A 461,373-nucleotide genomic window follows, 5' to 3' on the forward strand; every position below is an offset into this window, starting at 1 on the left:
TGGGAGAAAGCCCCAAGCAATGTTGAAAACGGCTTGGATGTTATTAAAGAACTTAAGAAGTATTACACGGGTACCATTACATTTGAATACGATCATGTCAATAACGATGATGAACGAACGTGGTTACTGGAATTAATAGAAGCTGGAGAAGCGCGTTTGGATTTATCTGATGAAGACAAACAGGCATTACTAGAGCGTCTTGCTCATGTCGAAGGTTTTGAAGGATTCCTGCAAAAAACATTTGTTGGGCAGAAACGCTTTTCAATTGAAGGTCTGGAATCGATGGTACCAATGCTTGATCAGATTGTGAAATATGCTTCTGCAGATAAGATTGATAATATCATGATGGGAATGGCCCACCGCGGTCGTCTATCCGTTTTGGCGCATGTGCTAGGAAAGCCATATGACATGATTTTCTCTGAATTTCATCATTCACCAGATAAAGAATTAATGCCTTCTGAAGGGTCTATGGGTATTAACCATGGTTGGACAGGAGATGTAAAATATCACCTTGGTGCAACGAAAGAAGTCAAGCAGGAGTCTGAAACCGCAACACGTATTACATTGGCTCATAATCCATCACACCTTGAGTTTGTAAATCCAGTAGTGGAAGGATTCGCACGTGCTGCACAGGATGATCACTCCGAAAAAGGCTATCCAAAACGTGAAGATAATAAAGCTTTTGGTGTACTCATTCATGGTGACGCTGCGTTTATTGGTGAGGGTGTTGTTGCTGAAACATTAAATCTGAGTGGGTTACCAGGATATACAACTGGTGGATCGGTTCATATTATCGCAAACAACTTGGTTGGTTATACAACAAACCAGAGAGATGGACGTTCAACGCGTTACGCTAGTGATTTAGCAAAGGGTTTTGAAATACCGATTATTCATGTAAACGCTGACGATCCTATCGCTTGTATTTCAGCAGTTAGAATCGCATATGAGTACCGCCAAAAATTCCATAAGGATTTTCTTATTGATTTAGTTGGTTATCGACGTTATGGCCATAATGAAATGGATGAGCCAAGATCAACACAACCAAAACTTTATCAGGATATTGATGACCACCCTACAGCAGCGAATGTGTTTGCTAAAGTATTAGAAGAGAAGGGTGTACTTGATACGGAAGGGTTCACCAATATAACCGAAAGAGTCGAAAGTGATTTACGTGATATTTATGAGAGCATGAAAGAAAATGAAACCGGTGAAGCCGAGTCGGAAGATATTCCGAAAGCGCTATTAAATGGACTTGATCAATTTGATACGTCAGTTTCACTTGATAGGCTGCAAGCTTTGAACAAAGGTCTGATGAAGCGGCCAGAAGGATTTAACAGTTTTAAAAAGGTAGAAAAAATACTGAAGCGTCGTGAGAATGCATTAGATGAAGGTAACAAAGCGGACTGGGGTACAGGAGAAGCATTGGCATATGCATCCATTTTACAAGACGGCACACCTATTCGTTTGACTGGACAAGATACAGAAAGGGGAACCTTTGCACACCGTCATCTGATCTTACACGATACCGAAAATAGTGATGAGTATAGTCCGTTGCACGGATTGGAAGAAGCAAATGCTTCATTTGACATTCGAAATAGTCCATTGTCCGAAGCAGGTGTATTAGGCTTTGAATACGGGTATAGTGTACATTCAGAAGAGACATTGGTCATTTGGGAAGCGCAATTTGGTGACTTTGCTAATGCGGCACAAGTCGTATTTGATCAATTTATATCTGCCGCTCGTGCAAAATGGGGCGAGCAATCAAATATGGTAATGTTATTGCCACATGGTTATGAAGGTCAAGGTCCAGAGCACTCTAGTGCACGATTGGAACGGTTCCTGCAAATGGCTGCAGAAAACAACTGGATTGTCGCAAATGTTACGTCATCTGCTCAATTCTTCCATTTAATTCGCAGACAAGCAGCTCTAAAAGGACGCGAAGAAGCAAGGCCATTAGTCCTGATGACACCAAAGAGTTTGTTGCGTAACCAGCGCATTGGATCTGCCGCAAAAGAGTTTACAGAAGGTAAATTCGAACCCTTGCGTCAGCAACCCAATTTGGATGTCAGCAAGGATGATGTTAAACGCTTACTAATCGGGAGTGGTAAAATCATGGTTGATATTGAAGAAGCAACCGATAATTCGGATGATACGTTCGAATGGCTACAAGTATTGCGCGTTGAACAGATTTATCCATTCCCTAAAAAGCAAATAGAAAATGTTATAAAAGAGTTACCAAATTTAGAAGAAGTCGTATGGGTACAAGAAGAACCGAAGAACATGGGAAGCTGGGATTTCGTTGACGAATACTTAAGAGATCTTCTACAAGAGGAGCAAACTCTACGGTACATTGGAAGGCCAAATCGTGCTTCACCAGCGGTTGGTGTCCCAAATGTTCATAAAACCGAGCAAAGTCAGCTCATTCAAAAAGCAATCAAACCATCAAAAGGAGGAGAATCCAGTGAGCGAAATTAAAATTCCAGAACTTGCAGAATCCATTACAGAAGGTACTATTGCTGAGTGGCTAGTAAAAAAAGGTGATAAAATAGAAAAAGGTGATCCGGTTGTTGAACTGGAAACCGATAAAATAAATGTCGAGGTTAATTCCGATTTTTCTGGTGTCATCACTGAAATTATTAGCGATGAAGGTGATGATGTGGAAGTTGGCGATGTCATCGGTAAAATAGATGAAAACGGTGAAGCATCTGGCGATACGGAAGAAGACTCCAAAGAAAAACCAAAAGAAGAACCGAAAAAAGATTCAAAAGAAGAAGAGCAAGTTATTGAAGACAAGGATGAAACCTCTAAAAAGGAAGAAACAGAGGATGATAGCACCAATGACGTCGTTGCTTCTCCTGCAGCGAGAAAGCGTGCGCGTGAGTTAGATATTGATTTGAGTTCGGTCAGTCCTCGTGATCCACTGGGGCGCGTTCGTCCAGAAGATGTAGATGCAGCAGCAAAAGGGGAAGATAAAAAGAAAGAATCCAAACCTGCTCCTGCCAAGAAAGAAGAGCCTAAAAAATCGGAGAAAACAGAGTTTGAAAAACCAGTTAAGCGTGAGAAAATGTCACGTCGTCGCCAAACAATAGCTAAACGACTTGTGGAAGCTCAGCATAATGCTGCAATGCTTACAACGTTTAACGAAGTAGATTTGACAGAAGTAATGAAAATTCGTAGCGAACGAAAAGAAAAATTCGTTAATAAACATGGCGTAAAACTTGGCTTCATGTCATTCTTCACAAAAGCAGTTATAGGAGCATTAAAAGAGTTTCCGTACTTAAATGCAGAAATTCAAGACAATGAAATTGTACTGAAAGATTTCTACGATATTGGTATCGCTGTATCTGCTGAAGATGGTCTTGTTGTGCCGGTTGTACGTGATGCAGATAAACTGGATTTTGCGGGTGTAGAAAGTAAAATTGGTGAACTTGGTAAAAAAGCTCAAGACAATAAATTAGGACTGGATGAAATGTCAGGTGGCTCATTTACGATAACGAATGGTGGTACGTTCGGGTCGCTGATATCCACGCCAATATTAAATGCACCACAAGTAGGGATTTTAGGGATGCATAATATTCAAAAACGTGCGATGGTAATGCCAGACGATTCCATTGAAGTTCGACCAATGATGTATACAGCCCTTTCTTATGATCACCGAATTGTTGACGGTAAAGATGCTGTTCAGTTCTTGGTGCGCATCAAAGAATTACTCGAAGATCCGTATGATTTATTATTAGAAGGATAAAAGATAATCTAACCCTCACTATGCTCTTGAGCATAGTGAGGGTTTTTTGGTTGCATAGGAAACTATAGAATTTAAAAGCTGTGGATAACTTATACACTGGAATAGCCACGTCCAGCTCCAGCGCCCAGCAACTATCAAACTTCACACTCCTCCACTACGATAAAGAAGACTTACTGATTGCCAAGCCGGCAGGCGTAGGCAGAAGTAAAGTCGCACTTATACCCTTGTGGTGAAAGTCAACATTGACTCGCTTCGTTCGTCGTGTTTCCTTTATCTCATTGCGGAGTGCTCCAGTTTGTATGTTGCTAAACGGGCGCTTGCACTTTTGTTCTTAGGTTATTTTCTAAAAGCTTGGGACTGGGACTGCGCTTACTCGTCCCACTGAAAAGAATTGTTGTTTTTAATCCTAGCAGTTGATATAGAATACGGTGGACACGCAATAGAGAGAATTTACTATAATAAAATCATCAATGAAACGGAGCGTGTCCTCAATAAGCATACGATATGACCAAGAATTTAAACAGTAAATTGCACGAGGAAGCGGGAGACTACCTCACTCGAGCGACAGAAGCTTCTACTCGAGCAAGTAGGTGCCTCATTCGAGCGGCAGTGACAATTTTGAAGGTTGGGGCTCGAACTCAGAGGGGGGACGCTCGACTTGGAGATGCTGGCGCTCGACCTAGCCATCCTCTCGCTCGACCTAGAGATGCTCATCTTATATAGAATGAGTGGAAGTCACGCTAAAGCTACGTCGCAATTTATAGATTTTTCTTGTGTCGAAAAACAACAATAGTTTAGAAAGAACCTTGTTTAAAAAAATCACAGGAAATTATTAATTCTTATTGCAAAAAGATCTAAAAACGAATAATATAGGTAATGTTGTTTAAATCATTCGGAAAGAAGGGTGTTCAATGAATAAATTCTTCAAACTAAAACAAAATAATACAAATATCCGAACAGAATTTGTTGCCGGGGTAACAACTTTCCTTACAATGGCTTATATTGTTATCGTTAATCCTGCCATTTTAACTTCAGCAGGGGTTCCTTTTGATCAAGTCTTTATGGCAACAGTTATTGCAGCGGTTGTTGGATCTTTGTATATGGGTTTCTTTGCAAACTACCCAATTGCAATAGCTCCAGGTATGGGGTTGAATGCTTATTTTGCTAGTGTGGTCGCGACACAGGGATTATCCTATCAAGTCGTGTTTGGTGCTGTCTTCATAGCGGGTATTCTTTTTATTTTATTAAGTTTAACTAGATTACGGGAAACATTAATTGCTGCAATCCCTGCATCATTAAAGTACGGAATCACCTCTGGTATCGGGTTGTTTATCGCATTTGTAGGCTTAAGAAATGCAGGGCTGGTTATCCCTGATGAGGCAAATCTTGTTGGTTTAGGCGATTTAAGTGATCCGATGATACTATTAACGATTAGCGGTTTATTTATAACATTGATATTATTTGTATTAAAAATAAAGGGTGCTCTATTTTTAGGGATGCTTGCAACTGGAGTCATTGCATTTTTTACAGGGCAGCTGGAAATTACAGAAAATGTTATATCAGCGCCACCAATGCCTGTCTTTTTTGATTTGGATATAGGTGGGGTATTCACGAACGGATTATATACTGTTGTTTTTGCTTTCTTATTAGTAACCATTTTCGATACAACAGGGACGATGATTGGAGTTGCAGAACAAGCTGGCTTTATGAAGAACGGGAAATTCCCTCGTGCCAAGCAAGCTTTATTAGCAGATGCAACCGCAACAACTGTAGGTTCTGCTTTTGGGACAAGTCCTTCAACAGCTTACATTGAATCTAGTTCAGGTGTGGCAGCAGGTGGAAGAACGGGGTTAACATCGATTATAGTTGCAGGATTTTTTGCATTATCCGTTTTCTTCACGCCAATTGTACAGGTTATTGCAAATATACCTGCTATAACGTCACCAGTGTTGATTATTGTTGGTTGTTTTATGATGGAAGGACTATCTAAAGTTGATTGGAAATCCTTTGATGAGGCTTTTCCTGCTTTTATAGTTATTCTTACCATGCCGTTCACGTCAAGTATAGCTACTGGAATCGCAATCGGATTTATAACATATCCACTTCTAAAACTAGTAGGTGGAAAAGGAAAAGAAGTGCACTGGATTCTGTATTTATTTGCTATTATTTTCATACTGCAAATGGCATTCTTTCCAGCACATTAATAAAAAATAATTCATCCAAGATGTACGTAGTTTAATTTTGGAGTACAAAACATAATTTGTACCCTTAGTTGAACTACTTTTTTATACACCAGGAAACTATAGAATTTAAAAGCTGTGGATAACTTATACACTGCAATAGCCACGTCCAGCTCCAGCGCCCAGCAACTATCAAACTTCACACTCCTCCACTACGATAAAGAAGACTTACTGATTGCCAAGCCGGCAGGCGTAGGCAGAAGTAAAGTCGCACTTATGCCCTGTGGGTGAAAAGAAGACTTGCCGATTGGCTCTGCCAGAGGCTTAGTCGCACTTATACCCTTGTGGTGAAAGTCAACATCGACTCCCTTCGTTCGTCGTGTTTCCTTTATCTCATTGCGGCAGTGGAAGTTCAACTAAAACCGCCACTTTGCGTGGCAACGTTGAACCACCCGCGATGTGCGGGCGCAGTTTGTACGTTGCTAAACGGGCGCTTGCGCTTTTGTTCTTTGGTTTTTCAGGTCGTCTCACTCTGAATAGGGTTTCCGCAGGACTAAAAACGTGGCAGTCATTCGCTCCGCGGACGCTCAGTTGTTCCGCGCGCACATTGCGGTGTCTACTAAGACATGAGGATTTTAAACACAACGTTTTAGAAAAAGCATGTTACTAAAGCGGTTTTCAGGGTATTACTACTAGTAGAAGAAACAGAAAAAATAAACATTTGCATGACGTCTGACCACTTGTTACAATAATCTTGTAATTATAAATGAAAACCATTACAAAAAATAGAGGGGGAAGACCTAATGGGGATTATACTAGGGCTTTTGGCTATTATTATTGTCCTGGGCATAGCATACTTAATGTCGAATGATAAGAAGAATATCAACTATAAAGGCATTGGAATTATGTTGTTAGCACAACTAATAATAACCTGGTTTATGTTTACAACTCAAATTGGACAAACGATTATTAATGGTATAGCGGAAGGTTTTAATAAATTAATTGAATTTGGAACAGAAGGCATCATGTTTGTGGTAGGTGGATTTGAACTTCAGGAAGGTGGCGTTTTCTTCTTTGATGTTCTATTACTCATCATCTTTTTTGCAACAATTCTTTCCGTCTTAACGTATTTAAAAATACTTCCTCCGATTATTAAATACTTGGGTGGAATTATTTCTAAAATAACTGGATTACCAAAAGTAGAATCATTTAATGCTGTTAATAGTATCTTTTTTGGACAGTCAGAGGCATTGATAGCGATTCGTTCACAATTTCACCATTTAAATAATAATCGCTTATACATTGTCAGTGCATCAGCTATGAGTTCTGTTTCAGCTTCAATCGTGGGTGCTTATTTGCAAATGCTGCCACCTGAATATGTACTCGTAGCATTACCATTGAATATGTTTAGTGCTATAATGGTTGCATCTATTATTGCACCTGTTAATGTTTCGAAGGAAGAAGATCATGTAGACGTGGAGAATGTTTCAGAGGATAGAAGTGTTTTTGAGGCAATGGGAAATGGTGCACTTGAAGGTGGTAAAATAGCCTTAATTGTTGCCGCCATGTTAATTGCTTTTATTGCATCATTGGAATTAGTCAACTGGTTAATTCAATTAGTGTTTGCTGGAATAACCTTGCAAGAGATACTAGGTTACATTATTGCACCAATCGGTATGTTAATGGGTATTGCTCCAAGTGAGGTAGTGGAAGCTGGATCCGTAATGGGAACCAAAATTGTAACAAACGAATTTGTTGCTATGCTTAGTTTCGAGCCGATGCTTGATACAATGTCCGAAAAAACAGTCGGTATTGTAACGGTGTTCCTAACAAGCTTTGCAAACTTCTCATCCATTGGGATAATTGCAGGTACGGTTAAGGGAATTGACAGTACTAAAGCAGGGGCTGTATCGGCATTTGGGATGAAACTTCTTATCGGAGCTACATTGGCATCAACACTGTCAGCAACGGTAGTTGGGCTTTTCCTGTAGATGAATAATGCAATTAAAAAACCGCCAATTTAGGCGGTTTTTTAATATATAGCAATTTATCGCAGTTTAACGGACAAGTCGACTAAAGATAGCAGACGCCACAAAAGTGCAATTGCGCCACTACTTAATCCAACATTAAATACATACCAACTTGGGTTATCAGAATAGAATTAGAATAATACAGAATACCTTAAACTTTTCTCTTGTTATCCTTTGTTTCATACATAATATGCTTCCTTTTTTTAATGATTTCTTATAGGATAGAGAGAGTCATAAAGATTATTATACTGTTTTATTTCGCAATGCGAAAGAGAGGAAGAACATTTCATGAAAAAGAAGCGAATTCTCTTCACTGGCGGTGGAACGGCAGGTCACGTAATTGTTAATTTGGCACTTATTCCATCATACCAGCGCGATGGTTGGGAAATTGATTATATAGGGTCAAAGGATGGAATTGAAAGAAAGCTTATCGGACAATTGGATGGTGTTACCTATCACCCGATTTCAACAGGTAAGTTGCGCCGTTATGCATCCAAGGAGAACCTTAAAGATCCATTTAAAGTATTGAAAGGAACCATGCAAGCATGGCGTATTATTGGAAAACAAAAACCTACAATTATATTTTCCAAAGGAGGTTTTGTGTCTGTTCCTGTTGTTGCTGCCGCTAAATTACGGAGTGTACCAGCAGTCATTCATGAATCCGATTATACACCAGGACTAGCAAATAAAATTGCGATTCCTTTTGCCAAAAAAGTCCTGGCAACATTTGAAGAAACCATGCAATACTTACCTGAGAAAAAAGCAGCGTACGTTGGTGCTGTGATTCGTGACGAACTGTACCAAGGGAATAAGGAAAAAGGCTTAGCATTCGCAGGTCTCAGAAAAGATAAACCAGTTCTGCTAATAATGGGGGGGAGCGGTGGTTCCGAGAAAATTAATACGACAGTAAGAGCTAGTTTGCCTAAGTTATTACCTTCATTTCAAATAATTCATATATGTGGTCACGATAAGGTTGACGAGTCGATTAATGAAAATGGATATGCGCAATTTGAGTACGTGAATGAAGAATTGAAGGATATATTCGCGGCGACGGATTATGTATTGTCACGCGCAGGTTCAAACGCAATTTTTGAGTTCTTGGCATTGCGAATACCAATGCTTCTTATCCCGCTGTCAATAGGAGCTAGTAGAGGAGATCAAATTGTAAATGCCAAGTCATTTACGGAAAAAAGATACGCGCGATCCATGGAAGAAGAAGCATTATCAAAGGAGTCGTTAGTAGAAGAACTGCTACAATTGGAAGAATTTGCACCGCTAATGATTGAAACGATGCAAGATTATAAAAGTGAAAAGGCACGGGAACGGGTTATAGCAATCATAAATGAAACAAGAAAAGGATAGAAGAAGATTTACTGATAATGTGATCATACTAATTATAGAAAATCTCTCCTGGTTGATTACCAAGAGAGATTTTATTATTTAAAAAGGAATATTACGAGAAAACTGAACATTTTGACTCATATCCAAATAATAATCAATTCAAAGTTATAGCGAGGTAAATAGCTTATATAGCTGATATCACCCAATATTATGAATGTAATGCAATATAACCACTATTTTTGCTATCTTTTAACTGTTAAGTAGATTTGTAGATTTATGTCGAATTAGGTAAGGTTATAATGTAGTAAAAAGATCCTGAAATTTCATGATACATTGTCCTCGTAAATGGAATCGATCCACATTTACAATCTAAGCTTGATAACCTTCACCTGTACGGATTACATATTTCAACTTAGAAAAATTATGTTTTTTAGGCTTTTGCAACTTCAACAATACTTCAGGGAACCAATCAAAGGAAGAATAAAGGAGGAAATATATTTATGAAAAAGAAATTAATCGTTTTATTTTCTATTTTTATTTTAGTAGTACTTTCTGCCTGTGGTGATGATACGGAATCAGAAAATGATACGGGAACGGAAAGTGACATTGACACCATTGTTTTGTCTGATGCGGGATGGGACAGTAACCGTGTTCATAATAGTATTGCACAAATGATCATTGAAGAAGGTTATGATCAGGATACAGATGTAACAGCAGGAACAACTGCAGCAACGTTTCAAGGACTTGTTGATGGCGACATTAATGTTTACATGGAAGCATGGACGGATAACATAAAAGAAATCTACGAAGAGGCGATTGAAGCTGGTGATATCGAAGAGATTTCTGTAAACTTTGATGATAATGACCAAGGGTTGTATGTACCAACATATGTTATTGAAGGTGATCCGGAGCGTGATATTGAACCAATGGCACCTGATTTGAGAACAGTAGAAGATCTAAAAGATTATCCTGAGGTGTTTGAAGATCCAGAAGATCCAGAGCGTGGGAGAGTTATCAATGCACCAAGTGGTTGGGCTGTGCAAGAAGCCATTGATGCGAAATTTGAAGTATATGGTTTGGACGAAACATTAAATAATTTTATGCCAGGTTCAGATGCTGCTATTGTAGCTTCTCTTACAGATGCATATGAATCAGGAGAGGCTTGGGTTGGCTATTACTGGTCACCTACAGGAGTTACAGCACAATATGATTTAACACTATTGGAAGAGCCTGCATTTGATGAAGAAATATGGGAAGAAACAAAAGCGACAGAATTTCCTCCAAATGATGTTACGGTTGCCGTTCATAAGGATTTACCAGAACAAGCACCTGATGTCGTAGAGTTTTTGAGTAATTATGAGACGAACAGTGATCTTACGGAGCAAGCTTTAACCTATATGGATGAAAACGATGCCGACCCAGAAGAAGCTGCAATCTGGTGGATGGAAGAACATGAAGACATTTGGACAAGTTGGGTTTCCGACGAAATTGCTGAAAAAGTAAAAGAAGCTTTGTAATAACATAGAAGCAGCTGGCCGTGGGTTAGCTGCTTTTCCACTTAAAACTGTAGAAGAACAATATTTTTGCACGAACAAGCAGTATAAACGATTAATAAAATAACAGAGAGGAAATAATTATATGGGAAGTTTTCCTGATATACGTACACAATTAGGTGATTATGCAGATCAATTTGTAGGGTTTTTAGATACAACATTTGAGAGTTTGTTTGATTTAATATTTTTTATAGCATCTCGAACGATTAGTGGGATTTCAGATTTTTTAATATGGATGCCATGGTGGTTTTTTATTCTGATTGTAATTTTATTAGGTTGGTATTTCAAATCGATATTATCAGGTGGCCTTTATGGCTTATTTATATTCATAATAGGGACATTCGGCTTATGGGAAGATATGATGGTGACAATTTCTCTTATTATTTCAGCCGTATTGATTTGTTTAATAATTGGACTTCCTGTAGGTATATGGATGGCATTTAGTAAAGGGTTCTCTAATGTGATGCGACCGCTTCTTGATGCCATGCAGACAATGCCAAGTTTTGTTTATCTGATTCCAGCTATTTTCTTTTTTGGATTAGGAAATGTATCTGCTATTTTTGCAACGTTAATTTACGCTGTGCCACCCGTTATTCGTTTAACAGAATTAGCTATTCGTGGTGTAGACAAGGAAGTAGTCGAGTCTGCTGAATCGTTTGGTTCATCAAAATGGCAAACGCTGAGAAAAATTCAATTGCCACAAGCATTGCCAACGATAATGGCTGGAGTAAACCAAACAACAATGATGGCACTTGCAATGGTTGTTATTGCTTCCATGGTAGGAGCCTCAGGACTTGGGGAGCAAGTACTAGTATCGATCAATCGTATTGATATCGCATTAGGTTTTGAAGCAGGTATTAGTATTGTATTTTTAGCTGTTATAATTGACCGCATTACGAACGGAGTAGCAGATAAATTTCAAAAGCATAGGGGTGTAAATTAATGTCAAAAATTAAAATAGAAGAGGTTTCAAAAATCTTTGGCCCAAAGCCGAAATCTGTTATTCCGATGATAAAAGATGGAAAGTCTAAAGAAGAAATTTTAGCAGAAACCAATCATACAGTTGGTGTGTACAATGCTTCGTTAGATATTAAGCAAGGGGAAGTTTTTGTTATTATGGGGTTGTCAGGCAGTGGTAAGTCAACCTTTATAAGGTGCTTTAACTTATTGAACAAACCAACAACTGGTTCTATCTTTCTTGATGGGGAGGATATTGTAAAATATAATAATGAACAGCTTAAAAAAGTAAGGCAAGAAAAAATAGCAATGGTTTTCCAGCACTTTGGTTTATTTAGTCATAAAACGATACTGGCAAATGTTGAATATGGGTTGGAAATTCGTAATGTATCAAAAGAAGAACGTCATGCAATTGCAATGGAAAATATTGAAAATGTCGGATTGAAAGGCTATGAAGATAAATATCCGGATGAATTATCAGGTGGGATGCAGCAACGAGTTGGCTTAGCTCGTGCTTTGGCAAATGATCCGGAAATACTATTGATGGATGAACCATTCAGTGCACTTGATCCGTTAATTCGTCGTGAAATGCAGTTGGAACTCTTAGATATCCAGGAAAGATTGCAAAAAACGATCATTTTTATTACGCATGATGTAAATGAAGCATTTAAAATAGGTGATCGAGTTGCTGTGATGAAAGATGGTCGAATTGTACAGGTTGGGACACCAGAGGAAATTATTGAAGCACCTGCAAATGAATATATCTCTGAATTCATTAAGGATATTGATCGGTCGAAAGTATTCCAGGCAGAGCATGTTATGATTAAGCCAAATGCGCTGGTTTCCATTAAAGATGGCTTAAATGTAGCTGTGAAGGAAATGGAGGAAAACGGAATATCCAGTGTGTTTGTTGTCGATCGCGGGCGTCGCCTTCAAGGTATTATTACCATTGACGATGCCATCAAAGGTATAAAGGAAAAGCAAACATTGGAAGAAGTTCTGCGTCATGATGTAACAGTAGTTAAACAAGATGAATATGTGAATGATTTAATTCCAAAAGCGCTAGAGTCAATGTTTCCTCTTGCGGTTGTAAATGAAGAAGAGAAAGTGGTAGGTTTTATTTTACGTGTTCATGTATTGTCTGGATTGGTTGCAGAGGATATTAATGAAAGTGAAGAGTATTATGGATAATATTGAAAAACAGTTAATCAATTAGATTAACTGTTTTTTTAAATTCAATCATAGTATAAATGACTCATTTTTCTAAAAGTTAATTGTCTCTATTTGCCGAATGATGTAAGATAGATAAAACAATTGATGAGGAGGTTGACGAAATGGGAGAGATAGTTCGTAATTGTCGTTTGTGTAAAATGCGAATGGAAAGTGGCCCATTTACGATGTGCGCAACTTGTCTTGTGGAAAATGAAAGAGTTACAAGTTTTATTAATAAAAAACCTCACGTGTCAATAGAAGAGATTGCTCGGTCAACACATGTACCTCATAAGAAAATTGAAAAAATGATAGATTTGGGTCTTAATCGCAAAAATAAAAATATAACGAATGCGTAATAGTCCCTTTTTCAAATAACCTTACAGTGAATAACTCATTTAAATGAGTTATTTTTTTCGTAGTTTAAAGGACAGGTCGACTAAATACGGCACGTCCTGGGACTGCGCGTAAATGCTCATCCCACCGAAAACATTTGTAAGTCATAAACGCCTAATGAAAGAAGTTTTTGTAGAATATCGAGTAGTAAGTTGTTATTACTTTTTTTCTGATCATGATACGATAGAGAAAGTAAATATGATTTTTGGATTTGTAAAATATAAGAAGAATTGAGCGTTTTTTGTGGGGTGACTTATGGATTATGATGAGGAAAAAGAGAAACCTGATATTATAGATGAGGATTTGTATGAAGAATTTGATGACGAAGAGCTTTATGAACTCGTACAGGAAGAACGTGAGAAAGCCTTAGAGAGAGCGCAACAGGATAAAAGTGATGAAAAAACAACACGACGATTTCCTAAATGGCCGTTTTGGCTTATTGCGATTGTTATGGTCTTCAATGTAATAGCGCTATTGCCGCAAACATTCTCGATCCCAGCAATTGATTTTTTGATTACATCAGCTGAGTTGTCAACGAATGAAGAAATTCAATCCTATAAGGAAGCAGTCGTGGTAATAGAAACGGATGAGAATAAAGGAACAGGCTTCGCTATTTCAGCAGAAGGGACCATTTTAACAAATCATCACGTTATAGAAGGAGAAGAGAGTGTCACTGCCGCTTTTCCGGAAAATGGCCTTTTCTCAGCAGAAGTTGTGGATACCTATCCAGAAATTGATATAGCAGTCCTAGAGACAGAAGCAGCTGAATATTTGCCGTATCTGGAACTCGCTGATGAAGCTGCCTTCGAGGTAAATGATCCCATCTATTTTATTGGTAACCCTTTACAATTTAATGGGATTGCCAATAAAGGAAATATGATAGGTTATACTCAATTAGCCAGTTGGGAAGAAGAAGTATTGATGATTGAGGCACCTGTTTATCGCGGAAACAGCGGAAGTCCGGTTATAAATGATGACGGGGAAGTGATTGGTGTTATATTCGCTACACTGGATCATGAAACACATGGAAATGTTGGACTTTTGGTGCCAATTGATTATTATTATGAATTTCAGTAGAGGCTAGGATCATATCAGTTCTTAGCAGCTATATCTGTTTGAGAAAGGGTAACATCCCCTTTCTATTGTTTGATATGAAACGAAAAAGGGTATTAATTACTATAAACGTTTGGAGGTGTTAAGTCCATGTTATACTTCACAACAGAATTAAAAACATACCATATATATGCTTCTGATGGTGAAATGGGGAAAATAAGAGACCTGTATTTTGACGACACACAATGGGCTATACGTTATGCTGTAGTTGACACAAGAAAGTGGCTTCCAGGTAGAAGGGTACTATTGTCCCCTACAGCCTTTATTAATCTGAATGAATCTAATGAGAACCTGGAAGTGAAATATGATAAAGAAGCAATTCGCAATAGTCCCGCCATTCCTGAGGAAAATCCGATATCAAAGGATGTTGAAGACTCCTTAATTGATTATTATGGTTGGAGCAGGTATTGGATAGGAAACGCATTGTGGGGGCCTGAATACGGTCCGTTATCTACATCTAAAGGAGAAGAACCGACTAAAGAGCAAATGAAATATGACCAACAAATGAACGGGCAGGATTATGATTTAAGAAGTGAAAACGAGACGATTAATTATAAAGTACATGCCGATAATGGAAAAGTAGGAAGAGTTGCAGATATGATTTATGACGATGAACAATGGAAAATACAATACATCGTGGTACAAAGCAATGAAAGTATGGTTGAAGAAGAATATATTGTCTATACTCCAGGGGACATACAATCCGTCGATTGGTTTGAAGAAGATATATATGTAAAAGGATCACTAGAAGAAATGAAACAGAGTAAATTATATAAGAGCAAAGAAGAAATCTTAAGTGATCTTTGATTTATTCTACGCAGATAAGTAAGAAAGTATAATTTTCCTACCTGCATAAGTGCGGGACTTTGGTTATCACCATAAAGTTTGGGGATAAGCAAGGCTTCTAACAATATAATATGCGAATTTGATCAAATGCCTCTCGCTAATTGGGGGCATTTTTAATTTGATTTAATATCTCAGAAAAAATGTAACATTTTAAATTTATACATAAAAAACATGTTATCGTCATATTGGTAATTAATTTTTAACGAAACTGTAATTGTTTTGATCTATCTATCGAGTGGGCTTGTACGTTATCATTATACATATTAAACACTGTTGAATGTTATAAATTATAGAATTAGAGATGGTGAATCATGATGATATATAATAATAATAATAAAGCAAATTGCTTACATAAAAATAAATGTCTAATAGATACAGTCAAAAAGAAAATGGATAAAACGAATTTTATAATGGCTGGGGGTGCTTTGGATTGATAATGAGCAAGTCAGTAAAAGACACACCCCTAAATGAAATGATAACCCTAGCACAACAAGGGGATCAAACAGTTCAGAATTATCTCTTAAAGATGTACCAACCATTTATCGCTAAATGTGTTTCTGAAGTTTGTAAACGATACATTGATCCAAAGCGAGATGATGAGTTCAGTATTGGTTTATCTGGTTTTAATGAGGCCATATTAGCCTATTCAGCTGAAAGAGGAAGCTCTTTCTTTACCTTTGCAAAGCTTGTCGTAAAGCGGAAAGTAATAGATTATATTCGCTATATTCAAAAAAAACCAGCTGCTGTGTCGTTAGATGAAACGTATGATGTTGAACAAATGGAAAATCCATTAGAAATTGTCGCTGTTAAAGAGCAGTATCAGATAGAGCAGGATGCCTGGTATCGTAGAGAGGAAATTATAGATTTTAAAGAGAAACTGAAAGCTTACAAGTTAACACTGGAAGACTTGACAGAAGTATCGCCAAAGCATAAGGATGCTCGTGATTCGGCTGTTAGAATAGCTAGGCTGCTTTATGAGAATGATCAGTTAAGAAAATATGTTATGCAAAAGAAAAAGCTACCAATTAAGGAATTAGTGAGTGTTGTAAATGTAAGTAAGAAAACGCTGGAACGAAATCGCAAATTTATATTAGCGATGTTTGTCGTCCTCAGTGGAGACTATATATATCTTCAGGATTACCTAAAGGGGGTGGGTCAGTGAAAAAAGGAATCGTAATGGAGCAACATCGTCATTATACCATTATCATGACAAAAGAGGGCATGTTTCAAAAAGCTATGCCAATTCAACGCACAGTTATTGGTGCTGAAGTTTCCTATACATTACTAAATAAGAAAAAGAAGTTATTCATCTTTGCTAATCCAATGAAACAAATGAAACAAGGGAATGTACCAACGCAATTGCTTGTTACGGTTTGTTTATTCGTGTTCCTATTTGTGCCTCTCTATTTAATGATGGGAGAAAATGAAACATATGCTTATGTAAATGTTGAAATTAATCCTAGTATTGAATTAGAGGTGGATGAAGATATGGCTGTGCATTCTATCCGTCCTTTGAATAATGAAGCGTCAACGATTGTGAGGGAAATGCCAGCATATCAGAATAAACAAGTGGATAAAGTAATCGAGATGATAATGGATAAGAGTGAGGAAACAGAATTTATAAATGACAAAAAAAGTATGCTTGTAGGTGTTAGTTATGTTAAAGAAGGCAAAGAAAGCAATTCAATACCTGAACCTCTAAAAATGCAATTTCCAATGGATGATACCGAATGGCAAATTGCATCCTTTCATGTACCAAAAGGATTACGGGATACAGCACAAAATAATAACAAATCAATGAATGAAGTTTTGGCTACTGCATTAAAAGAAGATAATACAACTGTGGAGTGTTCTCAAGCGTATTCGGTGAATGATGAAGAAAGAGCAATTATTACTAATTTTTATAATATGGACACCGAAAACCATTCAGAAGGCGATGTGGTAAACCCAGAGAAATATAATAATGAGAAAGAAAAACCACAGTCTAGAGATCAACATCCGAGTGAGATGGAAGAAAAAAATGGAGAAATTAACTCTAAAAATGATAACAATCAAACAACGATCAAGGTCAACAAGATTAGATAAGAGGTAAGGAAAGCCCTCATTCAGGTAAAAAAACAATGATAAGAATAAAAAAATTAATTTTATATAAACAGAGGCACATCCCCAATAGGATGAGCCTCTGTTCTTTATATTTCCATTACAATCGCAGGTTCATACTTCATTGCATGGTCTATATAATAAAGAAGATTATCGTGAGAGCTCATTATTTTTGATTGGTCCAACGAATAATGGTAAGCATTTAAGAAAAGTTGGATCTTTTTTGATAACATGTCATCTTCCGTTCGTACCATGACTACAAGTAAATCATCCCATTGTCCCCATAGTGTATAATACAGTGCTTTATCATAATCCGGAATGTCCATTTTTCCCCTCCTTAAAAATAAGGATACTAATAGCTTTCCCGTTTTTGATATATAATGACTGGAACATAATGCATGGTGTGATTACCAAAAATAGGTTTAAAACCAAAAGAATAATAATAATTCCCTGCTCCATACTAAAAGCAAAATAGTAAAGGAGGAATAAATCAATGAAATGGAAATTATTTAGCGCTTTAGCAGTGCTTATAATAGCACTTGGAGCATGTGGAAATGTCGATGATGGTACGCAAGATCAAGAAGGAGCAACGGGTACGAACAATGTTGAACAGACTAGGTATAACGATAATACCGGAACCAATACGGAAAGAAATACTGGAGAGGGTATGACTGGTAATCGTGACCATACAATGGAAAGAAATGCCGATCGTAATCAAAATCGAAACCCAAACCAAATAAATAATAATCAAGGAAATACGAATCAGGGACAAGGAAATGACCGATTTGATGTTGCTGAAGAAGCTGCAGATCAAATAACGAATGAAGTGGATGAAATTGATCAAGCATATGTACTAACTACTGATAATAATGCATATGTTGCAGCTGGACTGGATACGGATAACAGAGAACGTAATGATCAAGAAGGTGGCCAAAACGGCACAACGAACCAAGGTGGTACTACAGGTAACCAAATGAATGATGGAAATACCAATAACCAAGATAATAATGACCGATTTGATGATGCAATTAGCGACGACGTAAGAGAAGAGATTGAAGATATTGTGACTTCTGTTGATAATGATATTAACAATGTGTACGTATCAACAAATCCTGAATTCTTTGATTTAACGAATAATTATGTGGATGATGTAAATCAAGGCGAACCGATTCAAGGTTTCTTTGATCAATTCAATAATATGGTTGAACGAATATTCCCGAATACAACAAATTAATAAATAAAAAGCGAGTGACTCCATCTTAGGAAGGTGGTTACCCCCAAAAGTTAGAGTTTTATTATGCAGCTGATTGGATGGATTGAGTTCGGTACTCAACTGGACTCAATCCATCCATTTTTCTTTTGAACGTTCATGATTGTACCAGTAGATATATTCTTCAATCCGTCTTTTTAATTCTTCATAGCTTACTAATTCTTCCCCATAATACATTTCTTGCTTTAAAATGCCAAAGAAATTCTCTATCGGCGCATTATCTGCGCAGGTTGCTTTGCGTGACATACTTTGAAATACGTTGTTCTTTTTTAATGTTCTCACCCATTGATTGTGCTGATAGTGCCAACCTTGATCAGAATGGATGGTGGTCCGATAGGTTGCACGACTTTTTATTATCTCTATCGTTTCTTTTAAAGGTTTCATGACAAGATCTAATGTTGGACGTTTCTTGATTTCAAACGCAATAATTTCTCGGTTATAAAGATCAAGAATTGGATTTAAATATAATTTCTCTTCGCCTAGACATTTGAATTCCGTAATGTCGGTTACTAATTTTTGAAGGGGGATTGGTGTGCTGAAACGACGTGCTAGTCGGTTTTTCGCTACTTTCCCTACGTTCCCTTTGTAGGAATTGTATTTACGGGATTTGCGCATAAACTTTACACATTTTAACCCCAATTCTTGCATCAGGCGATACACTTTTTTATGATTAATACAATGTCCTAATTTCTTTAATTCTTTCGTAATTCGTTTATATCCATAACGTTCATGAAACTTCTTAAACAGGTTTGTAATGAGTTCTTTTAGTTCTGTTTCCGAATCTTCTTTCTCAAAGTTTTTGACATGGTAGTGATAGGTTGCTTCAGGAATATCCACTGCTACGAGAATATCCTTTAATCTGAATCCTTCTTGTTTGAGCTCGAATGCCAGCTTTGCTTGAACTTTTCGTGGAAGGCATTCGGATTTTCCCGAAAAGCTTTTAGCTTTTTAGATACGCGTTTTCTAGCCTTAGTAGTTCATTCTCATGTTTCAACTCTTCTTCACGCGTTAAATTCTTCTCGTCTTTCTTCTTAGGTTTATTGTGTTTCTTAGACATAGAAGGTCGCCCCTTTGATTTTGGTATCAGGCCTTCTATTCCTTGTTCATTAAATACTTTCATCCAATGGTTAATTAATGAAGGATTGTTCAATTTAAATTGATCAGCAGTTTCCTGATAAGAAGCACCTGTCTCTAACATAAATTGTACAGTATCTAATTTAAATTGAACAGAGTATGCTTCTTTCCTTTTTCTTCGTTTTAATCCCTCCATCCCTTGAGTTTTATAGGCTCTTACCCAATCTTGTAATGGTGTTTGAGAAGGCATATTGTATTTTTTTGCCAATAATTTATATCCCAGATTCCCATGCAAATACTCAGTGACAAGTTTAATTTTAAATTCTTCACTATATTTAGCCATAAAAACACCCCCGAAAGTTAGATTTTTCTACTCTAACTTTCGGGGGTCAGTACCGAATCACTCGCTTTTTTCTTTTAAAAAACTGCAACATATGCTATGCTTAATCATATATTCATACTATCCAGAGAAATTTACTCTGCTTAATAAATATAATGGAGTTGAATACCCATGGGACGAGAATTTTTAAATATATTTGATGAATGGGCAAAGGATTACGACTTGAGTGTAGCAGGGTTAGATCCGCAATATGAAGCAGTATTTAAGAATTACGATCGAATTCTAGATGAAGTGGTTAATCACTCAAATGGTCATGTGCTTGAGTTTGGCGTTGGAACTGGAAATTTATCAGAAAAGCTAATGGAGGCAGGCTTAAAGGTAATTGGAATGGAACCTTCACGTGCGATGCGAGAAATAGCAGCAGAAAAGTTGCCTGATCTAACGTTAATGGAAGGGGATTTTATTACTTTTCCAGAAGTTGAATCGGTAGAAACGATCGTAAGCACGTATGCATTTCATCATTTAACAGACGATGAAAAAGATAAAGCGATCAAACGATTCGCTGAAATATTGCCAAAAGGTGGAAAGATTGTCTTTGGTGATACGATGTTTGAGACTGTTTCAGCAAAGGAATCGATGATCAACACTGCATTCGAACAAGGGTTTGAGGATTTGGCAGAAGATCTTGTTCGGGAGTACTATCCAACGATTGGTGTACTGCAAACTATTTTTAAAAAGTACGATTTTGATGTAACATTTAAACAAGAAAATGATTTTGTTTGGATAGTTAAGGCGATTAAAAATGAGGAGTGGATCAACATGGCAGAAAAAATGAACGTAGAAAGTTTTAATCTTGATCATACAAAAGTGAAAGCACCATACGTAAGATTGGTTGGCGTAACAGAAGGTAGTAGCGGTGATAAAGTATATAAATATGATCTTCGTTTTAAGCAACCAAATAAAGCGCATATGAAAATGGATGGATTGCATTCAATCGAACATATAATGGCGGAAAACATCCGAAATAATATAGATAATGTATTGGACATCGGGCCAATGGGTTGCCAAACTGGTTTTTATTTATCTATTCTGAATAATGATAATTATGATGAAGTACTTGTGGCACTAGAAAAAACGCTAGAAGATGTGTTGGAGGCAGATGAAGTACCTGCATGTAATGAAGTGCAATGTGGTTGGGCAGCCAATCATAGCCTGGAAGGGGCGAAAGAAATTGCCCAGGAGGTGTTGGGTAAACGAGCAGAATGGCATGAAGTATTCTAATACGAACTTTTAAGGAATAAGAGGGAAAGATATGGCGATTTATAGGTCAATTCAATCTTTAATTGGTGATACCCCTTTGTTGGAAATTACCAAATTTCCGCTTCCAGAAGGGGTGCGCTTATTTGCTAAATTGGAATTTTTTAATCCTGGTGGAAGTATAAAGGATAGACTGGGTGTCGAATTAATTGAGGACGCATTAGCAAGCGGTGCCATTAAAGAGGGTGGTACGATTATCGAGCCTACTGCTGGAAATACTGGGATAGGTTTAGCATTAGCGGCGCTGGATAAGAATCTTTCGGTAATATTTTGTGTGCCGGAGCATTTTAGTCAAGAGAAGCTATTCATTATGAAGGCGCTAGGAGCAGAAATTATTAAAACTCCCCGGGAAAGTGGTATGACTGGGGCTATTGAAAGAACAGAACAATTACTCAGAGAAATTCCCAATAGCTTTACCCCGCAACAGTTTTCGAATCCTGCCAATCCGAAGACATATTATAAAACATTGGCACCAGAAATATGGAATGATTTGAATGGGGATGTGGATATATTTGTTGCAGGTGCAGGTACTGGCGGTACGTTTATGGGGTCTGCACACTTTCTCAAAGAAAAAAAATCTGACATAAAAACAGTAATTGTTGAACCAGAAGGGTCCGTCATCGCAGGTGGGAAACCAGGCTCACATCGGACAGAAGGAATAGGCATGGAGTTTTTACCAGGATATATGGACCGATCTTATATGGATCAGATTCATACTGTTACAGATAAAGATGCATTTCGATTCGTGCAGGAACTAGCTGAAAAAGAAGGATTACTTGTTGGCAGCTCATCTGGATCAGCAATGTTCGCGGCATTAGAAGAAGCCAGAAATGCAAAGCCTGGAATGAATATTGTAACTGTTTTTCCGGATGGAAGCGATCGATATTTAAGTAAAAATATTTATTCAGATGAATGGTAGAGGAGAATAGACATGCGAGCGAAAACAAAAATGATTCATGGTGGGATAACAGGTGACGAGCAGACGGGTGCTGTTTCTGTACCGATATATCAGGTGAGTACGTATAAACAGGAGAGTGCAGGAAATCATGGTGGTTATGAATATTCACGTACTGGAAATCCGACAAGACATGCGTTAGAGACAGTCATTGCCGATCTGGAAAACGGCGAAGCAGGTTTTGCATTTGGATCGGGAATGGCTGCCATCACTTCTGTTATGATGTTACTTCATGCAGATGATCATGTCATCATGACGGATGATGTGTACGGTGGTTCTTACCGATTAATGACCAGTGTGTTAAATCGCTTTAAATTGGATCATAATTATGTTGATACAAGTTACCCTGAAAAAGTGGAAGCATCGATTCAAGAGAATACGAAGGCAATATTCATTGAAACACCAACAAATCCATTGTTAAAAGTAACGGATCTTAGCAAAATAGCTCAAATAGCTAAAGAACATGAACTTTTACTGATTGTTGACAATACATTTGCAACTCCGTATTGGCAGCAACCGCTTGATCATGGCGCAGATATCGTACTGCACAGTGCAACGAAATACATTGGTGGCCATAGTGATGTCGTGTCAGGGTTAGTTGCTGTAAATTCCGCTAAATTGGCTGAAGATCTTCATTTTATTCAAAACTCAGTCGGGGCAGTTCTAGGGCCACAGGATTCATGGCTTCTCATGCGTGGGATTAAAACACTTGCACTACGCATGGAAGCAATCGAAGCAAATACGAAAAAAATTGTGGAGTTTCTACAAAACCATGATTTGGTATCCAATATCTATTATCCAGGATTAACTAGTCACCCTGGGCACGATATTGCAGTGAATCAGGCAACAGGTTTTGGAGGGATGCTATCCTTTGACGTTGGCAGTGCTGAAAGGGCGGATAAGGTATTAGGTAATGTAGAATATTTTACATTGGCTGAAAGTTTAGGTGCGGTGGAAAGCCTAATCTCGGTGCCTGCAAAAATGACCCATGCATCGATTCCAAGAGAAAGAAGACAGGAACTTGGTATTACCGATGGACTAATTCGTTTATCGGTTGGGATTGAAGATGCAGATGACCTAATAGAAGATTTACAGAAAGCATTGGATTAGTGAAAAAGGATGGTTTACGAACCATCCTTTTTGTTTGCATAGCTAAACTATAGAATTTAAAAGCTGTGGATAACTTATACACTGAAATAGCCACGTCCAGCTAGATAAGGTGTCAAAAACGGCAATTCTTTTTGGTGGGACGAGTAAGCGCAGTCCCAGTCCCAATCTTTTAGAAAACAGTCTTTATTTTTCGTCATTGAGTAAGAAAAAGAGACACTGAATGAAGTTTCACGATATGGTATGCTAAAATGAAATAGTATATTAATATCGAGGAGGAAAGATGATGAGTGAACAAGCATTAGCCTACTTAAAAGAAAATCGAACTATTCTATTGGAAAAATTAAATGAATTCTTGTCTATTCCCAGTGTGAGTACAGACAGTGATCGTCAACAGGATATACATAATGCTGCAGGATTTTTAGTTACATATTTAACAGACATTGGCTTTGAAAATATTGAGAAGAAAGAAACGGCTGGCCATCCACTTGTATACGCTGAATATAATGGAGCAGGACCTGATGCACCGACTGTATTGCTGTACGGACATTATGATGTACAACCGGCTGATCCTCTTGAATTATGGGATAGTGACCCATTTGAACCCGAAGTGAGAAAGGGACGTCTCTTTGCTCGTGGATCCAGTGATGACAAAGGACAAGTATTTATGCATCTTGCTGTTTTTGAAGCATATATGAAAACAGAAGGGAAGATTCCATTAAATGTAAAAGTATGCATTGAAGGCGAAGAAGAAATTGGAAGTGAGAACCTGTACGAGATGTTAAATGATAATAAAGAGTTATTTAAGGCTGATTTTGCTGTGATATCTGATTCAGGAATGGTAGCTGACAATCAACCAACCATTTTATATGGTTTAAAAGGTTTTACCGGAATTGAAATAAATGTAACAGGACCTGATCATGATCTGCATTCAGGAATATATGGTGGCGCAATCCGTAATCCAATTATGGCTTTGAATCATATCCTTTCTTCCATGAAGAATGAAGAAGAAGTGGTTACGGTTGCTGGTTTTTATGATGATGTTGACCCATTGACAGATGAAGAGAGAAAACTAATTGAAGCTGTACAAGGAGAAGATTTTCCAACTGCAACCGGAGCACCCGAAACGGCTTCAGAAAAAGGCTATACAGCAAAAGAGCATACGATGGCCCGTCCGACTTTCGAAATAAATGGTATCTATGGCGGCTATCAAGGGGAAGGAACAAAAACGATTATTCCATCCACAGCCACTGCAAAAATCACATGCCGCCTCGTTCCAGGTCAGGATCCAGAAAAAATTCAGCAATTGCTTGAGAATCATATAGAGCGTACAGCACCATCTGGAGTAACGGTAGATATAAAAAAAGAAAAATTATCTGCAAAGGCATATAAGGTGGAACCAACTAATAGCTTGATAAAAAAGGCAGCCAATAGTTATACAAAAGCATTTGGTAAAGAAACAGTCTATGTACGCATGGGAGGTTCTATTCCTGTGGTAGAATGGATTGAAGAGATTTATAATATGCCAATTGTATTACTAGGCTTTGGAACTCCTGAAGATCGTCTACATTCTCCAAATGAAAGTTTTCCATTGAATAGCTTTGATAAAGGAATGGAAACATTGGTTTATTATTGGAATGAAGTGAAAGAAACGTAATATGCTGCACCTATTTTTTCCAGTTAGCCCATGCCTTCGTTGCATAAGGGCGATCAAGTTGTGAATGAGGAGGTTGAGATGATGAAATATGCTGTTGTTACAGGGGTGTCGAAAGGGCTTGGTGAGTCTATAGCAACCTTATTCCTGGAGTCTGGAATCCATGTAGTAGGTATTTCCCGAAGTACCAATGATCAATTACCGAAACTCGCTTTAGAAAACAATATGATGTATCATCATTATGCATGTGATTTAGGTGATACATTGGCTTTAGAAAGAACGTGTGATGATTTATGTGAAGAAATTTTTACCGAAGATCTAACAGCACTTTATTTAGTGAATAATGCAGCAGTTCTAGATCCAATAGATCAGGCGATGCATATAAAAAGGGAAGAGCTAGAATATCATATACAAGTCAATACTATTGCGCCAATGCTTTTGATGAATTTATTTTTGAAGAAGGCCAATGAATCAAATGTTCCTTTTGCAGGTGCAAGCATTACTTCAGGTGCTGCTGAATCCCCAATGAATGGTTGGAGTGCATATTGTAGTTCGAAAGCAAGTATCAATATGTATACACAGACAGTAGCGTTGGAACAAGAAAACACGGAAAGTAACGTGATTGCTTTTAACCCTGGTATTATGGATACAGCGATGCAGGAGAGAATTCGTGAAACCTCAAAGGAAAAATTTACAGAAGTGGAGAAGTTTAAAGCATATAAGAAGAATAATATATTAAAAGACACCGATGCTGTTGGTGGTGTTCTTGTAGATATCCTGACAGACGATGAAATTGAAAACGGAAAGATATATAATGTAAAAGATTATTTATAATCTCGGGGAAAACTGTGTAACCGCCCTTCCTAATTCTGATTTGCTACATAGTATATATAGTAATCTGGAAAAAAACAGGGAGGGAAATATATGAGTGCAGTTCAAACAGGCGGCTCTGGCTTCGCGCTTTTGGTCGTCCTATTTATATTGTTAATTATTATCGGCACCGCTTATACAGGTGGTGGTTATGGAGGCTATTAACTAATATAGAGATGCAGCGGACAACTGCTGCATCTCATGTTATATTTGCTGATGCGCATTGGTACTGATTTTTTTTTGTAGTAATTTGTGTACGACAAAAATAGCGATAAGCAGAAAAACAAATAAGCTGAATGAGCTCATCCATAATCCTTGAATAACATCCATATTCCATACAACGAGTACAATAAAACCAAACGTACCAGCTGTGAATAAGAGCGCGTATAAGCCAGTCAGTCTAGCCTTAAAAACTTCTTGCTCATCCGTCCAGTTCAATTTAGGTGTCTTGAAGTCCAGGTACGTTCCCAGCGCACTCGTAAACCAATTTGCCAATAAAACAAGAACCAACCAAATGGCAATCATATAGAACGGGATTTCCATAACCAAACGTAAAATAATTAAAAATAGTAGTACCGTAAATAAATTGATTGTCCAAGCAGTAGCAATTTTAAAAATGAAAACTTGTCTTGGGTCTAGTGGTAAAAATAAGTTTGCCTCCCAGTTTTTCCCTTCTCGTGAGATAGATGAAATGGATGTGGCATTCGTTCCTAGAATAAATGCAGCTGCAAAAAATAGTATTAAAATGCTCTCTTTTTCGGAAAAGAAATGCAGAAATCCTGTCAGTGAACTATTACCGGAATCAAGCATTAAAATAATTACGATAAAGACAGGGCCGAACAGGCTTTGAATCACACATTGCATTAAAAAGGCTGGCGTCCGAAATATGATGCGTAACTCTTTTAATATATACGTTAACCAAATGGGGCGATTCGTAATGTGTTTTTTCACTTTCTTGTCTGATACTTTCCTTTTGTTTCCAGTTCCAACACCTAATACGCCTTTTAGATATAATAGCTGTCCTAACCAAATGAAAAGAAGAAAAAACACTAAACTAATAGCAATGGAGGCTGTAAAATAGAATAGGCCTACCCATGTAGAAGCTTCGGTTAGTGCAAGTGTACTAACAAATGCTGGTGGATAAAAAGACGTGATCATTTGTAATAAATCATTTCTATCTTGAATAAAGGATGCGAAATCTGTACCAATATCATTCGGGTTCATATTTAATCGCACGAGAACATTGATTAAAATAATAAAACCTAATGAAAATATTCCTGTGAGAACTTTTGAACGATCCTTGTTTTTCGCAATGTTAACAAACCGCATGACAATCATCAAAAGGCAGGAGGCGATTGTAAATGGAATGATTGGAAGCAAAACGAAAATAATGATGCCAAACAGGTAATAGACAATAGAAGCCCCACTCACAACTCCATAAAAAAGGAATGCAGGTAAAAAGATAGCAGCTGTAGCTATATAGAGATACAAAAAAGGATTAGCTGCTTTTCCTAATAATAGCTGATAGGCATGAAGCGGAAAGGGAATAAATGATTGGATATCTTCTGCAAAATAAAATGCACTTAATACCGTTCCAATACTAATGAAAAATAGTAAAGTATGGATAATCAAAAACAAAATTCCGAGAATTATTGATTCCTGCCCTAATGGCTGGAGCACTTCATATAGGGTTGCGATAAAATTGTTTACCACTGTTATGTATAAAGCTGTAAAAGGTAGTAGGAACACTGCAGCAATAACGTATAACCAAGTATGCGATGTACGTTTACCAGCTTTTGAGTATTGCATTTTAAGCATTGTTTTCATAACAAGCCATGTTTTATTCATCATTCGTCAACTCCAGGAAAACATCCTCTAAGGTCTGGTCCGTTTGATACTGGTCACGCAGCTTCTGCATACCACCATAAAAAATGAGTTCTCCTTTTTTAATGATGGCAACCTCATCACATAATTGTTCCACGACCTCCAATCCATGACTAGAAAAAAATACAGTATTTCCTTTATTGGCATGCTCCCGCATCATTTCCTTTAACTTATAGGATGACTTTGGGTCAAGCCCCGTTAATGGTTCATCTAAAATCCAAATAGCAGGCTCATGAATTAACACACCTGTGACAATGATTTTTTGGCGCATACCATGAGAGTAGGTTTGAATATGATCACCCAACGCATCATAAATTTCAAATTGCTTGGTTAACCGTTCAATTTTTTCTTTCCGAATTTCTTTTGGAACATTAAAAATATCACCAATGAAATTTAAGTATTCCATTCCTTTTAATCGAAGGAACATATCGGGTTGATCCGGAACATAGCCAAAGATATTCTTTGCTTTGATTGCATTCTTTTCAATATTTATCCCGTTCAACATGATTTCTCCCTTATCAATGGGTGAAATTCCTGTCATCATTTTTATCATCGTTGATTTACCGGCACCATTAGGACCCAAAAATCCAACGATCTTTCCATCAGGAATGGTCATGTTGATATCATTAATTGCCTTCCGTTTCCCAGGAAAGCTCTTTTTAACACCATTAATTTCAATCAATTCTATTCCTCCTGTTAAGTGCTAACTTACTGAAAATGCTTTTATTTTATGGTACACTTTATGATGTAGATTTTGACTTTTAAACATGTATAACAAATAGTTTAACATAACATAATCGTATAACGTATTTTGATGAATAATAGAAAGGGAGAAATAGATGATCACAAGAAAAAGCAAACGTGAAATTGAAAAGATGGAAGCAGCAGGAAAGTTGCTGGTTCAAGCACATAAGGAAATAGCGAAGATGATAAAGCCAGGTATAACAACAATGGAAATCGATACCTTTATAGAAAAGTTTTTGGCTGAAAATGGTGCCACTCCAGAGCAAAAAGGTTATAATGGATATCCAAATGCAATCTGTGCATCCATCAATGATGAGATTTGCCATGGTTTCCCAAGAGAAGAAAAATTAAAAGATGGAGATATCGTAACGATTGATATGGTTGTGAATCTAGACGGTGGATTGGCAGACTCTGCATGGACGTATACGGTTGGAAATGTTGACGAAAAAGGCAAGCGTTTATTAGAAGTATCCAAGACATCTTTGGATAAAGCAGTTGAGCAAGCGCAAATTGGAAATCGAATTGGTGATATTGGTCATGCCATTCAGAGCTATGCAGAAGGTGAAGGGTTCTCGGTAGTGCGTGACTTTACTGGCCATGGCATTGGACCAACCATACATGAAGAACCGCATATCCCTCATTTCGGTTTGCCCAACAAAGGACTTCGTCTAAAAGAAGGTATGGTTATTACCATCGAACCAATGATTAATGAAGGTAGCTGGCACAGTAAGATGGATGATAATGGCTGGACAGCTAGAACGGTTGACGGGGGACGTTCGGCACAATATGAACATACCATTGTTATTACGAAAGAAGGCCCATTGCTGACAACGGATCAAGCTAAATATTAGGTAAAGTAGGGAAGGTTGGGATTATGACATGCGTGTTGTATCGATTTGTCCAAGTAATACCGAGATTGTAGACTATTTAGGGAAAATTGATTTGTTAGTTGGTGTAGATGATTTTTCCGATTGGCCAGAGTCGGTGCTTCAACTGCCGCAATTAGGGCCAGATCTTTCTATCGACATGGATAAAGTTGCAGCTTTAGAGCCGGATATCGTGCTAGCATCGTTAAGTGTTCCTGGAATGGAAAAAAACATTGAAGCACTGGATGAACGAAAACTTCCCTATATTATTTTAGATCCTAATTCGTTAGAGGAAATCGCGGCAGATATTAAGAAAGTTGCTGTCGCATTGGATTGTGAAACGTTAGGGGAGCGAAAAGCTGTTGAATTTATCGCAGAAGTTGAACGTTTCAAGAAAACTGCTTCTCTTCAAAAGGCCAAACCCACTGTATACTGGGAATGGTGGCCTAAGCCGATTTTTACACCGGGTTCTCTGAATTGGTTAACGGAAATCAGTGAACTGGCGGGTGCTGAAAATATCTTTGCTAACGAAGGTGTAGCAAGTGTTCAAACAGACTGGGATGATGTAAGGGAACGTGACCCAGATCATATTTGCATGGTGTGGGTTGGTGTAAAGGAAGAAAAAATGAACCCTGAATTAATCAAGAAGCGCCCTGGCTGGGATGCGATGCAAGCCATTCAACAAGCTAATATTCACGTACTTGAGGAATCATTGTTTTGCAGGCCCTCCCCAAGGTTGTTGGAAGGTTTAAGAAAATTAGTTGATACGATATATTAAAAAAAGGTTGTCAGACATTCTGACAACCTTTTTCTTCCCTTATAGGAGCATTCGATTCGACGTAAGAACTGCTAGTGTAAAGTATACCATTTAATTCTTTGCCAATGTTCTTCCGCCAAATAGAATGGTAATAACAGGGCTTATTAAACAAAAGAAGGCAAATGGCAGATACGTAAGTACTGGAACACCGAGCACATCTGCAATAAACACCCCACATATACTCCAAGGAACGAGTGGATTGATTACTGTACCTGCATCTTCCAATGTTCTTGAAAGAGCTTTATTCGGAAGACCGGCTTTGCGGTATACGCCTTTAAAGGTTTCACCGGTTAACATGATGGAAAGGTACTGCTCCCCAATTAATACGTTTACCCCAATAGCAGTTGCTGCGGTTGAAACAATAATAGACCGTACATTTCGAAGTTTCTCCTGAAAGGCAAATAAAATACTTGGGACAATGCCTGTTACAAACAACAACCCACCAAACCCCAATGCCAAAATGACAAGAGATATAGTGAATAGCATACTATTAATACCGCCTTGCGTTAATAGCTCATTTACTGGTTGAAAGTCAGTCGAAGGCGTATACCCGTTAAACCAAATGTTCCAAATATCAGTCCAGCTGAGTCCACTCGTTATACTTGCAAGAAGTGTTGCCATCGAGCTACTGATACCTAGTGCAATAAATGCTGGAACTTTAAAAATGGTGCTAAGCACTAAAAGGATAAATGGTATCCATGATGTCCAGTGGATTAAATTTGTTGCATGTAATGCAGCTTGATAGTCATTTCCACTTTGGACAGAGACAGCTTGATCTGGTGATAAAAGAACAAACAAAATAAATGATAGAATAAATGCAGGAATTGTTGTCAGGCTTATATGTTTAATATGTTCAAATAAGTCTACTCCCACAATGGTTGAGGCAAGATTTGTTGTATCCGATAATGGGGACATTTTATCACCAAAGAAAGCACCGGAGACAATTGCACCTGCCGTAATGGCCATGGAGGCATCCATAGCGCTCCCCATTCCAATAAAAGCAACGCCAATTGTTGCCGTAGTCGTTAGTGAACTCCCAAGTGAAACACCAATAATGGCAGTAATAGCAAATACAATTGCATAAAACCATGTACCACCAATTAAAGAGAATCCAGTATCAATTAAAGTGGGGATTGTACCACTGACCATCCAACTGCTGATTAGGATACCGATTAATACAAACAAAAAGACAGCAGCCATGCCTGATTTTGCTCCAGCTATCATTGATTCTTCCAATACTTTAAATGAAATCCCTTTTACCAATCCATAAGCTACAAGAATGAATATACCAAGCAATATGGGAATATGTGGATTCGTTTCTAAACCGATAATAAAATAACTAATCAAACCAATGATTAGGATGAAAAAAATGATTGATTCAATTACTGATGGGTTATGTTTTGGATTAATTGGAAACATGAATTGTTCTCCTTTCTTACGTATATTAGCGTGCTGTAGTTATTTAGATATTCACAGACATGGATTAATTTCCTAAACAAAAAAGCCCCATCCCTAAATAGGGACGAAGCTTTTTCTCCGCGTTACCACCCTGATTGATGAACAATAAATCGTTCAACCTCTCACTATAAAAAATCCATTCAACCGAATGTGTAATTCAATTAATTTTTGCCAGAGCTTGCAGCGGCCGCCCTGTCTCTATAGCTGCTTAAAAATAACCTACTTCGCATTCTTGGATTAGCATATTAACTTTTAAAATAGTAATATCGAATATACACTGGATGTACTAGATCTGTCAATATTTATTTTAAAAACAGCTGGAGCCTGAAATCAACTTGCTTTTTTATTTTACATATATCAGATATAATAGTCTGAATTATTATACGTTGGGAGGGTGGAAAGTGGGGAGCAAAGTAGCTGAAAACAGTCCTAATTCACAAGCTATACATATGTTTCGAAAAGGTATTGCAACTGGCTTTCCTATCATGCTTGGTTATTTGCCAATTGCAATTACATATGGTGTCTTAGCAAAACAGGCAGGTATGTCATTAGCAGAATTAACATTAATGAGTGTAATGGTGTTTGCAGGTGCAAGTCAATTAATGGGTGCTAATATGATCGCTGTAGGGGCCGGGGCTTTAGAAATAATTATAGCTACTTTTGTATTAAATTTCCGGCATTTTGTGATGAGCTTATCATTCATGAATCGTTTGCGTGATATTGGGTTAAAATGGAAGGCTCCCTTATCATTAGGCTTGACGGATGAAACGTTTGCAGTATCTGCTTTAAATACAGAAGAAGCTAAAATGGAAAAAGGTGCTTTTTTCTATACAGCTATCATTTTAACTGCTTATGTCGCATGGATATTTGGTTCATTTCTTGGTGGGGTACTCGGTGAAGTTATTCCGGAAATACTTAGTCAAAGTATGGGAGTTGCGCTGTATGCAATGTTTATTGGACTATTAATACCTTCTGTAAAAAAAGAGCTAAAAGTAGGGTTGATCGCCATCATCGCAATGCTGATTCATGCCATATGTGTTTATTTAGGTATAAGCACGGGATGGGCAATTGTACTGGGGACCATATTAGGTGGAATGAGTGGCATTTACTTGTTGAAGGAGGAGCGGACATGATTTTATTAATTATTATAGGCATGTCACTAGCAACGATGATCCCAAGAATAATTCCAGCATTTGTTGTCGATAAGTTACAGTTTCGCGATTGGATTAATCGTTGGTTAAATGCAATCCCATATGCAGCATTAGGTGCGCTTATTTTTCCAGGAATATTAACGGTCATACCAGAGCGGCCACATATTGGCTTAATTGGTGGGATCGTGGCAGTTGGATTAGCTTATATTGGTCTTAATGTAATAGTGGTTGTCATTGGTGCTATCGTTACTGTATTTCTTCTCATGATATAGTGCAAAAACAGGCAGAGGGTTGTAGTGATTCGATTCGTAAAGCTAAATTTGAAGATGTAGAGCAATTACTGCGATTCATGTTATAATTTGGAAAAAAGTATGTGTAGTTATTAAATTGATGAGAGGGATTTATCAAATATTACATAGAATCAAGCCAAAAGCGCAAGCGCCCGTTTAGCGACGTACGGAGGTGAAGGAAATCGCGCTAGTCGCTGGGCGCTGGAGCTGGACGTGGCTATTCCAGTATAGAAGTTATCCACAGCATTTAAATTCTATAGTACGCTATGCAACTAAAAAACCAGGCTACCCCAGTGGATAGCCTGGTTTTTGTGAACAATGACAATTCATGAATCAGTTTTTTCATTATACGGTTCAATATGGATATGTGCATACATGATAGTATGCTTTGTTGCTAGATAATTCTCAATACGATCCGTTATATCATGGCTTTCCTGCACATTAAGGTGCGGATCGACAAGAATCGTAATGTCAACAACTGATTGGTTTCCATGTATGCGTCCTTTAACGTCAACAACTTTTTTTACATCTGGATCCTTCGTAATACTTGTTCGTATCTCTTCAAGCAGTTTTTCATCAAAACCGTCTGTTAATGTATGTGTTGCATCTTTAAAAATGTCCCAAGCTGTATTACAAATAATAATACCGACAAGCAGACCAGCTAAAGGGTCCAACCAGAATAAGCCAAATTGCGCACCAATAATTCCAATGAAAGCACCAATACTAACAAGTGCATCAGCTCTGTTATCCTGTGCTGCTGCATATAAGGCACCACTTTGCACTTTTTTGGCAAGTTTTAAATTGTACATATAAACGAAAAACATGATGATAGCAGATCCTATCGCAACCCAAGCTGTTAACATATCCGGTTTCACAGATTCTAAGGATGCTACTTGTTGAAAGGATGAAATAATAACTTGGATACCGATAAGCACCATAATGAACGCTGCAAATAACGAAGCGATTGTTTCTGCTCTATAATGGCCATAGTGATGATCTTCATCTGGTGGTTTTCTAGAAATTTTCAGGCCAATTAAAACGGCGACGGCGGCTATTACATCGGTGGCATTATTCAAACCATCTGCACGTAAAGCATCCGAGTTACCAATATTGGCAACAACTAATTTAACGACGGCAAGCACGAGATATGTAATAATACTGACCCAAGCGCCTTTTTCTCCCTTTTTTAAATTATCGGTATGATTCATATAATACCCTCCCATAATCATCTAACAGTCTAACAAAGTCGTAACTGGGGGTCTAGAGAAACATTTAAGGCCTTCGTTACTTATTTTGTCATAGTCAAAATAAGTTTACGAAGGAAAAAATAGCGATAGAAATTCTATAAACTTAATGTACCTCTCGATTGAAAAGAAATTCACCAATTATAAGTATATAATGTTGCAATTATTTGTGAAATTTAAGATAATAGAAAAAAGTAGCAAAGGGGGCGTGTTCCATGAAACAGGAAAAACTGATGTACCGATTTTATCGGTACGAAGGTAAAACCCTTCAAGCTAAAAGAAAAATCCCATTTGAAATAGAACTAACGGCTCGACTGCTATTGGATGAGCTGTGCTTTAACTGGAACAAAAATAAATTAGAATCTGAAATTAACGACTCGATTGAGACCAGAAATGAAGATGAATTTATAAAATTAAGTGAATTATTCAAACAATATGTTTGGGAGTAACGTACAAACCTAGAATAGCCTTACCTCATGGTGAGGCTATTTTGATGATTGGATAGGTGTCATTTATCATATATAATAATACCAATATTAAGGTGGGAAGTCATGGGGGAAAATCAATCAATTATACATAACCAGAATCAAGTGCTGCTTTATGTTTTGTTGTTTTCTATATGTTTAGGAGTAGGTGTGGAAATAATCGTTGGGGCACCAATAGAAAATCTATTGGCACTTGGTTTCGGTGGAGGGTTGACCGTAGTACTTATTGGTGTATTTCAGTATAAACAGCAACGAGTATTTCTACTACAACAGATAGTACAAATCAATTATTGAATAAAATGATGGATTCTTTTACGAGAAGTACTGCTGATGGCGAAGCGTTAAAAGACTTATCGCTCAAAGGAAAACAATCCATGGATGAATTAACAGGAACAAAGGATGGTTTCCAACAATCCTTTGAAAAGCTAATAGGTAATATGGATCATCTTGTCCAAAAATTAGATGAAAACAATAGCTTCACCGTAAAAATACAAGACATTGCTGAACAAACAAATCTGCTAGCAGTCAACTACCCACCACCGACTTTATAGTCTGATTGAAGTGGGGGCTTGAAAAAAGCCCTTAGTTGTCTAGCCTAAGTCTTCATTGACTACGTTGGTTTGGCTATCACACCCTCGGATGATACCCTAGTCCGTTGCTCTGTGCAGGCGCTGTAATAGTTCTAAATGGGTAGGAACGGTCAACCTGACTTTGGCTTTTTAGCAAAGCCATACCAACATTGGCGAAGGGTAACTACTCTGAGAGGAGGAACACTCCATGGTAGTGTTCGTTATCAACAAACATGGCAATCCTTTGATGCCATGTAAACCAAGAAAAGCTCGGGTTTTACTGAAAGAAAAGAAAGCAAAGATTGTATCTCACAACCCTTTTACGATTCAATTACTGTATGGAAGCAGTGGATATACGCAAGAGGTGAATATCGGGGTGGATCTGGGAGCCAAACATGTTGGCATCGCTATTACGAGTGACGACAAGGTACTAGCTAAGGGAGAAGTAGAACTTCGACAGGATGTTAAAGCTGCCATTGATACCAGAAGAACTTACAGGCGATCCAGAAGAAACCGGAAAACACGTTATCGTAAACCGCGTTTTCAAAACCGCAACCGGGAGAAAGGATGGTTGCCTCCGAGTATCCAAAGCCGGGTGGAAAATACCTTCTTTTGGATCGACAAGTTTTACGATCTTGTGCCAAACACTAAGTTAACCATAGAGGTTGGCAAATTCGATGTGCAAAAGATGATCGACCCAGACATTGCCGGGGTTACCTACCAACAGGGTCAGACGTATGGCTATCATGACGTGCGTTACTTTGTATTTGCAAGGGATAACTATACATGTCACGTGTGCAAACAGAAAGGCAAAATTCTGAACACCCATCACCTTATATATCGCTCACATGGGGGTTCCAATCGGGCAGATAACCTGGTTACCGTTTGTACAGACTGTCACACACATGAGAACCATCAGAACGGAAGCATTCTTTGGAAGTGGATGATCGAAGGAAAAAGGTTGCCACAATACAAAGAAGGGCCGTTCATGAATAGCTTTCGCAGGAGGGTATTTTTCAAGTATCCACACGCAGCAATCACGTATGGATCAGTAACTACGCCAAAGCGTAAAGAACTGGGATTGGAAAAAAGCCATATGAATGATGCGATTGCGATCAGTGGCATTCCATTCATCAAAGAAAACACCGGAGACATTTTCAACATCAAGCAATTTCGGAAAAAGAAGCGATCTCTTCATGAGGCAACGGCTAGAAAAGGACGTAAAACGAAAAACACAACGAGTAAACGAAACGAAAAAAACAAGAAATACCTCAATGGATTTTATTTGAATGACAAAGTAAGGGTATATGAAACAACCGGCTACATTACAGGATTTACAGGGACAAGTGGGGCTTACGTTAAGTCCATCGAAGGGGATTATATCACCATGCCCAATAAAAGTTATAAACAGGTTGGTCTCAAAGACTTGAAACGAATTAGCCATAACAACAATTGGCAGTTTGACCAGAAGGCATTTGGCTGACGCCAACCGAAATTCATCTCCCACCTACTCACCTGAGCTATCGCCATTCACATTCCTTGAGGTGGGAGACTTTTTTCGGAGTGCTGTTAAAAAAGAGGTGAAATTATTGCGCATAAATAGTTTACGACGAGTGTTATACAAGATCTCCAGAATTTTGGGAGATGTGAACGCAGTTAAGAAAGGAAGAGTGGGGAAGCGGGTTGGCAGAAGAGTAGCAGGCAGGGCTTCTGGAAAATTATTAAGGAATCTTTTTAAATAAAATAAGTGAGAAACCTGACCATCATTGAGGTTAAGTTAGCAGTGGAAATATGGAAGACTCCTGTGGGAACAAAGGTCTTCGGTGGGACGAGTAAGCGCAGTCCCAGTCCCTGCACGTGTTTGAAGTCCTTACTAAAAATATCCTGATATTTTTAAAGAGAGCAATTATGAAATGGATTCAAAGATGTTAAAAATTTGATACAATAGAAGAGAAGTTCCAGATTAGTACCATAGACATAGGGAGGAAATGATGATGGATTTTCGAGTAGAAAAAGATACAATAGGGGAAATAAACGTACCTGCTGATAAATATTGGGGGGCGCAAACACAACGTAGCAAACAAAACTTCCCGATTGGAAATGAAGAAATGCCGTTAGAAGTTATTAAAGCGTTTGCTATTTTAAAGAAAAGTGCTGCCAAAGCGAATAGCGATTTAGGCTTATTGGAACCTAAAAAGGCTGAGGCTATTGCATATGCTGCAGAACAAATAATAAATGATAAATTAAATGATCATTTTCCGTTGGTTGTGTGGCAAACAGGTAGTGGTACACAATCGAATATGAATGTTAATGAAGTAATGGCCTATGTAGGAAATCAATGGTTGGAGGAAGAAGGAAGCGACATAAAGCTTCATCCGAATGATGATATTAATAAATCGCAGAGTTCCAACGATACATATCCAACAGCAATGCATATCGCTTCTGTTTTAAAGCTTGATGATACGGTGCTTCCTGCAGTGCGTACATTAAAAAATACGTTAGAGACAAAAGTTGAAGCGTTTCAGGATATTGTGAAAATCGGCCGGACACATTTGCAGGATGCAACACCATTAACACTCGGCCAGGAAATAAGCGGCTGGCATCGCATGCTTGAAAAGTCCGAAATGATGATTAACGAAAGCAAGCATTATCTAAAGGAACTTGCTATTGGTGGAACAGCTGTAGGGACAGGATTAAATGCTCATCCTGAGTTTTCAAATCGTGTTTGTGATGCGATTAATGAATTCACTGGAAAAGATTTTACCTCTGCAGAAAATAAATTCCATGCTCTAACTAGTCATGATGAGACCGTTTATGCACATGGAGCTTTAAAGGCTTTGGCTGCAGATATGCTTAAAATAGCCAATGACGTCCGTTGGTTAGCAAGTGGCCCGCGAAGTGGAATAGGAGAGATCACTATTCCAGCAAATGAACCTGGAAGCTCCATTATGCCAGGAAAAGTTAATCCAACACAAAGTGAAGCAGTAACAATGGTAGTTGCACAAGTTATGGGAAATGATGCAACAATTGGTTTTGGAGCAAGCCAAGGTAATTTTGAGCTTAACGTATTTAAACCAGTAATTGCCTATAATTTCCTACAATCTAGCCAAATTCTCGCAGACAGTATTCTTTCATTTGATGAACGCTGTGCACAAGGTATTGAGCCGAATCATGAACAGATTGAAAAATATTTAAATGATTCATTGATGCTCGTAACGGCATTAAATCCTCATATTGGTTATGAAAATGCAGCTAAAATTGCAAAGAAAGCATTCGATGATAACTCTACTTTAAAAGAGACAGCGGTAGAACTGGGATTACTAACGGAAGAAGAATTTGAGAAATATGTAAACCCAGAAGAAATGACATATCCAAAATAATTAAAAATGGTTATTCCATCTTAGATGGAATAACCATTTTTTTCTTCCTTAGTTATCACAATTTACCAGTGAAAAATCGTGATAAGTTCAACGGATCTGTGAACAATACTTATTACAGGAGGTGATAGACATGGCAAATAATAATAATTCAAATCAACTAGTTGTACCTGGCGTACAACAAGCACTTGATCAAATGAAAACTGAAATTGCTCAGGAATTTGGCGTTAATTTAGGTGCTGATTCAACATCACGTTCTAACGGTTCTGTTGGTGGAGAAATTACAAAACGACTTGTTCAATCTGCTCAACAACAAATGAATGGACAATAATCTAAATAATGGTGGCTACTAGAGAGTTCAAAGTCCTAGTTTAAATGAAGTAGAGGGAAGGTTCTCATTAGCCTTTCCTCTACTTTGATTTATCGCAGTTTAATGGATAAGTCGGCACTGCTGAAGGAAGTTTTACTTTGAAAGAAGAGGTGACACTCGTCACCTCTTCCTCTCAATTTTGCGGGCAATATGCACCAATTGGATTTTATTTTATCCGTAATTCTGTTTCTTGATCAAAAAAGTGTACGTTATTCATATCAAAGCCTAATTCGATAGTTGATTCACCTGATATATCTGATCGCGAATCAACTCGTGCAACAAACTCCTGCTCCTTCACTTTAGAGTATAGATAGGTTTCTGCTCCCATTAATTCAGCAACATCAATTTCCGCGTTTATTTTTGTATTTGGTGAAGCTTCAAGAAATGCTGGTTCGTCATGAATATCTTCTGGACGAATACCTAAAGTAATTTCTTTATCAACATAGCCTTGTCCACGCAATGTCTTCATTTTACCTTCTGGTATCTGTATTTTTATATCTTCCATTTCGAAGTATCCATCTGTTAGTTTTCCGGTAAAGAAATTCATGGAAGGTGAACCAATAAATCCTCCAACAAATACGTTATCAGGGCTTTCATAAACATCTTTCGGTGCACCAACTTGTTGGATAAATCCATCTTTCATAACGACGAGACGAGTTGCCATCGTCATTGCTTCTGTTTGGTCATGGGTTACATAGATAGTGGTTGTTTTTAACCGTCTATGAAGCTTTTGAATTTCTGCACGCATTTGTACACGTAATTTAGCATCTAAGTTTGATAAGGGCTCATCCATTAAGAATACTTTGGCATCTCGAACAATCGCGCGTCCTAGTGCTACACGCTGTCTTTGTCCACCAGATAAGGCCTTTGGTTTACGATCCAAGTATCCCCCTAGACCTAAAATGTCAGCAGCATTATTCACGCGATCTGTAATTTCATCTTTTTTAAATTTACGAAGTTTTAAACCGAATGCCATATTATCATATACGTTCATATGTGGATACAAAGCATAGTTCTGGAAGACCATCGCAATGTCACGGTCTTTCGGTGCAACATCATTCATTTTTTTATCATTGATGTAGAGCTCGCCCTCTGAAATTTCTTCAAGGCCTGCAATCATCCGTAACGTGGTTGATTTCCCGCAACCAGAAGGACCAACAAATACAATAAATTCTTTATCCGTAACATTTAAATTAAAGTCATCTACGGCAACAACACTTTTATCATATGTTTTTTGGATATTTTCCAAACGTAATTCAGCCATTCTATCCCCTCCATTTATGTAAGCGTTTTACTATACTAAGTATATAAAAGTAGAGGATAATAAGAAATAGCAAACATGCACAAAAATGCTAGAGGCTTTTGTGCATGTTTGCTAGTAATGCTAAATAGACAACCATTGCCTGGTTAAATTGACGTATATCCACACCCGTCTTATCAATAAATTTATCTAATCTATATTGCAGGCTATTACGGTGCATGTATAACTCCTTTGCGGCAAGTGATACATTTAAATTACATTCAATAAAGGTTTTAACTGTATGTAATAGTTCATCGTCTGCTGCTAGTTCTCTTAAAACAATTGTAATCATTTCATTTCGTAAACGCGCACCGGCTTGATCCACAACAATGGAGGCAAATGCATCAATATAGGTTATAACGGATTTATCGGAATAGGTGAAAGCCGTATTACCACTTTTTACAAAAGATATATAGTATTGATCAATATTCTCTAGATTGTCGAAATAAGGGCCTACTAAAAAATTAATTTTCACATATAAATCACTCATTAATACATCAATAATCTGTTCATACGAAATTGCGTCATCTTCGTGCAATGTTTTTTCTTCAATAATTACGCCTTCTGTTTCATTTTCCCATATAATAGGAACCGGTGTGGTGAAAAATACATCAAGTGCTTCTTTAAATGACTTTGGATCTATTTGATTTTTTTTAATGGAGAAATAGACAAATCGATAGGGGGTTACTGTTTTATTGTCAGAGCCATTTTTTATTCGCTTCTTCCAAATCTTTTCATCTTCTGTTTGCAAAGGAAAGTTTATATTATAGGGTGACAAAAAAGCGGCTAAGATCGATGTGTCTCTCTCCGTTAATTCATTTTCATCGATACCTATAATTTTATTTTCTTCGACGTTAAACCATTTGTAATTCGTTAACCTATCATAGTCATCCCCGTATACAATCATTGATGGGAAAGCTTTTTTCAATTTTTTTAGCATAAAGAAAACCTCTTTTTATTCAGTTTAACAGACAGGAGTATACGCTTTCTGATCTGCGTCCTTTTATAATTATAGCAATAATTTCGCTTTTGCAAAACTACTTTTATACAATAGTGTTTGCCGAAATGCTATACATGTCTCATTTCGTTTGTTATAGTTATTTCTAGAATAACTTAAGGAGGTAATTTCGTGCCAAATATTTATGATAGCGCGTATGAATTAGAAAAGGCAATTCGTGAGAGTGAAGAGTTCAAAGATCTAAAAACTGCATATGATGCGGTGATGGCTGATGAATCTGCCAAGCAAATGTTTGATAATTTCCGTGAGACGCAAATGACTTTACAGGAAAAACAAATGCAAGGACAAGAAATCACGGAAGAAGAGGTTCAAAAAGCCCAGCAAGTAGTAGAGCTTGTTCAACAGCATGGTGATATTTCTAAATTAATGGAACAAGAACAGCGCTTGAATACGGTAATTAACGATGTTAGCCGTATTATTACAACACCATTGGAAGAGTTATATGGTAGTCCTGAGGAACAAACGGAATAGGTAGAAGGTAAAAAAACTCGTAAAATAAAAATTTGCGAGTTTTCTTTTGCACTTTTTGCAGGATTATTCCCTATTATGCCGAATTACTAAAGAAGAATACATATAGAAAATTTGGCACTTATGCACTAGGAAAGCTTTACACGTTCCTATCTAATGAAAATGGGGGGCTTTTATATGAGTACGGTATTAGTAGAAAGTCAAAACAATATATCATATATTTATCTGAATCGTGCCGAGCGTTATAATGCAATAAACAAAGAAATGTTGGAAGAGTTGCTTAGAGTAGTGGAAACGGTTGAAAAAAATGAAGATAGCATTGTCATCTTAGCTGGAAAGGGAAAGGCTTTTTCTGCTGGTGGTGATGTTGGGATGATGAAGGACTTTGCAGATAGCGCTTTTTTTGATGGAATCATGAAAACGATTGAGCGAATTGTTCTGAAATTATATATGATGCCAAAAATCGTTATTTCAGCTCTTCAGGGATCGGCAGCCGGGCTGGGGTTGAGTTTAGCTTTAACGGCAGATTATGTAATCGCGCAACGAGAATCGAAATTAGGGGTGCTATTTATGGGAATTGGCTTGGCTCCAGATGGAGGCGGACATTTCCTATTAAAAGAACGATTAGGTATCCACCAAGCTAAACAATTTATATGGGGCATGAAACAAGTAGACGCCAGCCAGGCTAAGGAAATGGGACTTGTTGATATTATCACAGATAAACAAGTAATGGAAGAAGCAACGGAGGTAGGGAATAAGCTCTTAGCTACGCCATTAACAGCAGCTCTCAAAACAAAAGAAATGTACCATTCGACACAAAAAGAAACACTTAGATATTATCTGGAAGAAGAAGCGAAAACACAGTGGAAGCTGAGAAATACAGATGATCATCAGGAAGGTGTACAAGCATTTCTAGAGAAAAGAAAGCCTAAATTTATAGGCAAATAGCTTTGAAACCCTTATACTTTGTTGTGCAAGTCTTCGGTTTTAACCAGTCCAGTGAGCGATAGAGATGTTTGCTTTCCTATTAACTAATAAAAGCGACTTCATGCGAAAAATGAAAGTCGCTTTTTGTCTCATTATCTATGAAACAATATTAATTTAGCTTCTGGAGATACACAGCGATGGGTATGTTCGCTGTATCCTTCTTCCTCCAGCCGTACTTGACCGATTTTTTTAGCTTCATCGTTATTTTCTGCAGTAAATGATTCATCGAGTAGCTTTTCACCAGATTGAGCAAAGACAGTTAACGCATAGGTTCTCATGCAAATACCTCCCTAAATGTAAAAAAATAAAATATATTTTTGATTACGAATTCATCCTGTATTTATTGTACGCTAAACAGCTTAAATTAGAAAGTAATTATTTTTTAAATGTGAAACTATTAAAAATGAAAACATATAGTATTATTGTTGGCAGTTAAGAAAGTATAACTACTTTTTTACTCCATAAGGCATCGGCCATTAAAGGCGGGCACTCCAAAGGGATTCTAACAAAGCAAAGAACGCTTTCTAAGAATCCCTTTAACCGATGCCAAGTTCTAATAGGGGGAAAGGGGAGAGAAAGTTGACGTTGAAAATCAAAGATGTAACGAAACGGTTTGGCAAACATACGGCAGTGGATCATCTTTCACTTGAGATACCGGAAAAAGAAATGTTTGGAATCTTAGGTGGGAATGGGGCCGGGAAAACAACAACCTTCCGTATGATCTTAGGGTTATTGGACATTACAGAAGGGGAAATTTCCTGGAATGATGAGGCGATCGGCTATGATAAAAGTCATTTGATCGGTTACCTGCCAGAGGAAAGAGGACTTTACCCGAAGTTGAAGGTAAGGGATCAAATTATTTATCTCGGCAAATTACGAGGGATGCGTAAAAGTGAGGTGGTTACAGAATTAGAAGCATGGCTCAAGCGTTTTAAAGTGCCTGAATACATGGATAAAAAAATAGAAGAATTATCGAAGGGAAATCAGCAAAAAATCCAATTTATTTCTGCAATTATTCATAAACCTAAACTACTAATCTTGGATGAGCCGTTTTCCGGGCTGGATCCGGTTAACGTAGAAATGCTGAAAGAAGCTGTTATTGATTTGAAAGAAAGAGGCACATCGATTGTATTCTCATCCCATCAAATGGAGCATGTGGAGGAATTATGTGAGCATTTATGCATTTTACATAAAGGCAAACCAGTTGTTCAGGGGACTCTAAGGGAGATAAAACAGTCTTATGGCAGGAAGAACTTAGTCATTCATGCAGCTATTCCGCTAGAATTTTTACGGGATTTTCCCGGTGTTGTTAGTTATAAAAAGGTAACCGAAGGCTGTGAGCTGCAAATTGAAAATGAAGATGTCTCTCAAGGAATTTTTAGGGAATTGCAGGGAAAAGGATTTGTTCGTAAATTTGAACTGGAAGAGCCTACCTTAAATGATATTTTCATTGAGAAAGTAGGTGCTTCTTATGAATAAATTCTGGATCATACTGTCACATACGTTCATGACACGTGTGAAATCAAAAGCTTTTTTAATCAGTACCATCATTACATTATTATTTATTGCTGGGGTCGCTAATATTCAAACAATCATGGATGCCTTTTCGGATGATGGTAGCGATCAAATTGCTGTAATAGACGAATCGGATGAATTATTTGATCCTTTAAGTCAAAGTGTGGAACAATCAGATGAAAATATGGAACTTGTTCTATTCGATGGCTCTGAAGAAGAGGCGAAAACGGCTGTTCAAGAGGAAGAATATCAAGCATTACTGGTATTAGCATTAAATGAAAATCAATTACCTGAAAGCACCTATTACGCAGATGATATTTCTGGGGCCGGGGTTCAGACAGTTATTGAACAGCAGTTGCAGCAATTAAAAGTAGCACTTGCGACACAGCAGGCGGGTATTGACGCGGCCACGTTGGAGCAAATATATGCACCAGTGACGTTTGAACCGATAGCACTGGATGAAACGGCTAAAACTTCTGAGGAGCTCAACCAAACGAGAGGAATTGTTTATATCATGCTGTTTGTGTTATACATGGCGATCATTATTTATGGGCAGATGATAGCAACTGATGTAGCAACGGAAAAGTCGTCAAGGGTTATGGAAATTCTCGTATCCAGTGCACCGCCTGTTACCCACATGTTTGCAAAGATTGCCGGCATAGCTCTACTAGGTTTAACCCAGGTCGGATTATTTGTTGGCGTCGGGTATGCATTGATTATGTCGAAACAAGAGGAATTGACGGGTGGTGTTTTTGAATATCTGGGAATTCAGGATGGCTCTGTTTCGGTATATATTTATGCATTAGTATTCTTTATACTGGGCTATTTCCTATATGCAACACTTGCTGCAATGCTTGGAGCGCTTGTCAGCAGAGTGGAAGATGCCAATCAAATGATGATGCCAATGATATTGTTAATTATGGTTGCATTTTTCATTGCGATGTTTGGCTTAAGTACGCCGGAGTCAAGTCTTGTAAAAATAACTTCTTTTATTCCGTTTTTTGCACCGATGATCATGTTTTTACGTGTCGGAATGCTGGATATTCCAGTATGGGAAGTCGCCTTATCCATTGGATTATTAGTAGCAACCATCGTACTTTTAGCTATAATTGGTGCTCGTATATACAAAGGTGGTGTCCTCATGTATGGGGGAACGAACTCTTTAAAGGATTTGAAAAAGGCGTTTACGTTATCGAAGAAAGAATAGATTTTGAAAAAGGTCACTTTTCAAGTGGCCTTTTCGACTTCGAACGTGCATTCGTAAACAGTTTTTGCTAAAATAGAGAGGAGAGTAGAGGTGTGAAAATGACAAAGCAAATTTCTTTTCTCCATGCAGCGGACCTGCATTTAGATAGCCCGTTTAGAGGATTAGCAGATACACCTGATCCTATTTTTCAGGAAATACTGGAAAGTACATTTGTTGCGCTTGATCGTTTGGTACAAACAGCTTTGGATAAGGAAGTTGATTTTGTGTTAATGGCTGGTGATTTATTTGATAATGAAAAACAAAGTTTAAAGGCACAGGTTCGTCTGCGGCGAGCCTTTGAACAATTACAGCGACATAACATACAAGTCTACCTATCTTATGGAAATCATGATTACATAAATGGGAATATACATCCGGTTACTTACCCTGATAATGTACATATTTTTCCAGATGAGAAAGTAAGACAATTTACATACGTTAAAGCAGATGGAACAGAGGCAGCTATTTATGGATTTAGTTATGAGAATCGCGGCGTATTAACAAACAAGACGGATGAATATGAGGTCATAAATTCATCTATTCCCTTCCATATTGCTATGCTGCACGGTAGTATTAAAAGTAATACAGAACATGATGTATATGCACCTTTTCAACTAAGTGATTTAACCAAGGGTAATTTTGATTACTGGGCACTCGGACATATTCATCAGCGGGAAATGTTAAAAGAAGACCCCCCAATTGTTTATCCTGGTAATATTCAAGGGCGCAATCGAAAAGAAACAGGGGAGAAGGGCTGTTATCATATTGTATTAACCGAAACAGATAAAGAAATGTCCTTCATTCCCCTACAAGCAATTCAATTTCACTCATTAACCATTAATATTTCAGCCTGCGAAGAGCCTCATCAAGTTGAAAATAACATTCAATTCAGGATGAAAGAAATCATTTCTACAACGCCCATGCTGATCGACCTTACCCTTACTAGTGACAATCCACAAATCCAAGAATCGGAAAGTGGAAATTACCTGGAGGATGTGATCGAACTTGTTAATGAAACATTCATTCATCAAATGAATTGGAACTTTATCTTTCGTTATTCAATTGAGACACATTTTTCAGCCCATGATACAGATCTAGTTAAAGGGGAACATTTTATCGGAGAATTATTTCGTCATGCTGAAGATGTATCTATTCCGTCGTATGTGAAGGAATTGTATCAGCAAAAACAAGCGAGAAAATATCTTGATCCATTAACACAAGAAGAAGAGCAGTCCATTAAAACAGAAGCCCAGCAACTATTGCTTAATGCACTTCTGAAAGATTGAGGGGATAAGAAGATGAAACTATCGCATGCATTCGTATATGGTTTTGGCAAGTGGATTGATTTTGAAATTGATTTTACGAGTGAATCAGCTAAAATCATTTATGGAGAAAATGAATCTGGAAAATCAACCTTACAGAAATTTATTCTCTTCATGCTGTTTGGATTGCCTCCGAAGCAGCGAGCTTTCTATCGTCCTAAAACAAGTGGGAAAATGGGCGGGAGGCTGACCATTAAGGACTCAGTATGTAGTTATACAATTGAGCGATTTGATGAGGTGAAAAATGGCGCGGCAACTTGTTACATCTCGGATGGTAGTGAACAGGGGGAGGAGTGGCTTAAGGAACGTTTAAAAGGAATGACCTATAGTACATATCAATCCATTTTCTCCTTTACAGCCGTTGACTTACATACACTTGAGGAAATGAAAGAGGATGATTTTGGGGAAGTATTACTTGCGATAGGATTAACGGGGTCAAATAATATCTATAACATTGAAAAGAAATTGGATAATCAAATTGGAGAATTATTTAAACCTTACGGGAAAAAGCCTGCGATAAACCAACAGTTGGATTCCTTGAATGATTTATTTGCGAAATTACAATCCAGCATAGCTGAAGAAGCAACATATCGCGAAAAGCAAGCGAAATTAGCTTTCTTAACCCAAGAAAAGGATAGGCTACAAGGTGAACTGCAGCAGGAAAAAAGGAATCTCTTTTCCATTGAGAAGAAGCAGCAAGTATTACCCATTGTTCATGAATACCATCATTATACAACTCAATTAACAAGCTATCCGAAATTCCTCGTTTTTCCTGAAAACGGCGTTGAACGGCTTGAAAAATTGAATGGAGCATTACTTCCCTTACAAAGTGAACTGGCCGTTTGGGAGGATAATCAAGAACGATATAACGAAAAGATAGTAGAATTGCAGGAGAAATTGGAAGATTCTATGTATGAGGAAGCCCAACTAATTCTGCAAAAAAAGGAACAATATAAGGAAAGTAAAAAAGAATTAAAAAGGATTCAATCAAGCCTGGATACACTAAGTAATCAGCTAAATACGGAGATTAATCAACTGAATACAAGGCTTGAATCAGATGAACTATCAACGATTGTACTACCTTTTCACATCGAAAAAACATGGCATCAGATTAAAAACAATTCAGATCAGCTGGCATTGGATAAAGAGCAATTGCGGCAAGAGAAGAACCAATCAAGACAACAGCGAAATTATGTCATTAATCAGCAGCAGGAATTAGAAGATGAATTATTAACGGATAAATACCGTCGTGAACTGGACGAAAAAATTAATGAATATAAAGAACATGATTTAGTAAAAAAGTTAAAGCGTGAATCTGTACAGAAACAAAAGGAATGGGAAAATAAGAAAACAATAAAAGAAAAGAATATTCATCATATGCTGATTGGGAGTATCGTCTTTTCCATGCTGGCTGGAATAATAGCTTTGTTCACAGAAAGCCCTTGGGTAATTTATCTTATTCCCATCCTTCTAATCGTTGGAGTAGGGCAATGGGTTTGGGGACGAAAAACCATCAGAGATATCGACAATGTTCTAATCCAAGATGAACTCCAGGTACCTTCTTTCACAATAACGAAGGAGGAAAGAGAGGAAGCAGAGAAATTACTTACGAGTGATAATAGAAATAGAAATGAACGAGGTTCTTTAAGGGAACAATTGAAATCAATTGATATACAATTTATAAAACTAGATGAGAAACAAAAAATGATTGAGGGGAAAGAGGAGCGATTACATGCTCAATTAAGCGTGCAATATGAAGCCTATCCCTTTTTGGAAGATATAGATGTCAACTACTGGCCAGAATTTTATTATAGTTTAAAACAGCTCTTAAAATTAGACCGTGAACGCAACCAAAGTCAAGCGCAACGTGAGCGGTTACAGGAAAGTCAACATGCCTATCACCAAGAAGTAAATCGGTTCTTAAACGAAAAAAGTAGTGAAACGATTACCACCTCGTGCGATCATTCGATAGAAATAATTGAAAATATGCTTCAAATGTATCAAAATACAAGTAGACAATTGGAACAGTATCAACACTTAGTTATTGAAAATACTCAGAAGCAAAGAGAAACGAAACAAAAGATGCATACGTATGAAAAAGCAATAAAGAAGTTGCTTGACAGTGCCGAAGTTGAAACGATCGATACCTTTTATAAAACATCAAAACAATTAGAAGCGAAACAAGAAATTGAAGAAAAAAGAAATAAAACCATGGAACGTATTCGAGCAAATTATCCGGACGAGCAAATTCTTGAAGAGAGTCTGGATGAAAGTGGATTAGAGATTAGACATCAGGAATCACAGGCTGCAATAGAGCAGATTGAAAAAGATATAAATAAAAAACGCGATCAGCTAGCAGAAGTTTCTGCTGAAATTGACAGAATGGAATTATCAGAAATGCATTCTAAAACAATCCATCGCTATCAGATGGAAACGGAATCCCTAAACAAACTCGCTAAACAGTGGGCGGTGTTTAAAACCGCAAAGGAAATGCTTATAGAAACAAAACGTACCTATAGAAATAAATATTTGCACAAAGTTATGGATCGAACATCCTATTATTTTAAAGAATTAACAGGAGCTTTTTATCATAAAGTTTACGCTCCTACTGATAATAAGCCATTTCAAGTAGAATCGAATGATAATTTGCGTTATACTGTGAATGAGTTGTCCCAAGGTACAATTGATCAATTATATGTTTCTTTACGGTTAGCGATTAGTGAGGTTATGAGTGAAAAACATCGATTACCATTTATGATTGATGATGCTTTCGTGAACTTTGATGCGATACGTACAAAGCGCATAATGAAAATAATAGAAGAGATTTCTGAAACGCAGCAAATGATTATTTTCACGTGTAAGAAAGAAGTAGTCAAAGCATCCAAAAAAGCTGAAATTATAGATCTGGATTATACTACCGTTAGCATTATTTAACAAAAAATGATAAACTAATTTTTATACTTATGTAGAGGATGTTCAAAAAGTCCGATAAAAATGACACATCGAATTTCTTCGTTGGCTTGCTTTTCCGTTGCTCACGTATTAATTGCATACGTTCCGCTACTCAAAGCTACGCCGCCTCGAACTTCTCGGTCCTTTTTATCCTCCTTTTAGAACACGCACATGTAAGGAAAACGTGTAAAAAATGAAGACTTTCTTAAGTATTTGGCGATAAGCCAAGTTTTCAAAGATTATATGCAGATGGAGGGACGTCCATTGCCAGAAGAAAATGAATCTAAAAACTGGGAACAATATGATGAAACAATTGAACGATTTATTCAGGTTATCGCAAAAAACATGAATTTATATGGCATCACCCCTTCTGTTGGACGGTTATATGGTGTATTATATTTTGCCGATCAGGCCATGACACTGGATGATATGCGCGAAGCTTTGGTGATGAGCAAGACCAGTATGTCAACAGGTGTACGGGCATTATCCGATATGCGAATGGTAGAGTCCACATTCAAAAGGGGGATTCGTAAAGATCTATATGAATCGGAAGAGGACTGGTATAAATCTTTTACATCCTTATTCGGTAATCGTTGGCGTCAACAGACAGAAACGAATATTGAAGAGGCCGAGGAAACAATAGCAGAATTAAACGAACTTATGCAGGATACGGAGGACGAACAATTAAAGACTAAAATAGAAACGGACATTGAAAGACTTGACTATGCGAAAAATTATTATGAATGGTTAATGAAATTCATTAAGATTATGGAATCCGGGGAGATTTTTAACTACATTCCAAAAAATAAATAAAAAATCATAGATAGAGATTGACATAATAAAATAGGCTAGTGCGTATTAATGTTGCACTTCGCCAGTTTTTCGTCAGTCTTTTTTCTTTAGCAGATAGGGGAGGAATTTTTATGAACAAGGGGATAGGATACGTGACGGTTGGAGATTCATTTGATGGGTATATGTTAATCAAAGAATCGACCAAAGGTGTTGCAAGCAATGGAAAGCCTTTCTTAACCTTAATTCTTGGTGATGCTACAGGAGAAATAGAGGCGAAACTTTGGGATGCCTCAAAAGAGGATGAAAGTTTATTTATAGCCGAAAAAATCGTAAAGCTAGCTGGAGAAATAAATCAGTTTCGAGGGAAATCTCAATTGAAGATTATGTCCGTTAGGCCAGCACAAGCTACAGATGGGGTTCGAGTCTCAGACTTTGTTGAAAAAGCTCCAGTTGAAAAAGAAGTCTTGTCTGATAAGTTGACAGAGGTCATTTTTGAAATGGATAACCCAGTGCTTCAGCGAATCGTCCGGGCATTCATTAAAAAATATCAGGAGGCTTTATTAACGTACCCTGCCGCTTCAAGAAATCATCATGAATACGTTTCTGGATTGGCTCATCATATTGTTAGTATGCTTGGAATAGCAAAGGAATTACATAAATTATACCCCGAGGTTAATAAAGATTTACTATATGCTGGTATCATTTTACATGACCTTGGCAAGCTAAAGGAATTATCAGGTGTAGTGACGACAAGTTATACAACAGAAGGGAAGTTACTAGGACATATCCCCATGATGGTTGAAGAAATTGGTCTAATGGCTAAAGAACTGCAGATCGAAAGCGAAGAGGTATTAATCCTGCAGCACTTGGTATTATCTCATCATGGAAAAGCAGAGTGGGGAAGTCCAAAGCCACCCTTAGTTCGTGAAGCTGAAATTTTGCATTTAATTGATTTAATCGATGCAAAAATGAATATGTTAAATCGTGCTTTAGACAAAGTGAAACCAGGGGAATATACGGAGCGTTTGTTTGCTATGGATAACCGATCATTTTATAAACCGTTGTTTGAAGAAAAATAAGGTTATTTTTTTGCATGCTTGTACATATACATGTGTTAATAAGATGGACAAGGGAGGCTATGTAATAGCATGATTTTCGGACTGCCCTGGTGGGTTTTGGTAATGATCATTTGTATCGTTATAAGTGGATATATGGCGGTTAGAGCAATACAAGCTGAGCGAAGTTTGGAACAAGCGTTTATAGAACGCGAAGGAAATGTGTATATGGATCGAATAGAAGCGGCTCGTCACGATAAAGAAGAAGGACGACAACGCCAGCAAAATGTGAACTAAAAAAAGGCTAATACAAAAATGTATTAGCCTTTCGTTCGTTTTTAGCCTTCTGCTGGTTCCGCTGGTTCAATCGGTTCAAAAATATCTTCAAACTCCTCGAGTTTCACATCAATTTCAGCTTCTTCCATCAGATTATTAATTTTTTGTTGTGCTTCAGCTTGGTCAATTTGTTGAGCTGCTAGATCATTGCGGATTTCATCTTCCATTTCTTCCAAGGATTCCTCAGCTTCACGTTTTTCATTTACTTGGATAATATGAAAACCATGTTGTGTATTGACTGGATCGCTAATTTCGCCTTCATCCATGTCAAAGGCAGCCTCTTCAAATTCTGGAACCATTTCTCCTCTAGCAAAGAAACCTAAATCTCCACCTTGTTCTGCGGACCCGTCAATAGAATGTTCACTAGCCAATTCAGCAAAGTCAGCACCTTCATCAAGCTCTGATCTAACTTCATCCGCTGTTTCTTCATCTTCTACTAATATGTGCTGTGCGTTAACTTCTGTATTTCTACGTTCATATTCTTCTTGAATTTCTTCATCGGAAATCTCGATGTCTTCCGTAAGAGCAGCTTCCTGTAGCATGCCGATGCGTATGAATTCACGGTATTCATCTTCATCTGCAATCCCTTGTTGTTGAAGTGCCATTTCAAATTGTTCGCCTAATTCCTCTTTGGCTGTTTCGACTTCATCATCAATAAGGGATTCATCTACATCATAATTAGATTCCAAAACCTGTACGGTCACTAACTCATTCAATAGACTTTCTCCGTGGCGATCTTTTAATTCTTCGTAAAACTCTTCTTGTGTAATAGATCCCACGTTTGTTTCAACTACGACATCATCATCTGAATCTGAAGTACATGCCGCTAAAGCTATAACACTAGCTGTAAGTGTTGCAGCGAATGCCAATTTTTTCATTTATGAACACTCCTAACATTATTCGCACATTTGGTTAGCACATAGATAAATATAACACAGTTTTGTGGCAGAAATATAGTTTTATCTAAATTTTAAACCATTAAATTTGAAATTCTTATATAACCGTTTATGAGTAATATAACAGTCATAATATTCATTACACGAAAGAATTTTTTCCGCTCTACTGCTTCCATTTCCATTGTCATACAAAATTTATCATTTAATAAATTAAATATTATCAAGACAATAAGCCCGAATATACCAAAGAAAATAATCAATAAAAAAACCTCCCCCTACAAAATAACAAATGAATAATTGGTATCTAATATGAAAACATTTATTCATTTACTGTACCAAAATATTGACGGTCTGAACAGTGAGGAGATATATTTAAGGCAATGTTTTTATAGTTTTGACCTTTGGGAAAGAGGGGCTGATGGCTATGGGGTCAGACCCAATGTCCACACAGTAAAAGGAACAGGGACGATATCATCCCTGTTCCTTTTATTAATTATTCTCTTGGTACGCCGTCAAGCCATTCATCAACTAGATCAGGGTTATTATCAATATATTCCCGGACAACGTCAGCGGGATCCTGATCTTCCGCATGAACTTTCGGCATCAATTCGTCAATCATCTCATAACTTTCATCATATTGCTCGAGCACTTTGTAAGCTCTTGGGGCATCTTCTTCCAGATCTTCGCGAGCTACTGTGTAAATCTGGTCACCATCCCCACCGTAAACTTCTTGTGGATCTTCAAGCATTTTCAAATCCAATGTACCGAAAATCCAATGCGGTTGCCAAAGCGGTACAATAATCGGCTCTTCATTTTCAACGGCATCTTGCAGTGTAGTAAGCATCGCCGCTTCAGAGCTTGATGTCAGTTCCCAATTATCCAAATCGTACGCTTCGAAAGCTGTCTGCGTATTTTCCATGATTCCAGCGCCAGGATCTATCCCGATAACCTGCCAATCAACTTCTTCACCGAGCTCTTCATTACCCTGCAAGTCTTCTAGTGAATTTATATCTTCCATATAAGTTGGGACACCCAAAGAGAGCGGTGCCTCATCAAGCACTTGTTTCACTTGAACAATATCATCTTCATACTGTTCCCAGTAGGCTCCGTGCGTTGCCGGCAGCCATGCGGACGTATGGAAATCGGCTGAACCATCAGCAACACTGGACCACATTGCTCCAGCCTCCACTTGTGCCAGTTCAACATCGTAACCGACCATCTCAAGTAAAGCACCCAACATATGTGTACTAACTGTTTCTCTTGCCCATGCCACGTATGGTTGAGTTAATTCTTCTTGACCTATTTCAGGTCCTTCACTTGTCTCCTCAGATCCCTCATCGTCGGAAGCGTCACTGTTCGTTTCCTCGCTGTTATCTTCACCGCAAGCAGCTAAGAACATCATAAGCAGCAAGCCTAAAACTATCAAACCAAATTTGAATTTACGATATGTAAAAATTGAAAAAACCTCCTTAAATGATATTATATTTGCATACTTAACAGGTCTTTCAAATTGTATAGGAAGCCTGTTAAGCAAGTTCAACTATGTGTGCTAGTTAAACTAGCAAATTAGACAACTGTTCTTAATCATATCAAACAAGCTGGTAACTTGAAAACGAGTATTTCCAAGATAACGAGCATAAAGAAAACCATAATAAAGATAGAGGGTGATAAATGATCATATTAAACAATTTTCATCATATTTGAAGGCTCTTTTCGTAAACTATGTTGCTTTTAAATATTCGCAGCGAGTATTTACGAGCAAATTGAATCTATTAAAGACGACGAAGTGACTGACAAAACTAATTATGCGGTATATGAATTAAAGCATTTCGTTAAACACAGGTGAAATTAAGTTTTGGCAAAAAAGAATAATAATACAATGGAGGCGTTCTGTAGTAGAAAGAAGATTATTTTCGTTTTTAAATAACTTTACTCGTTTACTCTTTAAAATTAGTGGTAAAATATGCTTAAATGAATCGAGATTTTTTAATCTACTATTTGAGGGGGTTTTTCACAATTGAAAACGTTAAATAATAATGATACAACGTCCTTTCATTTACAGTTACTTTCCAAAATTATGGATATGAATGAGTATCCATTTATTAATCTAATTATAGAGAATGATATTACATATAAAGAGTTTGAGGAACTTATGCATTTGCTGCAAAAGTTAGATGCTCAATACAACATTCAAAAAGAAGAAGGATTTTTGGATTTCACATCTTTATTGGTACAATTTGCGGGTATGCTTACGGAAAAACTTGATCCCAATAATACAATTTACGCATTAAAAAAAGAAGGATATTTTCCTTCATTAATAACAGCTTTTACTAGCATTATAGAGTATGAAGAAATAAGAGGGAAACGAAGATGATCGGGGGACCCGTCATCTTCGAATCATTCTTGCTTCATATCTCTGAACAATTCTTCTACTAAGCTATGAAACTCCAGAATGTCATTCAAACTTTTATCAAGTTGTACCAGTTCGCCCGATGATTCTTCTTTCTTCTTCTGATGAATAAGACTTTTACTCTCCTCTAAAGCTCCTTTTTGACGGTTTGTGGTATCAATCCATTTAGTAATATAGGAGTTCATAAATGTTTTAAATAGTTGATTATTCGCTTGATATAAATCTTTTCGAACTCCTTTTTTCCATACACGTGTTACGAGATTTAAATCCGCTAATGTACGTACACTTGTACTCATGGAAGTTTTGCTTTTTCCTATTGCCTCACCCATCTCATCCAGGGTTAGCGGTTTTTCCGATAAGTACAAATAGGCAAATAAACGTGCTTCCACAGAGCTTAAATCAAAATTTTCAATTGTTTTCGAGAATTCGATCATTAGATTGTTTTTAATATCTTCATTACTGGGAATGTTCATGTAATCCTCCTAAACCCTTGATATATCAAGGCTACACTAAAATAAAATATATTGAAAATCAGTAATTACCCAGTATTATTAAGTAAATCGAAGGAATTTAGAGATACAACTATATAAATTACATACAGAATAAACTGTACGTAAAATATATACAAAATTAATGGTATTTAAGGATTGTAATATAACTGCAATATGGTTTATAGTATTAAAAGTGAGCAATACGAGGCAGTTAAATTTAAAGTTAAAGCCAATATACATTATTGGTGTTGTTTTATGGATTTATTCTGATGAAAAAGTCGCATGACTATTATCCTCGTTGTACAAGATTGTTGGAAAAGGGGGAAAAATGGGAATGGTAGGGATCCCCTGTGGTTACGGGCAAACTCTATCAAAGTTTGTTAATCTTTTAAACTTACATTGCAGAATTTGGGAAAAATTCTGTATAAAAAAAGAGTAACGACAATAAAGTTTTGTCGTTAAGTGAGGTGAAAAAATGAGTAAAATAAAGGTAGATCGATTAACGAAAATATTCGGCAGGCGTCCGAAACAAGCTGTCAAATATCTGGATGAAAGCAAGACAAAGGATGAAATTCTGGAGTTAACCGGGATGACAGTGGGTGTTAATCAAGCTACATTCGATGTTCAGGATGGCGAAGTCTTTGTAATCATGGGCCTTTCCGGCAGTGGTAAATCCACACTCGTTCGTATGCTGAACCGTTTGATCGAACCATCCTCAGGTAGTGTTTGGTTTGATGATGAAAACATAACAGAAATGAATAAGGATCAGCTGCGGGAAATGCGCAGAAAAAAAATGAGCATGGTTTTCCAGAACTTTGCTTTGCTCCCGCATAAGACAATAATGAAGAACGCTGAATACGGTCTGGAAATCCAAGGAATTGATAAAGAGGAAAGAGAAAAGAAAGCTCGTGAAGCGCTTGAATTAGTTGGTTTGGGCGGCTATTTAGATAAGTACCCAAATGAACTTTCCGGCGGTATGCAGCAGCGGGTCGGCCTGGCAAGAGCTCTAGCCAATGATCCCGAAATCCTTCTCATGGACGAGGCGTTCAGTGCACTGGATCCGTTAATCCGGAAAGATATGCAGGATGAATTGATGGATTTACAACAATCCGTACAAAAAACGATCATCTTTATTACACATGATTTGGATGAAGCACTTCGGATCGGCGACAGGATTGCTCTGATGAAAGATGGTGCCATTGTACAGATTGGTACAGCCGAAGAGATTTTAATGGACCCTGCCGATGATTATGTTAAACGTTTCGTTCAAGATGTTAACCTTGCCAATGTATTCACAGCCAGTCATGTGATGAAGCGTGCTGAAACAGTGATGGTTGAACGGGGCCCAAATGTTGCCCTTCGGCTAATGAAAGAAAATGGTGTCTCCACGATTTATGTGGTTGATAAAAAACAGAAGCTGCTCGGTTATGTAACGGCAGACCAGGCAGCAGCCGCAGCTAAAGAAAGTAAAGGTTTGGAAGATATCCTTACATCCGATATCCCGACAGTGCATCCAGACACATTGCTTGGTGATATATTTGAACCGATGGCTGATGATAAAGCGCCACTGTCGGTAGTAGATGATTCGGGCAAGTTGGTTGGGATTGTTGTCAGAGGAGCAATTATCGGTGCTCTTGCCGGTGATGATAAGGTATTGAACGGAAATGGGGGTGAAGAAGTAAATGAATGATGCAGAAGGAACACTTTTCCCCAAACTTCCGTTGGCTGAATGGGTGGAAGCATTTGTTGACTTTTTGACGGCCTCATTCGGGGCAGTATTTGATGCGATCACTGCAGTAATTGGATTCATTACGGAGAACTTTGTAGTAGTGCTTGAGTTAGTCCCGCCAATTTTGCTGATTGTAGTTGTGGCACTTCTGGCATGGTGGGTTGTGAGCTATAAACTAGGCCTTTTCGCACTTATTGGTCTTGGTCTTATTAACAACCTTGGCTATTGGCCGGAAACCCTTGAGACGGTAGCACTTGTTATTGTCTCGGTTGTGGCATCGATGATCATCGGAATTCCGGTTGGTATTTGGATGTCCCAGAAAAAATCCGTAGAGACGGTGATCACACCGATTCTGGATTTCATGCAGACGATGCCAGCATTTGTTTATTTGATTCCAGCGGTTGTCTTCTTCAGTCTGGGTATGGTTCCTGGTGTTGTGGCTACCATTATATTCTCCATGCCGCCTACCGTCAGGCTCACAAACCTCGGTATCCGGCAAGTGGATCAGGAATTGATTGAGGCATCCAATGCATTTGGTTCATCAACTGGTCAGAGGCTGGGGAAAGTGCAAATACCACTTGCCACGCCATCAATCATGGCAGGTATTAACCAGACAATCATGCTTTCATTATCGATGGTTGTTATTGCCTCAATGGTAGGAGCCCCCGGTCTTGGTACAGTTGTATATAGGGCTGTAACACAGGTTGCGATTGGACCTGGATTTGAAGGTGGTCTGTCCCTTGTTATCGTTGCGATGTTACTTGACCGAATTACAAAAGGGGCAGTTAAAAATTAAGCATTTAAGCATGTTGTTCCCGGGTCTTCTGCATTATTCAATGATGCAGACCCCGAACATATAAATATTAGAATTTTAAAGGAGGTCAATTTCTTATGGTTAAGAAATTTAGATTATTAGGCTTAGCTGCAGCGCTTGTGCTTGTTATGGTACTGGCTGCATGTGGCGGCGGAGGCAGCGAAGAGGAAAGTGACAGCGACTCCGGCGACAACGGCAACGGCGGCGGTGACGACAGTAATGGCAGCGTGGAACTTGGTGAATCAGACCTTAATTTAACTTACGTTGCTTGGGCAGGCGCGTTGGTACGTACGCCTTTAATTCAAGAGGTACTTGAAGAAGTTGGCTACAATGTCGACACCACACAGGTTGAAGCAGGTGCGATGTGGTCAAGTGTTGCCCAGGATGATGCGTCGTTTATGACAGCTTCATGGCTCCCGACTACACACGGTAACTATTTGGAGCAGTACGGGGATGATGTAGAAGTAATTGGTGAATTCGTAGCGGAGGCACCACTAGCTATGACGGTTCCATCCTATATGGATGTTAACTCTATTGAAGATCTTCAAGATAACGAAGAACTGGGTGAAGAACTTGATTGGACCATTACAGGTATCGATCCGGGTGCCGGCGTTATGCAGAGTACTGAGACTGCTATAGAAGAATATGGACTTGAAAATTGGGAACTTATGGAGAGTTCTGAAGCAGCGATGCTGTCTGAATTGCAGACAAGGATTGAAAATGAAGAGCCAATCATTGTTCCTGGTTGGGAACCACATTGGAAATTTGCAGAACTGGATTTGAAAATGCTTGAAGACCCTCAAGAAATCTATGGTGGTGACGGTGACCGTATCGAGGCTATAGCACATACAAGTTTCCAGGAAGACTCACCGGCTGCATATGAAGTCATGCAGCGTATTACAGAAGATTACGATACAGAAATGGAAAACGAGCTGCTCGTAGCGGTTAATGATGGTGTGGATGAAGAAGACGCAGCAAGCCAATTCCTTGAAGACAATCCTGACCTTCTAGAAAAATGGACAGAAGGAATTGGTGAATAAAACACCAAGGATTTAAAAATAAAGCTGCCTCATCTAGGATGAGGCAGCTTTATTAATGTAAAATATGATTTCACAGATTGATTCTATAACAAGACCTCATTTCAATCAGACTGAAAGGTCAATAAGTAGAAGGTAATTGATTTGGACGATTTTAAAACCTTGATTTCAAGGTCATATTCTTTACTTTTTCACTTTATCCTCAAGGTCTTTTAAGCTTGATTCTATTTGTTCCAAGTACTGGTGGATATTTTCCTGATGGGGTTCAATTGTTTTCTTCCATTCTTTAACGGATTCTTTCATTTCTAGTGTCAGGTCCTTAAATAATAATGCGCCTTCTTTTGATGTTTCTGCGATTTGGTTTTTTAGTCGAGTCGCATCATACTTTACATTGTTCATTAAACCTTTCATTTCCAATCCTTGTTGTTTAACGCGTCCACGTAATTCACTGCCGGAAGAAGGTGTACTTAGCAGTGTAGCTGTAGCACTTACAGCACCACCAATCATAAGACCTAGTACTAATGATTTACCTTTTGACATAATTCATACGCTCCTTTCAAGTCTCATATTATCTTTTCCTTTTTTTTGGGTTCTATCAAACCTTATATTATATGTTTTTAAAAAATCCTCTGACATAATTTGTGCCAGAGGATTAAATAATACGTTCATTTTACGTAACTGTAATGGGGTGTGAACTCTTAAGAAGTCCTTGTACCACTGGATATATTTATAAGTCAGTATAATTTTGAATGCTTTTTTTCTCGGCTATGCTAAGCTATTTTATCAGTATAAAAACTTTCTTATCATAAGTGCAACTAAGGCACTATCCGAAAAGCTTGGTAAATGCAAAGTTTTCTAAAATTTCTCAGACTGTACACCGATTGCCAGTAGAAATTACTTTAATTATAACAAATATCTGAGTGAATTAAAAGAAGTAATTTTCAGATATAAAAATCGTTTAAACCATTATGTTTCAATTGTCCCATTAATTTCTTTCGCTATTTGTTGCAAATCTTCAGATGAATAGTCGTCCGTGTGTGTGATCCAATTGGATGAATACCCATCTCCATCGCCGTAACGTGGGATAATATGGATGTGTATATGGAATACGGATTGATCAGCAGCTTCTTCGTTGTTATTTAATAAATTCATGCCAACTGGTTTGTACACTTCTTTTATGGCATTAGCAATTTTAGGAATACGGGAAAATAATTCTTGTGCAACCTCTGGTGGTGTTTCATAAATGTTTTTTGTATGTGTTTTCGGGATGACGAGTGTATGTCCTTTTGTCACCTGACTAATATCAAGAAAAGCATATACATGGTCGTCTTCATACACTTTTGCTGAAGGGATTTCTCCATCAATAATTTTACAAAAAATACAATCGTTGTGACTCATTATTGTCAACACTCCCTCTATTATATATATACCTTATTGTATATAGGGAAAAGCTGAAATGCAAAGAAACAGGTATAACCCGCTTTTTACACGGGCTATCCTGCTTTAAGAAGAAGGAGGGTGGCAAAAACATCTAATGTTGGGGACTTTTAGTAAACAAAATCGTTAAATCAATGGTACTCTTTAACTTCAGTTGGTTTACAAAAACCTTTTTGTCAGCATCTCAAACTATGTGAGATGATTCCTGGCAAAAGGGTTTTATATCATTAAATGCCCGATCACTAACACCTCATTTTGTGTGGTACACATAATTTTTTGCAGTGAACACCCTCGCTTCTTCCTTTATTATTTTGAACAGATTTCATTTTTTTATACACATGAAATAAAAAATGTCGAAAATCATTTTAGAGTATGCTTTGGTATTCTGTCATAAAAGTGATAAAATTCATTTAGGAAAGCTAAAACTTTCCTATTGCACACGTGCAACTAAAGGCGAATGCCTCGTTTTCTAATAAAAGTTGTGAAATAGATGGAATTTAGGAGGATACATTGTGGACCCACTTTTACATATAGATAACCTTTATGGAGGATATACGCATAAAAATGTTTTACATGGTATATCGTTTGATGTTTACCCAAATGAAATTGTCGGAATGATTGGCCTTAACGGGGCTGGGAAGAGTACTGCTATTAAACATGTCATTGGATTAATGCATGCGAAAAGAGGTTCTGTTTCTATAAATGGAAAAACATTTAAAGAAAGCCCTAATACCTACCGAAACCAAATGGCATATATTCCAGAAATGCCAATATTATATGATGAATTAACACTATATGAACATCTTCGATTAACTGCAATGGCTTATGACATCTCGGAGGAAAATTTTGAAAAAAGGCTTCATCCGCTCTTAAAAGAATTTCGTATGGAGAAGAAGTTGAACTGGTTTCCTGTTCACTTCTCAAAAGGGATGCGTCAAAAGGTGATGATCATGTGTGCATTTCTTATCGAGCCGCCTCTATATGTTGTAGACGAGCCTTTTGTCGGCTTGGACCCTCTTGGGATTCAATCCTATTTAGAGCTAATGGATGAAATGAAAGATAATGGATCCGGTGTTTTAATGTCCACACATATATTAGCTACAGCAGAGCGATATTGTGACCGTTTTATTATTCTGCACGATGGCGTAATTCGGGCGAACGGGACACTGAAGGAGCTTCAGGATAGTTTCAACATGCCCCGTGCAACGTTAGATGATCTATATCTGCAATTAACAAAGGAAGACGATAGCCATGTTTGATTCTCATGATTTTTTTAAGCAACGTTTCTCTGCCCATTTAAAGGAGCTTAGTCGCTATTTACGCTATATGTTTAATGGACATCTTATGATTGCCTTGTTCTTTTTTATTTCTGCAGTGGCTTTTTATTACCAACAATGGTTAATAGAGCTACCTGAAAACTTTCCTGTTTCTTTAATTGTTGGGGGAGGACTTGGTTTATTAGTAAGTTATAGTCCTGTTCGAACGTTATTAAAGGAACCTGATTTAGTTTTTCTTATAGCTGCTGAAAATAAAATGGATGCTTATTTTCGAAATGCATTAATTTATAGTTTTGTGATTCAACTATACGTTATACTACTTGTGGCTGCAGCCTTTGGACCATTATATTTTGCAGCATTTCCGGATCGTGCTGGGAATGTGTATTTACTAACGATTGGTGTTGTCCTTATTTTTAAGGTAGGAAATTTAATTGCAAACTGGTGGATGCTTAAAGTAAGAGGGCCAGGAGTAAGACAAGCAGATTTGACGATCCGTACACTTCTAAATATGACTGTTTTTTATTTTATCATTAATGGAGATATGCTTTTGGCAGGGGTTACGACCGTCCTATTTACATTCGTGTTTCTATATGATCTAAACATATCCTCGAAAAATCCAGGGGTTGTTTGGGATCTCCTAGTGGAAAAAGATCAAGTACGCATGCAATCATTTTATCGTATTGCTAACATGTTTGCTGATGTTCCACATTTGAAAAAGCGATTTAAAAGGCGACAATGGCTTGTGTCAATCGTAAATAAATTACCATTTACACAAAATAATACATTTGACTATTTATATCGAATTACGTTTATTCGTAGTAGCGATTATCTAGGGATGTATTTTAGATTGGTTGTACTTGGAGGATTATTTATTTACTTTATACCGAATAGTTGGATGAAAATTTTGTTTGTTATTTTATTCTTATATTTAAGCTGTTTTCAAATGATGACGCTGTATCACCATCACCGAACAATTATGTGGTTGGACCTTTACCCAGTTAATGATACATTACGCTATAATGCCCTGTTGAAGTTTTTGTTTGAATTGACGCTACTTCAAACGATCTTATACTCGCTTCTGTTCCTAGTCATGCAGGATTATGTAGGGTTTGTTATAGCGTTGGCAAGCGGTACGGCCTTTACCTTTTTGTTTATAAACGGATACGTGAGACGTAAATTAGTATAAAAGCATGGGGGTCCAGTTTATGGAACCCCATGCTTTCTAATTAGCTTTATGTTGGTATGCGAAAAAGGCCTGAATCAATGTTTTAGCAGCAATTGGTAGTGCGCGCTCATCAATGTCGAATTTTGGATGATGATGCGGATAAGGATTACCTTCTTTATTTGCCCCTGTGAAGAAATAAGCTCCTGGCTTTTTAAGGGTATAGTAGGCGAAATCCTCGCCTCCCATAACTGGGACTACTTCTTCGGCTGTATGAATTTCTTCTACTTCTTTACTTGCTTCTAGAATCAGTTGTGCTTGTTCTGCATGATTGACTAAAGGTGGGTAGCCTTTTACGTAGTCGAAGGTGTAGGATGCGTCGTTTGTCAGACAGATACCTTTGATTACTTTATCCATTTCGGCGATTATTTGATCCTGGATCTCTGGATTAAGATAGCGGACTGTACCAACTAGTTTGGCTTGATCAGCTATGATGTTAAAAGCACTACCAGCTTCAAAAATGCCTATAGTCACAACGGCAGTCTCAAGTGGATCTATGCGTCTACTGACAATTTGTTGAAGTTGTGAAATTACCTCAGAGGCGATTACGATCGCATCCTTTGTTTCATGTGGATAAGCTCCGTGACCTCCTTGCCCTTGTATAAGGATCTCAAAACGGTCAGCACCTGCCATGAATACATCTTTAGACGTTTGCAGGACACCGAGAGGAGTAGTTGCCCAGAGATGTGTGCCAAAAACAGCATCCACATGATCTATTGCGCCTGAATCCACAATAGGTTTGGCTCCGCCTGGTGCATATTCTTCTGCATGCTGATGCAAGAATTCAATGGTACCAGGTAGTTCCTCTTGGTATTCCTTCATCACCTTTGCTAGTGTGAGTAAGGTAGAGGTATGCCCATCATGGCCACATGCATGCATGACACCATCCACTTTTGATTTATAAGGGACATCTTTCTCATCCTGAATTGGCAATGCATCAAAGTCGGCTCGTAAAGCAACCGTCTTTCCGGGTTTTCCACCTTTTAATGTTGCGATAACGCCATTACCGCCCACTTTTGTTTTATAGGGAATGTCTAACTCCTTATAAAAGTCAGCGATATATTGGGCTGTCCTTGTTTCTTGGAAAGACAGTTCGGGATGTTGATGTAAGTATCTTCGTATTTCCACCATTTCAGGGTAGGAGTTGTCAATGGATTTATGAATGTTTTCAAGCAATATGTAAACCTCCTTTTTAAAACTTCTAACTAGTATAACATTTAATATGTAATAGAGGGAGATTATTACTCAACGTATAGGCTGATTTTATTATGTGACCAGGGCTGCATACGCTATGTTTTTTAACAGATTTCCTGTTTTTTACCTCTTGTAACTCGCAGAGGTTGGGCACAATGCCACAACAATTTTTAGAAAATAGTTCCTCTAGAACAAAAGCGCAAGCGCCCGTTTAGCAACGTACAAACTGAGCTCAGCGCTGCGGGTGGTTCAACGTTGCCACGCAAAGTGGCGGTTTTAGTTGAACTTCCACTTCCACAATGAGATTAGATGAACTTGACTTATCTCCAATAATGGAGAAAGTCAAAGTGAATCTTATGCTTGGAGCGAAAAGGAAACATGCCCCTTCATAGGGGGATGCCGACGCCTGAGCGCAAGCATCGTTTTAGTCGGCCTTCCTTAAGCCAAGTGAGTAGATGTTGACTTTCACCACAAGGGTATAAGTGCGACTTTACTTCTGTCTACGCCTGCCGGCTTGGCAATCAGTAAGTCTTCTTTTCACCCACAGGGCATAAGTGCGACTAAGCCTCTGGCGGAGCCAATCGGCAAGTCTTCTTTATCGTAGTGGAGGAGTGTGAAGTTTGGGGCTGCGCTAAATGCTCGCCCCACCGTAAAGATTTGATAGTTGCTGGGCGCTGGAGCTGGACGTGGCTATTTCAGTGTATAAGTGATCCACAGCTTTTAAATTCTATAGTTTCCTATGCAAATAAAAGAAAAGAGCGCCCATTAAGGGCACCCTTACTACGGATACATTGTTTTTTGTAAGTATTCTTGCTTTTAACTATGTCACCGATATAAAAGACGACGTAACTTGAAATGAGGATGATACATTTACCCGCTACGGTAATACACTTCGCGCACCTTAGGGTGACCCGTGAGCCTCCTTGCCAGGGCAAAGACGTGTCTTCGGAAAGCGCCTGTACGCAGCAGAAATCAACCTGGTAGTTACGTCGTCTTTTACAGATCTTGTGTCAAAACAATTCTGTTCGGTGGGACGAGTAACCGCAAATGTCTTCGATGGGACGAGTAAGCGCAGTCCCAGTCCCAATTTTTTAGATAACAGCCTTTTATGAAAACCTTGGGTCTGCTAGTAAACGTTCAATTTCCTCTTTATGATTTGTTTCATCCGAAATGAAATCTTCTAATTTTACGACCAGTTCTGTGTAGCCTAAGTCTTCCGCTTGTTTTCTTCGTTTTTCATAGCGTTTGATCGTATCGGTTTCGGAACGAAGTGTTGCTTCTAATAGGTCTTTCACGTCTGTTGGCTGTGGTACGTCTGCTGAATTAGTTGTAGGTAAACCACCGAGTGATTTAATTTTTTCGGATAAATAGAGAGCATGCCCAAGTTCATCGGAAATTTCTGACTCGAAAAATGGTTTCAATGCGGAGCGGTAAAGTCCTGATACAACAGAGGCGCTATACGTATACTGAATTGCAGCACCGTATTCATGTGCCAGATCTTCATTTAAACCATCAATTAAATGTTGTAATTCTTTTTCCATTCTAATCCCCTGCCTTATTAAATATAGTTGCTACATAAGAACATTTCCCTTTACGTTTTTTTTAAAACATAAATTGAGGTATTATTATAACAGGGGAGGGACGGGTACATGTTGAATCGACGAAATTATATCATTTTATTTCTTTTTACATTGGTTGTAATCATGATAGGGATTTGGGTGAGTCAAATTGTAAGAGGTAATGTTCCACTAACCGATCAATGGACTCGTAATCTGGTGGAACGTGTAGATGGAACGGTGCTATTTTCATTCTTTCGTGCTGTCACGGAATTGGGATCGGAGAATTTTCTAATCGTGTTTACGATTACAATGGCGATTGTTATGTGGCTAATGCTACGTGACTGGCTTCCTGCTTTAATTTTTGCTGGAGGAACACTAGTTAGTCACTTGTTTAACATGCTGATAAAGCGTCTTGTAGGAAGGGATAGACCGAGTATTCTAGAAGCTGCCAATGCTGAAGGGTATAGTTTTCCTTCTGGACATGCGATGATAACAATGGTTTGCTATGGATTATTAGCTTATTTCATCGTCAAGAGGTTATATTCAACTAGAGCAATATTCCTCATACAGTTATTCTTTTCCTTACTTATCTTTCTTGTTGGGATAAGTCGTTATTTTATCAACGTACACTACTTAACAGATGTCGTTTCAGGATTTATTATTGGTTTTTTCTGTTTGATTGGATTCATTTATTTGTATGAATTTATCCAGAGTCAGCGAACTTCGTCCTAAGGATGAGAAGGCTTCATTGTCTCTGAAATGTTCACTGTTTAAAAAAGGCTGTTTTCTAAAAGATGTTTGTTTTTGATGCAAATTCTATAAAAGACGACGCAACTACTGTTTGCTATAAGTGTTTGCTATAAATGCCGTTCGGGGTCGCTCTGGGCGGATGCTTTCCGTGGGCACGGCTTCAGCCTTCGACGCACAGGACGTTGTCTTTTATATCAACTGCGAAGTTTTAAAGGTAACAATACTTACGAAGCCCCTTTAAAAATCATAGTTCAATAATCTGTCATATATGTAGAGACTTTTAAAGCAGACAGATTGTTTTTTTTTCTTGGTATTTGTATACTATTAATATGGATAAACGAGAGAGGATATTTGTATATGAAAAAAGATCAACTAAATGAAAATATATTGTTCTTTATTTGGGGAGTATCCTTTATTGCTGTAGCAGGGAGTTTGTTTTATTCAGAAGTAATTGGGTATGAGCCATGTGAGCTTTGCTGGATACAACGAATTTTCATGTACCCATTAGTAGTCATATATGGTGTAGCTGCAATTAAAAAAGATATTTCCATTGCACTGCCGGGTCTTATATTAAGTGGGATAGGCATATTGATATCAATTTATCATTATTCCATTCAAAAAATACCTACATTACAAGCCGCGGGAGATGCATGTGGCACCGTCTCATGTAATGTGCAATATGTGAACTATTTTGGTTTTATCACCATTCCATTTTTAGCAGGGATTGCTTTTATTATCATTTTTGTCGGACATCTTATTATTTTAAAGCGGTAGGGAGGAATTAATTATGAAAAAGAAAATGCTCATATTTGGTGGTATCATAGTAGCTTTATTTGCTGCGTTATTTTTCGTTACAAATTATCAAAACAATCAAGCCATGGAAGATAGTGATAACCCATATGGGAAGTCAGACTTGAATCAGGCCACAATCGATCAATTGGATGATCCATTATATGAAAATCAAGTTTTGCCTGAGGAACTAAGCGAATCGATGGACAATGGAGAAGAGGAAACGGTTTATTTCTATGATCCAACATGTGTCTACTGTCAGGAAGCAACACCAGTGCTTGTACCATTAGCTGAGGACCTAGATATTGATCTAAAAAAACTAAATCTATTAGAATTTGATGATCAATGGATTCCGTATAATATTGAGTCTACTCCAACAGTCGTTCATTATGAAAATGGCCAAGAAGTTGCACGTATCGGTGGATCAAGGCCAGAAGCAGAGTTTGAAGCATTTTTTAACCAACATGTCTTGAATTAGATTAGAAAACTTGGCTTATCGCCAAGCCTTAGTAAACTTATGCAGATAGGAAGTTATATGCTTTCTGTGAACAAGAGCTAACTAGTTTTATAAAACTAGTTAGCTCTTTTTATTGAATAGGAAACTATAGAATTTAAATACTGTGGATACCTTATATACTGGGGAATAGCCACGTCCAGCTCCAGCGCCCAACAACTATCAAACCACCCTTGTGGTGAAAGTCAACATCGACTCACTAGGCTTAAGGAAGGCCGACTAAAACGGTGCTTGCGCTCAGGCGTCGGCATCCCCCTATGAAGGGGCATGTTTCCTTTTCGCTCCAAGCATAAGATTCACTTTGACTTTCTCCATTATTGGAGATAAGTCAAGTTCATCTAATCTCATTGTGGAAGTGGAAGTTCAACTAAAACCGCCACTTTGCGTGACAACGTTGAACCACCCGCAGCGCTGAGCGCAGTTTGTGTGTTGCTAAACGGGCGCTTGCGTTTTTGTTCTTATTCATCTTCATTTGGTTCGTACATCTGATAGGTTGTTATAAATGGTTTAGCCGACATGAAAGTGGTTGGTTTAGCAGCAGCCTTTCCCTGGTGGGCATTTTTAAATGAATCAGAGTCTTTCCAGTTCTCAAAGTCCTCTACAGACCGCCATTGTGTGAAGACAATATACGTATCTCCTTGAACTGGTTTCAAAAAGCGGAATGCTTGAAAACCAGGCTCCTTATCTGCCATATTTCCCCGATTTTTAAAGCGCTCTTCTAAAATTGCTTTTCCATCTTCTATAACTGGTATATTATTCATTACGACATAGCCATCTTCTTTAATTTCTCCAGTTTGAAGAAGCACTTCATACTCACTTCCGGCAGAAAATATTTGCTTGGATATCCCTTCATAATAAGCCAGCGTTCCTGAACTACTATTCATTAAATGTAAATTGATTTCTTGATGTTTATCTTCTAGTTTCTGTAAAAATTCTATTGTGCCAATCGTCATAAATGCTTTCATGTATCATTCCCCTTTCTTGATCTCTATAATCTCATAATACCCTATTCTATGTCCTGTTAATCAACTTAGTTTAGCCGAATCGTTTACGAATTAGAAGTAAAATTACTTTCGAACTGTCACAAATTGTCGTATAATAGGAGAGTGAATGTGTAGAGGTGAACAGATGGATACAATAAAAAAAAGATCTGATAAACATAAAGATAAGCATAATAAGAAGCGATCCTTTATAAGTAAATTAAAAATCTTTTTATTTATACTGATTGTTATTGTAGGAGTAGGATTTTCGGGATATGCTGCCATCCTAGTTGGTGGCAACCTAATTGTTGATGCTGAAGATCTAGTTTTGGACGAAACGACAACGGTAGAAACAGCTGATGGGGAGGCTGTCAGCAAGTTATACGATGAAGATCGATCGGTTAGGGGTATTGATGAAATTCCCAAACATGTCCAAGATGCATTCATCTCTATTGAAGATAGACGGTTTTATGAACATTCAGGAGTGGATTTTAAATCCGTATTTCGTGCAGTGATACGCAATATTTTTGCGATGAGCAAGGTAGAAGGTGGTAGTACGATCACACAGCAATTGTCAAAAAATCTGTTCTTATCTAATGACAAAACCTGGACGCGTAAAGCAAAAGAAGTAATGGCGGCGGTTCATTTGGAACGAAAGTTATCGAAGAACGAAATATTTGAACTGTATCTTAATGAAATTTATTTTGGTGACGGTGTTTATGGAATAGAGAGAGCTTCCAATTATTTCTTTTCAAAATCCGTTGATGATTTAACCATTGCTGAGGGAGCGCTTTTGGCTGGACTTGCAAAAGGCCCGAATGGATACTCACCTATTAATCATCCCGAACGAGCATTGGATAGAAGGAATGTAGTGCTGAATGCCATGGAAGATACTGGAGTGATTTCGACGGAAACACGGATACAGGAACAAGAAAAAGGATTGGGCTTAGACGTTCAAGAAAGACAGGCGAATGCATGGGTGGATAGCTATATTGACCTTGTGATGAAAGAAGCTGCTGATGACCATGACCTGTCTGTTAATGAATTAAAGCGTGGTGGGTACCGAATTGTTATCAATATGGATGAAAAGGTACAACGGATTGCCTATGATCAATTTCAACATGATGATTATTTCCCAGGCAATACGGAAGGTGCAGAAGGTGCTTTTGTCATGATGGAGCAGGAAACGGGGAAGATTGTTTCGGCTATTGGTGGTAGAGATTATCAGATTGGTGATTTGAATCGTGTCACGGTAGAGAGGCAGCCAGGATCCATCATGAAACCTATTGCAGTATATGCGCCAGCAATGATGCAATTAGAAAGGTATACCCCCTATTCACTTATACCAGACTATCAATATGATTACGATGGATATACAGTGGCTAACGTCGATAATCAATTTGACGGGAGTGTAACCATTTATGATGCTTTAAAAAAGTCAAAGAATACTTCTGCAGTATGGTTGCTTGATCAAATAGGGGTGGACTACTCCAAGGATTACCTGGAACAATTAGGGGTGGCCATTGAAGATGATGGATTACCTATTGCGTTAGGTGGACTAACAGATGGTCTTGCACCAGTTGATTTAATGGAAAGTTATGGTGCGTTTGCGCGTAACGGTGATGTGATTGAATCATCGACTATTGAACGTATTTATGACAAGGATGATGAAATGATTTTTCAATCCAATTCAAATTCACGAGAGGTCTTTAGTCCGCAAGTAGCGTGGGATATGACGGAGATTTTAACAGACACGGTTGAAAGTGGAACTGCGGCTCCTGGTGAGTTTTCGAAAGCATTAGCAGGGAAAACGGGATCAACACAGCATGCACTCGTGGAAGGAGAAACGAATGATGCTTGGTTTGTAGGTTATACACCAGAATATACGACCGCTTTATGGATGGGCTATGACAAGCTGGATGAAGATAATTATTTGACTGCAGGTAGTGAATATCCGACCCGGTTGACAAAGTCCATTTTAACAGAAATGGATAGTCAAGAATTACTGGCAGAGAATTTTACAAAGCCTGATGATGTGGATGCACTTCCGGAGCCGATTGAACTTCCGCAAATAGCTGAGGTGCAAGCGGATTATTCATTTGGCGTTTCGTCATTGGGAAAACTGACTTGGCAAGGATCTCCTGATGATCGTGTTATCTATCGTATTTATCGTGAGCAAGAAGGAATTGACGAACGGGCAGGAGAGGTTAAAGGAGAAACAGAGTTTAACTTAAATGTGACCGAAGTCTTTCAATCAAATGACTATTATGTTGTTCCTTACGATCCGCTAACGAAATTAGAAGGGGATAGATCGGAGTCCGTGAGTTTGACCTGGTAATTTAGTCGAATTCATGACAAAAGGCTGAATTCACTGTACAGGTATTAGATAAATCGATATAGTAAATGATGGACAATAGCAGGAAAAAGGGTGGTATATATGGTAAAAGAAATAAATGATACGCTTATTAGAGCATACAACGGTGAGAAAACACAACATACACCTGCTTGGTATATGCGTCAGGCTGGAAGGTCGCAAGAGGAGTATCGCAAACTAAAGCAAAAGTATTCCCTATTTGAAATCACACATCAACCTGAGTTATGTGCTTATGTTACACGCCTACCTGTTGAACATTATGGTGTAGATGGAGCAATTCTTTATAAAGATATTATGTCACCATTGCCTGCATTAGGAGTGGATGTGGAGATTAAATCGGGTATTGGCCCAGTTATTCATAATCCGATTTCAAGCTATCATGATATTGAAAAACTAGGGACCATTAACCCTAAATCAGATGTACCCTATGTACTGGATACGATTAAACTTCTAACAGAGGAACAGTTAGATGTACCTTTAATAGGGTTTAGTGGAGCGCCTTTTACACTAGCTAGTTATATGATTGAAGGTGGCCCATCTAAAAATTATGCTAAAACAAAAAGTTTTATGTATCGTGAACCAGAGGCATGGTTTGCCTTAATGGATAAGTTGGCAGACATGACGATCACGTATGTAGAAGCACAGATTCATGCAGGTGCAAAGGCTATTCAGATTTTCGATTCATGGGTTGGCGCACTTAATGCCGCGGATTACCGTTATTTTATAAAACCTGTTATGACACGAATTTTTTCAGCATTACGTGTGCATCAAGTGCCATTAATTGTTTTTGGAGTAGGTGCACGCCATCTTCTGTTGGAGTGGAACGACTTACCAGTTGATGTTATCGGTTTAGACTGGCGCACATCCATTACGGAAGCACGTGAATTAGGAGTGACGAAGGTTCTTCAAGGTAATTTGGATCCTGCACTTCTTCTAACAAACTGGGAAACGATTGAAAAACGTACGGAAGCTATTTTAGAGGACGGAATGAATGATGGAAACCATGTATTTAATTTGGGTCATGGCGTGACACCAGATGTTAACCCTGAAACATTAAAGAGGCTTACTGCATTCGTTCATGCGTACTCTAAAAGATAACATTTTTGATAAAGAGGTGCTATGAAATGAGTAGGGAAAAGATAGGATTATTGGTTATGGCGTACGGTACGCCATATAAAGAAGAAGATATCGAACGCTATTATACACATATTCGCCACGGAAGAAAGCCAGCTGAGGATGCATTGCAGGATTTAAAAGATCGGTATAAAGCTATTGGTGGTATTTCACCATTAGCTAGAATTACAGAACAACAAGCAAAAGCAATTGAAGCGAATCTTAATGCTGGGCAGGATGAATATGAATTCAAGGCATACATCGGCTTGAAGCATATTGAGCCATTCATTGAAGATGCAGTTGAAGAAATGGCAAAGGACGGGATCGAGCAAGCTGTTTCAATCGTTTTGGCTCCGCATTATTCTACATTCAGTGTGAAATCGTACAACCAACGTGCAAGTGATGAAGCAGCAAAACATGGCGTAACATCGCTTGCTTCTGTGGAGAGTTGGTACAATGCTCCAGGATTTATTAACTATTGGGCAGATCAAATTGATGCTGTTTATAATGAAATACCAAATGAAGAGAAGGAAAATGCTGTATTAGTTGTCTCTGCACATAGTTTGCCAGAGAAAATTTTACAAGATGGGGATCCATATGTAGAGCAGCTTGCTGAAACAGCGAAATTAATTATAGAAAAGACAGCGATTAAAAACTATGAAATTGGCTGGCAAAGTGAAGGGAATACACCTGATCCATGGCTTGGCCCGGATGTGCAGGATCTAACGCGTGATCTGTATGAACAAAAAGGCTATCGTTCGTTTATCTATGCACCAGTTGGCTTTATTTCGGATCACTTGGAAGTTTTATTTGACAATGATTATGAATGTAAAGTTGTATGTGATGAACTCGGAGCTAATTATTATCGTCCTGAGATGCCAAATACACATCCATTGTTTATCGACACATTAGCAGATGTTGTACTAAAAAAAGTGAAGCGTGAAGCGTAATGGCAGACACTAAAAAAATAGTTATTGTAGGTGGCGGTATTACAGGATTATCTGCGGCTTACTATTTACAGAAAGAAATAAAAGCTAATCAGCTTCCTTATGAAGTAAAGCTAGTTGAAGCAAGTGATCGTCTAGGTGGTAAAATTAAAACCATGAAACGTGACGGTTATACAATTGAACAAGGAGCAGATTCACTTTTATCCAGGAAAAGACCTGCCATGAAGCTTGTTGAGGAATTAGGGATTGAAGATAAAATGGTTCGAAATGGCACAGGCCAATCCTACATTTTAGTGAAAAACAAATTACACAAAATGCCTAAAGGAGCTTTTATGGGAATCCCCACACAGGTCAGTCCCTTTTTATTTTCAGGAATATTTTCTCCTAAGGGGAAATTACGTGCTGGGTTAGACTTTATGTTACCAAAAGGAAAAGCAGCAACAGACCAGTCACTTGGTGGTTTCTTTCGTCATCGCTTTGGAAATGAGTTGGTAGATCATTTAATTGAGCCATTGTTGTCAGGCATCTATACTGGTGATATTGATGATATGAGCTTAATGGCAACATTCCCTAACTTTTATAACTTGGAACAAGAACACCGTAGTTTAATAAGAGGACTACAGAAAACAATGCCTAAGCCAACGAAATCTAAAGGGAAAAATCCGGGTGTGTTTTTCTCATTTGAAAATGGTTTAGAGACATTGATTGATGAAGTTCATAACCAACTAGATGAAGGAACAACGAAATTAAACACAGCGGTCGATCATGTAGAGAAAAAAGAGCACGGCTATCATTTGTTACTGAGTAGTGGTGAAGTGTATAAGGCGGATGCAGTGATTATGGCTGTGCCTCATTTCACCTTACCGAAGATGTTTAGTCAATATGATTTCTTTAAATCATTTAAGGATATACCAGCTACCTCAACAGCAAATGTTGTTCTTGCTTTTGATCAATCTGCTATTAAAAAAGACATCGATGGGACAGGCTTTCTCGTGTCTAGAAATAGCGATTATCGCATAACTGCATGTACATGGACACATAAAAAATGGCCACAAACAACACCGGAAGGGAAAGTCCTTTTACGTAGCTATGTTGGAAGGCCAAATGATCAGTCTGTTGTGGACTTGTCCGATGAGACTATTAAGGAAATTGTTATGAATGATTTAAAGAAGACAATGAAAATAACGGCAGAACCTGAATTCAGTGTGATAACACGCTGGAAGGATGCAAGAGCACAATATAAGGTAGGACATCTGGAGCATATTGCTAAGGTGCGCAAAGAGGCCCGTGAACATGTACCTGGTGTATTTTTAACAGGGAGCTCCTATAATGGTGTTGGCATACCGGATTGTATTGGTCAAGGTGAACAAGCTGTTGCTGACGTGTTGGACTTTTTAAATAGGTAACATGTAGAATACTGGCTTCATACGATGACTTATCGTATGAAGCCTTTTTTCCTTTTTTTGATGTCCTATTAGACTAACGCTTCAAGAGTATGAATACGTAGTTGATTCGTTTGTTATTAACAATTTTTCCTCCCGTATTCGAACTGACTAATCTAAGCCTATCACTTTATTAGAAACCCTTGTAATCTGCCAAAAAAAGAAAATGCTCAAGTATTAACCTGAGCATTTTCACTATAGCTTTATTCGTAGCTTTTCTCCAGTTCATCAACAAGTGAGCCAACATATGCGACAGCTTCTCTAATTGCATCAGGCTTTGACATGTCGACACCTGCTTGTTTAATAAGTTCAAGTGGCTTTTCGCTTCCGCCTGATTTGAGGACATTTAACCAGCGGTCAACAGCTGGCTTTCCTTCTGTTTCGATTTTCTGAGCAACTGCAGTCGAAACTGTTAAGCCTGCAGAATACGTATACGGATATAATCCCATATAATAATGTGGTTGACGCATCCAGGTAAGACCTGCACCTTCATCAAATGCTACCGTATCGCCCCAGAAGTTTTCTAAGGCTTCTCGTTTTTGCTCTGATAATACATTAGCGGTTAATGGTGTTCCTTCTTCGGCTAATGTGTACACCCTACGTTGGAATTCACCTTCCAATAAATGGGTGACGAAATTGTGGTAGTACGTCCCAAGTAATTGTGTGATGACCCAGCGCTTCATACGTTTGTCATCTGTTTTATGAAGTAGATGTTTTGCGAGCAGTAATTCATTAATGGTTGACGGTGCCTCTACGAAATAAGTGGACGGACGTGTATTAACCATTGATTGATTTTCACCTGCAAGAAAGAAATGTCCGGCATGGCCTAATTCATGTGCTAGTACAAAAGCTCCGCGCATGGTATCTGTCCATGTTATTAATATATAGGGATGGACACCATATGGACTTGCACAAAATGCTCCTGTTTGTTTACCCACATTGTCAGATAAATCGACCCATCGTTTATGAATCCCTTTTTTCATGATTTCACTATATTCAGGACCCATTATTTCAAGTGCTTCAATAATGGTAGACGTTGCTTCTTCATAAGTTGTTTCAGGGTTAAACGTTGGGTCTAATGGTGCTTTCAGGTCACTGAAATGTAACTCATCCAGCCCGAGCTTTTCTTTTTTCAGTTTTGCATAACGACGCATATGGGGTGCTAACTCTTGTTGTATAACATCCAATTGGTTGTTATACATTTCCTTGGTAACCTGCTGTGGTTGAAGAAGCATATCAGTAACCGAATCATAGGAACGCAGGCGTGACATCGTAACTTGTTTCTTTACCTCGGTTGCATATGTTGCAGCGAACGTGTTTTTATACTGGTTTAAAGTCTTAATAAACGAATCATACGCATTGCGACGCGTTTTTTTATCTGCAGCTAATTCATAGCGATCTTCATATAATGCAGCGGACATTGGTAACTCAGAACCATCTTCCCCAGTGATTGAATCGAATTCCATATCGGAAGACTTACTGCGTCCGTAAATCATATATGGTGCACCATGTACTTCACTAAGCGCTGCTAATGTTTCTTCTAGTTCTGGTGAAAGTGTGTATGGTTTTTTCTCAGCTATATCATGAAGCGCCTTTTGGAAGGTCTTCAGTTTTGGTTCTTCTTGTAAAAATTGATCAATTGCTTCATCAGAAAGGCGTAATAATTCAGATTGAACAAAGGAAAGCTTTGCACTTATAGATGCAAGTGCTGAAGAGACCTTTGCTGTGTCACGTTGATTGTCAGGATCCGTGCCATCCGCGCTTGATTTAAGTGTGGCATAGGTAGCTACTCTGGTAATTCTTATTTGAAGTTGCTCCTGAGCGGATAGGCCGTTTAATAGGTTCTGTGCACTTGAACCTAATTCTCCTTTATATTGTGTAACTTCACTAACTGCTTCTTGGATCGCATTCAGTTCTTTTTCCCATTCCTCGTCAGATTTGAATAAATCATTCAAATTCCATTTTTGCTCATCAGGAACTTCTTCACGGTTCAATCTTCTTGTTTTTGTTGTCATTTGTATGCCCCTTCCCCAAAATATTTCGATACTCTAAATAATTATAATATAAAAACAAATAGAATGATATAATTTTTCAGTTATTACACAGAAAAAAACACGCAGTAAAAACTGACAACTATTTAAATAGCTGTCAGTAGATCTAAGTGGTAGTGTTGTAGTACAGTATAGATGGAAGTCTACGATTATTAGAGCTTAATAGATTTTTTATTTATCGCGCTGGGTGATCACATTCGTCACAAAGGTTAATATAGCAATCTGCCTTTTCATTGATGTCATACCCGCAGTTCTTGCATTGCTTCTTTGGCAAATTTCTGAAAAATTCTAAAACATTTATCATGAATTAGCCTCCCTCTTCTTTGTATTTACATCATTGTACTATAACAATATTCATTTAGTCAACACTGTGTTACAACATATTTTAAAAAAGGAGTGGATTTTTATGAAATTAACAGTTATCGGATGCTGGGGTGGCTATCCCGCGCCAAATGGTGCAACATCTTCGTATTTAATTGAAAACGATAATTTTTCCTTACTGATTGATGTAGGGAGTGGAGCATTATCCAAGTTACAACAGTATAAACAGGTATCTGCTCTTGATGCAGTCATGGTATCGCATTATCATCATGATCATGTCGCGGACATTGGCGTATTACAGTATGCCAAGCTCGTCCAATCTTTTGTAGAAGGCAATAAGGAAGTTTTACCTATATATGGACATGCTGAGGACAAAGAAGGATTTGATTCCTTGACCCATCACTATACAAAAGGAGTTTCCTATGACCCTGCCAAAGGGTTGAAAATCGGGCCATTTTATATTAGATTTTTACAAACTAATCATCCAGTTCCGTGTTATGGTATGCGGATTACAGATGGCAGCAGCACAATTGTCTATACAGCTGATACAAGTTATAAAGAAGCATGGATTGATTTTGCTAGAGATGCAGATTTGCTCATCACAGACTGCAATTTTTATGCGGACCAAGACGCTACAAAAGCAGGTCATATGACTAGTAAAGAAGGCGCTTCGATTGCGGCAAATGCAAATGTGAAAGAGTTGCTGTTAAGTCATTTGCCACAATATGGCGATAACCAGCAATTAGTTCAGGAAGCGAAGCTATATTTTAAAGGAGATGTACATTTAGCAACAGAGGGATTTACTTGGAATTAAACCAGTTGTATGTTTTGATTGCTACTATTTTTTGCAGTAAACTAGATAGAAGAGACATTTAAAGGAGGACTGTTACGATGAAATTTATAGATAATCAAGGTATTACTGATCCAATGATTAATCTTGCATTGGAGGAATATATTTTAGAGAATTTTGGTGAACAAGATACATATTTATTATTCTATATCAATAAGCCATCTATTATAATTGGTAGAAACCAGAACTCTGTTGAGGAGATTAATACGGATTATGTTGACGAACATGGAATAAAAGTTGTACGTCGCTTATCAGGCGGGGGTGCTGTGTATCATGATGAACAGAATTTGAATTTCAGTTTTATAACACAGGATGACGGAGAAAGCTTTCAAAACTTCCAAAAATTCACCCAGCCAATGGTAGATGCTTTAAATAAAATTGGTGTGCCTGCCGAGTTACATGGAAGAAATGACCTTGCTGCGGAAGGGCGTAAAATTTCTGGTAACGCTATGTTTTCAACAAAAGGGCGGATGTTCAGTCATGGAACATTAATGTTGGATTCTGAAATTGAACACGTTGTTTCAGCTTTAAATGTAAATAAGGAAAAAATTAAATCGAAAGGCATCAAATCCATTCGTAGTCGTGTAGCAAATATCTCTGAATTTCTGGAAGAGAAAATTACGATGAACGAATTCAAGGAACTTATTTTGCGGCATGTTTTTGATGTAGAAGATGTAAAGGATGTTCCACGTCATGAATTAACAGAAAAAGATTGGAAAAACATTTACCAAATTTCCAAAGAACGCTATCAGCAATGGGAGTGGAATTATGGTAAGTCTCCATCCTTTAATATTCAGGAATCGCATAAATTCGATGCTGGTTTAGTGGATGTTCGTCTGGATGTAAAAAAAGGGATCATCGAAAACTGTAAAATTTATGGGGACTTCTTTGGTGTTGGAAATATACAAGTTATAGAAGACAGCCTGACTGGTGTGCGTCATGAGCGTAAAGCGATTGAAAAAGCGTTAGCAGATGTAGATGTGCCGCATTATCTTGGTAGAATTGCGAAGGAAGATTTCATTAATTTAATTTACTAACATTTCTGCTGAGAAAAGCTCATTCTGTTGATGAGCTTTTTTCTTTTCTTAATTTAGACTTGAATTAAATTCGTGATTATTCTATAATTAGTAAATGAATGAATAATCATTCATTTACTAATTTAAGGGGGATTTTAATGAATTTAAGCGATCAATTATCAATTACTGCAAAGAATTATCCGTCAAAAACTGCTTATGTTTTTCAAGACGAAGAGACGAGCTATATGGAATTAGAAAGTTCCGTAAAAAAGTTTGCTTCACAATTAGAGAAGTTAGGTTATCAAAAAGGGGATCATGTTGCTTTAATTGTTGGGAACAGTCCGTATTATATAGCAGGACTGTACGGGGCACTTCGATTGGGCCTAGTCGTTATACCAATCAATCCATTATATACACCGCATGAAATGAGTTATATTTTAAATAATGGTGATGTTAAAGCTGTTATTACAATGGATATATTACTCGATAAATTTGTCGCCATTGATGATCAGCTACCAAAGGTGAACCATTACATATCCTGTGAATCAGGTGCAGAGGTTGATCTGGATAATCATACCCTTTCCTCTAAAATGAAATCGTTTACAGTGATGGTTCAGGGAGGATCAGTTGATTACGTAGGGCCAAACATAAACGAAGATGATGCGGCCATTATATTATATACTTCTGGGACAACTGGGAAGCCAAAAGGTGCCATTTTATCGCATCATAATTTATACTCCAATGCACGAGACGTTGCAGATTATTTAACAATAACCAGGGAAGACCGGGTTGTTGCAGCTTTACCTATGTTCCATGTTTTTTGTTTAACGGTGTCGTTAAATGCACCGTTAATAAATGGAGGAACTGTTTTAATTATGCCGACATTCTCTCCTTCAGAAGTATTTCGAATGACAAAAGACCATCATGCAACCGTATTTGCCGGTGTACCGACAATGTATAATTATCTATTGCAAAGTGCAAAAGAAAATAAAGATAGTTTTTCCGGAATCCGTTTATGTATTTCTGGCGGAGCATCCATGCCTGTTTCGTTGTTAAAAGATTTTGAACAAGCATTTGATGTAAATATATCAGAAGGGTACGGATTATCAGAAGCAAGCCCAGTTACGTGCTTCAATCCATTAGATCGCCCTCGAAAACCTGGCTCTATTGGAAGAAGTATCATCCATGTTGAAAATAAAGTGGTTGATGAACGTGGTGATGAAGTTGAAATAGGTGAAGTAGGGGAATTAATCGTACAAGGCCCTAATGTGATGCAGGGATACTATAATTTTCCGGAAGAGACCTCTGTTGCACTGAGAGATGGTTGGCTTTATACAGGTGATATGGCTCAGATGGATGATGAGGGATATTTTTATATTGTGGATCGAAAAAAAGATTTGATTCTTGTCGGTGGATATAATGTTTATCCCAGGGAGGTAGAAGAAGTACTATATTCCCATCCAAACGTAATGGAAGTAGCTGTAGTTGGAGTACCAGATCCAGAATTAGGCGAAGCAGTAAGAAGTTTTGTGGTTGTGAGTGATCCCACAATAACAGAAGAGATTTTAGCTGACTTTTGTAAAGAACAATTGGTAAAATATAAAATTCCAACTCAGATTGAATTTCTAGATGAATTACCGAAAAACACGACAGGAAAAATTCTCAGAAGAAGTCTTCGGGACAAAGTAACCAATTAAGAACAAAAGCGCAAGCGCCCGTTTAGCGACGTACAAACTGCGCTCAGCGCTGCGGATGGTTCAACGTTGCCATGCAAAGTGGCGGTTTTAGTTGAATCTCCTTTTCCGCAATGAGATTAGATGAACTTGACTTATCGCCAGTAAGATAGGGAATCACCATGGCTCGCCTTGAGCGAGCCACTATCTATCATGAATAAAAAATGTGATGATCAACTTCTACAGAAAATGGTGCAGAACATGCCGAAATAGAGGGTGTATTGTAAGTAAAAGTACAATCATTGAATTTTTTTCAAAAAATTGTGTTTTCTTGTAGCTTTTTATGTAGAATTTTGGTATATTACATGTAAGCCACTTTCTTTTCGCTTTATAAACGAAAGGAAAAAATAATAATGATTAAAGATTTTAATACTCCATCATGTGAAATTACCCCTATGACAATGGCAATTATACCGAAACTGGATAGAAATGGATTATCTGCTTTGATAGTAGAAGAAGACCTAGAGTATGTTGTTGACTCTCCTCCGAGCAAAATTATAGAAGCTGCTTGTAAGTTTTTTGGAGTTAGCCTACAAGGAAGAAAAGAAGGTGCACGTAATATTTCTGGAATTACACACAAAGCACCAATCTCCGTTGCTCCTTCTAGTGGAATATATTTTTTTCCTACAGCCGCACCAACGAACCACAAGTGCTCATGGCTATCTCATTCCCATATTGATCGAGTAGATAAAGCGGAAAATAATTGTGCCGAAATAACGTTTACTAATGGAAGGAAAATAACGCTTGATGTTTCTAAAGGTTCCATACAGAATCAAGTGAACCGCACGGCGCAATATCGTTATTTACTGGATAGTCGATTTAAGTATTTGAATAGAAATCGGACTGAAGTGGTGGCAGATCCCTCTTTACCGAATTCACCATAAGTTCTTCTATAATTGTTTCTACTTTTTTTCTAATAGCTGGATTAAAATAGTTTCGCTTTTCTTCCCGACCGTTACAATAGAACATAAATGAAGAAAATGAATCATTCTTGTTTAATTTTACAACTTTCATTTTACTGTTTTTCATTGTTTTTTGTAGTTGTCTACGTTCATTTGTTGCTTCAAGTCCCATTTTTTTCAATAGCCCAGTATAAGGTTCTTTAATTTTAAAATTTCCATTCTGGATGTTTTCGATATCTTGCTGTATAACAACAATAGCCATCGAAAGAAAGAGAAATCGTGACCCCACATTTAATTCTTGATCAGTAAGATAGCGCATGGTTGAATACCTCCTTTTAAGAACTAATGTTCCCTTGCATTTCATTATACGATATAATGAAGAAAAAATACACAAGAATACATTAAAGTGAAAAGAAAGTGGCTAAATATTTCATATGACTAGACACCTTTGAATGGTATACATTAAGTTATATATAAGGAAAATAATTTAGTCGTTGGATATTTAAATGAGGAGATTTAACTAAATGTACGTAATGAACATCACTGATCCAACTAGTTGGAGAACGATCATTGAAAAAGAGGGACTAGAAGCATTCATTATGGAATTACTGGGTGAGTATGAGAGCTTAGGACCGATTCCAGGGTTTGTACTAACGTTTATTGAATCGTTTTTGCCTTTTTTGCCATTGATTGCATTTGTTATTGCAAACGCTGCGGCATATGGATTATTGAAAGGGTTTCTTGTCTCATGGAGTGCTACGAGTATTGGTTCAATTATCGTATTTCTCATTTTTCGAAAACTAAGAAACAAGCGTTGGGTTAGAAAAATAAGTGAAAATAAGCAAGTAAAAAAGGTAACGGTTTGGGTAGAAAACCATGGATTTGGCCCACTCTTTTTATTGTTATGCTTCCCGTTTTCACCTTCTTCCATTATTAATATTGTTGCTGCTCTTTCAAATATCAGTGTGCACCAATTTATTTTAGCTGTATTGCTAGGGAAGACTGTCATGGTTTTTTCGATAGCATATATTGGTTCAAGTATAATGGAATTTGCTCAAAATCCGTTTCGAACAATTATAGTAGGTCTGTGTATTATATTATTTTGGATAATAGGTAAATATTTTGAAAAATTATTGCAAAAGAAATCTATACCTGATGAAAACCCCTATAATTAGAAAACTTGGCAATTTCCCAAGCCCTTAGGTGAATTGCCATAGCTCGTACTTATGCAGTAGGAAAGTTTTAAGCTACCTACCTATCTGCCAAGGAATAAAATGCTTTAAACCAGGGTATTCTGATTGATAGATAGGAATACCCTGGAGGAAAGTAAGCATGAAAAATATTAATTACCGCAGTATTATAATTGTAACTACTTTCGCGATCGTGTTAGCGATCTCTTTCCGATCGTTTTTATTTGCAAGTTATGTAGTCGATGGGAAATCGATGGAGCCGACCTTAAATGACGGAAATTTATTAATGGTCAATAAATTTATTTACGAATTACATGAAGTTGATCGCTTTGATGTGATTGTATTTCAGAAAAATAAACAGGACGCCTATGTAAAGCGGGTAGTTGGTTTGCCTGGTGATGAGATCGAATATAAGGCTGATGAGTTTTATGTGAATGGTGAATATAGGGAGGAATCTTTCCTTGATTCATCTATTGTACAGGCTAGTGATACACCGCCAAATACAGATGATTTTACATTAACAGAAAAAACGGGAAGGGATGAAGTTCCAGAAGGAAAGCTTTTTGTTATGGGAGATAATCGTGATTCCAGTCTAGATAGTAGATCTTTTGGGTTTATATCGATGGAACAACTTGTTGGAAAAGTTGATGTAAAATATTGGCCACTTACTCAAGCGAGTTTTACCCTTGGCAAATAGCTATGTTAAAGCTTCTATCTTTGATAAAATAAGATAGAAGCTTTATTTTTGGCAGATAGGAAAGTATACTTTCTTAAGCAGTTAAGAAAGCAAAGAACTTATTTCTAAGAATCCCTTTAACGAATGCGAAGGTTTCTAAGGCAATCCGTTATATCTAATTGAATGAATGGGGGAGAAATGATGGGGCTCCGATTTTTGTTGGGAAGAGCAGGGACAGGTAAAAGCGGTAGGTCTCTGGATGAAATAAAAGAAAAATTAGTGGATGATCCACAAGGTCCTCCACTATTTTATATTGTTCCAGATCAAATGACATTTCAGCAGGAATATGCATTATTTAATGATGAAGAGGTAAAGGGGAGCATTCGCGCACAAGTCGTCAGTTTTTCGCGATTAGCATGGAGGGTGCTGCAGGAGACTGGTGGTGGAACAAGGCAATTCATTAGTTCAGTCGGGATTCAAATGATGCTCCGGAAAATTATCGAGGAAAGACAGGGAGATTGGCGTGTTTTTCAAAAGGCAATGGAAAAGCAGGGATTCCTGGATCAATTGGAAAACATGATAACAGAATTTAAGCGGTATGATGTAACACCGGACACGCTACAAACGCAAATAGAACAAATAAAACAGTATGTACATAAAAATCCTGGCGAAGAGGCATTAGCCGAAAAGTTAGATGATTTGGCCTATATATATGAAAAATTGGTATTCGCACTTGATGATAAATATATCGACAGTGAAGATCAGTTGCAGCTTTTGGCCACTAAAATTGAGGAGTCAGCCCTACTTGATAATGCTGAAATATATTTTGATGGGTTTCACGGGTTTACACCGAAAGAGCTTATTGTAGTTGAGGCATTAATGAAAAAATGCAAACGTGTAACGATTACGTTAACGGTCGATCACGAAGAAGATAGAGGAGTTTCGGAGCTGGATTTATTTTACCAGACAATGCAAACTTACCAGGTTCTATCGGAAATTGCTCGTGAAAATCAAATTAATATAGAAGAACCAGTTACATTAGATCCGGTTAACGGAAAGTTTCGGGATCGACCATACCTAGCACATTTGGAACGTAATTTTGATGCGAGGCCTGCTCCAGCATATGCTGGGGAAGTGCCAATTAACATTGCAGAAGCTGTGCATCCACGCGCAGAAGTAGAAGGTGCTGCACAGGAAATTATTCGTCTGGTTCGTGAAGAGAAGTATCGTTTTCAGGATATCGCTGTCTTTATAAGAGAGACGGATACGTATCATGATTTGATTAATACAATATTTAATGATTATGATATTCCTGTGTTCATTGATGAAAAAAGAACCATGCTGAACCATTCATTGATCGAGTTTATTCGTTCTGTATTAGATGTCGTGGAAGGGAATTGGCGGTATGATGCCATGTTCCGCTTGTTGAAAACCGGGTTTATACCCCCAACAGATCCTGATTTTCCGTTAACTAATGATGCGATTGATGAACTGGAGAATTATGTGCTTGAATATGGAATTCGTTCGAGAGGGAGTTGGATTGGTGAACAAGAATGGGTTTTTCAGCGTTTTCGCGGCTTTGATCAGGCAGCACAAACCGACTCGGAAATAGAAATACAACAGCGAATCAACAAGTACCGGGATCAAGTGGTCCATATCCTGCAACCTTTTGATGAACAAATAAGAAATGCTAGCACCGTTGAGGAATTATGTGAAGTGACCTATACGTTACTTGAAACGATTAACGTTCCAAAACGTTTAGAACAGACACGAGAGCTCTATGATGAACAAGGTGAAATTGAAAAAGGACGAGAACAGGAACAAGCTTGGAATGCCATCATTCAACTATTTGACGAAATGGTCGAGATGGCAGGCGAAGAAAAAATGAAACTATCAACATTTCGGACAACGTTGGATGCTGGTTTTGAAACATTAAGTTTTGCGCATGTTCCGCCAAGTATTGATCATGTCATTGTTGGTACCGTTGAGCATTCTAGACTAAGCGGGGTGAAATGCTCATTTTTACTTGGAGTTAATGATGGTGTATGGCCATTGAAGCCTGCTGTAGATGGAATGATTAACGAGCAGGAACGAGAATTATTAGCGGGACATGGTATGCAGTTAGCAGAAAGTAGCAAACAACAATTATTGGACGACTGGTTTTATATGTACATTGCATTTACCGCAGCAAAAGACCGAATTTGGATAAGCTATCCTTTAAGTGATGAGGAAGGTAAATCGAAAATGCCATCACAGCTTATGAAACGAATCGAGGACTTATTTCCAGTATGCACGAATCATATTTTACTGCAGGATCCGGATGAATTAGTAGAAGCAGATCGATTTATTACGACACCATTAAAAACAAGGTCTGCTTTAACAGCTCAATTGGCTCGACATCGAAAAGGCTATCCAATGAATGAAGTTTGGTGGCATGTATTAAATTGGTACGTTGCCCATCATTCGAAAAACAGTACAACATATACCGTTTTGCAAAGTTTATATTATCAAAACAAACCAAACAATCTATCATCCGACACTGTAGAGAAATTATATCCACAACAGGTTAATGCGAGTGTTTCTAGATTGGAATCGTACTATCGATGCTCGTATCAGCATTTTGCAAAATACAGCTTGAATTTAGATGAACGAAAAACATATAAATTAGATGCACCGGATATCGGACAGCTTTTTCATGAAGCATTAAAGAAGATTTCGGAGTGGATAGAATCAGACGGAAAGCAATTTGCACAGCTATCGAGGAAAGATACGGATAATTATGCGGAGAAAGCGGTCGTTAATTTAGCGCCAGTCTTACAGCATCAAATACTGCATAGCTCCAATCGCTATAAATATATTCAACAGAAATTACAGGATGTTATCGCAAGAGCTGCCTTTGTGCTAAGTGAACAGGCAAGACAAAGTAACTTTACTCCTGTTGGATTAGAACTCGGATTTGGTCAGAATGAAACACTCCCCGCCTTTAAGCTTGGCTTACCAAACGGATATGAACTTATGCTTCGTGGACGAATAGACCGTGTGGATAAAGCGTTAAATGAAGAGGATTTATTTTTGCGAATTATTGATTATAAATCGAGTTCGAAGGGGTTGAATCTAGTCGAAGTTTATTATGGGCTGGCATTACAAATGCTAACCTATTTGAATGTCGTACTAGCTAATTCTGAACAATGGCTTGGTAAAAACGCAATACCTGCAGGGGTTCTTTATTTTCATGTGCATAATCCGATGATATCAAGAAATCAAAAGGTGAGCGATGCAGAGATTGAGAAGGATATATTTAGCAAGTATAAAATGCAAGGGTTGCTCTTATCGAATGAAGAAATTGTTAAGCAAATGGATACACCATTGGAATCAGGTACAAGTCAAATTGTGCCGGCAGGTTTAAAAAAGAATGGTGGCTTTTATAATTCATCCAAAATTGCTGATAAAGCAACGTTCACTCATTTGCAAAATCATATTCATCAGCTGATGACGGATGCTGGTGTTGACATGACAGAAGGAGGCATACACCTAAATCCATATCAACATAAGCAGCATGTAGCCTGTACACATTGTCCTTTTCATTCCGTTTGCCAATTTGATCCGATCTTGGAGACGAACAATTACCGAAAGCTTACAGATATGAAAGAGGACGACATTTTAGAAAGACTCCGTGGGGAGGAGATATAATGGTTCAATGGACGAAGGAACAAGAACAAGCCATTTACATGGATGGCAGTGATATGCTTGTCGCAGCAGCTGCGGGATCGGGAAAAACGGCTGTATTGGTTGAAAGGATTATTCAAAAACTATTGAAAAAAGATGATCCGGTTGATATAGATTCATTACTTGTTGTTACATTTACAAATGCTGCAGCCCAAGAAATGAGAACCCGTGTAGGAATGGCACTTGAAGAGGCATTAGCAGAAGCTCCAACTTCCAGTCACTTGAAAAAACAGCTGGCTTTATTGCAAAAAGCATCCATATCCACCTTACACTCTTTTTGTTTGGATGTCGTTAGGCAATATGCATATTTGCTTGATATAGATCCCGCTTTTCGCATTGCCAATGATATGGAAGCAGATTTGATTAAACAGGAAGTAATCGATGATTTATTTGAGGAATGGTATGGGACGGAGGGAAAAGATCAGGCGAGTTTCTTTTCCGTTGTTGATCGCTTCTCAAGTGATCGGAGTGATGTAGAGGTAGAAGATTTAGTTTTAGGCTTGTATAAGTTTGCTGTACAAAATCCATGGCCGGATCAATGGCTTGATCAATTGGCACGTGTTTATGAAGTGCCAGAAGATTGGCAGGAATCCGAGTTATACTGGCTTTCTATTATCAAGCGCGAAGTCAAAAACCAACTTACTGCGATGCAGGAGGAAATGAATCTCGCCTCAAGGTTAACAAAAGAAAGTGACGGTCCTTATCAATATGCTGATGCGTTAGATTCAGATTTAATAAACTTGCAAGAGGCATTAGCTCGCCTTGACTCTTGGAATGAGTTACAAGCATTTATGGTTGGGAGTTCTTTTGCTAAGTTATCATCAAAACGGACTGATTGTGATGAAGGAAAGAAAAAAAGAGTAAAGGCACTTAGGGACAGCTACAAAGAACGCTGGGACAACATGAAGAAGAACTGGTTCAGTCGTGATTTAACGAGTCATATTGAGGACATGCGTGAATTGGCACCGGTTATCAAGCAATTAACCGAACTTGTAAAACAATTTAAATTGCGATTTACCCAGCAAAAACGGGAAAAAGCGCTAGTTGACTTCTCGGATCTAGAGCATTTTTGCCTTCAGTTACTTATTGATGAATCCGCAACAGTTGAAGAAACGGTTCCTTCAGCTGTTGCCAATCAATTTAAGAAACAGTTCAGTGAATTATTAATAGATGAATATCAGGATACGAACATGGTGCAAGAAACTATTTTAACATTAATAAGTGATCAAATTGGACCTGGAAACAGATTTATGGTTGGGGATGTGAAGCAAAGTATTTATCGCTTTCGACATGCAGAGCCATCCCTATTTATTGAAAAATATAAACGTTTTGCTCGTGAAGAACATGTGGCAAAACGGGTTGACTTAGCAAGTAATTTTCGGAGCAGGGAGCATGTGTTAATTGGTGCAAACTATATTTTTCGTCAAATTCTTGATGAAGAATTAGGAGAGATTAATTATGATGCAGATGCGGAGTTAATTTATGCAAATAAAACATATGATGACCTACCATACGATGAGCCAAATCCTGAACTGCTAATCATTGACCGAGAAGCGGAAGAAGAGGAAGGATCCGGTGGAGATGAGGATTATCAAGATTTAGAGAAAGCGCAACTGGAAGCCAGGGCCTATGCAGAGAAAATTAAAAGTTGGATAGGACAAAAAGAGAAGCCACCCCTTCAAGTCGTTGATAAAGGAACGCAGACGCAACGAGATATGCAGTATCGTGATGTGGTTATTTTATTACGATCTATGTCGTGGGCTCCGACCATTGTTGATGAATTAAAAAAACAGAGCATACCAGTATATGCTGAACTCTCCACTGGATATTTTGAAGCAATTGAAGTAAAGATTATGATTAGCTTGTTGAAGGTTATTGATAACCCGAGGCAGGATATTCCACTTGCTTCTGTACTGCGCTCACCTATTGTTGGTTTAAACGAGGAAGATTTAGCATTAATCCGTCTTGCAGATAAACAGCATGCTTTTTATGATGCACTGAAGAAGTTTAAGCAACAAAACAACGGAACGACAGCCGATAAGGTGGATGCGTTTCTCAAACGACTGGAAGCTTTTCGCTTAGCATCCCGGCAAGGCGCTTTATCAGAGTTGATTTGGGAAATCTATCGCGAGACAGGTTATTATGATTTTGTTGGAGGTATGCCAGGAGGTCGACAACGTCAGGCAAATTTGCGTGCACTTTATGATCGTGCGAGAGGTTATGAAACGACATCATTTAGAGGTTTGTTCCGTTTCCTTCGCTTCATTGAACGAATGGAAGAGCGTGGAGATGACCTTGGATCAGCGAGGGCGCTAAGTGAGCAGGAAGATGTTGTTCGGATTATGACGATTCATAAAAGTAAAGGGCTTGAATTCCCAGTTGTGATAATGGGAGCTATTGATAAGGAATTTAACTTTCAGGATGTGAGAAAGAAGTATTTATTGCATAAAGATTTAGGATTTGCCAGTAAATACATCGATCCAGTTAAACGAATTACGTATCCAACCTTGTTTTACCATGCTTTGAAGAATGAAAAAACACGCGAGATGCTGGCAGAAGAGATGCGCGTCTTATATGTAGCCTTGACCCGAGCAAAAGAAAAGCTGATCATGGTAGCAAATGTTCCTTCATTTGAGAAAAAACAGGAGAAATGGCAAAAGATGATTGATCATACCGAGTGGGTTTTACCAGCTCATTATCGAATGGAGTCAAAGACTTACTTGGATTGGGTAGGACCGGCCTTAATTCGCCATAAGAAAAATAGTGCATTACGGACAGAAGAAATAAATGATGCTGTATTAGATGAGATACAAGTTGATCCGTCTGAATGGGATGTCAAAATTATCCACGGTAGTGAGCTAACGAATTTGGAAGAGACCACGGAAGATGCTGAATTACAGCTGAACGAAACCATTACAAAATGGGAACCTGTGGACGTATATGATGAGGTGTTGGATCAGACGGTTAATGATCGTCTATCCTTTGAATATCCGTTTGAAGAAGCCGCCAGGTCCAGGGCAAAGCAAACGGTGACGGAAATTAAACGTCAGCGTGAGGTGAAGGATGAATATAGTGCGGATCAACTTGTCCAGACATTTCAAGCACCGATTGTTAAACGACCTAATTTTATGCAAAAGGAAAAAAGGATTACTTCTGCTGAAAAAGGTACAGCAATGCATACTGTCATGCAACATTTACCAATGGTTAAGCCATTAAATCAAGCTGAGATTGAAGAGAATGTGGAGGCTTTGGTCGAAAAAGAGGTCATTACGAAACAAGAAGCTGACATCGTAAATGTGGCAGCGATTGAAGAATTTTTCTCTACAAGTATTGCAACGCTTATGATGGGGGTACCTGCTATCAATCGTGAAGTCCCGTTCAGCTTGTCACTGCCAGCAAGTGAAGTTTATGCATCGTGGACAGGTCAAAAAGATGAGAACGTGTTAATTCAAGGTGTCATTGATTGCATCATTCCACAAGATGACGGATGGATTATTATTGATTATAAAACAGATGCAATAAATGAAGCAGTTACCGACAAAACAAAAGAAAAACTAGCAAAGAAGTACGGAACACAAATGGAGCTGTATCGAGATGCAGTTGAGCAAATTTGGAAGCAACCAGTGAAAGCAACCTATTTATATTTCTTTGATAGTCAATTAGTTATCAACGTTCCATTGAACGAATGATACTAACAAATTAAAGATCAACTTTCTTATAAAGAAGGTTGATCTTTTTTTAGACTTTTTTTGTAAGTACTGGGACTGCGCTTACTCGTCCCACCGAAAACCTTTGTTGCTTTTAATTCTTCGGAGTTGATATAAAAGACGACTCAGTGACAATTCTTTTACAAATGCTGGTTGAGAGCAGGGGTTCGCTACGGAAAGCATCCGCCCAGAGTGATCCCGAACGGCGTTTATAGCAAATATTTATAGCAAACAGTAGTTACGTCGTCTTCGATAGATATTGTGTCAAAACAATAATTCTTTTCAGTGGGAGTAACCGCAGTCCCAATCTTTTAGAAACTAGCCATTTTTTTAAGCTGCAATAAAGGTGTTCAAAATTTATACATAATTAATAATGACAGGAACAAGCATAAATCATAAACACGCAAAGAAGGTGGTAAGCATAATAAACGTGAAAACAAGCGCAATTACAGGGATAAACGATGATTTATAGTTCAAATGAAATGAAAAGCACGAATCGAAAAAGAGCTTTAATCCTGTTAGTAAAATCACAGCCACACGTGATTTGTATCACACCTATGAATCTGGTATCAACGTATGATGGAAGTAAGTTAAAAGGAGGGTGATTGCAATGGCAGAAAAGCAAGTTAAGATACCTGAAGAAAATATAAATAATGAACAAATTGAATCATTAAAGGGGGCATTGTTTTCCTCATTAGTATTTGTAGGTGGAGGAATATTAGTTTTTATGCTCTTACTATTTGTGATTTACATGATTCGACTATAGGGGAGGTAATCATATGAGAATGAATCGATATGAAGAAATTTGGCTTATTCTAAGTGTTGGAGTTCTAGTTCTTTCAATGGTAGTTACTGGTTATCAAACATTTGCACAAGGAATGGGGCCACCAAGTGAGATGGAAACCATTGATCCGCAAAAAGTAGATGAAACGGAACCATTTGATAACCCTGGCGTTTTTGAAGTAGGAGAAAATGAATACGAAGTTGTTATGACGTTACAAGCATTTAGCTTCACGCCAAGTGACATTGAATTACCTGTAGGTGCTGAAGTTACGTTTACAATGACTTCAAAAGACGTTATACATGGTTTTCAAATTGCAGGAACAAATGCAAATGCGATGGTTGTACCTGGACATATTCAAACCATAACGGAAACATTTGATGAACCTGGTGAATACTTGGTGTTATGTAATGAATATTGTGGCGCAGCTCACGAGATGATGAGTACAACGATTACAGTTAAGTAATGAAGGGAGGAAAAAACGATGGAAATGGCAGCAAAAAAAGTGTTTAAAGAAAAGACAAATAAAGCTTTAGGTGTGAATCCGGATGATGCACGCCTTACGCTAACCTATTTTTCACTAGCATTTATTATATTGTTTATCGGAGGGACTTTAGGACTTTTGCAGGGACTTAATCGTGCAGGATTGTTGGAATTGCCTGCCTGGTTTAATTACTATCAGGTACTGACAGCACACGGAATACTTTTAATTCTCATATTTACTGCATTATTCATGGTTGGCTATTTTTACGCAGCTTTGTCCCATACGCTTGGTGGACTTATTCCTGTAGTCCGTAAAATGGGATGGACTGCATTAGGATTGATGCTTATAGGAACTGCCTTCGTTGTGACAACCATTGTTATGGATGAGGCGACTGTTCTATATACGTTTTACCCACCAATGCAAGCATCTCCTTGGTTCTATATCGGCCTCGTATTTATTGTTCTAGGTGTTTGGGCAGCTACGATTGGTGTATTTACAAGCGCAGCGAGCTGGAAGAAGCGAAATAAGGGTGAGCATTTACCATTACTTGCATTCTTTGCAGTAGGCGCATTCCTTCTACTATTCTTTGGGTCAATTGGTGTTACGATTGAAGTTTTAACACTAATTCCTTGGGCTTTTGGTTGGACAGAGACGGTTAACGTCATGCTTAGCCGCACATTATTTTGGAGCTTTGGACACACGCTGGTAAACGTTTGGTATTTCACAGCAATTTCAGCATGGTATGTTATCGTACCAAGAATTATCGGCGGAAGATTGTTTAGCGATACACTAACTCGAGTTGTCGTTGTTTTATTAGTTATCTTAAACGTGCCTGGTGGGTTTCACCATCAGATCATTGACCCTGGGTTTACTGAGGGCCTGAAATTCATGCATGTGTTTATGAGTCTATCAATCGCATTTCCATCTTTAATGACGGCATTTGCCATGTTCGCTGTATTTGAGCGTACTGGAAGGAAAAAAGGTGCAAAGGGACTGTTTGGCTGGGTTAAAAAATTACCATGGGGCGACGTTCGATTCTTAGCACCAATGATTGCCATGATTGCATTTATTCCAGCTGGAGCAGGCGGAATTGCTCAAACTAATAATCAATTAAACCAAGTTGTTCATAATACTCTATGGGTAACAGGGCATTTCCATTTAACAGTTGGAACGACAGTTGTATTGACCTTCTTTGGAATCATGTATTGGTTAATACCTTATTTATCGAAGCGTGAACTTACACCTAAAATAAATAAACTAGGTATCATCCAAACGATTACTTGGGCGGTCGGTATGCTGTTTATGTCAGGAGCAATGCACTGGGTAGGACTCTTAGGTTCACCACGCAGAACTTCCTACACCACATATGGGGACAATGCAACAGCATTAAGCTGGGATCCCTACTTGTTCTTTTTAGCAATTGGAGGAACACTCTTATTTATAGGTGGAGGACTAATGATTTATATTGTTTTCCATCTCATGTTTAAAGCACCTAAAGGAGATACAGCGTTCCCTATTGCGGAACCGGAGGATGGTGCGTCTCCAACACCAAAATGGACGGAACGCTGGGGGCTTTGGGTTGTGCTGGCGATAGCGGTTATTTCGATGGGGTATCTCGTACCTATCGTTGACCTCATATTTAATGCACCTCCAGGTTCACCACCATTTAGAACATGGTAATAACTAGAAATAAAGAGATAGCTAGACGTTGTGTGGCTATCTCTTTTATCTAAATATAGCAATGATCAAAAATTAGGGGAGTGATCTCCATGATGAAAAATAAACATAATACGGTAGCAATTATTGCAATATTGATATTCGGAGTTGTGCTTTTTTATATAGGAACGGACGGTTTCGAGGCCTATACTGCTGAGACTGCAAGAACAAATGAGTTAATAGAAGAGAAGCCAGAATTTCCAGATGTAACATTGGAAGATAGTGAGGAACGGGTATACCCTATTTCAGAATTTGAAAATAAATATGTTATGTTAACCTTTATTTATACAGCTTGTACAGATGTATGTCTTGAATTAGAAATGAACTTGACGCAAGTTTATGATAAGGTTCCAAGTGAGTATATTGGGGAAGACATTATCTTTTTAAGTATTAGTTTTGATCCAACCAATGACGACCCAGAAACCTTGGATAAATATAGAAATTACTTTAATAGTGATGGAGAAACCTGGCGAATGGCAAGAATCAATAACCAGAATGAACTGGATTATTTATTGGATGAGTTCGGTGTAACAGTTATTCCGGATGGGGATGGGCACTTTACACATAATTCTGCTTTTTATCTAGTAGATCCTACTGGTACGTTAGTTGATGTGATGGATTATACGAAAATTGAAAATGCTGCAGAAAAAGTAACATCAATCCTCGATAGGGAAAGGGATGGATAGTTATGAAACAAGCAATCTATGGATTACTGTTGTATGTTTTCTTGATGCTCCCTCCTGTCGTTACATTATTAGAGTCGATTATGAGCTTTCATATGCATATGCAAATGCCTCTACTAATTATTGCGGGTCTTTTAATGACTCCGTTTCTCCAAAAGAAATTTCCTCGTTTATTTGAAAAATGGAATCAGAATGGCGTACCTGGAATTCTTCTTTTTACGATCATAATGATTTACTGGATGTTCCCACGTACAATGGATGAAGCGCTGACCATACAGGCTGTACAGGTATTTAAGTTTATTAGTCTACCATTTTTGGCTGGCGTACCGTTGCGTGACAGTTGGAGAAAATTAGGGGGATTTGGTAAAAATGTAATTTATGTAAGTTTTAGTATTATGTTTGGTTTCATGGGAATATTGTACGTCTTTTCAGAAAGTCAGCTGTGCAATAATTATTTAATTGTTGAACAGAAAACGCTTGGTTGGGGATTTATAGCTTTGGCAGTATGTATTATCATTTATTTTATACAACTGCTTTTTATCGATGAATCGGAATATGAATAAGGTGAAATTTAAGAGGCATCTGGCAATTAAGGGTGTCTCTTTGTTATTATTCGTTACCATTTAAAAGCAACCACTCCAATTGCGGAGTGGTTGTAAAAATTTGGTATTCTTAACCTTTTAGAACTTCTTTAATATGGCCGATTGCCCAGTCCAAGTCTTCTTTTTCAATAATGAGCGGGGGAGCAAAACGAATGACACTTTCATGTGTTTCCTTACATAGTAAACCTTTTTCTTTTAATAATTCACAATATGGGCGCGCTGCTTCCGTTAGCTCGACACCGATAAATAGTCCTTTTCCACGGATTTCTTTAATGATTGGATTATCAATTTTCCTCAATTCATCCATCATATAATTTCCAAGTTCCAAGGAACGGTCTGTTAAATTTTCTTCTTCAAGAACCTCAAGTGATGCCAGAGAGACAGCACAAGCAAGTGGGTTTCCTCCAAATGTTGATCCATGAGACCCTGGATTAATAACACCAAGAATAGATTTATTTGCTAAGATGCATGAAATTGGGAATACACCGCCACCTAGAGCTTTACCTAGAATGAGGATGTCAGGTGTTACATTCTCCCAGTCGTTGGCGAACATTTTTCCACTACGTCCTAGGCCTGCTTGAATCTCGTCAGCCATGTATAATACATTATTTTCTGCACAAACATCATAAGCTTCCTTCAAGAATCCTTCAGGTGGCATAACAATTCCAGCTTCACCTTGAATTGGTTCGAACAGGAAACCTGCAGTGTTTTCATTGATTGCTCCTTTTAATGCTTCAATATCACCATAAGGGATAATTTTAATTCCAGGAAGCATTGGTCCAAAACCACGCTGATATTCAGCTTCTGATGATAAGGATACAGCTGTCATTGTTCTACCGTGAAAATTACCTTCACAGGCAATAATTTCAGCTTTATTTTCGCTCACGCCTTTTACATCATATGCCCAGCGGCGAGCTGTTTTAATGGCTGTTTCGACTGCTTCTGCACCTGTATTAACTGGTAAAGCCATTTCTTTGTTTGTTAGTTTACATATTTTTTCAAACCACGGTCCTAACTGGTCATTATGAAAAGCCCGTGAGGTTAGTGTAACGGCATCAGCTTGATCTTTTAAAGCTTTAATTATTTTCGGATGACGGTGACCCTGGTTTACAGCTGAATAGGCGCTTAGCATATCCATATAGCGATTACCTTCTGGATCTTCTACCCATACACCCTCTGCGTTAGCTATAACAACTGGTAGTGGGTGGTAATTTCTCGCACCGTATTCCTGTGTTTGATCAATAATTGCTTGACTAGAATCCGACATAATATCCCTCCGATTTAAATGCAATCCTTATTTAGTATAACAGTTTTTCAAGTTTAATACCCCCTATAAGTTCAAATAACTTTCATATGAAAATTAAATCATGGTATGATAGACAAAGTATGAAATTCCATAATGAAATACTACTATGTTCATATTAATTTTAAAATGAGGAGGAGTACATATGAATACGCATTTGCATGTGACTTCATGGGTTCTTGCGTTTATTTTGTTTGCTGTAGCTTATGTATTACATAAACAAGGTAAAGCTAAAGGTGCAAAGATCGTCCACATGGTCTTACGATTAATTTATTTGTTAATTTTATTTTCAGGCGTAGACTTATTGTTTAATTACTTTACTGGCGGTGGCATGATAGGTGAAGCCGTCTTTAAAGGAATTGCAGGTATTTGGGCAGTTCTCGCCATGGAAATGATCTTAGTAAAAATGACAAGACGTGAATCTACGAAAATTTGGTGGATTCAAGCCATAATTGCGATAGTAATCACAATAGCATTAGGTTTTGGGCGATTGCCAGGTGGGTTTTTACCTTAAAAAAACCAGTGAATATGAACAGGGGTGCCTCCAATTAAAGAGGCATCCCTTTTCTTTAGCAGCTAGGGAGGTTTAAAGCTTTCCTAGCTGCATAAGTGCGGGCTAAGGTGAAATTATGAAGTATTTTCAACAATATGGGAGTTTTCATTGACTATTTTTAGGATAGGTTAATAATAGAATAAGGATGATTATAATGATGTGGAGGAAGGTTTTATATGAAAAGAATGGCATTTATGCTTATTATTATCGGATTTTTTCTTTATAATGTGACGTCTATCGATTCATCAGCACAAGAGGATCGACAATTAGAGGAAGAGATTATTTATAATATAGTAGTGGACCGCTTTAATAATGGCGACTTTGAGCGAAATGAACAGGTCAGAATCGATGATCCTTATGCTTATCATGGCGGAGATTTACAAGGGATCATAAACAGGTTGGATGATATTCAGGAACTAGGCGTGACAACCATATCGCTCTCACCAATTATGGAAAATGCCCTTGATGGATATCATGGTTACTGGATTGAAGACTTTTACAGTGTCGAGGAACAATTTGGTGAGATGGAAGATTTCCATGAATTAATAGATGAAGCACATAAAAGAGATATGAAGGTTGTAATGGAGTTTGTCACAAATTATGTTGGATCAAGTCATTCGATTGTTGACGACCCAGAAAGAGAGGACTGGATACAAGAGGGGAATGATGTAACAGCAGACTGGGCAGATAATGTGGCTGTATTGAATCAGGATAACCCTGAAGTAGAAGCCTTTTTAATGGATGTGGCGAGGTTTTGGATGGAAGAAACTGATATTGATGGATTTGAACTTCATGCAGTTGATCAATCGTCCTTTAGCTTTTTAGAGAGCTTTACAGCACAAATAAAAGAAATAGATGAAAATTTTTATTTGTTGGGTGATATTTTAGATACGGATCAAGCTTCTGAACAATTAAAAGAAATTACCGAAATCGATATGATTGAAAATCAGGATCTTTTTGAGTCGATGACTGAAGTATTTGCCGAAGAAGGAAACCCTGTTTCTGCCATTTATGAAACGTGGGAAGAAAGTGGGAGTTATTCCGATTTATTGTATGTAGATAGCAAGGATACAAAGCGCTTTTCCCAGATGTTTGCAGAGAATGGCCGTAATGATTTGACGACATGGAGTTTAGCATTAACATATATGTACACAACACCTGGTGTCCCTGTGATTTTCCAAGGATCTGAAATGCCAATGTACGGAACAGATACTGCAGAAGTACAACAACTTGTTCAATTTAACGCAGGTAGCGATGAACTTAATGAGTTCCATTCACGTATTTCGTCCCTCAGAACTCAATTTCCTGCTTTAAAATATGGTGATTTTGAACAAGTTGGAACTAGTGGAGCCATGAGTGTGTTTAAACGAACATATGAAGATGAGGAAATCTATATAGCGATCAATAATGATACGGTATTACAGGCAGTGTCTGTTAGTGATATCGAATCAGGGACGAGACTTCGTGGTCACCTTGGGGATAACATTGTACTGGAAGAAGATAATGGTGAACATAAAATAGGTCTTGATAGAGAAACAGCAGAAGTATTTGTTGTAGAAACGGATACAGGTCTTAACTGGATGTTTATAGGTTTTATTGGTGTTGTATTCCTTTTATTCATAGGAGGGGTTATCTATTTAACACGCAAACAAAAGAGAAGCGAATAATTTCGCTTCTCTTTTGTACGTTAAACGGAAACAAGCATGTACGTCATAACCCCCCACTTTCCTATATCAAGCATATTCATGTGCTGATATTGCGCCTTTTTCACGTAGGCAGTGGTAGATCCTTTGGTAATAATTAATGTTAATATCACCAGTAATATATTTGTTCTGATAAAAATCCAGTAAGTCGTTTGTTGTCTTAGGTGATCGTTTTTTTTCTTGTTCGTATGCGTCCATTATTTCATTCATTAGCATGCTAATCCCCCTCAAAATAGTCTTCGTACAACCTTTTTAAGAAATATATGATAGTGCGCTCCTCATTATACCTATTATTTATTTTTAGAGGGTGGTTATGTTTGATAGACAAGGTAATTAGATGGAGAATGATGGTAGAATGGAATAAAGTGTTTAGTTTATATCAATTAAAGGAAGCATATACATATTCCTCGCTCGTATATAGAATTGTGAATTTTTGTTCGCAGATAGGAAAGTAAATGATGGATCCGCGAAGCGGAGCCATGTTGGTTTCCTATCTGCTAGGAAAAAACGTGAATCAGTATTGGTTACTTATTTATTAGGTTTATTAAGGAAAAAAAGTGCGATTGTTCCAGGACCTGCATGGGCACCGATGACCGATCCTACCATTTCAATAACGACTTCCTTGGGATTGAACTTTTCTTTGATCATTTCGGCTAATTGTTCAGCTCTTTCGACGTCATCACCATGGCTAATACCAATGGTTTGATTTTGGAAGTCAGTACCTCGGTCTTGCATGATTTCAAGCATTCTAGGAAATAGTTTTTTTGATCCTCTAACTTTTTCAAGTGGAACTAGTTTTCCATTCTCGACATGGAGGATCGGTTTGATTTTTAATAGTGTACCAACGAATGCTGCCGTTTTACTTACACGTCCGCCACGGAGCAGATATTCTAAATCATCCACGGTGAAAATATGTTCCATATGTTCTGCTTGATAGGTTGCTGCTTCGATAATTTCATCGGTGCTAGCACCATTTTTGGCTAGCTTGGCAACATGTAGAACGACTAAACCATAGCCAATGGAGGCGCATTTTGAGTCGATTACATGTAAGGGTGCATCAGGAAATTCATCTTTAACTTCAGTCTCCATTAATTTTGCCGTTTGATAGGTGCCAGATAATTCAGATGAGAAAGCTACGTATACTAATGGTTGATTTTCTTGAGCATAGGATGTAAAAATAGCTTTAAAGGTTTCTGGAGATACTTGTGATGTTTTTGTGCCTTTTCCTTCCCTCATCGCATCATAAACCGTTTTTGGATTAATATCTATTACATCTTTATATTCTTTTTCATTCAAATGAACAGTTAAAGGTACCATTTCGATGTCATATTCGTTATAATGATCCTTTGATAAATCACTTGCAGAGTCAGCTAGAATTTTAGTATTCATTTTTTCACCTACATTCATAATTTTATTCGTATTTCTTTTAGTTTAAAGCTATGGGCTAGGATAGTCAAAGTATATTTAATCAATTTTAATAATAGTATAAAATACTTTGATTAATTAATAATATTTACATATAGAACAAGGAGGACCCTATGTTTATTTTTGAGTCAAAACGGATTGCGATTGTTATATTTGGCGCCATATTGAATGCCATGTCACTCAATTTCTTTCTAATCGGTGCTAACGTATACGCTAGTGGTTTTACAGGGGCAGCCCAGCTAACAGCTAGTGTATTTAATGATTTCTTAGGAATAGGGATTACAACAGGTATACTATTGTTTCTATTTAACGTTCCTGTACTTTTACTAGGCTGGTTCAAGGTAGGAAAAGGTTTTACTGTTTATAGTCTTATTTCTGTTCTCTTTACCACTTTAGCATTGGAGTTCATTCCAATAATTGCATTTTCAGAGGATATTATTTTAAATGCAGTTTTTGGTGGTGTACTTGCTGGTGCTGGTGTTGGACTCACCTTAAAATTAGGTGCATCAACTGGTGGTATGGATATTGTTGCCATGCTATTATCCAGAATGAAAGACAAACCAATTGGAAATTATTTTTTAATGTTAAATGCTGTTATCATAGCTTTTGCTGGGATGTTTTATGAGCCAGAAAATGCGCTTTATACATTATTAACGTTATACGTAACAACACGTGTTATCGATGCACTTCATACAAGACATGATAAACTTACTGCAATGATCGTTACACATAAAGCAGTGGAATTGCAGCATGAAATTCATAAGACCATGGTTCGAGGTATCACCATTTTACCTGCAAAAGGTGCTTATACGAATACAGATCAAAACATGTTGTATCTTGTCATAACCCGTTATGAATTATATGACCTGGAACGTATTATTGGTGAAGTTGATCCAAAAGCTTTTACAAACATTGTTCAAACAACTGGTATATTTGGCGTCTTTCGAAAAGATTAAAAAAAGTAAGTTTAAATGAAAAAAGAAAGAGGCCAGACTGGATATGCTCAGCTTGGCCTCTTCTTGTTTCTTATTTTATAATCAGGCAAGTTGCGAGCCTGAAGTTATGTACTTAATACCCGTGCTTATCCATAACTTCTGTAACTTTAGGTGATACATTGTCCCATTCAGCGTCAAATTGCTTATTTATTGTAATGAAATTCTGGTAGCCAAAAACGTTGTCGACACCGTCAAGCTGCATCAATTCATTCATGATTTCATGCTCACTAGTGTCTCCAGGCATAACAGAAATGCTGTTTGTACCTTCGAAAATCAATTTATCAGATGTGAACTTTAATGCATTTGGATTTGGGGTAGCTTCAACATGAACTGCCATAATGTAAACCTCCTCATATAAGTATCATCCTTATAATATCAGAAATGCATAAAAGAAAAAAGGAATTATGTATATAATTGAACTACCCTCATATTAAAGTATGAGGGTAGTTCATTTGCTTTAAGGTAAATCCTCTTCATCACAAGAATGAATTGGTAATTACTATAGCAAAAGAAAAGGTTAGCTTAACTGATTTTGTTGCTTCAGTTGTTGCTCCAGTTGTTGTAATTTTTGTTGTTCTTCGGGAGTTGCACCATCGTAAGCAGATTGAATTGCATTTTGAGCAGCTTGCTTATCTTGTTGGTTAGTATTTTCATTACCATTTCGAAATGCATTCACAGCGTCTTTTGCTTGTTGAAATAGGTTATTTGCCAACTAAAACCCTCCTACAGTATGATTGTCGGCTTCCTCACGTTTTCGCTCTTTATCCGAGAAACGAGATCTGTAAGGAAATCGTTCGTCATGTTTTTTTACAGAATCAGCGCTTTGTTGACTAAATCGTTTTGACTTACTCTGTTTTCCCATGATGATTCCCTCCTTGGAAAAGGCAACACAGTATGCTACATTGCAATGTGTCGTTTTCTGTACTGGAAGTTCAACAAAAAAGTGAACGTTTATAACGTTCACAAGTAGTATGGTTTTTATCGTGTAATTTTATAGATGGTAATATACGGATTAAAACGTATTATAGCTTTAAATACTCTTTCAGAAAAATGCCGATTCCATCTTGTTCATTTGTATCTGTAACATGTTTAGCAATGGATTGTAACTCGTCAATGGCATTGCCCATGGCTACACCAACACCGGCATATTCAATCATTTCCAGGTCATTGTCTTCATCGCCAAATGCAATAATTCTTTCTGCTGGGATATCATAGTAGTAAGCGACTTTTTGCAATCCAACTGCTTTATTCATGCCTTTTTTTACAATTTCAATGATGTTCCATGGTGCGCCCCATTTTCGGTGTTCGATAAGTTCAGCGTGGTAATCATTCAGATGCCTTCTTAACTGATGGATGTGATCCTCTTTTGGATGAATGAGTAAAGAAGTAGGATCTTCCTGTAAATTATGTTTTATATTGCCAATTGTAAACGGTGGATCATTTTGGGTTTCTTGAAAGATCTGAATAATTTTTTCATCGTATTGATCGAGATAAACATCATCCATTACTTCTGCCAACATGTTATGAACATTCAAGTCGAAACAAGCATCAATAATCTTGTGCGCGGTGCGCATAGGCATTGGATTATGAAGGGCATCCCATTTTTGATCGGTCGGGTGATGGAGTAGCGCCCCGTTAAAATTAACCATTGGTGTATTAAGCCCAAGATTATGGTAATAATTAATGCTGGCGCGATGTGGTCTTCCAGTTGCTATAACAATAATATGTCCTTCTTCCGCAGCTTTTAGTACGATTTGTTTTGTATAAGAACTAATCTCTTTATTATCTGTTAAAAGCGTTCCATCTAGATCTAATGCAATTAAATGTTTTTTCATTAAATTCACCTCGTATCTCAACAGTTTATAAGGGAAGTTCAGATATGTAAAGCAATGTATCAATTGACAGCTTGTTCATGAACGAAATAAAATAGATATATAAAATAACTGATAATTAGGGGACATAAAAATGATTGGAGTTTATGAGGAAAATATAAATACAATACCAGGATTAGTTGTGGTTGATACGGAAAAAGAAAATAAAGCATTACCTATCCTCACCTATTTCCATGGGTTCACAAGTTCAAAGGAAATTAATTTACCTTTAGCATACTTACTGGCTGATAAGGGATATCGCGTCGTGCTTCCAGATAGCAAATATCACGGAGAACGTGAGACAGAAATTTCATCAACTAAAATGCAAATTTCGTTTTGGGATATTGTCATGAAAAATGTTGAAGAGCTTCAAGTAATTAAAGATTACTTTGATGAAAAAGGTTTGATTTTAAATGACCGATTTGGTGTGGCTGGAACGAGTATGGGAGGTATTACGACGTCTGCAGCTCTAACGCAATATTCCTGGATTAAAGTTTCTGCCGTATTGATGGGATCACCAAAAATCGCGACATATGCCCAAACATTGGTTTCAAGCTTTAGGGAAATGGGGGAACTTCCTATTACCGAAGAAATGATTGATCAGCTATATGAACAGCTAAAACTGTATGATATATCCACACAAACAGATAAGCTAAAGGACAGGCCACTATTATTCTGGCATGGTGAAAGTGATGCTGTCGTGCCATTTGATCATTCGTATACATTTTATGAAGAAGTGAAGAAACTATATAAAAACCCGGATAACATTCAATTTTTAAAGGAAGCAAATCAAGGTCATAAAGTAAGTCGACCCGCCATTCTGGAAACGGTAAAATGGTTTGACAAGCATCTATGATGTCTTCATCTTCATTAGAAACGTAGCTTCTTAATTCTTAATTTATTAAAAGACATCCATAAGTGATTTAAATCATTTAAAAATCTGTAAAATTGTGTTTAAATGTAGGTAAGGATAATACGAGGGAGGTTAAGATAATGGATGAAGCTTTAAAAGAAAATATGATGGGTGCACTTGAGAATGTAATCGACCCAGAGTTAGGAATTGATATTGTTAACCTTGGATTAATATATGATGTAGAATTAAATGATGAAGGCTTAGCTACAGTAACCATGACGTTAACAGCAATGGGCTGTCCACTAGCAGGACACATTGAACAAGATGTCAGAGGTGCACTTGAAGATATTCCTGAAGCAAAAGATGTAGATGTTAATATTGTTTGGGATCCACCATGGGGCAAAGATAAAATGTCTCGTTATGCTAAAATTGCTTTAGGTATCCCAGATTGATTTACATTCAGAGGTAGACGTCAAAGGATGTCTACCTCATTTTTTTTTGCAGATAGGAGAGCATAAAACTAAGAATCCCCTATTAACGAGTGACTACCCAAAATTCTATTCCTTAAAATAACTCATCTTCCAGTGCATCTGTATCTAAAATCATAAAGCCAGCTTTGTCTGTGGTGAAAAAGTTGTTCTTTTTAAGATTTGTTAATGTCCGGCTTACTGTTTCGCGACTGGACCCAATCATATTTGCCAATTCTCTATTGGTAAAATGTGTGGTTAAATGAATTTTATCCTTCTCCGTTTCTTTCCCGTAACTTTTTGATAGGCGTAATAAGAGCAAAATAATTTGTTCATACGTATTCCGCAAAATCTTCTCTTCAAGGCGACTTTGTAAGTCAACAATGATATCTCCTAAAACACTTAATAACTTTACACTGATCTCTGGATGTGTAATAAGAAAGTTTTCAAAAGAATGGATTGGAATGTAGATTAAAGTAGCTTCTTCTAAAACCTCAGCATGTGCTGGATAGTCATCCTTACGAAAGAAACCTTGATGTGGAAACATGTCGCCACCTTGTAGCACATTTACAATTTGCTCTCTTCCTTGAAAGTCTGTTTTATATATTTTTATTTTTCCTTGATGGATAAAATAAACATTCGTTAATGGGTCACCTTGCATAAAAATATGGGTTTTTTGTCGATAAACTCGATTTTTAGCTAAATCAATTATTGGTTCCATCTCAAAGTCTGTCAGATCTTTGAACAATGGGAAACGTTGTAAAAGCTCTTGTATTGATTGTGATTTCATTTGGATATCCCTTTCTACTAGTCCATGTTAGTACTATTCTAACACGATGTGCTTTACATCACTTCTTTTCCGTTATTTTACATTTATAATTCACTCATAGTAAACAATATGAACAATCAGGTGGACACGTGATGAATGATATAGACTATTCCGCTACACTTCAAGCACCTATCAAACGACCATGACCCAAAACCATTGCATTATCAATTCATGATGGAAAGAGGAGAAGGTACATTTACATGGGAGTATCTTAAAGAAGGTCCGAATCTTTGGCGAGTAGCTATCGGAAAAAAATAAGGCACTACTATACCCTTGAAGACATTTTCAAGGGTTATTTTTGGCAAATTGGAAATATAAAAAATCCTATTTGTGCTAAAATCGTCACGTCCAGCTATATAATTTCCTGCTATACAGTTGTACAAACAGTAACAAAGTACAGGGAAGTGACCAATATCACTACCTCATGAAGAAGGACGTATTACAATTTAAGTAGACTTTTGAGGAGGGCTACTATGTTATCTCGCGATTATAATCAAGATCCGTTTATTGTCATTTGGGAATTGACTCGTGCTTGCCAATTAAAATGCCTGCATTGCCGTGCAGAGGCGCAACATCATCGGCATCCCTTAGAATTGACATTTGAAGAAGGTCAAAAACTAATCGATGATATATATGAAATGAATAATCCAATGCTTGTTTTTACAGGTGGAGATCCTTTAGAGCGTCAAGATGTGTTTGATATTGCTGAATATGCTGTACAAAAAGGTGTACGTGTATCGATGACACCATCAGCTACCCCGAATGTAACAAAAGAAGCAATGAAAAAAGCAAAAGATGTAGGTCTTGCCAGATGGGCATTCAGTATTGATGGTCATTGTAAGGAAGTACATGATCATTTTCGTGGTACAGAGGGGTCATTTGATTTAACAATGAATGCCATCAATTATTTAAATGAATTAGAAATGCCGTTACAAATCAATACGGTTATATCCAACTATAATTATGAGTACTTAGATGAGATGGCTGCGATGGTTGAAAAGCTTGACTGCGTATTATGGAGTGTGTTTTTCCTTGTCCCAACAGGGAGAGGGAAAGAATCGGATATGATATCACCAGCAGAGCACGAGCGCGTTCTGCGCTGGCTTTATAAATTATCGAAACGGGTGCCGTTTGATATAAAAACCACTGCGGCACAACATTACCGCCGTGTTGTTATTCAAAGTAAAATACGTGAACAAAAAGGGAAAAGCGATAAGGAAAATATATTCTATGAGGATGCATTAATGAGTGGTAAAATCGATCAAATTGATGGGCTAGGCCGTGCGCCAAAAGGGGTGAACGATGGCAATGGATTTGTATTTATTTCTCATACAGGGGATGTATTTCCAAGTGGTTTATTACCCATAAAAGCAGGAAATGTACGCCAAACACCACTGGCAACGATTTACCGAGAATCGGAAGTGTTTCAAAATTTACGCAGTCCAGATAAATATAAAGGAAAGTGTGGCGTGTGTGAGTTTCGTCATGTGTGTGGTGGTTCCAGGTCCAGAGCATATAATGTTACGGGGGACTATATGGAAAGTGAACCATATTGTGTTTACATTCCTAAAGCAATGCGCGAGGAAAGAAAGCAAAAGCAATGAATAAATAAGAAAAAACAAAAACAGCAGAATAGTTTGCTGTTTTTGTTTCTTCTATCGCAGTTTAACGGGCAGGTCGACTAAATACGGCTCGTCCCACCGAGACCAGTGTCGTAACGGCAACACTAGTACGTAACTCCCGCTGAATAAAGTTTTCCTTTATAAAAATAGGATAACCAGTATACCAACGATGAAGCAATAGATGGCGAAATATCCTAATTTTCCTTTTGCCATGATGTGAATAAACCATTTCAAAGCAAAGAATGATGCTATGATGGCAGCCATAAATGCGATCAAATAAGGAATGATCAAAGTGTCAATGTTCGGATCGTTTATAATATCCGTTATGGATAACACCGTTATTCCAAGACTGACCGGAATATAGAGGAGGAACGAAAAACGCAATGCGGTTTCCTTTTTCATCCCTACAAGCATTGCTGCAACAATGGTAGCGCCCGAGCGGCTGATTCCAGGAATTAATGCAACTGCCTGAGAGAATCCAACGATAAGTGCATCCTTAACCGTCAGTTCACCATCACTTTTTCTTCCACGTAAATTACGAATAGCCCACAGGGCAGCACCAGTAATAAGCAATGTGTATCCTACCACAGCTACCCCACTGAGTTTTTCACTAATGAAGTCCTCAAATAATAAGCCCAATATCCCCGTAGGAATTGTTGCAATGATAAGGAATAGAATAAATTGAAAATCCGCCTTTGCATCTGCTTCTTTTTTGGTCAAATAAAGGAATCCATTTTTGATTAGACGAATAATGTCATTTCGAAAAACAAGCAATACAGCGATAAGCGATCCAAAATTAACTAATATTTCAAAAGACAACCCCTCAATTTCAATTCCAAGAAGCTCTCTTAATATAACAAGATGTCCACTTGAAGAAATGGGAATTGGTTCAGAGAATCCTTGAAATAACCCTAAAAATAAATAAGATATCAACGTCCACAGATCTGTCATTATATCCAATACATTTTCACCTTCTTTATAGATATTTTCATTACATACAAGTCACCTTACACCAACGATGTGAATAGGCTAGAATGTGAGGAGGCGATGAATGAAATGAATCATGATTATCATCATATATACGAATTATGTAAAAGTCATATGCATTCTTATGTACTTGTTGAAACGGTCGATGGTTCCAAGATAGATGGTATTGTTACCGGTTTAGATGACGAGTATGTTTATATTGCAGTACCTTTGGGTGGTAGTGAGGCAACGCAGCCTAACCCTCATCAACATATGGATCGTCAATCTGGATACGGTTATGGTTATCCTGGATATGGATCACCAGGTTATGGTTATCCAGGCTACGGGCCCCCTGGTTACGGTGCGTATCCACCAAGAAGATTCCAAAGACTTATCTTACCGCTAGCTGCACTAACGGCACTAAGTGTATTGCCTTGGTATTAGTACCGTAGAATTGCCAAAAGTGAAACCCTTGCCTATCAACCCAAAAGGCAAGGGTTTCCTAACTTTTACTGTTCTTTTTTTTCTTTTAATACAAATTCTCCCAAGACAATTACGATGATTGAAAAGATAACTCCAAGAATAAGTGCCTCTGAAAGAACGAATGGTTCACCTTCCATACTTGTTAGAACATAGGATAGGACAGTACTAATTATGATAGCCCATACTATTGTCATTATGTAACGCATTATTTACACCTCATCTTCTACTTTGTATCTTTTTTTAATCTGCTATTACTTACATTTTATTAAATACATTCTCATATAGTTTAGCAAATGAATTTATAAAATTAAAGTATTTATTTACTTCTTTAAATATAAGGGGGAGATACTCATGACCATACTAGTCGATAACTGCAATCATTGGATCGGATTTCATATTGTGAATGACCTGCTTCTAGCTAATTATACAGTTAATGGGATAGGTGATGAAAATAAGAACTTATCCATGTTTTTAGGAAGAAATAGTTCGTTTGAATTTGTGGGTCCGGATGTAAAGAAAAATTATGACACAGCAATAAGCATTGGTAATCAACTAGCTAGTATTCAATCAGATCGTACATTGATTATTAATGCCATTCATGAACAGAAAGACAATGAAGTGACAATAAAGGCCCCATTACTTTTTGGGGAATGGATGCCGATGGATGAGCATGGTCTTTATAGAAATAATGAACGTATTACGTTTGATTCAAACTATTTCAAAACAGAAGCGATCTACATTAAAGATTTTACCAATGGATTATTGCAATGGTTAAAAGCGGAATATTTACCGTCCAGTATGGATGTAGAGTCGGTAAGAAACAAGGTGAAAAAGAATGTTAAACTTGAAAGTTCTATTTATATTAGTGACAATAGACCTATAGAAGAAAACTTGGAAAATGTTCTCGAACACTATCATTTGTATAAAAGCTTTCACGAATGTTAATAAAATGTAACAGGGTTATGATTTGTTGTTAATTTAGTGAATCGATATAATTGGAGTAGCTATTCGAACTTGGATTGGAGTGCATGATGCTAAAAAAAATACGGATGATACTACTAACAAGCCTTGGAATAATCATACTATCTGGATGTAGTAACTATTTTGATACGGGGAACATACAAAATGTAGGTATGCTCATGGATGGCTCCATAGATGATAATCCATGGGCGGAAAAGGGATACGAAGGGTTACAAAATATAGGTGAGATTTATGATGTAAATGTATTTTCTGAGGAACATGTAACAACAGAGCAAGAAACGATGGAAGTAGTAGATGAATTTGTGAATGATGGGGTTAATCTTATTTTTGGTCATAGCAATAGTTATGGAGGACATTTTGCAGAAATAGCTTCCACTTATCCAGATGTCCACTTTGTCTATTTTAATGGTGGATATGTTGATGAGAACGTGACAAGTTTAAATTTCAATTCACATGCTATGGGATTTTTCGCGGGTATGTTGGCTGGTAAAATGACAGAAACAGATCAAATTGGAATGATGGCTGCTTACGAATGGCAACCAGAAATTGAAGGTTTTTATGAAGGCGTGAACTATGAAAACCCCACAGCGGTTGTACAAATAGAATTTAGCAACAAATATAATGAAACAAGTACTATTCCGCAAATATATGAAAATATGCGAAATGATGAAGTAGATGTTTTTTACCCGATTGGTGATTCATTCAATCAAGCTATAATAGAGCTAGCCAAAGGTGATGACTTATATGCAATTGGCTATGTATCTGATCAATCAGAAATAGATGAACCCACTGTATTAACTAGTACCATTCAACATGTAGATTCCCTGTACGAGTTAGTAGCTCAAAAATTCCATGAAGGATCACTAGAGGGAAATATAATGGCATTTGATTTTCAGGATGATTTAGTTTCATTGGGACAATATAGTCCAGATGTCCCTGAAGCGTATCAAGAATATGTAAATGAACTGGTGGAAGAATATAAGGAAGACGGCGTATTACCAAATCAACAGGAAAGAAACTGATGCGATTAAAACATCGGTTTTTTCTTGCCTTATATAAAAATATACATTATTATTAGTACCAAGTCATAATAATTACTAATAATATTACGTATATAAGGGGATGGAAAAATGAGTGTAGGAGTATTAGGTACTGGACATTTTGTTCCACCAAAAGTAGTTACAAACAAAGACTTGGAAAAAATAGTAGATACAAATGATGAATGGATTCGAACAAGAACTGGAATAGAAGAAAGAAGAATTGCAGATGATGACACAGATTCGTCGGATATGGCTTATTTTGCTGCTGAAAATGCATTGGAAGAAGCGAATGTTAAAGCAGAAGATATCGACTTAATATTGGTTGCGACCGTTACACCTGACACGCCTTTTCCGTCCGTCTCCTGTATGTTACAGGAAAGGTTAGGCGCTAAAAAAGCTGCAGCAATGGATATAAGTGCAGCATGTACAGGTTTTATGTATGGTATGGTAACAGCTAAACAATTTGTTGAAACAAAGGTATATAAAAATGTATTGGTCATTGGAGTTGAGAAACTTTCTAAAATTACGGACTGGTCTGATCGCAATACCTGTGTATTATTCGGTGACGGGGCAGGTGCAGCTGTTATTGGTAATGTTTCAGATGATAAGGGGATCTTATCGTTTGAGTTAGGTGCAGATGGTACTGGTGGTAAACAATTATACCAGGATGAAGCGGATCACCTTCAAATGAATGGCCGGGAAGTGTTTAAATTTGCGGTGAGGCAAATGCCTGAATCGGCTGTAAATGTTATCGAAAAAGCGGACTATAATAAAGAGGATGTCGATTATTTAATACCACATCAAGCAAATATAAGGATAATGGAAGCAGCCCGAGAGCGCTTAGGAATTTCCGAAGAAAAAATGGCTACATCGATTAAAAAATATGGCAATAATTCATCTGCTTCAATTCCGATTGCCTTATCAGAGGCTGTTAAAGATGGTAAAATAAAAGATAATGATTTAATCGTACTAGTCGGGTTCGGCGGTGGTTTGACATGGGGCGCAATCGCCTTGAAGTGGGGACAATAGATCAATAATCGTAATAGGGAGGATAACCTTATGGGAGACAGAAGAGTAGTTATAACAGGGCTAGGAGCAGTGACACCAGTTGGTAATGATGTTACGACGATGTGGGAAAGTATTGTAGCAGGAAAATCAGGTGTTGATTTTGTAACAAAGGTTAATCGAGAGGAATTCCCCGCACAGATTGCCGCAGAAGTAAAAGACTTTGAACCAACAACCTATATGGAAAAGAAAGATGCAAGAAAAATGGATCCATTTGCACAGTATGCAGTAGCCGCAGCAAAAATGGCAGTGAAAGATGCTAATTTGACAATAGATGAAAGTAATGCAAATCGTGTCGGTGTCTGGATTGGTTCTGGGATTGGTGGCATGAAAACATATGAAGACCAGCATACAAAATTTAATGAAAAGGGTTATAAACGTGTGAGCCCATTTTTCGTTCCAATGATGATTCCAGATATGGCGGCAGGACAGGTGTCTATTCAATTAGGTGCAAAAGGAATTAATTCCTGTAGTGTAACGGCATGTGCTTCAGGTGCTAATTCGATAGGAGATGCTTTTAAATCCGTGCAACGTGGTGATGTTGATTACATGATTGCAGGAGGAACAGAAGCTCCGATTTCCAATATGGCATTTGCGGGTTTTTCTTCAGCAAAAGCCTTGTCTCTAAATGATGAAAATCCGAAGCAAGCAAGTCGCCCTTTTGATAAAGATCGTGATGGTTTTGTAATGGGAGAAGGTGCTGGATTATTAATCCTGGAATCACTGGAAACAGCTTTAGAGCGAGGCGCACATATTTATGGTGAAATTGTTGGATATGGTGCAACAGGTGATGCTTATCATATTACAGCCCCAGCGGAAAATGGCGAAGGAGCTGCGCGTGCCATGCAGCATGCCATGGATGATGCGGGGATTACAGCTGAAGAAGTTGATTATATTAATGCACATGGTACAAGTACAGCGCTAAATGATAAGTTTGAAACAGTAGCTATCAAAAGTGTTTTTGGAGACCATGCGTACAAGTTAGCCGTATCTTCTACAAAATCAATGACGGGACATTTACTTGGTGCTGGTGGTAGTGTTGAAGCTATTATCTCATTAAAAGCCATAATAGAAAGTACAGTACCAGCAACAATCAATTACGAAACGCCTGACCCGGATTGTGATCTTGATTACGTACCAAATGAATCAAGAAATCAAAATGTAGATGTTGTGTTGAGTAACTCTTTCGGATTTGGTGGACATAATGTTTCACTTGTATTTAAAAAGTATAAATAGGAAAGGCACATTTCGTAAGTATTGGGACTGCGCTTACTCGTCCCAATTTTTTAGAAAACATCCATAAGATAAGTTGATGAAAGAAACTGAGTTGCTGTTAACACAGCTCAGTTTCTTTTTTAGTGCATTGGAAACTATAGAATTTAAAAGCTGTGGATAACTTATACACTGGAATAGCCTCGTCCAGCTCCAGCAACTATCAAACTTCACACTCCTCCACTACGATAAAGAAGACTTACTGATTGCCAAGCCGGCAGGCGTAGGCAGAAGTAAAGTCGCACTTATACCCTTGTGGTGAAAGTCAACATCGACTCACTTCGTTCGTCGTGTTTCCTTTATCTCATTGCGGGGTGGAAGTTCAACTAAAACCGCCACTTTGCGTGGCAACGTTGAACCACCCGCGATGCGCGGGCGCAGTTTGTACGTTGCTAAACGGGCGCTTGCGCTTTTGTTCGTGGAAAGATATCTACTACATCCCCCGTAAAATATAAACATCCATTCATTTTATTAATTGTACAAGCATAAAATAGAATAATAGATATGGACAAGCGGGGACGGGATAATGATGGTATATATATTTTTGTTTTTAACAGGTTTTGGAATTGCTGTTTCAGGTGGCGTGACAATTATTGCATACATGAATTTTCTACCGGCTGGCCTATCATGGATGGAGTATTTTACATTTATAGCGAACCGAATTGAATGTTATTTCTTGCCAATTGGAATATTAATCATGGTATTTGTAATATACCGAATGCCTAAAAATTTTTTCTGAAGAACTCATGAAAAAGACTTATTTGTAGAAGAAAAACATATTATTCAAGAAATTATGTTTCAACCCTGTAAACAGACTAGTAAAACGTGGGCGACCTTTAAATAACCGCTTAATTTTTACTTCATTCGAATATTTTTTTAACATGATGGTCATAATGTATCCTAAGTTGAGTTCAAAAAGTGAGGGTTGTTTATGTTATATTTGCATGATGTTTGGGTGAATTGGTTTGAAGGAGAAGAAAACGGTTATAGCGTCTGTTATTTTCATGAATGGCGCAAATCCGACAAGATTGAGTTGCTGGATCAGGTACCACTTTTGTACATAACAGATGACTTATTTGATTATATTGAAAATGATATGGATGATCTGCCAATAGCGATGCTCGATACGATTTATCGGCGTGCGTATAGCCGTAAAGGACAAGAAAGGTCCGTATTAGACTATGCATGCGTTATTACGGATGGGAAAGAGATACTGGCTGTTGACACAATTGGCTATCAAGTTCCAATTCGTAAGAGCAGGTTAATACCTAGGCAGGAACAGCTCGTATTCGATATGATTGAAAATAAGAAACCTCAATCGTTTAAATTCAATGGCGCTGCTTATGAAAAAGAATACCATATGCTATCAATGGCACCAGAATTGGTTTTTGGTTTAACGAGAAGGGAACGTCAATTGAAGCATTTGCTAATGATGGGGCTTGATCAGTTAAGAACAGCGAATAACCTGAAAGAGTTAAGGTATTGGCTCACAGAATGGGATCCAAAAAATTATCCATTCATTCGATTTATGGATGAAGACAAAGTGTGGGACGCACTGTATAGTGGTGTGAAACAAGGGTGGAGCGTAGCACATGAAGAATTATGTGCGAAACTAATTAAGGGACAGCCCTTCCTTGAAAAGATCTACGAGACGGAAAACAACCAGGAAAAAAATACATCGACACAAAAATAATGAAACAAAAAGTAAATGCAGCGAGGCTAATTAGCCTCGCTGCATTTACTTTTTCTTAATAACTCGTCCGAGTCCCATAGCTTTTTTAGCTTTTGCAACTGTTTTATTTGCAGTTATCGTTGCTTTTTCTGTACCTTGATCTAAAATATCATCTAATTCTTGAGAATCAATTAGCGCATCATATTTATCCTGAATTGGTTTTAAAACATCAATGACAGCATTTGCTACACCTTGCTTAAACTCACCATACCCCTTATCCTTATATTTTAATTCGAGGGACTCTACAGATTCTCCTGTACAACTTGAGTAAATAGTCAATAGGTTTGTAACTCCAGGCTTATTCTCCTTATCGAATTCAACAATGCCGTCTGAATCAGTAACAGCACTTTTTATCTTTTTTTCAATCTTTTTCGGTTCATCTAGCATGGATATAAAGCCTTTCTCATGTTCATCTGATTTACTCATCTTTTTAGTTGGATCCTGCAGCGACATAATACGTGCCCCAACTTTTGGAATTCGTATCTCTGGAAGGGTGAAAATGTCATTGAATTTATGGTTGAAACGCTGGGCTAAATTCCTTGTAAGTTCCAAATGTTGTTTTTGATCATCCCCAACAGGTACTATGTCTGTTTTGTAAAGAAGGATGTCAGCAGCCATTAAGGAAGGATAAGTTAATAAGCCTGATGACACTGTTTCCTTACCAGTTGCTTTATCTTTGAATTGCGTCATTCTTTCCAATTCGCCGATATAACTAATCGACTGGAGCATCCAGCCCAATTGCGTATGTGCAGGTACCTCTGATTGGATAAACAACGTCGATTTCTTAGGATCTATTCCTGATGCTAAGTATAATGCAGCGAGTGATCGAATGTTATTTCTTAATTTTAGACGATCTTGAGGTACTGTAACGGCGTGCTCATCAACAATACAAAAGTAACACTGGTAATCGTCCTGTAATTGGACAAATTGCTGCATGGCACCTAAGTAATTTCCAATTGTCAATGTACCACTCGGCTGAATGCCTGAAAAGATAGTTTTCATTTTATTTTCACTCCATTTATTTGATTTTTATTTTGAAAAAAGCGGCAGATTAGACTGATGTGAGACTTTGTTTATTATATAGTTTAGCCATAAACGTATAAAAAAAGCCCATTTATCCCTTGCCCAGGGACGAATGAACCGCGGTGCCAGCCTAATTACCCTTACAATATGTAAGATCACTTTACATTAAAAATAGCTCGAAAGTCCAATTCCGGTAAACATTGTTACTTGTTTTCACACACAAGCTCTCTGTAATAGAATGTTCAATCATGGAACATACTACAGTTATCAATGGGCAAAGCACTTTATCTTTATCGTCAAAATATCGCAGTTGGGCAGTAAATCCCCACTGAATGAAGTTTTACTTTATACAAATGTCTTTTAATTATATAAGAAGGGTTTACAATAAAGCAAGCAATAAAATTAGAAATAAAAAATTCGACAAAATATTAAATTTTTCGTTCAAATACTTGTCCATTTGCTATATAATAGATTTAAAATAAGAATTGGAGATTGATAGTCTATGGGTAAAAAGCAGCTGACAATTTTTACATTCATAAGCATTCTCCTGCTAAGTATTAGTTTACCGATAAGCAGTAGTGGAGATGAAGTACAAGCAGCTAGTGTACATGAAGAAAGACACACGAACATTCAACTAATGGATACGAATAAAAACATACAACGCTTTACATATGATTCAGGCTATGATTTTGAGTATCCTGATGCAGTCAGGGGAATTTATGTAACAGGTAACTCGGCAGGAGGGGATCGCTTTGAAACCCTTTTGGATTTAATTGAAACCACAGAGTTAAATACAATGGTAATTGATATTAAAGAAGATAATGGAAATTTAACTTTTATGCCTGAGGAAGGGTCTCCTTATGAAGACATCGCAAAGAATTTCATTGATGATCCAGAAGCAATGATGGAAGTACTGGAAGAAAATAATATATACCCAATCGCCCGTATTGTTGTCTTTAAGGATAATGTATTAGCGCAGGAGCGCCCTGATTTATCATTTACTCAAGGTGGAGAAGTATGGGTAAATAATAAAGAGGAAGCATTTGTAAATCCATTTGAGAAAGAAGTATGGGAATATAATTTGGATATTGCGAGAATGGCTGTAGAGATGGGCTTTCAAGAAATTCAATTCGATTACGTACGTTTCCCTGAAGGGTTTGAAACGCGAGATGAAGACCTTCAATATTCACTGGGAGACTATGAGGATTCGGAGAAAGATAACGTTAAGAACCGCGTTGAAGCAGTGACTGATTTTGTTAAATATTCCAGAGAAGAGTTAGCAGAATATAATGTGGATGTATCTGTAGATATCTTCGGCTATGCTGCTACGGTTGAAGAAACACCAGGTATTGGTCAGAATTTCTCGGAAATATCAGAGAATGTAGATGTTATTTCTTCGATGATTTATCCAAGTCACTGGACCTCCTATTTTGGTATAGAGAACCCCGATGAGGAACCGTATCAGGTTGTAACTGAATACGCTAAAGTTGAAAATGAATTATTAGATGGTCTGGATGAAGCACCTGTTTCAAGGCCATGGTTACAGGATTTTGAAGCACCATGGCTATACAGCGGCGCTACAAAACAATATGGAAAAGAAGAAATTGAAGCCCAAATTAAAGGGCTATATGAAAATGGAATTGATGAATTCTTGTTATGGAATTCAGGAAATGTTTATACAGAAGACGTGGACTACATGATTGGAAAATAATTAGGAAACCTTATAAAAAAAGCAGATCCCTTCTAAAATGAAAGGGATCTGCTTTTTTTGGTTGAAAATGAATGTATTTGGACACTATATAATATAAATGATCTAATATGGCATTTAACAAACTGTCACTTATTCGTTATACTGGGAAAAATCGATAAAATGAGGAGTAGATCAATGAATTGGTATGAAAAGTTAAGTAAGTATTTCCCTATAGAAGAGATGAAATCAAAAAAGCATTTAGAGATGCTTCTAGATGAAAAGGGGGATGTTTACTACAAAGATGAAAGCGCCCAACATGTAATGATGTTTGCTGAATTTGATACTTTTATATTTATTGACTATGTATGGGTTTCATCAAAAACAAGAGGCCAAGGAATGGGTCACAAATTAATCGAAAAACTAAAGCAGAAAAACAAACCAATTATTTTGGAAGTAGAGCCTATAGATTATGATGATACAGATTCAGAGAAGAGGCTCCACTTTTATCATAGGGAAGGTTTTACGCACGCACAATCTATTGACTATAATCGTCGCTCATTGGCTACAAATGAGGAAACGGCTATGGAGATATTATATTGGTCTCCAAATGATGACTCGGAAGACTTGATTTTTCAAAAGATGAAAAAAATGTACGAGGATATCCATACGTATAAAGACGAAGAGATATATGGAAGATCGTATCAATCAGTTGATGAAGTATTAACTTATGACGAAGACAGGGAATCTGAAGATATACTGGAAGCCGTAAACTCAACAGAAAAAACATAATAAAAAGCAAGCCTCTTAATTGTGAAGAGGCTTGTTTGTTTTCGCAGATGTTAAGTATAAAACTTTCTTACTGCTCACTGGCTAAAACCGTCACGTCCTGGGACTGCGCGTAAATGCTCGTCCCACCGAAAACACTTGTGCGTCGTAAGTGTGGGCTTTGGCTTTCAGCACAACTTAGCGATAAATCAAATTTTCTACGCTGTTGCAGGTCAAACGTTTTTCTGGTTTGTCTATCCAAGTTTACATATTGTTAATAAAAATATTTTCATGTAAATGGTTTAATTGAAAATGATATGGGGTACATTACATATAGGTAAATAAATGTATATAATTCATGAACATTTGAAAAAACCTTGATTTTTCTTGGATATACTCTACCTTTCAGTTGACAAATGTAGTATAATTTACATATAGGGTTAATTAAACTTATTTTAAACTAAGTAAGTTTTTCAAATGTTGATGAAAATACCCACTATAGAATGGGGAGTGACGTTTCATGGTAACACTTTATACCTCACCGAGTTGTACATCTTGTAGAAAAGCAAAAGCATGGTTAGAAGAACATGATATACCATTTGCAGAACGGAATATATTTTCCGAGCCATTGTCGTTGGACGAAATAAAGGAGATTTTACGCATGACCGAAGATGGAACTGATGAGATAATTTCTACGCGCTCAAAGGTTTTCCAAAAATTGGATGTTGATATTGATCAATTACCTTTAAAAGATTTATTTAATCTGATCCAACAAAATCCTGGTTTGTTAAGAAGACCAATTATTCTAGATGAAAAACGTCTGCAAGTTGGGTATAATGAAGATGAGATTCGTCGATTTTTACCAAGAACGGTTCGTACATTTCAATTACGTGAGGCACAGCGAATGGTTAACTAATTCATTCGAAACACTATATAAAATAGAAATAGAAAACGCAGATCACTTTTTTTAGGTCTGTGTTTTTGTTATATTATAGATGAATGTGCATTCCAAAAATTATGAGGTGACAAATACTTCGATATAGTTTACAATATGATATTAACTATTCATAAAATTATAGGCATATTAATTTCCAAGAAGGACTCAGCTATCATACAATAAAAGTAGAGATAAGAAAATAAGTGGTTAGATACGTTTTACTTTAGGGTAATGAATGGTAGATGATTAGTTATTTCACTATAGATAAGGGTGAGGTGTCTCTTCCACCTAACTATTTATAGAAGGGAGAGAATTTAAAAATGGAAATAGAAAGAATTAATGAAAATACAGTTAAGTTTTATATTTCGTATCTTGATCTTGAAGATCGTGGGTTCGAACGCGAGGAGATTTGGTATAATCGCGAACGAAGCGAACAATTATTTTGGCAAATGATGGATGAAGTAAATTATAAAGAAGATTTTACGATCGAAGGTCCATTATGGATCCAGGTACAGGCGATGGATAAAGGATTAGAGTTTGTTGTTACAAAAGCTCAGGTATCTAAAGATGGGGAAAACCTTGAACTCCAAACAGAGGATGGGGAGACAGTTGATGTACCTGTAGATAAGAAGATCGAGAATATTCTAGAGGATAAATATGGGGAAAGAAATGATAAAAATGATAATGAATCGGAAGAAGAAGACAACTTATCCATTATTGTAAAGTTTAACGATTTCGAAGATGTTATACAATTAAGTCACTACTTTGCCGACTTCACTGAAAGTGCGGAAGAAACCCTTTATCATTATAATGACGCCTATTATTTATATATGGAATTTTCTCAGGATCTACTGGATGATAATTTACAGGAAAATATTATTAGCCAGGTTCTTGAATTTGCGAACGATACGGATTTAACCATTCACTTATTAGATGAATATGGGAAGAGGATCTTTGAAATGGATACATTTTCTCAGGTTAGGTCTCACTTTCCAGTTGAAGTCTAGGCACTCCTTAAAGAGTGTCTTTTTTTTGGCAGGTAAGTGTAAAAACTTTCTTACTGCGTAAGAGCAACTAAGGTTGTCACTTAAAGGCTTGGTGACAACCAAGTTTTCTAAAGCGGGGTGAACCTTTCTCAACTACATCATTCTAAAAATTTAACCTCAATGTTTTGTTTTTAGCAGATGATATTTTTTCTGATTAGATACACAACCGTAAAACAGCTAAAATAAAAAGTCTATCAGTTGAATGCATCTTAAACAATCGGAGCGCGTTTGTTGAAAAATGCAATAGAATCAGTCCACATATATTAGGCTTACCTAAAATATGTGGGCCTTTTAGTATTAATTGTTTTACTTATCTAACCTAAATATAACTGATATTTCATCTTTTGTCGTCGGAGCGTTAAGAAACAGGAAGGAACTTACAAAGTGTTAGTGAGAATGGACATCATGACTAACAGATTATGCCTTTTCAGCGTATAAATGAAATCCTATCTAGTCCCTAATAACTTCTCGTTCATTTAAAGGTTGGACAGGACGATAGTTGTCAGGGAAAATTTCTTGGAATGCTTGAATTTGTACTTTTGACATTTCGATTGGTTGCTCAAAAATGATCCATTGCACTTCTTCTGTACATGGAGGTGTCGTTAACGAACCGTTATAATGGAAAGATGTTTGATCTTGGGGTAGTAACGATTGTAAATCAATCGGTTCGTTTACGGGAATATCTTTTTCTGTTTCTTCCTTCGGTAATATTTCCCAAACGGATGCTAGATTGCCATTTTCTCTTCCTTCTTTTATCATCAATCCTAGTACGGCAAGTTTACCATTTGCATCCTCATGTACTAGGTGCAGCTCCATATCATAATTTTGGCCATTAAATTGATGTTCACTGGGAGTATGGAAATGAAATTGATCGAGCTTGTACTCATTTCCTTCAATAACAATGCTGTTGCTTTCTGTTACAGCATTAGCTTGAACTGTGTGACCGTTGTTTACGAGTGAAAATGTTGTTGGCTCATATTGAATCTGAATTCCTTCTAGTTTTTCATTCGCTATTGCTTGGGTAGATTCAATACTAATGGGTGATTGTTCACTTCCATTGAGACAGGTTAAGTTTGCATTGTCTAGTTTTCCCCAGTGTTCAGGCCCTGTATCCCCATGATAAGACCACTGCGCATCAGTCTCTTCTGCTTTATTTTCTTTCGTACTAGTGGTTTGTTCCTCTTTTACATCATCTGTCTTTTCTTCTTTTGGTGCAGCTGTTTCCGAAGTTTGTTCCGAACAAGCTCCTAATAAAAAGCTTAAAGATACAGTCAAAAAAGATAAACGAAATTCTTCTTCATACTTAATATGATTCTCCTTTTCTCTGATTTTTTCTGATTTACCCAATAATATATTAAAGGTTAAAAAACAACAAGGGATTATTTTCCTAAAACCGTTTAAATTCTAGACTTTGATAAAAACAGACTATCATTCCACAAGTGAAATAAAATAGTATATGAAATACTCCTCCTAAGGATCCCTCTGGGCTTAGGGGGCTGTGGTTAGAAATATGCAATGTTAATAGTAATGGTCTGGGTGTCATCTATGTAAGTTAAGAAGGTTAACTTAACCTTCTTAACTGTCCTTTATTTAATTTTACTTGTGATAAATCGTTCATTTCTCTTATAGAGGGGCTTTTACCGCTACGTGATAAATCTTCTAGTTTTCTTACAGCAGCTTTAAATTCATTGTTAGAGAATTGCTTTGACGCTAAAAGTGTACATAACATTGCGTATGCAATAGGAGTAGTATCAACGGTAACATCTACATCTGAATTACCGCTATAACTAACTGTCGAAAGATTATCATTTTTGAAGTCTATTGAGCGCAAATTGTCTTTTGCATTTTCCAAGTTAACCTCTCCTTTCAAGGAAAAATGGTGGGACAAAATAATCCCACCATTATTAATTAATAGCGTTTTTTTCTTTTTCTGTCATCATCGTCATCATCGTCTTCATCGGTATCGACATCAACATAAGAATTCCCGCTTTTAGTTATCTTCGCAATATTAAAATTACGATTTTTGTTTTTTAATTCATTTTCGTTTTCATTATCATTTTCGTTATCTACATGAATGTCACTGTCGAAATCGACGTCAGCTTTTGCATCAGCATCAGCATTAGTCTTAGAAAAACTGAAATTTTGGTTTCCATCTTTATCAAATTTTCTCGACATATAATTTCACCTCCTATATTTTCGATCTACTTTAATATATTCATTATTAGCTTTAATGAGTTGGCGTTTAACTCAAGGCATTCGTTTGTTTTCAATAATGCTTTTAAAACTACACGATCTGAGTGTGAAAATGAAACTTTTAGAGTAGTGACAGAAAAAGCCTCCAATCGTTATAATAGAAGGTGACCGTCAAACCAACTTCAAAATAGGAAACGAGTATGTATAAACTATTGTCTCATAATGATCTCTGGATGGAGTCGGACACGGTATTTTAGCGAAACTTGCTTCTGGTGTGAGGTGAACGTTATATTGGTTTTTATTTTCCTTTTTACACTCGTTAACGTATCCGGTATTAAAATAAATTAATTGGAAAAAATGATTAGTTAATGTTTCTTCAAATTACGTTTTTGTGAAATGTTTTGTGAAAACTCGTGTTCCAAAGGTTGATGAAACTGATATTATGAGATATTTAACTTATTAAATGTATAAAAAGGTAAAGGGAAATTCTGAATACTATTTAGAAGGGATCGAGTAATAATGAAAAAGGACAAAATCTTTTAGGTATGACGACGTTTATGTTAAGGGGGTCATTCTGATTTAAAAGAAACATTAGAAGGTTTGTCACCTGTATATGCCAAAGTTATTTTTGCTCGTCGCATGGGGTATGGCTATTCTCAACAAGAACTTGCTAAGAAAGCAAATATAGGATTAAAAACAATTTCTCGAGCAGAAGGTGGATTTGATACCTTTCGATCGAAACGTATGATAAGATTTTCTATGCATTAGATCTAAAGGTGAGGGATGTAGCGGCAGCCATGATTCAATTGCAATCAGGTGATGGTGAACTTGCTGCAACATTAATATATAATTAATAATAATTTGTACAAGACACGTCACATTTGTGGCGTTTTTTTGATTTCTTTATTTCTACATAAAGAAAAGACCTTCATATACAAGTCTAATAATCTGTATACTGAAGACCTTTTAATCAATTAAGTTTTTCACCTTGCTCCTGTTAGTCATTCATATAGCGCAAGGCCATTTCACAATTTTCCAGGATAAATACGACAACTCAATATACACTATCACACGTTCCAGCAACTGGTTCATAATAACAATGGTTTTTATATGGACCGGAAAAAGGTTGACCGTACCATGTTGGAGGACATGGTGCATATGGATTGAAATACCAAAGCGCATGTTTCGCTGGATGTTCTCTCCAATATTTCAATTTCTTTTCTGCTAATCTTTTCTCATGGATTTTTGCAGGACTTTAATCATCTCTGTCGAATAACTATTCATTGGAGGTGGTTTAAACATGTTGCAAGCCAAATCACTAAATGGAAAAATAGTTACCCTAGCCACAATGACAAGTGTGGATATTGCAGAGTTGAAGAAACAACAAGCATCATTTTTCTGCCCCGCATGTAATCAACAAGTAATTATGAAAGCTGGCACAAGAATGATTGCTCATTTCGCTCATCGTTCCACTGTAAACTGCCCGTCATACGAGGGAGGGGAAGGGGGATATCACGCGAAAGGTAAGTTGTTATTATACCAATGGCTGGTGTATCAGAATATTAATGTGCAACTAGAAGCCTATATTCCATCAATAGACCAACGCCCTGATCTATTGCTGACTATAAATAAGAAACGAATTGCTATTGAATACCAATGTGCGAGAATATCGATTGAGCAGGTCACACAACGTAATAAAGGATATAGACGTGCTAACATAACCCCAATATGGATATTGGGTGAGAATCGCTTAAACAGACAAACAAATAATCATATAAAAATAGATCAGTTTACACGGCAATTTATACACCAATTCTCTACTACTTCTCCTCCTGCTTTGTACTACTTTTGTCCACAGACCCTTCAATTTATAACCATTCAGGATATTCATCTAACACAAGCAAGCCAAGCAATTGGTAAATTTGATATAAAATCATTGAACCAAATTCATTTGTTGCATCTATTTAAACAGCAACGATTTACAGCATTTGAATTGTACCAATTGTGGAAAAGTGAAAAAAGAAAATTCCGGTTGAAACCACTTCATCCTTACGGTAAGGAGCTGTCCTGGCACCAATGGTTATATGGAAAGGGTACTCATTTAGAATACTTACCATCAATTGTTCACCTACCAGTTTCATCTCAATACCTAATGAAAACATCAACCTGGGACTGGCAAAGCAGACTAGTCATCGATTTATTAGCCCCATTACCTATAGGTGGTCAGATATCCATAAAATCATGTGAAAGTTTTTTACGTAAACAAATCCTAAGTACCCATCATGTTCCGTTAATTCACGCTCCAGAAAACCCAATAATAGAATATCTGCGATTATTAGCCAACCTGAACATTATCAAACAGGAAAGTCCTCATTCTTTTACAAAAATAAATCCAATAAAATTCCATAAAAACATAGAAGAAGCACTAAAGGCTGATGAAGAAATGATAAGTCTTTTAACGGTGAATACTTCAGACAAAATGCAAGCATGAATTCGCATCAATTCGATATACTATATAATATGGTGATTTTTAACATTCATTTAAAGAGGCTGTTCAAAAAGTCCCGTATGTTAAGTGACAAATCTCTTCGCTAGGATTCGGAACTTCTACTAAATTCAAGGCTGTGAGGGATATAGGAGAGCTCGCTTCTAATTCGGCAACTTTTTTAGCATGACTTTAAAGGGATTTTAAAAGAAACCTAGAATTTATAAGTATAGAGAATTTAAGGAGGAAATAGTGTGGCTAAAGCGTCAAAGGAATTACAAAAAAGAAATGAAGTACCTGAAGAATTAACATGGGATTTAGAGGCTATATTTGCAACAGATGAAGAATGGGAAGAGGCGTTGGAGCAATTGAGATCAGATATTCCAGAAGTGGAGAAGTATCAGGGAAAGCTTTCTGATTCTGCACAAACCTTATATGACTTGTTGCAATTGCAGGATCAATTATCGGAGAGACTTGGAAAATTGTTTACATATGCGCATATGCGTTCGGATCAGGATACAACAAATTCATTTTATCAAGCACTAAATACAAAGGCTGAAAATCTTTTAACAGTGGCTTCTAGTTCAATGAGTTATATTGTACCAGAGATACTGGAAATGGATGAAGAGACGATCAAAGGATTCCTGGAAGAAAAAGAGGAACTACAGTTTTATAAAAAGACATTGGATGAAATTAACCGTCAACGCCCTCACGTTTTAAGCAAGCGCGAAGAAGCGTTGTTAGCTGAAGCGTCCGATCCTATGTCTACACCAGCTCAAACATTTGGTATGCTTAATAATGCAGATCTGACTTTCCCTACGATTAAAAATGATAAAGGTGAAGATGTGGATCTAACACAAGGCAGGTATATTGGCTTTTTGGAATCAGAAAACCGCGACGTGCGTAAAGAAGCTTTTAAAGCAATGTATAATACGTATGGAGACTTTATAAATACCTTTTCTTCTACACTCACCGGTAATTTAAAAACGAATAATTTTAATGCTAAGATCCGTAACTATTCGTCGGCCAGAGAAGCGGCTCTAAATGATAATCATATTCCGGAACAGGTCTATGATAATTTAGTGGAAGCAGTTAATGAAAAACTTCCATTGCTTCACCGTTATGCAAAATTGCGTAAACAAGTTTTAGACCTGGATGAACTTCATATGTATGATATGTACACACCGCTCGTGAAAGATGTGGACATGAAAATACCATATGAAAAAGCGCAGCAGTATGTGCTTGAAAGTTTAGCTCCACTTGGAGAAGAATACGTGAATATTGTCAAAGAAGGCTATGAAAATCGCTGGATTGATGTAGAAGAAAATAAAGGGAAGCGCAGTGGTGCCTATTCCTCTGGAGCGTATGGTACAAACCCTTATATTTTATTGAACTGGCAGGATAGTGTAAATGATACATTTACACTGGCACATGAGCTCGGACATTCTGTGCATAGCTATTATTCAAGAAAAGCTCAAGCATTCCGTTATGGAAACTATTCCATTTTCGTGGCAGAAGTGGCTTCAACAACAAATGAAGCTTTGTTAAATGACTATTTATTAAAGAATCTTGATGATGAAAAGCAAAAGCTATACTTGCTAAACCATTACCTGGAAGGCTTTCGTGGTACTGTTTTTCGCCAGACGATGTTTGCTGAATTTGAGCACGATATTCACAAACGTATGCAAGACGGTGAAGCATTAACCGCTGAAAAATTAACGGAAATTTATCATGACCTAAACAAAAAATACTTTGGTGATGAAGTCGTTTCGGATGAAGAAATTGGCCTAGAATGGGCGAGAATTCCACACTTTTACATGAATTATTATGTGTATCAATATGCAACAGGCTATTCCGCGGCAACTGCACTTGCCAATCAAATACTGGAAGGAAAAGAAGGGGCAGTAGATCGTTATATTAATTTTCTTAAAGCTGGGAGCAGTGAGTATCCAATCGAAATATTGAAAAAAGCCGGTGTAGATATGACATCCAAACAACCAATTTTAGATGCACTCGATGTGTTTGAGGAAAAATTAAACGAAATGGAAGAATTACTATTGAAATAAAGAACAAAAGCGCAAGCGCCCGGTTAGCGACGTACGGACTGGACTGAGCCGGAGGAGATAAAGGAAACACGGTGACGAAAGGAGCCGATGTTGACTTTCACCACAAGGGTATAAGTGCGACTAACCCTCTGGCGGAGCCAATCGGCAAGTCTTCTTTATCGTACGGAGGTGAAGGAAGTCGCGCTAGTCGCTGGGCGCTGGAGTTGGACGTGGATATTTCGGTAACTAAGTTATCCACAGCTTTTAAATTCTATAGTTTCCTAAGCAAATAAAAACAGGATGACCGCGCTTGGTCATCCTGTTTATTTATCTCATTCCTTTGTATACTCCTTTCTGAGTGAATGAAAAAATTGTTAAGTAGATGGTTATAAATAATAAGGGCAATGTCAAAAAAACAGGGATAATTTGCATAAGACCAAGGATATTTAAGACAAAAGCAAATCCAGTCAGAAGGATGAAAAGGAAGGGGAGGAGATGCTCCATTTTGTTCACTCCTATCACTTTTAATTTGGCAGATAGCAAAGTATAAACTTCCCTACTTTTAGTGCCAAGTTTTCTAAATATGTTATATCATATGTTACTATTTTTTGAATTAGAAGTGACATTTTTGTGAAATGATGCACATACTTATTGTTTATTTATTAATTTACTGGTATATTTAAAATGTAAGTTAATCACAAACAAACAACCCCTTTGTTTGATCATGAAACTTTCTCCCATCCCCCTCTTTGTAGTTATACAAAGAAGAGAAAATATAAAGGATATACGCTGCCCCGTATATCCTTTTATTTTTGCATAGGAAACTATTGAATTTAAAAGCTGTGGATAACTTATACACTGGAATAGCCACGTCCAGCTCCAGCGCCCAGCAACTATCAAACTTCACACTCCTCCACTACGATAAAGAAGACTTACTGATTGCCAAGCCGGAGGCGTAGGCAGAAGTAAAGTCGCACTTATGCCCTGTGGGTGAAAAGAAGACTTGCCGATTGGCTCTGCCAGAGGCTTAGTCGCACTTATACCCTTGTGGTGAAAGTCAAGATCGACTCACTTGTCTTAAGGAAGGCCGACTAAAACCGGGCTTGCGCTCAGGCGCCGGCATACCCCTATGAAGGGGCATGTTTCCTTTTCGCTTTCCAAGCATAAGATTCACTTTGACTTTCTCCATTATTGGAGATAAGTCAAGTTCATCTAATCTCATTGCGGAGTGGAAGTTCAACTAAAACCGCCACTTTGCGTGGCAACGTTGAACCACCCGCGATGCGCTGAGCGCAGTTTGTACGTTGTTAAACGGGCGCTTGCGCTTTTGTTCTTTATTATCTCCGTTTAGCGGACACGGCACGTCCTGGGACTGCGCGTAAATGCTCGCCCCACCCGAAAACATTTGTGCGTTGAACCGCCTACGGAATGAAGTTTTAGATTATTTAATGTATTTCCAGAAAGATCCATATTTAACTGGGATCCTCTCTACTTTTTGAACTAACTGTAATTTTTTCATTTCTTTTTCTGTTTTTGCGAGTGTCCAGTCATATACGACAGCTATTTCTTTGTTACCAACCATTCCATAGTGGGATAGGAAATCTTCCAATGGTGGCTTTTCAGAAGGGATTGGCTGTTGCTGTAACATTTCAGTAAGGACAATCACATAAATATCATACGGATAGACTCCAGATATCTTAATTCCTTCCTGCTCAACAATCTGATTGAAAAAAACGATGGTAGGGATATAGTCTACTTCCATTTCCTTTGTTAATTTCAAGTCAAGATCTAATGCTTTTTTGGCTGAATCTGAGTATAAATCTTGCTCAAATTCGTTTAGATCCAGATTTGCTTCTCTTGCGCATTGATATAGTACTTCTTCATTAGAAATATCTTGCTTCATCAGAAATAAATTTTCCTGTAGCCTACGTAAAAAAACTCTACCCGACTTTTTCCCTTGTAGCTCTGCTGCTTTAATCCCCAAAGAGGCTAGTCGAGGGGAAGCTATAGGATTTTCAATCCATAAATCTCCATCACAGCTCATACCAGTTCGCTTCGCTGTTTTTTCCCAAATATCCCGTAGTTTTCTTGGTTTATCGAATTGATCTTTATTTAACATATTTGATTGACCACTTATAATAGGACGGATTGTGAAAAAGCGTCCATATTCCATAGACAACTTTTTTAAGTATGGCTCCAGAGACCAACATTCTGGACAAAGAGGATCAATAAAAACATACATTTCAATCGGTTTTTGTACAAAATCAAAAAAGCTGTATTTAGACGATGTGTTTGATTGATTTGAGCTTTTGAGCCCAGCATGATTCCAACTCACATCGATTCTCCTTTCTCTCATTCCGGTGTGTTCATCATATGGTTAGCAGTCATCGTTAACTTATCAAATATTGCGGTACGATATGGCTCTTCTATATGGGCTTCAAGTAGCGCTTCTTCCATACATGCAAGCCAGGCTTCTTTGCGTTCTGGATTTATAATAAAAGGTAAATGGCGTCTTCTTAGCATCGGATGACCGCGTTCTTCGGAATATAATTTAGGTCCCCCTAGAAATTGAGTTAAAAATAAACGTTGTTTCCAGGATGTTTCCGTTAAATCATCAGGAAAAATAGGAATTAATGCTGGATGATTTCCAACTCGTTTATAAAATGCTGTTACTAGCCTCTCTATTGCATCAGAACCGCCAATTGCGTTAAATATATTTCCATATTGTGTTTGTTGAGTCATCCATAACTCTCCTTGCTTGTTTATTCTTTAATTGTAGCAACGGAATTATGTGTGTTCAACTTATCTGATTGTAGGCTTCTAATTAAATGGTACGAAAGAATCGCTCAATTTTATTTGGTGTATTTCTTCTTTGTATATCGTGAGCTGCTAAAAGTGATTCAAATACGTGGATTCCAATTTTCTTAGAAGATGCCTCTACTTCAAGCTCATAATCTTCTTTACCATTAAATGTACTAAAGTCAAGCACAATTAATGCATCATTGTATGCAGTTTCGCGTCGTTTCGTTGTTAAGTTACCATAATAATGGAGGCTGTCAGGTGAAACACCTTTCGCCCGTAATTGTTTTGTTGTATTTGGTTTTGGGCTTATTGCACCTTGAAACCAATCTGCTGCTTCTTTTTTTGTTAAGGAGTCATGTGTTTCCAACAATCCATCGTCATGGGGCTCTTTCAACGTTAATTGATAAGCACCGTCTTTTTCCCTTATTCTTAGTGCGCTCCCCATATTTTTTAATGCATAATCTTTCGTCTCGAAATAGTAGTTTGTTTGTGTTTTACTTTGTTCGGGGAAAGGTAAGTTGTACAATAAACGATCAAACTCTTCTTTCGTCAATAAATTTTTATATTCAATTTCAATTTCCTGTGTCATCGCTAACCCCCTAAAAATGAAGTCAAACAAGTTATTACTGATTATGGACAATAAATTTAGAATATGCAAAGGTTAGCCATTTCCATATATTATGATAAAATGAATTTGATACGAAATAGCGCGTGTTCAAAAGTAAGTGATTAGCTTACGGATAGGTCATGAACAAATTTTTACAGGTGGTGTTGATAGTGAACTGGGAAGCAATGCTTGCCCCTTATGCACAAGTTATTGAAGAATTGAAGGTAAAATTAAAAGGAATGCGATCACAGTTTGATTATGAATCCAGTCATTCCCCGATTGAATTTGTAACCGGTAGAGTAAAACCGATTCCGAGTATATTGGAGAAGGCTGAAAATAGACAGATTCCTCTAGAGCATGTAGAAAGGGATATGCAGGATATTGCGGGGGTGCGTGTAGTATGTCAATTTGTTGACGATATATACACGATTGTGAATATGCTCCATACTCGAAATGACTTGACGATTGTTGGGGAAAAAGATTATATCTCTGAAAAAAAAGATAGTGGTTATCGTTCTTATCACATGATTATTGAATATCCAGTAGAAACAATTAAAGGTATTAAAATGGTAATTGCAGAAATCCAAATACGTACATTAGCAATGAATTTTTGGGCTACAAACGAGCACTCCTTAAATTATAAATATAAAGGAAATATACCAACCGAAATTAAGGAGAGATTACAAAGAGCTGGAGAAGCAGCCTTTAAATTAGACGAAGAAATGTCAAAAATAAAAGATGAAGTACAAGAAGCACGTCGTATTTTTCATGAAAAAAATAAATAGGTTACGTTCATTTATTTTACAGTATTTAGAATAAAAGGGGCTGTCATGTTATGAAATTTAAAATTGTATCCAAAGGCGACGAACGATCCAATACTATTAAAGCTACAATGAAGCAATATTTAACCGAATTTGACTTAGAATATGATAAAGAAGAGCCAGATCTGGTTATTTCTGTAGGTGGGGATGGAACATTTTTAGAAGCATTTCATCGATATCACCACCGGTTGGAGTTAACTGCTTTTATTGGCGTACATACAGGCCATTTAGGCTTTTATGCAGATTGGACTCCAGATGAGGTAGAAAAATTGATTATTGAAATTGCAAAGACACCTTTTCAAGTTGTGGAGTATCCTTTATTGGAAGTTATCATACGTCCTAGATCTGGCGGAAAAGAAGATCGCTTTCTCGCGTTAAATGAAACAATGATCAAAACAACAGAAGGATCGGTTGTATTTGATGTGAAAATAAAAGGGGAACATTTCGAGACATTCCGTGGAGATGGGCTATGTATATCCACACCTTCTGGCAGTACGGCATACAACAAGGCACTAGGCGGTGGAATCATTCATCCTTCGCTTGAAGCAATACAACTTACCGAAATGGCTTCCATAAATAATCGTGTATTCCGTACAATCGGTTCTCCTTTAATTTTACCGAAGCATCATACAGCATTAATGGAGCCGATGGTGGACAAGAGCTTCCTAATAGCAATTGATCATTTCACCACAAACTTTACGAATGTGAAATCAATCCAATGTCGTGTAGCCAAAGAAAGGGTTCGCTTTGCGCGGTTTAGACCATTCCCATTTTGGAATAGGGTAAGGGATTCATTTGTGGCAGAAGGCGATGGGCGCGTATAATAATGGTATATGAGGTAAAATGGACCATTACACAAGATCATGATGGAATGACTATTCGTGATTATTTACAAACCATACGTGGTTTTTCTAGAAGCATGCTAAAAGTTGTTAAATTTGATGGCGGAAATATAGAGGTCAATGGATATTCACAAAGCGTGCGTTATACGATTTCTGAAGGGGATTTAGTAACTGTTCAATTTCCTAAAGAAGTAATCGGGAATGGCATGAAGGCAGAAGATCTCGAATTAGATATTAGGTATGAAGATGAAGCATTGATCATACTTAATAAGCCGGCAGGAATGGCTATTCTTCCATCTGTCAATCATCCCTCAGGAACAATTGCAAATGGCTTATTAGGCTATTATAAAAGAAATAAAATATCTTATACCATACATGTGGTCACAAGGCTGGACCGGGATACATCTGGATTGGTTCTAATAGCCAAACATCGATTCAGTCATTCGCTGCTCTTTAGTTCTCAAAAAAAGGGGGCAGTTAAACGAAAATATAAAGCAGTTATCGAGGGACATCTCGATAAGAAACAGGGGATAATCAATCAACCTATTGCCAGGAAAGGAAACTCCATTATTGAACGTACAGTAGCGGATGCGGGAAAAGAAGCCATTACGCACTATAACGTCATCCAGGAGTCAACGAATCATTCCTTAGTAGAAATTGAACTTGAAACAGGAAGAACACACCAAATCAGAGTGCATTTTACCCACCTTGGTCATCCAATAGCTGGAGATGATCTATATGGTGGTTCTACTGACAAAGTAGCACAACAAGCATTGCATTGTTTTGCACTTCAATTTGAACATCCGTACACGATGGAAGAAATGCAATTTCATTCTCCATTACGTACGGATATCAAACAGTTGATTTCTACCTAAAATAACTGAACTTTTCGTCCACAAAGGGTTGTTTTGATGGGACGGCTGCTATTTTTTCTTCGGGTAAACGAAAAGCACTTAGCGCATTACCAAACACACAGCCTGTATCAATATTAACTGTTTTATTTATAAACCGCGGTTCTATCACGGGTGTGTGTCCATAAACAATCCATTGATTTCCCATATAGTTTTGTGCCCAGTCTCCGCGTATTGGGCGCCCATCTTCATCAAATTTCCCAGTAATATCCCCGTAAAGTACAAATGTTTCTACTTTATTATCGGTACGCCCTATATACGATTCCCTTATCCCAGCATGTGCTACTACCGCCCCAGCCTCAGGGAGTTGTAAATAAAGGGGAGATGCTTCAATCAAGGTCATGAACTTCTTTTTTATACGCTCCTGTTCCTGTTTATCCAGACGTTTATATTCCGCAACAGTTGTTTCCAATCCATGACGTACATGAACATTATTGCCTAGAAAGTAACGGTATAATTTATTACAATGGTTTCCTGGTACATATTTTGCTTTATGATGAACGATAACCATTTCATAAACAAGTTTGATGACTTGTAGAGAAGCGGGTCCTCTGTCTGTGATATCGCCTAGGAACACAGGTATTCTGCCTTCAGGGTGGATATAAATAGTGTTCTCTTGCTTGTAACCTAACCGATCAAATAATTCATGCAATTCCTCGATACAGCCGTGTACATCTCCAATAACATCAATTTTCATGACACATTGCCACCTTGTCTTAGTCTTATAGTTAGTGTACATGATTTTGCTTCATTTATCACAATTAACGGGCAGACCAACTCAATAGGCTACACGTAAATACTCGTCTCGCTGAAAACACTAGCCACTGCGACACAATTCAAATAATGGGTTCATATAATGAGTTGAGCAAATTTTATGAAGGAGAGATCATCGTATGGCAAAAAAGAAATTCGCGAAAGATCCATTGCTTTATATTAGTCAGCCAACTACAAACGCTACAGAAGCACCGATGCAATACAATTATACGTCCCCGAAAAAGAGACGCAATCATATAGCGGACCAGCGTACATCAGAACAGGCAGCCCAGCCTACTCATAGAAGGCCGCTAAAAAGAAATTTTTTTAAACAAGAATTAAATCAAGTGGAGGAAGCAGAATCTGAAAGTGAAGAGAGTAATGATGAGGAAGTAAACAAGGAAGATGAACAACAAGAACGAGAGGTAGAAGAAAGAGAAACACGAAAGTTTAAGGATATGACATTAAAAGAAAAAGTTTATTATTTTATGAATCAATCTGATTATACACCTAAAATGAGGTGTGAAATTAAAACAAAGGAAAGGACATATCGAGGAACTATTAATGACTTTCAAGATGAGGAAGTGCATATGCGAGTTGGTAAACGGGCATCAAATACAAAAATTGCGATGGAAGAAATAACATCAATCCGAATGCTAGGATTTTAAAATAGGCTTATTTTTTAATACTAGAAGCATTGACTGCTAAAAGCCGACTTTACAATTAATTCCATTTTAATAGCAAGTGAACGAAACAAAACACACCAGGAAAAGGAGGAGGTAATCCAACTTTCCAATGGTGTGTTTTAGTAGATGGGAAAGTGTAAAACTTTCCTATCTGTATGAGTGCGGTCTTTGGCGATTCGCCTAAGGCTTGCACTTTTAAATATATTTTTTCTGTTAGTTAAAGTGCGTTAACTGCTGGCAAGCAAGTAACATGACAGAAACAATTTAGGTCTACCGTTAGGCAGATTCCAGTAGCAAGTAATGGTTCTGTGCATTGATGAACAGGACTTTTTGGATCTTTGTCTGCATCATTTGGATCTCTTAATAATTCAAGTGTAGCACAACAATCTTTGTCGACACTCTTAACTCTAAAGAAAAAGCTGGATGTCATATGGCCAATATCATTTGGATGTGCACCATACCCTTTAAATGGTTTACAACTATCCTTACAGTACAAAATCACCGGTACCGTATCCAACCCATTGCCTGAATCCCTCTCTCCTAATAAATCACTAATTGATTGTTCGCAACTTGTGTCACAGCAATTCTCTACAACATCCGTTTGTGCGTCAACGATATCTTTTAGAATATCACATACGCAGTTACCTGTTTCAAACCCTTTTCCACAACCCATGAATTATATCTCCTTTCAAGATTGAAATTGACTTAGTTGTCTTTACTAGAATATGTCTTTAGGGTTGGATTGTGTGGGCATTCATCTTTATCTGAAGACATTTATTAGAAAGAAATAAGGGCTGATAACGACACCCAGTGAATTAACCTTACATAGACTGCTAATGAGACAAATCTGTAAAGGAGTGTATGAAGGTGTCTGAAAAAAAACAGGTTATCCATGTTAAGGATTTAGTGATTAAAGCAGATAATGTAATTATTGAAGGGACACAGCAACAGCAACGACGTCGTGATCCATTCTTTGGTCGTTATATAGAAGATGACCGGAGTAAGGATGTGGAAGCTGCGCAGGATGTTGAACACAAACCCCAGGAAGAAAATAAGGATGATGATGGTGAGGATGAGGATAAAGAAAGTGAACCTAGGTTTGAAAGAAGACCTTTTTCTTGGTTTTAAGCAACTATATTTAGCTGCTTTTCTTTTTAGCAGATAGGAAACCACCATGGCTCGCCTTGAGCGAGCCACCATTTACCATAAAAATGAATTTGTTTTCATACAAAAGTATAAACTTTCTAAAAAGTAAATGACATATTTCACTGAAAATAGGGTATAGTTAAATAAGAAGGTATAAGAGGGAGTATAAAACTTTCCTATATGCATAAGTAGGGGCTCTGCCATTTACCGAAAGCTTGGATGCCAATTTTTCTAAAAGATTATTTTTTACTAGTAGCCGAATGCACGTAAACGCTTTGGATATATATATCATATTTTACGGGGGTGTAACCATTGGGATACATTTTACCAATAACAAATCACCAATATAATGCTTATCAAAACCGTATCATGGAAGATAAACGAATTCCTCAAAATGTAGAAAAGCCATTTAAAGTTGTTTTAGAAAAGCGGCATCAAGAGTTAACGAAAGAATATGATCGCTTGCATCGTCCGATGGATATACAGGCTAACAAACACGAAAAACTAAATGCGGAGAAAATATATAATCAATTAACAGGGAAAGGAACACATTTTAACAAAATTATTTAGAATATTTAACAAAAATATTTTTAGCAGATAGGCAATTATAAAACTCACCTACTGCATAGATGTCTTCCGCCTACCCATTAAAAGGCTTAGCGAATGCCAAGCCCACTAGGTGTACTCGTGCTACAGTAGCATATAGCAACAACATATACGAAAACCACCTTATTCAAGTAAGGTATGATGGATAAGTGGCTGCAGTTATTGCGGCCTATTTACTTATCGAATTTTTGATGGTTTCTGTTTACAAAAGGCAATATATACAGCATTTTCCCCTGTGTGTACTCAGCATAAAACACTTCTTCAACGGTCTCGAAACCTTGTACGTTTAATTGTTGAAGCAGCCATTCTTCTGTAAGGCTACTTTCCGTGAGGTTATCATAAATTATCTCGCCATCATTGATAAGTGTTGTAGAAATATGAACGTCTTCTGGTTCAACTGTTACATTCAAGTCTGCTTTGGTAGGAGGTTGATAAGGAGACTTCTTCAAAACCGATACTGTTCCATTTGTTTCCAGGATTGCGTGTTCAACTTCCTCAATAGAAAAAACATCTTTTCCTCTTAATAAATTTTTTAGCTGATGTATATCAAGTCGATTTTTTTTCATAACATCACGAATTAGCTCTCCCTTATATATGACAATAGCTGGACTTCCTTCTATTAATGCACGTGTCCGTTTATATTTCTGTGTAATTATTTCTGTAGAAAGGAGTAGACTGCCCCATAAAATAATGACGAAAGCAATCTCAGGTATACCTGCTTTTTCGTCAAATAAAGCATTCCCTACTAACTCCCCCAGGATAATAGCCGCAATAAAATCAAACGGAGTTAATTGTGAAATTTGCGTTTTTCCGAGAACTTTTGTCAATAGAAATAAAGCAAAGAAACCAAATATAGTTTCATATAGCATTGGTAAAAATTCGTTCATCGGTATATTTCTCCCCCTTTACGTATTTACCTCTTACCATAACCGAAAATGAAAAAGTAATTCATGGAGGAGAAAAGTAGAAAACTTAGCATTCGTTAAAGGGATTCTTAGAAAGTGTTCTTTGCTTTGTTAGGCAGCTAATTATTACTGCAAATAGGAAAGTTTTCCTATTTGCCAAAAAAGAGTTCGTTATGTAAAGGACATAACGAACTCTTTTTGGGATTTATTTAGCCTGAATCTTTGGTAACTTTTTAACCATGGTTACATGAGGAATTCCGGCGTCCATAAACTCACCAGATATGGTTTCATAACCTAACTTTTGGTAAAATTCTACTGCATGTGTTTGACCGTTTAATTTGGATTTTTCATACCCATCGTTTGTAATTGCGTCTTCCATTTCACGGATGAGTTCTTTGCCATGCGATTTTCCGCGATGGTCTTTTAATACACAAATACGTTCAAGTTTTCCATAACCATTCACGTATCGTAGACGACTTGCTGCTATTGGTTGTCCGTTTAGGTAACCAATAAAGTGGGTCGATGTGTCATCATGTTCATCAAGTTCTTCTTCAGCAGGCACCTCTTGTTCTTCTACAAATACTGTCGTTCGGATGTTATACGCTTGTTCAATCTCTTTTGTTGTCTTAGCAATTTTTACATTCACTATACATATTCCTTGCCAAAGACAAATGTTTCATGTACGGACCATGACCCATTATCCAACTGATATAATAATTGAAAACGGTCAATTTCATCCTCATATTGTGTGCCTCTCATTTTCAGACTACCGAACACATCGGAATACTCGTCATCCGGAAGTTCTTGCGCGATTGTAATATGCGGAACGAATGAATACTCCTGATTTTGTGGAAATTTACCTTGGTGCATTTTATCGTAAAGATCAATAAGTTCTTGTATAGGTTCCACTTTTAGATAAATTGTATTTGTAACAGGTGCAAAGGTACTAACCTTGTTAACATGAATCATAAACGGGTTAAATTCGTTTGCTATTTGTTTAAGCTCTGTTACCAATTCATCGATTGTGCTGTCATCTGCCTCAAATGGTTGCTTTAATGTAATGTGTGGTGGAATCAAATCATAACGAGGATCATAACGCATTCGGTATGAATTAGCTTCATCTTGAACTGATTTTGATGGAAAAATTGCGATACCATATTTCATAATTAAAAACCTCCTAATATTATTATGACAGTTTGACAGTTACTGTAGTTAGCTATACATAGATTATGGATATCATTATAACAGAAATTTCAACTAAAAGTGAGATTATATTTCAACTTTTCAAAAAATGTATAAAAATTACGCGAACATGGAAGCTAATACACGCTTCATATCTTTTTGCCAATATTTCCATGTGTGTTGGCCTTCTTCTAGTTCATGGTAGATATAGTTAACCTCTTTTGCTTCTAGGAGGTCATTTAATTTTCTGTTCGGTGTTAGAAAATCTTGTTCATCACCATCTGTTGTATCCACAGTTGTTTCTGCTGTACCGATTGTGTGGTACATATCAATAGAGTGGATGTCTTTAGCGTTTTCCACTGCTTCTAAAACCTGTTCATCAACATAAGGGGATTGCATGATTACTTTACCGAAAGTGTTAGGGTATCTTAATGCAGTCATTAAGGCTAGTGTACCAGCAAGTGAATCTCCCATCAATGCACGTGATTTCCCCATATGGTAGGTCGGAAGTTCTTCGTCGAGCAATGGGACAACCTCATTTACCAAAAATTTAATGTATGCTTCTTGTTGTTCACCACTTGGATGATATTTCTTTTTACGATCGTATCGATCCTGGTAATGAATTCCAACAAAAACAGTATTTGATATCTCCTCACTATCATGCATTCTATCGCTAAGCGTTGCAATTCTTCCCATTTGAAAGTAATCATTCCCGTCCTGCATAATACAAATATTATATTTGTACAGTGGTGAAAATGCTTCTGGTTGGTATAACTTTAATGTCATCGTTTCATTTAAATAGTTGCTGTTAATTTCTCTTTCAATCATAGAACCTTTTCTACCCATTACGACACCTCAATTAATTACGTAAAAATTTCCCAATTAGGTTGGGATTTACGAACTCCATTATAGACCTATCAATTGGCTTTATCTAATAATTGGCCTCTGTATAATTGGTTGTATTTTCCTTTTACTCTAAGTAGCTCATCATGCGTGCCTTTTTCAATAATTTCGCCGTGCTCCAACATAATGATCTTGTCGGCTTCTTGAATGGTATTTAGACGATGGGCAATCACGAAACTGGTTCGCTCGTGCATTAAACGTTTTAATGCTTCTTGTATTTTCAATTCGGTAATGGTATCGATATTACTTGTTGCTTCGTCCAGAACTAGAATGGAAGGCTCGGCGAGCAATGCCCTGGCAATAGTCAAAAGTTGTTTCTGCCCTTGACTGATTCCGCTGCCTTCATGATCAAGAATGGTATCATATCCTTCTGGTAAGCGAATAATGAAATCATGGGCGTTAGCGTCTTTTGCGGCATCAAGGACGTCTTGATCGGTTGCATCTAAGCGTCCGTAACGGATATTCTCACGGATTGTATTATGGAACAAGAAGGAATCCTGTAACACGAATGCCATATGTTGCCTGAGACTGGAGCGTTTAATGTCTTTTATATCCGTACCATCCAACGTTATTTTCCCATCATCATAATTATAAAAACGGGAAATCAGATTAATAATCGTTGTTTTACCTGCCCCTGTATGGCCAACAAACGCTACGGTCTCCCCAGGTTTCGCGTCAAAGCTCACATTTTTTAGAATAGGCGTCTCTTCATAGGCAAACGAGACGTTCTCAAAAGCCAAATGTCCATTTGTGGTAGAAAGTTCACTTGCTACGTCTTCATCTTTTTCTTCCTGTTCTTCGTCGATCACATTAAACACGCGCTCTGCCCCCGCTATGGCGGAAAGGAGCATGTTAAATTGATTGGATAATTCATTTAATGGTCTCGTGAACTGACGGGCATATTCGGTGAATATAACGATAACACCAACCGTGATATATCCATTAATAGCAAGGATACCCCCGACCAGCGCTATTAAACCAAAACTAAGGAAATTCAACATATTCATTACTTTAGGAATGAATCCAGCAATCGTTTGCGCCCAAAATCCAGTATGCTTTAGGTCTTCATTTCTTTCGGCAAACTCATTAATAACATGGTCTTCTTGAGAGAAAGTCTTCACAATATGCTGCCCAGAAACAATTTCCTCGACATAACCGTTAACTTCACCTAAGTTTTTTTGCTGTAATTTGTACAGGGGACCAGTTCGCTTTGTAATCCACTTTATAGCGAAAAGCATTAATGGAATAATTGACATGGTAACCAGCGTTAATACTGGGCTGAGTGTGAGCATTACAACCAAAGTCCCAACTAGCATTAATATGCTTGAAAAAATTTGAATAACTGATTGGTTTAATGTGTTGTTTACATTATCGATATCATTGGTTAGCCTGCTCATTAATTCACCGTGCTGACGCTTATCAAAATAGGAAATGGGTAGACGATGAAATTGACGGAATAAATCAGTCCTAAGCGCGTATACCGTATTTTGTGCGACACCTATCATCCAAAAGTGTTGCAGGAAAACGGATAGGGAATGAAACAAATAAATGATAATTAACCAGATTAACAGAATACCAAGCCCTGAACTTTCCTGCGTAATGATAAATTCATCAATTGCCATACCAACCATATATGGACCAAGCAATGCCATTGCTGAACTAATGAATACCATGAATATTACCATCAACATTTTCCCACGCTGTCTAGCTAGATAGAGAGAAATGCGTTTTATTGTTCCAAACATATTCTTTGGTTTTTTTCTATTATCTGTTGAGACATTATCTACTGGAATCCGCTCATATTGAAAAGGCTCTTTTAGTTTATTGTTTCGCATATGCGTACTCCTTTCCAAATTGGGACTCCACAATTCTGCTATAAAGATCAGAAACTTTTAGTAGCTCGTCATGTGTATCAATTTCCAGAACCTTACCGTTGTCCATTAGTAAAATACGGTCCGCACTGCTGGCTGTTGAGATTTTTTGTGTAATAATCAGCGTGGTGCAATGGTAATCTTGTATGGCTTCCAGTAGAAGGGATTCCGTAGCTAAATCAAGTGCACTTGTGCTATCATCCAGCAATAGAATTTTCGGCTTGCGGATTAACGCACGAGCTATTGAAATTCGTTGCTTTTGCCCTCCTGAAAGGTTAACGCCTTTTTGTCCAATTCTCGTATCATACTGATCTGGAAGGTCTATTATCGTCTCATGGATTTGTGCGTCTTTTGCTGCTTGCACAATCTCTTCAGGTGTTGCACCTTTTTTGCCCCATGCGATATTACTACTAATAGAACCAGAGAATAGTAAAGGGTTTTGTGGTACATAGCCAATGCTTCCGCGAATTTGATCTAATGTATAAGCTGTTATCGGTTTCTGATCAATAAATATTGTTCCTGCACTTACATCGTACAGGTGTGGTATCAACTGAAACATAGTCGTTTTACCAGCACCAGTCGCACCAATAACCGCAAGCTTCTCACCCGGATCAACCGTGAAGGAAATATCTTTCAAGGTTGATTCACTGGCATTAGGATAGGTGAAGGATACATGATCATACTCAATTTTCCCATCTTTAACGGCTGTTTTTGGATCGGTGTCTTTATGGTCAGTTAAATCAACATCCAGTGTAAGAACTTCACTCAGCCTGCTGGATGATGCTTTCATGCGAGAAAAAGCTAATATAATAAATGTAAACATGGAAATAGACATCGACACCCGCATTGCATAGTTAACAATTGTCACAACATCGCCAACGGATGCTTGACCGGCAATTGTCTGTACGCTACCAAACCAAATAATGAAAATTAAGCTGATATTCATTACAAATAATAGAACAGGCATGGACGATTCAACAAATCGAAAGGCCGAACGAGTTGTATTTGCTAAGTTAGCATTTGCTTTTGTAAAACGGTCCTCTTCAAAATTACGTCTGAGAAAAGCTTTAATTAGTCGCATACCTGCAAGGTTTTCCTGCATCACGCGATTTACATGATCCACATTCTTCTGTATTTTACTAAACAACCTGCTCGCAATTCGAAGCACCCACACTAGAAAAATAATGAGTAGCGGTACCGTAACCAGAAATATGAGTGCAAGGCTTGCATTCACGACAAAAGCCATAATAACCCCACCTAATACGATTAATGGCGCTCGTGCCATGATTCGGAGGGCCATGAATATGGTGTTTTGAACTTGACGAACATCATTTGTAAATCGTGTCACAAGACCGGAAGTCGGATATTCATTTAAATTTGAATAGGAGAAATCCTGTATTTTTTCAAATAACTTTTGGCGGATATCATAGCCAAATGCAAAACTTACGTGAGATGAATAAAAGGAATTAAATATTCCTGCAACAAACGCGATCAAAGAGAGGCCTATCATAATACCGCCCCACATTAAAATAGTATTTAAATCTTGATTTGTAACCCCATCATCGATCATCTTTCCCAAAAAGAAAGGAAGGAGCAGATCTGCAGCAAGCTCGACAAACATCAACGCATAAGCAATAACAATGGGGAGCTTGTAAGGCTTCAAAAAGGAAAACGTTTTTTTCATGATGTACCCCCGTATAAATAAATAGACAATTACCTAATCATTATAGTACGAAAACTGGATTATTTCCAGTCGCTTATTTCGAGTAGCGAAACGTTTTCTCAAGGGGACACTGGGTGAAAAAATTCTTAAATTCTTCGTAATTAGGAGTGATTTATCTATGTTTTGTTGAAATTATATTGACAGATATTCGTACATTGTATATAGTATTAAATGTACGAACTACCTAGCACACGATTCCGTAGCTCAGCTGGGAGAGCGCATGCTTGACAGGCATGAGGTCGTTGGTTCGAGCCCAATCGGAATCATTATAAAAGAGTCTGTAATTATTGAGATATCAATGATTACAGACTCTTTTTTTAGCAGATACAAGAGTATAAACTTTCTTACTGCATATAGAGGGAGTATATAATCTTATTCCTTAATAGGGTAGAATATTTAGATAGGTTATTTCTCCTATTTCTACCAATCTGCCCCTTGACTTCTAACCTCTGAGACGAGGCGGCAGCCGAGTTTTTCTCAATATGCAGGAGTAAAGTGGGTTTATCCCACTTTACTAGTAATATTTGTGTTTTTTATCCTTTTCTTTATCCTTTTCTGAAACATCTTCTTGATCTAAATCTGCATTTGAACGAACTTTTGCTTTATAGTCTGCATCAAAATAAACGTCAACATTAACATAAGTGTTTCCATTTTCTGTTACTTTAGTGGTGTTTCTATTATCATAATGTCCATTAGGTTTTCTTTTTCTCCATTGGCCCATTTTATTCCCTCCTTTCTTATGTTTTGGCTGATTTCTAATAAATTGTTGTTTTAGACACAAAATCTATAAAAGACGACGTAATGACAATTCTAGTTGAGAGCAGGTATTCGCTACGGAAACACATTTCGCGCACCTTAGGGCGGCTGGTGAGCCTCCTTGCCCGCGGAAAGCATCCGCCCGAAGCGATCCCGAACGGCGATTATAGCAAATACTTATAGCAAACAGAACTTATGTCATCTTTTATATCTACTTCGACATAGTTAAAAGCAATAATGCTTATGAAAGGTGTCTATGTTTTTAATCCCTTGAGGGACATGGTCTAACAATTAAGAATTCAATCATTTAAAAACTTTATGAAAAAAGGTGTTGACAAACTATTGAGAATTGCATAGAATACAATGTAATATAAAAAAGTTAATTACTTAAATAATTTGGCAATGAGAGGTCACAAATAGTGTTTTATCTCCCTGTTTTAGAGAGCTGATGGTGGTGAGAATCAGTCAAAGATAAGCATGAAGTACAGCCTGGAGCTTCTTTTTCGTAGTAAAGAGAGATCTTTATGAAGAAAAAGACGGTCATTCGATCGTTAACAAAGCAAAGTGGTGAAGATATCCAAGATATGATTCACAACTAGGGTGGTACCGCGATTACAATCGTCCCTACTGGTTAATAAATCAGTAGGGGCTTTTTTAATAGAAAAATTGAATAGATATATAGGCAACGAAAGGAAAACTAGTAGTGTTTTTATCTCCCTGTTTAGAGAGCTGATGGTGGTGAGAATCAGTCAAAGATGAGCATGAAGTACAGTCCTGGAGCTTCTTCTTCGTCGTAAAGAGAAATCGTTATGATGAAGAGGCGGTCATTTTAGATCGTTAACAATTCAAGAGGTGAACAACAAAAGGTTCACAACTAGGGTGGTACCGCGATTACAATCGTCCCTGTCGTTTAAATGTTAGCGACAGGGATGATTTTTTGTTTAAGGGAGTGATGCAGGAAGTTTCTTTTATCAAGGAAGGTAATGAATGGTTATGGTTAAATTTAAAATACAGGAGGAATTACAATGACTGCAAACGAATTACAAGAGCTACGTAATAAAATTGATGAGGTAAATTTACAAATTTTAACGTTATTAAACGAACGTGCAGAAATCGTTCAAGAAATAGGGGAGAACAAGGAAAAGCAAGGAGTAGTCCGGTTTGACCCAGTCCGTGAACGTCAAGCACTTGATTTAATACTTGAAAAGCATGATGGACCTTTTGAGTCATCAACGATTCAGCATCTTTTTAAAGAAATTTTTAAGGCAAGCTTAGAACTTCAGGAAGATGATCATAAAAAAGCGTTATTGGTTTCGCGCAAAGCACGTCCTGAAAATACGATTGTTGATGTTAATGATGAGAAAATAGGTAATGGGGAACAGCAATTCATTATGGGGCCATGTGCGGTTGAAGGTTATGACCAAGTAAAAGCTGTTGCTATAGCAATGAAAGAGCAGGGACTTACATTAATGCGTGGGGGAGCTTTCAAGCCTAGAACTTCTCCATACGATTTCCAGGGGTTAGGAATAGAAGGGTTACAAATATTAAGAAAAGTTGCAGATGAAGTAGGGATGTCAGTGATTAGTGAAATCCTTTCTCCAGAAGATGTCGAAGAGGCTTTGGATTATGTAGATGTTATTCAAGTAGGTGCCCGCAACATGCAAAATTTTGAATTGCTTAAAACGGTTGGAAGAGTGAAAAAGCCAGTGTTACTTAAACGTGGCCTTTCCGCAACCATTGATGAATTTATTAATGCAGCGGAATATATTATTTCACAAGGAAACGACCAGATCATTTTATGTGAGCGTGGTATTCGCACATATGAAAAAGCGACAAGAAACACATTAGATATATCTGCTGTACCAGTCTTGAAGAAAGAAACACATTTACCAGTTATCGTGGATGTAACACACTCTACAGGAAGAAAAGACTTACTCTTCCCAACCGCAAAAGCAGCACTAGCAATTGGAGCTGACGCGGTTATGGCAGAAGTTCACCCAGATCCTGCTGTAGCATTATCTGATTCAGCCCAGCAAATGAACATTCCTGAATTTAATGAGTTCATGAATGATTTAAAAGAGTTTAAAGGTAAATTAGCTTAAAATTAAAGTGCAACTAACCTGATGTGTTAGTTGTGCTTTTTCATGAATAACACATCCTGTCTTTTCCAGTTATAATTAATGTGTATATCAACCATAATAAGATCACTAAAAATAAGGAGTGATATAAATGGGCGAATACACTCGGTTTCATGTTGGGCAAAAGGCACCAAATAATGGGGTATATATAGAAATTGGTGAAACAGGGAGTAATGTGAATGATCCGGAGCAAGTGGAACTTGATGCTGGAGACAAATTCCCTGAAAATTCCAATCAAGACCGTGTATGGATCAATAAAAGAAATTCAACAAAGCCAGGTGTACAAGGACGTCGGTCTAATTAATAGGATTATTTAGTGGTGGGTTACAAACTCCACCACTATCTTATTCAATGGAGTTGTTTACTCCTATGAAAATGAACCATTTTCATCATATTATTGGTAAAGTTTCCATTCATGATTGGCTACCCGCTAACTGCGATAAAAGAGATGTACTCAACGTATATATACATTGAGTACATCTCTTGTGTACATGGAAGTATAGAGGGTAATGCATAACTCTAACCTAAGGACGATTTCGTGGGTACTTTTTATCGTCTTTCATATCGTTTATTTCTTCTTTGCTCTTATTCTTTGATTTTTCCTTTTTTCCTTTTTTGCTCATGAGATACCCTCCTTCTTGTAATGTCAGCGATCATAAGTTATGGATGTTACCTCATTAGACGAGGTCTTCTTCTATAGTTTGAACGGATTGCACGAAAAAATGTATGGATAGTATATACAATGGTATTGCAAAATTTACTGTTAATCATCGAAATAGGAATATTGACCGTGGGCATAATAGTAATGCAAGTAACTATTGTTTGAGGAGGTTCTATTCGTGTCAGAAGAAAATAAAAATCGCAATAAAGATAAAAATAAACAGAGAAACGTAATTAAATATGATACACAACCGAAGCATGAGAAGAACGATACAGAGTTAGCAAGCGATAGTGAGTTTCTTAATTTAGAAAATAAGAAAAACAAAAGAAAACGATAAAAAATCGAGTGGTAGCGCATTTTTTCATGCATGCGCTACCGTTTTATATGGTCGAGCAATTAGAATCCATTATAAAGATATCTCTCCTTCATTACGTAATGTTTAAATCTTTCTAAAAACGCTTTTGATAAACGAAGATATGTTTAAAGAGCCTTCTTTTTCTCTGTTCTGTTATTATAATGAGAGAATATATTTTTAGATTATAAAGGATGATTTAGTTGGCTGATACACATGTTTTTTCTAAAGGCGAGGAAATTGCTAATACGATTACCCATGGGATTGGGGCAGTCTTAAGTCTTGCGGGACTAGTGATTTTAATTGTGTTTTCTACGTTACATGGTACGGGTTGGCACGTTGTGAGTTTCACTGTTTTTGGTGTGACGATGTTTATTTTATATATATCCTCCACATTTGTACATGCGTTACCACCAGGTAAGGCAAAAGATTTGTTTGAGATATTTGATCACTCTGCCATCTATTTATTTATTGCTGGAACCTATACACCTTTTACGTTTATCGTCATACAAGGTGCACTGGGCTGGACAATGTTTGGAATTGTGTGGGGCCTTGCGATAGCTGGAGTGGTTTTTAAATCGTACTTTGTTAAAAGATTTCTATTTACCTCGACGTTCCTGTACATTGTAATGGGGTGGATGGTTATCCTTGGATGGAATGAGATTGTTGATAACTTACATATAAATGGTGTGATTTTACTAGTAATAGGTGGGCTCTTTTATACGGTTGGCGCTATCTTTTATGTGTGGCGAGGCTTTAAGTACCATCATATGGTATGGCATTTATTTGTCATAGCAGGAACAACAGCCCACTTTTTCTGTGTATTGATCTATTTATTGCCATAGAAAATATTTTTGTGAATGTATTTTTACTTGGCCACACGAATGTTAAAATCTCATTATTAACGGGTAAATGGGTTTGTAAAAACAAGTTACCATATTTTTGCTTTCACTGGGCATGCTAAAAGGAATTCTATTTAAAGAAGGGAGGTGGTTCGGGTGGCTTTACCCTTACTTGAAAATGATACAGCAGCTTCCATGATACAATCATTGAAAGAAGGAAGTCAGGAAAACTTTCAAACCATTGTACATGAATTACAACCATATGACTTGGCGCAACATTATCAGTATTTGCCAGTTAAGCACCGAAATAAATTTATTCTTTTTTTAACAGATGAACAACTAAAAGAATTTATAGAAGAGCTGGAAAATGACGATCAACTAGAAGTGCTTCAAAAACTAGGAGTCGAAAAATCGACAACAATCCTTGATTTGATGGAAAATGATGAATTGGCCATATTACTAGAGGACCTAGAACCGGAGAAAGTGGAAGAACTCCTATCTGAGATGAAAAAAGAAGAAATTGAGATCGTAAAGAACCTCATGAACTATCCACCTGAAACAGCTGGTCGGATTATGAACACTCGATTTGTCTGGATAAATCATGATTATACAATCAGAGAAGCAGTTGATAAGTTAAAACATTTTGCTGAACTCGCGGAATACCTCAATTATCTTTATGTCATCGATGAACAGAAGAAACTCGTCGGTGTAGTCTCTTATAAGGACTTATTACTAGCAGATTTAGAGGATAAAGTGAAAAACATTATGTTGAGTAGGCTCGTTAAAGTTAATGTACATACCGATCAAGAAGAGGTGGCTAAATTAATTAGTCGATATGACTTTGTATCCATTCCGGTTATTGAAGAGGATAACACGTTGGCTGGTGTTGTCACCGTTGATGATGTAATTGATGTCGTTATTCGAGAAGCAAATGAAGACATCGAAAAGATATCTGCTGCTGGTAAAGCAATCGACTTTGAAACAAAACCAATAATCGCTTCCTATCGTCGTCTGCCGTGGCTTATTTTATTGTTATTTATCGGACTAGTGTCTGGTAGCATTATTAGTGGATTTGAAGCAACATTGGATCAAGTTGTAGCACTAGCCTTCTTTATGCCTATGATTGCGGGGATGACTGGTAACACAGGAACCCAATCATTAGCAGTTGTCGTACGAGGGTTGGCTACCAATGACTTGAACTTTAAGCAAGTACTAAAATTAATTATTCGTGAACTTTGGGTAGGCATTATTATTGGTATTGTTTGTGGTATCTTGATTTTATTAATAGCCTATGTATGGCAGGGGAGTTTTCCCTTGGGAATAGTTGTTGGTGGATCCTTATTGCTGACATTAATTATTGGGACATTAGCCGGAACAATTATTCCACTTATTCTATATAAATTCAATGTAGACCCAGCAGTAGCTTCTGGGCCACTTATCACTACGATAAATGATATATTGTCCCTGCTTATTTACTTTGGCTTCGCTACAATGTTTATGGATCGGTTATTGTAGGTTCAATTCAGCAAAAATACCCTCTGGGGGAAAATTAACAAGGTTTTTTTCATTCTAGACGTATTACAACCCTTTATATGATGCAACGAAAAAAAGAACCATCGTTAGGTTATTTGACAATAAAAAATCAGGAATATCGATCAAATGGTAATTGATTTGATCGATATTCCAAGTCAGATTTCTTTTGATGAAATAGGTAAAAACAACTTAACTCCTCGTTTATTGAATGGTAATAGCTTACTATCTGTAATTAAGTGGCTAATATAACCAATAAGGCATGTATAGAAAATTCCATTAATCCCAAGGGATCTTTCTAGGTGGGAAGCAATAATTCCGAAGAACACTACACCCACTATCGAATGGGTATAGCTGCGATGCGGAACGAAAGAGGCGATTAAAATATATATTCCAAACAGCATCAGCCACGTTTCCTGTAAGGAAGAACCTCCTGCAATCACGCCGATACCGGTAATGGTTAACATATGTTTTTGTTTAATTGATGATGAAAGAATAATCATCCCCAGTCCGATGCCAATACCCACATACCTATCAGTACTGACGCCCTCATAGAAACTATAAATAATCATCAGTACCCCGATCAACTGAGCAACTGTTTGAATCATCTTGTGGGATAGCGTCATTTTACCACGAAGCTTCCCATCAACATCTAGATCGGGTATTAACCCTGAAACACCTCCTAGTCCAACTAAAAGGAGTGTTGAAGAAGGACTGGAATCAAAAGTGCTCGCTACAATGAATCCTGTTGCTGCTCCGATTGCTGCATGTGTTGTACCATTCACGTTTAATCCACCTTTAGAAAACTAGTCTTATCGCCAAGCTTTATTTTACTATAAAACAGATGTTTTGTTTAGGATAATTTTTACACTTTTTGAATTTTCCATTGTAGTTATAGGAAGAAATTATATTTTGGCAGATAAGAAAGCATATTACTGCAACTAAGGCATTAACCGACAGGCTTGGTAAATGCCAAGTTTTCTAAAATATGATAGGATAAACAAAAGGCTCATAGGAGGATGCAGGTATGAAGGAAATAACAGCGAAAGAACTAGGGAAAAAGGTGAAAGATGGAGAAACAGTTAACATTATTGATGTGCGCGAAGATGAAGAAGTAAGAGAAGGAAAAATCCCAGGAGCAGCTCATATTCGTTTGAGTGAAATCCCAGAACGTTTAGATGAAATAGCCAAAGAAGAACATCATTATATGGTCTGTCGTTCTGGTGGCAGAAGTGGAAAGGCTAGTGAATTTTTGAAAGAGCAAGGATATGACGTAAGCAATATGGTTGGTGGAATGTTGGAATGGGAAGAAGAAGTAGAGAAAGAGAAGTAGGAGAAACAAAAAACCAGTAAAAGTATTGATTATTCTCTCTTGAACACAATGCACATACTATTCAGAAATGGGGATACGCTATGGGAAGGGGTTACGTACGCCGAAGATAGTTTCCCGGCCTCTACTTCTCCTTAATTCATGGAAAAACCTTTCGGGAGGGTCATTATGTTGTATCTACTATGTTTGATTCCACCGCTTGCGGTGCTGGTAACAGGACGTCCAATTCAAGCAATATTAAATTTTCTCTTAACATTAGCGTTTTATATCCCGGGTGTCATTCATGCGGTATTAGTTGTGAATGAACATAAAGCAGATAAACGGATGAAGAAGTACGCAAAGTAATCAAAAGATTTAGTGATAAAAGAATATATAATTAATAAGCCACCTTGAATGGTGGCTTTTTGTCATGGTGCGAATAAACCTATACAATTAGTTGCACACCCTATATGTTAAACTATAAAGGAACCCTAAATCCCTATTTCATACATTTAGACTTTTTAATAGATATTTATGGTACAGGTTCACTACACTTTTGTATTATACTAGGGAAAGAACTTCCTTAGGTGAAAGGTTAGCAACGTTTTTTCCTCAAACTTTTCTATTATTCTCCAAGAACTCTTACAACGTAAGACAACCTCGGGTGAAAAAAGTCATAAACAAAATCGAAAGGAGAGAGAGTGATGAAATTATTTCATACAGCGGATTGGCATTTAGGAAAGCTCGTACAGGGGGTATACATGACCGAAGATCAGCGCTATATACTCGAAAATTTTATCCGTGCGGTTGAAGAAGAAAAGCCGGATGCTGTGATTCTTGCGGGCGATTTATACGATCGTGCGATACCACCGACTGAAGCGGTACACTTGTTGGATGAGGTGTTAGAAAGAATTGTTTTAAAACTGAAAACGCCCGTTCTAGCAGTGGCGGGGAACCACGATAGTCCGAGCAGGTTAAATTTCGGGAGCAGTATCATGCAGCACAATGGCTTTCATATCGTCGGCAACATCACGAAGGAAATGGAGCCGGTTATCCTACATGATGAGCACGGAGAAGTGCATTTCCATCTCGTTCCATATTGCGACCCAAGTGTCGTTCGTAATGTTTTCGCAGATGATGAGATTCGTACCCATAATGATGCGACAGGTAAAATAGTAGAAACCATCAAGCAAAATATGGACACCAATAGTCGCCATGTATTTGTGGGACACGCTTTCGTCACACCATTTGGGGAGGAAAAAGAAAATACAAGTGATTCCGAGCGACCACTTTCCATTGGGGGAGCTGAATATGTGGATGGCCATCATTTTGCGCCGTTTCATTATACAGCACTCGGCCACCTGCATAAGAAACATTATGTCATCCATGAAACTATTCAATATTCCGGCTCCATTGCGAAATTTTCCATATCAGAAGAACATCACAATAAAGGATTTAACGTTGTTGAGATGGATGAAAGCGGCAATGTGTCGATTGAGAGGCGTTTACTACCTCCAAAACGAGATATGCGCACAATTGAAGCGACAATGGAAGATTTATTAACCTTTCCGGTCAGTGAGGACTATGTATTTGTCCGTTTAAAGGACGAAGCTCCCGTTCTTTCACCAATGGAAAAAATTAGATCTGTCTTCCCAAATGCCATGCACGTCGAACGAAATCACTATTTCTTATCGCATGCATCCAACGAAGAAACGAAATCGGTCAATCGAAGCAAAATGAGCGATTTGGATCTTTTCAAAGCCTTTTATAAGGAAGCAAAAGGTGCAGATCCCTCTGAAGATACGGAAGCGATATTTAAAGAAGTGCTAGATGAACATTTACGAGATGAGAATGAAACTGTAACAGATAGGGAGCATACGAAGCCGATTACCAATTAAGTAGTATAGTAGAAAGGAGAGAATGCATTGAAACCACTTAGACTGACAATGACAGCATTTGGACCGTTTAAACATACTGAATCGATCGATTTCCGCGAACTAAAAGAGAATAATCTATTTGTCATTTCTGGCAATACTGGCGCTGGTAAAACAACGATATTTGACGGCATTTGTTTTGCCTTATATGGGAGTGCCAGCGGAACAGACCGTGAAGATACGAAGATGCTCAGAAGTGACTTTGCCGAAGATAATACGCATACGTCGATTGAGCTGGAATTTGAATTAAGAGGGAGAAATTATCGTATTCTCCGTCAATTGGGACATGTGAAAGCAGGGAATAAATCGAAGACAGGTGAGAAATATGAATTCTTTGAAAAAGTCGATGACAAAGAGATCCCTTGTGTCGATCGGCAAATGGTTTCTGAAATTGATAAGAAAGTAGAAGCCATCATTGGCCTAACGCAAGACCAGTTTAAGCAAATTGTAATGCTTCCCCAGGGAGAATTTCGTAAACTATTAACTTCTGAAACGGAAAATAAAGAAGCAATTCTGCGCAAAATATTTAAAACAGAATCCTACAAGCAAATGAATGAGCGTTTGAGAAATAAGAAAGATAACGTCAAAGAAGACTTTATGAAACTAGCACAAAAGCGAGACCATTATATTCAAAATATACCGGCTGCATTACCACAACGAGAAGAATCGTCCTTGTTTAAAGTGCTTGCAGAGGAACATCACAATGTCAATCAGGTTATTGCTGGATTAGAGGAAGAAACGCTGTTTTACCATAACCAGATCACAATCGATCAGCAAAACTATGATGCTAAATACAAAGCACATGGAACCAAGCAAACCGAATTTTACGCGGCTAAGACGTTAAATGATCGCTTCCAAGATCTGGACACAAAGGAAAAAGAGTTGAAGGAATTACAGGAACAAGTCCCAGCCTTTAAATCAAAAGAAAAACAACTGGTATCTGCTGATAGCGCAAGTACGATAGAAGTGTACGAGAAACAAGCAGCTGGCGTGCGACAGGAAGAGAAAGAAAAGGCCAGTGCGCTAGAGAAAGCGAAAGCAGCTGAGAAAATGGCGGAGGAAACCCTTACAAAAGCACAAGCCATCTATACACAAGAAGAAAATAAAAAACAAGAGCGAGAAAACGCCAGCAAGAAATTGGATCAGTTGCAAGGGTATCTACCAGTTGTTAAAGACATCGAGGCGCGAAAGAAGCAGCTGGAAGAACTTAAATACAACGAAAATCAAACGTTTAAAGAACTGGAAAACGTTAAACCAATTTTAAAAGAAAAAAACGACGCGTCTGAAGCGTATACGAAGCAGATCAACGAACTAACAGAAGCGGTTGATCAACAACCTGAAAAACAGGAACACCTTAAGGAAATGGGCGATCAAGTAAATGTGTTAAAGGATTTTCTCAAATTAAAGGAAGATCAAGCGACCAATGAGAAAGATATTGAGCAGAAAGAAGCCGCCTATCGCACCATTAAATCCACATACGACCAAGTCGAACAGGAGTGGATGAATAATCAGGCAAGCTTACTTGCTGCGCACTTACATGATGGGGAATCTTGTCCCGTGTGTGGAAGTCAAGAGCACCCAAATAAAACAGCTAATCAAGCGACAACAACGACGAAAGAGCAACTCGAAGCACGTAAAAAAGAACTCGATGAGAAAGACAGCCAGTATCGTGATGCGGTCGCCAAGCATAAGACAAACGTTTCCCAACTAAAAGATAAAGAAGAAGAACTCACACGATTTAAGATTGCCCCAGCAGATGCACAGGTAGTTCATGACCAACTGATGGAAAAAGGAAAACAGTTAAAAGCAGAAGTAAATACCATCAAGCATAAACGAGATGAGCTCAAAAAAGTAAAAGAAACCCATGAAAAAGAAAATAAAGTCATTAAACAACTCGAAGCAAAGAAAGAAAACCTAGAAAAGGCATACCAAGAACAAACGACCTCCTATCAAACGGCTAAAGCTGTGTATGATGAGAGGGTGCGAGTCATCCCGGAAGAAGTACGCGTCCTGTCTGAATTGGAAAAACAGATTAAGGAAACAGAAGCACTCAAACGAAGGTTAGAAAAGGCATGGGAACAAGCCCAAATTAGCTTACAGCAAGCAAAAGAAGAACAGACAAAGGCTTCCGCTAATCAGACACACACAGCAAAACAGCTTGAGGAAACAAAAGAAAGACGAATAAAGGAAGAAAATCGGTTTTACGAAACATTGCACGATGCGGACTTTGAATCCGAAGAAGCATATCAGCAAGCCAAAATACCGGAAGCCGATCGCAAACAATTAAAAGAAGCGATCCAGCAATTTAAAGAACAGAAATTAATGATAACCGAACGCGTGAATGAGTTAAGGGAATCCTTGAAGGATAAATCAAGAGTGGACGTAACGGCAATTGAAACAGAATTAGCCCAATTAAAACGCGACTACGAATTAGCATTAACTCAGTTAAATCTATCAAAAGATTACCACCAGGAAACCATTGATCTAAAAGCTAATATCAGCGACGCAAACGAACAAGTGAAAGGGCAGGAGAAACAACTAGCAACTATTACAGATTTGTATGACGTCCTCCGAGGGCAAAACAGTCAGAAAATATCCTTTGAGCGCTACTTGCAAATCGAGTATCTGGAACAAATCATAGAAGCTGCCAATGGACGCTTAAAGGGGCTATCTAATGGGCAATTTTATCTCATTCGCAGCGACCGCCAAGAATCACATGGTAAACAAAGTGGCCTCGGACTCGACGTCTATGATGCCTATACCGGACAAACACGTGACGTTAAAACACTATCAGGAGGAGAAAAATTCAACGCCTCCCTCTGTCTTGCACTTGGAATGTCTGACGTTATCCAAAGTTTCCAGGGCAATATATCTATTGAAACCATGTTCATCGATGAAGGATTCGGCTCACTCGACGAAGAATCCTTAAACAAATCAATCGACACCTTGATCGACCTACAACAAGCAGGTCGGACCATCGGCGTCATCTCACACGTTCAAGAGTTGAAATCAATCTTCCCAGCTATACTTGAAGTTTCAAAAGAGAAGGAAGGCTATAGTAAGACGGCGTTTTTGGTTAAGTGATGAGGGTCTTAAATAAAATGGAGGAGAAATTAGAGAAAGCATTTATATTATGAAGGCTAATATGAAGCGTTAGGACTGACTTTTTAGTCAAGTCTCGATAGATTCGGAGGAAACTTTAATTTGGACAAGAAGTCTTGTAGATAAAAATCTGCAAGGCTTTCCTTTATGATTTTAATCTTGAAAAACATGGTAAGATTGAATGGAGTAGGGTTACTTTTTTAAGAAGAGGTAACATAAAGTTATTTTAGGTAATTGGAAACATTACTGTTACAATTTTTCAGAATATATGAAATAATAGGTGTTAGTATATAGATGCTACAGATATTTTAATACAAAAGGCTAAATAGATCCGTTCATAACGAGAAAGGAAGTTATTATGCTTATTTTGACGGAAAAGGAAATACAAAATCATTATGTAATGAAGGATGCGATATCTGATTTAAAGAAAGGACTAAATTCGAAAAAACAAGGCCTTATCACGAATCCCCATCGGACGGTGATTGAAATTCCAGATAACCAAGCATCCGTCCTATATATGCCAGGCGCGGAATTATCACAGAAGATAGCGTCGGTAAAGGTAGTGTCCATATTTCCTAAGAATCCCAAGCACGGAATGCCAACCACTCAAGGAATCCTAATGTTGACGGATGCGCAGACTGGCAAGCATCTGTGTATGATGAATGCATCGTATTTAACTAGGTTACGAACGGGAGGTCTTAGTGGTATTGCAACGGAAAAACTAGCAAGAAAGGATGTAAAAACATTAGGCGTTATAGGTACCGGAGCAATGGCGTTTGAACAGGTTTTAGGTGTTCTGGAAGTACGTGATATTGACAAAATAAACCTGTTTAATCGAACCCAGGAGAAGGCAGAACAGTTTAAAGAAAGACTGATTGATTTTGGTGTAAAACAGCCCATTACAATCGCTGCAAATGCAGATGAAGTTGTGCAAGCAGCAGATGTTATTTGTTGTGCTACTCGGTCAAACGAGCCCGTTTTTAATGGGGATTTGCTTAAAGATGGTACACATATAAATGGTGTGGGTTCTTATTTGCCCCATATGCAAGAAGTAGATTTAACAACGATTCAAAAAGCATCAAAGATTGTAGCAGATGATTTGAAAGGTGTTGAGGAAGAAGCAGGGGAGCTTATTCATGCAGATCGTGAAAGTGATTGGAGTTTCACTGACCTTTATGGAGAGCTCAGTGGATTACCTGATCATAATGGATTAGTACGAGAAAATGATAAAGAAATTACGTTTTTCAAATCAGTCGGTGCAGCTTATTTTGATTTGGTTGTGGCAATTGGTATCTATAGTAAATTGCAGGAAATAGGGGTGGGGAGTGAGGTCGAGGTTTAGAATTCTCTATCTTAGTTTGAGCCAGGATATACGGACCGTCTAATAATACGTTATAAATAATTTCAAGAGCAGGGGAGGTGCATCATTATCAAGGTAAAATAGAATAAAGCTGTAAATCCTTATAAATAAGGGTTTACAGCTTTAATGCTTTATTTTACAGGACCTTTCGTGATTTCAGTAAGTTTAGAATTGATGGCAAAAATTTTTGTGTTAACATCTGTGATTCCGAATCCAGCCAATCTTTTGGCGTGCATCTTAAAATACTTTTCAGCTGTTTCTTTTGTTTCGAAAATATAAATTCCTCCAGCTTCGTTTGTTTCTGGGCTTTCTGTCCATATTTTCCATATGAAACCTTCTTCTTCGTTAATACTTTTTGCTAAATCAGAAAACGCCTCAGCCATCTCATTCCCAAAGGGGCCTTGCAAATTAAAATCAACTTGTAATACGTGTGGCATCGGTATCCTCCTTTTGTAATTAATTTTTCACTATATATGTTTCCCCTAAAATTTCCTTCGCTTGATAACCATTTGATGAAAGCTCTTTTTCAACCAGTGCGTTAACACCCGTCTTTTCAACATCGTACATGACTTCTATCTCTTTTGAAAATAGAAGTTTTTCTTTTTCAAGCAAGCTAGAAAGGGGTGGTTGTTGGCTTGGTTGTAGCTCTTCTGCATTCAGTATTTGTTTTAGTCCTGTCACATAGTTTTCCAATGAGCGAGCGCCGACAATCTTTACGCCTTTATTCTGCTCATTTACCATGACAATGGTTGGAAAACCTCTAGCACCAAGGTTTGCAGCAAGAGCGAAATCTTCATTTAATAATTGCTGTCCGCTTGGTAGTTCCGCTTCATTAACAATTTCTTCTCCATCAAGCCCAAGCTTGCTTACGATTTCAACCAAAATTGATTTCTCTGCAATATTTTGATCAAATGCAAAGACTGCTTCCCTCATGCGGCGTAAAAATACATGAGCTAAAGCCTCGTTTTGTTTTTGAATAACTTTAAATACGCGAGAAGGGGGATAGGAGGAGTGAACAGGGTTGTTATACCAAAGTGTACCATCAATTGGCATACGGGTTTGTTCACCAACTTCTCTCCAGTGCCCGGCAACATCAGTTGGTCCATTAATTCCGTTTGCTGCATCAACAGTTCCACCATCCCATTTTTCTAACAATCCTCCCATAACCGTATGGAAGTTGAAGTAATCGCCATACTGCTCTACAAAACGACGAAGGACGGGTTCCATTGCCCAGCAATGTGAGCATATCGGGTCTGTTACATAATAAAGATCAATCGTTTTCTTTGGTTTATTCAAATCAATTAACTCCATTTCTTCTTCTCCGGCTGTACCACATACCCCTGTTTCTACGTCACAAATCATATTATCGCTGTTCGTCAATTTATTTTTCCTCACTTTCTATTGGAAGTTCTACATCCATGTAGTGCTGTGCCCATTCCTGAAGTGGTTTAAGACTTTCGGCCAGGGAGTTTCCTTTTTCTGTTAGCTCATAAGAAATGGTAACAGGTGACCCAGTTTCCACTAATTTTTCAACTAATTCATCTTCTTCAAGCTCGGAAAGCTTCATTGATAGTGCTCTAGATGTAATCCCTGTCAAGTCACGCTTTATATCAGAGAAATGTGCGGTATGATCCTTGCATAAAGACAAGTAATGGATGAGTTGACCATTCCACTTTTTCCCCAATATTTTGAAGGAAGCTTCAATATAAGGACAAACGTTCACTTCTACCACCTCTTTATAATAAGTTTACCAGATATAAAAAATATATCAAGTATAAAATATATACTATTTGTTTCTAATTTCTAATAATACCAGTGAACAGTGAATTTAATTAAACGATTTATCATGAATCGAAGTACATTCCTAAACAGAATGCATAGGATATTTTATAAATTTGTGAAGCGAATGAGCAAGTACTATGTATCCATATCATTATTACGTAAACGCATCAATGTATGACCCAGGCTTTATGTTAAGAGACCATCAAGGTAATGGTCAGTAAGTAATTGAAGCTATACTTGCTAGTGTAAAAGGGGAAGCTACGGCCATTGATTTTTATAGTCGGTTAGCCAATTTTGCGCCAAATCAAGAGGATAGAAATGAGATTCTTCATGCTGTAGAAGATGAAAAATCCCATTTAAAACAATTTACTGATTTGTATATTACACTTACTGGAAGTCAGCCTATGTATGAAGTAGATAACGTTACATTTAATTCTTATAGAGAAGGATTACAAAAGGCTTATGAAAGAGAAGTAGGGAATTATTATGAAGCATATCGACAAAGCTATTTACGTTCGCAATATTCACCTTTTTGAGATGTGTTCTGGAGGGCATGTAATGATAAGGTAGAACATGCTAAACGATTTGGTTTTTTAGTTAGGTAGCCACCAGCGTTGAATATCCAGATAGAATACCATAGATAGATATAAAAATAACGTATAGGTGAACAATCACCTTATACGTTATTTTTTGGTAGATAAGAAAGTATAAAAACTTTCTTACTGCATAAGTGCAACTAAGGCTATCGCCATAAAGCTTGGCGATAAGTCAAGTTTTCTAATATTTGATTAAACGTAATAGTTACGTTATGGAAGCGTCGTAGATTTTTTTAACCGAATCTTTTAATAATGCATGGAATTCCTCATCTGTTTGATTGGCATTTAAAGGTTCAGATAAAGCTCTTGAGAAGCTTGCAATCAAGTTGTGATTTGCTGCTAACTTTTCATTTGCTTCTTCAAGTGGGTAACCACCGGAAAGTGCTACAACTCTTATAACTCTTGGATGCTCAATTAACTCTTTGTAGAAGTTATCCACGGTTGGAATGGAAATTTTGATCATAACATTCTCATTTTCACCTAATTTATCCAACTGCTTTACCATTTCTTCTTTTAAGAGTTCCTCGGATTTTTCTTTTTCTTTACTATTAATATCTACTTCTGGCTCGATAATTGGAACTAAACCAGCAGCAAGGATTTGTTTACCTACTTCAAATTGTTGGTCAACAACTTTCTTAATGCCTTCAGGATTTGCTTCTTTTATAACAGAACGCATTTTAGTTCCAAATATATTTTTTTCATTTGCTCTCGTTAACAATGCATCTAAGCCTGGATTAGGTTTCATTAATTGAACACCTTCAGTTTCTTCTGCTAGTCCTTTATCGATTTTTAAGAAGGGAACGATGCCTTTCTTTTCCCATAAATAATCTGCTGAAAAAAGGCCCTCGATTTTATTGTCCATTGTTTGTTCGAATAAAATTGCACCGAGAATAGAATCAGAACTGAAAGCAGGGGAGGTAATAATACGTGTTCTCATTTCATGAACGAGATCAAACATTTTCTCCTCACCGGAATAGGAATCTTCTGGAATACCATAAAGGGCTAATGCTTTTGGTGTACTACCACCACTTTGGTCGAGTGCTGCAATAAAACCTTGTTCATTTTTCATAAAATCTAATTGCTCTTTTTTCATTATGCCAACTCCTTATATAATTTTGGTGAAAGTCACCTATGTTATCAAAATCCAAACTAACGTAACCCTACATCAACAGTATATCAGTGTGAATTCTAAACTACAAAAAGAAGGCATTAAAGTGAACGAGTGTGATTACACTTTTCTCATGTACTGCTATAGGAAGGTAGGAGGGGCGTTTAACCTCCCATTCTAATCCGTTACATTTGTAACTACCGACTTGGATAAGCGATTGCTATACTATCAAATATAATGAAAACAATTTTGGAGGATATTATTTATGCTGATTGCAGAGATGAGCAACATTGTGAAGCGATATGGAAGTTCGAGGGTACTTGATCACGTGGATATTGTGATTGATGAGGGCGAAATTCTAGGACTACTTGGACCTAATGGGGCAGGAAAAACAACGCTGATTCATTCGTTGGCAGGTTTAATTAAAACAGATTCAGGTGAAATAAAGGTGTTCAATGAAGAGCTACAACGGAACTTAAGCACCATCAAATCTAAAATAGGGCTCGTCACACAGGAGGTTACGGTATTTGAGGATTTGACTGCTAGAGAAAACTTGGAATTCTTTGGCGGAATATATGGTTTACGTGGCGAAGAACTTAAAAAACGGGTGGAAGAGACGCTTCGTTTTGTAGGGCTAATGGATCGGGCCAAGCAGCTTCCGACTAAGTTCTCTGGAGGTATGAAGCGGAGGTTAAATATTGCTTGTGCATTGGTGCATGAGCCAAAACTCATCATTATGGATGAGCCGACAGTTGGGATCGACCCACAATCGAGAAATCATATTCTCGAATCCATTCGTAAGCTTCAACAGAATGGGACAACGATTCTTTATACAACGCATTATATAGAGGAAGTCCAGGCTATTGCCTCCAGAGTGGTGGTTATGGATCAAGGGCATGTCATCGCAGAAGGAACCGTCGATGAGCTGGTGGAAAATATTCAACATGAAGAGAAAGTTCAATTGGAAGTAGAGGAAGGATCTGAGGAATTAGCAGAGCAGCTGCAGAAGATTAACGGAGTAAAACAGGTTATACGGAACGGGGATCGGTTTTCGATTATTTCACGAACGGGATCAGGAAACTTGGATAGAGTATTGACGGTGGCAAAATCTACTGGTGGTGTGAAATCGATAAATGTAGAAAAACCTACGCTTGAGGATGTGTTTTTAACATTAACCGGTAAAACGCTTCGCGATAGAGAGGATAATTAATATGTTTTTGAAATTAACATGGTTTGCAGGAAAACGAATGCTCCGTGGTTATATTGGGCTTGTCTTTCTGATGTTGCTCCCGTTAGCTATTATTACGGTGAATGGCTTTGCCATGGGAGATATGGTAGTGGATGATAGTGGCCGACGGGGAATGGACGTCATAGCAGTTGGAATAGTGATTGGATTTCAGCTTGTCGGTGGGTTTTATACGATGGAATATATGAAAGAAGACTTGTTTACTAACTTCAGGTGGAGAATGCAGTCGCTACCTTTGAAACTACACGTCTATGCTTATTCTATTTTAACCGCTAGTACGCTGTTCAGTGCAATAAACGGTTTTGTTATCGTGTTGTTCACGCATTGGGTGTATGGAGTGGAGTGGGGGAATATTGGCTGGGTCGTTCTTGTTCTCATACTGGTATCCCTTATTTCGCAAATGGTATTTTTAACAGCTGTACTCGGATTTCGTAAGTATCGATTTGCTGAATTGACAGGATACGCCTATGTGTTCATCTTTATGATTTTAGCGGGTTACTTTTTCGTACCGATTCCGGATGCAGCTATTTTTGATGTGATCAACAAGTATCTGAATCCTCTTGCATTGGGGGAAACAGCAATTGTAAACGTGATGATGGGTGAGGATATTAGTGAGGCAGTATGGAGTGCTGGATTACTCTTACTAGGGTCGGTAATCATTGGACTCATTGCCATGCTTATTGGAAGGAGGAGACTTGTATGACGATTTTTGCATTTGCGCTCAAGCGAAGCTTTCGTAAGCTGATTAATATTGTGCTTCTAGGTGGACTTCCTATTATTTTCGTGTTTCTTCCAGATAATGGAGTCTATACGTTGCCTATCGGGTATCAGTTTTATGGCATTTTACTATTGTTTACTTCCGCAAAACTAGTCAGTATGATGTTAGATGACCGAGTTTCGGGTGCTTTGCTTCGTATCGGTGCTTCTCCCGTGACTCATTTGCAATATTTATGGCAGAATCTGCTCGCTTATTCGCTTCTGCTTATTCTGCAAAGTGGTGCAATGATTATTGGTGGTATGTTATATGGACATACACTGCATGAACCAGGTCTTCTCTTCTTGCTTTATGCTGTGTTTTCTCTTACCGCTATTAGCTTTTCTTTAGCTTGGTTTGCTTTGTTTCGACATAAGGAGACAGCTTTTAGTATCTTGTTTGGACTGATTATACTCATCTCGATGGCTGGTGGCTTGTTCTGGCCAATCGATTTGATGCCGGATATCATGCAGAAGCTGGTTATGGTACTTCCAACGTATTGGTTAGCAGAAGCACAATTTATTTTGGTGGGGAGTGGTGATTTATCCGACCTGTTTATCCCCATTGGCTTTTTGCTTCTCTTTACCGTGATTTTTTTACTCGGGGGAAGCAAGCGGAGAATTTCCTGAAATGGCATGGTATACTAAAGAGGATATTTCTACGATGAAGTTTGATATCGCAAAGTAAAACTTCATTCAGTGGGGCACCCGTTTAACTGCCATAAAGTAAGGATGATTAAAACCATGGACAAATCAAATTTCACGTTACTACGGGGAACGACAATTTTTCGTGTCATTTTTATTATGTTTTTATTGGCTCTATGGCTGAATGGAGATGCCGCTATAGAAGCCTTTTTACTGATTATGATATTGAGTACGATGGTAGTCGTAAGGTGGCGTTTTGAGCCTCCGGGTTGGACGGTTTTAGTAGACCAGCTTGCGTGTATTCTTGTGATCCCGTTTTGGCCGCAAGCCTGGCTGGGTATGACTTTACCTTTGTTCGAATCCGCTTTGAAAGGAAAAGCTTTGTACAGTATTCCGCTCCTTTTGGTAGGTGCGTCCTTTGCAATTCCTTCCATATTTACAGTGTTTTTTCTTCTCCTTTCGCTTGGATTGGGGTGGCTGATTAAGGAAACGACCGTTTTAGTGAGAAACTTACAAAAAGAAGCGGATCAGGATCGGCAGGATCGGTATGAATTAGAAAAGTTAAAAGGCGATCTTCTCGAAGCTAATATTAAGACTGCTTATATGGCAGAACTTACTGAACGTACGCGTATAGCTCGGGACTTACATGATCATGTGGGTCATGAGTTAACCGGAGCGACTCTAGCTCTGCAAGCCTTTGAGCAGTTGTGGAAAGAAGACAACGCAAAGGCGGAAGAAGTGTTTAGACAGGTGAGTGAAAGACTGAATGATAGTGTCACTCATTTACGAGAAACAGTGCATAATACGAAGTCGGATATCACGATGGGAAGTAGCCGCCTGGAAAAGATTTGCGAAGCCTACCAAGCATGCGATGTGACCTGGCAGGCGGATGGCGATACAATGAGAGTTCCTGTGTATATATGGGGGATTTTAGAGCCTGTATTAAAGGAAGCTCTCACCAATGTGTCCCGCCACTCGAATGCTAATCATGTCGATGTTTTCTTGGATGTAAGCAAGAAAATTGTGAGATTACATGTATCTGACAATGGGAAAACAAAACACACAAGTGAGGCGGGTATTGGAATACGAAATTTACAAACCCGAGCGAAGGCAGTGGGTGGAAATATTTCCTTCTCTTCTTCTGATAGAGGCTTTCAGCTTGTCTGTGTATTGCCGTTAGAAAGTAATCATATCTTTTCGGCAGATAAGAAAGCATAGAACTTTCTTACGGCTTGTTAACTGGTTAAAACTGTCACGTCTTCGAAAAAGAAAGGAGCTCCCATTCATGAAAATAATGATTGTCGATGACGATGCCTTGGTGTGTCAAAGCTTAGAAGTGCTTTTTTCTCGTGAAGCGGATATGGAAGTTTCTGCGATAGCAAGTGATGGAAAAGAAGCAATCGATGTATGCTTGAATAATTTGCCAGACGTAATTTTAATGGATATTCAGATGCCAAACATGGATGGTATACAGGCAACAAGAGAGATTAAGAGAAGATGGGAACAGGTGAGGATTATGATGCTGACTACATTTAAGGATGAAGATAATATTCGGTTGGCATTGCGGGCAGGGGCAGAAGGCTATATGCTGAAATCAACACCGGCCACGAATATGGCGCAGCAGATCAGAGTGCTGGTGTCAGGCTCGTCTGTGTTAGATGCGGATGTGCTAAAAACAATTACTAGGAACCAGGACTCGTCTGAGGATATGAAAATCCTGACCAACCGGGAACAAGACATTCTTGAACTCATCGCTCAAGGGCATTCCAATAAGGAAATTGCATCGCAGTTGTTTATCAGTGAAGGAAGAGTACGTAATACCCTGTCTATTGTTTTAAGTAAGCTGGATCTACGTGATCGCACCCAACTTGCTATTTATTATTGGAAACGTAATTGAGAGCCTCTCGTTGGAATAAAGCGGGAGGTTTTTTGACTAATTTTCCCTTTACAAAATTATACAAACTCCAGAACTGTCAGTACTTCCGATTATTTATCATAACGGGGGCTGTTTTTTTGAATATGAATGAAGATGGATAACTTTCTATCTATTGTCACATCATATAGCTAACACATTCCAACATATCTTCAGCATTTAAATTGTTTTATCTAACCAATTATTGGTAATATACTGGAGTCGAATCATTTTTATTTTGGCAGTTAAGAAAGCACACTCATATTTCTTACTGCATAAGTGCAACTAAGGCTGTCACTGAAAAGCTTGGTGACACCCAATTTTTCTAATAAAAAGCGTTTTTGAGATATGCTTTAATCTCAAAAGGAGGTGCGATTTAATGAAACAAATTACTTTAATAATTATTGGGACTTTGTGTATTGCATTAGGAACAACATTATTAGCTATACCAAATCAACTCGCTGATGGAGGCGTAATTGGTATATCATTACTTCTGTATTATGCATTTGATTTTTCGCCGGGTATCTTACTTTTTATAAGCTTTGTGGTTTTAATTGGGGTAAGTGTTAAATATCTCCCTCGTCACATGGTATATAAAAGCCTTATTAATGTACCGCTCTTATCCTTACTTATTTTTCTTACAGAAGATCTAGGTCAGCCCCTTGGCGATCCTCTAGTTGCTGCAATATTTGCAGGTGTTATTATCGGTAGTGGATTTGGTTTAATTATTCAAGCCGGTAGCTCAATTGGAGGCACATCTATTATTGGGTTGATGTTTAACCAGAAATTTGGTTGGGATGTTGTACTTGTAACATTTGTTCTTGATATCTTAATTGTATTGGCTGGCGTATTTATTATCGGTCCTCTCTATATGATGTACACTGTAGTTGCGTTGTTTGTAGGCAAAATTGCTAGTGATTATGTATTAAGTGGATTTGATGCAAAGAAAGCAGTTAATATTATTTCGACTAGAAGTATAGATATATCCAAACGAATTACAAATGATATGGCGTCGAGTGCAACTGTATTTGAAGGTTACGGTGGCTATTCAGAAGAGAGTAGAAAATCTGTCTATGTGGTTGTACGTTCACCAAGAATTTTATCTTTGAAGCGATTGATTCGAGAAATTGATCCAGATGCATTTGTTGTGGTACACAATGTTAAAGATGTTTCGGGAGGGACTTTCTTTGCGACACCTTCCATGGACGACAAGGTTGAAATAGAAGAAGGTTTTTATGATTATGAAGGTATCTAACATTAGAACTTTAGATAAGCGTGTATAAGACAATGGTAATCCACTACTAGGGAGAAAAGTGGATTCCTATTGTCTCTATTCTATCCTTATTAAAAATCAAGCACGGTCAACTTGCATAAATAGTAGTGGTGCAGGAACAAATTTTTGGTACGATTACCAAACGCACCCATCCTGAACGCCTGCGCTGTAACGATGGTCAACCCAGACCTTACTATTGAAAGTGAAATCAGTGCGATTGTATGAAGTGCGACGGAAAAATTGAGTATGTAGAGCGCTATTCAAGTGATCTGACTTCCGAAAATAGAATGTTTGTGCTACAATGAAAATAGTCTTGGCAAACTTGGAAAAGATTGCGTGCTAGTTTAAGAGACTATACTTTGATTCCAGAAAAATACAACGTTAGACCCCACATCCTAAGATAGTGTTATCTCAGTAAACGATATTATTTTCACCAATCAATCAGGATCACTTCCTAAAACACTTATAAGAAAAAAGAAGTAAAAATTGATATAAATCAAATCATTTTAATTAAAAACGGTATACGATATAATTACAAGTTATAGACAGAATAGCTTAAGCTAGATTTCTATCAGGAATCTATCAGGAACACTAAACAGGTAGCTTATTTTAAAGAGAAAGTGAAGGGAGCAATTGGATGAAGAATACAGCCAGAACTTAACTTTAGCTAATAGAAGTATAAGACATTCCTATGTATAAGTGCGGGCTCTGGCATTCACTGAAAGCCACGTTTTCTAATAACATACTGCGGAATAACAATATGAAACTAAAAAATGGAGGAATCACAAATGACTGAACATAATCACGATCAGCCTAACGCAACAGCTGCTTCTGAGGTAAATCATTTAATTGCAAACCAGGGAATATTATTTGTAAAACTTCATCAATATCATTGGCATGTACAAGGGCCGCACTTCTTCACTTTACATGAAAAATTTGAAGAACTTTATAACGAATCTAATCAATACTTCGATGCATTTGCAGAAAGGTTAATCGTAATCGGGGAACGACCTTATTCTACACTAGCAGAATATTTAGAGCATGCATCTATTTCCGAAGAAACATATGAAACTAAAATTCCAGCGGAAAAAATGGTAAGTAATCTAGTAAATGATTACCGCACCATACGAGATGGAACAGACAAAGCAATTGAATTGGCTGCTAAAGAAGGGGATAATGTAACGGAGGATATGTTGGTGGGCTACAAAGAAAGCCTTGATAAAAATATTTGGATGTTACAAGCTTATCTTGGAAATGATGCGCTTGAAGGACAAGGTGACGAATAAGATCAACTGAACTTACTGCAGGTAGCCGGTTTTTTACGAAATAGAATACATAAAAATCCCAGAACAAAGATTTGTTCAGGGATTTTTATGTATAATAACCAGTATAGGCGCCGGACCTTGTGCTTTCCGTTTTGAAATTTAAAATAAAAAACAGTTCTTTTCAATCTAGTTCTCAAATAGGTTTTAAGTATGAGCAATTAAGAAAGGAAGGGATCTATATGCAATTTTATTACGGAACACAAATGCCTCTTCGCGTACTGGACGAAGCCGAGTTTTGGAAGGAGCAGGAGGAAGAGCACACTGTTGTCATTCGGGAGATTGTTTCAGATTTGGAACCTGAATATGTTAAAGCGCTGGAACAGTGGGAAAAGGAATTAGCTGAGACTCGCAGGCGTGTGTTCCGGTACATGGAAACAGCCACACGAACGAAAGGAGATTTTTCTCAAGCACTGACTCAGGATTTGATTCAACTTGTCAATCACTGTCTTGAACAAAGCCAGAAGTACATTGCTTTTTGCAACATGTTGATTGATGAGAGTCAACCAATAAGTTCCAACCCAACTGCGGTGGTGGTCATGAAACATATCATTGATGAATCGGAGTATTTTATTGGTATTGCTCAAACTATTCTATATGATAAATCAATTTAATGGCATCCGAAAAGAAGTCATCCCCTCAAGGAATATGAAGGACGATAGCCCAAATGATTAAATTATCAAACATCAATTGAGTGTTTTATAGAACATGTGGGAAAAGATATGGTGTCTCGCTTAATTTGACAAATCATAGATATAAAATACACTACTCACTAAAAAATCGAGCTTGGAAATCCTCCAAACTCGTTTTTTTAATATTTCCAACAAGTCAGTCTATTTTTCATGATGAACAATATCAAGTGTTTCATCAAATTCACGGTTAATTTCCTGGTTTGGTTTATATGTCATTAAACTAACAACAACTCCTACGATTAAACATAATAAGAATCCTGGTACAATTTCATAAAGGTAGCTGGATAGGTTTGAGGTTCCCCAAACGAATACCGTAACCGCACCTACAATCATGCCCCAAAGTGCTCCGGCGCCTGTGAACTTTTTCCAATACAAGGCTAAGATAATAACAGGACCAAACGCAGCTCCAAATCCTGCCCATGCAAATGATACAAGACCGAGAATTGTTTCATTTTGTTGCCAGGCAAAAATCATAGCAACGAAAGATATAGCTAAAACAGCGATACGGCTTAGGTTTACTAACTGTTTTTGACTAGCATCTGTTTTAAATACCGCTTTATAAATATCTTCTACCAATGCAGATGATGTAACAAGCAGTTGGGAAGAAACGGTACTCATAATTGCTGCGATGACAGCTGCAAGCATTATTCCTGCAATAAATGGATGGAAGATAATTTGGCCTAATGAAATAAAGATGGCTTCCGGATCAGTTAGCGTAACATCGGGATTTTGCTGAAAGTAAGCAACCCCAACTAAAGCGGTAGCACCTGCCCCGAGTAAGGAAAGAAACATCCAGCCGATGCCAATTTTTCTTGCTTTTTTCGTTTCTTTTACAGATGAAATTGCCATAAAACGTATAATAATATGCGGTTGACCAAAATACCCAAGTCCCCATGCTAAGGAAGAGATAACCCCAGTTGCTGTGGCAGTGGCGAAAAAGCTAAGTAACGTTGGGTCTACTTCTCTAATGGTGTTTGCAGTTTCTCCAAGCCCTCCTGTTAAAAACAAACCAAAAATGGGAATTAGAATAAGAGCCAAAAACATCATAGTTCCCTGAACGACATCCGTCACACTTACGGCTAGAAAGCCTCCAATAAATGTGTAAGCAATTGTCACAGATGCAACGATTAAGAGACCGGTATGATAGTTATAACCAAACGAACTTTCAAAGAAAACCCCACCAGCTACCAATCCCGATGAAACATAGAATGTGAAATAAAGTAAAATAATAATCCCTGATACGATTCGTAAAACTTTTGAGTTATTTTTAAAACGATTGTCAAAAAAACTTGGGATCGTAATCGAGTTATTTGCTACCTGTGTGTAAGCGCGAAGTCTTGGTGCGATCAATAACCAATTTGCCCATGCACCTATCAGCAACCCAATACCCATCCATGCTTCTACAAGACCTGAAACATAAATCGCTCCAGGTAGTCCCATCAATAACCATTGTGACATGTCTGAGGCACCTGCACTAAGTGCGGATGTTGTAGCATTCAGTTTACGACCGCCAAGCATGTAGTCATCCAGATTACTTGTTTTGCGGTATCCATATACGCCAATTCCAATCATAGCAGCTAAATAAACAATAATTGCAATAAGTTGAAATGTATGATCAGCCATCCTGTTTCCCCCTTATATGTATGATATTTATTTTAAGTGTGTTTTACAGTGCGTGTTCAAAATGAGGATAAAAAGGACCGAGAAGTTCAAGGCGGCGTAGTTTTTGAGCAGCGGAGAAACAAGCCAACGAGCTTCCACAGGATGTGGTGACTTCTGCGTTGCCCACAGGACCTGGGCGATTTTAGCAGAAGCTCCCCCTAGACGTGTCATTTTTACCGGACTTTTTGAACAAACTCCTACACACGTATTTTAACGTTATCTATAATATCATTCTATACTGGAGGACGCGACTTCATTCTTTTAAGGCAATAAGAGTTTTGCGTGCTTCCCAACGCATGCTGAATTTGTGCTACAACCGGGGAAGAAAAAGAATTGTCCCTATGCTACTTAGATCGTCCGCAATAGCAATTTCTTCAATAGTGGTGCGAAATGTTCGGGTAATTCGTCAACACTTGGTATCATTAAACGTTCTTTTCCGTAAATGTTTTTCATGGTTAGATCTTCTCTTTCGTCGATTTCCCCGTCTGCTAAGAACATGCCAATGACGTCGATTCCTTTTTTACGTGCTTCAGATACAGCGACATTCGTATCGATAATTCCATTTTGATCATAGTTTGCTGCAGCTGGCTCTCCGTCTGAGAAAACGAGCAGGAATTTGTGTTTTTCTCTTCTGGCTGCTAATTCCTCTGTAATGATGCGTATACTAAAGCCATCCCGATTATCTTCCTCTGGCTCAAGCTGCATAATTCTAGCTCCTCTGTTTTGATAAAAGGAATCTGTGAAGGAATGGATGTTATGGAAGTAATTTGGTTGATAACTTTCCTTTACGTCATTTGCATCCTCCCAGAAACCGATAATGGAGTGGGGGATCTTCAGCTGATTCAATACTTCATGAAATAGAATGATTCCTTTTTTTGTCTCGTCCATTTTATTGTGCATGGAAGCGGAACAGTCTACCAACAGGGTGAAGACGGCATCAATTTCTTTTGATTCTTCGTTTTTCTTATAAAATAACCTTGGATTTTCGTCCGTGATAGCAGGAAGTAATTTTTTCGACAGGCGACCCATGACTAAATCTTTTCGTGGCGCATTCCTTTTATGTTCTAGGACTTTTTCTATGGTTGAAGCGAGTTTTCGTTTGTGTGATTGGATTGTATTGACAGCTTTCTGGTAAGTGACGTGATCCTCCCTAGATGGTGACTCGGCCTTTTTTACAATCGCAACGGCATGTTTATTTTCCTCGCCATACACAGGTTTGTTTGTTTGATTTCCTTCGGATGCCCCTTGTTTCTCCAATGATTCGCTTTCCGAGTAGTCATTATTTTTACTTTGTCCAGATTGGCCTTGAATCGTTCCCATAGCTTGATCCCCATCTTCCGTTTCTCTCGCTCCACCGCCCATGATACTTGTCTTTGTGCCAACTTCTAAGTCAAATTGCAGAAAAGTTTGCTTCCTGTCATTGTTTTGATTTTCTGTATGCCACGTCGAAAATTGCTCATCAAAATATTCATTATTCTCGTTATCGACATCTTCCTGATCGTCATTTGCCAGTTCATCTGTACGCGTTAACTCGTCAAATAATGTATTTCGTTCATAATTTTCTATATGAGCAATCGGAAAGGAAAAATAGACATTGATCATATCCGAATAGGCCTCTTCTAATTGAATCAAGATTTGTTCCGCAATCCTTGTTGTATCATTTGTGCTTTTTGCTTCAAATGAGCTGTAAATCAGCGGTTTTAATTTTTCTAAACGCAGAAGCTGTTGCTCATTTGCTCTTGGAAAAGTAGGGTCTGGTTTATCGGCCTGAAGTACCAAATAGATGAGACAAAACAATTCATCGAGCGGGTAGCTTTTTGTCACGTTTGTAGTTAATTGTGTCTGAAAGTAGTGCTTCAGGTAATTTGTCCGAGTAGCGAAATCTTTTTTTGTACCAGGTCGATTCTTTTTTATGATTTCTTCCAGCCGTAAATCCTCTAGCAAGGTAAAGAGTTGAGTAGCAAATCTTGACAGGCTTGATTGGTTTGTCTCTTTTAAATAGGCTTTCATGATGGGAAGATGGGAATATTTTAATGTCCCAATCGTTCGTAAAAACACATCCGTTTTATATCCATTTTCCTTCTTCTCCTGGCTGTTAATATCCCAAAAATGGCTGCCGGTCACTTTTTTATCGCTTATATCAATAAACGAGCCATACTTATATTCAAATTTTAAATCAGGGTTATTCGATAATATAGTGGATAAGTCTTGTAATTGTAGAAAAAGGTCGGTATCTATCTTGGAATCATCCCAGCGATTGTATTTCATTCTTGGATCCTCCTTTCTCAGATCAAGTTTGCATTTTTCGGAATTTAAAATAAGGCTGTTTTCTAAAATATGGTTGCTTTGGTATGAAAGATATAAAATGCGACATATTTTGATATGCTTGTTAATCCACCGCTCCGGAAACACTTCGCTTTCCGCGGGGGGCTGATGAGCCTCCTCGAGCTAGCGCACTTCGGTGTCTCATCTAGGCCTCTGCTCCCGCAGGAGTCTTCGTGTGTTTCCTTCGCTATTGTTTTGGTTACTACCGCTAAAAAACATTCGTAAGCAATATTCAAAACGAATTATCTCACCAGCCCGGAACGATCCCGGACGGCGAGTATTGCACATAATGTCGCAGTTCCTATCAACTGAGAAGAGCTAAAAGCAACAATCCTTATGAAAAGAGCCTAAAACAATGTGTCTGCTAAATTTTTCACAAATTCTCTCTCGCGTTCTTCATCCAGTTTATCCACGATTGTTCTTAGAATCGCGCGTCTGGGCGGGATAAGAACACTTAGATCACAAGCATCGAGCAACGCACGGATGGATGCAGCATCTTCGGATAGTTTTCCTTGAGACACAGCACGGACGAGATCCGTGGACAAGGTGACGAATAAGTCAATTGTAGTTTTGTTCTGTAACCTTGTATTTGATTGAATCAATTCCTTTAATTGTTCTCCTTCAATATATGGCACATCAATGACGATAAAACGGTTTTTCAATGCTTCATTCAATGGGACAGTGCCAACATAACCTTCGTTGATCGCAGCAATGACATTAAAGCCTTCTTTCGCTGTGATGATTTCGTTAGTAAATGGATTGGTAATTGTTCTTCGGTAATCAAGAACACCGTTAATAAGTGGCAAAGTTTCAGGTTTGGCCATATTAACCTCATCAATATAGAGGAAGGTTCCATCTTTCATCGCGCTCGTAACGGGACCTGGCACAAATTCAATCACTTGTTTGTCTTGCTCATATGCCAGTGTTTTAAATCCCATTAAGCTTTCTGCATCAAGATCGACCGAGCAGTTGACACTAAACATGGGTTGATGGAATAAGTTCGATAGTGTTTCAGCGAACTTTGTTTTTCCAGCGCCTGTGGGACCTTTCAGTAAAACATTTTTCCCCATGCTAAGCGCCGAAATTGCGTCGATTAATAGATCGATATGAGGCGGAACATAACCACCTTGCGAGATTAATTCTTGAAATGTATTATCGCCAGTTCGTTGACTTGACTTCAAAATTTCAGATATATTTTCAGGAAGATTATAGTTTGTGTGCATTGGTAAACTCCTTTCATTTGAGGTGCCTGTCACTTCCCGCTATTTGTCGAATGTAGGTAAGTATAGATTTGTACATCATTAAAATCAAGCTTAAAGTTACGGTTGTAGACCTCTACGGGTATTAATCATACGTTATTTACTAAACAAATGCGAAACTTAGGTATTCGAGGTAAAAAAGTTCTAGTGTGTATTTCTTGAATGTGTAATAGCTGAAATTGAAGGTGAGAGGTAAACCAACAGAGTTTGAATACATTAAAAAACGTTGAAGTCACTCATAGTAAGGACCTCAACGTTTTGGTTTTTGCTAAATTAATTAGTTATACTTGATTACGAGTCGACTCGGATGCCACGGTTACTTCTGTTTACTATACCGCACTTTTAGATTTTCAAAGGCTCTTACTGCTGCCTGGGCAACTTGAACATCCTGTGCAACAGCACCGCCACTGGCACCAACAGCCCCTACAACTTTGCCGTCCTTCTCTAACGGAAAGCCGCCGCCGAAAATCACAATTCGCCCATCATTGGTTGTATTTAATCCGTATAAATCAGCGTTCGGAACAGTCAATTCCTCTAGGTCAGATGTTGGCATTTTCAGTGCCACAGAAGTCCATGCTTTATTTTGCGCGATATCGATACTAGCTAACCAAGCGTCATCCATACGATGTGTTGCTACCAGATTTCCACCATCGTCTAAAACGGAAATGACCATAGAAACATCAATCTCGTTAGCTTCTTTTTCAGCAGCTTTAATAAGATGCTTAGCTACCTCTAAATTTAGTTTACTCATTATAAATTCCTCCCAATTTAAAATAATGAGATAATTTACATTAAAAAAAATTACCCCGACGAGCCGTGTGGATCATTAATGAACTTCTTTGTAATACAGTTTTCTCCTAAGAATTAAGTCAATGTCTGCATTATATGGAACTATTATGGCTATGGTGCCTACTTTCCGCTATTTGTCGAATGTAAGTAATTATATATTTGTACATCTTTCAAAACCAATCTAAAAATTATGGTCTTCAGTCTACATGATACATAGTTATTTATCACTCACGCCTCACACTTATATGTTGTAGATGTTGATATTGAAGTTGAGTATACTATCAGAAGGTATCCACAAAATGGGTTAAGTAAAGTAAACGGGTGAGAATGCAGTTTTGGACGTTGTAGTATAATTTACTTGGTATTATAGAACTTTACTTGAAATAAATAAATGGTAATTTTGCCCATTAACAAACTATATAAAAAAAGCGGCAGGGAATTACCAATCTGAGAGAGTATTTTATAAATTGCACATTCTATACAAAGAGATACATCAGTTAGTCTATCAAACAAATACAATGACGATACGATTGAAACACTCAAAAAACTTGGAATTATTGAACCTGTAAAGGTCAATCAATCCATTAAAAAGCCTTGAAGTCCTTATAGTAAGGACCTCAACACTTTGTTTTTGTTAAAATTAATTAGTTAGACTTGATTGCGATTTGGTGTCACGGTTACTTCTGCCATTAAGCACTCACTTTTCCAGGTTTTCAAAGGCTTTTACTGCTGCTTGGGCAACTTGAACATCCTGTGCAACAGCACCGCCACTAACACCAACAGCTCCTATAACTTTCCCATCCTTCTCTAACGGAAAGCCGCCGCCGAAAAGCACAATTCGCCCGTCATTAGTTGTATTTAGTCCGTATAAATCAGCGTTTGGAACAGCCGCTTCCTCTAGGGAAGATGTTGGCATTTTCAGCGCGACAGAAGTCCATGCCTTATTTGGTGCGATGTCGATACTAGCTAACCAAGCGTCATCCATGCGATGTGTTGCCACCAGATTTCCACCATCGTCTAAAACGGAAATGACCATAGAAACATCAATCTCTTTAGATTCTTTTTCAGCAGCTTTAATAAGTTGCTCAGCTACCTCTAAATTTAGTTTACACATCATAAATTCCTCCCAATTTGAAATAGTAAGTTAATTTATTTTAAAAATTTAACTTAACGAACCATGTGGATCAATAACGAATTTCTTTGCAACGCCGCCATCAAATTCTTTATAACCTGCAGGTGCTTCATCCAGAGAAATGACCGTTGCATTTACAGCTTTCGCAATTTGCGCCTTGCCACTTAAAATGGATTGCATTAAATTTCTATGGTATTTCATTACTGGGGTTTGCCCAGTAACAAATGTATGTGCTTTTGCAAAACCTAAACCGAAGCGGATTTTTAACGAACCTTCTTGTGCATCTTTATCATCTGCACCTGGATCACCAGTTACATAGAGTCCTGGAATCCCTAAACGTCCCCCAGCCCGAGTGACACCCATGACGGAGTTTAATACAGTGGCAGGGGCTTCACCGGCGTTTTCTCCATGACCGCTTGCCTCAAAACCGACCGCATCAATCGCACAATCCACTTCTGGTTCCCCTAATACTTGCTCGATTTGTTCCTCAAGATTAGCATGTTCTCTTAAGTTTACCGTTTCACAGCCAAAGCTTCTTGCCTGTGCTAACCTTTCTTCGATTAAGTCACCTACAATTACTACTGAAGCTCCGAGTAATTGTGCCGAGTGTGCAGCAGCCAAACCAACAGGACCTGCTCCCGCTACATAAACAATTGAACCTGGTTTTACACCTGCACTTACCGCTCCGTGATATCCAGTTGGAAAAATATCAGAAAGCATGGTTAAATCAAGAATATTTTCCATAGCCTGATCTTTATCCGGAAACTTCAAAAGTTGAAAATCAGCATATGGAACCATAACGTATTCGGATTGACCACCAACCCATCCGCCCATATCAACATAACCGTACGCTGAACCAGGACGATCTGGATTTACATTTTGGCAAATATGTGTATCCTGCTGCTTACAGTTTCTACAGCGTCCACAAGCAATATTAAACGGAACCGATACAATATCACCCTTCTTCATAAATTCAACATCACGACCCACTTCCACAACCTCACCCGTAATTTCATGACCAAGCACTAGCCCGCTTGGTGCGGTCGTCCTTCCTCGAACCATATGTTGGTCACTTCCGCAAATGTTCGTCGTTATCACCTTTAAAATTACCCCGTGTTCACATTTACGTCCAACGTTTAATGGGTTAACACCAGCTCCGTCTTTTAGAATGAGCTCTGGGAAACCGATATCTTCCACATCGACCTTTCCTGGTCTCTTATAGACGACACCTTTGTTGGCTACCATATCTATTCCTCCTATCATTTTAACCGCTGTTTAATGAAAAATTATCATAATTGTAGATATGATTTTCTTTTCTCCCTTCATTAGGATTGGAAAGTATTCTAGGATGTTTTTTTAGTTACCACTATCATAGCTCTAGTTTTTCATCAGGTAAAATAGCTAATATTGATGTTTGTTATCTGTAAAAATGATACCAATTTTAATGATCTTTCTGTAAAGGGATAGGTTCATCATCTGTAACATTAAATCTCGGATTGGTTAATGGAGGATGGCCTATATTTGTGAATTCATTTATCGTTTCGATGAACTTCTCCACCGTGTTTGTTAAATAGGCGTCTGCTCGCCTAATAAACACAGTTGAAATGTTACTATATTTATTAGGAATGGTGTGACATTGTATGAGTCCTTCTAATTCTAGATGGCTGACTGCAGATTGGGGGACTAGGCTGATTCCAAGCCCAGATACAACGCTTCCCAAAATCGTTTCTAATGTACCGAATTCCATCACTTTCGCATTAAACACCCCCTCATCACGAAGCCAGGTTTCTAAGCGTTCACGGTAACTGCAACCCGAATTAAAAACGAGAAGGGGCCTGTTTTTTATGTTGTCAAAGTGGGTGTTTTTATTAACGTCAGATATTAAAACTAATTTTTCTTGAAAAACGTCAACTTGTTCCATATCCGGGTGTGTACCAAATCCTGTAACAAAGGCACCGTCCAGTTTACATTTCAAAATTTGATTGATAAGATCCTTTGTCACACCAATTTTTAGTGATAAATCTACGTTGGGGTATTTTCTATGATAGTTGGATAAAATCGTTGGGAGTTTCATAACGGTTTCAACTGTCCCGATCTCAAGGGAGCCTGAAGGGTTGTCAGAATCCTGGAATGCTTTATTCGTCTTGTCTACCATGAATAAAATCTTCTCAGTGTAAGATAAAAGTTTTTTCCCTTCTGAGTTCAATGTTGTTCCACGACTGTGTCGATGAAATAATTGGGTTTGCAAATTTGACTCTAATGACTTTATTCTAGCTGTTACATGGGATTGAACATAACTTAGTTCATTTGCTGCTTTACTTATGCTTCCATTTTGTGCAACGCTTTGAAAAATAAGCAAGTCTTTAATTTCCATTTGGAACCCCTCCAATAATTCGATTCGATTATAAATTTTCAATGAATCAGTGAAAATGATACAAGACATCTTTTCTAATCATTATGCAATAAGGCAATTTTATTTTATAATATATTTAAATATTAAACAAATCTTAATTATTGCAGTAATATACCTAGGGGCTTTAGATAAAAGCTTCATAATCAAAGGGAATTCCGAAGTTGATGTTATTTAAAACCCGCTCAGGAAATATACTTCGCTTTCCACGGGCGGCTGGTGAGCCTCCTCGTGCTAACGCACTCCGGGGTCTCACCTATGCCTTTCCTCCCGTTGGAGTCTACGTATATTTCCTCCGCTAAACGGTGTATCATTCGTCTATAGAGTTGATAATTTTTACTTTTGTCCAAGGCTCCTAGTAATTTAATTTATTTATATTCACCTTTGTGATAGCAGCCACTATTCATATTGAAAGGATGAGTTTACCTTATTTAGCGGTAACTGTTCAGGTGGGGTTCTATAAAGTCTGCACAAATAGAGGTGCAGTGGGGGGGACCTGAACAGGTACGTGTGATTTGCATGCTATTACGATAGCAAATAATGCATTATCAGCCATATTTTGATAGTACAAATTGTACAAAACAAGTAAACTCATACCAGATGTTTATGGTATGAGATTACTTGTATGGTCAAAGACATAAGGGGATAAATCAAGTGACTTCTGAGAACTGGAGATGAATTGGATAGCCGTAGCGTTTCATGAGACAGGCGCAAAAAAACGGATAGGCTTGTACGTCATATGTGGTATGGCTATACACTTCCCACTTTTTTAAGGGTGTCCAGTTCGTTAAACGTGTAAATGTGAAAGCCTGCGATACAAAAGTCTGATTCATTTAAGTACGGGGTGTAGGCGTTTACCAAATCGCCAGGATCATAGCCGCGCATCAGCTTCCTCGACAACTTCAGATTTTTTCTGAGGAAGCGGAGTGAATCAGTGACACCGATACGGGGGGCGATGCGAAGTAATTTATCCAATTTCACGGGACCTGGGATGCCCAGATAGCACGGCAATCGAAGACCGGATGCGCGCTGTTGCTGCAGCCAGGCAAGGACCTGCTCGGGATCAAAGCACATTTGTGTCACGGCATAATCTGCAAGGGAGGCTTTTGCTGCAAAGTCCTGATTGAGTGTTTCTGTCTCGATATGCAGGTGACCTTCCGGATACGCAGGAATACCGATGCGATGCGGCCTGTTTTCGTGTGTAGCCAAAGACTGCACTAATTCAAGGCCATGATCATACGGACCCAGTTGTTTTTCCTGATCCCCTCCAATGATAAATACTTCGTGCATATCATGATCAGCGAGGCGATCAAGCACCGTATTAAGATGTTCTTCACTTCGGATCATCCGCGCTGCAATATGGGGAATAACCTTAGCGAAATGTGGTGCTAATGCAATTGATTTGTCGATCGTAGCATCGATCCCATTCGTCGGTGAGCAGGTGATTGTCAACGTGGCATGGGAAGGAAGTGCCGCAGTGGCCCGTTCAACGATATCCTTAGCGGGTATGAGCTCAAAGCGGGGGCCCCCCGTTTGGTTGAACAGAGCCGCTGAAGATTGCTGATCCATTATGGTCATCCCTACTTTCTTTTTAATATGATCAATATAAGGAAAGCCACATGACCTCTGTAATAGAGCCGTCATGATTTTGTCAATTTCTCTAACGATCAGTGGCCAAAATGCCTTACAAGCGATTCAATTCTCAGGCAGCGAAATATATGTGCAGTGGGTCTGCAAACAGACCCACTGCACTAGATATTATCACGTCTCAAGCTTTCGGCCGGTTTGGGTATATCCCGTCCCTGGGTTTTCAGAAGGCTTGAACGGCGTCTGCGCAACCTCCCCCGGAACACGTCCGATGGCGTATGGTTCGGGCAGGTGTACTTCAAGCTTGGTCCCAATCATACTGAATAAGTTGGGCAGCATTGCGTAACCAATGTTGCACCCCTGGTTCGGCGAATAGAAGGCAGAGGTGACATAGCCGATCGGCTCCGCGCCGCCTTCTGCGTAGACCATATAGAAATCTGCTGGATACCAATCGATTTTATCGCCGCCGAATTTCAGCCCGACTAGCTTTTTAGTAACACCTTCGTTCTCAATGCGGGTTAGGGCTTCTTTGCCGATAAAGTGGTCTTTGGTCAGATCCACTTGCCACCTTAAGCCCACTTGGTATGGGTTGGTCTCTTGGTCCATATCCTGTCCATAGGAAAGGATTCCCGCTTCAAGCCGCCGTATATGGCCTGGAGCAATCACTTTTAGATTATGTGGTTCACCCGCCTCAAGGAGAGGATACCAGAACTTTTCGGCGTTGATACTGGCATTATAGAGATAAATCTCAAAGCCTGCTTCACCCGAGAAACCCGTGCGGGACACGATGACGGGGCAATCGTTCACTTCCCCCTCCATCAGCCCGTAGTAAGGAACGTCATGAATACGCTTGCCAAATAAATCGACCATGAATGATGTTGATTTTGGCCCTTGAATTTGTACGGGAGACACATCGATTTCGCGTACGGTGCAATCAAAGTTGTTCATGATATTAAGCGCCTGAAGCCACAGCGACACGTCGCTGTCGGATAAAGAGAACCAAAACTCATCTTCATGCGGACGAAGAAGAACCGGATCATTGATGATGCCGCCTTCATCATTGCATAAAATAACGTAGCGTGCTTTTCCTGTCTTGACTTTATCGACTGAGCGCGTGATCGCCAAGTCCACCAGCTTTGGGGCATCAGGGCCTTTCACCTGGATTTGTCGCTCTACCGCTACATTCCAAAGCGTGACGTGTTCGGTGAGATATTCGTATTCCTTGAGGAGACCGCCCTCCTCCATCGGGACATAGGCACGCGGGTGGTACATGTTGTTGTAAACCGTATAGCACCATGCCCCGGCTTCTTCGGAAAGGTGCCAGAATGGAGACTTGCGCACTCTTTGCGATATAAGCATGCGTGAGCCATTATCTCCGCTTTGACGCAGATTGGTCGGGACGTGTCTTTGCGCGCCCCCTTCCTCGAGATCATTAGACGTTTTGAACTTTGATACAGGTGTTTCTTCAATAGCCATACCGATTTCCTCCTTTTCGTTATAAAGGAATATAATTCCCAATCTCGTAAACGGTACTTTCCTGAATGATCGGCATTTGAATTCGGCACTTGCCACCGCCACCGGAACCCCAAACGTTCAATCTATCAGAAACGTGGTAACACCCCAGACCACCCATAAGCGACTAGTGAAATTTTGATATCAGCCCCGTATCATTGATTTCGCGTATCATACCCCCTTTACGTATTAAAAATTGTTTCTTAATTCTGAACTGAAAATCAATTGCTTAATAAAGCGCATACATTACAGGTTATGATGACATACACGCGTTGTGCCTATGCATCACATAATATATCATTAAAGTTTAGGCCGCATTGTCCTTTTCATATTTCTGGCTTCTGAACAAACACTTCGGTAACATTTTTATTCCCATCAGTGTAGTGGCAATCGGTTACATAAAATTCTGAATACAGCCAGACAGTGGATGATTTTAAGTTCTGCGCAAGAGTTATCCTAATTTTGCTAAAAGTAAATATTTTATTTAACGCAAATATATTAGAAACCCAGGCTGATGTCAAGATATTATTTTAAAATATTTTTGATAGTCGTTTTAAGCAAAATCTATATCAATAAATTTCGGAGGGATGCGTTAGTTGACGTATGGTAAATAGGCTCCACGGTTCCCTGTACGATATTCCTTCAAATTACCACCGTTCAGTTTTCGTGATATAAGCCATCTTTTCTAATCATTTTACAATAAGGCGATCCTGTTTTAAAATAATTTTAAATATTCAACAAATGAAAATAGTTGTAATATTGGAAATAAAAGTTGTGATTTGGTTTACGATGAAATTTTAAATGACTATTCGGGATTGAAAAATAACAGCAAGTGCTATTTCGATTTGGAAACGGTTGCATATACATGTAACTAAAAATTACAAAACAACCGTGGATATGAACAGAATTAAGAATCACAAAATATGTTGGATAGCAATCAAATTTGTCATTGTTATTCAGAAAAATGGGGATGGGTGATTATGGAACAAAAAAGAATTGTGATCATTGGTGCTGGTGTCGTTGGATGTAGTACTGCTTATTATTTAAACAAAATGGGCCAACAAGATATCACAGTCATCGATCAAGGTCCTCTGTTTGAAACAGGGGGTTCGACTTCTCACGCTCCAGGACTTGTTGCACAGCTTAATTTTTCGAAATTGCTTACAGCATTTGCTTCACAAACGGTTGCAGATTTTACAGAGTTGGGTGACGGAGAACGGCCTTCTTATTATCCAGTGGGTAGTTTAGAGTTAGCTAGAACACCGGAACGTCTAAATGATTTAAAGCGGAAGGCAGGGGCAGGGAAATCATGGGGGATAGAGGCACATGTACTTTCGCCGAAAGAATGCAAGGAAAAGAATCCCGTTATTAATCCGGATACGATTCTAGGAGGATTGTATGTACCAACAGATGGAATTGCTAAGCCCCTTCGTGCTATAAACAGAATGGCAGATTTCTCTAAGTCTTGTGGTACGAAGTTTTACGGTAATACAGAAGTAACCGGGATTAACATGATAGACGATCAAGTTAAAGGAGTAGAAACAAGTATTGGAGATTTTGAAGCAGACCTGGTCATTTGTTGTGCGGGTTTTTGGGGGCCACAAATAGGAGAAATGGCAGGTGTAACCATTCCTCTTCAGCCCATTGCACACCAATATATATTTTCAAATGATATACCTGAGTTAGCTGGAGAGTCGGAAGAAGTAACATCTCCAATTATTAGGGATTTGGATAGTTCCATGTACTATCGCCAAGTGTTTAATAGCATAGGAATTGGTTCTTATCAACATGAAGCATTACCTATTGAGATAAGTGAGGTTTCTAAATATGGTGAAAGTGCGGATATGCCGTCAATCAAGCCGTTTACACCCGAACATTTTCTTGGCAAGCCCTGGAAAGATGCGCAAAATCTAATACCTGGACTAAAAGAGGCAGGACGGAAAAGAGGGATAAACGGAATCTTTTCGTTTACACCGGATGGAATGCCATTATTAGGTGAATCAGAAAAAATACGAGGATTTTGGGTTGCTGAAGCAGTTTGGATAACACACTCAGCGGGTGTTGGTAAACAAATGGCTGAATGGATTATAAACGGTGCTCCAACCCTTGATTTGGAACTGTGCGATATTAATCGTTTTGATTCTTATGCGCAAAGTCCGACTTATTATAAACCGCGTTCAAAAGAAGACTATGAAAAGGTATATGATATTCACCATCCGTTTGAGACACCTGCCACATCACGCAATATGCGGATCATCCCATATTATATACGCCAGCAGACATTGGGGGCTTTTTTTAATGAAAGTCTAGGATGGGAACAGCCACAATGGTATGAAGCTAATGAATCACTTACTGAAAGGTATGAAAATAGGATTATTAAACGCGACGGCTGGCAAGCGCGCTATTGGTCACCGATTATTGAAGCGGAACATCTGCATATACAAGAACATGCCGGCCTATATGATGTAACGGCAATGAATAAACGACTGGAAATCAGTGGTGAAGATGCACTTACATTTCTACAAACACTTACAACAAGCAATATCGATATTTCTATCGGCAGTATGACAAATGCTTTAATGCTGCATGAATTAGGAGGAATTAAAGATAAAATCACAATCATTCGCAAAGATAATCAAACATTCATTATTCTTTGTACAAGTGCGGTAGAAGCAAACTGGATACAAAAACATGTCTGGAAATCAGGTGAAATAGTCATCCAGGATAAAACAGCAAGCACGTGCGGTCTAGGTATCATAGGGCCAGGGGCTAGAGATGTCATGCAGTCCATTGATCCTCAAGTATTTGCCGAAGGCGCATGGGAAGCGAAACAAGTGAAGGAAATTTATATCAACAATATACCGGTTCTAGCAGCATTCGACTCTAAATGTGGTTTGGAGTATTGGGAGTTTTTTACTACGAATGATCAAGGCTTACCACTTTGGGATGTACTCTATCAAGCAGGGCAGGCCAATGAGCTAATTGCGGTTGGAGACCGTGCCCTTGAAAGCTTGCGTATTGAATCACAGACATTAAGGTACGGAAAAGACTTTTGGAGTGAGCATAACCCATACGAGATTAATCTGAATGCATGGATTGATCTGACGAAAGATTTCATTGGAAAAAAAGCTTTAATCGAACGTGGTAAAAAAGGTCCCAATCTCGTATCGTCAACACTTGTTCTCGATCAACCGGATAAGGTAGTTATGGGCCATGAACCTGTTATGAACAATGGAAAAACAGCTGGTTTTGTCACAAGTGCAGGCTTTAGCTACAGTCTGGGAAGGGGAATTGTCACTGCCTTGTTAGATCCCAAGGCTTTGGAAAACGATACGGAATGGAATATTGAATATTTTGGACAAAAAATCAGTGCCACAGTTCTCCAAAAACATAATATAATCACATAGTAGTAGTTTATGGTGGTGACATACTCCGGGACGCCCAGGTTTTCTAGCTATAAAGAATACTGACTTTTGAAAGGAGTCATAGCGGGAAAATAAGGCATCACTTTTAATACAGAGCGGTCGTTTTCATGAACCAGTAGTGACGCGACCCGGGGTGAGCATTATATTCTTGTTCTAAAAGAAGATAGGCTGAAACAAGAATGACTATATTCTATTATAAGGGGACTATTTATGTTTAGAATACTAAAAATTGCTGGTGCTGTTATAGGGGTTGTTATAGGCGCTGGTTATGCATCAGGGCAAGAAGTATTACAATATTTCACAAGTTTCGGCCATAAAGGCACTTATGCAGCAATTTTAGCAACCGCCTTATTAGCATATATGGGAATGATTATGGCGAATGTTGGGAGCCGTCTGAGGGCAACATCACATAGGACAGCCATCTATCAAATTAGCGGTCGTCATCTAGGCATGGTGATAGACGGTATCATTATATTCACTTTATTTGGTACCGGAGTGCTTATGATGGCTGGTGCAGGATCTACGCTTAATCAACAGTTTGGATTACCAGTTTTTGTTGGCAGTTTAATAATGGCTGTTATTGTTGCAATTTCTATGATGCTTAAGGTCGAAAAAGTCATTTCTGTCATTGCAAGTGTTACACCACTCTTACTTCTATTTGCTATATTCATTTTTATTTACAGTTTAAGCACGATGGAGATGTCTTTTGCAGAGCTTAAGCCAATTGCAGAAAGTCAAGACAAACCATTTTCTAACTGGATCGTAGCCGCAGTAAACTATGCTTCTTTATGCGTGGCTTTGGGAGTTTCAATGACATTTGTTATAGGTGGGGCAGAAAAAAATTCACGTATTGCAGCAATTAGCGGGTTACTCGGCGGACTTGGTATAGGAATCATGGTTACCCTTGCCCACTTAGCAATTTTCTCCCAAGTAAATGTCGTTGCATCATTCGACTTGCCATTACTGAAGATTGTTGAAGATATTTCGCCATTACTTGCATTTTTGTATTCTATTGTTTTGTTTGGAATGATCTTCAATTCAGTTCTTGGTATGTTTTATAGTTTTATTGCTAGATTTTTTAAAATGGGTACAAATAAGTCGAATATTGCAACCATCATGGCTTTAGCAATTGGATTTGCTTTAAGTTTTGTTGGATTTACTACTTTAGTATCTAAGTTTTATACGCTTGTAGGTTATTTGGGTTTATTACTAATGATCATTCTTATCTACGCGCCTTTTAAACTAAAACGTTCAGAACAAAAAGGTTAATTGAAGGGGGATAAAATAAGTTAAAGAAGAAACTATTTTATGCTTATCATAACGGATGTATTATGAAGGTGAGCAAATATTTTATTTTAGGTGCAAATCTAGCTTTTAAAGACCTAAAAAAACAGATCTAAACATAATATACAAGGAGGAATTTGAATGACAAAACATTATGACGTGATAGTAGTTGGTGCTGGTTCAATGGGAATGGCTGCTGGGTATTATTTAGCAAAACAAGGAGTTAAAGTATTACTTGTTGATTCTTTTGATCCGCCGCATGATAAGGGCAGTCACTATGGTGATACCCGAATTATTCGTCATGCTTACGGGGAAGGAAGAGAATATGTTCCGCTTGCTCTTCGCTCTCAAGTGTTATGGGATGAGCTAGAAAAAAAGACACATCACAAAATATTCATGCAAACTGGCGCCATGGGGTTTGGTAAAAAAGGAGATGCTCCCTTTATTGATGAAGGGATTGCCAGTGGAAAAGAATATAATCTGGAAGTTGAACACTATACTGGGGCAGAGCTGAAGGAACATTATCCAGGGTTGCAAATTCCCGATGATTATGATTCCTTTTATGAGCCAAAGTCAGGATTCTTATTTAGCGAAAATTGTATCCAGGCTTATCGAGATTTAGCGGAACACCATGGAGCCGAATTTTCAATAAACGACCCGGTTAGAGATATTGAAGCGTATGATGATTCTGTGAAAGTGATTACAGAAAAAGGTGCATTTACCGCCGATAAGTTAGTGATTAGTGCCGGATCTTGGAGTGGAAAAATAACATCTAAAGTTGGTCTTGATCTGCCACTTATTCCGACTCGTCAACCTGTGGCTTGGTTTGAAGCTGATGAATCATTATTTAATGCAAACGCCTTTCCCACTTTCATGGTTGAAATTCCAAATGGTGAAAACAGAGCAATATATTACGGCTTTCCAAGCTTTGGTGGGTGTGGAGTAAAGGTAGGAAGGCATGAATATGTTGATGCCATTAACCCGGATACAATGAACCGTGAATTCGGATCCAATGCAAACGACGAAGGCCATATACGCGAGTTCCTGGATAAGTTCATGCCTAAAGCATCCGGAGCGTTAAAGAATGGAGTAATCTGCATGTATACAAGAACCCCAGATGGTCACTTTATTATTGATAAACATCCGGAACACTCCCATATATCGATTGCTGCCGGGTTTTCAGGACATGGATTCAAGTTTGCGAGTGTTGTAGGGGAAATTTTATCACAATTAGCCGTGTCGGGCGAAACCGATCATGATATTTCAATCTTTAGGATAAACCGACCAAGTTTGCAGGAATCGAGTGTAACAAAAAATTAGAGGAAAGAATCAATTACGCTGGTCGAGTAGGGGTTTTCGATTTCAAGGATCAAACGCGCGGAACGCTCATAATCTTTTAAACTGAGGTTTCAACAGGCCAACTAAATATAATGCCGAATAGAGAGTTCCTCTGTCTATGGTGTTCAATAGATTAATAAGCGTTAGTAAATCAACATATATTATGACTCACGTACCACTAAAGCTGTCAAGAAGTTAGTAAAAGAATGAATTGATCCAATAATTATATATACTATGTATAATATACGGAAAATAAGGTGGTGACGCTAAATGAGGTATAGTTCAGTTTTTGATATTATAGGTCCAGTTATGATCGGTCCATCAAGTTCACATACGGCGGGAGCAGCCCGTATCGGTAAAGCAGCTCGGAATTTATTTGGCAAAGAGCCTAAATGGGCAAAAATACATCTCTATGAATCGTTTGCCAAAACCTATAAAGGGCACGGCACAGACTTTGCTTTAGCGGGCGGTTTATTAGGATTCGAAACGGATGACACGCGAATGAGTAAAGCCCTTGAAATCGCTTCAGAAAAAGGTGTGAAAATCGAATTCGTAGAAGACAGTGCAAAAGCAGACCACCCAAATACAGCACGGCTCATTATTGGTAATGATACAGAAAGGCTGGAACTTTCCGGTATTTCGATTGGTGGCGGAAAAGTGGAAATCACGGAGCTGAATGGATTTGAACTACGGTTGTCGGGAAATTATCCAGCGATTTTAATTATGCATAATGACCGGTTTGGGGCCATTGCTTCTGTTACGAAGATATTGGCAAAACATGAAATAAATATAGGACATATGGAAGTTAACCGTAAAGATGTAGGGGAAGAGGCATTGATGGTTATCGAGGTAGATCAGAATGTTGAAGATCCTGTTCTAAAAGAATTAGAGTGCGCTGATCATATTATCCAGATTTCAAAAATTGCTAATTGATCTTTGAAAGGAGGGGGTTTACGAGATGTTTAGAACAGTTGCTGAGTTAGTGGAGACTGCTGAGAAGGAAAATATTTTGCTATCTGAAGTTATGATTCGCCAGGAAATCGATGTTAAAAACAAATCACGTGCCGAAGTATTCACAGAAATGGAAAAAAACCTGGAAGTCATGGAAAATGCTATAGGGGATGCATTAAAAGGCGTGCAGTCCGTAACAGGATTAACAGGCGGCGATGCCGTACTCATTCAAAAGTACATGAAGGAAAAGACACCATTATCCGGAAATTTAATGATGGACGCTGTCAGCAAAGCAATGGGGACAAATGAAGTAAATGCAGCAATGGGCACAATTTGTGCTACTCCCACTGCCGGAAGCGCTGGTTGTGTACCAGGAACGCTTTTTGCAGTGAAAGATCAGTTAAATCCTACACGTGAACAAATGATTCGTTATTTATTCACATCAGGGGCATTTGGGTTTGTTGTTGCTAATAATTCGTTTATCTCCGGGGCAGCGGGAGGTTGTCAGGCGGAGGTAGGATCAGCTGGTGCGATGGCCTCTGCTGCAATCGTCGAAATGGCAGGGGGCAGCCCGCAGCAGTCTGCTGATGCGTTTGCCATTACACTGAAAAACATGCTGGGTTTAGTATGCGATCCAGTAGCGGGACTGGTTGAAGTTCCTTGCGTTAAGCGTAATGCAGCAGGTTCATCACTTGCAATCGTATCCGCTGATTTGGCACTGGCTGGTGTAACAAGCAGAATTCCTTGTGATGAAGTAATCGGGGCAATGTACCGCATTGGTAAACAAATGCCATCCAGCTTGCGCGAAACTGGGGAAGGTGGGCTTGCAGACACTCCAACAGGCCGTTTATTAAAAGAAAAAATGTTTGGAATGTCCATATAGAGAGTACGACGCCTGTGCGGGGGTGCCTGTCATTTCCCGCTATTTACAAGTATACCAGGTTTTGGATTCATTTTATTGGACACCTGAAGATATGGAGCAAGTAATGTGAGATAGTATATTTCTGAAGGTACATCTCCGGAAGATGCTGCGGCGGCATGGGTAGAAGCAAATGATGACAAGGTTGCTGAATGGACGAAAAATAATAAAAACCCACTATTTTAAATGTGGCTTGCAGAGAAATTATTTTCCCGCAAGCTTTTTCTTTCATTTAGTCTTACTGATGGCTCACTTGAAGCGTCATCCATGCTCGATCATAATGCCAGTCAACGTTAACATTTTTTTCAAAGAAATCCGTTAAACGCGCGCTATTTAATACTTCTTCCCTCTTTCCCTCAGCAAATATTGTCCCTTGCCGGAGTAACAGGGTATGACTGAATACCGGGAGAATTTCTTCAATATGATGCGTCACAAATAAAATAGTTGGTCCATTTTTTTGCGTAGCCAGTTGCTGTATCGTGTTTAGCAAATCTTCACGAGTAATGAAATCAAGCCCATTTGTCGGCTCATCCAGGATAAGTAATTCCGGTTCAGCCATCAAAGCTCTTGCAATTAAAATCTTTTGTTTTTCTCCTTGAGAACAGGTTTCGTATGTACGATCAAGCAGATGACTGCAGGCTAATTCATCCATTAATTGAATAGCTTGTTCATAATCCGCTTCTGTCGGATCTTCATATAATCCAATCGAAGCGTATTTTCCGCTTACAATCATATCTTGTGTCCGTTGCATAGAACGAATTCTCTCCTCTAAAGAAGAACTAACCCAGCCGATTGATTTTCGCAGTTGGCGGATATCTGTCTTGCCAAACGGCTGACCTAATACATTGATTTTTCCAGTTGTCGGCCAAATATAACCATTCAACATGTTCAGCACAGTTGTTTTTCCGGATCCGTTAAGACCAAGTAGCGCCCAGTGCTGACCTTTTGTAACCTCCCAGTTAATATCTTCCAAAATCTTCTTTCCATCTCTTCTCCAGAAAACATCTTGCATCGTGATAATACTTTCCATGTATATCGCCTCTTTATTCTTAATTATTCATTTAAATATATCAATTTTTCGAATAAAATAATAGAATAGTGATTTTTTATCCGATAAGATGTAGTGCCTGTCACTTCCCGCTATTTGTCGAATGAATATTCTTGACTAAAAGCCTCCTCGATGATACATAATACGAAAAATAGCAGGAATAATAAATGTAGGTTTGCACAACGATCAAAATGGAGGTATTTTATGGGACAGAACTTACATCAACAACTACAACAAGCTAGTCAACAACTTCACGAGGCTCAAGAGACAGCTCGACAGGCACAAGGCTCAGATGCCCAATTGTTGCAACAAGCACAGCAACAGTTGCTACAAGTAGAACAGGGATTACAAAACGCACAGGAGGAATCAGGGTCTGAAGCAACGGAGAACCCACAATTTCAGCAAGCTTATGAACAGTTGCACGATACACGTCAACAACTGCAAGAAGCACAGCAAAATAACAGCGATGTTTTATAAAATAAAACGTCATTCAGTGGGGGTTTCAACGCACAAATGTTTTCGACGGGGTGGTTACTACCTGTTAAACTGGGATAAATGTGAAGAATAGTAAATGAAGCTTCTTTTTCCGATTTAGGAAAGGGAGCTTCTTTTTCGTTTGGTCCTTGCTCACTATTCAAATGGAATTTTAAAGTTTAGTGACCTATAAGGAGGGGGATTATATTTTCAGGGATAAAAGCAACATGGTGTTCCTTTGATAAACATATGATTTGTGAAGCACTCCTTTAAGGAATAATATATAGATGAGATGTACGAGTAAATAAAATCAAGCTAAATATCGAGCATTGTAACGATAAATATGAGGGAGAAATGTAAATGTCAAGGATACAAATACCGTTATCGGTTTTAAATTTAGCGCCTATTCGCCAAGGAGAGGGTCCAAAAGAAGCCATTGATTCAATGATCGATTTGGCTCAAGCTACAGAAAAGATGGGGTATACACGATATTGGATTGCGGAACATCATAATACGCCGACATTAGTGAGTTCAGCTACTTCCATATTGATTAAACATACCCTGGAGCACACTGAATCCATACGCGTTGGATCTGGGGGAATTATGCTGCCTAATCATTCCCCGTTGGTTGTAGCCGAACAATTTGGAACGATGGCAACGATTTATCCGGATCGATTAGACTTGGGACTTGGCAGGGCACCTGGTACAGACATGCTAACTGCCGATGCTCTAAGGCGATCTCAAAATGATTCGGTTTATACATTTCCTGAGGATGTAAAAACTTTACTTAAGCATTTTGGACCAGATGAAGTTCAAGGTTTTGTAAAAGCCCATCCAGGTGTTGATACGAATGTTCCGATTTATGTCCTTGGTTCTTCGACAGATTCAGCTGTATTGGCTGCTAAATTAGGATTGCCGTATGTATTCGCTTCTCACTTTGCCCCAAAACATATGGAAGAAGCTATTTCCATTTATCGGAGTCAATTTAACCCATCAGAGTACTTAGACGCGCCTTATATGACGGTCTGTTTGAATGTGATTGCAGCTGATAGTGATGAAGAAGCAAAATTTGAATCGACAACCATGCATCAATTTTTCTTGAATATAATACGTGGCTCCCAATCGCCGTTAAGTCCTCCTGTTGAAAACATGGATCAACTTTGGGATTCGCGTGAGAAAGAAGCGGCTTCATCAATGTCAAGCATGATTCTGACAGGAAGTAAAGATTCGGTACGTGAACAATTGACCCGTTTCCAGGAAAAATATGATGTGGATGAAATCATGGCCATATCATATATGTATGACAAGGACAAACAAAAACGATCTTACGAAATCTTAAAAGAAGTCGTAGACGGAAAATAAATAACTTATATCCGGGGAGTGAGGTGCCTGTCACTTCCCGGTATTTGTCGACCAAGTATTTTTGATTAAGGGCTAGTTTTGTGATTTGGAAGCACCAACTAGTTTACATGCTCTTTTTATTTAATTTATTCATCTTGTGTAACGTGTGTTTCGTTCCCCATTCATGCATGGCTTCTAAAATTGGTTCCAAGCTCCGGCCATATTCAGAAATGGAATACTCAACTTTTGGCGGAACCTGTGGGTATACAACGCGCTCTATAATGTCTTCATCCTCAAGTTCTCGTAACTGCTTTGTCAACATCTTCTGCGTGATTCCAGGCATGCTGCGTTTAAGCTCGCTGAATCTTTTCGTACCTTCCTGCAATAGGTATAGTAAGATAATGGGTTTCCATTTCCCTACTAAAATGCCTAATGCATCTTCCACACGACATAAGTCCGGCTGCTTGTCCATTTTATCTCCTCCATGGTATCTTTTTGTATACTATGCCACTTAAAAGTGCGTACTTCCTAATTAAATTAATATATTCTATAATAGCATTAAGTTGGATATTAGGAAACATGGCATTCGTTATAGGGGTTTTTTAAATAAAGTTTTATACCTCTATCTGCCAAGAAAGTAAATGAAAAATAGAATAAAGTATATAATGAAAGGTTGGTCAGTAAATGGAAAAATATCGTTTAGATCCAAGCAAAGGAATGGAGTTCGGGCTTTATACATTAGGTGATCATTTACCAGATCCTGGTACAGCAGAGCGGATTTCCCCGCAGCAACGTATTCGTGAGTTAATAGAATTAGCACAGCATGCTGAGCAGGCAGGTATCGATTTTTTTAGTGTAGGAGAAAGTCACCAAGAATATTTCGTAACGCAAGCACATTCGGTTGTTTTATCGGCAATAGCCCAGGCAACCGAAAAGATTAAAATCTCAAGCTCTTCTACGATTATCAGTACTTCGGATCCAGTGCGTGTGTACGAAGATTTTGCGACAATTGATTTAATTTCAGGAGGGCGTGCTGAAATTGTTGCTGGTCGTGCATCACGAGTAGGTCTCTATGATTTATTGGGCTATGATCTTCGTGATTACGAGGAATTATATGAAGAAAAATTTGATTTATTACGTAAAATTAATGAAGAGGAAGTGGTCAACTGGAGTGGACAATTCCGCCCAGCTCTAAATGATGCAAAAGTTCTTCCGCGCCCACTAAATGGTTCGCTCCCGATTTGGCGTGCAGTCGGTGGAACACCTGCTAGTGCGATCAAGGCGGGCTATGCTGGCGTTCCGATGTATATGGCTCATTTAGGTGGTCCGGTCAGTGTCTTTAAGCGAACGGTTGATGCTTATCGCGAAGCGGCCCAACAAAGCGGATTTGACCCATCTGAATTACCAGTTGCAACGGCAGGCTTTTTTTATGCGGCTGAGAGTTCTCAACAGGCTCTTAGAGAAATGTATCCCCATATTAATGAGGGGATGAAGCGAACGAATGGACAAGGCTTTCCAAAACAGAACTTTGCACAGGGGGCAGATCCGCGTAGTGTTATGAACATTGGTAGTCCACAGGAAATAATTGAAAAAATTCTTTACCAGCACGAACAATTCGGTCATCAACGGTATATCGCACAAATGGATTTCGGTGGGATGCCTTTTGATAAATTAATGAAAAATATTGAGCTGATTGGTAATGAAATTCTACCAGCAATTAAAAAATATACGGCAAAATAATTAGGAGTTGAATAAATAAATGAAGGTTGTCGGATTATCGGGTTCGAAAGTCGGTACGAAAACAAGAACGGCGCTGGACTACACCATTAAATCAGTTACTGAAAACTATCCAGCGACGCAAACGACATTAATTGATTTAGCAGATTTTGATATTCAATTCAGTGATGGTCGCAATTATCTAGAATATGAAGGCGATACAAAATATGTCTTGCAAAGCCTAATGGAAGCAGATGCCATTATTATGGGGACACCGATTTTTCAGGCGTCCATACCGGCCACATTGAAGAACATATTTGATTTACTTCCAGAGAACGCATTTCGCGATAAAGTTGTCAGCATGCTTGTAACAGCAGGCTCACCGAAGCATTATTTAATTGTGGAACAACAATTAAAACCTATCTTGGGTTATATGAAAGCGCAAATTGTTCAGACATATTTATTTATTGAGGAAAAGGATTTCCATCGAAAAGAAATCACAAATGATGATGTGTTATTCCGAATCGATCGATTGGTTGAGGATACCATTTTATTAACAGAAACATATAAGCAAATTCGTGAAGCCAAAGAAGCAGAATATGATTTTTAAAAGAAGGCTTGTGGCAAATTCGCCGCAAGCCTTCTTTTAGTAGTATAAATTTTCTTATTGCTCATTGGCTAATACGTTACCCCTCGAAAAAAACAACTATTTCTTCGTGTGATGCATGTTGGCTTAGTTTTACTTATCCTGGATGTTGTATGTGGGTTTTGGCTTTGACCACTTGTCGATAAGCCAAGTGGTCAAAAGTCAAGAATATCCGTTCGACAAATAACGGGAAGTGACAGGCACTTTCCGCGGTATTTATTCTATGTCTTCTTGTAAACGCTGAAAGCCTTCTTGATGAAGATAATCAGTCGCAGCGTTATAAGTTGCATAACTTCCGTCCAACATATCTCCTGCATAAATATTCCATGCATTAAAATCTAGATCATGAACTATTTTAAGGGTTTCATTTTCAGCATTCACCCATGTTTCTTCAAAAGGGTTTGATTCACGTAGAGACGTGATAGATTCTTTTATCACTTTACGAAGCTCTCGTTCTGTAAAATTTCGGATGTTGACCATCCCTTTAGAATCAATTGTGTAGTTATCATTTATCTGTTCAGCATATACAAATCCGTTTCCGTTTGGGTGCAGTCGATAGACCACAATTTTCTTGTCGAATACACTCTCTTCGAAATGGAAATTGATACGGCCAAGGGATATATCGTTTCGTTGTAATTCAGGAAAGGATTCAATAATAGTTAACTTCTCTTCAAATGTAAGCATGTTACCTCCATATAAACTGTTATTTAACGCTCCAAGCTATTGTACCACTTCCTGGGGGGTGCCTGTCACTTCCCGATATTTGTCGAGCGATTTTGCTTGCTTAGAAGAAGTTTTGTGGATGTGAGTATCTGCTACTTTCTATTTTTATTTGTGTATTTTCGCTTTGATTAAGTTTTACAGGTTTATTCATGTGGTAATAAGCAAGTATATTGTAAAAAGGGAGTGATCTTCTTAAAAACAGTGGAATACTTACTTTTTCAAATATAATTGGAGGGGTCTTTAATGAGTAAGAAAAGTAAAGGGGCGAGTAAAAGGGGATTAATAGATTACAAAATTTTTGTCCCATCTTTACTTATTATTATCGCAATCAGTATTCCTTTCTCCATGTATGAAGATGAGTCCTTTCATTTGTTGAATAGCATTTTTGCTCAGATTGTGGATCTATTTTCATGGGGTTACATATGGTATGCCATTATACTGGTTGCCGCAGGGTTGTATCTGTCATTCTCCAAGTACGGGGATGTTGTTTTAGGTGATCCGACAGAGAAGCCGAGGTTCACATTATTTGAATATTCCTCGATATTAATTGCAATGGGGCTAGGATCCACCATTATGCGGACAGGGATGACTGAATGGGCCAATATCGCAGTTGATCCGCCGTTTGGCGCGGAAGCTGGTTCGGCTGATGCATTATTATGGGGAAATGCATATAGCATGTTCATGTGGAGCTTCCAGGTGTTTGCCATCTTTGTTATGGCAGCACCCGCAATGGGTTATATTTTGCATGTTCGGAAGAAACCATTTATGCGAATATCCGAGGCATGTCGTGTTATTTTTGGAGATAAGTTTACGGATGGTCTAGGCGGCACGATACTGGATATTATCTTTCTAGTTAGCATACTCTCAGGTGCTGCTGTTACCTTAGGGTTGGGAACCCCTATTGTGACCTATAATTTAGCTGAAATATTCAACATCGAGATTACATTTGGCTTAACATTGATCGTGACCATTGTATGGGTATTTCTATTCTCCATCAGTGCTTATTTAGGAATAGAAAGAGGTATCAAACGATTAAGTACCTTTAATATGTACCTTGCTGGCGGGTTTGCTATATTCATCATGATAGTGGGGCCTGGTATATTCATCCTTAATTACTTTACAGACACTGTCGGCTTCCTGTTATCGAATTATGTCGATATATCCCTTTACACGAACGCTTTAGATATGGGTGGAACCACACATATGGAAAGCAATACTATATTTTGGTTTGCCTATAGCGCTACATGGGCTATGCTGCACAGTATATTTGCTGCAAAAATATCCCGGGGCAGGACCATAAGAGAAATGATATTAACATATTTATTAGCTCCCACGCTTATTTCTTGGGTAGCAACAGGGATACTTGGAGGTCTTGGTGTACACAGGTATCTAACTGGAGAAGTTTCTGTATTGGAGGTTGTACAGGAAGATGCTATGGCAGTCATACCAGAAATATTGAGTTCGTTGCCTTTTTCTACTATTGCACTTGTAGTCTTTGTTATCATTGCGATGATTTTCATGGTTACGACATTGGACTCGACAACGTATACAATTGCATCTTATACAGGTACCAAGAATATGAGTGTAGCAGAACCTTCCAAGCATCTGCGGTTAATTGTTGCAGCCATCATAACTGTACTTGCTCTGGCCTTGCTGAGAATAGGTGGTCTGGCTCCACTGGAAGTTCTTTCCGGGATCATGGGAATACCGATCATTGTTATCCAGTTCCTTACCATCTACGCTGCAAAGAAAATGATGGATGAGGATAAGGCATGGATAAATAATGTGAGGAATAAAAAAGAGAAGTAAGTAAGGTGCCCACTTCCCGATATTTGTCGAGCGGATGTTCTTGACTGTAAGAAAATGTTGTGATAAAAATAAAATTACTGCAGTTTTTTTGAGTACTGAGATCTTTTGAATTTAGTTTTTGGGTGTACAAACAGTAAAGTTATGTTAAACTAGCCACCAATTCAATTGTGTATGAGGAAAGGAGAATAATTTTGAGTAAAAAATGGTTATTAAGTTTATCATTTGCCGTACTGGTATTTGTAATGGTAGCATGCGGTGATGAAGACGAGACAGCTGAAGATAATAATGAAACAGAAGAACCTGAAATGGAAGAGCCTGCTGAACAGCCAGAAATGCCTGAGCCTGATTTAGAAGGTGTTCCTGATGTTGTTGCAGAGGTAAATGGAGAAGAAATACCAAGAGATGAATTTGAAGCTACTTACCAAGGGCAGTTTCAGCAAGCAATGATGCAAGCACAAATGTCAGGTCAAGAGATTGACCAGGATCAATTAAAAGAACAGGTTGCTGAAAGCATGATTGGAACAGAACTTCTTGTGCAAGAAGCTGACAACGCAGGTTTTGACGCGTCAGAAGAAGAGATGGATGAGACACTAGATGAATTAATAGAAATGAATCAGCTTGAATCCAGAGAAGAATTCATGTCTGCTATGGAACAACAAGGTATGGGTGAAGAAGAAGTGATGGATCAGGTAGAATTGCAAGTAAAATTAGATAAGCTTATTACTAGCGAGGCTGGTGACACGGAACCAACGGAAGAAGAGGTAGAAGAATTTTATGAACAGTTTGCAGCCCAACAAGAGGAAATGGGTGGAGCAGAAGGTGAAGAAGTAGAAGTCCCATCTTTTGATGAACTCAAACCAGAACTTGAACAAGAATTAAGGAACCAAAAAGAAGGGGAAGCATCTCAAGTACTTGTTGAGAACCTTCGTGAAGAGGCAGACGTCACGAATCACTTGTAAGGAGGTGCTTGTAAGGAGGTGCCTGTCACTTCCCGTTATTTGTCGAATGAATGGTATTAAATAAGAGGAGTCTTGTGGATGAAATTCTACAAGGCTCTTTTTTTTGTTACGTTTACTTTATTATTGCTGCATTCTCAGCATTTTAATATGCAGGTCCTGTTTTTTAGCAGGAAACTGTCCCTCCTTTGTTGAATAGATTAATTGTAAATAGGTTTATTAAAATGGAAGTTTTTTTGCAATTGAAGCTAAGATCATTCATGGAAGAATATGACTGTTTATTCATTAAAAACCAACCCAAAATTTATTAAGTCGTGTCGCAATGTTTCTGGATAAGTCGGAAATACTAATGATGAAAGCCTTAAGTTACTTATAGGGAGACATCATTATGAAAAAAGGAATTATTGCTGTCATTGTTTATGGAACCATTTTATTCATTGCTTTTTTGTATCGTGAACCTTTGTTGACTTGGCTAGATGAAAGTGATTTATCGCAACTTCCATTTATGTTTTTTTTAGCCATTTTTTTTGGCGTTATCCCTGTTATTCCTTTTAGTGTCTTTGCTGGAATAATGGGGGCGAAATATGGAGTTTGGATTGGTGCAATTATTAATTGGACAGGATCAATTGGGGCCTCCGCTATTTTCTTCTTGCTTGCCCGTTACTTTTTTGTCCGTCAATTCCAACGATTTATTTCAAGGTATAAAAAGGTTAAGAAATTTGATTATATTATTAGTCAAAATGCGTTCATAGCGGTCTTATTTAGTCGGATGATTCCAATTGTACCTCCGCCTGTAATAAATATTTATTCTGGGTTAAGTACTATGTTATTCAGTACTTATATGGCTGCAACAGCTCTCGGCCAAATTCCTGGTATGATTGTGTATGCCTACTTAGGAAACCAATTATTTACTTCGTTTCAATTCTTTTTTTTAGGTATCTCTATTTATTTAGGATACGTGCTCCTTGTGATCCTTATCTATCGATGGTGGTATAAAAGGTTTTAGGGATGATACTTGTAAAACAAAACAAATAAAAGAAATCACTTCCTATTTAATTGAATCTACCCTACCTAATCCAATAACCATTCCCCTCCCATCACTTATATGAGACAGCCACAAGCACAGTTCTTGTTTTCAATATATACCAAATATCCTGAGGCTCATTATGCAAAATCAGTTAGTATTGAGTTTTAAAATTTAGCTTCCAGTCCTTTGCAATGAACCTTTTATTTTCCAACTTTTTGGACATCCTAATAGTGGGTGAATAAAATGAAGGCGAATGAAAATGATTATAATAAATACAGTGAGGCAATCGACCGCATTCAAGAAGGAAATGAGACGATGATAGAATTGTTCAATGAACTTGAAGGCGATGATCCGATGATAAAGTTTGATAATGGGGTTATGGAAACTATTGAACGTGCAAAGAAAAAATACGGCGATGATATGGTTGATAAAAAATTGAATAATGTTGTACGGGAAATGCTTTCATGGCTAGATTTAGAAGATGTTGATATCGATTTAGAGGAAGGGGAAAAAGAGGATGACCAATCGTAAATAAATAGGCATATTTTTTTCACTTGAAAAGGAACTGAAGTTCGTATATAATTAAATTAGAACAAATGTTTCGATCATAAGGAGGTCTAGAAAATGAAAGGTTTGCTAACTCGTTCTGTTGAAAGCAAAGAAAAAATGGTGATCTTCTATATCGATAGTAGGGGTCAGGTTACCCAGCGCTATATTCGAGTGCTACAGGTGAACGATGGATTAATCCTTGCTTATTGTTATTATCGTAAGGAGGTAAGAGTGTTTAAGTTAGATAATATTCTTTCAGCTGGACCGATCAAAAAACGAGTGGGGGCGTAATAATGAATGATCGCGGTACGATGAAATGGACGTCTTTAATGTTGCCTGAGCATATTGCATTATTAAATGATATGTGGGAAGAGGGGAAACATCAAGAAAATCCGATTCTCGATGAACAAAAATTAATGGAAATCAACTCGCAACTACAACGAGCCATTCATAATGACTTAACGATTGAGGTTAAACATAATGCGGGACGTGATTATCTTACTAAAAAAGGTAAACTACATAAAGTTGATAACGTTAGTTTACAACTGGATGATCACACAGAAATCAAATTGGATAATGTGCTCGATGTGTATATAGATTAATCCCTTCATGATCCATTTTATTAAATAGTATATAGTAAAGATAAAGAAGGCAAGCCTCTTATTCAGGCTTGCCTTCTTTATAGGGTGCGGAGTTAGTTTATCCGCGTCTTCCACCTCTACCGCCACGTTTGGTTTCGGTGCTGCGTTTTAATGTAGATAAATTTTCTTCACTAGTCTTTAAAAAGTTAGCCATTTTATCTTCAAAAGATTCTTTCTTAAAATTATTTCTTGAACGATTATCTTTGGAGTTCCTATTGTCTCTCCCTTGCCGCTCTTGGCGTTTTGCCTCTGGCGGTTTATCTATTGCTTTTTTGATCGATAAAGCTATTTTTCCCTCTTTTTCACTTATGATTTTTACTTCAACTTGGTCACCCTTTGTAAGATGATCATTTACATCTTTTACATAGCTATCAGCTACCTCACTGATGTGCACAAGTCCTGTTGTGCCGCCTGGCATTTCCACAAACGCTCCAAAATTAGTGATGCCTGTTACTTTACCTTGTACCTTGCTTCCTACTTCAATTGCCAAAGAAGTTCCCCCTCAATAGTGATAAACCACTTTATTATAGCAAATTAGAAGTAGATTATCAATGGTATAAATTTTTAAGTTTACCGATTTTACTGCAGTTTAACGGGAAAGTAAACCCCACCATAAAATGGAATTAGGATAAAAATTTTAGGTGTGGATAACTGCTCGTAAGCATTAATAATCTTTTAGAAAGCAGCAATTCAAAAAATGGGCATTGACACTATATTAACTAATCGTTATTATGAATAAAGTAATTCCGATAATTTTTATCAGAAAAGGGTGATTTTGAAATGGGGACATCAACAACTATAGTTCAACCTATAAATGAAGTAGAAGATCCGGTGGAAAAAAGACCAGATTTAAATAACCCGCAAATGCCACTAATAATTGGTGGATTAATTGTTGGGGCGATATTGATGATTTATCTAATGTTTACGCAAGATATGGTTCAGCCTTTGCTACTTGTAATCGGCTTGTTACTTGGATACACATTATTCCATGCACGTTTTGGGTTTACATCGGCATTTCGTAGGCTTGCGTCTGTCGGAAATGGGCAAGCGGTACGTTCGCACATGTTAATGTTAGCAGTTGCAGTTACGTTATTTGCTCCAATCCTAGCATTTGGTTTTTCATTCTTTGGAGGAGAGGTTGCCGGTTATGTATCACCAATTGGTGTGAGTCTGGTAGTGGGGGCCTTTATGTTTGGAATAGGAATGCAACTTGGAGGTGGCTGTGCTTCTGGTACGCTTTTTGCGGTCGGATCAGGACGAACTGTCATGTTTATAACGCTATTATTCTTTATTGTTGGTTCCGTAATAGGGGCTAGGCATCTACCATTCTGGACGGAAGATTTACCAGCATTTGAACCTGTTTCTCTAGCAACCACTACTGGATTTGGTTATGGTGGTGCTTGGGTACTATCCATTGCATTGTTCGGTTTAATTACCTGGATTACTTTAGTAGTAGAGAAAAAGAAAAAGCCACCCAAAATGGCTGCTGTACCTTCAGCAACAGGTTGGAAGAGGATTTTTCGCGGATCTTGGCCACTGTTCGCAGCAGCAATTGTATTAGCTGTTCTTAATGCTTTAACGTTAATGGTGCGCGGTGAGCCTTGGGGTGTTACATCAGCCTTTGCGTTGTGGGGATCAAAAGTAGCACAGTTCATCGGAATCGATGTAGCGAGCTGGGGATATTGGCAAGGTGAAAATGCAGCAGTATTAGAAGCATCCATCTTCACTGACTCAACAACCGTATTGAACTTGGGAGTTATCCTTGGTGCATTTCTGGCATCAGCAGCAGGCGGACTTTTTAAGTTTACGAATATCAACCTAAAAAATGTAGCAGCTGCTGTTATTGGAGGGGTGCTCATGGGGTATGGTGCCCGCCTTGCATTTGGTTGTAATATCGGCGCATACTTCGGTGGTATTGCATCCTTTAGTTTACATGGATATCTTTGGGGAATCCTGGCATTAGCTGGAACCTTTTTAGCACTATACCTAAGGCCGCTCTTTGGATTATCGGTGCCAAAATCAAAAGATTCATTCTGTTAACGAATGAAAAACTCATCACCATGCGAAGAACGTGCATGGTGATTTTTATGCTATAAATGCGGTTTAGGTGTCAAATTCACTATCGACTTGTCTATAATTTCCAGTATAATGAACATAGTCAGCTTTTGTATATGTTATTCTTGTAAGAGGATCCTATATATAAGTCGTATAATTTGAAGAAGTGAGGGTCCTTAATGAGTGAAGCAAGTTTTGAGGAGTATAAAATAAGTGATGAAATAAAAAGAGCACTTGACGTGTTGAAATATAAAACACCTACAGAGGTGCAACGCGAAGTAATACCACGGGCGATGGAGCGTGAAGACCTTGTCGTGAAATCTCAAACAGGAACTGGGAAGACTGCATCCTTTGCGATACCTATTAGTGAAATGATGGAATGGGAAGAAAAAAAGCCGCAAACTTTGGTACTTACTCCAACTAGAGAGCTCGCTGTTCAAGTGCGAGAAGATTTCACGAACATTGGTCGGTTTAAACGGATCAAAGCTACAGCGGTGTATGGCAAAGACCCTTTTGCAAAACAAAAGGAGGAATTGAAACAAAAAACACATGTAGTCGTTGGTACTCCTGGACGTGTGCAGGATCATATTGATAGAGAAACATTGAATTTGGATGAGGTAAAGTATCTTGTTATAGATGAAGCAGATGAAATGCTTAATATGGGGTTTATTAAGGAAGTAGAAACGATAATAAATGAACTTCCGTCAAACAGAATTACGATGGTATTCTCAGCTACTTTACCTAAAGATGTTGAAAATCTCTGCCACAAATACATGAAAAATCCCTCTCCTATTGAAATTGCTGCTACTGGGATAACAACAAATACAATTAAACATCGTTTAGTCGAAGCAAAGGAAGAAGCGAAAATTTCACTTCTAAAAGACGTAACGGTTGTTGAAAACCCAGATAGCTGCATTATTTTTTGCAGAACCAAGAATCACGTGGATATATTATATAGCGAATTAGAGGATTCTGGTTACCCTTGCGAAAAATTGCATGGTGGATTAGAGCAAGAGGATAGATTTTCGGTGATGGATGGTTTCAAAACAGGGAATTTCCGTTATCTCATCGCAACAGATGTTGCTGCTAGAGGAATTGATATTGATAACGTGACGCTTATCATCAACTATGATGTTCCTGTAGAAAAAGAGAGTTATGTTCACCGAACGGGAAGAACTGGGCGTGTCGGTAATGAGGGGAAAGCCATTACCTTTGCGACAACCTCTGAAGCAAAATATGTAAAAGCAATTGAAAGATACATCGGCTTTGACATTCCATTAGTGGAAGCTCCTGGTCGTCAGGAAGTTGCTCGTGAAAAAGCAGCGTTTGAAGAGAAAATCAAGGGACGTCGCGTTGTTAAGAATAATAAAACGGAACGAATCAATAAAAATATTACGAAACTCCACTTTGGTGGAGGAAAAAAGAAGAAGATTCGAGCGGTCGATTTTGTGGGAACGATAGCGAATATTCCAGGTGTAACAGCAGATGACATCGGGATTATTGATATCCACGACACGTTCTCCTATGTGGACATATTAAATGGCAAGGGATCCGTCGTTTTACAGGCAATGGAGGATACCACAATCAAAGGGAAGAAACTAAAAGTTAGTCAAGCGATTAAGTAGGGGAAAAGGACGATTATGCGCGTCATATTCGTCCCTTATTTAATTTATAATTGAAAAAAGAGTTGAAAAGGAGTTCATATACGAAATGAAATATTTAAAATCCCAAATGAATAAGTTGGTCAAAGATAATAATGAATTGCAAAAGAAACTAAAGGAAATGATGGCTGAGCATGACCTTGAGAAGGAATATGCCCTGAAAGCACTATATCACGCAGAAGTAGCTGATGGTGGAAAGTATCAAGCAGCATATCGAGAATTAGACTCGCCCAAGAAGTGAGTTCCATAGCTATTTACTTCTCCGAAACTTAAGGTGGATTTTTCACCTTGATTTTGGTTTGAACTCTTTCAGTGTTTGTTTAATAAAGAAAAGCATAACATGCCAAAAAAGCCTTGCATCTGTGATGACAAGACTCTTAAAAACGACTTAAGAATAAATCTATAATTGTTCCCAGCGCGCTCTATCAACCCCAAATAACATCCATGGTGACGGCAACTCGAATGGATGATGATGGGGGAGAGAATGTGCTTCCTCCTTAGTTAGATCCATCCAGATGTAGGTATCATCTCCAGTTTCTTTCTTTAATTTGTGATAATCATTTGAAATTGTTTCCCATAATCCTTTTTGTGAAGCGAAATCATTCCATGGATAGACTGCATGCAAGTAATGGTTTTTCTTTTGGTCATTCTTTGTGATAACAAAGCGCGTTTTATCATCATTTTCATAGAACGACCATTTCTTTAGATCCTCTTCTTGAAATAAATTCGTTGCACCTGGAAAAGGATAATAACATTCATACGGGAAGATCGCTGCTGTTTTTACATACGTTTGTTCAACCCAGTCCTTTTTCTTTTGTAGATCGGTAATAGAATTCCAAGGCTTTGCACCAGACTCGAGGGAGGAGGTATCCTTTGTTGTAGCATTATGTAATGTTACGTAATTGGTTAACCTGTTTTTCTCCATCACACGTTGTGCCGATCTATTATGTTCTTCTGTGTTTGCCCCTACCCATTGAATATCATTTTGCTGAAAAGCTGTGTGTATCATATGAGACATCAAGGATGTTGAAAAACCGTTCCCCTTATATCGGCGATCACTTCTAAGTCTCCCTAACATTGCATAATTTTTTGCGTAAACAGTGTATCCACCCATACTGACGAGCTGGCCTTCCTGGAATACGCCAAATAAGCAATTAGGTTCTACCACAAGTCGTTCAAATATGTTCTTTACATAATCGTCTTCAATCCCAGTGTCCAAAGCTTCTACTTGAGGGTAGTCATCGTATTGTAAAAGCCGAATCGTAATAGTTGTATCCATATGTAACTCACTCCCCGACAAATATTTATTTTTACACCATGTCTTATTCATTATAAACATTTTTAAAAGATACTTAAAATGTAATATACTATTTTAATCTCCTTCTAGAAGGAAAAGGTTTACAATTCACAGTGACAGGGTGGTGAACAACGTTGACGCTTTCAAAATAAGTGTGCTATACTTTATCTTTAGTGATAATCATTCTCAACTAATTTTTAATAATTCTAAATAAGAAATTCAATATATACTGATAGATGAGAATAATCAATCGGTCTGGGAGGTAGGAATGATGAGTTTTATTCAACTTGAGAATATAACGAAACATTTTAAAGGCGGAGAGAAGCCTGCGGTTAACTCACTTCAATTAAATATCGAAAAAGGCGAGATTATCACGTTGCTCGGACCAAGTGGTTGTGGTAAAACGACAACGTTACGTATGATCGCAGGATTTGAGAATCCATCTGAAGGATCGCTACACATTGATGGGAAAGAAGTTTATAGTGATAGTCGTACCCTCCCTCCGGAAAAGCGTGGTATTGGAATGGTATTTCAGGACTATGCTCTATTTCCTCATATGTCGATTCTGAAAAATGTAATGTTCGGTTTAAACAAATGGAGTATAAAGGCAAAGAAACAACGTGCCGCTGAAGTACTGGAACTGGTTGGTTTAGAGGAGTATGCGCATCGTTACCCAACTGAACTTTCTGGTGGACAGCAGCAACGAATCGCTCTAGCTAGAGCCTTGGCCCCTCGACCGAACGTTGTTTTAATGGATGAGCCATTTAGTAACCTCGATGCTAGCCTAAGGGAAAAGATGCGTTTTGACGTGACAAACATATTAAGGAAAACAAATACAACGGCAATTATAGTCACGCACGACCAAAAGGATGCTTTCGCTGTATCAAATAGAGTAGTTGTTATGAACGACGGACTTATTCAACAAATAGCTACGCCGAAAGAAATGTATCGCTGTCCGAAGAACTGTTTCGTAGCTCAGTTTGTTGGAAAGACAAATTTATTAACGGGCACAATGGATACAGATTTAAAGAATATCCATACACATATTGGCAAAGTATCTTTACCGACGGAATGGCAGGAACATTTGGATACGGTTAAGGTTTCGGTTCGCCCTGAAGGTTGTCGGCTCTCAGAAGAGGGAGCGCACTGCGGTCAGGTTGAACGTGTTACCTATGGTGGAGAGTTTCAGGAACTTTATGTTCGACTCCCTGGTAAACAAGGGTTAACGGGAGAGCCTATGCTTATTAACGCTCCCGTTGAAAAAGATGTTGAAGTAGGTACAATGGTCTCATTTGATATAACACCTGAATTGGTTGCATTAGTAGAGTAGGTGGTTTAGCGACTACTTCGATTGGTGGAGGTAGTTGCCTTTTTATTAGATTAAAAGTATGTATAAACAATGATTCCTTATTTATAATTATTACAAATAAGATTATCTAAGTCAATAGATTTCTTATAGTTAATAATTATCTTTACATAAAAGACGGGAGAACTTAAAATGAAAAAAATTCTTATGTTTACGCTGTTAGCTCTATCTTTTGGAGCTTTAGCAGCATGTGGTGGAAATAACGGTGAAGCTGATAATGATACGGGTAATAATCAAGGCGAAGTGGAGGAACTAGATGGTGAACTTATCGTTTACTCATCACGTAATGAAACGTTTGTACAAGATTTATTAGATAAATTTACGGAAGATACTGGTGTGGAAGTAAGAGCGCTTCACGGTGCAGAGCCTCTCCAAATACAAGAGGAGGCGGGTAATGTTCAAGCAGATATATTTATTTCCAATGATATAGGGGCTTTGGAATACTTGAATCAACAAGATTTGCTGGAAGGTTATGAACCAGAAAATGTAGAAAGTATTGATGAAGAATATCGAGCGGAAAATAATGAATGGTTTGCTATATCTGCAAGAGCCCGTGGCTTTATTTATAATAAAGACATGATAGCTGAAGACGAAATGCCAACAAAAATGGATGATCTCTTGGATCCAGAGTGGTCTGAAGTAGATAATGGTTATGCGATTACTCGTGGTGGGAACGGCGGTATGATCGGAAACGTATCTGCGCTGCGCTATGAATGGGGTGACGAACGAACTTCTGATTGGATAATGTCTATCCAAGAAAATGCAGCAGGGATCCTGGATGGTCATGGGGACATTCGAAGAGCTGTAGGGGCTGGTGAGCATGCTTTTGGACTAGTGAATAACTATTATTACCACCAGCAGCTTGAAGAACCAACTAATAATAATGTGGGATTTATTTACCCGGATCAAGCTGAAGGTGAAATGGGAGCTATTGCAAACGCTGCAGGTTTAGGAATGGTATCAGGTGGTCCTAATGAAGAGAATGCTCATGCATTTATAGACTGGATATTGGAAGAAGAAAACCAACTAGCATTTGTGGGTGAATCGCTGGAAGTTCCAATTAACCCGGATCTAGAACCACCATTTGAGGAAGCTGTTTCATTTAGTGAATTAAATGTGCAAGATATGCCATTGGAAGAGCTTGGGAATTATTTTGAGGATACACGAACAATTATTGAAGAATCAGGGTTAGATTTAGAATTAAGATAACGTGTTTTTTGATTGTGCAGGCTAACAGGCTGACATAGCCTATGCTAAAAAGCTAGCTGCGTTTTTCTATAGGAGAGGGCATATGAGACGTAACAGGGACAGTCGAAATAAACAACATGATCAACAGAATGCCAAGGTTGGAGGTGAAAAATCTCCAGCCATTCTTCGTTTTGTCAATCGGAAATGGATAGATATATGGAACGGTAATCCGCCTGGCACTATATTGTTATTTATTGGCTTACTTGTAGCTTTAATTATGTCTGTACCCGTAATTTATGTGGTATGGAGATCTATTGCTGCAGGTGCGGATAGTTGGACCCGTTTATTAGGGGACCGAATTCCTGAACTTCTTTGGAATACACTGTCACTTACCGCTGCTGTAACTTTCTTTGCCATTAGTATTGGTGTTTCGTTGGCTTGGGTTGTCGTGCGAACCGATTTGCCAGGGAAGAAATTTTGGCAATGGATGATGGCTTTACCGCTTGTTATTCCTCCGTACGTTGGTGCCGTTACCTACATTATTGTATTTGGACCGAGTGGTTGGGTAGCCGATATATGGGGGGAAGCAACGTGGCTGACTAGTATTCTAGGAGATTATCCTCTAAATATTTACTCTTTTTGGGGGGCTTTTTTGGTCTTAACGATGTTTACTTATCCCTATGTATTTTTAATTGCTAGTGCTTCATTACGAAAAATGAATCGGAACTTTGAGGAAGTAGCTAGATCTCAAGGCATGACGACATCTCAAGTTTTCTTCAAGGTAAATCTACCTTTATTAAGGCCGGCCATTGGAGCTGGCGCTATCCTTATTTCGCTTTACGTATTGTCAGACTTTGGCGCGGTTGCCATGTTGCGTTATGTGACCTTTACTTCTGCCATCTACTTTCAACAGGCAGGTTTTGATATTGAATCAGCATCGGTTCTTAGTTTAGTGCTTATATTATTAACGATATTTATTTTATGGATAGAAGCGTATACACGAAAGAAAAATAAATTTTATCAAACATCAAACACATTTAAAGAGCCAGAAACGTTACGATTAGGTAAATGGAAGCCATTGGCAGTGGTTTTTGTCGTTTCCATTTTTAGTGTGGCAGTCGTTCTTCCGATTGCTGTACTCGTTTATTGGACAGTCGTAGGTGCCACTATGGGAGTGATTGATGAGCGTTTCTTTGAATTTGCCTGGAACAGTATTAAGGTGTCTGGATTAGCGGCGATCTTATGTATGATTTTAGCTACTCCAATCATTTACTTGAAGTCACGCCATCCTTCCTTGATATCGCAAGCAATTGATAAATTAAGTTACGCAGGATATGCGCTGCCGGGTGTCATTGTTGCTTTAGGAATGGTATTCATCTTTAATAATCATATTCCAGCACTTTACAATACATTTTACATGATTGCGATCGCTTTTGTGGTCAGGTTCTTACCACAAGCCATGCAATCGGGAGAGGCTTCATTGAGCCTGGTGTCTCCAAGGATAGATGAAGCAGCAAGAAGTTTGGGCTATCCTGCTTGGAAAGTAATGATTAAGGTAATTATTCCAACAATCCTACCAGGAATATTAGCTGGTGGAGCACTCGTGTTTGTAAGCTCTATTAAAGAATTACCTGCTACGTTGATGCTAAGGCCGCCTGGTTTTGATACGCTTGCTGTCCGGGTGTATTATGAGGCTTCAGAGGCAATTTATCATCAAGCAGCACCTGGAGCTTTGTTAATCGTACTAGTGTCGATCATACCGTTGCATTATTTATTAAGAAAATATTAGAAAAACGGGTGTCTCTACTGTAACGAAGCAATTATTAGACACCCGTTACTTATAGAACAATACACTATTAGATTTATAATGTTGCCTTACAATCCTATCAAATCCTGTATTTCCTCAATTTACTATATAGCGTAACCCTGGAAATGCCTAACTGATTAGCGGCTGCTGTTTTGTTTCCATTATGTTGCTCCAGCGCCTCTTCAATTCGCTTTTTCTCCATCGCTTCCTTTTCCTGGACTAAAGAATGATTGTTGGCTGTCTCTGCTAGATTACTAGGAGCAGAACTACTATGGAAAAAACTTAATAGATCCTGCTTTTTGATCACGGATTCTTCCGATAGGATAATTACGCGTTCGATCAGATTTCGTAGTTCTCGGACATTACCTGGCCACTGATATTGGAAAAGGGCTTCAACCGCGTCTTTCTCAAGTGTTGGCATAGGCACTTCATATTGGACGGAGAATTGTTTAAGAAATAATTTTGCCAATTCTGGAACGTCGTTGAGTCGCTGTCTTAATGGAGGCATAGTTAGTTGAATAACGTTTAGCCGATAAAATAAATCGGAACGGAATTGTTTCTCAACCATTTGCTGCTCCAGATTCTGATTCGTTGCTGCTATAAAGCGGACATTTATCGGTTTTCCAGAAGAGCTACCGACTTTATAAATAATGGATTCCTGTAGCACGCGAAGAAGCTTTACCTGCATATCCAGTGGCAGTTCCGCGACTTCATCGAGGAATAGGGTGCCGCCATTTGCCATCTCAATTTTCCCTGTTTTTCCTTTTCTCTCTGCACCTGTAAATGCACCACCTTCATAGCCAAACAATTCACTTTCAAATAAGGCTTCTGGTATGGCTCCACAGTTAACAGGGATGAAAGGACCTTCTTTGCGTGGGCTTGCCTCGTGAATCGCCCTTGCTACTATTTCTTTTCCTGTTCCACTCTCACCAAGAACCAGTGTTGTGGCGTCTGTTTTAGCAGCTTTACGTGCTAGTTGAATCGTTTGCTGTAACGGAAGGCTGTTTCCTTTTAGTCTTGAAAAAGGGTTTTCTTCTGTGTCCGTATAAACTTTTTGTCTTAATTCATTTAATTCCGTAGATGTAGTTAACAAGTTGTCGTTTAATTTTACAATTTGTGTAATATCCCGTTCTACGGATATGGATCCGATTAATTCGTTATTAGTTGTGAATATAGGGGAAGCATTGACGACTACATGTTTATCTTTGCGTGGGCGATGATAGGTACCTTGAACAGGTTTCTTCGTGTCAAGCACTTTTAAAACCATTAAATCATCGTCATGGAAAAAATTTGTTATCTGCTCCTGTATAATGTCAGACTCCTTAATGTTATAGGTTTGAACAGCAGCTTCATTCCAAAATATTACTTCTTTATGTTGATTAATAATGGTTATTGCATCATCCTCCATTGATAGAACAGCATCTAGATAATTGCTTGCATTCTTCATTAAGATCCCCCCATCAAAATTTCAAAGTGTAAACATAATTGTAAGCCATATTTACAGTGTTGTAAATATAGTTAACACATAATCCAGAATGTATCTTATAGATGAAATGATTAAAGGAACCTTGAATCGTTGCGCTGTTAACAATCGAATGATATAAAGTCAGAAGAAGATGAATTGGCATGGAATTTGCATAATAAATATAGAAGAGATTATTTTGAAAGCGTTTAATAATTTTTTAGTCAGCATACGTGCAGGCTTTTATACTCGCCATTAAAGGCTTGGAATAGGCAGTTTCTAGTAATCTCTTTTATGTGTAACGTGATAAACAAATTCAAGGAGGTTTTTATATTGGTTTTACCATTTATACATGAACCATTTACTGATTTTAAGGATGAAACGAATCAAAAAGAATTTGAGGCGGCACTCAAGAAAGTGAAAAGTGAGTTAGGCAAAGACTATCCATTGGTTATTAATGGTGAAAAAATTTACACGGATGATAAGTTGGTATCTGTTAACCCTTCAAATAAAAATCAAGTAGTTGGAAGCGTTTCTAAAGCAACAACGCAACATGTGGATCAGGCTATGAAAGCGGCAAATGAGGCACTTAAAACATGGAGAACATGGACACCTGAAGAACGCGCTGAAGTCCTATATAGAGCGGCAGCCATTGTTCGTCGCAGGAAGCATGAGTTTTCTGCATGGTTAGTGTATGATGCAGGCAAACCTTGGGATCAGGCTGATGGAGATACAGCTGAAGGTATCGATTTCATGGAATATTACGCTCGTGAAATGGTTGAACTAGGCAAAGGAAAAGAAATTAATGATCGTGTAGGTGAAAATAATACGTATTTCTATCAACCAATGGGACCAGGTGTAACGATTCCACCATGGAACTTTGCGTTTGCTATTGTATGTGGAACTACAGTTGCACCAATAGTTGCAGGTAATCCAGTATTACTAAAACCGTCTGAAAATACGCCAGTAATTGCTTATAAACTAGTGGAGGCACTAGAAGAAGCTGGTCTGCCAAAAGGTGTTCTAAGTTTTGTGCCAGGTGACCCTAAAGAAATCGGTGATTACCTTGTTGATCATCCGCAAACTCATTTTGTGAACTTTACTGGTTCGCGTGCAACAGGTGTCCGAATTATGGAACGCGCTGCGAAAGTACAGGAAGGCCAGAATTTCCTGAAACGTGTAGTCGCTGAAATGGGTGGTAAAGATACGATCATTGTTGATAATGATGCAGATCTTGATTTAGCTGCGGATTCAATCGTGAATTCTGCTTTTGGTTTCTCTGGTCAGAAATGTTCTGCTTGTTCAAGAGCCATTATTCATAAAGATGTTTATGATGAAGTGTTGGAGAAATCTATTGAACTAACGAAAGCATTAACAGTGGGCAATACAAGTGAAGATAATGTGTACATGGGGCCTGTTGTTAATCAAAAACAATTAGAAAAAATCCGAGATTATATTGAAGTAGGTAAGGATGAGGGAGTGCTTGCCTACGGAGGAGAAACGGATGATTCGGAAGGATATTTTGTGCATCCGACAATCTTTAAAGACTTAGATCCAAAAGCAAGAATCATGCAGGAAGAGATTTTTGGCCCAGTAGTTGGATTTACCAAAGCAGAAAACTTTGATGAGTTACTTGATATTGCGAATAATACAGAATATGGATTAACTGGTGCTGTTATTTCGAATAACCGTTCACATTTAAATCGTGCTCGTTATGAATTTCATGTTGGTAATCTTTATTTCAATCGTGGATGCACGGCAGCAATTGTTGGTTATCAGCCGTTTGGTGGATTCAAAATGTCTGGTACGGACTCAAAAGCAGGCGGGCCGGATTACTTGCAACATTTCCTAGAAGCTAAAACAGTAACAGAAAAATTTTAATAAAATGATATAGAACTCGTTGTGGCATCAGAATTCCTGTTGCCGCAACTCTTTATCTAGACTTCATGTTCATGGAAAAGATGTTTAGGTATCCATGAAGGAGAAATTTCCTTTAAACATCTAAAAGGAGATGCTGAGATGTCCAATCTAACAAGAGATTTTTTCATAGGTTTGTCCAATAATGAATATTTAAATAAAACTGCAAAAAAATGGGGATTCCGACTGGGCGCAGACAAGTTTGTTGCTGGTACTAATATTGAAAGCGTTACAAATATTGTTAAAGAGCTGAACAGCCATGGTATCACTTGCACACTCGATCGCTTGGGAGAATTTGTATCCGAACGAGAAGAGGCTACTGAAGCGAAAGAGGGATGCATCAATCTCTTAGAAAAAATAAAATCAGAAAATTTAAATTGTCATGTGTCGATAAAGTTAACCCAATTAGGATTAGATATTGACGAGAATTTTTGCGTGAACAATATGCAAGAAATTTTGCAGGTTGCGAATGCATACAATATATTTATTAATATTGATATGGAGGACTATGCGCGTTATGAACAAACCTTCGATGTCCTTCATATTTTAAGAAAAGAATATGATAATATTGGCACGGTGATACAGTCCTATCTTCATCGCACAGAATCAGATTTGGATCAATTACAGGATGTACGACTTAGATTGGTGAAGGGGGCTTATAAAGAAAGCGAAAAAGTTGCTTATCAAGATAAAAAGAAGATCGACCGTAATTTCATCCAGTTGGCTAAAACAAGGCTACTTGGGCGAACTTTCACCTCGATTGCAACGCATGATCACCATTTAATTGAGGAATTAATAGATTTTATCCGTGCCAACAATATTGATCAAGAGATGTTCGAATTTCAGATGCTCTATGGCTTTAGAAATGATATGCAATATAGTTTGGCAGAGGAAGGCTACAATTTCTGTACGTATATACCATTTGGCATAGACTGGTTTGGGTATTTTATGCGCCGAATGGCAGAGCGTCCGCAAAACATTAATTTGGTTATGAAGGACACACTTTATACGAAAGATAACAAGCTGAAGAAAAAGCCGGTTATAGCTGGTGGAGTTGCTGCTATCTTGTTCGTGTTGTTGTTATGGAAAAGGAAAAAGAATAAATGAGAAAATGAGAGGATTGAATGTTAGCAAAGAATAACCCTAGGTGTGCTCTCGGGCAAAACCTAGGGTTAAACTATATATATACATAGATCGCAATAGGTTGCTTTACATTTATAGCACCTATACACGATTGTTGGTATTTCTAGGTCTGGTATTAGGATATATTTGGCATATTGGGAACGTCGGTAAACTTTTAACTGGTAAAATATCATACTCTAAAATGTGTAAAGTATAAGGAAAGTATTCCATTAATCTGTTATCATGGATAGTGATAATGAATAGAATTATAGGGGGTTAACTTTTGGATGATAAAGGAAACATGAGTCAGCAACAAATAGAAAAATTTAAAAAGCTCGGTAGTCGTTTCGGCATTATTGTTGGGATACTGATCTTTCTTCTCGTAGTCGGAGTTATTGGGTTTCAATGGATTGTCGATTATATATGGATGGATTCGCTTGATTTCGGTAACGTGTATACTACCATTTTAGGCAGTAAAGTAATGCTTGGAGTAGTTGGTTTTATCTTATTTTCGGTAGTTACTTATTTCACGCTATTTTGGATAAGAAGGTCCTATACGAAACATTTTGATTCGCATCAACTGCCACCTATTATTCTGAAACGGAAAATAATGAATGCTTTGCTTTTGGGAGTTGCGATTATTGCCGGAGCACTTGGAAGTTTAATTGTGCAAGGAGTTGGCTGGGAACCTGCCTTGAAACTTTTAAACTATGCTTCATTTGGACAAACAGATCCGTATTTTAATATGGATATATCATTCTATATGTTTGTACTTCCATTCTTAGAGTTTATTGTATATCTATTACTAGGTTTGGGAATCTTTTTCCTCATTGTGGAAGTTGGAGCGTATTCCGTTTTTAATATGTACAGAATGAGTCGTTCAGCTCAACTGCATATGGGAATAACGCTAGGTATCATTGGGGTACTTTTGGCTTTTAATCACTTACTTGAGCCATATGGAACATTGTTGACGAATCAGGTAAACGTTTTTCAGCAGAGTGTCGTGCACGGATTAAGTTACACGGATAATTTAATTAACATACCAAGTTCTTATATATTGGCAGGAGTTGCAATTATCGGTACTGTTTGGGTGATTGTTGCTTTAGTAAGAGGGAAGCTTAATTCGATGCTAATTCCAATTGTGGCGTATGTCGTATTAGTAATTGCGGGGCAACTCGTATCTGCTGGTGTTCAGAATTTTGTCGTCTCACCAAATGAATTTTCCCAGGAAGAACAATATTTGGAGCATAACCTTAACTTTACGCAGGCTGCTTATGATCTAGATAATATAGAAGAAAGAGAAAATCCAGGGAATGATTCGTTGGATGAGGAAATGATAGAACGCAATGAATTGACGATGGATAATGTGCGGGTTAATGATTCTAGGCCGCTGCTTGATGTATATAATCAATTGCAGACATTCCGTACGTATTATCAGTTTAATGATGTTGATATTGATCGGTATGAAATTGATGGTGAATATGAACAAGTCTTTATCGGTGCAAGAGAATTAAGTACGGAAGATTTACCTGAACAAGCACAGACATGGTTGAATCAAACGTTGAGATACACGCATGGATACGGGGTTACAATGAGCCATGTTAATGAGATAACGTCACAAGGTCAACCGGAATATATGCTGCAAAACGTTCCACCAGAAGGGGACCTGGATATAACTCGTCCACAGATTTACTTTGGGGAAGAGGATTATGGAAATGTAATTGTTAATAGTGAAGTCGATGAATTCGATTATCCTTCAGGTGACGAAAACATGACCAGTCGCTACGAAGAAGAAGCGGGAATCCAGCTAAATGGAATGAATAGACTGCTGTTTTCATTGAATGAGGGTTCTTTCCGTATGTTAGTTTCCGATCAGGTGACTGGAGATAGCCAGTTTCTTGCAACAAGGAATATTATGGATCGTGTCAATCGAATTGCACCGTTTTTCGAATATGATCAAGACCCGTATATCTTTGTCAGAGATGACGGAAGTCTTGCCTGGATGCTCGATGCTTATTTAACGGCAGAAAGCTATCCGTATTCGGAGGGTTATGACGGCAATAATAATTACATTAGAAATTCAGTTAAAGTAACGATTGATGCATATACCGGTGAGGTCGATTTCTATATAGCGAATCCGGATGACCCACTATTACAAACATATCACAATATGTTCCCGGAACTTTTTACAGAGGAAATTCCACAGGATGTACAGGCCCACTTCCGTTATCCTGAGAGACTCTTTACCATTCAGGCCTCGATGTACGGGACTTATCATATGTCTGATCTAGAAGTATTCTATAATCGAGAAGATGTCTGGGAGTTCCCGACAGAGCTATACTTTGATGAAGATATTGAGATGGAGCCGTATTATGTTACGATGGAACTGCCTGAGTATGAGGAGGAAGAATTTATTCTGATGATGCCATTCACACCTCGAAACCGTCAGAATATGATTGCCTGGATGGGCGTGCGTAATGACGGGGAACATTATGGTGAAAAGTTTGTATATAATTTCCCTAAACAGAAAAACGTATATGGTCCACAGCAAATTGAAAATCGTATTAATCAAGATAGTAGGATTTCTCAAGAGTTGAACCTCTGGGCACAAGGTGGTTCAGAAGTTATACGTGGAAACTTGCTTGCTCTTCCGATTGAGGACACGGTCATGTATGTAGAGCCAATCTATATTGAGTCTTCCAATGAAACCTCACTGCCTGAAGTGAAACAGGTTGTCCTTGCTTATGAGGATCACATTGTCATGGAAGAAACATTTGATCAGTCTTTAGAACAAATGCTGACACTCATTGATCCTGAAACCGAGGTTGATGAGGATCAAATAGATGAGGAAATCGAAGAATCAGAAGAGCCGACAGGGCCATCTATAGAATTAGAAGAGGAATTAGAAGAGTTTTCAGGTCTGTTTAATGATTATCAAAATGCACTATCTGAAGGAAATTGGAATGAAGCTGCAGAAATTATGACAGAGCTTGAAACCAAAATAAATGAATCAGAATAATTATTTCATAAAGAAGAAGTGCTCCATTAAATTGGAGTACTTCTTTTTTGCTTTTCAGATAGGATAGAAAATAGCCCTACTTTTCAAGTTCTATTTCAATATCAATCTCTTCTCCTATATCTTCCCAGTCCTCATTGGATGCACCACTGAAAATCAAACGAATCGATTCAATATCTTCTGCTTTGGAATTTTCTAGAATATAAAAGGACGATCCAGATTTCGTGACCGGACCGATGAATTCACCATCAATATGCTCGCTAAAGAACATATCAGGTTCTAATTGCTCACCGGTATTCGTAGTCAAAGTAGCTTGTGATGCATAAAATATAGTATCCTCTTCCCTTGTATTTTCAACTTCCATGTCTACTTGGATATATTCCAGTTCCTCTGTGATCTATGAATCTTTGTATGTATATGCTTGCTTTCTTTTATTAAGTGTGCCTATACTAGTATTTAGAAACTGAATATATAAGTAATTCGACTAGGGGAGCATCTAAATGCTGAGAGATTAATTCGACCCTTTGAACCTGATCTAGATAACACTAGCGTAGGGAAGTGGAACTGGCAATTTTTTGGTGAATATTACTGTTGCTAAACCCATTCCTATTATACTAGTGATGGGTTTTTTGTTATATTTGCTCTCTTACTCAAAAGAGGTGAGACCATTCTAAATCGATTCTTTAAAGCAGTCTAATTATAAACACGTTCTCAATAGAAAGGGGAATATATGATGAGCAACTTATTTACGGATCAATTGTGGAAAAGAGTAGAACCAATTTGGAATTCTTACTTGGAACATCCTTTTGTTAAAGGTATTGGTGAAGGATGGTTAGATCACGATAAATTTAAGCATTGGTTGAAACAGGACTATGTCTACTTGATCGAGTACTCCCGTTTATTTGCCTTAGGAAGTGCCAAAGCGGACGATTTAAAAACAATGACAGCATTTGCGAAGCTTCTGTATGGTACGCTGGATATGGAAATGGAATTGCATCGTGAATATGCTAGTAAATTTGGTATTTCAAATGATGAGCTTGAAGCAACTAGGCTGGGATCTACTACAACGGCGTATACCAGTTATATGTTGAATGTATCTCAGCGTGGTGGAGTTGAAAATGTTGTGGCATCCGTACTTGCGTGTGCATGGAGTTATAACTTTATAGGAAAGGAACTTGCAAAATGGCCAGGAGCATTAGATCATGAATTTTTTGGTCGTTGGGTGAAAATGTATTCTTCTGATGAATTCACAAAAATAGCCGAGGATTGTAAGCATCTGATAAATGAAATAACGAAAGGTAAACCGGAACGTGAATTAGCTATGTTAGAAGATATTGTGGTCAAAACAAGTTTATTTGAATATATGTTCTGGGATATGGCAGAAAGTAAAGAGGATTGGCCAATTAATTTATAAGAGGATGTTCAAAAAGTCCGGTAAAAATGACACATCGAATTTCTTCGTTGGCTTGCTTTTCCGTTGTTCACGTATTAATTGCATACGTTCCACTACTCAAAGCTACGCCGCCTTGAACTTCTCGGTCCTTTTTATCCTCCTTTTTGAACACGCATTATAAGTAAAAGTAAATCTAAACGTCTCAAAATATCCTTTCGTAAAAACATAAAACCTACTTGACTTATCGGAATAATTAATATAGAGTGTATATTATAACTTAATAATCTTATCAAGAGAAGCTGAGGGAGATGGCCCTATGACGCTTCAGCAACCTCTGACATTGTCAGGAAGGTGCTAATTCCACCAGGAGAAATCCTTGGGAGATAAGAGCGGATAAATTAACAATCAAAAGCCCTCTTTTCTCAAAAAAAGAAAAGGGGGTTTTTTAAGTTTTCAGCTCATTAAAGACAGGATAATCTTATAGAAAATAAAACAAGAAAGGATGATCACCATGGGTGAAATTGTTGTATTATCGGGAAGTCCTTCAGAATTTTCCCGTTCCGATCATGTGCTTAAATATTTAGGAACCTTACTTAAACAGGAGAATTTTTCAGTGACACATATTTCGATCAAGGATGTGCCACAAGAAGATTTATTTTTAGGAAAGTTTGACAGCCCTGTTATTCAAGATATAGCCACGTCAATCCAAAATGCTAGAGGAGTCATCGTGGGAACGCCAGTATACAAGGGAGCTTATTCAGGCGTCCTTAAAGCATTACTGGATATTCTGCCGGAAGATGTGCTCAAGCACACACCAGTGTTGCCACTAATGACAGGTGGAAGTCCCTCTCATTTACTGGCAATTGAGTATACATTGAAACCAGTATTAGCGACATTAAAGGGGCAGAACTTGAAAGGGCTCTATTTACTTGATAGTCAAATTGATAAATATAAGGAACATCCTATTGTTGATGAGGAAATCTTACAGCGAACGAAAAAGCAACTTTTTTATCTTATCGAATTAGTAAATAATCAAGCTAGTCTTGTTTCGATTTCGAAGTAACAATCGAAAAATTAAAGGAGGCATATAGATGGTAAAAAAGAGAATTTACCTGAATGCATTTGATATGAATACGCCTGGACATCAGTCACCTGGGTTATGGACCCACCCAGATGATGAGTCTTATCGTTATAAGGATAGTGATTACTGGATAGAACTGGCTAAAATTTTAGAAAAAGGTCGGTTTGATGCGATTTTTCTTGCGGATGTGTTGGGAACGTATGATGTGTATAACGGATCAAGGGATGCAGCTGTTAGTCAAGGGGCACAGGCTCCGGTCAATGATCCGTCACTCGTTGTTCCATTAATGGCAGCAGTAACGAAGCACCTTGGCTTTGGTGTGACAGCTTCTGTCACGCATGAGCACCCCTATACATTTGCTCGTCGTATAACGACATTGGATCATTTAACAAAGGGGCGTACCGGGTGGAACATTGTTACTTCTTATTTAAAAAGTGCAGCAATCAATATGGGATTTGCGGATCAAGTTAAACATGATGAGCGATATGATATAGCTGCAGAATATTTAGAGGTTGTCTATAAGCTTTGGGAAGAAAGCTGGGAACACGATGCTGTTAAGGTGGATAAAGAAAAGGGTATTTATTCAGATCCTGACAAGGTTCATGATATCAACCACGATGGAAAATACTTTAAAGTTCCAGGTGCACACTTAAGCGAGCCCTCTCCACAGCGCACACCTGTTATTTATCAAGCAGGGGCATCTGCGAAAGGTCGTGCATTTGCAGCTAAAAATGCGGAATGTGTGTTCATCGGTGCACCAACGATTTCCGCAACGAAAGATACGGTTGATAAATTGCATGCTGATATCGAGAAAGCTGGAAGATCACCAGAAGAAGTGAAAATCCTTACGATGTTCACACCAATAGTCGGACAAACGGAAGAAGAAGCGAACCGTAAATTTAATGATTATAAAAATCACATCAGCCAGGAAGGGGCATTTGCCCTATTTGGTGGATGGACCGGTATTGATCTATCCGAATACGACAAGGAAGAAAATTTACGCTATGTAGAGAGTGATGCGATTCAGTCTGCAGTAGAAAATCTCACGAAAATAGATCCTGATAAACCATCAACCGCAGAAGACATTAAAGATTTTGTAGGGATTGGCGGAATGGGTCCTTATACCGTTGGGTCACCAGAACAAGTAGCTGATACGATGGAATCGTGGGTTAATGAAGCTGGAGTTGATGGTTTTAATATTGCATATGCAGTGACTCCAGGAACCTTTAAGGACTTTGTTGAATATGTAGTACCAATTCTTCAGGATAGAGGATTGGTTCAAAAAGAATATGAAGGAACAACACTAAGAGATAGTTTATTTAGTCAAGGAGATCAATTGCCGGCACATCACCCTGGAAAAAATACGAAAGGCGTGCTGGTAACCTAATATTTTCTAAAAAACACGAACACGAAAGGAAAAGGACCTGTACCACATAATCAGTGGGCAGGTTCTTTTTTATCTTCTAAGCGTGGAGATTTGACATCGAACCAATAAAACCGGTACACTGTATTCAACAAAGTTGAATACAGATATATTGAGTTGAATAAGAATAGGTTTATAGAAGTGTAGATGCAATGTTATTATTTGATTTTTATTGTAAGCGCATTCTCATTGTCTATGGAAGAAGTTACAGATTCATGTTGATGAATGGATTCACAAGTAACAGAGGAGGAGTAAGTATGAGAAATTGGCCAGATTTTGTTGAGATAAAAGAAGTGTCACCTCGTGATGGCTTGCAGAATGAAAAAGGTTGGATTTCTACTGATGATAAGGTTGCTTGGATTAATATACTTTCAGATTCAGGTGTAAAGGAGATTGAATACTCGTCGTTTGTGCATCCAAAATGGATACCTAATCTGTCCGATGCACGGGAAGTTGGAAAGCAGATCAAAAGGAATCCGAATGTTTTCTATTCAGCACTTGTACCAAATATGAAAGGGCTTGAACATGCTTTGGAAGCTGGTATAGATGGCGCTTCGGTGTTCATGTCTGCTAGTGAGACGCATAATAAGAAAAACATTAATAAATCAATAGCAGAAACGTTTCCTGTGCTCCAGGAAGTTATTCAAGAGGCGAAACAAGAGAGAAAACGTGTAACGGGATATGTTTCAACCGTATTTGATTGTCCGTTTGAAGGGAAGGTTACACCAGCACAAGTCATCCGTGTTTGTGATCAATTGTTTGCGTATGGCGTTGACGATATATCGCTTGGTGATACAATCGGTTCCGCCGTACCTTCACAAGTGGATCAGTTGCTTGAAGCGGTCTTATCCCGCTATCCGAAAGAAAAAATCATTATGCATTTTCATGACACAAGGGGAATGGCTATTGCTAATATCCTGAGATGCTTGCAATATGGTATAACGCGATTTGATAGTTCCGTTGGAGGTTTGGGTGGTTGTCCTTATGCACCGGGAGCAGCAGGCAATGTAGCAACGAATGATGTATTATACCTTCTTCATGGTTTAGACGTGAAAACCGGCATTCGGGAACTTAAAATACAAGAGGCTGCCTTGTTTATCCAAAGTAAACTGGGAAAGGATCTGCCGAGTAAGGCTCTCGCCCATTATGTAAGTACAGCATAAGGCTATGACGCGTCCAAGGCGAGTGAGTGGGATCTTAGGTTGAGCGGCTGTACACCAGAGCAAGCAACTGCGCCACCAATCGAACGAATACTCCCGACATGCCGTTCAAGCCCATTTTTAGCGTATGGTTTTAAAGGTACTCTCCTTGACTGTCAAGTGGGACTATTCTATGATAAAAGACATATCCGACTTTTACGGTAAAGGAGAGAGTCCCAATAAATCTTGATAACATAGGAAAAAAAATAAAACAAATGCGATTAAGAAGTAAAAAAACACAACAGCAAATTGCCGATGAATGCGAGATCTCCAAAAGCCTATTATCCAAAATTGAAAATGGGCAAACCGCTTCAGCAATTGCCACTCTTTCAAAAATAAGTGAAGCTTTGCAGGTTCCTCTCTCATGGGTGTTAGATGATAAATTAGAGCAAGAGCTCGTGCTACTCCCGAAGGCGCACAGGCAATCTAAAGTTGGAGACGAGAATATGGGTTACTCCTATGAACTACTTGCAAATAGATCCCAATTTAATGGGGTTGAACCAACTATTGTTCATGTTACCCCAAAGGCTACGAATGACCGTCAAGAAACGTATACCCATTCCCAGGATGAGTTTATATTTATTATCGAAGGTTCTATTCACTTATATTATGATGGCAATCATCATTATATGGAAAAAGGTGATAGTGCTTATTTCCAAGGATCGAAAGCTCATTTATTTATCCCAGTAGACAATGATGGAGCAAAAGTATTAACATTATTTATCGATAGTCCATTATAAGTAAATCACTCAAGATTCAGTTTATCGAGAAGAAAGCAGCAAATCGCATAGGAAAGAGAGGGTACAAATCGTTGTCGATTCGTATCCTTTTTTATTGGTTATATTTGTTGTTTATAGCACTTTATCATGGTGAGAACTCCTGCTAATGAATGTGTTAAAACTCTATGATCCTGAATGTTCTGATAATAAGTGATATTTATGTTAAACTTAAAATTGAGATGGTGAAAAGGTTTATTTAAATGACGAAGTGGATGGTTTAACAAGGAAGGGGGATTTCATAGTGGACATTGCAACAATTTCCGAACGATTTAAAGTTTTTGCTCATCGAGAATGTAGGGGATCAAGTGACTTATATGAGTATTTGTCTGAACATATAGCTATGGATGAGAAATTATTAGCTATATGCACCAAAGTGCAACAAGGGCAACCTATTCCTAATTTATTTTTTGGTGCTGTTCATTATCTTTTACTCAAAGGAACAGAGCATGGTTTAAAAGACTTTTATGAAAGTATTGTAGAATCTCCGAAAAAGACAGAGCAATGTTTTCCTTATTTCAAGGATTTTTGCCAGTTGAATAAAGATGAAATTATTTCAGTAATGAAAAGTAGGCTGGTTCAAACAAATGAGGTGAGGCGGTGCAGTTATCTCTATCCAAGTTTTAGCTTTGTGTATGAGAAGGTGAAGAAACCTTTAGCGTTAATAGAGATAGGAACGAGTGCTGGTTTGCAACTGCTGTGGGATAAGTATAGCTATTCCTATGAAACAGATGTAGTTTACGGAAATAATTATTCTACTGTACATATAAACGGGCAAGTGAAAGGTGAGCGCCTACCATATTTACCTAATAACAGCCCACCGGTAGCCTGCAGAATTGGTATTGATTTACATGTCAGTGATCTTAACAGTGCTGAAGATTATTTATGGTTAAAAGCGTTAATTTGGCCTGAACATACAGAAAGACGGGATTTGCTTGCAAGCGCGGCAGATTATGTCAAAATAAACCATATAAATTTTGTCGAAGGGGATGGGGTAGCTTTACTGCCTGATATCCTCAAAGGAATCCCTGAAGATGCAGTGATATGCGTCTTTCACACACATGTTGCGAACCAATTATCGAAACAAGACAAAGTACAACTTCTCCAGCACATTAAGAATAGTGGCAAGGAGAGAGACATTTTTCATCTGTACAATAATATACAAGACGGTGACCTTCATCTGGATTATTATATAGATGGATATGAACACACTAGTACTGTAGGAGAAACAGATAGCCATGGCCGATGGTTCAGCTGGAATCTGTCATAATAGTTAGTGCCATGGTCGTCTGAACGAATTTTACATTAAAAAATAAGTGAAGAACATAGAAATATGCTCTTCACTTAATTTCGTATTATTTGTCGTTGGGATCGTATTCATCATTCAAAAGCCTTGTGACTCTCGTTGACTCTTTTTTTCTAATATCGGATTTGGTTGCTCGTTCACCATACGAATCCTCTGGATCCATACCAGGAGCAACGACACTTTCTGCAGGTTGCGTTCTTTTCTTTTTATCCATATGAAATTCCTCCCATCCTTTTTATCCTGTGTAAAAGGGAGGAATTTATCATAAAAATTGACCTACAATCGTTAATTTTACTTTAAAATAAAGACTCTTTGTACCCATCAAAGAGTCGACCACCATAAGGTTCTAGCATGCTGTCAATGAATGCAGTAAAAGGTACATCGTCTCCAGTTCTCATAAATAGCTGATACGCGTCTATAAACTCGTCAGAAAATGATTTATCAAATTCACTTAGAGAACGATACATCCATTTTCCTTGTCCAATCCAATGTTCATTTACTCTTAATACATATTCAGAAGCGAAATCAAAAAGTTTATGTGCAACAAATAATTTTTCTTCTTTATGAATGGAGCTATTTAAATCCTGAAGCAAGTCTGTGATGATAAATCGCTGGTAATTCTGCTGTTCTTCTGTCCATTTAACAGGCCCTTTTTCCATATAGTCTTTAGCTACAAGTTGGATGTCTTTCGCTGAACCGTTGTCTTTTATAATATGACCATCAACACACATACGTGGAATAGTTGGAATGCCTTCTAGGCGACTTGTTTCAAAGGCTAAGGATAAGGAAATGTTAGTAAATACAAAGAGTTCGATATCCCAATCAAAACAAAACACACATTGACGAAAGGGGGATGATTGTGTTTCATCAACAATAACCATATCTAAATCGGAGTGTTCCGTTAATTCGCCTCTTGCGCTACTCCCTGCCAAAAGAGCAACATCACAATCAGGGAAATGGGATTCAATATATTTTTGTGCAGCTAGATCTCCTGACATTTTCATAAGATCAATTCCTCCTAAACGCGGTTTGACTTCTGTTTTTCATCGTATTCATCTTGATATATTCCGTTACATTAGGAAAGAATTATATGAAAAAAATGCAAACAAGTCATTAACCAGTCTATACCAATACATAGTAACCTGCATAAAATAATAGTGCGAAGTGACTTTCGCAAATAGGGATGAAAGGAGAGTCTATATGTCATATGTTCATCATAAAGCACAGGGTGGCGATTTCGCTTTGATCGTGGTGTTGTTCATTCTATTAATTATCGTAGGTACAGCATTTGGCTCTTGGTAATAGGAAGTAGCGACAGTTCCGTTGTAATTTACCTCCTTAAATTTTGCGCGGAAGTAAAGGAAAAGGTATTTAATCTTTTCCTTTACTATTTTTTCGTTAAAGCAATTATTTAATTGAACCTCTGCGTATAAACTGGCAAGAGGGTAATTACTCTGTGAATGTAATGGTAACGTTACCGATTGTATGATATGTAGCCTCATAGGTACCTTCTTCGACCCTTAGTGGAGAGATAAATGTACCTGAGGAGATGATCATTCCTTTTTTTAAGCTTATATTACGTTCTGCAAGCTTCTTCGTAAGCCATGCTACGGCTGATGCTGGGTTTCCTAGCACATTGTTTGAGACTCCTTCACCGATATTCTTGCCATTATGATAAAGATCCATTTTAATTGTTTCTAATTCATTGATGGATGGTGGGCGAACAAGTTCTGAAATTACGACATGTCCCACGACACCGTTATCACATAAAAGGTCAGCTAATGAAAAATGAGGAAACCAATCCTTGTAGCGGGAATCGGGAATTTCCAACCCAGCAGCAATTTTACATTTGGAAAGAATCTCATCTTCTGTTGCTCCGATGGTTAAATCCTCAGATAGTACAAACATTAATTCTGGTTCGACGAGTGGATCAAAAAGATTAGATAAAGAAAGAGTAGCTTTGTTCTTGACAAGACTGTTTGTTGTCAACGTGCCATATGCTGGCTCATTGGTATTCGCAAGGCTCTGCGTTTCCCGACTTGTCATACTGATCTTATAGCCACTGATCTCTTCATGATAAAGCTTACATTTCTTCTGAACGAGTTGTTCCTGTACGTTGTATGCGGTCTGTTCATCGAGCGTATAATCATTTCGGATAAAATCAATTGGAACCTTTGTCTGATGTGCTTTTAGCAGTTTACTTGCTATTTCATCTATGTTTGTTTCCACGGAACCACTCCTTATCTAGTAGTAAAACCTATAATAATGGAATTTTATGAATAAGTAAAATCGAAAAGGAATTTTCGTTCCCTGAAAAACTGTATTGCATATAATTAAATTAGTGATTCATCGCTATGATCGCGCGTCGATAAATTTAAAGCTTACTTTGTTTATAGAAGGGAGATTTGTTAATGTATTATGTGCATCACCCTGCATATTGCCCAGCTTGTTATTATAATACCTACTGGCCTATTCGTCAGTATCCACCTGCTGATCCCGAACTCTTTCTTCAATCTGCTAATGAAACAAAGAAATTAATGAATGATGCTAATGTGATTCTTGATAAATTGGCTGAGTCAAAGGAATTTGATCTAAAGATTATGGAAGCGGCTCAAGCATCAGATCAAGAAGAGGTAGAACGCTTAATTTATTCTTTAGATATTTCGTCCGAAGTGGATATCACGTATAATCCGGATAATCTAAAGTTGGAATTCCGTTCAAGCGTTTCTGAGGATGATCCAGCGTGTTGTCGGTTACTTATTGCATTACGTTGGAGATAGAGTTTGTTTAATCATCTTGAATAGAAAATAAATTCAGATAATAACTAACCTCAAAATATGTGGGGTTAGTTATCTAACAATTCTGCGAGTACGCCAGCAATGATTCTCCCAGCAGACTTAGGAGCAGACTTACCAGGTAATCCGAGCGCATGTAAAGATTGAATACCTTGATTATCAGCAAATGTAAAGTCAGTTCCGCCTGGTTTTGAAGCAAGATCAATAATGAGGGCGGACGATTTCATGGACGAAATAATAGTTGAATCGATAACTGGATATGGGATCGTATTCATACAAATATCAATATCATTAATGCTTTGATCTAAGTTTTCAAGTCGTACAGGCTCTAACCCCATCTCGATAATGCGGGAGATATCAGAAGACTTTCGTACAGCTACACGTACGTTAGCTCCTACAGAGGAGAACAGTCGTGCAACTGTAATCCCGACTCTTCCAAATCCAAGTACCATTACGTGAGATCCGTGAATCGTAATATCCTTTTCTTCCATTGCCAATCGTAACGCACCTTCAGCAGTGGGAATGGAATTTAATATAGCCATGTCGTCGCGCGCAAATAAACGCACTAATTTCCTATTGGTTGATTTCGCTAGGTTATCTAAAAAAGGATTGGATGTTCCTGTATAAATTGTGCAATCTGCTGGAGACTCAGCTATTATATTCTTGGTTAGATAAATGGTTTGATCAGAATAAGTAGCTTCTATTTCTCCAGCTGTATTTGTGCCAGCAACAGGTAAGGTTATCGCGTCTAGCATACTAAAGTCCATTGTTTCGAGCGTTGATTGTTTAATGTTCGTATCATCAAAGCTTAACTGATCAAATCCAATTAAAAATACGTTTGCTCCGTCCTTAGACAATCGTTTAATGACCTCCAGATACCTGGCATCTCCACCCATGATGAGTATGTTCTGATTGTTTACCATAGTACCGTCCACCTTTCTAGATTTTTCCTTCATAATACATGATGCTACCGTATAAGGTACAAAATTAAGTATATAACGTTTGAATAGATTTATGTCTGTACATTTTTAATGTAATAAAGCTTATGTAATAAGACGAGCATAAAGTGAAGCTCCCTTCAGTGGTGGGTCAGTTCATTAAAGGAGGTAAAAAGAAGAAAGAAGAAAGTCACTTGCTGAATTTGCGTGCATCCAACAAGTGACGATAGATACCTCATACATTACTTTATTGGTGTTTTGGAATCCATGATTTCTTTTACATGTTCCACAGAATCTGGATCTTCAAGTCCGGTGATGTCACTGGTAACGGTTCCTTTTTCAACGATTTCCTTTAACAATCGACGCATGATTTTCCCACTGACTGTCTTCGGCAATGATTCAGCAAAAACAATAGCTTTCGGAAGCGAAATTTTACCGATTTGCTGTTCGATACGTTGGTTTATCTTGTCCTTTATTTTATCCGTGTTATCAACATCATCTACTAAACGAGCAAATACGACTGGAACTTCACCTTTTATTTCATCAGGGATTCCGATAACAGCGGCTTCTGAAACCCCCTCGCATTCTAAAACAGCACTCTCCATCTCCATCGTACTCAATCGATGTCCTGCAACATTGAGCGCATCATCAGAACGACCAACGACCCATAAGTAACCATCTTCATCTAGCAAAGCCAAATCACTAGCGAAGTAACTGCCATCAACTTGGCTGAAATAGGTGCCATAGTAGCGTTCAGGTTCTTTCCAGAGTGTGCGGCACAGCATTGGAAATGGCTCCTTAATAATTAAATTTCCTAATGTACCAGGTTCAACGGAATTTCCCTCAGCATCAACAATATCGAATTCTGCACCTAGAAAAGGAACTCCTGCTGCTCCTGGTTTCATGGGGGTTAGCCACGCTGCCCCAGAAATAGGAGACCCAGCAGTTTCTGTTTGCCCCCATGTGTTATTGACATAAATATTTTTCTTGCCTAGTACTTCATATGTCCACTTCCATGATTCTATGTCAAATGGTTCCCCAACGAGAGAAATCACCTCAAGACAGGATAGATCATATGGCTGCATCGCTTTTTCGCCCATGCTCTTTAACATTCTGAGTGCAGTAGGAGCTGTGAATAATTTATTCACTCGGTATTTTTCAATGATTTCGTAAAAGCGATCTTTCGTGGGATAATCGGGTGCCCCTTCATAAACAACGGTTGTCACACCGTTTGCTAGGGATCCGACAATTCCCCAAATATGCATGGTTAACCATCCGACGTCAGCAGTACACCAGAACACATCGTCAGGGCGATGATCCATATGGTATTTGGCATAAATGTAATTTTGAATTACAAATGCCATCCCGGAATGGACAACGCCTTTTGGTTTTCCAGTAGTTCCACTTGTATAAAATACAATACCAGGATCATTTGCTTCTATTCTTTCAGGTTTGGAGTAAATACTTGCTTTTTGGGTGAGCTCGTCCCACCAATAATCACGACCGTTACTCATTTGAATGTCTGCATCTAAACGATTGACCACAATAACCGCTTCAACGGGAGAGATAGTCTCCATAACGTGATCGACTTTTTCTTTTAAAGGAATTATTTTGCCACGGCGCTGAGTTGCATCGGCGGTTACAATAACTTTGGGTTCAAAATTGGTAAGGCGATCTTTTAATGATTTTTCCGAATAGCCAGAGAAAATGGTGTTATAAACGGCCCCAATGCGAAAACATGCTAGTACAGCAATGAATGCCTCTGAGAGATTGGGCAGGTAAATAGCAACACAATCCCCTTTTTTGACCCCAAAAGATCGTAGGACGTTCGCAAATCGATTTACTTCTGCAAGTAGCATGTTATACGTATAAAATTTTGTATCGCCGTTTTCACCTTCCCAAATAAGAGCAGTTCGGTTTCCTGCACCGTTATCAACATGCTTATCAAGTAAATTGACACAAGGGTTACTAATTCCACCTTCAAAGAAACGGAAATCAGGAAGATTGCCACTTATTGTTTCCTGCCATGGTTCATACCAAATAAGTTCACGTGCGACGCTGTCCCAAAAGGAGGCAGGATCTTTTCGTGATTGCTCAAGAAGTTCTTCAAACGCTTCATTGCTTCCAATGGATGTAGCTTGTTCCTTTTCTTTGTCCGGATAAACGAGCTTACTATTTGATACCACTTGTAAAATACCGTTTAAATCCATTAACATTCTCCTTCTATTATTTTTCTGTTTCTATTAACAGTATATATAATCTTCATAATAAAATAAACGTAATTGGTCAATCTTTTCTAAATTTATCGAATTTCGAGATTATAAAGGAAAATGGAATAAACTCGTCTAATACTTGAAAAATGTCCCACTAATATTTTTTGCAAAATAAACCAGACTATGAATTGAAAGGGAGGTTTTTTTATGCAACAAAACTTAGGAAACATCATGACTTCAAACGTATTTACTATTAAGGAAACACAGTCCCTACAGGAGGCTGCATCCGTGATGAGTGAGCATAATATTGGGGTTGTTCCGGTTGTTAATAATAGTGGTCAAATGACTGGTATTATAACAGACCGTGATATTACACTCCGCTCAACAGCACAGGGGGAAGCTGCACAAACACCTGTATCTCAAGCGATGACTGCTCAACAAGTTGTTCAAGCTACACCGGATATGGATGTACATGAAGCGGCAGAAATGATGTCTCAACAACAAATTCGTCGTTTACCAGTTGTGGAAAATGGACAGATCGTAGGGATGGTTGCCTTAGGTGATATTGCTGTAGATAATCAATATGATAATGAGGCAGAAGAGGCATTGTCGAGTATTTCAACACCTTCAGCACCTCAGAAATAAGTTTGTTATCGTAACTCCCATTTCATATCAAAAGGTTGCTCTAGACGCAAAAGTCTTTAGCAGCCTTTTTTGTTTGGCTCTTTTCGTAAGTATTGGGTGAATGCCTGAATATTTATTCTTTCCCGTTTAATAGGGTTTTCAAGGAACATTTCCTATCCTCACGAATCAAATGAATGAAACTGTTCTAAGCCTAGAAAAAAACCATATGTATATAATTGGGGTAAAATTTAACAAGAGGGTGATAACATGGATGATAAGTCATCATCAGAAAACAATAGAAATAAAAAAGGTGGTGAGGATGAAAAAGATGAGCAGCTAGAACAGTATAGAAGAAAAAATACAGGACCAGGAAAGAAGATGACAGATGAGAATGGAGTAAGAGTTTCAAATGATCGCTGGAGCTTAAGAGCAGGAAGGCGTGGTCCCCATTTATTACAAGACTTTCATTTTTATAAAAAACAGACACATTTTAACCGGGAACGAATACCAGAAAAAGTAGTTCATGCTAGGGGATTCGGAGTATATGGGGACTTTGAAGCTTATAAGTCAATGAAACATGTCACTAGAACTCACTTTCTGGGAGAGGCTGGACGCAAGACCCCTGTATTTACTCGATTCTCTAATTTTATCGGAAGTAAAGGGTCGAAGGATACAGCAGTAGATATTCGTGGCTTTGCGGTCAAGTTTTATACACAAGAAGGAAATTACGATTCCCTATCACTCCAATTCCCTGTCTTCATTCTAGCAGATGCGATGAAATTTATGGATGTGACACATGCAGCTAAACCGAACCCGAAAACAGAAATCCCACAAGCGACTGTGGCACAAGATGCTTTTTGGGATTATGTAGCGAATAATCAGGAATCAGCTCATATGGTGATGTGGCTCATGTCTATGCGAGGCCGTCCGAGAAGCTGGCGCATGATGGCGGGCTGGCCGATCAATACATTTCGGTTTATTAATGAACAAGGAAAATCGACTTTTGTTCGATTTAAATGGGAGCCTAAGCTTGGCGTTCACTCCTTGTTACTTGATGAAGCGAATGTAATCGGAGGGGTAGATCCAGACTTCCATCGCCGGGATATCATAGAAGCAATAGAAAAAGGAGCATACCCTGAATATGAATTAGGTGTACAGTTAATTGCTGAAGAAGACGAATTTAAATTTGATTTTGATGTTTTAGATGATACAAAGCTTTGGCCAGAAGAAGAAGTTCCTGTTGAAATTATCGGTAAGTTGACATTAAATCGGCTTGTAGATAATTTTTTTGCAGAGGAAGAGCAGTCGGTATTTGATCCAGCCAATGTTGTTCCAGGAATCGAGTTCACGAATGATCCTGTCCTCCAGGGTAGAGCGATTGCTTATAGAGATACAGAACTGTATCGACAAAGTTCAGCAAATATTGAGGATATCCCAGTTAACAGACCAATCGTAGAAAGGAACTACAACCTGCGAGACAGCTATCAGAGACACCGGATTGATGTTGATTACGTAAATTATCATGAGAATTCATTAGCTGGAAATACACCAGCAGAGGCCTCTCCTGAGGAGGGTGGATACGTCCATTATCCCGGAGAAGTGGAAGGCCACGTAACGAGGGAACGACCAAGCAAATCGTTTTTTGATTTTTTCTCACAATCCAGACTTTTTTGGAACAGCTTATCAGATGTAGAAAAGCAAGACCTTGTGGAAACTTTTATCTTTCATCTGCAGTACGTGAAAAGTAAATCGGTTAGGCAGCAAAATGTCGATATGTGGGTAAATGTTGATAAAGAGATGGCATATATTATGGCCGAAGAACTTGATGTAGATCTTCCAAAAGGGTCTCATGTTCCAGTAACAAAAAGTTCACCAGCCATTAGTCAATTAAATACACCCTATTATGCTTATACTCAAAAAGTTGGTGTGTTGATAGGCAATGGATTTAATGGGCAAGAAGTTAGAAATGTATTGCATATTTTGCAGCAAAATGGAGTATTTATGGATATTATTAGTGAAAAGCTTGGTACAGTTACAGGAGACGATGGAACCAAAATTGAAGTGAATGAGACATTTCTAACCAAATATCCTGTCCTATATGACTCGATCTACGTCGTCGGTGGAAGTGCTAAAAATCAAGCGAAATTTGACCAGGGCATTATGGAGTTCGTAAATGAAGCATATAAACATTTTAAACCAATAGGCATTTCCTCAACTGGGCAGTCTTATATTCAAGGATCTGAAAAAAATAACTTCGCAGGCGTCGTTTTTTCCACAAATAATCCAAACTTCGGAGAGGACTTTGTCTCTGCAATCGCTCAGCAACGATTTTGGAATAGAGAATAGTATGGCCATAATATAAACACTGACGAACGATGATGTTTCGTCAGTGTTTTCAGTATATAATTTGAACTGTAACAAATAGAGTTAGAAACCAACCTTTGTCATAAAATTTCCTGCAGATTGCATGCTTTTCCCAACTTTTTTTAATTTTTCAATACGTTGTTTCCACTTATCTCGCGATTGCTGATCATCATTCAGATGCCACCTCCACGTAAGTATTACATCAACACGCCATTCGCTCTATGTCAAACTTGCTCAGACTAATGTATGTTGAAACGGATAGAAAATACATATAATAAGCGCCCTATTGCCGTAGAAAGCAATAAGGCGCTTGTCTTTTTATTTAATTCCAGTAGACGTTCACTTACCCTAAGCACCTCTTTTAAAAGAAATTGACGCCGTGAATCTCATGTTACGTTGCTATAATCTTGAAATGCTTTTTCTATTTTTGAACGTCCTTCGTCAATCCCGGGATGAAACTGAATAGAAGCTTCTTTGCGAATTGCTTTTACCTTTTGTTTTGCTTCATCCACCCTGTATTCTATGTCTGCCAGATCCTTCACTTTTTGCTTGGCAATGGAAAGGCCTGCGACCGTACCTTGTGCTCTGGCAACCTTGGCACTTTCAATACCCGTTATGTTTCCGGCGACATACAAACCTTCTATTGGTGTTTCCATCTGTTCATTATGGACAGGGACTTGGCCACCCAGTTCTTCGATGTATTGGAACGGACATCCAGTCACAGCAGCTAGTTCTGCTAGTGGATATAGTCCACCGGCAATACACACAAAATCGACGTCCACCGTTTTTTCGCTTCCTTTTATTGGCGTACCATCGGGTGTAATATCGCAAATCGTAACCGACTCCACCTCTTCATTGCCATTTATTTCAACGACGGATTTACGGATGTGAATAGGCATTCCCCACATCTTAACGCCGCCTTTTGGATAAAATTTAACAGCTAGTTTTCGCACCCATGCGGCTTTGGCAAATTTGCTGCCGAAGCGGAGGAAAGCAGACGGAGCTAAGTGAGCAATCCGAACCAGCCCATCCATTACTTTTCCAGGATCACCGTGGTCTTTTGTAACAGGGTTGACTGCAGGGAGCGCCATGCTATGAAGTTCGACGTCTGCCAATTGCAGTTCTCTTGCGATGGCAGCCGACAATACGTTGACACCAACAACGATCCCTTTATCTCCTACTCGTACGCGGTGAACATTCGTCATCACTTGCGCCGCTCCTATTGACATAACACCGGGAAGCGTCCAGCCAGGGATTGGTGCAGCCGATTCCGCTGCTCCTGTGGCTATCAGCAGGTTTTCAGCATCAAACGTTCCTTCGTTCGTATGTACGGTAAACCCGTCAGCTGTTTTTTCAGTATGATGCGCAGAAATCCCGCATCTAACATCGATATTCAGCTCTTCGGCCTTATCCATTAGAATCCCGGTTTCTTTGATGCCATTCCACCACTCTCCATTCGGTTCCTGGTGAAGTTGGCCCAAGAGTCGCCCGCCTGGTTTCGGAAATTCATCAAGAACAAGCACATGCGCTTCCCACTCACGGGAAGCAATCGCAGCCGACAAACCAGCGGGGCCGGCACCAATGATAATAACATCATACATGCGGATCCTCCTCCTTGCTACCTTCGTTTTGCTTTTGAAATTCGGTGTATGTACGTGGTAATTGTTCGGTGTTTTTCTCCGTAGGCTTCAGTGGCAAAGGCTGTGTTGTTCCACTTTTTACTACCATGCCTTCTTTCACTTCCGTCATACATGCACGGACTCCAGCTTTCTCGTCAATGGTTACCCGACATTCAAAGCAATGACCAATATTGCAATAAATGCCACGCGGTTTTCCACTTTCTTCATGTACACGCAATTGTCGGATGCCGTTTGCCAACAATGCAGAAGCGATCGTGTCACCCTCGTAACCTTCATAGGTTTTTCCATCAAATGTAAATGTAACGGCTGTCTGATTATCCAGGTTTCCCAGGACAGGATGTTTCGTAATGCGCTTATTACTCATGGTTTTATTTACCTCCCAACACGGATAATGGTACTGGTCTGACAGGAGGCTGGACCTTCAACGGAATTTCGTTGCTCGGTTTTTCTCCTGTTACCTCTTCCAATACAGCATCAACCGCTGGCCTGCATGTACGTCCACCGCAATAACCCATACCGGCTCGTGTGCGCAGTTTGACTTCACGAGCTGAGCATCCGTATTTACTAAACGTTTCTTTGACATCTTTTAAAGCTACTTCTTCACACCTACAGATAATCATCTTATCCATCTGGTCATCCTCCTTATACATTCACACATAAACTATGAAACTGTTTTCATTATTGTTTTGAAAAACATTGACATACCATTTACTGCTATCTTAACATATATGATAGGATCGATTTAACATTTTAGCAGGATAATTATTAACAAAATAAAAAGTGACACAGAACAGGACAGAATAAATAGAATGCAAGCTATATTTTATCGCAGTTTACGTTTTATTTTATAAGTAATGGAGGAGACAAATATGACGAAGGAACATACAGAAGTTGCTATTATCGGTGGCGGCATTATGGGGTGTGCGATTGCCTATTACATTTCCAAAGCTGGAATCGATTGCACGCTGATTGAAAAGGGGGATATTGCAAGTGGTACATCTTCTCGCTGTGACGGAAATGTTACCATCGTTGACAAGGATCCAGGCTTTGACAGCAAGATGTCCATGGTCAGCCAAGAACTAACCGTCGATCTGGGAAAAGATCTGAAAATGCCATTTGAATATCGCGCCCTAGGAAGTATACTTGTCTGTGATAATGATGCTGAATTGCAAGCTGCAGAAGATTGGGTGAAAATTCAAAATGAAGCCGGTTTAAAATTTAATATGCTTGATCGCTCAGATATCCGCCAGGAATCTCCTTACTTTGCTGATGATATCCCGGGTGGCCTTGAAAGTGAAACGGATTCGCTCATCAATCCGTATTTATTTTGCTATTCGCTCATTGATCGGGCAAAGGATTATGGACTTAAAGTTCGTACACAAACTGAAGTGACCTCTATTTCCAAAAAAGAGGACTTCACCATTGAAACAACAAATGGAACATTTACAGCCGAAAAAGTGGTGAACGCAGCTGGTGTTTGGGCACCTTTCATTGGCGAGATGCTGGATGTGGAGATTCCGATTGTACCTAGAAAGGGGCATATTATGGTCGGATCGAGACAAGAGCCAGTTATGATGCGGAATGTCATGGAGTTCGGTTACTTGATGAATAAATTTGAACGCGAGCGCATTGCGGATCCACAAACGCAGGAACATGGTGTAGCGCTTGTGCTGGAGCCAACCGAAAGCCAGAATTTCCTGCTTGGAAGCAGTCGGGAGTTTATAGGTTTTGATGGCAGGGTTGACATCAATGTCGTGAAAACAATGGCAAAACGGGCAATGCGCTTTTTCCCGAAAATGGATGATTTTAATATGATTCGTGCATATACTGGTTTTCGACCATGGACAAAAGACCACTTGCCAATTGTTTCAACGGTTGAGCAGGTACCTGGATTCTATATTGCGGCAGGTCATGAAGGGGACGGGATCAGTCTCGCAACCGTCACGGGAAAATTAATTGAAGAATTAATACAAGGGAAAGAAACGATTATCCCTGCTGAACCATTGAGTTATGAACGTTTTGTGAAGTCTCCGGTTTCGTAATACTGAATAGAAAAAGGCTGCCTCAAAAGGAGTAAACACTCCTCTTGAGGCAGCCAAATTTATGTGCCAGTAAATTCTATGTCAGGAAAGTTTCCCGTTGATTTTCCTTATCTAATACCGCTTAGGGTTGCAGCACCTTCTCGTACAGCAATGAACTCAGGACGTTCTTTCCCTCCTGAGTACGGTCTTACCAGTGCGTTTTCAACGCTATTGTATACCATGAATAAGTTGTTGCGGCTATATGGTGTAATATTGCCGCTCGATCCATGCATGGTATTGCTTTCAAATAAGGTAATGGAACCAGCTTTTCCGGTGGGTACAGATATACCGCCACCTTGATCAGCGAGCCAGCGCAGGCTGTCATGATCCGGAACGCCAAGCTTTTGTTTTTGTAATGAACCTTTATAGTTATCGTCAGGTGTTTCGCCCGCGCAGCTGACATAGTAGTTATGGGACCCAGGTATAAGCATTAAGGGCCCGTTGAATGTATAGTTGTCGGACAAGGCGATCGATAGACTGACACCCCTCATCCGTGGCATACCATCTTCCACATGCCATGTTTCAAAATCCGAATGCCAATCGAATTCTTTACCTGAGAATTCCGGTTTATAGTTAATTCGAGATTGATGTATATAGACGTCACTTCCAAGAAGATGGTTTACGATATCAAGCAAGCGTTGATCATTTGCTACCTTTTGAAAATAGTTATCGTCGTTGTGCACGTGAAAAATAGATCTGATTTCCTCGCTTTGTGGCTCACGAATCACTTTTTCAGAAGTTACGTCCCTGCTGGAGTCCTGTAGTTCGAAAATACCGTTTTGCATATCAGTTACCTCTTGCGAAGAGAAGAAATTCTCAATCTGCAAGAATCCGTTTCGTTCATACGAATCAAGCTGTTCTTTGGAAATAGGTGCTTGATTATCTTTTGATCGATCTGTGTGAATCACAGGATCCTTCCGTTTTAAAATCTCTGGTTTATTATTTTGTCTTGATGGATAAAGATCTTCCATTATATAAACACTCCTATCAAAATTTTTACCTCTTTGATGTCGCGTTCATTGTTGCGTAAATACTAGCACATAGGGAAACTTTCCTGTGTACAAGATCAACTTTACTAGATTAATGCGTAAACAGCAAAGTAGAAATATTAGGAAAATAGAAGTAAATAACTGCTTAGGAAAAATAGATAAAGCATCAAAGAGCTGTTTTTAATAGATTGTTTTTTTTGAACGTAATTGCGTGAATTTTAGGTTTATGATAAGACATTTAAAATATAGCAAATAAAAATCACAATCGTTCGTTGAATCCATCCATATATGATTACAGGAATCGGCAATCATGCAGGCTTTTTCTTGTGTAGGCTAAAAAAGAAAGCACTAGAATACAGTAATTAAGCTAAATTTATTTACTTTTTATGCAGATCTGTGATTTAAACGCCCCCAAGAATGTATTTATTTTTAATTTTTATACCAAATTCCTATAAATTCTGTCTATTCCTTACCATTTGCTAGTTATTTATAGAATATGGCACCTATTGTTAATGAATCAAATGGAATCAAGTTTAAACACGCTGTATAAGATTTAATCCCTTTTGACGAAATGCATTCTTGGATTTACCCTTAAATGGTACGTGTTTTTCAAATAATTTCGGAGGTGAGAGCATCAGTAAAGGCGGAATTGGTGAATTGACAAAAGAACAGGACATAAAAACCGATTTTCATTTTCGTAAGCCGAATAAAAATGATGGAGCAGCTGTATGGGAATTGATTAAACATACAGGCGTTCTTGACCTAAACTCTTCTTATAGTTATCTCATGTGGTGTGAGGTGTTCTCGGAAACATCGATTGTCACGGAAAGAGAAGGGGAGATAGTCGGTTTCATTTCTGGGTTTATTCATCCGGATACACCGAATACACTATTCATCTGGCAAGTAGCTGTTAATGAATCTGAACGAGGCAATGGGTTGGGGACGAAGATGCTTTTTCAACTGCTGAATCGTGAACATTGTATAGAGTATGTTGAAGCAACCGTATCTCCATCAAATACGCCCTCACAAAACCTGTTTCAAGGTCTTGCAAAAAAGCTTGACACCAATTGTGAGGTTGGCGATTATTTTTCATCCAATGATTTTCCCGGAGAAGGGCATGAAGATGAACTATTGTTTAAGATCGGACCTATTCAAGAAGAAAAAATATTGATAAAAGGATGATTTCATGACAACGGCAGTATTAAGCGATAAGAAAATGAAAACGTTTGAAGAGATAGAATCAGCAGTAAGAAGTTATAGCCGAGGTTGGCCAACTATTTTTGAAAAAGCTAAAGGCTATAAAATGTGGGATACGGATGGAAAAGAATACATCGATTTTTTTGCAGGGGCTGGTGCACTAAATTACGGACATAATGATGAGGCCATGCAAGAAAAACTGATTGAATATATTAAAAATGATGGCATTTTACACAGTCTTGATATGGGAACAAATCCAAGAAAAGAATTTCTTGAACGTTTCAAAGAAGTTATTCTTAAGCCTCGTGATTTGGATTATAAGATCATGTTTCCTGGTCCAACTGGAACCAATACAGTTGAAAGTGCTTTGAAAATAGCCAGAAAAGTAACGGGACGTGATTCGGTCATTAGCTTTACGAATGCATTTCATGGCATGACAATTGGTTCACTTTCTGTAACGGCTAACTCATTTAAACGACATGGAGCAGGTGTTCCTCTACACCATACCGTATCCATGCCTTTTGATGATTATGTGGAAGATCAGAGCTCGATTGCTTATTTAGAAAAATTTCTAGAAGATAGTGGAAGTGGTGTTGCTTTACCAGCTGCTATTATTCTGGAAACGGTGCAAGGTGAGGGTGGTATGAATGCTGCTCGATTGGACTGGGTGAAACAGATTGAAAGTATTTGCAAGCGCTGGGACATTTTATTAATTATTGATGATGTTCAAGCAGGTTGCGGACGAACTGGAACTTTCTTCAGTTTTGAGCCTGCGGGGATTAATCCAGATATCGTTTGTCTTTCAAAATCAATTGGAGGAGCTGGACTCCCGATGGCAATTACGCTAATCAAACCGGAGTATGATCAATGGGAACCGGGTGAGCATAACGGTACATTCCGTGGTAATAATCTGGCGTTTATTGCAGCAACAGAAGCATTAACCAATTGGGAAACAGATGATTTAAGTAAAGCCATTCAAGAAAAAGCTAGCATATTGAGTGATGCGATAAAAGGATGGGTTAAAAACTATCCAGCATTAAAAGGTGAAGCTCGTGGAAGAGGTTTAATGCAGGGCATTGCAATTGAAGGAGAAGGTATTGCCGATGAAATTTGTGCTGAAGCATTTAATCGCGGCCTAATTGTAGAAACATCAGGACCAAATGATGAAGTTGTGAAGTTCCTTCCACCACTGATTATTGATAATGATGGCCTTAAAAAAGGCTTACAGATTCTGGAAGATAGTATCAAACAAGTTCTGGCTAAATAATAGGACTCATTACAATATTAAATACAATTCATACGGCAAAGGGGAATAGAAATGATCATAAAATCACTGGAAAATATCAAAGGGACGGAAGATGAAACATCTAGCGATAACTGGACGAGTCGCCGCTTTTTATTGAAAAAGGATGGAGTCGGCTTTAGTATGAATGACACGCTTATTAAAGCTGGAACAGATAACTTCTTTTGGTATAAAAATCATATCGAAGCTGTTTATTGCATCGAAGGTGATGGTGAAATCGAAAATATAGCAACTGGAGAAGTGCATCAAATTCAAGCTGGAACGATGTATATTCTGGATCAGTACGATAAGCATAGACTTCGTGCTAGAACAGAGATGCGCATGGTTTGTGTATTTAATCCACCACTTGTAGGGAGAGAAACACATACGAAAGAAGGGTATTACCCGTTATTGACGGAATAGAAATAATGAGGAGGACTCAGTCTTGGACTGGTTCCTTCTCATTTTTTTATGCATAAATTGCATTCTAATTTAATCTATTTCTTATAGGGGGGTGAAAATATGGGGATGTTGACTATCGGAATAGCAGGATTAATTGTGATTTTAGCTGTGGTATTCTTCATTTTTGGACCTAAGAGATTACCTGAAATCGGAAGGAACGGACAGACGCTTGAAGCGTTTAACAGAACAACGAGTGGTGATATGGATAATAAAGAGCCTGAGAATGTAGTTAAGGAAAGCTCGCAGGTTAAAGAAATGGATTCTTCAGGTGATTAAAGAAAACTCTTCGCTAAAAGAAATTTTACAAATCAAACAGTTTGATCATACTACTACAGTGAGCTATAATAAATTATAAACCTCAGTAAACAAATGAGAATTATAATGTATAGGAGGAACTAAGTTGAGTAATATACCTTTACTTATAGACACAGATTGGTTAGCAGAAAGATTGGATGATCCAAACTTGAGATTGTTAGATGCAACTACGTTTCTAAAACCAACTTCTGGCTATTATGATGTATGGTCGGGAGAGGAAGCATATGATAAAGGTCATATTCCTGGAGCAGTTTTCGCTGATTTGCTTGGAGATCTTTCGGATCCTGACTCCAAATATGCTTTTACGATCCCTTCAAGGGAAAGATTTGTCAAGAAAATTAGTGAACTTGGTGTTGGTGATGAATCCTATGTCGTCGTTTACGATCAAGGGGAAGCAATAGTAGGCGCCCCAGTGATTGCATCCGATTGGGCATCACGTCTTGCTTGGCAATTACGTTATGAAGGTTTTGACAATGTTGCAGTACTTGATGGAGGATTTCCGAAATGGCGTGAGGAAGATCGTCCGGTTACAACAGAGCCAGGTTCTTATCCTAAAGCCACATTTACAGGAGAACGTCGTCCTGAATTATTAGCTACAAAAGAAGATGTGAAAAAGGCATTAAATGATGAAAATGTCATTCTGGTTAACAGTCTTTCAGAAGCTGATTTCAAGGGGGAGTCTGATACGTATGCAAGAAAAGGGCACATCCCTGGTAGTGTAAATGTATTTTTTGGTGATCTTTCTAGTACGGAATCGAAGGAACTTTATGATGATGAAAAATTACGAAAAACATTTGAGGAATCTGGAGCACTTGATCCAGATAAAAAAGTAATCACTTATTGCGGCAGTGGTATTGCTGCAACGTGGAATGCATTGATCTTAAACAAACTCGGACAAGATAACGTCGCTATGTATGATGGTTCCATGACGGAATGGGCAGATGACCCTACACTTCCGTTGGATACAGTTAAAAAAGAAAGTTAGCATATTGTTGATTCTGGATAAGAATTATAGAAAATGCGGTATTCGTTAAACGGATTCTTAAAGGGTTCTTTGCTTTGTTAGGCAGTAGGAAAGCATATACACCTATCTGCTAAACAAAAGAGAGAGAGAATATTTATTATCAATTGACATTATTCAAAAATTGCTTTATTATAATATCTAACAATTACATATTTTATTCCTTATCTAGAGAGGTGGAGGGAAATGGCCCTTTGAAACCTCGGCAACAGGTTCGCTAATTTGAATACTGTGCTAATTCCATCAAGCATACGCTTGAAAGATAAGAGAAGACGTAATCTTGTAATAGATTTTAAACTCTTTTCTTATCCAGGAAAGAGTTTTTTGTTTATTTAAGCAGTTAAGAGAAAGCATAACTACTTTCTTAACTGCATAAGGCTTGGCGGATGCCAAGTTTTCTAATAGAAGGAGAGTGGAGTTCATGAAGTATGGATTTTGGTTACCTATTTTTGGTGGATGGCTACGAAATGTTGAAAATGAAAGCATGCCACCAACATACGATTATGCAAAGGAAGTAATACAATCCGCTGAAAAATGGGGATATGACACCACATTAATTGCTGAATTGTACTTAAATGATATAAAAGGAACAGATCAGGATTCTATCGAAGCTTGGTCAACTGCAGCAGCTTTAGCAGCAGTAACGGAAAAAATTGAAATTATGGCAGCCGTGCGTCCAGTGTTTCATAATCCCGCTGTGACAGCAAAGATGGCAGCCAATATTGATCATATTAGTAAAGGGAGATTTACTTTAAATGTTGTTTCAGGCTGGTGGGCTGAGGAAGCGAAACAATACGGCGGTAATTTTACAGAACATGATGAGCGATATGAGCGGACAACCGAATTTCTTGAGATATTAAAGGGCTTATGGACAGAAGAGACATTTTCATATGATGGCAAGTTTTACAAAATAGAAAACACGCAGCTTTCACCAAAACCTGTTCAACGTCCGAATCCTGTTTTATATGCTGGTGGTGAAAGTGAAAAGGGGAAACAGGTTATTTCTTCCCTTTGCGATGCCTATATCTTGCATGGGCACACCGTAGAAGAAGCTGAGGCGAAAATTGTTGATATGAAAGGAAGAAGAGAGGCAGCTGGACCTGAACCTTTACAATCTATTGGCATGGCAGCCTACGTGATTTGCCGTGATACAGAGGAAGAGGCACATGCTGAATTAAACCGTATTACGACTGTGAAAGATATGAGTGGTTATGCTGGGTTTGAAGATTTTACCTCAAAGTCAGAGCTGGAGCAACAGATTCAGCTGCAAGATTATTCTGTATCGAACCGGGGCTTGCGTCCAAATCTTGTGGGGACACCAGAGCAAATTGCAAAACAGGTTTTGGAGTTTGAAAAGGTTGGTGTTGATTTACTATTATTACAATGTTCTCCACAGCTGGAAGAATTGGAACGTTTTTCAAAACAGGTTATGCCAAAAGTTGAGGAATTACGAGCGACGTTAACAAACATATAATAGGGGGCAGATTTTGTGAGTAAAATATATGTACTACATGAAAATAACGAGTGGACAGATCATTTAACCGATAGATTAGAAGAGTTAGGTCTTCCATATGAAGATTGGTTATTGGATAATGGCAAAGTTGATCTGACTTCTTTGCCACCGAATGGTGTTTTTTATAACCGGATGAGCGCCTCATCTCACACGCGTGGAAACCGTTTTGCGCCAGAATTAACAAGTGCTGTTCTATCATGGCTGGAACAAAATGGCAGGACAGTGATTAATGGAAACCGCGCACTTCAGCTAGAGTTAAGTAAGGTACTGCAGTATTTGGAACTTGAAAAGTTTGGCATAAAAACACCTAGAACAGTTGCCGCAGTTGGAAAAGATGAATTGCTAAAAGCGGCAGAGTCATTTGAAGGAACGAAATTTATTACGAAGCATAACCGTGCAGGAAAAGGTCTTGGTGTTAAACTTTTTCATTCAGTCGAAGCATTAAAACAATATGTGGAAGGGGATGAATTTGAGGAGCCAGTTGATGGCGTTACGTTAATTCAGGAATATATAGAATCACCTGAGTCTTTCATTACACGTTGTGAATTTGTTGGAGGTAAATTCCTTTATGCAGTTCGCGTTGATACGTCAGAAGGGTTTGAATTATGCCCGGCAGATGCATGCTCAATTGAAGATCAATTTCCTGCAGGAGAAGAGGAATCAGAAACAGCCAAATTTCAAGTAAGGGAAGGTTTCGATCATCCTGTACTGGAAAAATATGAGCAAGTACTTGCAGCAAATGATATTAAAATTGCTGGAATTGAGTTTATTCAGGATAAAAATGGAGAAATTTATACGTATGATATTAACACGAATACCAATTATAATAGCGATGCCGAAGCGAAGAGCGGGAAATTCGGTATGTTGGAAGTAGCGAAGCATTTGGGAGAAGAGCTTGAAAAAGTTAGCGGGGCAGTTCTTTCATAATAATAGTTTTTTAATACTGCATGTAAGAGCACCTTCTCTGTCGTATTCTACAGAAGGAGGTGCTTTTTATTATCGAGAACGGTGAAGTCTTTACCACTCGGTAGAAGCCACCGAAAAACGGGAGAGCCCCGCACCGAATCGGGAGAGAGCCACCAGAAAACGATAAGCCCTCGCTCTCTGGCGTGTTCGGCTGTTATTCTCTTCCCGCGGAAACTCTGCCTTTCACAATCTTATTCGGATTAAGTAGACCACGTGGATCAAGTGCTTGCTTAATTTTTTCCATAACATGAAGTGCCTCTCCATGCTCTTTTTCCTGGTATTTTTGTTTTCCTATTCCGACGCCATGTTCGCCGGTGCATGTACCTCCTCGGTCAAGCGCGTATTCGACGATTTGTTCATTTAGTTGTTCTGCCTTCTGTACTTCTTCCACGTTGTCGAGATCGATCATTAAGAATATATGGTAGTTTCCATCCCCCACATGACCGACTATCCCGCCTTGCAGGTTAAAGGTTCTTATGGCTTCTTGCGCATTTTGAATGGCTCCTGCTAATTCAGAAATGGGGAGACAAACATCTGTTATCATTAATTTCCTTCCCGGATAGCCATGGGTATAAGCGTAGAGCACATGATGCCTTGCTTCCCAGAGCTTATTCCGTGCTGCAGTTTCCGTCTCAAATGCTACTTCTAGACAGTCAAAATCCTTGAGAATATCTTCGGCAAACGAAACATCCTGCGCAAGTCCAGCCTCATTTCCGTGAAACTCCATAAATAATGTAGGTACTTCTTTGTAGTCCGTTTCACTATATAGATTCGCTTGTACCATGGATGGCTCATCTAAAAGCTCCATTCTGGCTATGGGCACGCCAGCCTGTAATATTGCTGTGACAGCTTCAACTGCATCATCCACCGTGTTAAAAGATGCTCTTGCTGCCATCTGGTGCTCTGGTATGCCGTATACCTTTAGGGTCAACTCGGTAAAACAGCCTAGCGTACCTTCAGACCCTACAAAAATGCCACTCAAATGATAACCTGATGATGACTTTTCCGCTAAATTTCCTGTATGTATCGTTTTCCCATCTGCAAGTACTATTTCCAAATTGCGAACCTGGTCACGCATGATACCATATCGGACAGACATCGTTCCACTGGCATTCGTCGCAGCCATTCCACCAAGCGTTGCATCTGCCCCTGGATCCACTGGGAAAAATAATCCATATTTTTTCAGCTCTTTATTCAACTGGGAACGCGTTACACCGGGTTGTACTCTGACAAGAAAATCTTTTTCCCTTATCTCCAGTATGTTGTTCATTACGGAAAAATCAATCGTTATGCCATGATCGTAGGGAATGACATGTCCTTCTAAACTTGTTCCTAGGCCATAAGGCACAACTGGGATCTGGTGTTTATCTGCGAGCTTTACGACTTCGCTCACCTCAGCAGCGTTTTCTGGAAATACTACAACATTCGGTGAACTGGGCGTGTGATAGGATTCGTCCGTGCTATGTTCCTCTAGAACAGTCTCGTTCATAGTAAGCTGTTCATCCCGTAAAAACTTTTCTAATTCATTTATTAAAGCCTTCACTTCTGTATCCATGATATCCTCTCCTTTTATTATAGAAATTTCTGACTTCAAGTATAAATGATGTGAAAAAGGAAGTCTATACATTAATAATGTGAGCGATTTTCTCCTTTCCTTTACAATTGATAAGCAGCGTCTAGTCATGTTTCAAGATGGTCGTACTCTCGTTCATGGAACAAAAGATATAGCTGAAGCTAGAACACTGTATCATCGTTATTTGGGTTAAATGCCTTGATAGATTATTTATGTGGGTAGCCATAAATAAAAATGAAACGTACAAAAACCCCAGTGCAGAAGGGATCCTGGGGTTTTTGAAATTACTTATGCAACTTATAGAATAAATCTATTTTACGAAATTTCGTACCCTGCTTTTTAATCAGCTACACGTTGTTGATTTGTAGAATAATTTATAGCCATTTCTACCGCAGTTCGTGCTTCTATATAGCCCCATAGATCGTCAAGCTTTGGTTGGGCAGTTGTCTGAAGAATGCTTTTTACATCATTGGGACTGAGATTTGGATTAGCTTCTAGCATTTGTGCAATTACGCCCGCGCATATAGGGGTTGCCATCGACGTACCAGATAATTGTAAATAAGTCTCTTCGACGATCTGTTCTGGTACTTGTTGTTCGAGAGCAGACCCTGGTGCCAATAGCGAGATAATATCAGTTCCTGGCGAATAAATATCTGGTTTGATTAGGGAGTCAATAGTCGGTCCGCGGCTTGAATAATCTGCGATGTGGTCATCCGTTCTTGATGCAGTATCTTGATCGTCTGTAGATCCGACAGTAATAATAAACGGATTGATGGCTGGTGTGCTGATGGTCTCTGGTTCTGGTCCACTGTTTCCGGCGGCAGCGCAAACAACGATGCCCTCATGCCATGCATCCTGTGTGGCCATTGCTAGCGGATCATCTCTATAAGACTCGTGTGCTTGAGCTCCGAGAGATAGAGAAATAATTCGAATGTTGTATTCTTCTTTGTGCTCGATGCACCATACAATTCCTTCTATGATGGTTGATAATCTTCCGCCACCATCTTGATCCAATGCCTTCACACCAATTACAGAAGCTTCAGGGGCAGGACCGATATATAAACCTTCTGATTGATACGCGTTCCCTGCTGCGTCACCGGCACAATGCGTCCCATGTCCGTTATCATCATAGGGATCTTCCTGATCGTTAATAAAATCTTTGAAAGCGGTAATTCTGTTCGTTGGATTTGTTAAGTCAGCATGGGGGTGAATTCCGGTATCAATGACAGCAATTGTTACCCCATTTCCGGTTAAGTCATGCTGCTCTTGTATATCAACCGAACCAATTTGTCTGCTTGCAATATCAAGAAAGCTTGTAACTTCACGATCATAATAAATACGATCAACTGCCCCGTGGTCTTTAATTTGTTTAATCATCTGAGGAGTTAATTGTCCGCAAATAGTTTCATGAAATCTCAAGTCTTTATCTAATTTGCTAATATTGTCTTTTTGGCAGGTGGTCAATAAGTCGTCTTTTGTATCCTTATCTGTGTCCTTGGCAAAGTAAACAATGACTGGTATTGGGATGCTGTTCGTAGTTGTTTCATAGGGATCTTCTTTTCTTTTGCCACGTAGATGCTTTACTAATCCTGGATCTAGTTTGCGGCCAGCCTCTTCAAACCATACTCTTTTTCGGTTACTCATTTTTTTGCCTCCTTGTGATTTTAATTGTAAATCTATTACTCCTACCTACAGTGGATCCTAAACAAAATAGCGATATCCTTTCACATTACATTGGCCTTTAAAGAGTCTGCATTTAATTTCATTCAAATGAAAGGATTATCCTATTAATAAAAGCATAGCAGTTTAATAGAAAGTGAACAATCCGTCAAAATAACTAATTATTAAGAAAAAACAAATAAGGCTTTAGAAAAAAAGGTGCCTGTCACTTCCCGATTTTTGTCGAGGATTTCAAGAAGAGAAAAGCTCTATGTCAGGAACGCCGACATAGAGCTTAACTAACTTATATTTAATGGTAGAAGTCCGTGTAAAGATTGAGCAATCATTTTTTTCCGATTAATACACTCGAAATTGAAGATTCTGTTAGAATGGTTGTATAGTATGCGTCAGGACATATATTATAGGTGTTATCTCTATCGTTAGGGGGTTTATATTAATGTTTAATTTTCCAGAAATATCGATGACTCCCAATTTGAACCGTTGGGAATAGAAATACCGACTCGGTTGGGCTCATTTGTTCGCAGATAAGAAAAAGGCTTCGCGTAAGCCAAGTTTTCTAAAAAACCTTCAAGCATAATGTCCGCCAATTTTCTTACTTCTGTCCAGTGTGACCCCGGCATCAGTATAGCTGGAAGCACGCAATATAGCAGTTGATCCATATTTATCCCGAATGGCATCCATCACATAGCCTATATCGTTTTTCTTCGAACGATCTTCAAATAAATCCAATTGCGTTTCTCCCTTTATAGATAGATTGCCTAGCGTTACATACACATGTCTTATTTTACTTTTACCATCGTAAAACTGGTTGAACAGTTGCATACATACACCGTAGATATCCATCGTTACATTGGTAGGGATATCGATCGATTTTGAGCGAGAAAATCCGCCGCCTGTTTCTTTAGAATAGGAGATACCTAAGTGGATGGTTTTACCTATTTGGTTAGCAGTTCGGGCTCTGCGACAGACTTCTTCACAAAGGTCAAGGGCACAAACAGCGACTTCTTCACCGGAGTAGTCTCTTAATAAGGCAATACCATGTCCGAACCCTTTTTGCTCCGTTTTTGTAAAATCACCAAAAACCGGACTTAAATCTATACCCCATGCATGCCAATACAATTGTTCACCCATAATTCCAAATCGTTTTTTCAAATGTTCCAGGTCAAACCTAGCGAGCTGACCAAGGGTTATAATCCCCATTCTATTCAAATTATGTTTCATCCTGCTGCCTATCCCCCAAATTTCTTCGACAGGGAAGGGCCAAAGCTTTTCTTCCACATCTTCATAGGTACATTCAGCAATGCCAGCTTTTTTTGCATGTAAATCCATGACTACTTTGGCAAGGAATTTATTATCGCCAATCCCGATTGAAGACGTAATACCGAAGCTATCAAGAATATCCTGTTTTATTTTTTTTGCTACTTGCCATCGATCTCCAAAAAGTTTTTGGAGTCCATTGACCGTTACCCAAACCTCATCCACCGAATATGGATGAATGGCTTCTTTTGGTACATATTGATTAATCAGCTTCGTAATTTCCACTGATACGTGAAGATAGTCAGCCATGTGGGCGGGAACAATATGAATATTTGGGTCATTCGGTAGTTCAAAAAAACGGCTCACATTACTAATTCCATGTTTTCTTTTTAACTCTGGAGACGCGGCCAGGACAATACTCCCGGATCGATTTGGATCACCGACAACTGCCAGCAACGTCTTCATTGGATCAAGTCCTAATTTAATAGCTTCCACACTTGCATAGAATGAACGCATATCAATGCAAAGCACATCATTTCGAGGATATGAAGAATAGTCCATTGTATTCGCCACCTTTAAGGAACGTTTGTTCTTATTATATGCAAAGGAAGGGAAAATAGCAATGGTAATTTATTCTTTTGCTTATTTTTGCAGTATATTTAGAAAAGAAAGAATTATATATGGACGTAAGCGTAGATATTAGGTGTTATTTATATAAGTACGTGTTCAAAACCCCATTTATTGGTTTTAATCAAATCCAAGCGGGCATATTGGATTTGTTTTTCAGTTTTATAATTTGGTTCAAAACCTTACTGTTGCTGAAAATATAATGCTTCCATTAACCATGGATGGGAAAAAGACCAGTGATTATAAAGATGAACTGGCAGAAATTCTGAAGATTGTCGGTTTAACAGAGAGACAGAACTTCGCACCTAGGGAATTATCGGGTGGCCAGCAGCAAAGAGTGGCGATAGCAAGAGCTTTGATTATAAGTCCTAAACTTATCCTTGCAGATGAACCTATCGGAAATTTAGATAGTAGATCAGGAACACAGATTATGGAATTATTTAAGAAAATTAATGGAGAAAAGGGAATAACAATCATTCAAGTTACACATTCCGTGGACGCAGCGGCATACAGTACTCGGTTGATCTAAATGAAGGATGGGGTTATTGAATCTGATCAAATAATGGTGGACCACAATGAACACACCAACTCAATGAATTCATAAATCAAGAACCAAACTACACGGTGTGAGCACATGATTAGGTTATATAAATCTGTTGGATGAAGATGAGGGGGAAGCTCATGTAGGATGATTTGTTGAAGGTTGTTGGTAATGGGAGGTAAGATTGAGTTAAACGCCTGATTCATATATAAATAGTATATAGGAGTAAAAAAACTGTCTAACTAGTAGCTACACTATTAGACAGTTTTTTTGTTATAAGTAAACGCTGATAATTCTGTGCAATGTGGATACCTCTGATTAAAAAAGCCTATCCAGTTTAAATATAATAAATTAGGGAATAAAGATAAAAATTGCTATAAATACATACATGAATAGGGGATTTTATATGACACCTGACCAGATAGGATTTACATTATTATATTTAGGGGTATTTCTTCTTATCGGAAAATGGATTCGTGTACGAGTGAATTGGCTACAAAATCTATTTCTTCCATCCTCCGTCATTGGGGGATTTTTAGCGTTGCTATTGGGGCCACAGGTTCTTGGGAAGATAATGGGGAATTTTGTAGGTGAAGATTCATTTTGGACTACCGGATTTATGACACCTGAAGTGATGGAAGTTTGGGAAGTTTTGCCAGGACTAATGATTAATATTGTCTTTGCAACCTTATTTCTTGGTGCAACGATTCCAAGTTTATCTAAAATATGGAATATTGGTGGTCCGCAGTTTTCATTTGGCTGGACGATTGGCTGGGGACAATATGTGATCGGTATTTTACTTGCCATTCTTGTTCTATCACCGTTTTTTGGTTTACCGCCAATGGCAGGAGCTTTAATTGAAATTGGGTTTGAAGGGGGACACGGAACGGCTGCAGGATTGCAAGGAACATTTGAAGAACTTGGATTTTCTGAAGGTTATGATCTTGCTATTGGTTTGGCCACTGTTGGTATTCTTTCTGGTGTGGTTATGGGGATTATCTTGATTAACTGGGCAATACGTAAGGAAAAGACGAATGTGATTAAGGATGTTAAAGGATTTTCCAGCTTAAGAAAGCAGGGGATAATGGAGTTTGAAAAGAGAGATCCGGCAGCTACAATGACGGTTCGCCCGGAGTCTATTGAACCACTTTCCTTACACTTTGCGATTGTTGGGCTGGCTGTTTTAGTAGGTTATTTACTCCTGCAATTTTTGATTTGGCTGGAAGGTGCAACATGGGGTGCTTTTACAGATTCTGAATTTATGACATACATCCCCTTGTTCCCACTAGCAATGATTGGTGGTATCCTTATTCAGCTTTTCTTTACTAAAATAGATAATACGGAGATTATAGATCGGCAAATGATGAACCGTATTCAAGGATTTTCACTTGATATACTAATCTTGACAGCAATTTCCACTGTTTCACTTGATGTTATCGGTCAATATATTGTTCCGTTTTTACTATTGGCAGGAACAGGGATTGCCTGGAACGTATTTGGTTTTCTTGTTTTGGCGCCACGAATGATACCGTCATACTGGTTTGAACGTGGTATCGGGGATTTCGGACAATCAATGGGGATAACAGCAACGGGACTATTGCTGATGCGAATAGCAGATCCTAAAAATGAATCACCTGCATTCGAAGGTTTTGGTTATAAACAGTTACTATTTGAACCATTTCTCGGTGGCGGATTGGTAACAGCATTATCTGTACCGTTGATTTTTCAGCTTGGTGCGATACCATTTTTAATTTTAGCAGTAGCTATGTGTATCATTGGTGCATTAGTTGGATTGCTATATTTTGGTAAAAAGAAATCGTGATTGCTTCGGGTAGAAGGGGTTGGTCTAATTGAACTCACATCAAGTGCTGCTTTTGCTGCTGGTTGATATATTGTATTCTCCATTGATAAGAAACAAACGTATTTTCCAGTGAAGGAAATAATACCTTCTTCGACTCCTTTTTTTACACAGAAGCCAGGAGAAGCTTGATCAAATAGAAAGACGATTACAGGACCGTTCATCCCTGCACTTAAATATTTTACAGGTTATTGGCATTCGCCCCTGTTTTCCATTTTCCTATTTTACGGTACTGCATGTTATTTAGACGGGTTTCCAATCTATGAAAGTTAAGTTTGGTATATCAAAAACAATTTCATCAAAGGGGTGTATTCATGAATATTGTTCGTAAAATGCAAGTAGCAATATTTGATAAGGACGATGGATATCGAATTCTCCGGGAAGAACAAGTTCGTTCAGGTTGGCAATTTGCCTGCTTACGGCTGATTGGGCAACATGTAAATTGGCGTAATTCCATTCTATCATCCACCACTCATATCAAATGTAGATTAATTTAATCTAAATTATATATTGCTTCGATTGAAACGGGAGATTAGAATTACGAATATACACTAAATATGGAATTGAAAGATAATTATCGACAAAGATATACTTGCAAGAGCTCTTCGAGGAGAACAGTTATATTGAATGAACAATTAACCAAAGTGTTAAAAAGTTTATTTAAAAGTTCACAACTTAGAATCTGAATGTAGGAACAACCCTACATGGTACAAGATAAAAAGTTATAAACTGTTCGAAACAGGATTAAATAAGAGATTTATAATTAAACAGGTAAATAACAAAATATTATTACTTATGGGAATTTAATCTATAAATAAAGGAGATGAATTTAAGATGAAGTATGAAGTATTCCCAAGACGCTGGGGTTATGGACAAATTATTACAAGCCCAGTTAAAGGAAGTTTGGAAAGTATCAAGGTCGAATCAGGAGAAAAAGTTCGCGAACAGCAATTGTTAGTAATGATTCGAGCAGAACGAGGAAATGTGAAGCAAATTCTGGCTGGAACAAGCGGAATAGTTGAGACATTAACTGTAAAAGTTGGTGACAAAGTAGTCCATGGAGATGTTCTCTTTTTTATAAAAGAAGATTTATAAGTAAGGAATTTAATTACCTCTTCAGGTGAAGCTTCATAGTGCGAGGTGGGGATAGTTAAGGTGTATAAGGTTCCCCAAAAGCACATTTATATAACTTATTGGTAATATAAAACCATGAAGAAAATATGTATGTTTGATGTATTAGCATATTCAAGATGAAGGTTCTGCCAATCATTGATATCCTGCTAGTTGTGACAGACTCTTCCAATGAGACGGGCTATGTCTCGATATGGTGAGAATAGTTCTGATCATAAAGGAACTGATGAACAACCGAACATACAGGTCTAAAGTTTGAACATAGGGAAACCTATGACCCACTCAATGATGGGGTGAGTGGTGTATACCGGCACATAATATTCTGGCTGAAATACCTGTATGGTGTACAATGCATTTTCAATTTGTTGATTAAAATCAACATTTCCTCCGGTTATGGTGATCCCTTCTACTTTGAAATGATGAAGGGCCGTTAACAGTGCAATTGTGTCATCCGCAGCCGTATCTGTATCAATAATTATTCGTTTCATGAAATGCCCCTCTTCAATTCGTTTGCCTCGCAAGATCTGTAATATAATCGAAGAATTTATCTCTATCCACATCATAAACCAGGTTAACTGTTCGTCCCGTTTCTGAAAGCTCTGTCTTTCCTTGGCTGGCACCATCTTTATATACGATGCTTTTCACTTCTCTCATTTTAACGAAATCATCCCTGCCGACTGTAGCCGTTGTTAGCACATCCCATAGAAAATAGGTGGAGTTCGTTTGGAAGTGAACTAGAGGTGGTACCATTGCGTAGCATTGTCCTAAAAAGTCAACCCCTAGATCCTTTCTTTCGGAGGCCCATTTATTTCTTACATCTAGGGTCAAAGGCACCATATTTGTACTTTCCAATGCAACTAAATCAATTGGAATGGTACTATCCCATACTGTCTTAGCTGCCTCCGGGTCCCAAAAAGCATTCCATTCAGCTGTTCCATCAAGTTCTGGTTCTTCTACATTTCCATTTTCCAAAAATGTACCACCCATCCATGCCAGCTTCTCAATTTTGGTTTCAATATCAGGGGCTTCTTCCAGTGCACGTGCGAGGTCTGTCAGCGGTCCGACAAATGCCAATGTAACTGGATCTTCACTATTACGGATGGCATTTATCATGTGCCGATGCGCAGGAAGATTTGCCTCTTTGGTTTTCACAGGTAAATATTCATTTAATATCGGTAATGCATCAACTAGAAACGCATGCATACGCCACTCTTTTGGAAAAGGATTTTTCCCGCGTGATGTTGATGCTGCAACTTCTATTTGTTTTCCATTACCAAAACGATCGATAATTTTTCGATTTGCATACATAGCAGGCTCTAAATAACAATCTGCCGGAATGACACCCACCCCAATAGGCTGTCTACAGTTGTTGCTCCTTGGCAAGCTCCTGACAATATCATTTATAGTTATATAATAAGTCAATTAAATGTGATAAATGTAGTACAGAACATAAAATATCTGTTCCTGGAAGGTTTGCATTTGTATCCCTAACTGTTATATCAGCATTAATATTTATGAATTATCTCTCGCCTTTTGATAATTTCTTTGTAACGGTTGGAATAGGGGTCACCATTTTAATATTGGTTTCTTTTTTGATACCATATTTTGTTAAATTCAAAAAGGCTATTTGATTATTCAAGAATCAGGCGCTTTAACTGGTGTGAAATGTTCCTGGCTCAAATGACATGTGGTCACACAATTTCGGTAAAGGTCAGGCAGTTTTAACTTCTAAAGGTCGAGAAGCTATCTATTCCGTTTTTCTAAGGTCTGCCCGATAAAATCAGTCTTTCTCAAATCACTATAGCTTAAAAATTAGCTATAGCCATCGGGACTCTAGACGTTACATGTGATCACATAAAGACATAGGATAAGTAAAACAAGTGAAAAAGGGGGAGGAGTTATAAACATGAGGCAAGATAAAGAAAGACTTGGCTCCTCGGTATTAGCAGCTGGTGTAATTCTGGAAGCCATTTCTGCTACAGAGAACATTCACTTGGGAGAAGAAACCCGTTCCCGATTACTCGCTTACGCCAATGTTCTTGCTGCGGTTGGTAATGCAACCATAGCAGATACTCTAGATGAATTAGATGCCGAAAAACTGGGTCTTAAAACCCTAACTACTGGTAATCTTGCTGTCACATATGGGAATGTTGTACCAGATTCAGATGAGGATAAAACTAAGTTGACTGTTAAAGGGAATTTAATTCAAACACTAGGTGGAAGCCTAGCTCTCACTGAAGTATTCAATCCTAAGGGCTCGAAATCAGAAATTCTTCTGTCATATGGTGTAACTTTGATTACTGCAGGAGCCGCAATCATATCCATTGGAGGTAGTAAGGAGCTAAGAAATATTGAAAATCGCCTTGTTGAAATTGGTGCATGGGTAAAGGCACTAGGTGCGACTTTGGTGATGCTCTCTTTTTTTCTCCCCGACAAAGATATGTAAAAGCCGATGATTGGACTAAAAAATAATTAAGCATATTAAAGAATATCCCAACTTTGTTCTTCTATGCAGATTTGTAACAATAATAATCTCACGCTCACGAAAAATGGTAAAAATTATTAAACGAAAACAAAAATAGAACCGCCATTAAAATATGAGGGTTCTATTTGTTTTTGTGTTAATTCTTATACTTAGGAATATAATCATTGCTAAAAATCTGCGCAAAAAATCAAAGTTGCGTCATTCCTTAGAGCAACAAAGCAATTTTTGACCCCATCTTTGCAACATTCCGAGGCCTCACCTACTATTTGTAACTGCTAAAGTATAACAGAGCATTTCTGCTAGATAAGAACGGACACTTTTTAGTCAAATAAGTATGAACGATTTCATGTAAAATTTGTTAAACAACTGGTGTTTAAATGACCTTGTTATTTTAATATTAGGCGATATTTCCATCATATTCTATTTATTGTCAAAAGGAACCAATGGGATAAAGAGTTATCAAAGACTTTTACATAAAATGCGGCTTTTTTCAGTGCCTGCATCTATATGGGCATCCACATCTCAAAAAAGGATATGAATATCGTCATAAACTATCCTGTTACCGCTCATACTATCAACAACAAAAAAATCCACAAGGAGAGCAACATGCGCTTTAAACGTAGACGAGTGAATGAGTCCAAACCGAATGAAAAAAGCCTTCATGGCAATTTACAGGAAAACATCGACGAAGTGAAAAGCGGATTAGGGAACAGCAGTGATATTATGATCAGAGAATTATATATTCATAAGGATCATCAGCAAAAAGCTGGTATTCTTTATACAGATGGACTTGTAGATAGCGAAGCGCTTCGTGACCTTCTAAATGCATTAAGTGTATTCACCAGTTCAAACGGATCAGTATCTCAAGATTCCATTCGCCAAAACATTGTAGAAGTCTTGAAATACGAATCCTTATCAGCCGGAAACATAGAATATATTCATTATATGAATGATCTTTCCTCTTCTGTTTTAAAAGGGAGCACAGTCATTTTGATAGACGGCCATACAACAGGGCTTTCCGTCAGTACAGAGGGAGGAGAAAAAACGAGCAGTTACTGAGCCAACAGCCGAGCAAGCTGTCCGCGGACCCCAGGAAGCGTTTACAGAAGCAATCCGCACTAATACTTCTTTAATCAGACGGAAGATTAAAAATCCCGATCTTTGGCTTGAAACAAAGCAAGTTGGTACAGCTACAAAAACGGATGTCGCAATCATGTATATGAGGGTATTGCTGACGGTAAGATTGTTGAAGAAGTGCGCAGGCGGCTTGATCGGATCGATATGGATGGTATATTGGAAAGTGGATATATCGAGGAACTTATTCAGGATAAAACATTTACCTTTTTCCCGACGATATTTAACACAGAGCGTCCGGATGTTGCAGCTTCTAACCTATTAGAAGGGCGTGTGATGAACCTGATTGACGGTACTCCTTTTGTTCTGGTAGCACCAGCAACATTCGTACAGTATTTTCAGGTGAATGAGGATTATTTCCAGCATGCAACTATCGGGACTTTTCTCCGTTTTATACGATTATTCGCTTTTTTCGCCGCATTGCTTGCTCCCGCGATTTTTATCGCGGTGACTACTTTACACAAAGAAATGATTCCTCCTGCACTTTTGATAAGCCTTGCAGCGCAGCGTGAAGGCGTTCCGTTTCCTGTTTTTGTCGAAGCCTTAGTGATGGAATTAACATTCGAAGTGCTGCGGGAAGCGGGAGTAAGAATGCCGAAAGCTACAGGACAGGCTGTATCGATTGTCGGGACATTTGTAATTGGGGTTGCTGCTGTTAAGGCCGGTCTTGTTTCCGCCGCAATCGTAATTGTGGTTTCCATTACAGCGATAGCCAGTTTTGTTTTCCCGGCCTATAATATGGGGATTGCTGTTCGTTTACTAAGGTTTGTGATGATGTTTCTTGCAGCCGTTTACGGTTTGTTTGGAATCACCATCGGTTTAATTGCACTTGTACTTCATTTATCAAGTCTCCGCTCTTTCGGTACCCCTTATATGGCTCCATTTGGCCCGTTCATTGCGGCCGATCAGAAAGACGCGCTTATTCGTGTACCATGGCGGGGGATGATTTCCCGTCCCAGTTTGATCAATCAAAAAAACATCGTACGCAAAGGTAAGCCGCCCAAGCCAAAATCCAGAAGCAAACAGCAGAAGAAATAGGGGGGCGGTGACAATGTCAAATTTAAAAAGCAAGATTATCATTGCTGGTTATATCGTCCTATTAATACCAGTTTTAGTCGGATGTTGGGACAGCCAGGAACTAAATGAAATTTCGATCATAACGGCTTTAGGAATCGATAAACAGGAGGATCAATATCAGCTGTCTGTCCAAATTATCAATCCCGGTGAAATTTCTGCACAAACGAATACAGATCCATTACGCTCAGAGGTTACCACATATAGTGTAGTTAGTGACACATTATTTGAAGGGTTACGAAAACTAACCACAAAGGTTCCGAAAAAACTTTATAATTCCCACATTCGCACTGTAATAATTGGTGAAGAGCTTGTCCGAAATGAAGGAATCGGCAAAGTGTTGGATTTTTTGTCAAGAGATCATGAAATCCGAACCGATTTTTCCATGATTATTGCAAAAGAAACAACTGCTAAAAGTATTCTAAATATAGTTGTACCCATGGAAAAAATACCGGGTCAAAAAATGCTTAATTCGCTCGAGGAGTCTCATGTCAGTTTTGGATCAACAGTTCCAGTTACGTTGGATTTGCTTATCAATGACCTTGTAAGTAAAGGAAATCACCCAGTGATGACCGGTATCCAAATTCTTGGGGATCCTGAATCTGGTAGAACCAAGAGCAATGTTTCAGAAATAGCTGCCCCCACCTTGCTGGAATATTCAGGTGTAGCTGCATTTAAAAACGAGCAATTAGTTGGTTGACTGAATGAGAGTGAAGGCCGGGTCTATAACTTCATTACGGATGAAATTATCAACCCCGTTATGGATGTCTCCTGTCCAAGAGAAGAGGATGAAAAAATTACGCTAGAGTTAAATAATGCTTCAACTGCATTAAAAGGAAACGTAAACAATAACCAGCCAAAAGTGGAAGTGAGCGTGCAGGCTGAAGGGAGCTTCCTTCTAATGTATTAATAAGTTTAGAGAAGAGGATATGAATTAGACCGATAACAATGATTCCAGTAATCGAGTAGGTAAGATCTTTTGCTGCCAGCGGACTGACCGCCAGTGTAACCACAAAGAAAATGCCTGCTAAATCATGAGCTGTTAATTGATCAAAGGCTGATTTTCCCATAAGCCGGATCATAATAATGGTTATGATATATAAAAGAATCGCTTTACCTATATATAAAATCATAATAGTCCCCACCCTTAGATAGTTTAACAGCCAACAGTATGAACAAATAATATGGAAAATATAAGTCCACGGTTGCTCTGTCCTGTATTTTTATGTAACGCCAATGAGAAAAATTAAAGTTTCCCCCAACTTAGCCGTGTCCTTTATAAGGTCGTCCATAAATTTCCTCTTTTCTGACGTTATAAAAAGAAAGGATGATTCATATAGTAAATCATCCTTATAATTACTTCATATTAATTGTTGTTTCCTACTTGTTGTTGTGCGTTATTTGTTCCACTTTGTAAGTTATTTGCCAATGGTTGAATGTTTTGGTTGGTTGCCATATTCTGTAGTGGTTTCGCTATTTGTTGCACTGCTTGATTATTCATGGCATTGGAAAGTGTTTGCGGCAGGCGCTGAAATGTTCCGTTTCGGACTCCTCTTGTAATCCCATAAATGGCAGCACCTGCTGCACCTACAGCAAGTAACGAAGTCATCATACCACGGCGGTTATTCATCATCAATCATCCTTTTAAATTATTGTATTGTAAAATTTTGCTCCCAAAAATTTTAGAAACAGTATTAGTTTTCATAAGTCAGCTTAAACTATACTGAAACTGTTTTCCAATTTGAATGTCCAATCATGAAGTTTGGTTAGACAACATAAGATTAATTATATATGAAGGATGAAATGTATGAAGCAAAATCTACAACAACAACAAAATCCAGAACAAAAGCCAGTAATTTTACTAAACATTGATTCACTAATGCCTTATCCGTTGGAAGTAGCTGTACAAACCGGGCGAGCGCCTGCCTTGCAATTTTTGATGGAAAATGGCAGTTATATTTCCAACATGGTTAGTTCATTTCCAACCATGTCAGTAACGATTGATAGCACTCTCCTGACAGGGACTTATGCGGATAAGCACCACATTCCAGGATTAAACTGGTTTGATGATTCTAAGCGTGAGATCATTAACTATGGGACGGGATTCCGGGAAACAAACAGGTTAGGGCTCAAGCGAACCGTTCATAACATGCTTTACCGGTTGAATAATGAGCATTTGGGCGGTGATGTTTCGACAATCTACGAAGAATTAGCTGAGATGGGCATCCCATCTGCTTCGATTAATTCTTTTGTTTATCGCGGAAATACGAAGCAGCGGATGCACGTTCCTCGATTACTTCGTCCGTTGACCAGATTCAAAGATGGTCAGCGGACAACGGAAGCAACATCCGTTTTTTCTTTAGGAGTGTTTTCCAAACTGCGCCCGAGGGGTTTTCCAACGCAAATTGCTGCAGGGAATTATAAATATACAGCTCGCGACCTCCGTCATTTAATTCGCAGGAATAAACTTCCGGGCTTTACTTTTTGTATCTTTCAGGATTTGGACTTTCGTATTCACTTTAAAGGGCCAATGGATTTAAAGGGCATCAGCCGAATTGACAGGGAAATTCAAAAAACATTGAATTTGTATCCAAGCTGGGAAGAAGCGCTTAACCAAAATGTATGGATGGTAATGGGAGATAACGGTCATGCTCCGACGGGTTCCAAGTATCGTGATTTCGTTATTGATTTACGCAAAATACTAAAAAAATACCGTATCACACGGATTCAGCGCCCCGTTCACAAAAAAGACCAGCTTGTGCTTTGTGTAAATCAGCGTATGGCTTATATTTACCTTCTGGATAAAAATAAGCCCCTGTCCGTTATTGCCGATTTACTAAAGAATGACAGCCGTATTGATATTATTGCCTGGAAGAATGAAGAATCCATCCATGTCGTATCTGGAAGGGGAGCGGGGTCATTAGATTATCATCCAAGCGGACAATATACGGATGTATATCAGCAATCTTGGAGCGTCGAAGGGAATCTGGAACTTCTGGATTTGCAAGTAGGAGATGATAGCAGGCTCACCTACGGGGATTATCCAGATGCCCTTGCCCGGGTTTACGGGGCACTTCACTCCCAGCCAGGTCGTTTCCTTGTGGTTAATGCGAAACCAGGCTGTGATTTTAAAGCCCAATCTACCCCATTCCATCTTGCTGGTGCGGCACATGGTTCCCTGCATAGGCAAGAATCTCTTGTACCACTGGTAATCGCAGGTGCCGACATAAAACCGAAATATCCTCGCCTTGTGGATATGAAAGAATTTATATTAAAACTGCATTCGTGAATGGATTAGCATCGTTAGACAAGCTGAAAAAATCAAATAATAAACCCCCATGTGAATCATGGGGGTTATTTCGTGCGACGGCAAATAATCCAAACGTTTGGATTATTTGCCAGCGATTACGATAAATATCACTGATTTCCTGTGCACTCAGTTTCGCATCATTACACACAATTCTAATTTGATTTCCTTCACTGTCTCGTGTTTCTACTAATTGAACTGGTTTTTTCATGTTTCCCATTTTCACGATGGCATGACGGGTGATTGGAGAAGAACTGTCAACGGGTAATTCTTCGATTACATGTACCACCGTATTCTTTTTAATGCGTGTAGCAAAACGAATATTATTTTTCGAGTAATCGTCAAATTTATCAAAGTTGAAATAGCCTCGATCCCATACATGAAGCACGTTTTTATCCGGCACAATCAATGCATCCAGCTGTGTTTCATCTGCAGGTCTTGCCGGTGTAAGAATAACTTTATTTGGGTAAGAAAGATCATCGCAAAAGGAAATGGAGGTATGCATCTTCACCCCAGCTTTTGTATCTCGAAAATCTGCCCACTCATATTGACTCAGACACATTGAAATGGTTGATGAATCAATCAGATGAAGCTTTCCAAGTTCTTTGCTTACCATTCTCGGTCCAAGTGTATGGTGCAGTTTTTGAATTAAATGATGGAGGATTACCTCAAACATTTCGTGTGGGATCTCCCTATTTTTTCGAGAAAGTTGTGATTTACTAATACTTTCTATGCCCACTAATCTTTGAACTGTTTTCTGACGTTTAATCGTGTCACTTACTCGCTGAAGATTATCTAGTTCTTTTAGTTGTGCATAGATAAAAGTTTTCGTATATGCCAGTACATCGAACTTTTTGACATACTTATCAAGCCCAACGTGGTCAATCATTTTTTGAATTACTTTTGAATCTAATGGATGAATGTATTCCTTGAATACAGTTTTTATGGTATTATTGTCCATGGTTGCTCCTTATAATTAGGGATTTGGACAGGACTACCATACCCTAATTATAAGGTTTTTTATACATTTTTAAAGTGAAAATTACCATTATTCCTAAATTTCAACTAAATAAATTGCTTGACTTTTGTACAAAAAGTTTATGCAACGCTAGTGATTTCGCAGATGAAATGAAAAAACAAGGTATTGATTTGATTGACTGTAGTTCGGGCGGTGTTGTTCCGGCAAAAGTTAATTCGTATCCCGGCTATCAAGTACCACGATGCGAAACGATTAAAAGCGAAACAGCGATTGCAACAGGTGCTGTTGGTAAGATTACTACCGGCAGCCAAGCGGAGGAAATTTTACAGAATGAACGGGCAGATATGGTTTTGATTGGCCGTGCACTACTGCGAAATCCATATTGGGCAAAGGCTTCCGCTGATGAGTTAGGCTATGCTATTGAAGCACCGGTCCAGTATGAACGAGGCTGGGGATGACAGTATAAAAGAGAAATTACAGAAAGCCAGGTTTACCAGTAGCCGTGTTTAATCCAGAAGAAGTGTTAAGTCCGAATGCAAAACTTAAGGAATTTGAAGTGTGATACCCCTCCATCTGACAGTGTTTTGCTGGAAGATATCAAATTAAAAAGTCGGTTCCTGAACATAAAGGAATCGACTTTTTTAGCAGATAGGAAACCAACATGGCCCGCCTAGATCGAGCCACCATATACCATGAAAATGTAAGGTGAGAATTCGTTTAACGTATAAATTTACTAAATGTGTCCGTATTCCCTAACGTTAAAAATGGTATAAGTCTTAGATGCTTCTTGAGGAACATTCGTTCTCGAAATTCCTAAAACATGCTATACTAGAGAAAACATAAAAAAATGGGTGAAATCTATGAAATTAATTCTAGCCGAAAAGCCTTCTGTAGCAAAGAACATTGCAGATGCATTGAAAATAAAAAATAAACAAGATGGTTATTTTGAAGGAAATAATTATATTATTACGTGGGCGTTTGGCCATTTAGTCCAGCTTTATGATGCGAAAGATTATGACAGTAAAATGGCAAGTTGGAAAATGGATAACTTTCCTTTCATTCCTTCTGATTTTAAATATAAGGTGAAAAGCGATCCAAGAAATAGACAAAAATCAGATTCAGGTGCATCGAAACAAATAAAAGTCATTCAGCATTTAATGAAACGAAATGACGTTGATATGATTATTTCCGCGTGTGACTATGATCGAGAAGGTCAACTAATTGGGGATAGTATCATTTACCGTGGCGGAAAAAAGCCAAACAAAGAAGTGTATCGATTATTGCTAAATGAATGGACACAGACAGAAGTTCTTCAGGGACTTGAAAAGATAACCTCCAATGAAACGATGAAACCGCTAAGAGATGCTGGTATTAGCAGGCAATGGGCAGACTGGGTGATTGGGATTAATTTAACATCTGTTGCAACATTAAAATATCAAAAAGGAAAGGGAAAAGCACTTAATATCGGCAGAGTGTTACTCCCAACATTGAAAATCATTTATGACCGTGATAATGAAATTGAGAGGTTTGTTCCAGAAGATTATTTTAAACTAACCGCAACTTTTCAAACTAAAGATGAAAAAGAATATCAAGGAACCTATGTGGAAGAGAAACAAGAAAAGTTTAAGAAGAAAGCAACAGTAGAAGCAATTTATCATGCTATCCAAAACAAACAGGGAACCATAACGGATAAACAGGTTGAGCAAAAGAAAGAGTTTGCACCTTTCCTGTTTAACCTATCCAATTTACAAGGGTATATAACGAATAAATATAAAGGATGGACTTCTGATAAAGTATTGAAAGTTGCTCAATCTCTTTATGAGAAAAAATTCATCACATATCCACGGACATCAAGTATTGCACTTGATGAGAGTTTGACAGAAAAAACGGCAAAGGTAGTAAAAACACATGCAGAGGATCTCCCATATAAGGAAGAGGTAAAGTTTAGAAAAACGAAAAGGGTGTTTAATAACGCCAAAGTGGAGAGTCATAGCGCCATCATTCCAACTTATTTAAAACCGAAGCGTCTTTCAAGTGATGAACAAATTATTTATACAGCGATTAAGAACCGGTTTATCATGCAATTCATGCCTGTAGCTGAATACGAAGAAACAAAGCTCACGACGAAAATTGATACTGTAAAAGGAGTTTTCGCTTCGAAGGGAAGGGTACAGCTAGTCGAAGGGTGGAAAAAAGTAGAAAATATTGGGTCTAAAGAGACGATTCTACCACTTGTAGAAATGAAAGAGGTTGTCAGCCTTATAGAATCGGAGGTTTCTTCCCATGTTACAAAACCTCCGAAGCACCATACGGAGCGAACATTATTACGTGTGATGGAGACATGTGGCAAGAACTTGGAAGCGGAAGAATCAGAAGAATTAATGGGAAGTATTTTAACAGGGTTCAGCATAGGAACTCCAGCAACTAGAGCAGAAATGATTAAAAAGTTGAAAGATGTGGGTTACATTACAGCACAAGCCAAGAATCTAGTGTGTACCGATTTAGGAAGGAAGCTTGTTCGCTCCTTCCCTGTTCAAGACCTGTTCGATTTGGAATTTACAGGACGTCTGGAGAAGGCCTTGTCAGATATTCAAAAAGGCAAGGTTAGTAAGAAGGAGTTTCTCAGTCTTGTATTTAATTTCACAACCGAATCGGTAGAATCAATTAAAAGTGGACAAGATGTTATCATCAATGAAATTTCTTCTACTTCTACAGGGAAAACGAATGAAATACTAGGGAAATGCCCACAATGTGAGGAAGGAAAAGTAGTTGAAGGTTATAAAGGCTTTGGTTGCAGCAAATGGAAGAGTGGTTGCAAATTTGTAATTTGGAAAAATGATAAATACCTGGCATCAATGAAGAAAAAACCAACGAAAACAATGGTAAAGTCACTCTTGAAAAATAAAAAAGCATATGTAAAAGGTCTAACGAGTAAGCAGGGGAAGAAATTTAACGCTTATTTACAGTATGAAAAAAATCCTGATAATGTGTATTATAGCTGGAAAATGGAGTTTAAAAAGTAGTTAGGATCGAATTATTGTAACTACTTTTTCATTTTATAACTATTAAAACCGAAACTAGTGTATGCTTGTATAAGAGGGAAGCATAATTCGACAAACGGATATTCATGAATTGTAGTTGGAATGCTAATAAACTCTAAAGGAATGGTAAAATGAATAAAGTGCAAGTCAATATTCAAAAAGATTTAGCCCATGGGACATTATTGTGGATATATGCCCACAATAAAAAGGTTTATCACAGTAGTAAGCGCCTTGACAATGTTGCTTTTAATGAACATGACTCTAATTATTTAGGAGAAGTTAAAAAAATTTTTTCTAACAAAGACAAACAGGAATCTCTATTAAGTCTATTAGACAAGGTAGATAGGATTTATGGAATTTGTATAAATGACCAAGTTACTACAAACAGTGGCGAGAAGGAAGTTGAAGTTCTGTTCTTTCAGACTTGGGATGAGGTACAAGAGTATGCAGAAACCTATTTTGAGAAATTTGACCAACAAGAATCAAAAAAAGAGCAGGTAAAACAAGAATGGTTGGAGAGAGGCAGACGTTATTTAAGAAAAGGATAAAAAAGCTAGTTCTCCACATTGATTGCGACAACCAAATAGTAGATGCGCATTATATAACCACCACCCTCCGTTTATAAGAAGATGAAATGAACCTCGACCATAGCTTCTAAATGTATAAAATAATAAGCTTGTATCCGATTAATACTGTGCGTGGATACAAGCTTATTTCATTTCTTTTACATTTCTTGAAGCTTCACTCTTAAAATTTTGCCACTGGCAGTTTTAGGGAGTTCATCCATAAAAGTAATTGCCTTTGGGCATTTGTAATGCACTAGTTTTTCTTTTGAAAATGCAATTAAATCATCTTCTGTTACGGTAGACCCCTCTAGAGGGACAACAAATGCATGGGACGTCTCTCCCCATTCTATATGAGGTGTTACAATGACTGCGACTTCTTCTACTTCAGGATGTTTGTAAAGCACCCCTTCAACCTCAAGCGAAGAAATGTTCTCTTCATTGTCCGTAATTTGGGCATTTTTGTGTTTAACGACATGTATATTTCCCTGGCCGTCAATGGCACCTATATCGCCAGTGTATAACCAACCGTCTACAAGGGTTTGATTTGCTTCGGTAATGCCATTGCCTTTTACAATTATTTCACCTAACTCTGCCCCATTAGGTGTAACATCTTCTCCTTGTTTGTTTACAACACGAACCTCCGTATTGACCATTCATATCCCACCTTTATTTTTCACTATCGATAATATATTCTTAATTATAAATAGTATAACATATTTTGTGTAAGCGGTTTACTGTGATGTTTTATTTTTTTTAGATAAATCGTGAGAAGAATTACAAATATAATTGAAAAATCTAGTAAAATAGGCTTACAATAGAGGGGATCATAAATTTTGAAAGAAAAAGAAGTTGAGTTATAGTTTTAAGGAGCGGTAAAATGAAGAATAAGAAGCTAATGATTATTAATGTCCTCACGCTTACTGCGTTTATTATTGTTGTTAGTGCAGGGGTATACCAGGCAGAAACAGTTAAGGAGGAATTTGGTAAGGCTGGACCAAAAGATCAGCCAGATGAAGAGATTTCAGAGCAGAATGAGCTACTGAAGAAACATGAAGTAGGGGTACTTACACTTCAGGAGAAAGAATCAATTGTTTTGAAAGAGGTGAATGAAGAAGAAGAGGAAACTGGAGATGTAGCGGAAGAAGAGGTTGAAGAAGAAGTTGAACTAGAGGATTCTTACATAGAAGAAGTTGAGGAAACTGAAGATGAGGTCTCAGATGTAAATAATGAAAGTCATTTGAATTGGAATAACACATCGAATGAAACGAATAATAATTCGGAGTCAAGTGGATCAACAAATAATACCATTACAGAAGAGCAAGGTTCTACAGGCACTAATAATTCAGAGGGTTCGAATGCCAGAGAAAGTGATGAAACTGGTGATGATGAAAGAACAACTAGCAGTAATGGATCTTCATCTGACAAGGAAGAAAACGCGGAAAACGAAAATGAAAACAACAAGGAAGAAGACGAAGATGAAGATGAACCAGAGTCAGATGAAAAGACAGACGATACGGATGACAAAGACGACAAAAAAGAAGAAGATAAAGATAAAGATATACAAAGAAACGCAGAATAACGAAGGAGGAATATAAATGACAGATTTAAATGGAAAAACAGCAATTATCACAGGAGCAAGCAGTGGAATTGGGGCTAAAATCGCTGAGAAACTCTCGATACAAGGAGCAAATGTTGTTCTTGCAGCCAGAAGAAAGCAAAAGCTCGATACCATTGTGGAGCATATAAATAATACAGGTAACGGACAAGCATTAGGTATTGTCACGGATGTTTCCAATCGGTCTGATGTGGAAAAATTAGTGAAACAAGCAACAGAGACTTTTGGAAACATTGATATATACGTGAATAACGCCGGCTTGATGCTAAGTTCTGTTGTACAGGATAGTAAGGTAGACGATTGGGAAGATATGATTGACGTTAATATTAAAGGTGTATTATATGGAATTAATACCGTATTACCTAATATGGTAGAACGTTCAACTGGTCATATCGTAAATATATCTTCTGTTTCCGGTCATGAGGTCACAAAAGTCAGTACGGTATACAGTGCAACCAAATTTGCAGCAAGGGCTATATCAATGGGACTAGAAAAAGAATTGGCACATACAGGAGTGCGTGTGACGAACATCTCTCCTGGTATGGTGGATACGGATCTGGCATCCAGCAGAACTTCCAAAGGTAGAAAACCGCTCCTCACAGATGACATTGCCAATGCAGTCGTATACGCCGTAACACAGCCTGATTATGTAAATGTGAATGAGATAACTGTAAGACCAGTATAAAAAGGGCATGAAATGAATGAGTTGCTGTTATGCATACTCCTACAATCCTTAATTTAAATAACTTATTCTATCACTGAATTATTAGCCTAATAAGAGGAACTTTGGTATTATAGAATGGATATAGATAAATATTTACTGGTTTTAGCGGATTGATTTCGTAATTATTTTTTGTAAACACTTAGTAGCGTTTAAATCAGTACATAAAATAATAAAAGCAAGAAAGGTGGAGGCTTTATGGTTTCAAACAAACCAAAAATAGTTGTACTTGGAGCAGGTTATGCGGGGTTAACTACAACAAAACGCTTAACTCAAAAATTACTTCCTGAAGAAGCAGAAATTGTATTAGTAAATAAACATAATTATCATTATGAATCCACATGGCTACATGAAGTAGCTGCAGGTACAATTAATCCAAACCAGGCTCGAGTTATGATTAGTGATGTAGTAAACCCAAGCAGAGTTCGTCTTATTTATGACTCTGTTATTGAAGTGAAAAAAGATGAACAGAGAGTTGTGCTAGAAAATAGCGAAATCACGTATGACTACCTTGTGTTCGCACTTGGTTTCGAATCAAATGATTTTGGAATTAAAGGAATGGCTGAGCATGCATTTGCTATTGAGGATATTGATTCCAGTCGCTTTATTAGCGAACATATTGAGTATCAATTTGCGAAATACAATAATGATAAAAATGCTACGGATGACAGCTTGAATATTTTGGTAGGTGGCGCCGGATTTACTGGTGTCGAATTTGTAGGGGAACTTGTAGAAAAAGTACCAGAACTATGTAAGAAATATGATATAGATCGTGGTAAAGTTCGCATTATTAATGTTGAAGCAGCACCTTCTATTTTGCCTATGTTTGATAAAGATCTTGTGGATTATGCAAAACAATCACTTGAAGATCGCGGGGTAGAATTCAGAATTGGTGCTCCTATTTCTGAATGTACACCAGAAGGATTCATTGTAGGTGATGATCAGGAATTAATAAAAGCAGGAACGGTTGTTTGGACTGGTGGTGTAAAAGGAAGCTCTGTTCTCGAGAAATCTGGATTTGAATTAACAAAAGGAAAAGTGAATGTTGACGCAAACCTTCGTTTGTCTGGTGAAGAGAACTTCTTCGTGTTAGGAGATTGTTCATGGGTTTGGAACAAAGAGGAAGATCGTCCATATCCTCCAACTGCTCAACTGGCAACTCAAGAAGCAGATGTTACAGCGAATAACTTGAAAGCACTGCTTACAAACCGCCCATTAGAAGAGTTCGTATTCAAAAGTAAAGGTACGGTAGCATCGCTAGGTATAACGGACGGAATCGGAAGTGTTTTCGATGATAAAAAACTTCGAGGAAAGCTAGCAGCTGCAATGAAAAAAGTAGTTGATAATCGTACCTTATTCCTTGTTGGTGGTATGAAATTAGTTCTCAAAAAAGGAAAAGTTCGTCCATTCTAATTGGCTCACAAACTTATAATAATTCAATTTAGTTAGCTATAACTTGAGGGGGTAGTTTTTCAATGAGAAAAGGACTGTGTGGAATTGTACTTGTCCTCGCTGCGTTAGTAGGTTACAGACTAGCGAGTGATTACTTAGAGGATACAAGGGATTATAGATAAGGAAAGAACGACCATTTAGCAATTATGCTAAATGGTCGTTTTCTAAAAGAGATAAAAGTGCGATAAGTCACAGACAAAGCGTACGATTTAAGGTATTATAGAAAGTGGGAGGGGAGTCAAATGAGTACTGGATTAATCATATTATTTGTTATTTTATTTATTCTTGCAGTAGGCGGGACTTTCTATGCATTTAAACAAGAAGAGAATAAAATGAAACATTATGAGGAAGTAGAAGAAACGCGAGAAGAAGAATTGAAGCGCTCACTTGATTATGAACAAACATCCTTAAAGTCAAACGTGCCTATTCAAATTTGGATTTATACAATTACGACACTTGTAACACTAATTGCATTTGCATTCTATATATTTTAAATCAAAAAAAACACCTATAAAAGCGCCAAGCCAAGTCCTTAGAGTAGACAGCAATATTACATGTATGAAGAGCCAGGATAAATCCTGGTTATTTTTTTGTCTTCTTCTAATACTAAGACGAGGAGGTGTCATACATGAAGTTTATTATTTTAATCCTTCTCATGTTACTTATTCCATTAAATGATACGATGGCAAATGACAAGATGGCTGAAGACCACACGTTAACGTTGAATGAAGAGGAGATAAAACAATATGCATACCCTTTTATCGGTACGCCTTTTATAAATGAAGATAAACTTCATTATCTTATAGAAGATCTGAATGAAAAAGTATATAAAGATCCAATAAATGCAGAGTTTGATGAAATGGGGGAGATAATTCAGGAAAAATCAGGCATAGAACTGGATGAGAATAAATTTAATACATTATTTCGTACATCATTTTATGCAGGGGATGATATGGAGATTGAAGTGCCTAAGCAGCCTATTCAACCTAGGGTAGATAGTGAATTGTTGGCCGAAATCAGTGTACAGGAAATGGGCAGTTTTGTTACTACTTTCAAACAAAGTAATGTGGAACGCACCCATAATATTGGACTTGCATCGGAAGCAATTAACGATTATGTTGTGTTCCCAGGGGAGAGGTTTTCTTTTAACGAGGTGGTTGGTGAGCGAACAGAGGAACGAGGGTATATGCGTGCACCTGTCATTGTAAAGGGTGAATTGGCAGAGGATATTGGTGGGGGAATCTGTCAGGTTTCTTCGACCCTTTATAATGCGGTGGATTTAAAGGGGATTCAAATTGTGGAGAGGTATGCACATAGCAGGAGCGTTCCTTATGTACCACCAGGCCGCGATGCGACTGTAAGCTGGTGGGGGCCGGATTTTGTATTTGAGAACATGTATAACCAACCTATTTTAGTTCGTGCAAAAGCCGATGATGGAAAAATGATTGTCACCATTTATTCTTCTGATCGGGTCGAATATGCTTCAGATGAATAATTCTTATTTCTGTTTAGTACTGATCATACATGTGTCCCCATTTTTGCATTGGTTTACGGGGACCAATTTTCTATTGTTAGCGATTTTTCTGTAAATAAAATCACCAAGGCCAACCCATTTAAAAAGATATATAAACGGGAGGAATACCCATATTAAGGGCAGTAATTTGGCAATTTCAATTAAAGCGTTATACCCTTTATACCAATGATCTGCCTGCTGTACATATAGTTGTTTTTCCATATCCTTTGGGTAATGATGAAGCTTTCGAAAGGAATGAAAGCTGAGCTTGTTTCTCCAGTCTAATTTCTTCCAAATTGTCGATGAAGAGGTACATATTTTGCAAAAGCTATCATAGTAAACGATCACTTTACCGCCTCCATTCTATGTTTATTTTATCATTTACATTCGTTTATTAAAAGTAGTGTGAACATAAATAAAGATGCCTCCGTGAGAGGCATCTTTATTAGTTTTTCTGCTGTTGTCTAGCCTTCGTCCAGTTAATTAGTCCACCGTGTAAAACAATATCTTTTTGACGAGGAGTGAGGTTGTGCTCAACTTTAATTTCTTCTTGCTTATCCTGTAGTTTGGCGGTTAGAGAATCGCCTTGCTGTAATTGGTTTCGGAGATCATTGAATGCAAGGACTTCGCCTTCTTTCAACTTATCGTAATCCTCTTCATTTGCAAATGTAAGAGGTAATATACCAAAGTTGATGAGATTTTGCCAATGAATCCGAGCAAAGTCTTTTACTAAAACAGCATGTAACCCTAGGTATTTAGGTGCTAGGGCAGCATGTTCACGACTGGATCCTTGACCGTAGTTGAACCCGCCTACTATAGCATGACCGCCTTTTTCCTTGGTGTTTAAACCACGTTCAACATATGTTGAATCAACAGCTTCAAAGGTGAATTTGCTGATTTCTGGGAGGTTACTTCTAAATGGAAGTACACGCGCTCCACCTGCAAGTATTTCATCTGTGGAGACGTTATCACCTACTTTTAATAATACAGGAATTTCTAATGTATCAGGTAATTCACCCATTTCTGGAATGGATACTATATTTGATCCTTTTATTAATTCTACTTGTTTGGCCTCTTCATAAGGTAGCGGTGCATCTAGTAGATCATCATCTGCATTGGTATTCTTTACATCCTTTATTTTCGGATATGGGATATCGAGCTTTCTTGGATCCGTGATTTTACCTGTTAGGGCAGAAGCGGCAGCCACTTCAGTGCCACTTAGAAAGACGCTGTCCTCTTTTGTTCCTGACCTTCCAGGAAAGTTTCTAGGAGTTGTTCTGAGGCTGTTTCTTCCTGTTGCAGGTGCCTGCCCCATTCCAATACATCCGTTACAACCTGCCTGATGCAATCTTCCTCCGGCCTGTAGGAGACTTGCAATATGCATTTCTTTTACCAAGTTTGTTAACATTTGACGGGATGTCGGATTAACATCAAATGAGAGTCCTGGTGCAATTGTTTTGTCTTTTACAATCTCAGCTGCTATTGCGAAATCCTTGTAACCAGGGTTGGCGGATGAACCTATATAGGATTGATAGATTGGAGTTCCTTCCACCTCACTGATGGGAACGACATTTCCTGGGCTGGATGGTTTAGCAACTAGTGGTTCTAGCTCAGAAAGGTTAATTTCATCATGGAGATCGTAGGTTGCATCTTTGTCAGCGACAAGTTCCACCCAGTCGTCTGCACGATTTTGCTGTGTTAAAAAATTCTTAATTTCTTTATCAGACGGGAAGACAGTTGTAGTTGCGCCAAGTTCAGCCCCCATATTAGCGATAACATGCCGATCCATGGCCGATAGATTATCAAGTCCTGGGCCATAATATTCAATTACTTTTCCTACACCGCCTTTCACATCATAACGGCGCAGCAATTCCAGGATTACATCTTTAGCACTTACCCAGTCTGGCAGTTCACCGGTTAATTTAACACCAAACACTTGCGGCATTGTGATATAAATAGGTTCGCCTGCTATTGCCATCGCAACATCAATACCACCAGCGCCCATTGCAAACATGCCCATGGATCCATTTGCAGGTGTATGACTATCAGAACCTAGAAGTGTTTTACCAGGTTTGGCTAACCGCTGCATGTGAACAGGATGACTAACTCCATTTCCGGGTCTACTATAATGGAGTCCGAATCGTTTGGCAGAGCTTTCCAGAAATAAGTGATCATCTGGGTTTTTACTGTCGACTTGTATTAAATTATGATCAACATATTGAGCTGAAGCTTCTGTTTTTGCATAATCCAATCCCATAGCTTCCAGTTCCAACATAACCATTGTCCCAGTTGCATCTTGTGTTAACGTCTGGTCAATTTTTAAGCTGATTTCCTCACCAGGTTCTATTTTTCCAGATACAAGGTGATCTTTTATAAGTTTTTGTGTAACATTTAAGGCCATAAATATCCTCCCTTTCATTAAAGTCCTACTTATAGTTTACCTCAGACTTAGACAAATAAAACAATTTATTTACAGTTAGTAAAAGTGTCATCATTTAAGAGTATTAAAAAACGAACTGTATGTTCAGATGGACAATACAGTTCGAATATTTCAATGGGTATGACTGTGAATGAAGCTTCACTTTTTACGCTTCTTTGTGTGCTTCGATCTCAACGTGAACTTTAACATCATCTCCAACTAGTACGCCACCAGTTTCAACTGCAGCATTCCAAGTTAGGCCGAACTCTTTACGGCTGATTGTAGTTTCGCCGCTAAATCCAGCAACTGTATTACCACTCATTGGATCTTTGCTTTGACCTTCAAATGCGATATCAAATGTAACTGGTTTTGTCGTACCAAGCACCGTAAGATCTCCTGTAACATCATAATTATTGCCTGACTTTTTCTTAATATCTGTAGCAACAAACGTGATATTAGGATGATTTTCAACATCAAAGAAGTCTGCTGAACGTAAGTGCTCATCGCGACCTTCCTGACGAGTGTTAATGCTGCCTGTATCAATTTTGATTTCAAGTTTTGAGTTTGTTAAGTCATCAACATCTGCTTCAATTGTAGCGCTAAAGTTATCAAATGTCCCTTTCGCTTTTGAAATCATCATGTGTTTTACTGAAAATCCGATCTCACTATGAGCTGTGTCTAAATTCCATACTGTTTTCCCCATTATAAATCCCTCCAAAATAATATGTAACACGTTGGTTACTTTATGTCACCACCTAGTATATAGTTACAAACTAATAATGTCAAGGTGTAACATTGAAAAAGTTATTCATTTGTAACGATACCCTTCCTGGACTAAACTAAACTACATATGAAGTGGATTTATAATAAATTTGCTACGTGCTTGACATGCAGATCGGAAACAAATATGGGTTCGCTTCACGGAGCCACCATTTCCCGTGAAGGCTGTTTTCTAATAGATTTTTTTGACACAAAATCTATAGAATCCGACGCCAGAATGAATTTTTTTCATACAAAAGTATAAACTTTCTTATCTGCACAAGTGCTGGTGATTGTAAAGGGGGAGTAAGTCCTATTAAAAAGGGAGGGAATACCAGTGATAAAGTCGGAAGGGAAATCCAGGTTGTATTTGGCTGGGTGGATTGTAGGATTTATATTACTTATTTGGACTAGCATATATTTTTATCCAGTTGAGATAACGACTGGACTTGATGAATTTGATAGGGATAGCCCACTAGTAATTGCGCATGGGGTGGAAATCACTTAGCACCATCAAATACAATAGAGGCTTTTACAAATGCTTATGAGCTAGAGGTGGATGTCATTGAATACGACATACATATGACAAAAGATGGTCATTTAGTATCCATTCACGATCCTACAGTTGATCGTACAACTGATGGTGAAGGAAGGGTCAATGATATGACATTAGAGGAAGTGCAAGCGTTGGATGCAGCCAACTCGTTTCAAGATTTAGACGGTGAATATAGTTATAGAGATCTTGGAGTTACGATTCCAACAGTGGATGAGATTTTTCAAGCAGTACCTGACCTTGAGATGTTATGGACAATTGAAATTAAAGATACGAATAAAGCGGAATGGTATCAACATATTAGTGAGAAATTGTGGGCAACCATTCAACAATATGGCCTAGAAGAACGAGTTATCATTGCAGCATTTGATCAAACGATTATTGATCACGTTATAGAAGTTTCTAACGGAGAGGCGCTAGTCAGTGGAGGACGCCAAGAAATAACCAAGTTCGTTGTGCTTCATAAGTTATTCTTAAATGGGTTATATCGTCAAAAAGTAGATGTGCTTCAAATGCCAACATGAAGAAGGAATTATTAATTTGAAAGATCGTAAATTAATCGAAGGTGCCCAGCGAAGAGAAATAGACGTTCATTATTGGACGATTAACGACCAGGAAACGATGGAAGAATTAATTAAGTTAGGTGTAGATGGTATTATGACAGACCGCCCAGACCTTATGCAGGAATTATTAGAATGAAAACCAGTTATGCTCGAGAAAAAATGTTTTTATGATGTAAATATTCTTATTTTTCGTTATAATAGGAATACAGAGTAATTTGATTAAAAATAAGGGAGCGATTCGATGCAACAACAAACATATAGTCCAACATGGGATTTGGACGTGATTTTTCAGGGTGGAAGCGAATCAGAGGAGTTTCATACATATGTAAAGAACGTACAAATTGAAATGAAAGAGCTTGAAGAAAAGGTGAAGACTTTCACACCATCAGAGATAGGGGGGACTAGCGAAAGTTTAGTTAAGCTTGTGAAGCAGCTTGAAAGCACGATGAAAAAGTTGCGTGAAGCTTCTGCTTTTGTCAGTTGTTTAAGCGCGGAAAATGTAAAGGACGAAAAAGCGAGTTTATTAGTAGGAAAGCGCAGTGAATTACAGGCTGAAATGGGAGCAATACGTACAAATTTTCAACAAAAGTTAGCCTCTATAGACGATGCCACATGGAAAAGGATTTTAAAACAACCAGAATTGACACAATTGGATTTTGTTCTAAATGAAATTAGGGATAAAGCTAAGAAGCAGTTACCAGTAGATCAAGAAGTGTTAATCAATGATTTGGCTGTTGATGGCTATCATGCATGGGGTCAGATGTACAATACAATTGTAGGAAATATGAGTGTTGAGATTGAAGAGGACGGGGAAGTTCATTCTTATTCAGTCGGGCAAGCCTCCAATAAATTAAGCAACCCTGACCGGTCTGTACGTAAGCATGTATTCGAGCAATTGGATAAAGCTTGGACAGGGAAGGCAGACTTATTTGGTCAGACGTTAAATCATTTGGCTGGTTTTCGCTTACAAACCTATAAACATCGCAACTGGGAATCTGTATTAAAAGAACCGTTAGCGATCAACAGAATGAAGAAAGAAACGCTAGATGCAATGTGGACGGCAATTATACATAATAAAACGCATTTCGTTAACTATTTGCAAAAGAAAGCAGATTTATTAGGGGTGGAAAAATTAAGTATCTATGATATTGGAGCACCCTTAACAGATTCAGTGAAAACATCAAGTTATACAGAAGGTGCCGAATTCATTATTGATCATTTTCGTGAATTTAGTCCGAAAATGGCTGACTTCGCAAAAATGGCCTTTGATAATCGCTGGATTGAAGCAGAGGATCGGGCAGGAAAACGACCAGGCGGGTTTTGTACAAGCTTTCCAGACAGTGAGCAAACCCGGATATTTATGACCTACTCAGGTACATCATCCAATATAGCTACACTGGCACATGAACTTGGTCATGCTTACCATCAGCATGTGATGAATGACGTGAATGGATTGAATCAGGGATATGCGATGAATGTTGCTGAAACAGCCTCAACATTTGCAGAAATGATCGTTGCTGACGCCTCTGTGAAAAATGCGCAAAATAAAGAGGAGAAACGAGCACTGCTGGAAGATAAAATTAAACGAAGTGTTGCATTTTTTATGAATATCCATTCCCGGTTTATTTTTGAAAATCGTTTTTATGAAGAAAGAAAGCAGGGGTTGGTTTCTGTTAAACGGTTAAATGAATTGATGGTAGAGGCTCAGAAGGAAGCGTATAATGATTCACTTGAGGAGTATGATCCAAATTTTTGGTCGTCCAAGTTGCATTTTCATATAACAGGCGTACCATTTTATAATTTTCCATATACATTTGGATACTTATTCAGCCTTGGTATCTATGCCCATGCAAAGGAAAAAGGTGGCGACTTTGAGGATGATTATATTGCATTATTGCGTGATACAGGCAGCATGAACGTAGAAGGTCTGGCAGAAAAACATTTGAATGTAGACTTAACAAGTACAGCATTCTGGGAGAGTGCTATCCAGCTCTGTGTAAAGGATGTAGAAGCCTTTATGGAACTATAGAACGCTGCATTAAGGATAATTGTTCATTATTATTGTAATAATTTGATAAGTAAGATACAATACATGTAATAAAAAAGTAAATAAAAGCCTACAGGGGGAGCCATTTGGCTGAGAGTGAACGGTTGTTCTGACCCTTTGAACCTGTTAGTTAGTACTAGCGTAGGGATGGCGGTTTTTTGATGGAATAAAAAAGTAATGTGAGCGGATTCCCCATCAGGAATTACCCCCCCTTGGCATTGCTTTTTTTGTACTACTTTAATAAGGGGGGAGAAGTTTATATGAGTTCTAGAAAAATATTATTTTTAATCGAGGTAGCCATTTTTACAGCATTAGCCCTATTATTGGACATTATTCCATTTCTCTCGTTTAAAATCTGGGCTATGGGTGGTTCGATTTCATTTGCGATGATACCAATATTCATTATCGCGTTCCGTTGGGGCATTAAAGGCGGATTGCTTTCCGGTTTCTTGTGGGGAGTATTGCAGGTTGCTGTCGGAAACGCCTATATTTTACATCCAATTCAAGGCTTGATTGAATATGGGCTTGCCTTTACGGTGTTAGGTTTTGCAGGGGTATTTGCAAAACAAATACAGAAGGGCGTAAAAGAAGGAACAATAAAAACATACCTTTCTTACATTGCTTTAGGAGTGCTTCTAGGGACCAGTCTACGCTTTATTGCACATTATTTTGCGGGTATTGTGTTTTTTGAATCGGCAATTGAAGGGCAACCAGTCTGGATCTACTCGTTAGTCTATAATAGTTCTTATATGGTTCCTTCATTTATAATATGTTCATTAATCGTGTTCTTCTTGTTCCATAAGCAGCCAAAAACGTTACTGAACAGCGCATAAAATAAAATTATTATCTGCTCACATTAAGATAACCTCTTCTTTCTAGAGGTTATTTTTTTATGATAATGCGGGCTCCACATGTTGAAATCCCTCTCTATTTGTAGCGACCTTATTTCATCATGCATAGGCTACAGTACAATTCGCTATGAGGGGGAGGTAATAATGATGGATCTTAGTTTTGCACATTTGTTATATGGCTTATTTACACTTGTTATAATAGCTACCATGATTTTCAGATGGGGTATAGTACTGCCTTCGTTACTAGGCACATTTTTGATAGCTTGGGTATATAACGGGAGTCTAATTGAAGGATTTACAGCCATTTTTAATGCAAACCTTGTAGCTGCTCAAGAGCTTTTTAATATATTTCTAATCATAACTTTTATGTTGGCACTTCTTCATTCCTTGCGTGATCTGGGTGCTGATCGTAAAATGATTCAGCCTATCCAGAAATTGATGATTAACGGTCATGTTTCTTATTTTGTTCTTGTTGGCGTGACCTATGTTATTTCACTTTTTTTCTGGCCGACTCCAGCTGTACCTTTAATTTGTGCTCTACTTGTTCCCGCTGCAGTAAGAGCAGGTTTACCAGTAATGACAGCAGCAGTTGCTATCGCAATTGCTGGTCAGGGAATGGCTCTTTCTTCAGACTATATTGTTCAGGTAGCACCAAGTCTGTCAGCTACGGCTGCAGGTATTGACACTACTTTGGTTGCTGATAGATCATTCGTTTTGTCTTTAATAGCTGGTGGAAGTGCTATTCTTATAGCTTATTTCCTATACCGGAAGTCAATTCGCCCTAAAGATGACGAAGTAAATGAAATTGAAATGCAGAATGTGCAAGCTACTACAGAAGCAACAAATAAAGCAAAAACTACAAATTTGACGATGTGGAGCAAGTTATTTGCTGTATTGGTCCCATTAACGTTATTGGGTGTTGTTATTTACATGGTTTATGAAAAGCTTTTCTCAGGAAGAATGGGTGGACTTGAAGGGGGGGACGGTGCAGCATTTGTTGGAGGAGTTGCGGTTATATTATTATTGTTATCAACGGTAGCATTTGGACGTCAACATGCCCTTGATTATATATCTAACCATATTACTGAAGGTTTTGTATTTGCTTTTAAAGCAATGGGACCTGTTATTCCTATCGCGGGTTTTTTCTTCTTAGGCAGTGCGGATTTCTCCGCAGACATTTTAAGTTTGGACGAAAATCCGCCCGCATTATTGTTTGATCTTGTGGAATCTATTCAAACATACTTGCCTGAAAGTGCCATATTAGCAGCTTTTAGTATATTAATCATCGGGATAATTACCGGTCTTGATGGTTCAGGCTTTTCAGGATTACCCCTTACAGGCGCATTAGCAGCCTCTCTACAAACTGGCTCTGTTGATACTGCAACACTGGCAGCGATTGGGCAACTGGGGTCTATTTGGACGGGAGGAGGAACACTTGTCGCATGGTCATCCTTGATTGCAATTGCAGGTTTTTGTGGGGTTTCTGTGATGGACCTGGTTCGTAAAAACTTTATCCCTGTAATGGCTGGGTTATTGTTAGCTACGCTATTTGCTGTATTTCTTTTATAAACGAAGTGTTGGCTTTGTATATATTGTTGTTATGCCCCACATCGTTGAGGAACCTCAACAATGTGGGTTTGTTCGCTGTTAGCTTTCTACTAAAAGCTGAATAAATCGTTTGCATTGGACATGGACTTTTCTTTTGATAGACTCTGGATAAATATGTAATACATTGGACAACATGAAAATAACACTATTCAGGAGGAATAACATGGCAGATAAAAAAGGAACTGGAGCCGGATCAATTGTCGAAGAATCATTAGATGCCTTATTAGATGATGAAACATTTTTACCAGAATTAGAGGGTCAAACAAGAAAAAAAGCCTTTACTTCTTTAGTTTCTATACTTTCGACTCCGAATCATGTTCATAAATCGTATTTAAGGACGCCCTTACTCAATGGAAAAGTTGTACGGATCCTTTCATTTCGAGTACAGCATAATAATATAATGGGTCCTTATAAAGGCGGAATTCGTTTTCATCCATCAGCAAATGAAGATGAGGTTATGCAATTAGCATCCCTAATGACACTTAAGAGTGCTTTGCATGATGTTCCTTTTGGTGGAGGAAAAGGAGGCGTTATGATTGATCCTGCAGAATATGAAGCCAAGGAACTTTATTTAATAGCAAAAAAATACGTGCAATACTTTAGTGATATTCTTGGTCCTGAAAAGGATATTCCCGCTCCAGACGTTGGAACTAGCGAACGTGAAATGGACTGGATGATGGGAGAATATAAAAGTATTCATCCTGGCAGGAAATATCGTAGTAGTTTCACAGGAAAAAGTGTATTAAATGGTGGATCACTAGGAAGAAAAGAAGCAACAGGTAAGGGTGTCTATTTTACTTTCCATTATCTTATACATGACTTTATGAAAGAACAGTATCAGTGGTTAAAAGAACGTGATAATATTTTTGCGAAAAAAGCATTGGATCAACAAGATAAAACACTAACAATAGCTGTTCAGGGATTTGGTAATGTTGGGTCTGTTGCTGCGTTAGAAGCTTATAAATCCTCTCAATTAGATAACAAAGTTGTATCCGTCAGTGATAAAAACGTAACCCTCTATAATTCGGATGGTATTGACATACCTGAATTAATTAAATATACCAAAGAAAATAGTGATCTACCCGTAAATGATGATGAGCTTTCGGAGGCTAATGTAAAAGCGACCATAATGGACCGTGACGAGGTGTTGAGTATGGATGTTGATGTATTATTCTTAGCAGCATTAGGACATCAAGTTCATAATGAAAATATGAAGGATGTAAAAGCATCTATTATTGTAGAAGGTGCAAATGCTCCGCTTACAACAGATGCAGATCAATATTTAAGTGAGCAGGGTGTTATAGTTATACCAGACATCTTAGCCAATGCTGGTGGTGTAATCGTCTCCTATTTTGAATGGCTGCAAGGAAGAGATACACAATTTCTTACGGAGGAGCAAGTATTTGAACGTCTGAATGATAAAATGAAGGAAACATTTGATGCTGTTCTTCCACAGTATTTTCAAGATGTATTTACACTTCGTCAGAATTGTTATATACACGCTGTAATGAAGTTATCAACGGTTCTTTTCCGTCAGGGGAAATTGTATTAATTATACGGAAAAGCTGTTTCTAAGGATTAAATTAGAAGCAGCTTTCTTTTTGTTTGGCGATAGGAAAGTATCCTACTGCATAAGTACATGGTATTCGTTAAAGGATGTCTAAGGTTTGTTGTATGGACTCGAATATACTCGAAAAATGCAAAATAGTTTACAATTGTATCATTATTAAATAAAATGGAAACAATCTTGTACTATATTAAAGCATTTCTACATAGCGTTAATTAGGATAAGTCTAAACTTAAGGTGAAAGGAGGTTCCAATAAAATAATCTTAATATTCAATTTAAAAGGGAGGTAGAAGGAAAATGTCAGCAATTTTAGTTGCGATAATGGGTATCCTTGTATTTGCGTTTGGGTATCGGTATTATTCAAAATTTATAGCTGAAAGGATTTTTCGCTTAGATCCTGATTATGTGACGCCAGCACATAAGTACAAAGATGGTGTTGATTTTGTTCCAACAAATAAATTTGTGCTGTGGGGACATCATTTTTCATCTGTTGCAGGGGCAGCACCGATAATGGGCCCAGCGATCGCTTTATACTGGGGATGGCTTCCTGCATTTTTATGGGTTATCCTTGGTACTGTTTTTGCGGCAGGGGTGCATGATTTTGGTACACTAGTTGTTTCCGTTCGGAATAAAGGACAATCGATCGGTACACTAGCCAATCGGTTGATTGGGCAGCGGGCGAAGATCTTATTTTTATTTATTATTTTAGTTCTTTTATTAATGGTGGTTGCAGTATTCGCATGGGTTGTTGCTGATTTATTTATTACGTATCCAGCCAGTGTTCTACCGGTGTTTATCCAAATTCCACTTGCGATTTGGATTGGGTATGCTGTATATAAACGGAAGAGGAAAATGCTACTACCATCCATACTTGCTTTAGGTGCTATGTATGTAGTTGCTGTTATTTCAAGTAATGTCGGCTTTTTACAAATTGATTTAGTGGCATATATGGGTGGTGAAGGAGCAAATGGATTATTTGGTTTAGGTGCTGTTTCCACGGCATTTTTAATCTGGATTGTAATATTGATGATATATGTATATATTGCATCAACATTACCAGTTTGGAAGCTATTGCAGCCAAGGGATTTTATTAATTCCCATCAATTAGTAGTAGGGCTTGCAATTTTGTACTTAGGACTACTCTTTCTAAGACCAGAAATGACTGCACCAGCTACAAATCCAAATCCGGACACTTCTTGGTTTCCGCTTTTATTTATTACAATAGCGTGCGGGGCTATTTCAGGTTTTCACGGGTTGGTTTCATCTGGTACTTCATCTAAACAGCTGGATAAAGATACAGATGCGCGTTTTGTTGGTTACTTCGGTGCGGTTGGTGAAGGTATTTTAGCTTTAATTTCAATTATTGCTGTAGGAACATTTTTTGCGAATACGGATGCTTTCACTGCAGTATATTCAAGTTTTACAGATGCGAATGCAGCTGGTATGGGAGTATTTGTCGAAGGGGCCTCTAACCTTGCCTCTGGACTTGCTATTCCGACCCATGTTGCAACTACGATCGTATCAATTATTGTTGTAAGTTTTGCCGCAACTTCTTTAGATACGGCGGTGAGGTTACTACGTTACATTATTGGTGAAATAGGTATAGAATATAATGCACCAGTACTAAATAAAAAGCATGTTGCAACGTCCATTGCTATTGGCTCAAGTGCAGCATTAGTACTGCTTCCTCAAGGACCACAAGGTTTCGGTTCTGGTGGATATCTAATTTGGCCATTATTTGGAACGTCTAATCAATTGCTTGCCGGGATAAGTTTATTACTAATTTCCATTTGGTTGAAGCGTCAGGGGCGTAATTACGCGATTACATTGATACCTATGATTTTCCTAATGTTTATGACATTATGGGCCATGTTCCAGCAGGTAATATTTAGTTGGTCATGGTTTGGAAATGAGTCTGATATGTTATTATTTGTGCTTGGATCCATCATCATGGTTTTCGCGGTGTGGATTGTGTTAACAGCTTTCTCTGCGTTAACTGGAAAACAGGATACGCCAATAGATAATGAATAAATAAAATAGGTAGAAAACTTGATTTTTAAAGGGTTTCTTAGGAAAGCGTACGTTGCTTTCTGCTAAGGAAAGAGATCATAAACGAATGGTCTCTTTCTTACATAAAATGAGGTGTTGATAATGCTTGAAAGTGTGAAAAAGTTAATCCAATTCTATGATGAAGTCCTAAGCATGCCACACCGCCAGGAAATTGCCAGGGAATTAAGGGATGAGGATGATTTATTTCTCTTATTGTTATATTCAGAGATGATCGGAATACCGAATCCTGTCTATTACTACACACTGGAATTGTATCCATATATGATTGAACAATTTCACGATTGGCATTTGCGCATGGGAATGGAAAAAACGCCTTTAAGCGGTATTCGCTGCTGCTAGAGTTAATGGATAAGAATAGAAGGAGGCGTTTGGAACGATGGAAGTATTGAAAAAAAATATTATTTTTGTAGGCGGGAAGGGAGGAGTAGGTAAATCCACTTCTGCTTCTGCTATTGCGATGAAATCTGCACAAGCTGGTCATAAAACTTTGCTTGTTTCAACAGATCCTGCGCATAATTTGGGACATATTTTCAGTCAAACAATCGGTGGTAAAACGACAGAAGTTTCTATAAATTTGTCGGCACTGGAAATTGATCCAGATATAGAAACAGATAAATATATAAAAGGAGTAAAAGAAAATATTAAGGGCACTGTTCAAACAAGTATGATGGAAGAAGTTCATCGACAATTAGATACGGCAAAAGCCTCACCTGGAGCTGATGAAGCAGCATTATTTGACAAGCTAATTACGATTATTTTAGAGGAAAGGGATAATTTTGATAAAATAATATTTGATACTGCGCCTACGGGTCATACGATACGATTGTTATCTTTGCCGGAATTGATGGGAGTCTGGATTGAAGGGTTACTCAAGAAAAGGCAGAAAACCAATGAAAATTACGCCTCGCTTCTTAATGATGGGGAACCGGTAGAGGATCCGATTTATGACGTGTTACGAACACGCCAAGAACGATTCTCAAAAGCGAGAGAAATTTTATTGGATGGGAAAGAGACGGGCTTTATTTTTGTCGTGAATCCGGAGCGCCTCCCAATCCTGGAAACGAAAAAAGCAATCGAATTACTTGATAATTACCACCTGCATGTGAAAACATTAATCGTAAATAAAGTTTTACCAGATAATGCTGATGGGGATTTTTTAGTGAGGCGAAGAGAGCATGAGAAACAGTATGTATCTATGATAAAAGATACATTTCAAAAACAGGAACTTATCTATGTGCCATTGTTCTCGCATGATATAACAAACAAACAGCAGTTAAAGGATTTCAGTACGTACTATGAGAAAGGATGACAAAGATGAAAGCATTTGTACATGACAAGGGAAAAGTGAAAGCAGCCGAAATACAGGATCCAGTTGCAGGAAATGGTGAAGTAGTTGTAGCCGTACGTACGGCAGGATTAAACCGTCGTGATTTGGCAATTCCAAATCGCAGGAGTGAGGATGCAGATGCTTTAGTACTTGGTTCTGATGGTGCTGGGGTAATTGAATCGGTTGGTGAAGGAGTGACTGATGTTCAGGTTGGGAACGAAGTGATCATTAATCCTGCTCTTCGCTGGCATGAGAATAGTGATGCCCCACCGACTGGATTTGATATTTTAGGTATGCCAGATCACGGGACATTCGCTGAAAAGGTTGTTTTGTCTGCAGAACAGGTCGAGAAGAAGCCGAAGCATTTATCTTGGGAGGAGGCTGGTGTCTTGACACTCGGAGCTCTAACCGGATATCGGGCGCTTTTTACAAAGGGGCAGGTAAAAGAAGGGGATACTGTATTTATACCTGGTGCAGGTAGTGGTGTTGCAACCTATTTAATTTTGTTTGCCAAAAATGTTGGAGCGAAGGTAATCGTTACCTCTAGAAGCGAAGCGAAACAGGAACAAGCAAAGAAATTAGGGGCAGACCTTGTCTTAGATACAGAAAGTGATTGGACAAAAGAATTGGAAGATGAAACAGTAGACTTAGTAATTGACAGTGTCGGTGAAGCTACATTTAATCGATCCTTGGATGTGCTTAAGAAGGGTGGGCGGATTGTTATATTTGGTGCAACGACAGACGATCATGTAGATCTTAATTTACGAAAGTTTTTCTATGGACAGTATCAGCTGTTTGGATCAACAATGGGGAGTAGACAAGAATTACGTGCTATGTTGGACCATATCAAGAACTTTAAAACGCATCCTGTAGTAGATCGAACGTTTACATTAGAGGAAGCTCAAGATGCATTTGATTATTTAAAAGAAGGAAAGCAGTTTGGAAAAGTGGCTTTACGTATGTAAGAAAAAAGCTAGTAAGTTCCTTACTAGCTTTTTTCGCTTTTTAGCAAATAGTGCGCAGAAGGAATCAATTAACCAGAGGACTAACCAGATCAATCGCAGTTTGCAGTTTCTTGCTATTTTTTTCATACATTTGCTTTGCATCCTCGTTTTCTGTGGCCAATGCAAATAGCTCTAAATCTGCTTGGGATTTTTTCATTGTAGCAAGAAGGAGAGGTAATTCTACTGGGCTTGGTACTGCAATTTTATCGTCATATAAGTCAACGGTTAATTGGGCATTCGTATCTGCTTGTGCCAAAAATACATTTTCAAGACTGACATTAAGTTTTTCTAACTCTGTCTCTAACCAGTTTTTACTTAAATTTAGATTCGCTAAGGCTTCAAGCAAGACTCTTCCATCCATAATAACAGTTTGAGGTTCCTTTTGGGGTGCGAGTGTTATACCTAAATCTTTTGCTGTTAAAGGTCGGTTTTCGGTCTTTGGTAATACACTGAATGATCCGGATGGTTCCAGAACTGCAAATTCAACGTCCGAAGCTAGGAACACATTATTATCCCGAAGTTTTTCAAGTAGATCATCGGTTGAATACCCTTCTTTTTTTAAATTATCTTCCATTATTTTCCCGTCTTGAATAAATACGGTAGCTTTTCCCTGGGTGTAATCACGAAGGCTTTTACTTTTTAATGAAAGAAATTCCACGGAGAAAGGAACAATAAACCAAATAAACATGGCTAATACACCATAGAAAAAATTGCTGGTTGTATCGAGGGTATAGATGGCAGCAATACCCCCCAGCACAATACCAGAGATATATTCAAAAACATTTAATTGAGAAATTTGCTTTTTCCCAAGCCATTTTGTTATAAAAAAAAGTACAATAAGAAAGCCTAGAGCCCTTAAAGAAATCAGTATCCATTCTGGCATATCATACATATCCTTTCTTAAAATAACTACTTATACTGTGGTTCTTCTTTTGTTAGTTGTATCACTTGTTTTTCCATATCGTCTTTTACCTCTGTGATAATTTGTTGAGCTTTATCAAAGCTGTCTTTTGCCTGATAGTCCTGCGCTTTATTCGTTAATAAGTTTAAGGTTGCTTCCACGTTTTTAATAGAAGCGTAACAGCTTTTTACTTGTGATCCTACCGTCATTTGAATTCAACTCCTATCCTTTAGGTTTAAAGAACAATGCACCGATTACCCCAAAGATTATAGCTGCCGAAATACCTGCACTGGTTACTTCAAACATTCCAGTAACAACACCTATAAGTCCGTGTTTCTCGGCTTCTTGTAGTGCCCCGTTAACCAATTGATTACCAAAACTTGTAATTGGAACCGTGACACCAGCCCCAGCAAAATCAATAAGTGGGTCATATAAACCAAGGCCAGATAATACGGCACCAGATATAACTAAAATACTTAATGTATGAGCAGGACTTAATTTGAATACATCAAACATAATTTGGCCAATGACACAAATAAGTCCACCTATAACGAACGCCCAGAAAAAGATCATGATATATCACTTCCTGACTCTATAGAAACCGCATGAGCGATACAAGGGATTGGGTCTTTTTGTTGTACAGTCATTGGTGAATGAAGGGAACCAGTAGCTACAACGAGTATACGTTTGAGTTCCCCTTTTTTCATTAAATTTAAAAAATGGCCATATGTTACAATGGCAGAACATGCAGTTCCACTGGCTCCAGCCAGCACAGGTTGACCTTCTCGATAAATCGTTAGACCACAATCTACATATTGTTCTTCTGGAATATTCAAGCCGCGTTCATTCAGGAGGTCGAGCGAGACTTCTCTGCCTATATGGCCAAGATCACCAGTTATAATTAAATCATAAAATGAGGGGTCTACATTACGCTCTTTGAAATGTGCTTCGATTGTGTCTACAGCTGCAGCGGCCATAGCACCTCCCATATTAAATGGATCCGTTAACCCCATGTCAATAACTTTTCCGATTGTCGATGATGTAACAACTGGTCCTGTACCTTCTTTAGCAACTAAGGCACAACCTGCACCCGTTACTGTCCATTGTGAAGTTGGTGGTTTTTGACCTCCGTATTCAGTGGGATAACGAAATTGCTTTTCAGTAGCGGCATTATGGCTGGATGTTCCACTTAATATATAATCAGCACCATTTCCATTGATAAAGAAAGCAGCTAATGCCAAACTTTCCATCGATGTAGCACAGGCACTGAATAAGCCAAAATAGGGGAGGGACATTGTTTTTGCAGCAAAACTTGTTGGGGTAATTTGATTTATTAAATCCCCACTTAAAAAGAATTGAACTTGCTCCTTTTCGATTGTGCTTTTTTTAACGGCGACTTGACAGGCTTCTTCCATCATTACTTGTTGTGCTTTTTCAAAAGAATCCTGTTCAAGCCACATATCTTCGTGTAAAATATCAAAGTCGTTGGAAATGTTTCCATTTGCTTCAAATGGCCCACCCACTGTACCTGTGGATATGATGACAGGTTTATTTTCAAAGATCCACGTCCGATGTCCGACTAACATTATAATCCACCCCAATTTGTAAGAATCGTTTTAAGGAGAGCGATGACAAAAGCAGAGAAAACCCCATATACAATAACCGGCCCTGCTAGCTTTAACATATTACTCCCAACCCCTAAAATAAACCCTTCTGTTCGATATTCAATGGCTGAAGAAATAACGGCATTACCGAATCCTGTTACAGGAACTGCGGAGCCAGCACCAGAAAACTGACCAATTCGATCATATATTCCAAACCCGGTTAATAACATCGTGATGAAAATAAGTGTAGAAACTGTAGGACTGCCAGCTGTTTGTTCAGTGAAATTAAAGAAATAAATGTAGAAAGTCGTAATGACTTGACCTATAACACATATCAGTCCCCCAACAAAAAACGCTTTAATACAATTTTTTAACAAGGGTCTTTTAACTTCACGCTGATCCTGAAATGCTTGATAGGTTTGAGCTTCTGGAGGTAAGTTTTTCTTTTTTTTGTCTGCCATGTAATTTCACTTCTTTCTTTAAGTCTGTTCTTTAGATAAATTAATAACTTTATCCAATTCTTTTTCAAGTTCTTCTTTTGATATAGAATCTGCTTCAAGTGCTTCTTCAATTCGTTCAAGCTCAAGAACTATTTTTTTGTCTGTAGAAATCTCAACTTCCATATTTGGGAACTTATCTTCCATGTCCTTCGTCCGATCTTTTTGGATTTGTGCTAATCCAAATCGTTCGTGGTGTGGAACCTCTATGGCGATTAGCAACTTTTTAGAGGTGTTAACAGCATGTATCGTATTGACTTCATCATGTACACTTAAGTATTCTTTTGCTTGGTTTGCAGAATCTTGAGTGATTGATTTCTTATTTGCAGTTATTTGATTGAATTCAATATGGTTATTATAATTATTATTGTCTATCGATTCTTGCGTTGTATCTGTTCCGCAGCCGATTAGTAATAATCCAAAACTGAAGAGTAATATAGCTTTTACAGCCTTCATAAAATCTCACCCATTTCTTTGTTCGTGAGTTAAAAGCGAGGTTGGAAGTAAGATACCAACCTCGGGTCAACCTAACTTTGAATGTGACGTTGTTATACAAGGGTATTATCCTGAAAAAACAACAATATAGTATTAAAATCCTTTGTATTGTGGTTCTTCTTGTTCAATTTGTTGCGTTCTAGGTTCAACGGATTGCAAAATAGCCGTGGTTTGTTGTGCGGCATTTTCATACATTTGCTTAGCCTGTTTATTTTCAGTTTGCAGTGCAAATTGTTCAAAACTTGCTTGGGCACTTTTTAGCCCTGCAACTGTTTGTTTGAGTTGGCTTGCTACAGTCATATTGGATTCCCTCCTTTATACAAACGTCAATAGTTATAATTTGAACTTTGAGCTGTAAATATACTTTATGTGTTCTTCCTATTATCTCCATTTTAAATTTGAACATAAAAAAACAGCACGTGGATGTGCTGTTTTTTTAATTATCGCCTATTTAATTTTTTATCTTTGATAAATGGTGTAACATCCATTCGTATTGGATTTTTATATTTACGAATCATTTGCTCGCTCCATGTATCTGACCGTGCATTTTTTGAACGGTTTTCATAATAGGATGCCAACTGATTATCAAAATCGGTAATTATTTCAGATTGATCTTCATCATTTGCATATTTGTTTTCATGGTAGATAGCTTCAATCGGTAGACGCGGTTTGATTTCTGGTTGTTGATCAGGATACCCAACCGCTAGTCCGAATAATGGGATGACATGTTCAGGCAGATCCAATAGGTTATTTACATGATTTATATCATTTCGTAAGCTGCCTAAAAAACAAGTCCCTAAGCCCATAGACTCTGCTGCAATGGTTGCGTTTTGAGCAGCTAATGCTACGTCAATGGTCGTTACGATAAATTGTTCTGTACTTTCTATACTTTCTTGCATTTGTGCTTGCTCAGCAGGAGCTGCTTGTTTATAGATACGGTTTAAATCCCCACAGAATACAAATAAATGCCCATTGTCTTTCACATAGGGCTGTCCTGATACCGCTTTTAGTTCCGCTTTAAGGTTTTCATCCGTAATACCGATAATGGTATATGCCATTACGTGGCTCGATGTTGATGCTTGTTGTGCAGCCTTAACGATGGTATGTATTTGTTCCGTAGTTAATTTTGTGTCTTTAAATTTTCGGATTGAACGATGATTCAGCAGTGTTTCTATAGTTTTGTTCATCAATGATGCTCCCTTAATTATTAATGATATGCATATTAATCGTTTTTCGCTCTTCTGTTTCCTCCTGATTCCATTCTTCTAACCGGTCACTGGTAGGTTCGATTACAGCAGGTTTTTCTACGGCTATTCTTTTATTATCCAGCCAATTAATTTTGAGTAATGGCCAATTATAATTTAATATATTAGCATCACTCGTATTATTCCCCAACGATAGGCGTTCCCAATTTTCAAAATCAATCATGACGAGATTCGTTAAAGGGAGGGGGAGTGATTTTTCGCGATTAAATTTAAATAATAACTTTTCATTATCAGGTGACATAATCACATTACTTAACTTTGCCAGATCTGCCAACAAATAAGCTTCTTGATCTTTAGCTTGGTTGAACAGTAAATAAGAACAGGAATGATTTTGACAAGAGAATTCAAGTAGATAAATATCTTCTGCTTTTTCATGAGGACGATTAAGTTTCATTTCTTCAATCACACTCTTGCGGTCTTCTATGGCGTTTAAGTATTCACTTAGTATCGGAACCATTTTTAAATTCACCGTAATTTGTTCATCATCTAAAGGAAAATCAATAAATTCTTCAACTTCCTCCTCATTATCTTGAACTTCATCTTCATCTTCAACTAACTCAGGCTGACTGTTAGAACTGTCAGGATTGTCACTTTTTATAATAGTTGGTTCATTGTTGATATTACATGCTGAAAGCAAAATAAGAAAAAATATACTTAAAAAAATGATTCTCATCGCATACGCTCCTATAAGTGCCTTTTTTGAAAATCCTTATGCTTTATTTCTAGGATATACATATAATTATACAATATTTTTTATTATTTAACAGCGAATTTATAAAAAATAAACTGCTTCATTTCGAAGGAAGGGTATACAAAATAATAAAATTTAACTGAAATACCAGATTTCAGATTAAATGACAATCGAGTCATTACTGTCAAATGAGTGGTTTACACACATTTCACCTTGAATTCTACGATCATTTAGTAGTGATTAAGTTGTTCGTATCCTTGCTTTGTGTGTTCTCCCTAAATGTAGGAGAAATTGTTCAAGTGAATAAAAATATCAATTCTGCCTCGTTTTTGATACAATTTAAAAAATAGGAATATGCTAGGAATGGAGAGGAATATATGAAAACATTTAAGCTTAAATCCTTAGAAGTAATGGAACCAAATGATACGGAAAGGGTTCAAAGTAAAATAGAATTGAAAGATGGATTAACGATAAATCGAGAAGATGATGATAATCAATGGCTTATTGAGGCTTACGTTGACCAGTCTTATCTGGATTATTTTAATACGCTGAAAGAAGAGGATGAAATAACGGTTAAAGTGAAGATTACAAAAGAGAGTAATGATCCTGCTACATTTATTACTTCTATAATCAGAGTCAACCCAATTGGGGATCATTTGAATGTATTATTTATTGGACCAATTGTTAATCGACAGGAAGATAAAACGGAAGATGTTTTATCTGCTTTAATTAAAGAAGGTTATCAGGGTGAAGAACTAGTAAAGAAATTTAAAGAAGTAAAATCCTGAAGGTTAGCCTAATTAGGCTAACCTTCGTTTGTGTTGGATGAATTTTTTTCATTATGACTGATTTCGTATAGAACTACAAAAAATACAAGCATTTATTATAAGTCACTGCTATAATGAATTTATATATTCAAGGAGCTGGCATATACTGTTTAGATTCGTTAGGAGAAATATGTATGAAGTATCGATATCCCTTCGCAAGTTGGATAAATAAACTTTCACCTCTTCAAATTTTATTGATTTTTTATTTTATAGCTGTCCTTTTTTCCACCATTATAATGTCGATGCCGATTGTTTACCAGGATGGGGTAGAGATTGAGTTTATTGACGTTTTATTCACAGCGGTAAGTGCATTAAGTGTAACGGGATTAAGTACCATAACAGTTGCCGACACACTTAGTACGACAGGAATTCTAGTGTTAGCATTTATTATGCAACTTGGAGCAGTAGGAATTATGGCGATTGGAACTTTTATTTGGCTTCTGATGGGAAAGAAGATAGGGTTAAAAGAACGCAGGTTAATTATGGCAGATCAAAATCAAACTTCCTTTGCAGGCATGGTTCGATTGATAAAGCAAATTGTTTATGTGTTATTAACTGTAGAATTTATTGCTTTCATTGTATTGGGAACATACTATCTGCAGTACTTTCCAACTACAGGTGAAGCATATTTACAAGGTTTATTCGGAACCATAAGTGCTGTGACCAATGGCGGGTTCGATATTACAGGACAATCGTTGATTCCTTTTCAGGATGATTATTTTGTTCAATTTATAATGATGTTATTAATCATTTTCGGTGCAATTGGTTTCCCGGTTTTGATCGAAGTAAAGGAGTATATCTTTGCAAAATCAGAAAGTCGTGGGAAGATGCGTTTCAGTTTGTTTACGAAGGTAACAACATCTACTTTCTTAATTTTAGTTGTGGTAGGAGCTTTATTTATCTACATACTGGACGCGGGAAATTTCTTCGCCGATAAGTCGTGGCATGAAGCATTGTTTTATTCATTATTTCAATCTGTTACAACAAGAAGTGGTGGCTTGTCCACAATGGATGTTAGTCAACTGACGGATGAAAGTCATCTGTTTATGTCCTTACTAATGTTTATCGGGGCCTCCCCAAGTAGTGCTGGTGGTGGTATTCGAACCACAACTTTTGCTTTAGTAGTCATTTTTGTTATCATCTTTGCAAAAGGCGGGAAAAGCATTCGTATTTTTAACCGAGAGGTGTATGAAGAAGACTTACTGAAAGCTGTTGCCGTGACATTAATGGCTTTTGTATTTGTTTTTATCTCTATATTAATCATCTCGACTATTGAGCCATTTTCTTTAAATCAAATTTTATTTGAAGTCACATCAGCGTTTGGAACAGTAGGCCTTTCTCTTGGTATAACAAGTGAATTAACTACATTTAGTAAGACAATCCTTATGTTGTTAATGTTTATTGGTAGGGTTGGACTAATCTCCTTGTTATTTTCATTTAAAAATAATAAGAAGAAGGTAAATTACCATTATCCGAAAGAAAAAATGATCATTGGTTAACATGAAAAACAAAAGACTTGTGCTACTTTAAATAGCACAAGTCTTTCCTAGCAATAAAAAGCTGCCCCTACAATGATTAATAGAATAAACAGCACCACAATCAGTGCAAAAGATCCTCCAGCTGCTCCGTATTGCTGACCACCATAGCCAGCTCCATAGCCACAATGCATATTGTTCCACCTCCATGTGTTACTGGTTTATTATATGATATATAAGTGAAAGTGTATGGACGTATGGCCTACTTATAATATGTAAGTGGGGGAAAAGAGCTAAAAATTACCACCATTCATTTAAGAATGGTGGGTGTATGGAGTTTCATGAATCCTTTTCGTTTGTCGTAATAGTTAATATTTTCAATTGGTCATTTTCATATCCGATTGTAAATTCAAAGGTAGATGTTTCATTATTTGATTCTTCTCCGTTATTACTTTCAGTTGTGATATCAGTAGTTATTTTTATATAGTTGTCATCTGTTACATTACTTGAAAACTCTTCATAATGAAGGTCGACAGTATGAATATACGCCTCACGAAAGTCTGGATAAGAATACTCAGCTTGTATGATACTGCCCAATAACGCATAGGCACTCACATAATCCCTATTCGATATGCTTTCTAAATAGTAATCGATTAAATATTCAGCGTCATCTATATAATTCTCAGGATTCTCTGTATCGGTAATGTCCTCTATATTAGCAAAATCCAATTGATCATTATGCGCTTCATAGGACCATTGTTCAATTTGATCCATAACATCATTGGTTGGAATACTAAAACCAATTGTTCCATCGTTTGTTCCTACTGAATTAATTCCAATGATTTTCCCTGTATTCCTATTAATTAACGGCCCACCACTATTACCATGTGTAATCGGTGCAGAGATTTGGTATACATTGGAGTAATCATAGCCATCAACAGTAAAATTACGTTCTGTTCCGGATATTATTCCAAGTGTTACGGTGTTTTGAAATCCATGAGGGCTACCAAGTGCAATAACTTCGTCGCCTATTTCGGCAAAAGAATCATCTTCAACAGGAGAGAAATCCTGTCCTGCAAGCTGAGGAACGCGTATCACTGCAATGTCATTTTCCTCTCCAATTCCAACTACCGCAGCAGGGTAAATCCTGGCATTTGCCGTTCTGACATAAATCATTTCTGCATCATTTATTACATGTGCATTTGTAATGATATCCCCTTTTTCATTATAGAGAAAACCTGATCCAGTAATGGTAGTGTGATCATTTTTCCCTTCGATCTGGATAACATTTTTCTCTGCTTCATAAATGATTGATTTTAAATCAAGTTGCTCTGTATCAACATTCACTTTTTCTATTAAAGGATCTGTTACAGAGATTTGTTGTACATTCCAATAATTGTATATAAAAATAAATCCTATAATCCCAATAATAAGTAGTAAGAAGCTAACAATAAGTGGGGGATATCGCTTTTTATACATGCACACACCTCTTTTGCTGAAAATCATGATGTATTTAATTCGTGTACCAGGTTATTTTACGAACTTCTACATCTACGTCTTGATCATAGTCATTACTATCAAAATGAGTATATTCAAATTGTCCTTTTTCTTCTGGATAAAGGGTATCAGGATAAATATACACCTCATCGGATAAAATTTCAGTTCCGTTATCAGTCAGTAGGACGTATTCAATTAACACGGAATGGATTGGAATGGTTGCAACACTTTCAACTTCACCTTTTATAACTATATTCTTCTTGTCATTGCTTTCAACGGTTGCAGATATAAGTTCAATTGCATCTGTTTCATTGAGTTGTTGCTCTTTTTCTGCTGTATCAATTGCTTGTTCCATTCTTTGTTCTTGAGCGGTTTCAAAGGCTTCCTTTTCTTTTTCAATTGTTGATTGCAGACTTTGAAGTCGCTCCGAATCAGGTGCATATTTTAACCCGTCTTCGACAAGTATTTGAGCATCATTAAAGTGCCTATTATTTAACTGGTTGCTTGCTTTGGAAAATGAATAGTCGATGATCTGGTTTCGTATATCTAATTCCATACTTTCGGCTTCTTCATTATCTATTGAAGCTGCTTCCCATAACAGTAACTTTAAATCATCAATAGCAGTTTCTTTCTCTAGTTCATTCTTTAATTGTTCAACTTTAATGGTATCGCGTTTGGTTATAATCGTATCAATTAACTGCTTAACAGCGTCCCCATTGAAGTTTTTTAAGTCACTTTCAGCTTCGTTTATTAGTGATAAAGCCTGCTGAAAATCCTGTTCTTCTACAAATGTATTGGCATCTTCCATTATTTTTTGTACATCTAATGCTTTATTCATAAACTGTAAGGAGGTAGCTGCATGAGCAAAGTTTTCCTTGTTACTTACTGCATCTGCAAATAATTCTCTAGCTGCTTCATAATCTTCATCGAGGATACGTTGCTCACCTTGTTCATACAGAGTTTTCGCTTCTGCTGTTTGATTTTGCAAAATAAAATAATAAATACCAGAAGAGAGTAATAGGAATGTAAATAGTGATATAGGGATATACCAAAATTTATTAAATTGTTTTTTACCATGCAAACGATCCGTTATATCATTGGGCAAGGCTCTACCACATTTAATACAATAGTGTTCATCCTCGTTTGCTTTTGTTCCACAGTATGGACAGTGTAGCATGTGATCACCCACTTTAATCTTTGATGTTCATTTTAACATATTATGCTTTATTTAGGGGAGGTATCTTGATATGATAGAGGGGAGATAGATACAATTTTTTAGGTGAGAATAAATAATACATAGGTAATATCAAGGAGGTGCAGGCACCATGTGGGAAGTAGCTTTCGGAGTCGTATGTTTCGGGATCATCGTGTTGAATATAGGATATTGCATTTTTGACAGAGAATAGAGAATGCTTAGAAAACTTGGTTGTCAGCAAGCCTTTAGGTGACAACCTTAGTTGCACTTATGCAGTAAGAAAGTTTTTATACTTTTTTAACTGCTAAAAAAGGGTCGGACCTATGTCTGACCCTTATCTCGTTCTTCCCCATGAATCAAATGGATAAAATACAAATTCTGACTTTCCAACAATTTCATCCTCATCAATAAAACCTAGACCATTTCTGCTGTCTTTACTTATCGCACGGTTGTCTCCCATTACATAATAACGATCATCTGGAATTTGAATAGGATTGGAATTACCTGACCGTCGTAAGTTTTCTTCATTTAAGAAGGTTTGTTCATATAATTCTCCATCAATTAGTAAGGTACTTCCATTTATTTCAATCGTTTCACCAGGTAATCCGATCACTCGTTTTACATAATTCTTAGACGGTGTTTGAATAATTACAACATCTCCACGTTCGGGTTCACCAAGTAAATAAGTGGCTTTATTAACAATTACTCTCTCACCACTTTCGAGCGTTGGCTCCATACTTCCTCCTTCAACGATTGAGGTTGCAAAAATGAAAGTTCTTAGAATGAAAGCAATTAAGATCGCAATAATAATTGCCTTACTCCATTCCAGCCATTCATTTTTCTTTTTTGTTTCGGCCAAAGAGTCATCTCCCTCTATAAACATTTCATTATTAATAATAGCATACTGAGGAGAAGGATTCGAGTTTTAATTATATATGATATATAGGTAATTAGGTCTAAACATTTACATTATCTATTTAATTGTGCTAGAGTAAGGTAAATCAAGAAAGGAGGCAAAAACATACTATAATGTATCCTTCTGATAAACTTCTAAAACAAATAGAATTTCTACGTCAACAAATGACTTCAGTTGCACTGGAGAAAGGTTTCACAGACATAGAGTCCATAGAAATCAGCCAGGAATTAGATAGATTACTAAACATTTATGAAACGATGAAAGATAATGAAACAATGAAATGTAATGAAACAAATTAGAAAATAAATTTTGACCATTGCATTTTAAAGCATCTTCATTTGATTATACCATTAGTTTAAACGTTTCCTTCCTTAAAAATGCTTCCAAACATTTTAGCCCTTCTGTAATGTCTTCCATGTCTTATGATGTGTATAAGAATCTCAAATAACCTCATCATGGTAGAGAAACTATCACTGGTTGTTCTAATGTTACTGTTGCTACACGTAGTAAAGCCAAACGTAAATAAAATAAAGTATTTTCAGGATTGGGAATTGGAGGAAGTAAAAGCGCTTTTTGGTTTGTTTGCAAATAGGAAAATTTCCTATTTGCGAACTGGCTAAAACCTTCACGTCCTGAGGCTGCGCGTGAATGCTCGCCCCACCATTTAATACACGTGACAGCATTTAACGCCGCATAATTATCCTATAAATAATCTAAATACTAAAACTTTAATAAATTGTTCACAAAATTATGATTCAAAGCATGAAAAATAGGATATACTTATTATAGAGAAGAAAAGGAGTGTATCAAATGAGGCCAAGATCGTTAAATTTCGAACAACTGGTTATGCAAAATAAAAGAGAACTGTTGGATGATAAAGAGAGTATTTCTGAAATAGAAATACGTTTGGAGAAAAAACAAGCAGTTATAAGGGAAGAAAATCAGGAGCGGCCTTAAGTCGCTCCTGATTTTTTTGTAAAAGCAGTTCGTTTCTGTTTACCACTGAGTTGAATGAGTATAACAGCACCAATAATAAAGGCCATCCCGACCATTTGAATCATAGTAAATGCTTCGTGAAAAATGAATACACCAATAAATGTTGCAACCACAGGCTCAATAGTAGTTAAAATAGAGGCTTTTGAAGCTTCTGTTTGCTGTAGGCCATAGGTGTAAATAATATAAGCAAATGCTGTTGGTAAAAAGCCCAGTCCGAATGCGTAGAATAACACAGTCGGATCCGCGAGCAAATGTGCCTTTTCCTCGTAAGGAAAGAATGGTATTAGTGTACCAGCAGCAATAATAAATGTGTACGTTGTTATACTTAAACTGGTATATTTTTTTAATGCGAACTTACTAAAAATGCTGTATAGCGCATAACCAATACCGGATCCAAGCCCAAATAAAATACTGCTGATTTGTAATGCCTGCAGATTTAGGGGAATAAGACCGACAACTAAACATGTTCCAAATAGCGTAATTACCAGGGCGAGCATCTTCATTCTGGTAAGGGGCTCTTTAAAAAGGAAAAATGACATAATTGTCACAAATGCTGGTGCGGTATACAGTAATGCCGTAGCAACTGGAATAGTGGATAATTCAATTGCTGTAAACAAACAATAATTAAAAAAGATAATGCTTAAAATCCCTGTACCTAAAAAATATTTTATATCTTTAGGTGTATGTAACTTAAGTTTTTTAGGTGAGACAATTATTAAATAAACAACTAATAGGATAGCAGAAGACCAAGCTCTTAATGTAACAACTTCCATAGGTGTAAAGCCAAATGTATATAGGTTGTTTACATACCAGCCAATAGTTCCCCAAAGAGCCGCACCGATGATTATGTATAAAAAAGCTCTATTCAATGTGTCATACCACCTTATTTAATTATATAGTAGCAATTATAGCAAATAAATGAAAATATTGTGATAAATATGTATATTTAAAGAAATAAACGCCCAAACTCTAACTAGATACACATGACTGGTAAGGGGGAACGATATGTTTATAAATAGTTGGCTGAATGTATCACAACTTAAGCCCTTAGGAATAACTGAGGAGCATATATTCTTATTGCTATTGTCGATTGGAATTATTATTAGCTATTTTGTCGTTTATCCCTTTATTAATTGGATCGTAACGATACAGTCTACTAAATTAATAACTTACATAATTAGCAGTTTGCTTATAATGGTTTGTTTTTTTATCGTGGTGTTATTTGTAGGTGACTTACAATATTTGATGATTGATTTGTTGAAAATCACATTACAAACGTTAGCCGCTTTTGGGATTGTGCTCATCTTGTTTTATAGCTACAAACGGTTTATTAAAAATGTAAATTAAAAAAGCGTATACATAAAAAGATACGCTTTTTTAAATAGTATTATTCTTCTAGTTCTCCTGCAGATTCTCCAACCAACGAAATACTGGATGAAATATTTCTTCAGGTGAGTTTAAACTATCAGGTGCTGCATCCATAACCATCTTTTTTTCTGATGCAGATAATTTTTCAAAGTGATCTTTTAGTTGATGTGTTTGTTCTGCATAACCTCTTAGTTCAGCCATGAAAGCATTAAGCTCTATCATTTAAAGCCCTCCTTTTATTCGTATAATACCTTATTATAGGAGGATTAAAACATGCTATTAAGCAGTAAGAAAATATATCCATCTTTTCTTACTGCTCAAGTGCAGCTAGGGATTTCACCCTAAAGCCTTGGAGATAGCCAGTTTTCTAATAATTTCGATGCGTTTTCTTAGGTGGCCATTCCATTTTCCCTAGTGAGGAAGGGGTGAAATAGGAAGAAGAATATTGTTTCCTTTTATTCGGAGCTGGTTTTTTCTCTTTTGGTTTCCAGTCGATATAACGATAGACTACTTTTTTTGCTTGTGATAGTGACATTTTCGTTTGTGGATTCCGATAATTTTTATCAAGTGTACCTAAATGTTCTAGCTCTTTGAAGTCTTCTTTTGCTGGAGGTATATGAAAAAAATAGCTATCTACTTTTACAAGTAGGGTAGAGTGCTGATTACTAAACTTTGGATGATCCGAAAAATGAAGCCCTACTTTTGTGGCTCGCTTTTCTTTTAATAATCGGCTGATTGCTTCTTTTTTTATAAAATATAGGTGTTGAGGCTCTGGTGCAGTTTTTGCATGACGATTAATTGTAAACAATGCTTTACCTAGATCACTCAATGAGACATGATTCATCTTTGTTCCTCCTTTCAATATTATTATAGCTTGTCTTTATCCTATCGTAAAGCTTGTACAAGTGCAATGAAATTTTAACATGATCACCAGAAGCTTCCTTCAAAATTATCGATTTTGTGGGGAGTATTTTTTAATTTTCCCAGTGCCTCATTTATCTTCTTTTGGCTTATACATAGGTTAATGCCTTAAAGAAAGAAGAGCAGTAAACAAAATGTTTTCTGCTCTTCTCTCAATAGGTCTGGTTTTACATGATGTTGGTACAATATTCCTATCGATACTATCAATCATCCCATTTTGTATCTAGGAGTCCAATGTCTTTGAGGACACTTATCAATAGACGATCTTCTTCGCTCTGGAGTGTCTCCACTGTACAAGTATCATGTGGTTCATAGTTAATTTCTTCTGCGTGTTCCAACGTATTCTCTTCGAGGAAATTTGATGGATCAGCTTCTTCGAAACAAGTTGGAGCAATATAAGTACTTTGATTATGTTCAAGGACAATCCTTGTGTCGGAAGGTGGATGCGTCTCTTTGGGGATAACAAAGCCCGCAATCAAAACACTAGCGATCAAAATAAGTAAAACAACAAATAATTTCTTTTTTTGCATAAGGAAACTCCTTTTGGTATATCGTATTAATTATTGTAGGAAACGCATAATGATGAAGTTTAACTTTATGAAACTGCTTTCAAGTCCTCAATGATTAGATCCATTTCATTTGAATTCACACCGTCATAACTCTTAATAACTTTTCCTTCTGGATTAACTAGAAAAAAGCTTGTTCCGTGAGTCACTTGGTCTGAATCAGGTTGTGCTTCGACAACTAATGAACGAAATGATGTAATAGAAAACTCCTTAATTGTTTCAAAGTCGTAACCGGTTAAGAAACTCCAGTTACTTAAATCAGCATCATATTCCTGCGCATATTCTTTTAATACTTCTGGACTGTCATAATCTGGATCTACACTAAAGGAAACCAATTGTGCATCAAGATCCTCTTCTTCCATTGTGGATTGTAAGCTGGACATATTTGTTGTCATTGGAAGACAAACAGTTGTGCAATTTGTGAAAACAAAATCTGCAATCCACCATTCTCCTTCTAGTTCTTCGTTACTTAACGTTTCATTATCTTGTGTTGTATACTCAAAGTCTGAAACATCTTCAGACATATTTGTTTCAATATCTTCCCCACAAGCAACGAGGAAAAGTACAAGGCCAAATACTAAAACTTGTAAAAGCTTCATTTCCTTCCACCCTTTCGAGATGAATTATTTAATTAATGTAAAAGTATGATAACATATTTACCATGGTAATTAGCCTGTTTGATTGACATATCTATGACAATTAGTCATTTGTCAAGATTTTTAAGACTACATTATGTACGCTTTAGTGTAAATACATGAATTTCTGGCTTACATAAGAACCGGTAGGGAAGGCGTGTTGTTCCGATGCCGCGATTAACATATAAGGATAACCTTTGATTACTGAATGTGTATTTGCCTTCTACATATTTTTCAGCATATGCTGGAGTGTACAAATGCCCGATAAGAGGAAAACGTACTTGTCCACCATGGCTGTGTCCTGATAATTGGATATCGATAGGGAAATTTGCTGCTGTATCTGCAAAATCAGGTTCATGTGCCAACAATATGGTAAATAGATCTTGATCAGCAAGATGTAAAGCAGTATTTAGATCTGGTTGGCCAAGCATGACATCATCAATTCCAGCCAACACGATTTGTTCGTTATCTTTATCAATTATGGAATGACTATTTTTCAACAGCTTGAAATCTGCTGCTTCCATAACATCTTGAATAATTTCTGTGCCATAGCCACCATGGTCATGATTACCATAAATCCAATACTTTCCATGAGGCGCTTCTAATTTTCTTAAGGCTATGGTCAGGTTATTGCTCCAATGATAATTATGTGGCTTATCCACAAGGTCACCTGTAAATACAATTAAATCAGGGTTAAGTGCATTAATTTGAGTCACCAATTTATTAAATTGTTCAAGTGTATAATGGAAACCGATATGCGTGTCTGAGAATTGAACAATTTTAAAGTTATTAAATGCTGGTGAAATTTTATCGGAAATAATATTGTTTCTATTTATATCTAGCAATCCCGGTTCAATCTCTCGTGCGTAGTAATAGGTACCGCCGCTTAAACCAATTAGTGCCAAAAAACTTCCGATTGTTTTTTTCAAAAAGGACCGTCTGTTCATTACTGTCAAACCTTTCTAATAAACCATTTTCAATCATAGCGGTGGCTAGCCAAACATGGGGTTTTGAACCCTACTATAAGATAGGGCGATGCGGCGTAACGGTAGTGCTATATTAAATAGACTGTATCATATATTTTAGTAAATCATTTAGTACGATTATAGCATGTATAATAGTAAAATTTTAGTGGGAAAACATTGTCATAATAACCTGTGATTTTTAAAAATTAATATAATTGAAAAACACATGCTATCCATATACACTTGTATGTGCACTTCAACATATATTATTATGGTATTGAAAAAGCTGATAAGCATATGTGTTTTTTAGTATATTGTACGGCACATACTAATACTTCATCAAAGGAATACTATATTAACGTTTTGCTTTTAACAAGATGCAAGGTCTAATCCATTCATTCAACTTATTTCTTCCTTAGAAGATGTTTCTTTCTGTCATATATGATAAAATAAAGATATAGGCATTATTGAAATGACTTTGATTAGTTGTAAATTCAAAAAGAATTGGAATAAAATTTAATCAAAAGGCGTTTAAGGGGGCGTGTTGTTATGAGTATAACACAAGATAAACAACTTACAGCTATAGCAGTTGGTGACTTGATGATTTCATCTGAAAAAGTTGCGCATGTGCAAGTAAATAATCCTCTAGAACATGCATTATTAGTATTAATAAAATCTGGGTATTCGGCTGTGCCAGTTCTGGATACTTCTTATAAATTAGTTGGCACAATTGGAAAAACAATTATTTTAAATGAAATATTAGGGTTAGAGCATATTGAAGTTGATAAACTTTCCGATATGCGAGTTGAGGAAGTAATGAATGATGATATACCTTCTATTTTAAAAGAAGAAACGTTTATGAAAGGATTAGATGCTACCATTAACCATCCCTTTGTATGTGTTGCTGATAAGGAAGGGTATTTTGATGGAATTCTAACCAGGAGAGCTATCTTAAAACAATTAAAGCGAGATATTTACACAACGAAGTCATAACATAAACATAGTTAATCATCCTTTCCCGAGAACGCAGGGGAGGGATGTTTTTTATTTGTTATTTGTGTGTTAAGAAGTTGAGCGAGAACCCCCTATATTTTCAAAATAAATAACCGCATATCTTTAAAGCCTCATGCAAAAACTATAAAGGGTTAACAAATTTAGAGGAGGCAATAAGGATGGCTCGTATTGGAGTAGAGGAATCATTAACGGATGTGAAAGATGCTTTAATGGAGATGGGGCACGAGGTAGTCGATTTACGAACGTCTGATGATACTGCTTATTGTGATTGCTGTATCATATCAGGTCAGGATAAAGATATGGCAGGAAATTCTACGACAAGTATAGCTGGACCTGTTATCAATGCACAGGGTAATAATGCAGATGAGGTTTGCGAAATGGTAAAAGAAAAATTAGGATAAATATATAAACCAATATGTTAAAACTGAATAACATACAAGAGGCTGATTCATGCTGAATTAGCCTCTTTAATTATTCAGGAGGGATAAAATGGTCAGATTAAGAGATCAATTGCCTGATCTAGACGGCGCAGTTAAATGGTTAAACAGCAAACCATTAAGGAAAGCTGATGTAATTGGTAACAAAGCTACATTTATTCATTTCTGGTCTGTAAGTTGTAATAAGTGTAAAAGGGATTTGCCTAAAATAAATAGCCTAAGAGATGAATACAAAGAGCATCTTAATGTAATTGCAGTTCATATGCCACGTTCTGAAGAAGATTTAGATATTGATCAGGTGCGGAGTATTGCAAAACAACATTCTATTTCACATCCAATTCACATAGATAGTGAACAGAAACTAACCGATGCTTTTCGTATTAAATTTGTTCCTGCGTATTATATTTTTGATTCAGAAGGGAAATTAAGGCACTCTCAAGGTGGCGGTGGAGGGCTGAATTTACTAAAGAAAAGAATAGATCGTATTGTAAATTTAAAAAACAAATAAATGGTAATACTGCTTTCTGTTAACTGCCTAACAAAGCAAAGAACGCTTTCTAAGAATCCCTTTAACGAATGCCAAGTTTTCTAAACAAAAGATCTATAGTTTGCGGCGTAGTGTAAGCTAAACGTAAAGAGCTTCATAAAGACGCTTGTGAATAAAAAGACCGTAGAAGAACTTATAGTTTTTCAGTCAACAAGGTTAGATTTCTATATTAAAAAAGACGGCTTAAATTCACTTTTTGAATTTTAAGTCGTCTTTTTATAGTCGAGACTTAACGCCCCACTAAACAAATGGGTTATTTTAGCAAATAGGGGAGTATAAGCTTACCCTTGCTTAAAACCGTCACATTCTGGGACTGCGCGTAAATGCTCGTCCCACTGAAAAGCTAGACGCATGTCTTTTTTCTGATTTTTCTTTTAATAATGTAGGTCAGAAAAAATTAAAAGAATTTAATGAAAATAGTGGAAATTCATTTCGGAAACCGTTATATTAGTAATTACTGTGACTGAAAAGTTTAAATTCGAGGAGGTAAAAATTTGGAAACATTTATAAAATTGAAGCAATTTTATTGGCCATATAGGAAGTACTTCTTTTTATCGCTGTTTTTTTTGGTTTTTGTGACCTCCATTACAGTTGTATATCCAATCGTACTTCAAATAACGATAGATGAAGTGGTATTACAGGATAGGTATTCATTAATACCCTATATTGCAATCGCATTTTTTATATTGATGCTTATTAAAGGAATAGCAACATACTTTCATCAATTTTTAGGTGATCTATTTGGAATAACCGCTGTTTATAAAGTGCGAGATGCATTGTATGAGAAGCTTCAGGTATTATCATTTAGGTATTATGATAATGCAAAAACGGGGGACATAATGTCACGTTTGACTGCAGATGTAGAAGGATTTCGTTTTTTTCTTTCAGCTGGATTTTCGGAGCTTATTCGTATAACATTGCTGATCCTTTTTAGTCTAGGTGTGATGTTTTATTTCTCTATCCCACTCGCACTAGTAACAATGGCAGCGATGCCGTTTTTAATTGTAGTTGTCTATAAGTTTGATCAACGTGTACATCCAGCATTCAGAAAGATTAGAAAGTCGTTTGGGCGTTTAAATACCCGTGTACAGGAAAATGTGAGTGGAATGAATACGGTTAAATCGTTGTCGAGAGAAGACTTTGAAATTGGTAGATTTTCTGCAAGCAACGATAATTACCGTCAGAATTATATAAATACATCTAATATCTGGTCCAGGTATTTTCCGCTAATGGAATTTATAGGAAACTTCTGTGCTGTTGTTTTACTTGCATTCGGTGGATTTTTAGTAATTAATAATAGTCTTGGACTAGGTGAATTAGTCGCTTTTTTCAGTCTGGTTTGGTATATATTAGGCCCACTGATGAATTTAGGATTTGTTGTTAACCAATTTTCTCAAGCAAAAGCTTCTGGTGAAAGGTTACTTGAGATTCTGGATGCAAAGGAAGATATTATTGAAAAACAAGATGCTATAGACGCTCTCATTCAAGGGCATGTAACGTTTAACAATGTGTCTTTAACTTATACGCAAAACGATGACTCCGCATTAAAAGATATTAATTTCGACGCTCCACCTGGGAAGGTTATTGGGTTGATTGGTGCAACTGGTTCGGGTAAAACAAGCATTACTCAGTTAATTACTCGTTTTTATGAGCCTGAAGAAGGAGAAGTATTGGTTGATGGAAGGCCTGTTTCTGATTATAAATTAAAAGCTTTACGCATGGGCATTGGTTTTGTTTTACAGGAACCGTTTTTATTTTCTACTACGATTCGTGAAAATATAGCGTATGGTAATCCAGAAATGTCAGATGAACAAATTATCGATGCCGCCAAAAGAGCCCAGGCGCATGATTTTATTATGGAGATGCCAAAAGGGTATGACACACTTTTGGGTGAACGTGGTATGGGATTATCTGGTGGACAAAAGCAGCGTATTGCAATAGCCCGTGCTATTTGTATTAACCCGAGTATTCTAGTACTTGATGATGCCACATCTGCTGTTGATATGGAAACGGAATTTAAGATACAAAAGGCACTAAAAGAGGTAATGAGGAGTCGAACGACTTTTATCATTGCACATCGTATTTCATCGATAAAACATGCTGATGAAATACTGGTGCTGGAAGAAGGAAAAGTAGTTGAGCGTGGTACACATGATCAATTATTAAAAAATACCGGTCCTTATCAGCGTATCTATAATATTCAATATCAAGATCGTGAAGAAATCATGAGTACGATGACTAATTAATAAGGGGGGTAAAAGAGTGGCAAATACAAATGTTAAACAAGAAACTAGCCCGCATCTAAAGCGATTTCATTATACAGTTGATCAAGCTGTCGAAAAGCAGTTTAATTGGAAGCAGATGTTACGACTGCTTGTATACTTAAAACCATATTCAAGAACGTATTTACTAGGTGCAATTATTGCCATGTTACTGTCAACTGCTATTCGATTGGCTGTACCGATTATAATTGGTAAGGTAGCTATAGATGTTGCCATTAATAATCAAGATACCACAATGCTTACCTACCTTGTGGCTTTAATAGGGGTTTTATATCTACTAAGCTATGTAGGAAATATATATCGTATTAAATGGGTAAATATTCTAGGGCAGAATGTGATTTATGATTTACGTCAGCATTTATTTTCGCACGTCCAACGATTATCTCATCGGTTTTTTGATTCGCGTTCAGCAGGTTCTATTTTAGTACGAATTATGAATGATATTAACTCGCTGCAAGAGCTATTTACAAATGGAATTATTAACTTGTTAATGGATGTTGTGACGCTTATCGGTATCATCGTTATTTTATTCGTATTGAGCCCTGAGCTTGCGTTAGCAATTATGGTTGTTCTGCCGATCATGTTTTATATATCAACAAAACTTCGAAGAAATATTCGTCGTTCATGGCAGGACGTTCGAATACAGCAATCTCGTCTAAATTCTCACTTAAATGAAGGAATTCAAGGAATGCGGATTACACAATCCTTTTCCCAGGAAAAAGAGAATGCCCAGTACTTTAATGGGATAAATAAAGAGACCTTTGAAAAGTGGCATACGGCATCGAAAAAGAGTGCAATGTTCCGCCCATTTGTAGAAATGAGTAATGCAGTTGGGACTATCATACTAATCTCTTATGGTGCGTACTTAATCTTATTAGGCATGAGTACCAATGGTGCTAGCGGAATTGAAATAGGGACATTTGTAACTTTTGCTTTCTTCTTAGGGATGTTCTGGGAACCTATTTCCAGACTCGGACAAATGTATAATCAGTTATTGATGGCGATGGCTTCTTCAGAACGCATATTTGAATTTCTGGACGAACAGCCAAATGTAGAAGAGAAAGAAAATGCACATGAACTTAAAGAAATAGATGGTCATATTGAATTCGATCATGTAGAGTTTTCTTATGAACTGGAACGAATTGCATTACATGAAATTTCATTGGATATTAAACAAGGTCAAACCATCGCGCTAGTTGGTCATACAGGTAGTGGTAAATCAACAATAGCAAATTTAATCAGTCGCTTTTATGATCCAACAAAAGGTTCCGTTAAAATTGATGGATATGATCTAAAAGATGTTAAAGTAGATAGTTTACGACAAAAGATTAGTGTTGTCTTACAGGATACGTTCATCTTCTCTGGTACGATTATGGAAAACATTCGTTTTGGTCGTCCGAATGCTACAGATCAGGAAGTGATAGATGCAGCAGTAGTTGTTGGGGCTGATGACTTTATCGTAAGGCTCGCAAATGGATACGAAACCGAAGTAGAAGAACGAGGGAATGTCTTATCAGCCGGGGAACGTCAATTACTATCATTTGCAAGAGCATTATTGGCAAATCCAAGTATACTGATTTTGGATGAAGCAACAGCAAGTATAGATACAGAAACGGAAGTGAAAATTCAAGAAGCTTTAGCAAAACTATTAAAGGGTAGAACTGCGATTATCATTGCGCATCGATTATCTACAATTAGAGAATCCGATAATATCTATGTATTAGAGAACGGGAAAGTACTGGAAAATGGTAATCATGCTGAGTTAATGGCTCAACGTGGAGAGTATTTTGGCTTGATAAAATCACAATTTCAAATGCTTGATTCCATGTAATGGGATTAAACTTAATATATCATTGATTAACAGCCTATTAACACCACTTTAAAATGGATTTCAGAGGAAATTTCCGAGCTTGCTCTTTTTTTACTTTCTCATTATAATAACATATGCAGTATGCTGATTTATGGAGGCTAGCTATGAAACAGAAACAAGAATTTGCAGTAATTGGACTTGGTCGATTCGGTGGTAGTATATGTGAGGAATTAGGGATGGAAGGCATGAGTGTGTTAGCAATTGATAATGATGAGGAAAGAGTAAATGAATTTAAAAATATTGCTTCGCATGCAGTGATCGCTGATTCAACCGATGAATCAGCATTAAAAGAGATTGGTATTAAAAATATTGATCATGTGATTGTAGCTATTGGTGAAAATATTCAAGCAAGTATTTTAACTACTGTAATATTAACGGATTTAGGTATTAAAAGAATAACTGTAAAAGCTCAAAATGATTATCATGAGAAGATATTAAATAAGATTGGGATTGATGAGGTTGTACACCCAGAGAGAGAGATGGGTAAACGAATTGCGCATCATGTCATTTCCAATAACATTATGGATTACATCGAATTATCAGATGATCATAGTATTGTGGAAGTGAAGGTTGGGAGGAAAATGAGTGGAAAAACGTTAGATGATTTAGATATTCGAGCACATTATGGTTGCAACGTAGTAGCTATCAAACAAGGAAAAGAGATTAATGTTTCACCAAGTGCTGAGGAAATACTAAAACTGGAAGATATTTTAATTGTAATTGGCTCAGATAAAGATATCTCCAGGTTTGAAAAAAACCTTGTAATAGATTAAAAAGACCTTGCAGGTACATTCGTATCTGCAAGGTCTTTTTTACTTCCCAGAGGAATTTTTCGTCATGGGATCGGTTTTGTAAATATGATATACGAATTCGGCCTTTGACGCATTACTTGATTATCATACTTCCATTATAATCGGAAGAACCATTGGCCTGCGTTTTGTTTTATCATAAAGGAATGGTGCTACTGTATCGGTAATTTCGTTTTTAATTTCAGACCACTGTGTTGTTTTTCTTTCCATTACTTTTTCCAAGTGAGTGGAAACAAGTTTTTGCGCTTCATTTATCAAGTCTTCTGATTCTCTCATATAAACAAATCCACGTGAGATAATGTCAGGTCCTGAAGTGATTTTAAATTCTTTCATGTTGATACTGACTACGATAATTAGCAACCCTTCTTCAGATAAAATGCGGCGGTCGCGGAGCACGATATTTCCTATATCGCCAATACCGCTACCATCAACATATATCGATCCTGAAGGAATTTTACCAGCTATAATAGCTTCATCCTTGCCTAATGCTAGAACATCACCATTATCCATGACGAAGGAATTTGCTGGATCTACTTGACAATCCTCTGCCAGTTTTATATGTTCTTTTAACATTCTATATTCGCCGTGAATTGGCATAAAGTACTTCGGTTTCATGAGCGTAAGCATCAATTTCTGCTCTTCCTGACTTCCATGACCTGATGTGTGAACATTAGTTAAAGGACCATGGACAACATCAGCACCTCCACGATACAATTTGTTAATGGTCCTGCTGACACTAACTGTGTTTCCAGGGATTGGTGATGAAGAAAATACAACAGTGTCACCAGGTATCATTTGTATCTGTCTATGTGTTCCGTTTGCAATACGAGAAAGAGCTGCCATCGGTTCACCTTGAGATCCCGTACAAAGAATAGTTACCTCTGAAGCAGGAAGACGGTTGATTTGATTTGGCTCAATAAACGTATTTTTTGGAGCTTGAATGTAACCAAGTTCCTGTCCAAGTCTTATAGCAGATTCCATACTGCGTCCAAATACAGCGACTTTTCGGTCGTGCTTTACAGCAGCTTCTACAACTTGTTGTAATCGGTAAATATTGGAGGCAAATGTGGCAAATATTAGTCTGCCATCGACCCGACTAAAAATATCATTTATATTTCCTCCAACTTTCTTCTCCGACATTGTAAATCCAGGAATTTCGCTGTTTGTACTATCCGAGAGTAAGCAAAGTACGCCTTCTTTACCTATCTCAGCCATTTTTGTTATGTCGGCCGGTTCGCCAACAGGGGTGAAATCAAATTTAAAATCACCTGTATGAACGATATTACCAGGAGGTGTTTTAACAACAATACCATAGGAATCGGGTATACTATGCGTTGTACGGAAAAAGCTAACGGAAGTTTTACGGAATTTAATAACATCATCTTCCTGAAATGGATATAATTTAGCATTTCTTAATAAACCATGTTCATCCAATTTGTTTCTAATTAAGCCTAGCGCGAGTTTTCCAGCATAAATTGGTATATTTATTTCACGTAGGAGATAAGGGATACCCCCAATGTGGTCTTCATGTCCATGTGTTACGAATAATCCTTTTATTTTATCTTGGTTTTGAACTAGATAGGTGTAATCTGGTATTACATAATCAATTCCAAGTAATTCATCTTCAGGGAATTTCATACCGGCATCAATTAGAATTATTTCATCCTGAAATTGTACGGCATACGTGTTTTTACCTATTTCACCTAGTCCACCTAGTGCAAATACAGCTGTTTGGTCATTTTTTACGAATTTCATCTGTTTACAGATTCTCCGTTTTAAAATCTTCGGATTGTTTTTCGTAATTTAAATGTTCCTCATTTAATACATGGATATACTCGATATTATACGCTCGGTCGCTTAATTTTTTACGTACCTCTCCCTCAGAGTCGGCTTCTACATATAAACTTTTTGTACGCTCACGTACTGGTACTTCATTTAGTGATTCTTGATAGAATACTTTATAAATCATTTCATCTCTCCTTCGTTAATTACTTATAAGTTCAAATGAGTATCTTTAATTAATAAAGGACTCCATTTCAACTGTTTAATTGGATGTTATTTTTTAATTCCACAAGTTTAAAACCTTCCATGTGTGCTTGCTTCCGTAGCATAGCTAATGAATTTATGGTACCTTTGTTATTGTGATTGGTTTCTTTTAATGGCGATCCTTTTCATAAGTTGTAGGTACACGTCCTTGGCCTAAAAAGTCCTTCCAGCGTTTCTTAAGCTTTTCTCTTAGGCGTTTTAGCATGTGGGCACACATCTCCTTTCAAAGATTTAAGAAAAGCAAAAAACGTTCTACCGATCCAATCCCTCTTATCTACAGTATAGTACGACTTTAGAGAAATTGAAATAATAATACTTTATTTATACGAAAAAATATTATTTATTGCTACTAAATTAAACGTTATACCTATTTTTTACAGAGATAAGATTCTTATACAGAAATGATGTTAGGAGACGAAAAATGAATAAAAAAATAGTGTTTTTTGATATTGATGGTACCCTTTTGGATCATGGGAAGCGAATTCCATCATCAACGATAGAAGCTATACAAAAATTGAAGCAGAATAATATATATGTAGCAATTGCAACCGGCCGAGCTCCTTTTATGTTTGAAGCTATTCGAGAAAAATTAGGTATTGAATCATTTGTTAGCTTTAACGGTCAATATGTTGTCTTTGAAGGTAGAACAATTTACAACAATGCACTTAGTCATGATGCGCTCGTAAATCTGTATAACAAATCAATGGACCATAATTATCCGATGGTTTTTATGAATGAAAAAGAAATGCGAGCTTCTGTTGATAAACATCCATACATTCGAGAGAGCTTTGAGAGTTTGCAATTTCATTACCCTGATGTAGATCCTTATTTCTTTCATAACAATCATATATATCAAGCCTTATTATTTTGTGAAGAAGGGCAAGAAAATCAGTTTGTTAAAAGCGCTGACGCATTTGATTTTATCAGGTGGCACCACTATTCCTGTGATGTTTTGCCTGGTGGAGGTTCAAAGGCTATTGGTATGGAGAAAATCATTGAAGCGAGTGGGTTAGATATAGGAGATTCCTATGGTTTTGGTGATGGATTGAATGATATAGAAATGATACGCGAAACAGGTACAGGAGTCGTCATGGGGAACGGCGTGCGAGAGTTGAAGGAAGTAGCGGATTATATAACAGATGATGTTGCAAATGACGGCATTGCTAAGGCATTAGAACAGCTGAAATTAATATAATAGCCATCACGGAAATAAAAGCAGCAGCTACTATAGAAGTAGCTGCTGCTTTTATGGTTGACGGTGGCGACTATAGGGGACATCCAGCGAAACCCGCACTGCTTGATGGTTTACTCTATCGGTTTTGCGTTATCTGGGACTGTGAACGGGTTATCTTTATTAATATGGTCGTAAAACATAATTCCATTTATATGATCAATTTCATGCTGGAAGATAATTGCCGGATAACCTTTTAATCGTAATTTTAGGGGTTCGCCATTCATGTCAGTGGCTCGAATTGTAATACGAGCATATCGTGGCACAAATCCTTCGACAGCTCGATCAACAGAGAGACAACCTTCCCCGTCTGATAAATATGATCTCTCGGCAGAATGACTGATTATTTTTGGGTTCACTAATCCATAGCTGTATTGTTTATCATCCGTATCTTCAAAGTGTATAGCAATCAATCTTTTGTTAATTCCGAGTTGTGGTGCAGCCAGACCAACACCAGCTCTTAGGTTATATTTATCAGCTGTATCTGGATCCTGACTATTTTTTAGAAACGTAATCATATCATTTAACAGTTGCTTATTTTGTTCACTTAAAGGGAGCTCCACTTCATCAGCTTTTGTTACTAACGATTTGTGTCCTTCGCGAACAATATCCTTCATTGTTATCATGCCATCGTCACTCCTTATTTTCATCAATTAATATCTTATCATAACTACCCTGTATAAATCATAAAATTACTATAGGACAATCTAATTAATAATCGTTATCAATTTTTCATTTGTTTTGTGTTATACTATTAAAACAAAAATAAAAATATACAGCTAGGTAATGGGAGGTAAACATGCATAAATATTTAAGGAAATCACTTATTTTTCTTACATTCACTTTTGGCGCAATCTTATCCGCATGTAGTGGAGAATCAACGGAAGAGCAATTACATAATCATTTAGAAGAAGCCGTGGTGCTAGAAGAAGGCTTTGAACAACAGCAAAATGAAATTACAGAATTAGAAAGACAAGAACAGGAGTTATACAGTGAAGTCATTGAATTAAATATGGAAGAATTTGATCAAATTCAAGAGATTTCTCAAGAAGCAATTGGAATCATTGATCAACGTTCAGAGGTTATGGAACTGGAGAAAGAAAGTATTGATGCGTCACAAGAAGAATTTAATAATATATCAGACTTAATAGATGATATTGAAGAAGAAGCGGTAAGAGAGAAAATAGAGGATATGTATACAGTGATGAGTGACCGCTATAGTGCCTATGATAACTTGTATGAAGCGTACATGATATCTTTGGAATTGGAAAGAGAGCTCTATACCATGCTACAACAAGAAGATATTGAACAAGAAGATTTAACAGAACAAATTACTGCAATCAACGACAGTTATCAGGACGTACTTGAAGCTAATGACCAATTTAATGAAGGTACAATAGAGTACAATGCTTTGAAGCAGGAATTTTATGAGCTATCGGATATAAATGTGGAATACGAGGAAAATCCAGCCAGCGAAACTTCGGATGCAGATGAGGAAGATGATGCGTAAGTCTTACAATTAAAGAAAGAGAAAAAAGGAACGAAATAAATCATGAATTACTTCGTTCCTTTTTTGGTGGATAGAAAAGAAGATAGAAAAAGGTAGCTGCATCAGCGGGCTAGGGCATTCTCCAAAAAGTATGGAGAATGCCATTTTTTTTAATTGTGCCTTACAATAATAATACAGTTTTATAAAGGGATTGTAACAGAATTATTGCATTTTTACTGCTCGTATAAGCGTTAAGGAACATAGACTAGGGACGCCACATCCAATGACAACGTCGATGCAACCCACGTCGTGTGGGCCGAACTAACATTTAGTGGGAGGTAGACTAAATACGTTGCGTCTTGTGCGTCGAATCCCCCACTGAATGAGATTTACTTTACGAAGTAAGGAGATATTTTAAATTAAAACGTTTCATCTACATAAAATAAATAAAACCAATACAAAGTGTTTGACCAATTATAGTTTTTGGGATAAGATTTAACTAGAATAAAAATTGTACTAACTAAATTTGCCTTAATTATGTAACAGATGATACTGTCACAATATTATTTGATTAATGAACAACAAAAGAGGGTACATAAATAAGAGCAAAAAAGTACAGATTTTTTCTTGAATTGGGTAGGCTAGGAAAGAAAATACTAAAATGGATACAAAGAAAGGAAGAGGTGAACTATTTTGAAACATGTACTTGAAAGTGTTGAAAGTCAGTTCGAAATGTTCCAAATTCTGAATGAAGATGGAAAAATTGTCAATAAAGATGATATGCCTGATCTATCAGATGAAGAATTAAAAGAGCTTATGCGAAGAATGGTTTATACACGTATATTGGATCAGCGTTCAATCGCTCTTAACCGACAAGGGCGCTTAGGATTTTATGCGCCAACAGCTGGCCAGGAGGCTTCACAATTAGGGAGCCAATTTGCTTTAGAGCAAGAAGATTTTCTTCTACCTGGATATCGTGATGTCCCACAACTTATATGGCAAGGCCTTCCTCTTTATCAAGCATTTCTTTTCTCTAAAGGACATTTCCACGGGAACCAAATGCCAGAGGACTTACATGCAGTAAGCCCACAAATTATTATTGGAGCAAATTATGTTCAAACTGCAGGTGTTGCTCTAGGAATGAAAAAACGAGGGAAAAAGACTGTCGCTGTAACGTATACAGGAGATGGCGGAACGTCTCAAGGTGACTTTTATGAAGGTATAAATTTTGCAGGTGCATATGGTGCGCCAGCAATATTCTTTATTCAAAATAACTATTTTGCAATATCTGTCCCTGTAGAAAAGCAAACGGCTGCGAAGACACTTGCACAAAAAGCAGTGGCTGCTGGTATTGAAGGTATACAAGTAGATGGTATGGATGTCCTAGCTGTATATGCAGCGACAAAGGATGCTCGCGATCGTGCAATCGATGGCGGAGGACCTAGTTTAATTGAAACATTAACGTACCGCTACGGGCCACACACAATGTCTGGTGATGACCCAACACGCTATCGTTCGGATGATCTAGATAACGAGTGGGAGAAGAAAGATCCAATCGTACGTTTCCGTAAATTCTTGGAAGAAAAGAATTTATGGACGGAAGAAGAAGAAAATAAAGTAGTAGAAGATGCAAAAGAGGATATTAAAAAAGCAATTAAAGAAGCTGATAATTATCCAAAACAAAAAGTAACTGACTTTATATCGAATATGCATGAAGAACTTCCAGCAAATCTTCAAGAGCAAATGGAAGAATATAAAGAAAAGGAGTCGAAGTAGATCATGGCACAAATGACAATGATTCAAGCAATCACAAATGCATTGCATACAGAATTAAAAAATGACGAAAACGTGCTTGTATTTGGTGAAGACGTCGGCCAAAATGGCGGCGTATTCCGTGCAACTGAGGGATTACAAGATGAATTCGGTGAAGATCGTGTGTTTGACACGCCACTAGGAGAATCTGGTATTGGTGGTCTTACTGTAGGTCTTGGATTACAAGGTTTTCGTCCAGTAATGGAAATCCAATTCTTCGGCTTCGTTTTTGAAACAATGGATTCTATCAGTGGTCAAATGGCTCGTATGCGTTATCGTTCTGGTGGTAGACACAATTCTCCAGCTACAATTCGCGCACCATTTGGAGGAGGGGTTCATACACCTGAACTTCACGCGGATTCACTTGAGGGGTTAATTGCACAGCAACCAGGAATTAAAGTTGTTATCCCTTCAACGCCACATGATGCAAAAGGACTGTTGCTTTCAGCTATCCGAGATAACGACCCTGTTCTCTTTCTTGAGCATATGAAGCTTTACCGTTCATTCCGTGGGGAAGTTTCAGAAGAAGAGTATACGATTGAGCTTGGAAAAGCTGATGTGAAACGAGAAGGAAAAGATGTAACGATTGTATCTTATGGAGCAATGGTTCATGCTTCATTAAGAGCAGCAGATGAGCTTGCAAAAAATGACATTGAAGCTGAGGTTATTGACCTTCGAACGGTTTCGCCGATTGATGTTGATACAATTATTGAATCAGTGAAGAAAACGAATCATGTAGTTGTAGCACAAGAAGCACAACGTCAAGCAGGTGTTGCTGCAAACGTTGTAGCTGAAATTCAGGAGCGGGCTATCCTGCATTTAGAGGCGCCAGTATTACGTGTTACAGCACCAGACACAGTCTTTTCATTTGCAGATGCTGAAGAAGTATGGTTACCGAACGAAAAGAGCATTATAGAAAAAGTAAACGCAGTAATGAATTACTAAATTTGAGATAGGAGGTTGTAAATTATGGCATTTGAATTTAAACTGCCTGATATTGGTGAAGGTATTCACGAAGGCGAAATCGTAAAATGGTTCGTTAAAGAAGGCGATGAAATAAAAGAAGATGATGTATTATGTGAAGTTCAAAATGATAAATCTGTCGTTGAGATTCCTTCCCCGGTAGATGGAACGGTTAAAAAGATTTCCGTGGATGAAGGCTCTGTAGCAGTTGTTGGTGATACGTTAATTTCGTTTGATGCAGAAGGCTATGAGTCAGATGAAACAGAAGAAGAACCAGAAACTGAGTCAACTTCCAATGGACAAACGGAAGATAGTAAAGAAGAAACCAAACAAACTGATGAAACTGAAAGTGATAAATCTGAATCGGATGACACACGTGTTATAGCCATGCCATCTGTTAGAAAATACGCACGTGACAACGATGTGAAAATTCAAACTGTAACAGGATCAGGGAAAAATGGTCGTATCTTAAAAGACGATATTGATAGCTTCTTAAGTGGTGATCAAAAAGCAGAAGCAACGGAAACTGCTGAAGAAGCCACACAAGAAACAGGTAAACAAGTATCTGCCACACCGCAAGCTGAATACCCAGAAACCCGTGAAAAAATGACTAGTATTCGTAAATCAATTGCCAGATCAATGGTTAATTCAAAAACGAAAGCTCCACATGTCACTTTACACGATGAAGTAGATGTATCAGAGCTAGTGGCACATCGCAAGAAATTTAAAGAAGTCGCAGCAGAACAAGAAATTAAATTAACGTACATGCCTTATGTTGCAAAAGCGTTAATTTCTGCTTCGAAGAAATATCCAATAATAAATGCTGCCATTGATGACGAAACAGACGAAATCATTTACAAGCATTATTATAATATTGGTATTGCTGCAGATACAGATAGAGGTTTAATGGTACCAGTAGTAAAAGGTGCTGACCGCAAATCTATTTTTGCCATTTCTCAAGAGATCAATGAGTTGGGAGAAAAGGCAAGAGATGGTAAACTGAAACCAGATGAAATGAAGGGTGCTTCAAATACAATCTCGAACATTGGTTCAGCTGGTGGACAATGGTTCACACCTGTCCTTAATTATCCAGAAGCAGTTATTCTGGGAATCGGGCGTATTGCTGAAAAACCAATTGTTAGGGACGGAGAAATAGTAGTTGCACCAGTACTTACATTATCATTTAGCTTTGACCACCGTATTGTTGATGGGGCTACTGCACAATTAGCTCTCAATCAAATCAAGCGGTTACTGAGTGATCCACAATTAATTATGATGGAGGCGTAGAGTTATGGTAGTAGGAGACTTTCCAATTGAGTTAGACACGTTGGTAGTTGGTGCAGGCCCAGGCGGTTATGTAGCAGCAATTCGTGCAGCACAATTAGGTCAGAAGGTTACAATTGTTGATAAAGGTGCACTTGGGGGAGTTTGTTTAAATGTTGGGTGCATTCCATCTAAAGCATTAATACAGGCAGGCCATTTAGCAGAACAGGCTCACGGTAACGAAGAATTAGGTATTTCAACAGAGAATGTTTCTGTAGACTTTTCTAAAGTTCAAGAATGGAAAGGAAAAGTAGTTAATAAACTTACTTCTGGTGTTGAAAGTCTTTTAAAAGGGAATAAAGTAGACATTTTAAATGGTGAAGTATACTTTGTTGATAAAAACACTGCAAAAGTTATGGATGAGAAAGACTCTCAAACATACAAATTTAATAATTGTATTATCGCAACAGGCTCATCACCAATTGAAATTCCAAGTTTCAAATTCTCTGATCGTGTACTGGATTCTACTGGTGCACTCAATCTAAAAGAAATTCCAAAGAAAATGGTTGTAATCGGTGGTGGATATGTTGGAACTGAACTAGGTTCTGCTTATGCAAACTTTGGTACAGAAGTTACGATTTTAGAAGGTACGAATGAAATACTTGGCGGTTTTGAAAAACAAATGAAACAAGTTGTTCAAAAGCGCTTGAAGAAAAAAGGCGCGAAAGTCATTACAAACGCAATGGCTAAAGGCGTTGAAGAAACAAAAGATGGCGTAACTGTTAGCTATGAGGTAGACGGTAAAGAAGAAACGGTAGATGCTGATTACGTTCTTGTTACAGTCGGCAGAAAACCAAATACAGAAGAAATTGGCTTAGAGCAAGTAGGTATTGAGACGGACGATAAAGGTTTAATTAAAATTGATAAGCAATCTCGCACAAACATTGATAATATTTATGCTATTGGCGATATTGTAGAAGGACTGCCACTGGCGCATAAAGCATCATATGAAGGAAAAATTGCAGCAGAAGTAATCAGTGGTGAAAAATCCGAAATTGATTACATCGGCATGCCTTCAGTTGCCTTCACAGATCCTGAATTAGCATCAGTTGGTTACACTGAAAAAGAAGCTAAAGAAGCTGGATATGATGCGAAAGCGTCTAAATTCCCATTCGCAGCCAATGGACGTGCATTATCACTAAATGATAGCGACGGTTTCATGAAGCTAATCACACGTAAAGAGGATGGACTAGTTATTGGTGCTCAAATAGCTGGACCAAATGCAAGTGATATGATAGCAGAAATTGGGCTTGCAATTGAGGCTGGAATGACTGCTGAAGATATTGCTTTAACAGTTCATGCCCATCCTACCTTAGGAGAAATTACAATGGAAGCAGCAGAAGTAGCTTTAGGAACTCCAATTCACAGTATGTAATAGATTGTATAAAAAAACTCTCTGGTGGTGTCTACCATCAGGGAGTTTTTTAAGTTTTTAAGTGTGCAAATTATAGAAGTGTTTCCTTGTCGGTGTATGTTTCGAAAGAGAGTCTTTGGTCACTCAAGAGCAAAGTGGAGTTACCGTCGGATTACCTTCTACCTACCCGAGTGGTAAGACTTTTATACACTCTTTTGGACTTGTGTAATTCCTCAACGTCTTTTTTGGTACGCTTTTTAGCTTAAACTTCTAACCCTGCAATCCCGAAACCACCAGGTCCAGAATGAGTAGAAATCATAGCACCTGCTAGCATCCACTTTATATTTATGAAACCATGTTCGATTGCGATTTCACCCATTCGCTTCCTAATTCCTTCATCTAGACCGATAGAGTAGATTAAATAGAGTTGCTCCCGATCAATGTCGTATTGATTTAAATAGTCTCGCATAAGTTTTTCTGAAACTTTCCTCATTTTTCCACGGTATTTTTTATTAGAAACAAGATTTCCGTCAATTAATTCAATTCGCGGTTTTAATTTTAACAAGGCCCCACCGAGATAAGCCACATTACTTACACGTCCACCAGCTCTTAAAAATTCCAGGCTGCCAGGTACGAAAGCGAGCTTTGATTTAGGAATAATAGCTTTAATTTTATCTACTAATTGTTCAGGTTCTATCGAGGGCTCCTGTTTTAGCAGGGTAACAGCATACATTACAATAGCGGTTAATCCACCTGTAACATTCAAAGCGTCAATGAGAAAAATGTTGTCAAATTCTTCAAATGCAATCACTGCATTTTGAAAGGAGGAAGAGGCCTTAGACGTATAGCCAATATGAACAATGATGCAATCAGGAAAGTCTGCATTTATCTTTGTGAAAAAATTATGATATTCATGAGAATTTGTAGACGTTGTAGAGGGTATATTTTTTGTCCGATCATAATAGTCATAAATTTCCTGTACGGGCAGGGAACCATCCAAATAATCCTCACCATCCATGATGATGTGCATTGGGACAACTTGCACATTATGTTCTAAAGCTAATACCTCTGGTAAATCTGCTCCACTCTCCGTCGATAAAATAATTTTTCTCATTATTTCCCCCCATTTCCATATAATCAAGCTGTTCCTGTTCCGGTTCGGTGTTTTTTTATACTACTCTAAATATACATGAAAAGGGGAAGGAATACATGGTATTTTTTAAAAAAATGGGTTAGGTGTGATTATAAAGGTCGTTTTTTTAATTGGAATGGAGTTTATAAGGAGATAAAAAGATTGCGAGAAGTTTTAAGGGGGGGAGTAGATTGATGCAACTGGTATCTATGTTAAAATAATAGAATGTGAGTATTCGCAAATACACACAGATAACCTAACTTAGGAGTGAAACAACTTTGGACAAAAATGACATAGCAAATATCCGTAAACAATTTAAAGTGGATAATGATTTATTGAAAATACATGAAATTTTTAATGTGTACATCATGAAGGAATCGAGTGATATTTACCATCACCAGAGTTCGCCATTTGAAATGCTGGAGACTGAACAGCAAGAGTTGTTTATGGATAATTTTAAGAAGGTGCTATCCGGTCAACTGGATGAAAAATTATTTGAATTAAAGTTTCAGCGTGATGTAGATAACAGCAGTCAGCTTATTCTCCATCAAGGCCTTTTAAGTAATGATACAGAAGAATGGAAGGGAGATATGCTTCAGCTCGTAGAAAAAATGATTAAGGATAAACAATACGAAATGGATATTGTTGTAACCTTTATTCGGGGAGAATATATGAGACCGATGAAAAATAGGAGTGACGAGGCGGAAGAAAGTGAGCGTGATACTGTTTATTCCCATCCCTTTATTTTATGCAGTATGAATAAAACGCAGGATCCGAAAAAAGAATTACTATTTGATTATGTTGAAAAGGAGTTTAAATATAATATTGTTGTAGATCCAATTATCAATTTAAAAGCACCCATATCAGGGTTTCTATTTCCTTCTATCACGGATAATGCTCAGGACGCGAATCATGTTCTTTATTCGACAGGAAAGAAAAATGAACTAAATTATCATTTTGTCGAAGAAGTTTTAAATGCGGAAGAAATCATGACGGCTGCACAGGATAAATTGGTTTTTGAGGAAATTGTAAAAAATGTAGCTGGTGATCAAAATATCAATACATCCACACTTTCGAATGTATACGAGGAGATTAATCGGGTCGGTGAAGAGAATGAAGAGGAGGATATACCGAAATTAGACTACAAAGATGTAGAAAACGTTTTAACAAGCAGTGGAATAGAAGATGTCAATACGGAAAAGGTTGAGTCCGCTTTTAAAACGGTGATTGATGATGAAAAGTATGAGTTTAAAGCAACCAACATTGTACCGAAATATAATTCGAAGTCTATTAAAATAGAGACGAAAATAGCGAATATCTCCATAAGTCCACAAGACTTAAGACATGTCCGTCAAGTCCATTTCAATGGGAAACGTTTCTTAATGATGGAGGTGGAAGAAAATACGGTGATTGAAGGATTTGAAATGATTCCGGAGGCTTTATTTCAAAAAGCGCCAGAGGATTCAGAGGATGGACAATGATACGCTGAAGCAAATTGATAACGACCTGTTATTTCATGACAAGCTTAAACGGCTAGCAACTATATTCATCATTCTAGGATGTCCTGTATCTTCTGCAAAAATGAAGCTTTGTTATGGAATTTTTTCAGCTCATCTAACAAAAAGCTGTCCAGAGTAGGGATACCCTTTCTGGACAGCTTTTTGTATTATGATTCTCTTTCATTTTCTTCTATTTCTTCCTTGTCAGCATCAGGAAGTGTTTTCTTAAATCCTTCGCGCATTCTTCTAAGTTCTTTTTTCTGATTTTCCTGGAAGTTCGGATCATGTTCACGCTGCTTGTGTTCCATTTCCAAGATGCCATGTTCGCTATTCAGTGCTTTGATGAGCGAAATGCACATAAAGATCATTAATATCGCGAACGGGAATGCTGCAATCAGCATGGCCATTTCAAGTGCCTGCAGCCCGCCGGACCACAATAGAACCGCAGCAGTTCCTGCAAGGATGACCCCCCAGATAAGTTTAACGCCCGTGCCTGGATTTAACTTACCTCCTGTTGTCAGCATGCCAAGTACAAATGTACCGGAATCGGCAGAAGTGACGAAGAAGGATGCAATCAAGAGCACTGCGACACCCATAACAACGGCTGCCATAGGCTGTGACTCAAGAAATGCAAATAACGCTACTTCATTGCCCGCTTCGTTCATTAATTGGTGGATCATGCCGCCTTGAGCTGCATCCATTTCCAATCCGGCAATACCGAAAACGGAGAACCAGAAGGCACTGAATATTACCGGTATAGCAGTTACCCCGATGACAAATTCACGAATCGTCCTTCCTCTGGATACCCGGGCAATAAAGGTTCCGACAAATGGAGACCAGCCGATCCACCAGGCCCAGTAAAAGAGTGTCCATGCATTAAGGAACTCTCTCTCACCAGTAAATGCATTCATGCCTAATGTCATACTTGGAAGGTTTTGAATATAGTTACCAAGTGTCGTTGTAAATGACTCGACCATCTGTACAGAAGAACCGAGAATGAATACAAAGGCCATCAATCCAATAGCAAGAATAATATTTAACCAGCTCAGGTAGCGGATCCCCCGGTTAATACCTGTAGAAGCAGATAGCATAAATAATACAGTGACAACTAAAATGACGATTAGATTGGTAATCAATGTATTTGGAATTCCGTCAAAGGTATAGCTTAAACCAGCTGTAATCTGTGTTGCACCAAGTCCAAGAGATGTTGCAATACCAAATACAGTAGCAAAAACGGCCAGTGTATCAATAGCAACACCCAAACGACCCTTAGATCGTTCGCCGATCAGTGGTGCAAAAGCGGAACTGATCAAAGCAGGAGCCCGGTGACGAAATTTAAAATAAGCCAGTGTCAATGCGAGCACCGCATATGTAGCCCATGGATGGAATCCCCAATGAAATAACGTATACTGCATGGACTCTTCTGCAGCAGACACGCTGCCAGGTTCAGCAGAAGGAGGTGAATAATAATGTGTTAAAGGTTCCGTGACTCCGTAAAATACGAGGCCGACTCCCATGCCAGCGGTGAACAGAAACGCAAACCAGGTAAAATAACTATACTCCGGTTTATCATCAGGCTTTCCAAGCTTGATTTTTCCATATGGCCCGAAAATCAAAAACAGTGCAAGCAAAACAAATCCTGTAGTAACTAACAAATAAAACCAGCCAAATGTCTCCGAAATAAAACCGTCAATTAACCCTAATACATAGTCAACATTTGATGGGAAGAAAGCCCCCCAAATAATAAATACGGATATTAACGCAATAGATACCCAAAAAACGGATGTAACTTTTTTGGATTTAATAATAAGACCTCCCTACAATTTTTTTGGCAGAGTAGGAAGTATAAAACTTTCCTACTTCTCACTGTCTAAAACTGTCACGTCCTAGGACGGCGCATAAATACTCGACCCAGGAAAAGATTTATGACAATGCCAGTACTCACTAGCACATCTTGGGACTGTGCGTAAATGCTTGTCCCACCGAAACTATTTGTGCGTTGTAAGTTTACCTATAGCACTCGCCATTAAAGGCTCGCACTACAAAGCATAAGATTTAAGAAAGCAAAGAACGTTTTCTTAGAATTCCTTTAGCGAATGCCGAGTTTTGTAATCAAAACTATTGTAGTATAACATAAGTAGACAACATGTCAATTTTCTCGACATAACAATAGCGAAATGTGTTTGCTACATTTATAAAGGCATCTCCTCGAATGGTTGTTTTGGAGCAGCCGCGTATTTGCACCTCCTTTCGTAATGCAAATTTAACACTTTTTTCTTATGCCATTAACCATGGTTTCTGGTAAAACATTCTGCCTTCACCGGTGTGGTTATTTTTGATGTTACAACAATTTTCGGGTACAAGTTATGTTTAGTTTGTACCATATGAGAAATTATAACCATTATGTTTGAGATACCCTATAAAAATAGAACTAAACCCTTAAGTTGGTGGATTCTGGGTAGGATTTTCTATACTTATCTATTATAATGAAGAAGTAATATACTTACAAGAAGGGGAAATACATACAATGAAAAGAAGCCTATTTTATATTACCATTGCACTATTATTTGTTTTGTCAGCATGCAGCGGAAACGATGAACCTGCTGGTGGTGAAGCAGATTCAGCCAGCCCGAACGAACAGAAAAATAGCGAAGAGCAGGTAGAGAACGACAATCAGGAAAATAACACGGAAGAGGATGTGGAAGAAACAGAGGAAGTTGTCGAAAGTGAAGAGGCTGCAGCTGAAACAGAGGAGCCTGAATATGAAGTTTCAGAGAACTGGTCGGTCGTACCAATTGACGATGCATCAAATGAAGAAGTAGTGCTGCTGACGATAGATGACGCACCAGATGAATATGGGCTGGAAATGGCTAAAACGCTAGACCAGCTGGAAGCAAATGCGATCTTTTTTGTAAACGGTCATTTTTTGGATACACCCGAAAAGGAAGAGATGCTTAGAGAAATTGATGACATGGGGTTTGCGATTGGAAACCATACCTATAGCCATGTTACATTACCCGAAGAAACGGAAGAGGTACAAAAAGAGGAGATTGTCGATTTAAGTGATCGTGTAGAAGAGATTATAGGAAAACGTCCAGAATTCTTCCGCGCCCCGCATGGCGCAAATACGGAATACTCAACTCAGATTGCGGAAGATGAGGGAATGACTGTGATGAACTGGTCATACGGTTATGATTGGGAGCAGGATTACATGGATAGCAACGCACTTGCAGAGATAATGGTCCAGACAGAGCTCTTAAGTAATGGCTCTAATTTATTAATGCATGATCGAGAATGGACAGCAGAAGCTCTAGAGGATATTGTCGATGGATTACGTGATGAAGGTTATGAGATTATAGATCCAGATTTGATTCAAAAGCCAGAGTAAATGAATCCCCAAAAGGCTAATCATCACTAGTGATGATTAGCCTTTTTTGGCAGTTAAAAAACCCTAAACTTTCCTACTGCTCACTGGCTAAGACCGTCACGTCCTGGGGCTGCGCGTGAATGCTCGCCCCACCGAAACCATTTGTGCGTCGTAAGTGCGAGTTTCATAAGCATCTGCCCAAGATATAACATAAATTTAAAAAGTATAACTAAAAGTAGTTGCAACATTCAATGTGTTATACTATAATATAACAAAGATAACACATTGAAGTGAATTCTTTCAAAAGGGGTTGAGATGAATGGGAACGATTATTTGCCAGGATTGTCAAAAGGTTATAGAGACTTATGCGGAAGAAAAAGTAACTACGTTGTATGGAACATGTCCTAGTTGCAATAAAAACTAGATCGAAAAGAAAGAAAGTAACTGTGGGGGTCAGTTATTTTCTTTCTTTTTTTAATGTTTAACCCATAAAGCAATTCAATATGATAGGATTAAAATAGTTAATAAATGGATGGAAATAGGGGAGGAATAAAGTAATGATGAGGACAAAGGTGACAACGTTGTTAGACATAGATTATCCGATCATCCAGGGTGGTCTCGCTTACCTAGCTTATGCAGATTTAGCTGCTGCTGTATCAAATGCAGGTGGCCTTGGACAAATTACTGCAATGAGCCTTTCAAGCGCTGAGGAATTACGAGGCGAAATACGGCGACTTAAGACGATGACTAGGAAACCATTTGGGGTTAATTTTGCAATTGGTCAACATGGCCGGCCTTTTGAACATATGGTAGAGATAGCCATAGAAGAAAAAGTTCCAGTTATATCGGTTACAGGCGGAAACCCTAAAGGTGTTCTAGATATGGTGGAAGGACATGAAATTAAGAAACTTGTTCTGGTTGCTGCACGGAGACAAGCAGAGAAAGCCGAAGAATTAGGGGCCGATGCGGTTATGGTAGTGGGACAAGAAGGTGGGGGACATTTGGGGCGTAGTGACACTGGGACACTCGTTTTAACACCTCAAGTAGTAGATCATGTCTCCATTCCAGTAATTGCTTCTGGTGGTATTGTAGATGGAAGGGGCATGATGGCGGCATTCGCACTCGGTGCTGAAGGGATTGAAATGGGTACAAGATTTATTACCACGAAAGAATGTGTTGACGCACATGTCAGCTATAAACAAGCAATACTTGATGCGGATGAAAATGCTACAGTGGTTATTAAACGTTCCATTGGAATGCCAGCGAGAGCACTTGAAAATCCATGGACAGAACAAATTTTGAATATAGAAAAACGCGAGCAAGGCTATGACTCATTGAAAGATTACATAAGTGGTGAGGCAAATAAACATTACATTTATGACGGTGATGAATCAAAAGGGTTTGGTTGGGCTGGTCAAGGAGCAGCAAGAATTAAGGACATCCCAACTGTTAGTCAATTAATGGAATCCATTATCGAGGAAGCAGAAATAGTGAGGAAAAATTGGTCCCAGATATGAGGTGATTAGATGAATTATCAGTATCCATTTGATGAAACCTGGACAAAGGAAGAAATCATTGACGCAGTTCACTTTTTCAGTTTAGTTGAACAAGCATATGAACAGCATGTGAAACGTGAAGAACTATTGTCCACCTATAATAGATTTAAGGAATTTGTACCTTCTAAAAGCGAAGAAAAAACACTGTTTAATGAGTTTGAAACAGCATCAGGCTATTCAAGTTACCATGTTGTAAAAAAAGCGAAGGAATCAAGTGAATTTAACGTAACAATGAAAGGCAACCCCCAATAAGGGAGGTTGCCTTTCGTTTTGACTTTTCTATTTTTCCTTCATTGCTTTTTGATAAAAAGGTAATAATTTCTTATAGGTATCTTTAGCCATTTCTAGAAATTTGTCCCCGTCGACCACACGCAGATCATCAACAGGTAATTGCTGCCCGATAAGAAACTCCGCTTTTTTTACATCACGAAAACGCTCAACATGTTTGATATCTAAGTTTTCAATCTTTATTGCATCTTTCTTCATATGATCCATTGAAACGACATAATTATTAGGAAGCTGTTTAATTTCCTCGAAGCTGTCCACAAAGGCTTCTGCTATTTGTCGTTTATGATCTAATTCGTAAATGAAAGCTAACCATATAAAAAGGTGGTCATCAAATAGACCAACTTGAAAGTGTGGGTGTTTTTTGTAACCTCTTTTATTATCGGCAATAGCAAGCCATGTATCATTTGGAGGATTAACGGTCCGTCTGGCATGTTTTGCGATATGTAAATAAACTTCGTTACCTAACTCAGCAGATAAATAATCAACTAAATAACTTCCTATTTCCTTAAACTTTGGCTGGATACGTGTTTGAATTGCTTCCATTCGTGCATCTAGACCGTCTATTGAAAAAGCAGCAAAATCATTTTTGGTAAAACCTTCAAATGTCACAGTACTCATCCTTTCCTAACATTAATAAATATAAATGATAATAATTATTATTAAGTATAGGGTAGCTTAAGTCAAGGAAAAACAGATCAATGTTTAAGAACAAGGGTGTATGGGGAATGTTACAAATAAATCGTTAATTTTTCAGAAAAAATGCTGAACCAAATTGCAAATAAATCATAAACATATTAAAAGGACCTGAAAGGGTGTGAATAATTTGAAGTATGTAATGGAGGTAATAAGGAGGAAGGAAGAAGCGGAAAAGCTACCTGTTATACGCATGGAAATTGATTACGAACTTGTAACATTACATGATGCCCTAAAAGCAAATGATAAAGTTCAAATTATAAAAGCAAAAGAACGCTTGGAACAATTGAGATTACAATTAAAGAGGATAGAAAATGAATAGAAGAATCATAAAGATCTTCAATAGTGTATAGGAATCAGATACATATTGGAGATCTTGAATTAACAGGTAGAGTGATATGAAATTTTCTATCTGCTTAAGAAAAGAAAGGATGCTTTTATAAGAATCTTTTTACCGAATGCCATGTTTTTTAAAAAATACTTCGTGTTTCATGACTATCCCCAGCCAATCTGATACGATAGGTAATATATAGACGAATGATGGAGGAAACGATATGAATACTGAAATTCGCGAGGAAATTTTTAAACAGGCAAAAAAATGGGTATTAGAAGCTGGGGAAACGATACGTACTAAAATAAATGAACCTTATGAAATTGATGTAAAATCAAATGCGAATGATCTTGTCACAACGTTGGATAAAGATACGGAGTTTTTTTTCGCTACGAATATTAAATCCGTTTACCCTGATCATCATCTATTAAGTGAAGAAGGATACGGGGAGGATTTAACAACATTAGATGGCACTGTTTGGATAATTGATCCAATAGACGGAACGATGAATTTTGTGCATCAGAAAAAGCATTTTGCCATATCTATCGGTATATATCAGGATGGAATTGGTGAAATTGGGCTCATTTATGATGTCATGGCAGATGTGTTATATCACGCAAAAAAAAATGAAGGAGCATATAAAAATAATGCGAAATTAGCACCTCTAAATCAGAACCTTAAATTTGAAGAAGTTATATTTGGTCTTAATCACTTTTGGTTATGTGAAAATCGTTTGGTAGATGAACATTCGATGCAAAAATTTGTGAAGAAAATTCGAGGGGCCAGAACGTATGGTTCAGCTGCACTTGAGCTTGCATATGTAGCAGAAGGTATTATGGATGGTTATTTATCAATGAGTCTCTCCGCTTGGGATGTGGCGGCAGGTATTGTAATTGTAAATGAAGTAGGCGGCATAACGAGTAATATAGATGGAGAACAAATAAATATGCTTAAAAAGAATTCTATCCTAACTTGTAATGCTGCTATTCAAAGAAATATTATAGACAATTATTTGATCAAAAAAAGGAAGTGACTCTGATGAGTCATTTCCTTTTTCGCTTCAATGTAATACCATATCCCATAACGAGGAATCCCAATAGCATAAAAAGTATAATAAAAAGTACACTGCGAAATGCAATTGCAACTCCTACACTTGCAAATAAGGATATTACTAACAAAGCTAGTAAAAGCATGGGGAAATTAATATTTTTCATCAGAACACCTCTATTTCTAATCTTTGATTAGTATATCTGAAATTCACTTCATGTTCCATACAAAATTTCTAAGAATTTCTATGGAGAACATAATAATCATTTTATAAAGCTATAGCTAGCATGTAACAAAAAGTTTTAGTATGATAGTAAATGAGTTTTGAATCTTAAGCAGTAGTGGGGGAGACAAGTAAATGGAAGGCAATTTTAGTTTGATTTTTGATATTATATATGATTTCAGCCCAGAGAACCTTTACTTTATTTTTTTTGTACTTAATTATATATTTGCAGCAATCTCATATAAATTAGGATTTGCAAGAAAAATATCACCTTTGAAATCCATATTTGTATACATCATGCTTGCTATAGGTGTATATATAATCTCGATATTCAGTATCCTACAATACCCAATTACAGAAAGCTTAATTGTGGTTGCTCTCGTGATGGGGATTTATCGATTTAGATTGTATAGAGAAAGAGCGAACAGCAATTAAAAAAGCGCCATGACTTGTCATGGCGCTTTTATGATATCAAATCATTCTTCTGTTTCTTTTTTCTATATAGTTGAAAATTACCTGTTGCATGCCGTTGGTTTGTTTTATACTCAATCCGTTCGTAGCAAGGACTGCATGTATACATATGAATTCTGCGGTTTCTTAATTTTTTTGCCTCCAAGGAGTAATCTTCTAATTCTTCTACATGATCACATATAGCACATTTTACCTGCATGTTTTCACCTCAAAACTAATAAGTGCTTATAAAAACTATAACATAAGCTTCACTTCCTTTAAAGAAGAAAGGATGGATGTTTTATAATAATTTTTTGGGGAATAGTAACATAAACGATAAAGGAAGAAAGGGCGATTAGATGAAAAAGCGTTATATATTATCAGCTGGCGCAATAGGAACGACTATAGCAGGTTTCTTTTTAAAAGATAAAGAAAATCGAGAAAAATTAAAAGAAAAGGTTAGACCAGTAACAAATAGGATAAGAAATAATAAAGAAAAAAATGTTTCTACATTGGAGTTTGCTGGTATTCCAGATCAATCAGTACCTGAGGATCCTGACCAATTAGAAAATGCTAAAATGGTTTCCGAAGGGTCACAATTTGGAGTCCAATATTATAATGAAGTAAAAGAAGAAAAAGCGAGCGAAAACAATAGGTAGAAAAAAGGAGGTGTTTTCTTGGCAACAAGCTAGAAAACACCTTCTTTTTAGGTTTTAAGCAAATAGAAGTATACCAATCCGCCCCCTGACTTTTAACCTCTGGAAAAGACGAGGCAGCAGCCGTGTTTTTCCTATGATTAATTAATAATAACTTTACTAACATTTTTTATTGGATCTTCCTTGTTGGAACCATTTGTATAGTACAAATGTACGGGTCCATCTTCTTTTAGAGGCTTTCCATTCAATGAAAATAAGAAATAACTGTTTTGAAGATCATGAATTGAAATCGTAACATCTCCATCCTTCGTTACGATTGTCGCCTCTTTGGAGTCCGAATGTATCTCTGCATTATCAAGGAAATTCTTAATAGGCATAACATAGGAGTTTTTTAATATTTTTTCTCCTTCAAATCGCGAAATGCTTTTATTAACTGGTGGATCAATGTGTTGGTGATGATAATATTCCTTCCCCCATCTTTCGGCGGCTTTTTTCAACTCATCTTCTGGTTCCTTCTGACTCACTTTTTCTGTAAATGCTTCCTCAAATAATATTTTTCTATCATCAAAAATCCAAACTGTTGGATCTAATGTGATTGAATATGTAACATTTCCAGTTATTGGTACGATCATTTTCTCACTCACCTTTTATAATATATCTTGCTTAAGAATATCAGACCTATTAAATTATTTCATTTATAAAGCGTTAAAGAGAGTAAATTAAACATAATTTGTTTGCATTTTCTTATTGGTAACGGTAATATAAGATTAAAGAAAGTCTTTTTAGTGGAGGGAATAAATTTGATGCTTGAGGCTACTATAAATCACCGTGAGAAAGCCCACGCCCTTCTTAAGGCTGATGCTGACAAAATTTTGCGCCTAATAGAAGTTCAAATTGAGAATTTGACAATGCCACAATGTCCAGTGTATGAAGATGTTCTTGATACACAAATGTATGGGTTCTCCAGAGAAGTTGACTTCGCTGTGCGTTTAGATTTAATTAGTGAAGCGGACGGTAAAGCATTACTCGAAAACCTAGAGATGAAGCTTAATATACTACATGAAGCAACGCAAAAATCTGTGTAATAATTTTATGCGTTTTGGCGTTATGTAACGCAGTAAAACTTTGCCTTGAAAAAGGTAAGGTTTTTTGTTTTAAGTTTTTTCTGTAAGTGTTGTGTTTTTAAATCTATCTGAGGGAGTTGGTAGTTTAAAACAGTCATTAAATACGTTTTTCTTTGATGTCATATTTGAAATTGATTAAAATAGTAAAGAATAGAGAGAAAAATTAATTTTATAATTGAAATCTATGTTATACTATAAAAAATTCTTCTTGATTAACTATATTAAACGAAAGAAGAATAATAGATTCATAATTGACCTACACAATTAATTACTTTTATGTGGGTCATCATCCTAAAGAGAAATTGACAAGGGATGTTATTTACTTTTGGAGGAGGAACATTATGGCTAGAAAAATAAATAAGGTATTAGTCGCTAATAGAGGGGAGATTGCTATTCGGGTATTCCGGGCATGTACAGAGCTCAATATTCGTACCGTAGCAATATATTCACAAGAGGATTCAGGATCTTATCATCGCTATAAGGCAGATGAATCCTATTTGATTGGTGAAGAAAAAAAACCGATTGATGCTTATTTGGATATAGAAGGTATTATTAAACTTGCCAAAAGTGTAGATGTCGACGCTATTCATCCAGGTTATGGATTTTTATCGGAAAATATTGATTTTGCTAAACGCTGCGAAGAAGAAGGTATCACCTTTATTGGTCCTACTAGTGAGCACTTGAACATGTTTGGGGATAAAGTGAAGGCTAGAGAACAAGCGGTTAATGCTGGATTGCCAGTAATACCAGGATCTGACGGACCAGTTACCTCTGTAGCAGAGGTAGAGTCCTTTGGTAGGGAACATGGATATCCGATTATCATTAAGGCTTCCCTTGGCGGCGGTGGTCGTGGAATGCGGATCATTCGTACTGAACAGGGGTTATCCGAAGCCTATGATCGTGCAAAATCAGAAGCAAAAGCAGCTTTTGGAAATGATGAAATTTACGTTGAGAAGTTAATTGAAAATCCGAAGCATATAGAAGTACAAATTATTGGTGATGAACATGGAAATATTGTTCACCTTTATGAAAGGGATTGCTCTGTACAACGGAGGCATCAAAAAGTGGTAGAAGTTGCACCAAGTCTATCATTAACTGATGATCTTCGGTTGGAAATTTGTAATACCGCTGTTGATTTAATGAAAAATATTAACTACCTAAATGCGGGGACCGTTGAATTTTTAGTAACAGATGATGATTATTATTTTATTGAAGTAAACCCACGTGTACAGGTGGAGCATACAATAACAGAGATGGTTACCGGAGTGGATATTGTACAGACACAACTTAAAGTCGCTGAAGGTCTAGATATCCATGATCAATCAATCGGTATTGGAAAACAGGACGAAATTACAGTTAATGGTTATGCCATTCAGTCACGTGTAACAACAGAAGATCCGATAAATAATTTCATGCCAGATACCGGAAGAATAATGGCCTATCGAACAGGCGGCGGATTTGGGGTTCGTTTAGACGCTGGAGATGGATTTCAAGGTGCAGAAATTTCGCCGCATTATGACTCTTTGCTTGTTAAGGTGTCGACATGGGCACTAACATTTGATCAGGCAGCACAAAAAATGGTTCGTAATTTGAAGGAATTCAGAATACGAGGGATTAAAACCAATATTCCATTTTTGGAAAACGTTATTCAGCATGAGAAATTTTTATCTGCACAATACAATACAACGTTCATTGATGAAACTCCAGAGTTGTTTGTATTTCCAAAGCGTAAAGACCGTGGAACAAAAATGCTTGCATACATAGGTCATACAACGGTAAATGGGATGGAAGGAATGGATAAAAAAGAAAAACCTGACTTTTCAACTTTAAAGGTACCTGAAACGGATATTTTAACAGAAGTACCAGATGGTTCGAAGCAAATTTTAAATGAAAGAGGTCCTGAAGGTTTAGCAAAATGGCTCAAGGAACAAAAAGAAGTGATGCTCACAGACACAACCTTTCGAGATGCACATCAATCACTACTTGCCACTAGAGTGAGAACGAAGGACTTAGATAGAATAGCTGAACCGACTTCCCGTTTATTACCAAATCTTTTCTCTGTTGAAATGTGGGGAGGAGCGACGTTTGATGTGGCGTATCGTTTCCTAAAAGAAGATCCATGGGAAAGGCTTATTAAACTGCGTGAGAAAATGCCGAATGTGCTTCTGCAAATGTTATTACGTTCAAGTAATGCAGTAGGGTATAAAAATTATCCAGATAATTTAATTAAAGAATTTGTGGAGAAGAGTGCGAGCGCAGGAATAGATGTCTTCCGTATATTTGATAGTTTAAATTGGATAGAAGGAATGAAGCTAACCATTGATTCTGTTCGAGAAAATAATAAAATTGCTGAAGCCTCCATGTGTTATACAGGTGATATTTTAGATACTGGTCGTTCGAAATACGATTTGTCCTATTATATAAACATGGCAAAAGAGCTCGAACAATCTGGTGCGCATATATTGGGTATTAAAGATATGGCAGGGCTTTTAAAACCTGAGGCAGCATATCAATTAATATCTACGTTAAAAGAAACAATAGACTTACCGGTTCATCTACACACGCATGATACAAGTGGAAATGGTATTCATATGTACGCACGTGCCATTGATGCAGGTGTAGACGCAGTCGATGTGGCTGCTAGTCCAATGGCAGGTCTAACATCTCAGCCTAGTGCTCAAACACTATTTCATGCGCTTGAAGGTGTGGAGCGACAGCCTAAAATAAATGTGGATGCTTATGAAGAACTATCCCATTACTGGGAAGGTATTAGAGATTATTATAAGGATTTTGAAAGTGGTATGAAAGCACCGCATACTGAAATATATTTACATGAGATGCCTGGTGGTCAATATAGTAATCTTAAACAACAAGCAAAAGCAGTTGGCCTAGAAGATCGTTGGAATGAAGTGAAATTGATGTTCCGTCAAGTTAATGATATGTTCGGAGACATTGTTAAAGTTACGCCGTCTTCCAAAGTGATTGGTGATATGACTTTATTCATGGTTCAAAATAATTTAACAGAAAATGATGTTTATGAACGCGGGGAATCGATTGATTTTCCTGATTCTGTCATAGAGTTTGCTCAAGGTTATATTGGACAACCGTATCAAGGATTTCCAAAAGAGTTGCAACGAATCATTCTTAAAGGAAAAGAAGCAATTAAAGTAAGACCAGGTGAACTGCTTGATCCGATTGACTTTACGCAATCAAAAGAATCCTTATTCAAATCACTTGATCGCCAAGTCACCAGTTTTGATCTGATATCTCATGCATTGTATCCAAAAGTGTTCATGGATCACCACAGATTTTACGAGACATATGGCGATATGTCCGTTCTAGATACCCCGACTTTTTTCTATGGAATGAAATTGGGTGAGGAGATTAAAGTTGAAATTGAACAGGGGAAAACATTAATTGTGAAATTGGTATCTATATCGGAGGCAAGGGCTGATGCAACTCGTGTTGTTTATTTTGAACTGAACGGTCAAGCACGTGAAGTAGTCGTTAAGGATATGAGTATAGAATCACAAGTAGCAACAAAAGCAAAAGCCGAGAAAGACAATGATAAGCATATAGGTGCTACGATGCCTGGTGTGGTTGTAGAAGTAATACGTAACAAAGGAGACAAGGTAACCAAAGGAGACTATTTATTAATAACAGAAGCCATGAAAATGGAAACAACCATACAAGCTCCTTTCTCAGGTGTCATTAAAGATATTCACTTAAAGAACGGAGATCCTATAGAAGTTGATGATTTGCTCGTAGAGTTTGAATAAAGTAGCAAATAAAAACAGGTAGCTGAGATTCCATCTGCTACCTGTTTTTATGTTAATTATTAAAAGAGGATGTATCGTTTTCGGTATTTCGGTTTTCTTTTTCATCTTTAGCACTTCTTGTTGCAAGTAGAATAAAGTAGCTGAGCATTGCAAAGAAACAGGATATAACGAATGCATGTAATAAAGCAATGCCTAAATTTAACAAGGTAAAGATAATCATTGCTCCAAAAAATACTTGTGAAAAAATTAGCCCTAATGAAATAATCCAACTCCAATACATTACCCTGTGATGCCGATAATTTTTCATCATTTTTACAAATAAGATGATTGTCCAGATGAATAGAATAGCTGCAGCTAAACGGTGCCCCATTTGTATCCATTGTTCAAGGCTATAATCAGCAAACGCTAGTGGTGCAGCATTAGAGCAGAAAGGCCAGTCTCCACAAACTAAATTGGCTTCCGTGTGTCGTACTAATGCGCCAGTATAAACGACAAACATTGTAAATATCGTAATGGCATAAATTTCGAGACGATGCTTCTTTTGGATAAATAAAGATTTCGTATCAAATTTCTTGTCGATTTCAAATACGAGAAGCATGAGTAGAAATACGGATGCAAACGAAATTAGAGAAATACCAAAATGTGCAGCGAGAACAAAATCTGATTGACTCCACATTACTGCTGCGGCTCCGATTAAAGCCTGTAAAACCAAAAAGAATACAGATATAAATGCTAGAAATTTCACTTCCCGAACATGACCTATGTATTTCCATGCGAGAATAGCTAAAGCTAAGACAGTAAAGCCGACAATTCCTGTTACCAATCTGTGACTTAATTCAATTACGAGTTCAGGAGAAATGACTGTTGGTAAAAACTGTCCTTCACATAACGGCCAACTATCTCCACAGCCATCTTGAGAATCTGTTTTCGTAACAAGCGCTCCGCCCATTAAGATAAATGCCATCCCAATGGTCGAAACAACTGATAACCATTTTAAAATTTTAATCATAGTACAGCCTCACTTTATGATGTTTATGATGTTATTTTATATACAATAGATTAATAATAATATCATACCTTCATAAAATGCAATAAAATACCTTCAAAAAATGACAAATGACACAGAATTGTTAAAGTATCACGTTTTATTACTGTTTTAATAGTGAAAACTAAGAAAAACCTTGCATTATGATGTTTTGTTTGCTAGAAATAATGTAGGAGCATTTTCAGATGCTCTATGTTTATCTGTTGAGAGCATTTATGAAGAGACTATGTTATGTAATTAATTAGATTGTAAAGGAATTCCATGATACAATTGGAATTATGCTTAATATACATAATGTTGTAATGTTTTCAACTAACCATGTATATCTGATATTATTATGCTTAACTGGCACAAATGGAAGGGGGGGTATGAGATGAACAACGTGGAGACACCTTCTTCACAATTAATTAACGAAGATGCTGTCTCAAAAGAACATAAAACTACATTACTCTCTGATTTAAAATCATTGGTGAAAATTGGTATTGTTAACTCTAATTTAATCACAGCGTTTGCAGGTTTTTGGTTAGCGCTACACTTTACTAACGCTTCATTTCAGACGCATTGGGGCTTATTTTTGTTAACAATGGCTGGTAGCGCATTAGTTATCGCAGGAGGCTGTATGCTCAACAATTGGTATGACGTGGATATTGATCCTGCCATGTCAAGAACGAAGAATCGTCCTACGGTAACAGGGAGGTTTTCTCTTCCTACAGTTCTATGGTTAGGAATTGGAACTACTGCATTAGGTTTAATACTGTTGCTCTTAACGACAGTGGAAGCTGCTCTTATCGGTTTTTTTGGCTGGTTTGTGTATGTCGTATTATATACAATATGGTCGAAGAGAAGATACACACTTAATACTGTTGTTGGCAGTTTTTCTGGTGCTGTACCACCACTAATAGGCTGGGCTGCAGTCGATCCTAATTTCCATTTAGTTCCTTTGGTGTTGTTTTTAATTATGTTTATTTGGCAAACACCACATTTTCTTGCGTTAGCGATGAAAAAAACGAAAGAGTATAAGGCCGCAGGAATTCCGATGCTTCCTGCTGTGCATGGATTTGGATTTACAAAGAGACAAATCATTGTATACATTGCATGCTTACTACCGTTACCGTTCTTTTTAGCACCTCTGGGGACAACGTTTCTTGTAATTGCTACATTACTTAACGTTGGTTGGCTAATTATAGGTATTAGAGGTTTTTTTGCAAAGAACGATCTGAAATGGGCAAATACGATTTTTGTTTATTCAATAAATTACTTAACAATACTTTTTCTAATGATGGTTGTTGTAACATTACCTATGTTTGGTTAGTAAAAAGCTATAATAGATTAACAAGGAGAAAGAGAGGTATGAACAGATGAAAGTTTGGATGGGAAAATCTAAAGCTATATTCTTGTTAAGTTCGTTGGCACTAATTTTAGCTGGTTGTGGTGAGGAAAATTTATCAGCATTAATTCCAAAGGGGTATGGTGCTGAGTCTTCAATGGATTTAATTATCCTTTCAACTATAATTATGTTATTTGTGTTTATAATTGTAATGCTTATCTATATAATTGTATTATCACGGTTCCGTGTGAAGAAAGGTCAAGAGGATTACATACCAAAACAGGTGGAAGGTAACAGTACACTGGAAACTGTTTGGACAATTATTCCAATCATCTTAGTAATCATACTTGCTGTACCAACCGTAACAGCAACATTTGATTTAGCAGACGAATCTGACAGAGAAGATGGTTTAGAAATTGAAGTTACTGCTAACCAATACTGGTGGCATTTTAACTATGAGGGTCAAGAGATACAAACAAGTCAAGATATGTACATTCCAACAGGTGAAAGGGTACATTTAGACTTAATTTCTTCTGATGTTATTCATTCATTCTGGGTACCGGCACTTGCAGGGAAAATGGATACTAACCCAGAAAACGTAAATACCATGTTTCTGGAAACGGAGGAAGAAGGAGTCTATTATGGCAAATGTGCTGAACTATGTGGACCTTCCCATTCATTAATGGACTTTAAAGTTATTGCTGTAAGCCCTGAAGAATTTGAACAGTGGGTTGAAGACATGCAAAATGTAGATCCTGAAGAAGAACCACAAGATGCTGTAGCACAAGATGGTAAGGCTGCATTTGAAGAAAATAACTGTATGGGCTGTCATGCTATTGGATCTTCCCCATCTCAAGTCGGGCCAAATTTAACTGGTTATGGTGATCGTACGACCGTTGCTGGTATTCTGGAGCCAACAAAAGAAAATTTAGTTGAATGGCTTATAGATCCTGAGTCCATTAAACCAGGAAATGAAATGACAGGTAATTATCCTGAACTTTCTGATGAAGATGCAAATGATATTGCAGAATATTTAATGCAATTAGAGGCTTCTGAAGTAACACCAGAAAGTGTAGAGAATTAACATATAATATAAAATTATGGACTGGAAGATGAAAAAAGGGAGGTTTAAGTATTGAGTATAACAGCTCAAAAGAGAGGCTTTGGCGCTGTGCTATGGGATTATTTGACCACTGTAGACCATAAAAAAATTGGTATTTTGTATTTAATAGGTGGCGGATTCTTTTTCCTGCTCGGCGGCTTAGAAGCTGTAATTATACGTATTCAATTGTTAGTACCAGAGAATGATTTCATCAGTGCAGGATTGTACAATGAAATGTTTACGATGCATGGTACTACGATGATTTTTCTGGCAGCAATGCCATTATTACTTGGTTTAATGAATGCGATTATGCCGTTACAAATCGGTGCGCGTGACGTTGCATTTCCATTTCTAAATTCACTAGGCTTTTGGTTATTTATGTTTGGTGGAATTGTGTTAAACCTCAGTTGGTTTTTAGGTGGCGCTCCTGATGCTGGTTGGACATCGTATGCTCCATTATCACTTCAATCGCCAGGTCATGGTGTTGACTTTTACGTAATGGGACTACAACTCTCAGGTGCGGGTACACTAATTGGTGGTATTAACTTTTTGGTTACGATCGTTACGATGCGTGCACCTGGTATGACATATATGCGTATGCCATTATTCTCATGGACTACTTTCATCTCAAGTGTTTTAATTCTATTTGCCTTTCCAGCATTAACTGTCGCTTTGTTCTTGTTAATGTTTGACCGTATGTTTGGTTCGGCATTTTTTGATGTAGCATTGGGTGGAAATACGGTTATATGGCAGCATCTATTTTGGATATTTGGTCATCCAGAGGTTTATATTTTGATATTACCGGCCTTTGGTATATTTAGTGAAATATTCGCTACGTTTTCAAAGAAAAGATTATTTGGTTATACCGCAATGGTATTTGCAACGATTTTGATTGCATTCCTAGGGTTTATGGTATGGGCTCACCATATGTTTACAGTTGGACTCGGGCCAGTGGCGAACTCTATATTTGCGATTGCGACAATGGCAATTGCAGTGCCAACAGGTATTAAAATCTTTAACTGGTTGGCAACAATGTGGGGGGGACGCATTACAATTAACTCCGCTATGCTTTGGGCATTGGCTTTTATACCATCGTTCACTATCGGAGGTATGACAGGTGTTATGCTTGGTGCTTCTGTAGCAGATTACCAATACCATGACACATACTTTGTTGTTGCGCACTTCCACTACGTAATTGTAGGTGGAACAGTATTTGGGATTTTTGCTGCACTGCACTACTGGTGGCCAAAAATGTTCGGTAGAATCTTACATGAAGGCATGGGTAAAATTTCCTTTTGGACATTCTTTATTGGGTTCCATCTGACATTCTTTATCCAACATTTCCTTGGCTTAATGGGTATGCCACGACGTTATTGGGTCTTCTTTGGAGATCAAGGCTTGGATACCGGTAACTTAATCAGTTCGATTGGTGCGGTATTTATGACTATTGGTGTAATAGTGTTCTTGATTAACATCATTTACACTGCTAAATTAGATCAAGCACCTGCTGATCCTTGGGATGGTCGTAGTCTCGAATGGACAACGGCATCACCGCCTGTTTACTATAATTTTAAACAGTTACCACTAGTTCGTGGTCTGGATCCATTATGGATTGAAAAAATGGAAGGAAAAGGTAAGCTGACACCAGCAGAGCCAGTAGATGAGATCCATATGCCAAACTCTACATTCGTACCGTTTATCATGTCATTTGGCTTCTCTGTTGCTAGTATCGGATTTATTTATCAAGTGGATCACAGTGCGTGGTTAATTGCCGTTTATGTTGGTATGGGTATTGCACTCGGTTCCATGTTGTATCGATCATTGAAAGATGATCATGGTTATCATATTACGAAAGAAGAACTAGAAAGGGAGGCTGACTAAAATGAGTCACGATCATTCCTTAAATCCTGAAACAATGCCAGAAGAACCAGAAAAAGCCACCCATGAGGGTAAAAATAAATTTTTGGGCCTCTGGTTCTTCCTTGGCGGTGAAACTGTTCTTTTTGCATGTTTATTTGGAACCTATTTAGCTTTGAGAAATTCAACAGCAGATGGACCAGCTTCTACTGATATATTTGGCATGGGACTCGTTTTTGCAATGACTCTATTGCTCCTTACAAGTTCCTTAACTAGTGTGTATGCCATGCATCATATGAAAAATAATGATTTTAAAAGGATGCAATTATGGTTAGGAATAACTGCACTTCTAGGTATAGCCTTTCTTACTTTAGAGATCTATGAGTTTGCGCATTATATTATTGATTACGAATTCACGCTGCGTTCATCAGCTTTTGGATCTGCATTTTATACCTTAGTTGGGTTCCACGGTGGCCACGTTGCATTTGGCTTGGCATGGCTTATTGCATTGATGGTTCGTAACGCTAAAAGAGGTTTGAATTTATATAATGCCCCTAAATTTTATACATTTAGTTTATATTGGCATTTTATTGATGTTGTATGGGTGTTTATCTTTACTGTTGTATACTTAATGGGGATGGTGTAATTTATGACAGAGAATATTGATAAAGTGAATTCATTCCAGAAGAGAAAAAGAAAAGAAGAAATGAAAAAGCAATTAATTTCTTTTGCATTGATGATTGGCTTTACAGTGATTTCCTTTTCACTTGTTGCAACTGGATTAATGGACAATATGTTCATAATCCCTGTACTTCTAATTTTAGCCATAATTCAAGTTGCTTTTCAATTCTATTTCTTCATGCATATGAAAGATAAAGACCATGAAATGCCGGCTCTAATGATTTACGGTGGCCTATGGGTAGCAATATTGGTTTTTATAGCCTTGGGAGTAATTTCATGGTGGTAAAATGTGATTAGATCGGGAATTTATCCCGGTCTTTTTTCTTCAGCAGATAAATAAGTATAAAATACTTTCTTACTGCATAAGTGCAACTAAGCTTGTCATCCAAAAGCTTGGTGACAACCAAGTTTTCTAAAAATATTTTTGATAAAATTGTCACATTATACATATGTACGAAATAAAATTTACGTTATAATAGATGAAGGAAAGCTAGGCAATTACCCTTTTCGCCAAGCTTTGTGGCGAAACCTTTAATTGCACTTACGAAGCACAGGAAAGTAATATATTAATGTTTTTTAAGGATGGATAAGTATGTGGTTAGAACTACAAATATTTGGATTCCGAGCATTGTGGAGCCCTTACTTCTTGGCATATGTTTTGATTTTAGCTTTGTTGTATTTTCTAATAACCGGTCGGTACCGTCATAAATTTGGTGGGAAAGAAAGGCCTAGTAAAAGTCAACAAATATTTTTTTACTTGGGTTTATTTTTACTATATGCCGTAAAAGGTGCTCCAATTGACTTGCTTTCGCATATTACATTAACAGCACATATGATTCAGATGGCTATCTATTATCTCGTATTTCCTATTTTAATTATAAAGGGGATACCAGGATGGCTATGGGAGAAAGTTGTTTATGCGCCAGTGATAAAACCAATATTTCGTGTATTGACGAAACCACTTGTATCACTACTGTTGTTTAATGCGCTTTTCTCTTTATATCATATTCCGGCTGTATTTGATTTTTCGAAATCGTCAATCGTTGCACATTCATCAACGTCAATTATTATTTTAATTGCTGCTTTTATTGTATGGTGGCCAATCCTATCACCACTTAAAGAATTTGATACATTGAGCCCTCCTGTAAAGATTGGTTATATCTTTGCTAATGGTGTTTTAATTACACCTGCTTGTGCGCTAATTATATTTGCGGATTATCCTTTGTTTGCAGCATACACCCAAGAGGGTGCGTGGATGCAAGCCTTGGCTCTATGTGTACCTGGGGATGTACTAGAGGGTCTAGTAATTCCACTTTCAGGACCGGAAATGTTTACGTCATTAAGTACGATGGAGGACCAGCAATTAGGTGGAATTATTATGAAAACCATGCAAGAAATTACGTATGGAATTCTGCTTGGTAGTGTGTTCTTTAAATGGTTTAATAAAAATAGTCTCAAAATTGACCCTGCTCCTGCAGAAGTAAATTGAGAATGAATGATGGATAACATGAACCACATGTAGTTGGCTCCAGTATTTAATTATTAGAAAGGACCCGTGTATACATGCCTTTTTTACCAACAATAAGTACCATTTTTATTTTATTAAGTGCTGTTTTAGTAGCTTTTGGCTGGAGGTTTATTAGCAAGGGGAATATTAAAGCACATAGAAAAGCTATGATAGCAGCAGCTATTAGTGCGATTCTGTTTTTTATTATTTATATGTCTCGCACAATATTTGTAGGGAATACGAGTTTTGGTGGACCTCAAGAGTTAGAAATTTACTATACCATCTTCTTAATTTTCCATATTACACTAGCTACAATAGGTGCTGTGTTCGGCATTGTTTCACTAACATTAGCGTTTAAACGAAGCATTAGCAAACATAGAAAATTAGGACCATATACAAGTATTATTTGGTTTTTCAGTGCGATAACTGGATTGATCGTATACCTGTTATTGTATGTGTTTTTTGATGGTGGAGAGACAACAAGCCTGATTCGAGCTATATTTGGAACATAAAAAGAGGTGAGAGTTAATTCTCTCACCTCTTTTTATCTAAATTTTTATCTTCCAATTTATAATTCCAGCTTCTTTTGCGGAATTAAATGCAATGACCAGCACTGGCCCAAGAATAAAACCTATAAATCCGAGCAGTTGTAGTCCAAGAAACATGGCAATTAGTGTTGCCAGTGGTGATAATCCAATATGTTGTCCCATTACCTTTGGTTCCACTGTTCTCCTAATAGCAAGCAATACTACAGCTAATATGGCTAATTGCAATCCCATTGCAGTGTTGCCACTTAACAGCATGAATAATGCCCAGGGCCCTAAAATGGCAATTGATCCAATAATAGGGATAAAATCGATAATCCATATTATCAATGACATTATAATTGCTGTCTCCGGAGCGATAAGGTATAACCCCGCAAAACTAACAGTAAGTATTATAAGACTTACAAGTAATTGTGCTTTAAAGAAGCCTAATAGAACACTTTTTAATCTTGCATTCATAAATGAAACTTTCTCTGCTGTTTCGTTTGTAAAGAAACTATATGTCTTAGATTTAAGTATTGGTAGTTCTAGCATAAATAAAAATAGAGCAATTAGGTAGACAATAAGGCTAATTAAATATTGCGGTACCTTTGCAAAAATTTGTGCTATATTATCCAATGTTATATGTTCTCTTGCTGCTTCATTCAATGTAGTTAAATTATCGTCAATCGTGCTCGTTATTTGTTCAGTAAACTCAGGGTGTAAGCCGCTTGAATATTGTTGTAGGTTTGTTTCCCAATTGTCATATATTTCGTTGATCTGATTAAAATAAGTGGGAACATTTTCTACAAAATTTACTACTTGTGTTGAAGCTTTTGTAACGATAAATGTACCAGCAACTCCAATTACTATTAGAAAAAGCATAAATACAATAATAACGGATATCTTTCTGCTTATTTTTGTTTTTTGCTGGATTAACTTAATGAGTGGGTTAAGTATAAGAGCTGTAATTAACGCAAGAATTAATGGTACAGCAATAGGTAATATAAAGATTATAATTAAAAAAAGTATGATAGATAAGAAAATTAGGGTCCATTGTCGTTTTGAAATTGAACGAAACAAGTTAACAGAATACCTCCTTTCTTGGTAGATAGGAAACCAACCTGGTTACGCTTCTCGGTAGCCGCCATCTACAATGAAAATGAGTTTAATTTCATACAAAGTATAAAACTTACCTATTTCCATAAATACGAGCTTTGCAATTCGCTACAAACAATTACAAGTTTCCAAAATATACCATCGTTATTAAAAAATATTGCAGTTATTTAATATTTTACATATGGACACAGTTATTACTTAAATTGATTAATTTGAAAAAAACCAACTACTCATTGAATCTTAAGGAGCAGCTGGTTAAACATTACCTAATATTATTTGTTCTGAAGTTAAAAGGTATAGGTCAATTATTATATGGCTACATTTTCTAATGCTGTTTGATTTCTTCAGCTAATTTTGTTACTAAATTATTTGCACGTTCGACAAGGTTAGCTGGGAAATTTTCTTCTTCGCCATACTCTACTCCATGTGGGTAATAATGTTTCCCTAATAATGGAGTTAAAAGCTTTATTACAGCATTTCCACGGTCTACATCTCCTTCAACGGCATAACCTTGGACTCGAATATAGTATGTAATGTTCTTTTCATTTGAATCAATTCTATAATCATAAGTTACTCTTTCATAATCCCAATTTTCAGCACGAATAAAAGCATGCATTCCTGTTAGATGATCCAGTGGTTTTACGTCAATCATGACATCATCTATACCAGTATTCTCTAATCTCATATTATCCACCTCACATATTTATCCTCGCCCTTCCATTTTAATACGAATTGAAGGAACTTGCAATTGAAAAGCTTAAAATTATTTCCTATATATGTTTATAGACGATGTGAACATACACTTATACTATCTATTTCGAAAAAAATTATGGAATAATAGAAGAAATAGAGCATGGATTATTATATTTGAACATATATTGAAATATAGTAGAAAATAAATATCAAGAGGAGACTATTTATGCGACTTATTCGAAATATATTCTTGTTAGCTCTACTTGCTATGGGGGCTTTTTATTTAGTAGAACAAAGTAATCTATCTCCAGGAGAGACGATTGACAATATAAGTAAGGTAGTAAGAGAAAAGGAAAATGAGATAGGTACAAAAACTGTTCCTGAAAAACAACCGGATATACCATTGGAAGGCGATTTGTTTCAATGGATAGGAAAGTCACAAGAAGCGTTAATCGAAGAATTAGACGAACCGGAACGCAAAGAACAAAGTGCTTATGCGTACACGTGGTGGGTATATACAGATCACACAAGTCAGTATATACAGTTCGGCATTCTGGATAATGAAATTGTAACAGTCTATGCTACTGGTGATGATCTGGATACGGAGCCTATTCAACTTGGTCAAGCATATGAGGATGTGGAAGAACAATTCCCTTTTGAAAATGAAGTGACGTATAGTGAAGCTTTTTCATCTTATACATTTCGTTTAAATAATGATGATTTAGAAAAGCGTCCGTTGGTCAAGGGGGCGGATGACGTATTTATTCAAACCTATTTTGATACGTTTACGAATCAATTATCATCTATTCGCATTTTAACTGCGGATACATTACTAAAACATCGTCCATACGAATTAGAATACCGGGGTAATTTACCAAACGAACCGGATTTAACAGATGAGCAATGGGGTGAAGTTGAGGAAGGGATGGAAAATCAAATATTTGATATAACAAATGTTCTTAGGTATCAGCATGAGAAGTCAATGTTAGAATGGGAAGATGACGTTAGTGAAGTAGCTTTTTCACATAGTAAAGATATGGAAGAAAATAATTACTTTTCCCATTACAGCCCAAGCGGAGATGGATTAAAGGAAAGGCTATCTGTCGAAGATATCTTCTATACAACAGCTGGGGAAAATATAGCAGCACAATATCCAGATGCACCAGCAGCGGTCGAAGGGTGGCTAAATAGTGAAGGTCACAGGGAAGCATTGTTGGAAGACGATTATACCCATTTAGGTGTAGGCGTTTACCGGTTTTACTATACACAAAATTTCTTAACGATACCTTAAAAATTAAACACACGCAACCAATGGTTGCGTGTGTTTAATTATGTTAACAATCTCTTACTGTATAAGCTGCAACTAAGGCTTACACAACAAAGCTTGGCCTTAAGGCGATTTTCTAATGATTTGGCACAGTAATAAAAGAAAAAGCATAAATTGAATAGTAACAGATGACTATATGGATGAGGTGGAATTTATGAATGAAGAAAAATTACATCCAACGGTTTTAGAATTTAAACAGTTCATCAATAAACACCCTCTTCTACGAGAAGAAGTTAGAAAGAAAGGAAGATCCTGGCAAGAGTACTATGAAAAATGGGCGCTACTAGGTGAAGATGATAGTTACTGGGAACCATATAAAGAGGATAAATCAGAAAGTAAAGAGGATGATTCTAAGGAAAGTAATAAGGAGTTACTTGGTAAATTAATGAAGCTTACTGAAAATATGGATATAGAAAAGGTGCAAAATCAAGCACACCAATTAAACAATTCAATTACAATGATTCAGGAAATGATAAGTCAATTCCAAGATAAAAAAAATCCAAAGCCAGTTCAAAGAGACCTTTTTAACTTATTTAGAGATTAAGGAGGAGACAAATGGATTTATTTAGTTATAACTATTTAGCAAAAAACCCTGATTTAGCAAAATTTGTTCGTTATAATCCAATTTGGTACCGGTATCTGTCACGAGATCCAGAGCGTGTTTATGAAATTAAACATGAAGCAAAAAAATTTTATGGAAAAACATTTACACAACGATTAGAAAAAGTAAATAATAATGTAGAGATGCTTGGTATGCTTATGAAGTTATCCAGCGAGATGAAAGATTAATAATAATGTAAAATACATTTTAATCGTGCAGATTAAATGCTATGATAATAGTGGAGGTGTTATAAAATGATAGCTACAATGGAATATGTTGATATACTTGATCGGTCAGAACAGTTAGGTAAAATGGTTTTAGATTCAGACGTCATGACAGCATATAACAATTCCCAAAAAGAGCTTAAAGAAGATAGCGAAGCCCAACGTTTAATAAAAACGTTTAAAGATATAAAGGAAAATTATGATGATGTACAACGGTTCGGAAGGTATCATCCGGATTATAGTCAAATAATGAAACAGGTCCGTGCATCAAAGCGTGAAATGGACATGAACGATAAAGTTGCTTCCTTCAAAATTGCCGAACGTAATTTACAGAAGTTACTAGATGAAATCAGTGAGTATGTAGCATTAAGTACCAGTGAAGAAATTAAAGCTCCTAAAGATGGAGCGGCATTAAGTGATAGTGGGTGTGGATGTGGAAGTGGCGGAAGTTGTGGCTGCGCATCATGATTTATTGTAGCAAATGGTTTATTTTGATACACTAATTATAAATGCAATGTTAGTGAGGACATACTATGAGAGTGAAACGACAAGGTTTAATAATTTGGTTTCAACATATGAAGAATATCAAGCAAATTAAACGATATGGACATCTTATTTATACATCGAAGAAATTAAAATATGCTGTAATTTATGTTGATCAGTCTGAGTTAGAGGATATAGAGCATAAACTATTGAAGCTTTCTTTTGTTTCCAAGGTTGATCGATCTGCTAAACCATTTATCGAAACAAACTTTGAAAATAGTATACCAGATAAAGCTAAAGAATATGATTATAAGATGGGTATATAAAGTAAAGCTTCATTCAGTGGGAATTTCGACGCACAAGTGTTTTCGGTGGGGCGAGTAATCGCAGTCCCAGGACAAGCGAATCCCCGCCGGAAGATCCCACGCAGAAAAAGCGTTTTTTTAATGCTTATATGGGCAGTTATCACCCGCCTGAAATTTTTGTCTTTCCTCAATTTTTGAGGCGGGTGGGAGTGCCCGGCCGTTAAACCGCGATAAAAAATTTTGTGGAACTTCCTTTAAGTTATCCACAGAATTTTTTTATGCAAAAAATAGCGTGAGTATTTAGAAATCTTGGCATTCGTTATAGGGGTTCTTATGATAGTGTTACTTTCCTATGCAAAGAAAAAACCTGCAGAATAAATTCTGCAGGTCCCTTTTAAAAAACAAAAAGGCAAAGGGAGAGGAGAAACCGGAGGAAGAACTTATGGGGAAGTTTAAGTCTTCTCCGAGTTTTGAAACAACCGAGCTAACAATCAGCTGTCTCACTATGCTATTATGTACATATTCAAGAATTATATACATTTACATGTTTCATTTTTTCCTATTTTATTAACATCATTTAATTATTTTGTGGTAGGATTAATGTCGAATAGTTAACTCGAGGTGGTTTTATGCGTGTTATTGCGGGTGTACATAAAGGTAGGCAATTAAAAGCTGTACCAGGAAAATCGACAAGACCGACAACAGATAAGGTGAAAGAGGCGCTGTTTCAGGTTATAGGGCCTTATTTTAAAGGCGGAGTAGTGTTGGACTTGTTTGCGGGAAGTGGCTCATTGGGGATTGAGGCATTAAGCAGAGGTATGGAGCAGGCGATTTTTGTTGATAAATATCCAAAATCGATACATACTATTCATGAGAATTTAAAATCAATGAAATTAGAAGAAACTTCAGAAGTTTTTCGCACGGACGCCTTACGTGCAATTCAAGCTGCAGCCAAAAGAGGTTTACAATTTGACCTGATTTTTCTTGATCCTCCGTATAGAAAAGTAAATTATGAATCATTACTAACTGAAGTTGTACAACTTCAGTTAATAAAACAAAATGGATTCATCTATTGTGAGCATGATGCTTCTGAAAATCTTCCAAAGCAACATGACCACTTTTCATTAGTAAAACAAGAAAATTATGGCGGAACGATTGGCGTTACCATTTACAAAAAAGAATGAAGGAAGGGGAGAACTTACCTGTGGGTAAATTAGCGATATGTCCTGGTAGCTTTGATCCAATTACAAACGGACATTTGGATATTATTCAACGTGGCGCGAAGATTTTTGAACATGTAGTTGTGACTGTTTTTAATAATCAATCAAAGAACTCTTTATTTACGGTTGAGGAAAGGATAAAACTGATAGAAGAAGCAACAAAGGATTTACCTAACGTAACCGCGGATTCATCTGATCGTTTATTAATGGATTATGCTAAAGAAAATAATGCAGATGCTATCATTCGTGGATTACGGGCTGTTAGTGATTTTGAATATGAAATGCAAATTACCTCAATGAACCGAAAGCTTAATCCGAATATTGAAACATTTTTTATGATGACAAATAATCAGTATTCATTCTTAAGTTCAAGCATTGTTAAAGAAATAGCTAAATATCATGCAAATGTTTCTGATTTGGTACCGAATGTTGTGGAGAATGCCTTAAAGGAAAAATTTAATTAAAGTAAAGATGAAGATGTTGCACATTCTACTATGCAACATCTTTTTTTAGTATGCGTTTATATAGAATCAATCCTGCTAACCCTAAAAAAACGATTGTAATGATTGGTCCCATTTGTTTTAACATGTCCAATGTAGTAACCCAGAAGTTCTGGCTTACTTCTTGTGATACAGCCACATCGTCCATTTCAAAAGCTTGCTTATCTAAATACAATGGTTTATACAAGATTACAGTCAATAGACTAGCAATAATTCCATGTAAAAGACGGGAAAAGAAATACGGTGCAAAACGTATATCTGTTTTACCTATGATACTAGCTACTTGTGCTTGTACGGAAAAGCCATTGAAACCTAAGATGAAACTCACAAGAATTGCTGTTGCTAAGAAGGAATCTGTCGTTATTTGAGATAACATTTGTGCACCAATCGTTATCTCGAATAAGCCTGATAAGAAAGGCAGTGCTATTTCTCCCGGTAGGCTTAAAATATTTAACAACTGCTCAAATACAGAAGCAATGATTGGTGATATGTTTATTATAAATAGTAATTTAGTGATAACAGAGAAAAGAACAATAAAACCTCCAACCACCACTAGCGTTTTAATAGAGTTTAAAACGGCATCACCTAATACCTCGCCTAGAGGACGATCATGACGTATCCTTGTTTGGTGCATTTCTTTAAAAGCTCTTCTAATGGATACACTGCTTTTTCCGGATTTAGATTTCTTTTGTTGTTTATCCTCTTTAATTCGGTAAAACCGCATACAGATCCCAACTAATGCGTTGCCAATATAATGACAGGTTGCCAATAGAACACCTAATTTAACATCATGGAAAAAACCTATAGAAACTGCTCCAAAGATAAATAATGGACTAGAAGCATTTGTAAAAGAAACGAGACGTTCGGCTTCTATTTGGGAAAGCTGTTCTTCCTCACGTAGTCTTGCTGCAATCTTTGCCCCCGTCGGATAACCACTTGACATTCCCATTATCCACCCAAAGCTTCCAATACCAGGAACATTAAACAATGGCCGCATAATAGGCTCAAATAATACGCCGATAAATTTAACTACACCAAAGCTAATTAACAATTCGGCTGTGATAAAAAAAGGGAGTAGCGACGGGAAAACAACTTCCCACCAAATATTTAATCCGCGAATGCTGGCTTCCAATGACTGATCAGGAAACTTTAATAAGGCGAAGGCAAAAAAACTTGTCATTATTGATAAGAGTAGCGTTTTTGCTATTTGTTTCAATATAAAGCCTCCCACTGAATGAGCCTTGCTCTGTACATCTTTAGTCGATCGTAGTAGAATTATTTTAGCTTGTTTCGTGATTTTTTTAGTACAAGTCTTTATAAATATACGCACATACACATGCTATTTATGCCATAGACTTTTTAAAGTTGCATTTTTAATATGTAATTAGCTGTTGGAAATGGAAGGAGCTTTACCATGAGATTCACAAAAAAACACATCCTATCATTAATTGCCGTTCTTTTAGTTGCCTATTTTCTCTCTGCATATCGGCTTGATTATTATATCCAAAGACCTGGCGGAGCAGAAGCGCTAAACCCTATCGTAGAGGTGGTAGATGGTTATGAAAGTACAGGAGAGATGCATTTAATGACGATTAGTGGAGGACAGGCAACCCCTATGCAATATCTATGGGCAATGATATTACCGCATAGTGAGATATTACCACTTGATCATGTGCGTCCTGAGGGCATTTCAGATGATGAATACATGGAAGCCCAACTTCAAATGATGGAGAGCTCTCAAGAAGCTTCTACTGTAGTTGCTTATGAAGCAGCTAATGAAGCTATTAGAATTGATTATAATGGTGTCTATGTCGTTTCCATTGTTGAAGATATGCCTGCAGATGGCAAACTCCAGACAGGAGATCGTATCGTTGGCATCGATGGGAATGACATGCAGGAAGCTGATGACTTAATTAACTACGTTGAAAGCAAAGAGGCGCGAGACACGATTTCACTGGAAATTGTACGAGGAGAGGAAACTATTATAGAGGACATTACATTAGAATTGTTTGGTGAAGAAGAAGATAGGGTTGGAATAGGTATTAGTTTAGTAACAGACCGTACTGTTGAGGTCGACCCTGAGGTTGTATTTTCCAGTGGGAGAATCGGAGGGCCTAGTGCTGGACTAATGTTTGCACTGGAAATGTATGATCAGTTGACTGAAGAAGATTTGACCAGGGGTTATCAAATTGCTGGTACTGGCGAGGTTGACTACAATGGCAATGTCTTGCGTATCGGTGGAGTTGATAAAAAAATAGTAGCAGCTGATCGAGAGGGTGTTGACATTTTCTTTGCACCAAATGAGGGGGATGCCGAAGATTCTAATTATCAAATGGCAATAGAAACAGCTGAAAATATTGGTGCGGATATGGACGTTGTTCCAGTAGATACATTTAATGATGCATTGTCTTATTTACAGGAGATAGAATCAAATAGCTAAAGGAAAACAGACCTTCACCTGTTGAAGGTCTGTTATTATATTCTTATTGGTGGTTGTATTTCTTGCTTTTTAAACTGATTTTTCTGTTTCGGTGGCAAGATACTGTAATAAGCATTGCTGGCTTTCTCTTCCATTTCCAGCATAGGGTTCGGTTTTTGACTTATTTTGGTAACAAGAGGCACATTCCGTTTTTTTCGGGTTTGATTTAGATAAGCCTGCCCTGTTTGATTAAATCCTAATAATCGTATGTATGGAATAGAAGCCTCATTGGAAACTTGATTTACATCATTTTTGCTCGTATTAGTTAAAATATGGACAAAAATACGTTGCAATCTTGTCCATGTATATCTTTTTGTTTTAATTGCATCGATCCATCCTGTAAATGAAGTTGCTTCTTTTGACGTTTGTTTAATTCGGTATTCCAGTCCTTCGTCAACTCCCTCTATCAATGAGAGTTCTTGCAAACTCATTGTCAGGACACGGTAGTGAAGTAGAGGGAAATAGCTTTCCCATGTATGCCAGGTCGTGGCGGTATGTTTATATTGTTGCAGTTCTAGGTAGGTTTCCTTAGGAATGGATTTAGCGATTTCAGGCGTTATTTGTGCATTTGTAAATAACTCATTTCGAATACCTGTAGCGCTAGCGATAGAGTTTCCAATTGTTTGATCATGATAGTCGCTGTTTGTGCGCTTTATTGTAGATGGTTTAATCGCTAGGTCATTTTCCAATATGGTTTTTACATAACTGAATCCCAATATGTTGTTTGGTTTTGATAAGTCCATATCCCCAGATGTTAACCCAATATGCTCATAGGCGAATTTGCTTGCTTTTGGAAAAGATATCCCTTTATCTAAATATGATTTAAGGTTTTTTTCATAAATAGTCTCTTTTGCTTTAAAGATTTCATAACTTGTTATAAAATTGGATATATTACCAGACTCACTACCAAAGTTTATATCAGAAACACCTATTTCATGTAGTGTCTTAACGGCCCCCTTAGCAAACATATCACTGCTTTGGACAGCATAATGGTAAGGCAATTCTAGAACGATATCGATGCCTGATTGAAGAGCAGCTCGAGTTCGGTGAAATTTATCAATTATTGCTGGCTCCCCTCTTTGTAAGAAAGTGCCACTCATAACTGCAATCATGCAGTCTGCGTTTGAATTTTTTTTGGCTTTCTGAATATGATACAGATGACCATTATGAAATGGATTGTATTCAACAATTAAACCGCATGCCTTCATGTGTTCATCTCCTAATGATAAGGTGGTAATCATTGTATCAAAGAAAAATATAATATGCATCATTATATAATTGATAATCGTAAACATGATTACTGTTAAGTGGAAGGGGAAGGCTAGTACCATCTAAAGAAAATAGGTTGACAAAAGTCTACTTTTCTTTTAGAATAACTCTTGTTGCCTTGAGGTGATCGTAATGAAATTTATTTTAGGTCAAATTAGAAAAAGCACTATTAATAAACCTTTTACATTTGATAATAAGGTAGATGTTTCTGAACTGGAAACAATGAATAACGATATACGTGAAATTAACTCTGTACAAGTCTATGGTCAAAGTATTTATCAGGGTGAGCAAGTTATTTTTTCATTTACTATAGTTGGAGAAATGATATTGCCTTGTGCACGTACATTAGTAGATGTTCCCTATCCTTTTGAAATTAAAGCAGATGAGGTTTTTTCCACATCGCCTTATTATGGTGAAAAGGAAGAGGAAAACGAAATTCATCCGGTTGATGGAGAAATGATTGATTTAACTCCATTTATAAAGGAAAATATCTTACTGGAAGTTCCATCTCGAGTATTTTCTGAAGAAGCCACTGAAATGGAAAATGATTCATTAAAAGGGCAAGGATGGGAATTTGTTTCACAGGATTCAGAAGAAAAAGATGAGAAGAAGATAGACCCACGTCTAAAAAAGCTGGCGTCTTTGTTCGAAGATAACGAGAAAGAATAATTGTTAGTAATTATCTTTCCTTATATAAAGGAGGTGTAAGTCATGGCAGTACCAAAAAGAAAAACATCTAAAAAAGTGAAAAATCAACGCCGTACTCATAAAAAATTACATGTACCTGGCATGGTAGAATGTTCAAATTGTGGGGAATTAGCAAAACCACATCATGTATGTAAATCATGTGGACAATACGATGGTAAGGAAGTAGTCAGTAGTTAATGACTGAAAGTACTTCGCGGACAGATCACTTTAAAATGTGATCTGTTTTTTTGTATGTAAGAATAATCTTTTTAATTGTGTTAGTTACGTATAAAATAAGGGAGAGATTCAGTTGAGTGAAACTGTTCAATACCGAATATTTGAAGAAGGTTATGGCGAAATTTGTTTAAATCGGCCTGATAAACATAATGCAATATCTGAAAAAATGACAGAAGCATTTAAAAGTCGGTTGGAAGAAGCCAAACGTGACGCTGTGAAGTTTTTAATTATAACTGGGGAAGGGGAGAAATTTTTTTCTGCAGGCGGTGATTTAAATAACTTGCACGGGGACCTGAGCCCAGATGAAGCCTTCTCTAAGTTATATATGATGAAAGAGGTTCTCTATGAAATTATGTCATTTCCCGTTCCGACAATCTGCCTGTTAAATGGAGATGCGATAGGCGGTGGTTGTGAGATTGCAACTGCCTGTGATATCCGAATCGCAAAAGAGACAAGCAAATTCGGCTTTGTTCAAACGAATCTAGGAATATTACCTGGATGGGGAGGAGGGGCTCTGTTGTATGAGAAAGTGAACCCGAGCTTTGCTTTACAGTGGCTGATGGAAGGTAGTATTTTTGACGCGAATTATTTAAAAGAATGTGGTTGGTTACATACTGTAGTGAGCAAAGCAGTATGGGATAATCGTGACGAACTATTACAAGCATACATACGGAAATCCTATGACCAAATGAAAATATTAAAAAGTCAATATAAGAAAAAGTTATCGAATCTCAAACTATCTTTATTAATGGATGAGGAAGTTCGTAATTGTGCAAATTTATGGGATTCTGAGGAACATAAAAAGGCTGTTCAACAATTTTTTGCACGAAAAGAATAAAGATTCATTCTATCACTCCTATTTTTTGCATACATTGATAGCAACGATATAAGGAGGGATGATATGAATGCGACCCGTCAGGATGCTTGGACAAATGATGAAGATATTATTTTAGCTGAAACAGTATTGAGCCATATACGAGATGGGAAAACGCAACTTGAAGCGTTTAAAGAAGTGGCTAAACAATTATCACGTACATCAGCTGCTTGTGGTTTCAGGTGGAATGCAACAATTCGTAAAGAATACCAGGATGCAATTCAAATAGCAAAACAAGAAAGAAAGCAAAGTGGGAGAAAAGACATATGGAGTTTTACAGAATCTAATACACAAGAGAAAGATACGATAGAAACAGCTATAGGATTGTTGGAAAGAATAAAATCAAGCTATCCCGATGAAAATAAAATTATTCAACATGAACAAGAAAAAATAATGAATCAATTGAAGGAAGACAATGAACGATTAAAACAACAATTGTTGCATTATGATAATGCTTGGGATGAAATGGCTAAATTATGGGGATGGGTAAAAGCTAACAAACAAGAATAAAGTTAGACTCGTATTGATTGAACGGATGATTCGATAGAACTGTATAATTTATATTACTTTTAAAAAACCTTTTGTATAGTGGAAGCCTTTCGGTGAAATACATTAGCCTCTTCGTAGTTTATTAAGAAAAGGACATGTAAATTTACATGTCCTTTTTCTGCGTGCGATGTTCCCCCCACTGAATGACGTTTTTACTTTATGATTCCTGTTCTTTAACGCCTTCTGGAAGCCAAATCAATGGATTTTCTCCTAAATCTCTTTCCATATCATAGTGTGCTTTTTGAAAGCCCATTTTTTCCCAAAACCCATGAGAGTTAATACGTGGATTTGTTTTTATCGGTACATTATAGTCTTTGGCAAAATCGACTAACGCTTTTCCGTAGTTCTTGCCTTGGTAGTCCGGTAAAACTTCTAACTTCCATAAGGTTAAATAATCTTGTGGAGGAGCAAAATAGGCGTCATATTTGGCCTTAACCTTATACAAACTCATTCTTGCTATAAGATTATTCCCGTAGTAAATCCCAAAAAATGGAGAGTCACTGTCATTTTCAACAATATTATTCTCCAGATCTTCAACCATGGATAATTCTTGATTACCATATTCTTTAAAATGTTTAAATTTTTCCAGCGTCTTATAATTTATTAACAGTTTCTCTACTTTTATATTTGTCATCATACCCATCCCCTTTAAAGTCAGAATTATGTTGGTTTTCTCTACCTTATATTATAATATAAATAAATGAAGAATGAAATAAAAGAACCTACTTATTATCTTTAGTGGTATTTTGTAATGCGAAAGCCAAAAAGGAAAACTAGTTGGTACAATAATCACAGGAAGCTAAGAGGAGCGTATATAATGAATATCGGAATCATCGGTGGAGGAGCAATTGGATTATTAATAAGTAGTTATCTTTCTATTGAACATAATGTACGTCTTTATGTTCGGCGGAATGAACAAAAGCAAAAACTAAATGAACATGGTTTATTTTTATCGGGTTCTGTTGCCCTGCTACCAACGAAGGCGCTACTAATGGAAGAAATGGAAAAAGAGGATTGCTTAATTATTTGTGTGAAACAATCGCATATTCCTTCCATCCTTTCAACTATTTCAACAGGGAATGAACAAACACCTTTAATTTTTTTGCAAAATGGAATGAGTCATATTGACCTGATTAGAAATAAAACACAGCCTGTTTTGGTAGGAGTTACAGAGCACGGCGCAATTAGAGTCAACGATCATACGGTGCAGCATACTGGAAAGGGCAGGATAAAACTAGCATCGTTTCATGATCGGGGATTTCATTTTAAAGAGCTGACGTGTGAATTAAATCAAGCCAATTTTCCATTCGATATGACAGAGAATTGGTCACAGTTATTAGCAGAAAAGGTAATCGTCAATGCTGTTATTAATCCCTTAACAGCATTATTTAATATTCGGAATGGTGATTTAGTAACGAATGGTTATCTAAATAAATTGGCCAAAGCATTATGTAAAGAAGCAGCCTTGGTTCTGGATTTGGATGTTTCTGTTCAATGGAACCGCGTGGAGGAGATCGCTAGAAAGACAGGGGGGAATATATCCTCGATGCTGAAAGATATAAAAGAAAATCAAAAGACGGAAATAGAAGCCATATCAGGGTATATAATAAGTATTGCTGACATACCCGTTCCAAATACATTATTTGTATATGACAGTATAAAAGCATTGGAACAGAAAAAAGGAATTAAAGCCTAAGCATGTTTGATTTTATTTGGCAGATAGGAAAGCATGCAACTGGAATTATAGTTATACGATCGGAGGTAATCTTGCCAAAAAGACTAAAAATATGTTGGCAGGCAAATTTCCCTTTAGTTTTTGATTTTTTTATCTATTTGTTTCATGTTGGTTGGAATTATATTAAGATAGGAAGGTCGTGATTTTCAACAAATTATATCTACTCGCTATCTTAATTCACTTTCAAAGAACTTAGGTGCTACCATTTCTTGACTTTACGAACAACTTCTTAAAACAGATTAGATGAAATCCAATATATATTTATGTACAATACATAATGAACATTATGAAATAGAAGGAGCATGAGATTAATGCAGGTCGACCCTATACATATACATAAACAAAGTAATTTAATAGCTGATTACCGAAACAATGAAAATAATATAGGACATTTTTTTGATTATCGGCCTTTTAATAATTTTAAAGAGCGCTTGAATGATTTGGCAGAACGTCATTTTGACCGTAAGCAACTAACGGATGTCCTGTATAGGATTAATCAACATTGGGATGCTCCTGAATCGACCTATCATAATATTGAGCGATTAAAAGAAAATAATAGTGTTGTTGTGATAGGTGGGCAGCAAGCAGGGTTAATGACCGGGCCAATGTACACCATTAATAAGATCATTTCTATTATTCAACTTGCAAAACAACAGGAAGCTGAATTTAAGATACCTGTAATACCCGTTTTTTGGATTGCTGGGGAGGATCATGATTTCAGTGAAATTAATCATATATTTTTACCTGAAACTTCAAAAATGACTAAACACAAGATTCTTCAGCGTGTTTTTGATAAAAGTTCCGTTTCTGACATTCACATGGATAAAACCCATAGTTCTCAGTGGTTAAACGAACTATTTGAACAACTAAAAGAAACACAATATACAAAGGGTTTATATGAAACGATTAAGACCTGTTTGGATAAATCGGCAACCTATGTTGATTTCTTCGCACATCTAATTTATCAAGTATTTAGCGAAGAAGGCCTCGTGTTAATAGACTCTGCACATCCGGAAGTGCGCGAGCTTGAAAGTAAGCATTTTGTCCAAATGATTGAACAACAGCCCGAAATAAGTGAAGGTGTCCACGCTGCGTATTCACAATTGAAACAAGAAGATTATTCTTTGCCGCTTGAGGTGGAGTCTAATGAAGCACATCTCTTTTATCATAAAAATAATGAACGTATATTACTTATGCGAAATGCAGAAGGGGACTGGGTTGGAAAGCAAAATGAAGTCCTATTATCAACAGAAGAATTAATTACTATTGCAAAAGAGCAACCAAATTTACTAAGTAATAATGTGGTAACTCGTCCCCTAATGCAGGAATTATTATTTCCTTCATTGGCTTTTATAGGTGGACCTGGAGAAATTAGCTATTGGGCTGTGTTAAAGCCTGCTTTCGGATCACTCCAGATGAAAATGCCCCCTGTCGTACCAAGGTTATCGATTACATATGTTGATAGAAGTGTAGAAAAAGCTTTAAAAGCTTTTGATATTAGTGCTGCTGAAGCAGTCAACCAAGGTGTTGAAGGCCTGAAAAACAATTGGCTGGTATCAAAAAACGATCCACCAGTTCAACAAATAGTGGATGAAATTAAACAGTCAGTTGACAAAGCTCATAAACCTTTAAGGGATATAGCCCAGGAATTACGCTCGGATTTAGGTGAGTTAGCAGATAAAAATTTGCAATATCTGCATGGCGATATAGAATACTTGGAGGATAGAATAGTAAAAACACTTGAAGGAAAATACGCAAAGGAATTATATGAGTTTGATCTTATTCATAATGCATTAAGACCACATGGTGGTTTGCAAGAGCGAATTTGGAATCCATTGCCTTGGATTAACGAATACGGAATTGGATTTATAAGAGACGTAGCGAACGAATCCTATTCATTAAAAAATGATCATTATCTCGTTTACATTTAAGGTTTAGCTTTTCATACGTATTAAATCTTCGAAGTTGATATAAAGACGACGAAGTGACAATTCTTTTGCAAACGCTGATTAAGAGAAGGGATTCGCTACGGAAACTCATTTCGCGCACCTTAGGGCGGCTGGTGAGCCTCCTTGTGCTGGCGCACTGCGGAGTCTCATCGAGGCCTTTCCTCCCGCAGGAGTCTTCATGCGTTTCCTCCGCTTGTATTCCGGTAACTACCGCTAAATTGCATTCGTAATAAATATTCAAAACATCGAACCACCCTTCACTCACCAGTTCGGGTGAGTGAAGGGTGGTGACTCCTGCGGGAACAATGGTTTTCGGTGGGGGAGCATTTACGCGCAGCCCCAGCACGAGCCTAGACCTGAGCAGGACTATCCTAAGGAAGGTCGACTAAAATCGTTCTTTGCGAACAACGTCGACATACCTTTTGCCAAGGGCAAGGCCGTGCCCGCGGAAAGCATCCGCCCGGAGTGATCCCGAACGGCGTTTATAGCAAATACTTATAGCAAACAGTAGTTACGTCTTCTTTTATAGATAGTGTGTCAAAAACGACAATTCTTTTCGTTGTGACGAGTAAACGTAGTCCCAACCTTTTAGAAAATAGCCAAGTTTTAAGTTAAGTGATATATGCTGCTTACCACTTTCTACCACAAAATAATAAAAAACATGTAAAAGCTGTCTTTTGTTGATAAGACAGCTTTTTTTATTGTTTAAAAATAACATTTTACGTGTAATGATTCTGTGATTTAATTAATTTTAATAAATTGGTGGTGAAGAGTGGGGGAATGTGGTAATATAAAAAACAGAAGGTGGGCGGGCTATATGTTCATGGGTGAATTTCAACACAACATTGATACAAAAGGTAGAATAATTGTACCTTCCAAGTTTCGCGAGGAGCTTGGTGAGAAGTTTGTTGTTACTCGTGGACTGGATAAATGTCTGTTCGCTTATCCAATGAATGAATGGAAAATATTAGAAGAGAAATTAAAAAAACTCCCATTAACTAAAAAGGATGCTCGTGCATTTACAAGGTTTTTCTTTTCTGGAGCCATAGAATGTGAAGTCGATAATCAGGGAAGAATAAACATTCCACAACCATTAAGGAAATACGCTGTTTTGGATAAAGAATGCGTAGTAATAGGTGTTTCCAACCGTATCGAATTTTGGGCGAGTGAGAATTGGGAAGATTATTTTAATGATTCTGAGGAATCTTTTGCTGAAATCGCTGAAAATCTAATGGATTTTGATATTTAATAATCAAGTTGGAAGTACTGCCAAATACGTCGTGGATAATATTTAAAGTGGGTGTATCGATGTTCGAACATTATAGTGTATTAAGAGATGAAACGATTAAAGGATTGGCAATCAAGCCTAGTGGTACCTATATAGATTGTACAGTTGGCGGTGGTGGTCATGCCGAACAAATTGCCTCACAACTGGATGAAAGTGGTTTGCTTGTAGCGTTTGATCAGGATCTGGAGGCATTAGAAGCTGCTAAAATAAGGTTAGAGGCATATAAGGACCGCATCGTTTATATTCACTCTAATTTTCGAGGTCTTGTGAAGGAACTACAGCGGCATAACATTCATCATGTGGATGGAATACTGTTCGATCTTGGTGTATCTTCACCACAATTGGACAGAGGCGAAAGAGGGTTTAGTTATCAACATGATGCGCAGTTGGACATGCGCATGAACCAAACCCAGAACCTTACTGCTTTTGAGATTGTCAATCGCTGGTCATACAATGACATGGTATCGATTTTTTTCAAATATGGAGAAGAAAAATTTTCGAAACAAATAGCCAGAAAAATTGAAGAATATAGAAAAATGGATGAGATTAACACGACGCATCAGTTAGTCGAATTAATTAAAGATGGTATACCTGCTCCTGCGCGCAGGAAAGGTGGACATCCAGCGAAACGTATTTTTCAGGCACTGCGTATTGCAGTAAATGACGAGTTAGAAGCGTTTAGTGATGCACTTCATCAAGCTGCAGAAATAATAGACATAAATGGGCGAATTGTAGTCATTACCTTTCACTCACTTGAAGACAGACTATGTAAACAAGCTTTTAAAAAATGGAGTACAGCGAAGGAAACACCAAGAAACTTGCCAGTAATCCCAAAAGACCACGAACCTCCTTTTAATCTAATTACGAGAAAACCAGTAATAGCAACGGAAGATGAATTGGAGTCAAATCGAAGGTCAAGATCAGCAAAACTTCGTGTTATTGAAAAAGTTGACGTGTGGAAAGAACAATTCACCTATGGAGAAGGGCGGAATAAACAATGAGTGCAAATCATGCTAGACACTGGACGCAGCCAAGCAGACCAACAGATATACCACATAAGGAATCAGAAGTTGCTGTTAAAGTACGTAAACAGCCTTGGATAACAAAAGGTGAAAAAATTATTTATTCTATAATAGCAACTTGTTTAATCATTGCCGGTATCTTAACAGTCTCCTATTCTTCATCCACAGAATCACTAAACAGGGAATTGCAATCACTGGAGCAAACGGTACAAAATCAACAAGTTACCAATGAAGCACTTCTATTTGAGGTGAAGGAATTAAGCAGACCGGAGAGAATTACAAGTATTGCAAAAGATAACGACCTTAAAATACAAGATGCAGAAGTGATGCAAGCAAACTCATTTAATAATTAATCAAGGGGAACATGTTATGAGAAAAAATAAACAAACTCACCTCATGGCTGGAATTCTAATTGTATTCTTTGCAGGAGTCTTTTTGATACTAACAGGTCGTTTCATGTATATACAGGCAACGGGGGAAATCAATGATGTTTCATTAGAAGAATGGGCAGATCAAAAACGGACAACTTCCCATACGTTAGATTCCGAACGTGGTGGGATTTTTGATAATAATGGAATGACACTAGCTTACGATCGGCCAACATTTCGGATATATGCAGTTGTAGATGAGTCCTATTCCAATGATTTAGAAGAACCGGTGCACGTTGATGACCATCAACAAGCTGCACAGGAATTGGCACCTATATTAGAGATGGAAGAAAGTGATATTTTAAGTCGACTTCAAAATGGAGCGGAAAACGAACAATTCCAGGTCGAATTTGGTAGCGCAGGAAATGGTCTTTCGCAACAAGAAAGAGATGACATAGTAGATTTGGATCTATCAGGCATAAACTTTGAAAAAGAAGCGGTTCGTTATTACCCAAATGGTGTATTCGCCTCCCATATAATTGGATTTGCCAGAGATTCGGAAACGGAAACGGATGATGGTGAAATAATAAGGGAAATATCTGGTGAAGCTGGTATAGAAAATGAAATGGACGATATATTAAGCGGGCAGGATGGCTATATATCCTACCAACGTGATAGGTTTAACAATAAACTAGTGGATCCAAATGAAGTCATTCAACAGCCTGAAGATGGAAATAATGTATATTTAACGATTGACCAAAAGATCCAGACCTTATTGGAAGACACATTATCCCAAGTAGAGGAAGATTATAATCCAGAAAGTATGACTGCAGTTGTGATGGATCCAAATACAGGTGAAGTTATAGCGATGAGTAATAGACCAAGTTATAATCCTAATGATCCTTCTGATGTGAAAAACTGGTATAATGATGTCATCTCCAATCCATTCGAACCTGGATCCACTGTTAAAATGTTCACATGGGCAGCTGCGATAGAAGAAGGAGTCTATAATGGAGATGAAGAATTTAGCTCCGGAAGTTACCGTGCGAACGAACAATTAGACCCCATTCATGATCATAATAACGGGGATGGTTGGGGATCCATTTCATACGATGAAGGATTTATTCGATCATCGAATGTTGCCACAGCTAAGTTATTATGGGAAAAGATGGGGGCTGAAACGTACTTAGAGTATATAGAAGCGTTTGACCTGGATAAAGAAACAGGAATTGATTTACCAGGGGAAGTAGCTGGTGATGTTTTATATAACTGGCCACTGGAGAAAATAACAACCTCTTTCGGACAAGGTAGTACAATGACGCCTATCCAGCAAATGAAAGCTGCTACAGCAATTGCAAATGATGGTGAAATGTTACAACCATATGTGATTCAGTCAATTGTTGACTCGTCAACAGGAGATGTTATCGAAGAGAAATCGCCACATGTAGTTGGTGATCCAATTTCAGCGGATACTTCAGAGGAGGTTAGAAGACTACTTGATGCTGCGGTTAATTCAGAAAATGCAACAGGAGCGAAATATAGCTTAGATGATTATACAGTTGGTGGAAAGACAGGTACAGCACAAATTCCAGGTTCAGATGGAACTTACCAAACTGGTCGTGAAAATCTTGCCTTTTCATTTTTAGGAATGGCTCCAATAGATGACCCTGAAATGATGATGTATGTATCAGTTAAGCAACCAGAACTCGCGAGCACGGATGTTGGATCAGATCCTGTTGCGTTTATATTTAATAATGTCATGGAAAATAGCTTACATTATTTAAATATAGAACCTGATAAAGGTGTAGATTCTTCAGTCGAGCAAGTTGAAATACCAGGTCTTGTGGGTAAAGATTCCTCTAACGCCGAACAAACATTGATTGATCTTGGTTTAAGGGTTGCAACGATTGGTTCAGGTGAAATAGTTGCTGCTAATGTAGAAGAAGGTGATGAAATACTCCCTAATGACCGCGTTATATTAGTTACAGACGAACCCACAATGCCAGATGTAACTGGCTGGTCGTTACGGGATGTAATGGAACTGGCAAATTTACTACAACTAGAGGTCGAAGCGTTTGGACATGGCTATGTTGATACACAAAGTATGGAAGAGGATACTCCTATAGATGAAGGTGACTATCTAGGTGTGGAATTAATACTTCCAGGTGAGAATAATACCGAAGAAGAAATAACGGACCATGAAGAATCCGAACAAAGTGATGCTCCCGAAGATGAATCACTTGATACAGAATAATAGAAAAAAAGTTTTTTATCTAATGTTAAACAGTGTTCTATTCAGTTTTTTTACTTCATATAGTTGATACAAGCCTACCTATGAAAAGGGGATGGAAAATGAAACGTGTATCTACTTTTATAGTAAAAAAACGAATAGTCATTGTTTTTCTTTTTGGGTTACTAATTATGGGTATAATGGTGTTTCGATTGGGGTATGTTCAATTTGTTCTTGGTGATGAACTAATGGAAAAAGCAGATGAATCTTGGAGTAGGGATATAACCTTTGAAGCAGATCGAGGGACCATTTTGGACCGAAATGATGAGGTATTAGCAGAAAATGTTTCTGCGCCCTCTGTTATGGTTGTACCTCGACAAATTGAAGATCCAGAAAGTACTGCTGAAAGTTTAGCTGGCATTTTGGATTTGTCAGTTGAGGAAGCTTATGCGTACCTTACAGAAAATCAAAATATCGTATCCATACACCCAGAGGGTAGAAAAATTGACGAGGATCAAGAAGGAGCCCTTCGAACACTTAATATCGATGGCGTTTATCTAGCTAAAGATTCAAAACGCCACTATCCAGATGGCGATAATTTATCACATGTATTAGGTTTTACTGGGATTGATAATCAGGGTTTGATGGGGTTAGAGTTATATTATGATGATAACTTAAAAGGCGAGCAAGGTAGCCTTTCCTACTATTCAGATGCAAAGGGACATCGGTTAGATGAGCTTGCAGACAATTATACCTCTCCAGTTGATGGATTGAATTTAAAGACGACTGTCGATTCAAAAGTACAAACTATTATAGAGCGTGAATTGGACTTAGCTGTATCTAAATATAATCCGGATGGTGCTCTGGCAATTGCTGTAAACCCAAAAACAGGAGGAGTTCTGGGAATGTCAACCAGACCAAATTTTAGTCCAGAAAATTATCAAGAAGTGGATGCTTCTATTTTCGACCGGAATTTGCCGATTTGGAGTACGTATGAACCAGGATCAACTTTTAAAATAATTACGTTAGCTGCAGCCCTGGAAGAAGGTGTTGTAGATTTAGAAGAAGACACCTTTGATGATGACGGAGCTATATCTGTAGGGGGAACGGATCTACATTGCTGGAAAACTGGTGGACACGGTGAACAAACGTACCTTGAAGTCGTACAGAATTCCTGTAACCCAGGATTTGTTAATCTTGGACAAGAATTAGGAACGGAACGGTTATTTACGTACATTGATAATTTTGGATTTGGGGAAGAAACAGGAATTGATTTGCAAGGAGAAGGCAATGGGATTCTTTTTAATCCAGAAAACGTTGGCCCACTAGAATTAGGTACAACATCTTTTGGTCAAGGAGTCTCTGTTACACCTATTCAGCAAATTATGGCGGTAGCTGCAAGTGTGAATGGTGGCTACTTGTATGAACCTCATATTGCTCAGGAATGGGTGGATCCGATTACGGAAGAAACGGTAGAAAGAATGGAACCGAATCTAAAAGATAGAGTCCTCTCAGAATCCACATCTGAAGAAATCCGTCATGCATTGGAAAGTGTTGTTGCACAAGGGACAGGCAGACCTGCATATGTTGATGGATATAGAGTTGGTGGAAAAACGGGAACAGCACAAAAAGTAGGTCCTGATGGAACCTATATGGAAAATAATTATGTTGTTTCATTTATGGGATTTGCCCCTGCTGATGATCCAGAAATAGTTGTATACCTTGCTGTAGATAATCCAAAAGATACAATACAATTCGGTGGAGTAGTGGCAGCCCCGATCGTTGGAACCGTGATTGGAGACAGTTTGCGTGCATTAGACGTCGAACCACGTACAAGTGGTCTAGATAAAGACTACCAATGGCCAGAACAACCGAGAGTTGAAGTTCCTGATCTAGTTGGTTTATCTACAGGTGATTTAGCTGAATTCATGACAAATTTATCAATTGAGACAAGTGGATCAGGTGATCATATTATCGATCAAGCGCCAAGTCCAGGATCACACGTTGAAGAGGGGTCGACAATGAGAATTTATTTATCCGATGAAGAAAATTAATGGTCGTGTATCCAACTAAAGTTTGCTATAATAATGAAGGAAATTAATCTTAGAAGAGGGTGGTTCCGCCCTCTTAAAAAATGAAGTAAAACAGAATAGATATGTTGGATAAATCTGTAGATAGGATGTTGTTAATGAAATTAACTGAAGTTCTTTTAAGTTTGACGTTCTATGAAGCTACCTCATCTATTGAAGGTATTGAAGTTAATAACATTGAAATTGATTCACGTAACGTGAAACCGGGAAGCCTTTTTGTATGTATTGATGGTTTTACAGTAGATGGTCATGACTATGTGCAACAGGCAGTTGATAACGGTGCGATCGCCATTATCGCTGAAAAAAAAGTGACGTCCTCAGTTCCCACTATTTTTGTTCCCAATAGTTCTAGAACGCTAGCCATGCTTGCAGTTACGTTTTATAACAACCCAACTCGTACTATTCCTCTAATAGGCGTTACTGGTACAAATGGAAAAACAACTGTAACTTATTTATTAGATACAATTTTCAATAAGCATCATAAAAAGACAGGTGTAATTGGTACCATCCAAATGAAAATAGGGGAAGAAATTTATCCGATCGAGAATACTACGCCGGATGCCCTTCTTTTGCAACAATCATTTAAAAAAATGCTTGATCAGCATGTAGATCAAGCTATTATGGAAGTTTCGTCACATGCACTTGATATAGGTAGGGTTTACGGTTGTGATTTCGATATTGCGATTTTCACAAACCTTTCCCAGGATCATTTAGATTATCATAATAGTATAGATGATTATTTGCGTGCAAAAATTCTTTTGTTTGCTCAATTAGGGAATACTTATCATGAAGGCACCCAAAAATATGCTATTATTAATGAGGATGACCCTTCAAGTAAGCTTATTAAACAAAGTACTGCACAGCACGTTCTAACATATGGTTATAAAAACGATGCAGATGTAATGGCAACACATGTAAAGTTGCATGCTGAAGGAACATCTTTTCTTCTGTGGACACCTATAGGTACAATAGATATCAATAGTAGACTCATAGGCATGTTTAATGTATATAATATGTTAGCCGCTAGTGCAGCAGCTATTGCTAGCAATGTTCCATTAGATATCATCAAATATGCGCTAGAGAGTATTAAAGGGGTAAATGGACGATTTGAACCTGTTGCTACAGAACAACCGTATGCTGTCATTGTCGATTATGCACATACTCCAGATTCACTAGAGAATGTATTAGCAACGATGAAAGATTTCGCAAAGAAAAATATATATGTTGTAATTGGATGTGGTGGAGATCGTGATCGAACAAAACGTCCACTCATGGCAACTGTCGCATTACAATATGCAGATCATGCGATATTTACGTCTGATAACCCGCGTTCTGAGGATCCACAATCCATTTTAGATGATATGATAACAGGGATAGATTATGATAGAAGGAAGTATGAAGTAATTGAGGATCGGAAAGAAGCGATTTATAAAGCAATAGAACATGCACAAGCGGATGATATTGTGCTAATTGCTGGTAAAGGTCATGAAACATATCAGCAGATTGGACACGTGAAATACGATTTTGATGACCGGAGAATAGCGGAAGAGGCAATTCGAACGAAGGAGAAATAGATATGTTATTTACTACAAGATGGTTATCCTCCATTTTTACTGATTTCAATAGGAATACAGATGAGCCAATTGCAATTGAAGAAGTCTTTACGGATAGTCGTGTACAAGTGAAAAATGCTTTATTCGTCCCGATAATTGGTGAAAATTTTGACGGACATCATTACCTGAAGCAGGCTATTGCCAATGGAGCTGTAGCTGCTTTATGGAATCGGGAGACAAGCCTACCAGAATCCCTCCCAACTGATTTCCTTGTGTTCTATGTGGACGATACAATAGGTTCTTTGCAACAATTGGCTACCAATTATAGAGATGAAATTAATCCAATTGTAATTGGAATTACGGGATCCAATGGAAAAACAACTACAAAGGATCTCGTAGCTTCTATGCTCAAAGAAGTTTATGAAACCCATTATACAAATGGTAATTTCAATAATCATATCGGCCTGCCGTTAACGATTTTATCAATGCCAAGAAACACGCAAGTACTAGTATTGGAAATGGGGATGAGTGATTTTGGAGAGATTGATTTATTATCCAAGATAGCCACGCCAGATCATGTTATGATAACCAATATTGGTGAATCCCATATTGAACATTTAGGATCTAGAGAAGGAATAAAAGAAGCAAAAATGGAAATCACGAATGGTATGAAGACAGATGGATTGGTATTTATTGATGGGGATGAGCCATTATTAAAAGACATCCATAAGCAGAAAAATTGTATTACATGTGGCTTTCGTGAGGATAATGATGTAATTATTCAAAACGTCGATGTTAGGCTTAACCATACAAATTTTCAACTTGCAGACGGAAATGCGTATATGGTTCCGTTACTTGGAAAACATCATGCATTAAATGCAGCTCTTGCTATAGCACTTGGAGAGCGTTTAGGAGTTAATTCGGAGCGGAGAAAGAATGCATTGCTTTCCTTACAGCAAACAGGCATGCGTTTTGAAATGGTTAGAGGCATGAATGACGCATCGATTATTAATGATGCATATAACGCGTCACCGACCTCTATGAAAGCAGCAATTGACGTGGTTAAACAGATGGATGGCTTTGTAGAAAAAGTGCTCATTCTAGGGGATGTGTTAGAATTAGGAGAACATTCTGAAGAGATGCACCGTTCTGTAGCAAGTCATATTGATGCTCCAATTACGGCAATATTAACATACGGAGATGAAGCAGCTTATATTTCTGAAGCAGTTAAAGAAAATAACCCATCGTTATATTGTAGTCACTTCCATTCAAAAGAAGAACTAATATATGCGCTTCAACCTTATTTAAAAAGAGAGTCATTACTTTTATTCAAAGCTTCAAGGGGATTACAATTTGAATCATTTATCAATGAAATTATACATCCATAAATTGTATGGACGGTTATTGTACGAGGAGGAAATAAAGTGAATATAACTATATTATTGATGACAATTGCAATAGCATTTTTAATTACCGTCCTTTTGTCTCCACTATTTATCCCGTTTCTAAGACGTTTAAAGTTTGGACAAAGCATTAGAGAAGACGGCCCAGAGTCACATTTAAAGAAGACTGGTACCCCAACAATGGGGGGGCTAATGATTGTTTTTGGTATCGTCATCACAGCGATTATAATGGCTAGTAAGGTAAGTCAAGATGGAATTGGTTACGAGCTTTGGCTATTATTAATGGTTCTGGTAGGATTTGGGATTTTAGGGTTTCTGGATGATTTTATTAAAGTAGCAATGAAACGGAACTTAGGATTAACTTCGAAACAAAAATTATTGGGACAAGTTGTTATAGCACTTGTATTTTATTATATTTTACAAAGTCAGGACTTTCCTACATATATTCAAATACCTGGTACCACTATTCAATGGGAACTTGGATGGGTATATGCACTACTAATTATATTTATGCTAGTTGGTTCATCGAATGCAGTTAACTTAACGGATGGTTTAGATGGATTATTGGCAGGGACTGCTGTTATTGCTTTTGGAGCTTTCGGTATCTTGGCATGGTCTAGTTTTGCATCAGTAGAAGTTACGATTTTTGCTTTGGCTGCTGTTGGTGCATTGCTTGGATTTCTGGTGTTCAATGCACATCCAGCTAAGGTGTTTATGGGAGATACCGGTTCACTCGCATTAGGTGGTGCAATAGCAGGAATAGCTATTTTAACAAAAATGGAAGTTATTTTAATTATTATTGGCGGTGTGTTTGTAATGGAAACACTCTCCGTTATTATCCAGGTTATTTCGTTTAAAACAACAGGTAAAAGAGTGTTTAAAATGAGCCCATTACATCACCATTACGAATTGATGGGATGGTCCGAATGGCGGGTAGTAACCACCTTTTGGTTAATAGGACTTGTTTTTGCGGCTCTTGGTATTTATATTGAGGTGGGGATAGGTTGAAAAAATTAACAGATTTTAAATATTCTCATGTTCTTGTATTGGGATTGGCGAAAAGTGGTACAGCCGCAGCTAAATTATTATTGGCTAATGAAATAGAAGTACGTGTGAACGACATAAATGCAGAGGAAGACGAGGAGTCTGTCATCGCTTTAAGAGGAATGGGAGCGGAAGTAATTGTCGGTTCCCATCCAATTCACGTTTTAGATGATATTGAAGTTATTGTAAAAAACCCAGGTATTCCATATGAAAATCCAGTTGTGAAAGAAGCACAACAGAGAGGGATACCGATTATTACGGAAATTGAACTCGCTGGTCAGTTAGTAGATGAGTCCATTATTGGAATAACCGGTTCTAATGGAAAGACGACAACGACAACATTAATAGAAGCGATGTTAGCTAAGAGCAATCAACCCGTTAAGGTTGCTGGTAATATCGGTAATGTAGCCACGGATGTTGCGCAAACCTTAACGAAAGGTGAAAAGCTGGTACTGGAACTTTCTTCCTTTCAATTGTTAGGAATAGAGAAGTTCAAACCAGGCATTGCTGTCTTATTGAATATATATGAAGCACATTTGGACTATCATAAAACATTTGAAAACTATAAGAATGCCAAACATACTATTTTTAAAAATCAGATGAATGAAGATTACCTCGTCTATAATAGGGATGATTCAACTTTGGTTGATGCCGTGAAGAAAGCAAAGTCTCAAAAAATTCCATTTTCAGTAATGCAGCGAGAGGAAAATGGAGCATGGGTTGATGAGACTAGTATATACTTTAAGGATGAAAAAATAATAGATCGTGAATCTATTGTACTAGTAGGTAAGCATAATTTAGAAAATATTGTAGCTTCCATTGCTGCCGCTAAACTTAGCGGTGCTTCGAATGAAGGGATAAGGGAAGTATTAACAACGTTTGCAGGGGTGAAGCATCGCCTGCAATTTGTTGATACGATTAAAAATAGAGTATTTTATAATGATTCCAAAGCGACTAATATGCTGGCAACGCAAAAGGCACTTACATCTTTTGCACAACCCGTTATATTATTGGCTGGTGGCCTAGATCGTGGAAATGACTTTACCGATTTAATTCCATATCTTAAGAATGTCAAAGGAATGGTAGTTTTCGGAGAAACAGCAGAGAAATTAAAAAGCCTTGCAGAAGATGCTGGGGTTGCTACGACAGTGATGGCTAAAGATGTACAACAAGCAGTAGAGACAGCGTATTCTATTTCTCAGGAAAATGACGTGATATTACTATCACCTGCTTGTGCAAGTTGGGATCAGTACAGGACTTTTGAAGAAAGAGGTAATATGTTTATACAAGCTGTGCATACATTAGTGTAGGGGGCTTGTTTTTAACAGTCATAAATGAACCTTATTAAACGATAAAACACCCCTCGTCCATTTTATAGGAATAGGGGTGTTCTTTTGTTTCGCAGAATATTTAATGACCAGAATAAGCCTGATTATATATTGTTGGGTGTCATATTTTCTTTATTAATCATTGGTGTTGTCATGGTGTATAGTGCCTCCTATGTATGGTCTGATTATAAATTTGATGATGCATTCTTCTATGTGAAAAGACAATTGCTTTTCGCAGGTGCTGGATTAGTAGCTATGTTAGTCATTATGGTTATTCCATATAACACGTGGAAAAAATATGCTAACTTAATATTGTTAGTCTGTTTTATTTTGCTTTTTTTAGTATTAATTCCAGGTATCGGGATGGTTCGTGGCGGAGCGCAAAGTTGGATAGGTGTTGGTGCATTTAGTATTCAACCTTCTGAATTTATGAAATTAGGCTTAATCATTTTTTTGTCAGCATATTTGGCTACAAATCAAAAATATATCACATCATTTAAAAAAGGTTTTTTCCCTTCTATGATCTTAGTATTTACTGCTTTTGGCTTAATCATGCTCCAACCTGACTTGGGGACAGGAGCCGTACTTGTACTTACATGCATGTTAATGATTTTTACAGCTGGGGCAAGGATGACCCATTTTCTTGGACTAGCTGCTTTAGGTCTAGCAGGATTTGTGTTTTTAATCGCTTCTGCACCTTATCGAATTAGTAGAATTACAGCGTTTCTTAATCCATGGGAAGATCCTTTAGGTGATGGATTTCAGATTATTCAATCACTATATGCAATAGGTCCAGGTGGTTTAATGGGGGTCGGTTTCGGGCAAGGTTTACAGAAATACTTTTATTTACCCGAACCTCAAACAGATTTTATATTTGCTATTTTGGGTGAAGAGTTTGGTTTTATCGGGGGTACGATTGTAATTGGATTATTCCTTTTGTTACTATGGCGTGGGATTAGAATTTCTTTGGAAGCACCTGATTTGTTTGGCCGCTTTTTAGCATTGGGGATTGTAGCTATGTTAACGATTCAAACGATGATGAATATAAGCGTAGTGATTGGCTTGATTCCAGTAACTGGAATAACATTACCATTTTTGAGTTATGGTGGTTCTTCTTTAACATTAACATTATGTTCGGTAGGAATCCTGTTAAATATTAGTTATTATTCAAAAATTTAACATTTATTACCCACTATTATTAAATTGGAAAATATTTAAAGGTTTTTTTCGTAAAAAATATTACGAAACTAGCCATGTAGACTACATGTTAAGGTGCAATTTGTGATATAATTTGTTTAGTATGATAAAAACGGCATTTTTGTTGCTGTTTTTATCTGACACGTTACAGCATTATAATAGAATATAGCCTTTGCCAGTCTTGATGTGTCACATTTACTCTAACAATTTTTTACAAGGGAAGAAATAGGGATGAGCAAAAAGAAAATTGTTTCGATCGAGGATCGTATTCCAAAATTGAAACAAGCACGCAAAAAAAAAGCGAATCGGCGTTTAATATTTTATCTATCTATTTTCTTCATTTTAATATCAATCATTGTCTATCTACAATCACCTTTAAGTCATATCCAAACAATAAATGTGACAGGTAATTCATTTTTTGATGATGAAGAAATTATTGCACAGAGTGAGTTAACAATGAGCACGAATATATGGACGATTAACACCTCAGATATTACACAAGCTATGAGTGATAATCCAATAATTAAATCTGTTGAGATCAGCAGGAAATTCCCTTGGACAGTAGACATAATAGTAAATGAACACCAACGTGTAGGATACGTTGAAGAAGAAAGTAATTTTCATCCCATTCTTGGAAATGGACAAATATTACATGAAATGGAGCAAGATGCGATAAGTGGTGATGCACCACTATTAGTAGAGTTTACAGAAGAGGAATATTTACATAGAATGGCCATTGAACTTCAGGAACTATCAGACAGTATTTTGAATTTAATTTCGGAAATTCATTGGAATCCAACTGATGATAACCCAAATGATATTTGGCTTTATATGAATGATGGATTTATGGTGAGTGGAACGATAAGGGATTTTGCTGATAGAATGCAAGTCTATCCATCTATCATTTCTCAACTGGATCCCGAAGATAAGGGCGTTATCCATATCGGGGTAGGTGCTTATTTTGAATCATTTGAAAATGATAATGATGAGGATAATCAGATGGAAACATCGACAGAAGAATAAACTTCTGCAACTAAATCGTAGAGGAAAGTCATATTTTTTGACTAGGTTACGAACTTTTTTAGGAAGAGTAAGAAAGTCTTAAAATTTTCTAACTGCTTAATAGCTAAGACTGTGACGTCCTTGAAATAGAAAAGCACTTATTCTGTGTGCGAAGGCTCCTATCTTGTCCTGGGACTGTAATTACTCGTCCCGCCGAAAACAAGTGTCGTGGTAAGTAGGGCTAAGGATTCGGCCGTAAAACTAGGCGATAAGCCAATTTTTCTAATAAATATGTAATAAAACAAAGAAAAATAAAGGAATTTTATAATTTTTGAAGAATTACCTATATATATTTCCTTTTTTTCGTATATTCCTATAAAATATTAAATTATAGTAGATTCATAGTTTGGATAGTAGATTAAACATCTAAGATTTATTAGATGTTGCTGAATTAGGAGGTGCCTTTCTTTGAACAACAGTGACGTACTAGTGAGCCTTGATATAGGGACATCAAAAATTAAAGTAATAATTGGAGAAGTGTTAAATGATTCGTTGAATATAATTGGAGTAGGTACTGCCAAATCTAATGGTATGAAAAAAGGTGCTATTGTAGATATTGATCAAACCGTACATTCGATTAGGAATGCAGTTGAACAAGCCGAACGCATGGTAGGAATGGAGATTGACCGCGTGGTCGTAGGCATTAATGGAAATCACATTCAATTGCAGCCTTGCCATGGTGTGGTAGCTGTTCAGAGTGAAGACCGCGAAATTGGAGAAGAAGATATTACAAGAGTAATTGATGGAGCTCAAGTTGTTTCCATTCCGCCAGAACGAGAGATCGTTGATGTAATACCGAAGCAATTTATTGTTGATGGTTTAGATGAAATAAATGATCCTAGAGGTATGATTGGTGTCCGTTTAGAAATGGAAGGAACAATTATTACTTGTTCAAAAACTGTTTTGCATAATACATTGAAATGTGTGGAACGAGCAAATTTACAAGTATCTGATATTTGCCTACAGCCTCTTGCATCGGGGACTATTGCTTTATCAGCCGATGAAAAGAATATGGGGGTAGCTCTTATAGATGTTGGTGGTGGTTGTTCTACTGTATCTATCTTTGAAAATGACCATTTAGCATCTACCAGTGTTGTTAATCTGGGTGGAGACAATATAACAAAGGATTTATCCATTGGTCTTAGAACATCAACGGAAGAAGCAGAGGACATAAAATTAAATTATGGACATGCATTTTATGATACTGCACGGGAAGATGAAACATTTGAGGCTTCTATTATAGGTAGTGATACAAAACAATCCTATAATCAGTTGCAAATTTCTGATATGATTGAAGCAAGACTAGAAGAAATCTATGCATTTGCAGATAGGGAAATTCGAAAAATGGGTTACCAACAATTACCTGGTGGATATGTTTTAACAGGTGGTATAATGACAATGCCTGGCGTTTCTGAACTTGCACAGGATCTATTTCACTCGAATGTACGTATTGCTATACCGGATTACATAGGTGTTAGAGAGCCACAGTTTACAGCAGGTGTAGGGATATTGCAATTCGCCTATCGTAATGCGAAAATACAGGGAAAAGAATTATTCCCCTCTGTTATCGTTAATCCAAATGAGCAAAAACCCAAGAAAATAAAAAAACAGCCAAAATCTAATGATTCGAAAGAAAAAAAGAAAAAAGAATCCGGAATTGCTAATTTATTTAAATATTTCTTTGATTAGAGGTTATTACTAGATTTTAAGATAGTTATGAAGCAAATGTTTTGTCTTTTTAAATTATCTTATAATTAGCTACCGGTACTCTTGTTATTTTGCATATTAGGAGGAACGGAATATGTTAGAGTTTGATACAAATATGGAAGAACTAGCATCAATTAAAGTCATCGGTGTTGGTGGTGGGGGAAATAATGCTGTCAACCGTATGATTGAGCATGGCGTTGAAGGTGTTGAATTTATTGCTGTTAATACTGATGCACAAGCATTAAATTTATCAAAAGCAGAAGTTAAACTACAAATAGGTGGCAAGCTAACACGTGGATTAGGTGCAGGTGCCAATCCGGAGGTTGGAAAAAAAGCAGCTGAAGAAAGCAAAGAGCAGATTGAAGAAGTATTAAAAGGTACAGATATGATATTTGTTACAGCTGGAATGGGTGGAGGAACCGGAACTGGGGGAGCATCGGTTATCGCTCAAATTGCTAAAGATCTTGGTGCACTAACAGTTGGGGTTGTCACTCGTCCATTTTCGTTTGAAGGAAGAAGACGATCAACACAGGCAATAAGTGGAATTGACGAATTGAAAAGTAGTGTCGATACATTAATTGTTATACCGAATGATCGCCTACTAGAAATTGTTGATAAAAACACACCAATGTTAGAAGCATTTCGAGAAGCAGATAATGTACTAAGACAAGGTGTACAAGGTATTTCAGATTTAATTGCAAAACCAGGTTTGATAAATGTGGACTTTGCAGACGTGAAAACGATTATGCTTGATAAAGGATCGGCACTGATGGGAATCGGTATTGCAACTGGTGAAACACGAGCAGCCGAAGCGGCTAAAAAAGCTATTTCATCCCCATTGCTTGAAACTTCTATCGACGGGGCGCATGGTATTTTAATGAATATTACAGGCGGTACGAATTTAAGCTTGTATGAAGTCCAGGAAGCAGCCGATTTAGTTACTTCAGCTGCTGATAATGAAGTGAATGTTATCTTTGGTTCTGTTATTAACGATAACTTAAACGACGAAATTATTGTAACAGTTATAGCTACAGGATTTGATGAATCTACACAACAAGAAGATAAGAGACAACAACGTCCTACCATAAACCATAAACAGCAGGCTGCAACGAGAGAACCTGAGGATTCACCAAAAGAAACAGCGCAGCAACAACATCCGAAGCAAGAAGAAGAAACGTTAGATATACCTACGTTCTTAAGAAACCGTAACCGCAATAGGTAAATAATAATATATAAAGTAAAGAGCAAACCAGTAGCCAATGCGCTATTTGTTTGCTCTTTTTTTATTTCATACACCAGGAAACTATAGAATTTAAAAGCTGTGGATAATTTAGTTACTGGATTAGCCACGTCCGGATCCAGCGCTCAGCGACTAGCGCGACTTCTTTCACCTCCATACGATAAAGAAGACTTGCCGATTGGCACCGCCAGAGGCTTAGTCGCACTTATACCCTTGGGGTGAAAAGAAGACTTGCCGATTGGCACCGCCAGAGGCTTAGTCGCACTTATACCCTTGGGGTGAAAAGAAGACTTGCCGATTGGCACCGCCAGAGGCTTAGTCGCACTTATACCCTTGGGGTGAAAGTCAACATCGGCTTACTTGTCTTAAGGAAGGCCGACTAAAACCGGGCTTGCGCTCAGGCGTCGGCATACCCCTATGAAGGGGCATGTTTCCTTTATCACCTAGTCCGTACGTCGCTAACCGGGCGCTTGCACCTTTGTTGCTTTTTTCGCTTTTTAATCCACTGCTGCACACTGCTCATTTACTACGACAAACTCCCTTATAACTAGTTAAAATTAGCGCTTCTTTGCATACAAGGTACGACAGACTTTGCTTGTAAACTCAGGTATACTTCCTTTAAATCATTTATTTCATTATAAAAATTATTTCTCTAGGAAAGGAAGAAGACGGTGACCATATATCTTGATGCTGTCTGGACATTGAATTTTTTTCTGGACATGATGCTTTTATTGCTCACGCAAGCATTAGCAAGAGACAGCACAAGAAAAATCAGAATTATATTCGGGGCATTTATCGCTTCATTACTTGTGCCATTATCAATCTATTTTCCAGATTCTTTCTTTAATAGTGTGATTGGCAAATTCATTTATTCCGTAATTATTATATGGAGTGCTTTTGGTTATGTATCCATCTATCGAATGATGAAGTTGCTTCTTTTATTTTATTTCACATCTTTTGCAATAGGGGGTGGCTTAATAGCTATACATTTCCTTGTACAAAATCCGATTGGTATGTCCACAAACGGATTTCTAACATTTAATGGCGGATATGGTGATCCAATTAGTTGGATTTTTGTTGTCATTGGTTTCCCCTTAATGTGGATATTTACAAAAGTACGTATGGACAAGCATGTAGGAGAAAAGATTCGTTATGATCAACTATATCCAGTTACCATTCAATTAAAAAATAAACGTTATACGACGACTGGATACATTGATAGTGGAAATCAGTTAGTGGATCCAATAACTAAAAAAGCCGTAGTTATTTGTGATGAGCTATTTTTAAAACAATGGTTTACAGAAGATGAATGGCAATTACTGAAATCAGCTAATGAAAGTCTTAATTTCGATAGCCTTCCAAAAGAATGGGAGAACTATATTCAAATAGTGCCTTATCAAGGGGTGCAAGGGAATAATACGTTTTTATTAGCCTTAAGACCAGATCAATTAATTGTATATTATGAAAATCAAATAATCAGCACAAATAAAATCTTAATCGGCATTCAGTTTGCCAGTTTAACAAAAGACAGAAGCTATCATTGTTTGCTACAGCCGCAAATTATTAAGACAGCAGCTGTACAATCTGCATAAGCATAGAAGGAGAGATGAACGATGAAATCATTGAAATTACGTTTTCGATTAACGTGGTATAAAACATTAATGAAGTTTGGTATTAAACCTAAAGAAATATACTATATTGGTGGAAGTGAAGCGTTACCTCCTCCGCTTTCCAAAAAAGAAGAGCAAGAATTGTTGGAACTATTACCAAAAGGTGACAAGATGGCAAGGGCTATGTTAATTGAACGCAATTTACGTTTGGTTGTTTATATCGCTCGGAAATTTGAGAATACAGGTATAAATATAGAAGACTTGATCAGCATTGGTACAATTGGTCTTATTAAGGCTGTTAATACGTTTAATCCAGAGAAAAAAATTAAGCTGGCTACCTATGCATCCAGGTGTATTGAGAATGAAATTTTAATGTACTTACGAAGAAATAATAAATTAAAATCAGAAATATCTTTTGATGAGCCTTTAAACATTGATTGGGATGGAAATGAATTATTATTATCAGATGTGTTAGGAACAGAAGTGGATATTATAACAAAAAATCTGGAAACGAATGTGGATAAAAGCTTATTAAAGAATGCTTTATCCCAGTTAAATGATCGAGAAAAACAAATTATGGAATTACGATTTGGATTGATTGGAGAAGAAGAAAAAACACAAAAGGATGTAGCGGATATGCTGGGCATTTCTCAATCGTATATTTCCCGTTTGGAAAAAAAGATAATAAGGCGGTTAAAAAAAGAATTTAATAAAATGGTCTAGCCTTGTTCCTCTAAGAAAATGACTTGATTTTACACGTTTTCCAACTAAATCATCCTGCATAAAAATCTTCCTGTGCGGAGATACTGTCCATGAACAGCATCACCAACTGGGAGGGTTGAACAGGATGACAAGGCATAAAGTTGTGATATGTGGTGTTGATACATCGAAACTACCTGTATTAAAAAATGAAGAAATGCGGAAGTTATTTGTAAAAATGCAAGAAGGAGAAGACGACTTTTCAGCGCGTGAAGAACTGGTGAATGGAAATTTACGGCTCGTATTAAGTGTTATACAACGGTTTAATAATCGTGGTGAATATGTAGATGATTTATTTCAAGTAGGATGTATTGGTTTAATGAAATCAATTGACAATTTTGACTTATCACATAATGTTAGATTTTCCACATATGCCGTTCCTATGATTATCGGTGAAATTAGACGCTATTTAAGAGACAACAATCCTATTCGGGTATCAAGGTCACTAAGGGATACAGCTTATAAAGCTTTGCAAGTAAGAGAAAAACTAATAAGTAAAACATCAAAGGAACCTACACCGATGGAGATTGCAGAAGAGATGGGTATACCTCATTCCGACATTGTGTTTGCAATGGATGCTATTCAAGACCCTGTATCATTATTTGAACCGATATACAATGATGGAGGAGATCCCATATTTGTTATGGATCAAATTAGTGATGAAAAAGATAAAGACTCTACATGGGCAGACAAACTATCTTTAAAAGAAGGGATGTATCAATTAAACGAAAGAGAAGAAATGATACTAAATAAACGTTTCTTCCAAGGAAAAACACAGATGGAGGTAGCGGATGAAATAGGTATTTCACAAGCTCAAGTCTCTAGATTGGAAAAAGCAGCTATTAGTCAAATGAATAAAGAAATGTTTGAATGACGCTATCTATCTTGCTGCATTTAGTGGATAATGAATAGTACGGTACGGTAAAAAAGCAAAAGGAAAGGTGAAGAATCCCTATTCCTTTTGCTTTTTTTGCTTTCTAGTGAAATTATCTGAAATTGACGCATATATTTAGAGTAAGTGGGGTGAAATAAAATTGATAAAATTATCCGAACTGCAACTTAAAGAGGTCATCATTATTGATGATGGACGTCGATTGGGGCACATCTCTGATTTGGAAATTGATACAGATAGTGGTAAGATACTTGCAATTGTACTCATTATGCGTGAGAAGAAAAGTGGTATTTTCGGAAAGCCAGATGAACTAATTATTCATTGGGATCAAATTGTACGCATTGGTTCAGACGTCATTCTTGTAAAAGAGGTCCAACAACCACAATTGTATGCGTAACCTTTTACAAACAAGTAAAATAGAATATAGAAATTATGATAAAATGGTACAAGTGAGTGAAGGAGGACACGGCCATGATTGAACCATTTAAACACAGTAATGAATCCCATATACATATAGAAAAATGGAAAAAGCTTAATCCAAAACTAAAGGCTGGTTTCACGGTCAGGAACGGTGGTGTAAGCAAACCGCCGTTTGATACGTTAAATGGTGGTTTGCATGTACAGGATGAGTATGATGACGTTATAGAAAATCGTACAATTTTATCGAATCATTTGCGTATTCCATTGGAAAATTGGGTATTAGGAGAACAGACGCACCAAACAAATATACAAGCAGTTACTGCTAAGGATAAAGGGAAGGGGGCTATTTCCTATCAAAATTCTTTAAAAGACACGGATGGATTGATTACGAATTGCGAAGGTATATTATGTACTGCTTTTTTCGCGGATTGTGTTCCTTTATATTTTTTCGATCCGAAGTCAGGCTACATAGGTATTGCCCATGCAGGCTGGAGAGGTTCGGTTAACAGAATAGCTGAAAAAATGGTTCAAAAACTGGACGAAGCTGGAGTAAATCCAACAGACCTGCTCGTAACGATTGGCCCATGTATTACGCAAAAAGCCTATGAGGTTGATGAAAAAGTCATTAACCATATACATGTACAGGATAGGAAGAATACAGTAATCTCAAATGGCAACAATCGCTATTTATTAGATCTAAAGCAGTTAAATGTAGAAATCCTTTTACAATGTGGTGTAATACGTAATAATATAGATGTAACAAATTATTGCACGTTTAATGATAATGCGCTATTTTTTTCACATCGAAGAGATAATGGTCAGACAGGAAGAATGTTAGGTTTTCTTGGTTATGAATGTAGCTAAACTGGGGAGGAGTATTGGTGACAATGGATGTAGCAACAAATCTGCAATATATGAGGCGTACTATTAAACAAGCTAGTGAGAAAAGCAAACGAAATCCTGATGAAATTACAATAATAGGAGTTACGAAATATGTTACAATAGAAAGAACGAGGGAAGCCATTCAAGCAGGGATCAAAAATCTTGGCGAAAATCGTCCTGATGGATTTATGGAGAAATACAATCATATTGGAATTGATGCTAAATGGCATTTTATCGGCACCTTACAATCGAGAAAAGTAAAAGATGTAATCAACAAGGTTGATGTCGTTCATTCTTTGGATCGCCTATCGCTTGTTAAAGAAATAAACAAACGGGCAACGGAACAGAAAGATTGTTTTGTTCAGGTTAATGTGAGCGGGGAAGAATCTAAGCATGGTCTAAGGCCAGATGAAGTCATTCCTTTTATAAAGTCTATCGAAAGGTATGAAAATGTACATGTTGTTGGTTTAATGACTATGGCTCCACATCTGGAAGATAAAGAGCGTCTGCGAGAATTTTTTCAAACGTTAGCTGATTTAAGAAATACAATTAAACATAAAAAACTAGCCCATGCACCTTGTGAGTATCTATCTATGGGTATGAGCAATGATTATGAAATTGCTATTGAGGAAGGTGCTACACATATTAGAATTGGTTCCGATTTGGTAGGGCAATAATTTATATATAGTGAGGTGAACACATGAGCATTAAAAACAAAATCAAAAATTATTTTACGATGGAAGATGAGTTTGAATATGACTATGCTGAAGAAGCTAGTGAACCAGAAAATAATACCAAACAACAAACAAAACATAATGTGGTTAATCTAACAAGTATGCAGCACTCGGCATCTAAAGTTGTGCTTTTGGAACCTAGAAATTACAATGAAGCCCAGGAAATAGCAGATAATATCGTAAATAGACGCGCAGTGGTTATCAATTTACAACGCGTAGATAACAATCAGGCAAAAAGAATTGTTGACTTTCTTAGCGGTACGGTATATGCCTTAAATGGGGATATTCAAAAACTTGGAACAGAAACTTTTCTCTGTACACCAGATAATGTCGATGTGTCGGGGACAATATCCGAATTATCGTTTGACGAAGCCGAAAATGAATATGAAAAAGGATGGTAGTAAAAGATGTTCCAATTGTATAACCTATTAGATACTGCATTAACGATTTACAGTTTCGCATTAATAATCTATATTTTTATGTCTTGGTTTCCAGGAGCTAGGGAGTCAGCATTTGGTGAGTTTTTAGGGAAAATATCAGAGCCTTATCTTGAAGTTTTCCGTAGGTTTATTCCTCCATTGGGTATGATCGACTTATCTCCAATCGTAGCTATTATTACGCTCAGTTTCGCGAGGATGGGCTTAGGAACATTATTTTCAATGCTGCTCTCCTAAAGGGTGTATAAAATGAATATTTATCAACATTTTCGTAAAGAAGAACAACCATTTATTGATCAAGTATTATCATGGATTGAGCATGTTGAAAAGTCATTTCAGATAAAAGTAACCGACTTCCTGGATCCAAGAGAGCAGCAAATTATGCATGTATTAATTGGGACAAACAGTGACGTGCGGTTATATCAGTATGGCGGTGGTGAGCATGCTGAAAGGAAGCGTGCTATTATCGCACCAATCTATGAAGAGATTGAAGAAGCCTCCTATCAACTTATATTATTACAGGCACATTATCAGGATAAGTTTATATCATTAGAACACCGTGATGTGATGGGAGCATTTTTATCCCTGGGCATACAACGTAAGAAACTTGGTGATATTTTTGTTGGTGATGGTACCGTACAAATTGTCATGGCAGATGAAATTGCCCCGTTTGTGTTGGCCAATCTAACCACAATTAAAAGAGCTAAGATTAAGCTTGAAGAACAACCATTTTCTTCATTTATTGAAACGGAAAAACAATGGATTGAGACGGATCAAACCGTTTCTTCGTTGCGGTTGGATGCAGTCGTAAAAGAAATATATAACGTATCTAGAAAAGAAGCTGCAGACTTTATAAAAAAACAGCAGGTAAAAGTGAATTTTAAAGTAGTAGACGATGGTAAATTTATTTTACAAGAGGGTGATTTACTTTCAGCTCGGGGCAAGGGTAGAAGTAAGCTGGTAAAAATAAATGGCCAAACAAAGAAAGATAAGTGGAGGATAACGACCGCTATTTTATCTTTATAACGTAAATGATATGTGTAAATTTGATTGCACACGAAATATGGTTATATTAAATTTTTAATAGATGCAGGAATTTAGTTGATTTATGTCGAATAAAAACTTAATGCGGTTTTTACTTTATAACTTTGGCTGTTTTCTAAAAAATGTTGCTTTCGACATAAAATCTACAAAGTGCGACATAACTTACCGTCGCCCTGGAAATACACTTCGCTTTCCGCGGGCGGCAGGTGAGCCTCCCGCTAGAGTCTTCGTGTATTTCCGACGCTGGTACTGTTCTTTGTAATTTTAAAAAGTCTATGCTTAATTATTAAAACAAATACTAGCAGTTTTGTGATGGTTGATTGGAGCGGAGGCCCGTTGACTCCTGCGGGAACAAATGTCTTCGGTGGGACGAGCATTTACGCGCAGTCCCAGCACGAGTCTGAAGTCCCCACAGGACTATCCTAAGGAAGGTCGACTAAAACCGTTCTTTGCGAACAACGTCGACATACCCTTTGCCAGGGCAAGGAGGCTGAGGCCGTTCCCGCGGAAAACAACGGTCTGTAGCGGAAAGAAAACCAGCGGGTACGTCGCAATTTTCATCAACTGCGAAGATTTAAAAACAACGATACTTACGAAAAAAGTCATAATTTTTTACGATTATATAGAAGGAAATTTTTTGAAGGAGGTGGCCGATGTGCCATTAACACCGTTAGATGTTCATAATAAAGAGTTTACAAGAAGCTTCCGAGGATATGATGAAGATGAAGTGAACGAATTTCTTGATCAAGTCATCAAAGATTATGAAACAGTAATAAGAGAAAAAAAAGATTTACAGGAAAAAGTTGAGCAGTTGGATGAAAAACTTGGACACTTTACGAATATTGAAGAAACATTAAATAAATCAATTTTGGTGGCTCAGGAGACTGCTGAGGAAGTGAAAGGTAGTGCTACTAAAGAATCTAAATTAATTATTAAAGAAGCTGAAAAAAATGCGGATCGAATTATAAACGATGCGCTAAGCAAATCAAGACGTATATCAATGGATGTAGAAGAGTTAAAGAAACAAGCAAAGGTTTTCCGAACACGTCTGAAAATGCTTGTTGAAGCACAACTTGATATGATTGGAACAGATGATTGGGAGGATTTATTCGATGAGGAATTGGGCGAGGAGCTCGAGTTTGCTGAAAATAAGTCTTAGATCTTGACGTCCAGTGAAATTTTACATATAATTCATACACATAAGTCTAATATAAATAAAAATTGCATTGATAGAGCCCAGTATAGAAGGTATGCTGTCTAGCGAGTCAGGATATGGTGAAAGCCTGATACAGTAATTCTTTTAGAATATCACTCTTGAGCATCCATTTTGAATTGAGTAGCAATGGACGGTTTATTCCCGTTATGAATATCGAGTGAATGTAAAATTGCATTATTTTATATTTATAAGGGTGGTACCGCGAGTCTCCTCGTCCCTTTTGGGATGTAGGGGACTTTTATTATTATTTAGGAAAGTAAAAAAGCTGAGGAGGTAGTATAGATGGATTACAAGGATACATTATTAATGCCAAAGACGGAATTTCCAATGCGAGGGAATTTGCCAAATAAAGAGCCAAAACGACAAGGAATTTGGGATGAAACGAATTTATACGAAAAGGTTCAACAGAGAACAGAAGGAAGACCATCATTTATTTTACATGATGGACCACCATATGCAAATGGAGATTTACATATTGGTCATGCTTTGAATAAAATTTTGAAGGATTTTATAACGCGGTATAAATCGATGTCTGGTTATCATGCACCATATGTACCAGGCTGGGATACACATGGACTGCCAATTGAAACAGCATTAACGAAAAATAAAAAAATTAAGCGTAAGGAAATGAGTATTTCCGAGTTTAGAAAACGATGTGCTGAATATGCTTTAAACCAACTTGACAATCAACGAACACAGTTTAAGTCACTGGGGGTTCGTGGTGATTGGGAGAATCCATATGTTACATTGACAAAGGATTATGAGGCTGCACAAATCAAAGTATTTGGTGATATGGCTAAAAAGGGCTATATTTATAAAGGATTAAAACCAGTTTATTGGTCACCATCATCTGAATCAGCTTTAGCAGAAGCAGAAATTGAATACCATGATAAACGTTCTCCTTCCATTTATGTTTCATTTGAAGTGACGAATGGCAAAGGATTACTTGATAATGGTGAGAAATTTATTATTTGGACGACAACGCCGTGGACCATTCCTGCTAACTTAGGAATCAGCTTGCATCCAAATTTGGATTATGCAGTAGTTGAGGTGAAGCAGGAAAAATATGTTATTGCTCATGAACTACTCGAAACTGTATCTGAAGAATTAGAATGGGAAAACCCAAACGTAGTGAAAACGTTTAAAGGACAAGAAGCAGATAAGATTGTTGCTAGACACCCGTTTTATGATCGAGATTCACTCGTCATGCTAGGTGATCATGTAACAACAGAGGCTGGTACAGGCTGTGTTCATACAGCGCCTGGACATGGGGAAGATGACTTTATTGTAGCTGGATCATACGGTATTGATGCATTATCACCTGTTGATGATAAAGGTGTGTTTACAAGTGAAGCACCAGGTTTTGAAGGTGAATTTTATGATAAGGCTAATAAGTCTATAACAGAAAAGTTAGAAGAAGTTGGCGCCTTGTTGAAGCTTACGTTTATTACGCATTCCTACCCACATGATTGGAGGACGAAAAAACCAACCATTTTCCGCGCTACCTCACAATGGTTTGCATCGATTAAAGACTTTCGCCAGGATATACTAGACGAGATTAACCGAATTAATTGGTACCCATCATGGGGGGAAACACGTCTATATAACATGGTTCGTGACCGTGAAGACTGGTGTATTTCACGTCAACGTACATGGGGGGTTCCAATTCCTGTGTTTTATGGGGAGGATAATACACCCATTATTAATGATGAAACAATTGAACATGTATCGGATCTATTTAAAGAACATGGCTCTAATATCTGGTTCGAATGGGAAGCAAAAGATTTATTACCTGAAGGATTTACTTCACAATATAGTCCAAACGGGAATTTCACGAAAGAAACAGATATTATGGATGTTTGGTTTGATTCAGGATCATCCCATGAAGCAGTACTAGTTGGTCGCGAGGACCACAGACGCCCAGCAGATGTTTATTTAGAAGGTAGTGACCAGTACAGAGGTTGGTTTAACTCATCTATCTCAACTTCTGTTGCAGTTACAGGTAAATCACCGTATGAAAATATTATTAGTCATGGTTTTGTATTAGATGGTAATGGAAGAAAGATGAGTAAATCGTTAGGAAACGTTATGGTACCATCTAAAGTACAAAAACAGTTAGGCTCAGATATTTTGCGATTATGGGTATCATCCGTTGATTATCAAGGAGATGTACGGATTTCTCAGGAAATTTTAAAACAGACTTCAGAAGCATATCGAAAAATTAGAAACACATTCCGGTTTATGCTGGCAAACTTAAGTGACTTTGATCCTAACACGGATTATGTTCAAGAATCCGAAATGGAAGAAGTGGATCGTTATATGCTTCATCGACTGCAGCAAGTCGTTAGCAATGTACGTGATAACTATGAAAAATTTGAGTTCTCACCAATTTTTCATCAAATCCATAATTTTTGTACGGTTGACTTAAGCTCTTTTTATTTGGATTTCGCAAAAGATATCTTATACATTGAAGCTAAGGATAATAAACGTCGTCGCAGTATTCAAACAGGGTATTATGAGATTTTAACAACAATGGTTAAATTATTGACACCAATTATCCCGCATACAACCGATGAATTATGGGAATATATTCCTGGTGTAGTAGAAGAAAGTGTTCAGTTAACAGATATACCTGAACCAAAAGCAATTGCTAACTTTGGAGAACTAGAAGAAAAATGGGATCATTTCATGAAAATTCGCGATGATGTATTAAAGGCGTTGGAAGAAGCGAGGAATGAAAAAGTAATTGGTAAATCTTTAGAAGCAAAAGTTACCGTAGTTCCAAAAGATAAACAAACGAAGGATGTATTAAATTCGTTTGCGCATTTGCATCAATTCTTGATCGTATCTGAAACGGTTATTCGTGATAGTAATAGTAATGCAAAAGAATATTCGTATGTAGATGTTTTCGTAGAAAAACATCTTGGAGAAAAATGTGAACGTTGCTGGGTAGCATCTGAAACGGTTGGAGAAGATCCAGATCATTCTGGTTTATGCTCTCGTTGTGCAAGTGTTGTAAAAGAGCATTATTCTGCATAATTATACCTGAAATTACCCCTCTACAATTAGAGGGGTAATTTTTATTGAAAAATAATGATTTAACGTTTAAGATAAGTAAGACTTAGAGAAAAATCGGGGGAAATGGAATGTATGTTTATTATGGTCTCGCATTAATCATTATAGCAATTGATCAGTTAACCAAATGGATTGTTGTAGAAACAATGGATATTGGTGGACAAATTAAAATTATCGATAACTTCTTCTATTTAACATCACATCGCAATAGTGGTGCTGCTTGGGGAATATTACAAGACCAGATGATTTTTTTCTATATTGTGACGTTAATTGTAGTTATCGGTATTGTATATTACATGCAAGCATATGCAAAAGAAGATAAAACCTTAGCAATTGGTTTAAGTTTCGTTCTCGGAGGAGCGATTGGAAACTTTATTGACCGCCTTTTTCATCAAGAAGTTGTTGATTTTTTGCATTTTATAATTTTTAATTATAATTTTCCTATCTTTAACATAGCTGATTCTGCATTAACAATTGGAGTTATATTAATAATAATCGCAACTATAATCGATGAAAAAAAGAAAGGAAAATCGAAACAATGAATACATTTAATCATAGAGTGACAGAGGAACAGGCGAGACAAAGAATTGATAAATTACTTGCCGTATTAAATCCAGAAATATCCCGGTCACAAGTCCAGTCATGGATAACCAAAGAGCATGTATTGGTGAACGGAGAGAGCGTCAAATCTAATTATAAGTGCCAAGCGGGAGATGACCTAAAGTGGTCGGTTCCAGAAGTAGAGTCCTTGAACATTGATGCTGAAAATATTCCCTTATCCATTGTCTACGAAGATAGTGATTTATTAGTTATTAATAAGTCTAAAGGCATGGTTGTTCACCCTTCAGCAGGCCATCAGAGTGGAACACTTGTCAATGCCTTGCTTTATCATTGTGATGACCTATCAGGAATTAATGGTGTGGAACGACCTGGAATTGTACACCGGATTGATAAGGATACAAGTGGTTTATTGGTAGTTGCTAAAAACGATAAAGCACATACAGTCTTATCCGAACAGTTGTCAAAAAAGAAAATAAAACGAATGTATGAAGCAATTGTTCATGGTGAAATCAAGCACGAATCAGGCATGATTGACGCTCCGATTGGAAGGGATCCTAAAGATCGCCAAAAAATGGGAATAGTTGATGAAGGAAGACCTGCTGTAACCCATTTCAATGTCATAAAAAGTTATCTTGACTATACACATGTAGAATGCCAACTGGAAACAGGCAGAACTCATCAAATACGTATACATATGAAATACATTGGCTTCCCCCTTGTCGGTGATCCAAAATATGGACCACGTAAAACGATGGATATAAAAGGTCAAGCATTACATGCAACCGTATTAGGATTTACACACCCAAGGACAAAAGAATGGATGGAATTTAAAGCGGAGGCTCCAACCTATTTTGAGGATATGTTGGCATCCATCGAAAAAATGTATTGACAAATGATCGGTATTCTGAAATAATATATGAAATGAATAATGAACCTTTAATATAGTCCCGTGAGGCTAAAAAGGAAACGGATGTTTACATATGTGTAGTCCTACATACATATATCCAAATCCCTTTTTTCCTCACGGAGAGAAGGGATTTTTCTATTATAAGGGGTTAAGAGGTGATGGGATGCAAGAGAAAACACAAATATTGGATCAGCCGGCAATTAATCGAGCATTAACCAGAATTGCTCATGAAATCGTTGAGAAAAATAAAGGTGTAAGCAATTTAGTACTTGTCGGCATTAAAACACGTGGTGCCCCGCTTACAAAACGCCTTCAGGAAAAGATAAAGCACATTGAAGGGGTTGATGTTCCAATTGGTGAACTCGATATAACGTTATATCGAGATGATCTGGAAAAAGCTACTCAAAATGCTGAACCACAATTAAAAGATAAAAATATTGATGTTGATCTTACAGGAAAAAAAGTAATACTCCTTGATGACGTTTTATATACAGGTCGAACGGTAAGGGCGGCAATGGATGCTCTGATGGATATCGGGAGACCTTCGCAAATTCAGCTTGGTGTTCTAGTGGATAGGGGACATAGAGAATTACCGGTTCGTGCAGATTACGTTGGGAAAAATATTCCTACTTCAGATAAGGAAATAATCGTAGTACGACTGGAAGAAATGGATGAGATTGATCTAGTATCCATTTATGAAAAGAATAGCTAAACCTTTAACTAAATCCAGAGAGATTTAGAAGGTTGTTTAAGAAAACGTGAAGAAAATTGGTCACGTGTACCTCTTTGCAGCCTTTTGCAGAGAGGTTTTTTTATGCAGAAAAACGGGGGAATAGACATGACACAAAAAAATATAGTAATGGATGTAAATGAAATACCAAAGGGAAGTCAATGGATACTATTAAGCATACAGCATTTGTTCGCTATGTTCGGTGCGACAATTTTAGTTCCATTTCTTACTGATTTATCGCCTGCTGTAGCATTGGTTTCAAGCGGAACTGGAACACTGGCATATCTCTTCATTACAAGAGGGAAAATTCCAGCATATTTAGGTTCCAGCTTTGCATTTATTGCACCGATTATAGCTGCGAGTGCTAGTGAAGGAGCAGCCGGTGCAATGGTTGGTGGGTTTTTAGCAGGAATTGTCTACGGGTTAGTAGCCTTATTGATCACTTTTTTGGGTACAGATTGGCTTATGCGCCTTTTGCCTCCTATTGTGGTTGGGCCAGTAATTATGGTGATTGGTTTAGGTTTGGCGCCAACTGCCGTTGATATGGCAATGTATGATAATGAGATATATAGTAGCACGTTTATGTTAGTAGCTTTAGTAACTCTTATTATTACGATTATCGCTACTATTTTCTTTAAAGGATTTTTGGCACTCATTCCCATACTCATAGGTATTGTTAGTGGGTATTTATTTGCACTGTTTCAAGGAATCGTTGATACATCCCAGATAAAAGCTGAATGGGCAGAAATAGCAAATATAGGTTCAGTTGGAGATTTTTTGGGGGCAATTTTTCAAATGCCAGACTTTATTATACCTTTTGTTGACTATGCACCTTTAGAAATTATAAATCTACAAATTATTTTTATCATGGTTCCTATCGCACTTGTGACAGTTGCGGAGCATATTGGGGATCAGATGGTTTTATCAAAAATTGCTGGACGCAATTTTCTCAAAGATCCTGGGTTGAATCGATCTCTATTTGGAGACGGCGTTGCGACCTTATTTGCATCCATGATAGGTGCGCCACCAAACACCACATATGGAGAAAATATAGGCGTCTTATCCATTACACGAGTGTTTAGTGTGTTTGTTATCGGGGGAGCGGCAGTGCTCGCAATATTGTTTGGGTTTATTGGAATCATTACAGCCACCATAAATTCAATTCCAACTCCAGTTATGGGGGGAGTCTCCATTCTCTTATTTGGAATTATTGCATCAAATGGATTACGTATGCTTACTGATAATCAACTCGACTTAAGTGATAAGCGTAATCTGGTTATTTCATCTGTCATCTTAGTAATCGGTGTTGGTGGAGCATTTATCGAGCTGTCAGAAGGTGTGGAAATTGCAGGGATGGCTTTATCGGCAATAATAGGCGTTATTCTTAATCTAATATTGCCAGGTAAGGAAAGTGGACATGGTAAAGGGGCGCTGTTTGAAGAATCGGATTAATTTTTCAAAATTGAAAGAAGCTACTTGAATAATCGGGAGGTAATGATGCGACATTTTATATCGGTTAATCAATTAAGTGAAGAGGAAATCGTGAATATTTTAAAAACAGCTGACTGGTATTGTAATACGGGTTATAAATTAAAACAACAGCTCTTCGTGGCAAACTTGTTTTTCGAACCGAGCACAAGAACAAAAACGAGTTTCATCGTAGCTCAAAGAAAAATGGGGATGGAGGTGTTGGACTTTCATACAGAAACCTCGAGCATACAAAAAGGGGAATCATTATATGATACTGCAAAAACGTTTGAGTCGATCGGTGCAAATTTATTGACTATTCGCCACCCATCAGATTGTTGGTTTGATAATCATTTAAAAGATATATCCATACCGATTATTAATGCGGGCGCAGGAAAAACGGAACATCCTACACAATGTTTATTGGATCTGTTAACGATTTACCAGGAATTTCAAACGTTCAAAGATTTGAAAATTGTTATTGCAGGTGATATAAAACATAGTCGTGTTGCTCAATCAAATGCTTATGCGTTGAAAGCTTTAGGCGCAAATGTCTTCTTAAGTGCAGCCCCAGAATTTGAAGATAATTCCTTGGATTTTCCTTATCTTTCCATGGATGATGCTGTGAATACGTGTGATGTGGTTATGCTTTTACGTATTCAACATGAACGTCATGATGAGAAATCGAGGACAATGAATGATTACTTGAACAATTACGGGTTAAGCAAGGAACGGGAAAAGCAAATGAAAAATCATGCGATTATCCTTCACCCTGCTCCAATTAACAGAGGGGTAGAAATAGATTCAAGTTTAGTAGAGTGCGAACGTTCGAGAATATTTCAGCAAATGAAGAATGGTGTTTATATAAGAATGGCCATCATGACGAATATATTACAGGAATGGGGGATTATGAATGAAACTAGTATTGAAGAATGCGAAACGGCTATCATCAGCAAATGAGCTTAAAGCATGTGAAGTATTAATTGAAGGCAATAAAATCACACGAATTGCTGCTTCTGTTTCAGAGGAAGCTGCCGAAGTAATAGATTGTGGAGGAAACGTAATCGTACCTGGATTTATTGATGTACACATTCATTTACGTGAACCTGGTGGTGAACATAAAGAAACCATTGCTTCTGGAACGAAAGCTGCAGCACGTGGAGGTTTTACGACGGTTTGCGCAATGCCTAATACAAACCCTGTACCTGACAATAAGGAAACAGTGAAAGAACTTCTAGAAAAAATTAACCAAGATGCTCTCGTTCGGGTGCTTCCCTATGCCGCTATTACAAAAAAATTAAACGGGGAAGAACGAACCGATATAGCAGAACTTGCAAAAATGGGAGTATTTGCCTTTACAGACGACGGTGTGGGCATTCAAACAGCTGACACCATGTTACAAACAATGAAGCAAGCTGCAGCTAATGGGATGCCGGTTGTGGCACATTGTGAAGATAATTCAATTATTTATGGGGGAGTTGTTCACGATGGAAGGGTGAGTAAGGAACTCAATTTACCAGGAATACCTTCACTTAGTGAATCGGTTCAAATTGCTCGTGATGTTTTATTAGCTGAGGCAACCGGTTGTCATTACCATGTCTGTCATGTAAGTACAAAGGAATCGGTAAGAGTAATTCGCGATGCGAAAAAGGCTAATATTAATGTAACAGCAGAAGTTACCCCCCACCATCTGTTAATGAATGAGGATGATATTACGACAAATGATACAAATTTTAAAATGAACCCTCCATTACGAGCAAAAGAAGATCAAGAAGCGTTGTTGGAAGGATTACTGGATGGTACGCTAGATTTTATCGCTACAGATCACGCACCACATGCTGAAGAAGAAAAGGAAAAGGGATTTCTAAAAGCACCTTTTGGAATTGTAGGGCTTGAAACGGCTTTTTCACTTCTTTATACAAAACTTGTTAAAACAAATAAAATCACACTTAAACAATTAATAAATTATTTAACCATTAAGCCGTCAAATGTCTTTAATTTACCATACGGAACGTTAGAAGAAAACGCGTATGCAGACCTAACCGTACTAGATTTAGAAAAAGAAACAAAAATTGATAAAGAACGTTTTTACTCAAAAGGAAAAAACAGCCCATTTCATAATTGGGAAATTACAGGTTTACCAATTTTAACGGTTGCAGATGGAAGCATTGTATATAAGGAGGGTTTTGATGGCTAAACGACAATTGATTCTCGAAAACGGTACCGTATTTATTGGGGAAAGTTTCGGCAGTGAACAAATGACAACAGGAGAAGTTGTATTTCATACAGGAATGACAGGCTATCAAGAAGTAATTTCAGATCCATCTAATTGCGGTCACATTGTTATGATGACCTATCCACAGGTCGGGAATTATGGCATAAATCGAGATGACTTTGAAACGGTTACCCCCTTTATTCAAGGTTTAATTGTAAAAGAGGTATGTGATTATCCATCAAATTTCCGGAGTGAAGAAAGCTTAGATCGTTATTTAAAAGAAAACGGTATACCAGGAATTTCTGGAATTGACACGAGAAAACTGACAAAGATTATTCGTAAGCATGGAACAATGAAAGCGACGATTCAAACAGTGGACGAATCTGCTCCTGTGATTCTAGAGGAGCTGAAAAGCATACCCTTACAAACAAATCACGTTCAACAAACATCAACCACCAAACCATATGTTGTACCAGGCCGTGGGATGCGGATAGCTTTGGTTGATTTTGGAATGAAACATGGTATATTACGTGAACTGACGAAGCGCGACTGTCATATCACCGTCGTTCCATATAACTATAGTGTAGAAAAAATTTTACGATTAAATCCGGATGGGATTATGCTGACGAATGGCCCTGGAGATCCAAAAAATGTACAAGAAGCGATTGAAATGATTAGAAATGTTCTTGGTAAAATCCCGGTTTTTGGAATTTGTTTAGGCCATCAGTTGTTAGCATTGGCATGTGAGGCTGATACCGAGAAGATGAAGTTTGGGCATAGAGGTTCGAATCATCCAGTTAAAGATCTTCAAACAGCTAAAACCTATATGACATCGCAAAATCATAGCTATGTTGTAAGAGAAGATTCCCTTGCAAATACAGATTTACAAGTAACCCAACTAGCTTTGAATGATAATACGGTTGAAGGTATAAAACATGTGATTTATCCAGCTTTTTCTGTACAGTATTACCCGGAAAGTTCACCTGGACCAGAGGATTCAGATCATTTATTTGATGATTTTATCCAAATGATTAAACATAATCAGCTTAAAAAGGAGGGGTCATATGCCTAGAAATACAGCTATTCAAAAAATACTTGTCATTGGTTCAGGACCGATTGTTATCGGTCAAGCAGCTGAATTTGATTATTCAGGTACGCAAGGGTGTCAGGCATTAAGAGAAGAAGGGTATACGGTGATTCTAGCAAACTCGAATCCTGCAACGATTATGACGGATCATACCGTAGCAGATAAGGTCTATATGGAACCACTCACGATTGAATTTTTAACGAAGATCATTCGTAAGGAACAACCGGACGCAATCTTGCCAACGCTTGGTGGTCAAACAGGACTTAATTTAGCCATTTCACTTGAGGAATCTGGGATTTTAGCAGATTATGGAGTGGACCTATTAGGTACGTCATTAGAGTCCATTCAAAAGGCAGAGGATCGTGAGAAATTCAGAGATTTAATGCTGGAATTGAATGAACCTGTACCTGAGAGTGAAATTGTAAGTTCAGTCGAAGTGGCATGTGATTTTGCTAAAAAGATTGGATTTCCCTTAATTGTTCGGCCAGCCTATACACTTGCAGGAACGGGTGGGGGCATGTGCTATAACGAGGAAGAATTGATAGAAACGACGCGTAATGGTCTGGCTTTGTCCCCGGTAAATCAATGCTTAATTGAGAAGAACATCGCAGGGTTAAAGGAAATAGAGTATGAAGTAATGCGCGATAAGAATGACCAAGCAATCGTTGTATGTAATATGGAAAATATTGATCCAGTAGGAATTCATACAGGAGATTCAATCGTTGTAGCACCTTCTCAAACATTAAGTGACAGGGAATACCAGATGCTTCGAAACGCTTCGTTAAAGATTATTCGTGCGCTAGGAATTGAGGGTGGGTGTAATGTGCAACTAGCGCTTGATCCTAATAGCTTCGAGTACTACATCATAGAAGTTAACCCGAGGGTGAGCAGGTCATCAGCATTGGCGTCTAAAGCAACAGGCTATCCGATTGCTAAAATCGCAGCAAAAATAGCGGTTGGTTTAACCTTGGATGAGATTATTAATCCAATAACAGGAACAACATATGCAATTTTCGAACCAGCGCTTGACTACGTTGTTACAAAGATTCCACGTTTTCCATTTGACAAGTTTATAACGGGTGATCGCTATCTGGGAACCCAGATGAAAGCAACGGGAGAAGTTATGGCAATTGGTAGAAGCTTTGAAGAATCGTTATTAAAAGGAATTCGGTCACTGGATATTAACGCAGAAGAGCTTTGGTTACCTAATTTAGTAAGTTTAACGAATGAAGAAATCACATCACGTTTGAAAAAAGCGGACGATGAGCGGATATTTGTTCTAGCAGAAGGATTACGTAGAGGGATGACAGTCGATGAAATTTTTCAGTTAACGAAAATAGATCGCTTTTTCTTAGTGAAATTGAACAAACTTATTCGAATAGAAAAGGAATTAATTGCGAATAAAAATTCAAAACAGGTATTATCGAAAGCCAAAAGACTAGGAATTTCCGATACACAAATTGGCCGATTGTGGGATGTTTCTGTTGATGCCATTTACGACCGACGGCATTCAGAAGAGATAAAACCAGTATATAAAATGGTGGATACTTGTGCAGCTGAATTTGAATCACAAACACCATATTTTTACAGTACTTATGAGGAAGAGAATGAGTCAATTAAATCGGATCGAAATAAAATTCTTGTACTGGGATCTGGTCCAATTCGAATCGGTCAGGGTATTGAATTTGATTATGCAACCGTCCATTCCGTTTTAGCAATACAAGAAATGGGCTATGAATCTATTATTATGAATAACAATCCAGAAACCGTTTCAACGGACTTCAGTATTTCTGACAAGCTTTATTTTGAACCTTTAACGTTGGAAGATGTAATGAATGTTATTGATTTAGAACAGCCAGAAGGAGTTGTTGTTCAATTTGGTGGGCAAACTGCAATTAATCTAGCTGCAGGACTTGAACGTCGTGGTGTAAAGATTTTAGGAACGAATCTAGAAGCAATCGATCGTGCAGAAGATAGAGATAAATTTGAACTGCTATTGGATGATCTGGATTTGTTACGTCCAAAAGGGAAAACTGTTCTCAAACTTGATCAGGCGATTGAAGTAGCGAATTCAATCGGTTATCCCGTATTAGTTCGTCCATCTTATGTGATTGGCGGTAGCAGAATGGAAATTGTATACGATGATGAAGAGTTGCAGGCATATTTAGCGAAATCCAGTAATATAAAGAGTGAATATCCTATACTAATTGACAAATACATTACAGGTATTGAAATAGAAGTGGATGCAATAAGTGACGGAGAAACCGTTATTGTCCCAGGAATTATGGAGCATATTGAGCGTTCCGGTGTACACTCAGGAGATTCTATTGCAGTCTATCCGCCGCAACGAATTATGGAGCCAGTTAAACAGAAATGCATGGATGCAGCAGCACGTATTGCTCGAAAATTACAGGTTAAAGGATTAATCAATATTCAATTCATTATTCAAAATGATGATGTTTATGTACTTGAAGTGAATCCTCGTGCAAGTAGGACAATCCCCTTTTTAAGTAAAATAACCGGCGTAACGATGGCTAACATTGCTACGAAATGCATTTTAGGAACGCGGCTGGCTGATTTGGGGTACGAGACAGGAGTTTTACCAGAAGATGATAATATATCTGTAAAAGTTCCTGTATTTTCATTTGAAAAATTACGAAGCGTGGATACGATACTTGGACCGGAAATGAAATCAACTGGTGAGGTCATTGGATACGACAAGACTTTGGAGAAGGCTTTATATAAAGGTTTGGTAGCGTCTGGCCTTTCCGTGCCACAAGAAGGTGCTGTATTACTAACCGTTGCAGACAAAGATAAGCAGGAAGCACTGGGAATAGCACGCCGCTTTCATGAGTTAAGTTTTCAATTATATGCAACAAAAGGGACAGCAGCTTTAATAAAGAAAGAAGGTATTTCGGTAACGGAAGTAGCGAAGATTGGATCAAAGGAGCCAAATGTTCTATCTATAATTGAAAATGGTCATGTTCAATTTGTTGTGAATACACTTACTTCAGGAAAACAACCGCGTTCTGATGGTTTCATGATTCGTCGGGAATCGGTGGAGCATGGAATTGCTTGCCTAACAAGTTTAGATACAGCAAATGCTATCCTGAATGTAATTGACTCCACTACTTTTAATGCGATACCAATGACAAACAAAGAGGCTGTTGTATGATGCGAAAAGAGAAACTGCATATTCTATCGTCGAAACAGGTTGCACTGGATACGGTCGAAATGGTATTGGAAAACACTTATATTAGTAAAACAGCAGTCCCGGGACAATTTTTGCACGTGAGTGTGGAAGGACACTCATTACGTAGACCTATATCCATTGCAGATATAGATATGGAAAACGAAACGATTACCATTTTGTTCAAAATCATCGGTTCCGGGACAAAACAGCTGGCAACCTACCAGAGAGGGATGAAGATTGATGTATTAGGGCCAAGCGGGAATGGATTTAATTTAGAAATTAGAGCAGATTCAACGATATTATTAATAGGTGGAGGTATTGGCGTCCCGCCCCTTTATTATCTCGGAAAAACATTGGCAAAAAACCATATCAAACTCATCTCCATTCTAGGTTATCAAACAGCTCAACATGTCTTTTATGAACAACGATTCCAAGAAATTGGTGAAACTCATATTGTGACAAACGATGGCACCCATGGTAAAAAAGGATTGGTGACGGATGTTCTGGATACGTTTGATTTTGACCGTTATTATGCTTGTGGACCAGTACCAATGCTGCAGGCGATTACGGCTAAACTGGAACATCAACCAGGGTTTATTTCGCTAGAGGAACGGATGGGATGTGGGGTTGGTGCATGCTTCGCTTGTGTCATACCCACAGATACTCCTGATGGTTATAAAAAAATCTGCAAAGATGGACCTGTTTTTAATGCTCAGGAGGTGAGTTTATGAAAAATTTGGCAATGGATTTACCTGGATTAAATTTAAAAAATCCAATCATGCCTGCCTCTGGTTGTTTTGGTTTTGGACGTGAATATAGTGAATTTTACGATTTAGGTGAATTAGGTGCAGTTATCATGAAGGCTGCAACAGGGAGTGAGCGTTTTGGTAATAACACACCACGTGTTGCTGAAACTTCTTCGGGTATGTTGAACGCAATTGGTCTACAAAATCCAGGTGTCGAGAAGATCATCGAAACCGAGGTGCCTTTTCTGGAAAGTTTTAATGTTCCAATTATCGCTAATGTAGCTGGAAGTACAGTAGAGGAATACATTGCGGTAGCTGAAACGTTTAACCAAACAGATAAGGTGAATGCGCTGGAATTAAATATATCCTGTCCAAATGTAAAAGAAGGCGGCATCCAATTTGGTACAGATCCTGATATGGCAGCAAATGTAACAAGGCTAGTTAAGCAAGTGAGCAACCTGCCTGTTTATGTCAAGCTTTCACCCAATGTATCGGATATAGTGGCAATGGCAAAAGCGGTAGAAGTGGCAGGAGCAGATGGATTATCTATGATTAATACACTGTCGGGAATGCAAATTCATTTGCCAAGCAAACGTCCCTTATTAGCAAATAAAACAGGTGGACTATCTGGAGCTGCAATTAAACCAGTTGCGATTCGTATGATATATGAGGTTAAACAACAGGTTTCTATTCCCATTATAGGCATGGGAGGTATTACAAGTGCAGAGGATGTTCTGGAATTTCTTTTAGCAGGTGCGAGTGCCGTCGCAGTAGGGACAGCTAATTTTCATAATCCGTTTATTTGCCCAGAATTAATAGAAGCATTGCCTGAGGTACTTTATAAATACGGATTTTCTTCAGTTGAGGCTGCAATTGGAAAGGGGGTCCCTTCCTATGGATAAATCTATCTATCTAGCACTTGATTTTCCTGATTGGCATGAAACCAAGCAATTCCTGGAAGTAAATAACCTACAGGGTATTCCTGTGAAAGTAGGGATGGAGTTATTTTACCGAGAAGGCGCACATGTGATAGAGAAGTTAAAGGAAAATAATCATCCGATCTTTCTCGATTTAAAATTACATGATATTCCAACAACGATAATGAAGGCCATGAAAAATATTGCAAAACTTGAAGTTGATATGGTTAATGTTCATGCAAGTGGTGGAAGTGAGATGATAAAACGAGCAAAAGAGGGACTAGATATCGGATCTCATGCTAACTATCAAACGAAGCTTATTGCGGTAACAATACTGACTTCTATGGACAATGAAACGATGCATAACGAACTTCTATTGCCAGGAAAACTTGAAGAAAATGCATGGCACTTCGCTCGTATTGCCAAACAGAGCGGAGCAGATGGCGTTGTATGCTCTGTACATGAAGCAATGAAAATGAAAAAAGAATTTGGTAGATCCTTCTTAACTGTAACACCCGGTATACGGTTAGAAGAATCAAGCACAGATGACCAGAAACGAATTGCAACGCCTGGGTTTGCACGAGGAAATGGTGCTGATGTACTTGTGATTGGCAGAAGTGTTACGAACGCAGCTGAACCAAATCGTGCATATAATCAAGTAGTGAAGGAGTGGGGAAATGGCGGTTAGTCATGAATTAGCAAGAGATTTATTAGCTATTGAAGCCGTGAAAATTAATACGAAATCGTATTTCACTTGGACTTCAGGAATGAAATCACCAATCTATTGTGATAACAGGTTAACGATGTCACACCCAGAGATTCGCAGGAAAATCTCTAAATATTTCGCTCAACTCATTGAAAATATGGAAGAAAAACCGGATGTGATTGCAGGTTGTGCCACTGCGGGAATTCCTCATGCAGCTTGGCTTGCTGATACGTTAAATCTACCAATGGTTTACGTTCGTTCCACACCAAAAGGGCATGGAAAAGAAAATCAAATTGAGGGTACATTTGAAAAAGGACAAAAGGTACTTGTGATTGAAGACCTTATTTCTACTGGTAGCTCATCCATAGAAGCAGCCAAAGCATTACGAAATGAAGGTGGAGAAGTGATCGGAGTATTAGCGATCTTCACGTATGGATTACAAACATCCATTCAACAATTTTCTGCTGAAAATCTATCATTTCAAACAATTACTAGCTTTGACCAATTAATAGATGCTTTAGTCAAAGATGCTAAAATAGAAAAAGAAGAAGAAAGTGAATTATTATCCTGGCGTAATAATCTATAAAAAGAAATGATCTTTTCGTAAGTATTGTTTCCTTTTAAAACGTCGCAGTGGATATAAAAGACGACGCAGTGACAATTCCCTTGAGAAGTCTCTCGTTCTAATGATGGTTGGGTGCTTCGATTCGCTCCGGAAACACATTTCGCTTTCCGCGGGCGGCTGGTGAGCCTCCTCGTGCTAGCGCACTGCGGGGTCTCACCGAGGCCTTCCCTCCCGCAGGAGTCTTCATGTGTTTCCTCCGCTGATAAGATGCTTTTCAACTTCATCAAAATTGCTTAATTATATAATAAATATAGCCATGCACTCTTATGAAGGTTGATTGGAGCGGAGTACAGTCGACTCCTGCGGGAACAGCACGGGTCTGAAGACCCCGCAGCAGTGGTTTCCTGCGAGGAGGCTGAAGCCGTGCCCGCGGAAAGCGATTGTACGCAGCGGAAATCAACCTGGTAGTTACGTTGTCTTCTATAGATTTTGCGTCAAAAACAACAATTCTTTTTGGTGGGACGAGTAAACGTAGTCCCAACCTTTTAGAAAACAGCCAAAAGGAAATGATCACTAGTGGTCATTTCTTTTGGCATAAGACCATCCATTCATCAATAGTAAATGATTGAATAACTTCATTCACAATCTTTATTTGATAATACCTTTGTATTTCTTCTGATGCATTTTGTATAAAGCTGTTAACTCGATCCATATCTTCTTTGCTGTCTAATGTTCTATTTATCCAGTCTTCATAGATTAATGTTTTTTTCTTTACTTGTTGGTCTTGGATGGATAAATTATATTTGGTCAATAGTTGTCTCCACTCAGAAACCTTCAAAGATCTATTATGACTGTAATCACGCATTTTCTCTAATGAATTATAGAAGTGGTCATGTTCCATTCTTTCAGAAGCTATATTATCTATAAGCAAGAATTTTCCATTCGTTTTTAAAACCCGCTGCACCTCACTGATGAATTTTTCTGGATTAGGAAAATGATGTGCTGCTATTCTACAAGTTACAATATCAAAGGAATGGTTCAGGAAAGGTAAATCTTCTGCATCTGCAATGACGTAGTCAATATTTGTAATAGGTGATAAATGTGAAGCAGTATTTTCTAGCATTTCCGCGGTAATGTCAGTAGCGACAATTTTGTTCACTGATGGTGCAAGTTGTTTCGCTACATGTCCACCACCTGTTGCTACATCAAGAGCAACCATGTGTGATTGTGGTTTCAACCACTTTGTTACTAAAGGTAGATCACTTCCTTTAGAATGCGTACTACTTGTAACATATGACTGTTTGTTTTTTGAGAACACTTGTTTCACTTCTTTCTTTTTCATAGAGCGGCCTCTTTTCATATAGGAATTTCTTATATTTATTATAAGCTAATTAATGCAATAAGTAAAATAATGGTATATAATTAAAAGTGATAAATAAATATTATCAGTGTAAGGGGATTGTAAGATGAAAATTGAGGATTATGCGTTATTATTAAGCTTAAATAAGATAGGAACGATTCGTGGTACAGCCAAATCAATTTTAATATCACAACCTGCTGTAACTCAACGTCTCAAATATATAGAAGATTATTTTGGCCAGGCTATCTTTATTCGCACACCAAAAAGACTAGTGTTAACACCAAGCGGGGAAATGATCTTAAGTCATGCTGCTTTGGTGATTGATCAAGAGCAAAAAATAAAAAATGCACTTGCTGAATCGAGTAAAGAAGTTCAAGGAACATTATCAATTGCTTGTTCTTCCCTTATTAGCCAGCGTTTTTTACCGGCAATTCTGGGTGAATTTAACACTAAATTTCCTAAAGTTGCTATCGACCTTGTAACAGGTATTAGTGAAGATATCAAACGCGACCATAGGAACTATCATGTTTGTATTATTCGTGGTGAAAAATTGAAAGAGACGACATGTGTACGATTGTTTGATGATCCATTATTTATTTTTGATACGGAGCCATTTCCGGAAAATAAAATGAAAAAACGTCCATTAATTTCCTTTAGCAGTGATGATAGTATGCATGAGCTTGTAGATAATTGGCTTTATCATCATCAAGGTGAAATTCAACCACTTCGAACAATCACAGTTGATCAGATTGAAACCTGTAAGCAATTTATGAAACAAGGATTAGGTATGGCGGTATTACCCGAAAGTGTTTCCGATTCAATGAAAGACGAATACCCGCATGTTCCGCTTAAGCTGAACGGTGAAGCAGTAACGAGAGATACATGGGTTTGCTATCAGGAAGGGGCGCGGAGATTACCTCAAGTTGATCAATTTATAAATGCGTTAACAACGAGGTCATTCCTATAAGAAGGTTTTTAAAAGTCCAGTAAAGCTGACGTGTTGAGTTTCTTTGCTTGTTTGATAATTAAACCAGTTTGTTAGTGTGATGGATGTTTAAATCTCTCTTAGTTGAGGAATAGTTATGTAAACATACTTAAAAGGAGTGTTACTGTAAATGAGTGAAATTATATTTACGTCACAAGCAACTGCTAAAAATGGAAGAGATGGTCACGTTAAATCTGATGATGAGTTAATTGATCTAAATCTAGTTAATCCAGCAGCTAATAAAGATGCTAAAGGATCCAATCCGGAGCAGCTGTTTGCAGCAGGGTATGCTGCTTGCTATGATGGGGCATTAAATTTAGTAGCAAGTCAACAGAAGAAAAAAATTGAATCTGAAACGAACGCTGAAGTGAGCTTTATGAAGGATTCAGCAGATGGTGGAAACAAGATAGCTGTTACACTAAACATTAAAATGGAGGGCGTTAGTCTCGAAGAAGCAGAAGAATTAGCGGAATCTGCACATCAGGTTTGCCCCTATTCCAAAGCAACAAGAGGTAATATTGACGTAACATTAAATCCAAAAGTAGTTTAATACAAAAAGAAGGCGTCCATTAAAATCGGACGTCTTCTTTTTAATTTTTAGAATCGATATAACTTCGCCCAAATGTGTGTGTTATTTTTTCTTTAATGCATCAATTACGTTTTTATGTGGTGTGACGAATAGTGTTTTCTGGCTATCATACGTTACATACCCAGGCTTTGCCCCACTTGGCTTTTTTACATGTCGTATTTTTGTATAGTCTACAGGCACGGTGGAAGAGTCCTGCGATTTACTGAAATAGGCTGCTATTTGGGCTGCTTCGATTAATGTATCTTCAGTAGGTTCCTCCGAACGAATAACCACATGTGAACCTGGTATATCTTTGGTGTGAAGCCATACATCGTTTCTATTTGCCAGTTTGCTTGTTACATATTCATTTTGTTTATTATTTTTTCCAACTAGAATCAATGTACCATCTGTTGCCGTGTATTCTTCTGGTACTGGTTTTTTTGGCTTATTTTTATGTTTCTTTTGTTTTGATTGTTTCTTTAAATAGCCACCTTCACGCAGCTCTTCGCGAATTTCTTCTATATCGGTAACACTAGCAACATCTATTTGTTGTAGTAGTTGGTCAAGATAAATGAATTCCTCCTCTGTTTTAATGACTTCTTTTTCAATTACTTCTTTGGACTTTTTCAGTTTTTGATACGTTTTGAAATAGGCTTGTGCATTTTCACTTGGTGATTTATTAGGGTTTAACTCAATAGTTCGTTCATTTTGTGCTGGATCATAATAATCGGTCACTGAAACAATTGTATCTCCCTGTGTAACAAGGTGCATATGTGCTGTTAGGAGTTCCCCCATTTTTTGATGCTGCTTGGCGCCTTCAGCCTTTTTTATTGTTTGTTTATGCTTTTTCATTTTTCTGTTGTTCTTATCTTTTTCATTTTTAATAAAACGGTATAAGTCTTTGGCTTGTTGTTTGACCCGGTCTCGTTCTGCTTTACCTGAATAAAATTGATCCAACATCTTATTCGTTGCTGAAAAGGATTCTTTTTCCCCATCAAAAGAAGTAATCGGAAGTACGTGAAAGTCTTCTTTTTTATTACGGTAAATGGTAGGTGAGTAGTTATTCTTTTGTATTTGCTCCTGAACCTCCAAAAACTTCTCCATGTAGACTTGTGCTGTACCCAAATTCGCGCGACTGACGATCTCTCTGGCGATAACTGGTGAAAAGCCGACCAATTCAGTGACCATTTGTGCATCTAATTTTCCTGCATTAAAATCAAGTCTTTTAATATATTTTTCTCCGCTGATTTCTAAAGGGTTTAGTTTCTCCTGCATAGGTGGCAGTTTATATTTCTGACCTGGCTGAATGATTCGATGTCGATTTTGCGCCAGAGAAACATGTTTCAAACTATCGATAATATGTCCTTTATCCTTATCGATTAACATAACATTACTATGTTTTCCCATTAACTCTATAAGTAGTTCTTTATAGGCAATATCACCAATTTCATTTCTGGTTTTAATAGAAAATGTAATGATGCGTTCCATTCCATATTGTTCAATCTTTTCAATTGCTGCACCAGATAAATGCTTTCTTAGAACCATACAAAACATAGGTGGTTCCTTAGGGTTGGTATAGGAATCTTCTGTAACATGTATACGAGCATAGGTCGGATGGATGGAAAATAATAAAGTATGGTTTTTCCCTTGGCTCCGAACAGTAAAAACAAGCTCTGTTTCTGTAGGTTGATAAATTTTTGTTATTTTTCCTGGAATTATTTCTTCTTTTAATTCTTCTGTTACTGCTCGAGTAACAATACCGTCAAATGGCATATGCTTTACCTCCCGCTTTAATAGGATTTGTCCATTTACACATTCGTTTACATTGGTCGAAATTCCTGGTCATAATACACACATAATATACAAGCAATACACAAACATGTATTCTATATTAAGTCAATCGCTTTTTTCAACTCATCGATATTTTTATGCGTATAAACTTTATCAGTAATCCCTTGCGAAGCATGTCCCATAATTTTCTTTATCGAAATTTTATTCGCGCCCGCATTATCCATCAAAGACGCAAATGTGTGCCTGCAATCATGAGGCTTATGATTCATTTCTAAATCTTCCATCAGCGGCTTCCACCTATCCCTGTTATAAGTTTCGTAACTCATTTGAGTACCAATGCTATTTGTTATCAAATATTTATTTTCTTTGTTCATCCTTCTTTTTATAAAAGGGAGGATTTTTTTATTGATGGGGACCACTCTATCTTTACCAGCTTCTGTTTTATTCCGCCGCGCATTACCCTTTCGTTGATATCAATGTTAGCATTTTCTATTGTAACTAATTCGCCAGGTCGTAATCCAGTATAAATCATTATTAGAGCAGTATCTATAATACACAAATGTTTAAAAACGCAGAAAAAATAAGCAAAGCTATTGACATTTTGATGAAGGTAACGGAAGATTTAGAAGAATAAGAAAGGAAAGAACAGATGGTGAATGTGATACATGATCTGTCTGTTGCACACCAGGGTGTGTTAGGAGATTTGAAAACAAATAGGGGGTCTATTGGTTGAAGAAATTAATTTTACTAGTAACAGCACTAATATTTTTAGTTGGGTGCAGTGAAGCAACTGCCGAAGTAGAAGGGGAAGCAGTGAATTACGAAAACTTGAAAAGCATGAACGAGGAAGCAAAGGAAGAATTGAGTGAGTTGGGTGAACAAATAGAGGGAGCGGAAAATGATTTATCTTCTATTCGATCAGAACTCAATAATGAAGAATCAGAATTTGAAGCCCTAATAAAATTAGCCGAAAATCAAGAAGAAGTAGAGGAAGAGGTTAGTGAAGCTGAGTCTACTCTTGAAAACCTGCAAGAAGACATTGAATCTGCTGAAGATGAACTAGAAGAACTAGAAGGATCTGTTGTCGAAAAAAAAGAAGAACCAACTACGATAAGCGCTGGTCACTACATCGTGGGTGAAGATATTCCTGCAGGAAGGTATGTAGCAGAATCAAGCGGCGGTGGCGGTAATTTTTCCTCCCATAACACAAGCGATCGTTTAAACTTTAGCACGATTCTCGGTGATGGAGAAAGAAGGGAAAGCGAGTATGTGTTTTGGGCGGAGTCAGGAGATCAGCTAAAATTAGGAGTTTCTATAAATTTTACGGAGATTGAGTAAAGAGAAGGGGAATAATCCCTTCTCTTTTTGTTTGTACTTCTTTCAAATCGCTGTAAATAGTCACACATAATATACGTGCAATACACAAATGACCATTTAAAGCCTTGATATATGGGTGTTCCTGTTACTGCTCGAGTAACAATACCGTCAAATGGCATGCAATCACCTCATACGTAATTATAGCATTTTTTGGGACAGGTCTGCATAGATATTCTTAAAGTGGTTGTAATTGATGTGATTAATCAAAAGCATGTCGGGGCAAATATGGAGGAGTGCAGGATGAAATGGTATCAATTAGATGTAGACCGTGTCGAACAAAAGTTACACGTGACAGCGAATAGAGGACTTACTTCTAAACAAGTTGAACAACGTAGAAAACAGTACGGTGCTAATGTATTGGAAGGACAAAAAAATACATCAAAGTGGCTGATATTTTTAAAGCAATTCCAGGATTTTATGGTGTTGGTATTGCTTGCAGCAACATTAATTGCCGGATTGCTAGGTGAATTTATTGATGCAACAGCCATTATGGTTATTGTACTGGTTAACGGTTTTATAGGGTACTTTCAAGAACAAAAAGCAGAAAAGTCGCTGGACAAGTTAAAGGAATTATCGGCCCCTGTGGCAAATGTACTTCGAAATGAAGAGTGGGGTAAAGTTAACTCGAGAGATATTGTTGTTGGCGATATCATAAAAATAAATAGTGGGGATCGCATCCCTGCAGATATTCGGATCGTTCAATCCAACAGTATGGAAACAGAAGAATCAGCATTAACTGGAGAATCACTTCCTGTTATGAAACATGCTACTGCTATTGTGAAAAACAGTTTAGAGGCACAGGACCAAGTTAACATGGGATTTATGGGTACAATGGTTACAAGAGGTTCTGGAATAGGTATTGTTGTCGGCACTGGTATGGAATCGGTAATGGGACAAATTGCATCATTAATGGTTAATACGAAAAAAATAATTACGCCACTGGAACAAAGACTCGCTGAGTTGGGCAAAATTTTAATAATTCTTTCTTTAGGGTTAACCGCATTAGTTGTTGGTCTAGGGGTCGTTCAAGGACAACCTGTGTATGATATGTTTTTAGCAGGGGTCTCTTTAGCAGTAGCTGCGATTCCTGAGGGATTGCCAGCTATCGTCACAGTCGCTCTCTCATTAGGTGTTCAGCGAATGATTAGGAAAAAAGCGATTGTGCGTAAGTTATCTGCAGTCGAGACACTAGGATCTGCCTCCGTTATTTGTTCAGATAAAACAGGAACCATGACAGAAAATCAAATGACAGTGAAGGAAGTTTACCTAAATGGTGAACATATTTATGTCACAGGTGATGGATATGATATACGGGGAGAGTATTTTTTAAATAAAAATAAACTTGACGACGATTTTCCCAATTTAAAATCTATGCTTTTATATGGAATGCTTTGTAACAATGCATCTTTACAAGTGAAAAAAGGGAAATACAATGTTGATGGAGACCCTACCGATGGTGCGCTTTTAGTAGCTGCAAGAAAATTAGGTTTAACGGTAATGCTTGGCGAGAAATATAAGGTCATTAAAGAAATCCCTTTTGATTCAGACAGAAAGCGAATGAGTGTCATTATAGAAGATGAAAAAGGCAGGCGTTTTTTAATAACAAAAGGAGCACCAGATATAATGCTACCTAGATCCACATTTTATGTAGATAAAACAGGTAAGCGTGTTATGACGACGACCGATAAAAATAATATTGATTTATCGGTAGGTCAGATGGCAGAAAAAGCACTACGAACAATAGCGATAGGCGTAAAACCCCTATCTAAAGATGATTCGATAGATACAGCCTTTTTAGAAAAAGATCTTACATTTATCGGGTTATATGGAATGATTGACCCTCCTAGAAAAGAAGTGAAATCAGCAATTGAAGAATGTAGACAGGCTGGAATAAAAACAGTCATGATTACTGGTGATCATGTCAAAACAGCTCGCGCTATCGCACAGAATTTAAAGCTATTGCCAGAAGACGGAAAAGTATTAGAGGGCTACCAATTAAATCAAATGTCTGTAGACGATTTGGAAAGTGTAATTGATGATACGTATGTATTTGCAAGGGTGAGCCCTGAGCATAAATTGAAAATTGTTAAAGCATTCCAGAAAAAAGGGCATATCGTTGCCATGACTGGTGATGGAGTAAATGATGCTCCAGCAATAAAGGCCAGTAATATCGGAATCAGTATGGGCATAAATGGTACGGATGTAACAAAGGAAGCTTCTTCTTTGGTTTTAATGGATGATAATTTTGCCACAATAAAATCGGCTATTCAAGAAGGAAGAAACATTTATGAAAACATACGTAAATTTATTAGGTACTTGCTGGCATCAAACGTTGGTGAAATCTTGGTAATGTTATTTGCAATGCTGTTAGCACTACCACTGCCGCTCGTACCCGTACAAATTCTCTGGATTAATTTAATAACAGACGGACTACCTGCCATGGCACTCGGTATGGATAAATCAGAATATGATGTGATGAAAAGAAATCCGAGAAATCCCCGGGAAGGTGTATTTGCTAGGGGGATGGGCTATAAAATTATTAGCCGGGGAATTATGATTGGTCTCGTAACGCTAATTGCCTTCATGCTGACCTATCAAAATAACCCTGATAACCTTATTTATGGACAAACAATCGCTTTTACAACATTAGTAGTCGCTCAATTGATACATGTATTCGACTGTCGAAGTGAGAAGTCAGTATTTTCTAGAAACCCTTTTGAAAATATATATCTACTACTAGCAGTATTATCTTCATTGCTTTTGTTACTCGTTGTTATTTATTGGGAACCGCTTCAGCCCATTTTTCATACAACGGCTTTAAGCTTAAGAGATTGGATGTTTATCATTGGATTTGCTGCTATACCTACTGTTTTGTTTGGTTATACAAAAAAATAATAAAAACAACCCGAACTGATGGATTTATAAAAGAATTCTCGGTTCGGGTTTTCATTTTAGCCAAATCAGCGTTATAATTATGAGGGATGTGGTAATGATGACAATTAGTATGACTGGATATGGACGAAGTGTATTAAATGTAGAGGATAAAACAATAGTAGTTGAAATTAGAACAGTGAATCATCGTTATTTAGATTTTACTGCAAAAATCCCTCGTACATTTCTGTTTTTGGAAGGTCAAATTAAAAAAATAATACAATCTTATTTTGGGCGTGGCAGAATAGAAGTGTTTGTTAGCATTGAAGGGGAAACCTTTCTTCAAAAGACGGTAAAGACTGATTGGGATTTAATGGATCAATATATGGATCAGCTTAGGATGGCGAAAAGCCGTTATGATTTAATAGGAGATATACCTGCAACGATTCTGACTTCTATTCCAGATCTAATAACCATTCAGGAGCCAGAGTATCAACCTGATGAATTACAAGCATTTATTTTAGAGTGTACGGAGCAATCGTGTAAACGAGTGCTGAAAATGAGAGAGGAAGAGGGTATCTTTTTAGATCATGATTTGCGCGAAAGAATACATATAGTTCGTACTATTATTTCGTCTTTGCAAACACATCGCGATCGAGTAAGTGAAGACTACAGAGAGCGAATTCAAGAACGCATCGAAAATCATCTTGATGATACGTTTAGTTTTGATCAGACTAGAATTCACCAGGAAATTGTCCTACTTGCAGAAAAGGGAGATATCACAGAAGAGATCGTACGTTTACTAAGTCATATAGAGCATTTTACGGATACTTTAAACCGTCCAGACCCGGTTGGAAGAACGTTGGATTTTATTACACAGGAAATGCATCGCGAAGCAAATACAATTGGTTCCAAATCTACAGATATTAAAATAAGTGAATTTACGGTATCATTAAAGAGAGAAATTGATAAAATGAAAGAACAACTGCAAAATATTGAATGAATAGAGGTTTTTGAACATGCACTAATAGTTTAGTTTTATCTATTCATAATAAATATGATAGAATGAGATAAATGTTTTGTTACTTAAGGGGGAGCAAAGTTGAGTTTACAATTGATTAACATTGGATTTGGTAATGTGGTGTCTGCGAATCGTGTCATATCGATTGTTTCACCAGAATCAGCACCAATTAAACGAATTGTTACGATAGCTAGAGATAATAATAAATTAGTTGATGCAACTTATGGCAGACGCACACGTGCGGTAATTGTAACGGATAGTGATCATGTTGTATTGTCTGCTGTTCAGCCTGAAACTGTAGGGCAACGAGTGTTAAGCCATGATGAGGTTTCAGATGATTAATTTTGACGGGCATTAGGAGGAAACGTTTTGACTGATGAGCAAGGAATTTTATTTATTCTTTCTGGACCATCTGGTGTTGGGAAAGGGACGGTACGAAAAGAGCTTTTTAATCAAATAACAGATTTGAAATATTCGATATCGATGACAACGAGAGATAGACGTACTGGTGAAATAAATGGTGTTGATTATTTTTATAAAACGAAACAGGAATTTGAACATTTAATCGAACAAAATCAGCTTTTGGAATATGCTCAATATGTTAATAATTATTACGGGACGCCAAGGGCATATGTAGAAGAAACATTGGCAGCAGGGCATGATGTTTTCCTGGAAATAGAAGTTCAAGGAGCTTTACAGGTTAAGGAAAATTTTCCAGAAGGTGTTTTTATTTTTCTTTTCCCGCCCAGTTTGGAGGAGTTAAAGAATCGAATCGTTGATCGAGGTACCGAATCAACCGATTTAGTATTAAATCGATTAAATGAAGCAAAGAATGAAATTAAACAAATGAACGCGTATGATTATGTTGTTGTCAATGATCAAGTGGATGTTGCAGTAACCAAAATTCAATCCATCATTCAAAGTGAACATTTAAAACGAGAAAGAATTGAGCAGCAATATAAAAAATTCTTGGAGGATGAAATATCATGATGTTAGAACCCTCGATCGATGAACTACAAAAGAAAATTAATTCAAAGTATACACTGGTAACGTTGGCTGCAAGACGTGCAAGACAAATGAGTGAAACGGGTGAATCATTAATTGAGAACCCAAAATCAAATCAATATGTTGGAATAGCTCTTGAAGAAATAATTGCAGAAGAACTAACTGTAAAAGAAGAAGAATAAAACCCAGATTACCCTCGCTTATTTTATTTGCGGGGGCTTATTTTTAGCAAAGGCTCATTAAGTATTATTGCTTTTAAATCTTCGTAGTTGATATAAAAGACGATGTAACAATGCTTTTGCAAACGCTGGTTGAGAGTAGGGATTCGCTACGGAAACACATTTCGCTTTCCACGGTGGTAGCCTAGTTTTTCTCAATAAAAGGCAGGAAAGGAAGTTTAGAGCTAAATATGTTATAAATAGGTTGAAACATGATATTTGAAAGGGGACTATAATATGCTATCCAATACAAACGTTCTTTTAGGAGTCTCTGGTGGAATTGCGGCATATAAGGCTGTAGCCTTAACAAGTAAGCTAACACAGCAAGGAGCAAATGTAAGAGTAATGATGACACCAAGTGCCACTGAGTTTGTTTCCCCATTGACATTTCAAGCTATATCAAGAAGTTCTGTATACGTAGATACATTTGATGAGAAAGATCCGAAAAAAATTGCACATATTGATGTTGCGGATTGGGCGGATATTGCAATTATTGCTCCTGCCACAGCAAATATTATTGGAAAAATAACAGCAGGAATTGCTGATGATATGCTGTCCACTACATTATTAGCTACTCAAGCTGATGTCTACATCGCTCCAGCTATGAATGTACATATGTACGGCCACCCTGCTGTAATTAGAAACCTGAAACAACTGGAGGATTGGGGTTATCACTTTATTGAACCAGGTGATGGCTACTTGGCGTGTGGTTATGTAGGAAAAGGAAGACTAGAAGAACCAGAAACAATTATTAACGTTATTAACGAGCATCAATCCGACAATAAATTACTTGCGAGCAGAAAAATATTAATCTCAGCAGGCCCTACTCGTGAACAAATAGATCCGGTTCGCTTTTTCACAAACAGATCGTCTGGGAAAATGGGGTTTTCCTTGGCAGAAGCTGCGGCTAAACACGGGGCACACGTAACACTTGTAGCAGGTCCAACAGAGATAGAAGTTTCGCACCCTAATATTAACCGCGTCGATATTACAACTGCTGAAGAAATGTTTGAAGAGATGAATAGACATTTTCCGTATAGTGACATTGTTATTAAAGCTGCAGCCGTTGCGGATTATCGTCCGAAGCATACTTATGATGAAAAAATGAAAAAGCAAGAAGACGAATGGAATGTAGAAATGGAACGGACGAAAGACATTCTGCAAACACTTGGTGAGAAAAAAACGACTCAATATTTAGTAGGCTTTGCAGCTGAAACATCAGATCCCTTGAAAAACGGATTGAAGAAATTAGAGAAAAAGAATTTGGATGCTATTGTTATTAATAATATTTCTACAGAAGGAGCCGGCTTTGGCGGGGATACGAATATAGCAACATACGTTAATAAACACCATAAGTCCGAGGAAATGACATTGGCCACAAAACAAGAAGTTTCCGAAAAGATCGTAAGCTTTATCGAACGTGATATGAAGGATGAAGTATAGTGAATATAGCAAAAGTTATTGTAGATGTACCGGTCAGCTCTATTAACCAAACATTCGACTACCAGATTCCGGAAAGGTTTCAGGATATACTTACCAACGGGATGCGTGTAATTGTCCCATTTGGTCCTAGAAAATTGATGGGTTTTGTTGTTGGGAAAGCAACCGAATCTTCTTTTGATAATTTAAAGGAAATTAGTGACGTACTTGATCTAACGCCTGCATTAACGAATGAACTATTGGACCTTGGAAAATGGGTAGCAAATCAAACCATGAGTTTGTATATAACAGCATTACAGGCCATGTTGCCACAAGTGTTAAAAGCTCAATATAAAAAAGAAATTAAACGCATCACGGACGAAGCGCTGCCAGATCCTTTGGAGAACCTTTTTGCAGGAAGAGATGTAATTGCTTTTGAGGAATTGGAAGCATCAACCATTCGTTATCCTCAACTTCAAAAGGCGGTGCAAGATGGAGAAATATCAATAGAATACCTTGTGAAATCTAAAATCACGAAAAAGTATGTAACAATGATTGCCCCTGCTCGAGAATCCTACTTATTAGAAGAGGCTAAACAAGATCTATCTACAAGCGCGAAGAAACAACGGCAAATATTAATATATTTTATTGAAAGTCCAGAAGCGATCGAAAAGCAACTTCTGCTTAAAAAGTTGAACACGACGAGTAGTACGTTAAAGGCATTACTTGATAAATCCCTTCTTGGATCCTATCGAACGGAAGTATACCGCAACCCATACGATGATGATACGATAACAAGAACGACAGCACTCGAGTTGACAGAAGAACAACAACTAGCAGTTCAACCAATTCAAGAAAAAATAGCAAGCGGGGAGCATGATGTCTTTCTTTTGCATGGTGTTACTGGAAGTGGGAAGACGGAAGTATATCTACAAGCTATTCAGGAAGTTATTTATAAAGGGAAGGAAGCTATTGTATTAGTTCCTGAAATTTCACTAACCCCACAAATGGTTAAACGCTTTAAAGAAAGGTTCGGAACCAATGTTGCTGTGATGCATAGTGCGCTTTCAGCAGGTGAAAAATACGATGAATGGCGCCGCATCCAACGAAAAGAAGTTCAGGTTGTTGTTGGGGCCAGGTCAGCCATTTATGCCCCATTTGAAAATATCGGTATTATTATCATAGATGAAGAGCATGAAACTACTTATAAGCAAGAAGATCAACCGCGCTATCATGCACGTGACGTGGCCATTTATCGTGCAGAAACGCATCAGTGTCCGGTTATATTAGGAAGTGCAACGCCAACATTGGAATCATTTGCCCGAGCACAAAAAGGGGTTTATAAATTAGGAACCTTAAGTAAACGAACAAATGAAAAGGACATGCCTGAAGTTAATATTGTGGATATGAGAGAAGAACTTCATGCCGGCAATCGATCCATGTTTTCCCGTAGTTTAAAGGAGAAAATTGAAGAACGTATTCAAAAAGGAGAACAAATCGTTTTACTCTTGAACAGGCGAGGTCATTCAACATTTGTTATGTGCCGGGATTGTGGACATGTCAAAGAGTGTCCGCATTGTGATATCGCGCTTACCTTTCATAAAAACAACAATCAACTGAAATGTCATTATTGTTCTCATGAAGAGGTAATGCCTCGGAATTGCCCAGAATGTGAAAGTGATTTAATTCGATACTTTGGTACTGGCACACAAAAAGTCGAAGAGTCTTTAACGAAACTCATTCCTGAAGCAAGCGTTATTCGTATGGATGTAGATACAACACGCAGAAAAGGATCACATGAAAAGTTACTCAATCAATTTGTAAATAAAGAAGCAAATATATTACTGGGCACACAGATGATTGCGAAAGGGCTAGATTTTGAGAATGTTACGTTAGTAGGTGTATTGACAGCAGACTCCATGTTACATTTACCGGATTTTCGCTCTTCTGAAAAAACGTTCCAACTATTGACACAAGTCAGTGGGCGTGCCGGGAGACATGAACTAACGGGAGAAGTAATTGTTCAAACCTATACGCCAGATCATTATAGCATTGAACTAGCAAGCAACTATGACTTTACTCAATTCTATAAAAAAGAAATGGGTATGAGAAAAACGTTTCAATATCCACCATATGTTTTTTTGGTATTGCTCACGGTCACACATCAAAATAAGGTAAAAGTAGCACAGGTAACACAAAGAATCGTTCAGCTGCTTCTAAAAAGTGTAAAAGATGAAACGACAGTGTTAGGACCTACACCATCTTCTATTCCGCGAATGAAAGATAGATATCGTTATCAATGCATGATAAAATACAGAAATGAACCACAATTACGTGACTATATCAATAAAATACTCGATCAATACGCTGAAGAAATGCGAAAAGAGGATTTAGTGATTAAGGTAGACATGCAACCATACCATTTAATGTAAAAGAGAGAAGGTTTTTGTCACATGAAAAGAATCGTATTTATGGGTACGCCAGATTTTTCAGTACCTATTTTGCAAAAATTAGTGGAGTCGGAATATGATGTTGTGCTAGTTGTTACGCAACCGGATCGACCAAAAGGAAGAAAGCGAGTGATTACACCTTCACCGGTAAAATCAGAGGCAGAAAAACAGCATATACCTGTGTTCCAGCCAGAGAAACTACGAGAAGATTACGCTGAAATACTGGCCTATAAGCCCGATTTAATTGTCACAGCAGCTTATGGACAAATCCTGCCTAATGCGTTACTTGAGAATCCTGAATATGGATGCATAAATGTTCATGCCTCCATACTACCGGAATTACGGGGTGGAGCACCCATTCATTACGCGATTATGCAAGGAAAACAGGAAACGGGTATCACAATTATGTATATGGATGAGAAACTCGACGCTGGCGATATTTTGACACAACGAACGGTGTCGATTGCTGAAAACGATCATGTTGGCACGTTGCATAACAAACTTTCAGAAGCAGGTGCGGATTTATTAATTGAGACGATACCGAAATTAGCGGCATCCGAAATTGCACCTATCAAACAGGATGATACAAAAGCTACCTTTGCAACCAACATAAAACGTGAACAGGAAAAGATAGATTGGGCGAAGAGTAACCTTGAAATCTATAATCATATAAGAGGTCTACACCCCTGGCCAGTCGCATTTACTACCTATCAAGGTAAAGGAATGAAAATTTGGTGGGCGGAAATAGACGATAGGGAATATGAGGGAACACCTGGAGAAATTGTGCAAAAAGAAACAAATGATGCGTTTATTGTTATTTGTGGCAACCAAAAGGGAGTAAGAATCACAGAAATACAACCCGCCGGAAAAAAAAGAATGCGTGTCAATGATTATTTAAGAGGGGCAGATGATCGAATAAAAATAGGCGAAGTAATGGGTGGTTCTTATGAGTAATTATCAATTAAGAAATACAATTGTAGATCTATTAATACGTGTAGAAAAAGATAATGGGTTTAGTCATCTACTAATTGACCATGAACTAAACTCCAAAAGAATAGATCCGCAAGATGAAGGACTCTTAACGGAGATTGTCTATGGCACGATTCAACGAAAATATACCATCGATTATTATTTAGAAAGTTTTGTTGATCCAAAGAAAAAGCTTGAAACTTGGGTGAGAATACTTTTAAGAATGTCCGTTTATCAAATGATTTATTTGGATAAAGTGCCAGATCACGCCATCATTCATGAGGCGGTAGAAATAGCAAAGAAACGAGGGCATAAAGGTATCGCATCCTTTGTAAACGGCGTACTTCGAAGTATGCAACGAAAAGGAGTACCTGATACGGCTTCAATTGCAAATGACACCAAACGACTAGCTATTGAAACAAGTCATCCAGAGTGGTTAATTGAACGGTGGATCTCCTTTTACGGCTTCGAAACAACGAAAGAAATGTGTGAAGAAAATATTTCACGAAAATATAGTTCTATTCGAGTTCAACCACTTAAGATATCACGCGATGAAGCCATTGATATTTTGAATAAACAAGGTTTTGAAACGAGACCATCGATTTTTTCAGACCAAGGTATTATTATTGATAAGGGCAATATTTTAAAAACTGATTTATTTACAGAAGGGTATATTACGGTGCAGGATCAAAGTTCTATGCTAGTAGCTGAAATGCTTGATGTCACACCAGGTATGCATGTATTGGATGCTTGCAGTGCTCCTGGAGGTAAAGCGACCCACATTGCTGAAAAGCTGCAAAACCAAGGAGAAGTTAATGCCTATGATATCCAAGAGAAGAAGGTAAAACAAATCATTACAAAAGCATCCGACCTTGATTTATTAACGATCGATGCAAAAACAAGTGATGCAAGGCAACTGCAGGAAGAACATAACACGGAAAGCTTTGACAGAATTTTAATAGATGCACCATGTTCAGGCTTAGGGGTTATTAGGGGAAAACCTGAAATTAAATACGACAAAAAAGAGTCTGATATCAAACGATTGTCCTCCATTCAATTAGATATCCTGGAAAGTGTTGCTCCCTTATTGAAAGTAGATGGCTTATTAATTTATAGTACATGCACAGTAGACATGGAAGAAAATGAACATGTAGTAAGAGAATTTCTAGAAAGGAATCCAAATTATATAATAGATAAGAACTTTTTCACTGAATTACCGGCACGTATACAGGAGTCCAAAGGAATAACGGAGTATGGTCTCCAGTTATTTCCACAAACATTTCAAACAGATGGTTTTTTTATGACACGTTTAATTAGAAAAAGTTAAAAATTAGGTTCTTTTATCGCTTGATTTGTGTAATACTTTACAATATATACTATTTTGTTCTTTTCAGAGGGGTGATAGGATGCAGGGAGAATTTCTAACGGACAGGGGAAAGGTAAGAAACTATAACGAGGATGCAGGAGGGTTATTTTATAATTTTCACGGGCAGTTATTAGCTATCGTTGCTGATGGGATGGGTGGTCATCAAGCGGGAGATGTAGCGAGCCAAATGGCGATATCCTTAATGGAAGAAAAGTGGCTGCAAAGTAATAAAGTAAATTCGATTGAAGAAGCAGAACAATGGTTATCTAAAGCTATTGCAGAGGTAAATGAATCCATATATGCATATGCGATACAAAAACCAGAATACGAAGGAATGGGAACAACCGTAGTAGTAATCGTATGTACAGATGTATTCACTACTATTTCTCATATTGGAGATAGCCGTTGTTATGTATATGGTGAAAATGGATTTCAACAAATTACAGAAGATCATTCATTAGTTAATGAACTAGTTCGTTCCGGTCAGATATCCAAAGATGATGCGGAACATCATCCAAGAAAGAATGTACTTCTTAGAGCTTTGGGTACCGAGAAAACAGTCACTGCTGACATACAAACTATTGAAACTGAAACGGGTGACAAGCTGTTGCTTTGTTCTGATGGTTTAACAAACAAAGTTTCAGATGACGAACTAGCTGAATTTATTAAATCAAGCAGGGACGCAAAAGAAATAGGTCAAGATATGATAGATTTGGCGAATGAACGAGGGGGAGAAGATAATATCACGCTCCTTGTCGTATATCACGACTCTACTTTGAAGGAAGGTGACAGTTCATGCTAAATGGCCACCTCTTAAATGATCGCTATCAAATTGAGAAAACAATTGGTGGAGGTGGCATGGCCAATGTTTACCTAGCGAGAGACACGATATTACAACGGGATGTTGCAATAAAAGTCCTCAGGTTGGATTATGCAAATGATGAAGAATTTTTAGCTCGCTTCGATCGAGAAGCCCAATCCGCCACCAGCCTTTCACACCCTAATATTGTAAATATTTATGATATAGGCGAAGAAGACCAAATCTCCTATATGGTAATGGAGTATGTGGATGGGATGACGCTGAAGGAATACATACAAAATTATGGTCCCATTGAGGTTCAAGAAGCCTTGGATATTATGAAACAAATTACTGCAGCAATCGCGCACGCACATGCAAATGATATTGTTCACCGAGATATTAAACCACAAAATATTTTAATTGATACATATGGGCAGGTTAAAGTAACTGATTTCGGTATTGCAATTGCATTAAGCGCAACTTCGTTTACTCAGACAAATTCAATTTTAGGTTCTGTTCATTATTTGTCCCCAGAACAAGCAAGAGGTGGAATGGCTACAAAAAAGTCAGATATCTATTCAATTGGGATCGTTCTTTTTGAGCTTTTAACAGGGAGGCTTCCGTTTTCAGGCCAATCCCCAGTGTCCATCGCTCTAAAACATTTGCAAAGCGATACACCATCAGTTAAACGGTTTAACCCAAACGTCCCACAGAGTGTCGAAAATGTCGTTTTAAAGGCGACGGCAAAAGACCCTTTTCACCGTTATGATACGGTTGATGATACGGAAGAAGCCATTGTAACGGCTTTGGATCCTAGCAATATAAACGAGGCGGTATACACACCTCCTGTTGAAGCTGGGGAAGAGACAAAGGCTATTCCCATCATTACAGATAATCAAATGGATCAAAATCCTGATCAGGATACGATGGTCCATCAATCAACAGATGGCACAAATCCATCTCCAACTGATGAGCAAGCTATGGAGAAATCCAAAAAAGAATTAAAAAAGGAAAAGAAGAAATCAAAGAAGAAATCCAAAAAAAAGCGTAAGAAAAAATGGATACTTATAAGTGTTATATTATTTGTCTTACTTGCATCTGGATTGTTTGTATTCTTTCTGTTACAGCCTAGCGATGTAAGTGTTCCTGATGTTACAGAAATGGAATATGAAGAAGCCGAAGAAGAATTGGAAAGTCTAAATTTAGATGTGGATATGGAATTAATTTATTCTGAAGATGTGGAAAGTGGACTCGTAGTTAGATCCAACCCGAGAGCTGGGAGAACAATAAAAGAAGGTTCTACGGTAACATTGTTTGTGAGTGAGGGAAGTGAGCCGGAGGTTTTTGATGATTATGTTGGAAGAGATTACAGTCAAGTAAAAATATTACTTGAGGAAGCAGGTTATGAAGTTAATAATTATGAACGACATTCAGATCGCCCAGTCGATGAGATTGTTAACCAAATACAACCAAGCCCCGATAGTGAAGTGGTTCCGAGTGAAACGAGCGTTATATTTGAAACGAGTATGGGGCCAGAGTTAGTTCGTTTAAATAACCTTAGAGGTATGACAGAAGAAGATGCAAGAAATTATTTAGAAGATAACAACTTAACCATGAACACTATTGAGCAGAATTCTGACAACATTCCAGAAGGAGAAGTAGTTAGTCAGGACCCTGAGACAGATTCAGAATTAGAGGAGGGTTCTACGGTTGATGTGTATATTTCGATCGGACCAGAAGCACTACCCCCTGAATCGCACACAATAACCTATACGGTGCCATACAGCCCTGAGGAATCGGAAGACGAAGAAGATGCAGATGAAGAATCAGAAGATGCAGATGAGGAGCCACAAGAACAAACGGTTCGAATTTATATCGATGACATGAATAATGACATATCTGAAGTATCTGAAGAAGAAACAATTACGGAAGATACAGAGTTTACGTTTACATTAACAATTGCACCAAACAATGATGCAGAATACAGAATTATTCGTGACGATGATGAAATTACAAATCAGACAGTTTCCTATGAAGAAGGTGAATAAATGATCGACGGTCGAATAATAAAAGCCTTAAGCGGATTCTTTTATGTTGAGACAGAAGATGAGAATATCTATCAATGCAGAGGGCGAGGGGTTTTTCGCAATAAAAAGATAAGCCCCTTGGTAGGTGATTATGTTAGATTTGATAAAAGTAATCCAAATGAAGGATATATTATGGAAGTTAAAGAAAGAGAAAACGAACTAATACGCCCCCCTGTAGCAAATATTGATCAAGCAATTATTGTTAGCTCTGCAACGGAACCTGATTTAAATACAATACTGTTGGACCGCTTTCTCGTATTAATTGAGTCTAAGGATATTCAACCAGTAATTTTTATTACAAAGATGGATACCGTTTCAGATGGAGCGATAGAAAAGATTAATAACTACAAAAAGGATTATCAACAAATGGGTTATGAAGTGGAGTTGCTTTCTTCAAAAGAGCCTAGCCAATTACCCGATTTGGGTCGTTACTTCACGAATAATGTAACTGTCATTGCGGGACAATCTGGTGTTGGGAAATCATCTCTCTTAAATGCACTTAACCCATCCCTTTTACTTAAAACTGCCGAGATTTCTAAAAGCCTAGGAAGGGGAAAGCATACGACTAGGCATGTAGAACTCGTGCGTGTACATAGTGGATATGTAGCAGATACACCAGGGTTTAGTTCGTTGGATTTTAGTGAAATAGAATTAGAAGATTTAACAGACTGTTTTCCTGAGTTCAGAGAACGTAAAGAAGATTGTAAATTTCGAGGTTGTATGCATAACAAAGAACCAAAATGCGCGATTAAGCAGGCAGTAGATAAAGGGGAAATAGCATCCTATAGATATGAACATTATTTAAGTTTCTATGAAGAAATTCAAACAAGAAAGCCGAGGTATTAACAATGGTTAAAGTCGCTCCGTCGATATTATCAGCAAATTTCTCGATGCTGGGTCAAGAAATACAGGAAGTTGAAAAAGGAGGGGCAGATTATATTCATGTGGATGTAATGGATGGCCACTTTGTTCCGAATATCACCATTGGTCCTCTAGTGGTAGATGCGATAAAGCCAAACACATCCCTTCCACTGGATGTTCATTTAATGATAGAAAACCCGGATGACTATATCGCAATGTTTGCAGAAGCGGGAGCATCTATTATCAGTGTGCACCAAGAGGTAACCCCTCATTTACATCGCACCCTTCAATTGATTAAAGAAAACGATGTAAAAGCTGGAGTAGTTATTAATCCAGCAACACCAGTGGAATCCATTCTACCTATATTACCAGATGTGGATTTGATTTTAATAATGACTGTCAATCCAGGATTTGGTGGACAATCGTTTATTGATTCGACTTTGCAAAAAATAGATCAAGTTGCCAAATGGCGAAAAGATATGAATCTCTCCTTTGAAATAGAAGTGGATGGCGGTATAAATGTTCATACAGCCAAACAAGCTGTAGATGCTGGTGCTGATGTTTTAGTAGCAGGAAGTGCAGTCTTTAACCAAGCTAATAGACATAAAGCAATGAGAGAAATCCGAGAAGCGGTAGAGGGAGAATAAAGGAAAATGGTGTCTGTGGCGATTGTTGGAAACGGACCAGTAGACCTTCATCCGGACTTTGATTCGTTTAAAGAAGAAATTGATATCTGGATAGGAGCAGATCGTGGAGCATTAACATTGGTTCTAAATGAGCTTCCAATGGATTATGCAGTAGGTGATTTTGATTCCACTAACCATACAGAGAAAACATCCATTCAGGAAAATGCTACATTTTTTGAGGAATATCCTCCTGAAAAAGATGAAACTGATTTAGAAATAGCGCTTTTAAAGGCTTTGGAACTAAATCCAAATACTATATATATCGTTGGTGTTACCGGTGGGAGACTGGATCATGAATTGGTAAATATTCAGCTTCTCTATAAAATTATAGCAGAAGGAATCCGTGGGATAATTATAGATAAGTCCAATCATTTAGAATTAACATTACCAGGACTGCATACTGTTAAACATAGTAATAATTATCCCACTATCTCATTTATTCCTTTTACACAACATGTAAAAGGGCTAAATTTAGAAGGATTCAAATACCCATTACAGCAACAGGACATCTCATGGGGGTCAACACTTTGTATTTCAAACAAGCTTCTTTTAAATAATGGTACTTTTTCTTATGATGAAGGCATACTATTATTAATAAAGAGTCGTGACACGATTCCAATGTAAGCTTGGCTTGTAATTATAGGAGGGGGCACTCATGAAATTTTATACGATTAAACTCCCAAGATTTATTGGTGGATTTGTAAGGGTATGTATTGGTGCTTTTAAGAAAGATAAATAGGAAAAATTAGCTTTTGCCAAAATATTGGCAAGAGCTTGTTTTTTGAATTCTTTTATATAATAGCTGTTTTTATAGGTTGTTGATTTTGACATAAAATTTATAAAAGACGACGTAACATACCGCTACGGAAATAGACTACGCTTTCTGCTGGTTCCCCGTGAGCCTCTTCGAACTACGTTCTGCGGGGTTCTCACTCTGGCCACTGTTCCTGCGCCGAACAGGACGTTCAAGTGTCGGCGTTGGTCACAATGGTTTTCGGTGGGACGAGTAAGCGCAGTCCCAGCCCCAGCACGAGTCTAGACCTGAGCAGGACTTTCCTAAGGAAGGTCGACTAAAACCGTTCATTGCGAACAACGTCGACATACCCTTTGCCAGGGCAAAGCCGTGTCCTAAGGTGCGCGACTGTACGCAGCGGAAATCAACCTGGTAGTTACGTCGTCTGTTATATCAACCCCGAAGATTTAAAAGCAATAATACTTACGAAACTTACGTAAAGATCCTGTATGATAAACTAAAAAACACCCAGTATATAAGTATACATTGGGTGTTTTTTGGTTATTAACTAATGTTAAGCTGCATTTTATTTCGGTGTATTATACACGCTCTACTTTACCCGATTTAAGGGCACGAGCTGAAACATAAACACGTTTAGGCTTTCCATCTACCATAATACGTACTTTTTGCACATTAGCCTTCCAATTACGCTTGTTGGAATTCATAGCGTGAGAACGGTGGTTTCCAGTGTTGGTTTTGCGTCCAGTAATAACACATTTTCTAGCCATGGTAATCCCTCCTACTCTAAACAAATGTCATTTATTACTTACTCAATTTATCATAAGTGATGATAGAATGCAATAAATACTTACAGAACAGCTATAAAGAAAAACAGCTTGACAGAATAAACCAAATCGTCCATTGTAATAAAGGGTAAAAATTACAGGTGTTAGTATCTGCTTTTAAATTTGATCTGTATGTAGTAGAATAAGCTTATATTGAGCGGTTGGTTAAGGAGGATTAATATGTCTATAGAACTTAATACAAATGATGGTCACGTAACAATCACAAATGAAGTTATTGCTACAATCGCAGGTGGCGCAGCAGTAGAATGTTATGGTATTGTTGGTATGGCTTCAAGAAGTCAAATTAGAGACGGAATAGCAGAAATTCTTAAAAAGGAAAACTTTCTAAGAGGTGTTGTGGTACGTCAGGAAGAGAATCATTTGCATATTGATATGTACATCATTGTAAGCTATGGAACGAAAATTTCTGAAGTAGCGCACAATGTACAATCTCAAGTTAAATATACATTACATCAATCATTGGGATTGTCAATAGACTCAGTAAATATATATATTCAAGGGGTTCGTGTAACAATGGACTAAGCCCTGCATATTCGTTTGTAGAGGAGGAAGAGTAGTGACGGTAGAAAAATTAGATGGTGTTACTTTTGCACAAATGGTACTCTCTGGAGCACACCATTTAACAAACAATGCCAAAAGAATTGATGCATTGAATGTATTTCCAGTACCTGACGGTGATACGGGAACAAATATGAATTTATCGATGACTTCAGGTGCGAACGAAGTTAAGAAACTTAACAGTAATAATATATCCGAAGTGGCTGATGCGTTTGCTAAGGGATTGTTAATGGGAGCTAGAGGTAACTCTGGTGTTATTTTGTCGCAAATTTTTCGAGGTTTCTCCAGAGGTATGGAGAAAAAGAGTACCCTAACAGCAAAAGGTTTAGCAAACGCAATTGACAGCGGAGTAGCATCCGCATATAAAGCTGTAATGAAGCCAGTAGAAGGTACGATATTAACAGTAGCAAAAGATGCAGCAAAAGAGGCTGTTGAAGTGGCACAAAAAGAAAACGATGTAATCGCTTTAATGGAAGATGTGGTTAAAGAAGCGAAAGCATCTTTAAAACGAACACCTGATTTATTACCTGTTTTAAAAGAAGTAGGTGTAGTCGATTCTGGTGGGCAAGGCCTGGTCACTATTTATGAAGGTTTTCTAGCAGCGTTAAAGGGAGAAGCATTACCTGAAAGTAATGCGGATATCGATATGGAAGAGATGGTAAATGCAGAACATCATAAAAGTGCGCATGATTTCATGGATACAGCTGATATTGAATTTGGGTATTGTACAGAATTCATGATTAAATTTGAAGCAGACAAACTTTCTAAAAACCCATTTAATGAGGAAGAATTTCGAAATGAATTGAGTGAGCACGGTGATTCATTGTTAGTCGTTTCTGATGATGATATTATTAAAGTTCATGTACATGCAGAGTATCCGGGGACATGTATGACACTTGGTCAGCGGTATGGAAGTTTAACGAATATGAAAATTGAAAATATGCGTGAACAGCATACAGCTCTAGTCGATGAAGCTAATAACAGGAATGAACCTAAAGAAAAAACAGAGTATGCGATTGTAACAGTTGCAATGGGATCTGGATTAACAGAGTTATTTGAAAGCCTTGGGGCTTCGGTGGTCATTGAGGGTGGACAAACCATGAACCCTAGCACAAAGGACATTACAGATGCAATTAAACAAGCAAATGCGCAAAACGTTTTAATTTTACCTAATAATAAAAATATTATTATGGCAGCGGACCAAGCTGCAGATCTTGCAGAAGAGAATGTGGAAGTTGTACCAACAAGTACCATTCCACAAGGGATAAGTGCACTGCTTGCATTTCATCCTCAAGCCGACATCGCGGCGAATAAAAAAACAATGGATGAAGCCGGAAAGCTGGTCAAAACCGGACAAGTTACATATGCAGTGCGAGATACACAGATTGATGGCCTAACTATTGAAAATGGAAACTTTATGGGGATAGCGGATGGTAAAATTAAAGCCTCCCATCAAGATAAATTAGAAGTAACAAAACTATTACTACAAGAAATGGTATCAGACGATGATGAAATTCTTACTGTTTTGCAAGGTGAGGATTCAGAAGATGAAGAAGTGAAAGCTCTGGTAACTTATATTGAAGATGTGTATGAAAATATAGAGATAGAAGTTCACAAAGGAAATCAGCCAGTATATTCCTATATTTTTTCTGTGGAGTAAACACACGAACAAAAGCGCAAGCGCCCGTTTAGCAACGTACAAACTGGAGCACTCCGCAATGAGATAAAGGAAACACGACGAACGAAGTAAGTCGATGTTGACTTTCACCACAAGGGTATAAGTGCGACTTTACTTCTGCCTGCGCCTGCCGGCTTGGCAATCAGTAAGTCTTCTTTATCGTAGTGGAGGATTGTGAAGTTTGATAGTTGCTGGGCGCTGGAGCTGGACGTGGATATTTTTTGTAACTAAGTTATCCACAGCATTAAATTCTATAGTTCCCTATGCACTAAAAAAGCCGCCTTTTAAAATAAAAGGCGGCTTTTGTTCGTAATACTTTATACTCCTGTAAATTTCATAATAAAATCAAATAGAAACAGAACTGAAATTATAATTAGGGTTACAGGTAATTCTTTTTGTTTACCTTGAGCTAATTTTACGAGCGGATATGCGATAAAACCAAATGCCATTCCTTCAGCAATACTATACGTAAATGGAATCATAACGACAATTAATAAAGCAGGGATTGAATCTGCTAAATTTTCTAAAGGAAGTTGACGTATATTTTGAGCCATAAGCATACCAACAATGATTAAAATAGGGCTGATAGCAGTATCTGGAATCATTGTAATCCATGGAATGATAAGAATCGTTCCAAGGAATAGTACGGCCGCTATTATGGCTGCTTTACCAGTTCTCCCCTTCGATGCAATTACTGCAGTGTTTTCGGCAGCTGAAACGGTAGGCGATGTACCGAAGAAAGCGCAAGTAAGTGTCGAAAATGCTGTCACTTGGTACGCTTTACTATAGCTTTCATTTCGTTTTAGCATATCAAGTTGTCCATTAATTAATCCCATATTTTCAAAGATAAGAATCATGGCTAGTGGAAATACTGCTAGCCAAAACGATAAATCATCAACTGCTGAAAAAGAAGGGATAAAGATCAACTGATCCACATTTAAATCTACAGAGCTTCCTGCCGATGTATCGATAATCCCGAAGAAATAGGCAATGAGAGTTCCGCCGACCATCGTGATCAAAAAATTAGCGGGGATATTTTTAACAAATAAGAATATCGCCAAGAATAATGTTGAAATCCCAACAATCACAGTAGGGGAAGTAAGGTCACCAATTGCAATTACGGAAGTATCGCCACTAACAACGAGTCCGCTCTTTTCCAAGCCAATCAAAATGAGAAAAAAACCTAACCCTACCGTTATTCCGTGTTTGAGGGAATCAGGTACTGCTTCTTTTAAAATTAGCCCCAATTTCGTAAAAGCTGTTAGTAAAAAGATTAGTGCAGCTATTAATACAACCGCTAAACCTTCCTGAAAAGTAAGAGCTGTTCCTCCCACGATCGAATATGCGAATAAGGCATTTATGCCCATTCCGGGAATAAGTATTAAGGGTAATTTAGCAAATAATCCCATTAATAATGTACCCAAAAAGCTCGCCAAGATGGTGGCAATCATACCACTTTCTAAAGATATTCCAGCCTCACTAAGTATAGATCCATTGATGATTACAATATATACTGTAGTAAGGTAGCCGGTTATTCCTGCGACCATTTCGGTGCGGAACTTTCCATCCTGTTGTAAATCTGACTTATGCTTGCTATAAGGCATATAAACACCTCATAATTATGCTGTCCCTCTCCCGCCCGATTATAAGTGCTATAACCCACAAATGATTATTATAGACGTTTTTGTTATAATTTACAATTAAGACTAAATATACGAAATATGGAAGTAGAGAGTGATAAAAATCATGCTGAGTGATTCCATTACACAAGTCAAAGGTGTAGGTGAAAAGTTTGCTGAGGATTTAGCAACATTAAATGTACACACGATTGAGGACTTATTAGCTTATTTCCCCTATCGGTACGATGTATTTGAAATAAAACCTCTCGGTGAATTAATACATGAAGATAAAGTTACCATTGAGGGGAAAGTGGTTTATGATCCTTCCTTAACATTTTACGGCAAAAATAAGTCGAGACTTTCATTTACCGTAGAAGTGGAGAACGTGGCGATAAAGGCTGTTATGTTCAACCGGGCCTTTGCCAAAAAACAGATCAAATCTGGTGATACAATTACACTAACAGGGAAATGGGATGCTCATCGTCTGCAAATAACAGTTAGTATTTATAAGTTGGGCTCTGCTGACAATCAGGCTACAATACAACCAATGTATTCTGTTAAAGGGGACATATCAACGGCTAAGTTGAAAAAAATGATACAAAATGCCATAAAAAATTATGCGCATGAAATTATAGAGCTTTTACCTACAAGTTATTTGGAAGCATATAAGCTTCCAGGTCGACAAGAAGCGATAAAGACAATGCACTTTCCGGCAAATAGGGTTTCTCTTAAACACGCTCGTCGTCGTTTTACATATGAAGAATTTTTATTGTTTCAACTTAAAATGCAACTTTTACGTAAAATGAAACGTGAAGCCACACAGGGAAATACACAACATTACAATCCAGATAAAATAAAGGATTTCATGAACTTACTTCCATTCGACTTAACAAATGCTCAACAAAAATCATTGAACCAGATACTGTCTGACATGAATTCACCGTATAGAATGAACAGGCTTCTGCAGGGTGATGTAGGTTCAGGGAAAACGGCTGTGGCAGCTATCTGTTTATATGCAACGATTACTGCTGGAAAGCAAGGAGCGTTAATGGTTCCTACCGAAATTTTGGCAGAACAGCATTATCAATCATTAACTGACTTATTTGGCGAAAAGGCAAATATTGTATTATTAACAGGCTCTGTAAAGGGGAAGAAAAGAAAAGAATTGGATGCTTCCATTGAAAATCATGATGTAAATATAGTGGTTGGAACGCACGCATTAATCCAGGATGATGTTTTATTTGATGATCTGGGGTTTGTTATCGTAGATGAACAGCATCGATTTGGTGTTAAGCAAAGGCGTAGATTACGGGATAAGGGGCTTAATCCGGATGTTTTGTTTATGACTGCAACCCCAATTCCGCGCACACTCGCTATAACGGCATTTGGAGATATGGATGTTTCGGTTATTGATGAGATGCCTAAAGGGCGGAAAGAAATTGAGACTTACTGGACAAAAGAGAATACATTTGAAAGAGTGCTTCGTTTTATTAAAAAACAAATATCATTTGGTGAACAGGCATATGTGATCTGCCCTCTTATCGAGGAGTCAGATAAACTGGATATCCAAGATGCGGTTGATCTTTATAATCAATTACAGGAGTTTTACGCCGACGAAATAGAAATAGGGCTGATGCATGGAAGGCTTCCTACAGAAGAAAAAGAGAACGTTATGAAACAATTTGCGGCCAATGACATTCAGGTGCTGGTTTCAACAACAGTGGTAGAGGTTGGTGTAGATGTTCCCAATGCGACGATTATGGTCATTTACGATGCCGAGCGATTCGGTTTATCACAACTTCACCAGTTAAGAGGAAGAGTTGGCAGAGGGGATAAACAAAGCTATTGTATTCTAATTGCTGATCCCAAGGGGGAGGTAGGCAAGGAAAGGATGCGCATAATGACTGAAACGGCTAATGGGTTCGAACTTTCAGAGCAGGATTTAAAATTGAGAGGACCAGGAGATTTCTTTGGAAAAAAACAAAGCGGGATTCCTGAATTTAAAGTTGCCGATATGATTCATGATTACCGGGCATTAGAGACGGCACGCAACGATGCACAAGAAATTATTGAAAAAAATATGCTTGAGGAAAAAGAGGAGTTTTATCAGTTGCAACAGTACTTCGAAAACAATTCCTTTTTTACAGACAAATTAGATTAAAACACCTGCTTGCATAATTAATTGCAGTATTATATATTACTATTAGTACCAAGTCATAAAGTAAAAAATGTAAATTATGTTGGATGGTGCGATACATGAAAAGGTCGAAAGCTGAACGACAACGTTTATTGAACGATACAATGGAAGAGACACCTTTTATAAACGATGAACAACTTGCCACAATGTTTTCGGTTAGTATTCAAACGATACGTCTTGATCGCATGGAACTCTCGATTCCAGAACTTCGCGAACGTATAAAGTCTGTTGCGAATAACCATTGGGATGAGACGGTCAGAGCTTTACCAATGGAAGAGGTGATCGGGGAAGTTATCGACTTGGAATTGGATAAGCGAGCGATTTCCATTTTAAATATTAGATCCGAACATGTGTTTTCCCGAAATAAAATAGCTCGTGGACATCATTTATTTGCTCAAGCCAATTCACTTGCTGTTGCAGTTATAAATGATGAACTGGCACTCACTGCTAAATCAGAACTTAAATTTACCAGACAAGTAAAAGAAGGCGAAAGGGTTGTTGCAAAGGCAACCGTTGAAGGAAAAACGGATAAGGGGCTCAGAATTGTGCAAGTGAATAGTTTTGTAGGACAAGAGATCGTACTTACTGGAAACTTTCACATGTATCAATCAAATGAAGAGTGAAAAGGGGGCTTGCTACATGCGATTAGCAATGGACGCTATGGGTGGTGATCATGCACCAAAGGAAATCGTATTAGGTGCTATGGACGCTATTTCACAAATAGAAGGTTTACACATAACTTTAATCGGTGATGAAGCTAAAATAAAAACCCATTTAACAACGAATAGGAATATTGATATTATACATACAGATGAAATGATAACGAGTGAAGACGAGCCGGTGCGCGCAGTAAGGCGTAAGAAGAATGCATCAATCGTCTTGACGGCAAAAGAAGTAAAAGAAGGGAGAGCAGATGCTTGTATATCAGCAGGCAATACGGGGGCGTTAATGAGTGCAGGATTGTTTGTGGTTGGCAGAATTCCAGGTATTGATCGACCTGCATTAAGTCCAACATTGCCTACCATTGATGGGAAGGGCTTCCTACTCCTTGATGTTGGTGCAAACACAGATGCTAAGCCAGATCATCTCCTTCAATACGCGGTTATGGGATCTATTTATACAGAGAAAGTGCGATCGATTGAAAATCCTAAAGTAGGACTTTTGAATGTTGGAACAGAAGAGGGTAAAGGTAATGACCTTACAAAAAAAACCTATGCATTATTACAAGATGCACCCGTTAACTTTATTGGAAATGTTGAAGCAAGGGATATATTAAATGGGGTGGCAGATGTTGTCGTTACAGATGGGTTTAGTGGTAATATTGCTTTAAAAACGATTGAAGGAACAGCTATGACTATGTTTTCGATGTTGAAGGAAACATTTATGTCGTCTACGAAAACAAAAATTGCAGCTGGTATGGTCAAGAATGACTTAAAAGGGTTGCAATCGAAGCTGGATTATTCGGAATACGGTGGAGCAGGTCTATTTGGCTTAGCCGCACCTGTCATAAAAGCGCATGGGTCATCAAATAAAAGGGCAGTATTTAGTGCTATTAAACAAGCTTGTCATATGGTTGACCACCATGTTACAGATACAATAAAAGAAACGATTGAGAAAAATGAGCTGGAGAAGGAGGGAACCGAATGAAACGAGTAGCCGTTATGTTCCCTGGACAGGGTTCTCAAGCTGTTGGTATGGGCAAAGAGTTTTATGATCATTATTCGGAGGTGCAAGCCCTATATCAAGAAGCAAATAAAGCATTGGATAAAGACATAACTCGTATCATGTTTGAAGGGCCTAAGGAAACATTAACAGAAACAGAAAACGCACAACCAGCATTGTTATTATCAAGTATCGCTGTACACACATTACTTTTGAAAGAGAAAATCCAGCCTGTTATGGCGATTGGCCATAGCTTGGGAGAATACAGTGCACTAGTAGCAGCCGGATCTGTACCTCTAGACGAAGCTTTACCGCTTGTTGCTACGCGTGGCAAGTTAATGGAGGAAGCATTCCCTAAAGGCCAAGGGACAATGGCTGCAGTGCTTGGTATGTCCGCTGAAGAGATAGAAAAATCGTTACAGAAAGTGGAAAGTGAAGTAGTTGATATTGCTAATTTGAACTCCCCTGGGCAAATTGTTATTTCCGGATCGAAAGCAGGTATTGAGCAAGCGTCAACAATTTTGAAAGATAATGGAGCGAAACGTGTCCTACCATTAAATGTTAGTGGCCCTTTTCATTCTAGGCTAATGAAGTCTGCTAATAATGATTTTGCTTCTTATTTAAATAGTGTTGACATTAAAACTGCAAGCATCCCTGTATATGCGAATGTATCTGCAACACCGGTTACGGAAAGCGATGAGATAAAGGATCTGTTGATCAAGCAATTGTACTCCCCAGTTCGATTTGAAGAATCGATTCGTTACATGATCGACAGAGGAGTTGATGCTTTTGTGGAAGTGGGTAACGGAAAAGTGCTGAGTGGATTGGTAAAAAAAATAGATCGTAGTATCCCAACATTTGCAGTACAAGATATAGACTCCATGAATGATTTTATTTCATGGTACAGGGAGGGGTTATAATGCTAAAAGGAAAGAATGCCTTAGTTACTGGCGCATCACGTGGGATTGGAAGAGCAATTGCTATTGAATTAGCCAATCAAGGGGCAAACGTTGCCGTGAACTATTCTGGAAGTGAAGCAAAGGCCCAAGCGGTGGTGGAAGAGCTTGAACAATTAGGTGTAAATGCTTTTAAGGTGCAAGCAGATGTAGCAAATGAGTCAAATGTCAAAGAAATGGTTAAGGAAATAGTAAGCAAGTTTGGAAGTCTGGATATTTTAGTGAATAACGCTGGCATAACAAGAGATAATTTATTAATGCGAATGAAAGAGGAGGAATTTGACGACGTTATAAATACGAACCTTAAAGGGGCATTTGTTTGTACAAAGGCAGTAACAAGACAAATGATGAAACAAAAAGCTGGCAGAATTATCAACGTAGCATCAATCGTTGGTGTTAGCGGTAATCCTGGACAAGCAAATTATGTAGCTGCTAAAGCAGGCGTCATCGGATTGACTAAGACTACTGCAAAAGAATTAGCGACGCGTAATATACTTGTTAATGCAGTGGCTCCAGGATTTATATCAACAGATATGACCGATGAATTAACGGAAGAGCAAAAAGCGAGCATGCTGGCAATGATTCCCTTAGAGAAACTAGGAACATCACAGGACGTAGCGAACGTTGTACGATTTCTAGCTTCAGGAGACGCAAATTACATTACAGGTCAAACCATTCATATAGATGGTGGCATGGTGATGTAATTGTAGAAATATAACATATAGCCTATACTAACTGAAGGGAGGTGAAGCAAGTGGCAGACGTATTTGATCGAGTAAAAGCTATTATCGTTGATAACCTTGATGTAGAAGAGTCAAAAGTAACAATGGAAGCCTCATTTAAAGATAATCTTGAAGCAGATTCTTTAGACGTTGTGGAGCTCGTAATGGAGCTTGAAGATGAATTTGATATGGAGATTGCTGATGAGGAAGCTGAAAAAATAAATACTGTTGGTGATGCTGTAAACTACATAAACAGTTTACAATCCTAACCTTGAATAGAAAGTCTCGCAATGCGAGGCTTTCGATATATCCTCAGATAAGGAGACACCCAGCATGAATGTTACACAATTAGAAAAGAAACTGAACATTACATTCCGTAATCATGCTTTGTTAAAGCAAGCTTTTACACATTCATCTTATGTGAATGAGCATCGGAAAGAAACGTTTTCGGATAATGAACGATTGGAATTTTTAGGAGATGCTGTATTAGAACTAGGCGTTTCTCAGTATTTATATCGTGAAAATCAAACGATGCCTGAAGGAGAAATGACGAAATTACGTGCATCGATTGTCTGTGAACCATCCCTGGTAAACTTTGCTCGTGACCTTCAATTTGGTGATCATATTCTTCTGGGAAAAGGAGAAGAGCAAACGGGTGGGCGTGACCGCCCAGCCTTGTTAGCAGATGTATTTGAGGCATTTCTTGGAGCATTATATTTAGATCATGGATTTAATACTGCTCTAAAATTTTTAGAAGAACATGTTTTTCCGAAAATATCGACAGGTGCTTTTTCGCATGCGATGGATTATAAGAGCCAATTGCAGGAATTAGTTCAGCAATATAAAAATAAAAACATTGAATATCATATTGTGGAAGAAAAAGGACCATCTCATGATAAAGAATTTGTAACCCATGTGATCATTAAAGATGATGTTGCCGGGGTAGGGGTAGGTCGAACTAAAAAAGAAGCAGAACAACGGGCGGCGAAAACTGCTTTGGACAAGTTCAATGAATAAAAAGAGCCAAAGGGCTGTAATTCAAGTGAATCACAGCCTTTTTCCCTTTACTCTTTTCTTACGGAACGTAATTCCTCAATAAAAGCTTGTGTTTCAGCTGCACTTAGCTGCCCTTTTTGCATGATCATATCATACATAAGCTTTAGCTCATCATATTTATCTAGATCATAATCTTCCGGATCCATAAGCGCTCGATTAGCTACACCTACTTGATCAGCTATTTCGTCGAGTAAAATCTTTAAGTTTTCCTGAGTTGGATTCTCTAAAGTCATGTTCTATCACCCCGTTAATTATTATAATTGTAGACAAACCAGATGTATGTATCGATCCACCTCTTCTTTTGTTCCTTCCTTTATGATAAAATAAATGCGTTAAAAAGCCAAATTATTTTTGAGATTAAATTAAAAAGAGGACAGTATTCAGCGTAAGTTCTTTTTAAATATAGGAGAATGTATATGTATCTAAAACGGCTGGAAAGTGTGGGCTTTAAATCATTTGCTGAAAGAATAAATGTTGAATTTGTTCCAGGTGTAACAGCAGTTGTGGGCCCTAACGGCAGTGGTAAGAGTAATATAACCGATGCAATCCGTTGGGTACTCGGAGAACAGTCAGCAAGGTCTCTACGTGGCTCCGTAATGGAAGACATTATATTCCAGGGTAGTGATACAAGAAAACCGTTAAATGTAGCTGAAGTGACGCTAGTTCTTGATAACCAGGACGATGCATTACCGCTTGATTATAAAGAGATAAGTGTAACAAGACGTGTATATCGTTCAGGAGATAGCGAGTTTTATATAAATAAACAAGCATGTAGATTAAAGGATATAGTAGATTTATTTATGGACTCTGGGCTTGGTCGGGAATCCTTTTCAATCATTAGCCAAGGGAAAGTGGAAGAAATTTTAAGCTCAAAAGCAGAAGAAAGACGTGCAATCTTTGAAGAAGCTGCTGGGGTTTTAAAATATAAACAACGGAAAAAGAAAGCAGAATATAAACTTGCAGAAACACAAGAAAATTTAAATAGAGTGGAAGATATTATCTATGAAATAGAGCAGCAAATTGATCCACTGGAACAGCAAGCAAAAACAGCCAAAAAATATATAGCACTTAAGGAACAACTGAAGCAAAATGAAATAACACTTCTTGTTACAGAAATAGAAGGGCTTCACAAAGAATGGGAAGTACTTTTGAATGAATTAGAAAAAGAGAAGAAGGACGAAATTAAGCTTAAGACGTTTATTCAGCAAAAGGAAGCAGGTTTGGAAAAAGAACGTCAAGAAGTACATAATCTAGACGAATCAATTGAGAAATTACAAACGAGCTTGTTAGCTACAACAGAAGAACTTGAACGATTTGAAGGTAAAAAACAGCTGCTTCATGAACGGACAAAACATTTTGCAGAAAACAAGCAAAAGCTTGAAACACAACGAAATGACACAATTGCTCAAATCGAAGCATTAAAAGATGAGCGTTCAAATGAGAAGCAGAAATTAACTGAATTACAGGCCATTAAACAGAAAACAAAACAGAATGTAGAGCAATTAGAAGAAAAACTTCTGATAGATAAAGAAAATATTGCTGAAAAGATTGAAGATAGGAAATCGGAATATATTGAATACCTAAACAGCCAAGCAGCAAAGCGAAACGAAAAACAATCAATTCAACAACAATTACAGCAATTATCAGGTAAGAAAGGGAAACAAGAGGAGAAATTCCGTGATGTATTAGATTTGAGAAAAGAATTAAACGAAAATCTAGACAAAACGCAAGCTGATTTCATGTCAGAAGAAGAACATTATAGAAAAAAAAACATGTTAATAAAACAGTTAAAAGAGGATTTGGAATATGAACGAAATCAATTCCAAGAATTACAAACGAAGCTATATCAAGGTTATCAGCATATTGAAAAGTTAAGATCCAGAAAAGAAATGCTTGAAGAAATGAAAGAGGATTTTCAAGGGTTTTTTCATGGTGTTAAAGCAGTGCTTAAAGCTCGGGAGGAAAACACGTTAACGCGAATACATGGCGCCGTCATAGAATTAGTTGATGTTCCTCAAGATTATATTACTGCAATTGAAACAGCGTTGGGTGGTCAAGCCCAGCATATTGTGGTCAATGACGATGAAGCAGGACGAAGGGCGATAACGTGGTTAAAGAAAACAAATAATGGGCGTGCGACATTTTTACCTTTAGGGTCGATTAAGGAAAGATTTATAACGAAAGATGTTTTAAAACAAATTGAAAATCATGATGGCTTTGTTGGTATTGCTGCAAATCTTGTGAAAACAGATGCGACTTATCAAACAGCTGTTACACATTTATTGGGTCATATCGTCATTGCAAATACATTAAAGGATGCAAATGAAATTGCAAAACTGGCCATGAGACGATATCGGATAGTTACACTCGATGGGGATGTTGTCAACCCGGGTGGAGCAATGTCCGGTGGGGCAAAAAAGAAAACAAATCAATCACTATTTACAAGGGAAAAAGATTTAGAAGACATATCGGAGAAATTAAATGAATTTGTGAGCCGGACTACAACTTTTGAGCAGAAAGTAGATAAACAAAAACAAAAAATCATCGACATAGAAAAAAACTTGGAAGCGGAAGAACGCTCTATTGTTTCCACACAGCATGCATTGGATGAAAAGCGCTCAGCATATAAGGAAGTGGAAATGAAGATTGCTTCATTTAATGATAATCTTGCGTTATATGATCAGGAAACGAAGCAGTTTGGTCAAGATATTCAAGAATTAGAGTCCCGTGATGAGCTGTTGAATCAAGCGTTAGACGAAATAAAAAATAAATTAGTAACGGTACAAGAAGAGATCAATATACTGACTAATCAAGAAGCTGCGTTTAAAGAAACGAAGGAGCAACTGCAAAGTGACTTACATGATAATCGAGTTACGCTGGCTGAGCAGGAAGAGCGGGAAAAAAATCAACGCGAAAAAACAAATGCAGTACAAAAGCAGTTAGTAGAGCAAGAGGAGAAATATGAAGCATACAGCTCTGACCTGCATGCGCTAATTCAAACGAACGAAATGGAAGAAACAGAAGCAGAGATCGATCAAACAATTCATGCTAAAAAAAATGAAAAAGCAGAGTTGACAAATTCGATTCAAGCTAAACGTTCAAACCGGTTAGAGCGCACAAAGTTAATCCAGGATCAAGAAAGAGAATTAAAAGAAGAAAGCAAGAAACACCAGGATTTTTTACAAGCTATTCAACAAAAGGAAGTAAAGGCAAATAGGTTTGATGTTGAATTGGAAAATCATTTGTCGCATTTACAAAATGAATATACGATTACCTTCGAAAAAGCAAAACAAACGTATAATAAATCAGATGATATGGGAGAAACAAAAAACATCGTTGAGCAATTGAAATATAGAATAGAGCAATTAGGAACAGTAAATACTGGATCAATTGATGAATATGAGCGCATTTCAGAGCGCTATACATTCTTAGATGAACAGCGAAATGACCTAGTCGAAGCCAAACAAACGCTGTATGCTGTTATCGGAGAAATGGATGAAGAAATGAAAAAAAGATTTGAGGAGATTTTCACGCAAGTTAAGGGAGAATTTCAAGTTGTATTCCAGGAATTATTCGGGGGTGGACATGCCGATTTGAAGTTGACCGATCCAAATAACTTACTAGACACAGGTGTGGACATCGTGGCGCAGCCACCTGGGAAAAAACTTCAGCATTTAGGTTTATTATCAGGAGGGGAACGAGCATTAACGGCAATTGCATTGCTTTTTTCTATATTGCGTGTTCGTCCTGTTCCATTCTGTGTTCTGGACGAAGTTGAATCAGCACTTGATGAAGCGAATGTTACTCGATTTGCGAAATATGTGAAAATGCATAGTAAAAACACACAATTCATTGTGATTACTCATCGAAAAGGTACAATGGAAGAGACGGATGTTCTATATGGTGTAACCATGCAGGAATCGGGTGTGTCGCGGTTGGTATCTGTACGATTGGAAGAAACGAAAGAGTTAATCCAATCCTAAGAAGGGAGAAAATTAAAAATGAGCTTCATGCAAAAATTAAAAAATAAATTTAAACAAGACGAGGAGACAGAAGAAGTTTCCACGAAATACAAGGAAGGTATGAAAAAAACACGACATTCATTTTCTGGTAAAATCAATGATCTAATTGCACGATATCGTAAAGTTGATGAGGACTTCTTTGAGGAACTTGAAGAAGTGCTGATATCCGCAGATGTTGGGGTTATGACCGTTATGGATCTAATTGATGAATTAAAAATGGAAGTTAAACGGCAAAATATTAAAGATACCAAAGAGGTTAAAGATGTTATTTCACAAAAGTTGGTAGATATATATTATGCGGACGATGATGAACAACTAGAGGCGTTAAATATTCAAGCAAATGAGTTGTCCGTTATATTAGTTGTAGGTGTTAATGGTGCAGGGAAAACCACTTCCATCGGAAAATTAGCACATCAATTGAAGCAACAGGGAAAGAATGTTGTACTAGCAGCTGGTGATACATTTCGCGCTGGGGCAATTGAACAATTGGAAATATGGGGCGAACGTGCTGATGTTGATGTTATTAAACAAAGTCCCGGAAGCGACCCTGCGGCAGTCATATATGATGGAATAAAGGCTGCTAAAGCACGTGATGCTGATGTTTTGATTTGTGATACGGCAGGTAGGCTTCAGAATAAAGTGAATTTAATGAATGAACTTTCGAAAGTGAAACGAGTAATTGAAAGAGAAGTACCTGGTGCTCCGCACGAAGTCTTGCTCGTATTAGACGCGACAACAGGACAAAATGCATTAAGCCAAGCAAAAACTTTTTCTGAAGCGACGAATGTTTCTGGGATTGTTTTGACAAAATTAGATGGAACTGCCAAAGGTGGAATTGTTTTGGCCATACGTAATGAATTAAAAGTCCCTGTTAAATTTGTAGGACTTGGTGAACAAGTTGATGATTTACAGAATTTTAATGCCCATGCCTTTGTTTATGGACTATTTGCTGACATTCTGGAAGAAGAATAACAGCGGAAATTCCCTTGACACTGGAATAGGTTATTCGTTATTATTAATTGTAAAGTAATTTCACTTAACAAGGAGTGGATGGGATTGCTCGAGAAAACAACTCGTATGAATTATTTATTTGATTTTTATCAAGCATTGCTGACACTCAAACAGCGAAATTATATGGAAATGTATTTTATAGAGGATTATTCACTGGGTGAAATTTCCGAATTGAATTTGGTTTCAAGACAAGCTGTGTATGATAATATTAAGAGAACCGAAACAATTCTTGAATCCTATGAACAGCATTTACATTTATATGATAAGTTCAAGAAACGTACCAGCCTTATAGATGAAATGGAGAAAACTGTTTCGACTAAGGGTGATAACGATGATTTGTTGAAAATGATTAATCAACTAAAAGAATTAGATTAGGGGGACCTTCCATGGCATTTGAAGGACTGGCCGACCGCCTGCAAGGTACAATAAAAAAAATTACTGGCAAAGGCAAGGTGAGTGAGCAGGACGTAAAAGAAATGGCGCGTGAAGTTCGCCTTGCCCTTCTCGAAGCCGATGTTAATTTTAAAGTAGTAAAAGATTTAATTAATCGAATTAAAGAACGTGCTGTTGGACAGGAAGTAATGGAAAGTCTAACACCAGGTCAACAGGTAATTAAGGTAGTTAGAGAAGAGCTAACCACGCTAATGGGTGGTGAACAAAGCAAAATTGCTGTAGCCGATAGAGCACCAACCGTAATTATGATGGTTGGACTGCAAGGTGCAGGTAAAACGACAACGACAGGAAAACTGGCTAATCACCTACGTAAAAAGCATAATCGTTCACCATTACTTGTAGCAGCTGATATTTACCGGCCAGCAGCGATTAATCAGTTGGAAACACTTGGAGAGCAACTGGATATGCCTGTATTTTCAATGGGAAATGATGTTAACCCAGTTGATATTGCTAAAAAGGCGATCGAGCAAGCTAAAGCAGAACATAATGACTATGTAATCATTGATACTGCGGGTCGTTTGCATATTGATAATGAACTGATGGATGAATTACAACAAATTAAATCAAGTGTAAAGCCGGATGAGACATTTTTAGTTGTTGACTCTATGACAGGTCAGGATGCTATTAATGTTGCAGATAGCTTCAACGAACAACTTGATGTATCAGGTGTTGTGTTGACGAAGCTGGATGGTGATACGCGAGGTGGTGCAGCTTTATCCATAAAAGCTGTCACAGATAAACCAATTAAATTTGCTGGTGTGGGTGAAAAAACAGATGACTTTGAAGCATTTCATCCAGAGCGAATGGCATCGAGAATTCTTGGTATGGGAGATGTTTTGTCGTTAATTGAAAAAGCGGAGACAAACGTCGATGAGAAGCAAGCAAAAGAATTAGAAACGAAAATGCGTAATGCCTCATTTACCTTCGATGACTTTTTAGAGCAAATGGGACAGGTGAAAAATATGGGGCCATTAGATGATTTAATGGCGATGATCCCTGGAGCAGGAAAAATGAAAGGTCTGAAAAATGCGCAATTGGATGAAAAGCAACTCGTACATGTTGAAGCCATTATCCAATCCATGACGAAGAAAGAGCGTCAGGAGCCAAGTATTATGAATGCTAGTCGTAAAAAACGTATCGCTAAAGGGTCAGGTACATCTGTTTCTCAAGTGAATCGATTGCTGAAGCAATTTGAAGAAATGAAGAAAATGATGAAGCAAATGACCGGCACTCAGAAAGGTAAGAAAGGCAAAGGTATGAATCTTCCATTCATGTAATAAACACGTATTTATAGTATGTTTTATTGCTTGTAATGGAAAAGTCCTTTACAGACTTCCAGGTATCTGTTAGAATTTAAAATTGTGTAATACATTGTTATTGGAGGTGTAAGAAAAATGGCAGTTAAAATTCGTCTAAAACGCATGGGATCTAAAAGGAATCCATTTTACCGTATTGTTGTAGCTGATTCACGTTCGCCACGTGATGGACGTGCTATCGAACAAATTGGAACATATAACCCTGTAGTTAATCCAATTGAAATTAAACTAGATGAAGAAAAAGCGCTTGACTGGATGACAAAAGGCGCTAAACCAAGTGATACAGTACGAAACCTTTTCTCAAAAGAAGGCATCATGAAGAAATTTCACGACCAGAAAAACCAATAGTAAAGTAGTGTGATATCATGAAAGCCCTAATTGAAACTATTGTTACATCCTTAGTTGATCATCCTGAAGACATCGTTGTGAGTGAATCAGAAGAAGATACAAAAATTGTTTATCATCTTACTGTGAACCAAGATGATGTCGGTAAGGTGATCGGCAAAAATGGACGTATTGCAAAGGCTATCCGAACAGTAGTTTACGCTTCTAAAACGGATGCTGAAAAGCGAATTTATTTGGATATTATGTAAAAGGGAAAGAGTCTTACCTCTTTCCCTTTTTATCGCAGTTTAACAGGCAGGTTGACTAAATACGGGCACTTCATATGCCAATATCGGTACCAGCATGTTTGATCGACGCATCCACTGAACGGAGTTTCACTTTAAGTGGCCACACTTTATACATCTCAGTAAGAACGAATTAAAAGATGTTTGTGAGAGTGAGGAATTAATAATGAAAATAATAAAGAAAGTACTAATCAAACAAGTTATCACAGAGAAAAGCAAAGAGAAATTACAAAAAAATTTTAGTGAATCAAAAATACGACTTGAACAAGAGTGTCAACGACTGCGATTTGAACAACGAAAGCTAGAAAATAAAGCAGAAGTATCCAAACAAGATATTGCGAAGCGTTTTCAGCGGGAAATAAATAAACGTAAAGAAAAAATGCAGCTTGCAGACTTTAAAATCGAGCAGTTAGACGTGCTTGAACTTGGTAGTGAAATAACGGAAAAAGAAGTTGAAGCTCTTGTTGAAGTGGGTATTGGATCACATTGGGATGAAATTATGGGGGAAAGAGCGATTGTAATCAAAGACGATTTTGTAATTCGAATAGATAATTAGTAGGGTGATAAAATGAATGAAAAAATGTTTAATATAGGAAAAATTATAAATACACATGGAGTACGTGGTGAAGTAAAAGTGCTGAGAATTAGTGATTTTGAGGAGCGCTTTGCAGTAGGAGAAACCGTATATGCAGTAAAAGAATCCGAAGAAGAGATTGAGTTAGTGATTGGTTCCCATCGTATCCATAAAGGTTTTGACTTACTTATATTTGAAGGATACGATAATATTAATGATGTTGAACATTTGAAAGGGTCGCAATTAAAAATAACGGAAGGTCAGCTTACGGCATTAGATGAGGGCGAATTTTACTACCATGAAATAATTGGTTGTGAAGTATTTACAAATAATGAAGAACATCTAGGTATTATAAAGGAAATTCTATCGCCTGGTGCTAATGATATATGGGTGGTAAAACAAGCACAAGGCAATGATCTACTAATCCCTTATATAGAAGATGTTGTTAAGGAAATAGATATAGAAGCGCAGCGGATTTTAATTGAACCAATGGAAGGACTGTTAGATTAATGCATATCGACATATTAACCTTATTTCCTGAAATGGTGTCAGGTGTCTTAGACGCTTCTATTTTAAAAAAAGCACAAGATAAAGAAAAGTTTAGCTATAATTTGGTGAATTTTCGAGATTATACGGAAAACAAACATCAAAAAGTGGATGATTATCCATACGGGGGAGGGGCAGGTATGGTGTTAACACCACAACCTGTTTTTGATGCAGTTGAAGCTATTACAAAAGATAAAGGTACAAAAGCCCGTATTATTCTTATGAGTCCTCAAGGTGAGCCTTATACGCAACAAAAGGCAGAGGAACTGGCGAAGGAAGATAGTCTCGTGATTATTTGCGGTCATTATGAGGGCTATGACGAGAGGATTAGAGAACATCTTGCAACAGATGAACTATCAATCGGTGATTATGTATTAACTGGTGGTGAGCTTGGTGCTATGGTTATTGCTGATAGTGTCGTTCGATTACTTCCTGATGTCCTAGGTAATACGGAATCGGCATCGAAAGACTCATTTTCAACTGGATTATTAGAGCATCCACATTATACAAGGCCAGCAGATTTTCGTGGGATGACTGTCCCGGAAGTACTGTTATCCGGAAACCATGCGAGAATTGATGAATGGCGTATAAGTCAGTCATTAAAACGTACGTATGATCGACGGAAGGATTTAATAAATAAGCTTTCCTTAACAGAAAAGCAACATAAACTCCTTAATGAGATTGAAGAAAACGAAAATTATAAGGCATACTAACTTTATCTAAAATTTAGTTGAACTCTAGCTTTCATTATGGTATATTAATTGTTGTGTTTAAGTAATACTTAAGCTATATAAACGATGTTCCGCTGTTCTTAGAGAAATATGAGCATTGGTTTGGAAGGAGTGAAACAGGATGCAAAAACTAATTGCAGATGTAACAAAAGATCAACTACGTACTGATCGTCCTGAATTCCGCCCAGGTGATACGTTAAAAGTTCACGTGAAGGTTGTTGAAGGAAGTCGTGAGCGTATTCAGGTTTTCGAAGGTGTTGTAATTAAACGCCAAAATGGTGGAATAAGTGAAACATTTACAGTAAGAAAGCTTTCTTACGGTGTAGGTGTTGAGCGTACATTTCCATTACATTCGCCTCGTGTAGCGGAAATTGAAGTTTCCCGTCGTGGTATTGTACGTCGTGCGAAACTATACTATCTTCGTAACCTACGTGGTAAAGCAGCGCGTATTAAAGAACGCAGATAAAGAAAAGGTGAAGTGGATTTATTGCAGTTATAATAGGCAGGTCTACTTACTACGATACGTCAAGCCACAGATGGATAGAATAAAATTTTACTTTAAAAAAGGAGCTTTGCTTTTATGCACAAGCTTCTTTTTATTTGTAGATAGGAATTAGTTATACTCAACTGCCTAACAAAGCAAAGAACGCTTTCTAAGAATCCCTTTAACGAATGCCAAGTTTACTAATATTTAACTCGTAATAATAAGGAATGTTATAATGAAGTTAGTTTAAAATAATACATAGATAGTGATGTTGTCGGAGGGGAATTCATGGCAAAACAAAAAAGTGAGTGGTTTGACTGGATAAAGGCGTTGCTTATTGCTTTTGCATTGGCTTTTATAATTCGAATGTTCTTTTTTGCACCAATTGTTGTTGAGGGCCCATCAATGCTTCCGACATTGGAAGATGGGGACCAAATGATTGTAAATAAATTCATATATCAAATTACTGAACCAAAACGTTTCGATATAGTTGTGTTTCATGCTTCAGCACAACAAGATTATATAAAGCGAATTATTGGTTTACCAGGTGAACATGTAGAATATGAAAATAACAGCTTATATATTGATGGTGCCCCAGTTGAAGACCCTTTTACACGAACAGACCAAAATGCATTGTATGAACAAGGCACGAATGATTTTCTATTAGAAGATTTACCGGGAGGGTATGAGAGGATACCTGAAGGACAAATCCTTGTTTTAGGTGATAATCGAATGAATTCAACAGACAGCCGTATGTTAGGTGTTGTTCCCATGGATGAAATTGTTGGAAAAACAAATTTAATTTATTGGCCATTTGATCGAATTCAATTAATAGGAGAGTAGGTTACATATGACAATACAATGGTTCCCAGGACATATGGCAAAAGCTAGGCGAGAAGTAGAAGAAAAGTTAAAGCTTGTCGATTTTGTAGTTGAATTGGTTGATGCAAGAGCGCCATTATCTTCACAAAATCCAATGTTACAACAGGTTCTACAAAATAAACCGAAGCTGATTGTATTAATGAAAAAAGATTTAGCAGATAACAGAGAAACAGAAAAATGGATTAACCATTTTAAAGAAAATAATAGTAAAGCGATCGCTGTTAATGTAAATGATAAAGCAGAAATAAAGCGTGTCATTCAATTAGGGAAGGAACTTGGTCAAGAGAAGATGGACAAACTCATGAAAAAAGGGATTCAACCACGGCCTGCTCGAGCCATGATTATTGGCATCCCGAATGTTGGTAAATCCACATTAATTAATCGACTTGCAGATAAAAAAATTGCAAAAACTGGAGATAAACCAGGTGTTACAAAGCAGCAATTATGGATTAAAGTGAAGAAAGACTTTGAGTTGCTTGATACACCAGGTATTCTATGGCCAAAATTTGAAGATGAAATAGTAGGATTTCGATTAGCAGCAATCGGAACAATAAAAGATCAATTACTTTCATTGCAAGATATTACAGCTTTTGTTATTCAGCACATGCAAGAACATTATCCAGAATTGCTTGAAGCTCGTTACGATATCGACCGTAGTATGGAAGACATGTGGGATATATTCGTTGCTATAGGGAAACAACGAGGAGCACTTGAAAGTGGTGGCAATGTAAACTTTAAAAAGGTTTCAGATATAGTGTTGGGTGATCTTCGTACAGGAAGGTTAGGGATGATTACACTGGAAACACCATAATAATGATTGGCCGCCTAACTTGGTGCTAACAAAAATTGTGTATCAGCCGATATAAGATAGAGAGACAGGTGTCATAATGGATAAACAGCCAATTACAGTACTAAAAAAGTTGTTTGAAGCAGGAGAGTTGAGTGAAGAATTAGTTACCTATTTAAGGGCTGATGACAGAAAAGGTGTACAAAAATTAATTAAAACCTATGAAAACCAGAAGAGAAAAGAAGAAATGCTTGAAAAAAACTTTATGGATATGTGCTATTATGAAGAACGTGGGTACGCTAGTGGCTGTGAATACATAGCAGGTATTGATGAGGCTGGTAGGGGGCCTTTAGCGGGTCCAGTTGTAGCAGCAGCGGTTATTTTACCAAGGAATTTTAAATTATTGGGCTTAAATGATTCAAAACAGCTAAATGAAGCAACGCGTACTAAATTTTTTAACATTATTAAGGAACAAGCGGTTAGCTATGGAATTTCTATTATTGGTAGTCAGAAAATTGATGAAATCAACATATTTGAAGCAACAAAACTAGCAATGCATGACGCAATCAATCAGCTAAATCTAAAACCGAACCATATATTAATTGATGCGGTAGAACTTCGTGGATTGTCTTGTAGCTCTGAGTCCATTACAAAAGGAGATGCTAAAAGCATTTCCATCGCTGCAGCAAGTATATTAGCGAAGGTAACTCGTGATGAAATGATGAAGGAATTACATAGTGAATACCCTAATTACGGTTTCAATTCGAATGTGGGATATGGTACAAAGCATCACATAGATAGTTTAATGGAACATGGCGTGTCACCATACCACAGAAGGTCATTTGCGCCAGTGAGAAATGCAGTTCATTATTAATTTGGGGGGTGTCTAGTTGAGTGTTTATCAAGTAAATGGAAAACGGTTAACCGCAATGAACCATTCACAACTAACACTACGCCCCGGGCAAATTATCCAAGGGAAAATTTTAAAGCTCTATCCTGATAATAAAGCACAAATTCAACTGGGCTCTGAAAAAATGATAGCTCAATTAGAAGCATCATTAACAACTAGTGGAAAGTATCATTTTCAAGTACAAACAACGGATCAAATTATTCATTTAAAGGTGTTGGGGGAACAGTTAAAAAATCAAGAAAGAGCAAACGTTACACACTTGATGCAACAACTGGGACTGAAAATAAATAAATCCAATACTGCTTTGATGCAGACACTTATTAATGAAAAGATCCCATTTGAGAAAAATCAGCTTGTACAAGCATTTCGCTTATTAGACGGGTCACAAAACAAGAAAGAGGCACAACAAGTTCTCAAGGATATGATTACGAATAAATTACCCATAACAGATTCGGTTTTTCAAGCCTTATCCATGAGAAGTTTTCACAGCTTATCAGAACAAATGAAGGCCTCATTAGAGCAATTAAAACAGCATACAAACCATACACAACTGCTTGATCGTATGAGCCAAATGGTGGAACGGCCATTAGACACGAAGTCTGCTATTGTTAATCAAATTACTACAGAAATAAGGGCGAATAGTCAGCAATTTTTCAATATACTAAAGGCAGCAGGAGCCCTGGAACCACAAAAGGATTTTACATCTTGGAAATCGCAATGGGGATCTTTTATAAAGCAAATGAATGGTTCTACGCAACGAACTGCTACTGTGGAATTGCCTGTTCAACTGAACGACCTAAATCTGGTTAGAGCGTTAGAAAAATTGGCTACTAATAAAGACGAATTGTTACGACACTCTCAGCAAATCCTGCACACGTGGAGTAATAAAATGACAGGATCATTTATAAATAATGTCTCCTTAGAAAGAGAGGATTTCGCACAACTAAAACAGCAAATATCGGAGAACGTGCTGCCATTGTTGACGAATCACCAACAGCAGCAATACACGCATTTACTCCAGAATAATCCAGTTCAATTGCGACAGCTTCTATTCATGTTGCAGACAATCGCTACAGACCAAATATATGCGAAGACAGATCAGTTTTTGGGTACAATGAATCAGGATAAAGCATTCATGCTAGCAGCTCCTCGTGAGCAATTTTTGACACAGGTAAACCAAACGCTACTTTTTACAGGACTATCCTATGAAAACCAGCTGGCAAATGATAATATACAGCAACAATCTGTAACGGTAAAAGGAATGCTTATGCAATTGTTTCAACAAAGTGAGAGTGCTTTGTCACATGATCGTTCGCAGCAACTCCTCCACTTTATAAATGGTATGCAGTTGCAATCTGTAAATGAATCAGCTCATTTGTTACAAGCTAATCTGCAAATACCAGGTGAAAGGCTTGGTTTACCGAAGGATCTAGAACTTAATTTTGAAGGTAGAAAAACGGAAAAAGGAGAGATAAATCCTGACCATTGTCGTATATTATTCTACTTGGATCTTACACACTTAAAAAAAACTGTCATTGATATGAATGTACAAAAACGCGCAGTAGCTGTGACGATATTCAATGATTTCGAGTCAATAAAGGAGCAGTCCTTATTTTTAAAACCAATGTTAAAGACAGGACTGGAAAACTTAAATTATCAACTAACTACTATTTCATTTAAACCATTACAACAATTAGATAAACCAAAGAAAACGACAGGACGTGATTCTTTTCGAGCGGACTATCAAGGAGTTGATTATCGAATATGACAAAAGGAAGAAAAAAGGCAGCAGCCCTTCGATATGATCAAAAGCACCAGAGCGCACCTATTATAGCGGCATCTGGTAAAGGACTAACAGCTGATGCTATTATTCATAAAGCTGAAGAAAACGATATTCCTATCCTTGAGGATTCTTCTTTAATTGAAATATTAGCCGAACTAAATATAAATGAAACGATTCCAGAAGAATTATATCAAGCTGTAGCAGAAGTATTTGCTTTTATTTATAGAGCAGACCAAAGCATGGAAAGGTAATAAAAAGTTTGAAAGTAAATAGACAATATTCGCTTATTCTTGTGAATTATGTAGTTTTTTATTACAATAGGAATGCAGTGATTTTGATGGGAGGATAAAAGATGAACATTCATGAGTATCAAGGCAAAGATATGTTGCGCGAATTTGGCGTCGTTGTTCCTAATGGACGTGTTGCATATACAGTTGATGAAGCTGTTGAAGCTGCAGAAAAATTAGGAAGTGCTATTACCGTAGTAAAAGCTCAAATCCACGCTGGTGGTAGAGGTAAAGCCGGTGGCGTTAAGATTGCAAAAAACATAGAAGATGTGCGTACATATGCACATGAGATACTTGGTAAGACTTTAGTTACAGAACAAACAGGACCTGAAGGTAAAGAAGTTAAACGCTTACTTATTGAAGAAGGTAGTGATATTCAAAAAGAGTATTATGTAGGTGTGGTACTTGATCGCGTTACTTCACGTGTCATTTTAATGGCATCTGAAGAAGGCGGTACAGAAATAGAAGAGGTTGCTGAAACAAACCCTGAGAAGATCTTCCAGGAAGTAATTGACCCAGTTGTTGGATTATCTGGTTATCAAGCTCGTAGACTAGCATTCAACATAAATATACCTCATGAACTAATGGGTAAAGCAGTTAAGTTTATGACAAGTCTTTATAATGTATTTATTGAAAAAGACTGCTCAACTGCAGAAATAAATCCATTAGTCACTACTGGTGATGGCGAAGTATTAGCATTGGATGCGAAATTGAACTTTGATGATAATGCCATGTTCCGTCAAAAAGACGTACAGGAATTACGTGATTTAGATGAAGAAGACGAAAAAGAAATCGAAGCATCAAAACATGACTTAAGCTATATATCCCTTGATGGTAATATCGGGTGCATGGTAAATGGTGCGGGACTTGCTATGTCTACTATGGATATTATTAAGCATTACGGCGGTGACCCTGCAAACTTCCTTGATGTTGGGGGCGGTGCAACAGCTGAAAAAGTTACCGAAGCATTTAAGATCATTTTATCCGACCCGAATGTAAAGGGTATTTTTGTAAACATCTTTGGTGGAATTATGAAGTGTGATGTAATTGCAGATGGTGTAGTGGAAGCGACAAAACAAGTTGGATTAGAAATTCCGCTAGTTGTAAGGTTAGAAGGAACAAATGTTGAATTAGGGAAGAAAATTCTGGACGAGTCTGGATTGAATATTACATCCGCCGGTTCCATGGCAGACGGTGCCGAAAAAATCGTTTCTATGGTCAGGTAATAATTTGTTACTGACTGCTCTACTAAAAACTGTATAAGATTATGAAGAAAGGGCGGACGAAAATGAGTGTATATGTTGATAAAGATACAAAAGTAATTGTCCAGGGAATTACTGGTGGTACAGCTAAATTCCATACGAAACAAATGCTTGAATATGGAACAAAAATCGTTGGTGGTGTTACACCGAAAAAAGGTGGCACAGAGGTAGAAGGGGTTCCTGTATTCAATACAGTAAAGGATGCAGTTGAAAAAACAGGAGCTAACGCATCTGTAATCTACGTACCGGCACCTTTTGCTGCAGATGCAATTATGGAAGCAGTGGATGCAGAGTTAGATCTTGCAATATGTATTACCGAGCATATCCCTGTTATGGATATGGTTAAAGTGAAGCGTTATATGGAAGGTAAGAAAACGCGTCTAATAGGGCCTAATTGCCCAGGGGTAATTACAGCAGATGAAAGTAAAATTGGTATCATGCCAGGATACATTCATAAGAAAGGTCATATTGGAGTTGTGTCCCGTTCAGGTACACTAACATATGAAGCTGTCCATCAACTGTCAGAAGCTGGTTATGGGCAAACAACAGCTGTAGGAATCGGTGGAGACCCAGTTAATGGTACAGACTTTATTGATGTTCTAAACGACTTTAACGAAGACCCTGAAACAGAAGCCGTGGTTATGATTGGTGAAATCGGTGGAACAGCAGAAGAAGAAGCCGCTGAATGGGTGAAAGCTAACATGACAAAACCTGTTGTTGGCTTTATTGGAGGAGCAACAGCCCCTCCTGGAAAACGAATGGGTCATGCTGGTGCTATTGTATCTGGTGGTAAAGGAACAGCGGACGAGAAAACTCGTGTCATGACTGAATCCGGTATTCGTGTTGCTGATACGCCAGCTGTTATTGGTGAAACAATGATAAATGTTCTAATGGAAAATAATCTACAAGAAAAATGTAAAACACATTAAAAATAGTGGGTCCAAGAGTTTTAGCTCTTGGACCCTTATTAACAAATTGAATAAGGAAGTGTTGAATTGCAGTCATTCCGCGATCGCTTAATTCACGTACATAGATGTAGAGGCAATACTAGGAGAATAATGCGAAAAATTCTACTCCATGATCCTACACTAAATCAAATTTATTTAATATCCTCCAGCACGATTAGTCAGCTATATTCCCTTCCCATGAAAAATGCAGTAATATTTTATAAAGACCTTCATAATAATCATTTAATCCAGCAAATAAAAAAAGATAATAACAGCTATACGATTATCACTATAGTTGACGAGAACTATCCAGGTGTGTTAAAAACAATAAAAGATCCGCCTATTGTCTTGTATGCTCTAGGCAATACGTCATTATTATGTCACACACCTGCTTTAAGTGTGATTGGGACAAGAAATCCATCCAATGAAGCAATGGCAAAAATAAACCACGTAGTTAAACCTTTACTAGATAATGATTGGTTAATCGTAAGTGGAATGGCTAAGGGTGTTGATCGTTATGCCCATGTGTTTGCTTTAAGGGGGAAGGGTAAAACCATTGCCGTATTGGGAGGTGGATTCCATCATATTTATCCAAAACAAAACACATCTTTATTTCATCATATAGCTGAAAATGGATTAGTAATATCGGAATATCCTCCAGACACTCCCCCAAAAAAGCATCATTTCCCTGAAAGAAATAGGCTCATTAGTGGCTTATGTTTTGGAACATTAGTGATTGAAGCAACTGAAAAAAGTGGAACCTTAATTACAGTGGATCAGGCACTTGACCAAGGAAGGGAAGTATACGCATTGCCAGGCTCACCGTTGATTCCTCAATCACGGGGCTGCCATCGCATGATTCAAGACGGTGCAAAGTTGGTTATGGATTCAAGCGATATACTGGAAGATTGGGAAACTATTGGAAAGCATTTATATAATTTATAAAAGAAGGAAAACGCTTGCTAAAGGCAAGAACTTTGTCACGTATATTTGACAAAGTTATATGATGTATTTACTATTAATGAAGATTTGTAAAATAATTATTGTACCTCATTCTGGGAGGAAATTGAATGTCAGAGTATCTAGTAATCGTAGAATCACCTGCAAAAGCGAAAACAATTGAACGTTATTTAGGAAAAAAATATAAAGTTAAGGCATCCATGGGTCATGTACGTGACTTACCGAAAAGTCAAATGGGTGTTTATACAGAAGATAATTTTAAACCAAAATACATTACAATCCGCGGAAAAGGTGATGTATTAAAAGATCTACGAAAAGCCGCCAAAAAAGCAAAAAAAGTTTATCTTGCAGCCGACCCTGATAGAGAAGGGGAGGCTATAGCTTGGCATTTAGCACACGCACTAAATGTAGATGAAAATTCAAAATGCCGTGTGGTTTTCAATGAAATTACAAAGGATGCAATTAAAGAATCATTTAAAAATCCGAGAACAATTGATACCGATTTAGTCGATGCACAACAAGCCAGGCGAATTCTTGATCGATTAGTTGGATATAATATCAGTCCATTATTATGGAAAAAGGTTAAAAAAGGATTAAGTGCGGGCCGTGTACAATCGGTAGCATTAAAAATGATTACGGATCGTGAAAAAGAAATTGAAAACTTTAAACCGGAAGAATACTGGTCCATTGAAGGCCATTTTCAAAAGGACGAAGAAAGTTTTCAGGGCGCTTTCTATGGTCTAAATGGAAAAAAACAGGAATTAAAATCTGAAGACGATGTAAAAAAGGTTATAAACTCACTAAACGAGAAGAAATTTTCGGTTGATAAAGTTAACAGGCGTGAACGAAAGCGAAATCCCGCTAAACCTTTTATTACATCTTCTATACAACAAGAGGCTGCTCGAAAGCTAAACTTCCGCGCAAAGAAAACAATGATGGTAGCACAACAACTTTATGAAGGTATAGATTTAGGGAAAAAAGCTGGGGGGATCACAGGTTTAATTACGTATATGCGTACAGATTCTACGCGAATATCCAATACAGCTAAAGAAGAAGCGGAAACGTATATTGAAGATAAATATGGTAAAGAATACCTGGGAACTAATAAACAAAGCAAGCAACAAGAGGGTTCACAGGACGCACACGAAGCAGTTCGTCCAACATCGACTTTAAGAGATCCCAAATCGTTAAAACCGATCCTCTCCAGAGATCAGTATCGTTTATACAAACTCATTTGGGAACGGTTCTTAGCTAGTCAAATGGCTCCGGCAGTGATGGATACCATGACCGTTCATTTATTAAATAATGATGTGGAATTTCGCGCAACCGGTTCTAAAGTTAAGTTTAAAGGATTTATGAAGGTATATATAGAAGGAACGGATGATAGTAAAAAAGAGGAAGATAAGTTCTTACCTGATTTAAAGGAAGGGATGGAAGTTGAGGCGAAAGAAATTATACCAAATCAACATTTTACACAGCCACCTCCAAGATTTACTGAGGCTAGACTGGTACGTACAATGGAGGAGTTGGGAATTGGGCGTCCATCTACTTATGCTCCTACGTTGGATACAATTCAGCGCAGAGGATATGCCAGTATTGATAACAAACGATTTATACCAACAGAGCTTGGTACGATTGTGCACGAATTAGTAGAAGAGTTTTTCCCTGAAATTATTAATGTTGAATTTACAGTAAAAATGGAAAGTGATTTAGATTCCATTGAAGATGGTCAAATACAATGGGTAAAAATCATAGATGATTTTTACCAGGACTTTAGCAAACGGTTGGAAACAGCAGAAGAAGAAATGGAAAAAATTGAAATCAGAGATGAACCTGCCGGTATTACTTGTGAAAATTGTGAGCATGAGATGGTTTATAAAATGGGGCGTTATGGTAAGTTTTTAGCTTGTTCTAACTTTCCAGAGTGTCGAAATACAAAACCAATTCTAAAAGAAATTGGGGTTAAATGTCCAAAATGTGAAGAAGGTAATGTAGTAGAGAGAAAGTCCAAAAAAAGAAGAACTTTTTATGGATGCGATCGTTTTCCTGAATGTGATTTTGTATCATGGGATAAACCTATAGCGAGACCATGTCCGAAATGTGAGTCTTTGCTAGTTGAAAAGAAATCGAAGAAACAAACGCAAATTCAATGCACCAATTGCGATTATAAAGAAAAAACTCAAGATTAAAGAACCAGTTGCTCGTCTTGCGATGAGCAGCTTTATTTTTACATAGCAAACTATAGAATTTAAATGCTGTGGATAACTTATATACTGGAATAGCCAGGTCCAGCTCCAGCGCTCAGCAACTGTCAAACTTCACACTCCTCCACTACGATAAAGAAGACTTACTGATTGCCAAGCCGGCAGGCGCAGGCAGAAGTAAAGTCGCACTTATACCCTGTGGGTGAAAAGAAGACTTACTGATTGCCAAGCCGGCAGGCGCAGGCAGAAGTAAAGTCGCACTTATACCCTTGTGGTGAAAGCCGGCACCGACTCCCTAGGCTTAAAGAAGGCCGTCTAAAACCAGGCTTACGCTCAGGCGTCGGCATACCCCTATGAAGGGGTATGTTTCTTTTTCGCTTTCCAAGCATAAGATTCACTTTGATTTTCGCCACTACTGGCGATAAGTCAAGTTCATCTCATCTCATTGCGGCAGTAGAAGTTCAACTAAAATCGCCACTTTGCGTGGCAACGTTGAACCACCCGCGATGCGCTGAGCGCAGTTATACGTTGCTAAACGGGTGCTTGCGCTTTTGTTCTTATGTTTTGACTGTTTCCTAAAAGATTAGGACGAGTAAGCGCAGTCCCAATACTTACGAAAAGAGCCTATGTTTTACAATTTTGACAGAGGGTACCGCCTTTAAGAAGGAGGTATTAACATGGAAAGACAGAAATATTATTATGTAACAGTAGATACTGAAGAAATTCGTGAGATATCGATTCCGGATAATGATATTGAATATGAAATTACTGCAAACCAAAACCAGCTCGAGGAACTAAGAGAGCTATTTATGAAGAAAAGTAAAGATGGAAAAGATGCTGCGGAATATATAGGAAAACCATTTGATGAATGGGGAGCAGATGACAAGAGAGAAGAATATCAGCATCATTTGATAATGATCTATCGAAAATTATATGAATTAGGTACAGAAAAAACAAAATCAAAAATAAAAGAACTAGGAATAATTCATTAAAAAGTTGGCAATACAAGTAACTAGCCTATTTTTATTCACAAAGTTTTCACAGTATCAACTTTTTTAAATTAATTGAATTGTTGTTTGTTGACTATCTTATTTGAAAAAGTTATAATTATTCAGTGCTAAGGATAATTACTTTACAGCATCCGACCCAATTTTGAAGACTCTATTATTTACGTCATCTTTTAATGACAAATTGAATCAGTGTGCATAATTAAAGTGAAGCCAATTCAGAATTTTAGTGCAATTTAGTTAAATTAATTGCACTTGATTATTTTGTATGATATGATTTATTTGCTGTGCTTTGGGGTGAAGGTATGCATCAGTTTACGAATGATTGCGAGGCTTTTGTTGAGTATTTACAAATAGAAAAAAATGTTTCTCCATATACTGTGAAATATTATCTGAAAGATCTGGAAACATTCTTTGACTTCTTAGCAAAAGAGGGTATAAATGACTTGAGCGAAGTTGACCAACGAGTCGTGCGATTGTATTTGACATTGCTCTATGATAAACAGTTAAGCAGAAGGTCAGTATCGCGGAAGATTTCGACCTTGAGGAGCTTTTATAAGTTTTTGGAGCGAGAAGATCATGTTGCATCAAATCCAATTATGCATATTTCGTTACCAAAAACCAGTAAGCCAATACCTGGATTCCTCTATATGGAAGAGCTAGAAAAACTTTTCGATGTAAGTGATTTAAACGATCCTGTCGGTCAACGTAATCAAGCTCTATTAGAAACACTTTATGCTACAGGTATGAGGGTTAGCGAGTGTCAAGGGCTTTCGTTGAGTGATATTGATTTTTCAATTGGAACGGTGTTCGTTAAAGGGAAAGGAAGAAAAGAACGTTACATTCCGTTTGGGAGTTTTGCAGAAAGAGCCTTACGAGCTTACATAGATGAGGGTAGGAATAACTTATTGGAAAAAGCCAAAGTGGAATCTGGTTCTATCTTTTTAAATGCTCGAGGATCCCCATTAACGACTAGAGGTATGCGGCTCATTTTAAATAAAATGGTCGAAAAAGCAGCCTTAACTATTCATGTTCATCCGCATAAATTACGTCATACATTCGCTACACATATGCTGAATGAAGGCGCTGATCTACGTACAGTACAAGAATTACTAGGTCATGAGAGTTTAACCTCTACACAAATATATACACATGTAACGAAAGATCATCTACGTGACGTGTATATGAACAGTCATCCACGAGCCAATGATCCATAAGCAGAAGAAAGTAAGAGGTGATGAAAATTGGCAAATGAGATGCATGCCACAACTATTTTTGCTGTTAGACATAATGGTCAATGTGCAATGAGTGGTGATGGTCAAGTTACCTTAGGTAATGCGGTAGTTATGAAACATAAAGCCAAAAAAGTACGTACATTATTTCACGGAAAAGTGCTAGCAGGGTTTGCAGGCTCTGTTGCAGATGCTTTTACATTATTTGAAAAATTTGAAGAAAAATTGGAAGCTTTTGATGGAAACTTATCGCGAGCTTCAGTTGATCTAGCAAAGGAATGGCGTAGTGATAAGGTGTTACGTAAACTGGAAGCAATGCTGATTGTGATGAATAAGGAAAAAATGTTATTGGTGTCAGGAACTGGAGAAGTCATTGAACCTGATGATGGATTGTTAGCTATTGGTTCAGGTGGGAACTATGCACTTAGTGCAGGGAGAGCGTTAATCAAACATTCAGAGCAATTGTCTGCAAAAGAAATAGCGCTAACAGCACTAGAGGTTGCTGGAGAAATATGCATATATACAAATGATCATATAACTTTAGAGGTGCTCGAATAAGAAGGAGGCTATTTGAAGTATGGGAATAGATTACACTCCAAAGCAAATCGTGGGTCAACTGGACAAGTATATAATAGGGCAACAAAGTGCCAAAAAATCTGTAGCTGTTGCATTGCGTAACCGCTATCGACGAATGTGGCTTGATGATTCTATAAAAGATGAAATTGTCCCTAAAAATATTTTAATGATTGGACCTACAGGGGTAGGTAAAACAGAAATAGCAAGAAGGTTAGCAAAGCTAGTCGGTGCCCCTTTTATAAAAGTAGAAGCGACAAAGTACACGGAGGTCGGATATGTTGGGCGCGATGTTGAGTCTATGGTCCGTGATCTTGTAGAAATGTCACTGCGAATGGTTAAAGAAGAAAAAATGAATGAAGTAATGGGAAAAGCTGAAGTCGAAGCTAATAAAATACTTGTCAAATTGCTAGTCCCTCAAACTAAAAAAAAGCAGGACAATATAAAAAATCCATTTGAAATGCTTTTTCCTGGTCAAGCAGATGATGACGATGATAGTGATAAAGAAGAAGAAAAAGATGAAGAAATAAGAAATAAACGAAAACGCACTGAACATAAGCTTGCTTTAGGTGAACTGGAAGATACCATGGTTACGGTTGAACTAGAAGAACAGCCGCCTTCAATGTTTGATATGATGCAAGGTTCGGGAATGGAACAAATGGGGATGAACATGCAGGATGCCTTTGGGCAGTTTATGCCGAAAAAGAAAAAGACAAGAAATTTACCTGTTTCTGAAGCGAGAAAGATTTTAACAAACCAGGAAGCGGGCAAATTAGTAGATATGGATGAGGCCGGTCAAGAAGCTATTCAACGAGCAGAACAATCTGGAATACTGTTTATTGACGAAATAGATAAAGTCGCTGTAAAACAGGAGAATTCGGCGAATGTATCTAGAGAAGGCGTCCAACGAGATATTCTACCTATTGTTGAAGGTTCAACAGTTGTTACGAAGCATGGCCCGGTAAAAACAGATCATATGCTTTTCATAGCCGCTGGAGCATTCCACATGGCAAAGCCTTCCGATTTAATACCTGAGCTACAAGGTAGATTCCCAATACGAGTTGAACTCGAAAAACTAACTGTTGAAGATTTTAAACGAATCTTAAATGAGCCGTCAAATGCATTGTTAAAGCAATATCAGGCTTTATTAAATACAGAAGGTATAAATGTTATTTTTACAGACGAAGCTATAACAAGGATTGCTGAAGTAGCGCATGAAGTGAATCAGGATACGGATAACATTGGTGCAAGAAGACTCCATACGATTTTGGAGAAACTCTTGGAAGATCTGTCCTATGAAGCAACAGATATCAATATGGAAAAAGTGGAGATTACCCCTACTTACGTTGATGAAAAACTAAGTACAATAGTGAAGAATAAAGATTTAAGTCAATTTATACTATAAAATGAAAAATATTAAAACGGAGGATTATTATGGAACTATTAAATCGCGCAAGAAAAATTAATGCAATGTTACAAAAATCAACTGGGAAGTCAGTCAATTTCAATGATATGTCTGCAACCCTAACGGATGTTATCAGAGGTAATGTGTTCATTTTGAGTAGAAGAGGAAAACTGTTAGGTTTTGCTATTAATCAAGAGATTGAGAACGAACGTATGAAAACTATGCTAGAAGAAAGGCAATTTCCGGAAGAATATACAGAAGGATTATTCGGTATTCGTGAAACAACAGCGAATCTTGATATTGATCACCCACTTACTGTATTCCCAGTTGAAAATCGAGAGTTATTTAAAAGCGGTTTAACAACGATAGTACCTATTATTGGTGGCGGCGATCGTCTCGGAACACTAATATTAGGAAGAGTAACCGACAGCTTCAACGATGATGATTTGCTACTAGGAGAATACGGGGCAACCGTTGTAGGTATGGAAATACTACAGGAAAAAACAGAAGAAATCGAAATAGAAGCCCGCAGCAAAGCTGTTGTACAAATGGCTATAAGCTCATTGTCATACAGTGAACTAGAAGCAATTGATCATATTTTTGAAGAATTAGATGGAAAAGAAGGTTTACTTGTAGCAAGTAAAATAGCCGATAGAGTAGGTATTACAAGGTCTGTTATTGTAAATGCATTAAGAAAACTTGAAAGTGCGGGAGTTATTGAATCACGCTCACTAGGAATGAAAGGAACATTTATTAAAGTATTGAATGATAAATTCCTAGTAGAACTTGAAAAGCTTCGTTCGAAATAAAAAAAAGGCTAGAGCAATCTAGCCTTTTTTTATGTCTTTTTAGAGGATGTTTAAAAAGTCCGGTAAAAATGACACATCGAAGGGGGACTTCTACTGAAACCGCCCATATCAATAGCCAACGCAAAAGCTACCACAACACGCGATAAGTCGCTACTCAAAGAGCTACGCTGGATCAGACTTTCGACCCACAGGACGTCGCGACCCTAACCGGTGGACGCACATGACGCGATCCTTTTTATCCAATCAAATACTGTTTACTTTAAACCTAAAATAGATTTTATTTACTTTATTATTTCAATATAGCATGCAAATAGCAACTAGAAATTATAGTACGATTTATTATAAGGGAAAAATTATGTATGTAATTTTTCCTGGATATTTATAACTATAAAAAGCTTGATATTACAAAAAATGTCGAAAAATGGTAGACTTTATACCGTATATAGCTTAAAATATATTCGTATGCCATTTGCGTTTATGACTGTTGGTTTAAAATGGGAAAAGGAGGAAATTAGATGAACTTGTTTAATGGGGCAATTAGTACGCTGGAGAATTCACTTGATTTTGCTTCAGCAAAAAACAAAGTAATATCAAGCAATGTTTCAAATATCGACACACCTAATTATAAGGCTAAAGACATAGTTTTCAAAGATGTATTAGACAATGCCTCATCACAATCGTTAGAAGCGAATCGTACAAATTCTAAACACCTACCATTTAATCAGGATTCAGAGTCCTCACATGAAATAATAACGAAAAATAATACAAGGTATAACCATAATGGAAATAATGTAGATGTTGATAAAGAAATGGCTGAATTGGCTAAAAACCAAATCTACTATCAAGCATTAACAGATCGTATTAACGGTAAGTTTGGTAGTCTTCAAACCGTTATTAGAGGAGGAAGCTAATCGATGTCAATATTCCATGCAATGAATAATAGTGCAAGTGCTTTAACAGCTCAGCGTCTTCGCATGGACGTTGTATCTTCCAATGTAGCAAATGCAGAAACAACGCGAGCAACAGTGAATGAAAACGGAGAATATGAACCTTATCGTAGAAAAATGGTAGAAATGGCGCCGCAAGATAAAAGTTTTCGATCTTTTTT

Annotated in this window: 439 protein-coding genes, 1 tRNA gene, 8 pseudogenes, 4 riboswitches and 3 other annotated features (2 of these 455 only partly in view); of the genes and pseudogenes, 319 read left to right on the top strand and 129 right to left on the bottom strand. The window is 37.7% G+C overall.

Annotated elements, in window-relative coordinates:
• The 13 genes from OLD84_RS06775 to OLD84_RS06835 all read left to right on the top strand — a co-directional run.
• Positions 1-2,475, top strand: partial view of a 2-oxoglutarate dehydrogenase E1 component gene (locus tag OLD84_RS06775; RefSeq protein WP_209463286.1) — the 3' portion only. The gene continues 390 nt to the left of window position 1, outside the view; the window shows 2,475 of its 2,865 coding nt (coding positions 391-2,865); its start codon lies off the left edge, out of view; the stop codon is at positions 2,473-2,475.
• A complete protein-coding gene (gene odhB / locus OLD84_RS06780; protein WP_209463287.1) occupies positions 2,462-3,745 on the top strand; it encodes a 2-oxoglutarate dehydrogenase complex dihydrolipoyllysine-residue succinyltransferase in 1,284 nt (427 codons plus the stop codon). The genes OLD84_RS06775 and odhB overlap by 14 nt, the downstream gene beginning before the upstream one ends.
• 911 nt (positions 3,746-4,656) lie before the next feature.
• Positions 4,657-5,949, top strand: a complete 1,293-nt coding sequence (locus OLD84_RS06785; protein ID WP_209463288.1) for an NCS2 family permease — start codon at positions 4,657-4,659, stop codon at positions 5,947-5,949.
• Between the two features lie 779 nt (positions 5,950-6,728).
• Positions 6,729-7,916, top strand: a complete 1,188-nt coding sequence (locus tag OLD84_RS06790) for a NupC/NupG family nucleoside CNT transporter (RefSeq protein ID WP_209463289.1) — start codon at positions 6,729-6,731, stop codon at positions 7,914-7,916.
• Between the two features lie 327 nt (positions 7,917-8,243).
• The gene (locus tag OLD84_RS06795; protein ID WP_209463290.1) at positions 8,244-9,317 is read left to right on the top strand and encodes an undecaprenyldiphospho-muramoylpentapeptide beta-N-acetylglucosaminyltransferase; all 1,074 of its coding nucleotides are present in this window, start codon (positions 8,244-8,246) and stop codon (positions 9,315-9,317) included.
• Between the two features lie 479 nt (positions 9,318-9,796).
• Positions 9,797-10,813 (top strand): ABC transporter substrate-binding protein, encoded by a 1,017-nt coding sequence (locus OLD84_RS06800; RefSeq protein ID WP_209463291.1) that lies wholly within the window; start codon positions 9,797-9,799, stop codon positions 10,811-10,813.
• Positions 10,814-10,934: 121 nt separating this feature from the next.
• Positions 10,935-11,792, top strand: a complete 858-nt coding sequence (locus OLD84_RS06805; RefSeq protein ID WP_209463292.1) for an ABC transporter permease — start codon at positions 10,935-10,937, stop codon at positions 11,790-11,792.
• On the top strand, positions 11,792-12,997 hold the full coding sequence (locus OLD84_RS06810; RefSeq protein WP_209463293.1) for a quaternary amine ABC transporter ATP-binding protein: 1,206 nt from the start codon (positions 11,792-11,794) through the stop codon (positions 12,995-12,997). The genes OLD84_RS06805 and OLD84_RS06810 overlap by 1 nt, the downstream gene beginning before the upstream one ends.
• A 143-nt stretch (positions 12,998-13,140) precedes the next feature.
• Positions 13,141-13,374 carry a hypothetical protein gene (locus tag OLD84_RS06815; protein ID WP_209463294.1) on the top strand — a complete coding sequence of 78 codons (234 nt, stop codon included), beginning with the start codon at positions 13,141-13,143 and terminating at the stop codon, positions 13,372-13,374.
• A 292-nt stretch (positions 13,375-13,666) separates the two neighbouring features.
• The gene (locus tag OLD84_RS06820; protein WP_209463295.1) at positions 13,667-14,488 is read left to right on the top strand and encodes a S1C family serine protease; all 822 of its coding nucleotides are present in this window, start codon (positions 13,667-13,669) and stop codon (positions 14,486-14,488) included.
• A 126-nt stretch (positions 14,489-14,614) separates the two neighbouring features.
• Positions 14,615-15,331, top strand: coding sequence for a PRC-barrel domain-containing protein (locus OLD84_RS06825; RefSeq protein ID WP_209463296.1), 717 nt, complete (start codon positions 14,615-14,617; stop codon positions 15,329-15,331).
• A gap of 475 nt (positions 15,332-15,806) precedes the next feature.
• A complete protein-coding gene (gene sigI / locus OLD84_RS06830) occupies positions 15,807-16,532 on the top strand; it encodes an RNA polymerase sigma factor SigI (RefSeq protein ID WP_209463297.1) in 726 nt (241 codons plus the stop codon).
• On the top strand, positions 16,529-17,455 hold the full coding sequence (locus OLD84_RS06835; protein ID WP_209463298.1) for an anti-sigma-I factor RsgI family protein: 927 nt from the start codon (positions 16,529-16,531) through the stop codon (positions 17,453-17,455). Before sigI ends, OLD84_RS06835 begins: the two co-directional genes overlap by 4 nt.
• A 104-nt stretch (positions 17,456-17,559) precedes the next feature.
• On the opposite strand, the gene OLD84_RS06840 is transcribed toward OLD84_RS06835, so the two are convergent.
• Positions 17,560-17,796 (bottom strand): YhdB family protein, encoded by a 237-nt coding sequence (locus OLD84_RS06840; protein ID WP_209463299.1) that lies wholly within the window; start codon positions 17,794-17,796, stop codon positions 17,560-17,562.
• A 167-nt stretch (positions 17,797-17,963) separates the two neighbouring features.
• On the opposite strand from OLD84_RS06840, the gene OLD84_RS06845 reads away from it, so the two are divergent.
• Positions 17,964-18,704: a YhcN/YlaJ family sporulation lipoprotein gene (locus OLD84_RS06845; protein ID WP_209463300.1), complete on the top strand. Its 741-nt coding sequence runs from the start codon at positions 17,964-17,966 to the stop codon at positions 18,702-18,704.
• Between the two features lie 105 nt (positions 18,705-18,809).
• Here the strand turns inward: OLD84_RS06845 and OLD84_RS06850 are convergent, their stop codons facing one another.
• The gene (locus OLD84_RS06850; RefSeq protein WP_264917487.1) at positions 18,810-19,631 is read right to left on the bottom strand and encodes an IS3 family transposase; all 822 of its coding nucleotides are present in this window, start codon (positions 19,629-19,631) and stop codon (positions 18,810-18,812) included.
• A 49-nt stretch (positions 19,632-19,680) separates the two neighbouring features.
• Positions 19,681-20,157, bottom strand: coding sequence for a helix-turn-helix domain-containing protein (locus OLD84_RS06855; RefSeq protein WP_264917328.1), 477 nt, complete (start codon positions 20,155-20,157; stop codon positions 19,681-19,683).
• 168 nt (positions 20,158-20,325) lie between these two features.
• Here OLD84_RS06855 and OLD84_RS06860 point away from each other — a divergent pair.
• The 7 genes and pseudogenes from OLD84_RS06860 to OLD84_RS06890 form a co-directional block, all read left to right on the top strand.
• A pseudogene (locus tag OLD84_RS06860) lies at positions 20,326-20,895 on the top strand (class I SAM-dependent DNA methyltransferase); the annotation flags it as partial.
• A 78-nt stretch (positions 20,896-20,973) separates the two neighbouring features.
• Positions 20,974-21,435, top strand: a complete 462-nt coding sequence (locus tag OLD84_RS06865; protein ID WP_209462371.1) for an S-ribosylhomocysteine lyase — start codon at positions 20,974-20,976, stop codon at positions 21,433-21,435.
• A 31-nt stretch (positions 21,436-21,466) separates the two neighbouring features.
• Complete coding sequence (locus OLD84_RS06870; protein WP_209462169.1) at positions 21,467-22,390, top strand: PLP-dependent cysteine synthase family protein; 924 nt, start codon at positions 21,467-21,469, stop codon at positions 22,388-22,390.
• A 12-nt stretch (positions 22,391-22,402) separates the two neighbouring features.
• Positions 22,403-23,536, top strand: a complete 1,134-nt coding sequence (locus OLD84_RS06875; protein ID WP_209462170.1) for a bifunctional cystathionine gamma-lyase/homocysteine desulfhydrase — start codon at positions 22,403-22,405, stop codon at positions 23,534-23,536.
• Between the two features lie 283 nt (positions 23,537-23,819).
• Entirely contained in the window at positions 23,820-25,190 is a 1,371-nt protein-coding gene (locus tag OLD84_RS06880; protein WP_209462171.1) for a dipeptidase, read from the top strand.
• A 78-nt stretch (positions 25,191-25,268) separates the two neighbouring features.
• Entirely contained in the window at positions 25,269-26,021 is a 753-nt protein-coding gene (locus tag OLD84_RS06885) for a (S)-benzoin forming benzil reductase (RefSeq protein ID WP_319962075.1), read from the top strand.
• A 90-nt stretch (positions 26,022-26,111) separates the two neighbouring features.
• On the top strand, positions 26,112-26,222 hold the full coding sequence (locus OLD84_RS06890) for a YjcZ family sporulation protein (RefSeq protein ID WP_209462172.1): 111 nt from the start codon (positions 26,112-26,114) through the stop codon (positions 26,220-26,222).
• A gap of 39 nt (positions 26,223-26,261) precedes the next feature.
• Here OLD84_RS06890 and OLD84_RS06895 read toward each other — a convergent pair whose 3' ends face one another.
• A complete protein-coding gene (locus tag OLD84_RS06895) occupies positions 26,262-27,908 on the bottom strand; it encodes a putative ABC transporter permease subunit (protein WP_209462173.1) in 1,647 nt (548 codons plus the stop codon).
• A complete protein-coding gene (locus OLD84_RS06900; protein WP_209462174.1) occupies positions 27,898-28,623 on the bottom strand; it encodes an ABC transporter ATP-binding protein in 726 nt (241 codons plus the stop codon). Before OLD84_RS06900 ends, OLD84_RS06895 begins: the two co-directional genes overlap by 11 nt.
• A 157-nt stretch (positions 28,624-28,780) precedes the next feature.
• On the opposite strand from OLD84_RS06900, the gene map reads away from it, so the two are divergent.
• Both map and OLD84_RS06910 read left to right on the top strand, forming a co-directional pair.
• On the top strand, positions 28,781-29,536 hold the full coding sequence (gene map / locus OLD84_RS06905) for a type I methionyl aminopeptidase (protein WP_209462175.1): 756 nt from the start codon (positions 28,781-28,783) through the stop codon (positions 29,534-29,536).
• Positions 29,537-29,564: 28 nt separating this feature from the next.
• Complete coding sequence (locus OLD84_RS06910) at positions 29,565-30,329, top strand: cobalamin-binding protein (protein ID WP_209462176.1); 765 nt, start codon at positions 29,565-29,567, stop codon at positions 30,327-30,329.
• Positions 30,330-30,419: 90 nt separating this feature from the next.
• Here the strand turns inward: OLD84_RS06910 and nhaC are convergent, their stop codons facing one another.
• Entirely contained in the window at positions 30,420-31,787 is a 1,368-nt protein-coding gene (gene nhaC, locus OLD84_RS06915) for a Na+/H+ antiporter NhaC (protein WP_209462177.1), read from the bottom strand.
• A 488-nt stretch (positions 31,788-32,275) separates the two neighbouring features.
• Here nhaC and OLD84_RS06920 point away from each other — a divergent pair, with 488 nt between their 5' ends.
• Both OLD84_RS06920 and OLD84_RS06925 read left to right on the top strand, forming a co-directional pair.
• Positions 32,276-32,959 (top strand): AzlC family ABC transporter permease, encoded by a 684-nt coding sequence (locus tag OLD84_RS06920; protein ID WP_209462373.1) that lies wholly within the window; start codon positions 32,276-32,278, stop codon positions 32,957-32,959.
• The gene (locus OLD84_RS06925; RefSeq protein WP_209462178.1) at positions 32,956-33,249 is read left to right on the top strand and encodes an AzlD domain-containing protein; all 294 of its coding nucleotides are present in this window, start codon (positions 32,956-32,958) and stop codon (positions 33,247-33,249) included. The genes OLD84_RS06920 and OLD84_RS06925 overlap by 4 nt, the downstream gene beginning before the upstream one ends.
• A 344-nt stretch (positions 33,250-33,593) precedes the next feature.
• Here the strand turns inward: OLD84_RS06925 and OLD84_RS06930 are convergent, their stop codons facing one another.
• On the bottom strand, positions 33,594-34,475 hold the full coding sequence (locus OLD84_RS06930; RefSeq protein ID WP_209462179.1) for a cation diffusion facilitator family transporter: 882 nt from the start codon (positions 34,473-34,475) through the stop codon (positions 33,594-33,596).
• A 251-nt stretch (positions 34,476-34,726) separates the two neighbouring features.
• On the opposite strand from OLD84_RS06930, the gene OLD84_RS06935 reads away from it, so the two are divergent.
• The 6 genes from OLD84_RS06935 (at position 34,727) to OLD84_RS06960 (ending at position 39,273) form a co-directional block, all read left to right on the top strand.
• Positions 34,727-34,960, top strand: coding sequence for an IDEAL domain-containing protein (locus tag OLD84_RS06935; RefSeq protein WP_209462180.1), 234 nt, complete (start codon positions 34,727-34,729; stop codon positions 34,958-34,960).
• Between the two features lie 102 nt (positions 34,961-35,062).
• A complete protein-coding gene (locus OLD84_RS06940) occupies positions 35,063-35,290 on the top strand; it encodes a hypothetical protein (protein ID WP_209462181.1) in 228 nt (75 codons plus the stop codon).
• Positions 35,287-35,547, top strand: coding sequence for a methyl-accepting chemotaxis protein (locus OLD84_RS06945; protein WP_209462182.1), 261 nt, complete (start codon positions 35,287-35,289; stop codon positions 35,545-35,547). Before OLD84_RS06940 ends, OLD84_RS06945 begins: the two co-directional genes overlap by 4 nt.
• Positions 35,548-35,773: 226 nt before the next feature.
• Positions 35,774-37,048, top strand: coding sequence for an RNA-guided endonuclease IscB (iscB, locus tag OLD84_RS06950; RefSeq protein WP_209462183.1), 1,275 nt, complete (start codon positions 35,774-35,776; stop codon positions 37,046-37,048).
• A 511-nt stretch (positions 37,049-37,559) separates the two neighbouring features.
• Positions 37,560-38,945 (top strand): class II fumarate hydratase, encoded by a 1,386-nt coding sequence (gene fumC, locus OLD84_RS06955; protein ID WP_209462184.1) that lies wholly within the window; start codon positions 37,560-37,562, stop codon positions 38,943-38,945.
• A 130-nt stretch (positions 38,946-39,075) separates the two neighbouring features.
• Complete coding sequence (locus OLD84_RS06960; RefSeq protein WP_209462185.1) at positions 39,076-39,273, top strand: alpha/beta-type small acid-soluble spore protein; 198 nt, start codon at positions 39,076-39,078, stop codon at positions 39,271-39,273.
• A gap of 205 nt (positions 39,274-39,478) precedes the next feature.
• On the opposite strand, the gene OLD84_RS06965 is transcribed toward OLD84_RS06960, so the two are convergent.
• Both OLD84_RS06965 and OLD84_RS06970 read right to left on the bottom strand, forming a co-directional pair.
• The gene (locus tag OLD84_RS06965; RefSeq protein WP_209462186.1) at positions 39,479-40,576 is read right to left on the bottom strand and encodes an ABC transporter ATP-binding protein; all 1,098 of its coding nucleotides are present in this window, start codon (positions 40,574-40,576) and stop codon (positions 39,479-39,481) included.
• 88 nt (positions 40,577-40,664) lie between these two features.
• Positions 40,665-41,552, bottom strand: a complete 888-nt coding sequence (locus tag OLD84_RS06970; RefSeq protein ID WP_209462187.1) for a PucR family transcriptional regulator — start codon at positions 41,550-41,552, stop codon at positions 40,665-40,667.
• Positions 41,553-41,741: 189 nt separating this feature from the next.
• Between OLD84_RS06970 and OLD84_RS06975 the strand changes: the two genes are divergently transcribed.
• Together OLD84_RS06975 and OLD84_RS06980 are read left to right on the top strand one after the other, a co-directional pair.
• Positions 41,742-42,101 (top strand): YlbF/YmcA family competence regulator, encoded by a 360-nt coding sequence (locus OLD84_RS06975; RefSeq protein ID WP_209462188.1) that lies wholly within the window; start codon positions 41,742-41,744, stop codon positions 42,099-42,101.
• Between the two features lie 174 nt (positions 42,102-42,275).
• A complete protein-coding gene (locus tag OLD84_RS06980) occupies positions 42,276-43,046 on the top strand; it encodes an enoyl-CoA hydratase-related protein (RefSeq protein WP_209462189.1) in 771 nt (256 codons plus the stop codon).
• Positions 43,047-43,177: 131 nt separating this feature from the next.
• Here the strand turns inward: OLD84_RS06980 and OLD84_RS06985 are convergent, their stop codons facing one another.
• A complete protein-coding gene (locus tag OLD84_RS06985; protein WP_209462190.1) occupies positions 43,178-43,363 on the bottom strand; it encodes a YhzD family protein in 186 nt (61 codons plus the stop codon).
• A 265-nt stretch (positions 43,364-43,628) separates the two neighbouring features.
• Between OLD84_RS06985 and OLD84_RS06990 the strand changes: the two genes are divergently transcribed.
• From OLD84_RS06990 to OLD84_RS07020, 7 genes are all read left to right on the top strand, one after another.
• Positions 43,629-44,564 carry an ABC transporter ATP-binding protein gene (locus tag OLD84_RS06990; protein ID WP_406724664.1) on the top strand — a complete coding sequence of 312 codons (936 nt, stop codon included), beginning with the start codon at positions 43,629-43,631 and terminating at the stop codon, positions 44,562-44,564.
• Positions 44,557-45,807, top strand: coding sequence for an ABC transporter permease (locus OLD84_RS06995; RefSeq protein ID WP_209462192.1), 1,251 nt, complete (start codon positions 44,557-44,559; stop codon positions 45,805-45,807). The genes OLD84_RS06990 and OLD84_RS06995 overlap by 8 nt, the downstream gene beginning before the upstream one ends.
• Positions 45,808-45,905: 98 nt before the next feature.
• Complete coding sequence (locus tag OLD84_RS07000) at positions 45,906-47,132, top strand: metallophosphoesterase family protein (protein ID WP_209462374.1); 1,227 nt, start codon at positions 45,906-45,908, stop codon at positions 47,130-47,132.
• 12 nt (positions 47,133-47,144) lie between these two features.
• Entirely contained in the window at positions 47,145-50,102 is a 2,958-nt protein-coding gene (locus tag OLD84_RS07005; protein WP_209462193.1) for an ATP-binding protein, read from the top strand.
• 282 nt (positions 50,103-50,384) lie between these two features.
• On the top strand, positions 50,385-50,933 hold the full coding sequence (locus tag OLD84_RS07010) for a GbsR/MarR family transcriptional regulator (protein WP_245301484.1): 549 nt from the start codon (positions 50,385-50,387) through the stop codon (positions 50,931-50,933).
• A gap of 110 nt (positions 50,934-51,043) precedes the next feature.
• Complete coding sequence (gene yhaM / locus OLD84_RS07015) at positions 51,044-51,991, top strand: 3'-5' exoribonuclease YhaM (RefSeq protein ID WP_209462195.1); 948 nt, start codon at positions 51,044-51,046, stop codon at positions 51,989-51,991.
• Positions 51,992-52,060: 69 nt separating this feature from the next.
• Entirely contained in the window at positions 52,061-52,264 is a 204-nt protein-coding gene (locus OLD84_RS07020; RefSeq protein ID WP_209462196.1) for a sporulation YhaL family protein, read from the top strand.
• A gap of 41 nt (positions 52,265-52,305) precedes the next feature.
• On the opposite strand, the gene OLD84_RS07025 is transcribed toward OLD84_RS07020, so the two are convergent.
• On the bottom strand, positions 52,306-53,181 hold the full coding sequence (locus tag OLD84_RS07025; RefSeq protein WP_209462197.1) for a peptidylprolyl isomerase: 876 nt from the start codon (positions 53,179-53,181) through the stop codon (positions 52,306-52,308).
• A 511-nt stretch (positions 53,182-53,692) separates the two neighbouring features.
• Positions 53,693-54,601 carry a glycine betaine ABC transporter substrate-binding protein gene (locus tag OLD84_RS07030; protein WP_245301485.1) on the bottom strand — a complete coding sequence of 303 codons (909 nt, stop codon included), beginning with the start codon at positions 54,599-54,601 and terminating at the stop codon, positions 53,693-53,695.
• A 615-nt stretch (positions 54,602-55,216) separates the two neighbouring features.
• On the opposite strand from OLD84_RS07030, the gene OLD84_RS07035 reads away from it, so the two are divergent.
• Positions 55,217-55,573, top strand: a complete 357-nt coding sequence (locus OLD84_RS07035; RefSeq protein ID WP_245301486.1) for a DUF1878 family protein — start codon at positions 55,217-55,219, stop codon at positions 55,571-55,573.
• 23 nt (positions 55,574-55,596) lie between these two features.
• Here OLD84_RS07035 and OLD84_RS07040 read toward each other — a convergent pair whose 3' ends face one another.
• Entirely contained in the window at positions 55,597-56,082 is a 486-nt protein-coding gene (locus tag OLD84_RS07040; protein WP_209462199.1) for a GbsR/MarR family transcriptional regulator, read from the bottom strand.
• Positions 56,083-56,575: 493 nt separating this feature from the next.
• On the opposite strand from OLD84_RS07040, the gene OLD84_RS07045 reads away from it, so the two are divergent.
• The 3 genes from OLD84_RS07045 to OLD84_RS07055 all read left to right on the top strand — a co-directional run bounded on the left by OLD84_RS07045 (position 56,576) and on the right by OLD84_RS07055 (position 59,683).
• Positions 56,576-57,790: a quaternary amine ABC transporter ATP-binding protein gene (locus OLD84_RS07045; RefSeq protein WP_209462200.1), complete on the top strand. Its 1,215-nt coding sequence runs from the start codon at positions 56,576-56,578 to the stop codon at positions 57,788-57,790.
• On the top strand, positions 57,783-58,625 hold the full coding sequence (locus OLD84_RS07050; RefSeq protein WP_209462201.1) for an ABC transporter permease: 843 nt from the start codon (positions 57,783-57,785) through the stop codon (positions 58,623-58,625). Before OLD84_RS07045 ends, OLD84_RS07050 begins: the two co-directional genes overlap by 8 nt.
• A 95-nt stretch (positions 58,626-58,720) precedes the next feature.
• Entirely contained in the window at positions 58,721-59,683 is a 963-nt protein-coding gene (locus tag OLD84_RS07055) for a glycine betaine ABC transporter substrate-binding protein (protein WP_209462202.1), read from the top strand.
• Between the two features lie 180 nt (positions 59,684-59,863).
• Here OLD84_RS07055 and OLD84_RS07060 read toward each other — a convergent pair whose 3' ends face one another.
• Both OLD84_RS07060 and OLD84_RS07065 read right to left on the bottom strand, forming a co-directional pair.
• Positions 59,864-60,220, bottom strand: coding sequence for a YtxH domain-containing protein (locus OLD84_RS07060; RefSeq protein WP_209462203.1), 357 nt, complete (start codon positions 60,218-60,220; stop codon positions 59,864-59,866).
• A 426-nt stretch (positions 60,221-60,646) separates the two neighbouring features.
• Positions 60,647-61,078 (bottom strand): HIT family protein, encoded by a 432-nt coding sequence (locus OLD84_RS07065; protein WP_209462204.1) that lies wholly within the window; start codon positions 61,076-61,078, stop codon positions 60,647-60,649.
• Positions 61,079-61,629: 551 nt separating this feature from the next.
• Here OLD84_RS07065 and OLD84_RS07070 point away from each other — a divergent pair.
• Together OLD84_RS07070 and OLD84_RS07075 are read left to right on the top strand one after the other, a co-directional pair.
• Positions 61,630-62,376, top strand: coding sequence for an ABC transporter ATP-binding protein (locus OLD84_RS07070; RefSeq protein ID WP_209462205.1), 747 nt, complete (start codon positions 61,630-61,632; stop codon positions 62,374-62,376).
• A complete protein-coding gene (locus OLD84_RS07075; RefSeq protein ID WP_209462206.1) occupies positions 62,369-63,580 on the top strand; it encodes an ABC transporter permease in 1,212 nt (403 codons plus the stop codon). Before OLD84_RS07070 ends, OLD84_RS07075 begins: the two co-directional genes overlap by 8 nt.
• Before the next feature lie 36 nt (positions 63,581-63,616).
• Here the strand turns inward: OLD84_RS07075 and OLD84_RS07080 are convergent, their stop codons facing one another.
• Together OLD84_RS07080 and OLD84_RS07085 are read right to left on the bottom strand one after the other, a co-directional pair.
• Positions 63,617-64,792 (bottom strand): M20 metallopeptidase family protein, encoded by a 1,176-nt coding sequence (locus OLD84_RS07080; protein ID WP_280953275.1) that lies wholly within the window; start codon positions 64,790-64,792, stop codon positions 63,617-63,619.
• 1,124 nt (positions 64,793-65,916) lie between these two features.
• Positions 65,917-66,351, bottom strand: a complete 435-nt coding sequence (locus OLD84_RS07085; RefSeq protein WP_209462207.1) for a ferritin-like domain-containing protein — start codon at positions 66,349-66,351, stop codon at positions 65,917-65,919.
• A 108-nt stretch (positions 66,352-66,459) separates the two neighbouring features.
• Here OLD84_RS07085 and OLD84_RS07090 point away from each other — a divergent pair, with 108 nt between their 5' ends.
• The 3 genes from OLD84_RS07090 to OLD84_RS07100 all read left to right on the top strand — a co-directional run bounded on the left by OLD84_RS07090 (position 66,460) and on the right by OLD84_RS07100 (position 68,386).
• Positions 66,460-67,101: a phosphatase PAP2 family protein gene (locus OLD84_RS07090; RefSeq protein WP_209462208.1), complete on the top strand. Its 642-nt coding sequence runs from the start codon at positions 66,460-66,462 to the stop codon at positions 67,099-67,101.
• 375 nt (positions 67,102-67,476) lie between these two features.
• Positions 67,477-67,893 (top strand): disulfide oxidoreductase, encoded by a 417-nt coding sequence (locus OLD84_RS07095; RefSeq protein WP_209462209.1) that lies wholly within the window; start codon positions 67,477-67,479, stop codon positions 67,891-67,893.
• A 13-nt stretch (positions 67,894-67,906) separates the two neighbouring features.
• Positions 67,907-68,386, top strand: coding sequence for a thioredoxin family protein (locus OLD84_RS07100; RefSeq protein ID WP_209462210.1), 480 nt, complete (start codon positions 67,907-67,909; stop codon positions 68,384-68,386).
• Positions 68,387-68,880: 494 nt separating this feature from the next.
• On the opposite strand, the gene OLD84_RS07105 is transcribed toward OLD84_RS07100, so the two are convergent.
• A complete protein-coding gene (locus tag OLD84_RS07105) occupies positions 68,881-69,387 on the bottom strand; it encodes an antibiotic biosynthesis monooxygenase family protein (RefSeq protein ID WP_209462211.1) in 507 nt (168 codons plus the stop codon).
• A gap of 163 nt (positions 69,388-69,550) precedes the next feature.
• On the opposite strand from OLD84_RS07105, the gene OLD84_RS07110 reads away from it, so the two are divergent.
• From OLD84_RS07110 to hemY, 4 genes are all read left to right on the top strand, one after another.
• A complete protein-coding gene (locus OLD84_RS07110) occupies positions 69,551-71,740 on the top strand; it encodes a transglycosylase domain-containing protein (RefSeq protein WP_209462212.1) in 2,190 nt (729 codons plus the stop codon).
• Between the two features lie 99 nt (positions 71,741-71,839).
• Positions 71,840-72,874 (top strand): uroporphyrinogen decarboxylase, encoded by a 1,035-nt coding sequence (gene hemE / locus OLD84_RS07115; protein WP_209462213.1) that lies wholly within the window; start codon positions 71,840-71,842, stop codon positions 72,872-72,874.
• Between the two features lie 26 nt (positions 72,875-72,900).
• Positions 72,901-73,839, top strand: coding sequence for a ferrochelatase (gene hemH / locus OLD84_RS07120; RefSeq protein WP_209462214.1), 939 nt, complete (start codon positions 72,901-72,903; stop codon positions 73,837-73,839).
• Positions 73,839-75,242, top strand: coding sequence for a protoporphyrinogen oxidase (gene hemY, locus OLD84_RS07125; protein WP_209462215.1), 1,404 nt, complete (start codon positions 73,839-73,841; stop codon positions 75,240-75,242). Before hemH ends, hemY begins: the two co-directional genes overlap by 1 nt.
• Before the next feature lie 239 nt (positions 75,243-75,481).
• Here the strand turns inward: hemY and pepF (OLD84_RS07130) are convergent, their stop codons facing one another.
• Both pepF (OLD84_RS07130) and yhfH read right to left on the bottom strand, forming a co-directional pair.
• Complete coding sequence (gene pepF, locus OLD84_RS07130) at positions 75,482-77,293, bottom strand: oligoendopeptidase F (protein ID WP_209462216.1); 1,812 nt, start codon at positions 77,291-77,293, stop codon at positions 75,482-75,484.
• Positions 77,294-77,504: 211 nt separating this feature from the next.
• Positions 77,505-77,633, bottom strand: coding sequence for a protein YhfH (gene yhfH, locus OLD84_RS07135; protein ID WP_209462217.1), 129 nt, complete (start codon positions 77,631-77,633; stop codon positions 77,505-77,507).
• A 102-nt stretch (positions 77,634-77,735) separates the two neighbouring features.
• Here yhfH and OLD84_RS07140 point away from each other — a divergent pair, with 102 nt between their 5' ends.
• The 4 genes from OLD84_RS07140 (at position 77,736) to OLD84_RS07155 (ending at position 82,133) form a co-directional block, all read left to right on the top strand.
• A complete protein-coding gene (locus OLD84_RS07140; RefSeq protein WP_209462218.1) occupies positions 77,736-78,464 on the top strand; it encodes an MBL fold metallo-hydrolase in 729 nt (242 codons plus the stop codon).
• A gap of 77 nt (positions 78,465-78,541) precedes the next feature.
• On the top strand, positions 78,542-79,537 hold the full coding sequence (locus tag OLD84_RS07145) for a lipoate--protein ligase (protein ID WP_209462219.1): 996 nt from the start codon (positions 78,542-78,544) through the stop codon (positions 79,535-79,537).
• 137 nt (positions 79,538-79,674) lie between these two features.
• Positions 79,675-81,213 (top strand): fatty acid--CoA ligase family protein, encoded by a 1,539-nt coding sequence (locus tag OLD84_RS07150; RefSeq protein ID WP_209462220.1) that lies wholly within the window; start codon positions 79,675-79,677, stop codon positions 81,211-81,213.
• Positions 81,214-81,602: 389 nt separating this feature from the next.
• Positions 81,603-82,133, top strand: coding sequence for a competence protein ComK (locus OLD84_RS07155; RefSeq protein WP_209462221.1), 531 nt, complete (start codon positions 81,603-81,605; stop codon positions 82,131-82,133).
• Here OLD84_RS07155 and OLD84_RS07160 read toward each other — a convergent pair.
• Positions 82,069-82,470, bottom strand: coding sequence for a YhjD family protein (locus OLD84_RS07160; protein ID WP_209462222.1), 402 nt, complete (start codon positions 82,468-82,470; stop codon positions 82,069-82,071). The genes OLD84_RS07155 and OLD84_RS07160 overlap by 65 nt on opposite strands.
• Before the next feature lie 205 nt (positions 82,471-82,675).
• On the opposite strand from OLD84_RS07160, the gene OLD84_RS07165 reads away from it, so the two are divergent.
• From OLD84_RS07165 to OLD84_RS07205, 9 genes are all read left to right on the top strand, one after another.
• Positions 82,676-83,326 carry a TVP38/TMEM64 family protein gene (locus OLD84_RS07165; RefSeq protein ID WP_209462223.1) on the top strand — a complete coding sequence of 217 codons (651 nt, stop codon included), beginning with the start codon at positions 82,676-82,678 and terminating at the stop codon, positions 83,324-83,326.
• A gap of 157 nt (positions 83,327-83,483) precedes the next feature.
• Positions 83,484-84,038: a signal peptidase I gene (gene lepB / locus OLD84_RS07170; protein ID WP_209462224.1), complete on the top strand. Its 555-nt coding sequence runs from the start codon at positions 83,484-83,486 to the stop codon at positions 84,036-84,038.
• 180 nt (positions 84,039-84,218) lie between these two features.
• A complete protein-coding gene (gene addB / locus OLD84_RS07175; RefSeq protein WP_209462377.1) occupies positions 84,219-87,707 on the top strand; it encodes a helicase-exonuclease AddAB subunit AddB in 3,489 nt (1,162 codons plus the stop codon).
• On the top strand, positions 87,707-91,432 hold the full coding sequence (addA, locus tag OLD84_RS07180) for a helicase-exonuclease AddAB subunit AddA (protein WP_209462225.1): 3,726 nt from the start codon (positions 87,707-87,709) through the stop codon (positions 91,430-91,432). The genes addB and addA overlap by 1 nt, the downstream gene beginning before the upstream one ends.
• A gap of 628 nt (positions 91,433-92,060) precedes the next feature.
• Complete coding sequence (locus OLD84_RS07185; RefSeq protein ID WP_209462226.1) at positions 92,061-92,216, top strand: hypothetical protein; 156 nt, start codon at positions 92,061-92,063, stop codon at positions 92,214-92,216.
• 13 nt (positions 92,217-92,229) lie between these two features.
• Positions 92,230-92,697, top strand: a complete 468-nt coding sequence (locus OLD84_RS07190; RefSeq protein WP_209462227.1) for a cytochrome c oxidase subunit II — start codon at positions 92,230-92,232, stop codon at positions 92,695-92,697.
• Positions 92,698-92,721: 24 nt separating this feature from the next.
• Positions 92,722-94,395 carry a cbb3-type cytochrome c oxidase subunit I gene (locus tag OLD84_RS07195; protein ID WP_390336715.1) on the top strand — a complete coding sequence of 558 codons (1,674 nt, stop codon included), beginning with the start codon at positions 92,722-92,724 and terminating at the stop codon, positions 94,393-94,395.
• Positions 94,396-94,484: 89 nt separating this feature from the next.
• Positions 94,485-95,117, top strand: a complete 633-nt coding sequence (locus OLD84_RS07200) for an SCO family protein (RefSeq protein WP_209462229.1) — start codon at positions 94,485-94,487, stop codon at positions 95,115-95,117.
• A 2-nt stretch (positions 95,118-95,119) separates the two neighbouring features.
• Entirely contained in the window at positions 95,120-95,677 is a 558-nt protein-coding gene (locus OLD84_RS07205) for a hypothetical protein (protein WP_209462230.1), read from the top strand.
• 109 nt (positions 95,678-95,786) lie between these two features.
• Here OLD84_RS07205 and OLD84_RS07210 read toward each other — a convergent pair whose 3' ends face one another.
• Positions 95,787-96,983 carry an ornithine--oxo-acid transaminase gene (locus OLD84_RS07210; RefSeq protein WP_209462231.1) on the bottom strand — a complete coding sequence of 399 codons (1,197 nt, stop codon included), beginning with the start codon at positions 96,981-96,983 and terminating at the stop codon, positions 95,787-95,789.
• A 181-nt stretch (positions 96,984-97,164) separates the two neighbouring features.
• Here OLD84_RS07210 and OLD84_RS07215 point away from each other — a divergent pair, with 181 nt between their 5' ends.
• Both OLD84_RS07215 and OLD84_RS07220 read left to right on the top strand, forming a co-directional pair.
• Entirely contained in the window at positions 97,165-97,533 is a 369-nt protein-coding gene (locus OLD84_RS07215) for a YisL family protein (protein ID WP_209462232.1), read from the top strand.
• A gap of 215 nt (positions 97,534-97,748) precedes the next feature.
• Positions 97,749-99,239 carry an alpha-amylase family glycosyl hydrolase gene (locus OLD84_RS07220; protein WP_209462233.1) on the top strand — a complete coding sequence of 497 codons (1,491 nt, stop codon included), beginning with the start codon at positions 97,749-97,751 and terminating at the stop codon, positions 99,237-99,239.
• Between the two features lie 66 nt (positions 99,240-99,305).
• On the opposite strand, the gene yppF is transcribed toward OLD84_RS07220, so the two are convergent.
• Positions 99,306-99,491 (bottom strand): YppF family protein, encoded by a 186-nt coding sequence (gene yppF, locus OLD84_RS07225; RefSeq protein WP_209462234.1) that lies wholly within the window; start codon positions 99,489-99,491, stop codon positions 99,306-99,308.
• A 312-nt stretch (positions 99,492-99,803) separates the two neighbouring features.
• Positions 99,804-100,664 (bottom strand): DegV family protein, encoded by an 861-nt coding sequence (locus OLD84_RS07230; RefSeq protein ID WP_209462235.1) that lies wholly within the window; start codon positions 100,662-100,664, stop codon positions 99,804-99,806.
• Between the two features lie 149 nt (positions 100,665-100,813).
• Here OLD84_RS07230 and OLD84_RS07235 point away from each other — a divergent pair, with 149 nt between their 5' ends.
• Positions 100,814-101,656 (top strand): YitT family protein, encoded by an 843-nt coding sequence (locus OLD84_RS07235; RefSeq protein ID WP_209462236.1) that lies wholly within the window; start codon positions 100,814-100,816, stop codon positions 101,654-101,656.
• 112 nt (positions 101,657-101,768) lie between these two features.
• On the opposite strand, the gene OLD84_RS07240 is transcribed toward OLD84_RS07235, so the two are convergent.
• The 4 genes from OLD84_RS07240 to OLD84_RS07255 form a co-directional block, all read right to left on the bottom strand.
• Positions 101,769-102,032 carry a NifU N-terminal domain-containing protein gene (locus tag OLD84_RS07240; RefSeq protein WP_209462237.1) on the bottom strand — a complete coding sequence of 88 codons (264 nt, stop codon included), beginning with the start codon at positions 102,030-102,032 and terminating at the stop codon, positions 101,769-101,771.
• Between the two features lie 180 nt (positions 102,033-102,212).
• Entirely contained in the window at positions 102,213-102,407 is a 195-nt protein-coding gene (locus OLD84_RS07245; protein ID WP_209462238.1) for a DUF3813 family protein, read from the bottom strand.
• Positions 102,408-102,557, bottom strand: coding sequence for a hypothetical protein (locus OLD84_RS07250; RefSeq protein WP_209462239.1), 150 nt, complete (start codon positions 102,555-102,557; stop codon positions 102,408-102,410).
• Positions 102,558-102,717: 160 nt separating this feature from the next.
• The gene (locus tag OLD84_RS07255; protein WP_209462240.1) at positions 102,718-103,530 is read right to left on the bottom strand and encodes a Cof-type HAD-IIB family hydrolase; all 813 of its coding nucleotides are present in this window, start codon (positions 103,528-103,530) and stop codon (positions 102,718-102,720) included.
• A 130-nt stretch (positions 103,531-103,660) separates the two neighbouring features.
• On the opposite strand from OLD84_RS07255, the gene OLD84_RS07260 reads away from it, so the two are divergent.
• Positions 103,661-104,422, top strand: coding sequence for an alpha/beta fold hydrolase (locus OLD84_RS07260; protein ID WP_209462241.1), 762 nt, complete (start codon positions 103,661-103,663; stop codon positions 104,420-104,422).
• A gap of 137 nt (positions 104,423-104,559) precedes the next feature.
• The gene (locus tag OLD84_RS07265) at positions 104,560-104,871 is read left to right on the top strand and encodes a metal-sulfur cluster assembly factor (protein WP_209462242.1); all 312 of its coding nucleotides are present in this window, start codon (positions 104,560-104,562) and stop codon (positions 104,869-104,871) included.
• 112 nt (positions 104,872-104,983) lie between these two features.
• Here the strand turns inward: OLD84_RS07265 and OLD84_RS07270 are convergent, their stop codons facing one another.
• Positions 104,984-105,676 (bottom strand): Crp/Fnr family transcriptional regulator, encoded by a 693-nt coding sequence (locus OLD84_RS07270; RefSeq protein WP_209462243.1) that lies wholly within the window; start codon positions 105,674-105,676, stop codon positions 104,984-104,986.
• Between the two features lie 168 nt (positions 105,677-105,844).
• Here OLD84_RS07270 and OLD84_RS07275 point away from each other — a divergent pair.
• Together OLD84_RS07275 and OLD84_RS07280 are read left to right on the top strand one after the other, a co-directional pair.
• Positions 105,845-105,973 (top strand): annotated as a pseudogene (locus OLD84_RS07275) (DUF2249 domain-containing protein); the annotation flags it as partial.
• Between the two features lie 215 nt (positions 105,974-106,188).
• Positions 106,189-107,319 carry a TIGR04053 family radical SAM/SPASM domain-containing protein gene (locus OLD84_RS07280; RefSeq protein ID WP_209462244.1) on the top strand — a complete coding sequence of 377 codons (1,131 nt, stop codon included), beginning with the start codon at positions 106,189-106,191 and terminating at the stop codon, positions 107,317-107,319.
• A 156-nt stretch (positions 107,320-107,475) separates the two neighbouring features.
• On the opposite strand, the gene OLD84_RS07285 is transcribed toward OLD84_RS07280, so the two are convergent.
• Positions 107,476-108,288 (bottom strand): undecaprenyl-diphosphate phosphatase, encoded by an 813-nt coding sequence (locus tag OLD84_RS07285; protein ID WP_209462379.1) that lies wholly within the window; start codon positions 108,286-108,288, stop codon positions 107,476-107,478.
• A 105-nt stretch (positions 108,289-108,393) separates the two neighbouring features.
• On the opposite strand from OLD84_RS07285, the gene OLD84_RS07290 reads away from it, so the two are divergent.
• Positions 108,394-108,747, top strand: a complete 354-nt coding sequence (locus OLD84_RS07290; RefSeq protein WP_209462245.1) for a hypothetical protein — start codon at positions 108,394-108,396, stop codon at positions 108,745-108,747.
• A 65-nt stretch (positions 108,748-108,812) separates the two neighbouring features.
• On the opposite strand, the gene OLD84_RS07295 is transcribed toward OLD84_RS07290, so the two are convergent.
• Entirely contained in the window at positions 108,813-108,992 is a 180-nt protein-coding gene (locus OLD84_RS07295; protein WP_209462246.1) for a YjzD family protein, read from the bottom strand.
• A 145-nt stretch (positions 108,993-109,137) separates the two neighbouring features.
• On the opposite strand from OLD84_RS07295, the gene OLD84_RS07300 reads away from it, so the two are divergent.
• The 6 genes from OLD84_RS07300 (at position 109,138) to OLD84_RS07325 (ending at position 114,837) form a co-directional block, all read left to right on the top strand.
• Positions 109,138-109,731, top strand: coding sequence for a hypothetical protein (locus OLD84_RS07300; protein WP_209462247.1), 594 nt, complete (start codon positions 109,138-109,140; stop codon positions 109,729-109,731).
• Positions 109,732-109,814: 83 nt separating this feature from the next.
• Positions 109,815-110,789, top strand: coding sequence for a BMP family ABC transporter substrate-binding protein (locus OLD84_RS07305; protein WP_245301487.1), 975 nt, complete (start codon positions 109,815-109,817; stop codon positions 110,787-110,789).
• Between the two features lie 108 nt (positions 110,790-110,897).
• Positions 110,898-111,836, top strand: coding sequence for a beta-ketoacyl-ACP synthase III (locus OLD84_RS07310; RefSeq protein WP_209462248.1), 939 nt, complete (start codon positions 110,898-110,900; stop codon positions 111,834-111,836).
• Positions 111,837-111,866: 30 nt separating this feature from the next.
• Positions 111,867-113,108, top strand: a complete 1,242-nt coding sequence (fabF, locus tag OLD84_RS07315) for a beta-ketoacyl-ACP synthase II (RefSeq protein WP_209462249.1) — start codon at positions 111,867-111,869, stop codon at positions 113,106-113,108.
• Between the two features lie 565 nt (positions 113,109-113,673).
• The gene (locus OLD84_RS07320) at positions 113,674-113,883 is read left to right on the top strand and encodes a YuzI family membrane protein (protein WP_209462381.1); all 210 of its coding nucleotides are present in this window, start codon (positions 113,674-113,676) and stop codon (positions 113,881-113,883) included.
• Between the two features lie 192 nt (positions 113,884-114,075).
• The gene (locus tag OLD84_RS07325; RefSeq protein WP_209462250.1) at positions 114,076-114,837 is read left to right on the top strand and encodes a YjbA family protein; all 762 of its coding nucleotides are present in this window, start codon (positions 114,076-114,078) and stop codon (positions 114,835-114,837) included.
• Between the two features lie 45 nt (positions 114,838-114,882).
• On the opposite strand, the gene trpS is transcribed toward OLD84_RS07325, so the two are convergent.
• Positions 114,883-115,878 carry a tryptophan--tRNA ligase gene (trpS, locus tag OLD84_RS07330; RefSeq protein ID WP_209462251.1) on the bottom strand — a complete coding sequence of 332 codons (996 nt, stop codon included), beginning with the start codon at positions 115,876-115,878 and terminating at the stop codon, positions 114,883-114,885.
• Between the two features lie 523 nt (positions 115,879-116,401).
• On the opposite strand from trpS, the gene OLD84_RS07335 reads away from it, so the two are divergent.
• From OLD84_RS07335 to mecA, 4 genes are all read left to right on the top strand, one after another.
• On the top strand, positions 116,402-117,610 hold the full coding sequence (locus tag OLD84_RS07335) for a putative glycoside hydrolase (RefSeq protein WP_209462252.1): 1,209 nt from the start codon (positions 116,402-116,404) through the stop codon (positions 117,608-117,610).
• Positions 117,611-117,784: 174 nt separating this feature from the next.
• On the top strand, positions 117,785-118,378 hold the full coding sequence (locus OLD84_RS07340) for a GNAT family N-acetyltransferase (RefSeq protein WP_209462253.1): 594 nt from the start codon (positions 117,785-117,787) through the stop codon (positions 118,376-118,378).
• Positions 118,379-118,874: 496 nt separating this feature from the next.
• Entirely contained in the window at positions 118,875-119,270 is a 396-nt protein-coding gene (gene spxA / locus OLD84_RS07345; protein ID WP_209462254.1) for a transcriptional regulator SpxA, read from the top strand.
• Positions 119,271-119,611: 341 nt separating this feature from the next.
• Entirely contained in the window at positions 119,612-120,298 is a 687-nt protein-coding gene (mecA, locus tag OLD84_RS07350; protein WP_209462255.1) for an adaptor protein MecA, read from the top strand.
• Positions 120,299-120,787: 489 nt separating this feature from the next.
• Here the strand turns inward: mecA and OLD84_RS07355 are convergent, their stop codons facing one another.
• The 4 genes and pseudogenes from OLD84_RS07355 to OLD84_RS07370 form a co-directional block, all read right to left on the bottom strand.
• Entirely contained in the window at positions 120,788-121,645 is an 858-nt protein-coding gene (locus OLD84_RS07355; protein ID WP_209462382.1) for a carbonic anhydrase, read from the bottom strand.
• Between the two features lie 253 nt (positions 121,646-121,898).
• Positions 121,899-122,189 (bottom strand): hypothetical protein, encoded by a 291-nt coding sequence (locus tag OLD84_RS07360; RefSeq protein WP_209462256.1) that lies wholly within the window; start codon positions 122,187-122,189, stop codon positions 121,899-121,901.
• Positions 122,190-122,245: 56 nt separating this feature from the next.
• A complete protein-coding gene (locus tag OLD84_RS07365; RefSeq protein WP_209462257.1) occupies positions 122,246-122,512 on the bottom strand; it encodes a hypothetical protein in 267 nt (88 codons plus the stop codon).
• Positions 122,513-123,584: 1,072 nt separating this feature from the next.
• Positions 123,585-123,779: pseudogene (locus OLD84_RS07370) on the bottom strand (cell wall hydrolase); the annotation flags it as partial.
• Between the two features lie 51 nt (positions 123,780-123,830).
• Between OLD84_RS07370 and OLD84_RS07375 the strand changes: the two are divergent.
• The gene (locus tag OLD84_RS07375; RefSeq protein ID WP_209462258.1) at positions 123,831-125,021 is read left to right on the top strand and encodes a competence protein CoiA; all 1,191 of its coding nucleotides are present in this window, start codon (positions 123,831-123,833) and stop codon (positions 125,019-125,021) included.
• Positions 125,022-125,269: 248 nt separating this feature from the next.
• Complete coding sequence (pepF, locus tag OLD84_RS07380; protein ID WP_209462259.1) at positions 125,270-127,081, top strand: oligoendopeptidase F; 1,812 nt, start codon at positions 125,270-125,272, stop codon at positions 127,079-127,081.
• A 1,420-nt stretch (positions 127,082-128,501) separates the two neighbouring features.
• On the opposite strand, the gene OLD84_RS07385 is transcribed toward pepF (OLD84_RS07380), so the two are convergent.
• The 3 genes from OLD84_RS07385 to OLD84_RS07395 all read right to left on the bottom strand — a co-directional run bounded on the left by OLD84_RS07385 (position 128,502) and on the right by OLD84_RS07395 (position 130,451).
• Positions 128,502-129,395 (bottom strand): ClpXP adapter SpxH family protein, encoded by an 894-nt coding sequence (locus tag OLD84_RS07385; RefSeq protein ID WP_264917347.1) that lies wholly within the window; start codon positions 129,393-129,395, stop codon positions 128,502-128,504.
• A gap of 17 nt (positions 129,396-129,412) precedes the next feature.
• Complete coding sequence (locus OLD84_RS07390) at positions 129,413-129,802, bottom strand: globin domain-containing protein (RefSeq protein WP_209462261.1); 390 nt, start codon at positions 129,800-129,802, stop codon at positions 129,413-129,415.
• Between the two features lie 82 nt (positions 129,803-129,884).
• The gene (locus OLD84_RS07395) at positions 129,885-130,451 is read right to left on the bottom strand and encodes a CYTH domain-containing protein (protein ID WP_209462262.1); all 567 of its coding nucleotides are present in this window, start codon (positions 130,449-130,451) and stop codon (positions 129,885-129,887) included.
• A 188-nt stretch (positions 130,452-130,639) separates the two neighbouring features.
• On the opposite strand from OLD84_RS07395, the gene OLD84_RS07400 reads away from it, so the two are divergent.
• From OLD84_RS07400 to OLD84_RS07410, 3 genes are read left to right on the top strand one after another with little or no spacing between them, the layout of a single operon-like run.
• The gene (locus OLD84_RS07400) at positions 130,640-131,254 is read left to right on the top strand and encodes a GTP diphosphokinase (protein ID WP_319962107.1); all 615 of its coding nucleotides are present in this window, start codon (positions 130,640-130,642) and stop codon (positions 131,252-131,254) included.
• Positions 131,255-131,304: 50 nt separating this feature from the next.
• Positions 131,305-132,114, top strand: coding sequence for an NAD kinase (locus OLD84_RS07405; protein ID WP_209462264.1), 810 nt, complete (start codon positions 131,305-131,307; stop codon positions 132,112-132,114).
• Between the two features lie 2 nt (positions 132,115-132,116).
• Positions 132,117-133,007 carry an RluA family pseudouridine synthase gene (locus OLD84_RS07410; protein WP_209462265.1) on the top strand — a complete coding sequence of 297 codons (891 nt, stop codon included), beginning with the start codon at positions 132,117-132,119 and terminating at the stop codon, positions 133,005-133,007.
• Here OLD84_RS07410 and prpE read toward each other — a convergent pair.
• Positions 133,000-133,740 (bottom strand): bis(5'-nucleosyl)-tetraphosphatase PrpE, encoded by a 741-nt coding sequence (prpE, locus tag OLD84_RS07415; RefSeq protein ID WP_209462266.1) that lies wholly within the window; start codon positions 133,738-133,740, stop codon positions 133,000-133,002. The two genes, OLD84_RS07410 and prpE, sit on opposite strands and share 8 nt — an antisense overlap.
• 196 nt (positions 133,741-133,936) lie before the next feature.
• On the opposite strand from prpE, the gene OLD84_RS07420 reads away from it, so the two are divergent.
• Positions 133,937-134,464 (top strand): CotO family spore coat protein, encoded by a 528-nt coding sequence (locus OLD84_RS07420; protein ID WP_209462267.1) that lies wholly within the window; start codon positions 133,937-133,939, stop codon positions 134,462-134,464.
• 235 nt (positions 134,465-134,699) lie between these two features.
• Here OLD84_RS07420 and OLD84_RS07425 read toward each other — a convergent pair whose 3' ends face one another.
• The gene (locus OLD84_RS07425) at positions 134,700-135,155 is read right to left on the bottom strand and encodes a CotY/CotZ family spore coat protein (protein ID WP_209462268.1); all 456 of its coding nucleotides are present in this window, start codon (positions 135,153-135,155) and stop codon (positions 134,700-134,702) included.
• A gap of 194 nt (positions 135,156-135,349) precedes the next feature.
• Between OLD84_RS07425 and OLD84_RS07430 the strand changes: the two genes are divergently transcribed.
• Positions 135,350-135,610, top strand: a complete 261-nt coding sequence (locus OLD84_RS07430; protein ID WP_209462269.1) for a hypothetical protein — start codon at positions 135,350-135,352, stop codon at positions 135,608-135,610.
• Positions 135,611-135,940: 330 nt separating this feature from the next.
• Positions 135,941-136,198 (top strand): hypothetical protein, encoded by a 258-nt coding sequence (locus tag OLD84_RS07435; protein ID WP_209462270.1) that lies wholly within the window; start codon positions 135,941-135,943, stop codon positions 136,196-136,198.
• Positions 136,199-136,407: 209 nt separating this feature from the next.
• On the opposite strand, the gene OLD84_RS07440 is transcribed toward OLD84_RS07435, so the two are convergent.
• From OLD84_RS07440 to OLD84_RS07465, 6 genes are all read right to left on the bottom strand, one after another.
• Positions 136,408-137,121 carry a DUF421 domain-containing protein gene (locus tag OLD84_RS07440; protein WP_209462271.1) on the bottom strand — a complete coding sequence of 238 codons (714 nt, stop codon included), beginning with the start codon at positions 137,119-137,121 and terminating at the stop codon, positions 136,408-136,410.
• A 223-nt stretch (positions 137,122-137,344) separates the two neighbouring features.
• Positions 137,345-137,785, bottom strand: a complete 441-nt coding sequence (locus OLD84_RS07445; RefSeq protein ID WP_209462272.1) for a GNAT family N-acetyltransferase — start codon at positions 137,783-137,785, stop codon at positions 137,345-137,347.
• Positions 137,785-138,303 carry a YjcG family protein gene (locus OLD84_RS07450; RefSeq protein WP_209462273.1) on the bottom strand — a complete coding sequence of 173 codons (519 nt, stop codon included), beginning with the start codon at positions 138,301-138,303 and terminating at the stop codon, positions 137,785-137,787. The genes OLD84_RS07445 and OLD84_RS07450 overlap by 1 nt, the downstream gene beginning before the upstream one ends.
• 138 nt (positions 138,304-138,441) lie before the next feature.
• A complete protein-coding gene (locus tag OLD84_RS07455; RefSeq protein WP_209462274.1) occupies positions 138,442-139,167 on the bottom strand; it encodes an alpha/beta hydrolase in 726 nt (241 codons plus the stop codon).
• Positions 139,168-139,238: 71 nt separating this feature from the next.
• Entirely contained in the window at positions 139,239-141,059 is a 1,821-nt protein-coding gene (locus OLD84_RS07460; protein ID WP_209462275.1) for an ABC transporter ATP-binding protein, read from the bottom strand.
• Positions 141,046-142,779 carry an ABC transporter ATP-binding protein gene (locus tag OLD84_RS07465; RefSeq protein WP_209462276.1) on the bottom strand — a complete coding sequence of 578 codons (1,734 nt, stop codon included), beginning with the start codon at positions 142,777-142,779 and terminating at the stop codon, positions 141,046-141,048. The genes OLD84_RS07460 and OLD84_RS07465 overlap by 14 nt, the downstream gene beginning before the upstream one ends.
• A gap of 232 nt (positions 142,780-143,011) precedes the next feature.
• On the opposite strand from OLD84_RS07465, the gene OLD84_RS07470 reads away from it, so the two are divergent.
• A tRNA-Val gene (locus tag OLD84_RS07470) sits at positions 143,012-143,084 on the top strand.
• A 248-nt stretch (positions 143,085-143,332) separates the two neighbouring features.
• On the opposite strand, the gene OLD84_RS07475 is transcribed toward OLD84_RS07470, so the two are convergent.
• Complete coding sequence (locus tag OLD84_RS07475) at positions 143,333-143,539, bottom strand: hypothetical protein (protein ID WP_209462277.1); 207 nt, start codon at positions 143,537-143,539, stop codon at positions 143,333-143,335.
• Between the two features lie 428 nt (positions 143,540-143,967).
• Positions 143,968-144,203 (top strand) — a binding site (T-box leader).
• A gap of 47 nt (positions 144,204-144,250) precedes the next feature.
• Positions 144,251-144,482 (top strand) — a binding site (T-box leader).
• A gap of 117 nt (positions 144,483-144,599) precedes the next feature.
• Here OLD84_RS07475 and OLD84_RS07480 point away from each other — a divergent pair.
• The 5 genes from OLD84_RS07480 to mgtE all read left to right on the top strand — a co-directional run bounded on the left by OLD84_RS07480 (position 144,600) and on the right by mgtE (position 149,082).
• Entirely contained in the window at positions 144,600-145,676 is a 1,077-nt protein-coding gene (locus OLD84_RS07480) for a bifunctional 3-deoxy-7-phosphoheptulonate synthase/chorismate mutase (protein WP_209462278.1), read from the top strand.
• Between the two features lie 127 nt (positions 145,677-145,803).
• The gene (locus OLD84_RS07485; protein WP_209462279.1) at positions 145,804-146,016 is read left to right on the top strand and encodes a YjzC family protein; all 213 of its coding nucleotides are present in this window, start codon (positions 145,804-145,806) and stop codon (positions 146,014-146,016) included.
• Positions 146,017-146,551: 535 nt separating this feature from the next.
• Positions 146,552-146,710, top strand: a complete 159-nt coding sequence (locus tag OLD84_RS07490) for a hypothetical protein (protein ID WP_209462280.1) — start codon at positions 146,552-146,554, stop codon at positions 146,708-146,710.
• 218 nt (positions 146,711-146,928) lie between these two features.
• Positions 146,929-147,570, top strand: coding sequence for a PAQR family membrane homeostasis protein TrhA (gene trhA, locus OLD84_RS07495; RefSeq protein ID WP_209462281.1), 642 nt, complete (start codon positions 146,929-146,931; stop codon positions 147,568-147,570).
• A gap of 153 nt (positions 147,571-147,723) precedes the next feature.
• A complete protein-coding gene (mgtE, locus tag OLD84_RS07500) occupies positions 147,724-149,082 on the top strand; it encodes a magnesium transporter (RefSeq protein WP_264917354.1) in 1,359 nt (452 codons plus the stop codon).
• Between the two features lie 173 nt (positions 149,083-149,255).
• Here the strand turns inward: mgtE and OLD84_RS07505 are convergent, their stop codons facing one another.
• A complete protein-coding gene (locus OLD84_RS07505) occupies positions 149,256-149,882 on the bottom strand; it encodes a metal-dependent hydrolase (protein ID WP_209462282.1) in 627 nt (208 codons plus the stop codon).
• A gap of 242 nt (positions 149,883-150,124) precedes the next feature.
• Between OLD84_RS07505 and OLD84_RS07510 the strand changes: the two genes are divergently transcribed.
• From OLD84_RS07510 to OLD84_RS07530, 5 genes are all read left to right on the top strand, one after another.
• The gene (locus tag OLD84_RS07510; RefSeq protein ID WP_209462283.1) at positions 150,125-150,430 is read left to right on the top strand and encodes a rhodanese-like domain-containing protein; all 306 of its coding nucleotides are present in this window, start codon (positions 150,125-150,127) and stop codon (positions 150,428-150,430) included.
• Between the two features lie 165 nt (positions 150,431-150,595).
• Positions 150,596-150,772: a YqaE/Pmp3 family membrane protein gene (locus OLD84_RS07515; protein ID WP_209462284.1), complete on the top strand. Its 177-nt coding sequence runs from the start codon at positions 150,596-150,598 to the stop codon at positions 150,770-150,772.
• Positions 150,773-151,110: 338 nt separating this feature from the next.
• The gene (locus OLD84_RS07520; RefSeq protein ID WP_209462285.1) at positions 151,111-152,304 is read left to right on the top strand and encodes an exonuclease SbcCD subunit D; all 1,194 of its coding nucleotides are present in this window, start codon (positions 151,111-151,113) and stop codon (positions 152,302-152,304) included.
• Between the two features lie 27 nt (positions 152,305-152,331).
• Positions 152,332-155,424 carry an SbcC/MukB-like Walker B domain-containing protein gene (locus OLD84_RS07525; RefSeq protein WP_209462286.1) on the top strand — a complete coding sequence of 1,031 codons (3,093 nt, stop codon included), beginning with the start codon at positions 152,332-152,334 and terminating at the stop codon, positions 155,422-155,424.
• Positions 155,425-155,800: 376 nt separating this feature from the next.
• Positions 155,801-156,784: an ornithine cyclodeaminase family protein gene (locus tag OLD84_RS07530; RefSeq protein WP_209462287.1), complete on the top strand. Its 984-nt coding sequence runs from the start codon at positions 155,801-155,803 to the stop codon at positions 156,782-156,784.
• Between the two features lie 149 nt (positions 156,785-156,933).
• Here the strand turns inward: OLD84_RS07530 and OLD84_RS07535 are convergent, their stop codons facing one another.
• The 4 genes from OLD84_RS07535 to OLD84_RS07550 all read right to left on the bottom strand — a co-directional run bounded on the left by OLD84_RS07535 (position 156,934) and on the right by OLD84_RS07550 (position 160,273).
• A complete protein-coding gene (locus OLD84_RS07535; RefSeq protein WP_209462288.1) occupies positions 156,934-157,239 on the bottom strand; it encodes a monooxygenase in 306 nt (101 codons plus the stop codon).
• A gap of 19 nt (positions 157,240-157,258) precedes the next feature.
• Positions 157,259-158,164, bottom strand: coding sequence for a DsbA family protein (locus OLD84_RS07540; RefSeq protein WP_209462384.1), 906 nt, complete (start codon positions 158,162-158,164; stop codon positions 157,259-157,261).
• Positions 158,165-158,183: 19 nt separating this feature from the next.
• Complete coding sequence (locus OLD84_RS07545) at positions 158,184-158,525, bottom strand: winged helix-turn-helix transcriptional regulator (protein ID WP_209462289.1); 342 nt, start codon at positions 158,523-158,525, stop codon at positions 158,184-158,186.
• A gap of 860 nt (positions 158,526-159,385) precedes the next feature.
• Positions 159,386-160,273 carry a fructose bisphosphate aldolase gene (locus OLD84_RS07550; protein WP_209462290.1) on the bottom strand — a complete coding sequence of 296 codons (888 nt, stop codon included), beginning with the start codon at positions 160,271-160,273 and terminating at the stop codon, positions 159,386-159,388.
• Between the two features lie 280 nt (positions 160,274-160,553).
• Here OLD84_RS07550 and OLD84_RS07555 point away from each other — a divergent pair, with 280 nt between their 5' ends.
• The 8 genes from OLD84_RS07555 (at position 160,554) to OLD84_RS07590 (ending at position 168,053) form a co-directional block, all read left to right on the top strand.
• A complete protein-coding gene (locus tag OLD84_RS07555; RefSeq protein ID WP_209462291.1) occupies positions 160,554-161,498 on the top strand; it encodes an ABC transporter ATP-binding protein in 945 nt (314 codons plus the stop codon).
• Position 161,499: 1 nt separating this feature from the next.
• A complete protein-coding gene (locus tag OLD84_RS07560; RefSeq protein WP_209462292.1) occupies positions 161,500-162,237 on the top strand; it encodes an ABC transporter permease in 738 nt (245 codons plus the stop codon).
• On the top strand, positions 162,234-162,917 hold the full coding sequence (locus OLD84_RS07565) for an ABC transporter permease (protein ID WP_209462293.1): 684 nt from the start codon (positions 162,234-162,236) through the stop codon (positions 162,915-162,917). Before OLD84_RS07560 ends, OLD84_RS07565 begins: the two co-directional genes overlap by 4 nt.
• Positions 162,918-163,031: 114 nt before the next feature.
• Positions 163,032-164,150, top strand: a complete 1,119-nt coding sequence (locus tag OLD84_RS07570; RefSeq protein ID WP_209462294.1) for a sensor histidine kinase — start codon at positions 163,032-163,034, stop codon at positions 164,148-164,150.
• Positions 164,151-164,217: 67 nt separating this feature from the next.
• A complete protein-coding gene (locus OLD84_RS07575) occupies positions 164,218-164,829 on the top strand; it encodes a response regulator transcription factor (protein ID WP_209462295.1) in 612 nt (203 codons plus the stop codon).
• Positions 164,830-165,223: 394 nt separating this feature from the next.
• Complete coding sequence (locus OLD84_RS07580) at positions 165,224-166,099, top strand: YitT family protein (protein WP_209462296.1); 876 nt, start codon at positions 165,224-165,226, stop codon at positions 166,097-166,099.
• A gap of 806 nt (positions 166,100-166,905) precedes the next feature.
• Positions 166,906-167,403, top strand: a complete 498-nt coding sequence (locus OLD84_RS07585; protein ID WP_209462297.1) for a Dps family protein — start codon at positions 166,906-166,908, stop codon at positions 167,401-167,403.
• A 218-nt stretch (positions 167,404-167,621) separates the two neighbouring features.
• Positions 167,622-168,053 carry a DUF2935 domain-containing protein gene (locus tag OLD84_RS07590; RefSeq protein ID WP_209462298.1) on the top strand — a complete coding sequence of 144 codons (432 nt, stop codon included), beginning with the start codon at positions 167,622-167,624 and terminating at the stop codon, positions 168,051-168,053.
• 219 nt (positions 168,054-168,272) lie between these two features.
• Here the strand turns inward: OLD84_RS07590 and putP are convergent, their stop codons facing one another.
• The 9 genes from putP to OLD84_RS07635 form a co-directional block, all read right to left on the bottom strand.
• Complete coding sequence (putP, locus tag OLD84_RS07595; RefSeq protein WP_209462299.1) at positions 168,273-169,754, bottom strand: sodium/proline symporter PutP; 1,482 nt, start codon at positions 169,752-169,754, stop codon at positions 168,273-168,275.
• A 387-nt stretch (positions 169,755-170,141) separates the two neighbouring features.
• Entirely contained in the window at positions 170,142-172,061 is a 1,920-nt protein-coding gene (locus tag OLD84_RS07600; protein ID WP_209462300.1) for a vWA domain-containing protein, read from the bottom strand.
• A gap of 404 nt (positions 172,062-172,465) precedes the next feature.
• Positions 172,466-173,341: an ATP-binding protein gene (locus OLD84_RS07605; protein WP_209462301.1), complete on the bottom strand. Its 876-nt coding sequence runs from the start codon at positions 173,339-173,341 to the stop codon at positions 172,466-172,468.
• A gap of 352 nt (positions 173,342-173,693) precedes the next feature.
• On the bottom strand, positions 173,694-174,128 hold the full coding sequence (locus OLD84_RS07610) for a GlcG/HbpS family heme-binding protein (protein WP_209462302.1): 435 nt from the start codon (positions 174,126-174,128) through the stop codon (positions 173,694-173,696).
• Positions 174,129-174,863: 735 nt separating this feature from the next.
• Complete coding sequence (locus tag OLD84_RS07615; RefSeq protein ID WP_209462385.1) at positions 174,864-175,280, bottom strand: GlcG/HbpS family heme-binding protein; 417 nt, start codon at positions 175,278-175,280, stop codon at positions 174,864-174,866.
• Positions 175,281-175,328: 48 nt separating this feature from the next.
• Complete coding sequence (gene fdhA / locus OLD84_RS07620) at positions 175,329-176,543, bottom strand: formaldehyde dehydrogenase, glutathione-independent (protein ID WP_209462303.1); 1,215 nt, start codon at positions 176,541-176,543, stop codon at positions 175,329-175,331.
• Between the two features lie 196 nt (positions 176,544-176,739).
• A complete protein-coding gene (locus tag OLD84_RS07625) occupies positions 176,740-177,672 on the bottom strand; it encodes a LysR family transcriptional regulator (protein ID WP_209462304.1) in 933 nt (310 codons plus the stop codon).
• A 786-nt stretch (positions 177,673-178,458) separates the two neighbouring features.
• The gene (locus OLD84_RS07630; RefSeq protein WP_209462305.1) at positions 178,459-179,277 is read right to left on the bottom strand and encodes a methylenetetrahydrofolate reductase; all 819 of its coding nucleotides are present in this window, start codon (positions 179,275-179,277) and stop codon (positions 178,459-178,461) included.
• Between the two features lie 192 nt (positions 179,278-179,469).
• On the bottom strand, positions 179,470-180,771 hold the full coding sequence (locus OLD84_RS07635; RefSeq protein ID WP_209462306.1) for a glycine cleavage T C-terminal barrel domain-containing protein: 1,302 nt from the start codon (positions 180,769-180,771) through the stop codon (positions 179,470-179,472).
• 1,016 nt (positions 180,772-181,787) lie between these two features.
• On the opposite strand from OLD84_RS07635, the gene OLD84_RS07640 reads away from it, so the two are divergent.
• The 5 genes from OLD84_RS07640 to sdaAA all read left to right on the top strand — a co-directional run bounded on the left by OLD84_RS07640 (position 181,788) and on the right by sdaAA (position 188,688).
• Entirely contained in the window at positions 181,788-184,214 is a 2,427-nt protein-coding gene (locus OLD84_RS07640; RefSeq protein ID WP_245301490.1) for a GcvT family protein, read from the top strand.
• A 228-nt stretch (positions 184,215-184,442) separates the two neighbouring features.
• The gene (locus OLD84_RS07645; RefSeq protein WP_209462307.1) at positions 184,443-185,501 is read left to right on the top strand and encodes a YkvI family membrane protein; all 1,059 of its coding nucleotides are present in this window, start codon (positions 184,443-184,445) and stop codon (positions 185,499-185,501) included.
• A gap of 156 nt (positions 185,502-185,657) precedes the next feature.
• Positions 185,658-186,836, top strand: coding sequence for an N-methyl-L-tryptophan oxidase (gene solA / locus OLD84_RS07650; RefSeq protein ID WP_209462308.1), 1,179 nt, complete (start codon positions 185,658-185,660; stop codon positions 186,834-186,836).
• 288 nt (positions 186,837-187,124) lie between these two features.
• Positions 187,125-187,787 carry an L-serine ammonia-lyase, iron-sulfur-dependent subunit beta gene (sdaAB, locus tag OLD84_RS07655; RefSeq protein WP_209462309.1) on the top strand — a complete coding sequence of 221 codons (663 nt, stop codon included), beginning with the start codon at positions 187,125-187,127 and terminating at the stop codon, positions 187,785-187,787.
• 25 nt (positions 187,788-187,812) lie between these two features.
• On the top strand, positions 187,813-188,688 hold the full coding sequence (sdaAA, locus tag OLD84_RS07660) for an L-serine ammonia-lyase, iron-sulfur-dependent, subunit alpha (protein WP_209462310.1): 876 nt from the start codon (positions 187,813-187,815) through the stop codon (positions 188,686-188,688).
• 274 nt (positions 188,689-188,962) lie between these two features.
• On the opposite strand, the gene OLD84_RS07670 is transcribed toward sdaAA, so the two are convergent.
• On the bottom strand, positions 188,963-189,754 hold the full coding sequence (locus OLD84_RS07670; RefSeq protein WP_209462311.1) for an ABC transporter ATP-binding protein: 792 nt from the start codon (positions 189,752-189,754) through the stop codon (positions 188,963-188,965).
• Between the two features lie 222 nt (positions 189,755-189,976).
• Between OLD84_RS07670 and OLD84_RS07675 the strand changes: the two genes are divergently transcribed.
• Both OLD84_RS07675 and OLD84_RS07680 read left to right on the top strand, forming a co-directional pair.
• Positions 189,977-190,249, top strand: a complete 273-nt coding sequence (locus OLD84_RS07675; RefSeq protein ID WP_209462312.1) for a hypothetical protein — start codon at positions 189,977-189,979, stop codon at positions 190,247-190,249.
• A gap of 357 nt (positions 190,250-190,606) precedes the next feature.
• The gene (locus OLD84_RS07680; protein WP_209462313.1) at positions 190,607-191,608 is read left to right on the top strand and encodes an LLM class flavin-dependent oxidoreductase; all 1,002 of its coding nucleotides are present in this window, start codon (positions 190,607-190,609) and stop codon (positions 191,606-191,608) included.
• Positions 191,609-191,711: 103 nt separating this feature from the next.
• On the opposite strand, the gene OLD84_RS07685 is transcribed toward OLD84_RS07680, so the two are convergent.
• Positions 191,712-192,059: a winged helix-turn-helix transcriptional regulator gene (locus OLD84_RS07685; protein WP_209462314.1), complete on the bottom strand. Its 348-nt coding sequence runs from the start codon at positions 192,057-192,059 to the stop codon at positions 191,712-191,714.
• 212 nt (positions 192,060-192,271) lie between these two features.
• On the opposite strand from OLD84_RS07685, the gene OLD84_RS07690 reads away from it, so the two are divergent.
• Positions 192,272-193,327 carry an LLM class flavin-dependent oxidoreductase gene (locus tag OLD84_RS07690; protein ID WP_209462315.1) on the top strand — a complete coding sequence of 352 codons (1,056 nt, stop codon included), beginning with the start codon at positions 192,272-192,274 and terminating at the stop codon, positions 193,325-193,327.
• A 19-nt stretch (positions 193,328-193,346) separates the two neighbouring features.
• Positions 193,347-193,913 carry an NADPH-dependent FMN reductase gene (locus OLD84_RS07695; RefSeq protein WP_209462316.1) on the top strand — a complete coding sequence of 189 codons (567 nt, stop codon included), beginning with the start codon at positions 193,347-193,349 and terminating at the stop codon, positions 193,911-193,913.
• 252 nt (positions 193,914-194,165) lie between these two features.
• Here OLD84_RS07695 and OLD84_RS07700 read toward each other — a convergent pair whose 3' ends face one another.
• On the bottom strand, positions 194,166-194,633 hold the full coding sequence (locus OLD84_RS07700) for a hypothetical protein (RefSeq protein WP_209462317.1): 468 nt from the start codon (positions 194,631-194,633) through the stop codon (positions 194,166-194,168).
• A 282-nt stretch (positions 194,634-194,915) separates the two neighbouring features.
• Between OLD84_RS07700 and OLD84_RS07705 the strand changes: the two genes are divergently transcribed.
• The 6 genes from OLD84_RS07705 (at position 194,916) to OLD84_RS07730 (ending at position 199,615) form a co-directional block, all read left to right on the top strand.
• Entirely contained in the window at positions 194,916-196,481 is a 1,566-nt protein-coding gene (locus OLD84_RS07705; RefSeq protein WP_209462318.1) for a BCCT family transporter, read from the top strand.
• A gap of 191 nt (positions 196,482-196,672) precedes the next feature.
• The gene (locus tag OLD84_RS07710; RefSeq protein WP_245301491.1) at positions 196,673-197,440 is read left to right on the top strand and encodes a SurA N-terminal domain-containing protein; all 768 of its coding nucleotides are present in this window, start codon (positions 196,673-196,675) and stop codon (positions 197,438-197,440) included.
• Positions 197,441-197,825: 385 nt separating this feature from the next.
• Positions 197,826-198,443, top strand: a complete 618-nt coding sequence (locus OLD84_RS07715; RefSeq protein ID WP_209462319.1) for a TVP38/TMEM64 family protein — start codon at positions 197,826-197,828, stop codon at positions 198,441-198,443.
• Between the two features lie 264 nt (positions 198,444-198,707).
• Positions 198,708-198,995, top strand: a complete 288-nt coding sequence (locus tag OLD84_RS07720) for an atypical membrane-integrating protein (Mistic protein) (protein ID WP_209462320.1) — start codon at positions 198,708-198,710, stop codon at positions 198,993-198,995.
• A gap of 93 nt (positions 198,996-199,088) precedes the next feature.
• Complete coding sequence (locus tag OLD84_RS07725; protein WP_209462321.1) at positions 199,089-199,304, top strand: hypothetical protein; 216 nt, start codon at positions 199,089-199,091, stop codon at positions 199,302-199,304.
• Positions 199,305-199,306: 2 nt separating this feature from the next.
• Complete coding sequence (locus OLD84_RS07730; protein WP_209462322.1) at positions 199,307-199,615, top strand: YolD-like family protein; 309 nt, start codon at positions 199,307-199,309, stop codon at positions 199,613-199,615.
• Between the two features lie 97 nt (positions 199,616-199,712).
• Here OLD84_RS07730 and OLD84_RS07735 read toward each other — a convergent pair whose 3' ends face one another.
• Positions 199,713-200,144, bottom strand: coding sequence for a S1 domain-containing RNA-binding protein (locus tag OLD84_RS07735; protein WP_209462323.1), 432 nt, complete (start codon positions 200,142-200,144; stop codon positions 199,713-199,715).
• A gap of 290 nt (positions 200,145-200,434) precedes the next feature.
• Here OLD84_RS07735 and OLD84_RS07740 point away from each other — a divergent pair, with 290 nt between their 5' ends.
• The 3 genes from OLD84_RS07740 to OLD84_RS07750 all read left to right on the top strand — a co-directional run bounded on the left by OLD84_RS07740 (position 200,435) and on the right by OLD84_RS07750 (position 203,611).
• Positions 200,435-201,694: a YeeE/YedE family protein gene (locus OLD84_RS07740; protein WP_209462324.1), complete on the top strand. Its 1,260-nt coding sequence runs from the start codon at positions 200,435-200,437 to the stop codon at positions 201,692-201,694.
• 194 nt (positions 201,695-201,888) lie between these two features.
• Positions 201,889-203,334, top strand: a complete 1,446-nt coding sequence (locus tag OLD84_RS07745; protein WP_209462325.1) for a DEAD/DEAH box helicase — start codon at positions 201,889-201,891, stop codon at positions 203,332-203,334.
• Between the two features lie 85 nt (positions 203,335-203,419).
• The gene (locus OLD84_RS07750) at positions 203,420-203,611 is read left to right on the top strand and encodes a hypothetical protein (protein WP_209462326.1); all 192 of its coding nucleotides are present in this window, start codon (positions 203,420-203,422) and stop codon (positions 203,609-203,611) included.
• A gap of 159 nt (positions 203,612-203,770) precedes the next feature.
• Here the strand turns inward: OLD84_RS07750 and OLD84_RS07755 are convergent, their stop codons facing one another.
• Positions 203,771-204,649: a GNAT family N-acetyltransferase gene (locus OLD84_RS07755; protein ID WP_209462327.1), complete on the bottom strand. Its 879-nt coding sequence runs from the start codon at positions 204,647-204,649 to the stop codon at positions 203,771-203,773.
• 289 nt (positions 204,650-204,938) lie between these two features.
• Between OLD84_RS07755 and OLD84_RS07760 the strand changes: the two genes are divergently transcribed.
• From OLD84_RS07760 to OLD84_RS07770, 3 genes are all read left to right on the top strand, one after another.
• Positions 204,939-205,997 (top strand): ABC transporter ATP-binding protein, encoded by a 1,059-nt coding sequence (locus OLD84_RS07760; protein WP_209462388.1) that lies wholly within the window; start codon positions 204,939-204,941, stop codon positions 205,995-205,997.
• Between the two features lie 168 nt (positions 205,998-206,165).
• Positions 206,166-207,242 (top strand): extracellular solute-binding protein, encoded by a 1,077-nt coding sequence (locus OLD84_RS07765; protein WP_209462328.1) that lies wholly within the window; start codon positions 206,166-206,168, stop codon positions 207,240-207,242.
• A gap of 82 nt (positions 207,243-207,324) precedes the next feature.
• On the top strand, positions 207,325-209,010 hold the full coding sequence (locus OLD84_RS07770; protein WP_209462329.1) for an ABC transporter permease: 1,686 nt from the start codon (positions 207,325-207,327) through the stop codon (positions 209,008-209,010).
• A 97-nt stretch (positions 209,011-209,107) separates the two neighbouring features.
• Here OLD84_RS07770 and OLD84_RS07775 read toward each other — a convergent pair whose 3' ends face one another.
• Positions 209,108-210,475 carry a sigma-54 interaction domain-containing protein gene (locus OLD84_RS07775; RefSeq protein WP_209462330.1) on the bottom strand — a complete coding sequence of 456 codons (1,368 nt, stop codon included), beginning with the start codon at positions 210,473-210,475 and terminating at the stop codon, positions 209,108-209,110.
• 348 nt (positions 210,476-210,823) lie between these two features.
• Here OLD84_RS07775 and pruA point away from each other — a divergent pair, with 348 nt between their 5' ends.
• The 3 genes from pruA to OLD84_RS07790 all read left to right on the top strand — a co-directional run bounded on the left by pruA (position 210,824) and on the right by OLD84_RS07790 (position 216,548).
• On the top strand, positions 210,824-212,371 hold the full coding sequence (gene pruA / locus OLD84_RS07780; protein WP_209462331.1) for an L-glutamate gamma-semialdehyde dehydrogenase: 1,548 nt from the start codon (positions 210,824-210,826) through the stop codon (positions 212,369-212,371).
• Positions 212,372-212,509: 138 nt separating this feature from the next.
• Entirely contained in the window at positions 212,510-213,514 is a 1,005-nt protein-coding gene (locus OLD84_RS07785) for a proline dehydrogenase family protein (RefSeq protein ID WP_209462332.1), read from the top strand.
• Positions 213,515-213,830: 316 nt separating this feature from the next.
• On the top strand, positions 213,831-216,548 hold the full coding sequence (locus OLD84_RS07790) for a UPF0182 family membrane protein (RefSeq protein ID WP_209462389.1): 2,718 nt from the start codon (positions 213,831-213,833) through the stop codon (positions 216,546-216,548).
• Positions 216,549-216,624: 76 nt separating this feature from the next.
• Here the strand turns inward: OLD84_RS07790 and OLD84_RS07795 are convergent, their stop codons facing one another.
• Positions 216,625-216,909 (bottom strand): hypothetical protein, encoded by a 285-nt coding sequence (locus OLD84_RS07795; RefSeq protein WP_209462333.1) that lies wholly within the window; start codon positions 216,907-216,909, stop codon positions 216,625-216,627.
• 112 nt (positions 216,910-217,021) lie between these two features.
• Positions 217,022-217,119, top strand: a riboswitch (TPP riboswitch).
• Positions 217,120-217,278: 159 nt separating this feature from the next.
• On the opposite strand from OLD84_RS07795, the gene tenA reads away from it, so the two are divergent.
• The 6 genes from tenA to OLD84_RS07825 all read left to right on the top strand — a co-directional run bounded on the left by tenA (position 217,279) and on the right by OLD84_RS07825 (position 223,687).
• A complete protein-coding gene (tenA, locus tag OLD84_RS07800; protein ID WP_209462334.1) occupies positions 217,279-217,959 on the top strand; it encodes a thiaminase II in 681 nt (226 codons plus the stop codon).
• Between the two features lie 262 nt (positions 217,960-218,221).
• Positions 218,222-218,328, top strand: a riboswitch (SAM riboswitch).
• 121 nt (positions 218,329-218,449) lie between these two features.
• Positions 218,450-219,001: an NADPH-dependent FMN reductase gene (gene ssuE / locus OLD84_RS07805; RefSeq protein WP_209462335.1), complete on the top strand. Its 552-nt coding sequence runs from the start codon at positions 218,450-218,452 to the stop codon at positions 218,999-219,001.
• A gap of 28 nt (positions 219,002-219,029) precedes the next feature.
• The gene (locus OLD84_RS07810; RefSeq protein ID WP_209462336.1) at positions 219,030-220,406 is read left to right on the top strand and encodes an LLM class flavin-dependent oxidoreductase; all 1,377 of its coding nucleotides are present in this window, start codon (positions 219,030-219,032) and stop codon (positions 220,404-220,406) included.
• Between the two features lie 293 nt (positions 220,407-220,699).
• Positions 220,700-221,605: a hydroxymethylglutaryl-CoA lyase gene (locus OLD84_RS07815; protein ID WP_209462337.1), complete on the top strand. Its 906-nt coding sequence runs from the start codon at positions 220,700-220,702 to the stop codon at positions 221,603-221,605.
• A gap of 230 nt (positions 221,606-221,835) precedes the next feature.
• Positions 221,836-222,381, top strand: a complete 546-nt coding sequence (locus tag OLD84_RS07820; RefSeq protein ID WP_264917488.1) for a helix-turn-helix domain-containing protein — start codon at positions 221,836-221,838, stop codon at positions 222,379-222,381.
• A 280-nt stretch (positions 222,382-222,661) separates the two neighbouring features.
• On the top strand, positions 222,662-223,687 hold the full coding sequence (locus OLD84_RS07825) for a DUF2332 domain-containing protein (RefSeq protein ID WP_209462339.1): 1,026 nt from the start codon (positions 222,662-222,664) through the stop codon (positions 223,685-223,687).
• Positions 223,688-223,772: 85 nt separating this feature from the next.
• On the opposite strand, the gene OLD84_RS07830 is transcribed toward OLD84_RS07825, so the two are convergent.
• Together OLD84_RS07830 and OLD84_RS07835 are read right to left on the bottom strand one after the other, a co-directional pair.
• Positions 223,773-223,937: a hypothetical protein gene (locus tag OLD84_RS07830; RefSeq protein ID WP_209462340.1), complete on the bottom strand. Its 165-nt coding sequence runs from the start codon at positions 223,935-223,937 to the stop codon at positions 223,773-223,775.
• Between the two features lie 82 nt (positions 223,938-224,019).
• Positions 224,020-224,727: a nucleotidyltransferase domain-containing protein gene (locus OLD84_RS07835; protein ID WP_209462341.1), complete on the bottom strand. Its 708-nt coding sequence runs from the start codon at positions 224,725-224,727 to the stop codon at positions 224,020-224,022.
• A 196-nt stretch (positions 224,728-224,923) separates the two neighbouring features.
• On the opposite strand from OLD84_RS07835, the gene OLD84_RS07840 reads away from it, so the two are divergent.
• Positions 224,924-225,025 carry a YjcZ family sporulation protein gene (locus OLD84_RS07840; protein WP_209462342.1) on the top strand — a complete coding sequence of 34 codons (102 nt, stop codon included), beginning with the start codon at positions 224,924-224,926 and terminating at the stop codon, positions 225,023-225,025.
• A gap of 147 nt (positions 225,026-225,172) precedes the next feature.
• Here OLD84_RS07840 and OLD84_RS07845 read toward each other — a convergent pair whose 3' ends face one another.
• On the bottom strand, positions 225,173-225,952 hold the full coding sequence (locus OLD84_RS07845; RefSeq protein WP_209462343.1) for a 2-keto-4-pentenoate hydratase: 780 nt from the start codon (positions 225,950-225,952) through the stop codon (positions 225,173-225,175).
• Positions 225,953-226,134: 182 nt separating this feature from the next.
• On the opposite strand from OLD84_RS07845, the gene OLD84_RS07850 reads away from it, so the two are divergent.
• On the top strand, positions 226,135-226,503 hold the full coding sequence (locus tag OLD84_RS07850) for a YuzC family spore coat inner layer protein (protein ID WP_245301492.1): 369 nt from the start codon (positions 226,135-226,137) through the stop codon (positions 226,501-226,503).
• 65 nt (positions 226,504-226,568) lie between these two features.
• Here the strand turns inward: OLD84_RS07850 and dpsA are convergent, their stop codons facing one another.
• Entirely contained in the window at positions 226,569-227,441 is an 873-nt protein-coding gene (gene dpsA, locus OLD84_RS07855) for a dipicolinate synthase subunit DpsA (RefSeq protein WP_209462344.1), read from the bottom strand.
• 257 nt (positions 227,442-227,698) lie between these two features.
• The gene (acs, locus tag OLD84_RS07860; protein WP_209462345.1) at positions 227,699-229,666 is read right to left on the bottom strand and encodes an acetate--CoA ligase; all 1,968 of its coding nucleotides are present in this window, start codon (positions 229,664-229,666) and stop codon (positions 227,699-227,701) included.
• A 210-nt stretch (positions 229,667-229,876) separates the two neighbouring features.
• Between acs and OLD84_RS07865 the strand changes: the two genes are divergently transcribed.
• Together OLD84_RS07865 and OLD84_RS07870 are read left to right on the top strand one after the other, a co-directional pair.
• On the top strand, positions 229,877-230,314 hold the full coding sequence (locus OLD84_RS07865; protein ID WP_209462346.1) for a CBS domain-containing protein: 438 nt from the start codon (positions 229,877-229,879) through the stop codon (positions 230,312-230,314).
• 246 nt (positions 230,315-230,560) lie between these two features.
• On the top strand, positions 230,561-232,639 hold the full coding sequence (locus OLD84_RS07870) for a catalase (protein ID WP_209462347.1): 2,079 nt from the start codon (positions 230,561-230,563) through the stop codon (positions 232,637-232,639).
• Between the two features lie 404 nt (positions 232,640-233,043).
• On the opposite strand, the gene OLD84_RS07875 is transcribed toward OLD84_RS07870, so the two are convergent.
• From OLD84_RS07875 to OLD84_RS07885, 3 genes and pseudogenes are all read right to left on the bottom strand, one after another.
• The gene (locus OLD84_RS07875) at positions 233,044-234,258 is read right to left on the bottom strand and encodes an NAD(P)/FAD-dependent oxidoreductase (RefSeq protein ID WP_209462348.1); all 1,215 of its coding nucleotides are present in this window, start codon (positions 234,256-234,258) and stop codon (positions 233,044-233,046) included.
• 97 nt (positions 234,259-234,355) lie between these two features.
• A pseudogene (locus OLD84_RS07880) lies at positions 234,356-234,661 on the bottom strand ((2Fe-2S)-binding protein); the annotation flags it as partial.
• A gap of 4 nt (positions 234,662-234,665) precedes the next feature.
• Positions 234,666-234,926, bottom strand: a complete 261-nt coding sequence (locus tag OLD84_RS07885; RefSeq protein ID WP_209462350.1) for a (2Fe-2S)-binding protein — start codon at positions 234,924-234,926, stop codon at positions 234,666-234,668.
• 240 nt (positions 234,927-235,166) lie between these two features.
• On the opposite strand from OLD84_RS07885, the gene OLD84_RS07890 reads away from it, so the two are divergent.
• Entirely contained in the window at positions 235,167-236,339 is a 1,173-nt protein-coding gene (locus OLD84_RS07890) for an NAD(P)/FAD-dependent oxidoreductase (protein ID WP_209462351.1), read from the top strand.
• 107 nt (positions 236,340-236,446) lie between these two features.
• On the opposite strand, the gene thpD is transcribed toward OLD84_RS07890, so the two are convergent.
• Positions 236,447-237,349 (bottom strand): ectoine hydroxylase, encoded by a 903-nt coding sequence (gene thpD / locus OLD84_RS07895; RefSeq protein WP_209462352.1) that lies wholly within the window; start codon positions 237,347-237,349, stop codon positions 236,447-236,449.
• 675 nt (positions 237,350-238,024) lie between these two features.
• Between thpD and ectA the strand changes: the two genes are divergently transcribed.
• The 7 genes from ectA to OLD84_RS07930 all read left to right on the top strand — a co-directional run bounded on the left by ectA (position 238,025) and on the right by OLD84_RS07930 (position 244,084).
• Positions 238,025-238,549 (top strand): diaminobutyrate acetyltransferase, encoded by a 525-nt coding sequence (gene ectA / locus OLD84_RS07900; RefSeq protein ID WP_209462353.1) that lies wholly within the window; start codon positions 238,025-238,027, stop codon positions 238,547-238,549.
• 4 nt (positions 238,550-238,553) lie between these two features.
• Positions 238,554-239,831, top strand: a complete 1,278-nt coding sequence (gene ectB / locus OLD84_RS07905) for a diaminobutyrate--2-oxoglutarate transaminase (protein WP_209462354.1) — start codon at positions 238,554-238,556, stop codon at positions 239,829-239,831.
• A 51-nt stretch (positions 239,832-239,882) separates the two neighbouring features.
• Complete coding sequence (locus OLD84_RS07910; RefSeq protein ID WP_209462355.1) at positions 239,883-240,269, top strand: ectoine synthase; 387 nt, start codon at positions 239,883-239,885, stop codon at positions 240,267-240,269.
• 99 nt (positions 240,270-240,368) lie between these two features.
• Complete coding sequence (locus tag OLD84_RS07915) at positions 240,369-240,584, top strand: twin-arginine translocase TatA/TatE family subunit (RefSeq protein WP_209462356.1); 216 nt, start codon at positions 240,369-240,371, stop codon at positions 240,582-240,584.
• 124 nt (positions 240,585-240,708) lie between these two features.
• Complete coding sequence (locus tag OLD84_RS07920) at positions 240,709-241,608, top strand: sulfurtransferase (RefSeq protein WP_209462357.1); 900 nt, start codon at positions 240,709-240,711, stop codon at positions 241,606-241,608.
• Positions 241,609-241,805: 197 nt separating this feature from the next.
• Positions 241,806-241,913, top strand: a riboswitch (SAM riboswitch).
• A gap of 152 nt (positions 241,914-242,065) precedes the next feature.
• Positions 242,066-243,118, top strand: a complete 1,053-nt coding sequence (locus tag OLD84_RS07925) for an LLM class flavin-dependent oxidoreductase (RefSeq protein ID WP_209462358.1) — start codon at positions 242,066-242,068, stop codon at positions 243,116-243,118.
• A 15-nt stretch (positions 243,119-243,133) separates the two neighbouring features.
• Positions 243,134-244,084 carry an ATP-grasp domain-containing protein gene (locus OLD84_RS07930; RefSeq protein WP_209462359.1) on the top strand — a complete coding sequence of 317 codons (951 nt, stop codon included), beginning with the start codon at positions 243,134-243,136 and terminating at the stop codon, positions 244,082-244,084.
• A 193-nt stretch (positions 244,085-244,277) separates the two neighbouring features.
• On the opposite strand, the gene OLD84_RS07935 is transcribed toward OLD84_RS07930, so the two are convergent.
• On the bottom strand, positions 244,278-245,678 hold the full coding sequence (locus OLD84_RS07935) for an FAD-binding oxidoreductase (protein ID WP_209462360.1): 1,401 nt from the start codon (positions 245,676-245,678) through the stop codon (positions 244,278-244,280).
• Between the two features lie 76 nt (positions 245,679-245,754).
• Here OLD84_RS07935 and OLD84_RS07940 point away from each other — a divergent pair.
• Positions 245,755-245,889: pseudogene (locus OLD84_RS07940) on the top strand (thiamine biosynthesis protein MoeB); the annotation flags it as partial.
• A 146-nt stretch (positions 245,890-246,035) separates the two neighbouring features.
• On the opposite strand, the gene OLD84_RS07945 reads toward OLD84_RS07940, so the two are convergent.
• The gene (locus tag OLD84_RS07945; protein WP_209462361.1) at positions 246,036-247,340 is read right to left on the bottom strand and encodes a S8 family peptidase; all 1,305 of its coding nucleotides are present in this window, start codon (positions 247,338-247,340) and stop codon (positions 246,036-246,038) included.
• A gap of 603 nt (positions 247,341-247,943) precedes the next feature.
• Positions 247,944-249,194, bottom strand: a complete 1,251-nt coding sequence (locus tag OLD84_RS07950; protein ID WP_209462362.1) for a DNA polymerase IV — start codon at positions 249,192-249,194, stop codon at positions 247,944-247,946.
• 208 nt (positions 249,195-249,402) lie between these two features.
• On the opposite strand from OLD84_RS07950, the gene OLD84_RS07955 reads away from it, so the two are divergent.
• From OLD84_RS07955 to OLD84_RS07970, 4 genes are all read left to right on the top strand, one after another.
• A complete protein-coding gene (locus OLD84_RS07955; RefSeq protein WP_209462391.1) occupies positions 249,403-249,789 on the top strand; it encodes an ABC transporter ATP-binding protein in 387 nt (128 codons plus the stop codon).
• Positions 249,790-250,207: 418 nt separating this feature from the next.
• A complete protein-coding gene (locus tag OLD84_RS07960) occupies positions 250,208-251,623 on the top strand; it encodes a sodium/glutamate symporter (RefSeq protein WP_209462363.1) in 1,416 nt (471 codons plus the stop codon).
• 350 nt (positions 251,624-251,973) lie between these two features.
• Positions 251,974-252,156 (top strand): hypothetical protein, encoded by a 183-nt coding sequence (locus OLD84_RS07965; protein WP_264917373.1) that lies wholly within the window; start codon positions 251,974-251,976, stop codon positions 252,154-252,156.
• Between the two features lie 337 nt (positions 252,157-252,493).
• Positions 252,494-252,754, top strand: coding sequence for a biotin/lipoyl-containing protein (locus tag OLD84_RS07970; protein WP_209462364.1), 261 nt, complete (start codon positions 252,494-252,496; stop codon positions 252,752-252,754).
• A 338-nt stretch (positions 252,755-253,092) separates the two neighbouring features.
• Here OLD84_RS07970 and OLD84_RS07975 read toward each other — a convergent pair.
• Both OLD84_RS07975 and OLD84_RS07980 read right to left on the bottom strand, forming a co-directional pair.
• Positions 253,093-253,278, bottom strand: a pseudogene (locus OLD84_RS07975) (nucleoside hydrolase); the annotation flags it as partial.
• A 13-nt stretch (positions 253,279-253,291) separates the two neighbouring features.
• Positions 253,292-254,173 (bottom strand): nucleoside hydrolase, encoded by an 882-nt coding sequence (locus OLD84_RS07980; protein ID WP_245301494.1) that lies wholly within the window; start codon positions 254,171-254,173, stop codon positions 253,292-253,294.
• 523 nt (positions 254,174-254,696) lie between these two features.
• Here OLD84_RS07980 and OLD84_RS07985 point away from each other — a divergent pair.
• The 4 genes and pseudogenes from OLD84_RS07985 to OLD84_RS19465 all read left to right on the top strand — a co-directional run bounded on the left by OLD84_RS07985 (position 254,697) and on the right by OLD84_RS19465 (position 258,393).
• Positions 254,697-255,236 (top strand): DUF6944 family repetitive protein, encoded by a 540-nt coding sequence (locus tag OLD84_RS07985; RefSeq protein ID WP_209462366.1) that lies wholly within the window; start codon positions 254,697-254,699, stop codon positions 255,234-255,236.
• Between the two features lie 645 nt (positions 255,237-255,881).
• Positions 255,882-257,447 (top strand): annotated as a pseudogene (locus OLD84_RS07990) (spore germination protein).
• A gap of 13 nt (positions 257,448-257,460) precedes the next feature.
• Complete coding sequence (locus OLD84_RS07995; RefSeq protein WP_209462367.1) at positions 257,461-258,183, top strand: Ger(x)C family spore germination protein; 723 nt, start codon at positions 257,461-257,463, stop codon at positions 258,181-258,183.
• Positions 258,184-258,243: 60 nt separating this feature from the next.
• On the top strand, positions 258,244-258,393 hold the full coding sequence (locus OLD84_RS19465) for a hypothetical protein (protein ID WP_390336693.1): 150 nt from the start codon (positions 258,244-258,246) through the stop codon (positions 258,391-258,393).
• Positions 258,394-258,849: 456 nt separating this feature from the next.
• On the opposite strand, the gene OLD84_RS08005 is transcribed toward OLD84_RS19465, so the two are convergent.
• The gene (locus OLD84_RS08005; RefSeq protein WP_209462368.1) at positions 258,850-259,116 is read right to left on the bottom strand and encodes a hypothetical protein; all 267 of its coding nucleotides are present in this window, start codon (positions 259,114-259,116) and stop codon (positions 258,850-258,852) included.
• 174 nt (positions 259,117-259,290) lie between these two features.
• Here OLD84_RS08005 and OLD84_RS08010 point away from each other — a divergent pair, with 174 nt between their 5' ends.
• Complete coding sequence (locus OLD84_RS08010; RefSeq protein ID WP_209462369.1) at positions 259,291-260,772, top strand: alkaline phosphatase family protein; 1,482 nt, start codon at positions 259,291-259,293, stop codon at positions 260,770-260,772.
• Here OLD84_RS08010 and OLD84_RS08015 read toward each other — a convergent pair.
• The gene (locus OLD84_RS08015; protein ID WP_264917377.1) at positions 260,750-261,751 is read right to left on the bottom strand and encodes an IS4 family transposase; all 1,002 of its coding nucleotides are present in this window, start codon (positions 261,749-261,751) and stop codon (positions 260,750-260,752) included. The genes OLD84_RS08010 and OLD84_RS08015 overlap by 23 nt on opposite strands.
• A 155-nt stretch (positions 261,752-261,906) precedes the next feature.
• Here OLD84_RS08015 and OLD84_RS08020 point away from each other — a divergent pair.
• The 3 genes and pseudogenes from OLD84_RS08020 to OLD84_RS08030 form a co-directional block, all read left to right on the top strand.
• Positions 261,907-262,227, top strand: a pseudogene (locus tag OLD84_RS08020) (oxidoreductase); the annotation flags it as partial.
• Between the two features lie 402 nt (positions 262,228-262,629).
• A complete protein-coding gene (locus tag OLD84_RS08025) occupies positions 262,630-264,792 on the top strand; it encodes a type IA DNA topoisomerase (RefSeq protein ID WP_209461528.1) in 2,163 nt (720 codons plus the stop codon).
• Positions 264,793-264,941: 149 nt separating this feature from the next.
• On the top strand, positions 264,942-265,358 hold the full coding sequence (locus OLD84_RS08030; RefSeq protein ID WP_209461527.1) for a hypothetical protein: 417 nt from the start codon (positions 264,942-264,944) through the stop codon (positions 265,356-265,358).
• Between the two features lie 176 nt (positions 265,359-265,534).
• On the opposite strand, the gene OLD84_RS08035 is transcribed toward OLD84_RS08030, so the two are convergent.
• Complete coding sequence (locus OLD84_RS08035; protein ID WP_209461526.1) at positions 265,535-266,029, bottom strand: class I adenylate-forming enzyme family protein; 495 nt, start codon at positions 266,027-266,029, stop codon at positions 265,535-265,537.
• 224 nt (positions 266,030-266,253) lie between these two features.
• Here OLD84_RS08035 and OLD84_RS08040 point away from each other — a divergent pair, with 224 nt between their 5' ends.
• The 5 genes from OLD84_RS08040 to OLD84_RS08060 all read left to right on the top strand — a co-directional run bounded on the left by OLD84_RS08040 (position 266,254) and on the right by OLD84_RS08060 (position 270,659).
• Positions 266,254-266,955 carry a hypothetical protein gene (locus tag OLD84_RS08040; RefSeq protein ID WP_209461525.1) on the top strand — a complete coding sequence of 234 codons (702 nt, stop codon included), beginning with the start codon at positions 266,254-266,256 and terminating at the stop codon, positions 266,953-266,955.
• Between the two features lie 16 nt (positions 266,956-266,971).
• A complete protein-coding gene (locus OLD84_RS08045; RefSeq protein ID WP_209461524.1) occupies positions 266,972-267,676 on the top strand; it encodes an SDR family oxidoreductase in 705 nt (234 codons plus the stop codon).
• A 234-nt stretch (positions 267,677-267,910) separates the two neighbouring features.
• Positions 267,911-269,125: an NAD(P)/FAD-dependent oxidoreductase gene (locus OLD84_RS08050; protein WP_209461523.1), complete on the top strand. Its 1,215-nt coding sequence runs from the start codon at positions 267,911-267,913 to the stop codon at positions 269,123-269,125.
• A gap of 281 nt (positions 269,126-269,406) precedes the next feature.
• Positions 269,407-269,658 carry a hypothetical protein gene (locus OLD84_RS08055; protein WP_209461522.1) on the top strand — a complete coding sequence of 84 codons (252 nt, stop codon included), beginning with the start codon at positions 269,407-269,409 and terminating at the stop codon, positions 269,656-269,658.
• A gap of 134 nt (positions 269,659-269,792) precedes the next feature.
• On the top strand, positions 269,793-270,659 hold the full coding sequence (locus tag OLD84_RS08060; protein WP_209461521.1) for a VanW family protein: 867 nt from the start codon (positions 269,793-269,795) through the stop codon (positions 270,657-270,659).
• A gap of 3 nt (positions 270,660-270,662) precedes the next feature.
• Here the strand turns inward: OLD84_RS08060 and OLD84_RS19470 are convergent, their stop codons facing one another.
• The 3 genes from OLD84_RS19470 to OLD84_RS08070 form a co-directional block, all read right to left on the bottom strand.
• Complete coding sequence (locus tag OLD84_RS19470) at positions 270,663-271,025, bottom strand: thiol-disulfide oxidoreductase DCC family protein (protein WP_209461520.1); 363 nt, start codon at positions 271,023-271,025, stop codon at positions 270,663-270,665.
• 97 nt (positions 271,026-271,122) lie between these two features.
• Positions 271,123-273,078, bottom strand: a complete 1,956-nt coding sequence (locus tag OLD84_RS08065; protein WP_209461519.1) for an aconitate hydratase — start codon at positions 273,076-273,078, stop codon at positions 271,123-271,125.
• 184 nt (positions 273,079-273,262) lie between these two features.
• On the bottom strand, positions 273,263-273,799 hold the full coding sequence (locus OLD84_RS08070) for a YceI family protein (RefSeq protein ID WP_209461518.1): 537 nt from the start codon (positions 273,797-273,799) through the stop codon (positions 273,263-273,265).
• Positions 273,800-274,192: 393 nt separating this feature from the next.
• Between OLD84_RS08070 and OLD84_RS08075 the strand changes: the two genes are divergently transcribed.
• The 11 genes from OLD84_RS08075 (at position 274,193) to OLD84_RS08125 (ending at position 285,407) form a co-directional block, all read left to right on the top strand.
• The gene (locus OLD84_RS08075) at positions 274,193-274,363 is read left to right on the top strand and encodes a hypothetical protein (protein WP_209461517.1); all 171 of its coding nucleotides are present in this window, start codon (positions 274,193-274,195) and stop codon (positions 274,361-274,363) included.
• 14 nt (positions 274,364-274,377) lie between these two features.
• Positions 274,378-274,932: a glycerophosphodiester phosphodiesterase family protein gene (locus OLD84_RS08080; RefSeq protein ID WP_209461554.1), complete on the top strand. Its 555-nt coding sequence runs from the start codon at positions 274,378-274,380 to the stop codon at positions 274,930-274,932.
• 16 nt (positions 274,933-274,948) lie between these two features.
• Positions 274,949-275,107: a glycerophosphodiester phosphodiesterase family protein gene (locus OLD84_RS08085; protein WP_209461516.1), complete on the top strand. Its 159-nt coding sequence runs from the start codon at positions 274,949-274,951 to the stop codon at positions 275,105-275,107.
• Between the two features lie 105 nt (positions 275,108-275,212).
• Positions 275,213-277,000 carry a M3 family oligoendopeptidase gene (locus OLD84_RS08090; RefSeq protein ID WP_209461515.1) on the top strand — a complete coding sequence of 596 codons (1,788 nt, stop codon included), beginning with the start codon at positions 275,213-275,215 and terminating at the stop codon, positions 276,998-277,000.
• An 83-nt stretch (positions 277,001-277,083) separates the two neighbouring features.
• Positions 277,084-277,183, top strand: a riboswitch (TPP riboswitch).
• 95 nt (positions 277,184-277,278) lie between these two features.
• Entirely contained in the window at positions 277,279-277,851 is a 573-nt protein-coding gene (gene thiT / locus OLD84_RS08095; RefSeq protein WP_209461514.1) for an energy-coupled thiamine transporter ThiT, read from the top strand.
• Positions 277,852-278,016: 165 nt separating this feature from the next.
• Positions 278,017-279,438: a hypothetical protein gene (locus OLD84_RS08100; protein WP_209461553.1), complete on the top strand. Its 1,422-nt coding sequence runs from the start codon at positions 278,017-278,019 to the stop codon at positions 279,436-279,438.
• Positions 279,439-279,640: 202 nt separating this feature from the next.
• Positions 279,641-281,029 carry a Glu/Leu/Phe/Val family dehydrogenase gene (locus OLD84_RS08105; protein WP_209461513.1) on the top strand — a complete coding sequence of 463 codons (1,389 nt, stop codon included), beginning with the start codon at positions 279,641-279,643 and terminating at the stop codon, positions 281,027-281,029.
• A gap of 313 nt (positions 281,030-281,342) precedes the next feature.
• Entirely contained in the window at positions 281,343-283,076 is a 1,734-nt protein-coding gene (locus tag OLD84_RS08110; protein WP_209461512.1) for a carbon starvation CstA family protein, read from the top strand.
• 120 nt (positions 283,077-283,196) lie between these two features.
• Positions 283,197-283,454, top strand: a complete 258-nt coding sequence (locus tag OLD84_RS08115; RefSeq protein ID WP_209461511.1) for a cory-CC-star protein — start codon at positions 283,197-283,199, stop codon at positions 283,452-283,454.
• Between the two features lie 37 nt (positions 283,455-283,491).
• Complete coding sequence (locus OLD84_RS08120) at positions 283,492-284,424, top strand: ArsA family ATPase (protein WP_209461510.1); 933 nt, start codon at positions 283,492-283,494, stop codon at positions 284,422-284,424.
• A 5-nt stretch (positions 284,425-284,429) separates the two neighbouring features.
• A complete protein-coding gene (locus tag OLD84_RS08125; protein ID WP_209461509.1) occupies positions 284,430-285,407 on the top strand; it encodes a zinc-binding dehydrogenase in 978 nt (325 codons plus the stop codon).
• 64 nt (positions 285,408-285,471) lie between these two features.
• Here the strand turns inward: OLD84_RS08125 and OLD84_RS08130 are convergent, their stop codons facing one another.
• The 9 genes from OLD84_RS08130 to OLD84_RS08170 form a co-directional block, all read right to left on the bottom strand.
• Positions 285,472-286,329 (bottom strand): DUF421 domain-containing protein, encoded by an 858-nt coding sequence (locus OLD84_RS08130; RefSeq protein WP_209461508.1) that lies wholly within the window; start codon positions 286,327-286,329, stop codon positions 285,472-285,474.
• Between the two features lie 26 nt (positions 286,330-286,355).
• Entirely contained in the window at positions 286,356-286,556 is a 201-nt protein-coding gene (locus OLD84_RS08135; protein ID WP_209461507.1) for a DUF1657 domain-containing protein, read from the bottom strand.
• A gap of 13 nt (positions 286,557-286,569) precedes the next feature.
• Positions 286,570-286,920 (bottom strand): stage V sporulation protein AE, encoded by a 351-nt coding sequence (gene spoVAE / locus OLD84_RS08140; protein WP_209461506.1) that lies wholly within the window; start codon positions 286,918-286,920, stop codon positions 286,570-286,572.
• Positions 286,917-287,933 (bottom strand): stage V sporulation protein AD, encoded by a 1,017-nt coding sequence (gene spoVAD / locus OLD84_RS08145; RefSeq protein ID WP_209461505.1) that lies wholly within the window; start codon positions 287,931-287,933, stop codon positions 286,917-286,919. Before spoVAD ends, spoVAE begins: the two co-directional genes overlap by 4 nt.
• On the bottom strand, positions 287,933-288,412 hold the full coding sequence (gene spoVAC / locus OLD84_RS08150) for a stage V sporulation protein AC (RefSeq protein WP_209461504.1): 480 nt from the start codon (positions 288,410-288,412) through the stop codon (positions 287,933-287,935). Before spoVAC ends, spoVAD begins: the two co-directional genes overlap by 1 nt.
• Positions 288,413-288,430: 18 nt before the next feature.
• Entirely contained in the window at positions 288,431-288,904 is a 474-nt protein-coding gene (locus OLD84_RS08155; protein ID WP_209461503.1) for a hypothetical protein, read from the bottom strand.
• Positions 288,905-289,036: 132 nt separating this feature from the next.
• Positions 289,037-289,243: a DUF1657 domain-containing protein gene (locus OLD84_RS08160; protein WP_209461502.1), complete on the bottom strand. Its 207-nt coding sequence runs from the start codon at positions 289,241-289,243 to the stop codon at positions 289,037-289,039.
• 140 nt (positions 289,244-289,383) lie between these two features.
• Positions 289,384-290,130, bottom strand: coding sequence for an oxygen-insensitive NADPH nitroreductase (nfsA, locus tag OLD84_RS08165; protein ID WP_209461501.1), 747 nt, complete (start codon positions 290,128-290,130; stop codon positions 289,384-289,386).
• A 13-nt stretch (positions 290,131-290,143) separates the two neighbouring features.
• Positions 290,144-290,881, bottom strand: coding sequence for a hypothetical protein (locus tag OLD84_RS08170; RefSeq protein WP_209461500.1), 738 nt, complete (start codon positions 290,879-290,881; stop codon positions 290,144-290,146).
• Positions 290,882-291,276: 395 nt separating this feature from the next.
• On the opposite strand from OLD84_RS08170, the gene OLD84_RS08175 reads away from it, so the two are divergent.
• Together OLD84_RS08175 and OLD84_RS08180 are read left to right on the top strand one after the other, a co-directional pair.
• Positions 291,277-291,687 (top strand): YwpF family protein, encoded by a 411-nt coding sequence (locus tag OLD84_RS08175; protein WP_209461499.1) that lies wholly within the window; start codon positions 291,277-291,279, stop codon positions 291,685-291,687.
• A gap of 173 nt (positions 291,688-291,860) precedes the next feature.
• Positions 291,861-293,225: a TrkH family potassium uptake protein gene (locus OLD84_RS08180; RefSeq protein WP_209461498.1), complete on the top strand. Its 1,365-nt coding sequence runs from the start codon at positions 291,861-291,863 to the stop codon at positions 293,223-293,225.
• A 47-nt stretch (positions 293,226-293,272) separates the two neighbouring features.
• Here OLD84_RS08180 and OLD84_RS08185 read toward each other — a convergent pair whose 3' ends face one another.
• From OLD84_RS08185 to lepB (OLD84_RS08200), 4 genes are all read right to left on the bottom strand, one after another.
• Entirely contained in the window at positions 293,273-293,395 is a 123-nt protein-coding gene (locus OLD84_RS08185; protein WP_209461497.1) for a YjcZ family sporulation protein, read from the bottom strand.
• Positions 293,396-293,540: 145 nt separating this feature from the next.
• Entirely contained in the window at positions 293,541-294,680 is a 1,140-nt protein-coding gene (locus tag OLD84_RS08190) for a S1C family serine protease (protein ID WP_209461496.1), read from the bottom strand.
• Positions 294,681-294,714: 34 nt separating this feature from the next.
• Entirely contained in the window at positions 294,715-295,875 is a 1,161-nt protein-coding gene (locus OLD84_RS08195; protein WP_209461495.1) for a zinc ribbon domain-containing protein, read from the bottom strand.
• Positions 295,876-296,227: 352 nt separating this feature from the next.
• A complete protein-coding gene (gene lepB, locus OLD84_RS08200) occupies positions 296,228-296,752 on the bottom strand; it encodes a signal peptidase I (protein ID WP_209461494.1) in 525 nt (174 codons plus the stop codon).
• Between the two features lie 170 nt (positions 296,753-296,922).
• On the opposite strand from lepB (OLD84_RS08200), the gene OLD84_RS08205 reads away from it, so the two are divergent.
• Both OLD84_RS08205 and OLD84_RS08210 read left to right on the top strand, forming a co-directional pair.
• A complete protein-coding gene (locus OLD84_RS08205; protein WP_209461493.1) occupies positions 296,923-297,108 on the top strand; it encodes an aspartyl-phosphate phosphatase Spo0E family protein in 186 nt (61 codons plus the stop codon).
• Between the two features lie 511 nt (positions 297,109-297,619).
• Positions 297,620-297,766, top strand: a complete 147-nt coding sequence (locus OLD84_RS08210) for an FbpB family small basic protein (RefSeq protein WP_209461492.1) — start codon at positions 297,620-297,622, stop codon at positions 297,764-297,766.
• Here OLD84_RS08210 and OLD84_RS08215 read toward each other — a convergent pair.
• From OLD84_RS08215 to OLD84_RS08240, 6 genes are all read right to left on the bottom strand, one after another.
• The gene (locus OLD84_RS08215; RefSeq protein ID WP_209461491.1) at positions 297,763-298,674 is read right to left on the bottom strand and encodes a DMT family transporter; all 912 of its coding nucleotides are present in this window, start codon (positions 298,672-298,674) and stop codon (positions 297,763-297,765) included. The two genes, OLD84_RS08210 and OLD84_RS08215, sit on opposite strands and share 4 nt — an antisense overlap.
• Before the next feature lie 526 nt (positions 298,675-299,200).
• Positions 299,201-299,395 (bottom strand): hypothetical protein, encoded by a 195-nt coding sequence (locus OLD84_RS08220; protein ID WP_245301418.1) that lies wholly within the window; start codon positions 299,393-299,395, stop codon positions 299,201-299,203.
• A 145-nt stretch (positions 299,396-299,540) separates the two neighbouring features.
• Positions 299,541-300,017: a YkyB family protein gene (locus OLD84_RS08225; protein ID WP_209461490.1), complete on the bottom strand. Its 477-nt coding sequence runs from the start codon at positions 300,015-300,017 to the stop codon at positions 299,541-299,543.
• A gap of 280 nt (positions 300,018-300,297) precedes the next feature.
• Positions 300,298-300,624, bottom strand: a complete 327-nt coding sequence (locus OLD84_RS08230) for a hypothetical protein (protein ID WP_209461489.1) — start codon at positions 300,622-300,624, stop codon at positions 300,298-300,300.
• A 65-nt stretch (positions 300,625-300,689) separates the two neighbouring features.
• The gene (locus OLD84_RS08235) at positions 300,690-301,259 is read right to left on the bottom strand and encodes an SCO family protein (RefSeq protein WP_209461488.1); all 570 of its coding nucleotides are present in this window, start codon (positions 301,257-301,259) and stop codon (positions 300,690-300,692) included.
• Between the two features lie 131 nt (positions 301,260-301,390).
• Complete coding sequence (locus OLD84_RS08240) at positions 301,391-302,242, bottom strand: metallophosphoesterase (RefSeq protein ID WP_209461487.1); 852 nt, start codon at positions 302,240-302,242, stop codon at positions 301,391-301,393.
• Between the two features lie 567 nt (positions 302,243-302,809).
• On the opposite strand from OLD84_RS08240, the gene cbpB reads away from it, so the two are divergent.
• The 6 genes from cbpB to OLD84_RS08270 all read left to right on the top strand — a co-directional run bounded on the left by cbpB (position 302,810) and on the right by OLD84_RS08270 (position 309,183).
• Positions 302,810-303,253, top strand: a complete 444-nt coding sequence (cbpB, locus tag OLD84_RS08245) for a cyclic-di-AMP-binding protein CbpB (RefSeq protein WP_209461486.1) — start codon at positions 302,810-302,812, stop codon at positions 303,251-303,253.
• Positions 303,254-303,432: 179 nt separating this feature from the next.
• The gene (locus tag OLD84_RS08250; RefSeq protein ID WP_209461485.1) at positions 303,433-303,675 is read left to right on the top strand and encodes a YkuS family protein; all 243 of its coding nucleotides are present in this window, start codon (positions 303,433-303,435) and stop codon (positions 303,673-303,675) included.
• A gap of 88 nt (positions 303,676-303,763) precedes the next feature.
• Positions 303,764-304,219: a redoxin domain-containing protein gene (locus OLD84_RS08255; RefSeq protein ID WP_209461484.1), complete on the top strand. Its 456-nt coding sequence runs from the start codon at positions 303,764-303,766 to the stop codon at positions 304,217-304,219.
• 533 nt (positions 304,220-304,752) lie between these two features.
• Positions 304,753-306,504, top strand: coding sequence for an ABC transporter ATP-binding protein (locus tag OLD84_RS08260; protein ID WP_209461483.1), 1,752 nt, complete (start codon positions 304,753-304,755; stop codon positions 306,502-306,504).
• Between the two features lie 115 nt (positions 306,505-306,619).
• Positions 306,620-308,371, top strand: coding sequence for an ABC transporter ATP-binding protein (locus tag OLD84_RS08265; protein ID WP_245301437.1), 1,752 nt, complete (start codon positions 306,620-306,622; stop codon positions 308,369-308,371).
• A 143-nt stretch (positions 308,372-308,514) separates the two neighbouring features.
• A complete protein-coding gene (locus tag OLD84_RS08270) occupies positions 308,515-309,183 on the top strand; it encodes a potassium channel family protein (RefSeq protein WP_209461481.1) in 669 nt (222 codons plus the stop codon).
• Positions 309,184-309,306: 123 nt separating this feature from the next.
• Here OLD84_RS08270 and rnjA read toward each other — a convergent pair whose 3' ends face one another.
• Both rnjA and OLD84_RS08280 read right to left on the bottom strand, forming a co-directional pair.
• Positions 309,307-310,974, bottom strand: a complete 1,668-nt coding sequence (gene rnjA, locus OLD84_RS08275) for a ribonuclease J1 (RefSeq protein WP_209461480.1) — start codon at positions 310,972-310,974, stop codon at positions 309,307-309,309.
• A gap of 4 nt (positions 310,975-310,978) precedes the next feature.
• The gene (locus OLD84_RS08280) at positions 310,979-311,188 is read right to left on the bottom strand and encodes a DNA-dependent RNA polymerase subunit epsilon (protein ID WP_209461479.1); all 210 of its coding nucleotides are present in this window, start codon (positions 311,186-311,188) and stop codon (positions 310,979-310,981) included.
• 498 nt (positions 311,189-311,686) lie between these two features.
• Here OLD84_RS08280 and OLD84_RS08285 point away from each other — a divergent pair, with 498 nt between their 5' ends.
• Positions 311,687-312,460, top strand: coding sequence for a Cof-type HAD-IIB family hydrolase (locus tag OLD84_RS08285; RefSeq protein WP_209461478.1), 774 nt, complete (start codon positions 311,687-311,689; stop codon positions 312,458-312,460).
• 110 nt (positions 312,461-312,570) lie between these two features.
• On the opposite strand, the gene def is transcribed toward OLD84_RS08285, so the two are convergent.
• Positions 312,571-313,122: a peptide deformylase gene (gene def / locus OLD84_RS08290; RefSeq protein ID WP_209461477.1), complete on the bottom strand. Its 552-nt coding sequence runs from the start codon at positions 313,120-313,122 to the stop codon at positions 312,571-312,573.
• A gap of 173 nt (positions 313,123-313,295) precedes the next feature.
• On the opposite strand from def, the gene OLD84_RS08295 reads away from it, so the two are divergent.
• The 5 genes from OLD84_RS08295 to lpdA all read left to right on the top strand — a co-directional run bounded on the left by OLD84_RS08295 (position 313,296) and on the right by lpdA (position 319,458).
• Positions 313,296-314,006, top strand: a complete 711-nt coding sequence (locus tag OLD84_RS08295) for a YkyA family protein (protein ID WP_209461476.1) — start codon at positions 313,296-313,298, stop codon at positions 314,004-314,006.
• A gap of 672 nt (positions 314,007-314,678) precedes the next feature.
• The gene (gene pdhA, locus OLD84_RS08300; RefSeq protein ID WP_280953271.1) at positions 314,679-315,761 is read left to right on the top strand and encodes a pyruvate dehydrogenase (acetyl-transferring) E1 component subunit alpha; all 1,083 of its coding nucleotides are present in this window, start codon (positions 314,679-314,681) and stop codon (positions 315,759-315,761) included.
• A 3-nt stretch (positions 315,762-315,764) separates the two neighbouring features.
• Positions 315,765-316,742, top strand: a complete 978-nt coding sequence (locus OLD84_RS08305) for an alpha-ketoacid dehydrogenase subunit beta (RefSeq protein ID WP_209461475.1) — start codon at positions 315,765-315,767, stop codon at positions 316,740-316,742.
• 24 nt (positions 316,743-316,766) lie between these two features.
• Positions 316,767-318,047: a dihydrolipoamide acetyltransferase family protein gene (locus OLD84_RS08310; protein ID WP_209461474.1), complete on the top strand. Its 1,281-nt coding sequence runs from the start codon at positions 316,767-316,769 to the stop codon at positions 318,045-318,047.
• A 4-nt stretch (positions 318,048-318,051) separates the two neighbouring features.
• Complete coding sequence (lpdA, locus tag OLD84_RS08315; protein WP_209461473.1) at positions 318,052-319,458, top strand: dihydrolipoyl dehydrogenase; 1,407 nt, start codon at positions 318,052-318,054, stop codon at positions 319,456-319,458.
• Between the two features lie 241 nt (positions 319,459-319,699).
• Here lpdA and OLD84_RS08320 read toward each other — a convergent pair whose 3' ends face one another.
• Positions 319,700-320,551 (bottom strand): DegV family protein, encoded by an 852-nt coding sequence (locus tag OLD84_RS08320; protein ID WP_209461472.1) that lies wholly within the window; start codon positions 320,549-320,551, stop codon positions 319,700-319,702.
• A 296-nt stretch (positions 320,552-320,847) separates the two neighbouring features.
• Here OLD84_RS08320 and OLD84_RS08325 point away from each other — a divergent pair, with 296 nt between their 5' ends.
• A complete protein-coding gene (locus OLD84_RS08325; RefSeq protein ID WP_209461471.1) occupies positions 320,848-322,050 on the top strand; it encodes a DUF4317 domain-containing protein in 1,203 nt (400 codons plus the stop codon).
• Positions 322,051-322,235: 185 nt separating this feature from the next.
• On the opposite strand, the gene OLD84_RS08330 is transcribed toward OLD84_RS08325, so the two are convergent.
• On the bottom strand, positions 322,236-323,876 hold the full coding sequence (locus OLD84_RS08330; RefSeq protein WP_264917491.1) for a BCCT family transporter: 1,641 nt from the start codon (positions 323,874-323,876) through the stop codon (positions 322,236-322,238).
• 719 nt (positions 323,877-324,595) lie between these two features.
• On the opposite strand from OLD84_RS08330, the gene OLD84_RS08335 reads away from it, so the two are divergent.
• The 4 genes from OLD84_RS08335 (at position 324,596) to OLD84_RS08350 (ending at position 327,243) form a co-directional block, all read left to right on the top strand.
• Positions 324,596-325,456, top strand: a complete 861-nt coding sequence (locus tag OLD84_RS08335) for a polysaccharide deacetylase family protein (RefSeq protein WP_209461470.1) — start codon at positions 324,596-324,598, stop codon at positions 325,454-325,456.
• 298 nt (positions 325,457-325,754) lie between these two features.
• Positions 325,755-325,859, top strand: coding sequence for a GapA-binding peptide SR1P (locus tag OLD84_RS08340; RefSeq protein ID WP_209461469.1), 105 nt, complete (start codon positions 325,755-325,757; stop codon positions 325,857-325,859).
• A 133-nt stretch (positions 325,860-325,992) separates the two neighbouring features.
• Positions 325,993-326,952, top strand: a complete 960-nt coding sequence (locus OLD84_RS08345) for an NAD(P)H-dependent flavin oxidoreductase (protein ID WP_209461468.1) — start codon at positions 325,993-325,995, stop codon at positions 326,950-326,952.
• Positions 326,953-326,961: 9 nt separating this feature from the next.
• Complete coding sequence (locus OLD84_RS08350; RefSeq protein WP_209461467.1) at positions 326,962-327,243, top strand: UPF0223 family protein; 282 nt, start codon at positions 326,962-326,964, stop codon at positions 327,241-327,243.
• A gap of 27 nt (positions 327,244-327,270) precedes the next feature.
• On the opposite strand, the gene OLD84_RS08355 is transcribed toward OLD84_RS08350, so the two are convergent.
• Positions 327,271-327,888: a YktB family protein gene (locus OLD84_RS08355; protein ID WP_209461466.1), complete on the bottom strand. Its 618-nt coding sequence runs from the start codon at positions 327,886-327,888 to the stop codon at positions 327,271-327,273.
• 214 nt (positions 327,889-328,102) lie between these two features.
• On the opposite strand from OLD84_RS08355, the gene OLD84_RS08360 reads away from it, so the two are divergent.
• Together OLD84_RS08360 and OLD84_RS08365 are read left to right on the top strand one after the other, a co-directional pair.
• A complete protein-coding gene (locus OLD84_RS08360) occupies positions 328,103-328,294 on the top strand; it encodes a hypothetical protein (RefSeq protein ID WP_209461465.1) in 192 nt (63 codons plus the stop codon).
• Between the two features lie 232 nt (positions 328,295-328,526).
• A complete protein-coding gene (locus OLD84_RS08365; RefSeq protein WP_209461464.1) occupies positions 328,527-329,336 on the top strand; it encodes an inositol monophosphatase family protein in 810 nt (269 codons plus the stop codon).
• Between the two features lie 10 nt (positions 329,337-329,346).
• Here the strand turns inward: OLD84_RS08365 and OLD84_RS08370 are convergent, their stop codons facing one another.
• Positions 329,347-329,517, bottom strand: a complete 171-nt coding sequence (locus tag OLD84_RS08370) for a DUF5325 family protein (protein WP_209461463.1) — start codon at positions 329,515-329,517, stop codon at positions 329,347-329,349.
• A gap of 191 nt (positions 329,518-329,708) precedes the next feature.
• Here OLD84_RS08370 and OLD84_RS08375 point away from each other — a divergent pair, with 191 nt between their 5' ends.
• Positions 329,709-330,008 carry a YlaH-like family protein gene (locus OLD84_RS08375; RefSeq protein ID WP_209461462.1) on the top strand — a complete coding sequence of 100 codons (300 nt, stop codon included), beginning with the start codon at positions 329,709-329,711 and terminating at the stop codon, positions 330,006-330,008.
• Positions 330,009-330,036: 28 nt separating this feature from the next.
• On the opposite strand, the gene OLD84_RS08380 is transcribed toward OLD84_RS08375, so the two are convergent.
• A complete protein-coding gene (locus OLD84_RS08380; RefSeq protein ID WP_209461461.1) occupies positions 330,037-330,243 on the bottom strand; it encodes a YlaI family protein in 207 nt (68 codons plus the stop codon).
• Between the two features lie 139 nt (positions 330,244-330,382).
• On the opposite strand from OLD84_RS08380, the gene OLD84_RS08385 reads away from it, so the two are divergent.
• Positions 330,383-330,682 carry a hypothetical protein gene (locus tag OLD84_RS08385; RefSeq protein ID WP_209461460.1) on the top strand — a complete coding sequence of 100 codons (300 nt, stop codon included), beginning with the start codon at positions 330,383-330,385 and terminating at the stop codon, positions 330,680-330,682.
• 137 nt (positions 330,683-330,819) lie between these two features.
• Here OLD84_RS08385 and OLD84_RS08390 read toward each other — a convergent pair whose 3' ends face one another.
• Positions 330,820-331,311 carry a hypothetical protein gene (locus tag OLD84_RS08390; protein ID WP_209461459.1) on the bottom strand — a complete coding sequence of 164 codons (492 nt, stop codon included), beginning with the start codon at positions 331,309-331,311 and terminating at the stop codon, positions 330,820-330,822.
• A gap of 171 nt (positions 331,312-331,482) precedes the next feature.
• On the opposite strand from OLD84_RS08390, the gene OLD84_RS08395 reads away from it, so the two are divergent.
• On the top strand, positions 331,483-331,764 hold the full coding sequence (locus tag OLD84_RS08395) for an Fpa/YlaN family protein (protein ID WP_209461549.1): 282 nt from the start codon (positions 331,483-331,485) through the stop codon (positions 331,762-331,764).
• Between the two features lie 380 nt (positions 331,765-332,144).
• Positions 332,145-335,582, top strand: coding sequence for a pyruvate carboxylase (gene pyc / locus OLD84_RS08400; protein WP_209461458.1), 3,438 nt, complete (start codon positions 332,145-332,147; stop codon positions 335,580-335,582).
• A 52-nt stretch (positions 335,583-335,634) separates the two neighbouring features.
• Here the strand turns inward: pyc and OLD84_RS08405 are convergent, their stop codons facing one another.
• Entirely contained in the window at positions 335,635-336,591 is a 957-nt protein-coding gene (locus tag OLD84_RS08405; RefSeq protein WP_209461457.1) for a COX15/CtaA family protein, read from the bottom strand.
• Between the two features lie 409 nt (positions 336,592-337,000).
• On the opposite strand from OLD84_RS08405, the gene cyoE reads away from it, so the two are divergent.
• From cyoE to OLD84_RS08440, 7 genes are all read left to right on the top strand, one after another.
• Positions 337,001-337,939 carry a heme o synthase gene (cyoE, locus tag OLD84_RS08410; protein ID WP_209461456.1) on the top strand — a complete coding sequence of 313 codons (939 nt, stop codon included), beginning with the start codon at positions 337,001-337,003 and terminating at the stop codon, positions 337,937-337,939.
• A 46-nt stretch (positions 337,940-337,985) separates the two neighbouring features.
• Positions 337,986-339,038: a cytochrome c oxidase subunit II gene (gene coxB / locus OLD84_RS08415; protein WP_209461455.1), complete on the top strand. Its 1,053-nt coding sequence runs from the start codon at positions 337,986-337,988 to the stop codon at positions 339,036-339,038.
• Positions 339,039-339,089: 51 nt separating this feature from the next.
• Positions 339,090-340,937, top strand: coding sequence for a cytochrome c oxidase subunit I (gene ctaD / locus OLD84_RS08420; RefSeq protein WP_209461454.1), 1,848 nt, complete (start codon positions 339,090-339,092; stop codon positions 340,935-340,937).
• Position 340,938: 1 nt separating this feature from the next.
• A complete protein-coding gene (locus tag OLD84_RS08425; RefSeq protein WP_209461453.1) occupies positions 340,939-341,559 on the top strand; it encodes a cytochrome c oxidase subunit 3 in 621 nt (206 codons plus the stop codon).
• A gap of 3 nt (positions 341,560-341,562) precedes the next feature.
• Positions 341,563-341,880: a cytochrome c oxidase subunit IVB gene (gene ctaF / locus OLD84_RS08430; protein ID WP_209461452.1), complete on the top strand. Its 318-nt coding sequence runs from the start codon at positions 341,563-341,565 to the stop codon at positions 341,878-341,880.
• 306 nt (positions 341,881-342,186) lie between these two features.
• Complete coding sequence (ctaG, locus tag OLD84_RS08435; protein ID WP_209461451.1) at positions 342,187-343,083, top strand: cytochrome c oxidase assembly factor CtaG; 897 nt, start codon at positions 342,187-342,189, stop codon at positions 343,081-343,083.
• 74 nt (positions 343,084-343,157) lie between these two features.
• Entirely contained in the window at positions 343,158-343,613 is a 456-nt protein-coding gene (locus tag OLD84_RS08440; protein ID WP_209461450.1) for a DUF420 domain-containing protein, read from the top strand.
• 36 nt (positions 343,614-343,649) lie between these two features.
• Here OLD84_RS08440 and ytvI read toward each other — a convergent pair whose 3' ends face one another.
• Together ytvI and OLD84_RS08450 are read right to left on the bottom strand one after the other, a co-directional pair.
• The gene (gene ytvI / locus OLD84_RS08445; RefSeq protein ID WP_209461449.1) at positions 343,650-344,708 is read right to left on the bottom strand and encodes a sporulation integral membrane protein YtvI; all 1,059 of its coding nucleotides are present in this window, start codon (positions 344,706-344,708) and stop codon (positions 343,650-343,652) included.
• Positions 344,709-345,069: 361 nt separating this feature from the next.
• Positions 345,070-345,429 (bottom strand): YugN family protein, encoded by a 360-nt coding sequence (locus tag OLD84_RS08450; RefSeq protein ID WP_209461448.1) that lies wholly within the window; start codon positions 345,427-345,429, stop codon positions 345,070-345,072.
• Positions 345,430-345,663: 234 nt separating this feature from the next.
• On the opposite strand from OLD84_RS08450, the gene OLD84_RS08455 reads away from it, so the two are divergent.
• The 7 genes from OLD84_RS08455 to coaD all read left to right on the top strand — a co-directional run bounded on the left by OLD84_RS08455 (position 345,664) and on the right by coaD (position 350,061).
• On the top strand, positions 345,664-346,728 hold the full coding sequence (locus OLD84_RS08455; protein ID WP_209461447.1) for a CAP domain-containing protein: 1,065 nt from the start codon (positions 345,664-345,666) through the stop codon (positions 346,726-346,728).
• A 190-nt stretch (positions 346,729-346,918) separates the two neighbouring features.
• The gene (gene ylbD / locus OLD84_RS08460) at positions 346,919-347,308 is read left to right on the top strand and encodes a YlbD family protein (protein ID WP_209461446.1); all 390 of its coding nucleotides are present in this window, start codon (positions 346,919-346,921) and stop codon (positions 347,306-347,308) included.
• Positions 347,309-347,319: 11 nt separating this feature from the next.
• A complete protein-coding gene (locus tag OLD84_RS08465) occupies positions 347,320-347,553 on the top strand; it encodes a YlbE-like family protein (protein WP_209461445.1) in 234 nt (77 codons plus the stop codon).
• A gap of 66 nt (positions 347,554-347,619) precedes the next feature.
• Positions 347,620-348,057, top strand: coding sequence for a YlbF/YmcA family competence regulator (locus OLD84_RS08470; RefSeq protein ID WP_209461444.1), 438 nt, complete (start codon positions 347,620-347,622; stop codon positions 348,055-348,057).
• Between the two features lie 65 nt (positions 348,058-348,122).
• Positions 348,123-348,398, top strand: a complete 276-nt coding sequence (locus OLD84_RS08475; protein ID WP_209461443.1) for a YlbG family protein — start codon at positions 348,123-348,125, stop codon at positions 348,396-348,398.
• A gap of 608 nt (positions 348,399-349,006) precedes the next feature.
• Positions 349,007-349,561, top strand: a complete 555-nt coding sequence (gene rsmD / locus OLD84_RS08480) for a 16S rRNA (guanine(966)-N(2))-methyltransferase RsmD (RefSeq protein WP_209461442.1) — start codon at positions 349,007-349,009, stop codon at positions 349,559-349,561.
• A gap of 20 nt (positions 349,562-349,581) precedes the next feature.
• Positions 349,582-350,061 carry a pantetheine-phosphate adenylyltransferase gene (gene coaD, locus OLD84_RS08485; RefSeq protein ID WP_209461441.1) on the top strand — a complete coding sequence of 160 codons (480 nt, stop codon included), beginning with the start codon at positions 349,582-349,584 and terminating at the stop codon, positions 350,059-350,061.
• Positions 350,062-350,089: 28 nt separating this feature from the next.
• Here coaD and ylbJ read toward each other — a convergent pair whose 3' ends face one another.
• The gene (ylbJ, locus tag OLD84_RS08490) at positions 350,090-351,313 is read right to left on the bottom strand and encodes a sporulation integral membrane protein YlbJ (protein WP_245301415.1); all 1,224 of its coding nucleotides are present in this window, start codon (positions 351,311-351,313) and stop codon (positions 350,090-350,092) included.
• Between the two features lie 198 nt (positions 351,314-351,511).
• Between ylbJ and OLD84_RS08495 the strand changes: the two genes are divergently transcribed.
• Positions 351,512-352,537: a SepM family pheromone-processing serine protease gene (locus OLD84_RS08495; RefSeq protein ID WP_209461440.1), complete on the top strand. Its 1,026-nt coding sequence runs from the start codon at positions 351,512-351,514 to the stop codon at positions 352,535-352,537.
• Positions 352,538-352,572: 35 nt separating this feature from the next.
• Here OLD84_RS08495 and OLD84_RS08500 read toward each other — a convergent pair whose 3' ends face one another.
• On the bottom strand, positions 352,573-353,784 hold the full coding sequence (locus OLD84_RS08500; protein WP_209461439.1) for a nucleotidyltransferase: 1,212 nt from the start codon (positions 353,782-353,784) through the stop codon (positions 352,573-352,575).
• A 193-nt stretch (positions 353,785-353,977) separates the two neighbouring features.
• Between OLD84_RS08500 and OLD84_RS08505 the strand changes: the two genes are divergently transcribed.
• From OLD84_RS08505 to OLD84_RS08520, 4 genes are all read left to right on the top strand, one after another.
• Positions 353,978-354,514 (top strand): YceD family protein, encoded by a 537-nt coding sequence (locus OLD84_RS08505; protein WP_209461438.1) that lies wholly within the window; start codon positions 353,978-353,980, stop codon positions 354,512-354,514.
• 42 nt (positions 354,515-354,556) lie between these two features.
• The gene (gene rpmF, locus OLD84_RS08510) at positions 354,557-354,730 is read left to right on the top strand and encodes a 50S ribosomal protein L32 (protein ID WP_209461437.1); all 174 of its coding nucleotides are present in this window, start codon (positions 354,557-354,559) and stop codon (positions 354,728-354,730) included.
• A gap of 112 nt (positions 354,731-354,842) precedes the next feature.
• Positions 354,843-355,607: an enoyl-CoA hydratase/isomerase family protein gene (locus OLD84_RS08515; protein ID WP_209461436.1), complete on the top strand. Its 765-nt coding sequence runs from the start codon at positions 354,843-354,845 to the stop codon at positions 355,605-355,607.
• 63 nt (positions 355,608-355,670) lie between these two features.
• Positions 355,671-356,153, top strand: a complete 483-nt coding sequence (locus OLD84_RS08520; RefSeq protein WP_209461435.1) for an RsfA family transcriptional regulator — start codon at positions 355,671-355,673, stop codon at positions 356,151-356,153.
• 196 nt (positions 356,154-356,349) lie between these two features.
• Here OLD84_RS08520 and OLD84_RS08525 read toward each other — a convergent pair whose 3' ends face one another.
• Positions 356,350-356,826: an N-acetyltransferase gene (locus tag OLD84_RS08525; RefSeq protein ID WP_209461547.1), complete on the bottom strand. Its 477-nt coding sequence runs from the start codon at positions 356,824-356,826 to the stop codon at positions 356,350-356,352.
• 183 nt (positions 356,827-357,009) lie between these two features.
• On the opposite strand from OLD84_RS08525, the gene OLD84_RS08530 reads away from it, so the two are divergent.
• The 38 genes from OLD84_RS08530 to pyrE all read left to right on the top strand — a co-directional run bounded on the left by OLD84_RS08530 (position 357,010) and on the right by pyrE (position 401,592).
• Positions 357,010-357,888 carry a 2-dehydropantoate 2-reductase gene (locus OLD84_RS08530; protein WP_209461434.1) on the top strand — a complete coding sequence of 293 codons (879 nt, stop codon included), beginning with the start codon at positions 357,010-357,012 and terminating at the stop codon, positions 357,886-357,888.
• A 350-nt stretch (positions 357,889-358,238) separates the two neighbouring features.
• Positions 358,239-359,858, top strand: coding sequence for a bacillithiol biosynthesis cysteine-adding enzyme BshC (gene bshC, locus OLD84_RS08535; RefSeq protein WP_209461433.1), 1,620 nt, complete (start codon positions 358,239-358,241; stop codon positions 359,856-359,858).
• Positions 359,859-360,693: 835 nt separating this feature from the next.
• The gene (mraZ, locus tag OLD84_RS08540; protein ID WP_209461432.1) at positions 360,694-361,125 is read left to right on the top strand and encodes a division/cell wall cluster transcriptional repressor MraZ; all 432 of its coding nucleotides are present in this window, start codon (positions 360,694-360,696) and stop codon (positions 361,123-361,125) included.
• Positions 361,126-361,184: 59 nt separating this feature from the next.
• The gene (gene rsmH / locus OLD84_RS08545; RefSeq protein WP_209461431.1) at positions 361,185-362,165 is read left to right on the top strand and encodes a 16S rRNA (cytosine(1402)-N(4))-methyltransferase RsmH; all 981 of its coding nucleotides are present in this window, start codon (positions 361,185-361,187) and stop codon (positions 362,163-362,165) included.
• Positions 362,162-362,539, top strand: coding sequence for a cell division protein FtsL (ftsL, locus tag OLD84_RS08550; protein ID WP_209461430.1), 378 nt, complete (start codon positions 362,162-362,164; stop codon positions 362,537-362,539). The genes rsmH and ftsL overlap by 4 nt, the downstream gene beginning before the upstream one ends.
• 16 nt (positions 362,540-362,555) lie before the next feature.
• Positions 362,556-364,808: a penicillin-binding protein gene (locus OLD84_RS08555; protein WP_209461429.1), complete on the top strand. Its 2,253-nt coding sequence runs from the start codon at positions 362,556-362,558 to the stop codon at positions 364,806-364,808.
• 98 nt (positions 364,809-364,906) lie between these two features.
• On the top strand, positions 364,907-366,838 hold the full coding sequence (locus tag OLD84_RS08560; protein WP_209461428.1) for a stage V sporulation protein D: 1,932 nt from the start codon (positions 364,907-364,909) through the stop codon (positions 366,836-366,838).
• Between the two features lie 134 nt (positions 366,839-366,972).
• On the top strand, positions 366,973-368,448 hold the full coding sequence (locus OLD84_RS08565; protein WP_209461427.1) for a UDP-N-acetylmuramoyl-L-alanyl-D-glutamate--2,6-diaminopimelate ligase: 1,476 nt from the start codon (positions 366,973-366,975) through the stop codon (positions 368,446-368,448).
• 2 nt (positions 368,449-368,450) lie between these two features.
• On the top strand, positions 368,451-369,815 hold the full coding sequence (locus OLD84_RS08570) for a UDP-N-acetylmuramoyl-tripeptide--D-alanyl-D-alanine ligase (RefSeq protein ID WP_209461426.1): 1,365 nt from the start codon (positions 368,451-368,453) through the stop codon (positions 369,813-369,815).
• Between the two features lie 36 nt (positions 369,816-369,851).
• Positions 369,852-370,838: a phospho-N-acetylmuramoyl-pentapeptide-transferase gene (gene mraY, locus OLD84_RS08575; RefSeq protein ID WP_209461425.1), complete on the top strand. Its 987-nt coding sequence runs from the start codon at positions 369,852-369,854 to the stop codon at positions 370,836-370,838.
• On the top strand, positions 370,835-372,184 hold the full coding sequence (murD, locus tag OLD84_RS08580) for a UDP-N-acetylmuramoyl-L-alanine--D-glutamate ligase (protein WP_209461424.1): 1,350 nt from the start codon (positions 370,835-370,837) through the stop codon (positions 372,182-372,184). The genes mraY and murD overlap by 4 nt, the downstream gene beginning before the upstream one ends.
• Positions 372,185-372,268: 84 nt before the next feature.
• Positions 372,269-373,381 (top strand): stage V sporulation protein E, encoded by a 1,113-nt coding sequence (gene spoVE / locus OLD84_RS08585; RefSeq protein ID WP_245301414.1) that lies wholly within the window; start codon positions 372,269-372,271, stop codon positions 373,379-373,381.
• Positions 373,382-373,630: 249 nt separating this feature from the next.
• Positions 373,631-374,422, top strand: a complete 792-nt coding sequence (locus OLD84_RS08590; RefSeq protein WP_209461423.1) for a cell division protein FtsQ/DivIB — start codon at positions 373,631-373,633, stop codon at positions 374,420-374,422.
• A 447-nt stretch (positions 374,423-374,869) separates the two neighbouring features.
• Positions 374,870-376,150 (top strand): cell division protein FtsA, encoded by a 1,281-nt coding sequence (gene ftsA / locus OLD84_RS08595; protein ID WP_209461422.1) that lies wholly within the window; start codon positions 374,870-374,872, stop codon positions 376,148-376,150.
• 112 nt (positions 376,151-376,262) lie between these two features.
• Complete coding sequence (gene ftsZ, locus OLD84_RS08600) at positions 376,263-377,390, top strand: cell division protein FtsZ (protein WP_209461421.1); 1,128 nt, start codon at positions 376,263-376,265, stop codon at positions 377,388-377,390.
• 689 nt (positions 377,391-378,079) lie between these two features.
• Positions 378,080-379,000, top strand: a complete 921-nt coding sequence (gene spoIIGA, locus OLD84_RS08605; protein WP_209461420.1) for a sigma-E processing peptidase SpoIIGA — start codon at positions 378,080-378,082, stop codon at positions 378,998-379,000.
• Positions 379,001-379,021: 21 nt separating this feature from the next.
• Complete coding sequence (gene sigE, locus OLD84_RS08610) at positions 379,022-379,741, top strand: RNA polymerase sporulation sigma factor SigE (RefSeq protein ID WP_209461419.1); 720 nt, start codon at positions 379,022-379,024, stop codon at positions 379,739-379,741.
• 124 nt (positions 379,742-379,865) lie between these two features.
• Positions 379,866-380,651, top strand: coding sequence for an RNA polymerase sporulation sigma factor SigG (gene sigG, locus OLD84_RS08615; RefSeq protein WP_209461418.1), 786 nt, complete (start codon positions 379,866-379,868; stop codon positions 380,649-380,651).
• Between the two features lie 160 nt (positions 380,652-380,811).
• A complete protein-coding gene (locus OLD84_RS08620; RefSeq protein WP_209461417.1) occupies positions 380,812-381,066 on the top strand; it encodes a YlmC/YmxH family sporulation protein in 255 nt (84 codons plus the stop codon).
• A gap of 74 nt (positions 381,067-381,140) precedes the next feature.
• Complete coding sequence (pgeF, locus tag OLD84_RS08625) at positions 381,141-381,953, top strand: peptidoglycan editing factor PgeF (RefSeq protein ID WP_209461416.1); 813 nt, start codon at positions 381,141-381,143, stop codon at positions 381,951-381,953.
• Between the two features lie 23 nt (positions 381,954-381,976).
• Positions 381,977-382,648, top strand: coding sequence for a YggS family pyridoxal phosphate-dependent enzyme (locus OLD84_RS08630; RefSeq protein WP_209461545.1), 672 nt, complete (start codon positions 381,977-381,979; stop codon positions 382,646-382,648).
• Between the two features lie 23 nt (positions 382,649-382,671).
• Positions 382,672-383,106, top strand: a complete 435-nt coding sequence (locus tag OLD84_RS08635; RefSeq protein ID WP_209461415.1) for a cell division protein SepF — start codon at positions 382,672-382,674, stop codon at positions 383,104-383,106.
• A 6-nt stretch (positions 383,107-383,112) separates the two neighbouring features.
• On the top strand, positions 383,113-383,379 hold the full coding sequence (locus tag OLD84_RS08640) for a YggT family protein (protein ID WP_209461414.1): 267 nt from the start codon (positions 383,113-383,115) through the stop codon (positions 383,377-383,379).
• A gap of 12 nt (positions 383,380-383,391) precedes the next feature.
• Positions 383,392-384,168: a YlmH family RNA-binding protein gene (locus OLD84_RS08645; protein ID WP_209461413.1), complete on the top strand. Its 777-nt coding sequence runs from the start codon at positions 383,392-383,394 to the stop codon at positions 384,166-384,168.
• 673 nt (positions 384,169-384,841) lie between these two features.
• Positions 384,842-385,345, top strand: a complete 504-nt coding sequence (locus OLD84_RS08650) for a DivIVA domain-containing protein (RefSeq protein ID WP_209461412.1) — start codon at positions 384,842-384,844, stop codon at positions 385,343-385,345.
• Between the two features lie 58 nt (positions 385,346-385,403).
• Positions 385,404-385,624 (top strand) — a binding site (T-box leader).
• Positions 385,625-385,684: 60 nt separating this feature from the next.
• Positions 385,685-388,441, top strand: coding sequence for an isoleucine--tRNA ligase (gene ileS, locus OLD84_RS08655; protein ID WP_209461411.1), 2,757 nt, complete (start codon positions 385,685-385,687; stop codon positions 388,439-388,441).
• Positions 388,442-388,548: 107 nt separating this feature from the next.
• Complete coding sequence (lspA, locus tag OLD84_RS08660) at positions 388,549-389,019, top strand: signal peptidase II (protein ID WP_209461410.1); 471 nt, start codon at positions 388,549-388,551, stop codon at positions 389,017-389,019.
• The gene (locus OLD84_RS08665; protein WP_209461409.1) at positions 389,016-389,927 is read left to right on the top strand and encodes an RluA family pseudouridine synthase; all 912 of its coding nucleotides are present in this window, start codon (positions 389,016-389,018) and stop codon (positions 389,925-389,927) included. Before lspA ends, OLD84_RS08665 begins: the two co-directional genes overlap by 4 nt.
• 181 nt (positions 389,928-390,108) lie before the next feature.
• Positions 390,109-390,657, top strand: coding sequence for a bifunctional pyr operon transcriptional regulator/uracil phosphoribosyltransferase PyrR (gene pyrR / locus OLD84_RS08670; protein ID WP_209461408.1), 549 nt, complete (start codon positions 390,109-390,111; stop codon positions 390,655-390,657).
• Positions 390,658-390,783: 126 nt separating this feature from the next.
• Positions 390,784-392,127 carry a solute carrier family 23 protein gene (locus OLD84_RS08675; RefSeq protein ID WP_209461407.1) on the top strand — a complete coding sequence of 448 codons (1,344 nt, stop codon included), beginning with the start codon at positions 390,784-390,786 and terminating at the stop codon, positions 392,125-392,127.
• A gap of 45 nt (positions 392,128-392,172) precedes the next feature.
• Positions 392,173-393,102 carry an aspartate carbamoyltransferase catalytic subunit gene (locus OLD84_RS08680; RefSeq protein ID WP_209461544.1) on the top strand — a complete coding sequence of 310 codons (930 nt, stop codon included), beginning with the start codon at positions 392,173-392,175 and terminating at the stop codon, positions 393,100-393,102.
• Entirely contained in the window at positions 393,056-394,339 is a 1,284-nt protein-coding gene (locus OLD84_RS08685; protein WP_209461406.1) for a dihydroorotase, read from the top strand. The genes OLD84_RS08680 and OLD84_RS08685 overlap by 47 nt, the downstream gene beginning before the upstream one ends.
• The gene (locus OLD84_RS08690) at positions 394,332-395,429 is read left to right on the top strand and encodes a carbamoyl phosphate synthase small subunit (protein ID WP_209461405.1); all 1,098 of its coding nucleotides are present in this window, start codon (positions 394,332-394,334) and stop codon (positions 395,427-395,429) included. The genes OLD84_RS08685 and OLD84_RS08690 overlap by 8 nt, the downstream gene beginning before the upstream one ends.
• Positions 395,422-398,619: a carbamoyl-phosphate synthase large subunit gene (gene carB / locus OLD84_RS08695; protein WP_209461404.1), complete on the top strand. Its 3,198-nt coding sequence runs from the start codon at positions 395,422-395,424 to the stop codon at positions 398,617-398,619. The genes OLD84_RS08690 and carB overlap by 8 nt, the downstream gene beginning before the upstream one ends.
• Positions 398,616-399,368 (top strand): dihydroorotate dehydrogenase electron transfer subunit, encoded by a 753-nt coding sequence (locus tag OLD84_RS08700; protein ID WP_209461403.1) that lies wholly within the window; start codon positions 398,616-398,618, stop codon positions 399,366-399,368. The genes carB and OLD84_RS08700 overlap by 4 nt, the downstream gene beginning before the upstream one ends.
• Positions 399,365-400,285, top strand: coding sequence for a dihydroorotate dehydrogenase (locus OLD84_RS08705; protein WP_209461402.1), 921 nt, complete (start codon positions 399,365-399,367; stop codon positions 400,283-400,285). The genes OLD84_RS08700 and OLD84_RS08705 overlap by 4 nt, the downstream gene beginning before the upstream one ends.
• Entirely contained in the window at positions 400,278-400,988 is a 711-nt protein-coding gene (pyrF, locus tag OLD84_RS08710) for an orotidine-5'-phosphate decarboxylase (RefSeq protein ID WP_209461401.1), read from the top strand. Before OLD84_RS08705 ends, pyrF begins: the two co-directional genes overlap by 8 nt.
• Positions 400,978-401,592 (top strand): orotate phosphoribosyltransferase, encoded by a 615-nt coding sequence (gene pyrE / locus OLD84_RS08715; RefSeq protein WP_209461400.1) that lies wholly within the window; start codon positions 400,978-400,980, stop codon positions 401,590-401,592. The genes pyrF and pyrE overlap by 11 nt, the downstream gene beginning before the upstream one ends.
• Before the next feature lie 559 nt (positions 401,593-402,151).
• Here pyrE and OLD84_RS08720 read toward each other — a convergent pair.
• Positions 402,152-402,913 (bottom strand): class I SAM-dependent methyltransferase, encoded by a 762-nt coding sequence (locus OLD84_RS08720; protein ID WP_209461399.1) that lies wholly within the window; start codon positions 402,911-402,913, stop codon positions 402,152-402,154.
• Positions 402,914-403,037: 124 nt separating this feature from the next.
• On the opposite strand from OLD84_RS08720, the gene OLD84_RS08725 reads away from it, so the two are divergent.
• The gene (locus tag OLD84_RS08725) at positions 403,038-403,898 is read left to right on the top strand and encodes a LysR family transcriptional regulator (protein ID WP_209461398.1); all 861 of its coding nucleotides are present in this window, start codon (positions 403,038-403,040) and stop codon (positions 403,896-403,898) included.
• A 148-nt stretch (positions 403,899-404,046) separates the two neighbouring features.
• Entirely contained in the window at positions 404,047-404,466 is a 420-nt protein-coding gene (locus tag OLD84_RS08730) for an organic hydroperoxide resistance protein (protein WP_209461397.1), read from the top strand.
• Positions 404,467-404,547: 81 nt separating this feature from the next.
• On the opposite strand, the gene OLD84_RS08735 is transcribed toward OLD84_RS08730, so the two are convergent.
• Positions 404,548-406,257, bottom strand: a complete 1,710-nt coding sequence (locus OLD84_RS08735) for an Rqc2 family fibronectin-binding protein (RefSeq protein ID WP_209461396.1) — start codon at positions 406,255-406,257, stop codon at positions 404,548-404,550.
• Positions 406,258-406,370: 113 nt separating this feature from the next.
• Positions 406,371-406,649, bottom strand: a complete 279-nt coding sequence (locus OLD84_RS08740; protein ID WP_245301412.1) for a tyrosine-type recombinase/integrase — start codon at positions 406,647-406,649, stop codon at positions 406,371-406,373.
• Positions 406,650-407,004: 355 nt separating this feature from the next.
• Here OLD84_RS08740 and OLD84_RS08745 point away from each other — a divergent pair, with 355 nt between their 5' ends.
• The 16 genes from OLD84_RS08745 to spoVM all read left to right on the top strand — a co-directional run bounded on the left by OLD84_RS08745 (position 407,005) and on the right by spoVM (position 424,143).
• Positions 407,005-407,613 carry a hypothetical protein gene (locus OLD84_RS08745; RefSeq protein WP_209461395.1) on the top strand — a complete coding sequence of 203 codons (609 nt, stop codon included), beginning with the start codon at positions 407,005-407,007 and terminating at the stop codon, positions 407,611-407,613.
• Between the two features lie 279 nt (positions 407,614-407,892).
• A complete protein-coding gene (locus OLD84_RS08750; protein WP_209461394.1) occupies positions 407,893-410,547 on the top strand; it encodes a cation-translocating P-type ATPase in 2,655 nt (884 codons plus the stop codon).
• Positions 410,548-410,641: 94 nt separating this feature from the next.
• The gene (locus OLD84_RS08755) at positions 410,642-411,526 is read left to right on the top strand and encodes a YicC/YloC family endoribonuclease (protein WP_245301411.1); all 885 of its coding nucleotides are present in this window, start codon (positions 410,642-410,644) and stop codon (positions 411,524-411,526) included.
• A gap of 99 nt (positions 411,527-411,625) precedes the next feature.
• Positions 411,626-411,886, top strand: a complete 261-nt coding sequence (remA, locus tag OLD84_RS08760) for an extracellular matrix/biofilm regulator RemA (RefSeq protein WP_209461393.1) — start codon at positions 411,626-411,628, stop codon at positions 411,884-411,886.
• 27 nt (positions 411,887-411,913) lie between these two features.
• The gene (gene gmk / locus OLD84_RS08765) at positions 411,914-412,534 is read left to right on the top strand and encodes a guanylate kinase (protein WP_209461392.1); all 621 of its coding nucleotides are present in this window, start codon (positions 411,914-411,916) and stop codon (positions 412,532-412,534) included.
• Positions 412,531-412,731, top strand: coding sequence for a DNA-directed RNA polymerase subunit omega (gene rpoZ / locus OLD84_RS08770; protein ID WP_209461391.1), 201 nt, complete (start codon positions 412,531-412,533; stop codon positions 412,729-412,731). Before gmk ends, rpoZ begins: the two co-directional genes overlap by 4 nt.
• Before the next feature lie 273 nt (positions 412,732-413,004).
• Positions 413,005-414,210, top strand: coding sequence for a bifunctional phosphopantothenoylcysteine decarboxylase/phosphopantothenate--cysteine ligase CoaBC (coaBC, locus tag OLD84_RS08775; RefSeq protein ID WP_209461390.1), 1,206 nt, complete (start codon positions 413,005-413,007; stop codon positions 414,208-414,210).
• The gene (priA, locus tag OLD84_RS08780) at positions 414,210-416,618 is read left to right on the top strand and encodes a primosomal protein N' (protein ID WP_209461389.1); all 2,409 of its coding nucleotides are present in this window, start codon (positions 414,210-414,212) and stop codon (positions 416,616-416,618) included. Before coaBC ends, priA begins: the two co-directional genes overlap by 1 nt.
• Before the next feature lie 21 nt (positions 416,619-416,639).
• Entirely contained in the window at positions 416,640-417,590 is a 951-nt protein-coding gene (gene fmt / locus OLD84_RS08785) for a methionyl-tRNA formyltransferase (RefSeq protein WP_209461388.1), read from the top strand.
• Positions 417,583-418,932, top strand: coding sequence for a 16S rRNA (cytosine(967)-C(5))-methyltransferase RsmB (gene rsmB / locus OLD84_RS08790; protein WP_209461387.1), 1,350 nt, complete (start codon positions 417,583-417,585; stop codon positions 418,930-418,932). The genes fmt and rsmB overlap by 8 nt, the downstream gene beginning before the upstream one ends.
• A gap of 79 nt (positions 418,933-419,011) precedes the next feature.
• Entirely contained in the window at positions 419,012-419,773 is a 762-nt protein-coding gene (locus OLD84_RS08795) for a Stp1/IreP family PP2C-type Ser/Thr phosphatase (RefSeq protein WP_209461386.1), read from the top strand.
• Positions 419,767-421,818 (top strand): Stk1 family PASTA domain-containing Ser/Thr kinase, encoded by a 2,052-nt coding sequence (gene pknB / locus OLD84_RS08800; protein WP_209461385.1) that lies wholly within the window; start codon positions 419,767-419,769, stop codon positions 421,816-421,818. The genes OLD84_RS08795 and pknB overlap by 7 nt, the downstream gene beginning before the upstream one ends.
• A complete protein-coding gene (gene rsgA / locus OLD84_RS08805; protein WP_209461384.1) occupies positions 421,819-422,703 on the top strand; it encodes a ribosome small subunit-dependent GTPase A in 885 nt (294 codons plus the stop codon). It abuts the gene before it with no gap.
• Between the two features lie 2 nt (positions 422,704-422,705).
• Complete coding sequence (rpe, locus tag OLD84_RS08810) at positions 422,706-423,365, top strand: ribulose-phosphate 3-epimerase (RefSeq protein WP_209461383.1); 660 nt, start codon at positions 422,706-422,708, stop codon at positions 423,363-423,365.
• A 6-nt stretch (positions 423,366-423,371) separates the two neighbouring features.
• Positions 423,372-424,028, top strand: a complete 657-nt coding sequence (locus OLD84_RS08815) for a thiamine diphosphokinase (protein ID WP_209461382.1) — start codon at positions 423,372-423,374, stop codon at positions 424,026-424,028.
• 31 nt (positions 424,029-424,059) lie between these two features.
• Positions 424,060-424,143 carry a stage V sporulation protein SpoVM gene (spoVM, locus tag OLD84_RS08820; RefSeq protein WP_209461542.1) on the top strand — a complete coding sequence of 28 codons (84 nt, stop codon included), beginning with the start codon at positions 424,060-424,062 and terminating at the stop codon, positions 424,141-424,143.
• Positions 424,144-424,736: 593 nt separating this feature from the next.
• Here spoVM and rpmB read toward each other — a convergent pair.
• On the bottom strand, positions 424,737-424,925 hold the full coding sequence (gene rpmB, locus OLD84_RS08825; protein WP_209461381.1) for a 50S ribosomal protein L28: 189 nt from the start codon (positions 424,923-424,925) through the stop codon (positions 424,737-424,739).
• A gap of 237 nt (positions 424,926-425,162) precedes the next feature.
• On the opposite strand from rpmB, the gene OLD84_RS08830 reads away from it, so the two are divergent.
• On the top strand, positions 425,163-425,525 hold the full coding sequence (locus OLD84_RS08830) for an Asp23/Gls24 family envelope stress response protein (RefSeq protein ID WP_209461380.1): 363 nt from the start codon (positions 425,163-425,165) through the stop codon (positions 425,523-425,525).
• 34 nt (positions 425,526-425,559) lie between these two features.
• Positions 425,560-427,221: a DAK2 domain-containing protein gene (locus OLD84_RS08835; protein ID WP_209461379.1), complete on the top strand. Its 1,662-nt coding sequence runs from the start codon at positions 425,560-425,562 to the stop codon at positions 427,219-427,221.
• A gap of 335 nt (positions 427,222-427,556) precedes the next feature.
• Here the strand turns inward: OLD84_RS08835 and OLD84_RS08840 are convergent, their stop codons facing one another.
• On the bottom strand, positions 427,557-428,843 hold the full coding sequence (locus OLD84_RS08840) for an NCS2 family permease (protein ID WP_245301410.1): 1,287 nt from the start codon (positions 428,841-428,843) through the stop codon (positions 427,557-427,559).
• A gap of 142 nt (positions 428,844-428,985) precedes the next feature.
• On the opposite strand from OLD84_RS08840, the gene recG reads away from it, so the two are divergent.
• From recG to rnc, 7 genes are all read left to right on the top strand, one after another.
• The gene (gene recG, locus OLD84_RS08845) at positions 428,986-431,019 is read left to right on the top strand and encodes an ATP-dependent DNA helicase RecG (protein WP_209461540.1); all 2,034 of its coding nucleotides are present in this window, start codon (positions 428,986-428,988) and stop codon (positions 431,017-431,019) included.
• Between the two features lie 95 nt (positions 431,020-431,114).
• Positions 431,115-431,678 carry a transcription factor FapR gene (gene fapR, locus OLD84_RS08850; RefSeq protein WP_209461378.1) on the top strand — a complete coding sequence of 188 codons (564 nt, stop codon included), beginning with the start codon at positions 431,115-431,117 and terminating at the stop codon, positions 431,676-431,678.
• 16 nt (positions 431,679-431,694) lie between these two features.
• On the top strand, positions 431,695-432,702 hold the full coding sequence (gene plsX / locus OLD84_RS08855; RefSeq protein WP_209461377.1) for a phosphate acyltransferase PlsX: 1,008 nt from the start codon (positions 431,695-431,697) through the stop codon (positions 432,700-432,702).
• A complete protein-coding gene (gene fabD, locus OLD84_RS08860) occupies positions 432,699-433,637 on the top strand; it encodes an ACP S-malonyltransferase (RefSeq protein WP_209461376.1) in 939 nt (312 codons plus the stop codon). The genes plsX and fabD overlap by 4 nt, the downstream gene beginning before the upstream one ends.
• Positions 433,637-434,377 carry a 3-oxoacyl-[acyl-carrier-protein] reductase gene (fabG, locus tag OLD84_RS08865; protein WP_209461375.1) on the top strand — a complete coding sequence of 247 codons (741 nt, stop codon included), beginning with the start codon at positions 433,637-433,639 and terminating at the stop codon, positions 434,375-434,377. Before fabD ends, fabG begins: the two co-directional genes overlap by 1 nt.
• Positions 434,378-434,427: 50 nt before the next feature.
• A complete protein-coding gene (locus OLD84_RS08870; RefSeq protein WP_209461374.1) occupies positions 434,428-434,664 on the top strand; it encodes an acyl carrier protein in 237 nt (78 codons plus the stop codon).
• A gap of 64 nt (positions 434,665-434,728) precedes the next feature.
• Positions 434,729-435,412, top strand: coding sequence for a ribonuclease III (gene rnc, locus OLD84_RS08875; RefSeq protein WP_209461373.1), 684 nt, complete (start codon positions 434,729-434,731; stop codon positions 435,410-435,412).
• A 47-nt stretch (positions 435,413-435,459) separates the two neighbouring features.
• Here rnc and OLD84_RS08880 read toward each other — a convergent pair whose 3' ends face one another.
• Complete coding sequence (locus OLD84_RS08880) at positions 435,460-435,684, bottom strand: DUF1128 domain-containing protein (protein ID WP_209461372.1); 225 nt, start codon at positions 435,682-435,684, stop codon at positions 435,460-435,462.
• Positions 435,685-435,867: 183 nt separating this feature from the next.
• On the opposite strand from OLD84_RS08880, the gene smc reads away from it, so the two are divergent.
• The 26 genes from smc to flgC form a co-directional block, all read left to right on the top strand.
• Positions 435,868-439,434, top strand: a complete 3,567-nt coding sequence (gene smc / locus OLD84_RS08885; protein WP_209461371.1) for a chromosome segregation protein SMC — start codon at positions 435,868-435,870, stop codon at positions 439,432-439,434.
• An 18-nt stretch (positions 439,435-439,452) separates the two neighbouring features.
• Positions 439,453-440,445, top strand: coding sequence for a signal recognition particle-docking protein FtsY (gene ftsY / locus OLD84_RS08890; RefSeq protein WP_209461370.1), 993 nt, complete (start codon positions 439,453-439,455; stop codon positions 440,443-440,445).
• 84 nt (positions 440,446-440,529) lie between these two features.
• Positions 440,530-440,859 carry a putative DNA-binding protein gene (locus tag OLD84_RS08895; RefSeq protein WP_209461369.1) on the top strand — a complete coding sequence of 110 codons (330 nt, stop codon included), beginning with the start codon at positions 440,530-440,532 and terminating at the stop codon, positions 440,857-440,859.
• Positions 440,860-440,870: 11 nt separating this feature from the next.
• Positions 440,871-442,214, top strand: a complete 1,344-nt coding sequence (gene ffh / locus OLD84_RS08900) for a signal recognition particle protein (RefSeq protein ID WP_209461368.1) — start codon at positions 440,871-440,873, stop codon at positions 442,212-442,214.
• A gap of 117 nt (positions 442,215-442,331) precedes the next feature.
• Positions 442,332-442,601, top strand: coding sequence for a 30S ribosomal protein S16 (gene rpsP / locus OLD84_RS08905; RefSeq protein WP_209461367.1), 270 nt, complete (start codon positions 442,332-442,334; stop codon positions 442,599-442,601).
• 17 nt (positions 442,602-442,618) lie between these two features.
• Complete coding sequence (locus OLD84_RS08910) at positions 442,619-442,846, top strand: KH domain-containing protein (RefSeq protein WP_209461366.1); 228 nt, start codon at positions 442,619-442,621, stop codon at positions 442,844-442,846.
• Positions 442,847-443,048: 202 nt separating this feature from the next.
• Complete coding sequence (locus OLD84_RS08915) at positions 443,049-443,438, top strand: YlqD family protein (RefSeq protein WP_209461365.1); 390 nt, start codon at positions 443,049-443,051, stop codon at positions 443,436-443,438.
• Between the two features lie 12 nt (positions 443,439-443,450).
• The gene (gene rimM / locus OLD84_RS08920; RefSeq protein WP_209461364.1) at positions 443,451-443,966 is read left to right on the top strand and encodes a ribosome maturation factor RimM; all 516 of its coding nucleotides are present in this window, start codon (positions 443,451-443,453) and stop codon (positions 443,964-443,966) included.
• A complete protein-coding gene (gene trmD / locus OLD84_RS08925; protein WP_209461363.1) occupies positions 443,966-444,715 on the top strand; it encodes a tRNA (guanosine(37)-N1)-methyltransferase TrmD in 750 nt (249 codons plus the stop codon). The genes rimM and trmD overlap by 1 nt, the downstream gene beginning before the upstream one ends.
• Positions 444,716-444,854: 139 nt before the next feature.
• A complete protein-coding gene (gene rplS, locus OLD84_RS08930) occupies positions 444,855-445,199 on the top strand; it encodes a 50S ribosomal protein L19 (protein WP_209461362.1) in 345 nt (114 codons plus the stop codon).
• Positions 445,200-445,505: 306 nt separating this feature from the next.
• Positions 445,506-446,060 (top strand): signal peptidase I, encoded by a 555-nt coding sequence (lepB, locus tag OLD84_RS08935; RefSeq protein WP_209461361.1) that lies wholly within the window; start codon positions 445,506-445,508, stop codon positions 446,058-446,060.
• Positions 446,061-446,067: 7 nt separating this feature from the next.
• The gene (gene ylqF, locus OLD84_RS08940; protein ID WP_209461360.1) at positions 446,068-446,910 is read left to right on the top strand and encodes a ribosome biogenesis GTPase YlqF; all 843 of its coding nucleotides are present in this window, start codon (positions 446,068-446,070) and stop codon (positions 446,908-446,910) included.
• A gap of 76 nt (positions 446,911-446,986) precedes the next feature.
• Positions 446,987-447,760, top strand: a complete 774-nt coding sequence (locus OLD84_RS08945) for a ribonuclease HII (protein WP_209461359.1) — start codon at positions 446,987-446,989, stop codon at positions 447,758-447,760.
• Between the two features lie 16 nt (positions 447,761-447,776).
• Entirely contained in the window at positions 447,777-449,564 is a 1,788-nt protein-coding gene (locus OLD84_RS08950; protein ID WP_209461358.1) for a hypothetical protein, read from the top strand.
• Entirely contained in the window at positions 449,561-449,830 is a 270-nt protein-coding gene (locus OLD84_RS08955) for an EscU/YscU/HrcU family type III secretion system export apparatus switch protein (RefSeq protein WP_209461357.1), read from the top strand. Before OLD84_RS08950 ends, OLD84_RS08955 begins: the two co-directional genes overlap by 4 nt.
• A gap of 101 nt (positions 449,831-449,931) precedes the next feature.
• Positions 449,932-451,092, top strand: a complete 1,161-nt coding sequence (sucC, locus tag OLD84_RS08960) for an ADP-forming succinate--CoA ligase subunit beta (RefSeq protein ID WP_209461356.1) — start codon at positions 449,932-449,934, stop codon at positions 451,090-451,092.
• A gap of 62 nt (positions 451,093-451,154) precedes the next feature.
• Positions 451,155-452,057, top strand: coding sequence for a succinate--CoA ligase subunit alpha (gene sucD, locus OLD84_RS08965; protein WP_209461355.1), 903 nt, complete (start codon positions 451,155-451,157; stop codon positions 452,055-452,057).
• A 129-nt stretch (positions 452,058-452,186) separates the two neighbouring features.
• Entirely contained in the window at positions 452,187-453,020 is an 834-nt protein-coding gene (dprA, locus tag OLD84_RS08970; protein WP_319962193.1) for a DNA-processing protein DprA, read from the top strand.
• A gap of 125 nt (positions 453,021-453,145) precedes the next feature.
• Positions 453,146-455,224, top strand: coding sequence for a type I DNA topoisomerase (gene topA / locus OLD84_RS08975; RefSeq protein WP_209461353.1), 2,079 nt, complete (start codon positions 453,146-453,148; stop codon positions 455,222-455,224).
• A gap of 692 nt (positions 455,225-455,916) precedes the next feature.
• Positions 455,917-456,231 (top strand): hypothetical protein, encoded by a 315-nt coding sequence (locus OLD84_RS08980; RefSeq protein ID WP_209461352.1) that lies wholly within the window; start codon positions 455,917-455,919, stop codon positions 456,229-456,231.
• Positions 456,232-456,551: 320 nt separating this feature from the next.
• Positions 456,552-457,463 carry a tyrosine recombinase XerC gene (xerC, locus tag OLD84_RS08985; protein ID WP_209461351.1) on the top strand — a complete coding sequence of 304 codons (912 nt, stop codon included), beginning with the start codon at positions 456,552-456,554 and terminating at the stop codon, positions 457,461-457,463.
• Positions 457,464-457,490: 27 nt separating this feature from the next.
• Positions 457,491-458,036: an ATP-dependent protease subunit HslV gene (gene hslV / locus OLD84_RS08990; protein WP_280953268.1), complete on the top strand. Its 546-nt coding sequence runs from the start codon at positions 457,491-457,493 to the stop codon at positions 458,034-458,036.
• Between the two features lie 19 nt (positions 458,037-458,055).
• Positions 458,056-459,456: an ATP-dependent protease ATPase subunit HslU gene (gene hslU / locus OLD84_RS08995; RefSeq protein ID WP_209461350.1), complete on the top strand. Its 1,401-nt coding sequence runs from the start codon at positions 458,056-458,058 to the stop codon at positions 459,454-459,456.
• A 29-nt stretch (positions 459,457-459,485) separates the two neighbouring features.
• The gene (gene codY / locus OLD84_RS09000) at positions 459,486-460,265 is read left to right on the top strand and encodes a GTP-sensing pleiotropic transcriptional regulator CodY (protein WP_209461349.1); all 780 of its coding nucleotides are present in this window, start codon (positions 459,486-459,488) and stop codon (positions 460,263-460,265) included.
• A 515-nt stretch (positions 460,266-460,780) separates the two neighbouring features.
• Positions 460,781-461,176 (top strand): flagellar basal body rod protein FlgB, encoded by a 396-nt coding sequence (flgB, locus tag OLD84_RS09005; RefSeq protein WP_209461348.1) that lies wholly within the window; start codon positions 460,781-460,783, stop codon positions 461,174-461,176.
• Between the two features lie 3 nt (positions 461,177-461,179).
• A protein-coding gene (flgC, locus tag OLD84_RS09010; protein ID WP_209461347.1) for a flagellar basal body rod protein FlgC crosses the window boundary here: on the top strand, positions 461,180-461,373 show its 5' end (the start). 256 nt of this gene lie beyond the right edge of the window; the window shows 194 of its 450 coding nt (coding positions 1-194); it begins with the start codon at positions 461,180-461,182; its stop codon lies beyond the right edge, outside the window.

The organism is Virgibacillus natechei (assembly GCF_026013645.1).
Lineage (GTDB): Bacteria > Bacillota > Bacilli > Bacillales > Amphibacillaceae > Virgibacillus_L > Virgibacillus_L natechei.

What these genes read in the sequence shown, in the direction of transcription:
- OLD84_RS07760 (WP_209462388.1), top strand. Translation starts at nt 204,939, where the DNA reads ATGAGTTTTATTCAACTTGAGAATATAACGAAACATTTTAAAGGCGGA.
- iscB (WP_209462183.1), top strand. Translation starts at nt 35,774, where the DNA reads ATGGTAGTGTTCGTTATCAACAAACATGGCAATCCTTTGATGCCATGT.
- OLD84_RS06890 (WP_209462172.1), top strand. Translation starts at nt 26,112, where the DNA reads ATGAGTGCAGTTCAAACAGGCGGCTCTGGCTTCGCGCTTTTGGTCGTC.
- OLD84_RS07205 (WP_209462230.1), top strand. Translation starts at nt 95,120, where the DNA reads ATGAAACAAGCAATCTATGGATTACTGTTGTATGTTTTCTTGATGCTC.
- OLD84_RS08335 (WP_209461470.1), top strand. Translation starts at nt 324,596, where the DNA reads ATGAAAAGAAGCCTATTTTATATTACCATTGCACTATTATTTGTTTTG.
- OLD84_RS07585 (WP_209462297.1), top strand. Translation starts at nt 166,906, where the DNA reads ATGACTGAACATAATCACGATCAGCCTAACGCAACAGCTGCTTCTGAG.
- solA (WP_209462308.1), top strand. Translation starts at nt 185,658, where the DNA reads ATGACAAAACATTATGACGTGATAGTAGTTGGTGCTGGTTCAATGGGA.
- OLD84_RS07640 (WP_245301490.1), top strand. Translation starts at nt 181,788, where the DNA reads ATGGAACAAAAAAGAATTGTGATCATTGGTGCTGGTGTCGTTGGATGT.
- OLD84_RS07590 (WP_209462298.1), top strand. Translation starts at nt 167,622, where the DNA reads ATGCAATTTTATTACGGAACACAAATGCCTCTTCGCGTACTGGACGAA.
- OLD84_RS07970 (WP_209462364.1), top strand. Translation starts at nt 252,494, where the DNA reads ATGAAGTATGAAGTATTCCCAAGACGCTGGGGTTATGGACAAATTATT.
- nhaC (WP_209462177.1), bottom strand. Translation starts at nt 31,787, where the DNA reads ATGTTTCCAATTAATCCAAAACATAACCCATCAGTAATTGAATCAATC.
- OLD84_RS08175 (WP_209461499.1), top strand. Translation starts at nt 291,277, where the DNA reads ATGAAAACATTTAAGCTTAAATCCTTAGAAGTAATGGAACCAAATGAT.
- ylqF (WP_209461360.1), top strand. Translation starts at nt 446,068, where the DNA reads ATGACAATACAATGGTTCCCAGGACATATGGCAAAAGCTAGGCGAGAA.
- OLD84_RS07885 (WP_209462350.1), bottom strand. Translation starts at nt 234,926, where the DNA reads ATGGATAAGATGATTATCTGTAGGTGTGAAGAAGTAGCTTTAAAAGAT.
- OLD84_RS08405 (WP_209461457.1), bottom strand. Translation starts at nt 336,591, where the DNA reads ATGATTAAAATTTTAAAATGGTTATCAGTTGTTTCGACCATTGGGATG.
- OLD84_RS08220 (WP_245301418.1), bottom strand. Translation starts at nt 299,395, where the DNA reads ATGATAGAGCTTAATGCTTTCATGGCTGAACTAAGAGGTTATGCAGAA.
- pyrR (WP_209461408.1), top strand. Translation starts at nt 390,109, where the DNA reads ATGCAAGAGAAAACACAAATATTGGATCAGCCGGCAATTAATCGAGCA.
- rsmD (WP_209461442.1), top strand. Translation starts at nt 349,007, where the DNA reads ATGCGTGTTATTGCGGGTGTACATAAAGGTAGGCAATTAAAAGCTGTA.
- OLD84_RS07795 (WP_209462333.1), bottom strand. Translation starts at nt 216,909, where the DNA reads ATGGAAGTTGAAAATACAAGGGAAGAGGATACTATATTTTATGCATCA.
- lpdA (WP_209461473.1), top strand. Translation starts at nt 318,052, where the DNA reads ATGGTAGTAGGAGACTTTCCAATTGAGTTAGACACGTTGGTAGTTGGT.
- OLD84_RS07325 (WP_209462250.1), top strand. Translation starts at nt 114,076, where the DNA reads ATGTTATATTTGCATGATGTTTGGGTGAATTGGTTTGAAGGAGAAGAA.
- OLD84_RS08630 (WP_209461545.1), top strand. Translation starts at nt 381,977, where the DNA reads ATGGATGTAGCAACAAATCTGCAATATATGAGGCGTACTATTAAACAA.
- OLD84_RS08180 (WP_209461498.1), top strand. Translation starts at nt 291,861, where the DNA reads ATGAAGTATCGATATCCCTTCGCAAGTTGGATAAATAAACTTTCACCT.
- OLD84_RS07475 (WP_209462277.1), bottom strand. Translation starts at nt 143,539, where the DNA reads ATGGGCCAATGGAGAAAAAGAAAACCTAATGGACATTATGATAATAGA.
- OLD84_RS07405 (WP_209462264.1), top strand. Translation starts at nt 131,305, where the DNA reads ATGAAATTTAAAATTGTATCCAAAGGCGACGAACGATCCAATACTATT.
- OLD84_RS06935 (WP_209462180.1), top strand. Translation starts at nt 34,727, where the DNA reads ATGAAACAGGAAAAACTGATGTACCGATTTTATCGGTACGAAGGTAAA.
- OLD84_RS07220 (WP_209462233.1), top strand. Translation starts at nt 97,749, where the DNA reads ATGAAAAGAATGGCATTTATGCTTATTATTATCGGATTTTTTCTTTAT.
- OLD84_RS08170 (WP_209461500.1), bottom strand. Translation starts at nt 290,881, where the DNA reads ATGAGAATCATTTTTTTAAGTATATTTTTTCTTATTTTGCTTTCAGCA.
- OLD84_RS07250 (WP_209462239.1), bottom strand. Translation starts at nt 102,557, where the DNA reads ATGGGAAAACAGAGTAAGTCAAAACGATTTAGTCAACAAAGCGCTGAT.
- OLD84_RS07715 (WP_209462319.1), top strand. Translation starts at nt 197,826, where the DNA reads ATGAAAAAAGGAATTATTGCTGTCATTGTTTATGGAACCATTTTATTC.
- rnc (WP_209461373.1), top strand. Translation starts at nt 434,729, where the DNA reads ATGAATGTTACACAATTAGAAAAGAAACTGAACATTACATTCCGTAAT.
- OLD84_RS07240 (WP_209462237.1), bottom strand. Translation starts at nt 102,032, where the DNA reads ATGGCAGTTCATGTTGAAGCTACCCCAAATCCAAATGCATTAAAGTTC.
- OLD84_RS07575 (WP_209462295.1), top strand. Translation starts at nt 164,218, where the DNA reads ATGAAAATAATGATTGTCGATGACGATGCCTTGGTGTGTCAAAGCTTA.
- OLD84_RS08070 (WP_209461518.1), bottom strand. Translation starts at nt 273,799, where the DNA reads ATGGGGAAAACAGTATGGAATTTAGACACAGCTCATAGTGAGATCGGA.
- hemY (WP_209462215.1), top strand. Translation starts at nt 73,839, where the DNA reads ATGGCAGACACTAAAAAAATAGTTATTGTAGGTGGCGGTATTACAGGA.
- OLD84_RS07085 (WP_209462207.1), bottom strand. Translation starts at nt 66,351, where the DNA reads ATGGAAAAAGAATTACAACATTTAATTGATGGTTTAAATGAAGATCTG.
- OLD84_RS07160 (WP_209462222.1), bottom strand. Translation starts at nt 82,470, where the DNA reads ATGCGCTATCTTACTGATCAAGAATTAAATGTGGGGTCACGATTTCTC.
- OLD84_RS08240 (WP_209461487.1), bottom strand. Translation starts at nt 302,242, where the DNA reads ATGAACAGACGGTCCTTTTTGAAAAAAACAATCGGAAGTTTTTTGGCA.
- OLD84_RS07100 (WP_209462210.1), top strand. Translation starts at nt 67,907, where the DNA reads ATGAAAAAGAAAATGCTCATATTTGGTGGTATCATAGTAGCTTTATTT.
- OLD84_RS08385 (WP_209461460.1), top strand. Translation starts at nt 330,383, where the DNA reads ATGAAAAAGCGTTATATATTATCAGCTGGCGCAATAGGAACGACTATA.
- OLD84_RS08250 (WP_209461485.1), top strand. Translation starts at nt 303,433, where the DNA reads ATGGCTCGTATTGGAGTAGAGGAATCATTAACGGATGTGAAAGATGCT.
- OLD84_RS08060 (WP_209461521.1), top strand. Translation starts at nt 269,793, where the DNA reads ATGAAGTTTATTATTTTAATCCTTCTCATGTTACTTATTCCATTAAAT.
- OLD84_RS06965 (WP_209462186.1), bottom strand. Translation starts at nt 40,576, where the DNA reads ATGGCTGAATTACGTTTGGAAAATATCCAAAAAACATATGATAAAAGT.
- OLD84_RS07480 (WP_209462278.1), top strand. Translation starts at nt 144,600, where the DNA reads ATGACTGCAAACGAATTACAAGAGCTACGTAATAAAATTGATGAGGTA.
- OLD84_RS08025 (WP_209461528.1), top strand. Translation starts at nt 262,630, where the DNA reads ATGAAATTAATTCTAGCCGAAAAGCCTTCTGTAGCAAAGAACATTGCA.
- trmD (WP_209461363.1), top strand. Translation starts at nt 443,966, where the DNA reads ATGCATATCGACATATTAACCTTATTTCCTGAAATGGTGTCAGGTGTC.
- OLD84_RS07680 (WP_209462313.1), top strand. Translation starts at nt 190,607, where the DNA reads ATGTCAAGGATACAAATACCGTTATCGGTTTTAAATTTAGCGCCTATT.
- spoVM (WP_209461542.1), top strand. Translation starts at nt 424,060, where the DNA reads ATGAAATTTTATACGATTAAACTCCCAAGATTTATTGGTGGATTTGTA.
- OLD84_RS07425 (WP_209462268.1), bottom strand. Translation starts at nt 135,155, where the DNA reads ATGGGTTGTGGAAAAGGGTTTGAAACAGGTAACTGCGTATGTGATATT.
- OLD84_RS08100 (WP_209461553.1), top strand. Translation starts at nt 278,017, where the DNA reads ATGGATCTTAGTTTTGCACATTTGTTATATGGCTTATTTACACTTGTT.
- OLD84_RS07565 (WP_209462293.1), top strand. Translation starts at nt 162,234, where the DNA reads ATGACGATTTTTGCATTTGCGCTCAAGCGAAGCTTTCGTAAGCTGATT.
- ileS (WP_209461411.1), top strand. Translation starts at nt 385,685, where the DNA reads ATGGATTACAAGGATACATTATTAATGCCAAAGACGGAATTTCCAATG.
- OLD84_RS07060 (WP_209462203.1), bottom strand. Translation starts at nt 60,220, where the DNA reads ATGTCAAAAGGTAAATCATTAGTACTAGGTCTTATGATTGGTGGTGCT.
- OLD84_RS07935 (WP_209462360.1), bottom strand. Translation starts at nt 245,678, where the DNA reads ATGGATACAGAAGTGAAGGCTTTAATAAATGAATTAGAAAAGTTTTTA.
- pyrF (WP_209461401.1), top strand. Translation starts at nt 400,278, where the DNA reads ATGGATAAATCTATCTATCTAGCACTTGATTTTCCTGATTGGCATGAA.
- OLD84_RS07340 (WP_209462253.1), top strand. Translation starts at nt 117,785, where the DNA reads ATGAATTGGTATGAAAAGTTAAGTAAGTATTTCCCTATAGAAGAGATG.
- OLD84_RS07290 (WP_209462245.1), top strand. Translation starts at nt 108,394, where the DNA reads ATGAATCATGATTATCATCATATATACGAATTATGTAAAAGTCATATG.
- OLD84_RS07815 (WP_209462337.1), top strand. Translation starts at nt 220,700, where the DNA reads ATGAGAAATTGGCCAGATTTTGTTGAGATAAAAGAAGTGTCACCTCGT.
- OLD84_RS08740 (WP_245301412.1), bottom strand. Translation starts at nt 406,649, where the DNA reads ATGAACAAAGAAAATAAATATTTGATAACAAATAGCATTGGTACTCAA.
- OLD84_RS07295 (WP_209462246.1), bottom strand. Translation starts at nt 108,992, where the DNA reads ATGCGTTACATAATGACAATAGTATGGGCTATCATAATTAGTACTGTC.
- OLD84_RS07040 (WP_209462199.1), bottom strand. Translation starts at nt 56,082, where the DNA reads ATGAACATTCCCAGTAATGAAGATATTAAAAACAATCTAATGATCGAA.
- OLD84_RS07285 (WP_209462379.1), bottom strand. Translation starts at nt 108,288, where the DNA reads ATGACAGATCTGTGGACGTTGATATCTTATTTATTTTTAGGGTTATTT.
- hemH (WP_209462214.1), top strand. Translation starts at nt 72,901, where the DNA reads ATGAGTAGGGAAAAGATAGGATTATTGGTTATGGCGTACGGTACGCCA.
- OLD84_RS07685 (WP_209462314.1), bottom strand. Translation starts at nt 192,059, where the DNA reads ATGGACAAGCAGCCGGACTTATGTCGTGTGGAAGATGCATTAGGCATT.
- OLD84_RS07215 (WP_209462232.1), top strand. Translation starts at nt 97,165, where the DNA reads ATGAATACGCATTTGCATGTGACTTCATGGGTTCTTGCGTTTATTTTG.
- OLD84_RS07870 (WP_209462347.1), top strand. Translation starts at nt 230,561, where the DNA reads ATGGATGATAAGTCATCATCAGAAAACAATAGAAATAAAAAAGGTGGT.
- OLD84_RS08155 (WP_209461503.1), bottom strand. Translation starts at nt 288,904, where the DNA reads ATGAAGGCTGTAAAAGCTATATTACTCTTCAGTTTTGGATTATTACTA.
- lepB (WP_209462224.1), top strand. Translation starts at nt 83,484, where the DNA reads ATGAAAAATATTAATTACCGCAGTATTATAATTGTAACTACTTTCGCG.
- OLD84_RS06825 (WP_209463296.1), top strand. Translation starts at nt 14,615, where the DNA reads ATGTTATACTTCACAACAGAATTAAAAACATACCATATATATGCTTCT.
- OLD84_RS07720 (WP_209462320.1), top strand. Translation starts at nt 198,708, where the DNA reads ATGAAGGCGAATGAAAATGATTATAATAAATACAGTGAGGCAATCGAC.
- rpoZ (WP_209461391.1), top strand. Translation starts at nt 412,531, where the DNA reads ATGATGTTAGAACCCTCGATCGATGAACTACAAAAGAAAATTAATTCA.
- OLD84_RS08640 (WP_209461414.1), top strand. Translation starts at nt 383,113, where the DNA reads ATGTTCCAATTGTATAACCTATTAGATACTGCATTAACGATTTACAGT.
- lepB (WP_209461361.1), top strand. Translation starts at nt 445,506, where the DNA reads ATGGCAAAACAAAAAAGTGAGTGGTTTGACTGGATAAAGGCGTTGCTT.
- fabF (WP_209462249.1), top strand. Translation starts at nt 111,867, where the DNA reads ATGGGAGACAGAAGAGTAGTTATAACAGGGCTAGGAGCAGTGACACCA.
- OLD84_RS08055 (WP_209461522.1), top strand. Translation starts at nt 269,407, where the DNA reads ATGAGTACTGGATTAATCATATTATTTGTTATTTTATTTATTCTTGCA.
- OLD84_RS08375 (WP_209461462.1), top strand. Translation starts at nt 329,709, where the DNA reads ATGGAAGGCAATTTTAGTTTGATTTTTGATATTATATATGATTTCAGC.
- mecA (WP_209462255.1), top strand. Translation starts at nt 119,612, where the DNA reads ATGGAAATAGAAAGAATTAATGAAAATACAGTTAAGTTTTATATTTCG.
- addB (WP_209462377.1), top strand. Translation starts at nt 84,219, where the DNA reads ATGGGGCTCCGATTTTTGTTGGGAAGAGCAGGGACAGGTAAAAGCGGT.
- ssuE (WP_209462335.1), top strand. Translation starts at nt 218,450, where the DNA reads ATGGGTGAAATTGTTGTATTATCGGGAAGTCCTTCAGAATTTTCCCGT.
- OLD84_RS07570 (WP_209462294.1), top strand. Translation starts at nt 163,032, where the DNA reads ATGGACAAATCAAATTTCACGTTACTACGGGGAACGACAATTTTTCGT.
- OLD84_RS08440 (WP_209461450.1), top strand. Translation starts at nt 343,158, where the DNA reads ATGCCTTTTTTACCAACAATAAGTACCATTTTTATTTTATTAAGTGCT.
- OLD84_RS07450 (WP_209462273.1), bottom strand. Translation starts at nt 138,303, where the DNA reads ATGAAATATGGTATCGCAATTTTTCCATCAAAATCAGTTCAAGATGAA.
- smc (WP_209461371.1), top strand. Translation starts at nt 435,868, where the DNA reads ATGTATCTAAAACGGCTGGAAAGTGTGGGCTTTAAATCATTTGCTGAA.
- spoVAC (WP_209461504.1), bottom strand. Translation starts at nt 288,412, where the DNA reads ATGGCAGACAAAAAAAAGAAAAACTTACCTCCAGAAGCTCAAACCTAT.
- pepF (WP_209462216.1), bottom strand. Translation starts at nt 77,293, where the DNA reads ATGACAACAAAAACAAGAAGATTGAACCGTGAAGAAGTTCCTGATGAG.
- thpD (WP_209462352.1), bottom strand. Translation starts at nt 237,349, where the DNA reads ATGGAAGATCTTTATCCATCAAGACAAAATAATAAACCAGAGATTTTA.
- OLD84_RS08190 (WP_209461496.1), bottom strand. Translation starts at nt 294,680, where the DNA reads ATGTATAAAAAGCGATATCCCCCACTTATTGTTAGCTTCTTACTACTT.
- pyc (WP_209461458.1), top strand. Translation starts at nt 332,145, where the DNA reads ATGGCTAGAAAAATAAATAAGGTATTAGTCGCTAATAGAGGGGAGATT.
- cyoE (WP_209461456.1), top strand. Translation starts at nt 337,001, where the DNA reads ATGAACAACGTGGAGACACCTTCTTCACAATTAATTAACGAAGATGCT.
- map (WP_209462175.1), top strand. Translation starts at nt 28,781, where the DNA reads ATGATCACAAGAAAAAGCAAACGTGAAATTGAAAAGATGGAAGCAGCA.
- OLD84_RS07390 (WP_209462261.1), bottom strand. Translation starts at nt 129,802, where the DNA reads ATGACTCAACAAACACAATATGGAAATATATTTAACGCAATTGGCGGT.
- OLD84_RS07690 (WP_209462315.1), top strand. Translation starts at nt 192,272, where the DNA reads ATGGAAAAATATCGTTTAGATCCAAGCAAAGGAATGGAGTTCGGGCTT.
- OLD84_RS08690 (WP_209461405.1), top strand. Translation starts at nt 394,332, where the DNA reads ATGGCTAAACGACAATTGATTCTCGAAAACGGTACCGTATTTATTGGG.
- ftsZ (WP_209461421.1), top strand. Translation starts at nt 376,263, where the DNA reads ATGTTAGAGTTTGATACAAATATGGAAGAACTAGCATCAATTAAAGTC.
- rsgA (WP_209461384.1), top strand. Translation starts at nt 421,819, where the DNA reads ATGATCGACGGTCGAATAATAAAAGCCTTAAGCGGATTCTTTTATGTT.
- OLD84_RS08305 (WP_209461475.1), top strand. Translation starts at nt 315,765, where the DNA reads ATGGCACAAATGACAATGATTCAAGCAATCACAAATGCATTGCATACA.
- OLD84_RS08050 (WP_209461523.1), top strand. Translation starts at nt 267,911, where the DNA reads ATGGTTTCAAACAAACCAAAAATAGTTGTACTTGGAGCAGGTTATGCG.
- OLD84_RS07605 (WP_209462301.1), bottom strand. Translation starts at nt 173,341, where the DNA reads ATGCACACAAACTATAATCTTCCTGAAAATATATCTGAAATTTTGAAG.
- OLD84_RS06990 (WP_406724664.1), top strand. Translation starts at nt 43,629, where the DNA reads ATGCCAAGTTCTAATAGGGGGAAAGGGGAGAGAAAGTTGACGTTGAAA.
- OLD84_RS06805 (WP_209463292.1), top strand. Translation starts at nt 10,935, where the DNA reads ATGGGAAGTTTTCCTGATATACGTACACAATTAGGTGATTATGCAGAT.
- mraZ (WP_209461432.1), top strand. Translation starts at nt 360,694, where the DNA reads ATGTTCATGGGTGAATTTCAACACAACATTGATACAAAAGGTAGAATA.
- fabD (WP_209461376.1), top strand. Translation starts at nt 432,699, where the DNA reads ATGAAACGAGTAGCCGTTATGTTCCCTGGACAGGGTTCTCAAGCTGTT.
- OLD84_RS07600 (WP_209462300.1), bottom strand. Translation starts at nt 172,061, where the DNA reads ATGAAATACAATCGCTGGGATGATTCCAAGATAGATACCGACCTTTTT.
- OLD84_RS08685 (WP_209461406.1), top strand. Translation starts at nt 393,056, where the DNA reads ATGAAACTAGTATTGAAGAATGCGAAACGGCTATCATCAGCAAATGAG.
- OLD84_RS06880 (WP_209462171.1), top strand. Translation starts at nt 23,820, where the DNA reads ATGAGTGAACAAGCATTAGCCTACTTAAAAGAAAATCGAACTATTCTA.
- OLD84_RS07270 (WP_209462243.1), bottom strand. Translation starts at nt 105,676, where the DNA reads ATGAAATCACAATCAATACAAGAGCTTTTACAACGTTTCCCATTGTTC.
- OLD84_RS06800 (WP_209463291.1), top strand. Translation starts at nt 9,797, where the DNA reads ATGAAAAAGAAATTAATCGTTTTATTTTCTATTTTTATTTTAGTAGTA.
- OLD84_RS08525 (WP_209461547.1), bottom strand. Translation starts at nt 356,826, where the DNA reads ATGACAAATATAAAAGTAGAGAAACTGTTAATAAATTATAAGACGCTG.
- OLD84_RS07695 (WP_209462316.1), top strand. Translation starts at nt 193,347, where the DNA reads ATGAAGGTTGTCGGATTATCGGGTTCGAAAGTCGGTACGAAAACAAGA.
- OLD84_RS08555 (WP_209461429.1), top strand. Translation starts at nt 362,556, where the DNA reads ATGAGAAAAAATAAACAAACTCACCTCATGGCTGGAATTCTAATTGTA.
- OLD84_RS08270 (WP_209461481.1), top strand. Translation starts at nt 308,515, where the DNA reads ATGAAACAGAAACAAGAATTTGCAGTAATTGGACTTGGTCGATTCGGT.
- OLD84_RS08570 (WP_209461426.1), top strand. Translation starts at nt 368,451, where the DNA reads ATGTTATTTACTACAAGATGGTTATCCTCCATTTTTACTGATTTCAAT.
- OLD84_RS08955 (WP_209461357.1), top strand. Translation starts at nt 449,561, where the DNA reads ATGACAAAAGGAAGAAAAAAGGCAGCAGCCCTTCGATATGATCAAAAG.
- ctaF (WP_209461452.1), top strand. Translation starts at nt 341,563, where the DNA reads ATGACAGAGAATATTGATAAAGTGAATTCATTCCAGAAGAGAAAAAGA.
- OLD84_RS08160 (WP_209461502.1), bottom strand. Translation starts at nt 289,243, where the DNA reads ATGACTGTAGCAAGCCAACTCAAACAAACAGTTGCAGGGCTAAAAAGT.
- OLD84_RS07335 (WP_209462252.1), top strand. Translation starts at nt 116,402, where the DNA reads ATGGGTAAAAAGCAGCTGACAATTTTTACATTCATAAGCATTCTCCTG.
- OLD84_RS07260 (WP_209462241.1), top strand. Translation starts at nt 103,661, where the DNA reads ATGATTGGAGTTTATGAGGAAAATATAAATACAATACCAGGATTAGTT.
- sucC (WP_209461356.1), top strand. Translation starts at nt 449,932, where the DNA reads ATGAACATTCATGAGTATCAAGGCAAAGATATGTTGCGCGAATTTGGC.
- OLD84_RS07050 (WP_209462201.1), top strand. Translation starts at nt 57,783, where the DNA reads ATGAATGATGCAGAAGGAACACTTTTCCCCAAACTTCCGTTGGCTGAA.
- OLD84_RS08380 (WP_209461461.1), bottom strand. Translation starts at nt 330,243, where the DNA reads ATGCAGGTAAAATGTGCTATATGTGATCATGTAGAAGAATTAGAAGAT.
- OLD84_RS07790 (WP_209462389.1), top strand. Translation starts at nt 213,831, where the DNA reads ATGAGTCAGCAACAAATAGAAAAATTTAAAAAGCTCGGTAGTCGTTTC.
- OLD84_RS06855 (WP_264917328.1), bottom strand. Translation starts at nt 20,157, where the DNA reads ATGGCTAAATATAGTGAAGAATTTAAAATTAAACTTGTCACTGAGTAT.
- OLD84_RS07420 (WP_209462267.1), top strand. Translation starts at nt 133,937, where the DNA reads ATGGCAAAAAAGAAATTCGCGAAAGATCCATTGCTTTATATTAGTCAG.
- OLD84_RS08115 (WP_209461511.1), top strand. Translation starts at nt 283,197, where the DNA reads ATGCTTGAAAGTGTGAAAAAGTTAATCCAATTCTATGATGAAGTCCTA.
- OLD84_RS08185 (WP_209461497.1), bottom strand. Translation starts at nt 293,395, where the DNA reads ATGCATTGTGGCTATGGAGCTGGCTATGGTGGTCAGCAATACGGAGCA.
- OLD84_RS06815 (WP_209463294.1), top strand. Translation starts at nt 13,141, where the DNA reads ATGGGAGAGATAGTTCGTAATTGTCGTTTGTGTAAAATGCGAATGGAA.
- OLD84_RS08915 (WP_209461365.1), top strand. Translation starts at nt 443,049, where the DNA reads ATGAAAATAATAAAGAAAGTACTAATCAAACAAGTTATCACAGAGAAA.
- lspA (WP_209461410.1), top strand. Translation starts at nt 388,549, where the DNA reads ATGTATGTTTATTATGGTCTCGCATTAATCATTATAGCAATTGATCAG.
- OLD84_RS07555 (WP_209462291.1), top strand. Translation starts at nt 160,554, where the DNA reads ATGCTGATTGCAGAGATGAGCAACATTGTGAAGCGATATGGAAGTTCG.
- OLD84_RS08475 (WP_209461443.1), top strand. Translation starts at nt 348,123, where the DNA reads ATGAGAGTGAAACGACAAGGTTTAATAATTTGGTTTCAACATATGAAG.
- OLD84_RS07705 (WP_209462318.1), top strand. Translation starts at nt 194,916, where the DNA reads ATGAGTAAGAAAAGTAAAGGGGCGAGTAAAAGGGGATTAATAGATTAC.
- OLD84_RS08230 (WP_209461489.1), bottom strand. Translation starts at nt 300,624, where the DNA reads ATGCAAAAAAAGAAATTATTTGTTGTTTTACTTATTTTGATCGCTAGT.
- ftsY (WP_209461370.1), top strand. Translation starts at nt 439,453, where the DNA reads ATGAGCTTCATGCAAAAATTAAAAAATAAATTTAAACAAGACGAGGAG.
- OLD84_RS08705 (WP_209461402.1), top strand. Translation starts at nt 399,365, where the DNA reads ATGAAAAATTTGGCAATGGATTTACCTGGATTAAATTTAAAAAATCCA.
- OLD84_RS07580 (WP_209462296.1), top strand. Translation starts at nt 165,224, where the DNA reads ATGAAACAAATTACTTTAATAATTATTGGGACTTTGTGTATTGCATTA.
- sigG (WP_209461418.1), top strand. Translation starts at nt 379,866, where the DNA reads ATGACAAGGCATAAAGTTGTGATATGTGGTGTTGATACATCGAAACTA.
- OLD84_RS08470 (WP_209461444.1), top strand. Translation starts at nt 347,620, where the DNA reads ATGATAGCTACAATGGAATATGTTGATATACTTGATCGGTCAGAACAG.
- OLD84_RS07210 (WP_209462231.1), bottom strand. Translation starts at nt 96,983, where the DNA reads ATGTCGGATTCTAGTCAAGCAATTATTGATCAAACACAGGAATACGGT.
- OLD84_RS07835 (WP_209462341.1), bottom strand. Translation starts at nt 224,727, where the DNA reads ATGAAAATGTCAGGAGATCTAGCTGCACAAAAATATATTGAATCCCAT.
- OLD84_RS07910 (WP_209462355.1), top strand. Translation starts at nt 239,883, where the DNA reads ATGATCATAAAATCACTGGAAAATATCAAAGGGACGGAAGATGAAACA.
- OLD84_RS07265 (WP_209462242.1), top strand. Translation starts at nt 104,560, where the DNA reads ATGGATGAAGCTTTAAAAGAAAATATGATGGGTGCACTTGAGAATGTA.
- OLD84_RS07095 (WP_209462209.1), top strand. Translation starts at nt 67,477, where the DNA reads ATGAAAAAAGATCAACTAAATGAAAATATATTGTTCTTTATTTGGGGA.
- OLD84_RS07310 (WP_209462248.1), top strand. Translation starts at nt 110,898, where the DNA reads ATGAGTGTAGGAGTATTAGGTACTGGACATTTTGTTCCACCAAAAGTA.
- OLD84_RS07305 (WP_245301487.1), top strand. Translation starts at nt 109,815, where the DNA reads ATGATGCTAAAAAAAATACGGATGATACTACTAACAAGCCTTGGAATA.
- OLD84_RS07155 (WP_209462221.1), top strand. Translation starts at nt 81,603, where the DNA reads ATGATTAAAGATTTTAATACTCCATCATGTGAAATTACCCCTATGACA.
- codY (WP_209461349.1), top strand. Translation starts at nt 459,486, where the DNA reads ATGGAACTATTAAATCGCGCAAGAAAAATTAATGCAATGTTACAAAAA.
- OLD84_RS08450 (WP_209461448.1), bottom strand. Translation starts at nt 345,429, where the DNA reads ATGAGATTAGAGAATACTGGTATAGATGATGTCATGATTGACGTAAAA.
- OLD84_RS07675 (WP_209462312.1), top strand. Translation starts at nt 189,977, where the DNA reads ATGGGACAGAACTTACATCAACAACTACAACAAGCTAGTCAACAACTT.
- bshC (WP_209461433.1), top strand. Translation starts at nt 358,239, where the DNA reads ATGCAGGTCGACCCTATACATATACATAAACAAAGTAATTTAATAGCT.
- OLD84_RS08665 (WP_209461409.1), top strand. Translation starts at nt 389,016, where the DNA reads ATGAATACATTTAATCATAGAGTGACAGAGGAACAGGCGAGACAAAGA.
- OLD84_RS07750 (WP_209462326.1), top strand. Translation starts at nt 203,420, where the DNA reads ATGAAATATTTAAAATCCCAAATGAATAAGTTGGTCAAAGATAATAAT.
- OLD84_RS06910 (WP_209462176.1), top strand. Translation starts at nt 29,565, where the DNA reads ATGCGTGTTGTATCGATTTGTCCAAGTAATACCGAGATTGTAGACTAT.
- OLD84_RS08680 (WP_209461544.1), top strand. Translation starts at nt 392,173, where the DNA reads ATGCGACATTTTATATCGGTTAATCAATTAAGTGAAGAGGAAATCGTG.
- OLD84_RS08795 (WP_209461386.1), top strand. Translation starts at nt 419,012, where the DNA reads ATGCAGGGAGAATTTCTAACGGACAGGGGAAAGGTAAGAAACTATAAC.
- OLD84_RS08590 (WP_209461423.1), top strand. Translation starts at nt 373,631, where the DNA reads ATGAGCAAAAAGAAAATTGTTTCGATCGAGGATCGTATTCCAAAATTG.
- OLD84_RS08235 (WP_209461488.1), bottom strand. Translation starts at nt 301,259, where the DNA reads ATGAAGCTTTTACAAGTTTTAGTATTTGGCCTTGTACTTTTCCTCGTT.
- OLD84_RS07755 (WP_209462327.1), bottom strand. Translation starts at nt 204,649, where the DNA reads ATGGATACAACTATTACGATTCGGCTTTTACAATACGATGACTACCCT.
- OLD84_RS06790 (WP_209463289.1), top strand. Translation starts at nt 6,729, where the DNA reads ATGGGGATTATACTAGGGCTTTTGGCTATTATTATTGTCCTGGGCATA.
- OLD84_RS08465 (WP_209461445.1), top strand. Translation starts at nt 347,320, where the DNA reads ATGGATTTATTTAGTTATAACTATTTAGCAAAAAACCCTGATTTAGCA.
- OLD84_RS07065 (WP_209462204.1), bottom strand. Translation starts at nt 61,078, where the DNA reads ATGAGTCACAACGATTGTATTTTTTGTAAAATTATTGATGGAGAAATC.
- spoVAE (WP_209461506.1), bottom strand. Translation starts at nt 286,920, where the DNA reads ATGATCTTTTTCTGGGCGTTCGTTATAGGTGGACTTATTTGTGTCATT.
- spxA (WP_209462254.1), top strand. Translation starts at nt 118,875, where the DNA reads ATGGTAACACTTTATACCTCACCGAGTTGTACATCTTGTAGAAAAGCA.
- OLD84_RS07960 (WP_209462363.1), top strand. Translation starts at nt 250,208, where the DNA reads ATGACACCTGACCAGATAGGATTTACATTATTATATTTAGGGGTATTT.
- OLD84_RS19465 (WP_390336693.1), top strand. Translation starts at nt 258,244, where the DNA reads ATGGATGTCTCCTGTCCAAGAGAAGAGGATGAAAAAATTACGCTAGAG.
- yhaM (WP_209462195.1), top strand. Translation starts at nt 51,044, where the DNA reads ATGAACAAGGGGATAGGATACGTGACGGTTGGAGATTCATTTGATGGG.
- OLD84_RS08560 (WP_209461428.1), top strand. Translation starts at nt 364,907, where the DNA reads ATGAAACGTGTATCTACTTTTATAGTAAAAAAACGAATAGTCATTGTT.
- OLD84_RS07740 (WP_209462324.1), top strand. Translation starts at nt 200,435, where the DNA reads ATGGGGACATCAACAACTATAGTTCAACCTATAAATGAAGTAGAAGAT.
- OLD84_RS08370 (WP_209461463.1), bottom strand. Translation starts at nt 329,517, where the DNA reads ATGAAAAATATTAATTTCCCCATGCTTTTACTAGCTTTGTTAGTAATA.
- OLD84_RS08125 (WP_209461509.1), top strand. Translation starts at nt 284,430, where the DNA reads ATGAAAGCATTTGTACATGACAAGGGAAAAGTGAAAGCAGCCGAAATA.
- OLD84_RS08045 (WP_209461524.1), top strand. Translation starts at nt 266,972, where the DNA reads ATGACAGATTTAAATGGAAAAACAGCAATTATCACAGGAGCAAGCAGT.
- OLD84_RS06870 (WP_209462169.1), top strand. Translation starts at nt 21,467, where the DNA reads ATGGCGATTTATAGGTCAATTCAATCTTTAATTGGTGATACCCCTTTG.
- OLD84_RS07925 (WP_209462358.1), top strand. Translation starts at nt 242,066, where the DNA reads ATGAAGTATGGATTTTGGTTACCTATTTTTGGTGGATGGCTACGAAAT.
- OLD84_RS08880 (WP_209461372.1), bottom strand. Translation starts at nt 435,684, where the DNA reads ATGACTTTAGAGAATCCAACTCAGGAAAACTTAAAGATTTTACTCGAC.
- OLD84_RS08505 (WP_209461438.1), top strand. Translation starts at nt 353,978, where the DNA reads ATGAAATTTATTTTAGGTCAAATTAGAAAAAGCACTATTAATAAACCT.
- OLD84_RS07765 (WP_209462328.1), top strand. Translation starts at nt 206,166, where the DNA reads ATGAAAAAAATTCTTATGTTTACGCTGTTAGCTCTATCTTTTGGAGCT.
- OLD84_RS08015 (WP_264917377.1), bottom strand. Translation starts at nt 261,751, where the DNA reads ATGGACAATAATACCATAAAAACTGTATTCAAGGAATACATTCATCCA.
- OLD84_RS08565 (WP_209461427.1), top strand. Translation starts at nt 366,973, where the DNA reads ATGAAATTAACTGAAGTTCTTTTAAGTTTGACGTTCTATGAAGCTACC.
- OLD84_RS07255 (WP_209462240.1), bottom strand. Translation starts at nt 103,530, where the DNA reads ATGAAAAAACATTTAATTGCATTAGATCTAGATGGAACGCTTTTAACA.
- OLD84_RS08815 (WP_209461382.1), top strand. Translation starts at nt 423,372, where the DNA reads ATGGTGTCTGTGGCGATTGTTGGAAACGGACCAGTAGACCTTCATCCG.
- OLD84_RS08090 (WP_209461515.1), top strand. Translation starts at nt 275,213, where the DNA reads ATGCAACAACAAACATATAGTCCAACATGGGATTTGGACGTGATTTTT.
- addA (WP_209462225.1), top strand. Translation starts at nt 87,707, where the DNA reads ATGGTTCAATGGACGAAGGAACAAGAACAAGCCATTTACATGGATGGC.
- fapR (WP_209461378.1), top strand. Translation starts at nt 431,115, where the DNA reads ATGAAAAGGTCGAAAGCTGAACGACAACGTTTATTGAACGATACAATG.
- cbpB (WP_209461486.1), top strand. Translation starts at nt 302,810, where the DNA reads ATGAGTATAACACAAGATAAACAACTTACAGCTATAGCAGTTGGTGAC.
- OLD84_RS08010 (WP_209462369.1), top strand. Translation starts at nt 259,291, where the DNA reads ATGAAGCAAAATCTACAACAACAACAAAATCCAGAACAAAAGCCAGTA.
- OLD84_RS06875 (WP_209462170.1), top strand. Translation starts at nt 22,403, where the DNA reads ATGCGAGCGAAAACAAAAATGATTCATGGTGGGATAACAGGTGACGAG.
- ftsL (WP_209461430.1), top strand. Translation starts at nt 362,162, where the DNA reads ATGAGTGCAAATCATGCTAGACACTGGACGCAGCCAAGCAGACCAACA.
- OLD84_RS07700 (WP_209462317.1), bottom strand. Translation starts at nt 194,633, where the DNA reads ATGCTTACATTTGAAGAGAAGTTAACTATTATTGAATCCTTTCCTGAA.
- fabG (WP_209461375.1), top strand. Translation starts at nt 433,637, where the DNA reads ATGCTAAAAGGAAAGAATGCCTTAGTTACTGGCGCATCACGTGGGATT.
- OLD84_RS08040 (WP_209461525.1), top strand. Translation starts at nt 266,254, where the DNA reads ATGAAGAATAAGAAGCTAATGATTATTAATGTCCTCACGCTTACTGCG.
- hemE (WP_209462213.1), top strand. Translation starts at nt 71,840, where the DNA reads ATGGTAAAAGAAATAAATGATACGCTTATTAGAGCATACAACGGTGAG.
- OLD84_RS07300 (WP_209462247.1), top strand. Translation starts at nt 109,138, where the DNA reads ATGACCATACTAGTCGATAACTGCAATCATTGGATCGGATTTCATATT.
- OLD84_RS07550 (WP_209462290.1), bottom strand. Translation starts at nt 160,273, where the DNA reads ATGAAAAAAGAGCAATTAGATTTTATGAAAAATGAACAAGGTTTTATT.
- OLD84_RS06925 (WP_209462178.1), top strand. Translation starts at nt 32,956, where the DNA reads ATGATTTTATTAATTATTATAGGCATGTCACTAGCAACGATGATCCCA.
- topA (WP_209461353.1), top strand. Translation starts at nt 453,146, where the DNA reads ATGTCAGAGTATCTAGTAATCGTAGAATCACCTGCAAAAGCGAAAACA.
- recG (WP_209461540.1), top strand. Translation starts at nt 428,986, where the DNA reads ATGCTGAGTGATTCCATTACACAAGTCAAAGGTGTAGGTGAAAAGTTT.
- OLD84_RS07645 (WP_209462307.1), top strand. Translation starts at nt 184,443, where the DNA reads ATGTTTAGAATACTAAAAATTGCTGGTGCTGTTATAGGGGTTGTTATA.
- OLD84_RS07865 (WP_209462346.1), top strand. Translation starts at nt 229,877, where the DNA reads ATGCAACAAAACTTAGGAAACATCATGACTTCAAACGTATTTACTATT.
- OLD84_RS06895 (WP_209462173.1), bottom strand. Translation starts at nt 27,908, where the DNA reads ATGATGAATAAAACATGGCTTGTTATGAAAACAATGCTTAAAATGCAA.
- OLD84_RS07150 (WP_209462220.1), top strand. Translation starts at nt 79,675, where the DNA reads ATGAATTTAAGCGATCAATTATCAATTACTGCAAAGAATTATCCGTCA.
- OLD84_RS08945 (WP_209461359.1), top strand. Translation starts at nt 446,987, where the DNA reads ATGGATAAACAGCCAATTACAGTACTAAAAAAGTTGTTTGAAGCAGGA.
- OLD84_RS08005 (WP_209462368.1), bottom strand. Translation starts at nt 259,116, where the DNA reads ATGATGAATAACCGCCGTGGTATGATGACTTCGTTACTTGCTGTAGGT.
- OLD84_RS07410 (WP_209462265.1), top strand. Translation starts at nt 132,117, where the DNA reads ATGGTATATGAGGTAAAATGGACCATTACACAAGATCATGATGGAATG.
- OLD84_RS08135 (WP_209461507.1), bottom strand. Translation starts at nt 286,556, where the DNA reads ATGACGGTAGGATCACAAGTAAAAAGCTGTTACGCTTCTATTAAAAAC.
- OLD84_RS07745 (WP_209462325.1), top strand. Translation starts at nt 201,889, where the DNA reads ATGAGTGAAGCAAGTTTTGAGGAGTATAAAATAAGTGATGAAATAAAA.
- prpE (WP_209462266.1), bottom strand. Translation starts at nt 133,740, where the DNA reads ATGAAAATTGATGTTATTGGAGATGTACACGGCTGTATCGAGGAATTG.
- OLD84_RS07110 (WP_209462212.1), top strand. Translation starts at nt 69,551, where the DNA reads ATGGATACAATAAAAAAAAGATCTGATAAACATAAAGATAAGCATAAT.
- OLD84_RS07140 (WP_209462218.1), top strand. Translation starts at nt 77,736, where the DNA reads ATGAAATTAACAGTTATCGGATGCTGGGGTGGCTATCCCGCGCCAAAT.
- OLD84_RS08840 (WP_245301410.1), bottom strand. Translation starts at nt 428,843, where the DNA reads ATGCCTTATAGCAAGCATAAGTCAGATTTACAACAGGATGGAAAGTTC.
- OLD84_RS07195 (WP_390336715.1), top strand. Translation starts at nt 92,722, where the DNA reads ATGGCAGCAAAAAAAGTGTTTAAAGAAAAGACAAATAAAGCTTTAGGT.
- OLD84_RS08830 (WP_209461380.1), top strand. Translation starts at nt 425,163, where the DNA reads ATGTCTATAGAACTTAATACAAATGATGGTCACGTAACAATCACAAAT.
- OLD84_RS06960 (WP_209462185.1), top strand. Translation starts at nt 39,076, where the DNA reads ATGGCAAATAATAATAATTCAAATCAACTAGTTGTACCTGGCGTACAA.
- OLD84_RS08910 (WP_209461366.1), top strand. Translation starts at nt 442,619, where the DNA reads ATGAAAGCCCTAATTGAAACTATTGTTACATCCTTAGTTGATCATCCT.
- OLD84_RS07510 (WP_209462283.1), top strand. Translation starts at nt 150,125, where the DNA reads ATGAAGGAAATAACAGCGAAAGAACTAGGGAAAAAGGTGAAAGATGGA.
- OLD84_RS08320 (WP_209461472.1), bottom strand. Translation starts at nt 320,551, where the DNA reads ATGAGAAAAATTATTTTATCGACGGAGAGTGGAGCAGATTTACCAGAG.
- spoVAD (WP_209461505.1), bottom strand. Translation starts at nt 287,933, where the DNA reads ATGTTAGTCGGACATCGGACGTGGATCTTTGAAAATAAACCTGTCATC.
- OLD84_RS07055 (WP_209462202.1), top strand. Translation starts at nt 58,721, where the DNA reads ATGGTTAAGAAATTTAGATTATTAGGCTTAGCTGCAGCGCTTGTGCTT.
- OLD84_RS07535 (WP_209462288.1), bottom strand. Translation starts at nt 157,239, where the DNA reads ATGCCACACGTATTACAAGTTGATTTTAATTTGCAAGGCCCCTTTGGG.
- OLD84_RS08105 (WP_209461513.1), top strand. Translation starts at nt 279,641, where the DNA reads ATGGCAGATAAAAAAGGAACTGGAGCCGGATCAATTGTCGAAGAATCA.
- OLD84_RS08340 (WP_209461469.1), top strand. Translation starts at nt 325,755, where the DNA reads ATGGGAACGATTATTTGCCAGGATTGTCAAAAGGTTATAGAGACTTAT.
- OLD84_RS08295 (WP_209461476.1), top strand. Translation starts at nt 313,296, where the DNA reads ATGCATAAATATTTAAGGAAATCACTTATTTTTCTTACATTCACTTTT.
- OLD84_RS08225 (WP_209461490.1), bottom strand. Translation starts at nt 300,017, where the DNA reads ATGAATCATGTCTCATTGAGTGATCTAGGTAAAGCATTGTTTACAATT.
- OLD84_RS08285 (WP_209461478.1), top strand. Translation starts at nt 311,687, where the DNA reads ATGAATAAAAAAATAGTGTTTTTTGATATTGATGGTACCCTTTTGGAT.
- OLD84_RS08730 (WP_209461397.1), top strand. Translation starts at nt 404,047, where the DNA reads ATGAGTGAAATTATATTTACGTCACAAGCAACTGCTAAAAATGGAAGA.
- pgeF (WP_209461416.1), top strand. Translation starts at nt 381,141, where the DNA reads ATGATTGAACCATTTAAACACAGTAATGAATCCCATATACATATAGAA.
- OLD84_RS06865 (WP_209462371.1), top strand. Translation starts at nt 20,974, where the DNA reads ATGGCAGAAAAAATGAACGTAGAAAGTTTTAATCTTGATCATACAAAA.
- sdaAA (WP_209462310.1), top strand. Translation starts at nt 187,813, where the DNA reads ATGTTTAGAACAGTTGCTGAGTTAGTGGAGACTGCTGAGAAGGAAAAT.
- OLD84_RS07005 (WP_209462193.1), top strand. Translation starts at nt 47,145, where the DNA reads ATGAAACTATCGCATGCATTCGTATATGGTTTTGGCAAGTGGATTGAT.
- OLD84_RS08455 (WP_209461447.1), top strand. Translation starts at nt 345,664, where the DNA reads ATGCGACTTATTCGAAATATATTCTTGTTAGCTCTACTTGCTATGGGG.
- OLD84_RS07560 (WP_209462292.1), top strand. Translation starts at nt 161,500, where the DNA reads ATGTTTTTGAAATTAACATGGTTTGCAGGAAAACGAATGCTCCGTGGT.
- rpsP (WP_209461367.1), top strand. Translation starts at nt 442,332, where the DNA reads ATGGCAGTTAAAATTCGTCTAAAACGCATGGGATCTAAAAGGAATCCA.
- fumC (WP_209462184.1), top strand. Translation starts at nt 37,560, where the DNA reads ATGGATTTTCGAGTAGAAAAAGATACAATAGGGGAAATAAACGTACCT.
- OLD84_RS07730 (WP_209462322.1), top strand. Translation starts at nt 199,307, where the DNA reads ATGAATGATCGCGGTACGATGAAATGGACGTCTTTAATGTTGCCTGAG.
- OLD84_RS06985 (WP_209462190.1), bottom strand. Translation starts at nt 43,363, where the DNA reads ATGAGAACCTATGCGTTAACTGTCTTTGCTCAATCTGGTGAAAAGCTA.
- OLD84_RS07785 (WP_209462332.1), top strand. Translation starts at nt 212,510, where the DNA reads ATGTCCAATCTAACAAGAGATTTTTTCATAGGTTTGTCCAATAATGAA.
- OLD84_RS08280 (WP_209461479.1), bottom strand. Translation starts at nt 311,188, where the DNA reads ATGATTTATAAAGTATTCTATCAAGAATCACTAAATGAAGTACCAGTA.
- OLD84_RS07540 (WP_209462384.1), bottom strand. Translation starts at nt 158,164, where the DNA reads ATGATTTGTGACGTAGAAACAGGGGTATGTGGTACAGCCGGAGAAGAA.
- sdaAB (WP_209462309.1), top strand. Translation starts at nt 187,125, where the DNA reads ATGAGGTATAGTTCAGTTTTTGATATTATAGGTCCAGTTATGATCGGT.
- ylbD (WP_209461446.1), top strand. Translation starts at nt 346,919, where the DNA reads ATGAATGAAGAAAAATTACATCCAACGGTTTTAGAATTTAAACAGTTC.
- OLD84_RS08265 (WP_245301437.1), top strand. Translation starts at nt 306,620, where the DNA reads ATGTTACGACTGCTTGTATACTTAAAACCATATTCAAGAACGTATTTA.
- OLD84_RS07725 (WP_209462321.1), top strand. Translation starts at nt 199,089, where the DNA reads ATGAAAGGTTTGCTAACTCGTTCTGTTGAAAGCAAAGAAAAAATGGTG.
- pyrE (WP_209461400.1), top strand. Translation starts at nt 400,978, where the DNA reads ATGGCGGTTAGTCATGAATTAGCAAGAGATTTATTAGCTATTGAAGCC.
- trpS (WP_209462251.1), bottom strand. Translation starts at nt 115,878, where the DNA reads ATGAAAACTATCTTTTCAGGCATTCAGCCGAGTGGTACATTGACAATT.
- OLD84_RS08755 (WP_245301411.1), top strand. Translation starts at nt 410,642, where the DNA reads ATGATGACAATTAGTATGACTGGATATGGACGAAGTGTATTAAATGTA.
- OLD84_RS06810 (WP_209463293.1), top strand. Translation starts at nt 11,792, where the DNA reads ATGTCAAAAATTAAAATAGAAGAGGTTTCAAAAATCTTTGGCCCAAAG.
- OLD84_RS07440 (WP_209462271.1), bottom strand. Translation starts at nt 137,121, where the DNA reads ATGAACGAATTTTTACCAATGCTATATGAAACTATATTTGGTTTCTTT.
- tenA (WP_209462334.1), top strand. Translation starts at nt 217,279, where the DNA reads ATGAGCAACTTATTTACGGATCAATTGTGGAAAAGAGTAGAACCAATT.
- OLD84_RS06785 (WP_209463288.1), top strand. Translation starts at nt 4,657, where the DNA reads ATGAATAAATTCTTCAAACTAAAACAAAATAATACAAATATCCGAACA.
- carB (WP_209461404.1), top strand. Translation starts at nt 395,422, where the DNA reads ATGCCTAGAAATACAGCTATTCAAAAAATACTTGTCATTGGTTCAGGA.
- OLD84_RS08700 (WP_209461403.1), top strand. Translation starts at nt 398,616, where the DNA reads ATGATGCGAAAAGAGAAACTGCATATTCTATCGTCGAAACAGGTTGCA.
- OLD84_RS07485 (WP_209462279.1), top strand. Translation starts at nt 145,804, where the DNA reads ATGGGCGAATACACTCGGTTTCATGTTGGGCAAAAGGCACCAAATAAT.
- OLD84_RS06795 (WP_209463290.1), top strand. Translation starts at nt 8,244, where the DNA reads ATGAAAAAGAAGCGAATTCTCTTCACTGGCGGTGGAACGGCAGGTCAC.
- OLD84_RS07020 (WP_209462196.1), top strand. Translation starts at nt 52,061, where the DNA reads ATGATTTTCGGACTGCCCTGGTGGGTTTTGGTAATGATCATTTGTATC.
- OLD84_RS06845 (WP_209463300.1), top strand. Translation starts at nt 17,964, where the DNA reads ATGAAATGGAAATTATTTAGCGCTTTAGCAGTGCTTATAATAGCACTT.
- ctaG (WP_209461451.1), top strand. Translation starts at nt 342,187, where the DNA reads ATGTGGTTAGAACTACAAATATTTGGATTCCGAGCATTGTGGAGCCCT.
- OLD84_RS06995 (WP_209462192.1), top strand. Translation starts at nt 44,557, where the DNA reads ATGAATAAATTCTGGATCATACTGTCACATACGTTCATGACACGTGTG.
- OLD84_RS07045 (WP_209462200.1), top strand. Translation starts at nt 56,576, where the DNA reads ATGAGTAAAATAAAGGTAGATCGATTAACGAAAATATTCGGCAGGCGT.
- OLD84_RS08750 (WP_209461394.1), top strand. Translation starts at nt 407,893, where the DNA reads ATGAAATGGTATCAATTAGATGTAGACCGTGTCGAACAAAAGTTACAC.
- OLD84_RS08645 (WP_209461413.1), top strand. Translation starts at nt 383,392, where the DNA reads ATGAATATTTATCAACATTTTCGTAAAGAAGAACAACCATTTATTGAT.
- OLD84_RS08255 (WP_209461484.1), top strand. Translation starts at nt 303,764, where the DNA reads ATGGTCAGATTAAGAGATCAATTGCCTGATCTAGACGGCGCAGTTAAA.
- OLD84_RS08495 (WP_209461440.1), top strand. Translation starts at nt 351,512, where the DNA reads ATGAGATTCACAAAAAAACACATCCTATCATTAATTGCCGTTCTTTTA.
- OLD84_RS07030 (WP_245301485.1), bottom strand. Translation starts at nt 54,601, where the DNA reads ATGATGTTCTTAGCTGCTTGCGGTGAAGATAACAGCGAGGAAACGAAC.
- nfsA (WP_209461501.1), bottom strand. Translation starts at nt 290,130, where the DNA reads ATGAACAAAACTATAGAAACACTGCTGAATCATCGTTCAATCCGAAAA.
- OLD84_RS07965 (WP_264917373.1), top strand. Translation starts at nt 251,974, where the DNA reads ATGAATATTGTTCGTAAAATGCAAGTAGCAATATTTGATAAGGACGAT.
- OLD84_RS07185 (WP_209462226.1), top strand. Translation starts at nt 92,061, where the DNA reads ATGGCAGAAAAGCAAGTTAAGATACCTGAAGAAAATATAAATAATGAA.
- pknB (WP_209461385.1), top strand. Translation starts at nt 419,767, where the DNA reads ATGCTAAATGGCCACCTCTTAAATGATCGCTATCAAATTGAGAAAACA.
- OLD84_RS07530 (WP_209462287.1), top strand. Translation starts at nt 155,801, where the DNA reads ATGCTTATTTTGACGGAAAAGGAAATACAAAATCATTATGTAATGAAG.
- OLD84_RS06840 (WP_209463299.1), bottom strand. Translation starts at nt 17,796, where the DNA reads ATGGACATTCCGGATTATGATAAAGCACTGTATTATACACTATGGGGA.
- OLD84_RS08500 (WP_209461439.1), bottom strand. Translation starts at nt 353,784, where the DNA reads ATGAAGGCATGCGGTTTAATTGTTGAATACAATCCATTTCATAATGGT.
- OLD84_RS08065 (WP_209461519.1), bottom strand. Translation starts at nt 273,078, where the DNA reads ATGGCCTTAAATGTTACACAAAAACTTATAAAAGATCACCTTGTATCT.
- OLD84_RS08345 (WP_209461468.1), top strand. Translation starts at nt 325,993, where the DNA reads ATGATGAGGACAAAGGTGACAACGTTGTTAGACATAGATTATCCGATC.
- dpsA (WP_209462344.1), bottom strand. Translation starts at nt 227,441, where the DNA reads ATGGTAAACAATCAGAACATACTCATCATGGGTGGAGATGCCAGGTAT.
- flgB (WP_209461348.1), top strand. Translation starts at nt 460,781, where the DNA reads ATGAACTTGTTTAATGGGGCAATTAGTACGCTGGAGAATTCACTTGAT.
- ectB (WP_209462354.1), top strand. Translation starts at nt 238,554, where the DNA reads ATGACAACGGCAGTATTAAGCGATAAGAAAATGAAAACGTTTGAAGAG.
- putP (WP_209462299.1), bottom strand. Translation starts at nt 169,754, where the DNA reads ATGGCTGATCATACATTTCAACTTATTGCAATTATTGTTTATTTAGCT.
- fmt (WP_209461388.1), top strand. Translation starts at nt 416,640, where the DNA reads ATGAAAAGAATCGTATTTATGGGTACGCCAGATTTTTCAGTACCTATT.
- OLD84_RS08735 (WP_209461396.1), bottom strand. Translation starts at nt 406,257, where the DNA reads ATGCCATTTGACGGTATTGTTACTCGAGCAGTAACAGAAGAATTAAAA.
- OLD84_RS07985 (WP_209462366.1), top strand. Translation starts at nt 254,697, where the DNA reads ATGAGGCAAGATAAAGAAAGACTTGGCTCCTCGGTATTAGCAGCTGGT.
- OLD84_RS07165 (WP_209462223.1), top strand. Translation starts at nt 82,676, where the DNA reads ATGTACGTAATGAACATCACTGATCCAACTAGTTGGAGAACGATCATT.
- fdhA (WP_209462303.1), bottom strand. Translation starts at nt 176,543, where the DNA reads ATGGTAGCCAACAAAGGTGTCGTCTATAAGAGACCAGGAAAGGTCGAT.
- sigI (WP_209463297.1), top strand. Translation starts at nt 15,807, where the DNA reads ATGAGCAAGTCAGTAAAAGACACACCCCTAAATGAAATGATAACCCTA.
- rpe (WP_209461383.1), top strand. Translation starts at nt 422,706, where the DNA reads ATGGTTAAAGTCGCTCCGTCGATATTATCAGCAAATTTCTCGATGCTG.
- OLD84_RS08425 (WP_209461453.1), top strand. Translation starts at nt 340,939, where the DNA reads ATGAGTCACGATCATTCCTTAAATCCTGAAACAATGCCAGAAGAACCA.
- rimM (WP_209461364.1), top strand. Translation starts at nt 443,451, where the DNA reads ATGAATGAAAAAATGTTTAATATAGGAAAAATTATAAATACACATGGA.
- rpmB (WP_209461381.1), bottom strand. Translation starts at nt 424,925, where the DNA reads ATGGCTAGAAAATGTGTTATTACTGGACGCAAAACCAACACTGGAAAC.
- OLD84_RS08120 (WP_209461510.1), top strand. Translation starts at nt 283,492, where the DNA reads ATGGAAGTATTGAAAAAAAATATTATTTTTGTAGGCGGGAAGGGAGGA.
- OLD84_RS07200 (WP_209462229.1), top strand. Translation starts at nt 94,485, where the DNA reads ATGATGAAAAATAAACATAATACGGTAGCAATTATTGCAATATTGATA.
- xerC (WP_209461351.1), top strand. Translation starts at nt 456,552, where the DNA reads ATGCATCAGTTTACGAATGATTGCGAGGCTTTTGTTGAGTATTTACAA.
- OLD84_RS07890 (WP_209462351.1), top strand. Translation starts at nt 235,167, where the DNA reads ATGACGAAGGAACATACAGAAGTTGCTATTATCGGTGGCGGCATTATG.
- OLD84_RS07635 (WP_209462306.1), bottom strand. Translation starts at nt 180,771, where the DNA reads ATGGCTATTGAAGAAACACCTGTATCAAAGTTCAAAACGTCTAATGAT.
- OLD84_RS07375 (WP_209462258.1), top strand. Translation starts at nt 123,831, where the DNA reads ATGTTGCAAGCCAAATCACTAAATGGAAAAATAGTTACCCTAGCCACA.
- OLD84_RS08520 (WP_209461435.1), top strand. Translation starts at nt 355,671, where the DNA reads ATGAATGCGACCCGTCAGGATGCTTGGACAAATGATGAAGATATTATT.
- OLD84_RS07995 (WP_209462367.1), top strand. Translation starts at nt 257,461, where the DNA reads ATGTCAAATTTAAAAAGCAAGATTATCATTGCTGGTTATATCGTCCTA.
- OLD84_RS07875 (WP_209462348.1), bottom strand. Translation starts at nt 234,258, where the DNA reads ATGTATGATGTTATTATCATTGGTGCCGGCCCCGCTGGTTTGTCGGCT.
- OLD84_RS06940 (WP_209462181.1), top strand. Translation starts at nt 35,063, where the DNA reads ATGGGGGAAAATCAATCAATTATACATAACCAGAATCAAGTGCTGCTT.
- OLD84_RS08725 (WP_209461398.1), top strand. Translation starts at nt 403,038, where the DNA reads ATGAAAATTGAGGATTATGCGTTATTATTAAGCTTAAATAAGATAGGA.
- OLD84_RS08035 (WP_209461526.1), bottom strand. Translation starts at nt 266,029, where the DNA reads ATGGTCAATACGGAGGTTCGTGTTGTAAACAAACAAGGAGAAGATGTT.
- OLD84_RS08110 (WP_209461512.1), top strand. Translation starts at nt 281,343, where the DNA reads ATGTCAGCAATTTTAGTTGCGATAATGGGTATCCTTGTATTTGCGTTT.
- OLD84_RS07455 (WP_209462274.1), bottom strand. Translation starts at nt 139,167, where the DNA reads ATGGGTAGAAAAGGTTCTATGATTGAAAGAGAAATTAACAGCAACTAT.
- rpmF (WP_209461437.1), top strand. Translation starts at nt 354,557, where the DNA reads ATGGCAGTACCAAAAAGAAAAACATCTAAAAAAGTGAAAAATCAACGC.
- OLD84_RS07320 (WP_209462381.1), top strand. Translation starts at nt 113,674, where the DNA reads ATGGTATATATATTTTTGTTTTTAACAGGTTTTGGAATTGCTGTTTCA.
- OLD84_RS07625 (WP_209462304.1), bottom strand. Translation starts at nt 177,672, where the DNA reads ATGGAAATTAAAGACTTGCTTATTTTTCAAAGCGTTGCACAAAATGGA.
- sigE (WP_209461419.1), top strand. Translation starts at nt 379,022, where the DNA reads ATGAAATCATTGAAATTACGTTTTCGATTAACGTGGTATAAAACATTA.
- OLD84_RS07615 (WP_209462385.1), bottom strand. Translation starts at nt 175,280, where the DNA reads ATGTGTAAACTAAATTTAGAGGTAGCTGAGCAACTTATTAAAGCTGCT.
- OLD84_RS08395 (WP_209461549.1), top strand. Translation starts at nt 331,483, where the DNA reads ATGCTTGAGGCTACTATAAATCACCGTGAGAAAGCCCACGCCCTTCTT.
- OLD84_RS08635 (WP_209461415.1), top strand. Translation starts at nt 382,672, where the DNA reads ATGAGCATTAAAAACAAAATCAAAAATTATTTTACGATGGAAGATGAG.
- plsX (WP_209461377.1), top strand. Translation starts at nt 431,695, where the DNA reads ATGCGATTAGCAATGGACGCTATGGGTGGTGATCATGCACCAAAGGAA.
- OLD84_RS07145 (WP_209462219.1), top strand. Translation starts at nt 78,542, where the DNA reads ATGAAATTTATAGATAATCAAGGTATTACTGATCCAATGATTAATCTT.
- OLD84_RS07520 (WP_209462285.1), top strand. Translation starts at nt 151,111, where the DNA reads ATGAAATTATTTCATACAGCGGATTGGCATTTAGGAAAGCTCGTACAG.
- def (WP_209461477.1), bottom strand. Translation starts at nt 313,122, where the DNA reads ATGATAACAATGAAGGATATTGTTCGCGAAGGACACAAATCGTTAGTA.
- OLD84_RS07770 (WP_209462329.1), top strand. Translation starts at nt 207,325, where the DNA reads ATGAGACGTAACAGGGACAGTCGAAATAAACAACATGATCAACAGAAT.
- OLD84_RS08210 (WP_209461492.1), top strand. Translation starts at nt 297,620, where the DNA reads ATGAGGCCAAGATCGTTAAATTTCGAACAACTGGTTATGCAAAATAAA.
- OLD84_RS06970 (WP_209462187.1), bottom strand. Translation starts at nt 41,552, where the DNA reads ATGCTAAAAAAATTGAAAAAAGCTTTCCCATCAATGATTGTATACGGG.
- OLD84_RS07950 (WP_209462362.1), bottom strand. Translation starts at nt 249,194, where the DNA reads ATGGACTATTCTTCATATCCTCGAAATGATGTGCTTTGCATTGATATG.
- OLD84_RS07775 (WP_209462330.1), bottom strand. Translation starts at nt 210,475, where the DNA reads ATGAAGAATGCAAGCAATTATCTAGATGCTGTTCTATCAATGGAGGAT.
- OLD84_RS07810 (WP_209462336.1), top strand. Translation starts at nt 219,030, where the DNA reads ATGGTAAAAAAGAGAATTTACCTGAATGCATTTGATATGAATACGCCT.
- OLD84_RS07670 (WP_209462311.1), bottom strand. Translation starts at nt 189,754, where the DNA reads ATGGAAAGTATTATCACGATGCAAGATGTTTTCTGGAGAAGAGATGGA.
- OLD84_RS07230 (WP_209462235.1), bottom strand. Translation starts at nt 100,664, where the DNA reads ATGAATACTAAAATTCTAGCTGACTCTGCAAGTGATTTATCAAAGGAT.
- OLD84_RS07465 (WP_209462276.1), bottom strand. Translation starts at nt 142,779, where the DNA reads ATGAAAAAAACGTTTTCCTTTTTGAAGCCTTACAAGCTCCCCATTGTT.
- OLD84_RS08675 (WP_209461407.1), top strand. Translation starts at nt 390,784, where the DNA reads ATGACACAAAAAAATATAGTAATGGATGTAAATGAAATACCAAAGGGA.
- OLD84_RS06920 (WP_209462373.1), top strand. Translation starts at nt 32,276, where the DNA reads ATGTTTCGAAAAGGTATTGCAACTGGCTTTCCTATCATGCTTGGTTAT.
- OLD84_RS08195 (WP_209461495.1), bottom strand. Translation starts at nt 295,875, where the DNA reads ATGCTACACTGTCCATACTGTGGAACAAAAGCAAACGAGGATGAACAC.
- hslU (WP_209461350.1), top strand. Translation starts at nt 458,056, where the DNA reads ATGGGAATAGATTACACTCCAAAGCAAATCGTGGGTCAACTGGACAAG.
- OLD84_RS07460 (WP_209462275.1), bottom strand. Translation starts at nt 141,059, where the DNA reads ATGCGAAACAATAAACTAAAAGAGCCTTTTCAATATGAGCGGATTCCA.
- OLD84_RS06885 (WP_319962075.1), top strand. Translation starts at nt 25,269, where the DNA reads ATGATGAAATATGCTGTTGTTACAGGGGTGTCGAAAGGGCTTGGTGAG.
- yppF (WP_209462234.1), bottom strand. Translation starts at nt 99,491, where the DNA reads ATGCTAATGAATGAAATAATGGACGCATACGAACAAGAAAAAAAACGA.
- OLD84_RS07280 (WP_209462244.1), top strand. Translation starts at nt 106,189, where the DNA reads ATGTTATCTCGCGATTATAATCAAGATCCGTTTATTGTCATTTGGGAA.
- acs (WP_209462345.1), bottom strand. Translation starts at nt 229,666, where the DNA reads ATGGATTTAAACGGTATTTTACAAGTGGTATCAAATAGTAAGCTCGTT.
- OLD84_RS08390 (WP_209461459.1), bottom strand. Translation starts at nt 331,311, where the DNA reads ATGATCGTACCAATAACTGGAAATGTTACATATTCAATCACATTAGAT.
- OLD84_RS07395 (WP_209462262.1), bottom strand. Translation starts at nt 130,451, where the DNA reads ATGACACAGGAAATTGAAATTGAATATAAAAATTTATTGACGAAAGAA.
- OLD84_RS07915 (WP_209462356.1), top strand. Translation starts at nt 240,369, where the DNA reads ATGGGGATGTTGACTATCGGAATAGCAGGATTAATTGTGATTTTAGCT.
- OLD84_RS08310 (WP_209461474.1), top strand. Translation starts at nt 316,767, where the DNA reads ATGGCATTTGAATTTAAACTGCCTGATATTGGTGAAGGTATTCACGAA.
- OLD84_RS07365 (WP_209462257.1), bottom strand. Translation starts at nt 122,512, where the DNA reads ATGTCGAGAAAATTTGATAAAGATGGAAACCAAAATTTCAGTTTTTCT.
- OLD84_RS07630 (WP_209462305.1), bottom strand. Translation starts at nt 179,277, where the DNA reads ATGGATCAGCAATCTTCAGCGGCTCTGTTCAACCAAACGGGGGGCCCC.
- thiT (WP_209461514.1), top strand. Translation starts at nt 277,279, where the DNA reads ATGAGTTCTAGAAAAATATTATTTTTAATCGAGGTAGCCATTTTTACA.
- OLD84_RS07850 (WP_245301492.1), top strand. Translation starts at nt 226,135, where the DNA reads ATGTATTATGTGCATCACCCTGCATATTGCCCAGCTTGTTATTATAAT.
- rplS (WP_209461362.1), top strand. Translation starts at nt 444,855, where the DNA reads ATGCAAAAACTAATTGCAGATGTAACAAAAGATCAACTACGTACTGAT.
- OLD84_RS07105 (WP_209462211.1), bottom strand. Translation starts at nt 69,387, where the DNA reads ATGAAAGCATTTATGACGATTGGCACAATAGAATTTTTACAGAAACTA.
- OLD84_RS08205 (WP_209461493.1), top strand. Translation starts at nt 296,923, where the DNA reads ATGTATCCTTCTGATAAACTTCTAAAACAAATAGAATTTCTACGTCAA.
- rnjA (WP_209461480.1), bottom strand. Translation starts at nt 310,974, where the DNA reads ATGAAATTCGTAAAAAATGACCAAACAGCTGTATTTGCACTAGGTGGA.
- OLD84_RS07610 (WP_209462302.1), bottom strand. Translation starts at nt 174,128, where the DNA reads ATGAGTAAACTAAATTTAGAGGTAGCTAAGCATCTTATTAAAGCTGCT.
- OLD84_RS08130 (WP_209461508.1), bottom strand. Translation starts at nt 286,329, where the DNA reads ATGCCAGAATGGATACTGATTTCTTTAAGGGCTCTAGGCTTTCTTATT.
- OLD84_RS06820 (WP_209463295.1), top strand. Translation starts at nt 13,667, where the DNA reads ATGGATTATGATGAGGAAAAAGAGAAACCTGATATTATAGATGAGGAT.
- OLD84_RS08350 (WP_209461467.1), top strand. Translation starts at nt 326,962, where the DNA reads ATGAATTATCAGTATCCATTTGATGAAACCTGGACAAAGGAAGAAATC.
- rsmH (WP_209461431.1), top strand. Translation starts at nt 361,185, where the DNA reads ATGTTCGAACATTATAGTGTATTAAGAGATGAAACGATTAAAGGATTG.
- OLD84_RS07515 (WP_209462284.1), top strand. Translation starts at nt 150,596, where the DNA reads ATGTTGTATCTACTATGTTTGATTCCACCGCTTGCGGTGCTGGTAACA.
- coaBC (WP_209461390.1), top strand. Translation starts at nt 413,005, where the DNA reads ATGCTATCCAATACAAACGTTCTTTTAGGAGTCTCTGGTGGAATTGCG.
- OLD84_RS07025 (WP_209462197.1), bottom strand. Translation starts at nt 53,181, where the DNA reads ATGAAAAAATTGGCATTCGCTGCAACACTTACAGCTAGTGTTATAGCT.
- OLD84_RS07945 (WP_209462361.1), bottom strand. Translation starts at nt 247,340, where the DNA reads ATGAGTAACCGAAAAAGAGTATGGTTTGAAGAGGCTGGCCGCAAACTA.
- rsmB (WP_209461387.1), top strand. Translation starts at nt 417,583, where the DNA reads ATGAGTAATTATCAATTAAGAAATACAATTGTAGATCTATTAATACGT.
- coxB (WP_209461455.1), top strand. Translation starts at nt 337,986, where the DNA reads ATGAAAGTTTGGATGGGAAAATCTAAAGCTATATTCTTGTTAAGTTCG.
- OLD84_RS07190 (WP_209462227.1), top strand. Translation starts at nt 92,230, where the DNA reads ATGAGAATGAATCGATATGAAGAAATTTGGCTTATTCTAAGTGTTGGA.
- OLD84_RS07075 (WP_209462206.1), top strand. Translation starts at nt 62,369, where the DNA reads ATGTTTGATTCTCATGATTTTTTTAAGCAACGTTTCTCTGCCCATTTA.
- OLD84_RS06930 (WP_209462179.1), bottom strand. Translation starts at nt 34,475, where the DNA reads ATGAATCATACCGATAATTTAAAAAAGGGAGAAAAAGGCGCTTGGGTC.
- OLD84_RS07830 (WP_209462340.1), bottom strand. Translation starts at nt 223,937, where the DNA reads ATGGATAAAAAGAAAAGAACGCAACCTGCAGAAAGTGTCGTTGCTCCT.
- ffh (WP_209461368.1), top strand. Translation starts at nt 440,871, where the DNA reads ATGGCATTTGAAGGACTGGCCGACCGCCTGCAAGGTACAATAAAAAAA.
- OLD84_RS06980 (WP_209462189.1), top strand. Translation starts at nt 42,276, where the DNA reads ATGAGTACGGTATTAGTAGAAAGTCAAAACAATATATCATATATTTAT.
- sucD (WP_209461355.1), top strand. Translation starts at nt 451,155, where the DNA reads ATGAGTGTATATGTTGATAAAGATACAAAAGTAATTGTCCAGGGAATT.
- dprA (WP_319962193.1), top strand. Translation starts at nt 452,187, where the DNA reads ATGCGAAAAATTCTACTCCATGATCCTACACTAAATCAAATTTATTTA.
- OLD84_RS08030 (WP_209461527.1), top strand. Translation starts at nt 264,942, where the DNA reads ATGAATAAAGTGCAAGTCAATATTCAAAAAGATTTAGCCCATGGGACA.
- OLD84_RS08980 (WP_209461352.1), top strand. Translation starts at nt 455,917, where the DNA reads ATGGAAAGACAGAAATATTATTATGTAACAGTAGATACTGAAGAAATT.
- OLD84_RS07235 (WP_209462236.1), top strand. Translation starts at nt 100,814, where the DNA reads ATGTTTATTTTTGAGTCAAAACGGATTGCGATTGTTATATTTGGCGCC.
- OLD84_RS08530 (WP_209461434.1), top strand. Translation starts at nt 357,010, where the DNA reads ATGAATATCGGAATCATCGGTGGAGGAGCAATTGGATTATTAATAAGT.
- yhfH (WP_209462217.1), bottom strand. Translation starts at nt 77,633, where the DNA reads ATGATAAATGTTTTAGAATTTTTCAGAAATTTGCCAAAGAAGCAATGC.
- OLD84_RS07090 (WP_209462208.1), top strand. Translation starts at nt 66,460, where the DNA reads ATGTTGAATCGACGAAATTATATCATTTTATTTCTTTTTACATTGGTT.
- OLD84_RS07000 (WP_209462374.1), top strand. Translation starts at nt 45,906, where the DNA reads ATGACAAAGCAAATTTCTTTTCTCCATGCAGCGGACCTGCATTTAGAT.
- OLD84_RS08365 (WP_209461464.1), top strand. Translation starts at nt 328,527, where the DNA reads ATGAATACTGAAATTCGCGAGGAAATTTTTAAACAGGCAAAAAAATGG.
- OLD84_RS08720 (WP_209461399.1), bottom strand. Translation starts at nt 402,913, where the DNA reads ATGAAAAAGAAAGAAGTGAAACAAGTGTTCTCAAAAAACAAACAGTCA.
- OLD84_RS07840 (WP_209462342.1), top strand. Translation starts at nt 224,924, where the DNA reads ATGTCATATGTTCATCATAAAGCACAGGGTGGCGATTTCGCTTTGATC.